This window comes from Vibrio japonicus (assembly GCF_024582835.1).
In the GTDB taxonomy this organism is placed as follows: Bacteria; Pseudomonadota; Gammaproteobacteria; order Enterobacterales; family Vibrionaceae; genus Vibrio; species Vibrio japonicus.
This window is the reverse complement of sequence record NZ_CP102096.1, coordinates 1,499,461-1,960,833: the sequence shown is the minus strand read 5'-3', so window position 1 is coordinate 1,960,833 and position 461,373 is coordinate 1,499,461. Positions and strand designations below refer to the sequence as shown.

The following is a 461,373-nucleotide window of genomic DNA, read 5'->3' as shown; positions in this document are numbered from 1 at the left end:
ATCATGGGTTGTACTGCGATTTGTATGGAAACGGGCGAAATCTGTTACTTCAAATCGAAAGCAACCATCCTTGCTACTGGTGGTGCAGGTCGTATCTACGCGTCTACAACGAACGCACACATCAACACAGGTGATGGTGTTGGTATGGCACTGCGTGCTGGCGTTCCAATGCAAGATATGGAAATGTGGCAGTTCCACCCAACAGGTATCGCTGGTGCGGGCGTTCTGGTAACAGAAGGCTGTCGTGGTGAAGGTGGTTACCTACTAAACAAAGACGGCGAGCGCTTCATGGAACGTTACGCACCAAACGCGAAAGACCTTGCTGGTCGTGATGTGGTTGCGCGTTCAATGATGATCGAAATCCGTGAAGGCCGCGGTTGTGATGGTCCTTGGGGTCCACACATCAAACTGAAACTTGATCACCTAGGTAAAGACGTACTTGAGTCTCGTCTACCGGGTATCTGTGAACTATCTCGCACGTTCGCACACGTTGACCCAGTGAAAGAGCCAATCCCTGTAATCCCAACCTGTCACTACATGATGGGTGGTGTTCCAACTCAGGTTTCTGGTCAAGCAATCAAACAATTGGCTGATGGCAGCGAAGCGGAAGTTCAAGGTCTATTCGCTTGTGGTGAAATCGCGTCTGTATCTGTTCACGGTGCAAACCGTCTAGGTGGTAACTCACTACTAGACTTGGTTGTATTCGGTCGTGCGACAGGTCTACACCTAGGCGAAACGTTAGCAGCTCAAGTAGAAGCTCGCCCTGCAACTGAATCTGACATCGAAGCGTCTCTAGCGCGTACTATGCGTTGGGAAAACAGCACGGGTGGTGAAGATCCAGTACAAATCCGTAAAGATCTACAAACTTGCATGCAAAACAGCTTCTCGGTATTCCGTGAAGGCGATGCAATGGCAACAGGTCTAGAAGAGTTGAAAGTGATCCGTGAGCGCTTGAAAGATGCGCACCTAGCGGACAAATCTTCTGAGTTCAACACTCAGCGTATTGAGTGTCTAGAGCTAGACAACCTGATGGAAACTGCGTTCTCAACAGCTGTTGCGGCAAACTACCGTACAGAAAGCCGTGGTGCACATGCTCGCTTTGACTACCCAGAGCGTGATGACGAGAACTGGCTATGCCATTCAATCTACAACCCGGAAACAGAAGCGATGACTAAGCGTGATGTCAACATGACGCCAGTACACCGTGAAGCGTTCCCGCCGAAAGTACGTACATACTAAGGGAGGCCATATCATGAAACTAAACTTCTCTTTGTACCGCTACAATCCGGATGTAGATGCAAAACCATATATGAAGGACTACACGTTAGACGTGGAAGAAGGTTCGGACATGATGGTGTTGGATGCGCTGATTCTTTTGAAAGAGCAAGATCCAAGCATCTCTTTCCGTCGCTCATGCCGTGAGGGTGTGTGTGGTTCAGACGGTCTGAATATGAACGGCAAAAATGGACTAGCTTGTATCACTCCGCTATCTGCATTACAGGGTGATAAAATTGTTATCCGTCCGCTACCGGGCTTGCCTGTAGTACGCGATCTTATCGTAGATATGACACAGTTCTATGACAATTACGCGAAAGTGAAACCATTCTTGATTGACGATGACGCACTGCCACCTTCTCGTGAGAACCTGCAATCGCCTGAAGAACGCGCGCATCTAGATGGTTTGTATGAATGTATCATGTGTGCATGTTGTACAACGTCTTGTCCGTCATTCTGGTGGAACCCAGACAAATTTATTGGTCCTGCTGGTCTTCTAGCTGCTTACCGTTGGTTAATTGATAGCCGCGATACAGCGACAGATGAACGCTTATCAGATCTTGATGATGCATTTAGCGTTTTTCGTTGCCACGGCATCATGAATTGTGTAAGTGTTTGTCCTAAGGGACTGAACCCAACGAAAGCGATTGGTCACATTAAGACCATGCTTGTGAACCGTTCGGTTTAAATTAATAAAGCATTGCCGATTGCGATGGTGTAATCGGCTCTTATTAGCTCGGCAAAGACCGAAGCAAACGTGAAAACTACTGGTTAAGGGAAAATATGCACAACGGCGTGATGAAGGCATGGCTCGAGTCTTCACACTTGGCTGGCGCCAATGCAACGTATGTAGAGGACCTCTACGAACTGTATCTAAGTGATCCCGATCTGGTAAGTGAGGAGTGGAAACGCGTATTTGAGGACTTACCTAAGCCTTCAAAAGAAGTGGCAGAACAACCACATTCGCGTGTCCGCGACTACTTCCGACGACTCGCTCAAGAAACAAAGCATTACAGTGTCCAAGTTAGTGATCCAGATGTCGACGCAAAACAAGTCAAAGTACTTCAATTAATCAATGCTTACCGTTTCCGTGGACACGAAGCGGCACAGCTTGATCCTCTAGGTATATGGCAACGTCCATTTGTGGCGGAGCTAGACCCTGCGTTCCACAGTCTTACCGAAGATGATCTTGAAGAATCTTTCAATGTAGGTTCTTTTGCCATTGGCCAAGATACAATGCCACTAAAAGACATCTACTCGTCTTTGCAGAAGATCTACTGTGGCTCTATCGGTGCAGAATATATGCATATGACTGACACTGAACAAAAACGTTGGATTCAACAGCGTTTGGAATCAGTTGTAGGTCAACCTACCTTCACTCAAGAAGAAAAGCACACTTTCCTAGACGAGCTAACAGCCGCTGAAGGCTTAGAGCGTTACCTAGGTGCTAAATTCCCTGGTGCTAAGCGTTTCTCTCTAGAGGGCGGTGATGCGCTAATCCCGATGACAAAAGAATTGATTCGTCATGCGGGTGCAAGTGGTATGCGTGAAGTCGTTATCGGTATGGCTCACCGTGGTCGTCTGAATATGCTGGTCAACGTTCTAGGTAAGAAACCACAAGATCTGTTTGACGAATTTGCGGGTAAGCACGACGAAACATGGGGTACGGGCGATGTTAAGTACCACCAAGGTTTCTCTGCGGACTTTGCTACACCAGGTGGTGATGTCCACTTAGCGCTAGCATTTAACCCATCGCACCTTGAGATCGTAAACCCAGTAGTTATTGGCTCTGTTCGTGCACGTCAGGATCGCCTTGGCGACAAAGACGGCAGCACAGTACTCCCTATTACTATTCATGGTGACTCAGCGATTGCTGGTCAGGGTGTGGTCGCTGAAACATTCAATATGTCTCAGGCTCGTGGCTTCCAAGTTGGTGGTACGGTTCGAATTGTTGTCAACAACCAAGTTGGCTTTACAACGTCTAACCCTCGCGATACACGCTCTACAATGTACTGTACTGATATCGCTAAGATGGTACAGGCACCGATTTTCCACGTTAATGCAGATGATCCAGAAGCGGTTGCCTTCGTAACACGAATCGCGCTGGATTACCGTAACGAGTTCAAACGCGATGTTGTGATTGATTTGGTATGTTACCGTCGTCACGGCCACAATGAAGCCGATGAGCCAAATGCAACTCAGCCACTGATGTATCAAAAAATCAAGAAGCACCCAACGCCACGTAAGCTATATGCTGACGTGTTGATCGAACGTGGTGTTCTTGGAATCGATACAGCGACTCAGCTAGTAAACGAATATCGTGATGCCCTTGACCATGGTGAAGTCGTGGTTAAAGAATGGCGTCCGATGGCTCTACACTCTGTAGACTGGTCTCCTTACTTGGGCCATGACTGGGATACAGAATGGAACAGCCAGTTTGATAAAGAGCGTTTACTGGAACTTGGTAACCGTATTTGTCAGTACCCTGAAAGTCACAAGCTTCAAAGCCGTGTAAACAAGCTTTACAACGACCGTATTTCGATGGTTAGCGGTGAGAAAGCGATCGACTGGGGTATGGCAGAAACTCTTGCGTATGCAACAATAGTCGATGACGGCAAGCGTATCCGTATCTCTGGTCAGGATTCTGGTCGTGGTACGTTCTTCCACCGTCACTCTGTTTTGCATAACCAAAACGATGCGAGCATCTACATCCCGCTAGCAAACATTCACGACAAACAAGGTCCATTCCAAGTATTTGACTCGGTACTTTCTGAAGAAGCAGTACTGGCGTTTGAATATGGTTATGCGACGGCTGAACCAGGTGGTTTAACGCTTTGGGAAGCGCAGTTTGGTGATTTTGCTAACGGTGCTCAAGTTGTTATTGACCAGTTCATTTCATCGGGTGAACAGAAGTGGGCTCGTTTATGTGGTCTGACAATGCTTCTGCCACACGGCTATGAAGGACAAGGTCCAGAGCACTCGTCTGCGCGTCTAGAGCGTTACCTGCAGTTGTGTGCTGAGCAAAACATGCAAGTTGTTGTTCCTTCAACACCAGCGCAGGTTTATCACATGATCCGCCGTCAGGTTGTGCGTCCTATGCGCCGTCCTCTGATAGTTATGTCGCCTAAGTCGCTACTGCGTCACCCACTGTGTACGTCATCAATCGAAGATCTAGCAGAAGGTACTTTCCTGCCTGCAATCCCAGAAATTGATGAGTTAGACGCAGCAAAAGTGAAACGCGTAGTGTTCTGTTCAGGTAAGGTCTATTACGATCTGCTGGAACAGCGCCGTAACAATGAGCAAGACGACGTGGCGATTGTACGTATCGAACAGCTTTACCCATTCCCAATGGAAGAAGTGAAAGCTGCGATCGAGCAATACACTAATGTTGAAGATTTTGTTTGGTGTCAGGAAGAGCCTCAAAACCAAGGTGCGTGGTACTGTAGCCAACATAACTTCCGTGCTGCAATCCCAGCGACTGCTGATCTCAAATACGCTGGCCGACCAGCATCAGCATCGCCTGCAGTAGGCTACATGTCAGTACACTTGAAACAACAGAAAGCGTTAGTTGAAGACGCACTAACCGTGAATACAAAAACTTCAGGCTAAGAACTAGAAGTTAAAGGAAGATATAGATATGACAATTGAAATTCTGGTTCCAGATCTACCTGAATCGGTTGCAGATGCAACGGTAGCAACATGGCACAAACAACCTGGCGACGTTGTAGAGCGCGACGAAGTTCTGGTTGATATCGAAACTGATAAAGTGGTTCTAGAAGTACCAGCACCAGAAGCAGGTGTTCTTGAAGCAATCACTGAAGAAGAAGGTGCAACTGTACTTTCTAAACAGCTACTGGCGAGACTAAAGCCGGGTGCAGTTGCGGGTGAACCAACAACTGATAAGACAGAAGAGACAGAAGCTTCTCCAGATAAACGCCACAAAGCGGCACTGACTGAAGAGAGCAACGATGCGCTGAGCCCAGCGGTTCGTCGTCTTCTAGCTGAGCATGGCCTTGAAGCTAGCCAAGTGAAAGGCACTGGCGTTGGCGGTCGTATCACTCGTGAAGATATTGAATCTCACCTAGCAAACGCGAAAGCACCAGCTAAAGCAGAAGCGCCAGTTGTTGAAGCTCCAGCGGCAGCTCGTAGCCAGAAACGTGTTCCTATGACTCGTCTACGTAAGACAGTTGCGAACCGTCTGCTTGAAGCGAAAAACAATACTGCAATGTTAACGACATTTAATGAAGTTAACATGAAGCCAATCATGGACCTTCGTAAGCAGTACAAAGATCAGTTCGAAGACCGTCATGGTATCCGTCTAGGTTTCATGTCTTTCTACGTGAAAGCAGTAACAGAAGCGCTAAAACGCTACCCAGAAGTGAATGCTTCTATTGATGGCGACGATATCGTTTACCACAACTACTTCGACATCAGCATGGCGGTATCAACGCCACGTGGTCTGGTTACTCCAGTACTTAAAGACTGTGACACTCTAGGCTTCGCTGACATCGAAAAAGGCATCAAAGAGCTAGCGATCAAAGGTCGTGACGGCAAATTGACTGTTGATGAGTTGATGGGCGGTAACTTCACTATTACTAACGGTGGTGTATTCGGTTCGCTAATGTCTACACCAATCATCAACCCGCCACAATCAGCGATTCTTGGTATGCACAAGATCCAAGAGCGTCCAATGGCGGTGGATGGCAAAGTTGAAATTTTGCCGATGATGTACCTAGCACTTTCTTACGACCACCGTCTAATCGATGGCCGTGAGTCGGTTGGTTTCCTAGTAACAATTAAAGAGCTACTAGAAGATCCAGCGCGTCTACTGTTAGAAGTTTAATATTGCCAGAACGTCTAGTTCACTTGGGTGGTTAGACGTTCATAGTTCGCAAGGCTAGATTGCTCAACATCTGGCCTTCATTTGAGTCATGACGACTTATTTGTAAACGCCCTACAGACGCATAGGTAGCCAGACTGCCGCGTTATGGAAATAATAAATCCCTCAAGGGAAGAACAAACGGAATATCAAAATGAATTTGCATGAATACCAAGCCAAACAGCTGTTTGCAGAATTCGGATTGCCAGTGCCAGAAGGCTATGCATGTGATACGCCTCAAGAGGCTTTTGAAGCTGCGGGTCGCATCAGTACTGAGAAGAAAGTAGTAAAATGTCAGGTTCACGCTGGTGGACGTGGTAAAGCGGGCGGTGTTGAACTGCACGACACGAAAGATGGCGTAAAAGAGTTCGCACAAAAGTGGCTAGGTAAAAACCTAGTGACTTACCAAACAGACGCTAATGGTCAGCCTGTAACGAAAATCCTTGTTGAAGAAGCTTCAAACATTGCAAACGAACTTTACCTAGGTGCGGTAGTTGACCGTGCTAGCCGTAAGATCGTTTTCATGGCTTCTACAGAAGGCGGTGTGGAAATCGAAAAAGTGGCGGAAGAAACGCCAGAGCTAATCCACAAAGCAGCCATCGATCCACTAGTAGGCCCACAAGCTTACCAAGGTCGCGAGCTTGCGTTCAAACTTGGTCTTGAAGGCGACCAAATCAAACAATTCGTTAAGATCTTTATGGGTCTTGGCACTATGTTCTCTCAGTACGACCTCGCTCTACTAGAGATCAACCCACTTGTAATTACTGCTGAAGGCAACCTGCTATGTCTTGACGGTAAGATCAACATCGACTCAAACGCACTTTACCGTCAGCCTAAGCTTCGTGAAATGCACGATCCTTCTCAAGAAGACGAGCGTGAAGCGCACGCAGCTCAGTGGGAACTGAACTACGTAGCACTAGACGGTAACGTTGGCTGTATGGTTAACGGTGCAGGCCTAGCAATGGGTACGATGGATATCGTAAACCTACACGGCGGCAAACCAGCTAACTTCCTAGATGTAGGTGGCGGCGCAACGAAAGAACGCGTAGCTGAAGCATTCAAGATCATCCTATCTGATGACAATGTGAAAGCAGTACTCGTAAACATCTTCGGTGGTATCGTACGTTGTGACATGATTGCTGAAGGTATTATCGGTGCGGTTAAAGAGGTAGGTGTAAACGTACCTGTTGTTGTTCGTCTAGAAGGTACTAACGCAGACCTAGGTCGCGAAGTTCTTGCTAATTCTGATGTTGATATCATTGCTGCTGAGTCGCTAACTGACGCTGCTCAGAAAGTTGTTGCTGCTGCGGAGGCTAAATAATGTCTGTATTAATTAACAAAGACACTAAAGTAATCTGTCAGGGTTTCACTGGTGGTCAAGGTACTTTCCACTCAGAGCAAGCTATCGCATACGGTACGCAAATGGTTGGTGGTGTGTCTCCTGGTAAAGGCGGCCAAACTCACCTAGGCCTACCTGTATTCAACACAGTACGCGAAGCAGTAGAAGCGACTGGTGCAACTGCAACAGTAATCTACGTTCCAGCACCTTTCTGTAAAGATGCAATCCTAGAAGCGATTGATGCGGGTATCGAGCTAATCGTAACCATCACTGAAGGTATCCCTACAACAGATATGATCGACGTGAAAGTGAAGCTAGAAGAAACTGGCGTTCGCATGATCGGTCCTAACTGTCCGGGTGTTATCACTCCTGATGAGTGTAAGATCGGTATCATGCCTGGTCATATCCACAAGAAAGGTAAAGTAGGTATCGTATCTCGCAGCGGTACTCTAACTTACGAAGCAGTTAAACAAACTACAGACGAAGGCTTCGGTCAGTCTACGTGTGTTGGTATCGGTGGTGACCCAATCCCAGGTTCAAACTTCATTGATATCCTAAAACTGTTCCAAGAAGACCCAGAAACTGAAGCGATCGTTATGATCGGTGAAATCGGTGGTACAGCTGAAGAAGAAGCAGCAGCGTTCATCAAAGAGAATGTAACTAAGCCAGTTGTTTCTTACATTGCTGGTGTAACTGCGCCTCCAGGTAAGCGTATGGGTCACGCTGGTGCGATCATCTCTGGTGGTAAAGGTACTGCTGAAGACAAATTCGCTGCGCTAGAAGCGGCTGGTGTTAAGACAGTTAAATCTCTAGCAGAGATCGGTAAAGGTCTACGTGAAGTAACAGGTTGGTAATCAACCGCTACGAGATAAATTGAAAGGCTTGGTAATGTGCCAAGCCTTTTTGTTTAATATGATCTAGAAGATATTTTTAACCGAGCTTACGTTCCAGCGCGTCTAGCCTTTGCTGTAACTCTGCAACCTGTTTTTCTAGTTCACTGATTCTGTCTTGGTCACTTTGCTGCTTTTCTGCGATTTCTACTTTTGGCACTCGATTAGCACTTTTCCAACTTTTCAATGTTGTGATTAAAGCTGGCATCGGTACTGGTGTGCTCAAGCGCGCTTTGACCAACGCGACAGTGGGTTCTTTTCCTTCCTGATGTAATTGTTCCAATACATCTTTGAGCTCTTGGCTGACATCTTGGGTAAGCATATAACCTCCAAATTCCTTTCTTTGCCAATAATACTGACGTTTGCTATCGATAGCGAATAGAGAATTCGGAAATTTGTTGTGCGAGATCTCTTACACGTCATGTGAGATAAAGCGATTGCACGAGCTAGGCGAAAGTGGATTTTTATTTGTAACTTAATGAAAGTAATGATTTTTGTGATTTGTTTAATAGATGTTTCAATAAAGATGTTTTTCCGAGGTATTGTCTAATTCGCCATAAAGCGTAGATTAATAGGTGTCGGAAGGATGCTGACACGGAACAGGAACTCACCAAGGATTGGTTATCTTCAGGAAGAAGATTTGGTTGACTAGGAGAGTTGACCAGCATGGAGCAAAGGACAGTGTACGGACACGCTCGTTGATAGGATTTCAGCGACAAAGGAATGAACGGACACCTCTAGGAAGGGGCAGGACAGTATCAGGATGATACTAGGGACACCGCTCAAGGAACAAGTGAAGTGTGCTGACGGGGAATGTTGGCGATCAGGATGATAAGGACACCGCTAGGACGGCGACGTTAGGATTGGACTGAAGGATTCAGTCGCTATTAAGGAAGATGCATGGAGCATTTTTTGTAGCCGGACTGCTGCGAGTAAGACTATAGCCCCGATACGCAAGTGTCGGGGCTTTCTTAATTATTTTTATAACAATAACTAGACGCAATCTAGATCAATAACCCTACCCCTCAGTTGCTGTAACTTTTCGGCTTTGTTTTTATAAACAAGAAACAGTTTTCTGTTTACAAGGATGTCGTATGACAATAGTGACTCGCCGTTCGTTATTGGTACCCTATAACGAGTCGTTACAATCAGACTTCTTACTTTTAAATTGCTGCGCCAAAAATCGAGCAGAAATGAACGGTCCGCATACTGTTTCATCTGCCAAACAGCTTTTCTCACGAATGCTTCATGATGAAACCATTTATGCCCGAGCGGTTTTAGATAGCCAAACGCGTGACTACATGGGGCACGTTTTTATTTCTACTTTAGATGAGTTGCCTGAACTGGGTTTTATATTCGATAAACTGTATTGGGGGAAGGGGATAGCCAGTGAAGTGCTTGCTTCTTTCTTTTACCGTGCGGTACGAGATTTAAGTTTGACGCAAGTGATGGCTACAGTGAACAGTGGTCACGAGCCATCAATCAAGCTTCTTAATAAATTGGGTTTTCAACTTATCGCTCACAAGCGAGACGCCTTTGGGCCATACGATGAGTACCGATTTACATCCGATGAGGCGGAATGTTTATCTTCGCAAGATGAAACCCTTGCATGATCAAGGTCCCTTGATAGCAGTCATCTCCCAGCGAAGAGAACTCGAACTGATAGATTGAATGCCAACGCCAGAGACCATCTGGCGTTTTCATTTTGTGACCCTTTAAAGCAACGCTAATGAGCTGAAGGTTCAGTTGCTCGCACTTTCTTGATGCGATGAGTTTTGCTAATTCAGCTTGTCGCCGTTGTTGCCAAAATAAGAAACAGACAAGCGCCAATATAAGTATTGCTAGTAGGTCTCCTATCATCGTTTACCCTTTTGTCGCTTGCTGCAAAGAAATAAGGGCTGCAGCCAGTTCTTTTGAAGGATTAGAATGAAGCAGTGGCAGTAGCACCATACGTAGCTCTGGTAGCATAACCAGGTCAGCAAAAAGTTGATTGAACAACGCTTGATTCCCAGTCTGAGCTAAACGAAGTAGATATTGTTCTGCAACGTCATGGTTTGCCAGTAGATGCCAGCAGCGGCCTGCAATCCCAATGAGCACCTCTTGATGGCTTAGCCTTGGAGACGTAAGAATGTGTTGTAGCACAGGCAGTGAAATGGCGTTGTCTGCGCCAGAAAGAGCACGTGTTAACGCACCTAAAAGAAAAATATCTGGGTCTGCACTTTCAATCTGATCCATCGCGAGTTCAGCGAGACGTTGTGCGAGCTTTTTTTGCAAGCTTGTATGCTCTAATGCTCCCAGCAAGGCGTAAAGCGGTTCGCTTGGTAAGTGATGAAGCGAGCGACGAACATTGACGCCATTTTGTTCCTGTCCTAAGCGCGCACAAATATCAGTCACACCTTGAAGTCCGACTGTCTGCCAATTGTCCCAGCCTAAGCCACCCGAGAAGTAGTGCTGAGCGTGTTCGTAGTATTGGCTACACGGTAGATCAAGTAATGCTCTGACTTGGCTATGGAATACCGCCATCTTGTCTTCAGACGGTTTGAACGTATAGGGATTATTAGAAAGCTTTTGTTGTTGCTCTTCGGTCATCTCTTGGCTGATACGTGTTCCCATCGCTTCGATAACATACTTAAGGAAATTACCGATATCCGATTGCTTAAATAGGCCGCGTTCATCTAACTCAAACTTTAGAAACCAGATCCAAGGCTGTTTCTGCTCGTTCCAGTAGGCAATCGCAAGGTGGGCTTTTCGCTGTAGTGGATATGGGTAAGGCAGTTGACCTTTTTCTACATCAGCAAAAACTTTGTTTTCGATATGCTTAATGCGGCGACCGAGATCGTACACCTGATATTGGCAATCACTGCTAGTCAGTAGTTGCGTGAGGGTATGTATGTTTTCCATTAGAGAATAGTCCTAACTTTCTTTCCTCTATAAATGGTACTCTTACGCCTATTTTCAAGGTCAATGTGATGTGTTTATGACAAAAGAACAGCAATTGTTACTCCTTTTAGAGCAGCTAATGCCTCTGATGCAACGTTTGAAGCTATGGCAAGCGCATCCACCAGAGGAAAAAGCACTGCAAAGTGCAGAGCCCTTCGCGCTAGACACATTAACGCCAGAACAGTGGTTACAGTGGATTTTCTTACCTAAGATGTCAGCACTGATAGGGCAAGACATGCCATTTCCAACGGGGTTCTCAATCACTCCCTACTTTGAAGAATGCTGGAAAGAGCAGGGCGAATATGTGCCTTTGATTATTTTACTTAAGTCGATTGATGAGGTGTGCGCCTGATGCTGGAAATCATTTATCAGGATGAGTATTTCGTTGCAGTTAATAAGCCAGCAGGAATGCTAGTGCACCGTAGCTGGTTAGACAAACATGAAACACAATTTGTCATGCAGACATTGCGGGATCAAATTGGTCAACATGTCTTTCCGCTCCATCGCTTAGACAGACCTACGTCTGGGGTGTTGATCTTTGCGCTGTCGAGTGAGGTCGCATCGCAAGTGATGCCCATGTTCGCCAATCATGAAATGGAAAAAACGTACCACGCGATTGTTCGTGGTTGGATTTTAGAAGAAGGCAGATTGGACTACGCGCTTAAAGTGGAATTGGACAAAATTGCGGACAAGCATGCGAGCCAAGATAAGGAAGCGCAAGAAGCAGTAACCGACTATAAACCGCTGGCAAAGGCTGAAATCCCGCATTCCACAGGTCAGTTCCCAACCACGCGATACTGTCTTATGGAGATGAAGCCCTTAACCGGACGCAAACATCAGCTACGACGCCATATGGCGCACCTACGCCATCCTATTGTTGGAGATACCACACACGGCGACGGTAAACACAATAAACTGTTTAGAGAAGTGTATGACTCGCACAGGCTGCTGCTGCACTCATCGTCATTAAAATTTGTTCACCCATTTACGAAGCAAGAAGTCGTGATTAAGGCTGGCGTTGACGACACTTGGAAGAGGCTGTGTGCAGAATTTAGTTGGAGCATTCCAAGTTAAAAGTAACAAAAAAGCCCTCAACAGAGGGCTTTAATGATTAGATTAGCTTACTTTTCCATGTATTCGCGAATCGCGTTTTCAATGCCTTTCGCGTCGAGCCCAAGTTCTTCATGCAGCTCTTCTTGGGTGCCTTGATGAACAAATTGGTCTGGCAATCCTAAGTTAAGGACTGGTTTGATCAATTTTTCTTTCATCATGAATTCAACGACACCCGCACCCGCACCGCCAGCAATTGCGTTTTCTTCAACTGTGACGATAACATCGTGCGTAGCAACAAGCTCTTTGATCAGTTCTTCATCGAGAGGTTTCACAAAGCGCATGTCCGCGACAGTTGCGTTGAGGTTTTCTGCAACAGTTAGCGCATTTTCCAAGAAAGTACCAAAGCTAAGAATAGCGACGTTTTCACCTTTGCGTACGAGTCGACCTTTACCGATTTCTAGTGCAGTAAACTCGGTCTTGATCTCGGTGCCCATCCCCGTGCCACGAGGATAACGAACCGCAGAAGGACCAGTATGTTTGTGGCCAGTGTAAAGCATCTGGCGACACTCATTCTCGTCACTTGGTGCCATAATCACCATGTTCGGGATGCAACGCATAAAGCTTAAATCAAACGCACCTTGGTGAGTTTGACCGTCTGCACCCACAAGACCAGCGCGGTCGATGGCAAACATGATTGGAAGATCCATAATGGCGACATCATGAATCAATTGATCATAGCCACGTTGCAAGAAGGTAGAGTAGATAGCCACAATTGGATTATTACCTGCGATGGCCATCCCTGTTGCTAGCGTCACAGCGTGCTGCTCAGCAATGGCGACATCGAAGTATTGGTCTGGGTACTCTTTTGAGAAACGAACCATACCCGAACCTTCACGCATTGCTGGCGTAATTGCCATCAACTTAGGATCTTGCGCTGCCATATCACACAGGAAGTCACCAAAGATCTTTGAAAAGCTAGGTTTGCCACCACTGCTCTTAGGTAGAGAGTGATTCGACGGGTCAAACTTAGGTACGCTGTGGTAACCGATCGGATCTTTTTCCGCCGGTTCGTAGCCTTTGCCTTTCTTCGTCATAATATGCAGGAACTGAGGGCCTTTTAGTTCGCGCATGTTCTTCAGAGTTTTGACTAGCTCGTTAACGTCATGTCCGTCAACTGGGCCAATGTAGTTGAAACCGAACTCTTCAAACAATGTGCCAGGCACGACCATGCCCTTTAAATGTTCTTCAGTACGGCGGACCAATTCTTTGATTGGTGGCACGCCAGACAGTACCTTCTTACCGCCTTCACGAATCGAAGTGTAAAGGCTACCAGAAAGCACTTGTGCTAAGTGGTTATTTAGCGCGCCTACGTTCTCTGAAATCGACATTTCATTGTCGTTCAGAATTACCAGCATATCAGAGTGGACGTCACCAGCGTGGTTCATCGCCTCGAAGGCCATGCCAGCTGTGATCGCACCATCGCCAATCACACTGACGATTTTACGGTTCTTACCTTCTTTTTCGGCACTGATCGCCATACCCAGTGCGGCACTGATGGAAGTCGATGAGTGACCAACAGACAAGGTGTCGTACTCGCTTTCTTCACGCCATGGGAATGGGTGCAATCCACCTTTTTGGCGGATGCTTGACATTTGATCTCGGCGACCAGTCAGAATTTTGTGCGGGTACGCTTGGTGACCCACATCCCAGATCAATTGATCAAATGGTGTGTTGTACACGTAGTGCAGAGCGACAGTGAGTTCCACTGTGCCTAGGCCTGAAGCGAAGTGACCGCTTGAGTGGCTAACTGAGTTGAGTAAATAAGTACGCAGCTCACCACATAGCTTAGGCAGCATTTCATTTGGAAGGCTGCGTAGTTCATCTGGCGTATCCGCTAGAGCCAATGTTGGGTACTTTGAAATATCAAGAGTCATATAATTGCGCGCTTATTGTGTTAGTTCTTGCGCTCGATGACATATCGGGCGAACTCTTCGAGTAACTCTGTATTGTATGGGATAGCTTCCAAAGCTTGAAGTGCTTCATGTAACAGAGTGTGAGCTTTGTTGATGGCACCGTCTAACCCAAGCAATGAAGGGTAGGTGCTTTTGTTTAATTCTTGGTCAGAACCTTGAGGTTTCCCTAACGTTTCGGTATCACTAATGATATCAAGAATGTCGTCTTGAACCTGAAACGCCAAACCAATCGCATCCGCAAATTGATCTAGTTGAGGCAACACGGCTATTCCTTTTTCGCCAGCAGCAAGAGCCCCTAAACGAATCGCACTTTTCATCAGTGCACCCGTTTTGTGTCGGTGGATTTCTTCCAACTCTTCGAGAGAAATAGAACGATTTTCAGCAGAAAGGTCGAGAGATTGACCCATGCACATGCCGCTAGCACCGGAGGCTGTTGCAAGCACGCTGACCATTTTTATACGGTTACTTTCCGCTGCCGGTGACAGTTTGCCATCCGCTAAAATAGTGAAAGCCAGAGTTTGCAATGCATCGCCAGTGAGAATAGCGGTCGCTTCATCAAACTTGATGTGACAGGTCGGTTGACCACGGCGTAAGTTATCATCATCCATTGCTGGCAAATCATCGTGGATGAGCGAATAGGCGTGGATACACTCAACCGCAGCGGCTGGCGTATCAAGATCTTCTAATTCGCAGCCAAGCATTTGGCCTGTGATGTACACAAGGAAAGGACGAGCGCGTTTACCACCTAGCAGCAAACCATAGCGCATGGCATCAATCAGAGGTTGCTGTTGATGCGGCAACTGATTGAGCCATTCTTCTAGCTTATCGTTGTTACGTTTTTGGAGTGAGGTTAGGGCCTCTTGCATAAGAATATCTTCTAAATCAATTATTCTGGCTGAGCGTCAAACTGACTGAGTGGCGCTTCATCATCATTGCTTAATAAAATGCTGACGCGTTGTTCGGCGTCATAAAGCTTGCCTTGACCTGCGCGTGCCAATGCAATACCACGCTCAAATTTTTTCAAAGCATCATCAAGCGCAAGTTCACCATTTTCAAGGCTTTCTACGATTGTATCGAGCTCTTGAATGGTCGCCTCAAAGGTCATGTTTTCAGGTTTTTTGCTCGCCATAATATATCTGTGTTGATAGAGATGCACGAAAGTTACCTTAGCGGCCAAGGATGGTCAAATTTAACCGAGTAAATTTGTCAGAAAAATCGAACCTGCTCAGTGATATCAAAGATGTTTGGTCTTTGGGATGAATGACGGATTTTCTACTTGGGACAAGAATCTAAATGATGATTCGAGAAAATACTAAAGATCTGAAAATGTTGCCGATATAATCTGGTAGAAGCTCAGAGATAGAATGAGGAGTGCTTTGTGGATTTAGCAACGCTGATAGGACTGATTGGCGGTTTGGCTTTCGTCATCATGGCAATGATACTTGGCGGAAGTATCATGATGTTCGTCGATGTCACATCTATTCTAATCGTAGTTGGTGGTTCAACCTTCGTTGTGTTGATGAAGTTTACTATAGGACAGTTCTTCGGTGCCGCCAAAATTGCGGGCAAGGCCTTCATGTTTAAGGTTGATGAGCCACAAGATCTCATCGCTAAAGTGGTAGAAATGGCTGACGCTGCGCGTAAAGGTGGCTTCTTAGCGTTGGAAGAGATGGAAATTACGAACAACTTTATGCAAAAGGGCATCGACCTGTTGGTGGACGGCCATGATGCGGATGTCGTTCGCGCCGCTCTTAAAAAAGACATTTCATTAACGGATGAGCGCCACGACTTTGGTGCGAGTGTGTTTCGTGCTTTCGGGGATGTCGCACCAGCGATGGGAATGATTGGTACGTTGGTTGGTTTGGTTGCGATGCTTTCTAACATGGACGACCCAAAAGCCATCGGACCAGCTATGGCGGTCGCACTCTTAACAACGCTTTACGGAGCGATTCTGTCAAACATGGTGTTTTTTCCAATCGCTGACAAATTGTCGCTACGCCGAGAGCAAGAAAAACTCAACCGACGCTTAATCATGGACGGCGTACTTGCTATCCAAGATGGTCAAAACCCTCGTGTTATTGACAGCTATCTCAAGAACTACCTCAATGAAGGTAAGCGTTCTCTTGATATAGACAACGCGTAAGGAAGTCTCTATGGATGACGATAGCGATTGCAAATGTCCGCCACCCGGCCTTCCGCTGTGGATGGGGACATTTGCGGACTTGATGTCTCTGCTAATGTGCTTCTTCGTACTTCTGCTTTCTTTCTCAGAAATGGACGTGCTCAAGTTCAAGCAGATTGCGGGCTCTATGAAGTTCGCCTTTGGTGTCCAAAACCGTCTTGAAGTGAAAGATATCCCGAAAGGAACAAGCATTATTGCGCAGGAGTTTCGTCCGGGAAGACCTGAACCGACACCCATTGACGTGATCATGCAGCAGACGATTGATATTACTCAGCAAACGTTGGAATTTCACGAAGGGGAATCGGATAGGGCTGGTGGTACTCAGAGGGATCAAGGCAAGCTGACAGGTGGTAAATCATCAGATACCTCAACGCAAGATAACCAAAACTCGGAATCTGATAACGAACAGCAACAATCGGCTGAAATGTCCCAAGAGCTAGAAACGCTCATGGAAAGCATTAAAAAAGCACTGGAACGGGAAATCGATCAAGGTGCCATTGAAGTGGAAAACTTGGGTCAGCAAATTGATATTCGTATTCGTGAAAAGGGTGCATTCCCTGAAGGTTCAGCTTTCCTTCAACCGAAGTTCCGACCGCTGGTGCGACAAATTGCTGAATTGGTAAAAGATATACCAGGTATTATCCGTGTCTCGGGGCATACGGATAACCAGCGTTTAGACTCCGAATTATATCGTTCCAATTGGGATCTTTCTGCTCAGCGTGCCGTTTCTGTCGCGCAGGAGATGGAAAAAGTGCGTGGCTTTGATCATCAGCGCTTACAGGTCCGTGGTATGGCAGATACAGCGCCGCTTGGGCCAAACGATACGGAAGCTCAACGTGCACTAAATAGAAGGGTAGAGATAAGCATTTTGCAGGGGGAACCTATTTACAGCGACGAAGTGCCAGCACTGCAAAATTAAAACCCCACCAAATAAAAAAGACGAGCAACACGCTCGTCTTTTTTATGAGCGATCGATCATGTATAATCTTGCGCCCTTAGCTATTCTGCCGACTACGAAACGTATTTCGTGTTGATTAGTCGGTTGTGATTAAGCGAACTTGTTTTGCGAAACTATTAACTTGTGAAGTGAATTATGAAATTTATCGTTAAGCCCCATCCAGAAATCTTCGTAAAAAGTGAATCGGTACGTAAGCGCTTCACAAAGATTCTCGAGTGTAATATTCGCAACATCATCAAGGCTCGTACTGAATCTGTCGCGGTGTTTAACCGTCGTGACCACATCGAAGTGACTTCTGAATCGTCTCAATATTATAAAGAAGTGATTGAAGTGTTGACCCATACGCCGGGTATCCACCACGTGCTTGAAGTTCAGCAGTCGGAGTTTACTGACTTGCACAACATCTTTGAGCAAGTATTAGAGCTAAACCGCGCAAACATCGAAGGCAAAACTTTCGTGGTACGTGCGAAGCGTCGCGGTAAGCATGACTTCACTTCGATTGAGCTTGAGCGCTATGTTGGCGGTGGCTTAAACCAAGCGGTAGAAAGTGCAAGTGTGAAACTGCATAATCCTGACGTGACGGTGAAAGTTGAAGTGTCTGGTGACAAGCTAAATCAAATCATTGCGCGTTATAAAGGTTTGGGTGGTTTCCCACTAGGTACGCAAGAAGATGTGTTAAGCCTGATTTCTGGCGGTTTTGACTCAGGTGTTTCAAGCTACCTGCACATCAAACGTGGCTCAAAAGTTCATTACTGTTTCTTTAACCTAGGTGGTCCTGCACACGAGATCGGTGTTAAGCAGGTTTCTTACTATCTTTGGAACAAGTACGGCTCATCGGCAAAAGTACGTTTCATCTCTGTGGACTTCGAACCCGTAGTGGCAGAAATCCTAGAGAAAGTCGATGACGGTCAAATGGGCGTAGTTCTTAAGCGTATGTTCATGCGTGCAGCGGGGATGATCGCTGAGAAGTTTGGTATTCAAGCACTCGTAACAGGCGAAGCGTTAGGTCAGGTGTCGAGCCAGACGTTAACAAACCTGCGTCATATTGACGGCGTAACGGATTCATTGATTCTTCGTCCTCTGATCAACTGGGATAAAGAAGACATCATCAACTTGGCGCGTGAAATTGGTACGGAAGATTTCGCTAAAACGATGCCAGAGTATTGTGGTGTGATCTCTAAGAAGCCGACAGTGAAAGCAGTAAAAGCGAAGCTGGAAGCAGAAGAAGAGAAGTTTGACTTCGACATTTTAGAGCAAGTCGTGCGTGAAGCTCGTCAGATGGATATCCGCGATATCGCTAAAGAGACTGAGCAAGCTGCGCCAGAAGTAGAGCAAGTTCAAGCGGTTGAAGAGCACGCGATCGTGTTGGACATCCGTAGCCCAGAAGAGGAAGACGACAGCCCGCTAGAAATTGAAGGCGTGGATGTGAAACACATTCCTTTCTACAAGCTAGGTACTCAGTTTGGTGATTTGGACCAAAACAAAACTTACCTGCTTTACTGTGACCGTGGCGTAATGAGCCGACTACAGGCGCTTTACCTGCAAGAGCAGGGCTTTAACAACGTTAAAGTGTACCGCCCGTAATTAAGCTTTAAAGCTGAAAACTAAAGCGCAAATCGTAGCCTCGGTTTGCGCTTTTTTATTGCCTGTTGCTGGGGTATTTACAACCCTTTTTTAATTTCAACATATCTTTGATAAGTGATGATCCTCTTCCTCTTCCTTTATAACTGCTTATAACTCACTTTTTGTGCTCAAAGATAACGCAAACGCCACTTAAATTGGTATGGGCACATTCTTGATGCGATAAACACCATCCAAAAATTAAGTGAATTAAGTTTATAGATCTGTATCACGTTTAGAGCGTATCAATGGCCACCCGCTATCTGACATCTCCTGTTTTAAGCATCCTCATACTATTTATTCTTTAATCAATAACCAGCCCTTGTGGCGCAAGTGTTTTCCTTGTAGCACGTGGCTATTGCTCAAACGTATCACGGTGAGTATGTGACAGTTTGTTTTCATTATTGGAAGGTTAGTTTCCAAGATCGAATGATGAGCTTTTTATTTGAACTCCTCATAATGCGTCGGTTGTAACAATATGTTTCAAAGTGTAACGGTGAATTCGAAGTATAAGTGTGAGCTTATATCGACACAATTTCGTTTGTTTCGCTCTGATACGACGTTACACATGCTCAACACATAAACATTCTAATGACTATAACAACTGGTTCTTGGCACTGGCCTTGAAACCAGACAACCATCGAGAAAGTTAATGGAAGCCTCAAGATATAAACGCATCTTGTCGAGGGGGAGTTTGGCGTGCGTCATACTTATGCTCTCAGGATGTAATTCTGCTTTGCTTGACCCGAAAGGTGCCATTGGTGTCCAAGAGAAAGAGCTGATCATCACGGCTCTTTTGCTGATGTTAATCGTCGTGATCCCAGTGATTCTAATGACGATTTACTTCGCCTACCGATACCGAGCAAGTAACACCGACGAAGAGTACGCACCAGAATGGTCGCACTCGACCAAAATCGAAGTGGTGGTATGGACAATTCCAATCATCATTATCGCCATTCTTGCCGCCATCACCTGGCGTTCTACCCACGAACTAGAGCCATCCAAACCTCTGGTGAGTGATGTAAAACCGATGACGATTGAAGTGGTCTCGCTTGATTGGAAATGGCTGTTCATCTATCCGGAAGAAAACATCGCGACCGTAAACTACGTTGCGTTCCCGAAAGATGTGCCTGTGACCTTTAAGCTGACTTCAGACAACATCATGAACGCGTTCTTTATCCCGCGTTTAGGTACACAGATTTATGCGATGCCAGGCATGGTAACCAAACTGAATCTGATTGCTAACCACGAAGGGAACTATAAGGGCATTGCGTCGAACTACAGCGGAGAAGGTTTCTCGCAGATGAAGTTCACCGCATCGGCAATGCCAGATCGTGCTGCATTCCTAAACTGGGTGCAAAAAGTGAAAGCGAGCCCTGATCGAATTGAAGACTGGGAGCAATACAGCTCACTGGCTGAGCCGAGCGTTGCTGCACCTGTCACTCTGTTCTCAAGTGTTCCTCCGTTTCTGTTCAGCAACGTCGTGACCCAACATCCGGGTTCCATGAACTGTTTGCCTGACAACCAAGGATAATCACAATGTTTGGAAGATTAACTCTGGATTCAATTCCATACCACGAGCCGATCATCGTCATTACGCTTGCCGTTGTGGCGCTAGTGGGACTAGCCGTGGCTTTTGCGGTAACCAAAGCCGGAAAATGGCAATACCTATGGAATGAATGGTTTACGTCGGTAGACCACAAAAAACTTGGCTTCATGTACATCGCTGTGGCGATGCTGATGCTTGTACGTGGCTTTGCTGACGCTGTGATGATGCGTAGCCAGCAGCTACTTTCTTCTGCGGGTGAAGCTGGTTACTTACCGCCGCATCACTATGACCAAATCTTTACTGCGCACGGCGTGATCATGATCTTCTTCGTCGCGATGCCGCTCGTGATTGGTCTGATGAACATCATCGTGCCGCTACAAATCGGTGCGCGTGACGTGGCTTTCCCGTATCTGAATAACTTGAGCTTTTGGCTGTTTGTTGTCGGTGTCATCCTGACGAACATGTCTTTGGGCTTAGGTGAATTTGGTCGTACCGGTTGGTTGGCGTATCCGCCGCTTTCTGGTATCGAGGCGAGTCCGGGAGTCGGAGTCGACTATTGGATTTGGGCGCTGCAGATATCTGGTGTCGGTACCACGCTAACGGGCGTGAACTTCTTCGTGACTATTTTGCGTATGCGTACACCGTCAATGCCTATGATGAAGATGCCAGTGTTCACTTGGGCGTCACTGTGTGCCAACATCCTGATCATCATCTCGTTCCCAATTCTGACGGTAACCATCGCGCTACTGACGCTGGATCGTTACCTAGGGATGCACTTCTTTACCAATGATCTTGGCGGCAACGTAATGATGTACGTCAACCTGATTTGGGCATGGGGCCACCCAGAAGTGTATATTTTGGTGCTACCAATCTTTGGTGTGTTCTCCGAAGTGACCGCAACCTTCTCGCGTAAAAAGCTATTTGGTTACACCTCACTTGTGTGGGCGACGATCGTCATTACGATTCTGGCGTTCGTGGTTTGGCTGCACCACTTCTTTACCATGGGTTCTGGCGCGAACGTGAATGCCTTCTTCGGCATCGCCACAATGATCATTTCTATCCCAACCGGGGTGAAAATCTTCAACTGGCTATTCACCATGTACAAAGGTCGTATTCGTTTTACGACTCCGATGATGTGGACAGTAGGTTTCCTAATCACCTTTACCGTTGGCGGTATGACGGGCGTATTGATGGCGGTACCGGGTGCGGATTTCGTTCTGCATAACTCTGTATTCCTAATCGCGCACTTCCATAACGTGATTATTGGTGGTGTGGTGTTCGGCTGTTTCGCGGCGATCACTTACTGGTTCCCGAAAGCGACCGGTTTCACCATGAATGAAACTTGGGGCAAACGCGCGTTTTATCTGTGGATTGTCGGTTTCTTGATGGCGTTCCTGCCGCTTTACGCGTTGGGCTTTATGGGTATGACCCGTCGTCTGAGCCAAGACATCAACCCAGAATTCTTCCCACTATTGGCTATCGCAGCCGCTGGTACGGTTGTGATTGCTCTGGGTGTATTGTCCCAGTTCATTCAAATCTACGTGAGTATTCGTGACCGCGAGCAAAACCGTGACCTAACGGGTGACCCGTGGGGCGGCCGTACTTTGGAATGGGCAACATCTTCACCTCCGCCATTCTACAACTTCGCTCACCTGCCAAAAGGCGATGTACTGGATGCGTTCTGGTACCAGAAACAAAGTGGCGAATTCGACCCAATGAAAGAAGTGGAGTATGAACGTATCCACATGCCTAAGAACACACCAACAGGTATTTATGTCTCGGCTTGGGCGCTGGTCTTTGGCTTTGCAATGATCTGGTACATCTGGTGGCTGGCGGCTGCAAGCTTTGTCGGTATCGTCGTCACTTGTATTCAACATAGCTACAACGAAGATGTGGATTACTACGTAGAAGTGGAAGAGATAAAAGCGATTGAAGCAGAACGTAGATCACAGCTTGAAGAAGCGAAGAACACAACAACCGTAACTGAAAATGATAAGAAGGATGATCTGGAGGTGACCTATGCAAACTAATATTGCAGCTCATCATGACCACGATCACCACCATGACACGAATGGCAACAAGCTGTTTGGTTTCTGGGTTTACCTGATGAGTGACTGTGTATTGTTCGCGACTTTGTTTGCGACTTATGCCGTGCTGTCCAGCAACTCGATTGCCGGTCCAACGGGTAAAGAGATTTTCGAACTGCCTTTCGTGTTTGTTGAAACCATGCTGCTGCTATTTAGTAGTATCACTTTTGGTTTTGGCATGATCGCGATGAAACGAAACGATGTGGCTGGTCTAAAGCGTTGGATGCAAGTTACCTTCGCGCTTGGCCTAGGCTTTATCTGCATGGAAATCTACGAGTTCCATCACCTGATTGCGGAAGGTTACGGCCCTCAAGCGAGTGCATTCTTATCGGCGTTCTTTACGCTAGTTGGGACGCACGGCTTACACGTGACATTCGGTCTAATTTGGTTGGCGGTGGCCTATCACCAGCTTTCAACCAAAGGACTGAACGACAACATGGCAATGCGCTTTAACTGCTTGAGCCTATTCTGGCACTTCCTAGACATTGTTTGGATTTGTGTCTTTACCATCGTTTACTTAATGGGGGTGATGTAATGGGCCAACATGTAGAAACAAGTTCGTCGGATTACGTAAAAGGTTTCTTGGCTTCGTTAGTCTTAACTGTGATTCCTTTCTACTTTGTTTGGGCGCAGTCTCTGCCAGCTTCAAGCACGTACGCGATCCTATTTGCTTGTGCCATCGTTCAGGTTTTCGTTCACTTCAAATACTTCCTGCACATGGAAGCGAAAACCACTGAAGGCCGTTGGAACTTGGTATCGCTAATGTTCACGGCGATTGTTGTACTAATCCTGATCGCAGGCTCGGTTTGGATTATCTACAACATGAGCGTCAACATGAAGTTGTAGGCCAAGGTATGCTGAAAAGTTATTTGTCTATCACCAAACCGGGCATTATTTTCGGCAACCTGATTTCTGTTGCGGCGGGGTTCTTCCTCGCCGCTAAATCAGAACCTGCTAGCCTGACGTTGTTTTTTACAACGTTAGCTGGAGTGGGACTTGTGATTGCATCAGGTTGTGTGGTGAACAATATTTTTGACCGCGATATCGATCAAAAGATGGCGCGTACTCAAAACCGTGAATTGGCGAAAGGGAATATCAATCTTGATATTGCTTTTGTGTATGCTCTGGCTCTACTGATGGGTGGAACAGCGTTACTTTATCAACTGGCAAATCCACTCGCGACCGTTGTTGTCCTGTTGGGCTATGTGTACTACGTCTTCTTTTATACGATGTGGTACAAACGTAACTCGGTCTATGGAACCTTGGTGGGAAGTATTTCTGGCGCGGTACCACCACTGGTGGGTTATGTTGCGGTAACCAACTTCATCAGCTTAGAAGCGATTTTGCTGTTTACCATGTTCTGTTTATGGCAAATGCCGCATTCGTATGCCATTGCGATGTTCCGCATGCAAGACTACCGAGAAGCGGGCATCCCTGTACTGCCAGTTAAAGAAGGTATTCAGAAAGCACATCGCCATATGAAGGCATATGTGTTGGCCTTTGGTACAGTTTCATTGGGACTGTTTTTGCTCGGTGAAGCAGGGTATGAGTATTTGGCTGTTTCAGCGGTTGTTTGCTTTATGTGGACAAAAGTGACGTTTAGTAAGATTGATGACCATAATTATGTGAGTTGGTCTAAATCGGTATTTAAAGTGTCATTGCTGGTGGTGATGAGCATCAGTGGCGTGCTAGGGCTCGAACTCATTCCCGCTTTCATTTAAATCACTGCGTATTTACTTCAGTTTTCGTCGCTTTTTGGATTGAATGCCATCTTCTGAAAAGTGACGGCTTCTCTTAAATCCCTCCTGCTGTTTCTGGCGCATAAAAAAACACCGCCATATAGGCGGTGCTAAAAAATTTGACAGACAGGTCAAAATAAATACAGGAAGTATGTTTCGTTACTCTAATGCAACGAAACGATGGTAGGAAACCTACCTAACTCGAAATACGAGTTTGCAAACACAACATCGCAACAAAAGGCCAATTGATTCAACGAGGAATCAAGCCGTTCTGGCTTTTGCTGCGGGAGGGAATATAGAATTTCTCTGGTCGTCAGGCAATGGACATTTTATAATGTTTCAGATAAAAAAAACTAATCCAACGTTAGGAAAAGCGCCATGTCTAGACGATTGCCTCCATTAAATTCACTCAAAGTGTTTGAGGCTGCTGCACGTCATTTAAGTTTTACTCGTGCTGCTGAAGAGCTGTTTGTTACCCAAGCGGCGGTCAGTCACCAAATTAAAGCGTTAGAAGAATTCCTTGGCTTAAAGCTATTTCGTAGAAGAAATCGCTCTTTGCTTTTGACTGAAGAAGGGCAAAGTTACTTTTTAGACATTAAAGATATCTTCACCTCCTTAGCAGAAGCTACTGATAAAGTTCTAGAGCGCAGTGAAAAAGGTGCCTTGACCATTAGTTTGCCACCCAGTTTTGCTATTCAATGGCTCGTTCCACGTCTTGCGGACTTTAACCAGCAGGAGCCAGATATTGATGTTCGTATCAAAGCGGTGGATATGGATGAAGGATCATTGACTGATGACGTCGATGTGGCCATTTACTATGGGCGTGGTAATTGGCCTGGTCTTCGCTCTGACAAGTTGTACCAAGAATTCCTAATTCCGTTGTGTTCCCCTTCGCTGCTTTTAGGTAGCAAACCATTAGAATCACTAAGTGACTTAACCAAGCATACGTTACTGCATGATACGTCTCGTAAAGATTGGAAACAATTTGCTAAGCAGAACGGTATAGAAGGTGTGAATGTCAATCACGGACCTATCTTCAGTCACTCTACAATGGTGTTGCAAGCGGCGGCTCATGGACAGGGCGTCGCGTTGGGAAACAATGTACTCGCGCAGCCTGAACTGGAAGCGGGTCGATTAATTGCCCCGTTTGACGAAGTGTTGGTGACAAAAAATGCGTTCTACGTTGTATGCCACGAGAAACAAGCTGACATGGGGCGTATCGCAACATTCCGTGACTGGATGTTGGCGAAAGCTCAAAGTGAACAAGAGGTATTATTAGATGAGTGATTACCTGATTGATGGTGAAAACGGCCAGCCAATATTTCTTTTTGCTCATGGCGCAGGGGCAGGAATGGACCATGAATTTATGGCTTCGGTGGCTCAGGGATTAGCAAAGAAAGGGATTCAGGTTATACGCTTTAACTTCCCTTATATGGCTAAGCGCGCTGAAGATGGCAAGAAGCGCCCGCCGGACAGAGCGCCAAAACTGCTTGAAGCCTATCAACAAGTTATTTCCGAATACGCGAAAGACAAGGCGATTGTTATCGGCGGTAAATCAATGGGAGGTCGGATGGCGAGTTTACTGGCTGACGAAGAAAGCGTTGCGGCGGTGGCTTGCTTAGGTTTTCCGTTTCACCCGCCAGGTAAGCCGGAAAATTATAAAGGCGAGCACTTGGCAACGGTGAAGAAACCTCTGCTTATTTTACAAGGCGAGCGAGACACCTTTGGCAAGAAAGAAGAGTTCGGTGAGTTTGCACTATCAGAGAGCGTGCAAGTCGAATTTTTGCCAGATGGCGATCACAGCTTTAAACCACGTAAAAGGTCTGGCTTTACTGAGCAAGGCAATATCGATCTGACAGTGCAGCGCATAGCGACGTTTGTCTTCGATGTGTATGGTGAGGTGTACGGTGAAAAGTAATCACATTGTCGCGTTTGGCGGCGTTTTTGCGGGTGTAGGTGTGGCGTTAGGCGCTTTCGCGGCACACGGGCTGAAAAAAGTGTTGCCACCTTATTTAATAGAGGTGTTTAACACAGGAGTTCAGTATCAATTTATTCATGCATTGGCTATTTTGCTCTGTGGAATCCTGATCCGTTCTTCTTTGACTGAGAAATCACAAAAATATTTCGCCCTCGCTGCGATTTGCTTTATCATCGGCATCTTTTGTTTTAGCGGCAGTCTATATGCGCTGGCCATAACCGGAATTAAATGGTTTGGCCCGATTACACCGTTAGGTGGCATCACCTTTATGTTGGGGTGGGGACTGTTCGTGTACGCAGCACTACAGATTAAAGAGGTGAATCAGTGAAACAGCTAATGCTCTACTGCCGTTCGGGTTTCGAAAAAGAGTGTGCAGGAGAAATTCAGGATCGCGCGACACAACTGGAAGTCTTTGGTTTCCCTCGTTTAAAGAACAATACTGGCTATGTACTGTTTGAATGTTACCAAGACGGCGATGCTGAAAAGCTTGTTAAAGGGCTAGATTTCAAATCACTGATTTTCGCTCGCCAGATGTTTGCTGTGGCGACTGAAATTCAAGACTTGCCGCGTGAAGACCGTATCTCTCCGATTCTGGAAGATCTCAGTGATGTGGAAAGCATGCCTCGTTGCGGTGATATCCGTATTGAAACGCCAGACACCAACGAAGCGAAAGAACTGCTGAAATTCTGCCGCAAGTTTACCGTACCTATGCGCCAAGCGATGCGTGGCAAGGGGATTCTATTCCCTAAAGACAGTCCTAAGAAACCTGTGCTTCATATCTGTTTTGTTGCGCCGGGTCATTGCTTTGTGGGCTACTCGTTGCCGTCTAACAACTCTCAGTTCTTTATGGGTATTCCGCGCCTTAAGTTTCCAGCCGATGCGCCAAGCCGTTCAACACTTAAGTTGGAAGAAGCTTTCCACGTGTTTATTCCACGCGAAGAGTGGGATGAGCGTTTAGCGCCAGGCATGTGGGGCGTTGACCTGGGCGCATGTCCAGGTGGTTGGACATATCAGCTTGTGAAACGTTCGATGTTCGTTCACGCTGTCGATAACGGCATGATGGCCGATAGTCTGATGGAAACCGGGCAGGTTAAGCACCATCAGGAAGATGGTTTTAAGTTTGAGCCTGCGCGTAAAAACGTGACTTGGCTTATTTGTGACATGATTGAAAAACCATCCCGAGTTGCGCAATTGATGGGTGAGTGGATCATTAGTGGTTGGGCGAAAGAGGCCATCTTCAACCTTAAGTTGCCAATGAAAGGTCGTTATGACGAAGTATTGGAAGATATCGAAAATCTGAAAATCTTCCTTAAAGAACACGGTGTGAAATACAAACTTCAAGCGAAGCACCTATACCACGACCGCGAAGAAATCACAGTACACGTGCAGTGTCTGTCGAACATCTCCCCGCATTAATCGCGCTATCGATACGAAAAAGGCTCTGATTTCAGAGCCTTTTTTAATGTCCGTAATTTGTCTTAGACTTCGTTAGGGCCGTTAAAGCGCAAGTCTTGCAGGTTGAAACCCAATTCAATATCGGTCTTAAGTGCGGAGACTTGTTTACATTTACGCGCTGATTCAATGTGCTCATCCAGCTTCTTCCTATATTTGGTAGGCAGATCATCACTGGCGTATGCTTGCTCAATGTTGTCGAACTGGTTCAGAATTTCTTTCGCTGCCTTTGGGCCAATACCGGGGACCCCAGGCACTTGGCTAGAGCTGACACCTGCTAATCCCCAATAATCCGCCAATTGTTCCGGTTTAACGCCAAACTCTTTTTCAATAAAAGGGGCGTCTAACCAGCGGTGCTGGAAATAATCTCGAATTTGGAGAGTCGGTGAGAGCAACTGACAGTAGCCTTTATCGGTAGAGATGATGGTCACTTTTTCGTTGTGGCTGGCGACCTTCATCGCGAGAGTTGCGACCAAATCATCCGCTTCGTCACCGTCTGAAAGCAGCGAATCGATGCCGAGTTTCCACCAAGCGTCCTGAATCGATTCCAGTCCTTTCATCAAAGGCTCCGGCATCGGTTTTCGGTTTTGTTTGTATTCAGGTAGCACCTCGGCTCGCCAGCCACGGTCTTGTAGGTGGTGGTCAAACACCGCAATGATGTGTGTTGGCTGAGACTCGTTGATGATTTTAGTCAGTGTCCGAGTAGTGGTGGTGATCGTTCTTGCTATATCGTTAGGATCGGGCTGGACGGAGTGCACGCGGCGAATGAGATTGAGAGCGTCGATAATAACAAGATGAATAGACATAAAAAGCAAAATATAAGGGCAATTAAGCCCTTATTGTATCGGATGAGGTTTAGATTACCAGCGGCTAGTCACCAGTCTTGATTCGGTAACATGGCTCGTAAGCCGTACCATCAGGTAATTTCATGCGGTGTTGCTCGACGAAGTCGCGTAGCAGCCTGTCCATTTTCTTCATTAGACTCGCGTCACCATCAAGCGCAAATGGGCCGTATTTTTCTATCTCACGGATACCATCGGCTTTCACGTTACCAGCGACAATGCCTGAAAATGCTTGGCGCAGTGCGGCTGCAAGATTTTCCGGACGTTGGTTCAGGTGTAGATCCAAACTCGCCATGTTTTCGTGTGTTGGTTCAAATGGTAATTGGAACTCCGGCTCGACTTTAAGCAACCAGTTAAAGCTGTAAGCATCGCCTGTAGCCTTACGGTGCTGACGAACGTCTTCCATACCTTGCTTCATAATCTTCGCTACTCGCGCAGGATCATCAATGACTATTTCATAATGTTTCTGCGCTGTTTTACCTAACGTGTCACCGATAAATTGATCGATAGATCGGAAGTAGTCTTCACTCTCTTTTGGACCTGTAAGAACGATTGGGAGTGGTTGACTGGTATTTTCTGGGTGCATCATGATACCCAAAATATACAGCAACTCTTCCGCAGTGCCCGCACCGCCGGGGAAAATAACGATACCATGAGCCATGCGAACAAATGCCTCTAGACGTTTTTCAATGTCAGGCATGATAACGAGCTCGTTCACAATCGGGTTTGGCGGCTCCGCAGCAATGATCGACGGTTCAGTGAGACCAAGGTAACGTTGGTCGTAGTAGCGTTGTTTAGCATGGCCAATCGCCGCGCCTTTCATTGGCCCTTCCATTGCACCTGGTCCGCAACCGGTACAGATGTTCATTTCTCGCAAACCAAGCTCATGGCCGACTTCACGAGTATATTGATATTCAACGGCATTAATGGAGTGACCGCCCCAGCAGACGACAAGGTTGGGATCGATTCCCGGTGTCAGTGCCCCAGCATTTCGCAAAATACCAAACACTAAGTTGGTGACATGACTAGCGTTGGTGAGATTAAGGCGCTGGTTGTCTGCCAAGTGCATGTTGACGTAAACAATGTCACGTAGTACCGCGAACAAATGTTCTTGAATCCCTTTAATGATTTGCCCATCAACAAAGGCGTGCTCTGGCGCATTAGTCAGTTCTAGTTTAATACCGCGTTCACGGCGCACCACATTAACGTCGAAGGATTTGTATTTTTCGAGCAGTTCTTTTGAGTTGTCAGTATGGCTACCAGAATTCAGTACAGCTAACGTACAGTTTCTATATAGCTGGTAAAGATCACTGGAGGCGGTTTTCTTAAGGCGCTCAACTTCAAGTTGAGAGAGAAGATCCATACTACCAGCAGGACTAATATGAGTGATCATAATATTCTCCTTGACTAGGGTCATACTCTCCGTGTGTCGCTATAGGAGCCTGAGGAGAAATAGGCGTAATTCACTTTGACTATAACGAACGGGTAACATTTAGCTTAGCACGCTTTCAGTAACAAGATGTTAACTTATTGATATTTATATGACATTGATGCGTTAATTCCAAACGAACTGGCTAGGGCCAATGGACTTCGCTTTTCTTAGACGCAGGTTGAGTTGGTCTAATACCTCTTCTGGGGTATCAGAGTCTTTAAAGTGGCTACTTGCAGCAGAAAGTGTAATCTTCAGGTTCTGCTCTTTGAACTTGAAAGGCAATTTAGACACTTGCTGCTGAATGGACTGCACCAAGCTATAGCAGTCTTTATTTAAGCGTTTAGGCAAAATGAGGATAAACTCTTCGCCCCCAAAGCGAGCAACAGTATCGCCATCTGTTAGTGCATTTTTTATTGTGCGTGCGATGATTTTGAGAGCTTTGTCGCCTGCCGCGTAACCAAACCCGTCATTAATCGTGCCAAAACCATCGATATCAAACAGGATGATGTGGAGGTCATGCTGATTTTTTATCCAACGACGATATTCAATTTCTAGACGCTCGTTGAAAGAAGTGCGCGTATACACTTTAGTCAGTGGATCAAGTTGTATTCTCTGCTTCTGTTCATCCAAGCGGCGGCGATAATCTTGAGTCAGTGTGAAGAGTGCTTCAATCTGATTTTTACCATGCACCATGCGATCCAAAAGCGCTTGCTCTCTACTTTCTGCGTGGTGGAGACGTTCAGAGAGAGAATTCAGTTGGTCAAGTAAGGGCGCGAGCTCATTTCGTAGGGTGTCTAAGTGTGTTGCTGACTTAACTTTCGCGTCGGCTTTTCCGATGACCCCAGATAACTCCTCGTTAATCTCATGCCTTTGATCTAGGTAACTTTGAGATTGCTGCGTGTTTTTCTCGGCAGCGCTTACTGACGTTGAGAGTGATGCGTTAACCTCGTTCAAAAATTGCTCTGACGCCTTGCGCTCGGTATGCGTCCCTTCAACAACCAGTTTGAGTGTTTGAAGCGTTAATTCTAAAAGCGTGTGTGTATTTACGCCGACCAGCAGCTTTGCTCGAATGTCTGCCAGCAACTCACCCGATTCGCATTCAAAATCAATTTCAGTGATGAGGTGTTGTAGTTCATCTGAAAGTTTAACAAGTAGCTCTCGGTCTGTGTTTTTTGAAATTTCATTGAGTGGAGTGGAAGGGTTGGCTGCAATGATTTTGACAGAACGTTCGTACAGAGCAATGAGTTTAATTGCTTGCTCTATATTCGACATTTGTTGACCGTTTGAGTAGCTAAGAAGCTCTCGGAGATCTCGTTTAATTTTTAGAGGAAGGCCAGAAACGCGAAGCAGTGTTTCTCCGCTGTGTTTTATCTGCGAATCTAAGTGTTCTGTCTCTTTATCCATAGCCAAGCCTTGTTGTTTCAGCAAACGTTCTAATATTGCCAGCTTAGGGATCAACGAGCTGATGTCTTGTTGTTGTTCTACCGCTTGCTTCAGCTCAATTAAACTAGCTTTTAGTCTTGGGTCTTCACTTTTGTACACCGTCGTCATAGAAGCAATGATGCGCTTAAGCACCTTCTGCTCTCTAGTAAATTTGAACGAGGTATCTTTCTGTGTCAATCGAACTTGGTTCAATTGTTGTTGAAGCTTTTCAAGCTGTGACTGAAGATCGGATTCTTTGGAGCCCATAAAAACTAAACTTACAGACTGGGCGATGAAAACTCGCCCTTATTAATTAATTTATTGATAATAACAAATTAATTGAATCCGTCACGACTTACAACGTTTGATTGATGGTGTTTCCATCATCTTTTAATAGTTTTTTGATACTGTCCTCATTCTTATAAGAAGAGTGAACTTTGATCAGTCCTTGATTAATGGAATGTTTACAAGCATTACGAATATTGCCCGTCGCTAAACTTGCCGCAGGGGCATTTTCGATCGCTTTTAGGTACACCCATTGGCTGGAGTGTTCTTTCATGCTCAACGTGCGAGCGGTGCTGGCGGCCATAAGTAAAACATCGATTAGTTCTTTGTCATTAACCGCTGTGTACGCCCTAGGTAGGAAAGGATAGTCTGCCATACCCATACGAATGGTGCGATTGATGTGTTTTTCAGGTTTAAACTCTGTAATCCACTTTTGCACTTTGTTAAACACGTCTTCAGGGTCTGTGCCTGCTTCGCTGTTACGTTCTATATAAAGTAGGTTCGCATCAGAAAAGTGATAGATACGGGCTGGGTGCTGTACACGCTCTTTGAGATACTCGCCAAACTCATGTTCGAGTTTTAGGCCTTCTTGGTAGCCATGTTGTAAGTACATGTTGCGTAAAAAGGGCACGTCAATCATCACAAAACGCAAGCGATCGTTTAATGGCTCATGAATCAGCTCACCGACATGCCATTTTTCAAATTTGCTAATACTCTCTTCTAATGATGCAGGGAGTTTTGCATTCAGCATACGCAAATTCTTAAGACCAGATCGAGAGTGAGTGAATAAGTTTTCGTTTAACTCATCCAGTTCCTCGCGCTGTAGGCTGATAATGTGTCCACGTCGGAAAACAAACAGCAGCAAAAGGAAACAAGCGGTAAACAATGCGAATGAGATCTTTTGGAACTTGCGGAAATCTTCTTTTGTTTGATCAAGCTCGACTTGCTGTCCAGTTAGATGCAACGTCTGTTCAACAAACTCTTTCTGTTGCCTAAATGCATCTTCACTGATCAGGTCGAGTTCTCGCTGCTCAATGTGAGTTAAAGAGTTAAACTGCTTTAAGTACTCCAACGCATTTTGGTAATCACCACTTAACTCGTACCCGGTATAAATAAGCTGGTAAGCCTCTTTTTGCGTAGGGAAATCCTGTAACGCGAGCGCAATACCTAAGGCTTGTTTTGCTTTCAATAGTACGGTTTGGGCATCATTTTGGTTGTTTGCAAGACCGGCCTCCAGTAGCAAGGCGCGAGCTTTTAGCTGCGGAACATCGGCATACTCTAGCAGCGTAAGCGCTCTATCAAGATACTGTTCCGCCAAAGGAAAGTTCACCAAGTTTAAGTAGGTCGCTGCGAGAGAGAGGCGGATATCAATGATACTTTCTACATTATTTTGCAGCCGTTCATGATCCATGGCATTAAAGTACTGAACAAGCGCGAGATTGTACTTTCCTTGGGTGAAGTAGATATCTCCCATGCGTTTTAAGATAGGTGTCAGTGCTGGTGAATTCTCGTAGTTGTCGTAAAAATCAGCCGCCTGAGAAAGGTGCTCATTTGCTTTGTCCAGAACCTTACGCTCGTAGAAAAGCTGACCAAGGGTTTGATTGACTTCCGCAAGAGAGACGCCGGAATTGCTCTCTATCGCTGTCCAATAACTTTTTAGCAGTTCAGAAAGTGCTAAATTGTACTGCTTGTTGTGGAGGTAGTGCTTACCTACTGTCGTGTGGTAACTAATCTCTGTTTTGCTGGATGATGAGGCATCAACAAATGCTTTGGCTTCAGCGTATAGTGTTTCAGCTAGGGCGCTTTCTCCTTTTGACGAAGCAATGTCTGCTTTTAACATGGTCATTTTGTATTGAAGACCACGCGCGAGTTGTGGAGAGTTTTGAATGGCGTTAAACGACTCCTCCCATTCAACTAACGTGTTTCTAGCTGCTAATGCATTGTCAGAGATCTTCCAACGTAATCGAATTTCAACAAGGTTCACATCAAGCAATAGGTATGGCAGGTTGTAATTCTTGGCGAGTTGCTCAGCCTCGTTCAAATGTTGTAGCGCAGCATGTGGATTACCTAAATTGAACTCGGCGCGAGCCAGAATTCTCAACGCATCAATAGTGCTGCCCGGTGAGCGAGTTCGGCTGTCACTTTCGTCGCGAGAAACAGATGATGGACTCTGCTCTGTTTTATCAGACAAAGTACGCTGGGTGAGATAACGGTTGGCAAGCTGCTTTGATTGTTTCGGCACAATATCAACTAGCCCGTTTGCTTCGTTGAGCATGGCGGAAGAGTAAAGTGTTGATGCCGCAACTTGTGTCGTTATAAATAAAGCGCATGCGCTTATCCAGCGCGCCCAGCGTATTTTAGCCATCCTGAATGAGTTCCTTATTGACGAGCCATGCGTTGGTTGTGAGTCGGCTGAGTCTGCTCTGTTGAGCGGTATGGATTAATATCCAAGCCACCACGTCGCGTGTAACGAGCGTAAACCGTCAGTTTTTCTGGCTGGCAGTACTTCATGATGTCGGTGAAGATACGTTCAACACACTGCTCGTGAAACTCGTTGTGCTCACGGAAGGAAACAATGTAGCGCAATAGGGCTTCTCGGTCGATTTGCTTACCCTTGTATTGAATTTCAACACTGCCCCAATCTGGTTGGTTAGTGATCAGACAGTTGGACTTCAATAGATGGCTGTGTAGGCTCTCTTCAACCACGTTCTCTTTGACCGCGTTTTCGATGAGGGTGTCGTCGAAGTCATAACTTGAAATTTCAATGTCTTGCTCGTCGATACACTCTCCATCCATAGTAACAATGAGAGAGTCGGTATAATCGACCACTGAGCGAACGGTTACGCTCACTTCTTCACCTGCGCAGGCAGATAAATCTCTGGTAAGAGTCTGTTCTACTTCATCCCAGCTGACAAAACGTGTTTGATTAAAGCTGTTTAGGTAGAGCTTGAAAGATTTCGATTCAATCAAGTTCTCACTGGTCGCGGGAATAGAAACTTCACCGATGGCGACTTGAGGCAAACCTTTTTCGTTTAACCAAGACAATTCATACAGCGTCCAGATGTCGCAGCCTTTAAACGGCAGCTCGTCGCCTAATTCAAGGTCATTTCTGTTCAGGCTGCGAGGTACTGGCTGCAGTAGAGAGGGATCATATTGGTTGGCATACTCGGTCTTTTGACCAAGAGTTAGACCCGCCAACTCTTTTGCATCAGAATATTTGCTCATACTTAGGTTCATTTTCTATTAGAATGGCGAGAATTTTACGAAATCCCGCGCCTAAAAGCGAATACTGATACCAATCTCAGTCTGTCTTACACTGACATAAGTTTGGTGAATCTACTCAATTGGAGAATCTAATGGCTGATAATGCCTTGCAAGCGTTGCTTTCATTCAGTGATAACTACAGACAGTCCCATCTAGACAAACATGGGCGCTTACCTACTAGCGAAGAATTGGTGGATCTTGTATCACCATGCGTAGAAGCCAAGCACGATGACTGTGTGGAATGGAAGGCGTACCCGCGAGAAACGCCAGCAGATTTTACCAATGTTGAAAATGGTATTGAGTTGACCCTGCATGATGATATCAAGACGTTTTATGGCTCACAGTACAGCGCTGATATGGACGCGACATGGAACGGGAACGAGCTGACATTATTGCAAGTGTGGAGTGATGATGACTTTGTTCGTTTACAGGAAAATATCTTGGGGCATTTGGTGACTCAGCGTCGTTTAAAGCTGAAACCTACAGTGTTTATTGCGGCGACGGATGCTGAGCTAGACGTGATCTCGATCTGTAACATAACGGGTAACGTAGTGCTGGAACGACTAGGCACTGATAAAAGGGATGTGTTGGCACAAGATGTTGCCGAGTTCCTGGCCAACTTAATCCCAGCGGTGTAATCATGTACGTAGTTGAACTTCAGTTTGAATGTTTTGATAACACCACCGTTTCTGCTGTTGATAAGGCGATTAACGGTTTAATGGATGCCCTGCGTTACAACGGTCAAGTGCTGGGAAGAGAGTTTCCTATCGTGATGGGAGACGGGGAGTTCTTTGTGCGAGCGGTTTGCCCTGAGCAAGAGAGCTTGCACCCTAAATATCACTCTGACTTTGTGAATGTGTGTATTGGCCGTTTAGCGGAAGCCTGCTTACTTGCGCCCAAAGTACGTTTGTTAGGTCGCGATTTAAACTCGGAAGCGTCTGCGGAAGAAGATACGCCGAGCTGGCAAGTTTTGTACACAACCTATGTGCATACATGTTCGCCGCTTCGAAGTGGTGAGTCGTTGCTACCCATCCCACTTTATCGAAATGGGCCAACACTGAATGGTGATCATAAAGCTGTGGTGAAGTGGCAAACAGAATGGCAAGCGTGTGATGAGATCCAAATGGCGGGTGCTTGTCGCGCAGAGCATGCGGCGCTTCACGAGATTTGTGATGCGGACAGTGTGCTATTTCGCCGTGGATGGGATTTGCGAGGACGCATCGAATACGTGACGAAAATACCCACTTACTATTATCAATATCGCGTTGGTGGTAAGAGTTTGGCTGACGAGAAAGCGCGTAAGTGTCCAAAATGTGGTGGAGAGTGGTTACTTGAAGAGCCATTGCACGACATCTTTCACTTCAAATGCGATGACTGCCGTATTGTCTCAAATATCTCTTGGGACCATATTAAGTAATCGGCCTCGCTGACAAAAGACCCGCATTTATCGCGGGTCTTTTTCGTTGGTTTCTTGTTCGTCAGACTCAGAGCTTTCTGGCCGATTTGGCTTTTTGTTCTTTAAGCCAAATTTCATTTTTGCTGTGTATTTTAACGCTGCAATGTTGCCGATAATAACGCTCAGAACAATCGCAATAATTACCCAAGGGTTAGTGAGCCATTCCATCATCTCCTCCTAACAAGAGATATTGGTGATAAACCGATTGTATATCGTTTCTAGCTCAGCCAGAACCACTTCTTTACCTAATAAGTCGCTGGATTCAATTTCATATCGCAAGTTATCGAGCGTGAGTTCAGTCAAGCAATGGTCTGCCGCCTTTTTATGGCTAATGTGCCAAGGTTCAAACGCGACACCGTCATTGTTTCCTTGATAGGGAAAGAAAAATCCAAAATCCGACAAGTGATCTTTCAACCATGTGTAAAAGTTGAGCTGGTGGCCAGATAAGTATTCCCAAGGTTCAAGTTGCAGAGTGACACCTTCTGGCAGGCTATTGCGATCAAACAGGTCGAAGTCCGTGCCCCAATGATGGCGGCTGCCTCCCGGAAGTGCTGACCAACGTAAAATCGCCATCACTTTTTCCTGATCGGAAAGAAGGCTGATGTCCAACGGTTGGCTCTCTTTATCCAGAACGGGCGCATCGCCAGACATTTTACGATTCCAAATAGACATCTGGCGGTCAAAATCACGAAAACCACTCGCGATGTTCAAGTTAAAACCCGCTTGGGTAGCGGCTTCTTTAAGAGCAAGCAAATCCGTCACGACTTTTGGATGAACAAGGAACGCTTTTTGCCCAAATAAAGTTTCCACCAAATGGGTGGAAACTTTGCCAGTAAGTTGCTCTGGAGTCATGATCACGCCAGTAGGTTCTCTAACGTTTTTTGATACATCTTGGTGAGCTTTTCAAGATCATCAATATTCACACATTCGTTCACTTTGTGAATGGTGGCGTTTACTGGGCCAAGTTCAACAACCTGACCGCCCATACGAGCGATAAATCGACCATCTGAAGTGCCACCTGTGGTAAGCAGAGCGGGTTTAGTTTGGTTAACCGAGTCAACGGCTTCTACCACCGCATCAAGCAGTGCACCAGTATCGGTTAAGAACGGGTCACCATTGAAAGTCCACTTAAGTTCGTAATCCAAATCATGCTTGTCGAGCGTTTCAGTCACACGTTTTACAATCGTGTCATTGTTAAGCTCGGTGCTAAAACGCAGGTTGAACTGGACGTTAAATTCACCTGGAATGACGTTGGATGCGCCAGTGCCTGCATGAACGTTCGGGATTTGGAAACTGGTCGGTGGAAAGTAATCATTTCCTTGATCCCACTCCGTTGTCGCCAACTCATGGATAGCAAGTAAGGACTGGTGAATTGGGTTTCTCGCCAAGTGAGGGTAGGCCACATGACCTTGCACGCCTTTTACTGTTAAATCACCAGTGATCGAACCACGGCGGCCGTTTTTCACTACGTCACCGACAACTTCCGTGCTTGAAGGCTCGCCAACAATACACATGTCGATGTTTTCACCGCGAGCCATCAGTGCCTCGACGACGCGCACCGTACCGTTGATGAATGGGCCTTCTTCATCGGATGTGATAAGAAAGCCAATTGAGCCTTTGTGGTCTGGGTTTTCTGCGATGAATTGTTCTACTGCGACAATCATACTCGCGAGTGAGCCTTTCATGTCTGCTGCGCCACGGCCGTGTAAGAATCCATCTTTAACCGTTGGTTCAAAAGGATGGGTATCCCACAGTTCCAGCTTACCAACGGGTACCACATCGGTGTGGCCTGCAAAAGCGAAAAGTGGCGCTTCGGTACCACGTCGTGCCCAGAAGTTTGTTGTGTCTTCAAACACCATCACTTCAATTTCAAAACCAAGCGCTTTTAGGCGTTCGATCATTGCATCTTGGCAGCCAGCATCTTCAGGTGTTACCGATTGGCGGCTGATTAAATATTTTGCGAGAGCCAGAGTTGGGCTATCTGTCATCCTTGAAATCCTTACGAAAAATTATGAAAAAATGGCGGCGTATTGGTCGGCTTTGAAACCTAGGTGGTAATCACCACCTGAAACAAGAATAGGGCGCTTGATCATCGCTGGCTGTTCAACCAGTAACTCAATCGCGTTGGCTTCATTCAGGTTGTCTTTTTGCTCTTGTGTTAGCTGACGATAAGTCGTACCGCGCTTGTTTAGAACGTTTTCCCACCCCAGTTGCTGACAAAATGTTTCCACCATTGCTTTGTCTACGCCTTGTTTACGGTAGTCATGAAACTGGTATTCGACACCTTCAGCTTCTAGCCATTTCTTTGCTTTTTTGATGGTGTCGCAGTTTGGGATGCCGTACATGGTGATTGTCATAGATAAACCTTAGAAAGTGACATTTTATTTATGTCTGCATCCTATCAGGAACTATGAAAAGTGACAAAAGTGCGATGAGGATATTTCCATTTACAAATAATTGCTGCTATGGCCGATGAGGATCGTAGAGTTATTGATCAAACGCAACACGCTGGCTTAGAAAACAGAAATAATGTCGTTAGAAATTTATAGGAGGTATCAATGGAATTGAGTCCTGTTTTTGCAAGGCGACTTTATCTAGCGTTACTCGTAGAGAGTTTAGAAAGACCAAATGTACCCAAACTGATTGAGAAAACAGGTTGGCCACGCCGCACAATTCAAGACGTCATAAAAGCGTTACCAGGTATCGGCATTGAGCTGATGTTTGTTCAAGATGGCCGTCGGCATAATGATGGCTATTATCAACTTTCTGACTGGGGACCATTTGATAGTCAGTGGGTTCTTGATAGAGAGTCTGATATTGCTGCGAGTTTAGGGTTTGATGCTCGAGTTATTTAGCTTTCGCTGATTGGGACCATTGTTAAAGTGCATAACGTATAAAATCGCGGCAAGGATATTGACGCGATTTTTTATGGCTTACTTTATCTGTGATGTATAAGCGGATTATTGAGTCTGCATGATATAAACGATGAAGCCGACCCAGCTTAGCGCTAACAGTGCCCAAGGCAAGATAGGAGCTTTCACACTTTCTGAATTTGAAGCCGCTGGTTCAGACGGCGTGCTTTCGATGCTTTGCTGTTCGGCACGCTTTTCTCTTTGTGCTTTTTTCTTCGCTTTATCTGCCAGACGCGCTTTCTCTTTTTGCTGCTTTTTATACAAAGCAATGCCTTTTTCAATGCCCTGGGCGATCAGTCTCGTTTGCTCTTTTGTTTGGCCTGGTCTTTGTGTCGCGTTGGCAATCTTCGTCGCTTCTTGCTGAGTTTCCTGGGATGGGACCACGTTTTTCTTCATCATGTGATAACTATTGCTGGATCAAAGATATGGTTATCCTACCACGTTATACTGCCTCCTTAATGATGAAATACCTCAGGGGCTCGCTTCATGAACAAAGTGGTGATGGTTGGCGTTGTTTTGGCTATGCCGATATTTCTTTGGTTGCGCGGTTCTCCGCCCGAAGAGTTGGTGCTAGAAAGTCAGGTATTGAGTCACGATCAGCAGATGTTAGAGATTCAAGGAAAACTCAAGCAAGACCCAAATCAAGCGGATTTGTGGTTCCAGCTAGGTCATGGGTATATCAACGAGCAGGACTTTACATCCGCGTTGACCTGCTTTGACTACGCGCTACGTTTAAGTGAACAGCCAACAGCCAGCCAATTGTCAGCGAAAGCGATGGTGTTGTATTACCTCAATAAGCAGCAAATGCTCCCAGCCGTGACTGAGCTTCTGGATCAAGCTTTGGCGTTGGATGAGAATAACCTTACGGCATTGTCCTTGATAGCCAGCGACCATTTTGTCAGTTCACGTTATCAGCAGGCGATTGAGGTTTGGACGCGGATGCTCGATTCTCAACACCAAGATTTAGACCGAGTATCGGTTATTCATTCATTGAACCAAGCGAAACAGCTGAGGTTAAATAGAACGTAAACCTGAACCAACAGAGACAAAAAAAACCGGCGATTTGCCGGTTTTTTACGTGAGTTTAATTAGTAGCTTGATTCACGAATTTTTGCTGCTTTTTCCCACTCAGGAACAACCGTTTCAAGGAAGTGTTTCTTCTCAGTATTCATACTGTCCATATCCATACCCAACGCTTGTTGTGCTTTCTCTTTGGTCGAGATGTCTGGCAATTCTACTGCTTCCGTAACGCCTTTAGTCGCTAATAGTCGAACCAGTTTAGTTCGCGCATCTGCCGCTCTGTCGACGGCTGTACCAAGTACTTCTAGTGCGACTTCAGGTGCATGCATGTGGATACCATGAGAAGCGATCGCGTAGTCCCAGCGCCATTGTGCGTGGCGGATGTCTTGGAGAATGTCAGCCATTTCAGCTTCAGTTGCTCCAGCATCCCAAGCCGCGCCAGCCTCAAAGTGAGCCGCAACGATTTGTTTTTCCGCCGTTAGCTTCATGTTGAGTACTTGAGCTTTGCGTGAAGAAACCACTTCACGAAGCTGGTCTTTCGACTGGGTATGGCAGTTGGCACACGTATCTTCGAAGCGGTCAAATGGATTGCCGATTTTATGGTCGGTATAAACAGTGCCATCTTCTTTGGTTACTTTCGGCATATGGCAATCAACACATACCACTTTGTTTTTACCGTGGATGCCGTCTCGCCATGTCTCGTAGCCAGGGTGCTGTGCTTTAAGCATTGGCGCTTTCGATACTTTGTGTGTCCAGTCGCTGAAGTTGAGTGCGTCGTAGTATTTTTCCATATCGTTTACGCTGGTACCCATATCCCAAGGGAACTTCACAGCCTTTGTTGGGCCAGTGAAGTAGTATTCCACGTGACATTGGCCACACACAGACGCTTGTTGATCCAAACGTGATTGTTTGTCAAAAGGTTTATTGATCGTTTGGAATGCTCGTTCGACGTATGGCTTAGCCAGAGCAAGCGCAGGCTCACCTTTTTTGAATGCTTCACTGCCAGTATCGTGACAGTCAGCACAGCCGATAGGGTTGGCAATTTGGTCACCTAAACGTGCCCATTTACCTTCGAAATAGCCATCTTCACCGCGCTCTTCAATCACGCGGCCAACATCAGGACTTTTACAGCTCCAACACGCCATTGGCATTGGGCCTGAGTTACCATCGGTTGGACCGCCAGTACGCAAAGTTTGTCGCACATCGTCAAGTGCATAAAAGTGGCCACGTGCTTTGTTGTAGTCTTTAGCAAAACCGTAACCCGCCCACATAATGACCATGTTTGGGTCTTCTGCGAGTGCATCTTCAATGTGTTTGCTTTCTGAGGTTGCCTTCCAAGAGTGATATTGATCTGGGTGGTCTTGCTCGTAAGCTTGGTTACGTGGGTCGATTAAGCCTTTTTCTTCTGACGCAGCTAAACTGCCGGCGCTCATTACTGAGCTCGCCAACAATAGTATTGCCGCTGCGGATTTTAGTATCCAGTGCAATTGTTTCACAGTGCTATCTCCATGATTCTGATTTTTATAAACAGCGTTGTGAACTGGCTATATCAAAATAAAGAATTGGAGAACTGTTATAAATTCTAATGAATATATTAGGACAAAATAAGAGGTGAGGAATCAATCATTGTTTTAGATCAAGTTAGAACTGTGACATGTGCCAAAGTTAATCTCGTATACCCCTAAAGAGGTATGCGACAAGCCAAAGGTTTAAGTGATTTTGCCTATTAATAATCAATTGTTTAATGAAAATGACCCTATTGTTACAAAGGTGATAGAGATCGATATTTAGACAGATTTATATACCTATTAAGAGCTATAGGAGTAATATATTTATTGTAGCGTTGTGGCTTATTCAAAATAAGAATTGATCTCATTTGGCACTATTTAAATTTGGTGTCAGAGGGTATTAATTTTTACCGGAATATTATGTTTATAGAGATAAATAACGTTTTTCGATAAATATAAATCCGGAATAAGGAAAGGATAATATGGGCAATATAAAGTTGGCCATAGTCATAATGCTGAAATCACTTCTTGCATTTTGCCTCTATGGTTATTCTCTTCATGCCGTTGCCGACACTTCAAGCTTGCAATCTGAAGGCCAAAACGCTCGCCATGAAGTCACTCTTATCCGTGACAAGGACTATAAATGCGTCCAGTGTCATAAGGATGCCAAAGAAACATTGCAGGGCTCTCATGGCGTAGATGCGCACAAGATCCTTGGTCGCGAAGTTAATTGCACCGAATGCCATAACAACATTGGTCCGGATCACCGTGAAGGTGCGCCTCTGGTAACGAAATACTCGAGCGCACAGTCGCAAAAGGGCACGGACAAGGTGTTTTTGGATCCAGCAGCAATACTCAAAGCGAACAGCCAGTGTACCGATTGTCATAAGCCGAAATATTTACGCGATGACAACTGGACGCACGATGTGCACGCAAAGAATCTGACCTGTTCTAATTGTCATGATGTTCACGGCAGCAAAACCAAAGTGCTGAGCTTAGATCGTAAAGCTCAGATCAAGCTGTGTGTGGATTGCCACTCTGACTTTAATCAAAGTAAGAAGGAGGAGTGAGATGAGTTGTTCTAGACGAAACTTTATCGCTGGTACTGGTGCGCTTATTTTTACGACCGGTGTAGCAGGTACGGCAATGCTGAATAGCCGTAAGACCCTTGCAAACGTCGAGCAAGTTGGTGAGAAACGTTACGGTATGATTCACGACGAGACCGCGTGTATTGGCTGTACCGCGTGTACCGATGCTTGTCGCGAAGTCAATAACGTTCCCGAAGGCGTATCGCGCTTAGAAATCATCCGTAGCGAGCCGCAGGGCGAATTTCCTGATGTTGATTACCGTTTTACTCGTAAGTCTTGCCAACATTGTGAAAACGCTCCTTGTGTTTATGTTTGCCCAACAGGCGCAGCATACAAAGATGAAGAAACCGGCATTATCGATGTCCATCAAGAGAAATGTGTGGGTTGTGGTTATTGCTTAGCGGCATGTCCTTATCAAATACGTTTCTTTAACCCTGAAAACAAATCTGCGGATAAATGTAACTTCTGCCGAGACACGAATCTTGCACAAGGTAAATTACCAGCCTGTGTCGAATCCTGTCCGACTAAAGCACTGACGTTTGGCGATCTCAATGATCCAGAGAGCGAAATCAATCGAGTGTTGAAAACGGAAGTGGTGTATCGCGACAAAGTACACTTAGGCACCAAGCCTAAGTTGTACAAAATTCCTCATCAGAAAGGGGAGGTGTAATCATGAACGGATTTGAAAGTGCATTCCACTTTGACTCTCTGGTTTGGGATTGGATCATTGCCATCTACCTATTTTTAGCCGGTATGTCTGCTGGCGCGGTGATGATCGGTATTTACCTTAAACGCAAAGTGATTGAAGGCGATCCTGCCAACAACGGCATTTTAAAAGCGGTCGCTTGGTTAGCGCCTTTCGGTATTATCGTTGGCTTGTTGATACTGGTGTTCCACTTAACCAAACCGCTCGAGTTTTGGAAGATCATGATTTACTACAATCCGGCGTCAGTGATGTCGATGGGTGTGGTGTTGTTCCAAGTTTATATGGCGGTGTTGTTTGTCTGGATTGGCGTGATTTTCCGTCATCCGATCATCAATTTCTGCGAAGGTAAACTGCCAGGTGGGCTGCTCAACTTTGTCGATACGTTTTTGCTCAAAGCAAAGAGTATCAACAACCCACTTGAGTTGTTCTTGGGCTTTTTGGCGATTGTGCTTGCCGCGTATACTGGCTTCTTGCTGTCCGCGTTGAAAACTTATCCGATGCTCAACAACCCAGTTCTGCCGATCTTATTCTTGTTCTCAAGTTTATCGTCTGGCGCTGCGGCGTGTTTGTTGTTTGGTATTTTGGTGTTCAAAGAGTCGGTAACCAGTCCGAGTGTCTCTTGGGTACACGGATTCGAGCGACCTGTTGTGCTGTTTGAGCTGTTTGTGTTGGTGACGTTTTTCACCGGACTTATCTTCAGCGGCGGCCAAAATGAAGTAGCGGCTTGGAACGCCATCGGCGGTGGTTTCTGGTCGAACTGGTTCTGGTTTGGCGTTGTGCTAGTGGGGATGCTATTGCCGCTGACACTCAATGCGGTTTCACCTAAAGCGGTACGTCATAACGGCGGTTATATCTTCGTCGTGACCATGTTGAGCCTATTTGGCGTATTGATGCTGCGTACCTTTATCCTTTACGCCGGACAAATGACGGTCGTATAGCTATGTTAGGGGAGTCAGGACTTTTCGCGTTGGTATTGATTGCGCTACTTAGCAGTTTGAGTTTTGCGCGTTATGGTTGGTGCCATTTCCAAGCCAAGAGTTCTGATTTTTCGCTAACGTCCATTTCAAGGCTGAATGCCGCATTGGCGGTGTTTAGCCTTGCTGTCTTAGCTGGTTTGTTTCTTGGCGACCAGTTCCAGTTCGCTTATGTTGCCGCGCATTCTAACTCAGCGTTGCCACCGTTTTTTAAATTTGCTGCGGTTTGGGGTGGGCATGAAGGATCGATGCTGTTTTGGGTGTTTACCCTATGTTTGTGGACTGGGTTGATATCGCTTCATTCTTTGCACCAGTCCCGTTATTTTCAAAACGTATTGTGGGTGATGAGTGGTTTTGTTGCCGCTTTTGCTTGGTTCACCCTTTTGGCTTCCAACCCGTTTGCCTATTCCGAATTGTTTGTTTCGGAAGGGCGAGATCTAAATCCGATGCTGCAAGATATCGGGCTTATCTTTCATCCACCTTTGCTCTATCTCGGCTATATCGGTTTTTCTACGGTTTTGGCGTTCGCGTTGGCTGCGTTGTTAGAGAAAGAGTACAACCATCGATGGGTGGAATATTGTCGAACATGGGTGATTTCGGCGTGGATGCTACTCACGCTAGGGATTTTGATAGGCTCTTGGTGGGCGTATAACGAGCTAGGTTGGGGCGGCTGGTGGTTCTGGGATCCAGTAGAAAATGCGTCCCTGCTACCTTGGCTGACAGGCAGCGCGTTGTTGCATTCACTGGTCGCTTCTGCGCGTCATCAGCAACTGAAACTTTGGTCGTTGAGCTTAGCCCTAGTCACGTTTTGTTTAAGCATTCTCGGGACGTTTATCGTTCGCTCAGGCGTGTTGACGTCGGTGCATGCATTCGCCGTTGACCCAACCAAGGGCGTTGCGTTGTTGGCTATCTTGGCCGTCACGCTATTGTGTTCGTTCATTTTGCTGTTTAAACACGCTGATGGGATTAAAAGTGCTCGGTTTACCGCTATTGTGAGTCGTGGTTACGCTATTTTTCTCGCCACTGGTTTGTTTGGTGTGGCGACGTTTACCGTCTTTCTCGGCACTTTTTACCCGATGATTTACGAGTTGATCGGTTTAGGCGCGATTTCTGTTGGCGCACCGTATTTCAATACCTTGATGTTGCCTTTGACCATTGGCGCACTGCTACTTATGGGTTCTGTGCCGTACTTGAAATGGCGTAAAGGTTCAGTTGTATCCCCACGAGTTTTTTTATTCGCTTTGTTGGTTTTTCTCTCAGCTGGTATCGGTTGTTATCTGTGGCAGGTCGAAGATTGGCAACTTGTTGTGGCGCTGGTCTGGGGGGGGGCAGCTTGGGTGGTGGGCTCTCATTTACATTTGGTGTGGCGCTACCGCCGCTTCAGTTTTATGGCGTTGGCGCATATTGGTATCGCCATTTTATGTGTTGGCGCGGTGATGAACGGTTATCACTCCTACGAACTTAATCGAAAAATGGCACCAGAGACGAGCGTAAATATCGATAATTTCCGCGCTGAGTACCAAGAGACACTCTGGTATGTCGGGCCAAATTATACCGCGGAGCAAGCAAGTATCCGCTTTCACTTCGATGATGGCCAGACGTTTGTCGTCAAACCAGAGCGCCGTCATTACCAAGTTCGGGTAATGAACATGAGCGAGCCTGCGATTTATTCAACTTGGCACGGTGATTACTATGTCACACTTGGCGCAAAGGTCGATAGCCAGTCCTACGCGGTCAAAATACAATACCGAGCTTATATCCTGTGGATTTGGTTTGGTGCTTTGTTAACCATTTTTGGCGCAGTATTGCCACTGTTGAAACAGGCCTCTTTGCTGACAACGAGAACAACGCATGGCGCTATTCAAGAATCGTAACGTATTTATATTCATTTTGTTGGTTGTCGGTTTCATCGGTTTTCTTCTCGCAGGACTGCAATCAGAATCAAACGGCAATCGTAGCCAAACGGTAGTTCGTACTTTCCCTGCTGTTCCAACGGTGCTATTGAATGGTCAGTCGATAGAGAGCGCAAGCTTACTCTTGGGCAATGACTACCAGTTGGTGAATGTTTGGGCGTCATGGTGTGGTATCTGTCAATCTGAGCATCCGTATTTGATGACTCTCGCGCAGCGCGGTGTACCAGTAATCGGTCTGAACTATCGTGACCAGCCGTTGGCGGCGAACGGGTATTTAAATAACTCAGGTAACCCATACGATAACGTAATCTATGATCCTAAAGGGCAGCTGGGTATCGAGCTTGGTGTAATAGGGACACCAGAAACCTATCTGGTCAGCCGCAATGGAGAGGTGGTTTACAAGCATTTCGGTAGGCTGACGGAAAAAGCGTGGAACAAGAATTTTGCCCGTTACTTTGAGCAGGATGTAACACTATGATTCGAGCTATGTGTTTGCTTATCCTTTCCTTGCTGAGTTCACAGGTTTTTGCTCAGTCGAGCCAAAACCAGATGTTTATTGCGCCTGATAGCGAATTGGAACGCCAAGTTGAATTGTTTGAGTTTGAAACGCCTCAGCGACAAAAAACGGCAATTGAACTCGCCAAGTCTTTACGCTGTCCGCAGTGTCAAAATCAGAATTTGGTTGAGTCAAATTCGCCGCTGGCAAAGGATTTACGCTTGATTGTGTTTCAGAAGATCAATAGCGGTGAAAGTGAACAGCAAGTGATTGATTTTATGACTGCACGATATGGTGAATTTGTGTTGTACAAACCAAGTTTCACTTGGAAGAACGCGTTACTGTGGGGATTGCCTATCCTTCTGCTTGCGACGTTTTTATTTGCGTCATCCAAATCCGTTGTGAAAACAGGACGATAGAAGGTTTTCTGTGCGATATTGCTCTCTTCTTCATCGATTAGTCCTTGTCTAATAAAATACTATTCGTATTTTCTGTTCATTCAGTTACATTGAAACACATTGAATTTGATGGTTGTGGCAGTAAGTGCGGTATTCTCTCGAACAATATGACAAGCATGGCTTTTTAAAATCGCCTAAATGGTTATGGCTGGGTTGGCTATTTATGGCGAAGGCGTGGGTCGTGTTTGTTGTCGCGGGTGCAAGCCGAGAGAGTGGCAGCAAGATCCTCAATATCGTCTATCCTGATCACTCTATGCTTTATCTTGGTTTGGCTATGGGCATTCCGAGTATCGCGTTAATGTGGCTTGTGAGTTTACGCAGCCCAGATAGACATTGGGTAAACAGGATTGTTAGCTGGGGTAAGGCGATCACGTTGCTCACAGTTATCAGTCAGTTTGGCCAAACCTTGTACCATGTGTATCTTGAGCACGGTGCATTTAGTTGGGCGAATGGTAGCACTATGGTCGCTTTGCTTTGGTTTGGCATCTATGTGCTGCAAAGCAAAAGTGTTAGCGATAGCTTAAAAACGCCAGCTTCGACTTGAACGCCGGCTTGATGACGACCATCAAACTATTTAAATACGGTCTGGTTACAATAAGTCACTCAAGCCTATATAAGTAAACGCTCTGCATAAGTTAAAGAGCCTTCACTTATATAGACTGGTATACAATGTGAGGAACAATAATGTCTAACCCTCAAAGTGCAATTCTTCCAGAAGCGGGTCCATTCGCTCAGTACACACTATTAAAAATTACGCAAAACCCTCAGGCTGTTTTAGAGCAGTTACAAGCGTTGCCAACGTTGGTCGAGGAGCTCAATCAAACTCAGAGTGGTGCGGCGTTAACGCTTTCTGTTGCGTTCACCAAATCGTTCTGGAGTCAGTTGAATGTTGACATGCCAGCAGAACTTATCGACTTTCCTGTTTTAGGTGAGGGCGATATTACTGCGCCAAGTACAGATGTTGATGTGCTTATTCATTGCCATTCGAACCGACAAGACCTGCATTTTTACTTGCTGCGCAAGTTTATGTCGCTTGTTGTAGACAATGCGGAAATCGTGGATGAAACCAATTCGTATCGTTTTTTGGATGCGCGTGATATGACCGACTTCATTGATGGTACTGAAAATCCTAAGGACGCTCAGAGAGAAGAAGTGGCGATCATTCCTGGTGGCGAATTCGCGGGTGGTAGCTACGTGATGGTTCAGCGCTTTATTCATAATTTACCTGCCTGGAACCGTCTGAGTGTAGCGGCGCAAGAAAAGGTTATTGGCCGTACTAAACCTGATTCTATCGAGCTAGATGACGTTCCGGCTGCTTCACACGTTGGTCGCGTTGATATTAAAGAAGAAGGCAAAGGTCTTAAAATTGTTCGTCATAGCCTGCCGTATGGTAGCGTCTCAGGTGAGCATGGTTTGCTGTTTATTGCTTACTGCAACACGTTACACAACTTTAAAGCGATGCTAGAAAGCATGTATGGCGTTACGGATGGCAAAACAGACCAGTTGCTTCGCTTTACTAAAGCGGTAACGGGGGCGTATTTCTTTGCGCCGTCAGCCGATATGCTGCAAAGCCTTCAGCTGAAGTAATCGAAAAAATTTAGCTTTAAGCCGAGCCACTGAGCTCGGCTTTTTGTATTTTTCACTAAAGAAATTGAGCGGTGGCCGATACACAAGTTAACCCACAAAAAGGAAATCGCTGAGTTATGGCTATTACTGTGAATACCAATGTTGCTGCAATGACAGCGCAACGTCATTTGACGAGTGCGACCGATTTGCTCAATCAATCTTTGGAGCGTTTGGCTTCCGGGAGTCGTATTAACAGTGCCAAAGACGACGCGGCCGGATTACAAATTTCCAATCGCTTAGAATCGCAAATGCGAGGGCTAGATGTGGCGGTAAGAAATGCCAATGATGGGATTTCGATTATGCAAACGGCTGAGGGTGCGATGAAAGAAACCACCAACCTTCTTCAGCGGATGCGTGATCTTTCGCTGCAGTCCTCTAATGGTTCAAACAGCCAAGCAGAGCGCAATGCACTTCAGGAAGAAATGTCGGCGTTAAACGACGAATTGAATCGAATTGCCGAAACTACGTCGTTTGGTGGCCGAAAATTACTTAACGGTTCGTTTGCCTCTTCTTCGTTTCAAATTGGTGCAGGTTCAGGTGAAGCGGTACAAGTCTCACTCAAGAACATGCGTTCAGATAGCATAGAAATGGGTGGTTTCAGTTACATAGCGTCAGCAAAAGCGGGCGACAGCTGGCAGGTTGAGCAGGGTAACCACATCCTCAATATGCAATACACCAACGCGCAAGGTCAGCAAGAGAACATCCAAATCAAAGCTAAAGAGGGTGATGATATCGAGGAGCTTGCGACTTACATTAATGGACAGACAGACAAAGTCTCTGCTTCTGTTAATGAGCATGGGCAGCTTCAACTCTTTATGGCCGGCAATGAAACCTCTGGGACGGTGAGCTTCTCAGGTAGCTTGGCGGATCAGCTTCAAATGAGTTTGGCTGGTTACGAAGCCGTCGATAATGTAGACATTAGTGACGTTGGTGGTGCGCAAAGAGCCGTATCAGTGATTGATACCGCGCTAAAATATGTGGATAGCCACCGCGCTGAGCTTGGAGCTAAGCAAAACCGTTTCACTCACGCCATTAACAATCTTGAAAACGTACATGAGAACTTAGCGGCGTCAAACAGTCGAATTAAAGATACTGACTACGCTAAGGAAACCACGCAAATGGTGAAGCAACAGATCCTTCAGCAAGTGAGTACGTCGATACTGGCGCAAGCCAAGCAGCAGCCCAATTTGGCGATAACCTTGCTGGGATAATTCTCAAAAAAGAGAATGTTATCGACAAGAGTTCTTATAGCTTTAGCAAAATTTTTACTTTTTTATCGCTTTTTTCCAGTTCGTCACGCTTTCTTCCCCAAATAGACTTTTTTCAAAAAAAACTTAAAAAAATCCTCAAGGTTTTCAGAACTAAGCCGTTAATAAAAGTAACTTTGAGAGAACTACTTGGTTTTCCGAGACGTCGGAAACCGGAACCATCGGAAAATCAATTGGAGAGATCACCATGGCAGTAAATGTAAACACTAACGTATCAGCAATGACAGCTCAGCGTCATCTAAACAACGCAACTAGCGCACAACAAACTTCGATGGAGCGTCTATCGTCGGGTTCTAAAATCAACAGCGCTAAAGACGATGCAGCGGGTCTACAAATTTCTAACCGTTTGAACGTACAAAGTCGCGGTCTAGATGTGGCTGTACGTAACGCAAACGACGGTATCTCTATCGCGCAAACCGCTGAAGGGGCGATGAACGAGACAACGAACATCCTACAACGTATGCGTGACCTATCGCTACAATCTGCAAACGGTTCAAACTCTAAGTCAGAACGCGTTGCGATTCAGGAAGAAGTGACGGCTCTTAATGATGAGCTAAACCGTATCGCTGAAACAACGTCTTTCGGTGGTAACAAGCTTCTTAACGGCACGTTCCAAACTAAATCAATGCAGATTGGTGCGGACAACGGTGAAGCGGTAATGCTTACGCTGAAAAACATGCGTTCAGATGATGCAGCAATGGGTGGTTCTAGCTACGTTGCTGCAAACGCGAAAGATGCAAATTGGACAGTGTCTGACACTGCGAAAGATCTAAGCATCTCGTTTACTGATACAGATGGTGTTGCTCAGACTGTAAACATCTCGGCTAAAGCTGGCGATGACATCGAAGAACTAGCAACGTACATCAACGGTCAAACAGATATGGTAAAAGCATCTGTAGACGAAGACGGTAAACTGCAAGTATTCGCTGGTAATGACAAAGTAGATGGCGCAGTAACATTCGGTGGTGGTCTAGGCGGTGAGCTAACCATGGGAACGGCTCAGGCTGTAACGGTAGACACAATTGATGTGACTTCAGTTGGTGGTGCTCAAGAATCAGTCGCTATCATTGATGCGGCATTGAAAAATGTAGATAGTCACCGTGCTGAACTGGGTGCATTCCAAAACCGATTCAACCACGCTATCAACAACTTAGATAACATCAACGAAAACGTGAATGCATCTAAGAGCCGAATCAAAGATACAGACTTCGCGAAAGAAACAACAGCGATGACTAAGTCTCAGATTCTATCGCAAGCTTCAAGCTCTATTCTTGCTCAAGCGAAGCAAGCACCAAACGCGGCACTTAGCCTACTTGGCTAATCCCCATTAACGCGATTGAAAAATCCAGCTTCGGCTGGATTTTTTATTGCCGCTTTTCTGCTTTTTTGCCTAAAACTAAAGTGTGATTCCAATCTGGATCACACTTTTTTGCTTTTTATTATCGATTTCCTAATAAAGTCATTTTTTTTCTAAAGCTTAAGTGTACTTCGCCGTTAAAGGACTGAGAGAAATGAGATGTGCTGAAGTGAGGTGAGAGACACTGAGGCACATCGCCCTAATGCCTAAGGAGATCGAATATGGCAATTAACGTAAACACTAATGTGTCTGCGATGACTGCTCAGCGCCACCTAAATGGTGCGGCTGAGAATATGCAGAAGTCTATGGAGCGCCTGTCATCAGGTTACAAAATCAACAGCGCACGTGATGATGCCGCAGGCCTGCAAATCTCGAATCGCTTAACTTCGCAAAGCCGTGGTCTAGATATGGCGGTGAAGAATGCAAACGATGGTATCTCTATCGCTCAGACCGCAGAAGGCGCGATGAACGAAAGTACCAACATTCTTCAGCGTATGCGTGACTTGGCGTTGCAATCTTCGAATGGCTCTAACTCAAAATCAGAGCGTATTGCTATTCAGGAAGAAGTGACTGCACTAAACGACGAGTTAAACCGTATCGCAGAAACGACCTCGTTTGGTGGTAACAAACTACTTAATGGTCAATTTGGAAGTCAATCATTCCAAATTGGTGCCAGTTCGGGTGAAGCCGTTAAGCTAAGCATGGGCAACATGCGTTCTGATACCGAAGACATGGGTGGTAAAGCTTATGTTGCTGCAACGGGTAAAGCGGCTGACTGGACAGTTGACGCGGGTACTACTGATATCACCCTAGGATACACAGACGTTCACGGCGACGCTCAGAACATCACTATCAACGCGAAAGCGGGTGATGACATCGAACAGCTGGCGACTTACATCAACGGTCAAAACGACGACGTAAAAGCGTCTGTGAGCGAAGACGGTAAGATGCAACTGTTTGCTGCGAGCAATAAAGTGGCTGGAGATGTCACCATCGGCGGTGGTTTAGGTACTGACCTTGGTTTTGCTGCTCCTGAAAGTAAAACTGTTGCGGACGTTGATGTAACAACTGTTGCGGGTTCTCAAATGGCGGTATCGATTATTGATGGCGCGTTAAAGAATGTCGACAGCCAGCGTGCAGAGCTAGGTGCGTTCCAAAACCGTTTTGGTCACGCGATCAACAACCTAGATAACATCAACGAGAACGTAAACGCATCACGCAGCCGTATCTTAGACACTGACTTTGCGAAAGAAACAACAGCAATGACTAAGTCACAGATCCTACAGCAGGCGAGTACTTCGATTCTAGCGCAAGCTAAACAGTCTCCATCGGCAGCACTTAGCCTCTTGGGTTAATCGATAGGCTCAGCAGGATCTTATTGCTAGCAACTTTGTGTTGTTGACCTGAAGGTGGAGGGGAGATTGTTATGGAAATACCATCCTACGCATCGAACATCCAGCCTTACGGCTCAGAAAGTGGCACTAAATTTGCTTCAAAAAATGATGGAGCGCAGCTCGTTTCCTTATCAAAGGAACCGCAGGTAAGCGAAAAGATAAGTCAGCAGGCTATCGAGTCTTTTGAAAGAGTTGTCGAAGCGACGAAAGAGCGTGAAGAACTCAATAAGGAAGAAAGGCAGCGGCTGGTGGAACAGATGAATAATTTTATCTCTTCTATCAACAAGGGCTTATCATTTCGGATTGATGAAGAGTCCGGCAAGGATGTCGTGACTATTTATGAAGCGGATACTGGCGATATCATACGCCAGATTCCTGATGAGGAAATGTTAGAGGTTCTGCGCCGCCTGAGGGAACAAACAGCCCGGTATTCATCGGGGCTGGTGAACCAAACGGTGTAATCGTATTTTGAGGTGATTGAATGAGTTTTGGCCCGATAGGGATGAATACTGGCATGGATATCAATTCCATGGTGAGCAAAGTTGTTGATTCGGAGCGTGTGCCTAAGCAGCAGCGTATCGACAACGAGCGAGCCAAAATTGAATCTAGTTTCAGTGCCTATGGTCGACTCAGAGAGTCGCTGGATACAATGAAAAACTTGATGACGAATTTTCGTCAAGAGAAAGCATTCGCTGCCAGAAAAGTTGACACAACTAACGACAGCGTTGTATCTGCGACCGCAACCACTGATGCCATCGCTGGCCGCTATGCTATCGATGTGTTGCAGCTTGCCCAAAGCCATAAAATTGCATCCGATGTCCTACCAGAAGATGCGAAGTTTGGTCCGGGTAAGCTGCAGATTTCGCTCGGCAGCAAAAAGTTCACAGTGGATGTTTCATCCAATTCAAAATTGATTGATGTTGTTCGCGGCATCAATGGCAGTAAATCCAATCCCGGAGTGCGTGCATCGGTTATCAACGACACAGCAGGCCCTCGTCTTATTGTCGCCTCGAATTTATCTGGGGAAGACAACAGCGTATCGATCACGACAGACGCTAAATCAGGTGATGCGCTTAAACAGCTTGAATATAAAACCTTGGAGCAGCGTGTTAAAGATCTCGAAAGAGCGCGTGCAGAGGCTCAAGAACTGTTAGCACCGTTGACCGATCAAGAGAGAGACATTGCCGATAAGATTGCACAGCGCAATATTGAAGCGGCAAAAGTTGTCGATCAGGAAATTGCCGATACGTCTAAGCAAGCTGCTATTCAAGCCGATCCCAATGCCGCTAAAGAAGCAACACCTGGTAACGAATTATCCAATCAGGCTGCGACAGCCGCTGCGCAAGCTGGGATTAACGCCAATAAATACATCAAACCAGAAGACAGAATTCCCGGCTGGACAGAAACTGCGTCCGGAACTTTGCTCGATTCATATTGGGAACCGGAACCAGAGCTGGATGCAAAAGCGCTCGACAAATCAGGCGACGTTCCGGGGTGGAACAATACCGCGTCAGGCACGTTGACAGACTCCTATGTCACACCAAAAGAAGCACAAGCCAAACTGGAAGCGGAACAAGCAAAGATAGAGCAGAAGCTTGCGCAAGATAAAGCGGAACTTGATAGAAAAGTCGCGTCTGGTGAATTGTCCCCCGAGCAAGCCAAAGCATTGGAAAGGGCAAAACTGCCGAAGGAAGAAAGAGAGTATTTAGAGCGAGTTGACCGAGCTCAACAAGATCTAAAAGCCGCCCAAGCCTCCTTTGATACTTACAACGGAATGATCCAAGTACAAGCGGCTCAGGATTCTAAAGTCATGTTGGATGGCGTTGCCCAGCTATCGAGTAACAATAACATTATCGAAGATGCGATTGACGGTGTCGATTTAACCTTGAAAGGCCGCACAGAGCCGGGCAAAGCGGTTTCAGAAATTGATATCGAGTATGACAGGGAAGGGGTACGCGAAGATATCGAGCGATTCGTTGCCGCCTATAACCAGTTCTACCAACTCTCTAAAGAGCTGGGTGGTGTTGACCCGCGTACAGGTGCAGCGGGACCATTATCAGGTGACAGTATCGTCCGTAATGCCGACTCTCGTTTGAAAGCGGTGTTTTCAAACGCGATTGCAGATGCTCCCGAGGATCTCAAAACGCTCACTGAATTCGGTATTACCACGACACGTCAGGGTAATTTAGAGATCAACTACAATATGCTTGATCGACAGTTGAATAATAACTTCAACAAGCTAGAAGACTTTTTTGGTGGAAACAATGGTTTCGCTAAAAAGGTCGAGGATGCCATTCAAGGGCTGACAGGGGTTACAGGTGCAATCCGAACTCGTGAACGAAGCATGATCGATCAAAACTATAAATTGCAGGACGACCAAACGGCATTGGATCGCCGCATGGACAACTTGGAAAAACGGACTCACGCCAAATTTTCAGCAATGCAGGACGCAACAAGTAAAATGCAATCTCAACTCGCAGGGATGATGAATGCACTTACATAGTGAGTTTGAGCGCTATCTGACTAATCTAGGTGATCTAAATCACAATATGAAGGGCTGTTTAGCCTCAGAAGAACTCAATACTGAAGAAATTGCACGCTTGGTCGATACAAGGGAACAGTTATTGCTAAAGCTACTGCAGTTAATTAGACAAGATGCTCAGCTTGTGGACTCTGAAGGATGGCAAAATGCCATTCACGAAACACAAGTGATTACTGAGCTGATGCAGAATAAGACCAGTGAAATCGCTCTGTCGCTTAGAAAGTATCAACAAGGTAAGCGTTCTGTTCAGCAATATAAAAAATTTATTTAAAAAGAGGTTTATTTATGCGTGGTTCATTACAGGCTTACAAGAAGGTATCAGTTGATAGCCAACTCAGTGCGGCCTCCCCGCATAAAGTCGTTCAGATGCTCATGGCTGGCGCTATTGAACGCTTGATCCAAGGCAAAGCGGCGATGGCGCAAGGCAATATTCCGGTAAAAGGTGAACGTTTAGGTAAAGCGTTAGATATAATTATCAGTCTACGCAGTTGTTTATCTATGGATGATGGCGGCGAAATTGCTCAAAATTTAGATCAATTATACGAATTTATGATCACTCAAATTGCAGAAGCTAACCACAAAAACAACCCTCAACCGCTTGATGACGTGATAGAAATCATTCGTGAAATCAAGTCTGCGTGGGACCAAATACCTGCTGAATTTCATAGTTTGACGGCAGCGGATGTTGGTATTTAACACCAATAAATAGTCGTTATATTGCATTATTAGTCAAACTTTCCCCAACTGGTTTTGGGTAAATATCACACCTGCTGATTGCTTGGTTGCCATATTTTTATAATCAAATAGAATAGACGCCACTAACTAGCCTAGTGGCTTCTTTTGTTGCTGAAAAATTATCCATTATTTTTCTTTTGATCTTTTGATTAAAAACTTCGAAATAAATATTTAACAGCCACACTTAAATATAAAAAGGCAAATAATCTCACCTATGCAGGGTTTAGCTAAAATACTTGTGATTGAAGATGATGCACAAGCGCGTATCAATCTCAGTAATATATTAGAATTTGTTGGAGAACCGTGTGAAGCCATCAGTTCAGATCAGTTTGGCGATGTTAACTGGTCAGCACTATGGGCAGGTTGTATCGTAGGTTCGCTCGCAGACAATGAGCTACCTGCTAAGATATCCAGCGCCAACCATATTCCCTTGCTCATTGCAGGTAAGCGCACTTATTCAGTTGATGAACTCACGCACTACGTGGGTGAATTGGAATACCCTCTTAATTACCCGCAGTTAAGTGAAGCCATTCGTCATTGTAAAGACTTCCTAGGTCGAAAAGGAAGCAATGTCGTTCTTTCTGAACGCAAGAATACGCTTTTTCGCAGCTTAGTTGGACAAAGTTCGGGTATAAAAGAGGTAAGACACCTCATCGAACAGGTGTCTGGTACAGAAGCGAACGTATTGATTTTGGGTGAGTCTGGCACGGGTAAAGAGGTTGTTGCGCGTAATATTCACTACCATTCGTCGCGTCGTAATGGACCATTCGTACCGATCAACTGTGGCGCGATTCCTCCAGATTTGCTTGAAAGCGAACTATTTGGCCATGAAAAGGGTGCGTTTACAGGTGCAATTACCGCTCGTAAAGGCCGCTTTGAGTTAGCAGAAGGTGGCACACTTTTCTTGGATGAAATCGGTGATATGCCGATGCCGATGCAAGTTAAGTTATTACGCGTACTTCAAGAACGTTGTTTTGAGCGAGTGGGCGGTAATACTACGATTCAAGCAAATGTTCGTATTATTGCGGCAACCCATCGCGATCTTGATTCGATGATCAATGAAAATTCGTTCCGTGAAGACCTTTATTACCGATTGAACGTTTTTCCTATCGAAATGCCAGCGCTACGAGATCGTAAAGAAGATACGCCTCTTTTGCTTAAAGAGTTAATGACTCGTATGGAAGCAGAAGGAGCCCAACCGATCTGTTTTACACCGAGAGCCATTAATTCATTAATGGAACACGATTGGCCGGGTAATGTTCGTGAACTCGCTAACCTTGTGGAGAGAATGATTATTCTCTATCCAAATAGCTTGGTCGATGTAAACCATCTTCCGACAAAATATCGTTATAGCGATATTCCAGAGTTCCAACCTGGTTTTAATGACACTCAGACGATCGAAGAGCAAGAGCGTGATGCTTTCTTTGATATCTTTTCAGAAGATTTTAGTTTGGAGTCTGCCGATCCGTTCTTTGATGAAGAGATCGCGCCGCAACATTTACCGCCTGAAGGTATGAACCTGAAAGAGGTGTTGGCCGATCTGGAAGTCAATATGATCAATCAAGCGTTAGAAGCGCAAGGTGGCGTTGTCGCCAGAGCTGCGGACATGCTGGGTATGCGAAGAACGACTCTTGTAGAGAAGATGCGCAAGTACAATTTGCAGCGGTAACGGCACTGTCAAAAAACTGACTTTTATTTAAGCTTTTGAAAAACATATAAAATAGCCTGGCATATTTCTTGTATGCTAGGCTATTGTAGTTTATAAGGCAGAATTCCGACATGCAGCCCACTTCTATTTCTGACAATCACATACCACTTGGCTCATTAGAGCAGCAAGTTGAGCGATACAAGCAGGTATTGGATGTAATGCCCGCTGGGGTGATCTTGCTAGATACGCAAGGTGTTGTGTTTGAAGCGAACCCCGAAGCGCAAAAGTTACTCGCTGTGCCGCTAGTGGGGGAAAAGTGGTTTGAGGTCATTCAACAAGCGTTTGCCCCGCAAGAAGATGATGGTCACGAAATCTCACTTAAGAATGGGCGCAAAGTCAGGCTCGCAATTTCGGCATCAGCGACAGGGCAATTGATCCTGATTACCGATTTAACGGAAACACGTTTACTACAATCGCGTGTCAGTGATTTACAGCGTTTATCGTCTTTAGGGCGTATGGTGGCTTCACTTGCGCATCAGGTTCGTACACCCCTCTCTAGTGCCATGCTTTATGCATCGAATTTGGGTGCTCCAAACTTGCCTCCCGCAACCAAAGAGCGTTTTCAAACCAAACTGATGGATCGTTTGCACGATTTAGAGAAGCAAGTGAATGACATGCTCCTATTTGCAAAGGGCGGTGACAATAAAGTCGTTAAGCCATTTTCTATTGCAGATTTGGTTGCAGAGTTTTCACCCATGGTGGAAGCGGCCCTCAAGAACAATCAAATTGATTACTTTCTTGAGGTGGAAGAAGAGCAAACAATGTTGCTGGGGAACGCAAACGCTATTGCTTCTGCGTTGAGCAACCTTGTCATGAATGCCATACAGATCGCAGGAAAAGAGTCTCAAGTGGATGTATTTTTCCGACCTGTAAATGGTGAATTGAAAATCTCAGTGCAAGATAGCGGCCCAGGTGTACCTCATGAGCTACAAAGCAAAATCATGGAGCCTTTTTTTACGACCCGTTCGCAAGGGACAGGTTTAGGGCTTGCGGTGGTTCAAATGGTCTGCCGAGCGCATGACGGGCACTTAGAGTTAATCTCGGAACCTGGGGATGGAGCCTGCTTCACGATGAGCATTCCACTCCAACAACACTCACACACAGAACAAGAACCAGAGACTGGAGAGCAATAATGACTCAAAGCAAAGTACTGATTGTTGAAGACGATGAAGGTTTGCGTGAAGCACTGGTTGATACGCTGGCATTAGCCGGGTATGAATGGCTTGAAGCTGACAGCGCAGAAGATGCCTTGATTAAGCTAAAAACGAACAGTGTGGATATTGTCGTCTCTGACGTTCAAATGGCTGGAATGGGTGGTCTTGCTCTGCTACGGAATATCAAACAGCATTGGCCAAACTTACCTGTGCTGTTAATGACTGCATACGCGAATATCGAAGATGCCGTTTCCTCAATGAAAGACGGCGCTATCGACTATATGGCGAAACCTTTTGCACCAGAAGTGCTTTTGAATATGGTCAGCCGATACGCCCCCGTCAAATCCGAGGATAACGGTGATGCAATCGTCGCGGATGAAAAAAGCATCAAGCTGTTGGCGTTGGCGGATAAAGTGGCGAAAACTGACGCGAGTGTGATGGTATTGGGGCCAAGTGGTTCCGGTAAAGAGGTGATGTCTCGTTACCTACATAACGCGTCCAACCGAAAAAATGGCCCATTCGTCGCGATCAACTGCGCAGCTATTCCCGACAACATGCTTGAAGCTACGCTGTTTGGCTACGAAAAAGGCGCGTTTACTGGCGCCGTGCAAGCATGCCCAGGAAAGTTTGAGCAAGCACAAGGTGGCACCATCTTGCTAGACGAAATCAGCGAAATGGATCTAAATCTGCAAGCTAAGTTACTTCGCGTTCTTCAAGAGCGAGAAGTCGAGCGACTTGGTAGCCGCAAGAGCATCAAGTTGGATGTTCGTGTTTTAGCAACCAGTAACCGAGATTTGAAGTCGTACGTACAAGAAGGTAATTTCCGAGAAGACTTGTACTACCGCTTGAACGTATTTCCAATTGCATGGCCAGCGCTGTGTGAACGCAAAGGTGATATTGCTCCTCTTGCTCAGCATTTAATTGAGCGTAATGCCAAAAAACTGGGGATGCCAGTGCTGACGCTTTCTGAGAGTGCATTACAAAAACTCCTCGCTTATCACTGGCCAGGCAATGTTCGAGAGCTTGATAACGTGGTTCAGCGAGCATTGATTCTTGGAGAAAACGGCAGTATCGGCGCAGAGCACATCTTGCTTGAAGGTTTGGATTGGCAAGACGCTTGTGGACTTCAGCAAGCGGTTGAAACGGGTAATGTCACTGCACCTACCATTAAGCCTGTAGCGCAAGTAGAGCAAGCCAAAAGCGTTACTACGAGTTCAGGTCTGGGCGGCGAATTAAGAGATCAAGAGTTTGCCATTATTATGGATACTTTGACTGAGTGTCACGGACGTAGAAAAGAGATGGCCGAGAAGCTAGGTATTAGCCCGCGCACCTTGCGCTACAAGTTAGCAAAAATGCGAGATGCTGGGATTGATATTCCAAACTAACGTGCTATTTTCCTCGCTGGAATAATGTGGCATGCCGTTTGCAGCGTCAAAAGTACAACAAAAGTTTTAGTCAAAGAGTTGACGACTGAGGTCTTGATGAAAATTGATGGTTTTCAAAGTGAAATGCAAGCAATGATGTTTGAGGCTGGGAATACCAAGCCGACAGCAACAGGCCAAAGCGTAGGGGCTGATTTTAGCGCCTTACTGAACGATGCCATTAATAACGTCAATGGCTTGTCTAAAACATCCAGTAACTTACAAATGCGATTTGATCGTGGCGATCAGGATGTTTCGTTATCCGATGTCATGATTGCTCGTAATAAATCCAGTGTTGCCTTTGAAGCAACCATACAAGTACGCAACAAACTTGTTGAAGCGTATAAAGAACTGATGAATATGCCAGTTTAATCGATAGGTGGAGTCTGTGGCAGAGCAAAATCAATCAACAGATCTAGCCCTTTCTGAAGGCGGAACCAGTGATACAATGCTGGCAACATCTGACCTGAATTCAGGTGTTCAAAATCCTGATCTGGATGAGAAAAGCAGTTCTAAATTGGATATGGCGGTAGGAGACTTGGATCTCGTCCGTCAGATCGTCCTTGTGCTGTCTATTTCTATTTGTGTTGCGCTCATTGTCATGCTGTTTTTCTGGGTAAAAGAGCCCGAAATGCGCCCATTAGGTGCGTACGAAACAGAAGAACTTATCCCTGTTCTCGATTACTTAGATCAACAAAAGCTCGACTACAAACTCGATGGCAACACCATTCTAGTACCTGCCAATGAGTACAACACGCTCAAACTGGATATGGTTCGAGCTGGGCTAAATCAAGAGAAACAAGCGGGTGACGATATTCTTCTTCAGGATATGGGCTTTGGTGTTTCTCAACGTCTTGAACAAGAGCGTTTAAAGCTCAGCCGTGAACGTCAGCTATCTAAAGCGATAGAAGCGATGAAGCAGGTGAGGAAAGCTCGCGTGTTATTGGCTTTGCCTAAGCAGAGTGTTTTTGTTCGCCATAATCAAGAAGCGTCTGCTTCGGTATTCCTAACATTGAATACAGGTGCGAATTTAAAACAGGAAGAAGTGGACTCTATCGTTGATATGGTGGCGAGTGCCGTTCCGGGCATGAAGCCAAATCGTATAACGGTCACCGACCAACATGGACGACTGCTCAGTTCAGGTAGCCAAGATGCAGCGTCTGCGGCTCGCCGAAAAGAGCACGAATTAGAGCGTAAACAAGAACAGGCGTTACGCGATAAAATCGACTCCGTACTTATCCCGATTCTAGGTTTTGGTAATTACACCGCTCAGGTGGATATCGAACTGGACTTTAGTGCTATCGAACAAACTCGAAAGCGTTTTGATCCTAACACCCCCTCGACCCGTAGTGAGTACACGCTCGAAGATTACAACAATGGCAGCGTGATTGCGGGTGTGCCAGGCGCATTAAGTAATCAGCCACCTGCCGACGCATCGATTCCACAAGATGTGGCACAGATGAAAGATGGCACAACACTGGGCCAAGGTTCTGTCCACAAAGAAGCGACTCGAAATTACGAATTAGACACGACGATCAGCCATGAACGCCGTCAAACGGGTGTGGTCAATCGCCAGACCGTTGCGGTTGCGATTAAGAACCGAGCGATTGTAAATCCAGAAACCGGTGCAACCACGTACCAGCCGCTCGCGGAGGCCGACTTAGCGTCCATTCGTCAGGTGTTGATAGGCGCAGTAGGTTTCAACCAAGCTCGTGGCGATTTACTTAACGTGCTTAGCATGCAGTTTGCTGAGCCTGAAGTGCAAACCTTACAAGACGCGCCAATTTGGGAGCATCCAAATTTCAACGATTGGATACGATGGTTCGCCAGCGCTCTGGTTATTATTGTTGTCGTGTTGGTATTAGTCCGACCTGCGATGAAGAAACTGCTTAATCCGGCCTCTGATGAGGATGGGAAAGAGCTATATGGTCCAGACGGACTGCCTATCGGTGCAGACGGTGAGACCAGCTTAATTGGAAGTGACTTGGATGGCGGCGAGCTATTCGAAATCGGATCAACCATCGACTTGCCTAATCTGCATAAAGATGAAGACGTACTGAAAGCAGTTCGTGCTCTGGTAGCGAATGAACCAGAGCTTGCAGCGCAAGTCGTTAAGAATTGGATGCAAGACGATGCCTAACGACATAGTCCCTCAAGATCAAAACGGTGAAATGGTGACAAACACTGTCGACATATCCACGATACAAGGCTCAGAGCGTGCGGCCATTCTTCTGTTGAGCCTAAACGAAGAAGATGCGGCAGGAATTATTCGCCACCTAGAGCCCAAACAAGTTCAGCGCGTAGGTAGTGCTATGGCGCGAGCAAAAGATTTGAGCCAAGAAAAAGTGGGCGCAGTCCACAGAGCCTTCTTAGAAGATATTCAGAAATACACCAATATTGGTATGGGCAGCGAAGACTTCATGCGTAATGCACTGGTTGCCGCACTAGGTGAAGACAAAGCCAACAACCTTGTTGACCAGATCCTGCTTGGTACAGGCTCTAAGGGTCTGGACTCTTTGAAATGGATGGACCCACGTCAGGTGGCCAGCATTATCATTAACGAGCACCCTCAGATTCAGACGATTGTACTCTCGTATCTTGACCCTGATCAGTCTGCAGAAATCTTGTCTCAATTTGCTGAGCGTGATCGCTTGGATCTCATGATGCGAATTGCAAACTTAGAAGAGGTTCAACCATCGGCATTAGCTGAGCTGAACGAAATCATGGAGAAACAGTTCGCTGGTCAGGCTGGTGCGCAAGCCGCCAAGATTGGTGGTCTGAAAGCCGCTGCTGAAATCATGAACTACATGGACAACAATGTCGAAGGTATCTTGATGGATCAGATTCGCGATCAAGATGAAGATATGGCGACTCAGATTCAAGACCTTATGTTCGTGTTCGAAAACCTTGTTGAGCTGGACGATCAGGGTATTCAGAAACTATTGCGTGACGTGCCTCAAGATGTTCTTCAGCGTGCACTTAAAGGCGCTGATGATGCGCTTCGCGATAAGATCTTCAAGAACATGTCTAAACGTGCGGCTGAAATGATGCGTGACGATCTAGAGGCGATGCCACCGATCAAAGTGTCTGATGTGGAAGCGGCTCAGAAAGAAATCCTCTCGATTGCTCGTCGCATGGCTGACTCTGGAGAGATTATGCTAAGCGGCGGCGCAGATGAATTCTTGTAATTTTAGCCATTAAGTAGGGTGTCTATGTCGGTCGAAAGAAAGTTGTCGATGGAAAGAAAACGCGGTTTTTTGCGTTTAGAAGACGATGAAGTGGTTCAGAAAGCAGAGCGCTGGGGTATGCCGGATTACACGGCGGATACTCATTCGAAGGCGAAACAAACTGCGATGAACTACGACCCAAGCTGGATGCCTGAATTAAGTGAAAAAGTTGAAGACGTACCCGCGCAGCTGACGGAAGAAGAGATCGAACTGATTAAGCAGCAGGCGTATCAGGAAGGACTTCACCAAGGTCAAGAAGCGGGCTTTAATCAAGGCTACGAAAAAGGCAAAGAGCAAGGATTACAAGAAGGGCATCAAGAAGGACTCGAATCAGGCAAGCTGGAAGGGGTTGCCGCTGGGCAAGAGTTTATTCAGCAACAGGTTCAAACCTTTATCACTTTAGCCAACCAATTTGCCCAGCCCTTAGAGCTAATGAATGCTCAGGTTGAAAAGCAACTTGTCGATATGGTGCTCACCCTTGTCAAAGAGGTGGTGCATGTTGAAGTGCAAACCAATCCTCAGGTCATTCTTGACACCATTAAAGAATCCGTCGAGTCGTTACCAATTTCAGGGCACGCGATCACGCTTAAACTGCACCCAGACGATGTGGAGATCATTCGCTCTTCGTATGGCGAAAACGAAATCGAGTTTAGAAACTGGACGCTGATGAGCGAACCTGCGTTAAATCGAGGAGATGTTCAGATTGAAGCTGGGGAATCCAGCGTGAACTATCGGATGGAAGATCGCATTCGAAGCGTGATCCAAAGTTTTTGTGGGGTGAATCGTCACCAAGGTGGTGAGTAGTGCTACCTCTAGCCGAGCGCCTGTCCCAATACAAAACCAATGGATTAACATGTCGACCTGTGGCGTCAGGCAAGTTAGTGCGTGTTGTTGGTTTAACGCTTGAAGCGACCGGATGTAGAGCGCCTATCGGTAGTCTGTGTAAGGTGGAAACCATGCACGGAGAAATGGAAGCAGAAGTGGTCGGCTTTTCCGGTGAAAACCTCTTTTTGATGCCAAGCGAGCAAATTACGGGTGTTTTGCCTGGAGCTAAAGTCACGCCATTAACAAGCGAAGCGGGCTTACCTGTTGGTATGGAATTACTTGGGCGCGTGATTGATGGGGTTGGTAATCCGCTGGATGGCCTTGGTGAAATCTATACCGAAAAACGTGCATCATTCAATTCCGTGCCTATAAACCCGCTAGCGCGTAAACCCATCTCTGAGCCGCTGGATGTCGGGATAAAAGCCATCAATGGTTTACTGACGGTCGGTAAAGGTCAGCGTATTGGTCTGTTTGCCGGTTCGGGTGTGGGTAAATCGGTCACATTGGGTATGATGACTCGCGGAACGACTGCGCAAGTTGTTGTCGTTGGATTGATTGGTGAACGTGGACGCGAAGTGAAAGAGTTCATCGATGAAATTCTGGGTGTCGATGGTCGTCAACGATCGGTTGTCGTTGCTGCGCCAGCCGATGCTTCCCCGCTTATGCGACTTAAAGGTTGTCAAACAGCGCTGACCATTGCGGAATATTTTCGCGATCAAGGCCTGGATGTCTTACTGCTTATGGATTCACTCACTCGATTTGCTCAGGCTCAGCGTGAGATTGCTTTGTCAGTCGGTGAGCCGCCTGCAACCAAAGGTTATCCACCTTCCGTTTTTGCGAAATTGCCCGCTTTGGTTGAAAGGGCAGGTAACGGCAGTGCTGGCCAAGGCTCGATTACCGCATTTTTTACCGTACTGACAGAAGGCGATGACTTGCAAGATCCGATTGCAGACGCGTCGCGCGCCATACTGGACGGCCATATTGTGCTATCGCGTGAAATGGCGGACGCGGGCCATTACCCTGCGATTGATGTTGAGAAGTCAGTGAGCCGTGTCATGCCACAAATTACGAATGAAGAGCATGTCCTAATGTCAAAAGCCGTTCGTCAGGTGCTGTCCGTTTGTCGAAAAAATCAGGACTTGGTATCTATTGGTGCGTACAGACCTGGTACCGACCCAGCCATTGATGGGGCGTTCACGCTAAAGCCAAAACTAGACACCTATTTGCAGCAAACGATGAAAGAAAGCGTGCCCTATGACATGTGTGTCAATATGCTGCGCGGCTTACTTCAGGGGGGATAATACTCGATGGATAACGCACTCGAATTTCTTCTGGGACAAGCGAAAGAGCGAGAAAATCAGGCTGCGTTGGCGCTGGAGCAATCGCGTTCAGAATTGGATGGCTACTATCGACAGTTGCAGCAGATTGAAAAATACCGCCTGGACTATTGTCAGCAATTAATTGATAGAGGCCAACAAGGTCTCACGGCCAGTCAATACAGTCACCTAAACCGATTTTTAACCACGCTTGATGAGACGCTTGCTAAACAGAAACAAGCAGAAAGTCACTTTAAGAACCAAGTCGAGAGCTGCGAACAAAACTGGCTGGAAAGCCGTAAGCAACGTCGTTCTTATGAATGGTTAATAGAGAAAAAGCAGAAAGAGCAGGCGCAGCGGGAAAGTGCTCGTGAGCAAAAGCAGATGGACGAGTTTGCTACGCTTCAATTTGCACGTCGTATGACCAGCCTCTAATTGCATCATCTGCTCATCTGCTTTGTGGCTTATTTTTTGCATTTCAATTAATCGTTTCTAACCCGCTTTTTGTTTTAGCAATAGTGCATTTTCTTCGGCCTGCGTTTTTCGGCCTGCATAGGTGACTCGACTATGAACATCATCCCGTCAGTATCAACTGATAACCCTAAAGTAACGAAATCTGCTGGGGAAAACGCAGAGGTTAATGTCGATGGTGATGCGGCTCCTGCCGAAGGTTTCCTATCCAAATTAGTCGCGTTGGTCAAAGGCAGTGGCGGTGAAGAGCCCAAGCCGCTTGTAGCAACGACAAACGCCAGTCCTGAAGCCATCTCTGAATCAGAAAACGCAGAATCGAAAAGCACAGAGTCAAAAATTAAAGACACTGAAAAACCATCCGATATTCAAGCCAGCGAAAGTACGACTGACGAGTTGCTGGCGAAGAGTGCTAAGAGCAAGCCTTTAAATGACGAATCAGATGCAGGTCAGTCAGAGAAACAAAGCGCATCCAAAGCGGAGCTTATTGTTTCTGACAGCCAAGAAGTGCTTAAGCGTCTGAATGACGCAAACAACGCACTTCAACCTAAAAGCGGCAAAGCCTTGCCACAGCAATCGGACGCTGATCCAGTCGTAATGCAGACAGTCGATGGGGAGAAAGGTAAAGACAATGCCAAACTTCCTGTGAAAGGGTCGGAAGTCCCATCGGAGACGGATTCAATTCCAGAATCTGCGAAACGATTTATTCAGAGTGAAGACGTCGTGGTTGACGCTGTACATAAAACTTCATCTGAAGCGCTACCAGAGTCTGAAGCTAAAATTACCACTCAGGCGCTTGTTGCTGCATCGTCCAATCTAAGCGACGAAAAAATGACGGAATCCAGTCGTCAGCTTTCGGATGAAGAAACTACTGAAGTCAAAAACAAGACCGGGCAAGAACAAACACTTGATATAGCAGCGCCACAACCAGCAGAGACTCAAACGGTAAAGACCACTCAACTGGGCAAAGATGCGGATCAAGGTGGCGTTGCAAAACTCGATGATGAACAGGAAACGGATTCAAACGCTCAAGCTATCCCTTGGGCGGTAAATAACGTGGAGAGTGCTTCACAAGAAGTCATAACTCAGCCTTCTGTGGAGGTGGCGTCCAAAGCAGCTCCATCGGCCTCGACAGCAGCAGTTCAGGTTACGTCTCAATCGCCAACGCCTGCTCATGCAACTCAAGTTACGCCGCAAAGTCATGCTGCGAGCAGTTTGCTACAGGCAGAGACTCCAGATGTAGCAGTCACTCCGCAATTGGTTAATACGTCAGTATCTGCGCCAGTGACGGCAGCCGCGAGTGAACAGGCATTACTGAAAACCGCAATGGGGGCTAAAGCCGCGGCTACATTGGCAGGCGCATTTACGGAGAAACCAGAGTCTGAACGCGGGAGTGAGTCATCATTTGCTCATCAACTTGCTCAGGCAGCGGGTGTTCAGCAGAGTGTCTCGACAACTGGTCAGCCAAGAGTCGAGCAAGCAAATACTCAGATTCCATTGCAACTGAGTCGCGAGATGGCCAGCGACGAAGTCGCAGAACGCGTGCAGATGATGCTGTCCAAAAACCTGAAAAACATAGACATTCGCCTTGACCCACCAGAGCTGGGAAGAATGCAGATTCGCATGAACATGAATGGCGATGGGGCGACAGTCCACTTTACCGTTGCGAATCAACAAGCACGCGATGCACTGGAGCAATCTATGCCTAGGTTACGCGAAATGCTTGCTCAGCAGGGTGTGCAACTTGGTGATACATCGGTTCAGCAACAGTCAGGAAATCAGCAGCAAAATCGATATGCGACGAACCAACAGTCCCAATCTGGTCAAGGCAGCAGCAATCAGTCAGGTATTGGCGAAGAAAACCTTGAAGCCGACATCAATCTTGATTTGAATGTCGCTACAAAGCGTGATGGAATTAGCTATTACGCGTAAACTGTGAAATTACCAATATTAAGAGAACGTTAAGTTATGGCAATCGAAGAAATTCAGACAGAAGCGCCGAAAGGGAAAGGTAAGCTAATTATTATTATCGCGGTTGTCGTTCTTCTGCTTGGTGGAGGCGGCGCAGCCTATTTCTTGATGGGCTCGGATGACGCTTCAGCGAGTCAAAAAAGTGAAAAACAAGAAGTAGCCACACCTGCGGAACCTGTCGCTTACGTGAATATTCCCCAGCCATTTATTTTTAACGTAACGGGTGACAAACGCGATCGCCTTGTACAAATCAAAGTACAACTGATGGTTCGTGGTACGGACAATGAAAACTTAGCGAGCCATCACTCACCGCTCATAGAGAGCTCACTGCTTAGTACGTTTGCGTCAGCGACAGTTGAACAGCTGCGCAGCGCAAATGGTCGTATAGAGTTACGCGACAAAGCCACAGAAGATATCAAAGCAAGTTTAAGCCGCGCAGTTGGCAAGCCTGTTATCGAGCGTGTTTTGTTTACTGATTTTGTCATTCAATAGGTGAATTGTGACTGATCTATTAAGCCAAGATGAAATCGATGCGTTACTCCATGGCGTAGATGACGTAGACGACGTTGAAGAAACCGAAGTCGACACAAGTACTGCGGTCGATTTCGACTTCTCATCACAGGATCGAATTGTACGTGGTCGCATGCCGACCCTCGAATTGATCAACGAACGTTTTGCTCGTCATTTGCGTATTAGCTTGTTCAATATGTTGAGAAAGTCGGCGGAAGTTTCGATCAACGGCGTGCAAATGATGAAGTTTGGTGAATACCAAAATACGCTGTACGTGCCGACCAGCTTAAACATGGTCCGTTTCAGACCACTGAAAGGGACGGCGCTTGTCACGATGGAAGCGCGTTTGGTGTTTATTCTAGTAGAGAACTTCTTTGGTGGGGATGGCCGATTCCATGCCCGTATCGAAGGCCGTGAATTTACGCCAACAGAACGAAGAATTATTCAGCTTCTTCTTAAGATTGTCTTTGAAGATTACAAAGAATCTTGGTCGCCAGTAATGGGGGTTGAGTTTGAATATTTGGATTCTGAAGTGAACCCAAGCATGGCAAACATCGTTAGCCCGACCGAAGTGATTGTTGTGAGCTCGTTCCACATCGAAGTGGATGGCGGCGGCGGTGATTTCCACGTGGTTATGCCGTATTCAATGGTTGAGCCGATCCGTGAACTGCTTGATGCGGGTGTTCAGTCGGACAAAATGGAAACTGATGTTCGTTGGAGTACCGCACTACGCGAAGAAATTATGGATGTGCCGGTGAATTTCAGGGTTAACTTGCTAGAGCAGGATATTTCTCTGCGAGATCTTATGGAACTGCAACCGGGAGACATTATCCCAATCAATATGCCAGAAAACGCCATCATGTTTGTCGAAGATTTACCGACATTCAGAGTGAAAATGGGCCGTTCTGGGGAAAACCTTGCAGTACAGGTATCCGAAAAAATTAAACGACCAGATGTGGTTAAAACCGATATTGCCTTTTTGAGTAAAGATGTCATTTCTGAATTAGAAGATGACAACGGCGATATCGACGATTAATAAAGAATTGTAGGTATGAGTATGGAACCAAGTGACGACCAAAAACTGGCTGACGAATGGGCAGCTGCACTGGGTGAAGATCCAAATGCACCAAGTATTGATGTCGATGAGGTGATGTCAGCTCAGCTTGATGAGCTAAAAGACACTTCTTCACCAATCTCTGATGATGAGCGCCGTAAACTGGATACCATTTTGGATATTCCAGTCACTATTTCCATGGAAGTTGGCCGTTCTCAGATCAGTATTCGCAACCTTCTCCAGCTCAACCAAGGTTCCGTTGTTGAATTAGAACGCCTTGCGGGTGAATCTCTGGATGTACTGGTCAATGGCACACTGATCGCTCATGGTGAAGTGGTCGTGGTCAATGATAAGTTTGGTATTCGTTTAACTGACGTTATTAGTCAAACAGAACGAATCAAAAAGCTAAGGTAGAGTATGGCTCACAACGTTAAGGGGTACTTACTTTACTCATCGGTACTCTTCTCATCTTCGGCGTGGGCCGCCGCGCCCGGTAGCCAACTCGACTGGGCGACCACATTTGGGTCGCTTTTGTTTGTTGTTGCCTTCATCTTGTTTTTGGCTTGGCTACTGAAACGTATGAGATTTCCATCTTTGGTGAATCAGCAAGGGCTAAGTGTGGTTCGCCAGATCCCTGTCGGCACCAAAGAGCGCATCATGATTGTTCAGGCCGGAGAAGAGCAATTTTTGGTCGGTGTGACCTCACAGTCAATCCAATTAATTTCGAAATTGGATAAACCGCTATCTCAGGAGGAGCTGAATAAGTCTTCGTTATCGCAAAGTCCATTTGCTAATCAACTGACTCAGCTGTTAAAAAAGAATGATAAAAATTAGCCATTTAACAGCGATATTATTGACGTTGTGCATCTCTCTTTTTTCTACGTTCAGTATCGCTCAGTCTGAAGGTGACGCACCAGTTGCAGAAAGTGTGTCTGGTTCTGCTACCGTTTCTGCGATGGAGAATGTGCAAGGGGCGGCGAGAACAATATCGACAGGGACAATTACTGGCGGAGGAGGTGGTATTCCGGCGCTGACGATGACCACCAATCCGGATGGCAGTGAAGATTACTCCATAAACTTACAAATTCTCGCTTTAATGACCATGCTGGGTTTCTTACCCGCGATGGTCATTTTAATGACGTCATTTACCCGAATCGTGGTGGTGATGTCGATTTTGCGTCAGGCGATGGGTCTGCAACAAACACCGTCGAACCAAGTCATCATTGGCATTTCAATTTTCCTCACATTTTTCATTATGTCGCCAGTGTTGAACAAAATTAATGATGAAGCGATTCAGCCTTACATTAATGAACAGATCAGTGCGCGAGAGGCCTTTGATTTGGCACAGGCCCCAATGAAAGACTTCATGCTAAAGCAGACTCGCGTTAAGGATCTGGAAACATTCGTTAATATATCGGGTTCGACTGCAACCGCTCCAGAAGATGTTTCAATGGCAGTGCTGATCCCAGCATTTATTACATCAGAGCTAAAAACGGCTTTCCAGATTGGCTTTATGCTGTTCTTGCCTTTTCTGATTATCGACTTGGTGGTTGCCTCAGTTCTGATGGCGATGGGTATGATGATGCTGTCTCCAATGATTGTCTCGCTGCCATTCAAGTTGATGTTGTTTGTGTTGGTCGACGGTTGGAATCTCATATTGTCGACGTTAGCCGGCAGTTTTGCCTTGTAGCGGGAGAAAAACATGACTCCTGAAATATTCGTCGAACTGTTTAGAGATGCCTTGTGGATGGTGTTGATCATGGTGTGTGCCATCATCATTCCAAGCCTTTTAATCGGTTTGATTGTTGCTATTTTTCAAGCGGCAACCTCTATTAACGAACAGACGCTGAGCTTTTTACCCCGTTTGATTGTGACGCTGCTAGCGCTAATGGCGTTTGCGCACTGGATGACGCAAATGATGATGGAGTTCTTTTTCTCAATGATAGAGCGTCTTCCTCAGGTGTTGTATTAGCGTATGGAGTATCCGGCTAACCTCATCCTTGACTGGCTTGCCAATTACTTCTGGCCGTACACCCGAATCGCAGCGATGTTAATGGTTATGTCCGTGACGGGCGCACGTTTTGTCTCTACGCGAGTGCGTCTGTATTTGGGGTTAGCGATCACGTTTGCGGTCATGCCAGTGATACCTGCTGTGCCTGACAGTATTGAACTTCTTTCGTTTGAAGGGTTCATGACTCTGCTTGAACAGATCATTATCGGTGTCGCAATGGGCACTATTACTCAGTTTATGATTCAGACGTTTGTGATTCTTGGTCAAATATTGGGTATGCAATCGAGCTTGGGTTTTGCTTCTATGGTTGACCCGGCGAATGGGCAAAATACACCTTTGCTTGGTCAGTTGTTTATGTTCTTAGCAACGATGTTCTTTTTGGCGACTGACGGACATTTGAAAATGATCATGCTGGTCGTGATGAGCTTTAAGTCGTTACCGATTGGCGCAGGTTCGTTGACGAATGCAGACTTTCAAGAAATTGCACAATGGCTGGGGATTATGTTTAAGGTCGCACTGAGTATGTCACTATCAGGCATCATTGCGCTCTTAACCATAAACCTTTCTTTTGGTGTGATGACACGTGCTGCGCCACAGCTAAATATATTCTCACTCGGTTTCGCTTTTGCTCTTATCGTAGGCTTGTTGTTGTGTTGGTATATTCTGGCTGGTTTGTACAATCACTACGAATTATTCTGGCTACAGGGTGAGCAACAGATCTGTCGCTTTGTACGCATAAACTGTTGAGTTAGGAGACGGAATTGGCAGAATCAGACGGTCAAGAACGCACCGAAGACGCCACGCCCAGGCGCTTGCAACAGGCCAGAGAAAAAGGGCAGGTTGCAAGGTCAAAGGAATTAGCGTCGGTATCCGTACTCGTAGTAGGTTCAGTCGCCTTGATGTGGTTTGGCGAGAGCCTTGCTCGTGCACTCGCAACCGTCATGGAACGCCTGTTTACTCTCTCAAGAGAAGAGATTTTTGATCAAGTTAAGCTCATGGACATTGCGCTTGGCACGCTCACTAATTTGTTTCTCCCCTTGCTGTTTATTCTTGTCACGCTCTTTGTTGCGGCCGTTGCTGGGGCGGCTGGTGTTGGTGGGATAAGTTTTTCCGTTGAAGCGGCTATGCCAAAGCTTTCCAAGATGAACCCGTTAAGCGGTTTAAAGCGGATGGTGGGTATGCAAAGCTGGGTCGAGTTAATCAAGTCGATTTTGAAAGTCACGCTCGTATCTGGTGTTGCTTTCTACCTTATCAATGCCGCGAAGGAAGATTTGTTTCAGTTGAGTATGGATGTGTACCCGCAAAACATATTCCACGCGCTTGATATCTTGCTCAATTTTATTCTTTTGATTAGTTGTTCTCTGTTGATTGTGGTGGCGATCGATATTCCTTTCCAAATTTGGCAACACGCGAATCAGCTCAAAATGACTAAGCAGGAAGTCAAAGACGAATACAAAGAAACAGAAGGTAAGCCAGAAGTAAAAGGTCGAATTCGTATGCTGCAACGTGAAGCGGCCCAACGTCGAATGATGGCCGAGGTCCCACAGGCAGACGTTATCGTCACCAACCCGGAGCACTTCTCTGTCGCACTACGATACAAACAAGACTCAGACCGTGCGCCTATTGTGGTAGCGAAAGGCACCGATCACATGGCTCTGAAAATACGGGAAGTCGCCAGAGAACATGATATCTATGTGATCCCAGCTCCACCGCTGGCTCGAGCGTTATACCACTCCACCGAGTTAGAGCAAGAAATCCCAGATGGACTGTTTACGGCTGTGGCTCAAGTGTTGGCTTATGTATTCCAGCTAAAGCAGTATCGGAAACGTGGCGGACAAAGGCCAAATCTTAAAGCATCAGAATTACCTATACCGCCAGAACTACGTCAATAACGTCTTTTGATTACTTCTCTGGAATAGAGAGCAGAACCAGCAGTGCGCCATCACCACCAAATTCTAGGGGGGCTTGGTGGAACGCCAGGACGTCAGGGTGTTGGGCAAGCCAAAGAGGTGTTTTTTGCTTGAGAATGTGCTTACCGATACCATGTTGTACGCAGGCACAAGCAATCTCATTCTTTATGCAGTACGCGATCATTGCACCGAGCTCTCGCTTCGCTTCCACTTGCGTCATCCCATGCATATCCAGAAATACGTCAGGTACGTAAACACCGCGCCTTAAACGTTTCACTTCGTATTGAGAGACACCATCGCGTGCGTAGCGAGTTGGTCCATCCTCACTTAACAATGGAACGAACTCATCTGAAAAATAAAACTCACTATCGCTCGCTTCGCGTGCAACTCGCTTGATTTCTTTTTGCTTAGTGTTTCTTTTTGGTTGCTGGACTATGGTATCCTGTCGCAACTTTTTTACGCCTTGTACTGCATCCTTGAAAAGGGCGAAATCATCATCGATATCGGTGTTTTTTTTGCTCATCGGGTTTATAAATACGTATATCAAATGTTATTGGCAGTATTGTAGCGCTTTTCGGAGGCAATTTTGGATAAGATTTTTGTAGAAGAAGCGGTATCAGAACTTCACACGCTTCAAGATATGATTCGTTGGACAGTGAGCCGTTTCAACGCCGCGAACCTATTTTATGGTCACGGTACTGATAACGCATGGGATGAAGCCGTACAGCTTATCTTACCTACGCTGTACCTACCAATCGACGTGCCTCCGCATGTTTTGAACTCTCGCCTGACAAGCAGTGAGCGTTTGCGCATTGTTGAGCGTGTAGTAAAACGCATTAATGAGCGTACGCCTACCGCATATCTAACCAACAAAGCGTGGTTCTGTGGTCTGGAGTTTTACGTTGATGAGCGCGTACTTGTGCCGCGTTCTCCAATTGGTGAACTTATTCAGGCTGAGTTCCAACCGTGGTTGGTTGAAGAGCCAACACGCATTATGGACCTATGTACAGGCAGCGGTTGTATTGCGATTGCTTGTGCGCACGCCTTCCCTGATGCAGAAGTGGACGCGATTGATATCTCAACCGACGCGCTTCAGGTTGCAGAACAGAACATCCAAGATCACGGTATGGAGCAGCAAGTGTTCCCGATCCGTTCTGATCTGTTCCGTGACTTACCAAAAGAGAAGTACAATCTGATCGTTTCAAACCCACCGTATGTAGACCAAGAAGATATGGAGAGTCTACCGGATGAGTTTACTCACGAACCAGAACTAGGTTTAGCTGCGGGTACTGACGGGTTGAAACTTGTGCGCCGTATTTTAGCGAATGCGCCAGATTACCTCACTGATAACGGTATTCTTATCTGCGAAGTGGGCAACTCTATGGTTCATATGATGGATCAATACCCACACATTCCGTTTACTTGGATCGAGTTTGAAAACGGCGGCCACGGCGTATTCATGCTGACACGTGAGCAAATGCTTGAGCACGCAGACGAATTCTCTATCTACAAAGACTGATAAAGTCTCGTAAAGCAGAATGAACAACAACGCTAAGTCGCAAGGCTTAGCGTTTTTTTATTCTCAAAGGAAAGCAAAATAGTTCCACTTTAGGGGTTTACATCAAACCGTAATAAAGACACTATGAAATTACGAACAATTGACGTGTAAAGCTCTATTTACGGGCAAACATAACTTGAGGAAGTAATGGCAGGAAACAGTATCGGACAACATTTCCGAGTCACGACATTCGGGGAGAGTCACGGTATCGCACTAGGATGTATCGTCGATGGGTGTCCTCCGGGCTTAGAAATTACAGAAGCGGATATTCAAATTGATCTGGACCGTCGTCGTCCGGGTACTTCTCGTTATACCACTCAGCGTCGTGAACCTGATGAAGTGAAAATTCTTTCTGGCGTATTTGAAGGTAAAACCACAGGTACTTCGATTGGTTTGTTGATTGAAAATACAGACCAGCGCTCAAAAGATTACTCAGAAATCAAAGATAAATTCCGTCCAGGGCACGCTGATTACACTTACCACCAAAAATACGGTATTCGTGATTACCGAGGCGGCGGCCGTTCGTCTGCTCGTGAAACGGCGATGCGTGTGGCGGCAGGTTCGATTGCGAAGAAATACCTTAAGCAGGAGTTTGGCGTAGAAATTCGCGCTTACCTGTCACAAATGGGTGATGTGTCGATCGATAAGGTCGATTGGGACGAAATTGAAAACAATGCGTTCTTCTGCCCAGACGTTGATAAAGTGGACGCGTTTGACCAATTGATCCGCGATCTTAAAAAACAAGGCGATTCTATTGGCGCAAAACTACAAGTTGTTGCGACCAATGTGCCTGTTGGCCTTGGTGAACCTGTTTTTGATCGTTTAGATGCCGATATTGCGCATGCGTTGATGAGCATCAATGCGGTGAAAGGGGTCGAAATCGGTGACGGTTTTGATGTTGTGAGTCAAAAAGGCAGTGAGCACCGTGATACCCTAAGCCCAGATGGCTTTGGCAGTAACCACGCTGGTGGTATTTTAGGTGGTATCTCTACGGGGCAGGACATCGTTGCGAATATCGCGCTTAAGCCGACATCCAGTATTACCGTACCGGGTGAAACCATCACAAAACAAGGCGAGCCAACTCAGTTGATCACCAAAGGACGTCACGATCCATGCGTGGGGATCCGAGCAGTACCGATTGCTGAAGCAATGCTGGCCATTGTATTGATGGATCATCTGTTGCGTCACCGTGGTCAAAACCATGGCGTAGCAACCGAAACGCCGCAGATTTAATTGCACAACAAAAAACGCCAATCGGTTGATTGGCGTTTTTTATGAACTTATCTATTTGGTGACTCAGTGGATTGAGTTTTCCGTTTCCAAATGGAATGACGGTAGTCGCCATTTAAATCGCACTGCGGCCATTCGAAGCATATAGCCGACAACCAATGTACTAATCGTCGCTGTGACATCATTAACACTAAACTCTAGCAATGCCAAGTAAAGCCCGGATGCAATCAAAGCGATAGACGCGTAAAGTTCTTCGTGCAGAACAAGTGGAGTCTGACGACAAATTAAGTCACGCAGTAAGCCACCAAACACGCCCGTCACCAGCGCTGAAACCATACAAATGCCAGGATGCAGCCCCATGCCTAGGGCAACTTTAGTACCGATAATACTAAATACGATCAAGCCAAGCGCATCTAATGTAATGAATAGGCTTCTTAATTTGATCACCCATTTTGCTAACCCCGTGGTCAGTACTCCGGCAACACATGTAATCGCCAAAAATTCAGGATTCTCAACCCAGCCTAATGGGTAATGACCTAACAAAATATCACGCACGGTACCACCGCCGATAGCCGTAGCACTTGCGACTAGCATGACGCCAAACCAGTCCATTTTTCGACGTCCGGCACTTAAAGCTCCTGTCATGGCTTCTGCCGTGATACCAATGATGTACAAAACACTCAGCAGCATAGAAATATCTCTATTTGTGACGCCGATATAAGGCGGGGGTATCATATAAATAAGTTCGTGAGTGTAGTCGGAAATGTGATCTATGACGAATGAGATTTTGTGATGACGAAAACGTTTTACTCATAAATATTTCTAATGTTACGACTAGTGCGTTCAAATTTGCATTCGTCGATGAAAATAGCGAGAATGCCCGCGCAGTATATAAGCTTTCGATAACATATCATGACGCACGCGTACCAAGACCTGATAAAGATTTTTAATGACACCTTCCTTTGCGGCTATAACACTAAGCTGGAATTGGGCGAGGATGAACCTATCTATCTTCCTGCAGATGACACAACGCCATACCACCGAATAGTTTTCGCTCGTGGTTTTTACGCGTCAGCGCTGCATGAGATCGCCCACTGGTGTGTTGCAGGTCCAAAGCGTAGGTTGTTGGAAGATTTTGGCTATTGGTATGAGCCGGATGGTCGCACCGAGCAAGTTCAAGCGGAGTTTGAAAAAGTCGAAATTAGACCGCAGGCGTATGAGTGGATCTTGTCAATGAGTGCGGGTTTCCCGTTTACGGTCAGTTGTGACAACTTAAATGGCGATTTTGAGCCTGACCGTTTGGCCTTTATGGATAAAGTGCATAAAGAGGTCGAGAGTATTTTTCAGCAAGGTCTACCACTGCGCGTAAAATTGCTTTCTGACGCGTTAAGAGATCATTACCAAATCGCCGAACTGAGTTTCGAGCAGTTTGAAGTTAAATGAACCAAGAGTGTTTGCGTTAACAAAAGCAATATGAGAAGCTCGGCTCTGATTTAAAAACGCAAACTGATTTAGGCGAAAGCAACAATGATTATTGAATTTGAAGAGAAGCTACTTGAGCTGATTGATGCACGAATTTCTACTGCATCTGATGATGAACTCTTTGCTGGTGGTTACTTACGTGGTCATATTTCCCTATCAGCTGCGTCATGCGAAGAAGAAGGTCTTAACGATATTGACGAGCTGAAAACTCGCATTCAGTCTAGCCTCGATCAGGCACGCTCTGAGCTTAGCCCTGCAGACCGCACCATTGTGAATGACCTTTGGACTTACCTTGCTAACCAAGCGTAACTCCAACACCCTATAAATATTAAAGAAAACGCCTCCAAACTCGGAGGCGTTTTTTATTGTTTATGTTTACTGTTTCTTTGCTTTGTCGCTTACAGCTCAGTAATAGCCTTGCCTTTACGTAGCTTACGCACCCACATTCGGCTTGGATGAAGCTGTTCCAGAACATCAACTGGCAGCGGTAGCGGGTCGCCACAGATTTGTGACGCCAACGTTTCGGCCAATAGAGGTGAAGAACTCAAACCTCGAGATCCTAAGCCAAGCATGCAGAACAGATTTGGATAGTGCGGTACTTGTACAGCGTCTTGCTCTTTGGTCTTTTGCAAGTCTTGGTATGCTTGTTTTGTCTCTTCCAGATCCCCAACATTGCCAACGAAAGGCAAGTGATCTCGGCTCACGCAGCGGATGCCTTGACGAGATTGATTCCCTGACGTGTCGACTTGCTCCGGCCAAGCTTGGTTTGGGACGCATTTGCGAAGTTTGTCGCCATTGTCTTGTTGAGCCGCTGGGTCAAATTCGTAATCGAGATGGCTGCGGTCATAACTTGCACCAATACAGTGCTGGCCGTTGTTTGGATTCATCGGCGTCATGTAACCATCGTAACAAAGTACGGTTTTGAGCTGGCTAAGTGTATCGGTTGTCGGGATATGGCTGACCTGGCCTTTCACTTGACCTAATGGAATATCTGCGGCTTGGGCGATGTCGCCAAACTGATGGCCATTAGCGATAACGACGGTATCGTGGACAAAGTGTTGCTCACCAATTGTTACCGTCCATTGCTGTTTCTCTTCATCCCATTGCAGCAGCTCAACTTGGCTATTGAATTTCGCAGTGAACAACGGACTTTGTTCCAGTGATGCGATCAGTCCCTGTGTCAGCTGAGCAGGACACAACCAACCGCCTAAAGGGTAGTGGACGCTCGCTTGGTCAATAGGTAAGCCAATTTTTTGACTGGTTTCTTCAACGCTCAGTTTAGTGACCAGCTCGTCGGCAAAGTTACCTTCAAGCATCTTTTCTAACTTGGCTTGCGACTTGTCATCCCACATAAGCTGGGTTACGCCGCACCAATCATGGTCAAACTCGATAGACTCAGCTGCCTGCTCAACGAACTGGCGAGCAAACAAAAATGCTGGGGCAAAAACACGAGATACATTGCTGTGCGAGCCGTTAAGCAGGGGATACACCGCGCCTTGGCGATTACCTGATGCGCCTTGTGCAGCTTGTTCGTCTTGGCAATATAAGGTTACCTGTTTTCCGCGACGTACAAGAGTTTTCGCCAATGTTGCGCTGGCAATGCCGCCACCCACAATGGCGATAGATTCTGTTGAAGCGCTGCCTGTACGCGCAAACCAAGGCTTAAAGTTCCCTTGAGCGTGACGCTCTTTCAAGGCGCCCGCGATCATGTCACGTTTGGTACCAAAGCCTTTGACCTTTTTCATCTCGAATCCGGCTTCAATCAAACCGCGACGCACAAACCCTGCTGCGGTAAACGTCGCGCACGTGCAGTCAACCTTGGCCAGTTTTGCCATACCGTTAAACAGCTCTTGGTTCCACATTTCAGGGTTTTTGCTTGGTGCGAATCCATCAAGGAACCAAGCATCAATGATACCTTGCTCAGCCACTGGCACTTTCGGCATGCAATCTTTGATGTCACCAAACCAAAGATCCAGCGTCACCGCGCCATCTTCCAACACAATTCGATGACATTCAGGTACAGCGATAGGGTAGTGCTGCTGCAGTTTTTGCGCGTACTCAGCCAGTTCTGGCCATGCTTGATGCGCTTTAATTAAGTCTTCTTTACTCAGTGGGTATTTTTCAAAGCTGACGAAATGCAGTTCTTTTAACGCGGCGTCAGGGTTTTCTTGTCTAAACTGATTGAACCATTGCCAAACCGCGAGAAAGTTTAATCCAGTACCAAAGCCAGTTTCTCCAATAACAAAACGGCGGTCGTCATAATCTTGCCATCTCTGTGGGAGATGATTTTGGCCAAGAAAGACATAACGCGTTTCTTCTAAGCCGTTTACGTTTGAGAAATAGACGTCATCAAACTGATCAGAAACGGGTGTTCCGGCGTCATTCCAGCCAAGTTGTGCATTGGTAATCGAAGTCATAATGTCAGAATTTGTGTGATTAGAGCGATAAACTGGGAGTGATTGTACGGATTTATGGGAAAGCTGACCACTTTTGTGCGGTAACTTAGTTATTATCTAGCGGAACTTAGAATTATAGGAATGTCATAATGAAACGTGTCGTAATCACCGGTATGGGTATTGTTTCAAGTATCGGTAACAACGTCGAAGAAGTTTTAGCGTCTCTAAAAGAAGGTAAATCTGGTATTACTGCTTCTGAGCAGTTTAAAGAGAAAGGTCTTCGTTCTCAGGTTTGGGGTGATCTAAAAATCAACCCAGCAGAACACATTGACCGTAAACAGATGCGCTTTATGGGTGATGCGGCGGCGTATGCATACCTATCTATGGAACAAGCCATTGCAGACGCTGGCTTAACTGAAGAGCAAGTGTCTAACGATCGTACAGGTATCGTAGCAGGTTCAGGTGGTGCTTCGGCGCTAAACCAAACTGTTGCAACTGACACTATGCGTGAGAAAGGCGTAAAACGCGTGGGCCCTTACATGGTTCCTCGTACTATGTCTTCAACGGTTTCTGCTTGTTTGGCAACACCATTTAAAATCCGTGGCGTGAACTACTCAATGAGCTCTGCATGTGCAACGTCTGCACACTGTATTGGTCACGCAATGGAACTTATCCAACTGGGTAAACAAGACATCGTATTTGCTGGTGGTGGTGAAGAGCTAGATTGGTCTCAAACAATGATGTTTGATGCGATGGGCGCACTATCAACCAAATACAACGACACACCAGAAAAAGCATCACGTACTTACGATGCAGACCGTGACGGTTTCGTTATCTCTGGCGGTGGCGGCATGATGGTTGTTGAAGAGCTTGAGCACGCATTGGCTCGTGGCGCGAAAATCTACGGTGAGATCGTAGGCTACGGCGCGACATCTGACGGCTACGACATGGTAGCACCATCTGGTGAAGGTGCGGTTCGTTGTATGAAGATGGCGATGCAAGACGTTGACAGCATCGATTACGTAAATACTCACGGTACATCAACGCCGGTTGGTGACGTGAAAGAGCTAGGTGCCATTCAACAGCTATTTGGCGAAAACAGCCCAGCAATTTCTGCAACGAAAGCGATGACTGGTCACGCTCTAGGTGCAGCTGGCGTTCACGAAGCAATCTACTCAACGCTGATGCTAGACAACGGCTTCATTGCACCAAGCATTAATATCGAGAATCTGGACGAAGCAGCGAAAGGTCTGGATATCGTGACTGAAAAGCGTGATGCAGAATTGAACACTGTTATGTCAAACAGCTTTGGTTTTGGTGGCACTAACGCAACGCTAGTCATCAAAAAGTATCAAGGTTAATTGAATTTGCCGAGATCAAACTTGGCTAAATAATTTCCAGAGCGGACTAACTCAAAGTAGATTAGTCGCACAGACGCAGAGTCTGACCCATGGAGAGCGGGTTAGAATCCTTAAGTTCTGGAACTTTGCCCGGCTATATGCCGGGCATTTTTCTTTGCGAGCTGTGTTTGTCTCGACAGGCTCTCTACTTTTCTGCACAATCGCTTTTATTCTCAATTTCATAAGAAACGACAGGTAAGTCTTACATTCACGCCATGAAAATCCTAATCGACGAAAATATGCCTTATGCCGAACAATTATTTAGCCAACTTGGTGACGTTGTTCTTAAATCGGGTCGCACGCTGACTGCTGACGACTTAGTTGATGTTGATGCCTTGATGATTCGCTCCGTCACTAAAGTCAACGCAGAACTGATTGCTAATGCGAACAAATTGAAATTTGTCGGTACGGCAACTGCGGGAATGGACCACGTAGACCAAGCGCTTTTGAAAGAAAAAGGCATCTTCTTTACCGCCGCTCCGGGTTGTAACAAGGTCGGTGTTGCAGAATACGCGTTCAGTGTAATGATGGTACTTGCTCAACAGCATGGCTTTTCCGTGTTTGACAAGACCGTCGGCATTATCGGTGCAGGCCAAGTGGGGAGTTATCTGCAACAGTGTCTGGAAGGCATCGGTATTAAGGTGTTGATTAATGATCCACCTAAACAAGAACAAGGTGATAGCCGTCATTTTACACCGCTTGATACCTTGGTGGAGCAAGCCGATATTATTACGCTCCACACACCGATCACTCGCGATGGAGAGCATCCAACGCACCACTTGTTTAATGAAGAGCGTCTAAACAATCTTCGTGGTGATCAAATACTGATCAACGCTGCACGCGGCCCTATCGTCGATAACGCGGCACTGAAAGCAAGGTTGATGAAAAATGACGGCTTTACCGCAGCGTTAGACGTATTTGAATTTGAGCCAGAGGTTGATATGGAGCTTCTGCCTCTGCTAGCATTCGCCACCCCTCATGTTGCGGGCTACGGCCTTGAAGGGAAAGCTCGTGGTACAACGATGATTTTCAATAGTTACTGTGAGTTCTTAAATAACAAATTAAATGCGCATGCCAGTGAGCTACTCCCGACAGCACCCGTACCTAAGTTGGTGCTTGACAGAGAGTGGGATGAAGCGACACTGCACAATATCACGCAGCTCATCTATGATGTGCGTAGAGATGACGCATTGTTCCGCCGTGAAATCAGTAAGCCAGGTTCCTTTGACCTGATGCGTAAAAACTACTGGGATCGCCGCGAGTATAGTGCTGTCACGCTAGTAGGGGACGAGTCTTGTAATCTCTCGCCACTGGCAAAATTAGGTTTTCAGGTTGAGGTAAGTCAATGAGCCAACAATTTAACGTTGCCGTTTTAGGTGCGACCGGTGCGGTCGGTGAAACTATTTTGGAAGTTCTTCAAGAACGTAAATTCCCTGTGGGTAATCTGTACCTGCTGGCGAGTGAGCGTAGTGAAGGTAAAACTTATCGCTTCAACGGTAAAACAGTAAAAGTTGAAAACGTAGAAAACTTCGATTGGTCTCAAGTGCATATCGCCCTGTTTTCTGCTGGTGGTGATCTCTCTGAGAAGTGGGCACCAATTGCAGCTGAATCAGGTGTGGTCGTTATCGACAACACTTCGCACTTCCGTTACGACTATGACATTCCATTGGTTGTGCCAGAAGTGAACCCCGAAGCGATTGCGGAATTCCGCAACCGCAATATTATTGCTAACCCAAACTGTTCAACGATTCAGATGTTGGTGGCGTTAAAACCTATCCACGATGCTGTGGGTATTGAGCGTATTAACGTGTCAACTTACCAGTCTGTATCAGGTGCAGGTAAATCAGGTATTGATGAGCTTGCGGGTCAAACGGCGAAACTTCTTAATGGTCTACCAGCCGAAACGAACGAGTTTTCTCAGCAGATCGCGTTCAACTGTATTCCACAAATCGATAAATTTATGGAAAACGGTTACACCAAAGAAGAAATGAAGATGGTTTGGGAAACACAAAAAATCTTCAATGATCCGTCAATCACAGTGAACCCGACTTGTGTTCGCGTCCCTGTTTTTTATGGTCACGCCGAAGCAGTTCACGTAGAAACCCGCGCGCCGATTGATGCTCAGGAAGTGACGCATCTTTTAGAGCAAACAGAAGGTGTGGAAGTGTTCCATGGTGAAGACTTCCCAACACAAGTTCGCGATGCAGGTGGAAAAGATACAGTAATGGTTGGCCGAATCCGAAACGACATTAGCCACCACAGCGGTATTAACCTGTGGGTAGTTGCCGATAACGTACGCAAAGGCGCGGCAACCAATGCGGTACAAATTGCCGAAGTTTTGATCCGCGATTACTACTAATCGTTTATTGATACCGATATCAAAGCCTCACCAACGTGTGAGGCTTTTTTAATCGAAGATAAAAATTGATGACGAGATTCATGCGATTATGGCGTGAGCCACACATTTTTTAGCTCTATGCCTATAGCTTTGGTCTCTATATCCGATATATTTAGCAGTTAACAGAATTTCATTTAATTGAGCACAAAGCTGAGCCTCATATGCGACGACTTTTACAGCGTCTACTGTTGCCACTCGCAATGGTTGCCGTGACTCAAACATCATTTGTAAGCGCAGAAAGCATTCGACTGAAAGGACCTAATGGTGAAATTCAGAATGCTCCTCAATACGCCGAACCCATACTGAACTCTTTGCAAAATTCAGAGCCTTCTCGATTTTATGGGCCAACGTTGGAAAATGAGACGTTGTGGAGTATTGCGTCAAAATTACGACCATCAAACACGGTTACCGTGCAACAGACGTTGTATGCGATTTACCAACTCAATCCACAGGCGTTTGACAACCAAAATATCCACGAGCTAAACCCAAGAAGCACGATTCGAGTTCCTTCTTTGAATCAAGTCAGTAGTGTGTCTAACCAAGAAGCGGTTCGCATACTGAACGCACATCAAGCTCGGTTACAACAAAGTAGTGCTACTTCGGCGAAGGTGGCGTCAGCTAGTTCTCAGCCAAAATCTCAAACTACTCCTTCAGCACAAAAGGTTTCAGCGCCTGCTGTGACACCAACTGAGCCTGCAAAACCTGAAGTTTCTGCTGTAGAAGGCAAAGCCGATCTGGTTCAAATCGCGAAAGAACAAAAAAGCGCGCAAGAATCAACGTTGAAGAACCAATTGGCCTCATCTGAAAGCGAACTGGTTGCACTGGAAGAGAAAAACCACAAACTTCGTCTGATGCTGGCGCAAGTGCAAAATGAAGTAGAAGTGCTTAAAAACGAATTAGGTGATGAAAACCGCATTCGTAACGAGGTTGAGAAATTACTAGAAGCAGAGCGTTTACGTTTAGCTGAAGAGCAAAAAAGTGCACCTAGTACAATGGAATCGCTGTTTTCTAACACTTGGCTGGTTGCTGCTTTGGCTATCATTCCAGGTTTGTTGATTGGCCTTCTCACTGTCATGCTGCTGGGCCGACGTAAGCAGAATGAAGAACAAACAGAGCAAGCCCAAACACAACCTGAACTAGAGCCTCAGGTCGCAGCTCCAATTGCCGCTACTGCATTAAACAATAATCTGGATGATGAGTTAGATTTAGATGATGACCTGTTTGGCGACTCAATGGAGTTGGAGTCATCAAATACAGATGAGCAAGCAATCGAGCTGGATGGGACTGAAGACGAAGATATCTTTGCGGGCCTTGATGACGATCTGGACTTCAATCTTGAAAACGAAAATGGGGAAGACCCGTTCGCAGGTATTGGAGAGAATGGAGATCTCGATTTAGAAGAGTCGCTAACTGACCTTGATTTAAGTACTAGTGATATCAGCGTAAATGGTAAAGAGAAAGCGCTCGGCATAGAGGAAATGGAGCGTGCTCTGGATGAAGCGACTCTTGATGAACAAAGTGGTGAAGAAGAGTTTGAATTATCAGATGAAGGAATGATTTCACAAGATGATTTAGATTCACTGTTTAATTCAGAAATCGAGCACCAAGAACAAGAAAGCGAGCCGCTACAGCAAGCCATGCTTGATGAGCTGTTTAACGACGTAGGCCGCGATGCGAATGATAAGCCAGACACCCAAGCCTCCCTTGGTGCTTTTGACGAAGATGAATTTGATCTGAGTGATGATAGCGATAACTCTCTGAATGAGCCTAAGATCGCTTCAGACGAAGATATTGAAGACATATTTGCGCAAATAGAGGCGCAAGCGGATCTTGATGCATTAGAAGTCAGTGCCACCGACGAAACTGCATTATTAGATGAGCTGTTGGAAGATAACGCGTTTGAGCTTGATGAAAATAGTACTGATTTGCTGGATGAGTTTGTTGACGATAGTGAGCCTGAGTTGGCAGGCGTCTCAACGGAAGAAGCTGAGAGTAGCCTGTTTGATGAGTTAATTGGTGTTGAGAATGAACCTAAGTCAGCACTAGATGATTCGGAAAACTCAGAAGAAGCGACGCATCTAGACCCTATGTTTGATATGGATGCTGAGCTTGAGGATCTCCTTGGTAGCGACACTCAAGAAAACGCTATTCCCTTTGAAAGCTCTGAGCTTTTGGATGAACTGATTGATGCACCAGATGCTCAGACTGAAAGCGAAGACTTTGGCGATGAAGGAACAGATCTATTCGAAGAACTTCTCGAAATAGAAAAACAGAACCTTGAAGCGCCAATTAGTGAAGAAATACCTGAGCATGAGTTAAAGTTTGATGAAGGCCAGCAGGAGTCATCCGAAGGATTCTCAAGTGAAGAATTTATTGATGACATGCTGAGTACAGCGCCTCAGGCGGATGCGTTGCTAGATGAGTTACATTTAGGTGATGACGAGTCAGTCGAAAACGAGATAGAGCCAGTCAACTTAGACAGTGATATCTCTGAGACTGAGGAATCAGCCATTCTAGATGAGGAAGATGACTGGCTGAGCAGCGCTATTGAGGAAGTGGAAAATCCTCAAACGGAAGAGACTTTAGATATCGAAGATGAACCTTCAGTATCAGAACATACTTCTTCGTTAGAGGAACTAGATGATAGAGAACCTGAGTTTCTTGCTCCTCAAGAACAAGAAGAGGAAACGGACGAAGACGATTGGCTAACATCGGCGATCGAAGAGGTTGAACAGGGTGAAGTAGTTGAAGATGAGTTCACGCCTGAACTGTCAGACATTGAGCCAGCCTCAGAAAATGTTGAATCTGACGAGCCGCAAGAAATCGTTCACGAAGATATTGCCCTAGGAGATATCGCTCAGGAAAATATCGCAGAGCAACCGCTTGAAACAACGGAAAGTCAGGCTGAAGACTTTGAGCAACCAGCTCAGATGCCATCTCCAGAAGCAATACCCAATGAGTTCGGTATTCCGCAAGATGACGATTGGTTACTTGAGGATTCCACTGATACATCCAATATGGCCTCGCAGCCAGAGCCAGAGCCAGAGCCAGAGCCAGAAGCGGACTCTGCACCTGTAAACGAGGAAGTCACTGAACCTGAAGAGTCGTTCAACTTTGATGACTTAGAGCTTCCGGAGTACAGTGAAGAAGACGCGATTGCGGACATGGCGTCGGAGCCTGAGCCAGAAGCGGACTCGGCACCTGTAAACGCGGAAGTCACTGAACCTGAAGAGTCGTTCAACTTTGATGACTTAGAACTACCGGAGTACAGTGAAGAAGACGCGATTGCGGATATGGCCTTGGAGCCTGATCTAGAGTCGGAATCAGCACCTGTAAACATGGAAGTATCTGAGTCTGAAGAGTCGTTTAGTTTCGATGACTCAGAGCTGCCAGAGTACAGTGAGCAAGACGCTTTTGCTGACTTATTTAGTACCAATAGCCTTGAAGCGGATTCGACAGAGACAAAGCAGAACCTTGATAATCTTGTAGACGATTTTTCTGTAAGCGCAGAGCCTACAAACGATAATGAAGCGGATTATCATCATGCGGAGTTCGATCAAAAGGCATTCGATGAACTGCTTTCTGATCAACCGGACAATGAAACACCGAATTTCGCGTTTGATAAACCAGTAGACGAAACTGTGTCAGACAGCGCAGGGTTGGATATTGAAGCGATGCTCGAAATGGGAGGGGAAGATTGGAATGGTTTTGCTCTTTCTCCTGAGCAACAAGCGCAGATCAGTGATGATATTCCCGAAGAAGAACAAGTAATCTGGTCAGAAGGAAACCCGCCGGCAGAGGCAAAGGTTTCGGATGAAAACTGGGAAGATCAAAAGGATATCGAAGATTTTAATCCTAGAGAACATCAGTATCGCACTATCGATGAGCTAATGGCAGAAGTGGACGCTGAAGGAGAACAGGAAGTGGACGACACACTTCAGCTTGATGTTGGCCTGAGTGATTTCCCCGACGTTATTGGAAGTATCAGCAGTTACGAAGACAGCGATGCGAATGCCGAAGCTGCGGGTAAACTTGATCTAGCGAAAATCTACATGGAAATGAATGATGCTATGGGGGCGAGAAAATTACTCGAAGAGGCGATAGTGGATGGTAGCGACGACATTCGTCGAGAAGCTAAGAGCCTAATCGATAGCATAGGTCAAAGTTAGAAAAGAATGATAGGGGGCTGATGAGCCCCTTATTTTTTAACTTAAAAATGTTTATACTTCGTGCCCCATTTTCTAAGAGAAATCCAAGATGAGAATTGCTTTAGGTATTGAGTACAATGGCACTCATTACTTTGGTTGGCAGCGTCAAAAAGAAGTAAAAAGTGTACAAGAAAAGCTGGAACGAGCTTTAAGTATCGTCGCTAATCACCCAGTTGAAGTTCAATGCGCTGGGCGCACGGATGCTGGCGTTCACGGTACTGGCCAAGTTGTACATTTTGATACAACGGCAAGTCGTAAAATGGTCGCTTGGACAATGGGAGTGAACGCAAATCTACCTAATGATATTGCTGTTCGCTGGGCAAAAGAGGTTCCTGAAGAGTTTCATGCGCGTTTTTCGGCAACAGCACGTCGTTACCGCTACATCATTTTTAACAGCGCGTTGAGACCAGGGATTTTATCTTCTGGGGTGAGCCATTATCATGGTGAACTCGATGAAGAGAAAATGCATCGCGCGGGCCAATTTTTGTTGGGTGAAAATGATTTTACCTCTTTTCGAGCTGTACACTGTCAATCGCGAAGTCCTTGGCGAAATATCATGCACCTGAATGTCACACGTCATGGGCAATATGTTGTTATCGATATTAAAGCCAATGCGTTTGTTCACCATATGGTACGAAACATCACGGGTAGCTTGATTTGTGTGGGGCGCGGTGATCAGGAACCTGAGTGGATTCAGTGGCTTCTGGAAGAGAAGAATCGTAGACTGGCAGGTGCAACGGCAAAAGCGGAAGGTCTATACTTGGTAGACGTTGATTATCCGGATGCATTCGAATTGCCAAGAGTGCCGATTGGCCCACTGTTTTTGCCAGATAATTTGAACTAAATTGTGTAAAATTGTCTACATTATCATCTTTTTAGTGTGTGAGAGATAAGCTCAAAAATAGGTACAACCAGTTTTTTATCTACAGCTGGCATTTAATATGCTTTAATCCTCACGCGTAAATTCAGAATTTGTTTCTCGTGCTTTTGGCATGGGATTAATAGAGAAAAGGTCTTCCATGAGTTGGCTTGAAAAGATTTTAGAAAAAAGCAACATCGTAAGTGCACGTAAAGCGTCCATTCCTGAAGGTGTATGGACTAAATGTACATCTTGTGAACAGGTGCTTTACCACGCTGAACTAGAGCGTAACCTAGAAGTATGTCCAAAATGTGATCATCACATGCGTATGAAGGCTCGCCGCCGTCTGGAAACTTTCCTTGATGAAGGCAACCGCGTAGAGCTTGCTAATGAGCTGGAGCCGCAGGACAAACTGAAATTTAAAGACTCTAAGCGATACAAAGATCGTATTTCTGCGGCTCAAAAGAGCAGCGGTGAGAAAGATGCGCTTATTGTTATGCAAGGTGAATTGTTAGGTCTTCCTATTGTTGCATGTGCATTTGAATTCTCGTTTATGGGTGGTTCAATGGGCTCTGTAGTAGGTGCTCGATTCGTTCGTGCTGTTGAAGCGGCCATCGAGAACAACTGTGGCCTAGTTTGCTTTTCTGCAAGTGGCGGTGCGCGTATGCAAGAAGCACTGATGTCTCTAATGCAAATGGCAAAAACCAGTGCGGCACTTGAGCGTCTGTCTGAAAAAGGCCTACCGTTTATCTCAGTAATGACTGACCCAACAATGGGTGGTGTTTCTGCGAGTTTAGCAATGCTGGGTGACATCAATATCGGCGAACCTAAAGCACTGATTGGTTTTGCTGGTCGTCGTGTTATTGAGCAAACAGTACGTGAAGATCTTCCAGAAGGTTTCCAGCGTAGTGAGTTCCTACTGGATCACGGTGCAATCGACATGATTGTTGATCGTCGCGAAATGCGTCAACGTATTGGTAGCTTAATCGCTAAAATGACCGCTCAACCTTCACCATTAGTCGTTTCTGTGGACGAATCTCCAAATGAGGAGACTTATGATGTACCAGAAGCGGACGAAAAAGGGTAAAGTAACACACTAACAAACAACCGCAATTATCTGGTTTAAGTTAGATGAATCAAACCCAAATTCCACAAGCCACATCACCACTAGCGATGTGGCTTGATTATTTATCAAATATCCACACATCAGCCATCGACCTAGGCTTAGATAGAGTTCAGGCTGTGGCACAATCTGCCAATCTCACCAAACCTGCTCCTACAGTAATTACTGTTGCTGGTACCAATGGTAAAGGCTCTACCTGCGCAATGATGGAAGCCATCTTGCTCGACGCCGGTTACTCTGTCGGTGTTTACAGTTCTCCTCATTTAATTCGTTATAACGAACGCGTGCGCGTAAATGGTTGCGATCTAGAAGACGAAAAACATGCTCAAGCTTTTGACTTTGTTGAAAAGCAGCGTGGCGAAATCAGCCTGAGCTTTTTCGAATTTGGAACGTTAGCCGCGTTACGACTTTTCCAAACTGAAAAAGTTGACATTGTCCTGCTTGAAGTGGGTCTAGGCGGTCGTTTAGATGCTACTAATGTCGTTGATCACGATGTGTCTGTCATTACCAGCCTCGCAATCGATCATGTTGACTGGCTTGGTGATGACATTAATGTAATTGGATTTGAAAAAGCTGGGATTTATCGAAGTGGTAAGCCAGCCATTTGCGGTCAGCCTAAAGCGCCAGCAACGGTTGCCGCTCACGCGGACGATATAGGCGCAGAGCTATATCAAGTTGATATTCAGTATACATATAAGCAAACGTCAGAGCAGAAGTGGACATGGATGCATGGTTCATACTCGCTGGAAGATTTGCCTGTACCTGGGCTACCACTACAAAATGCGGCGACGGCTTTAATGGCGTTAGCGACATCAAATCTCGATGTCACAGACATTAATATTGTTAACGGCCTAACTCATGCGAAATTGCCCGGTCGTATGCAGATCATTGGTGAGAACCCGACCATTTTGCTGGATGTGGCTCATAACCCTCATTCTGCAGAGTATTTGGTTGAAAGGGTTGCAAAGGTATATGAAGGGAAATCGATTCATACCGTTGTTGCTATGTTGCATGACAAAGACATTAAGCAGACCCTTTCAACGCTGTCTCAAATCGCTTCAAACTGGTATCCAGCATCACTTTCTGGCCCACGTGCTGCGACTGCAGATGAGCTTTGCCAGTACTTACCTGAAAGCAATGAGAAATATGCATCACCAGTCGAGGCTTTTAAAGCTGCAATGACACAAGCAGAGAAAGATGATGTCATTCTCGTTGTGGGTTCTTTCCATACGGTTGGGGAGATACTGGAGTACTGGCAGGGCGAAGGAGTATAAATGGCAAGTAAATTTCAGAACCGATTAGTAGGTACGATCGTTTTAGTTGCAGTTGGTGTGATTGTTTTGCCAGACGTTCTTGATGGCAAGAAAACGCACTATAAAGAAGAGATAGCCAGTATACCAATCAAGCCTGAAACTGGGAATGAACTGGAGAGCTTTGAGGTGCTTGACCCTGTCGACGATGGTGCAAGCTTGCCTGACTCTCCAGTGGAAGTGGTGATAGAGGATGTTCCAGAACCGCGACCAGAACAACCACCAGAGATTGAACAACCCGAGCCGTTACCTGTTGTTGTTAAAGAGGTAACGGAACGCAATGATTATCAAGACAGTGCTTGGATTATTCAGCTAATGGCGTTGAAGAACTCGGACAATGCGAAAAAGCTTGTCACGGATCTGCAAAAGCGCGGTTACCAAGCGCATACGAAACCGGAAAATGGTTTCACTCGCGTGATTATTGGCCCTGATGTTTCCAAGAGTAAATTGGAGCAGCAAGTTATTGAACTTGAAAAAATTACTGGCTCGAAAGGTCAGTTGCTCAAATTTAAACCGCTAAATCCATAAGAAAACGTTTGCGTCAGCGTTTTTTCTGTTAAAATGCGCGCAACTTAAGATGTAAGAACAGATGAACTCGTTAGATATTGTCATTTTAAGTGTGATCGGCCTGTCGGCTTTGATCAGTTTAGTTCGTGGCTTCGCTAAAGAAGCATTGTCATTAGTGATATGGTTTGGCGCGTTTTTTATTGCCAGCCAGTACTACTCAAAATTAGCGGTGTATTTCACTAATATTAAGGATGACATGTTTCGAAATGGAGCCGCAATCGCAGCCTTGTTCGTTGCTACCTTGATTGTGGGTGCTGTTGTGAATTACGTCATCGCGCAATTGGTGCAAAAAACAGGTTTGTCAGGGACAGACAGAGTGTTAGGCATTGTATTTGGCGGCCTACGTGGTGTTTTGATTGTTTCTGCTGCGCTATTTTTTATGGATGCGTTTACATCGTTTCCAGACTCAGAGTGGTGGAAAAGTTCGGAGTTGGTGCCTGAGTTTAGTCGCATCATCGCTCCTTTCTTTGAACACTTGCAAGCAACATCTAGTTTCTTATCTGGTGCACAGTAGTGCACCAGCCATTGTCGAAAATCGAGGGTTAAGACATGTGTGGTATTGTTGGAATCGTGGGCACAACGCCTGTAAACCAGTCTATCTATGATGCATTGACGGTATTGCAGCACCGTGGCCAAGATGCTGCGGGTATTTGTACCATAGATAGCAATCGTTTTCGTCTGAGAAAGGCGAACGGTTTAGTTAAAGATGTGTTTGAAGCGAAACACATGCAAAGGCTACAGGGAGAGGTTGGTATTGGCCATGTTCGTTACCCAACCGCAGGTAGTTCAAGCGCTTCTGAAGCCCAACCATTTTACGTAAACTCTCCATTCGGTATCACTCTCGCACATAATGGCAACCTGACTAATGCTGCAGAAGTTCGCCAAAAACTGTTTGAGAAAGATCGTCGACACATCAACACAACCTCCGACTCTGAGGTGTTGCTTAACGTATTAGCACACGAAATTGATACCGTTAAAGGTAATGTGACAGCTGACGATGTATTCCGTGCTGTAACTAATGTTCATCGTACGATCAAAGGCGCGTACGCGGTTGCTGCGATGATCATTGGCCACGGTATGATTGCTTTTCGCGATCCAAATGGCATCCGCCCTCTGTGCCTAGGTAAACGCGAAGTTAATGGAAAAGCAGAATACATGGTGGCATCAGAGTCTGTTGCACTAGATGCTGTTGGCTTTGATTTTATTCGAGATGTAGCTCCGGGTGAGGCCATCTATGCGACATTTGACGGTGAGTTACATACTAAGCAGTGCGCTGATAACCCTGCACTGAATCCATGTATCTTCGAATTTGTTTACTTTGCTCGCCCTGATTCGTTCATCGATAAAATTTCGGTTTACAGTGCCCGTGTTGAGATGGGTAAAAAGCTAGGCGATCGAATCAGAGACGAATACGAGCATCTTGATATTGACGTTGTTATTCCAATTCCTGAAACCTCGTGTGATATTGCACTTCAAATTGCGCAAGCAATAGATAAACCATACCGTCAAGGGTTCGTTAAAAATCGTTACGTTGGCCGTACCTTTATCATGCCGGGACAGCAACAGCGTAAAAAATCAGTTCGTCGTAAGTTGAACGCTATCCGCTCAGAATTTAAAGATAAGAATGTACTACTGGTTGATGACTCTATCGTTCGTGGTACAACGTCTGAGCAGATTATTGAAATGGCGCGTGACTCTGGTGCGAAGAAAGTATTTATGGTTTCAGCTGCTCCGGAAATTCGTTTCCCTAATGTGTATGGTATTGATATGCCGAGCGCAAACGAATTGATTGCTCATGGTCGCGACAACGAAGCTATTTGCAAACAAATTGGTGCAGATGAACTTATTTTCCAAACCTTGGAAGATCTAGTAGAAGCGGTTGGTTTAGGGAACACTGACATCGCTAAGTTTGAAACTTCAGTGTTTAATGGTGAGTACGTCACTGGTGACATTGATCAGGAATACTTAGATTTCTTGGAGTCTTTGCGTAGCGATGATGCAAAAGTACAGCGTGAGATTCAGCAAGAGTTAGCGAATCTAGAGCTACACAACGAAGGCGCTTGATTTAGTTTGGTTTAATAAGTAAAGGCTTCCCTCGGGAAGCCTTTATTATTTTCGTCGCTCAGTCACGGGCTTTGGATAATTGAGCCAGTACAAACATTGCAGTCGCACTAATCACGACAGATGGGCCTGCTGGTGTGTCAAAGTGCCACGATAGGCTTAAGCCAAGTAGAACTGCAACAGAACCAATGGCGGATGCCGCTAAGGCCATTTGCTCTGGTGATTGTGCAAAGCGTCTTGCTGTCGCTGCAGGAATAATAAGTAGTGAAGTCATAATCAATGCACCGACAAACTTCATCCCAATCGCAATCACCAAACCGACCATTAGCATTAGCAATAAACGCATCAAGTCTACATTATGGCCATCTACAGCGGCGAGATCTTCGCTCACCGTTGTCGCCAGTAGTGAACGCCAGAATGTTGCTAATACAATTGAAACAGCAACCACTCCAGAGTAGATGTAGATGAGATCAACAGGCGTGACGGCCAACAAGTCACCAAACAAGTAGCTCATCAAGTCGATTCGAACGTCGTCTAAAAAGCTGACTGCAACTAAACCCAAAGAAAGTGAACTGTGGGCCAGAATACCTAGCAGTGTATCGGTCGCAACTTGTTGTTGCCTTTGTAAAGTCACCAGTAAAAAGGCGAGGGCGAGGCAGCAAACCACTAGCGCCAGGTACAAGTTCACATCGAGTAAAAATCCGAGTGCGATCCCCATTAACGAGGCATGTGCAAGTGTATCGCCGAAGTACGCCATTTTACGCCATACAACGAAGGAGCCGAGCGGGCCAGCGATAAGAGCGATGCCCAAGCCAGCAAAAATAGAAGGTAACAAAAACTCAATCATGATGATGGCCGTGAGAATGGTGCGAACAGGTTTCAGCATCGCCAGATACGGGTTGACCTGCTAAATCGTGGTGGTGATGGTTGTGCTTGTGGTGATAGAGCGCAAGTGCCTCGTTGCGATTGTTGCCAAATAGCGCAATGTAACTAGGATGTTGGCTAATCGCCGCTGGTGAACCTGAACAACAGACGTGATGATGCAGACAGACCACATCGTCAGTCTTTGCCATGACCAAGTGTAAGTCGTGAGAAACCATAAAGACAGCACAGTTGAATCGGTGGCGTATCGTATCAATCAAGTCATAAAGGTCAATCTGGCCCTGTACGTCTACACCTTGCGCGGGTTCATCTAACACAAGTAGGTCAGGCCGCTGAAGAAGTGCTCGCGCTAAGAGTACGCGTTGATTTTCACCACCCGACAAAGCGTGCATATTGGAGCTTAATAAGTGCTCAGCCCCTACCAACTTTAGTGATTCGACAATCTCTTGCTGACTGTATTTGCCGGCTAATCGAAGAAAACGTTCGACGTTCAGAGGTAAAGATTCGTTGAGTTTAAGTTTTTGTGGTACATAACCAATACGTAGTGTTTTCTCTTTGGTTATGCGACCTTTAAATTTACGTTGTAGGCCAAGAAGAACTTTAACCAGTGTCGATTTACCTGCGCCATTTGGACCAATAAGTGTGGTTATTTCACCGCGATTCAGTTTGAGCGACACATTGTCGAGAACTTTTCGCCCATCAAATTGAATACAGATATTAGAGAGTTCGACCAATGTCGACATGAATAGCACTCATTTGCAATTGACTAATGTTATAATGTAACATTTAATCCCTCGTTAGACTAGATAGCAGTAATCAATTATGAAGCGTATTTTCGCCCTTTTAATCTCGGTGTTGGCAGTGTACTCAGTACAAGCAAGCACTGTTTTGACTAGCATTAAACCGATACAGTTTATAACTCTTGAACTGACTCAAGGCGTGTCACAACCGGACGTGTTATTGGGTTCTAATACTTCACCTCATGATTACGCGCTACGACCTTCAGATGTGAAACGTATCCGTAAGTCAGATCTGGTGATATGGTTCGGTCATGACTTAGAGCCATTCTTAGAAAAAGTTCTAAGCGAACAGTCTAACATACTGACGATTAGCGATATTCCGGGTCTAGAATTGCATGAGTTTAGCAGTGATCATGATGATCACCACGGCCATGATCATGGCAACCATGATCCGCATTTTTGGCTTGGTTATAAGCCAACCCAGCAAGTTGCTCGTGCTATTACAGAGAGGTTAATCCAGACAGACAGCGAAAACACGACGGTTTACCGTGATAACCTAGCGACGTTTTTGCAGAAGTTAGAACAACAACAGCAAACGCTTAAACAACAGCTAAGCAGTGTGCAAGATAAAGGTTACTACGTGTTCCATGACGCATACGGATATTTTGAGCATGATTTCGCTCTTAATAACCTAGGCCATTTTACCGTCAGTCCTGAGCGTAAGCCGGGTGCGAAAACGCTGATTAAAATTCGTCAAGCACTTGCCTCTGAAGAAGCGAAATGTGTTTTCTCCGAGCCTCAATTCACGCCCGCAGTCGTTGAATCTGTGACCCGTGGAAGTAAGGCCAAATTGGGTGTGCTTGACCCACTAGGGACGGATGTCGAATCGAAGCTAGGTGCTTATTTTATGTTGCGTGAGCAACTCGCTGAAAGCTTTGCGAGTTGTTTAAACCCCTCGTTGTAGTCATCATGACTGAGCCACAAGTCGGCTTGTTCCGAGAGACATGATATGGGAGCGAATAGCTCCCTTTTTGATACAACGTTGCTGGATGTTTATTCAAATTTGTTGTTTCGCTGTGAGTCTTACTACAAAGTTGGGCAAAATGCTCTAACCGAGTTGTATATTGTTTATATTGTTAGATAATCGTCCCTTATTAAATAATTAGAGATTTAGACTTCATTTATTTGGCATTTGGAATGAAGTGTTGTCATATTTCATATTGTTGCTGTTAGGGACTTATTGGTGATTAGAGCCGTTTGGTTTGCTATTGCTCTGTGCTTTGCGAAGATTGCTATTGCGGTGGAATCAACACCAGTTGTGTTTTATCCGCTGCCTACGCTAGCTCAGGGTAAAGTATTTGCTGCTAAGAAGCTGTTTCTCGCTGATACTGGTGGCGTTTGGCTTCAGGATGTACGCAATCAGATACTTTTCTTTGATGGGCAGAACATTATGCCACAGTCGGGCTCGGCACTGGAGCACGATACTGAACAGGTCGCTTTTCTCGACAATGCTTTTTGGTCCTTCTTTCAAAATGAAATCTATCGCACTGTCCCAAAGCAGGGAAGGGAGCTCGTTTTTAGCTTAAAACCGGGGACGGAAATCAATCGCATAGGCACGTCTCGGCGGTATGTCTGGGTTGCGGATGATTCCAATTTCTATACATTCCACATTGATACCGGTGAGTTCAACACATATTCCCTACATGAACTTTATAAGTTCAGCCAGTCTTCGTCTATCCAGATCAATGATGCTCAGTTTGTCCTTTCTAAGTGGTCATTGGCTACAAATGCCGGTGTTTATCTCTCCAATGAAGCGAGTTTTGACCATGTTGCCAGTTCTGGTAAGAACTATGTCGAGAAAATTTATTATTCAGATAAACGCCGTGAAATTGTTATTGGCTCATTGAAAGGTGTCCTGATTTTTGACCTCAGTAACCCAAGAAAACCGATTAAACGCATTCCAGGTTCTCATGTGCTCAGTATTGCCGAAACCAATAACGAGTATTGGATTGGTACAGAAAAAGGTTTGCTGGTGTATTCATTTTTGACCGGCAATACCAAGCGCCTCTTGCCGTCCGATCCAAAAAATAACGCTATTGTAAGCGGGAAAATTTATGCTTTGCTGAATGATCAGGCTGGAGGTATCTGGATTGCGACGGATAGAGGTGTCCGCTATTTTTCTCTCTTTTCGCACAAGTTTGCTCGCCACCCAAAACAGCTCCAGTCACCATATTTAAGTGCGGAAAAACCTCGAGCTTTAAAAGCCATGAACAATGGACAAGGTTACTGGGTTATCAGTGATTCAGGAGTCTACGCGGTAACTTTGGGTAAATCCCCTAAAAGAGAGCAGTTCTACCGCGGTAAAGTCTATGATTTGGTTGAGAAGGAAAACGTATTATGGCTAGCGACCGATAAAGGCATCCGACAAATTGATGTTGTTTCTGGTAAGCCACTGAGTGGCAAGCAAGTGCCCGATCTTCTCAGAAACACTGAGATAAGGTTCATCAATATCGATCATGAAGACACACTCTGGTGGGTCAGTGATAATCGATTATGGAGCTATCAACTGAACGAGCGTAAGCTTTCGTCCTTTGGTTCTGAGTGGATGATAGAGAAGTATCTACCAGGTCAAATGACCAACATGATTGTGACGAGTACGCAAGATTTGGTGCTCGGTACAGAGCATGGTGTTTACGTTTTGCGAAATGGTAAAATACGTTTTGCTGGCGAGAGTGCTCCCTATGGATACGTCATTAGTGTTGAGCCAGTATCTGAGCATGAGGTCTGGGTTGCTGCCCGTTACGGGGTTTATAAGCTAAACCTAGAGACCAATTATGTTGAACCTTTGCCATTGCTCGATGATCACATTACACCTAGATGCTTAATAAGCAATAGAGATGGTATTTGGCTTACGTCCTCTTCGGGATTAACTCATTACTCGAATCAAGGTGAAATACTTAAACATTATGGAGAACCATATGGACTGGTCAGCAATGAATTCTCCTCTCAGCTATGCACTAGTAGTGGGGATAACGAACGAGTAATACTACTCGGTTCCCACTTAAATTTGATTACGGTGAATACCCAGGAACTTCTGGTTAGCAAAGTGCCAGATGTGAAAGTTATCATTAGTCAGGTGATGGTCAATCAGCGATTGCTCTCATTAGGCACCCCGTCAGTAGCCACGCCAGTACTTACCTACGGAGAATCTATCGCCTTTAAGTTTGGTGCATTACCGCAAGTGAACAAACTCAACTTAGAGTATCGCTTAAACAATGATGAGTGGGCGTTGCTAGATAGCTCTACGTTGAGTATCGAGCACCTGATTCCCGGTGAATACCACCTTGAAGTGCGTGCTGTAATCAATGAGTCTCAGAGGGGACAAAGTAATTTTTATCAATTTGAAGTGGCAAAACCTTGGTTTCTTACCGCCTACGCTATTGTTGGATATGTACTAAGCGCGATTTGGCTTGTTGTCATACTTGTCTATTGGCGCTCTCGAATGATGTCTAAAGCCAACCGAAAGCTAAAATCTCAGGTAGCATTGAAAACAAATCAGCTAAGACACCAAAGTAGAATTTTGTTGAGTAACAACCAGCAACTTCGAAAACAATTGCAGATAAGACGTCTCATCCTAAGCCAGTCTATTAACGCGATGAAAGAGCGTTTTAGTCAACATGGTATAAATCCGAATTCAGATTTCAGTGTAGCTGAAAGAAAATTGTTGAAATCATTTCGTCAGGAATTGGATTTACTTCTGCATGTCAGGAATACAAACAGCGAGTCTTTGGCTGTGTACAACCTAACCCTTATTCTTCAGTCTGTACTCGATGGCTGGGAAAACGAGTTGGCTAAAGCCGGTGTGAGTGTCGAGTTAAAATCGGATGATGACTGTGATTATTTTGTAAGTTTAGGTACGTCAAACTTGGATGAGTTACTTAACTTACTTTTTGATAGCCTAGTCAGACGCTGCTATAGAAATCAAGCCGTTGCTATTTCTACACGTAAAGAGGGAGAGACAATCGTCCTCACCCTTGTTGACGAAGGTGAATCGATAGAAAGCGACAATAACTCCGCGACGATACAGGCTGTACAAACAATGGTCGAGCAAAGTGGAGGTAAATTCAATCTTCATATGTCGACCGAAAGGAACTTGACGGAGCTTTGCTGGCGAGTCAGTGAGCCATTAGTCGAAGATGCCATTGAGCACTTAGATGTGATGGACACTGATGAGCATACTTCGATGGATGATCCGTGGCTTATCCGAATAAGACAACTCGTTGATGAGCAATACGCAGATCCTGACTTTAGTACATCCACAGCCGCAAAATTGCTCTATGTGTCAGAAAGAAGCCTCCAACGGCGTTTAAAATCGACGGTAGAAAAAACGTTCACCGAATATTTAACAGAGGTGCGTTTAGATAATGCTTGTCGTCGTTTACTTGCAGGCGAAAAGGTGGCTGAGGTGGCGTTTGAGTGTGGCTTTAATGATCCGTCATATTTTAGTCAGCGCTTCAAGCATCGATTTGGAATGTCTCCGACGCAATTTATAGAGCAACAAGATAGCTAACCTCAGCTTGGTATAATTTAATCCTCACCGAATCTAACATTGTGAATCAGGCAGTTTAGGTAATCATAACGTACGTATCTGCCTGATTTAAAGCTGCTCTACTCTTCAGCCCCTATTACCCAATCATCTCTGCCCTGTTTGGTCAGCCATTCAATCCTTAAACACAATAAGTTCCAAATGCTCATAAAGCCCAAATTGCGTTCACGCTCAAATTGCGGAAGGCTATGAGCAGACTCGAAACTGTTCCAAGCATTACCGTGAAAGTATGGAAGTTGTATTTAAGAGAATTAGCGTTGATTGGGAAGTGTGCAATAAAGAGAGAAGAAAAAAATATCGTGGTATAGCCGGGGGGACTATACCACGGGTGCCAACGACACCTTCGCTTGCTGCCGGAGTGACGCAGATAGCGTCACCTCTGGAATTGAAAATCTCAAGGGGTGTGCCCTTTCGATGGGTTAACTATAACCACGACCTCTTGATTTATTTATAAAATTAACGCCATTGTAATATAAGAAAAACGACATATTTGTTAAGTAATTGATTTTAATGAATAAAGTTGTATTTTTTCTTTATTTTATAGTTTTGATTCTGATTGGTCTCGTTTATGAAACTAGGTTTTTGACGAGTTTGACGTGGTTGGTTTTGACGAAAGTGACGTGTCAAAACTGGAATTATTGATTTCAGACAAGATTACGGAACGCTATGGGGAGTAACATTAAAAACTAGAAATAATAATCCTTCTCATTCCTAAAGAGATAATTAGCCCATGAAACTCTCCCAGCTAAAAAGTGGTCAGCAAGCCACTATTTTAAATTTTTCTGAACTGTCTAATGACGTGCGAAAGAAGCTAATGGTAATGGGGTTACTGCCTAAAACAGAAGTCACGCTTATTAGGAAGGCTCCGCTGGGTGACCCTCTGCAGATAGAAGCGCGCGGTGTTTCTCTTGCAGTGCGCACTAAAATTGCCGATTCAATTTTGGTGGAGGTTAAGTCATGAACTACCAGATCCTAACTGTTGGTAATCCAAATAGCGGTAAAACAACATTATTTAATGGCTTAACAGGGGCAAAACAGCAGGTAGGTAACTGGGCTGGTGTCACCATTGAGAAAAAAACGGGCAAATATACGCACTCAGGCGATGACTTTTATCTCACAGACTTGCCGGGTATCTATGCGCTTGATAGTGGGAATGATGGCAATAGTATCGACGAGTCCATCGCATCGCGAGCCGTTTTAACTCATCCGGCCGACCTAATTATCAATGTAGTCGACGCGACTTGCCTTGAACGCAGTTTATATATGACGCTTCAATTGCGTGAGTTAGGTCGTCCAATGGTCATCGTGTTAAACAAAATGGATGCGTTGAAGCGAGAGCGTCAAACTATCAACATTAAATTACTGGAAAAAGAGCTAGGCTGTCCGGTTTTCGCGATTTCCGCAAACAGCAAATCTCAGGTACAAGCATTTAAAGAGCGATTACACAAAGTACTTGTACAAGGTGTCGCGCTCGACGAACTCGAACTCAACTATGGCATTGAGTTTGAGCAAGCGATTGAAAAGATCGAATGCATGTTCAAAAATCAGGTTGAGGTAGCTAGCCGTTCTTTGGCTATCCGTGCGCTGGAAAATGATCGTCTTGTACTTAATTCATTAGCTCAGAATGAAAGTGAAGAAGTGGTCACTGAACGTGCTCGACTCGAATTAGATGTCGATTTAATTGTTGCCGACGTTAAATACACATACCTTCATACATTAACCACGAAGGTGCGTAAAACCGAAGGGAAACTGAGCCACAACTTCACTGAAAAAGTAGATCGCGTAATTTTAAACAAATGGGTTGGTGTTCCATTTTTCTTTGTCGTGATGTATTTGATGTTTATGTTCTCCATCAATATTGGTAGCGCATTCATTGATTTCTTCGACATTGGCGTCGGGGCACTGCTTGTTGATGGTGGGCATTATCTATTGGATGACCACCTTCCCGTATGGTTAGTCACACTGGTTGCCGATGGTCTCGGTGGGGGTGTTCAGACTGTCGCGACTTTTATTCCGGTTATCGCTTGTTTGTATCTTTTCCTAGCCGTATTAGAAAGCTCTGGTTACATGTCTCGTGCAGCATTCGTATTAGATAAAGTGATGCAAAAGATTGGGTTACCGGGTAAAGCGTTTGTGCCATTAGTCCTTGGTTTTGGCTGTAACGTACCCGCAATTATGGCGACTCGTACACTCGATCAAGAGCGCGAACGTAAGCTAGCAGCGTCGATGGCACCTTTTATGTCCTGTGGTGCTCGTCTACCTGTGTACGCTTTATTCGCAGCGGCATTCTTTCCTGAAAGTGGCCAGAACATTGTATTTCTGCTTTACATTCTAGGCATTGTAGCCGCGGTATTTACGGGTGTTATTTTAAAGAAAACGCTTTATCCAGGCTCTAGTGATAGCTTGGTGATGGAAATGCCCGACTACGAATTGCCTACCATGCAAAACGTGATGCTCAAAACGTGGCAAAAGCTAAAACGCTTTGTATTGGGTGCAGGTAAAACGATCGTGATTGTTGTGGCTTTACTGAGCTTTTTGAACTCCGTGGGGACAGATGGGTCGTTTGGTAACGAAGATAGCGAAAACTCTGTCTTATCAAAGGCGTCACAAGTCATTACTCCTATTTTTTCGCCAATGGGCATTGAAGAAGATAACTGGCCTGCAACCGTCGGTATTATCACTGGTATTTTTGCGAAAGAAGCGGTAGTGGGTACGCTAAATAATCTTTATGCGCCAAGCGAAGGGGAAAGTGCAGAATATGACTTAGTGGCAAGTTTTGAAGAGGCTGTCATGTCGATCCCTGAAAATTTAATGGGCTTGAGTTACTCAGATCCACTTGGTCTGGAGGTGGGTGATTTGACAGATAGTGCGGCTGTGGCGGAAGAACAAGAAGTGAACTCGTCAATTTTTGGTAATTTGAATGATCACTTTGTTACTGGAAATGCGGCTTTTGCATACCTGATCTTTATCTTACTTTACACGCCTTGTGTCGCCGCAATGGGTGCTTACGTTCGTGAATTTGGTGACAGATATGCCCGTTTTATTGCCGTTTGGACGATGGGATTGGCATATGGCTCATCCAGTCTGTATTACCAAGCCACCCATTTCAGTCTACATCCAGTGAGCAGTGCTGCATGGATTTCCGGTATTGTACTCTGCAGTTTCGCGACCTACCGCCTTCTTAAATCGAAAGGTAAGCAACAGCAAACATTGGAGGCTCAAGTAGCATGATTTTGAACGAATTGAAGCAGTACATTGAGCAACAAGGCAGTGTCAGCCAGTCTGAGCTCGCCAAGAAGTTTGTGTTAAGTTGTGATGGTGTAGATGCCATGTTGTCTGTATGGATAAAAAAGGGCGTCCTGTCGCGTTTTATTGATACCAACAGTACGGACAAAATTACCCGAGTACGCTACTCAGTTGTACGTCAGAATGCATTAGCCGTGACGGTTACTATGTAGCATTAATTCATGCCTTGTTCTAAGCGATGTTTCCAGCGTAATTACCTGAACATCTACTTATCCAGATTGGTAGAAAGCCGCTCAATCGAAGCGGCTTAATTTTTTAATTTGCTATATAAAGAGAGTTAAACCTTTCTGAATAAACTGCTCAGGGATAGCACATTACCAATTCGGCTGACGATTTCTTCTTGCTCTTCTTCAGTGCGAAATTCGCCTTTTGTATTTCCCCAAACAGGTCCTGGCCAAGCGATATCATCTTGAAAGCGAGCGATATGATGAATGTGCAGTTGTGGAACCATATTGCCTAGAGCCCCTAAGTTAAGCTTATCTGGGCGGAATGTGGCTTCTAATGCCTGACTGACAGCTTGCGACTCAAGTAGGAATTGTTGTTGCTCTTGCATCGTGAGATGGTGTAGTTCCCTAATATCGTTCTTTTTAGGTACCAAAATTACCCACGGAACCGCCTTGTCCTTGTGCAATAGAGCGACACAAAGTGGAAAATGTCCAATGACCGTGGTGTCTTTTGCTAACTGAGGGTGGAGTTCAAAGCTCATTTCTGTTGTCTCTTCGTTATTTTATTTTCAGTATATGCCAAATAAAATAAAAGGCTGGTGCTCTCACACCAACCTTTCCTAATCAAAGCTGCAAGTATCTATTACATGCGCTCTAGCGTTTCAATGCCTAACAAAGAAAGGCCTTGTTTGATTGTTTTCGCGGTTAACGCAGCTAGCTTCATACGGCTTAGTTTCACGGTTTCATCTTCGCTGTTCAGGATTGGACAAGCTTCGTAGAAACTAGAGAATTGGCCAGCCAGTTCAAATAGATAGCTACACATGATGTGTGGTTGACCTTCACGAGAAACAGACAGTACCGCTTCTTCAAACTGAAGCAGTTTAGCGATGAGCGCTTTTTCTTTCTCTTCAGTGATCTTGATCTCGCCTGACAATTCGTCCATTGAAACCCCCGCTTTCGCGAAGATGGAAGCAACGCGAGTGTACGCGTACTGCATGTATGGTGCAGTGTTGCCTTCAAACGCTAGCATGTTGTCCCAGTCAAACACGTAGTCTGTGGTACGGTGTTTAGAAAGGTCTGCATATTTAACCGCTGCCATTGCGACAGTCGTTGCAATATTTTGCTTTTCTTCGTCATCAAGTGATGGGTTTTTAGATTCGATCAGAGCAACAGCACGCTCTTGCGCTTCGTCTAACAGATCCGCTAGGCGAACGGTACCACCAGCACGAGTCTTAAATGGACGACCATCTTTACCAAGCATCATACCGAACGCGTGGTGCTCTAGCGTTACTTCTTCAGGAACATAACCAGCTTTACGGACAATTGTCCAAGCTTGCATTAGGTGCTGGTGCTGACGTGAATCGATGAAGTATAGAACGCGATCTGCGCCTAGAGTCTCGTAACGGTATTTAGCACATGCGATATCGGTGGTGGTGTAAAGGAAACCGCCATCGCGTTTTTGGATGATAACGCCCATTGGGTCACCATCTTTGTTTTTATACTCGTCTAGGAATACAACCTGTGCGCCGTCATCTTCTTGTGCGATGCCTTTTTCTTTCAGGTCAGCCACGATACCCGGTAGCATGTCGTTGTACATGCTTTCGCCCATAACATCGTCACGAGTTAGTGATACGTTTAGGCGGTCGTAGTTGCGCTGGTTTTGAACCATAGTCACGTCAACCAGCTTCTTCCACATTTCCGCGCAGTATTCGTCGCCACTTTGCAACTTCACTACGTAGTTACGTGCTTTAACTGCGAACTCTTCGTCTTCGTCGTAAAGCTTTTTAGATTCACGGTAGAACGCTTCTAGATCTGAGAGTTCCATTGAAACTTCGCCAGACTCTTTTTGAACGCGTTCTAGGTTAGCGATAAGCATACCGAACTGAGTACCCCAGTCGCCGATATGGTTTGCACGGATAACTTTGTGGCCTAGGAACTCTAGAGTGCGTACCACTGCGTCGCCGATGATCGTTGAACGTAGGTGACCTACGTGCATTTCTTTTGCAACGTTTGGAGCAGAATAGTCAGCAACGATAGTTTGCTGTTCTTCAGCGGCTACGCCTAAACGTGAGTCTGCTAGTGCTGCTTCAGCTTGTTTCGCTAGGAATTCTTCACTTAGGAAAATGTTGATAAATCCAGGGCCTGCGATTTCTGTCTTGCTAGCGATGCCATCAAGGTTAAGAACATCCAATACCTTTTGTGCGAATTCGCGAGGGTTTGTGCCTAGTTTTTTAGCTACGCCCATCACACCGTTAGCTTGGTAGTCACCAAACTGAGGTTTCGCTGATTGGCGAACAGCAGCAGGGCTTCCTGCAGGTGCGCCAGCGGCTTCTAGAGCCTGAGATACTTTGTCGTTAATAAGTGCTTGGATATTCACACGCGCTTCCTTCAATTCTGGGGAATTGGTTAGGTATGCATTCCCATTCTCCAAGCTAGCGACAGGCTATTGTTGGATAATATCCACTCGGGTGGCGGTGAATGCATATCTTGATCTACTTCATAATTTGACGCACATAATACCAACTTTATTAGTTCTCTTATAGGGACAGAACTGGGAAATTTTCTACTTTTCCCGACGATCTTGTTACTATTGTAGAAAAATTAATGTTTTGGATGGTTTAAAATGTCACAACGACTGATTGATGCTGATTTAATGCCTGCACAGATGTGCAAAAAACTGGATGATTTCATGCATAAAATCCAAGGTTTAAGCGAAATCTTGCATATTGAATTGTCTGATTTTCAGGCGGATCATATTGCATTACGAATCAATGATGCAGAACTGGCACAATTAGCTCATCAAGAATGGCTAATACAGGGGAAAGAAATTTCTAGCGCTGTGATCAACGGTCGTCCGATCATTGTGATTGAGTTCGCTCAGCCATTAAAAGCGCTAGGTTGGTCAATCGAATGCTTAGAGCTGCCATACCCAGCGCCTGGGAAACGCTATCCAGAAGAGAGCTGGGAGCATGTTGAATTTGTTATTCCGTCAACAGCGGAAACGGCGCAAGAGTACTTAGACGATCTTAAGCAGAGATTTACAAACTTCGCTAAGCACTTGGATCAGCTGGCAGATAAGGGCATTAAAATTAAGTTGTCTAGCCCTAAAGGGGAAGGGGAGCGCCTTAACAACCCAACCGTTGCGTTTAAGCATCAAGGTGTGTGTATAAAGCTGCACCCTCACTCCTTAAAGGCGATTGTAGAGTCTGAGCGCGCATAATAAAAAGGGGCTTTTCAGTGAAGCCCCTTAGTACCTAATTAGCCGAGCTCGACATCTTTTGGTCTTAGCTGGAACTCTTCTATTGAACCAATTTCTAGGCCAAGGTGCAGCTTATCGGCTTGATGATGTGCATTGCCTTGTGTGTGCATGATCAGTCGATTTGCTGTTCTTGGTTTCAACTCATTGACAACAAAGCGAATCATGTCGGATCTGTCTAGCTCTTTTAGTTCCTCTAGAACTTTTTCCCTTTGGTTGAATTCGTAATCCTTATTACCAATCGCAACCCACATACGTTGTGCTCGAGATCTTAGAGTGGTATCTGGTGTCGAGATTTGGTTCCAAAGCCCTCGTTTACTGCTGTGCCACTGGTAATCGTTTAATTCAAGTAGAACCATATAGAAAGCGTTGAGGAACTCGTCTATGGACGACACAAGATCGGTGGGTGCCGCATTAGGTGATTGCACATATAGCACGATACCCGAATGGCGATTAAGTGGCAGATTCCCCGTTCCCACCATATAACCCAGTTGCTGTTTCGTGCGGATTTCGTGGAAAAACGTCGCTGACATCAGGTGATTTGCTAAAGAGTAAAGTGCAATACTCCTAGGGGTGGTGTCTTCACATTGGTGATAGAGCACGACCGCAGAGTCTTCTTGATCGCAAAACACTTCGCGCTGAAATGTCCCGTTTTTACCGAGCATAATCAAAGGGCGTAAAGACTCTTCATATTGTTGATCCTTCACTCTTATCGCGTCTTTCAGGGTCTCACCAAGTGCCAGAGCATCGCTGTGAGTCCAATCCCCATAAACGAACATCTCTACGTGTAGCTCAGATAGAATCGAGTCAACAAATTCTGGAAGTTCGTCCACATTGATCGTTTCCAATGCTTCAACTAAAGCCGAATAAGGTGGGTTGTTGGGCTGCAAAATGCCCGTCAGTGAATTGAAAAGCTGAGATATAGGACGATCTTGCGATGCGTTTTTCCAGTTTCTAAGCAACTGATGTTTGATCGTTTCGAACCGCTTCTGGCTGAAGTCACGCTTTGCAAAGCGCTCCAAAATCATACGCATCAGTTCAGGTTGCTTTTTGCTAAAGCCAGAAATCGTTAAAGTGACCCCACCTTGGTGTGCATACATGTTGTATCCCATGCCTGCTATCTCGGCCTGATAGGTGTCTTTCTCTAAGCTATCGAGAAACATCTCCACACATAGTCTTGTTTTGACGATGTTTCTTGGTGTGGATACAGATTTGGGGCTATCAATGGCCACGTACACGACACCTTTAGGCACATTGAATTCATGATCTTGAAGGTGCCAGAGCCTGAAACCGGGTAGCTCTTCAATCATTCTTGGTTCGTGATGCTCTTCTTCTAACGGCTGCGGATCGAGCTCATAGCAAATAAACGGGTTTTCATTCGGTAGCCTGAAATCGAGCAAGGACGGTGCAACGAATTCGATGCGCTGTTGTTTGCTAAATGGCGTAACAGAGTAGGGAGTAAAGTACCATTTTGCCGATTTATCGTACGTTAAGTCTTTGGCTATCAATGTGGTGCGTAAATTGTCTACGGTCAGATAGCCGAGTAACGATTTAATGAGCTCCTCATCGTAACCGTCCATCATATAGTCACCATAAATCACATCTTCTGGTTGGTAGTGTTGAAGATTGATAACTAGGTGACTGACAAGATCGAGTGGACGAGTTGGTTCTTGAAAACGAAATACAGATTCTAATACGGCTTTTTTCTCTAGATAGCGCCATTCATTGAGTCCTTGGGTTTTGATTAACTCAATGAAGCCGAAAACGGCCTGAATGATTTCGTTAGTGTGTTCTAGGCCAACAGGGGTCAAAGCGCAGCTAATGGTAAACTCACGATAGTTACTCCCGCTGGTGCCGCCACCCGCTGAAAGAGACGTAATCCATCCTTGCTCTTTTAAGGCCACCATTAGACTGCCTTCCCCTTCATAACCAAGTAGGTGAGCAAAGTAGGAAAGTGGTTTGCTGCGGTAATACTTATCCATTCCGGGCATTGGGAAGGTTAGGATGAGTTTTCGTATTTCCTTTAGAGGCTCTACATGCACCTGAACGCCAGTAGAGTGCGAATTGCAAAAAGGTACATCCACCGACTTGTTAGTCAGCTGATGGTTTGGAATCGACGAAAACTGCTCACGACACCATTTCTCCAACTCATCTAATTGTTGTGGGCCGACTAAGGCCAGTGTCATTAAGTCCGCCGAGTACTCGTTATAGTGAAAATTGATAATTTCGTCTCGGATGGACTTCCCATCTCTATCACTTAATGTTTCTAGGTTACCTACAGAGAACTTACTAAAAGGATGCTTCTGGTTTACCACTTCTTTGTGCACTTGGTATAGGCGTCTTGAATCGTCGTTGAGCTTAAGCTTGTATTCTGAATCTACGGCTTTGCGCTCTTTATCGAGGGCCTCTGGGTTAAATAGGGGCGCGCTGAAAAATTGACTGAAGCGGTCAAGGGCGGGCTCAAAGGCATTCGGTGTGACATCAAAAAAGAAGCAAGTGTGTTCTGTACCTGTCCATGCGTTGTTCGCACCACCGTGCTGACTAATATAGCTTTGAAACTCGCCAACTTTCGGGTACTTTTCCGTCCCCAGAAATAACATGTGCTCTAGGTAATGGGCGAGACCTTCTCGGTCAGAAGGGTCGTCAAAGTGGCCAACGTTAACCGCAAGCGCCGCTGCGGATTTTTGAGCATTGGCATCATGAATGAGTAAGACCCTAATTCCGTTGTTAAGGGTAAGGTAACGGTACTGATTAGTGTCATTAGGGCTAATATGCACGAGACTCTCTCCGGTCTGATAAAGTTTGGGATGAGTTTTTTATAATTATGACGCGGATAGCGTCGGGTGCAACTATCTGTTTGAGATATCTAACCAAAATACAGAATCACGGTAGGTAAATATTTTTCGAAACAGTGATGAAGAGCCGGAGTCTTTCTTTACTGAGTTGGTATACTTATTTGCATTGAGAGGTCGACCCTATAGACGCCACTGCTTTGATGTCTAAGCATAATAAGAGAAAACGACCTCCAGTTAACCATTTCCCGATTTAGTGTAGGATGAAGTAATGAAAATATTTATTATGCGTCACGGAGAAGCAGAACATTTTGCTCAGAGTGACGCTGAGCGAGCACTGACCGAAAGAGGTCGTAGTGCATCCGCTGCTGTTGCTAAGGCTTGTGCTGAGCAAGGCTATCAACAGTTTGATAAAGTAATTGTTAGCCCTTATTTACGTGCACAGCAAACATGGCAGGAAGTCGCCACGGAGTTTGATGCCAAGAAGATTGAAGTCAGCCCCGACATCACACCCTATGGTGATTCAGAGCAAGTGGCAGAGTACGTTAACGCATTGATTGAGCTTGAAAGTCTTGATTCTGTGCTGCTGGTTTCTCATTTGCCTTTAGTTGGCTATTTGGTGGCGGAGTTTGTGACAGACATGGTTCCTCCGATGTTTCCGACATCAGGGCTGATTTGTATAGATTATTGCCCTGAAAAACGCAGTGGTGAAATCGCTTTTAACATTCAGCCGTAATGTGTGGATTCCAAAGTCTCTAGTAAATAGCCGCGAGTAAGTTGTAACGCGATCAACTACTGCCGTTCGCTTAACAACCGACATTTGCTTAACTCCCACCATTCTCTTCACAACTAAAGTTCGCTTTCTAAGCGCAAGACCTTACAACAAGTCATTTATTTGACAGCTTAGCTGGACTGAAATTTGCATGTTCGGCTAACTGTCTATTTATACGAACAATTGTTGCTGCCTATCTATGAAGTTTTCTTTGCCATTCGCAGATAAATTACCGCCTTTGCCGCAGCGGGCTATGCCAGCTATTGGTGCGCCAGTCATGGTTTTGGCTACATTGGCGATGGTTGTTCTGCCTATCCCTGCATTTTTACTTGACCTATTTTTCACCTTCAATATTGCATTGGCAATGGTGGTGCTATTGGTCACGGTATACACGCGTAGACCTCTCGATTTCGCCGCTTTCCCTACGGTTCTTTTAATCGCGACTTTGCTGCGTTTGGCGTTGAACGTCGCATCTACCCGTGTGGTTCTTCTTTATGGTCATGAAGGCCCAGAAGCAGCGGGTAGTGTCATTGAGGCATTTGGTAACGTGGTGATTGGCGGTAACTACGCCGTCGGTCTGGTCGTATTCCTTATCCTGATGATCATCAACTTTATGGTTGTGACAAAAGGTGCGGGTCGTATTTCGGAAGTAAGCGCACGCTTCACCCTAGATGCCTTACCCGGTAAACAGATGGCGATCGACGCGGATTTAAATGCGGGTCTTATCGATCAAGAACAAGCCAGAACACGCCGCCAAGAAGTGACGAAAGAAGCGGACTTTTATGGTTCGATGGACGGTGCGTCCAAGTTTGTAAAAGGTGATGCCATAGCGGGTATTTTAATCCTGTTTATCAATATCATCGGCGGGCTGTCAATCGGGATGGCTCAGTACGGTTTGGGCTTCGGCGAAGCGATTCAAATCTATACGCTGCTGACGATCGGTGATGGTCTGGTTGCTCAAATCCCGTCGCTACTGCTCTCTATCGGCGCGGCCATTATGGTAACTCGTCAAAATGCTGACGAGGATATGGGGCAGCAAGTCGTCTTTCAGATGTTTGATAACCCCAAAGCCTTGATGATTACGGCGTGTATTCTGGGTGTCATGGGGATTGTGCCGGGCATGCCTCATTTCGCGTTTTTGCTACTCGCTGCTTTAGCTGGTGGCTGGGCGTACTGGATTCAGCGAAAGCAAAAATTGGCGGCTGAAAAGCCTAATTTGCCCGCAACGACAGAGTCAGAAGCGCCGACGCTAAAAGAGCTTTCTTGGGATGATGTCCAGCCTGTTGATATTGTGGGTCTAGAAGTAGGGTACCGATTGATCCCATTGGTCGATAGAGATCAAGGTGGGGAACTGCTTGAGCGCGTCAAAGGTGTGCGTAAAAAGCTATCTCAAGACTTTGGTTTCCTTATCCCAGCTGTGCATATCCGTGACAATCTGGAGCTCACTCCCAACAGCTACCGTATTACATTAATGGGGGTTGCGGTGGGTGAAGCTGAAATTCGCCCAGACATGGAGCTGGCCATTAACCCAGGACAGGTTTACGGAATGATTGATGGTGAGCCTACCACTGATCCGGCGTTTGGCTTAGAAGCGGTATGGATTCGTGAAGAGCAACGCGAACACGCCCAAGCTCTTGGATATACCGTGGTGGATTCATCAACGGTATTGGCGACCCATTTAAGTCAGTTGCTGACGAACAACGCCTCTCAACTTATTGGCCACGAAGAAGTCCAAAATCTATTGGAAATGCTGTCTCGAAGCGCACCTAAGCTGGTGGAAGGTTTCGTGCCAGATCAACTGCAACTTGGTGTGGTGGTTAAAGTACTGCAGAACTTACTTAACGAAGCCGTACCGATACGAGACATACGCACTATTGTTCAAACCTTGGCGGAGTACTCAAGTAAGAGTCAAGAACCTGACATCCTGACCGCCGCCGTTCGAATTTCACTACGGCGATTAATTGTTCAGGAAATCAATGGGATAGAACTAGAGCTTCCGGTGATCACTATCATTCCTGAACTGGAACAAATATTGCATCAAACAATGCAGGCATCGGGTGGAGAGTCCGCAGGTATTGAGCCTGGATTAGCAGAACGACTGCAATCGTCACTCAGTCAGGCAACCCAAGATCAAGAGCTTAAAGGTGAGCCAGCAGTACTGCTGACGTCGGGTGTATTACGTTCAACCTTGGCGAAGTTTGTGAAGAATACGATTCCATCGTTACGAGTACTCTCTTACCAAGAAATCCCAGATGAAAAACAAATTCGCATTGTTCAAGCGGTTGGTAACTAGAATAAATGCACGAGTAAACGGTATCCAAATTGAAGATTAAACGATTTTTTGCCAAAGACATGCGTTCTGCTCTGCTCCAAGTGAAAGGGGAGCTGGGCGAGGATGCGGTGATCATGTCGAATAAAAAAGTCGCAGGTGGTGTTGAAATTGTTGCGGCTACCGATAGTGAAAGCGCGAACAATCGCTCGGTAGCGAATGGCTACAGTTCAAACCCGCGTCATAATACTCGTCAGGCACCCGCTTCTTTACCTACACCGTCAAAAAGACAGCTTGAAGATGACCGAGTTACGCTACAAACGCAGGCTGACTCTGGCCGTTCGATGACCAAGCGGTTCGCGAGCATGCTCAAGCAATACAGCACAGGCAAACCTGAACAAGACGAACGTGAAGAGGAGACGGCAGATTCACTGTCGGCTCTGTTAAAACGTCAATCTTCATCAAATTCATACTCTAATAACGTGCAGATGAAAGAAGATTCTCCGTTGGCTCGCTTGATCGCCGAAGATCGCAGAGTTGAACGTCCAGAATCTCGCTTGGATCCGTCACGCTATGAACGCGGTCGTCAAAAAGAATCGTCGTTGCCTAATGAAGACTTGGAAGAAATGAAAGAAGAGATGACGTCAATTCGTCGTCTTCTTGAACATCAAGTTTCTGGTCTTATGTGGCAGGAAGTCGAACGACGTGAACCTCTTAGAGCAATGCTCATCAAACGCCTCGAAAGAATGGGCGTTTCATCAGATCTTGCCGACCAGCTAGCGTGTTATATACCGGAAGACACACCACCGACGAAAGCGTGGAAAGCGCTGTTAGGACTCGTTTCTGACCAAATTCCTATTGCTAAGCAAGACATCTTAAAGCGTGGCGGTGTCGTTGCACTGCTTGGGCCAACGGGTGTAGGAAAAACAACATCCGTGGCGAAACTCGCGGCGCGCGCTGCCATGGAGTGGGGCTCGGACAACGTTGCGCTTGTTACAACCGATACATACCGGATTGGCGCGCACGAACAATTAGCGATTTATGGCCGAATTATGGGCTGTGCGGTAAAAGTTGCTAAAGATTCTAAAGAGCTAGCCGATGTCATATACCAGTTGCGAAATCGTCGCCTGATATTAGTCGATACTGCAGGTATGGGTCAGCGAGACGTCAGACTATCGGAGCAACTTGATACCTTAATGCAAGAAAGTGGGGAGTTGATCCATAGCTATCTTGTACTTCCTGCAACCGCCCAACGAAAAGTACTGCAGGAAACGATCGATCACTTTAAACGCATCCCACTGTCGGGGTGCATTTTGACAAAGCTAGATGAGTCATTGAGTCTCGGTGAATTTGTAAGTGTGGTAGTTCAGAATGCACTGCCTGTTGCGTACATAGCAAACGGACAGCGTGTTCCAGAAGATATTGTGATTGCTCAACCAAAATACATGGTAGCCAAAGCAAACGAATTACTTGAGAAGTCTACAGATGATGAGCCTCATTACTGGAACAGTGAAGTGGAAAAGTTCTAGGTGGCGACGATGATGACAAATAATATGATACAAGACCAAGCAAGCGGTCTGCGCCGCTTAACACAACCTTCTCTGACTAAGGTTATATCTGTCACTGGTGGCAAAGGTGGCGTCGGTAAATCGAACGTAACATTAGGCATGGCGATCAGCATGGCTCGTCAGGGCAAAAAAGTGATGGTACTCGATGCCGATTTAGGCCTTGCCAATGTCGATGTCATGCTCGGGATCCGAGCAAAGCTTAATTTAGGGCACGTCTTGGCGGGAGAGTGTGACTTAAAAGACGCGATTGTCGAAGGGCCGCACGGAATAAAAATTATACCTGCGACATCGGGCACTCAGTCGATGACCGAACTGACGCATGCTCAACATGTGGGTCTGATCCGCGCATTTGGCAGCCTTGAAGATGAAATGGATGTGCTACTGATTGATACAGCAGCGGGCATTTCCGACATGGTTGTGAGTTTCTCCCGCGCAGCACAAGATGTTGTTGTCGTTGTGTGCGACGAACCAACTTCAATCACGGACGCATACGCGTTAATCAAACTGCTGAGTAAAGACCATCAGGTGCAACGCTTTAAAATTGTTGCAAATATGGTCAGAAGTTACCGTGAAGGCAGAGAATTATTCGCAAAGTTGACGTTGGTCACAGAGCGATTCTTAAATGTGAGTCTTGAGCTTGTCGCGTGTATCCCATTAGATGATAAAGTTCGTCAGGCGGTAAAAAAACAAAAGATTGTAGTGGATGCTTTCCCGCGCTCACCAGCTGCTTTAGCAATTGGTTCTTTGGCAAATAAAGCCCTTACTTGGCCAATACCGAAAACGCCAAGCGGACACCTAGAATTTTTTGTTGAACGACTACTCAATCGAACTGAACCTCCAGAGGAATCATTTGGTGAATAAGGCCCTGACTTATGACCAGTACGCAAACCATAACAGCCAACGAGCGTTTTTAGAAAAGTACTCGGTGCTGGTTAAACGTATTGCTCATCATTTGCTTGGGCGATTGCCTCCGAGTGTTCAGGTAGAAGACCTTATTCAAGCAGGAATGATCGGCTTACTTGAAGCACAAAAAAACTACGATGGTAGTAAAGGTGCAAGCTTTGAAACGTATGCTGGTATTCGAATCCGTGGTGCCATGCTGGATGACATCCGACGAGGAGATTGGGTTCCTCGTTCTGTCCACAAGCAGAATCGTGAAATTAACCAAGCAATCTCGGAGCTTGAAGGTGAACTGAATCGAGACCCTTCAGACGCTGAGGTTGCCCAACATCTCGGTATGACATTAGCGCAGTATCATTCTGCACTGACAGACATCAATTGCTCTCGTCTAGTGGGTATTGAAGACCTTGGCGTATCCGAAGACGCGATCAGCCCTGAAGACAATGAAGATTCCAATACGCCTTTTAAAGGCGTGGCAGATGAATATTTTCGTAAAGCATTGATTGACTCAATCAAATCTTTACCAGAGCGAGAGGCTCTAGTACTTTCGCTCTACTATGACGAAGAGTTAAACTTAAAAGAAATCGGCGAAGTTATCGGAGTAAGCGAGTCCCGCATTAGTCAGATTCTTAGCCAGTCTATGCAACGTTTACGCACAAAGTTAAGTGCGTGGACAAACAACGAGTAATACACTGATATCCAACTCAGTGGAGGCAATTTTGAATAAAAACATGAAGATCCTTATTGTTGACGATTTTTCAACAATGCGCCGTATTGTTAAAAACTTACTTCGCGACCTGGGCTTTAATAACACCCAAGAAGCCGATGATGGCTTAACGGCGCTACCAATGTTAAAGAATGGTGGGTTCGACTTTGTTGTGACAGACTGGAATATGCCTGGCATGCAAGGTATCGATCTTTTAAGACATATTCGTTCGGACGAGCAACTGAAACACCTGCCTGTATTGATGATTACTGCGGAAGCAAAACGCGAACAGATCATCGAAGCAGCACAAGCGGGTGTAAATGGTTATATCGTTAAGCCATTTACAGCAGCAACGCTAAAAGAAAAATTAGATAAGATTTTCGAACGTCTATAAGTCCATAACTCACGGTGCAAAGGCCAAATCAGAATGATTTCATTAGATCAGGCGAAACAACTTGTAGAGCTATTAGAAAATGATCAGCAACAAGATGCGAATGCGCTTGTTAAAGACATTTATGAGCAAGAAACCACTCCTGTATTTCAAGAGATTGGTGAGCTGACCCGAGACCTCCACGAAGCGATTAACCAGTTCAGTGCGGACGCACGGATGAGTGAAATTGCCAATGACGAAATCCCAGATGCAAGGGACCGCCTCCAGTACGTCATTGACAAGACCGAGGTTGCTGCGAATAAAACAATGGATGCAGTGGATCGCTGTATGCCTATCGCAGACAACTTGCATGAAGGTCTACTCCAAGTACGTCCACAATGGAACGAACTGATGCGTGGGCGAATCGATATTGCTGAGTTTAAAGCCCTATGCCATCGCATCGATGATCTTTTGGGTCAGGTGGAAGGAAATAGCTCAGAGCTACGAGGCCAACTGACAGAAATTCTGATGGCGCAAGACTTTCAAGATTTAACGGGCCAGATTATTCGTAGAGTAATCACGCTAGTTAATGAAGTCGAAGGTAGACTGGTTGATATACTCACTGCGTTTGGAAATGAGCAGTCAGAAAACAGCAAAGACAATAAGAAGAAAGCATCGACGGATCCAGAAGGTCCGATACTAAATCCTCGCGAAAGGGATGATGCTGTTTCATCACAAGACGAAGTCGATGACTTGCTCTCGAGTCTTGGGTTTTAGAGGTAATATATGAGCTACGATTTAGACGAAGATATCCTTCAAGACTTTTTGGTTGAAGCGGGTGAAATACTGGAGCTTCTCTCTGAGCAGTTGGTTGAGCTTGAGAACAATCCAGACGATAAGGATCTATTGAACGCGATATTTCGCGGATTCCACACGGTAAAAGGTGGGGCTGGATTCTTATCGCTCACTGAGCTAGTGGACACATGCCACGGCGCAGAAAATGTGTTTGATACATTGCGAAACGGCCAACGTCAGGTCAACGCGAGTCTGATGGACACCATGCTCCGATCTTTGGATACCATCAATGAACAGTTTCAAGCCGTACAAGATCATGAACCTCTTGTTCCTGCTGAGCAATCGCTGTTGGATGAATTGCACCGTCTATGTAAGCCAGCCTCTGAAGATGAAACAGCTAGCGTTGAGGACGAGTTACCTGTGGTGGAAGTGCCTGTTGTAGAGCCTGAACCAGTGGTGACGGCACCGGCGAGTTCTATTGATGAAATCACGCAAGATGAGTTCGAAAAACTGCTTGATGAGTTACATGGAAAAGGTGCTGCTCCGGGTGCAAGCTCAGTAGTGGAACCCGCTTCAAATAGTCTGCCAAGCAGTGAGCTAAGTGGTGATATTACTGACGACGAATTTGAGAAGTTATTAGATGAATTGCATGGGGTAGGTAAAGGCCCTGGTGAATCGTCTAATGTTGCTTCGGTAACTCCACCAACAGCACCTTCAGCCCCAGTTGCCCCGAAAGCGTCTTCCGGCGATGAAGATCTTATGACGGACGAAGAATTCGAATCTCTGTTAGATGAATTACACGGTGCGGGTAAAGGTCCATCTGTGGAGGAGCTTGACTATGCGACGAAACCAGCAGCATCTAACTTAGCGGCCGTCACGCCTGCGACGCCAGTTACACCAGTGGCTCAGCCAGCAGAAAAACCAGCGACACCCGTAGCAGAGACAAAGAAAGACACTGCACAAGGTAAAAAACAGCAAGCAGAAGCGACAGTACGTGTTGATACTTCGACGCTAGATACCATCATGAACATGGTGGGCGAATTAGTCTTGGTACGTAATCGTCTACTAAGCCTTGGTTTGAACAGCGCAGATGAAGAAATGTCAAAAGCTGTCGCTAACCTTGATGTCGTGACCGCTGACTTGCAAGGCGCGGTCATGAAAACGCGCATGCAGCCAATTAAGAAAGTATTCGGACGCTTCCCACGAGTGGTCCGTGATCTTGCGAGAAGTCTAAAGAAAGACATCACATTAGAAATGCGCGGAGAAGAAACCGATCTAGACAAGAACTTGGTGGAAGCTTTGGCTGATCCATTGATTCACTTGGTTCGCAACTCCGTTGATCATGGCATAGAAATGCCAGACGTTCGTGTCGCTGCGGGCAAACCTAAAACGGGTAAAGTGATTCTATCTGCTGCCCAAGAAGGGGACCACATCCAACTTGCTATCGTCGATGATGGTAGTGGCATGGACCCAGATAAACTTCGTAGTATTGCGGTAAAACGCGGTGTTATGGATGAAGACGCAGCGTCTCGCCTAACGGACAAAGAGTGCTTCAACCTAATCTTTATGCCAGGTTTTTCTAGCAAAGAGCAGATCTCAGATATTTCAGGTCGTGGTGTCGGTATGGATGTTGTGAAAACAGCGATCAATACGCTAAACGGCTCAATTGATATCGACTCAGAAATGGGTAAAGGCACCAAGATTACGATCAAAGTACCGTTAACATTAGCAATATTGCCTACGTTGATGGTGGGCGTGGCAGGGCACCCATTTGCCTTACCGCTTGCTAGCGTTAATGAGATTTTCCACTTGGATTTAAGTCGTACTAACGTTGTCGACGGCCAGTTAACGATCATTGTTCGTGAAAAATCTATCCCACTGTTCTACTTACAAAACTGGTTAGCACCACGTGCTGGTAGGGCAGAGCAGCGCACTGGGCATGGCCATGTTGTTATTGTTCAGTTAGGTAGTCAACGTGTTGGCTTTGTTGTGGATACGCTAATTGGCCAGGAGGAAGTGGTTATCAAACCTCTGGACAACCTGCTACAAGGCACTCCAGGCATGGCAGGCGCGACAATCACTAGTGATGGTCATATCGCATTGATCTTGGACGTACCTGATTTACTTAAGCAGTATGCGGCTGCTTCTCGAATCTAAATCGCAGATATAGAAGGAAAGATATGGCGATTAAAGTATTAGTAGTAGACGATTCGAGTTTTTTCCGCCGTAGAGTCAGTGAAATCATTAACTCTGATGCGCGCTTGGAGGTCGTAGACGTTGCTGCAAATGGAAGAGAAGCCGTTGAAAAAGCACTCAGCGTAAAGCCAGATGTTATTACCATGGACATTGAAATGCCAGTGATGGACGGTATTACTGCCGTCCGTGAAATCATGGCGAAAAGTCCTGTCCCGATTTTGATGTTTTCTTCACTGACGCATGACGGTGCTAAAGCGACACTTGATGCGTTAGAGGCGGGAGCACTCGATTTCTTACCGAAAAAATTTGAAGACATCGCACGCAACCGAGATGAAGCGGTCGCATTGCTACAACAGCGAGTGCTTCACATCGCTTCTCGACGAGCGTTTATGCGCAGAGCAAGACCGGTAGCGCCAGTAAGAGCACATGCAGCAGCGACTACGGCAGCCTCAGCGCTGGCGACTCGCTCTACGCTTCAATCTAAAACGGTAGTAACGCCAGCAGTCAGTAGGCCTGTTGCGCCTGCACGTTTTAGAGCATCGGGCAAAAAATATCAGTTAACTGCGATCGGCACATCAACAGGTGGTCCCGTTGCATTGCAGAAAATTTTAACCAAATTACCGGCAAACTATCCGCATCCTATTGTTTTGATTCAGCACATGCCAGCTACGTTCACGGCAGCGTTTGCGAGTCGGTTGAATTCACTTTGTCGTATTCAAGTGAAAGAAGCAGAAGACGGTGATGTATTGAAACCGGGTGTGGCCTATCTTGCGCCGGGTGGAAAGCAAATGATGGTAGAAGGTCGCCCCGGTGCTGCGAAACTGCGCATTTTGGATGGTGGCGATCGCATGAACTACAAACCTTGCGTTGATGTGACGTTTGGCAGTGCTGCAAAGATTTACGCAGATAAAGTGTTGTCTATGGTGCTGACGGGCATGGGTGCCGACGGTCGTGAAGGTGCCAGAATGCTAAAAAGCGCAGGATCGACGATATGGGCTCAAGACGAAGATAGTTGCGTTGTTTATGGAATGCCTCAAGCCGTTGCAAAAGCAGGTATCTCTACAGAAGACTTGCCTCTCGATAGAATTGCAGAGCGAATCTTAGTAGAAGTGGGTATGGCGTAGAGGTTGTAGATGATTGTATGGAGCATAGCCAACCAAAAAGGCGGTGTTGGTAAAACTACAACCACTATTACCCTTGCTGGATTACTGAGCAAGCAAGGTAAGCGTGTTCTACTTGTGGATACCGATCCACATGCATCACTGACCACGTATCTTGGTTATGATTCCGATGGTGTTCCCGCCAGCTTGTTTGATCTTTTTCAGTTAAAAGAGTTTACAGAACAGAGCGTAATGCCTTTGGTTATTCAGTCAGACATTGAAGGGATAGATATCATTCCTGCGCACATGTCTCTGGCAACCCTTGATCGGGTAATGGGTAACCGAAGTGGTATGGGGCTAATTTTGAAACGCGCGTTAGTCGCATTAAAGCATCGCTATGATTATGTATTAATTGACTGCCCTCCGATTCTCGGCGTCATGATGGTCAACGCCCTTGCCGCCAGTAATCGCATATTGATCCCAGTGCAAACAGAGTTTTTAGCGATGAAAGGCCTAGAACGCATGGTACGCACGTTAGCGATTATGCAGAAGTCGCGAGGAGAGCCTTTCAGCGTCACAATCGTACCGACTATGTATGATAAAAGAACGCGTGCTTCATTACAGACTTTGCAGCAATTGAAGAAAGACTACCCAGATCAAGTTTGGACCTCTGCAGTGCCGATTGACACTAAGTTTCGCGATGCCAGTTTAAAGCATCTCCCGGTGTCCCACTTTGCAACAGGCAGCAGAGGTGTCTTTGCTTATAAGCAACTACTGATTTATTTAGAGAGGCTAGCTATTAATGAGTAGTCAATCGACACTCTCTAGTGAAAAGGCGCTAGATGATTATTTTTCGGCGCTTTTAGATGAATGCGTAGAAGTTGAAGACGATCAAAAACTGGTTGTGGTTTCTGAATCAGAAAACACGATGGCTGAAGAGCCAGAGCCAGAGCCAGAGCCAGAGCTTCAGCGTATCAATGAGTTGACAGAGTACACCTTGCCCGTTGCCGAGTCAGAAGTTCCAAACTTGGAAGACGTTGAACGCTTATTGCTACAACTTGAGTCGACCAATCCTGTAGACGAGTTGGATATTGAACAGGTATTACAAAAAAATACCGATTCTATCGCTGTAGTCAAAACCGAACAGGCGGTAGAAGAAATTCAGGAATGGGAAGTTGACGCCACACCTATAAGTGAAGTCACTACGCCTGAATTAGATATCGAGTTTGAAGAGTCCCAGTCGTCTGAAATTGAAATTCCTCAGACAGATGAACAGACGGATATCAGTGTCGCGTTAGAAACCCAATCTCAAGGTAGCGTGCCTGATGTTTGGCAAACTCGTGCTCAAGACGTTCAATTACAAGTTCTTTATTTTGACGTCAATGGTGTGACCTTTGCGGTACCGTTGGATGAACTCGGTGGCATTCATCGACTGGGTGAGTTAAGTCATCTCATTGGAAGACCAGCATGGTATTTAGGTCTTCAGAGCAATAAGGAAGCTCAGCTGGATGTGGTAGACACAGCCAAATGGGTGATGCCTGAAAAGTTGAAAGGTGACGCGTACAAAGAAGCTTACCAATATATTGTCATGCTTGGAGAAAGCATGTGGGGGTTAGCTTCAACGCAACTGATGGGGACAGAGTCCCTAAACCCCGACATGATACGCTGGCGAGAAACCGCAGGGAAACGCCCGTGGCTCGCCGGTATGGTCAAAGAAAAAATGTGTGCCTTGATTCATGTTGATGCATTAATATCTATGCTTGATGCAGGGCTTGATGTCAAAGCACTAAACCATTAGAACATTTATGCCGACTTGGGCTTAGAGAGGATAAGGTATGTCTCAAACTAATGAAGTAGAAGTAAGAAAAGAACAGTCTAATGACGAAGTGCTTCAGTGGGTGACGTTCCAACTAGAAGAAGAAACTTACGGCATTAATGTAATGCAGGTGCGTGAAGTTTTACGTTACTCAGAAATTGCTCCAGTTCCAGGTGCGCCTGACTATGTACTAGGCATTATTAATCTGCGCGGTAATGTTGTAACGGTTATCGATACACGTTCGCGCTTTGGCTTGGTTGAAGGTGAAATTACTGATAACACGCGTATTATCGTAATTGAATCAGAGCACCAAGTGATCGGTATTCTGGTAGACAGTGTTGCAGAAGTGGTTTACCTACGTTCATCTCAAATCGACTCGACACCAAGTGTGGGTACAGATGAAAGTGCTAAGTTTATTCAGGGCGTGAGTAACCGTGATGGCAAGCTGTTGATTTTAGTGGACTTGAATAAACTACTGACGGATGACGAATGGGATGAGATGGCTCACCTATAATGGACTTTAGTTGGATCACAAACGACCCAATTTTGGTTGGGTCTATCGTCTTTGTCATCAGCTTGTTTGCGTTCGCGTTAATTCAGGTTAAGCGATCGCAGACGAAAGCGTTTGAACAACTTCGACAGCAAAATCGCCATTTAGACAAAGAGCTTCAAAAGGCTAATAAACAGCTACTTGAAGTTCGTTCTGTTGTCGTGGGATTAGGGCAGAGAGCAAGTGAACAGCAAGATATTATTAAGCATCTGAATGAACGGATCACGGAACTTGAACAAACGGACAATGATGGTCGTTTGTATTCGAGAGCGAGTAAGATGGTTCAATTAGGCGCAGACCTGAATGAGTTGATTGAGGAATGTGAGCTTCCTAAAGCTGAAGCTGAGCTGATGATGTCGTTACAGAAAAAAATAGCCGGAAAAGAGAAAGTTCCCCCATTGGAGAGCAATCCTGATGGACAACGATCTCTAGCTCGTCAACGGCGTGTTAGTCGCTAATCATTTTGTATCTAGGTGCCATTTGGCACCTTTTTTTGTATTAAATTGTAGCCATTTAGGGCTAGATAAGTCGTTACATGCACAATTGTTAACAGATTCTTACTCAGTTTCGTGATTAGCATAGGTCTATTGATGTGTTGTGATGAAAAGGCTGTGGTAATATAGCGACTCGAAATTTTAGTAGTGACCGCACATGTTAGAAGTATCCCAACTTACCGCCATTCGAGATGAAAGAATTCTCTTTGAATCCCTTTCTTTTACTATAGATTCCGGAGAGTTAGTTCAAATCGAAGGGAGAAACGGTACAGGTAAGACAACCCTGTTACGTATCGTGACGGGACTGGGTGATCGTGATAGCGGCGAAATATTTTGGAATGGCGAAAATATAGAATCGAACCGTGATGGATACCACGAAGACTTACTGTTTTTAGGACACTCAACGGGTGTAAAACGTGAGCTGACGGCCTACGAAAATTTAAGATTCTACCTCAATGTGCACTCTAAAAAGCACACATCTAACGAAGATATCTACAATGCACTGGTTAAAGTTGGTTTGGCAGGGCGAGAGGATGTGCCTGTCGCGCAATTGTCTGCTGGTCAACAACGTCGTGTCGCGTTAGCAAGGCTTTGGTTGAGTGAACACAAATTGTGGATTTTGGATGAGCCTCTAACCGCTATCGATAAACAGGGCGTTAAAGTGTTGGAATCACTCTTTCTGAATCACGCTGAGCAAGGTGGCATCGTGGTGTTGACGACACACCAAGATATGTTCACCGATACCCCAAAACTTAGAAAAATAAAACTGGGTAATTAATCATGCTAGGCATTATGAATAGTATTGTACGACGCGAGCTTCTCATTGCGTTTCGTCGCCAAGCCGATGTCTTTAACCCTCTGTGGTTTTTTATCATTGTCATCACGCTTTTCCCGCTAAGCATTGGACCGGAGCCTAATCTGTTGGCTCGCATTGCGGCAGGTATCGTTTGGGTCGCAGCATTATTGTCGGCTTTGTTATCTCTTGAACGACTGTTTCGAGATGACTTTCAAGATGGTTCGCTGGAACAGATGATGCTGATGCCAGTGCCATTACCTATTGTGGTGATATCTAAAGTGATTGCCCATTGGCTGCTGACAGGATTGCCTCTTATTTTGATTAGCCCATTGCTCGCGATCTTACTATCGCTGGACTTTAACACTTGGTTAGCTGTGGTATTGACCTTAGTCTTGGGGACTCCAACACTCAGCTTTATCGGTGCAATAGGCGTTGCCTTGACCGTTGGATTACAAAAAGGTGGGGTGCTGCTCAGTTTGCTCGTATTACCGCTTTATATTCCGATTTTGATTTTTGCTACATCTGCGATTGATGCAGCATCGCTAGGTATTGCTTATAACGGCCAGCTAGCAATTTTAGGTGCAATGTTTATGGGCGCATTTACCCTGACGCCTTTTGCGATTAGCGCTGCACTACGAGTAAGTGTGAATTAGTTGCTTTCGATCAAGCACGAAAATTCCCCGATCTATAAATTATAAAACTAAAGTCTTGTGATGCATTCAAGACAAGATGAACTGAAGTAAGAGTGAGAACAAAATATGTGGAAATGGCTCCATCCCTATGCCAAGCCTGAGTCTACTTATCAGTTATGCGGTAAGTTGTTGCCTTGGTTTTCCATACTAGCATTATTGTGTTTATCTTTAGGCTCTGTGTGGGGATTGGCGTTTGCGCCTTCCGATTACCAGCAAGGTGATAGTTTCAGAATTATTTATATCCACGTGCCCGCAGCGATTTGGTCTATGGGTGTGTACATGTCGATGGCGATTGCTGCATTTATCGGCCTAGTTTGGCAGGTGCGTTTATCTGATATGGCGGCCTCTGCCATGGCACCCATTGGCGCTGTATATACGTTTATTGCACTTTTGACTGGCGCTATTTGGGGTAAACCGATGTGGGGTACTTGGTGGGTGTGGGACGCACGTCTAACTTCAGAGCTTATCCTGCTATTTCTTTACTTGGGCGTCATTGCGCTTTATCACGCCTTTGATGACCAAAAAACAGCGGCAAAGGCGGCGGGCATTTTGGCTATCGTTGGTGTCGTTAATCTCCCGATTATTCACTTTTCAGTTGAGTGGTGGAATACGCTTCATCAAGGTGCAACTATAACAAAGTTTGAGAAACCGTCCATTTCAAACGATATGTTATGGCCGTTGCTACTTAATATTTTTGGTTTTGCATTTTTCTTCGGTGTTGTCGCGATGGTTCGTTTACGTAATGAGATTATCAGTAAAGAAAGCCATCGTCCTTGGGTATTGAAACTCGCCGAAGCTAAGTCTCAGAGAGGTAATTAAATTATGCATTTTGAATCTTTGAACGACTTTTTCGCTATGGGCGGATACGCCAGTTATGTTTGGAGTGCTTTTGGCATTACATTCTTGTCTCTATTGATACTACTTTATGTGAGCGTGAAACGAGGCGACACGTTACTAAAAGAAGTGCAATCAAAAATCGATAGGCAAGCACGAATTGAAGCAGCTAAGAATTTGGAGAACACACTATGAACCCAAGACGTAAAAAAAGGCTCGGCATTGTTCTTGCGATCTTTATCGGTATCAGCACGACGATAGGGCTAATGCTATATGCGTTGAATCAGAATATGGATTTGTTTTATACGCCGACTGAACTGGTTAACGGGAAAGATGATGGTACTAAACCAGAAGTCGGCCAGCGTTTACGTATTGGCGGTATGGTTGTTGTGGATTCGGTTAAGCGTGATCCAGAGTCGCTAAGAGTTTCTTTCGAGTTACATGATGTAGGACCGAAAGTAACGGTTCTATACGATGGTATTCTTCCAGATTTGTTCCGTGAAGGACAGGGTATTGTCGCGCAAGGTGTTTTGAAGGATGCGCGCACGATCGAAGCTTTTGAAGTGTTAGCTAAGCACGATGAAGAGTACATGCCGCCAGAAATCGCTGAAGCAATGCAGAAGAACCATCAACCACTTCAATACTCAGAACAACAAAAACAAGGAAGCGGTCAATGATTGCTGAAATTGGTCATTTCGCGCTGATTGTATCCTTAGCAATGGCAGTGCTATTAAGCATACTGCCATTAGTAGGGGCATCAAGAAACAATACAATGTTAATGAACACCGCAAGGCCGTTGTCTTGGGGGATGTTCTTGTTACTTTTTATCTCTTTTTGCGCGCTACTTTGGGCGTTCTATACCAACGACTTCACCCTTAATTACGTCGCATCTAACTCTAACAGCCAGTTACCTTGGTACTATCGACTAACGGCGGTATGGGGTGCGCACGAAGGTTCACTCCTTCTGTGGGTGTTGATTCAAGCCGCGTGGACAATCGCAGTGGCGACATTTAGTCGTGGTATGCCGCAAGAGTCTGTTGCTCGCGTTTTAGCGGTGATGGGTATGATCAGTGTCGGCTTCTTGCTGTTTATCATTGTGACATCCAACCCGTTCTTGCGTACGCTTCCGTTTTTCCCTGTTGATGGTCGTGACCTGAACCCGCTTCTTCAAGATCCGGGTCTGATCATTCACCCGCCTATGCTGTATATGGGCTACGTGGGTTTCTCAGTTGCATTCTCGTTTGCGATTGCGTCTTTAATGACAGGTCGTTTAGATACGGCATGGGCACGTTGGTCTCGCCCATGGACGACAGCAGCGTGGCTATTTTTGACATTAGGTATTGCACTAGGTTCTTGGTGGGCGTACTACGAACTTGGCTGGGGCGGCTGGTGGTTCTGGGATCCAGTAGAAAACGCATCCTTCATGCCATGGTTGGCAGGTACAGCTCTGATGCACTCACTGGCAGTGACGGAAAAGCGCGGTACATTTAAAGCTTGGACAGTATTGTTAGCAATCTCAGCGTTCTCACTCAGTTTGCTGGGTACATTCTTGGTGCGTTCGGGCATTCTAGTCTCCGTTCATGCCTTTGCTTCTGACCCATCACGCGGGATGTTCATTCTTGGCTTCCTTGTGTTTGTTATCGGTGGCTCATTACTATTGTTTGCGCTTAAAGGTGCTTCAGTACGTGTTCGCGGTAACTTTGCGTTGGCGTCACGTGAAAACGCGCTGCTGGTGAACAATGTATTGTTGATCGCGGCTCTGGTTGTGGTGCTTGTGGGTACTCTACTTCCGCTGGTTCATAAACAGATTGGCTTGGGCTCTGTGTCGATTGGTGCGCCATTCTTTGACATGCTGTTCGCTTGGCTGATGATTCCTTTCTCGTTCTTTTTGGGCATTGGTCCTCTAATTCGTTGGAAGAAAGACGATCTATCAGGGTTGAAGAAACCAATGCTTGTCTCTGGTGTGGCATCGCTTGCACTGGGTGGCGTGTTTGTTGTTGCGTTCTCGGAATACTTCCAGTTTATGGCGTATTTAGGGTGGGTGATGGCGCTTTGGATCATCTTTATGCATGGGTTCGAACTCTACGAGCGAGCTACTCACCGTCATCGTTTTTCTGTCGGCATCAAAAAGCTGCAACGCAGTCACTGGGCGATGATGTTCGGTCACATCGGTTTGGCTGTTGCCGTGATTGGTATTGCGATGGTGCAGAACTACAGCATTGAAAGAGATGTTCGTTTAGCGCCGGGTGAGCATTATCAAATCCAAGGCTACGATTTTTACTTTAAAGGTCTTCGCGACAAAGACGGCCCGAACTACGACGGCTACATCGCTGATTTTGAAGTGACGCGTGATGGTAAGTACATCAATACGTTGCACGCAGAAAAGCGTTTTTACAATACAGCACGTTCAATGATGACAGAAGCCGCCATTGACCGCGGTGTGACGCGTGACCTTTATATCGCAATGGGTGAACGCTTAGACGACAACAAGTCTTGGGCAGTCCGCATCTATCATAAACCATTTGTTCGCTGGATTTGGGCAGGTGCGCTTCTTATGGCATTAGGTGGATGTATCGCGATTAGTGATAAGCGATACCGCTTCAGAAAAAGTGCGAAAGCTCAGGAGGCATAATGAATAAGAAACATCTATTTATTCCGCTGATTGTATTTTTAGGCTTGGTGGCAGTCTTTGCCACTCAGCTGGTTAAAAACTCTCATGGTGATGATCCAACGAAATTGGAATCGGTGCTCGTTGGAAAATCGGTTCCTGAGTTTCGTCTAGAAGACTTAGCAGAACCTGGAAAGCTTTATGATCAGGCTATTTTCAAAGGTGAGCCACTGTTGCTAAATGTTTGGGCGACATGGTGTCCAACTTGTTACGCAGAGCACCAATATTTAAATCAGTTGGCAAGCGAAGGCGTGAAAATCATTGGTATGAACTACAAAGATGAACGTACCAAAGCGGTTGGCTGGCTGAATGATTTGGGTAACCCATACCTGATTAGTCTGTTTGATGGTGATGGCATGCTTGGGTTAGATCTGGGTGTTTACGGTGCACCAGAAACGTTCCTGATCGATGCTGATGGCGTCATTCGCTACCGCCACGTGGGTGATGTGAATGATCGTAACTGGAATGAAAAGTTAAAGCCAATGTATGAAGCGTTGCTGGCAGAGGTGAAAGGATGAAAAAGTTAATTGTTTCATTATTCGCTGCACTGACTCTTTCAATGGCGGCTCAAGCTGCAATTCAAGTTTATGAATTTGAAACGCTTGAACAAGAGCAGCAGTTCAAAGAGCTTGGCAATACATTGCGTTGTCCAAAGTGTCAAAACAATACCATTGCGGATTCCAATGCTGAGCTTGCTGTCGATCTTCGCCAAAAAGTGTATGAAATGACCAAGCAAGGTAAGTCGAAGCAAGAGATCATCGACTACATGATTGCGCGCTACGGTAATTTTGTTACTTATAATCCTCCATTCACAGCAGTCACTTCTGTTTTATGGTTAGGCCCACTGTTTGTGGTTGTATTCGGTTTTGGTTTTATCATTTTAAGAAGCCGAACCAAAAAAGCACAGCCACAGCAAGAGCAGTCTTGGGACAAAAACAAAGAAGCACGTTTAAATGAACTGCTGGATGAAAAGAATAATGAGGATAAGCAGTAATGACACTATTTTGGGTAGCTTCAGCTGTTCTTATCGTTTTCAGCTGTGTTTTGCTTGCTCTGCCAATCTATAGGCAAAAAGCGAACAACGATGAAGCATTACGCGACGAATTAAACAAAGCGTTTTATAAAGACCGACTTTCAGAACTGGAAGAAGAAACGGATGAGGGACTGGTAGAAAACCAGCAAGACCTTATTGAGGATTTGAAACAGTCGTTGCTCGATGATATTCCTACAGAGAGCAAAAGTAAAAAGGACAGTTCGATCTCACCGATTGCAGTATTGATTCCTTCTGTATTGCTCATTGCGGGTATCTCGTACGGGTTATACGCAAAATTGGGTGCGTATGAAGATGTTCAAGAGTGGCACCAAGTTTCCGAGAATCTGCCTGCTCTATCTAAAAAGCTTCTGTCCCCAGAAGGTGCAGCACTCAGCGATGACGAAATGCGCGACTTAACCTTGGCGTTAAGAACGCGTTTGCATTATGAGCCGGAAGACTCCACAGGCTGGTTGTTGCTTGGCCGTATTGCTTTAGCGAATCGTGATGTGGATACCGCCATTGGTGCAATGAAAAAAGCTTATCGTTTAGAGCCTAAAGACTCTGATGTGATGCTAGGCTATGCGCAAGCGTTAATGCTTTCGCAAGACGATGTCGATCAGGAAAATGCTCGCCGTATTCTCGGTGATTTAGTGAAGAATGACTACGTTGATTTACGAGTTTTCTCTCTGCTTGCATTTGACGCCTTTGAGCGCAAAGACTACCCAGCGGCCATTCGCTATTGGGGCATTATGCAGCAAATGATAGGTCCGCAGGACAGTCGTTATCAAATGCTCAGTCGCAGTATCGAGAATGCGCAGAAGCAAATGGGACAAGAAGTAGGTACAGGCAAATCAGTGTCGGTAGCGATATCTGTCTCAGACAATGTGAAAGCCGATCCAAACGCTGCATTAATTGTGTCTATTCACACCGCAGATGGAGCGCCGATGCCTGTTGCTGCCGCCCGATACCCTGTAGGCTCCTTGCCACGTACTGTCGTATTGGATGACGGAAATAGCATGCTTCCAGAACGTAAGTTATCTTCTTTAGAGTCTCTATTAGTCAGAGTTCGCATCGACAGCGATGGAAATGTGGCGACTAAAGAAGGGGACTGGTTTGGCGAGAGCGAAGTCGTTAAAATGGGTGAATCTGTGCAGGTTGTCATTGATAATCAGTATCAGTAACCGCCAAAAAGAAAAACAAAGGTCGGTATTTTACCGGCCTTTTTTATGGAAATAACAATAATGAAAAACAGTATTAAATATCAGTTCTGGCTACTGATAGCGGCAGTATTAGCGTTGTCAGGCTGTGCGGGAACCCCTCAGGAGAGTGAGGACGGGGAAGGTGTGTCAGTGGTAGAGGAATCAGATGTTAATGATCCTTTCGAAGGCTTTAACAGAGCAATGTGGACAATAAACTACGATTACCTTGACCCATATCTTGTTCGACCTGCAGCTATCGCATACGTTGACTATACGCCGTCACCAATACGTACAGGTATTGCCAACTTTCTGGGTAACCTGGATGAACCATCGAGCATCGTAAACAACCTTATAATGGGTAACGGCACAAAAGCGTTAGACCATTTCAACCGTTTTTGGATTAACTCTACGTTTGGTTTGCTTGGCTTAATCGATATTGCATCTGCGGCAGGTATTACCGATCACAATGAGAAAGCATTCAGTGATGCAGTCGGTCATCACGGGGTAGGTAATGGTCCATACGTTATGGTTCCGGGGTATGGTCCGTGGACGGTACGAGAATCCGTCGATGTTGTTGACAGTACCTATGCGCCACTTTCTTATTTGAATATTTGGGCTGGACTCGGTAAATGGGCATTAGAAGGGCTTGAGACGCGCGCCTCGTTGGTACCGCAAGAATCTATGTTAGATAACTCTCCTGATCCTTATGCGTTAACCAGAGATGCTTACCTTCAGCATCAAGACTTCAACGCAGAGATAGAAAACGACCATTACGATGAAGAGGAAGAAGCGTATCTGGATGAGTATTTAGATGAGTATTAAATAACCTCAGCTCGGGATAATTTAAGCCATTCAGCACCGCACTTTTAGCGCCTAACTGCGTTAAAATCAACGCAATAGGCAAGCTATTGACTTGTGATTTTGCCTTGTTATGCATCTAAAATTGCAGTACTGACTCTTGAATTACTAAAAGCTACTGAATTATTTAACTTTGTCGACTTTCTTATCCCGAGCTGAGGTTAAATAACCCTAGCTCAGGATAATAAAAGAAAGGCTTGGTCAGCGATGACCAAGCCTTTTTCATGTGTGTGAAAGCTAAATTAGAAACGGTAGTTCGCTTGTACGCCGATTAGCCACACGTGACCAGTTGTTTGGCCAACAAATTGACCACCCACCGCTTGTGCAGCATCGTCTGAAGCATAGCCACGAGACTCAGTAATTGGCGCATCTTTAGCGATGATGTAAGTAAAGCCGCCGTCTAGAGTGAACTGCTTGGTGAAGTCATAGCTTGCGCCTAAGCTTAACCACGTACGGTCAGTTTCTGGAATCGTGATTGTGCGATTTTTAGCACTTACGGCAGAAGTGTCGTAAGCAACACCTGTGCGTACCGCCAGCTTAGAATCAACTTGGTAAGTCGCACCGACTGCGAAACGATAGTTATCTTCCCAGTTTTCAACTTTTACAGTTTGCGACGGTAGGGTATTTAAGTCAGCGTACAGCTGTTTAAAGCTACTCCAGTCCGTCCAGTTTAAGCTCATGTGCATTGCTAGTTGATCTGTTAGCTGGTGGAAGCTTGCCAACTCGGCTGTTTGAGGCAACGCCAAGTTCATTGAGCCGGTATCATTTAGAACTTGAAAATTGCTTGGGTTGAGGATTTTCGCGTCACCAGAAAGAGCCAACTCAACTTCTGATTTGTAGCTCAAACCAACACGGTGGTTCTGAGTGATTTGCCAAGCTGTACCTACTTGCCAACCCCAAGCGGTATCATCGCCTTCCATGTATTTTAAAGTGGTGCCTTCTTTTAGGCCCAGATGTGCTGCGCTGTTAAGTGCTGGTGCCGTTGCGCCAAAGCTACCTTCACCGACCACATAACGAATACCGCCGCCTACGCTAACCGTTGGCGCTACTTGATAAGCGAGATTCAGGTTCGCTTCTTTAGTAATGATGCTCGCTTCATCTCCGAAGTGTGAGGCTGCAAACCCTGTACCCAGTTCCGTTTCCATACCGTAGTTTGTGCCAAGAGCAAAGCCGATAGCTAGTTGGTCTGAGTAGCGATGTGATACATACAGGTTAGGGATAACCGCGTCGTTAGCAAAATCAGAAGAGTCAGCGCGGCTCTTTGGCAGTCTTGGGTTTAGTGCTTTAGAACCGTCGACATTACCTTCTACGTCCAGATTTGGATCAACGTAAATGGCACCTACAGACACTTGAGTGCCTTCTAAGTAGGTAAGCATTGCTGGGTTACGCCATTGAGCGCTGGCGTTGTCTGCCATTGCGGCTTCACCAGCGTACGCACGGCCAAGCCCTGTTGCTGAGTATTCTGCTAGTTGGAAGCCTGCTGCACTAGCTGTTGAAGAAACAGTGGCTAAACCACAAGCCACTGCAAAAGAGAGGAGAGTCTTATTTGTTTTCATTGTAATGTTCGCTGAACTTAGTCAAATTTCGTCGAACGATCATAAGGTTGGAGTTATTACTTTAAAAATGCAAAGCGATACATTGAACTAATTTGGAATTTTATTCTGTATATTGGATACGTTTAGTTAATATAACTATAACTATGATTTCTATATATAAAGTTGAGCGTACATCTGTAGTGTCGGAACGCTAAAAGTGATTACAGCTGTAAGCTCAAAATGAGAGAACAAAGTAAGGTAACTGGCTAACAGTTTTATCAGATAAATAAAAAGGGTCGGTATAAAGCCGACCCTTAAATAATGAAACAGTGCTTTTAATTAGAAGCTGCGGCTGTATTGAAGACCGAGCAGGATAGCATCAGCGTGAGTGGTAGCTGATAGCTCAGTAAGGCTTGTTTTCTCATTAACTTTAACGTCATCACCCATTAGGTATGTAAAGCCAAAGTCTATATTTGAGCTTTGATCAAGGTGATAAGTGAAGCCTGCCGACAGCCATTGGCGATCAGAATCCGGTACAGAGATTGAAGTAACAGAGTCTTGAGCACTGGTATCGTACATGTATCCAGTTCTTAATGTCCAATCACTATTTAGGTAATAAGTACCACCAATAGCATAGTGCCAGCCGTCTTGCCATTGGTATTGTTTCTCATATACACCATTTTTCGCTTGTTGTGCTGCAATTGTAGACTTAGTTGCATCTAAGTTTTCAAAGTCAATTTTGTCGAATGCGCTCCAACCAATCCATTGTACGCTGTAATGAACAGCAAATTTGGTGTTTTCAATTTTGTGAAAACCTGAAAATTCTGCAATGTCAGGTAGAGGAAGAGTGATCTTTTGCCCGTGATCATCTTCTGCTTCAAATTCTGGGCTGTATCGGTAGGCTAGACCGAAACGGTTGTTTGCATCAAGTTCGTAAACGGTACCTACATTAAAGCCTATAGCCCAACCATCTGCTTTATTAACATCTAGCAGTGCTGTGCCAGAAGGAGGGATTACTGTAGAAGGCGAGATCGGCATAGGTGTAGCTGGGAAGCCATCACCAGCGATTCGTTTCATTGTGCCTTGCCCATAAATGAGGTCTAAGCCTGCACCAACGCTCCACTGATCATCTAAACGAAATGCTCCGGCCACACCAAAGTTAAAACTCTTTACGTCGGTCAACCCACCAAACTCTGCTGCCGCATACTCATCTGAGAATTGAGTTTTAGTACCGAAGTTTGAGTATGCATTTACACCCCAAACAAATTTATCGTTTACAGGCACAATTAGATGGATGTTTGGTGCGATAGAAGTGTCACCGACATCGTCAGTGTCTTTAACTTCAACAGAGCCAGCAACGCCACTTCTATATGTAACATCTTTTACTTCAATTATTGAAGTAATGCTTTCAAAACCAAGCGATAGCTCAGTTTTATCAAATAAAGTCATTGCCGCTGGGTTACGCGCCATGACAGATGCGTTGTCTGCGATTACAGCATCACCGGCGAATGCGCGGCCGATACCTGTTGCAGATTGAGCGTTAAGTTGGAAACCTGCAGCTACTGCTTGCTGAGAAGCTATAGATGCGGTTGCGATAGTCACTGCTAAAAGTGATTTTTTAAACAGACGCGAGTTGTTCATTCTTGCTTTATCCTTATTTCTTCGCCTCTAGTTGGGCGATATATTTGAGCAAAAGCTCAGTGGTGGCTGATACTAGACTCTAGTATAAAATATACAAATCCGACCATTGCCAATCAGGGCGATAAAATTAAGGAAATGATGCTTATCTGGCAGGAAAATACGGCAAAATGCATCTATTTAGAGTTGTAACTCTAAAAGATGGCAAAAAATAAGGCTTGAAACGATGGTTCAAGCCTTGAGGTTGATCACAAAATGTTATTGTTTTGTTAAATCATGGGTTTGATGATTTTGACTATCTGATCCGCGATTTTTGATACGTTTTCGCCTTTGTCTCCGACAAGAATCATACTGGTATTACCAATAGGTTCGATAACTCCAGACATTTCATCTTGTACGAAATCTTCAGCCTTTGCAGAGGCAACGCCAGCTAAAAAGAGTGTCACTTTACCTACTTCCCCTTGGAACACCATGTGAAGTGCATTTGATTTACCAAAACCACAATGGTTGAGATAGTAAACGTGATAGGGGAAGCGTTCACTGAGTTGGTAAGCGAAAGGGATCATTTTCGCATTAATTTGCGATGACTGAACTTGTTCATCAAGTTTATCAACAAACGGTTTCTCATCGAGAACATGCTTGATTGCGGTATCTGCAATGTTTGCTTGAGCAGGAGGGACGATTAAGTTCCCCCAATTGACTTGACCAACCAGTAACCCGACAACAAATGCAACGGACGCGGCCATTGCCATGGCTCGTTTCGCGAAGTTGGGGCGCACAATCTTGTCTTCTTTCTCTGCGGACGATTGATTGAACAGAATACGGTCGGCAAGATCGACTGGCACATCTACGGACATAGCTTTCGCGATTTTACTATCCAGATCTAAAATTTCATCGGCAAACTTGCTGTTGGTTTCGCTTTCTTTAATCGCAGCGGTGAGTTTACTGTCTCTATATTTCGGATCGGACATAATGCGACGACGAAATTCTAAATCATCCATTTTGCTTCCCCCTACGCGTGTTTTCTGGGTCAATAAGCTCTTTAATCTGATTGCGTGCTCTGAACAAACGAGTCATCACCGTATTTTTGTTGAGCCCTAAAATGTCACTGATTTCTTCACCGCTAAAACCGGCGACAACCTGAAGAAACAAGGGTTCTCGATATTCCACATCAAGTTTCATAATTTGCGCCTGAATCCACTCACTTTGATGATGTGGGTCGTCACTGACTTTGGCTTCGTTGCCAAAATCATCAATATCCACTAAGTCCAGTTGCTTACGCTCAAAACGGCGTGCGTTTTCACGTCTTAGAATCGTGATTAACCACGACTTTGCCGCTTTCTCATCCTGAAGACTATCGAGAGATTTCCATGCCCTTAAGCAAGTTTCTTGTACGAGGTCCTCTGAAATAGTGGGATCTTTACATAGCCAATAGGCATATCGATACAAGTCTCGGTGATACGCTCTAACCAGAGCTTCATATTTTCTTTGCTTGTCCATATCCGAGTTGACCGGAGGTGGAGACTTTTTCTTTCCAAAGAAGTTAATTATTGACACAAGAGCCTCCCTACCGCTCTGTGGTTGATGACTGTGTTCAATTTAAAACCGCTATAGTTCGTTTGTAAGTCGACCAGTGAGCTTACTTTTTAGGAACGAATTGAGAAACGGTGAAGCAAAATGATGCGCTCAAAGTAAGCCGTACTCACAATTAATTTTAGATATATGCGAATAGTGGCCAGAAACTCACCAAAAATTGATCTAATTCAAAATCCAATGTAACGCAGAGGTTATAGTAGCACCTGTCATCTAGTCGGGATCACCGGCGTGTTGAGCAAGATGACACTTCCTTTTGAAGGCTGACTTTACTTTCTCCTAATCAGGAAACTGATTATTTCAATTGGCGTAAGTTAATTGCTTTATATATTCCGACCACACAGTTCTGTGTGGTTTTTTTTTGCTTAAATAAACGAGCTCAATATTGAAGTCTTACCGGTATTTCCCACCTAGTATATCTAATATCGTCTGATCATCCTCAGTTTAGAGTGTTTCTAATCAATACGATTCACTACTCTTTTCGATTCTAAATCACGTTTATTTAAACGACAGTTTGATTGAGTTAACAATCTCGTTACAATGTGTGGTCAGACCTCTTATTAATCCAAGGAGAAACAATGGGCAGACAGGAATTGAAAACTCGCTCTGGAGAGCGTGTTGCGATAGTTGCTGGTTTGCGCACCCCCTTTGCACGTCAGAGTACCGAGTTTAGTCAGGTGCCAGCGGTTGATTTAGGCAAAATGGTGGTGAGCGAGTTGATGGCACGGACTGACATCGATCCTAAGTTGATTGATCAAGTGGTATTTGGTCAGGTTGTGCAGATGCCTGAAGCACCCAACATCGCACGTGAAATTGTTCTGGGTACGGGTATGAATATTCATACTGACGCGTACAGCGTTTCCCGAGCTTGCGCGACGAGTTTTCAGTCAGCCGTGAACATTGCTGAAAGCATCATGTCGGGCACGATCGATATTGGTATTGCTGGTGGGGCAGATTCATCTTCGGTATTGCCTATTGGTGTTTCCAAAAAACTGGCTTCTAATTTACTTGCTTTAAGCAAGACAAAAACCGTCGGGCAAAAGTTAAAAATACTCAAGAATCTTTCATTGAAAGACCTTATGCCAGTGCCGCCAGCGGTTGCGGAATACTCGACAGGTTTGTCTATGGGTCAAACAGCTGAGCAAATGGCAAAATCCCACGGCATTAGTCGACAAGAGCAAGATGCGCTGGCTCACCGATCTCACACGCTTGCTGCAAAAGCATGGAAAGACGGAAAAATAGAAGGTGAGGTGATGACTGCGTTTCCTGAGCCGTATAAACAATGGATTTCGCAAGACAACAACATCAGACACGACTCCACACTGGAAGGTTACGCAAAGCTGAGGCCAGCCTTTGATCGTCAATATGGCAGTGTGACAGCAGCAAATAGCACACCTTTGACCGACGGTGCAGCCGCGATTATGTTGATGCGAGAAGGTAGAGCGAAAGAACTCGGTCTGGATATTTTAGGTTACATCCGCTCTTACGCGTTTTCTGCCATCGGTGTTGAAAAAGACATGCTCATGGGGCCTTCCTATGCCACACCAGTGGCGCTTGAACGTGCGGGTATTGAGTTGTCGGATTTAACATTAATCGATATGCATGAAGCGTTTGCCGCTCAAGCTCTATCTAACGTGAAGATGTTCGCAAGCGATAAGTTCGCTCAAGACCACCTTGGCCGCTCAAAAGCCATCGGTGAAATTGATATGGATAAATTCAACGTACTGGGCGGCTCCATTGCGTATGGTCACCCATTTGCGGCGACAGGTGCACGAATGATCACACAAACGCTACGAGAATTGCAGCGCCGCGGTGGCGGTTTAGCGCTAAACACGGCGTGTGCTGCAGGCGGGTTGGGTGCTGCAATGGTTCTGGAGGTTGAGTAATGAGCGAACAAAAAGCATTTAATTTAAGCATTGATGAGCAAAGCATCGCTTGGTTGTCGATTGATGTCCCGGGTGAGAAGATGAACACACTTCAAGCGGCTTTTGCCCAAGAGATGGAAGAGGTGTTCACTCAGCTAGAAGAACAAAAAGCGTCTGTTAAAGGTTTGATTCTTCATTCTCTTAAGCCTGACAATTTTGTTGCGGGTGCAGATGTACGGATGCTGGAAGCTTGTACAACGGCGGCAGAAGCTCAAGCGTTGGCTGAAAAAGGTCAGCAGATGTTCAAACAGCTCTCTACATTACCTTATCCTGTTGTAGCGGCTATTCACGGCCCATGTTTGGGTGGTGGTTTAGAGCTTGCGCTGGCGTGTGATTATCGCGTGTGTACTGATTCAGATAAAACGCGTCTCGGTTTGCCTGAAGTGCAGCTTGGTCTGTTGCCTGGTTCGGGGGGTACTCAGCGACTGCCTCGCTTAATTGGTTTGCTTCCATCATTAGATATCATTCTAACCGGAAAGCAGTTGCGTGCTCAAAAAGCCAAAAAGCTCGGTGTTGTAGATGCCGCTGTCCCTGAAACCATCCTACTTGAAGTCGCGAAGAGCTTTGTTGAAAACAATGCTGGCAAAAAGAAAACTGAGCGCAAATCTTCTGCCAAAGAGAAGCTGATGGCGAATACGGGCTTAGGCAGAAAAGTCATTTTTGAGCAGGCAGCGAAAAAGACCCAAGAGAAAACGCGTGGAAACTATCCGGCTGCGGATGCGATCTTAGAGGTGATTCGCTTTGGTTTAGAACATGGCTTTGAAGAAGGGCAGAAGAAAGAAGCCGAGCGTTTCGGTGAATTAGTCATGACACCTGAATCCAAGGCGCTGCGATCGATTTTCTTTGCCACGACTGAAATGAAAAAAGAGCATGGTGGTGACGCGAAACCGAATAAGGTAGAGCGAGCAGCAGTGCTAGGTGGAGGATTGATGGGCGCAGGGATCAGCCATGTAAGTGTTGCAAAAGCCAAAGTACCGGTTCGAATTAAAGATGTGTCAAATGACGGCGTATTGAATGCATTAAAATACAACTACAAGCTATTCGAAACTCAGCGTAAGCGTCGTATTCTGTCAAAAGCTCAAGTGCAAGCCAAAATGTTGCAATTGTCGGGTGGGACTGATTTTACGTGCTTTAACCAAACCGACGTTGTTGTTGAGGCCGTGTTTGAAGATCTTAGCCTGAAGCAACAGATGGTTAAGGATGTTGAAGAAAACGCCAAAGAATCAACCATCTTTGCTACCAATACCTCTTCTCTTCCTATCCATCAAATCGCAGAGAACGCAAAGCGCCCGGAAAATGTTGTCGGTCTGCATTACTTCAGCCCCGTTGAAAAAATGCCACTTGTTGAAGTGATTCCTCATGAAGGAACCTCTGAAGAAACCATTTCTACGGTTGTAGAGTTTGCACGCAAACAAGGCAAAACGCCGATTGTGGTGAAAGACTGCGCGGGATTTTACGTCAATAGAATTCTTGCTCCGTACATGAATGAAGCTGCGCAGATTCTTATGTCTGGCGAGCCTATCGAACAACTTGATAAAGCATTGCTGAACTTTGGCTTCCCTGTGGGGCCGATTACACTGCTTGACGAAGTAGGTGTCGATATTGGCGCGAAGATTATGCCGATTCTTGTGGACGAGCTAGGAGAGCGATTTAAAGGACCAGATGTGTTTGACACGCTTCTGAATGATGATCGAAAAGGCCGTAAGAGTGGTAAAGGATTCTATACCTATAAAGGTAAGAAGAAAGAGGTGGATAAGTCAGTTTACAAACTGCTGAGTCTCAATCCGGAATCTAAGCTGCCAGAAAAAGACATCGCTATGCGTTGTGTATTACCAATGCTGAATGAAGCGGTTCGTTGTTTGGATGAAGGTATCATCCGTAGCCCTCGTGATGGTGATATCGGTGCAATATTTGGGATTGGTTTCCCTCCGTTTTTAGGTGGTCCATTCCGATATATGGATCAAATCGGCATTAAGAAACTGGTCGAAATTATGAATGAACACGCTCAAAAATATGGCGATCGATTTGCACCATGTGATGGTCTATTAACGAGAGCAGGGCTAGAGCAACCATTTTACGAATAGTCTCTATAGACTCCACTAAGGCGAGCGGTAACGTTCGCCTTTTTTTTTATTGAGAGTTATTATCAAGAAAATATTGAAAAAATCAGAATCGGAAGGATTTTAAATGGACGCTTTAGATCTATTGCTCAACCGTCGTTCAATCGCGAAACTTGCTGCCCCAGCGCCAGAAGGTGCGGCGTTGGAAAACATTATTAAAGCGGGCTTAAGAGCACCAGATCATGCTGGTCTGACTCCCTGGAGATTTGTTATTTCTCAGGGAGAAGGGCTGAATAAACTCTCTGATATTCTCGTAAAAGCGGCAGTTGCGGATAACAGTGAAGATGCAGTTGTAGAGAAAGTGAAAAATGCGCCTTTTCGTGCCCCTATGGTCATTACTGTGATTGCTAAAGTGACTCAACACGAAAAAGTACCCGCGTTAGAGCAGCACTTGTCGGCAGGTTGTGCTGTTCAAGCGATGCAGATGGCGGCAGTTGCTCAGGGTTTTCAAGGTTTTTGGCGTTCTGGTAAGTGGATGTTCCATGAAGAAGTTCATAAGGCATTTGGTCTCGAAGGGGACGATGAGATCGTTGGTTTCCTATACTTAGGGACACCGGGATGCACACCGATGAAAGTACCAGAGCGTGATCTCAGTAAATTTGTAGAATATCTGTAAGTGTTAAGCCAAATTACAATCCAATCTGGACAAAAGAGACTGGGCATTTTTTGGCGGCATAAATGACAAAGAGCTTGGCTTTTTACGCCAAGCTCTTTTCGTATTAGATAATGTGATACGCGATCACAAAATCAATAAACAATCGTACTTTTTCTGGTAAGTGATCTTTGTGGTTATATAGCATGTAGATATCACGCGGGTTGGCGCTCCAATCATCTAAAACTCGTACTAAGCTGCCGTCCTCAATGTATTCTCGGATCATGACATCTGGCATAAGGGCAATGCCTAATCCATCAGAGCAAGCACTTCGTATTACATTCAAAGCGTTGGCTCGAAAACGGCCGTTGTCGTTATTGATAACGTGTTCACCATTTTGGTTAGCAAGCTGCCATTTGAGAAGCGGAGCGCCTTTCAACAAAGAGTGCTGATGAAGCTCTTCTGCGTGTTTAGGTTCAGGGTTTGATTTTAGATAGCTGGGGCTTGCCACCAGAATGTCTTCAACGGAGCTAATTTTACGTGCGATCAAACTAGAGTCGCGCTGAGGGCCGACACGGAAAATGACGTCCCATTCTGTTGGATCAAATTGCTCCGAAAGGTTGCTGGTGGTCAAAACGATGTTGATGTCAGGATAGGCTTTCATAAATCCATTGAACATCGGCATCATCATTCTTTTTGTTAGGTTTGATGGGGCAGTAATGCGTATTTTACCTGCAGCGCCACGGCACTCGTCAGAAATTTCTTCCGCTGTCGAGGTTAGACGATCCAAGAGTGGGGAGCATTCATTGTAAAAACGCTCTCCTGCTTCTGTTAGAGAAAGTTTACGCGCATGTCGATTAAGCAATCGGAGGTTGAGTGAGTCTTCTAGTGCCTGTATACGTCTTGTAATCGTTGCAACAGGAATCATATTCTTTCTGGAAGCTGCAGTGTAGCTTCCGCTTTCGACCACAAGCCTAAACAAGTTGAGATCATCTAATTTCATTCTATTGGACACATTTTTTTACGAATTCGATTAATTTATAGCTATATCAAACGCCAAAGTTTGCTCCATATCAACTAGTTTAGAGAAAATTGATATTCCACACAGATAGTATGCAACTGGTGTGAAAAGGCCTAAATTTGTAGAAATGGCCTTTTGGGACTACTTTTTAAGGAGCGTTTTAGCAAATCAATAACAACAAAAAACAAGCTGTACGTTAAGTATTGTGTGAGGCATCAGTTTATGTACAAGTCAGTCGAAGCGTTTCCCAGCGAAGTGCCAAACTTTGCTCCGGGTGACAAACTTATCATGCTAGTTGACGACGACCCGGTTTTTCGTCGTATCACATCTGGTTATTTAAATTCTCAAGGGTATAAGGTCGTTGAAGCCGAAGATGGGTTAGACGGATTGCGCAAGTTGAGAGAAGTCGAGCCAGACTTAATCATGTGCGATCTTTCCATGCCTGTGCTTGATGGTATTGAATTTGTTGAGGAAGTGAGTCTTGAGTATCCCTCAATGCCGCTTATTGTGGTGTCAGCTACAGAGGATATGTCTGATGTGGCGAATGCGTTGAAATTTGGTATCAAAGACTTCTTGCCTAAACCAATCAGTAATCATAAACATTTAATATGCTCGATAGAAAGTACCTTGGATGACACAGACAATCATTTGAGCGACCAAAGGGACTTTTCGAGCCAATGGTTCAGAGTAGACAGCGGTGATGTTCCAGAAGAACAAGAGCTTCACTGGCATCTAAAATTTTTACAAGAAAATCGTAGCGCTGCTAAAGATTTGCTCCATGCGCTATTGCCTGACCGGGACACCCAACAAGGTGACTGGCGATGCAGTTACAAACTTTTGCAATCGGCTGAAGTGATGCCCGTCGTATTCGATTACGCTTGGATAATGAATGGTCAGTTTGCTTTTTATATCGTAGATTCTGCGACCGAAGACAACAACGGCGCGGCGACCACGTTGCTTATTAGGGCATTGTTCCATGATTATTTGCGTAACTTAAAATGCTTTAATGCGGACTTGAAAGACCTCGCTTATCTAATAGAAAAGGGCATGAAATGCTACCGTGGTGCTCAGCCGGTGAAAGCGATATTTGGTGTGGCTGATCTCTCTTCGGGAATGTTGTCTATTTTGCCTGCGGGGTTAGAGTGTTTGTGTGCCAATGGTCAAGAATCTAAACACCTCCAACCTAGCGTCCTTTTGGGCGATAGTTGTGTGAAAAATTTCATTGAGGAGCTACCGATCGATGGCGCCTGCCAGTTGAAATTCAATCGTCTTGGGACGTGCAGTTTTAGCTTGGATATATATCGAGGGGGTAGCGCATAAGTCGCTACCTTTTTTGAGTCCTTTGGATTAATAACCCTTCTCTTAGTCGGTGTTTGTGGCTGGGCGAATAATGTATAGTTTGCCCAAACAAAAATGACCCAAAGTGTTAACTGATGATTAACCTTGGGTTGATAAATCGTCACCTACATTAGAGAAGTTAATCCATGGCAGACCAAGACTTTAAAGAACCATATAATATTTTGTACTTTTTTGGATTTATTGCAGCCCTTTTGATCCCAACACTCCCAGCGACTCTCACTTGGATTCGCGTGTTAAATGGCTATGCGGGCTACTAAAAGAGATCGGAGCGCGCCATCAGTATACGTAAAATTGGTTTAAATATTGTTGGTAGCGTAAGTTTGTGCCTGGGTTTTCTGGGCATATTTTTACCTATTCTTCCCACCACTCCCTTTATCATTCTCGCTAGCGCATGTTTTATGCGAAGCAGTCCGACATTCCATAACTGGCTGCACCAACATCAGACCTTTGGCCCAATACTTGATAATTGGCATCGCCATCGTGCAGTGACCAGTAAGGTCAAAAAGCGGGGCGCGTTGTGTATGGTCGCCAGCTTTGCTTTTTCTATCTGGGTTGTTCCTCATCTTTGGTTAAAGATTATGCTAGCGGTGATGCTAATCATTCTAATGAGCTGGTTTATTCGATTGCCTGTGATAGAGCACCTTGCTGACCAGCCAGAAAATCACTAAGATTGCCTATAAGTGCGCCCAGCAAAGTATGGGCGTTTGTATTTTAAGCGCAGTGATTTTAGGCAGCATATTTGAAACAATATGCGGGCCTGATGAAAGTGACGTTGTGCGACAACCATAGCTATGGCTTGAACACTCGATATGGAGAGTATTCAAACATAGCCTACCCAAGTAAAGAATTATGACGACTGAAACAATCTCCTTGATCAAATCCAGCATCAAAAGCATTCAGGATTATCCGAAACCAGGTATTCTTTTCCGTGACGTGACCAGCTTGATGGAAAATGCAGAGGCTTACCAAGCAACAATTCAACTGTTGGTTTCTAAGTACAAAGAGATGGGCTTTACCAAAGTGGTTGGTACTGAAGCACGTGGTTTTCTTTTTGGTGCACCGCTTGCGCTAGAACTGGGTGTGGGTTTTGTTCCAGTACGTAAGCCGGGCAAATTGCCACGTAAGACTATCGCTCAAACCTATGAGCTAGAGTACGGCATGGATACACTGGAAATCCATGTAGATGCCATCAATGAAGGCGACAAAGTGTTGGTGGTTGACGACCTTCTAGCCACTGGCGGTACGATAGAAGCTACCGCGAAGTTGATTCGTTCGTTGGGTGGTGTTGTAGAGCACGCAGCTTTTGTGATTAACCTTCCTGAAATCGGTGGTGACAAACGTCTTGAGAACCTAGGGCTTGACGTATACAGCATCTGCGAGTTTGAAGGTCACTAATCGGTATTATTCATGAGTTATCTTGCCTTAGCGCGAAAATGGCGTCCTACAAAATTCAGTGAAGTCGTAGGACAAAGCCACGTATTAACAGCACTGGAAAATGCACTAGCTCAAAACAGACTTCACCACGCTTATCTATTTAGCGGTACTCGTGGTGTCGGTAAAACGACGATTGGCCGTCTGTTTGCTAAGGGTCTTAACTGTGAAACCGGTATTACAGCGACGCCTTGTGGCCAGTGCGACACCTGTAAAGAAATTGACGAAGGTCGTTTTGTCGATTTACTAGAGATAGATGCAGCGTCTCGTACTAAGGTTGAAGATACCCGTGAATTGCTGGATAACGTCCAGTACAAACCGGCTCGCGGTCGATTTAAGGTTTACCTAATCGATGAAGTTCACATGCTTTCGCGCCATAGTTTTAACGCTTTGCTAAAAACGTTAGAAGAGCCGCCAGAGTACGTGAAGTTTCTATTGGCGACTACGGATCCACAAAAGCTCCCGGTGACTATTTTATCTCGTTGTTTGCAGTTCCACCTGAAACCGATCAGTGTGGATACCATACATGAGCAGCTCGATCATATTCTTGAGCAAGAAAACGTCACATCTGAACCACGCGCATTGGGTATGATAGCTCATGCGGCGGACGGCAGTATGCGTGACGCTCTGAGCCTGACCGACCAAGCTATTGCGCTGGGTAATGGCAACGTGGGTGCGGATAGCGTTGCACACATGCTGGGTACGCTGGATACGGATCAAGCACTCCACCTTTTAGAAGCGGTAAGTTCGAAGCAACCGCAAATGGCGATGGAATGCATTGCTAAGCTCGCTCAAAATGGCGTGGAGTGGGATGGCTTGTTACAACAACTCGCGGCTCAGTTGCATCGTATGGCGATGTATCAAGCGTTGCCTTCTTCGTTAGATAAAGGTCAGCCTGATGCAGAAAAGGTCGAGTTGCTCAGTAAGGCGTTATCCCCGCAAGATGTGCAGCTCTACTACCAAATCGCACTAAAAGGTCGTCAAGATCTACCGCTTGCACCTTCTGAGCGAATTGGTTTAGAGATGGTTGTTTTACGCATGATGGCGTTTAGACCAGCCTCTCAGCCAACAGCCAATGCGATCTCTACTGCTATAGAACCTGCAACTCAGCAGCCTATGGCACAACCGACCCCGAGTTCTGAGCAGAAACTGGCTGGAAATCAACAAAACGTTCCAGTTCAAGCTCCTGTGCAGCCATCACGCCCTGAAAGGGTGATACCACCTGCTCATGCTTCAGAACCACCACACTATGCGCCACCTGCGTATGACGTACCGCCTATGTATGATGAGCCTCAGAACGTACCTACTGAGCGATATGAGCAGCAGCCTCAACATAACATGGATCAGGCTAGTCCAGAACCAAAGCAGACGGAACAGCGCGGCTCATCGCCAATTAGCGGGCTTCGCCATCAATTACGTTCCCAACGTAAAGGTTTAGCGCCTAACCAGGGAAATACGCCAAAAAAGGGTAAAGCGGCATCTGCCAAGTCAGAATCTGTTCTCGATCGTGTTGCACAAAAGCGCGCTGGAGAAGAGCAGGTGTCGCCATTATCACGCTCACAGTCGATAACGACACCTGAAGCGGCCAAAGATGAGCCCTATCAGTGGAAGCCAACTTTGCCGCAAGTTGAGCAAAAGAGTGAAGAGTTAACGCCGACACAGCTCAAAAAAGCGCTAGAGCATGAAAAAACACCGGAAATGGCGCAAAAGCTGGTAGAGGAATCTCGCTCCCAAAATCAATGGGCAGAACTGATCAGCCAGCTTTCTACGGCAAAATTAACAGAGCAGCTTGCACTCAATTCTCACTTTGAGAAAAATGGGTCATCCATTGCTTTAACATTGAGGCCGGAGCAATCTCACCTCAATACGGACAGAGCACAAAGTGAATTGCTGCAAGCACTTAACGAAGCTTTGGGTGAAGAGAGTCACTTAAGTGTTGAAATTGGCGATAGTGGTGAGACACCACTTGAGCTGCGAGATAAGCTCTACCAAGGTAAGTTACAGCAAGCCTTCACAAGCCTTGAAAATGACAAAAACGTGCAGTTTATTGAGGCACGTTTTGCCGCACAACTTGATAAAGATAGTGTGAGGCCGATTTAACGTTGGGGTTGAAAGCGATACAGCGCACCCCCATTTATTATTGAAACGACAAGCTAAATATCTAAGCCATACTTAATGGGCAAGGTATTCACAACCAGAGAGAAGAACATGTTTGGTAAAGGCGGAATGGGCAACCTAATGAAGCAAGCCCAGCAAATGCAAGAGCGCATGCAAAAGCTTCAAGAAGAAATCGCGAATATGGAAGTGACTGGCGAGTCTGGTGCTGGCCTTGTAAAAGTGACGATTACTGGTAGCCATAGCGTTCGTCGTGTACACATCGATGAAAGTTTGATGGAAGACGATAAAGAAATGCTTGAAGATTTGATTGCTGCAGCATTTAACGATGCAGCGCGCCGCGTTGAAGAAACTCAGAAAGAGAAAATGGCAGGTGTCACTGGCGGTATGCAGCTACCACCAGGCATGAAAATGCCATTTTAATTAACAAGGGTAATTAATGCGCACCAGTCATATGCTGGAGCAATTGATGGAGGCCTTACGTTGTCTGCCTGGGGTTGGTCCCAAGTCGGCACAGCGTATGGCCTTTCATTTGTTACAGCGAGATAGAAAAGGCGGCCTGCAACTAGCAGATGCACTGAGCCAAGCAATGACTGAAATAGGCCATTGCACCGAGTGCCGTACTTTTACTGAGGAAGAAATCTGTCATATTTGCACCAATCCTAAACGTCAGGAAAATGGTCAAATATGTGTGGTAGAAAGCCCAGCGGATATCGCTGCGGTAGAGGCTACCGGACAGTTCTCAGGCCGATATTTTGTTTTGATGGGACACTTGTCGCCATTGGACGGAATTGGCCCGAGTGATATCGGCTTAGACGTGTTGGATTACCGATTACGTCGTGGTGATGTCCAAGAAGTGATTTTGGCGACTAACCCAACTGTAGAAGGTGAAGCAACTGCTCATTACATTGCTGATCTATGCAAGGCGCATCAAGTCTCCGCGAGTCGCATCGCGCACGGCGTGCCTGTTGGTGGTGAGCTTGAGCTGGTTGATGGAACGACGTTGTCTCACTCATTATTGGGAAGGCAAAAGCTCTAATCAAAGCGTATCTTCTTCAAAGCCGTAGCAACCGCTGCGGCTTTTCTTTGGAACCGGTTAACCACTTGACGATAAATTGAAACGGTCGTTATGTAAGGTCTTCCAACTCGCTGATGTTAATGAGTGCTTCTTGATTGGTTTTGCCACACACAACTGGGCATGGCTTAAAATCGTGGCATACTTTTGGCCGTTCAGGTTTGCCAAATAGCTTACACAAGTTGTCGTCATTGAGCTGAATGCATCGAACACCCGCAGGCTTACCTTTAGGCATCCCAGGAATAGGGGAGGAGATGCTCGGAGCAATACAACACGCGCCGCAACCTAATCGACATTCCATCAAAATAACCTCACGAAAAAATTAAGGGCGCGATATTAACAAAATTCTTTGCACCTATCAGCTCAAACTTTGCCCTTGAACTTTTTCTATCGTAGCGGTATAAATCGCACCCCTGTCCGAAAACGAAGTAATACCTATGAGCAAGCCATTTTGGGAAAGTAAAAAACTAGAGCAGATGACCGAAGAAGAATGGGAGTCTCTTTGCGATGGCTGCGGAAAGTGTTGCTTGCATAAGCTTATGGACGAAGACACGGACGAAATTTATTACACCAATGTGGCGTGTAGCTGGTTAAACAGCAAAACGTGTTCGTGCAAAGACTACCCAAACCGTTTCTCTTCTGGTGAAGAATGCACCAAGCTAACCCGTGAAGACATTGATGACTTTACCTGGTTGCCACACACTTGCGCATATCGTTTGCTAGCTGAAGGTCAGTCGTTACCAGAGTGGCACCCACTCATTACAGGATCAAAATCCGCCATGCACGCAGCAGGTGAAAGTGTGCGTAACAAAGTCGTATACGAAATTGACGTTGTAAATTGGGAAGACCACATCCTAAATCACCCAAACCGTTCTTAGTATTGAACAACAGTCGCCAAATGGCGGCTGTTTTTGTTTGCGCCATTCCTTACTATAAACTAGCAAACTAAACCCAAAGGTGGTGTAAACTTAACGCTATCTGTTTAAAAAACATGGATTTCTTATTCTGGAGTCTTTATGGGTAAATCCTTTCCACACCAGTTCGCGCACGCGATTATCGTTATCTTGCTGGCACTTACGACTATCGCAGTGACGAGCGTGTCAGCAACAGAGCCACCCGACACGCCAACCTTGTCAAAGAGCGAGTTAGAGATTGATACGCTCAACCAAGAGAGCGTCGAGCTCATTGAGACAATCAAAACAGCCAGTGGCTCAGAAAAAGACGCGCTTCAGCTGAAACTATTTCAAAAGAATGAAGAATTGCGTTCTTTATTGGCAAACGCGATTCAACGTGACTCCATCCCAAGAGCAACGCTGGTGGCACAGGTAAAAGCCCAGCAAAAGCACTCTTTGGCCGCCCAGCGCTACCTCGAAGATAAGATTAAAGACATTAACGAGAAGATCAACGCTGCAAAGCCGGAAGAGCGTCTTGGGTTGATCAATGATTACCAAGAATTACAGCACTACTTTGACAATGCAATTGCGGCTAGCTGGCAAAACATCAAGTGGCTGAAAGCATTAGAAGTGGATGAAAGCGCGGCTCGTAAGCAACTTCGAGAGCAAATTTCCCAGCGTTTACGGGTTATGTCGGCATCGGTTGAATATTTTAATCAGCAGGCCGAAGTGGTGGGTAAGCAACTATCGGCCAGTCCGGAATCAGAAAAGTCTTCACTGCAATTGAGTCATTTGGTGTTTAAGCAGCGCATGGACATTGCCGTTGAGAGCTTGAGTTCGCTGGTCTCTATCGCGGGTCAGTTGGAGCTTGACACCTCTGAGTACAAACGCCTGATCTTTGAAACGACAGGCAATATTACGCAGGATCTGCTGGAAAGTGATGTGGTCTTGTCGATATTGTCTCACTGGTCTTCCAATGCTTGGGATTGGCTGGCTAACAACGCGCCTCAGCACCTTTTCCAACTCTTCGTCTTATTTATCATTTTACTGGCGACCAAAATGATCGCGAAGTTGGTGCGAAAATTAGTGAGTAAAGCGGTGGTGACAAAGAACCTGAAGTTGTCTCAGCTAATGCAGGAGTTCTTTATTACCATGTCGGGTAACTTGGTTTGGGTCATCGGTATTCTGGTCGGCCTGTCGCAAATCGGCTTAAACTTAACGCCAGTATTGACCGGTTTTGGTATTGCCGGTGTGATCATCGGTTTTGCGTTGCAAGATACTTTATCGAACTTTGCTGCTGGGATGATGCTGCTGATCTATCGCCCGTTTGATGTCGGGGACTTTGTCTTCGCAGGTGGTGTCGATGGCAAGGTAAGTCACATGAGTTTAGTGAATACCACGATCAAAACCTTTGATAACCAGATCATTATTGTGCCGAACAGCAAGATTTGGGGCGATGTCATCAAAAACGTCACTCACGAGCGTGTCCGACGTGTCGATATGGTGTTTGGCATTGGTTATGGTGACGATCTGTTAAAAGCAGAACGCGTGTTAACGGACATTGTTACCTCGCATCCAAGTGTGCTGCGCACGCCTGAGCCGAATATTCGCGTTCATACCTTGAATACGTCGTCGGTGGATTTCATTGTGCGCCCTTGGGTAAAAACCGAGGATTATTGGGATGTTTACTGGGATGTGACCAAAGAAGTGAAATTGAGATTTGACCGCGAAGGGATTTCAATTCCTTTCCCACAGCAGGATGTGCATCTTCATATGGTGAAAGAGACACCAGAGAGCTAGAAAGAGCGCCGCAAGGCGCTCTTTTCAATAGTACTACTTATCAATAACGCCTTTGGTCGGGCGCTTAGACGTAGAGCTTACTTCACTTGTGCTTTGATGAACTCACCCAGTTCAGAGTGGTGCATAATTTTAGAAACTGGCAGGATTTTCTCTGCTGGCCCCCAAGCAAACACGTTCACTGGTGTGTGCGTGTGTGTGCCTGTGCCCCACACGATGTTCTGTCCGGTGGCTTGCTCACGTGCGATTAGGTTAGTGCGATCGTTGTATGGGTAGAACGCGTCAAAATCGTCGATAGCAGGAACACTCTCTTGCGCTAAGTAGCTGTGGCCTTCCTTATGGTAAGGGTTCGGCTTGTTCTTTAGGATGTTCGCGGCTTGCTCTGCTGTAATTGGGAAAGCGCTGTTATTGTTAATGATTTCAGCTAATTTCTCTGGTGTTTGCTCTGACTCTTTCAGTTGCTCAAACTGCTCCAGCATGCCGTAGTAGCTGACTTTTTGGTTGTATAGACCCGCCAGAATATCAAACGAACCGAAGTTGAAATTTGGCGCGTAATCGCGTTTTTCAAACGCTTTACCCGTACGCTTTTCAGGTTTCGGAACATTGCTGGATGAGTAGCTAAAGCCGAATGATCCTGTTTCGTGGTCGGCAGTCACAATGATTAGTGTATCATCGCGATCTTTCGCCCATTCGTAAACCGCGTTAACGGCTTCATCGAACTTGATCATTTCGTGCAGCATTGTGCCCGCATCATTACTGTGACCAGCCCAGTCGATTTGTCCGCCTTCAACCATCAGGAAGAAACCGTCTTCGTCTTTCGACAGTGTTTTGATGGCCTTGTCAGTCATCTCTGCCAAAGACGGCTGGCTGCGACTCGGATCGGCTTTGCTTGTGCTATAGGCGATACCATCATTCATGCCAGAGTTTGAGAATAGACCCAGAACTTTGTCACCTTTTGTTTCTTCCAGCATGGTGCGGTTGAAAGCTAATTGATAGCCGCTTTTTTGCGCTTCGGTCAGCAGGTTGCGGTCGTCTTGGCGCTTAGATTTTAGGCTTACGTCGCCTTGCGTTAGTGTTTCTAGTTCTTTGTATGTTGCCCCTTTGTCATTGGCTGACTGAGGAATCCAGTGGCGCAAACCGCCTGATAGCATGACATCCACGCCAGTTGCCAACATATCAGAAGCAATATCGTTTTCTAGCGAGCGGTGTGGTTGATGGGCAGCAAAAGCCGCAGGTGTCGCGTGGGTTAAACGTGTGTCTGACACTAGGCCCGTCGCTTTACCGAGGCGCTTCGCTTGTTCTAACACGGTTTCTACGTGATTGCCTTGTGAGTCGATACCAATCACTTCTGATGCGGTGTAAATACCTGTTGCCAGCATGGTGGCAGAACACGCTGAGTCAACCACAATCGCATCTTCAGGGTGAGTCAAGGATGAACCAATGACACCTTCTTGCGCTAAGGTATTGATCGCGGTGTGCTTACCTTTATAGATCGAATTCGGTGCGTTGTTTGCGTAGGTTTCAAGCAAGCCTACCTGTTGTGGGCCCATGCCGTCGCCAATCATCAAGATGACGTTTTTGATTTCTGCAGCAACGGTAGAGAAAGAAAGTGTTGAAGTGGCCAATGCAGCGACTACAGTTTTTGACAAATGCTTCATTGATAAATCCTTAAGTTAAGAGCGAGTGGATTTAATCATTGAAAAGTTAAAGATTTATGTCGATAAGATGTCAGTTGTATTTCATCGGCAGGAGGGGCCAAAGAGCAGTAGTCCGTGTTAATCCAACAAGCTCCCTAACGTGATAACACGATAGGGATAAACAATGTCGAACGCGTTTACTGCAAGCTATGTCGAAAGCAAAGTTAAATAAGAGCAAGTAAAATGCCACCGACGGTTGCCGCAGCGGACAGATATTGCCCCGCAGAGTATGAACCATCTTCTTCTTCGATTTTATCTGGGTGATCGATGCCCAAAGCACCATGAGCAAAGGACTCAACCTTGTCTCCAACACTCTTGTCGGCTTTTTCTTCAGCTTTTGAATTTTTTTCAATCTCTTGAAGTGCAGCCAATAAAGCTTTGCCTTCATCCGAAAGAGTCACTTTATTTTGTTCAACTTTTAGTGGCGTAGAAGCAGGCGGGTTTTCCGTTTTCGTTACGGAAGGCTTTACCTGCTGAGCAGACGTCAGCTTTAGTGGCTCCATTCCTACTGGTGTCATACTGAACTCCTTACACTGTCCTCAGACCATATATCGACCAATGTGAGAAAAACTTGCGCGAAAAAATTAAATTTGTTTAAAAAACAATTAAGCATAAATAAAGCACAAATCGTGCCGAATGTAGTGGTGAATGTTTTCGACAGTGTGGACATAGTGAATTTTGCTTAGCGACAGGTCAGTGCTTCATTACGAACACGAAGGTCTTGGTATGCGGCTTTCCTGTTTTCCAATTGAACGTATCTAATTGGTAGTTCTAGCACGCTAAGTCTGAAATCCTGGCCGATATCCGTGTTCATGCCGTGAGTTGGGGTAATCACAATCACGTTAAGATTTGGATTTCGCTTTAAGATGGAAGCTTTAATTCCTAATCCCTGCTCGGTGTGGAACTTTCCTGCAATATGCAGCACAGTATTCCCAGGATTCTCTTTTAAATACTCTGTGATGCTTTCCGCCATGGTCTCATCCCATGTTACCTGCGCGGCGTACTGATTCTCGGATTGTTCTAGTGTGCCATGGTGCATCGACCCCATGAACTTCTCTTTGTATGGTGTGGACGAAGTATCAATATTTTCGGCAATGAAGGTGCGCTCTTTTGGGGTTAATTTGCTAAGGTATCCCATCCCCTCTTTACCTATGCACCTCACAATAGGTTTAGGCGCGTTGGCTGCAATCACATCGAGGTTTTTGGATTTCGCCAGTTCAATGAGTGGTCGATAGTCACTCTCATAGTTTGGCCAAGCGTTGCCATTTTTGATAAGCATCTGTTCGCCAATTCTTCCTGACAAATATTCGTTTACAACAGCTTGCTTGTCCCGCGTGAATTGCTCCATCGACAGGGCAATAGTATTGCTCTGCTGACTCAGTGATTTCAGAAAATCAGTTTGGAAGCGGTGAATTCCCGAATGCGTATGCCACTCACCGATGAGTATCACATCGGCAGACTTGATACTTTCTGGTAGTTGATGAACATTGATTGGGGTTGCTTGAGGGGAGTAGAGTTGATAATCGTAAAAGGTGCTAACGGATTGTTGAGACGTCGCAGAGCAACCTGCGAGAATCATCGAGAATATGGATGTAGTGAGAATATGACGCATTGAAAGCCTCCATAAAATAGTCGGAGTATATTAGTAGAGGCTTACTTTTTGCTCAATGTAAATGAAAATTAATCATTTAGACTCTGCGGTAAACTCTCAACATAAAGTCAGCTTCACACTTGAACAGCGCTGAGTTACTCAATTCCTCACGCAAGCTGTCGGAAGCTTTCCAAGCAAATGGCGTCATCTGAAGTAGAGAAAATGCATCACCATCAACTAATTCCATTATGTAGGATAGTTTTTCTTGGTGCTCGAGAACAAAACCATTTATTTGCTCTGGATCTTCATCATGCAAGCGCACGTCCTGATAAATACGCTCGCGCAATTGGTACAGATGGCGTCCAGCGGGTGTTACTGTAATCACAACGCCGTTGTCTCTAATCACGCGTTTTAGCTCTTCTGCTTTACATGGTGCATAGATGCGTAAGATACCGTCCAAGCTCTCGTCAGCAAAAGGTAAGCGATGGCTAGACGCGACGCTGAATTGACAGTTCGGGTAACGCTTCGCGGCATAGCGAATGGCGACTTTAGAAATATCCAAACCAAACGTTTGAGCCTCAGAATGTTGTTCGGCTAATTGCTGCGCCACTGTGGTGGTGTAGTAGCCTTCACCACAGCCGATATCAAGTAATTGGTGTTGAGTACCTTGCAAGTATTGACCACAAAGCTCTGCGACACGCCGCTTCATTGGTTGGTAGTAGCCTTTCTCCAGAAACTGGCGTCGCGCCTGCATCATTTCTGTATTGTCACCTGGATCTTTTGAGCGCTTATGGTGCGCTGGCATTAGGTTAACGTAACCCTCTTTTGCTAAGTCGAAGCTGTGGTTGTTTTCACAGCGATAAGTACGTTCAGCAAAAGTGAGAGGTTGATGACAAAGAGGGCAGGTATACGACATAACAAGCTCGGTTAGTGATAATGGGAACGGGGCTAAGATTACAGAGGTTACGGCAGAGTTTCTAGAGGTGAATGGCCCGTTAAGCGAGATATCCTAATGATAATTCTCAGTCGTAGTGTTTAGGAAAGCTTTGAAAGGCAGCAGGAGCGACTCCGGTCACTCCTGCCACACTGGCGATGTTCACATTGCCAAAATTGGTTTTTTGTTTCTTCCTTTACGCATCGTCAGGTATCGAGGGCGTAAGCCTAGACACCGTAGACGATGAGAGTTGGGCGTTTATAGACCAAACACGAGCGGAAGTAAGGTGATACTAAGGATTGTAATCATTGCAATCGCAACGATGTTGAGTAAAAAGCCTGCGCGAATCATGTCGTTAATCTGCAGTTGACCAGAACCGAACACAATGGCATTCGGTGGTGTGGCCACAGGCATCATAAAGGCGCAACTTGCAGCGATTGCAGCAGGAATAACCCAAACCATAGGTGTACCTGTAATTGACTCTGCCACTGGCCCCAATAGTGGAAGGAAACCTGCAGCTGTTGCGGTATTACTAGTGATTTCGGTTAGGAAGGTAATCAGTGCAGTCACGACAAAAATGCCCATGACTAACGAGATGGTATCAGCACCTTGGATTTGCATGGCGATATACTCCGCCAGACCAGAAGATTTGATTTTTGCTGCCAGTGCTAGACCGCCACCAAATAGGATTAATATACCCCAAGGGACATTCTTCGCGCTTTCCCAATCCAGCACTCGCTGATTGCTGCCTGATTTTACAGGTAGTGCAAACAGTAAAATCGCTGCCGCCATCGCAATGCCTGTATCAGAAAGACCGACGCCCGTTGCCTTCGCGATGTAAGGTCGGAAAATCCAACCTAGGGCTGCGAAAACGAAGATGAACAAGACTTTCGTTTCACCCGCAGACATTTTTCCTAGCTGGTCGAGCTGTTCGCGGAATACTGACTTGGAGCTCACCTGGCCAGCTTGGTCTACTTTATAGCTCACTTTTGTCAGCCATACCCAAGTAAACAACAGCATGATGATAGAAAGGGGTAGGCCAAGTTTCATCCATTGACCGAAGCCAATTTCGATACCGTAGCTGTCAGATAAGTAAGCAGCCATTAACGCGTTCGGTGGTGTACCGATGAGTGTTGCAATACCGCCGATACTCGCACCGTAAGCGATTGAGAGCAACATCGCTTTACCGAACTTATCGTTGTTTGGATCGCGGTCAGTCACAATTTTGATCACGGATAGTGCAATTGGTAGCATCATTACTGCAGTAGCTGTGTTAGACATCCACATAGAAAGGAATGCCGTTACCAGCATAATGCCTAACACCTGGATGCTCGGCTTACTTCCGGCTAAAAGCATGGTTTTTAATGCGATCCTACGGTGTAGATTCCAACGTTCCATCGCGATAGAAATTAGGAAACCACCGAGAAAGAGAAATATTAGTGGATGTGCATAAGGTGCCGCGACTTGTTTAATATTGGCGATACCCGCGACAGGTACGACAAAAAGGGGCAGCAACGATGCTGCGGGAATAGGGACGGCTTCTGAAATCCACCAGCTCGCCATCCAAAAAGCCAGTCCAGCGGTGCGCCAAGCTTCCACGCTTAGGCCTGCAACCGGAGGATCTACCAATAGGGTTGTGAGCATGACCAAGGGCCCTAAACACAACATAATCCATGGCGTTTTTTTATTATTTTCACTCATTCTTTCATCCTTTGTAACCACCAAACTGAGTTTGGTGGGAAGTTCTTGATAGGCTGTTGCTTCTCAGCAGACCTCTATCAGTGCAAAAGTGTTGCCAGAATGTGAAAATAAAATTAAATCTATTTAAAACATGATGTTATGTAAATATTTTTTATTCTAAAAATCGCAAGTGTGCGGATTTCCACACAAGGAGAGTCGGCTTAGTGTCACCAAATCCACACTCATGAATTGATAAATTTGCTACGCTCGATGCCATATTTGGCGACTTTATCGTAAAAGGTTTTTCTTGGCAGTTTTAACAGAGCGATTGCATCTTTGACCGAGCCAGAGGTTTGGCTTAACGCTTCTTCAATTAACGCGCATTCATAAAAAGCGACTTTCTCCTGAAGTGAAAGATCGTCAGTTGGGATGCTGATGTTGGTGTTTTGGTTAAGTTCAACCGGCAGGCCGAGCAGCACTTGCCTTTCAGCCACATTCCGCAATTCGCGTACATTACCCGGCCAGTCGTATCGCATTAACTGATCGACTTCATCGCTAGTAAGGGATTGGAGTGGTTTGTGGAAGCGCCCAGCGGCGACAGAACTGAAGTGGCGAAACAGAAGTGGAATATCTGCCTTTCGCGCTCTGAGAGGAGGAATACCTACAGTGACTAAGTTTAAGCGATAGTACAAATCGGTACGGAAAAGTCCTTGTTCTGCTAATTCAAGTAAGTCAACTTTGGTTGCGGCGACAAAACGAATATTAAGCGAAATGGCCTTGTTACTACCTACCGGAGTGACTGTCCGCTCTTCAATCACTCGCAGTAACTTGACCTGCATTGCGAGCGGCATACTCTCAATCTCATCTAAAAAAACAGTGCCACCTTGCGCGAATTCGAGCTTGCCTATTCGATTTTCGTTTGCTCCGGTGTAGGCCCCTTTTCGGCTACCAAACAATTCACTTTCAATCAGGTTTTCAGGTAATGCACCGCAGTTGATTGCCACAAAGTTTGCCTTAGCGCGGCTGCTATGCTCATGCAGGTAACGCGCAACCATTTCTTTGCCAGCTCCTGTTTCACCGTGAATTAACACATCCGCGGGTGTATCGACAACGGCATCGAGCAGCGCCATCATTTTCTGCATTTCTGGAGTATCCCCAAGAATTCGAGGTCCAGACTTAGCGGTTTTCAAGTAAGCCTTCAGGCGGCGATTTTCTAGTATCAATGCGCGTTTTTCTGCGGCACGAGTAACACTGTCGAGCAGTTGCTCATTGATTGGCTTTTCAAAAAAGTCGTAAGCACCTTTTCGTAACGCGGTCACTGCGAGTTGAACGTCTGCGTAACCAGTCAGCATGATCGCAGGAATATCAGCATCAATAGCTTGAATCTCGTTAAGGACTTCCAGTCCATGCATACAAGACATATTGATATCTGAAATAACAATGCCATTAAACGTGTCATTGAGGAGAGTTAATGCCTCTTTTCCGCTCTCAAACGTCTCCGTTTCGTAACCTTCGATACTCAGCAGTTGCGCGAGCGAATCCCGGATGATCTGTTCATCATCTATAATGATGACTTTGGCTTTACTTGTGTTCTGCATGTCGCTTTCTTTTTAACCTCAATGTGAATTTTGCACCTTGTCCATCGTTGTTATTCGCGGCTTGGAGCTCCCCGGCAAAAGACTGAATAATGCTGCGTGATATTGCTAACCCTAGCCCCAAACCATTTTCAGACTTGGTTGAGAAGAAAGGCTCAAAAATTGAGTCTATGGTTTGTAAATCAAGGCCAGTGCCAGTATCAGAGATAGTGATAAGCTCCCATTCACTGTCTTGTTCAAAGCGAATGGATATCTGTTTGTTATCGAGTCCCTTCATCGCTTCAACCGCATTGGACAGCAGGTTAACCAATACTTGTTCAAGCTTAAGTGAGTCGCCCCAAATCAGCAGGTTGTGAGGTTCGACATTCAGCGTGACGTTACTGCTGTTTATTTTCGGCCCCACAACGATCAAGGCGTTATTAAGACAAGTTTGCCACTGACACCAACCCAATTGATGTTCACTAGGACGGCTGAACTGCTTAAGCTGCGCGACAGTTTTATGGACACGTCTGATAAGAGAATCTATGTTGGACATGTTTTGCTTGGCTTCGTCCAACATGCCTTTATCCAACATTCGTCGAGTACTCACCAGGTAGGTGCTCATCGCACTCAGCGGTTGATTAATTTCATGGTTCACACTGGCGGACAGTTGACCAATGGTCGCGAGTTTGGCCGATTGGACTAAGGCTTGGTGTGCATCCTCTAGTTGCTTGGTACGCTGAGTGACTTCCGCTTCGAGCGCGTTACGGGTGAAGATAAGTTGGCGATAACCGGCGACTCGGCGAAAAATAAATACCAGTGCGCCAACCAAGATGGTATAGCCGACAACCGATAGGAGGAGGGAGACTTGTACTTTCTTACGCGCTTCGTTAACCGGTAACAGCATGACAAAATCCAGGTCGAGTCGTGGTAGTTTCGCTCGCCCATAAACGTATTGCTCACTGTGTTGAGGCTTGACTTGGAGGGTCCAGAGCTGCTTATCTAGGTATGGCGTGGATGTAAGGGTATTGGGCAGTGTTTGCTGCTCAAGATCTAAATATCGATGCGTTGCTTTTATCTCTTGCCAAGTGTAGTCATCGCTCTCACGAAGCTGTTTTAGTCGCCAGTACGGTTGGTTCGAAATGAAGACGACTTCATCTCGGCCGAACACCATAAACTTCGCAGTATTGGCACCTGCTAGCCATTCCGTATCTTGCTCAAATTTGTCGATATCGACCTTGACCGCAATGACGCCAATGATGTTGTCTTCGGCGTAAATCGGGGCTGAAAAGAATATACCGCGTTCACCAGAGCGAAGCCCGAGTGCGTAATCTGTCCAACGGTTGCCTTTCATAGCCTGATAAAAGTACGGACGAAAGGCGTAGTTTGAGCCAATGTAACTCTTAGCGGATGCGTAATTGCTTGACGCTATGACATCACCTTCGGCATCGAGTACATAAATATCGCTCGCGCCACTGGTCTTTTGGATGCCCAATAATATTTTGCTTAACGCGTACGTTTGCGTTTCTTGTTTTAACACCTGACGTATTTGATAGTGACTGGTTAATAAATCAGGAATGTGTTGATAACGTTCAAGCTGTTTGTTGAAGTATTGACTGACGTTTATGGCTTCGGTAGACACTTGTCGGTCTAGGCTTTGAAACCAGTAACGATGAGTGCCGAGCGCGGTGAGCACAATGACCAATAATAAGCCTGAGATAAACAGGGTAAGAAAGCTATACAGCTTTTTAGACTTGAACATGCTTTCGAATCCATTTTTATCAGCAATAACGCTTCCCTTAACTCATCAACCTTTGCTAGATATTGATTGGTTTGTCAGGAGTGAAGAGGTGAAAATATAACAGATGCGTATAAACAAAAGAAAGAATCATATTGTTACGGTATAAGACGGATTGTGCTAAATGAGGGAAAGCGATAAGGAGAACATAGGGCAGACAGCGTTGCCTGCCCAAGATAAGGTCGACAGAGTCTAAGCTGAAATGACCGTTTCTAGCTGATAAGTTTCACCGGGCTGCAGAGTTTTACCTTGCTCGATAGACGGCGCATGAAGAGTTGACTCGACACAAAGGAAGGTTTCATAGCCATCGTTCGGCATATCACCCATTGACTGTGCACCTTCTGCCCAAGGGTTCCAAAGTACGGCACTATTGTGGCCTTGATTGGTGACTGTTAGGGTACGGTTCATTACCGGATCTTCAACTAAGATATCTGCTTCTGGTTGAGTGTAGACACGGTCAATGGTGTCACTCAGTACGAGCTCTTGACCACCTTGGATAACTTCATCATTTTGTAGGCTGTCAATGTATTCCGGCCCTATACCTGTCACCTTAGCTTGCCTAATATCACCAAGGTTTAAATAAGTATGAAGAGCGCCAGAGAAGGTCCACTCATGTTTGTCTACGTTTTCTACTTTTAACGTTACTTTTAGTTGTTCAGTAACTTCAACGATTAAGCGCGCTTTAAATAAGTGAGGCCAAATTTGGCGAATGCCCTCATTGGAGGTCAGGCCCAATTCTACGATGACGCCATTGTCGTTTTCTCGGTGTTCAATCAGTTCCCAAGTAGAATTGCGCGCAAACCCGTGAGCAGGTGCGGCAATACGGCCAAACCAAGGCCAGCAAACGGGAATACCACCTCGAAGCGCTGCTTTGCCATCAAAAATAGCGGTGTCGCTCATCCAAATTAGGTCTTCTTGACCTGCTGGTGTAAATGAAACGACATGACCGCCATGTAGCGCAATGCCAGCACTGGCTTTTTCGTGATTGATACGAACAATTTTAACGGAGTCTTTTTCTACGATGGTGACGCAGTCAGAAAGGGCGGAAACTACGGGAAGAGAGTGTAAGTCCATATTTATCGTTCCTGTTCTATAGCGGCTGAAAAACAGGAGTACTGTATTTCAGATACAAAAAAGGCGACTATTAAGCCGCCTCTTTTCAACTCAGTTAAGAGCTAATCTCAATTTCTAATTACTTAGAGATGTGTGCGATTAGGTCTAGAACTTTGTTTGAGTAACCGATTTCGTTGTCGTACCAAGATACAACTTTAACGAATTTGTCAGTTAGAGCGATACCAGCTTTAGCATCGAATACAGAAGTTTGAACTTCACCGATGAAGTCTTGAGAAACTACTGCATCTTCAGTGTAACCTAGAACGCCTTTTAGTTCGCCTTCAGAAGCTTCTTTCATTGCTGCACAGATAGCTTCGTAAGATGCGCCTTCTTTTAGGTTAACTGTTAGGTCAACTACAGAAACGTTAGCTGTTGGTACGCGGAAAGCCATACCAGTTAGCTTGCCGTTTAGTTCAGGAAGAACAACACCTACAGCTTTAGCAGCACCAGTTGAAGATGGGATGATGTTCTGAGAAGCACCACGACCACCGCGCCAGTCTTTAGCAGAAGGGCCGTCTACTGTTTTTTGAGTAGCAGTTGTTGCGTGAACTGTAGTCATAAGACCAGATTCGATACCGAACTTGTCGTTAAGAACTTTAGCGATAGGCGCTAGACAGTTAGTAGTACAAGAAGCGTTAGAAACGATGTCTTGACCTTCGTAAGAAGCGTGGTTTACGCCCATTACGAACATTGGAGTAGCGTCTTTTGAAGGACCAGTTAGAACAACTTTCTTAGCACCAGCTGTGATGTGCTGGCGAGCTGTTTCGTCAGTTAGGAAGATACCTGTTGCTTCAGCTACAACGTCAACACCGATTTCATCCCATTTTAGGTCTGTTGGGTTACGCTCAGCAGTAACACGTACAGTCTTACCGTTAACGATTAGGTTACCACCTTCAACTTCAACAGTACCGTTGAAACGGCCGTGAGTTGAGTCATACTTAAGCATGTATGCCATGTATTCTACATCGATAAGGTCGTTGATACCTACTACTTCGATGTCGTTGCGCTCTTGCGCTGCACGGAATACGAAACGACCGATACGGCCAAAACCGTTAATACCTACTTTGATAGTCATTATAGTTGCTCCACAACTTAATTTCTGATTAAAGATAACTGGTAGTAAAATTACATAATCCAGTAACAATCTGCAACCGATAATCGGACTTAACTTGTTTAAAGTCAAAAAAAAGCGTCGCTTTTTTTCACAATTAGCCATAAATGGTTGTAATTTGAACTGTTTGCTCGTTATTTTCCTAACCAGTTGGCGTAAAATTAGTATAGATGCTTAAAGTCTTGCTTAAAGATTAATCGTTTTATTATGGTGCACAAGTATGTGCTACAAATGTAATTGTTAGCAAGTTTTTAACAAAAAAAGTCATTTTTTATGTATGTAAAATGGAGTATATCAACTGTGAATCAAGAAAGAGAAAAACTCATGAAGCCTGATGAATACTGGCGTGAGAGGCTTTCGGATGAAGAGTTTAGAGTGTGTAGAGAACAAGGTACGGAAGCTCCATTTAGTGGCAAGTTGTTGCATAATAGAGAAACAGGTATTTATTCTTGTACCTGTTGTAATACGCCTCTTTTTTCATCTTCAAACAAATATGACTCGGGTTGCGGGTGGCCGAGTTTCGATGCCCCTATAGATAATAAGTCTATTCGTTATTTGGAAGATCTAAGTCACGGAATGGTGCGTACTGAAATACGATGTGCAGTATGTGATAGCCATCTTGGTCACGTTTTTCCTGATGGACCAAAGACAACCGGAGAGCGTTTTTGTGTAAATTCTGTGTCGTTAATTTTCAACAATTGACAAAAAAGCGGTGAAGATCTCACCGCTGTTTGTTTTATCCTTTCAATTGAACTATCAGTAACTAGGAATTTTCGTTCTTACAAAAGCACCAGCTTCGATGGTGCTTTTTATTTTCTCGGCATCTTGAGTTAACCGTTTGTATTTTTCCTGCTCAAAACCATATAGAAGGTGGAGTTCATTTTCTGATGCGATAGGAACGCCGAATTGATTCGCCACCATTGCCCAAAGATACGCTTGTTCTTTTTGGTCCATTTGGTGGGTTGTACTTGCGAGAGATTTAAAAACTTCGTTATTGATACTGTCTTGATTAGTCAGTTCCAATGAACGAATCAGTAAGTCGTAGGTTTTTTGGTCGTTACGACTCGTATAAAAGGTGGCAAGTGCGTACTGCATTTCTGCGGTCTCTAGTGCTGGTGTTCCTTCAAGTTGAAGAAAGCGGCGTTTTGCGTTGTCACTACCTAGTCGGCTCCACAAAAAATACAAGGCTTCAGGTGCTTGAAATTGCCCCAAAGAGGTAACCAGGATTTCCATGTCTTCCTTGGCGTTCATCAAGGCATTAAAGCGACCTTCTTTGAGTTTCGTTTGGTCAATGGCTTGAATTTGAGACGCAAGTTCCAAGCATTTTTTGTATTCTGCCAACAAGTTGTACTCTTGGATGAGATTCGATGGCGTAGGATTTTTTATTCGCTCAAATCGGTGCCATATCAAATCAGTACGAGGTAACCGACATTGACCATCTCCAACGTTAAGTCTTTGGCATTGTAGTGTAGGGTTATCCGCACATAGCTGGTCGGTGTTGCGTGTATTTTCAAAACAACCAGACAGCGAGAAGCATAAAATGCTTAAAGTAATGACTTTCGTTCTTTTCATATTTGTTGTCGCTTGTGATCCGTAAGACTTATTTATCGACCGTTCCTTGACTCCACGGTGTAGGTAGTTATGTTCTTTGCTGTCAAATTAAATCAAAGGATATATCATGGACGCAAAGCAATTAATTGATGCCATCACACCTGAGGCTTATGAGCGTCTACTTTTTGCTGTTGAAACAGGAAAGTGGCCTGAGGGCACAAAGTTAACGCAAGAACAACGCGATTCTTGTATGCAAGCTGTCATGTTGTACCAGTCGAAACATAATGACGAAGCACAGCATATGACAGTGGCTCAGGGAGGCGAAATTAGTTTTAAGTCTAAAGCTGAGCTGAAAAAGCAGTTTCAAGCAAATCAAGAAGATATTGTTAGAGTGAACCCGAATCATTAATATCGCATTTATGTCTATATAAAGGCAGGGGTACTCTGCCTTTATTCTTATCGCAACCGTGTTATCCGCAGCACTTTTTAAACTTTTTGCCACTCCCACAAATGCAAGGGTCATTACGACCAACTTTTAAGCTCGCAATGGGTTGAGATAGTCGCTCATCTTCAGGTTCGCTCGGAAATGTACCGTCAATGTAGAACCATTGGTTGTTTTCCCTAACAAAGCGTGAGCGCTCTTCCAAACAGTATTGTTTTCCATCAAGATCAAAGTAAGCCTTGAAGGTAACAAAACCCTCGTTGTCACTCGAACCGTTTTCACAAGAAACAACGTCTAAGCCACACCAATCACTATCAATTGACTCAGCAATTTCAGCGCGCTGTGCTTGTGCGTCACAGCTAGGATGATAAGTAGCAACGACGTAATCCGTCAGCTTCTTAACATGCGCAGAGTAGCGTGAACGCATCAATTGCTCGGGTGTTTTTGCTAGTGACGAATCATGATGAATAGGCTCACAGCAATCACTGTATGCTTTTTGGCTGCCACAAGGACATAACGACATAGGTACTCCAAATCTTAAATAGCGAGTAAATCAGACGTCCATTTTACTGAATCTTCGTAGCATTTGCTTATCACATCTTGATCTAAATGAAGTTCCCCGCAATAGCTTGCGACTGTATCCCATTGTGCAAGTTCGTATGCTTTGATCAATGCCATGACCTGACCAAGTTCACCAGTGCCTTCTGTCAAGGCGATTTTTACCGCTTCATTGATGGGGATTTCGTCAATGATTAGTTCAATTGGTCGGTCTAGTAAACTGTCTAATAGTGAGAACATGCCTGTTATAAATGCGAGGCTAGGATCGATACGCGAACTCACCTCGCGGATTAACAACTCAGAATATCGTGCTCTTTGGATAGACAAGCCATAGAGATAATCAGGTTTATCGTCTCGGTTTGATGCTAGTGCGACAAGTGAAACAAACTTACGCAGGCGCTCTTCGCCTAGATAAACAAGTGCTTGTTTGAACGACTCGATTTTACGACTGACCAGATAGGAGGAGTTGACGCAAGTGAGTAACTTGTATGACATTGTCACATCTTTGCTGATCAGAGCTTCTATTTTTTTGTAATCGATTTCTTGTTGAGAGACTTCTGTTACTAACTGAACAACGGTTAAGAAGTCTGGGTCTAAAGATTTTCGCTCAAGCATCTCTGGTTTACTAAAGAAGTAGCCTTGGAACAGAGCAAACCCGATGGCTTTCGCTTGTTCAAACTCTTCATAAGTTTCGACTTTTTCAGCGAGAAATTTAATACCACTGTGGGAAAGTCGATCAATAAAGATTTGCGCTTTTTGCAAAGGGACTACGCGAATATCAAATTTAATGATATTGATGTAAGGCAAAAAAACCTTCCACTCTTTTGAGGGAACAAAGTCATCTAGCGCTATGGTATAGCCAAGCGCGGCCATTTCTTTTACAGCTTCTAGTAGTTCTGCAGTAGGGGGGCAGTCTTCAAGAATTTCAACAACGAGATTATTGGCAGGAAACAGAGTAGGTACTTTGTTAATTAGGCTTTGGTATGGGAAGTTAACAAAACCTAATTTATTACCAAGTGTCGCATAATGCGTGGTTAAAAAGTGGTCTGACAGCAAACGACTCGTTGCATGTTCTGCATCAATAACAGGAAATGTGTTGCTTGGACCATCTCTGAAAAGTAGCTCGTATCCAACCGTTTTTTTATTGCTATCCAGTATAGGTTGCCTTGCTATATACGAATGTCTCAAGATGTATACCTTTCTCGTAGTTAGTTCGACCACTCACCAAAATAGAACGTCATAATCTTTATCTTTGATGACGAAAAATAGTGATGTCGAAACTAGCGTAAAAATGGCCTGCTTTGTAGGTCAAAGTGGTTTTTATCGTATACCAGTACTGACCCTTGAGTGTACCAATCTCCCAAGACAATTCTAGTATTTGTCGTATGATTCGCATCAAATGTGTGAACTTTGGGGCGATGAGTATGACCGTGAATCATTAAGTCGACATTTTGAATGGACATCACTCTTTCTACTTCGCTTTGAGTCACATCCATGATGTCCAATGCTTTGGTTTGCTTCTCATCCCGAATACCAGACTGTACTTTGGCGACAATTTTCTTTTTTATAAACATAGGTATGCGATTAAACACCCATTGTAGCCAAGGCTGGTGGACTTTCTCTCGGAATTTGAGGTAGCTGACATCGCGGGTACATAACGTGTCCCCGTGCAACACTAACGCTTTTTTTCCGTAAAGGTCGATAACCGTTTCATCTCCAAGAAGTTTGACCCCCGTTTCTTTCACAAAGCGATTTCCAACAAGAAAGTCTCGATTGCCGCGTGTAAAGTAGCAAGGTACACCAGCATCTGTTAGCTGCTTGAATTCTTCGCGTACAAAATTGGCAAACTCTGATTTGTCGTCGTCTCCAATCCAGAAATCGAAAAGGTCACCTAACACATAAAGTGCATCTGCATGGATGGCCTCTGAGCGCATGAATTGACTAAAGCAATGATTAATGTCGGGAGTAGAAGGGGACAGGTGAAGGTCGGCGATAAATAGCGTGGACATAAAAAACGTATTACCTGATGGAAAAGACAATAGGGGAGGAGTAATTTACACCCCTCCCAACTATCATTATTCTTCGATAGTCGTACCAGTGATAACGACATCTTCAAGTGGTACGTCTTGGTGCATACCGTATGAACCAGTGCTTACGCCTTTGATCTTGTTCACGATGTCCATGCCTTCAACTACTTCAGCGAAAACACAGTAACCCCAACCGTCTAGGCTTTCGCTACGGAAGTCTAGGAATGTGTTGTTGTTTACGTTGATAAAGAACTGAGAGCTTGCAGAGTGCGGCTCCATTGTGCGAGCCATCGCTAGCGTGCCAACTTTGTTGCTTAGGCCGTTATTTGCTTCGTTCTTAATTGGTGCGCGAGTCGCCTTTTCACGTAGGCCAGACTCCATGCCACCACCTTGAATCATGAAACCATCGATAACACGGTGGAAAAGTGTGTTGTCGTAAAAACCGTCACGGCAGTACTGTAAAAAGTTCGCGCTTGTTTCTGGTGCTTTTTCTTCATTAAGCTGAATTTTGATGTCACCAAAATTAGTGTGAAGGGTGATCATGATTATGTCCTTTACATATGTTTTTGATTTGAATCCGCGATTCTATCGTAACTTTTCAGACTTTAACATGCGAAAAGTTACCTATGAGTGATTAGTATAGGCTTTATTCGTGGCTTTTTCGGTCTGCTAGGGATGACTTAACAGGTCGCAAGTTGATATACTGAACCACTATTTTTGTTCAACCCATTAATCAGATAGAGATCATGTTGAAGATATATAACACACTCACAAGACAGAAAGAGGAATTCAAACCAATCAATGCTGGCAAAGTTGGCATGTATGTCTGTGGAGTAACCATCTATGATCTCTGTCACATCGGTCACGGCCGTACGTTTGTATCGTTTGATGTCGTGGCTCGCTACCTCCGTTACCTTGGGTACGATCTAACGTTCGTTCGCAATATCACGGATATCGATGACAAAATCATCAAACGAGCAAATGAGAATGGCGAGAGCTGTGATTCATTGACTGAACGTCTTATTGGTGAAATGTACGCGGATTTTGACGCATTAAACATGAAGCGCCCAGATATCGAGCCGCGTGCAACCCAATACATTGACGAAATTATTGCGCTTGTTGAAAAGCTAATCGAACGCGGTTTTGCATACGTTGCAGACAACGGCGATGTGATGTTTGAAGTTGGTAAGTTTGACGAGTATGGCAAGCTGTCGAAACAGGACCTTGATCAACTTCAGGCCGGTGCGCGCGTTGATGTAGAAAGTGCAAAACGCAGCCCGCTAGATTTCGTTCTATGGAAAATGTCGAAACCTGGTGAGCCAACGTGGGAATCACCATGGGGGCCAGGTCGTCCGGGTTGGCACATCGAATGTTCAGCAATGAACTCGTCTATTCTTGGCAACCACTTCGATATTCACGGCGGCGGTTCGGATCTACAGTTCCCTCACCACGAAAATGAGATCGCTCAATCATGCTGCGCGCACGGTACTCAGTACGTGAATACATGGATGCACAGCGGTATGGTGATGGTAGACAAAGAGAAGATGTCTAAATCACTTGGTAACTTCTTTACCATCCGTGATGTTCTACAACATTACGATGCAGAAACGGTTCGTTACTTCCTGATGTCTGGTCATTACCGTAGCCAGCTTAACTATAGCGAAGACAACCTAAACCAAGCGCGTGCTTCGTTAGAGCGTCTGTACACATCTTTGCGTGGCCTGGATCTGACTGCGCAGCCAGCGGGTGGTGAAGTTTACGTGACTCGCTTTGCTGACGCGATGAACGACGACTTCAACACGCCGGAAGCGTATTCGGTTCTATTTGATATGGCGCGTGAAATCAACCGCCTGAAAACAGAAGACATGGCAGCGGCGAGCTCGCTAGGTGCGCTATTGCGTGAATTGGCTGATATCATTGGTATTCTTCACCAAGACCCGGAAGCGTTCCTGAAAGGGGATGCAGGTAATGACAATGAAGTTGCGGAGATTGAATCGCTAATCAAACTGCGCAATGATAGTCGTGCGGCTAAAGATTGGGCGAACGCAGATATGGCACGTGACAAGCTTACAGATATGGGTATCGTCTTAGAAGACGGTCCTGAAGGGACAATTTGGCGTCGTAAGTAATTCATTTTTATAAAGGGCTGTAAATTCAGCCCTTTTCTTTTCTATCTTGGCTTTATAGGTACTAATTAGTGGCTCAGATGTACTTCTATTACTCGGCTATGAATGCGGGTAAATCCACCACTCTTCTTCAATCCTCTTTTAACTATCAAGAACGTGGAATGACACCAGTGATATTCACTGCTGCACTTGATGATCGTTACGGTGTCGGTAAAGTGAGCTCTCGAATTGGTTTGCAGTCAGAAGCACACTTGTTCACAAGCAATACTAATCTTCACCTAGAAATTGCAGCTCTTAATGAAGTCGAAAAGCGTCATTGTATTTTGGTGGACGAATGTCAGTTCCTAACGAAAGAGCAGGTGTACCAGCTAACAGAAGTCGTAGATAAGTTAGATATCCCAGTGCTGTGCTACGGTTTGCGTACCGACTTTTTGGGTGAGCTGTTCGAAGGCAGTAAGTATCTGCTTTCTTGGGCTGATAAGTTGATTGAACTGAAGACTATTTGCCATTGTGGACGAAAAGCCAATATGGTGATTCGCACTGACGAGCATGGCAACGCGATTGCGGAAGGTGATCAGGTCGCCATCGGTGGCAATGAGCGTTATGTGTCAGTTTGCCGACAGCACTACAAAGAAGCACTAGGCAAATAAGTTTATATCAATAACAAAAAACGGAGCATATTGCTCCGTTTTTTGTTTGTATTCGATAATCAGAGATTAACGAGCACGGAAGACGATGCGACCTTTTGACAGATCGTATGGAGTCATCTCTACAGTTACTTTGTCACCAGTAAGAATACGGATGTAGTTCTTACGCATTTTACCAGAGATGTGAGCAGTAACTACGTGGCCGTTTTCTAGCTCAACACGGAACATTGTGTTTGGAAGAGTATCAAGGACAGTGCCTTGCATCTCAATTACGTCTTCTTTAGCCATTTAATCCTCTTTTAAAAAATGGGCAATTTTAATCGCCGTATAATGCCGATTAAAATGAATTTAGTAAAGTTGGGGCACATTCTACCCTTGCCAACGCTGATTTACTAGCCTTTGATGGCGTTGAAAGCGGACTTTGTAGTTCATGGCTGGGCATTCATCAATTTGATAGCCTAGATAAAGCCACTGTTTCCCTTCGTTTTTACAGTATTCCAGCTGAAGCAATACGGCGAGTGTGCCCAGTGATAGTTCATAATCCGGATCATAAAAAGTATAGAAGGCGCTGGCGCTATGGCTAAGAACATCGGTCACGGCGATAGCGATTAACTTATCATTGTCGTAGACGTGCAGGTATTGAGTGTTCAGCCAGGCGCATTGGGAAAACTGGGCGAACTCATCTTGCTGAGGTGGATACATTGTACCTGTGCGATGGCGCTCCTCTATGTAGCGAGAGTATAGCTCAAACCATCCTTCATCCATATGGGTTTTTAAGACCCACTCAAAATTGCGAGCTTTACTGGAGATTCGTTTCTGACTTTTAGACGGGATAAAGTCTGCGACAGATACACGTAAAGCTTCACACGCACTGCACTTATCACAATGCGGTTTATAGATAGTATTTCCGCTTCGACGAAAACCGTTAGCGAGTAAAAGTTCGTAGTTAGCGGTAGAGTGCATGGCTGGATCAAGCGCAACAGCGACTCTTTCTTGTTTTCCTGAAAGATAACTGCATGGGTGGCTATCTGTAAGGCCAATGCGTATGTGTTGCAGATCAGAGCTCATTGGTATCCTCTAACGGTGATGCTAACCATTGTTCATTAAAGCAATTTTTTTCAATGGACCGTTCCCTAAAGGATAGCAGTCTTTGAGCAAAATCCTCACGTTCAAGTTCTTGTGCTCCTAAAGACTGAAGGTGTGGATTCATTACCTGACAATCGATGAGTTTTCCACCATGTTGTTGAAAGTGGTGACAAAAATACCACAAGGCGATTTTTGACGCATTGCTACGTAGACTGAACATCGATTCGCCACAGAACAACTGCCCAATCGATAAACCATACAACCCGCCAATTAACTCTTCTTCTTGCCAAACTTCGACAGAATGGCAATATCCCATTTGTGCTAACTGCTTGTAGGCAGCACGCATGTCCTCATTCAACCAAGTTTCTTCCTTGCTTCTGACTGCGGCACATTGATCTATCACGGAGTTCGTGGCTTTATTTATACTTACTTTATAATTGTGCTTTTTTTGAAACTTTTTAAGGCTTTTAGCAGGTTTGAACTTGGCAGGATCGAAGGTTGCACGAGGGGTAGGGCTCCACCATAAGATAGGCTCATCAGGGCCATACCAAGGAAATATCCCATTGTGGTAAGCCAATACAAGTCTATTCGGAGAGAGGTCGCCACCAAAAGCGAGAAGACCATTAGGGTCGTCTAGCGCTTCGAAAGGAGATGGGAACCATAACTCTTTTGGGTCCAACTCTGTCAAGTAAATAGTCATAAAGCGAGGAAACAAGGTATGAAGAAGTGGTTACTGATGATATTGATTTTTCCGCTGCTTGCCAATGCAGCGTATGAAAGAAACAAAGCTAGGCCAGTCAATAATGTCGTTTTTGGAAAAGTTGAGACAGTGCGTTACATCACAGAGCAAGATATCGTCAAAGCACAAGCGAATGGTTGGGAGACATTGCTTGGTGCCGTCGTCGGTGGTGTGATTGGTCACCAGTTTGGTAGTGGTCGAGGAAAAGAAGTGGCAACTGCAGTTGGGGCGGTGGCAGGTGCAGGGATCGCCAGAAATAGCGCTAATAGAGAGTATAGGGTGGAATATAGATTGGTTGAGCTGCTAATTAAAACCGAAAATAATCAGCTGATCGACGTGATTCAGGATGTGGATAAAAACATGCTGTTTAGCCGGGGAGACCGAGTGCGTATTCTCTATTTTAATGATGGTGTCAGAGTCGATATAGAATACTAAGACGAAGTCATCGTTTGTTGGCTGAAATTAAGTAAATACTCAGATTTAATGGTGTTTGGACTCTGGTTTTACGCCAAGATTTTAGATAGTCTGCTAGTACGAAGAATTTTTATCGCCCGGTAAGTAGGGCTGGGCGAGCAAGGAACAACAATTTAAATGGAAAGCCTTACGTTACAACCTATTAAGAAAATTTCTGGTGAAGTGAACTTACCTGGTTCAAAAAGTGTTTCTAACCGCGCGCTACTTTTGGCGGCGTTGGCGAAAGGAACAACGCGTCTAACTAACCTGCTTGATAGTGACGATATCCGTCACATGCTGAATGCGCTGACAAAGCTAGGCGTTAAATATCAGCTATCCGACGACAAAACGGTGTGTGAAGTAGAAGGTCTAGGCAAACCGTTTGAAGCAACAGAAGCTCAAGAGCTGTTTCTTGGCAACGCAGGTACAGCGATGCGTCCATTAGCGGCTGCTTTGTGTCTGGGTAGCGGTGAGTATGTATTGACTGGCGAGCCTCGTATGAAAGAGCGCCCAATCGGTCACTTGGTTGATGCGCTTCGTCAAGCGGGTGCTGAGATTGAGTATCTGGAAAATGAGAACTTCCCGCCACTTAAGATTAAAGGAACAGGCCTGAAAGGTGGAACGGTCGAAATCGATGGGTCTATCTCCAGTCAGTTTTTGACCGCGTTTTTGATGTCAGCTCCTCTGGCTCAAGGCGATGTGACGATTAAGATCATCGGAGAGCTTGTCTCTAAACCCTACATCGATATTACTCTGCATATTATGGCGCAGTTTGGTGTTGAAGTAGAAAACCGCGATTATCAAGAATTCGTTATCCGTAGTGGCCAATCGTATATCGCACCGGGAGATTTCTTGGTGGAAGGTGATGCGTCTTCTGCTTCTTACTTCCTGGCCGCAGCGGCGATCAAAGGCGGTGAGATTAAGGTCACTGGCATCGGCAAAAACAGCATTCAAGGCGATATTCAGTTTGCGGACGCGCTAGAAAAAATGGGTGCGCAGATTGAGTGGGGCGACGATTACGTAATTTCACGCGTCGGTGAGTTGAACGCTGTTGATATGGACTTTAACCACATTCCAGATGCTGCAATGACGATCGCGACGACCGCGTTGTTTGCTAAGGGTACGACTGCTATTCGTAACGTTTACAACTGGCGCGTAAAAGAGACAGACCGTTTAGCGGCCATGGCAACAGAGCTTCGTAAAGTGGGTGCTGAGGTGGAAGAAGGCGAGGATTACATCGTGGTCACGCCTCCTGCTCAGCTTAAACATGCAGCGATCGATACGTACGATGATCACCGTATGGCGATGTGCTTTTCTCTGGTCGCACTGAGCGATACACCTGTGACAATCAACGATCCAAAGTGTACATCCAAAACATTCCCGGATTACTTTGACAAATTAGCCTCATTGAGCTGTTAATAATGAAAGAGCCAGGGTCTATATCCTGGCTCTTTACTTTTTGTTACTGTTTTTCTAGCGTAAATTCTTTGGATAAGTGATGCGCCAAATATTTAAACATATTAAATACGGCGGTTGTATTCGCTGTTGGTAGGCCATTTTCATCTAAGAAATAGTGACCTTTAAACACCAAAACATCCTCTTTTTCTTCGACACTTTCTGCGCGCATTCCATCAATATAGTCATCATGTTCTTGGATGATGTGGTTAGCGATCAATAGCAATTCGAATTCGGAAATGACTTTCTTTTCACTCATAGATTTTCTCTTTGGCTTACTTTCCTCTATATAAAAGAGGATATGGTGAGATTGTAGAAATTTAGCCGGTGATTTCCAATGTACTAGATCAATGATTCACTACAGATGTATGGGATTTACTGGGTTGGTTTTGTGACAGGATACATAAAATATGGCTTATGACTAGCGGAAGTGGATCTGACACGTTTAGTATGAGGCACTTTCAAAACCGACGACTTTCGTCGATTTGTCGAGCAATCAAAGTTAATTTTGAAAAAAGATATTGATCTTCTAGTATTCTCGCTCAATAGTAAAAAAAGAAGCAAATTATTAAGTATGTTGTGCGATAAATAAGTCGCAGTCATTAATAGGACACTTGAGTCAAATATGGGTAAGTCACTGGTTATTGTGGAGTCGCCAGCCAAAGCGAAAACCATCAATAAGTATTTGGGTAAAGACTTTGTTGTAAAGTCCAGTGTAGGTCACGTTCGTGATCTGCCAACTGCTGGCCAAAGCACAGGTCAAAAAGCAGCAGCGGTATCAACCAAAGGCTTAAGTCCTGAAGAAAAAGCACGAATCAAGAAAGAAAAAGATCGTAAATCTCTAATCAAAAAAATGGGCATTGACCCATATCATGGTTGGGAAGCGAATTATCAAATTCTGCCTGGCAAAGAAAAAGTCGTCGCAGAGCTTCAGAAGTTAGCAGAAGACGCGGACTGCGTTTATCTAGCAACCGATTTGGACCGCGAGGGAGAGGCCATCGCTTGGCACCTTCGTGAGATCATCGGTGGCGATGAAGAGCGATACAAACGTGTAGTATTTAACGAGATTACTAAAAATGCGATTCAGCAAGCTTTCCAGAAACCTGGTGAGCTCAGTATGGATGGCGTGAACGCACAACAAGCACGCCGTTTCATGGACCGCGTTGTTGGCTTCATGGTTTCTCCGCTGCTTTGGAAAAAAGTAGCACGCGGTTTGTCTGCAGGGCGAGTACAGTCGGTAGCGGTGAAGCTACTGGTTGAACGTGAGCGCGCGATTAAGGCATTTGTTCCAGAAGAATTCTGGGATATTCACGCAGACACCAAAACCACAGATAAAACGGATTTCCGTCTACAAGTTGCTCAGAAAGACGGTGTGGCGTTTAAACCTGTCAATGAAGCGGAAACCAAATCTGCACTTTCTGTTCTAGAAAATGCGGCTTACGAAGTGTGTAAGCGTGAAGACCGCCCAACATCGAGCAAGCCTTCTGCGCCATTTATCACGTCAACGCTGCAGCAAGCTGCAAGTACACGACTTGGCTACGGCGTAAAGAAAACAATGATGTTGGCTCAGCGACTGTATGAAGCGGGTTACATCACCTATATGCGTACAGACTCGACCAATCTGAGTGCAGAAGCTGTTGAAACCGTCCGCGAATACATTAACAGTGAATTCGGTGACGCTTACCTGCCATCAAAAGCGAACGTGTACGGCAGCAAAGAAGGGGCACAAGAAGCGCACGAAGCAATTCGACCTTCAGATGTCACTGTGAAGGCGGATGACCTTAACGGTATGGAAGCGGACGCACACAAGCTGTATGCGCTTATTTGGAATCAGTTTGTTGCTTGTCAAATGACGCCAGCGAAGTACGACTCAACCACAGTGAGCGTAAAAGCGGCGGAATACACGTTAAAAGCGAAAGGTCGAATTCTGAAGTTTGATGGTTGGACTCGTGTTCAACGTCCTCTTGGTAAGAACGAAGATCAAATCCTTCCAGCGGTACAAATTGGCGATAAAATTGAGTTGATTAAACTCGATCCTAAGCAGCACTTTACTAAGCCGCCAGCGCGCTTTACTGAAGCAGCATTGGTTAAAGAGTTAGAAAAGCGTGGCATTGGCCGTCCTTCCACTTACGCTTCGATCATCTCTACCATCCAAGACCGTGGTTATGTAAAAGTTGAGCAGCGTCGATTCTATGCAGAAAAGATGGGTGAGATCGTAACAGACCGTCTAGACGATAGTTTCCATGAGTTAATGAATTACGAGTTTACTTCGCGTATGGAAGAAAAACTCGACCAAATCGCAGAAGGCGAGGCGAACTGGAAAGGCGTTCTCGATAACTTCTTCGAAGACTTCACTGGCGATCTGGAAAAAGCAGAGCAAGACGAAGACCACGGTGGTATGAAGCCGAATCACATCGTCTACACAGACATCGAATGTCCAACGTGTTCACGCCCGATGGGAATTCGTACCGCGTCAACCGGTGTGTTCTTAGGTTGTTCGGGTTACGCACTACCACCTAAAGAGCGTTGTAAAACGACCATCAACTTGGGTGATGAAGAAGGCATTATCAACGTTCTTGAAGAAGATGTTGAAACCGCAGCATTGCGTGCTAAGAAGCGTTGTCCAATCTGTGAAACCGCGATGGATGCTTACTTAATTGATGATAAGCGTAAACTGCACGTTTGTGGTAACAACCCGAACTGTGAAGGCTACGTTGTCGAACATGGTGAGTACAAAGTCAAAGGTTACGATGGCCCAGTTGTTGAGTGTGACAAATGTGGCAGTGACATGGTGCTTAAAAATGGTCGTTTCGGTAAATACATGGATTGCACCAGCGAAACATGTAAGAACACGCGTAAAATTTTGAAGAACGGTGAAGTTGCACCACCAAAAGAAGATCCTGTACACCTACCTGAACTTCCATGTGAAAACTCAGACGCGTATTTTGTTCTACGTGATGGTGCTTCGGGTCTGTTCTTGGCTGCGAGTACTTTCCCTAAATCACGTGAGACTCGCGCTCCGTTAGTAGAGGAACTCGTTAGGTTTAAAGATCGTCTTTCACCGAAGTTCCACTACTTGACCGAAGCGCCGCAGAAAGACCCGGATGGTCTTCCTATGGTGGTGCGTTTTAGCCGTAAATCTAAAGAGAACTATGTACGCTCTGAAATTGACGGCAAACCATCAGGCTATACGGCGCTTTATGTGGACGGAAAATGGGAAGTGACCGATAAGCGTAAAAAACCTGTCAAAAAGTAGAAATATGAATGAAAAAAGCAGCTGAAATGGCTGCTTTTTTATTGCCCTTCAGCTTGCCGCTAAAAGTTATGCCAAGTTTGTGCTCACTTGGATCCCCATGCAGAACACCCTCTGCGTCGCTATTTAGTAAGATTATTGTATGCCCGTTCCAAGATTCTGTGAGCAATATCAGGGTCAGTAAAACTAAATGGCTATAGCACTATAAGTATCGTGTAAATCAAATTGTAATCTTCCTGAAATACGATAACTTATCAATCAGTCTTTTGGTTTGCCATGCAAGGCAGAAGGCGGCTTTATTAACTTGTTGCCATGGCCGTCCTTAGCAAATTTAGGATGCTAAAGAGATACGTATAAGCCCCCCAAAATACTTATACGATATAAAAAAGAATATGGAGAGAACTATATGGCTGGTGTTTTAGGTATGATCCTTGCTGGTGGAGAAGGCTCACGCTTACGTCCATTAACAGAATCTCGTAGTAAACCCTCGGTACCATTCGGTGGAAGTTACCGTCTTATTGATTTCGCGCTTAATAACTTTATTAATGCGGACTTAATGCGCATTTACGTCCTCACTCAATTTAAGTCCCAGTCGTTGTTTCATCACTTGAAAAAAGGGTGGAACATTAGTGGTCTCACAGACAGATTTATCGATCCAATTCCAGCGCAAATGCGTACTGGGAAGCGTTGGTATGAAGGGACTGCTGACGCTATTTATCAAAACTTAGGCTTTATGAAACTCGCAGAGCCTGAGCAGGTTTGTATCTTTGGCTCTGATCACATCTACAAGATGGACATCAAGCAAATGCTGACGTTCCATAAAAACAAACAAGCATCTCTTACCGTTTCTGCGCTTCGCATGCCACTTTCTGAAGCATCTCAATTTGGAGTGATTGAAGTTGATGCTGAGGGAAAAATGATTGGCTTTGAAGAAAAACCAGCCAATCCGAAATCCATTCCAGGTGATCCAGAGCACGCGCTTGTATCCATGGGGAACTATATTTTTGAAGCTCAGAAGCTATTTGATGAGTTAGTCGAAGACGCAGATAATCCAGATTCATCGCACGACTTTGGTCACGACATTATTCCAAAAATGTACCCTAAAGGAGATGTGTTTGTTTATGACTTCAGCTCCAACACCATCCCAGGAGAAAGGGAAGAGGTGTACTGGCGCGATGTAGGTACAATTGATGCCTATTGGGAAGCTCATATGGACTTACTGGGAGAAGACAGTGTCTTTTCTCTATATAACCGTAAATGGCCGCTTCACACGTATTACCCACCTTTACCACCAGCAACGTTTACAGACTCTTCTAACGGTCGAGTTCAGATCATTGATAGCCTAGTATGTAATGGAAGTTATATACGTGGGTCTCGTATTGAAAAGTCTGTGCTAGGTTTCCGTAGTAACATTGCGTCTGCTTGTGACATTAGCGAAAGTATTCTGCTAGGGGATGTTAAAGTCGGTGCGGGGTGTGTGCTTAGACGTGTCATCATCGACAAAGACGCCGATATCGCGCCGGGCACGCAAATTGGTGTCAACTTGACCGAAGATAAAAAACGCTACCATGTCTCTGACAACGGGATTGTGGTTATTCCAAAAGGAGCACGCGTTGGCTACTGAGAATTTATCTATCCTCTTTGTAGCATCAGAAGTTGAAGGTTTGATCAAAAGCGGTGGCTTGGCAGATGTTGCCAAGGCACTGCCTGAAGCACTCCTTGAACTCAAATATGATGTTCGAATTACTCTCCCTGCGTATCAAAAAATATCAGGCATTGAAAATGCGCCTGTCATTTTAGAAACCAAACTCTCTCATTGGCCTCATACTGAGTATCGCGTACGAGAGTTAAGTGTTGCTGGTGTACCGGTTTACGCCATTGATTGCCCTCAATATTTCGACCGTCCTGAAATGTATGCTGAAAATAATCAAGCATACGATGACAACGGTGAGCGTTTCGCGTTTTTCAGCACCGCATGTTTGGATATGCTGCCAAAACTCAACTTTAAGCCAGAGATAGTGCATGCCAATGACTGGCATACCGGTCTTGTCCCATTTTTGCTCAAGCATCGTTATGCGCATGATGCTTTTTATGCAGAAATGAAGAGCGTGTTATCCGTGCATAACTCGGTATTTAAAGGGGTATTTAGCTACGATGAATTACAGTGTATTTCGGAGTTTCATGGCAGATACGCACCTGATGCGGCAGTGAGCCTAACCCATATATCGATGCTTAAGGCTGGCGTATTAAACGCAGACAAAATTAACGCTGTGAGCCCTACCTACGCCGAAGAGTTGAAAACAGAATTGGGGAGCCATGGCATGGCGGCTGAATTTCAGGCCCGTGCTGACGATCTCGTTGGTATCCTGAATGGCTGTGATTACTCTTCGTGGAACCCTGAAACTGATACTCTGATACCTGCCAATTACAGTGCTGACCTCGACAGTATGGTGAAAGGCAAAGCGGAATGTAAGCGTAGCTTGCAAGAAAGAGCTGGGCTGGACATTAAAGACGTCGCGGTATACGGCATGGTTTGCCGACTGACTAACCAGAAAGGTGTTCATTATCTACTGCCGATTCTTTCGAGGTTTCTAAAGTACAACCTACAATTGGTGATTGTTGGGACGGGTGAACCCGCACTAGCTCATAAGCTAAGAGAGATGGAAGCGCTGCATCCGGATAATTTTAAGTTTATTGAAGCTTACGATAACGGTTTAGCGCATTTGGTTGAGGCTGGATCAGATTTCTTCCTTATGCCATCGGAATTTGAGCCGTGTGGTTTAAATCAGATCTACAGCATGGCTTACGGCACGTTACCCATTGTTCGTGGGGTCGGTGGACTCAAAGACAGTGTGAACGATTACGATGAACATCCGGATGTCGCGACTGGGTTTGTCTTCATGGAGCCCGAACCGATGGACTTACTACTGACACTTCAGCGTTCTTTGCTGCTTTATGCACAACAACCTGAAGAATTCAGACGTGTTCAGCTCCATGCAATGCAACAAAACTTCTGTTGGAACAAAGCGGCTACGGAATATGTTTCGCTCTACCGCCAGGCAATTTAAGACCAGAAAAATAGAGTAAAGGCGTCAATTGACGCCTTTTTTCGTTATGAGACGGGATAAAGGGCAAGAATTGATATAAGCTGAATTTCAACGAGTCGACTTTGTGGTAGTCTTCTTGTCCTTCAATCAATCAGTTACACCATCAAATCGACGTTATGAGTTCTACACTGCTTTTTCACAAAACTTATCTGCACCCGACAAGTAAAGAATGGGTTGTGTTTGTGCATGGGGCAGGTGGAAGTTCTTCAATTTGGTTTAAGCAGATTAAAGCCTACAAGCAACACTTCAATCTACTTTTGTTGGATCTGAGAGGGCATGGGAAATCCAACCAATTGCTCAAAGAGTTGATTTCAAGTCGCTATACATTCAAAGAGGTGACCCAAGATATTCTTAAAGTCTTGGACCATCTTAAGATTTCATCTGCGCATTTTGTTGGCATGTCTTTAGGAACCATTATTGTCAGAAACGTCGCGGAGCTAGCCTCGGAGCGCGTTAAGTCAATGGTGCTAGGCGGCGCTGTAACGCGATTTAACATGCGTTCACAGTTTTTGGTACGTGTGGGTGACCTTTGTAAGCACATCGTGCCATACATGTGGCTGTACAGCTTATTCGCGTACATTGTCATGCCACAACGCGCTCAAAAAGAGTCGCGCCACCTGTTTATCCGAGAAGCCAAAAAACTGTGTCAGAATGAATTTAAACGTTGGTACATTCTCACCACTGAAGTGAATCCTCTCATGCGCTATTTCAAAGAGCGAGAGTTGCCTATCCCAACGCTTTACCTGATGGGGGAGTTAGACTACATGTTTATCAAACCCGTGAAAGAGATGGTGGCCGTGCACAATCGCAGCCAACTGTTGGAGATCCCAAATTGTGGCCATGTGTGCAACGTGGAGCGAGCGGATGAATTTAATCAGCACTCTATCGATTTCATAAAACAGCAAATTAGATCGGCGTAGCTTACTTATTATTCATTTACCCATTAAATGGGTGAGACGGCACCGCAATTCCAGCAGACACCGAACTGAGCTTCATTCCTTTCACCGCAACCATTGCATACCCAAGCATTCCCAATCGTAGGTGTTTGGTATTGTAAGATGACTTCTTGAGCTATACCCAATTGATGCTTATCTAAAAGCCAAACATAGGGTTCGCTGTGTTCACCAAAGGGGATTTCCCCCTGTAGTCCAAAAATACCTTCACCTCTTACCTCGCATTCAACACCATGAGATTTAAGAAGTTCGCAAACAATGTGAGCTTCAGGTGGGGTATTTGCGGTGAACACTTTCATTAAGACTGACCATTGTAGGAATGCGGGGATTTAAGTTTGGCCATTAGCCACTTCACAATAATAGGAAATAAACCCAGCAATGCAAAAGAGGCCAAAACAGAAGGAGAAACGATTCCCGACAGTGTGTCGATTTGAGCGAGTTGTGTTCCGGCGTTTAGGTAAACCGCCGTTCCAGGTAACATTCCAAGTTGGCTGACCAGATAGTAGCGGCTGACTGATATTGGCGTCAGACCCATAAGCAAGTTGATCAGGAAAAAAGGAAACACTGGAATGAGTCGCAGCGAGAAGAGATAGAACGCGCCATCACGCTCAACACCTTGATTAATCGCTTGGAGCTTGTTACCAAATTTGCTTTGAACCCACTCTCGAAGCAAAAAGCGGCTGCTCAAAAACGCCAAGGTTGCGCCAATGGTGCTGGCAAATGACACTAGGAATAAACTCACCCAAAAGCCGAAAAGTGCAGCGCCTAATAGGGTAACGACGGCGGCACCGGGTATTGAGAATGCTGTAATTGCCACATAAGCGAGAAAGTAAACCAACGCTGCCAGTGCAAAGTTTGCATTGATAAAATCGTCTAACGCAATTTGCTGGGCTTTGGCATTGTCGAGTGTCAGATACTGGCCGAAATTTGTCGCTAAGAAAATGATCAGGCCAAGCAGTATTAAGCCAAGGATCCACTTTTTATTCATTACCAAGTCCTACTTCATTGCTTACTTTGCTAATTATTCATGTCGTCTTGACTTAAACGACATGAAAGTGACATATCTGATAAGAACGCCTAAGTGGATAAAAAATTCCCTTAAAAAAACAAAGTCAGCACAGGGCTGACTTTTCTATATCTAATGAGGCTTACTTTCCCAGCATACTCAGCAGTTCTTGCCTGCGGCTTTGGGGGATAACCGACCAATGCGTTCCATTTATAGCGCCTTCTAAAGCCCATAACAGTTCCACATTGAGCTCGGACGTCTGTGTCGATTGAATTGCTCTAAAAGCCTCAACCGAACCTGCGTTTTTCAACGACTCGACATCACTGATGCCGGCTTTTTTCAACATGCGCTCTGTTGCAAGGCGCAAATTAGGCAAGTCTTTTAATCGAGTTGGCTTTGCTTCTGCTTGAATCTGTTTATCTTGCTTCGCTGCTTCAAGTGCGTCTTGGGCCATAGCTAAAGTGCGTTGCTCATCATTGGACCAATCCTCTGTCAATGCAAAATATTTGGTCACTACGGGGAAGCCACGCTTTTTATAAACATATGGGTCAAGCCCGATTTCTTTGCATCGTTTTGCAAGTTCGTCATCGGCCCTTATATGAAGTTTGTCGTTTACTACAAGTGCAAACATAGTGTCATCGGCAAATATGCCGAAACCACCAAACATTGAGCGGGAGTGAATTTTCCCCAGTCGCTCAAATAGCCTCATAGAGTCTTTAAGTATTGGTTTATCCATGCTGTGTTTTCTCGGTGTATATGTATACGCCACCAATTCAGGTCCGAGAGAGTAGCAAAATATTGCATACATTATGTCAGTAAGGCGTCATACAAGTGCATATTCCACTAAGTTTTGTGAAACGCCAACGGAACGCTGCTTCTGAGGAAGAGCCGACATCTTGTGGATGAAGAATCCATTGTATTGCATTTGCATTTTGCCATCGGCAACCCCGCTACCATACATATACATACTTAGGCCGGTGGCTTTGCGTCCTATCTTTTCAGAGTAGTTTGCCCTGTGCGTGGCTCTAATCGAACTTTCAGAGGATAAATAAAAATCGTTCAAATTATCATGGGGAGATGAGCTAAATGTGATCTTAGTTCCGAGGTGATTAGGTAGTTGTGCATTTAACCACCATCAATCAAAGGGTTAAATGCACAAAAAGGTTATTTATTCAGATTTTGCACGGTGCATCGTTCAACGATTTCTGGATGCATTTCAAAAACGCGTTTTTCGTGTTCTTTGTCTTTGATGCGCTCTAACAGAATTTCGAAAGCATTTTTACCTACACGGCGCTTTGGTTGGTGTACGGTGGTTAACGGAGGAGAGAAATATTCAGCCAGTTCTATGTTGTCGTAACCAATAACAGACATGTCTTCGGGAATACGGATCCCTTTTTGCTGCAGTCTGCTCATTAGGCCAAGTGCCATCGTATCGTTGAAACAAAACACTGCCGTAGGTTTTTTGTCCATTGCTGCGATTTTATCCGCTGCCAGTACTGCGGTATCACATTCGAAGTTACCTTCCAGTATCCAATCTTCTTCAACGTTGAGATTCGCTTCACTCATTGCGCGTCGATAACCAGCAATACGCTCTTGGCACGCTAACTTTTCAAAATGTCCACTTAGGCACGCAATATCCGTGTGACCGTGGTCGATCAAGTATTTCGTTGCTAGGTAGCCACCTTCTTCTGAATTATCGATGATCTTGTCAGCCTGAGAGCTTTCCGGACCCCAATCCATGATGACTTTTGGAATATCTTTGTGACGCTCAAGCATTTCGCTGAGTTCTTCAGTAAGATCAGAACACATAACAAGAATGCCATCGACGCGTTTTTCAGCCAGCATGCGGATGTAGTCACGTTGCTTTTCGTAGATGCCGCCCGTATTACACAGGATCAGCGTGTAGCCTTGACGGTAACAATAGCTTTCAACGCCATCGATCACTTCTGAGAAGAATAAGTTTGTTGACTGAGTCACCAGCATGCCAATGGTACGAGTCGTGTTGCATTTTAAGCTACGAGCAACCGCACTAGGCGCGTAATTAAGCTCTTTGACTGCTTCCATTACTTTTTCTTGAGTAGCTTCAGCAACAAAGCGTGTTTTATTAATTACATGTGAAACCGTTGTTGTTGACACACCGGCTAAGCGGGCAACGTCTTTAATAGTGGCCATAAAGTTCTGTCCTGTCGATTACTGCCACAGAAGTATATTCAAGTTTAGAATAATTTGGCAGAAAGTATCAGAAACACAAAAACCGCTTTGTTAGCGGTTTGTATTCATTTCGATCATTGTTATCGTTTGCGGACACAATTTTAGACTGCAAACCTTTTAAGAGCAAATAAAAGGTTTGCGTATCAGGGAGAAACCTACAAAAACAGAATCGCCTTTATTCTTTACCTTGTAGGTAGCGGCAATCTAATTCTAGGAAGGAAACAAGTAATTGTACGATAGACGCGTAGAAGCCAAATTTATCCAAAGACTGGCACTTTTGGGAAAACTGAGGTGTCCAGCTTAATAGATGCTGGTGGATAAGCTGTGCTTGCTCGGTTAGGGCGTTATCTAATTCATGCTCTTTCTCTAACTTGTTGGAAAGTATGATTAAGTTGCCTAAAAAGTCCAATTCAATTGCGATGTGATCAGCAGGTTCATTCAGGCTCTTGTCCACTTCAATATCGTAGGAGCGCATTAAATCTTCCATCTCTTTTGCTGGCTTATCGTTCAAAAGACCGGATTTTCCAATGTAAATAGAGGCATAAGGAAGTGCGGAATCTCTGTCTGATTTTAAAAAGAGATCGCAAAAGTCAGCAGCAAGCTCTAGCTGTGCGTCTTCTCTGTCTAAAAGACGATTTAGGGAATCCACGACTTTTGTAACAGCAGGTTTCAGCGACTCATTTTCGCCAAGTCCTGACAGGAAAGAACGAATTTCTACTGAATGATATTGCTCCAGACTCTCTTGCGTTAACTCTCTTGCCAAAAGGCTAGACAGCCACCAGTAGATTTCCGCGCGTTTTTCATTGAATGCTTTGATTTCTTGCATTAGCTGAGACTCCTAAGATAACTGCCAGGTAGTCTACATAATAAAAATGAACAGCGGTAATGGTGATTATGTCGATTTAAGTCTAAATATTAAGGATAGTAAACAGGTAAGCGGGTTTTGTTTTGAATCAATAAAAAACCATCTTTCGTAAATTTAAAGTGACAAATACTAGAAATGTTACTAGTTATGAATAGAATACAGATCAATATGAAGACCAAAGCAAATAAGTGGTGTAAATGAGTTATCACGTACTAGTTGTAGAAGATGACGCAGTCACTCGCAGCAAGCTCGTTGGGTATTTTCAGAATGAAGGTTACCAGGTGAGTGAGGCCCAAAGCGGTGAGGAAATGCGCGAATCGCTACAAAATAATGCCATAGAAAATAATGCGATAGATTTGGTGATGCTAGATATCAATCTCCCAGGTGAAGATGGCTTGATGCTCACTCGTGAACTTCGCAGTAAATCAGACATTGGGATTATCCTGGTAACAGGACGCACGGATAGCATCGATAAAATTGTTGGTTTGGAAATGGGAGCCGATGATTACGTCACGAAGCCGTTTGAGCTTAGAGAACTTTTGGTTCGCGTAAAAAACCTATTGTGGCGAATTTCCAATACGCGCAATGCTTCAGGCTCTACGGTTCAAACTAAGCAAGATGAGCATGTGGTTCGTTTCGGTGAGTGGACTTTCGACATACAGCGACGCGCGTTAAGTCATGCCGGTGAGCCAGTCAAATTGACTAAAGCGGAGTATGAATTGCTGGTTGCTTTGTCTTCACACCCTAAGCAGGTGTTAAGCCGAGAACGTATTTTAAACATGATCAGCCACCGGGTGGACGCGCCTAACGATCGCACAATCGATGTTTTGATTCGCCGCATGCGCGCTAAGATGGAGTTTGATCCTAAGAATCCACAAATCTTTGTTACGGTTCACGGTGAAGGGTACATGTTCGCCGGAGACTAAAACTCAATAAAAAAATACCGAGGCTTTCACCTCGGTATTTTTTATCCTTCGTTTTCCGTCGCTAAAGGCTTTTCTGGGGTAGATACCCAATCACGAAGTGATTGCCAGATACGGCCAAGTGTTTCATGCCAGTAGCGCTCAGTTTGCTCTAAGTACTTGGCTTTAGGTGTGTACTTCTCCCAAGCCTGAGTGACATTTTGAAACGCGAGATAGTTTGTTGGTGCTGGGTAAGGATCTAACCCAGCAGCGTGAAACTCATTAAGAGCTCGCTCCATATGACTCGCTGACGTCACCAATACGAGCTTTTTATAGCTAACAAATGCGGCGGCTTGGCGAGCTTCTTCCCAAGTGTCTTTTGCTGTTTCGAGAAGAATAATGTCCGATTTAGCGACCCCCAGTTCTAACGCAACCTGACCCATCATACGAGCATTGCTAACTTCTGCCCCCCCAGCGTAGCCGGAGAGAATGAGTTTTGCCCCCGGATATAGGCGCATAACACGAATCCCCTCGGCCAAGCGCATTAGCCCTGCGCGGCTTAGCTGTGAAGTTGGAGGCATTTCATCATCGACAACGTGGCCGCTACCAAGCACCATCACGTAATCTATCGATTCGTCCACAGGGAAAAACGCGGTGTATTGACGTTCAAGTGGCATCAGGAGTCTTGAAGAGACGGGCTGAAAGGCGATGAGAAAAATACCGATGAACGAAAACAGGACAACAAAACAGCCGGTCTTTTGATTCCTAGTGAACATGATTAACATTAATCCGACAATGCCGATGATCAGCATTGCAGGTAATGGCATAAGGAGTGAAGAGACCACTTTTTTCAGCTCAAACATACTAAATAGTCCGAAAAAACATCAGTTGATTATTTTTTAAGAGAAACCCTCTTTATTCCTGCTTTTCTTGTGACAGAATAGCAGCACGATTCGACATAATACCTTAAGCTGCTGTGACTGAAGACCGCAATTTCGACGATATTGCCCACAAATTTGTAAAAAACATATATGGCTCTGACAAAGGCGAGATACGGCAAGTCATTGTTTGGGAAGATTTAGAGCAATTATTAGACATGACGGGTGGGTCAGAGCAATCACTGAGCGTGCTAGACGCAGGTGGTGGTTTAGCACAAATGTCACAAAAGCTTGCCAAGCTCGGACACCATATCTCGTTATGTGATCTATCTTCGGAAATGTTGCAGCTAGCAGAACAGGATATTGAAAAAAACGGTTTGCTTGAGCAGTATCGCCTGATTCACGCGCCTGTCCAAGATATCGAACGGCATCTGAGTGAACAGGTCGATGTCGTGATGTTCCATGCCGTTATGGAGTGGTTAGCGGATCCGAAATCGGCTTTAGAAACATTATTAAAGCAGGTAAAACCAGGTGGCGCAGCATCAGTGATGTTTTATAACCACCACGGACTGGTATACAAAAATGTCGTATGTGGAAACATTCCTCATGTTTTGGAAGGAATGCCGCATCGAAAAAGATTTAAATTACAGCCACAGAAAGGCTTAAAGCCTGAAGACGTCTACCAATGGATAGAAGACGCAGGCTTTGAAATCTGCGGTAAATCAGGTATCCGCTGTTTTAGTGATTACATTGGAAATATGCAATACACAGGCGATTACCAGTATGAAGATGTGTTGGCACTCGAAAAGCAACTTTGTCGCCAAGAGCCATACCTCTCATTAGGCCGTTACATTCATGTGTGGGCTAAAAAGAAAGAAAAACAGGAATAACAATGAGTGAGATGACTCTCAATGCTGCAGAGCAACCAATCGATGAATTGGTAAGCTGGGTGAAGCAGCACGATTTCTCATTGAACCTGACGACTGAACGATTAGCTTTTTTGATCGCAATTGCCGTACTTAGCAACGAAAGGTTTGATGAAGAATTGGGTGAAGGTGAGCTGCACGATGCATTCACTATCGTCACTCGGCTATTTGAAGATACAGGGGAAGCGTCTGCTTTCCGTGCGAACAATGCCATCAACGAATTGGTGAAACAGCGTCTGATCAGTCGCTTTACCAGCGAGATCACCGATGGCGCGAGTATTTATCGATTGTCGCCTCTGGCAATCGGTATTACTGACTACTACGTTCGTCACCGAGAATTTTCTAAATTACGACTGTCGATTCAGTTGTCTATGGTTGCTGGTGAAATGGCAAAAGCTATTGAAGCCGCTCAGAAAGGCGGGACGCCAGGCCATTGGAAGAAAAACGTTTACGGGGTACTTAAATATTCTGTAGGGGAAATTTTCGACCAAATTGATCTTAATCAGCGCGTGATGGACGAGCAACAACAGTCGGTGAAACAGCAAATTGCAGACCTGCTAAACAAAGATTGGCGTGATGCAATTAACAACTGTGAAGCACTGTTGACTGAAACGTCCACCACACTAAAAGAGCTGCAAGATACGTTGCAGGCAGCAAGTGATGAGCTTCAAACTCAAATCCTCGACATCCAAGAGATCGTCTATGGTGACGACGAACTTGAGTTCATAGAAGAAGCCTTGTTTGGCTTGCAAATGAAGTTGGATCGCATCACGAGTTGGGGTCAGCAAGCGATTGATCTTTGGATAGGTTACGACCGTCACGTCCATAAGTTTATTCGTACTGCGATTGATATGGATAAGAACCGCGCCTTCAGTTCTCGTTTGCGCCAATCCATAAAAGATTACTTCGATATGCCTTGGTATCTCACATTTGCAGATGCAGAAAGGCTCTCTGATCTTCGTGATGAAGCTTTGGTGCTAAGAGATGATGAAGTCACCGGACAAGTTCCGATGGAAGTGGAATACGAAGAGTTTCAACAAGTCAACGATGAGCTGTCAGAACGCATAGCAGACATGCTTCGAGTGCATAAAGATCAAGGTACGCCAATCGACCTTGGAATTGTGTTGCGAGATTATCTGGTTCAGCACCCACGCACTCATCACTTTGATTTAGCCCGCATTGTCGTCGATCAGGCGGTTCGCTTAGGTTATTCGGAATCGGATTACCAAGCAATTCAACCAGACTGGCAAGCGATTAACGATTTTGGGGCAAAGGTACAAGCAAATGTCATCGACCGATACTAATGAATACATGCCAGAAAATCTGGTAAAAGCAATTTCGAATCCTCTGTTCCCAGCGTTAGATAGCATGCTGCGTGCAGGGCGTCATATTTCAAGTGAAGACTTAGACAACCACGCGTTGTTATCTGACTTTGAAGTGGAACTCTCTTCCTTCTACCAACGCTACAACACTGAATTAGTGAAAGCGCCGGAAGGTTTCTTTTACCTTCGTCCACGCTCTACGTCGCTTATTGGCCGCAGTGTACTGTCAGAACTCGATATGCTGGTAGGTAAGGTATTGTGTTTCCTTTACTTGAGCCCAGAGCGCTTGGCGCATGAAGGTATTTTTACCAACCAAGAACTGTACGAAGAGTTACTCGCGTTAGCGGATGAGAAAAAACTCATGAAGCTGGCGACTAACCGCGCTAGTGGTTCAGACCTTGATAAAGAAAAGCTGTTTGAGAAAGTGCGTACATCACTTCGTCGCCTGCGTCGTCTTGGTATGATCATCAATATTGGTGAGACAGGCAAGTTTAGTATCAGCGAGTCTGTTTTCCGCTTCGGTGCTGACGTTCGTGTGGGTGACGATATGCGAGAAGCTCAAATTCGTTTGATCCGCGATGGCGAAGCTGTAGTCCACACCAAAGAGCCGAGCCAAGGCAGTTTGCTGATTGAAGAGGCCGATGACGATAACGAGCAAGAAGAAACATTTGGAGAAAGTGAAGCATGATTGAACGTGGTAAATATCAATCGCTGACCATGGTTAACTGGAACGGCTTCTTTGCTCGTACCTTTGATATCGATGGTTTAGTAACAACACTTTCGGGTGGTAACGGTGCTGGTAAGTCAACCACGATGGCGGCGTTCATTACCGCTTTGATTCCCGACCAAACCTTATTGCACTTCCGTAACACCACAGAAGCGGGCAGTAATCAGTCGTCACGCGATAAAGGTCTGTACGGTAAACTACAACCAGGCGCATGTTATGCCGCGCTAGACGTAGTGAACTCTCGCAACCAGCGTCTATTGTTTGCAGTGAAGTTGCAGCAAGTTGCTGGTCGTGACAAGAAGGTGGACATTAAACCTTTCGTGATTCAGGGCTTACCAAGCGATGTGAAACCGACGGATGTACTGATTGAAAGTGTGTCGGCAACACAGGCTCGCGTACGTCAGATTAACGAAGTCAAAGAGTCTATTGCGCAGTATGAAGGCGTTCAGTTCAAAGCGTTTTCTTCTATCGTCGAATATCACGCGCAAATGTTTGAGTTTGGCGTTGTACCAAAGAAACTACGCAACTCAAGCGACCGTTCAAAATTCTATCGTTTGATCGAAGCGTCCCTGTACGGTGGTATTTCAAGCGCGATTACACGTTCTCTGCGTGATTACCTTCTGCCTCAAAATGGCGGGGTAAAGAAAGCATTCCAAGATATGGAATCGGCGCTGCGTGAAAACCGCATGACGCTGGAAGCAATCAAAACCACTCAGGCTGACCGTGACTTATTCAAACACCTGATCACCGAGTCGACAAACTATGTGGCCGCTGATTACATGCGCCATGCGAACGATCGTCGCAATAAGTTAGAGCAAACACTGGCATTTCGTTCTGAGTTGTTTGGCTCTCGCGAGACATTGGTAGAGCAAAACAACTTACTTAACTGTGTTCAGGAAGAGTTGGAGCTATTGGTTGAATCAGAGTCTGCCTTAGAGCAAGACTACCAAGCCGCCTCTGACCATCTTCAGCTTGTGCAAAACGCGTTGCGCCAACAAGAAAAAATTGCCCGCTATCAGGAAGACCTTGAGGAGCTCAGTGAGCGCCTTGAAGAGCAGATGATGGTGGTTGAAGAAGCGCAAGAACGTGTTTTGATGGCGGAAGAGCAGGCCACCGTTTCTGAAGAAGAAGTGGATAGCCTGAAAACTCAGCTGGCGGATTACCAACAAGCGTTAGATGTTCAGCAAACACGAGCGCTGCAATATCAACAAGCGGTACAAGCGCTAGATAAAGCCAAACAGCTACTGGATGACGAAAGCTTAACCGCTGAAGGTGCACAGGCACTGGTTGCCGAGTTAAAGCAGCAAGAGTCAGACAATACCAATACGTTGCTTTCAGTTAAGCACAAATTGGATATGTCTTCGGCGGCTGCGAAGCAGTTTGAAACCGCACTGATGTTAGTGAAAAGCATCGTCGGACAGGTAGAGCGCAAAGATGCTGCTAGCCATGCGAAAGAAGCGTTACAAAAAGCACGCAACGCGGAACAAGTGGCGCAAAATGAGCAGCAATGGCGCGCGCAGCATCGTGATTTGGAACGCAGCCTAAACCAACAGCGTCAAGCGCGCGAGTTAGTGGATGGTTACCGTAAACAGCACCATGTCGAGCTGACGGATGAAATTGCTTTTGAGCAAGAACGCGAACGCCACGCGATGCAGATTGAGTCTTTGGAAATGGCTCAAGAGGACATTCGTGAAGAGCGCAGCGAACAACGTCGTATTGAACAAGATTCTGCCGCTGAGATTCGTAAGCTAGAAGCAATTGCACCGACTTGGATTGCCGCGAACGACGCCCTAGAAAAGCTACGTGAGCAAAGCGGTGCTGATCTGTATGACAGCCAAGCAGTAATGTCACACATGCAGGTTGTGCTTGAGCAAGAAAAAGATCAATCGCTCGCAAAAGACAAGCTGGCTGAGCGTCGCGCTCAACTGGAAAGTGAGATCGAGCGTCTGGCGTCTCCAGGTGGTTCAAACGATCCACGCCTCAAAGGACTGGCAGATACGCTTGGTGGTGTTCTGCTGTCTGAAATTTATGACGATATCACGATTGATGATGCACCGTACTTCAGTGCGATGTACGGCCCGGCTCGTCACGCGATTGTGGTTTCTGACCTGTCTGGTATCGAAGAGAAGCTGGTGGAGCTGGACGACTGTCCTGAGGATTTGTACATCATCGAAGGTGATGTCGATGCCTTTGACGATAGCTCGTTCAATGCGGAAGAGCTAGAAGGCGCAGTGTGCGTTCGTATGAACGATCGCCAAATGCGTTACTCTCGTTTACCTGAAATCCCTCTCTTCGGCCGCGCGGCGCGTGAACAACGCCTAGAGCTACTACGTGGTGAGCGTGATGAAGTGGTGGAGCAACATGCTAAAGCCGCGTTTGATTCGCAGAAGCTTCAGCGTCTGTACCAAGCGTTAAATAGTTTTGTCGCGAAACATATTCAGGTTGCGTTTGAATCTGACCCAGAACAAGCGTTGGCTGGCCAGCGTGAAAAGCGCAACCAAGTGGTTCGTTTGCTGGCAGATCTGGATGCAAAAGAACAGCAACAACGCTCACAGCTACAAAGCAGTAAACAAGCACTCTCAGCTTTAGATAAATTAGCGCCTCACATGGCACTGATTGAAGATGAGACGCTTCAAGCTCGCTTTGATGAACTTGAAGAGAAAATTGCTCAGCTATCGGAAGCTAAGACTTTCCTAAACAATCACGGCAAAGCCGTGGCTGAGTTGGAAAAAGTCGCGACGGCACTTGAAGCCGATCCAGAGCAGTTTGATGCACTGGAAGCGGAATATAAAGCCGCAGACCAAAAGCTACAGGATCTGAAAAAGCAGATTTTCGCGCTGTCTGATTTGGTTGAGCGTCGTCACTACTTCGCGTATTCAGACTCTGTCGATCTTCTTAACAAGAGCAGTGAGCTGAGCGAGCAGCTAAAATCGAAACTGGTTCAAGCGGAGCGTGCGCGTACTCGTGCTCGTGAAGAGTTAAAACAATCTCAGGGCCAAATGAACCAGTACAACCAAGTGCTGGCGTCATTGAAGAGTTCTCACCAAGCCAAACTGGAAACGGTTCAAGAGTTCAAGCAAGAACTGCAAGAGTTTGGTGTGAATGCGGATGAAGGTGCAGAAGAGCGCGCGATGCGTCGTCGCGATGAGCTGCAAGAACGTTTGCACACGTCACGCAGCCGTAAGAGCGAATACGAACGTACGATTACCTCGACAGAGCTTGAAATGAAGGGGCTGGCGAAGCGCCTGAAGAAAGTTCAGAAAGAGTATGTTGAACTACGTACCTTTGTGATTGCCGCAAAAGCGGGATGGTGCTTGGTGCTTCGTTTAGCGCGTGAGAACGATGTTGAACGTCGTTTGCACAAACGTGAGTTAGCGTACATGTCGGCTGATGAACTGCGTTCGATGTCGGATAAATCACTGGGTGCATTGCGTTTAGCCGTTGCAGATAACGATGATTTGCGTGATGCCCTGCGTTTGTCTGAAGATAATGCCCGCCCTGAACGTAAAGTTCTGTTCTATATTGCGGTTTATCAGCATCTTCGTGAGCGTATTCGCCAAGACATTATCCGTACGGATGATCCGGTTGAAGCGATTGAAGAGATGGAAGTGGAGCTGGCGAGACTAACAGAAGAGCTGACTCAGCGTGAAAACCGTCTCGCGATCAGTTCTGAATCTGCGGCCAGCATCATTAAGAAAACGATTCAGCGTGAACAGAACCGTATTCGTATGCTAAACCAAGGCCTGTCTAACATTGCATTTGGTCAGGTTAAAGGTGTTCGTCTGAATGTGAAGATTCGTGAAAGTCACGAGATCTTGCTTCACGGCCTTTCTGCTCAACAAGAACAGCATAAAGACTTGTTTGAAACGACCCGCTACACCTTCTCAGAAGCAATGGCGAAGTTGTTCCAACGTGTGAATCCGCATATCGACATGGGCCAACGTTCACCACAGATTCTGGGTGAAGAGTTACTGGATTACCGTAACTACCTAGAACTTAGCATTGAAGTTAACCGTGGTTCTGATGGCTGGTTGCAAGCGGAGTCTGGCGCACTTTCAACTGGTGAAGCGATTGGTACGGGTCAGTCAATCCTATTGATGGTTGTTCAGAGTTGGGAAGAAGAGTCACGCCGCTTACGCAGTAAAGACATTGTTCCGTGTCGCTTGTTGTTCCTAGATGAAGCAGCACGTCTTGACGCGAAGTCAATCTCGACGCTGTTTGAGTTATGTGACCGTCTTGACATGCAGTTGCTGATCGCAGCTCCAGAAAACATCAGTCCTGAGAAGGGAACAACGTATAAATTGGTACGTAAAGTGTTTAAAGATCACGAACACGTACATGTTGTTGGCTTGCGTGGCTTTGGTCAAACTGAAAAACCAAAGAGCGAAGTTCAGGAGCTCATTGAAGCGCTTTAACTGAAAGAAGCACTGAAAGAAGCTTAAATAAAAAGCCCGGCAATTAAATTGCCGGGCTTTTTTACTAAATAGCTCAATGAGTTAAAACTGAGCGACGGTACCAAATTTCTTCGCAGCGTAGGCGACTCGTTCTTCTGGAGATGGGTAGCGCAGCGTCGTACCAAGGCTTTCAATGTGGTGCAGTCTTGGTAGTAGCCCAGCACCGTTTGCAATTTGAATTGTCAGTCCCGGACGAGCGTTTAGCTCTAGCACCATAGGGCCTTCATCTTTGTCTAAAACCATATCTGTGCCCATGTAGCCAAGGCCGGTCATTTCCCATGCGCTAGAGGCCAGTACCAACAAGCGCTCCCAATGAGGCACTTGCAGGGTAGAAAGGTCTTTACCCGTATCCGGATGGTGAGTGACGGGTTGGTCAAACTGAACTGCACGAATCGCTTTACCCGTTGCTATATCAATCCCTACGCCCACCGCGCCTTGGTGAAGGTTCGCTTTGCCGTCTGATGCTGATGTTGAACAGCGCATCATCGCCATTACAGGATAGCCTTTGAAGACGATAATACGTACGTCAGGTACGCCTTCGTAGCTAAAACCATCGAAACAGTCGTCAAATTTGATCAGGTTTTCGACCACTGCAACGTCATTTTTGCCGCCGAGAGAAAATAGCCCAGCTAGCGCGTTACTGATGTGGCGTTCGACATCTTCTTTGTTGATGGTTGAGCCTGACGGTTTTGTGTAAACCCCATCTTTATGTGAGGTGACAACTAGGATCCCTTTACCGCCGCTTCCCTGAGCAGGCTTAATCACAAAGCCCGGCCAGTCTTTGACCATCTCGTGAATCGATGGGACATCAGCTTGGTTGCGAATCACACCAATTAATTTGGGTACAGTTGCGCCTGCTGCTTCCGCGATGATTTTTGTTTTCAGTTTATCGTCGACTAGTGGATATTTAGAGCGATCGTTATACCGACCAATATAGCTGTGGTTACGCTGGTTCATCCCCATGATCCCTTTATGACGGAGTTTACCTGGGGATGTATAACGCGAAGTTAATCGTGAAAACATCGTTTAGTCCTCCGCTAAAGGTTTAAAGCGACGAAGCTCTGTCAAACGATAGCCCGTGTAAGTGCCCAGTAATAGGATACCCGCCAGAACAATCAGTTGAAGGCCGATAAAGTTAAACGTTAAATGCTCAATGTATGAATTTGTCATGGCAAGGTATACCAAGACAGCAGTTAGTAGTGAGCCACCGCCTTGCAACATTACTTCTTTCGCGCCTTCTTCTTCCCATAGGATAGACATACGCTCAATCGTCCAAGACAGAATGATCATTGGGAAGAACGTAATTGACAAACCTTCGGTAAGACCAATTTTGAACGCGACAACGGTAAAGACAGAGATAATCATAATAACCGCGATGATTACGGCTGAAATACGAGCGACGAGTAAAAGGTTGAGCCTAGACAGATAGCTTCGAATGACAAGGCCGGTACCCACGATCAGCAAAAAGCCGACAATACCGGTGAATAGCTGCGTCTGAACGAACGCTACTGCGATCAATACAGGCATAAAAGTACCAGAGGTTTTTAGGCCGATAATGACGCGGAGGAATACCACAATCAAAGCACCAATTGGGATGAGCATAATGGTCTTAAACATCGCTTGCTCTTCCAGTGGAAGACTATGAATAGAGAAGTTTAATAATCCATCGGCTTGAACTTTGTCATTGGTTGCTTGTTGAGGTGAAACCTCTTGGACAATCATAGAGAAATGGACTTGGCTATTTTGACCGCCAACTAAATCCAGTAAGGAGATATTGGATTGGTCCCAAATCAAAATATTCTGAACGGTGATTTGATTGGTGCGCTCTGGATTAAAGAGTATCCATTGCGCTCCATCCCATACTTGGTTCATTTGCTGTATGGTTTGACGACGTCTGCCATCTTCTAACTCAATAACTCCGACAACTCTGCTGTGGATTTTCGCGTACGCGAGTAATTTGTCTAAAGCTTCTACCTTCGACAAATTATGAAGTAATAGAGATGCGTTTTGGTTTTCTGCATCGTTCAGGGTTTTAATCAGCTCACGTGTGAAAGTGAGGTCATCCGCAGAACGTTGATTGGCTAGTTCAATGAGCGCTTTGGCTGCGGCTTCAGTTGGACCTGTAAAAGTTGGAAGCTCGATCTCTTCTTCACTTGGATCAACGGCATCAACGTTTGCTTGGGGGTCGACAAGAAATTGAGCTTTGTAGTAGATGGTTTGTGGGCCCGTAGCGTTGCGGATGGTCCATTCAGCACGGCGGTCAGTGTCGGTACTTACGTAAGATACGCCGTAGCCTGAAGATGATGACGTCTCGCTGATCAGCGTAAATCCATTTTGTGTATTGGGTGCCGCGAGAGACGCTTTAACAGGTTTTCCTTGAGCGCCAAATTCTATGCGGGCTTCAATATCCCAAACTTGTCGCGTTTCACCTGGCGTCCAAGGCACACCATACGTTTGATGGCGGAAGATACTGAGCGCGATTCCCACTAAGATAAGTAAAACAACTGATACGTAAAAAGGGACTTTGGATGTCATATACGACCTTACTTAGCTTTTGGCTGTTTGGTGTGGATGTAAGTTTTGCTCACGTCGACAACTGCAATATCTCGAATAAACTCTCGACCCAGTAGAACGGGGTGAGTCATTTGAGAGCGATCCGCTAACGTAAATTGGGCTTTTTCATGGATCTTACCCAGTCTTACCCAGAGTTCGACGACGGCTCTGCGTTCGACATCTTCATTGGTGGATTGGCGTATTTTTACGTAGCGTACGACAGGTGCTTCAATCCAGTTGTCCTCGGTAGGTGGTGTGTCACCATCGGCCAAATGAAATCGAACCCAGTTATCCCCGTTTCTTTCAAACTCTTCAATATCAATTGCATTTAGCGATGATGTGGCAGCGCCCGTATCAACTCGAGCGTCGAAAGATTGCTTGATAGCATCGATTGTTACTTTTTCAATTTCACCTAACACAATCTCGTGCGTCGGTGTGGCTTCGACAGGAACAGGCGCTGGGAGAATGACAGGGTCCTTTTTCTTGTTTACTTCTCTGATTACATCTCTTTTGACACGCAGAATTTCCTTATCGAGTCTAGCGATTTTGGATTCTAGTGATTCGATATACTTTTCTTGAGTCCCAAGCTGAAGTGATAAATTCTCAAGCTGAGTTGACAGGCTTTTTTCAGAGGCTTGAATAGAGGAAAGCGTTTCGTTATGAAATTGCTCACCTTTTGTTAAAGCACAACCTGAAAGTAGCGCTATCGCTAAAATTGGAGTCAATCTGGTTAGCATTGATAAACCTGACATTATTTTTAATTTATTTATAAATAAAGAGTTTAGCGTATAAGTTTCATCACCAACAACTAACTATTCGACAAAGTCGATACAAAAGTATAGCGCTGGTTCACGCGTACAAAAAAGAGGGTAAAAATTACCCTCATTCTTTTTAAAAGTTTCCTAAAGAGATTAACGATAAACGCTTGTTTATGAGTTAACTTCTTGTCAATTCTTATGTGCTTCTTTGCACACTACGGCTTTCTTGCCACTAGAACGGCGCGGCGAGGAGCAGGATAACCCTCTACGGTTCTACTTGGATCGTTGGGATCTAGGTATTCAGGTAAAGAGTTGTGCGTCATCCAGTTGGTAGTGCGCTGTTCATCGGTCGACGTTACGTTTTCATCGACGATTTTCACATCGACAAAGCCAACTTGCTCAAGCCATACTTTAAGTGCCTTCGCGGACGGGAAGAAGTAGACATTGCGCATTTGTGCATAACGATCAATCGGAACAAGAACCGAGGTTTCGTCGCCTTCAATCACTAAGGTCTCTAGAATAAGCTCACCACCAGAAACCAGTTGGTCTTTCAACTGAATCAGATGATCGAGAGGTGAACGACGGTGATACAGTACGCCCATGCTAAATACAGTGTCGAACGCTTCCAGTTTTGGCAACTGTTCGATACCCAGAGGAAGAAGGTGCGCACGTTGATCGTCGCCCATCAGTTTTCGAATCGCTTCAAACTGAATTAAAAATAGGTGAGATGGGTCGATACCGACGCAAAGACGAGCACCTTCACCAAGCATTCGCCACATGTGATAGCCGTTGCCACAGCCCACATCCAGTACACTTCGATTCTTCAGTGGAGAAATATGAGGAAGTACGCGATCCCATTTCCAGTCGCTGCGCCATTCCGTATCAATATGGATACCATGAACGTTGTACGGACCTTTGCGCCAAGGGTGGAAGGTTCTTAAGAGGCTTTCCAGCTTTTTCAATTCGCCAGTGTGCAAGGGCTCAATGTTAGTAACAGACACTGACTCCTTGAGATCAACATGATCAGGTTGACCTTGCGGAATCTTGTTTAGCGCTTTTAACCAACGACCAAAGTCGCCATGCTCGGCATTCTGCCAGTCTGTCAGTTGCTGAGGCAGCGTATTAAGCCAAGGTTGTAGGCGAGTGTCTTGAGCGATCAACTGGTAAAAGTTAGCGAAATTAAACATGGAATCGAAACCTGGTACTCATTTATGTCCCCAGAAAAATCATAGGTTGCATGTCGCTCTAGGGCGTCACGACACGCAACAAAATACGGTGATTAGTCGGTCAGTTTACTTAATGGCAAACATTGAGCCAAAGTTAAAGCACTGGAACCATACATCGAAGCTACTAAATCCAATTTTAGCAAAGCGTTCTTTGTGCTCTTTCTTTGAGTCTGGGCGCATGACATTTTCAATCGCACTGCGCTTTTGGCTGATCTCAAGCTCGCTGTAGCCGTTGGCTCGTTTAAAGTCATGATGCAGATCGATCAGCAGTTCATTGGAAACTTGATCTTCAAATACGAACTTTTCAGACAAGATCAAAATGCCACCCGGGCGTAGGCCAGCATAGATTTTTTCAAGCAATGTGTAGCGATCTTCCGGTGAAAGGAACTGCAGTGTAAAGTTCAGCACCACAACAGAAGCGTTTTCTATCTTGATGTCTCGAATATCCGCTTCGACAACATCCACGGGCGTATCACTGCGGTACGCATTCACGTGCAGTTTACAGCGCTCCACCATCGCAGATGAGTTATCCACCGCAATGATCTGACAGCCTTCCTGCTGGATATGACGACGCATAGATAGCGTGGCCGCACCCAATGAGCAGCCTAAGTCATAAACATTTGAATGCGGTTTAACAAAGCGTTCCGCTAACATGCCTATCGCAGAGATAATGTTGCTGTAACCTGGAACAGAGCGTTGAATCATATCCGGAAAAACTTCAGCGACACGTTCATCAAACGTGAAGTCGCCAATCTTATCGATTGGAGCCGAAAAAATGGTATCTGGATTACTTTTTGGATTCATAACACGGTCTCTTACCCAAGGCTTTTGCAAATCGCAGCCATTAAAAAGGCGCGTATTTTATGAGAAATTCGCGCCCCTGTCATGCTTTCAAGCGATTCGATCTAAAACATCTGTATCTGTGAGTTGCCATCGTTGGCGGGAAACGGAGCCAAATCGGGTAGGGCAACGTGATCTTGTAGCATTCTATAGATGTTCGCAGCGAGCTCTGGCGCGATAATATTGTCCGCTGTGTGAATCATCACATAGGGTTGTTTTCCTTGTGTTATCCACTCTGGCAGCTTATTCAGCCAAGGCGCAAAAAAGTCGTAGTTCTTGTTTTCTTCGGGATTTCCGATAAAGCGAATCATGGGGTGAGATGCGGTAGCGATCGCGTGAACCGGCACTTTAGGCTTTTTCATTTGTGCGTCTATGATTGCTTCGTTGTCAGGCTTAGCAGCAAATACTGGGCGGCTATCCATAATGATGCGGTCATAACCTGATTCGATCAGCCAGTGATTTAATGCTTTTTCTGCCTCTCCTTTGGCAAAAAATTCAGGGTGACGAACCTCAACCCCAATGGGGAAGTTAGGCGGGAAAAGGGCGCAAAACTGCTTGAGTGCGCTTAAATGTTCAGGACCAAATGCGGCTGGAAGCTGTATGGTCCATTGGCCAATACGTTCGTGAAGTGGCTCCATAATCTGCATAAAATCTTTTAGCAGTACTTTGCTTCCCTTTAGCATTTGTTGGTGCGTAATCGCTTTAGGTAACTTAAACGTAAAGCGAAACTCATCATGCGTGGCTGCTTTCCAATTGTTAACGGTTGAAATACTGGGAGTGGCGTAAAAAGTGGTGTTTCCTTCAACCGTATGAAAGACCTTTGCGTATTTTTCTAATCTTTCGGCAGGTTTTGTTCCGCTGCCGTAAAAGCTCTGTTGCCAGTTGTTGTGTGACCACATGGTTAGGCCAAGCCTAAGAGGTAATGCTTCCATATTTGACTATCAATATCTTCCAACTGAGTTTTGCCGAACCGCCCATTATAAGGCTATAATCAGCGCCAATTTTTTTGTATTGCTGCTGTTTTATTCCTTTGTTGGTTTAAAAAGCATCAATAGATAATAAATCGCAATAAATTGTACGCTGGGTAGTCGATCTAAACGAACTTTCAGCGTATAAATGGAACTTTGCACTATCTGTGACGTTATCACTGATAGATGGTAATCAACAAATTTTAAGAGATTGGGAATTTCATTATGCGTACCCATTACTGTGGTCACCTGAACAAGTCCCTTGCAGGACAAACTGTAGAACTTTGCGGCTGGGTTAACCGTCGCCGTGATTTAGGCGGTCTTATTTTTATCGATATGCGAGATCGTGAAGGCATCGTTCAGGTAGTTGTAGATCCAGATATGGCAGATGCGTATGAAGTGGCTAACACACTTCGCAATGAATTCTGTATCAAATTGACGGGTGAAGTTCGCGCTCGTCCAGACAGCCAAGTCAACAAAGACATGGCAACGGGTGAAGTAGAGATCCTTGCGAAAGGTCTTGAAATCATCAACCGCTCTGACGTATTGCCTCTAGACTTCAACCAGAAGAACACGGAAGAGCAACGTCTGAAGTACCGTTATCTTGACCTACGTCGCCCTGAAATGAGTGACCGCATCAAGCTACGTGCTAAAGCGTCTAGCTTTGTTCGTCGTTTCCTAGATGACAACGGCTTCCTAGATATCGAAACGCCAGTACTAACAAAAGCGACACCAGAAGGCGCTCGTGACTACCTAGTACCAAGCCGTGTTCACAAAGGTAGCTTCTACGCGCTTCCTCAGTCTCCACAGCTTTTCAAACAGCTTCTAATGATGTCTGGTTTTGACCGTTACTACCAAATCGTTAAGTGTTTCCGTGATGAAGACTTACGTGCTGACCGTCAACCAGAATTCACTCAGATCGATATCGAAACGTCATTCATGACGGCTGACGAAGTTCGTGCAACGACTGAGAAAATGGTTCGCGATATGTGGCTAGAGCTACTAAACGTAGACCTAGGTCAGTTCCCAGTGATGCCATTTAGCGAAGCAATTCGTCGTTTCGGTTCTGACAAACCTGACCTACGTAACCCACTGGAGCTAGTAGACGTTGCTGACCTAGTGAAAGACGTTGAGTTCAAAGTATTCTCTGGTCCTGCTAACGACGAGAAAGGTCGTGTTGCAGTGATCCGTGTACCAGGCGGTGCAGAGCTGACTCGTAAACAAATTGACGGTTACGCAGAATTCGTAGGTATCTACGGCGCGAAAGGTCTGGCATGGATGAAGGTTAACGACCGTGCTGCAGGCATGGAAGGTATCCAATCTCCAGTGGCTAAATTCCTAAACGAAGAGGTGATCAACGGTATTCTAGATCGCACTCAAGCGGAATCTGGCGACATTATCCTATTCGGCGCAGACAAAGCGGGCATCGTTGCAGAAGCGCTGGGCGCACTACGTCTGAAATTGGGTAAAGACCTAGAACTGACTGATGAATCAGCTTGGACGCCACTATGGGTTGTTGACTTCCCAATGTTCGAAGAAGATGACGAAGGCAACCTACACGCTATGCACCACCCATTCACATCGCCTCTAGGTGTAAATGCGGAAGAGCTAAAAGCGAACCCAGCAGCTGCGAACTCAAACGCATACGACATGGTTATCAACGGCTACGAAGTGGGTGGCGGTTCTGTTCGTATTCACAACGCAGAAATGCAATCGGCAGTATTCGATATTCTAGGTATTGATGCTGATGAGCAGCGCCTAAAATTCGGCTTCCTACTAGACGCTCTGAAATTCGGTACGCCTCCACACGCAGGTCTTGCATTCGGTCTAGACCGTCTGGTTATGCTGCTTTGTGGCACTGAGAACATCCGTGATGTTATCGCGTTCCCGAAAACAACAGCAGCATCTTGTCTATTAACAGACGCGCCAAGCCTTGCAAACCCAGCAGCGCTAGAAGAACTTGCGGTTGCAGTGACGGTAGCTAAAGACAAAGACGCAGAGTAATCAACACTTAACGTCGACAAATCCAAAACGCCACTTCGATTGAAGTGGCGTTTTTTTATTGTGATGTTTTTGATTATTGCGGAAGTACGGATGCTAGCGGGTTAACTGAATTTCTTTCCACTCACCAGGTTGTAAATCACCTAACGTCACCTCACCCATTGAGTAGCGGATCAGGCGCAGAGTAGGGTAGCCGATGTTTGCTGTCATGCGGCGCACTTGGCGATTACGCCCTTCAATGATGGTAATTGCCAGCCAAGTGGTCGGGATATTGGCACGAAAGCGAACAGGCGGATTTCTATCCCACACATTCGGTTCTTGAATGACGTCGACTTGTGCGGGCAGTGTCATGCCATCTTTCAGCTCAACGCCTTTTCTTAGTTTGTTTAAGTCTGCTTCCGTTGGTGCGCCGTCTACTTGCACCCAATAGGTTTTTGGGGATTTAGATCCAGGCTGCGTCAGCTTCGCTTGCAATATACCGTCGTTGGTAAGCACCATCAGACCTTCACTATCTCGGTCGAGTCGGCCTGCGGCGTACACATCTTTGACGGGTATAAAGTCGGCGAGCGTTTTACGTCCTTCACCATCGGTAAACTGACTCAGAGTATCATACGGTTTATTGAATATGATCACCTTACGATCTTCTGGCGCAATTTGAGGCTTATCTGAGGCGGTTTTTCGGCGATTTTTGGAGGAGTATTTCGTCGTTCCTTGTGCCGAATTTTTACGTTTAAAACCCGGTTTAACCGAGTGAGATGAGGGTTTAGATGACTCACGGCGTGAGCGTAGTGACATGTTAACTACCTTGCAAAAATGTAAACGAAGTGTGTTTGAAAGTTCCAGTTTAGCCTAATTTAGGCTATGATGTGCGCGCCCAAATACAGGATTGGTGAACAAGATAATAGACTATTATACCGATTTTGTTTAACTATTAAGAACAGCTCTCATGGATCTTACTTTTGGCAAAAAGAGTAAGTAAAAACAAAAGAGACAACAAATCGCTAATAAGTGAGGGGATGTATACATAGCTTGTTAGCGGACACACATAACAAAGCCGTTCATCCGACTGGTTTTGTCAGAACTATAGGGAAATTTCATGCCTACAGAAAAACCTACCATTATTTACACCATTACTGATGAAGCACCTGCACTAGCGACATACTCGCTACTTCCGATTATTCAGTCTTTCACTGCTTCTTCAGGTATTGACGTTGATACTCGTGATATCTCTCTAGCTGGGCGTATTATTGCTAACTTCCCTGAACACCTAACAGAAGAGCAGCGTATCGGTGACGCACTTTCTGAGCTGGGTGACCTTGCCAAAACTCCAGAAGCAAACATCATCAAACTTCCGAATATCTCTGCTTCTATCCCTCAGCTAAAAGCAGCAATCAAAGAGCTACAAGATAAAGGCTACAACCTACCTAACTACCCAGAAGAGCCAAGCACGCACGAAGAGAAAGCGATCAAAGCAACGTATGACAAAATTAAAGGTAGTGCGGTAAACCCAGTACTTCGTGAAGGTAACTCTGACCGTCGTGCTCCTCTATCAGTAAAGAACTACGCAAAGAAAAACCCACACTCAATGGGCGCTTGGTCGAAAGATTCGCAATCGCACGTTTCAAGCATGTCTGATAAAGACTTCTTCGGCAGCGAGAAATCACACACAGTAACTAGCGCGACAGAAGTTAAAATCGAATTTGTTGGTAATGATGGCAGCGTAACAGAGCTGAAAGCACCATTCGCACTACAAGACAAAGAGATCATTGATTCTTCAGTGATGAACAAGAAGGCGCTTATCGAGTTCTTCGAAAAAGAAATCGAAGCGGCTAAACAGCAAGACGTTCTGCTTTCACTTCATATGAAAGCAACAATGATGAAAGTTTCAGACCCTGTGATCTTTGGTCATGCTGTAAAAGTGTACTACAAAGACGTGTTTGCGAAATACGGTGAGCTATTCGATAAGCTAGGCGTTGATGTAAATAACGGTATCGGCGACGTATACAGCAAAATCCAAGCGCTTCCAGAAGCACAAAAAGCTGAAATCGAAGCGGCACTTGAAGCGGTGTACGAGACTCAACCACCACTAGCAATGGTGGATTCAGACCGTGGTATCACCAACCTACACGTACCAAGCGACATCATTGTTGATGCATCTATGCCAGCAATGCTTCGTGCATCAGGCCAAATGTGGGGTCCAGATGGTAAGCAGAAAGATACTAAGGCGATGATCCCAGATCGTTGCTATGCAGGTATCTACCAAGCGGTTATCGATTTCTGTAAAGAGAACGGTGCATTTGACCCAACGACAATGGGCAGCGTGCCAAACGTTGGTCTAATGGCACAAAAAGCTGAAGAGTACGGTTCACACGACAAGACATTCATTCTTGATGCAGCAGGTACAGTACGTGTTGTTGACGCTTCAGGCGCAGTGCTACTAGAGCAAGCGGTTGAAGACGGTGACATCTTCCGCATGTGTCAGGTGAAAGACGCGCCAATCCAAGATTGGGTTAAGTTAGCGGTCACACGTGCACGTGCAACAGGTGCTCCAGCGGTATTCTGGCTAGATGAAAACCGTGCACACGATGCAGAGCTTATCAAGAAGGTAAATGCTTACCTACCAGATCACGATACTTCAGGTCTAGATATTAAGATCCTTGCTCCGCTAGAAGCGTGTAAGTTCTCTCTAGAGCGTATCAAAGAAGGTCTGGATACGATTTCTGTAACAGGTAACGTATTACGTGACTACCTAACTGACTTGTTCCCAATTCTTGAGTTGGGTACGTCAGCGAAAATGCTGTCAATCGTTCCACTTATGAACGGCGGCGGTCTGTTCGAAACTGGCGCTGGTGGTTCTGCACCTAAGCACGTTCAGCAGGTAGAGAAAGAAAACCACCTACGTTGGGATTCGCTAGGTGAATTCCTTGCACTGGCGGCTTCTCTTGAGCACCTAAGCACGATAGCAGGTAACGCTAAAGCGCAGGTTCTGGCGGATGCTCTAGATAAAGCAACTGGCGAATTCCTGGATAACAACAAGTCACCTTCGCGTAAAGTGGGTGAGCTTGATAACCGTGGTTCACACTACTACTTGGCGACTTACTGGGCTCAGGCACTTGCAGCGCAGACAGAAGATACAGAACTAGCAGCGGAATTTGCGCCAATTGCACAAGCACTAGCGTCAAATGAAGAAGCTATCGTTTCTGAACTTAATAGCGCACAAGGCGAACCGGGAGATTTAGGTGGTTACTACCTACCTGTGTTTGAAAAGGCATCTGCGCTTATGCGTCCAAGTTCAACACTAAACGCGATTATCAACCGATAATAGCAAGCATAAATAAACCCGCCACTCGGCGGGTTTTTTTGTATTCTCGTTCTTAATTTTAGGCAGCGGACTATTTTGCTAATTGGGCTTCAACAGGCTTTACCACACTCGCGTGATAGCCTTTTGGACCCTCTTCCACTTCAAAGGTAACTTGTTGGCCTGCTTTCAGGGTTCGGTATCCATCCATCTGTATTGTAGAATAATGAGCGAATACATCTCCGTCTTCACCTTCCGGGCAGATAAAACCAAATCCTTTGGCATTATTAAACCATTTCACTGTACCTGTAGCCATGCTATACATCCCTCATGCATTGTGTTACTGATGTTGTTTGAGTGCTTACACACCACCGAATGTTACGTGTAAACAAAAAGTGAATTTTAATTCAGCCGCTGCCAAATTTTCAGTCACTATTTGACCAATTTAGCTAATGATTGAACACAGTCAATAGGAAAAACGTATTAAGGTCTACATATTTACGTACAAATCACTTTTGGGATTTACATTTTTGCAACTTGTCACGCTGCCAAAGATTTATATGTGAACCTTGCAAATAAATATTTTGGCTTCTTTTTAATCAATTAGATACATAAAGCCACTAGGTAACGCATCTTTTATTTGCAGCCGAACAATTGCTGGATTAGTCTCTAAGTAGGGGAAACGAAAATTTCACATAGATTTTCCTTTAATGTACGAACTAAGTTCAAACTTCTGCTCACTGAAGTGGTAAAATATAAAAAGTTATACGTCAGCACTAATTTATCATGAGTAAGCATTTTGAATGGGTGACTCCAGATGCAGATCTACTGGAGTTAGAAAAAACAAAAATAAAACCACCATCTATGTATAACGTTGTCTTGAACAACGATGACTACACCCCGATGGACTTTGTAATAGAGATCTTGGAACGTTTTTTCTCAATGGATGCAGACAAAGCAACACAAGTGATGCTTAAGGTACACTACGATGGTAAAGCCATTTGCGGCACATTTACTGCGGAAGTTGCAGAAACCAAAGTAGCGCAAGTCACTATGTATTCTAGGGAGAACGAACATCCTTTGTTATGTACGATGGAACAAGCCTAACGTTTCTCGTTCTATTTGAGTTGTTGTTGAGGAGGTCCTTATGCTGAATAAAGAATTAGAGTCGAGCCTAAACAGCGCATTTTCTCGCGCTCGTGACAAACGACATGAGTTCATGACTGTCGAGCACCTCCTACTCGCATTGTTGGAAAATGATGCAGCTAGAGAGGCCCTACAAGCCTGTCAAGCAGACATTGATGCATTGCGCAATGAGCTTGATATTTTCATTGATCAAACAACACCTCTCATCCCTGAAAACGATGAAACTCGTGAGACTCAGCCAACGTTGAGTTTTCAGCGAGTGTTACAGCGTGCGGTATTCCATGTTCAGTCTTCAGGCAGAAGTGAAGTCACTGGCGCTAACGTACTGGTTGCGATTTTTAGTGAGCAAGAATCACACGCCGCTTACCTACTGAAGAAAAATGACATCAGCCGTTTGGATATTGTTAACTTCATCTCTCACGGAATTACCAAAGCTTCAAGTCAAAGTGATGACGCCTCTTCGGACTCTTTCAGCAGTGATAGCAACGTAGAAGAAGTCAATTCTGACGAACGACTAGAAAGCTTCGCAACTAACCTTAATCAACTGGCAAAACAAGGCCAAATCGATCCGCTTATTGGGCGAGAGAAAGAACTCGAGCGAACCATCCAAGTTCTTTGCCGTCGTAGAAAAAATAATCCGCTTTTGGTTGGTGAGGCAGGTGTCGGTAAAACGGCTATTGCTGAAGGTCTGGCTTGGAGAATTGTTGAAGGCCAAGTACCAGAAATCATCCAAGATAGCGTTATCTACTCTTTGGATATCGGTTCATTGCTGGCAGGCACCAAGTACCGTGGTGATTTCGAGAAACGTTTCAAAGCGATTTTGAAACAGCTTGAGAAAGAAAACGATGCGATTTTGTTCATTGATGAGATTCATACGATCATCGGTGCAGGTGCTGCATCGGGCGGTCAGGTTGATGCTGCAAACCTAATTAAGCCTCTGTTAAGTAGTGGCAAATTGCGCTGTATCGGTTCAACAACTTATCAGGAATACAACAATATTTTTGAGAAAGAACGTGCGTTATCTCGTCGTTTCCAGAAAATTGATGTGGTAGAGCCATCAGTTGATGACACCACTAAGATTCTGATGGGCTTGAAACCGAAATATGAAGCTCACCACGATGTTCGCTATACCAATAAGGCACTTCGTGCCGCTGTTGAGCTATCTGCTAAATACATTAATGAACGTCACCTTCCTGACAAAGCCATTGATGTTATCGACGAAGCCGGTGCTCGTAGTCGATTGGCTCCTGCGAGTCGACGAAAGAAAACAGTGGGTGTAGCAGACATTGAAGCCATGGTCGCAAAGATGGCGCGTATCCCTGAAAAATCGGTGTCTTCATCAGACAAAGAGATTCTTCAAAATCTTGATAAGAAGATGAAGATGTTGGTGTTTGGTCAAGACAATGCGATCGATGTGCTTAGTGAAGCGATCAAGCTAACACGCGCTGGTCTAGGTGCGGATAACAAGCCGGTTGGTTCATTCTTGTTTGCAGGCCCAACAGGGGTAGGTAAGACAGAGGTGACGGTACAGCTATCTAAATTGATGGGTATTGAGCTACTACGCTTTGATATGTCTGAATACGGTGAACGCCACTCCGTCAGTAGATTGATTGGTGCGCCTCCGGGTTACGTGGGTTATGACCAAGGTGGTTTATTAACTGATGCGGTCATTAAGCATCCACATTCGGTTGTGTTGCTCGATGAGATCGAAAAAGCGCACCCAGATATCTTTAACTTGCTACTGCAAGTCATGGATAACGGTACGCTAACGGATAATAACGGTCGTAAAGCCGATTTCCGCAACGTGATCTTAGTGATGACGACGAACGCGGGTGTTCAGGAAACCGTGAAGAAATCGATCGGCTTGATCCAACAAGATCACAGCCCCGATGCGATGGCGGAAATCAAGAAGGTGTTTACACCGGAGTTCCGTAACCGTTTAGACAACATCATTTGGTTCAACAGCCTAGATGAGCATGTGATCCATCAAGTCGTGGATAAGTTCATTGTCGAACTCCAAGCTCAGCTTGATGTTCGCGGTGTTTCATTGGAAGTGTCTGCTGATGCGCGTCATTGGTTGGCTCTGAAAGGCTACGACAAAGCGATGGGCGCTCGACCTATGAGCCGCGTCATTCAGGATCAGTTGAAGAAACCGTTGGCGAACGAACTATTGTTCGGCTCACTTGTTGACGGCGGTACGGTGAAAGTGGATCTGAAAGACGATGAACTGAAATTTAAGTACCTAAGCGAGCGAGAAGCGGCAGTACATTAATTTTTCACTCATTCAAAAACTCGAAGCCAGAGCGTGTTGCTCTGGCTTTTTACATTCTGAGAAGGCGAGTTTTGGGCTCAGATAAGCTCAAGCGTATGCTGGTGGTGAAACTTGTAACCAAGCTCGACCAAGGCGTCTGACACAATGCGTTTGTCAGCGATGTGAACAAGAGGGGGAAGTGGTTCCTCTGACCCTATGCTTGTCAGCGCTGATTGATAGAATTCCGCTTTATTCACTGTGTTTGGTGTTGTCGCATTAACAACGACATTGTTGTTGTGCATTGCAATATAGCTGACCGTACCGATGGCATCCGTTAGGTGCAGCATATTCGCCGGAGCAAGATCGCTGACTTGTTTTAGTTTGCTTGCAAATCGCGATGGGTGGCGATCTGCTCCTATTAAACCACTGCAACGCACAATGCCATAATTGATACCCGAATCGATAACGTACTGTTCGGCCTGAAGCATGATTTTGGCGTTATCAGAAAACGTGTCATTGGATGATGCAAGCGCCAAAGTGGCATCTCTCTCCAGCATATCTTTTGCGATATTCGGATAAACGGTCGTCGAACTTACCATCACGATTTTCGTTACTTTGGTTTCGCGACAAGCTTCGACCAACTTTTTCCACTGATGAGCGTATTCATCTCCTTTTCCTCTTCGAAAACCTGGCGGAAAACATCCGATAACGATATCAGGGTGATGAGAGGCCAAAGACGTTTTGATAGCGGCAATGTCGTCGTCTAGATTAAGCTGGAATGCTCTGAGGTGCTCCTCTTCGAGTGTCTTTACACCGTCAGAAGATGTTTTGCTCACAAAGACTTTGTGTCCGATGGTTTCAAGGTAGTGGGCAAGGGGACGGCCAAGCCATCCACCACCAATAATGGTAATTGTCTTCAAAACGGTCTCCTACCATTCTATTTGCGTATGGGATTGAGGTGCATCAAAAGTAAGCGTTGCGAATATTGTGGTTTACGCTACCTAGAATACCAAACATTTTGGGCGGCAGAAGGTTAAAAATGGAAATGCAAAAGGGAATAGGGGAATGAATAGCCAGTACGGCGTACTGGCGTAATTAAGAGTTAATCACAGCTAACTAGCTCGATAGCACTCGTAGGATTTTGTCTGCATGCTCGGCTACTTCGATGCCTTCATCTGTTAGGTATCCACCATCTGGCAGGGTGCACAGGTTTTTAGCGAACAGTCGTTGCACCGCTGATTGCACTTCTTCGGATGCCTCGTTGTGTACTTTAATTCCTGTTGCTGCACTGCTGATATCGAACTGTAGTAATAGGTTAAGTTCTGCAAGGTGTTCTGGAGTGTACTTCATAGCTAAATCCTTAATTGAACTGATATTCTCACCATAGTTTGCGCTTTCTTCTCCGGCAATTGTCTTCGTAAAGAATTGTTATCTAAGCCATAAATTTAGTGCGATTGATAAGGAATTAAAACAGCTTGGCAGCAATTTGGTAACACTTTCGGCGTGATTATTTGGATGTGGTAATGGTGAGATGTGCTGGCGAAATTGAGCATTTTCTGGGAGAAGGGTTTCTTACACTTCTCCCAATACTCACCAGCTAATTGGTTAAACAAAGCTCTTCGGCAGACACTATGCCTTCAGGCTGATCCAGTAGCCAGTTCCTCAGATCTTCCTCGTCTCTTTCACTATTTCTCACTAGTTCATTTGCGTTAAATCCGTGCATGACATCATTCCCTGTTGTTTGCCACTGGCGCTCAATCTACTCATTTGAAGTGACGAAATGATGACATTTTTCCTCTTGTAATAATGTTTGCTAGTTGCCACTCAGTAAGTATCACCACCGTTATCCACAGATTCTGTGGATAAGATCTTCATGGCACGTTAGAGTTTTGTGTCTATTCACTGCTTTTGGGGCTTTATCATTACCCTACCATGAGGGTGGATCGCCGTTTTTATCGCTAAGTTCAGACATATACAGATTGAAACGGACATCATGACGAAGATGGCTATCATGATCATCAACTGATATTTAATGGCGATGATTGGATTTGCACCACCTAGGATTTGACCCGTCATCATCCCCGGCAGTGTGACCAGTCCGGTGGTTGCCATAGATGCTAAAGTGGGCGCCAGTGATTTTTGAATCGCCTCCCGTAGGAAAGGAAGAGTTGCATACTTTGGTGAAGCGCCAAGAGAGATAGCGGCTTCGTATTCTTGGTTTCTTTCCGTTAAGGCAGTGAACATATTTTGCAGAGCGACAATGTTGCCGCCAATGGAGTTACCAAGCAGCATGCCTGCCAAAGGAATGAGGTATTGGGCGCTATATAACGGCGTCGGTTTTACAACGGCCAAGCAGATGACTGCCAGCATGGGGGAAAGACTGATTGATAGCCCCGCAAAAACCGGAATAAACATCGCTTTTTTGGGAAGTCTGGTTTTATCAATGATCGCGCTGGAACCAATAGCCGTCATGACAAGCAACCAAGCAATATTGACGCCAGCATGGTTGAGTTCAAATAGATACTCTAAGTAAACGCCGATAAAAATGAGTTGGACACACATCCTTCCTACACTGATAAGTGTGTCTTTTGCAATGCCAAGTTGATAATACCGATTGATCAAAAGTGGTATAGAAAGGGTACTAAAGAACAACCCCAGGGTTGGCCACGATATATCCACCACACTATTCATTTATTTATGCTCCCACGTTCGCCGACCCATCTTAACCAGGTTTCAATTTATCAGCTACTTGTCGGTTTCAATATTGCGTTTTGCCTCTCTACGGTTCGATTTTTTCGAAACATTTCCAATTATTTTGAGTGTTTTTTGTACTTATTTGTTCGCGCTAGGCGGTGTCTCTTGTCTAACTGAATCACTTTTCTGACATCAAAAATGGACCAAATGTTAATTAATTGTTGTTTTTAATGGTTATTTTATCTTGTTCATATTTTTTAATAATTGTCCATGTTCTGACATATGGCTTTTTAATCAAACACATCTCTGGATGAGCTCAAAAAAGTGTTGAATAACAAGGGTTGAAGGGAAGGAAATTGTTGAACCTTACAATTAGTATGGTCTAACATTTTCAATTAGAGATTGTAAAAAAATGTTAGCTTGAGCAGAAGAGCTAGCCCAGAACACTAAATACACAATAGGCAAATGTATGAGTGATGTTAACAAAATTGAGAGCGGTGAAAAACGTTCTCTGGAGTGGAAGTCGTTCCTCTTCATTGCAGTTGTTCTCTTCCCAATTTTAAGTGTGGCTTTCGTTGGGGGCTACGGATTTATCGTTTGGATGCTGCAAGTATTCTTCTTTGGTCCTCCTGGGGCACATGGCATGTAAGCCAGTGAGCTCATTTCCACATTTTTGAAAAGATTTTAAGAGAGCAAACTATGAAATCATTGATCGTCAAACTGTGGCGTACCATGACGCGCCCTGCGGTCCATATCAGCCTTGGCGTGCTGACCATGGGCGGCTTTATCGCAGGTGTTATCTTCTGGGGCGGCTTTAACACGGCACTAGAAGCAACAAACACAGAAAAATTCTGTATCAGCTGCCACACCATGCGTGACAACGTATACGTAGAACTACAAGAAACGGTGCACTGGAAAAACCACTCTGGTGTTCGCGCGACTTGTCCTGACTGTCACGTTCCACACAATTGGACAGACAAAATCGCACGTAAGATGCAGGCTTCAAAAGAAGTCTTCGCACAAGTATTTGGCAACTATGACGAACCAGGTGTGTTTGAAGAGCGCCGTATTGAGCTAGCAAAACACGAGTGGGATCGTTTCTCCGCAAACAAATCGCTCGAGTGTAAAAACTGTCACAACTACGAGTCGATGGATTTTGAGCAAATGTCTCCAACCGCTCGTATCCAAATGAAGCAGGCAGCAGAGAAAGATCAAAGCTGTGTAGACTGCCACAAAGGTATCGCCCACCAACTTCCTGCGGGTATGGATAGCATCGGCGGTATCGTGGGTGAACTAGAACAAATGACATCTAGCACTGACTACTCAGTCGGTCAGGCGCTTGTCAGTGTTCGCCACTTACCGGTTTACTTCGACGCGCAAGCGGGCCAAGAAGCGGGCTTATTAAACCCAGCATCGACCGTAACGGTTCTAGAAGAGCAGGGTGAAATGATCCAAGTTGAGATCGACGGCTGGCGTAAAGCGAAAGGCTTTGGCCGTGTAATCCAAGAAGACTTTGGTATGAACATTGCCGTGGGCTCTCTACTTAAAGAAGCCGCGCTTAGTGATGAAATCGTAACTGCTGGCGAGCAGAAAGTGGATGAGCTAACAGGTCTTCCATGGGAAAAAGTGGCAGCCAAAGTGTGGATGAAAAAAGAAGCGATGCTTAACGACGTAACGCCTATCTGGGAAAAAGCACAAGAAGCATATAAAACAAGCTGTTCTGTATGTCACACTCAGCCTGATGAAGCGCACTTTGACGCAAACACATGGCCAGGCATGTTCAACGGTATGCTTGCATTCGTAAACTTTGATACTGACAGTGAAGCACTTGTATTGAAGTACCTACAGAAGCACTCTTCAGATTTTGCTGAAGGTCATCACTAATAAGCGTCGTACGGAGTAATTGAAATGGCTATTACACGAAGAAGTTTTCTTAAAGGTGTAGCGACGACCAGCGCAGCGTCAGTAATTGGTCCAAGCTTGTTGGCCTCAGCTTCTGCAAGTGCAGCAGAGACAACAGGAACTTGGAAAGTATCAGGTTCACACTGGGGGGCATTTCGTGCCCACGTCTATGCGGGTAAAGTGCAAGAGATCAAGCCACTAGAGGCTGATACCAACCCGTCGGAAATGGTTAACGGTATCAAAGGTGTTATCTACAACCCTTCACGTGTTCGTTACCCAATGGTTCGCTTAGATTGGTTGAAAAAGCACAAGTACAGCGCAGAAACACGTGGTGACAACCGCTTTATCCGTGTGACTTGGGACGAAGCACTGGATCTGTTTTACCGCGAATTAGAGCGTGTACAGAAAGATTACGGCCCATGGGCACTACACGCGGGTCAAACTGGTTGGCGTCAAACGGGTCAGTTCCATAGCTGTACCAGCCACATGCAGCGTGCAGTAGGTATGCACGGTAATTTCATCACTAAAGTGGGTGACTACTCTACGGGTGCAGGACAAACCATTCTACCTTATGTACTTGGCTCTACTGAGGTATATGCGCAGGGTACGTCTTGGTCTGAGATTCTAAACAACGCGGACAACATTATCCTTTGGGCGAATGACCCAGTGAAAAACCTACAGGTAGGTTGGAACTGTGAAACTCACCAATCTTTCCCTTACTTAGAACAACTAAAAGAGAAAGTCGCGAAAGGTGAGATCAACGTTCTGTCTGTTGACCCAGTGAAGAATAAAACCCAGCGCTTCCTGCAAAATGAGCATCTGTACATCAACCCGATGACAGACGTACCGTTTATGCTGGCGATCGCCCACGTGCTATACAACGAAGAGCTGTACGATAAAAAATTCATCGAAACTTACTGCCTAGGTTTTGAAGATTTCATTAAATACGTTCAAGGTGAGTCGAAAGATAAAATCGAGAAAACACCGGAATGGGCGGCTGAGATCTGTGGTATTAGCGCTGATAAGATCCGCGAATTCGCTCGCATGCTGGTAAACGGTCGCACGCAGATCCTGATGGGGTGGTGTATCCAGCGTCAGGAACATGGTGAGCAACCATACTGGGCAGCAGCAGTAGTCGCGGCAATGGTGGGTCAAATTGGCCTGCCGGGCGGCGGTATTTCTTACGGTCACCACTACTCAGGTATCGGTGTTCCTTCGACTGGTTTCGCAGCACCAGGTGGTTTCCCGCGTAACCTTGACCAAGGTATGAAACCAAAATGGGACAACAATGACTTTAACGGCTACAGCAAAACCATTCCTGTTGCTCGTTGGGTTGACTGCTTGTTAGAGCCGGGTAAAGAGATTCGTTACAACGGCTCAAAAGTAAAACTTCCGGGCTACAAGATGATGGTTATTTCGGGTAACAACCCATGGAACCATCACCAAGATCGTAACCGCATGAAAAAGGCGTTCAAGCAACTTCAAACGGTAGTGACCATTGAATTTGCGTGGACGGCAAGCTGTCGTTTCTCGGACATCGTGCTGCCAGCGTGTACACAGTTTGAGCGCAATGATATCGACGTTTACGGTTCGTACTCAGGCAAAGGCTTACTTGCGATGCATCGCCTTGTCGATCCACTGTTCCAGTCTAAGACGGATTTTGAGATCTTTACTGAATTAACACGTCGTTTCGGTCGCCATAAAGAATACACCCGTGGTATGGATGAAATGCAGTGGGTACGTTCGCTATACGATGATTGTCGTACGGCAAATAAAGACAAGTTCGACATGCCAGAGTTTGATGAATTCTGGGAGAAGAGCGTACTGGACTTTGGTGAAGGCCAACCTTGGGTTCGCCACGCGGATTTCCGTAAAGACCCAGAGATCAATGCGCTAGGTACGCCATCAGGCTTTATCGAAATTACTTCTCGCAAGATCGGTCGTTACGGCTATGAACACTGTCAGGAACACCCAATGTGGTTCGAAAAGACAGAACGTTCACACGGTGGTCCGGGTTCAGATAAATACCCATTCTGGTTGCAATCTTGCCACCCGGATAAACGTCTTCATTCACAAATGTGTGAGTCAGAAGAGATTCGAGCGACATACACAGTTCAAGGTCGTGAACCTGTCTACATCAACCCAGAAGATGCCAAAGCGAAAGGCATCAAAGATGGTGATTTAGTGCGAGTTTACAATGACCGTGGCCAGTTACTGGCGGGCGCTGTGCTTACCGATAGCTACCCTCGTGGCGTTATTCGTATCGAAGAGGGCGCATGGTATGGCCCACTAAATGAGAAAGAAGGTGCAATCTGTACCTACGGTGATCCAAATACGCTAACGATGGATATCGGTTCTTCTGAGCTTGCTCAAGCGACGTCAGCTAACACCTGTATTGTTGAGTTTGAGAAGTTCACTGGTAACGTACCACCTGTGACCTCATTCGGTGGACCGCTTGAAGTAGCGTAAGCAGAGTTAGATGTTGTTTATAGATACCAGCCCGTCGGCTGGTATTTTTTTGTTCGATAAATTGGGTTGAATCTGTTTTATGCCTATTTAGGAAAGTAAATGTTCATATCATTGTCTAGGTTTATTCGGATGATGGATTATTAAGACGCACAATAATTACCTCGATATAGTCGTCAGTCTGATTTACCATACCCAAGAAATAAAAATGACGATTAGGTTTCAATGTCAGTAATATTAGGTATCGATCCCGGCTCCCGGATAACAGGGTATGGTGTCATACGTCAAACTGGTCGCCACCTGCAATATCTAGGTAGCGGCTGTATCAGAACGTCAGAAAAAGAACTGCCCGGCAGACTAAAACAGATCTATGCGGGTGTTTCGGAAATTATCACTCAGTTTCAGCCAGATGTGTTCGCGATTGAACAAGTCTTTATGGCTCGAAATGCCGATTCAGCGCTTAAGTTAGGTCAGGCTAGGGGCAGTGCAATCGTTGCTGCGGTTAATTACGATTTACCAGTCTATGAATACGCGGCGCGATTAATTAAACAGGCCGTTGTTGGCACAGGCGCGGCGGATAAAACTCAGGTTCAGCATATGGTTCAACACATGTTGAAACTACCAGCCAGACCACAAGCCGATGCGGCCGATGCACTTGGTGTTGCAATTTGTCATGCAAACACAAACAAGACCCTAGCGGCAATGGCAGGTAAAGCAACGAGCGCACGTCGTGGGCGTTATCGTTAGTTATCATTACCTCCGTGCTGGCGCGGTGAGAATCGCTCAAAATTCACCTTATCAATAATAAAGAACTGGATGTCTATCCAGTTCTTTATTATCCTGTCGCAAATCCATTTCTAAAGAGAATTTACTGTGATTGGACGTCTGCGCGGCATTCTGATTGAAAAACAACCCCCTGAATTGCTCATCGAAGTTAATGGCATTGGCTATGAAGTACAAATGCCGATGAGTTGTTTCTATGAACTTCCAAATATCGGTGAAGAAGCGATTATTTACACTCATTTTGTTGTTCGAGAAGATGCACAGCTGCTATACGGCTTCAACACAGTAAAAGAGCGTGCTCTGTTCCGCGAAGTGATCAAAGCGAATGGCGTAGGGCCTAAACTTGGGCTAGGTATTCTTTCGGGGATGACAGCGAGCCAGTTTGTCACTTGTGTGGAACGAGAAGACGTTTCAACACTGGTTAAATTACCGGGTGTCGGTAAGAAAACGGCTGAACGTTTGGTTGTTGAAATGAAAGACCGCTTGAAAGGGTGGGGCGCAGGAGACTTGTTTACACCGTTTACGGATGCCGCACCTGCTGATAGCTCTCCTCAAGCTCAGCAAAGTAATGTTGAAGAAGAAGCGGTCAGCGCACTATTAGCGCTTGGCTATAAACCAACGCAAGCGTCTAAAGTGATCTCTCAGGTGATGAAGCCAGAAATGAGTAGTGAAGAGCTGATCCGCGAAGCGCTTAAGTCGATGGTTTAACAACAAGGTTATAAATAATGATTGAAGCGGATCGCCTTATAGCGCCAGAAAATCCCGTTTATCGCGAAGAAGATGTGATTGATCGCGCCATTCGACCTAAAAAGTTAGAAGACTATAAAGGCCAAGATCATGTGCGTGATCAAATGGAAATATTCATTAAGGCCGCCCAGCTTCGTGAAGAAGCCTTGGATCATCTTCTAATCTTTGGTCCTCCCGGCTTAGGGAAAACAACATTAGCCAACATCGTCGCAAATGAAATGGGTGTCAATATTCGCACCACATCAGGCCCTGTTTTAGAAAAGGCGGGTGACTTGGCCGCGTTGCTGACCAACCTTGAAGAAAACGATGTGTTGTTTATTGATGAAATTCACCGCCTAAGTCCTATGGTCGAAGAGGTGCTGTATCCAGCAATGGAAGATTATCAGCTGGACATTATGATCGGTGAAGGGCCTGCAGCACGCTCAATCAAGATTGACCTGCCTCCATTTACTTTGGTTGGTGCAACGACTCGCGCGGGTTCGTTAACGTCACCACTGCGTGACCGATTCGGTATTACTCAAAGGTTGGAATACTACAATATTCCAGACCTCCAAAACATTGTACAACGCAGCGCGGACTGCCTCGGGTTATCTATGGATGCAGAAGGGGCGTTGGAAGTGGCAAGACGAGCGCGAGGGACGCCACGTATTGCAAACCGACTGCTACGACGTGTACGAGACTATGCGGAAGTTAAAGGCAACGGCCATATTTGTGCAGAAACGGCAGACAAAGCACTGAATATGCTGGATGTGGATGCCCAAGGCTTTGACTATATGGATAGAAAGTTGCTACTCGCGATTATGGAGAAATTCGGTGGCGGTCCAGTTGGTCTGGATAACATGGCAGCCGCGATTGGTGAAGAGAAAGACACCATCGAAGATGTACTAGAACCCTATTTGATTCAGCAAGGCTACCTGCAAAGGACACCAAGAGGTCGTATAGCCACAGACAGAGCCTACCTCCATTTCGGAATTGAAAAATAAGTTTTCATGGCCAGCGTAAAGCTGGCCATTTTATTTTCTGTTCAATGTCACATAATCTAGAACCCAAAAAAGTAAGTATTTCGTATTAAATGTTACTTAAATGTTTTGCATAAATAGTTAAGCATCATTAATTCTTACCTGCCCTTAACAACTATTGTTATTTATATTGATTTTGATCATATTGTTGGTTTTTTAATCAAAATTGACGTGAAATATTTGATACAAATCAACACGAATCTCGCCCATAAACCTTTTGAAACAATCTGTTTTTAGCAGTAATATTAGCTCTAGCTATATTAGCTGACGCTTAACAAATAACTAACTGTTGCGGTACATTTTTGCAACAACAAATTGTTTTTCTGCAACAATGTTTAAGTTTGAGTAACGCTTACTTATGCAACTAAAATGTAAAGAGTGTCTTCAGCCGACACATTAGGAGTAAACATGATTGACGTAGTTGATCTATCGCGGTTCCAGTTCGCACTGACAGCGATGTATCACTTCCTCTTCGTACCACTGACTCTGGGTATGGCTTTCCTACTGGCCATCATGGAATCTCTGTACGTAATGACGGATAAGCAAATCTACAAGGACATGACAAAGTTCTGGGGTAAGCTTTTTGGTATTAACTTTGCCCTTGGTGTGGCAACAGGCCTAACCATGGAGTTCCAGTTTGGTACAAACTGGTCATACTATTCGCATTACGTAGGCGATATCTTTGGTGCACCTCTCGCGATCGAAGCCCTTGTTGCGTTTTTCTTAGAATCAACGTTCGTTGGTTTGTTCTTTTTTGGTTGGGATCGCCTAACGAAGCGTCAGCACCTTGTCGTCACTTGGCTTGTCGCGCTGGGTTCAAACTTCTCTGCACTGTGGATCTTGATTGCAAACGGTTGGATGCAAAACCCAGTTGGTGCTGAATTCAATTTCGAAACCATGCGTATGGAAATGGTGAGTTTTGCTGAGGTTGTGTTAAACCCAGTTGCTCAGGTTAAATTCGTACACACGGTTGCTTCTGGCTACACGACTGGCGCAATGTTTATCCTTGGTATCAGCTCTTACTACCTACTAAAAGGTCGTGACATCGCATTCGCACGTCGTTCATTTGCGATTGCAGCATCATTCGGTATGGCGGCGATCCTTTCTGTAATCGTACTGGGTGACGAATCAGGTTACGAGCTAGGCGAAGTCCAGAAAGTAAAACTGGCAGCAATCGAGTCTGAGTGGCACACAGAGCCAGCTCCAGCAGCCTTTACTCTGTTTGGTATTCCGAACCAAGAAACCATGCACACTGACTACGCGATCAAGATTCCTTACGTAATGGGTATCATCGCGACGCGTTCATTCGACGAGCAAGTAACGGGTCTTCGTGACCTACGTGACGAGCACGTTGAGCGTATCCGCACTGGTATGTATGCATACGAGCTGCTAGAAAAACTTCGTGCTGGTGATAAGTCAGAAGAGAATAAGGCGGCGTTTGACGAAGTCAAAGGCGACCTAGGTTACGGTTTACTTCTGAAGCGTTACACCGACAAGGTTGTCGATGCGACAGAAGAACAAATTCAAGCGGCGGCGGATGATTCTATCCCAACGGTATGGCCTCTATTCTGGTCGTTCCGCGTGATGGTTGCGTGTGGCTTTATCATGCTATTCGTCTTTGGTGCGGCGTTTATCCAGACTTGTCGTCAGAAGATCGAGCAAAAACAATGGGTTCTTAAAGCTGCGCTGTTTAGTATTCCACTTCCTTGGATTGCGATTGAAGCAGGTTGGTTTGTTGCGGAATTTGGTCGCCAGCCTTGGGCCGTTGGTGAGATTCTACCTGTTCACGTTGCGGCATCTGCACTGACAGCCGCTGAGATCTGGACATCGCTATTCGCAATCATCGCACTGTACACCGTGTTCCTGATTGCAGAAGTTTATCTGATGGTGAAATTTGCTCGTAAAGGCCCTAGCAGCCTGAAGACTGGTCGTTACCACTTTGAGCAAGAAGCTAACTCTGTAGAAGATAAAGTTAGCCGCCAAGTAGAAGCGTAAGGCAAGGAGACAGAAAATGTTTGATTACGAAATCTTGCGACTTATCTGGTGGGTACTGATTGGTGTTCTACTGGTAGGTTTTGCAATTACTGATGGTTTCGATATGGGTGTAGGCGCGCTTGTACCTGTTATCGGCAAAAACGACAACGAGCGTCGAGTGATGATCAATACCATCGCTCCTCACTGGGATGGTAACCAAGTATGGCTTATCACCGCTGGTGGGGCATTGTTTGCAGCATGGCCCCTTGTTTACGCAACGTCATTCTCAGGTTTCTACCTAGCGATGATTTTAACGCTGGCAGCGCTTTGGCTACGTCCGTTGGGCTTAGATTACCGTTCAAAGATTGAAGATCCAAAATGGCGCAATAGCTGGGATATCTGTATCTCGATCAGTGGTTTTGTGCCTCCAATCATCTTTGGTGTGGCATTTGGTAACTTGCTTCAAGGTGTGCCTTTCCAATTGAGCGACTTTTTGATGCCAACGTACCACGGTTCATTCTTTGGTCTACTAAACCCATTTGCTCTGTTATGTGGTTTGGTTAGCCTTTCTATGATCGTTATGCAAGGTGCAACATGGCTTCAAATGAAGACAACCGATCAAGTACACGTACGTGCTCGTAATGTTGCTCAACTGATGGGTCTACTAACAGTTGCTGCGTTTGTCGCTGCTGGTTTTTGGGTGCAAAGCATCGAAGGCTACGTAATCACAAGTGTGATTGATACTAATGCGGCGTCTGACCCGCTCAATAAAGAAGTGATCCGCGAAGCAGGTGCTTGGATGAATAACTTCGAGACATACCCAATGATGTGGGCGGCTCCAGTATTAGGTGTGGTGATGCCTCTGCTGGCTGTACTAGCGTCTCGTCTTGAAAAAGGTGGTATCGCATTCTTGGCATCAAGCCTTGGTAACGCAGGTATTATCCTAACAGCAGGCTTCGCGATGTTCCCATTCATCATGCCTTCGAGCTTAGAAGCAAGCCACAGTCTGACAATGTGGGATTCTACGTCGTCTGAGCTAACTCTGAACCTAATGACAGCAGTAGCAGCAGTGATGGTTCCGGTTATTCTTGGCTACACATCTTGGACTTACTATAAGATGTTCGGTCGCCTGGATAGCAAATACATTGAAGACAACAAAAACTCACTTTACTAAGGAGCGATAACTATGTGGTATTTCGCATGGATTCTAGGTGTACTACTTGCTTGTGCATTCGGTATTATCAACGCTCTTTGGTTAGAGCACTCAGAAATGATGGATAAAGACAGTGAGTAACCTCGCTGCGCAGGTAGCTAAGCTACATGCACCATTAGATAAGGCCCTGTTTAGGGTCTTATCGCTATTGTTAGGTTTTTATCATGTTGCGATGGTAATGTGGGACCCTGAAGCGTATTCCGCTTCCATAGGTGGCTTTAACGCCATTATCTCGCCATTACTAATATGGGCGCTCTGCTCCAGCATGGTATTTGGCCTCAGTTTTAAACCTCGCAATTGGTACTGGCAGGTTCTTTTTAGCCCGTACTTCTCGCTGACAATTCTGACTTACCTGACTTTAGTACGCTGGTTCTAAATCATTTCAGCAAACATCCATTTTTTATACGAGAAATAGCGCCCATCATCATGTTGGCGCTATTTTTTTTAAATATTTACGTTACTTAACTAACTTTTGCCTAAATGATAACAAGTTGAGTTATAGTAAAGCACTTCAATGATTTAAAAGGGCAACCCCGTGCAACAGAGCCAATTGAATTTTGAATGGCCGGTAACTGTGTATTACGAAGATACCGATGCTGGTGGAGTGGTTTATCACTCTAATTATCTCAAGTACTTTGAGCGAGCGAGAACGGAGCTTCTTCGCAGTGTGGGGGTTTCCCAGCACATTCTGTTGGAACAAAACATAGGTTTTGTAGTCCGACACATGGACATCGATTTTCTGCAAGGCGCCCGTTTAGATGACCATCTGGTCGTGAGAACAACCATTGCAGACGTGAAAAAGGCATCGTTAACCTTCTGTCAGGAGATCGTAAATCCTGAAGGGAAAACATTGTGTAAGGCAATGGTTAAGGTAGCATGTATCGACAACGAGAAAATGAGGCCAATTGCTATGCCTCAATCAATAGTTATGGAGTTAACCCACAGTGACCGCTGATATTTCAATGCTTGACCTATTTTTACAAGCAAGTCTACTCGTAAAAATGGTGATGTTAACCTTGCTGGGTATGTCGATTGCTTCTTGGGCAATGATCATTAAGCGCAGCAATGTCTTGTCTGGCGCGGCAAAAGCAGCCGAGACATTTGAAGATAGTTTTTGGTCAGGGACAGATCTTTCAATTCTTTATCAAAATGCGAAAAAGCGTAAAGATGAACTGGGTGGTACAGAAGAAATTTTCTACTCAGGCTTTACTGAATTTGCGCGTTTAAGAAAATCCAACTCAGATTCACCAGATTACATCATGGAAGGCACGGGCCGCGCGATGCGTGTAGCCGTTGCTCGTGAAGTGGATGAACTAGAAACCAGCTTGCCGTTTCTAGCGACGGTTGGTTCAATTAGCCCTTACATCGGCCTATTCGGTACCGTTTGGGGGATTATGCATGCGTTTATCGCGTTAGGTGAAGTGAAGCAGGCGACGCTTGCTATGGTTGCACCGGGTATTGCAGAAGCACTTGTTGCAACCGCAATGGGTCTGTTTGCAGCGATTCCGGCTGTAATGGCATACAACCGCCTAAGCAATAAAGTGAGTAAGTTAGAGCATAACTACGCGACTTTCTCTGAAGAATTCCACAGCATTTTGCACCGTCAAGCGATGGCTGGGCGCGAAAACAGCCACAAGGAATAACTAATGGCTGGGTATCAACGAAAAAAGAGAAAGATGACGGCCGAGATCAACGTCGTACCGTATATCGACGTAATGTTGGTACTGTTGATCATCTTTATGGTGACGTCACCGTTTGTCACTCAGGGTGTCGATGTAGAGCTACCGAAAACCTCTACCGCAAAATCAACGTCTGATATGGCAGGTGACAGCGACGCAAGCTTCATCATTGTTGAGATCGATAAAGATGGCAATCTTGGTTTGAGCGTGAATGATGAAGAAGTCACTCGCGGTTTATCACTACAAGATATTATCGTTCGTGTTAAAGCGGAGATCTCCTTAAAACCGACCTCTCCAGTTGCTGTGGGTGGTGACGCTGCAACCCCTTATGCAGAAGTGGTTCTGGTTCTGGACGAGCTAAGTCGAGCAGGAATCCCGAAAGTCGGGCTACTGACAGACATCAAGGAATAATTTTTCTTAAAGATATGAAAGATAGTAAGCCTAGAAAAAAGAGTGATAGTACGAAGCCGATATTCATATCGGTTTCTCTTCACGCCTTACTGGTGGTTGCGCTGGTTTGGGGGGCTGATTTTACCATGTCTAAGCCCGAGCCTTCTGGTCAGATGGTTCAGGCAGTGGTGATTGATCCCTCTATGGTTAGGCAGCAAGCGCAACAGATTCGTAGTCAACGTGAAGAAGCGGCGAAGAAAGAGCAGGATAGGCTTGATAAACTTCGTCGTGAAAGCGAGCAACTTGAAAAGAATCGTCAAGCTGAAGAAGAACGCATTCGTAAGCTGAAAGAGCAGCAAGTGAAAGAAGCGAAAGCGGCTCGAGAAGCAGAGAAGCAACGTGTTCAGAAAGAAAAGGAACGTTTAGCAGCGGAAGAGCGTGTTCGTAAAGAAAACGAACGAGCTGCTAAGCTAGAGACAGAACGCAAAGCGAAGGAAGAGGCGATCAAAAAGGCAGAGCAAGAGCGTTTAGCGAAAGAAGCTGCTATTGCCAAAGCTGAAAAAGAGCGTCTAGCTCGTGAAAAAGCAGCGAAAGAAGCGGAAGAAAAGGCTGCAAAAGCGGAAAAAGACCGCTTAGCGAAAGAGAAGGCTGCAAAAGAGGCGGCAGAGAAAGCTCGTAAAGAACAAGAACGGTTAAAACGTTTGGAACGTGAAGCGAAAGAGCAAGAAGCGGCACTAAACGACATCTTTGCAGGGCTAGAAACGGAAGCTGGACAAAATAACGTGGCGCGAAATCGTTTTATTGACGATGAAATCGCACGCATGTCAGCTATCTATATTCAAAATATTCAGCAAAGACTTATCAAAGATGATTATTTGTTGGGGAAAGAGTGTAAAGTCAAAATGAAGCTGATTCCAACGGGGTCGGATATGCTCGTTTCTGGCGTAACCGTTGTAGGTGGAGACTCTAGAGTGTGTGCAGCGACCAAAAGCGCAATTGCAAAGGTCGGCTCGTTTCCTAAATCTTCGGAAGCTTCTGTCAACGAAAAACTTAAAGACATCAACTTAACTGTTGCATTGGACTAAAAGGAATAAGCCGTGATTAAACGCTTTCTAATAGGAATGTTTGTACTGCTCTGCAGTATCTCGAATGTAGCAAACGCTGCACTGGAACTGGTTATTACTGACGGTATCGACTCGGCACGCCCGATTGGGATTGTTCCGTTTAAATGGGAAGGGACGACTAAGCTACCCCACGACATGTCAGCGGTGATCGCATCCGATTTACAACGAAGTGGCAAATTTAGCCCAGTCCCAACCAATAAAATGCCACAAACACCCTACAGTGATGCAGAGGTCAATTTTGACGCATGGACCGGGTTAGGTGTTGATGCGGTACTAACGGGAAGTATTACTCAAAATGCGGATGGTAACTACCTGATTAACTATCAGCTTGTTGACGTGATTCGTGGACAGCTGACGCAAGGGCAGAGCAAAGCGTTGAACGCAGATGGCGAGTTGGTGCTGGCTCAAGATCACGTATTGTTTAACAAGCGTGCCACTGTACCTGGCGAACGCATGCGTGAATATGCGCATCGAATTTCAGATTTGATTTACCAAGAATTAATTGGCGAACGTGGTGCTTTTCTTACACGCATCGCGTACGTGGTGGTGAATGAGAAAGATACCAAATATCCGTATCAACTACGTGTGTCTGACTACGATGGTTACAATGAGCGTTTAGTATTGCGTTCTAAGCAACCACTTATGTCGCCAGCGTGGTCGCCAGATGGTAAGAAACTTGCTTATGTAAGTTTCCAAAATGGCCAAGCTGAAATCTTCATCATGGATATTTATACTGGCAAGCAAGAAAAAGTGACATCATACCCTCGTCATAATGGTGCGCCACGATTCTCTCCTGATGGCAGTAAGTTAGCATTGGTATTGTCTAAATCGGGTTCGTTGCAAGTTTATACGCTTGATCTAAGAACACGTAAATTGACGCAAATTACTCAGGGTAGATCGAACAATACTGAACCATTCTGGCATCCAGATGGAAAATCCCTTGTATTTACATCGGATAGAGGTGGAAAACCTCAGATTTATCAAGTAGATTTGGCAGGTGGTACTCCAAATCGTCTGACTTGGCAAGGTAGTCAAAACTTAGGTGGACAGATTACGCCTGACGGCCGCTTCCTTGTCATGGTGAATCGCACCAACGCGGGATTCAATATAGCGAAGCAAGATTTGGAGACAGGCTCAGTAGAAGTATTGACGAAGACTTTACTTGATGAGTCACCAAGCATCGCGCCAAATGGTGGGATGGTTATTTACAGCTCTACCTACAACAAAACCAACGTACTTTCGATGGTTTCGATAGATGGACGCTTTAAAGCTCGATTACCGGCAACAAATGGTAGAGTTCGTGCTCCAGCATGGTCACCGTTTTTGTAGCAAGTAAGTATTAATAACTAAGGAAAATATAAAAATGCAACTAAACAAAGTTCTTAAAGGGCTACTAATTGCACTACCAGTACTAGCAGTTACAGCGTGTAGTTCAAGTGACGACGCAGCAAATGCAACTGGTTCTGAAACTAACCAAACAACGTCTGGTGTAGCAGGTGGTGTTGATACAACAGTTGTATCTCCAATCGATCAAGCTGGTCAACTTTCTGAACAAGAACTTAAAGAGCAGGCTCTACGTGAGTCTCAAACAATCTACTTTGCGTTTGATAACTCAACAATCGCAGCAGATTACGAAGAAATGCTAGAAGCGCACGCAGCTTACCTAAGCAAAAACTCTTCTCTACGTGTAACAGTTGAAGGCCATGCAGACGAGCGCGGTACGCCAGAGTACAACATTGCACTAGGTGAGCGTCGTGCAACTGCAGTTGCTAAATACCTTCAAGCACTAGGTGTTCAAGCGGATCAAATCTCAATCGTGAGCTACGGTGAAGAGAAGCCTCTTCTACTAGGTCAGTCTAACGATGTATACGCTAAGAACCGTCGTGCTGTTCTAGTATACTAATTAAGGAAAAACCTTATGTTCAGTAACCTTAAGCGCGTTATTACGCTTACGTTACTGGCAAGTGCAGCGGGCTCCGTGCTCGCTGCACCAGCTCCAGTATCTGATCTAAGCGGCAGTAATGCAGCATCCACTCGATCTAGCTCAAACGACGTACAACGTCTGGAAAAAATGTTAGAAACCAGAAACCGCGTTCAAATTCGTATGCAGCAGCAAGTAGACGAAATGGCGCTAGAAATCAGTGAACTACGTGGTCAGCTGGAAAAGAACAACTACGACATGCAACAAATGTTGAAGCGCCAACGAGAGTTGTTTATCGAACTGGATAAAGTGCGTGGTCAAGTCAGTGCCGCTCCAGCAGCTGCAATCAGTGACAATATCACTAACGAATCTCCGCAAGGAACGTACAGCACGAACGCAAATGAGCAAACGGCTTATCAAAATGCCGTTGACTTGATCCTTAAGGAGCGAGATTACAACGGTGCCATCGCTGCGTTTCAAAAATTTCAGACAGACTTTCCTGATTCGACATTTGCCCCTAACTCCCATTACTGGTTAGGTCAGCTCTACTTTGCTAAGAAGCAAGACAAAGAAGCGGTAAAAAGTTTTGCAGCTGTTGTGTCTTACAAAGACTCAAACAAGCGTGCAGATGCGTTAGTCAAGCTTGGTGACATTGCTAGCAGAAACAATAATGCTGCACAGGCAAAGAAATACTATCAACAAGTTGTGAACGAATACCCAGATAGTGCTTCAGCCAAACTGGCAAAAGAGCACTTATAGAATGAATTTGGAGCGCAATGCGCTCCTTTTTGTTTTTGGCTAGAACGTGCAGAAAGTCATCCAACTTATTCGGGGTTAAACTGGCATCTTGAATACGGTTAGGGTTACAATACCCAGATTACTGGAAGTTGCGTAGAGCAAGAGCAATGAGCCATATACTAGATAAAATCGAAACAGTTTACCCATTTCCGCCAAAACCAACGCCTCTGTCAGACAGCGAAAAGCAAGCGCACATCGCGAACATTAAAAAGCTGCTGAAAGAAAGAGACGCGGTATTGATCGCCCATTATTACACTGATCCTGAAATTCAAGCACTTGCTGAAGAAACAGGCGGCTTTGTTGGTGATTCACTAGAAATGGCGAAATTTGGTAATCGTCACCCTGCAAGCACGCTGATTATTGCTGGCGTTCGTTTTATGGGAGAATCAGCAAAGATTCTTACGCCTGAAAAACGCATTTTAATGCCGACATTAGAAGCAGAGTGTTCTCTTGATTTAGGCTGCCCAGCAGACAAGTTCACAGAGTTTTGCGATGCGCATCCGGATCATACGGTTGTGGTTTATGCAAACACCTCTGCTGCTGTTAAAGCACGCGCTGATTGGGTTGTGACATCAAGTATTGCTCTTGAAATCGTTGAGCACCTGGATGCTGAAGACAAGCCAATTATTTGGGGACCAGATCGTCATTTAGGCTCGTACATTGCGAACAAAACAGGTGCAGATATGCTTCTGTGGCAAGGCGAATGTGTGGTGCATGACGAATTCTCAGCAGATGCACTGCGTAAAATGAAGTCAGTTTACCCGGATGCAGCTATCCTCGTTCACCCTGAATCACCTGCCAGTGTGGTTGAGCTCGCGGATGCCGTTGGTTCAACTAGTCAGCTAATCAAAGCGGCGAAAGAGCTCCCTCAGCAAAAAATGATTGTTGCAACGGATAAAGGCATTTTCTTTAAAATGCAGCAGCTTGTGCCTGAGAAAGAGTTAATTGAAGCGCCAACGGCAGGCGCGGGTGCGACGTGTCGCAGCTGTGCACATTGCCCTTGGATGGCGATGAATGGTCTTAAAGCGATTGAATCAGCACTACAAGATGGCGGTAAAGAGCACGAAATTTTCGTCGATGAAGAGGTTCGAGTGAAATCGCTTATCCCTCTTAACCGTATGTTGCAGTTTGCTGAAGAGCTTAATATGCAAGTTAAGGGCAACGCCTAATTTAGTGAAATACATCACATTCAAAAACCAGCGAACAGTCGCTGGTTTTTTTCTATCTGATTTATAATTTAACTTCAGATACTTAATGGAATTGCTGTGGTAAGTGTATGACCGTATGGTTGTTTTTCAAAAAATGGTTAACGTCTAACGTTTTTCATCTGAGTAACCGAAACCTGATCCTAATCAGTTTAGTTTATTTCGTTGCTTCATGGGTTTTGCTGTATTTAGCAGGTGAAGACGCATTAACGGAAAATCTATCGACGTTTATCTACTATCTCATGGTGACTGCTTCAACCGTCGGTTACGGTGACTATTCTCCCCAAACGGGTTATGGGAAGTGGATAGTGGTTTTGTTTATTATTCCTGGTGGTTTAAGTCTTTTTGCAGCCATTTTGGGACGTATTGCTAGTGGTGCCATCGATTATTGGCGAGCGGGCATTTTAGGGAAACGGAGAGTACGAGTGGAAAACCATATTTTAATTCTTGGCTGGAATGGTCAGCGCACCATCCATTTAATTCGTATGCTTCAGCATGAGGAAGAAGGTAAGCGACCAATTGTACTTTGCAGTCGTTCTGATATTGAAAATCCACTGCCGGGAGAGATAGAGTTCGTCAGAGTGAACAGCTATACCGACAGCCAACAAATGCAACTGGCGAACGTTGCAGATGCAAATTGCATTATCGTTGATAATTTAGAGGATGATATTACGCTTTCTGCCTCTTTATACTGTGCAAACATAAACCCGAATGCGCACCTATTGGCTTATTTTAAGGACGAAGCGTTGGGCCAGTTATTGAGCCAACATTGTCCTAAAGCTGAATGTATTCCTGCCGTAGGCGCGGAAATGCTGGCGAAGGCGGCGGTCGATCCCGGCTCAAGTGCTTTGCATCAGGAACTTCTCGCATCAACGCGTGGAATGACGCAGTATTCGACCATCTACCCTCAGGCGTTACCTTCAACGACAGTGGAAGCGGTGTTCACGCATATCAAGAAAGCGTATCAAGCCACTTTGATTGCGATAGATTCAGGTAATGGTATTGAGCTTAACCCGGAGTTAAAGCGGGAAATCCCAGCAGGCTGTAAGATCTTTTACATCGCGGATGAGCGCGTGGACGCCTTCGATTGGAGTGTGTTGGCGTCTAACTAACACAACTCTCTTTTGTTTTGAAGATGCCCCATTTCGTTGAGAAGTGGGGCATTTTTTTCGTTAGTTATTACGACTAGCACTCGTTATACGAGGCATCAGTTACGCGCTGAGTTAGTGTGTGTGAGCGTGCGCGTGTACGTGGCCTTTCTTCTCGACCGCCATTTCAACTTCGACTTTTCCTGCGTGCTTAAATGTCAGCGTCATTGGGAAACGATCACCTTCTTTGTACGCCTTTTCAGGATTAAAGATCATTAGGTGGTAGCCTCCAGGCTTGAACATTTCTGTTTGCTTCGCGGTAATCTTCACGCTGTCTATCTGCTTCATTTTCATCATTCCGTCAGCCATCTCGTGAGTGTGAATCTCCACTCGCTTTGCTACGGGTGTCGTTGCGTCAATTAGGAAATCATCAACGTCAGAATTGTTCTTAAGTTGGAAAAATCCCGCGATTACCGTTGCTGTAGGAGGGGCTTCTCGGCTCCAAGGGTGATCAATCTGGATGTTGCCTTTGTGATAGTCATGCGCAATAGAAGCTGAGCTAAACAGCGCGCAAAGAGCAAGAGAGAACGTTTGAAGGGACTTTTTCATTAAATACTTTTTCATCATTTATTCCTAAATCAGTTAAACCACTTAAGTGGAAATACACTCAGTTTTTGTTTGGCAAATTATAGTGTTTGCTTGTATGCCAAATGGATAATTCGTTGTTTATGCGTAAACAAAGAATGGTGGTGACTGTTTAGGAGCGATGGATAGGTATAGATTCCTTCTGCAACTAATATGTTGATAGTTTGGAATGGTAGGGGAAAAACGAGCAAGCCAAAGAGTCATCGCTGTCAGTATTAAAGCAGCAACGATGGCGGATATTTTGCAAACATCTAAAAGTGGGCAGCTAAATTTGAGTGGCTCATGAACACTATCTAAGGTGACAGTTTCATCATCATTCGCCTCAATTAACTCGCTCACATCTACCCATTTAAAGCCCTCAGAAGTACACAGGAGGATCTTCTCGTCTTGCGCATCTGACAGCCAGTTTCCGTTATGGACTTGGGATGGGTTCAGCACCATGGTGGCGAGGAGGTAAATTTGAAACAATAGAGCAGCAATGACGTACAGTGCCATCACCTTATGTATGCTCTTGTTGTTTCTAACGTTTCTCATCGATTTTCTGCAATAGATGTAATGCGGGGGCGAATATTAGCAAGTGCGCTAACAAAATGTAACTCGGTGTTTATAAATAAGTGATGTTGGCGTGAACTTATTGCAGTTGAAACAACAGCCTTAGTCTTCAAAAAAAGAGAGTATCCAAAAAGAAAGCCGCTGAATAAAAACAGCGGCTCTTTTATACTAATCAAAGTGATTTCATTGGGTATTGCTATTCTGCATTAGCGAGCGAAGCGCCACGCATTGTTAAACCGCATAACATCATTGGAATAGAGTTAAAGATCTCTTCGAATTGCTCTAGTCCCTCAATACCTTGCTCAGCAAGTGTCGCGATTGATGTTTCTGGATCGTAAAGCATACTCAAAGATAACAACACACCGCCTAATAGCGCGCTATCTTCGCTATCTTCCGGCATGATGGTTTCCCAATCATCACGTGATAATTGCCAGCCTTGAAGTAAACCTTCACAAAAGTCGCGTGCCGCTTCGTTTACAATTTCTTCTTCGTCCAGCACACATTCAGAAGGCCACTGCCAACGGTTTTCAAGTAGCGCAGGTCGGTACTCATTCCACATCGCAATGATATGTTCAATGTAGGTTTCTAGGTGCTCACCATCGGAAAAAGGTGCGACTTCTTCTCCTCCCCATAAGAAAGGAAGCCATTCTTGAGGAGCCAACAGGTTTGGCGCAGCGGCCATCGCCGTTACAAAACCGCGCGTTTTCGCTTCGTTAATAAGTTTGTCTTGTAACTCTGGTTGAGAGAGAAGTTCTTGTAGAGTCAAAGTGATTTACCATAAATGTCGATGAGTTGTGATGCAGCAATGGTAACAGGCGATGTGAACGATAAAAAGGTTGAAGGGTTTAAATATTCACTATAATTTTTGATAAACAATATAAATTCAGTTGGCTATGGATATCCAATCTTCCCTAAAACGAAAGAGCATGCTCGCGCTGGCCTTGTACCTAGTTGTGGTTGTTACATTGATCGGTACAGTCAGTTATTTAGTCGTAGAGCCTCCAACACGGAAGCAACTGGAACGAAATCTAGACTTACGCACCGAGTTGATCTCATCCTACATTCAAGCGCCCGTTAATCGCTCATTGGGTTTGCTGCACAGCATTATCGTCATTGGCAGCAGTAATGAATCGCCAAGTAGTAAGGCAGAACATCTACAAAGTTTGTTTTCTCTGACAGAAGGTGTCGCCGTCAGTGGTGGGTTATGGCCGGCCCCTTATTCACAAAGGCCCGATCTTGCTTACTCAAGTCAGTTCTTTAATCGCACCGACGATGGAACAGTCGAACGTATCTATTCTTATGACTCTCCTGAAGCTGGCGGATACGACCACGAAGATTGGTACACGTCCGTTATCAATGCACCTGCTGGCACGGTGTCTTGGTCTCGTGTTTACGTTGACCCATTTACTCAAGTACAAATGATTACTGCCTCTGCACCTTATTATATAAACGACCAGTTTGCGGGCGTTGCGACGGTTGATGTGTCGTTAGAAGAGCTTGTCGGTTTTGTTCGTCATCACGCGGAAGAGTATGACTTAGGCGTGTACTTAACGGATTCTTATGGAGAAGTGATCCTAAAGCACCATTTTAAACGCTTAGATGGTGAACACATTGGGCGGCATACATTTGGTAACTTCAATTGGAATGTGGATGTGGTCAACGCAAAGCGGATTGTTGATGATCAGGTGTATGAAGTGGTTTCCAAAGTTGAAGCCGGTTTGATGCCGATTATGTTGATCTGCGTGATGCTAGGATACTTCTTTATCAACAGATACCTTATATCCCCAATCGTTTTAATTGCGCAGAGGGTCGATGATTCCAAAGAAGGGGGGATCATTGATATTAACTACAATAGCAACGATGAAATTAAGCAACTCATTGATAGATTTAATCAGAAAACCGTTTATTTAGAGGAAGAGAAAAAGAAAGCACTTGCCTCGACCCAAGCCAAAAGCGCATTTTTGGCCACGCTTTCCCACGAGATTAGAACTCCGATGAATGGTGTTTTGGGGACCGCGCAGATCCTGCTAAAAACCCAATTAGATGACAACCAGCGCAGACAATTACGCTCACTGTACGAGTCTGGTGATCATATGATGATGTTGCTGAACGAGATCTTAGACTTCTCTAAAGTCGAGCAGGGAAGAGTAGAGCTAGAGAGTAGCCCTTTCCCATTCGATTCAATCATTGGAAGCCTGCATAGTACTTACTTTTCTCTCTGTGCTGAAAAAGGGCTTGAGTTCCAAGTCATATCGGACGTGCCGGAAGATCGTTGGTATTGCTCTGATAAAGCACGCCTGCGTCAGATTCTGTTTAACTTACTCAACAATGCAGTCAAGTTTACGTCAGAGGGAACCGTAGAAGCGCACTTTAGTGAACAGCGCATTAACGATGAAGATTACCTCCAAATCAAAGTGTCAGATACGGGAATTGGTATTCCTGAAGACGCGCAAGAGAAAATCTTTAAACCCTTTGTACAGGCAGAGTCTTCTACGACACGCCGTTTTGGAGGAACCGGGTTAGGATTGGCGATTGTCAAACAGTTGTGTGAACTGATGGAGGGAGAAGTTCGTGTGACCAGCACTTTGGGAGAAGGGTGCTGCTTTGAAGTCACGATTAAAATGCAGCAATGCAAAGCAACAGCACCTACGGTCCGTTCACATAACAGTCATAGGTACACTGGCCTTAAAGCGTTAATCGTTGAGGATAACCGCACCAATGCCGCGATTCTGAGCGCGCTGCTGTCTCATAAAGGGTTTAGCTGCGAATGTTCAGTAAATGGGAAGGAAGCAGTCCAAGCCGTGACTAATGGGGAATATGACCTCGTACTTATGGATCACCATATGCCCGTCATGGATGGCGTTGAGGCGACACAAGCGATTCGATCTTTACAAATAAAGCAGAGCAAAGTGCTCATATTTGGTTGTACAGCGGATGTTTTTCCAGAGACCCGAACGCTCATGAAAAGTGCTGGCGTTGATTCGATTATTGCCAAGCCAATCGACGAAATAGAGCTTGATGATGCGCTCTCGCAGTTCTCAGAGCAGCTTTATCAGTTCAAAGATCGTTTAGATAAACGCCTACACGCGTGAATGTGATTCCCAAGCTAGTATGAGAGCTAAAGATCATGTAGAGAATAAATCGACCTTAGGCGAACCAAGCAGTTTGGTTGAATCGTCAGCTGATTAGTCACATAGTGAGCAAACAAACCGATAAGTCAGGATTTTTTAGGGATTAAGCTTGACCTAACCCAGTAGAATCATTAAATTAGCGCCTCGTTGGTTCGCAATACCAACCACAATTTGATTCGGTGAGTTGTCCGAGTGGCTGAAGGAGCACGCCTGGAAAGTGTGTATACGGCAACGTATCGAGAGTTCGAATCTCTCACTCACCGCCACATTCTTGAAGAAAGACGTCCTAGGGCGTCTTTTTTTGTGCCTAAATAAACTAATTCTTGTCAAAATTAAAATTGTTCAATTCAGTTAATCGAGAGAAGTAAGCTAATTAGTTTTATAGATTGGCACTCAAGTCCGCTCTTCATCCTAAACTACAAAAAACTAATAGCATTAAAAATGCTTCAATTCTGCGTTTAACATTTATTTCGTAATGTGAGTCAAACAGGATAAATAGTTAAATGGTTTATTTAACAGTTTGTGAGAACTCGAAGCCTTGGTAGCATATACCGTATGCATATATAACCAGACGTGGCAGGACATCTTTTGAATCTAGCTCGAGCTCTCAGTATTCTCTCTAAATCTTCACCCTATGCGGTAAGCACGGAAAGAGAGCCAAATCATGACGTACTGACTAAATACAAAAGCCATATTTACATCAAAACCGATATAGAATCTGATTTTAAGCAAGTGCTTCTGTCTGCGAAAAAAGACGAAATCATCTTTTTGTGTGGCAGTAGTGGCGATGGTAAATCGGAAATTTTGACTCAATACAGCCAAAAACATAAAGCAACGCACGATTTTCATCTTGATGCGACACACAGCTTCAACCCTAGCGAGACGGCTATTCAAGCTCTAGATGAGAGATTCACACAGTTCAAAGGAAATGACAAGCCACTCGTTGTTGGCATTAATATTGGTATGTTGGGTAACTATGCTGAGGAAGGTGCTGACCAACATAACGATGTGAAAGCGTCAATAAAGGCTTTTCTGGAAAATCAATCGGACGACATTCCAGCAAACCATACATTTCTAGATTTCGAACAGTATCCGAAATTTACTCTTGGCCATGAAGTAAGCACATCCGATTTTGCCGCTCAATTTCTTGCTCGCTTAACTGAGCCAACTTTAGATAACCCGTTTTATGCGCTCTACGACAGTGAAGTGAAAAAATCTGGTCACAGCGTACTGACTGCAAACTACGCTTTATTGGGGTTGGAGTCCGTTCAAAAGAACATTATCGCTCTGTTACTCAAAGCGCGTTTGATCAAAGACCAATTTTTAACAGCTCGTGCTTTACTGGATTTTGTCTTCCAGATCTTAGCTATGGAAGAAGGTTACCTGTTCGACAACTTGTTCTCCGGTGCGGATAACGAATTGCTAGAGCATATTCAGAGCTTTGACCCAAGCAATATTCATACTCGCAAGATTGATGAGTTTGTTCTGCAATTTGGTTTAGGCATTGAAGAAGATGGTTTTACTCAGTTGAAAGAACAAGTGAAACCGCTCGGTGTATTTGATGTGTCAAATGCTGCTTCTTACCTTCGTATGGTTTACTTGCTCAAAGATGAAGAGCAGTTTGCAAATAAATACATTAACGACTTAAAAGTCGACTTCGATAACTCTTTAGTGAATCAGTACGCGAATACTTGGCTGCTTCACCGTGAGTTTGATGGTTCTGGTAAACAGAAAAAAGAGTTAAACAAGTTCTATAAAGACATCCTAATTTCGGCGATTCATCGTTACTGTAATCGTAACTCTCCAACGCTCGATAAAGACCAATTTTTTATCTCAGAATACAACGGTTTTAAAACCGCAGCAGAGCTTGAGGTGAAACCTGATTTTACAGCTATCAAAACTCAAGGTGTTGGCAAAATTGGTTCTTTCAATGCGCACATCCGTGCTGATGATAACGCACTGCTTCCAATGCCAATAAGTATTAACTTACTCGAATTGCTAGAAAAGATTAACCAGGGGTATCGACCTAACAAGCACGATAAAAACGCGGTGCTTCTGCTAGATGAGGTGATTGAACAGATCATCACTGTTGCAAACGAGAAGAACACCCTGTTTATCCTGAAAAATGATAAGCGCTACAAGATCGTCAATGAAGATGACGAGTATTTCGAAGTGAGTGGTATTTAAGATGACAATGGATAAATACATCAAACCGTTTAATCCGAAGTTGCCACAAACGGCGGAAGACGTACCCAATAAAAACAGCTTGAACAGTTATTTGCCAATTCGTACCAAAGGTAATGACTTTGATAGCGATGCGGTGATTGGCCTTGTATTGCGTGGGTTATTACGTAAGAAGATTGAAGGCTACAAATACGAAGATTTTGTCTCTGATTGTCAGTCTGCGTTTGAAGAGAAATTAGGCGAAGAAGAGTTTTGGGAAGTACTACGAGAGATGTACTTTGATAACAAAGACATCTTCTCTGTGAGTCCTGAGCTTTTGCTATTTCGTGCGCAAAAAGGTGAGTTTGTAGCAGGTGACTCTCGTGTTGCTTCTATGTTTACCAACTTACTTCAGAACATGCGTGTCGAAGAGTTTGACGCAAAACTCAACTTTATCGAACGAGAGATGCTTTCAACTCTGCGTGACAAGATGAAAAGCGATTCATCGATGCAAGCAAGTGAGCATCCATACTTGCCATACCTATCTAAAGCATTTCGTGATGATTTGAAGTTTTTGGCAAGTCGACCTAAGTACCTATTAAGTGAAATCGAATCGTTTTTGTCTTTTTACGGTTTTGCTTACACCGCTCAGTTAAGCCTATCGCTCACAGATTGGCGCTCTGGTGAGGAGCCAACAGCCAAGCCGTTGTACTTCATCATGGATCATGAGCGTGCTAGCAATGAGCGTACGCACATCAAAAATCACGGTTACAAGCTTTTCAATGAATCGGCAACTCGTTTGTTCCCAATGTTGACAATGCTAGAACTTCTCCAGCCAGGCATGGGTGACAAGAGCGCTGCCAAAATACCATTGTGGGCGATTTCAAAGGGTATTCAAGAATCCCGCTACGAACACCTAAAGAGCGACTTAGAGAACTTTGCTCGAGCATTTAAAGCACAGCGTGGACTTGATACATCACTTGATGAATCGGAATCTGCGCTGGACTGGCTTGGCAACATCATGAAGTTAGCCATGGCACAGTTTAGTATCGGCGAGCGATTCAACATCAACAAAAAATACGTTTCTGAAGTAGAAAAGTATCTTGCTGCTCACTTTATTCAAAGCCGAGGCCGCAGTGGTCGAGTGTTGGTACTTAACCAAGACTACATCATTTTATTAACCAACCTTGTTGTTGGAGAAAAGGACAAACTCCGTTTCCACGAACTGATTGCCGCATTTAAACAACGTGGCATTTTCGTTGATAAACAAACCGAACAAGAATTAATTAAATTCTATGAGCGCATTGGTAACGTCGAGCGCATGAGTGATAGTGGAGACGCAGTTTATGTCCGTAAAACAATTTGAGACCTTTCTAGTCGAGCAGTTTCTGGCTGATGCTGAAGCTCACATCAAGGCAGGCTTCCGTTATCAGTTCAAGTCACCAGATAGCGAAAATAGTGTGCGTTTGTACCAAGCGATGATTGCACATTCACAAAGTAGTATTAGTGCGAGCAACGGTATCGAGCTGCCATTTATTCAGTTGTCTAACTGTAAGATCGTACCTGTTATTCATAGTGAAGATCCTGCTGAGTACCAAGGCTTTACAGAAAACTATATCTCTCACCTACGTGATGAAGTCGCAAGCCAGTCAGGCTACTTGAAGGGCTGCGCGCTGGTGGTAATTCACAATAGCTTGTTGGATACCTTGATTAACTCAGCAGAAGATCTGGCTCAGCTTGGTCAGGTGTGGAGCCCAAGCAAGATCAAAGCGGCGATGAAAGGGCTGATTGATCAACAAGACAAAGGCCGTGATGTGTCTAATTGTCTTTTGGATGACCAGTTTGATGCGATCCTTGAAGATGGCGCGACCATGTTCGGTTTTGAATCACTATACAAAGCTGTTGAAGATGGTGAACTGCGCTTCAATGAACTTGGTATGTTTGAAGATCCGCTCGTTGCAGAGATGAGCGGTAACCCGAAACAAATCAAAAAACGTTTGGAAGACAACCGTGCACTCTATGAAGAACTTTCTTTTGAAGTGGAACACTTCGGTGATCAGCTTCAGGATCGTTTGAAGTCGTTCGGTGAAAAATTTATTAACGAAAATTTCTCTGAAACTGATGCGTGGAAAGATGTTGAGTATGAAGCGTTTCTGCAAGAGAAAAAACGCAATGCACAGCAGCAACTTGTCCTTGAAGAAGAGCAAGCTAGCGAAGGCATGACCATTACTGCGCGCAACCGTGCAGAAACTAAAGCTGGTATGCGTGATCGCCACCTTATTATTGAGCTTGATGAAGGCGTCAATGACTTTGAATTGAAGTTGATTTTCCAAGGTGCAAGCAATCTAGAAAAGATCCAGTTTAAAATTCAACCAGCTAAAGCGCTTGGTAATCAAGAAGTGATTTCAACGCTGAATGGCCTGAAGACGACCCGAGCAAGCTTGAAAGGCACATACAACAACGAACCGTTGTTCTTCAACCTAGCGCTCAAGCGCGAGAACAAGTCTGAGGTCTATAACTTCCGCTGTCTCGTTATTCGCAAGGGTGAATTTTACATTGAGCCATTCAAAAACATCTTCTTGATCGAGCCAGCGCCTGCTAAGCAGCGTTTAACCTTGAACATGGAAGAGAACAAGCTTCAGATTCGAGCTGAAGAGGGTACGACTTGTTCTTTGACGGATGCAAAACAAGTCGTAGACGTAGCAGAACACTCGCTGGTGGACTTTGAGGCGCTGGCCAATGAAGCGGATGAGATTGACTTCGCTGTTAAATCAGGCGACAACCAGCTTAAGTTCAATGTTGAAGGTGCAGTAGCGACAGACTCGTTGAGCTTGCCATTGTTACTCAACCGAGGCCGCTACCATAAGTTATTCAAAGATGAATACAACGGTGAGTTTTACTCCCCAAAAGGTAAAGTTGGCATCGATAACAGCGAATTTGTTGTACCTGGTGTTCGTCTAAAACTGCTGCGCTGGGAAGAGGCGTTCATCAATGACAAAGTCGTGTCTATTTCTGACTCTGACACAATCAAGTTGGGTGATGTACAAGCCATTGATGACGCTATGCATTCATCCTATGTCGAATTGTATGATTATCTTGAACAGCGCCGTAGTACGCCATCCTTAGCTTCTTGGGGGGATGATTTCACGACGCTTGCACAAAATGTAGTAGATGCAAGTCTTGCTTATTTTGAAGCGATCCCGACGGGAAGTATGCTGACCAAAGAGCAAAAAGCCGCGCTGCAAATTGGTTTGGTTAAATCTGAAGGTGAAGAATATTACTCTCCATTCCACCCGTTAATCTTGGCTTACTACCTAAATCTACGCAGAGTGATTCGTGAAGATGAAAGTTTCGCTAGCTTGCCAGATGTGACGTTTGAGCGCCTATCACCAAAAGGCTTGTTGCCATATGTTTATCATCCTCAGCATGAGTTTGCTTACAACCAACAAGTGAAAGAAAACGCCTTCTGGATTAAGTGTGTGCCACAAGAGAAGAGCTCACTCACTTTCGTTCGTAAGTTGGTTAAAGAGAAAATCGACGAGTTCCAAACCGCATTTAGTCAATTATTCACAGGTTCTGAAAAGAGCATCATCATTAACGCAGTGAATCAAGACAGCGCTGAAGAACTGTTTATGGGGCTAGTGGATTACATACGTAGCAATCAAGAGCAAGCGGCTTCGATTCACATCAACCTTTATGATGACAAACTCACGTTTAATGCGTTTGACCGCTTTGCAGAAACAGCAAATTACGATGAACTGAAAGAGTGGTTAGAGCTGAGTAAAGGTAAAGTACGTGAAGTGGCGGATACCATTATTGATATCCTTCGCACTCGTTTAACCTACAGCAAGTTTACTAATGAGCAGGCGAATAAAGACGGTCAGTCATACGCGCACCTCTCATTCTTCCGTAACAACGACAAAGTGGATTGTTCAGACATTGCAATCGAAGACATGGCTTCTGGTATTGCATGTGATGGTCTATTAACGGGTGACGCGTCTGAGAGTAAATCTGGCTCTTACTTTACTGGCTTTGGTTTGAAGGGAACGGATTATCAAGATCATCCCCACCTGATGATGGCTAAATACGTTGGTGCTTTACTCAAACCTGCGTTAAAACCAAACACGCAGTATCACGGTGCAAACGCGGTTGCGCTTGCAGTGAGTGAAGATTTCAAAGGTCTTCTAGAGCGATCATACGACAGCTCTATTTGGACTATCATCATTGATCCCAAAGTGACATTGGATTTCTTCCATAGCAACGAAGATGTCGTTTTGATTCACTATTCCGATCAGTACACCAGCTCATCCAGCTATGATGCGATAACTGTTACTGCTCAGCGTGGTCTGTTTGAAAAGGTCATCAAGCAAGGTGATGGTGGCCAGATCAATGAATTCAACGCATTCAACGGTGATTGGCTGTTGAAGATGATGACCTGCGCGCCAACCATCAACAAAGAGCGCAAAGGTGTTATTGGTGCTTATAAGTTTGTAACCAGCTTAGTTCACAACTCAGACATTACCTGGGTTCCGCTTTCTGTGGCAGAAATGATCCGTGTCTCAGGTAACATCGGCCTGAAAATGTCAGACAGTGAATTCTCGCGCAACGTTCATGGTTACAAAAAAGGTGAGATTTCTGATGATGTATTGCTCGTAGGCTTTAAAGGGCAAGACATGTATTTGCTACCAGTGGAAGTAAAAACAGGCTCAATTCCTGACTACAAAAAAGCAATTAAGCAATCAAAAGAGTTGTTGCGTTACCTGAGCGAAGATCTGCTTGGCAATGACAACCTTGCAAGCAAGCTTTACCGTGGTCTGTTCATGCGTCAAGTGCTCATGCAGGTAGACAAGTACCGCTTGTACAACGTGTTCGCTCCAGACTACTTTGACGCACTGCTAGACAACAAAGAAGAGTGGCTGAAAGGCGATTACTCGCTAGCAAAAGTTGCTGATTACCCAGATGGATTTGTTGTCAGTCATCTTGAGGGCGCAAGTTGCTTGCAACCAGAATACCAAATGTTGGAAGGCGTGCTAAAAGTCGACCTTCCGATGGGCTTGCTTCCTCGTTTGGTAGAAACGCCACTTCAAGATGTGCTTAACGAGTTAGATATCGTCAAGTTATGTCACGTACCGACCGAATATGTCCTAGGTGGAAAAACTCAAGCAGAAGTGCTCGAAGTCGACAGCCAAACAGATGTTACGAGTGAAAACGTAAACCAAGAAACAGCTGACTCTGAGATTGAGTTAAACACTGAAGCTGAAGAGGGTTGCTCTGATGTAGAAGAAGGACAAACAGCTCCGGAGAAAGACATTTCGGTGCAAGGTGCTGAAGCAGTAGATACCTTCAAGTCACAACCATCGGGCACTAACTTAAATGTGCTCTTTGGTCACAATGCTTTGACGCAAGCACCGCTGAACTGGGAACCAACCAATACGGCTAAGTTTATGAATACCAACACTGGTATCATAGGCACTATGGGTACGGGTAAAACTCAGTTCACTAAATCAGTGATTACACAGCTTTATCGCAATCGGGCAGACAACGTAAACGGTGCGCCAATTGGCATGCTTATTTTCGACTACAAATCTGATTATGTAGACGATAAGTTCCAACAAGCGACAGCGGGTAAGAAGTTTAACCTTCATAAACTGCCATACAATCCACTGAGTTTGTTTGGTGATACGCCAATGTTGCCTGTGCACACCGCGCGCGGCTTCTCTGAAACCATGGGTAAAGCTTTTGGCTTAGGACAAAAACAGCAACTACGTCTGCGTAAGCTGGTGGGTGAAGCTTATGAGTTGGCTGGTATTCGCAAAGCGGATCCAAGCACTTGGACAAAATCAGCACCAACAATCTCACAAGTATGGGACTTGTTTATTGAAACTGATCCAGATGAAGATTCGTTATACGCGGCACTTGAAAGCCTATACGAACTAGAGATTTTCGAAGATGACAACACCAAGTGTATGAGCCTTTACGATCTTGTTGATAGTATTACAGTTGTTGAGTTGGCAGGTTACCCATCAGAGATTCAAAACCTCGTAGTGGCATTAACACTGGATTTGTTCTACTCACAAATGCAGAAGAAGGGTAAGCCAGAAGTACAAGGCGATTTCCGACAAATCACCAAGATGATCTTGGTGGATGAAGCGGATAACTTCATGTCTCAAAACTTCCCAAGTTTGCGCAAGATCTTAAAAGAAGGTCGTGAGTATGGTGTTGGTGTGATTCTGTCTACACAAGACATTACGCACTTCCAAACTGGTGAGAACGATTATTCTAGCTATGTGCTTACTTGGGTAATCCATCGCGTCGCGAAGATCCGCCCACAAGAGCTAAAAGCTATGTTTGGTGTAAACGAAAAAGCTGAGCAAGAGAAGCTGATGGAAACCATCAACAAGCTAGAGAAGCACTACAGCCTATACATTGATGGCGCGAAGAAGATAGTCAAGATGCGAGATAGAGCATTTTGGGAGTTATAAAAATAATTAAAATTAAACTAAAGGTTACGTTTAATGGATAGTAAATATAGTACTCTTATTAATATTCTAGATAAGATTATTTCTGAAGCTCCGGCTAAATATAAGAAACTATACAGTGTCGATGATGACAAAAAACTAGAGCAAGCTAGATCTCGAGCATATATACATCTCTATCTCATGGCTAAGTTTGGTATGTTAGACTTTCTTGAGAGAGAGTTGCTGATACTGGACGGTTCAAATGATGGTGGTATTGATGCGTACTATATTGATACAGACAGTAAGTCTATTAACATAATACAATCTAAATTCAGACATAATAAGAAAAACTTTGAATCAAAAGAGATTGAAATCGATGAACTGTTAAAGATGGATATAACTCGTATTCTTGACGGTGAAAAAAATTGTGAAAATGGTAACAAATACAATGGCAAAGTTAAGGGGTTCCAAGACGCACTTGATAAATTGAAGCATAAAGCCAAGTATGAATATAACGTAATTGTTTTAGCCAATTGTAAATACGATAAAAATAAGTTAGAAAAACTTACGGGTGGTTATGAAAGTAAAGTTATTGATTTCAATTTGGCATACGATGAACTTGTATATCCTGTAGTTAGCGGTAATTACTATAGCCGAGATGATCTTGAGGTTAGTATTGATTTGTCTAACTCTCAACATCCTAGAATTCAATACAATGCTGACTTGGGTAGCGTAGATGCAAATATTACGGTGTTATTTGTTCCTACTATTGAAATCGCAAAAATAATGAATAAATATAAAAACGCCATACTCCACTATAACCCTAGAAGTTACTTGGATATGCGAAAGAACTCCGTAAACAGTGAAATTGTTAATACTTTAAAAGAAAGTAAGAATAATGAGTTTGCTCTCTATAACAATGGACTAACGATAGTATGTAGCGGTTGCTATTTTACTGAGAAGACAGGTAGGAAAAATAAAGCTTCTTTATCCATAAGCTTGCCACAGATAATAAATGGTGGGCAAACAGCATTTACTTTGAGCAAAATCTATGAAGAAGTAGAAGGCGACGAAGATAAAAAAAATGAGTATTTTTATGGTAAAGAAGTCTTAGTTAAAGTTATTTCTTTTGAGACTGATGAAGAAGATGATGATGAAGACAAACTCTCAGGGTTTCTTCCTGAACATTTAAAAATAGTAGAAAATGTTAGTCAAGCTACCAATCGACAAAACCCTATTGATGATGCGGACAGAAAAGCAAACCAGGAGAGCCAGGTTAGTTTTCAGAAATATGCATTTAAGCACTCAGGCCTGTACTATGAAAGAAAAAGGGGGGAGTTTGGAGATGGTATCGCTAAAGGTTATTTAGATAGAAGTATGCTCATCAAGAGAGATGATCTCGTTAGATGTTGTTTTGCATCTATTATTGAGCCGGGCTTGGCTAGAAGCGGCAGCAAGAAGCTGTTGTTTGGTAGTGATGGCGTTGATAGTTTTTTATCTGATGGCGAAAAGTATGAATCCTACATATATGCTGTTAAAGCTCTACTAAACTTGAAAGATATGGAGAAGCAACATCGCACATCGGATGATAAGTATAGTGTGTCTAAATTTGGAAGCGCATTTAGGTACGGTAAATATGCAGTTATTTCTGCAGTGTTTTCTAAATATTCACTCGATGAGATTCGCTCAAATTTAACGGTTGTCGTTGAAGATATAATGATAAGTTGGATTGATTTTGAAAATTGGATTAGAGAAGAAGGTTTTAAAGATAGCTTCCAAAATGATAATAATATGCTAAATTTCTACAAGGGCGCAAAAATAAAAACTGCTATAGAGCAATATTTCCCCAAAGTCAGCTAATAAAAATATGAAAGAATCCCCGGAATATTAATTCCGGGGACACATTTATTTAAAGTGATTTTGAAAGATGCGACAAAAATTTGTGGTTTCTAATCGAAGCAATCCCATCTTCAACATGTGCTGCCCAAGCTTGTTGGTAGTCTTTACTATCAAGCTCTGGGTAGTACATCTTCAAAACTAACTCAGTAACATCGCTAGTCTCACCGAGCCAAGTATATTTATCTAACACAAGTGAACCGTCTAGTTTAGCTTCTTGACCGCGGTAGCGGAAATCACTTTCAATTGAGCGGAAAAAGGCGATACGAGCGGACACGTTTGGTGTTATGCCAGTATAGCCTTTTAATTTCTTGAGCTGTTCTTCTGTTGAACGAGACAGGTTCATACGATTAGGTAGCATTACACTGCCTCCTTGGTAGTTTCTCTCCAGAAGTAACCTTCTTTCAACGTCGAAGACTTGGTTGCCCCGTCAAAACAAATTTCATAAGTACGAGCAATATCGTCTTGGATAAGGCTGGTGTAGTTTCTATCGATCTCTGTATCTGTTGAGAGAATCACAACCTGATGGCTGGCAGTAGGGAAGTAATTTTCTACCAATTTGTCACGGTGATGTGAGTCTAAGCGACCTAATGGCGTATCGATAATAATAGGAAGCTTGCGACCAGATGTACGACCAAGCGCTTCTAAAATAGAGATAGCATAGATCTGTTTTTCACCAGCAGACATTGCTTTACGGTTAATTTTGATGCCGTGATCATCCACCAACTCAACATCAAAGGTGGCAGGATTGATGGAAGCAGATAATTGCAAGTCTTCTTTACGAGCGAGTTTTTTGTATGACTGAAGAAACTCGTTTTCTAACTGATTGACACGTGCCTTAGTAAGCTGCTCACCAAATTTTTCTAGCAATAAGATAGAGTTTTGAGCATTACTGATGCTCTGATCTTTATTGGATTGATCTTTATTCTTATCGTGGAGCTTCTGAATTTGGCGAGCCGTTTCAAGAGCCAGTCGTAATTCACTTTTCGCTTTCTCAAGCAAATCATGGTATTCGATAATCAGCTTTTCTTTTTTCTTATCTAACGCACGAACGTCAGCGAACAGCTCTTGCACTTGTTCTTGTTCAGGAGCTCGCGCAATGTTGTTTGACGCGTTATCGATCTCTTCCTCTACTTCCTGAAGGCGTACTCTTGCCTCATCAAAACGTGCGAAAGATTCTTTAGATAGGTTTGTAAGCTGATAATCAATGGTATTCGCTTGTCGATCAGAGATATCTAAAAGTAGCTCGGCAGAATCAAGCTCACCTACGTGCGCCTTAAAACTATCAGCAATAGCGTGTTGAGCCATCTCTGTATCAAAACTTGGGTACTTCGAACGTAGTGTTTCTAAGAATGAGTCCAGCTCATTACCAAAGTTCTGCTTCTTCTTAATCTGTTGTTCTTGCTTGATCTGAGTTTGAAGACGTTGCATCGCATTAGGTGCTAGTGCGAATGGAAGACTTGTCTCCATTTCCATGCGAATTTGTTTCTCAAGTTCCACTTTTTCTTTGAGAAGGCTATCTACTTTTTTCTGTTCATCTTCTCTTGTCTTTGCCCAAGCTCCGCCGTTTTGAGATAGTTTACTCTCCAAAATCTGTATATCTGAAGTAGTGTGTACAATTTGTTTTACTACTTCACCAGCTTCGAAGCGAAGTTTATCTGCTTCTCTCTCATGTTGGATGCGAAACTTCTCCAGGCCCTCCATTTCTTCTTTAAGAGAGTGACTTAGAGTGCTAGCCCCTTGTTTTTTCAAGAAGATATTTAAGTCGCTCTTAAGTTTAGCTATTACATCTAAGCCTAGTAGCCGACGGACAGCGGTCTTTAATACCTTGCCTGATTCATCTTCTGCCAGATCCGCTATTTTCTCACCATCAAAGAAGAATAGGTCAGCGATTCCTGTCGGAATGAGTTCATTTAGAAAACCTTGGCACTGGTCATAATTGAGTTCAGATATTTGTGTCCCGTCTTTTTCAAGACAGAGGCTATCTTTCTTACCACGCTTCCAACCACGAATGACTTTGTAGGTATTTTCTTCGCCGTTTTGGCTATATTTAAACTCAAGTTCAATCGATGCGTTATCCTGCACGCCACCATGACCTACACCTTTGTGAATAAGCTCAGATAGAGCTTCAACATATTCGCCATTGGAAAGGACTTGGCTAAAAGATTGACGCCCAAATAGAGCTAAACGTACAGCGGTTAGGATCGACGTTTTACCTGCACCGTTTAAACCGCCAAACAAAATAATAGGTCGTTCAGTGCCTTCGATAGGTCCATTTTTACTTAGACGAGCAGGTGCTGGGCGTAAGTCGATTTCATGTACACCGCGGAACACTCGAAAGTTATTGAGAGTTAGTTTTGTAATTAACATTTCAGTATTTAAAACTCTTTTTGAAGCTGCTTATCTAGATCGGCAAGTTGTTCGTTGTAGCGCTCGATTTCTTTTTGGTGAATATCAAACTCGGCTTTACTTTGCAGTGAAGCATGCTTTTGTTTGATCTCTTCTAAGCTTCCCCAATCTCGCTTTAATAGCGATGCGATCTTATTTGAAATACCACTACGACGACTTAAACCTTCCATCGAAACTTCTAGCTCGATAAGCTTCATGATCATCTCTGGCGCAATATCGAAGCTATCACAAAGCTCGTGGATGAGTTGTGCGTCATCTTTACCAAAGCTGGCATTATCGTCATATACCCAATCAAGGTCGTAACCATAAACTTCTTTGAAAATGGTAGGTAAAGAATCATCCCAATCCGGTTCATTTGGATCGTGAATCCACTCTTGGCGAATAGCATGAAGTTCAGGAACGGTGATCAGTTCGATCTCTCTTCCTTCTGCTTTAAACTTCTTATCCAGCTCAAGTAATTCGCGTAACCACTGACGACGATATTTTAGCCAATAAGGACCAGGGACGTGCTTACGCTCAGTTGCAATATCTTCGCCTTCTTTAGCGTATTGGTAGCTCACTTTACCTGTACGTCGTTTATGGTTTCGGTACTCTTCCTTGTTTGCAGGATCGGTTGTCATTGACAATTTGTTTCGGAACTCAAGAAGAGGAGCCATCCATTCTTCACCATTCTGGATAAGGCTTTCCATCGCACGGTCTTTGGTGACGACAGTACATGTCCAGCAACCAAAACGAGAGTTACCACAAGACGGTGTTGTCTCATCAATGACCATTGGACATTCACCTTGACCAGAGGAGTCTTTGTAGAGATTCCACAGCACAAGGTTTTTGCCGCCCCACGGATTCTCCCATTCAAGATCATACTCATCGATCCAAATATTCTTAGGTCCGTACGGGGTTTGCTTTGTCTCTAAATGACATAAACGCAGTAGTTTCCAGACATCGTCTACACTCCATGTATCGATAGGGGTAAAAATGAATGCATTAGCAAGTGTTGTATGGCGGGCTAATCTTGAGCCGTCGATTTTGTGTTTTGCTATGACTTGTGCACGTGATGCACTCTCTTGGCTACGAGAGCCAAGTACTACTATCACTTCGTCAAACTGAGACACTTTTGACTTAATAAAATCGCTGACAGGGTCAATTTTCATTCGTTCTGTACACCAACGGAAAGAGCGTGTTGGTGCCGGGTAGCCTTTACCAAGCAAGTTTGCCCAAAACGTTTGATCGTCTTTAGGGACGACTTTATGGCAAGTGATAGGTAGGTTATCGCGCTTCGCGCCTTTCTCGATAGCGGCTAACGAGTCTTTGATGTGGTTAACAACAACAGGTGTTTCAACAAGTGTGTCTGAAGATACAACAAAGACCGGTTTTTGGCGGTCTTTTGGCTCTAAGCCAAGTAGTGCCAAGTAAACTAACGACATGACTGCCGATGAGTCTTTACCACCGCTATAGCCAATTACCCATGGGCGTTTATCTGCGCAGTAAACGCGCTGTACGTCTGCAATATAGTGGCTTAGTTTGTTGTGGGCGAAGTCTTCTGCATTGATGAAGTCTTCGTATTCGGCGAGGTCTTCTGCCAATTGTAGCTCGTGTATCATGATAACTGCTTCTCTAGAGCTTTTTCTTCAGGGGTTAGTGGTAACCCGAGTTCAATTTTTAATGCGTTGGCAGTAAGCTGAATGTTCGTGGTCGATTTACTCAGTTTACCGTGGTTCATGCTCCGCTTTACCCATTCCGGATTGGTTTTTAACCAGTTGACCTTGGTTAATTGCTGAAGCTTTTCTTTCCATTGTTTCGGTTCTTGGCATAAAAGGTGTTTGCCTAATACGCCAATGGCATGCAACCCAACGCCATGTGCATGTATATATTCTTGGCGAAGCTGTGCTGGTGATACTTGTTTGCCAATCACCATTTGCCAATCTTTTATGTGGTGCGTCACTTCTTCCCAAAATTCAGCAGCAAGTTGTTTTTCTTCTTCGCTGAAGCCGTCTTTAGGGCCTTTGCTCAATAGCGCGCGAGTCGATTGCTTGATACTACTTAGAGTAAACAGCTTGTTCGACTTTGGACTGATATTGGATTTCTCCATTTCAGTCAAACCGATGAAAGGCTTAATGTTAGTTGCTAATTCGCGAGCAAGCTCGGAGCTTTCATCTCTATGGTCATACAGCGTACCCAGAGACGGGCTAGGTTTTACCGCGTACTTGTTGAGATCCGCAAACATTTGTTGGCTTCGTGTAAGACCTTCATCAATGAAGAACAAAACCGGAATGTTATCTTGCCCTAAGTCTGGGTTTTCTCTCAGTGCTTCTTCAATTGCTTTGCGGCGATGTTGCCCATCGTTAATCAAAATCTGGGCATCCATAGGAATGTTGAGTGTTCCTAAGTTTGGTGCCCCTTCATGATCTTTAAATGATATATCTACGCCAACAGAAGCGGTAAGTGCTGAGAAGACATAGTCTTTTGGGTTATCAAGTAGGTACTTAACCATTTCAGGAATACGAGTTTTGTTTAACGTTCTTTGAGCTCTTAGCTCAGGTGGAACGTCATCTTCGTTATAACTGAAAATCTTAGGAATGATCCTAAGAGGGCAGGTCGCAATGTAAAATGGACGTCCTGCTTGAATGCCTCTGACGGCAGGAAAAGAGTAGCAATAGCCTGAATCTTGATTTTGCATAGTTAGCTCTAAGGTTATGTTATTTGTCTATGACATAAACCATAATTGTTATGTCATATTTTGACAAACTAAGCTTGGAGTTTGTTATGTCCTAGTTTTATCTATGCGAATTATTACATAGGTATGCCAAAATAGGTGGGGTATTCTACAGGTATGTAGGCTAGATTTCTATGGCGGGTATAGGTTTTTCGCAAGGTTTAACACTGCGATTTACCGCTTAATGTGAAGCCTTTAATTTGTTTATTTTGTTTGTCTAAAAGAATATCAAACTCTGCTCGAAGCATTTGAGTTTCTTCAGTTGGTTCAAACTCCATCAATTTTGCTAGTCGCTTATTAAAACTCAGCTGCTTCTTGTAATTCTCATGCTCTCCAGTCATATACAGGTGCTTGTTCAACAAAGGCGGCCTGCGCTTTTCGTCCACATAATCAAAGAAGTCGATATCTTGCTCTGCCATTTTGATTTTGATGCGTTCGACTAAAAATGGTACTGAGTTCTCGAAGTTATCGTAAGCGGTTAAGGTCAACTTACCTGACGTGATATGGATTTTGATAAGATCAATTTCTTCATCCAGTTCCCCATACATTTGCAAGCCAGCACCTACATACACACGAAGTAGCAGTGGTAAGTCATCGATATAGTCGCGATGTAGAATAAGTGAGTGCCCTTCATTCAGTAAACTTGCTGGCAGTTGTTGGTGGGCTTTCTCACATTGCTTGTTGATTAGCTCTGTATCAGCAATAGCAAACAAAAGCTCTGCAGCTAAGTTAATTGCAGTTTTATAATCATCAAACAGGGCTTTGATATCGCGTTTGAGGGATTCAGGCTGCTGCGTATAAGGCTTTCTCTTTTCAAATAGCCCCATCGAAAAGTAAAGCAATAGGTCTTCTTTACGGCTTTTTTCTGCTTGTTCAAATTCTGTTGTATCAAACATTTCTTGCAGCAGTCCGAACACTTTCTTGTGTGAACCAATGAGTTCTCTGACTTTGTCAGATTGCCCAAACTCTTCATTGGCAGGTATACGTCCGAGTTCTAAGCATGTATTCCAGAATGCGTTGAATAGCTCTTGGTTTTGGGTCACAAGGAGTTTGGCTTTATCTTTCGCTTCGACAGGTTCGGGAGATGTAAGCTGCTGCCATTTATGATGTCGTTTGTACTTACTTTGTAGGTATTGCTGTTCTTCTAGCTTGTCTTTGAAAATGTAAAAAATGCCAGGAGCGACGGTGATGGCGTCTTCTTGTAAACTTCTTTCTATGTAGGCTTTTATCTCAGATTGAGCATAATATTTTTGGAAGGTGTTACGTGAGGTAACGACCCCATCTTTGTAAGGTGTGAATTGAGCAATGTAGTTTTCGTTTGCAAGCATGACTGAGACGACGAGAAACTTATCTGCCAACTCCCAGGCTCTTAGCAACGCTTCTAAACGTTCATCTTGATCTTCGATGACGTTAAGCACAAAACCAAGATTAACGATATGTGAACTTACCTTATCACTATCTGGTTGAAAGTTTGGATCCCAACCTAACGCGTCTAACCCGTGCGCTTCGAGCTCTCTTAAGTCATCGCCACGTCCACAACCGTAATCGAAAATAGAGTAAGAGCCTTCTAGGTAACCGTGCTTAACAAGTGTTTTCATCGGGGCAGACAGCTCGTGCCTTACTAGTGCGGTTTTGTGTCTATCGATCCCTGATTCTTCCACTTGCGCGACTGCTGAGCTGCGGAACAAGCGACCGTCGACTAGCTCATATCCATGACGAGCAATCAGGTTTTCCCAAGACCTTTGAAAACCAATAAGGCGGCTGTTTTCATATAAACCTGCATTTTCGCCTTCTTGTGTTAGCGTTATAAAATGTTCGTAGTGCTCACTCTCCGGCAAGACCATTGTTTCTTTACGATGCAAAATTGGAGGATTATCAGAAGCCTCATAACTTGTGACTTTATGGGTAAGCTTTGAGAGGTCGACGTTCAAGCTTTGACGAAGAACAGGGTAGGAGTCTGAGTAGAAATTAGGGTAATGCAGTAAAGACAAACGGAACTCTTTTTTAAACAGTTTAACCAGATTCCAGCTTTCATCTTGTAAGCTTACCGCTTTTGCTACGGCAGGAATAAACTGAGAGAGATCAGTCGGTAGGGCGTCGAAGGCGTCTTTATGTAGGTAGATAGCGTCAGGTAGTTGTTTCCCTACTTTAATCTGCGCAATAAGCTCAGCAAAAAGCTCTTCGTTCATTCCCAATCCTCAACGATGTTTTCTCGATTATAAGTTATCGAATAAGGTCTGTGTGGCGCTGCCTTTTGCGCTTTTTTTGTTAACGCGAAGTCCATCACTTCTTTTTTCTCGAATTAGGGCGTAGCGGCTGTCTTCAGGCCCCACACTGATGTGAATCGGCCTATCTTTACCGTAGAAATAGAGACGGTCGAACTCGAGATGTTTGCAAATGTATTTCGCAATTTCATCCATGCGTTGCTCATAGCCCTTTACGTACAAATCACACGCTGCGCCATCACGTTTGCAAATCCTATTACCTTTGCTGTTGAGCTCCATAGAGGCGTGTTGATCAATGTTCGGTCCCATATCATCGGGACTGTGTTTTAAGAGGAATCGCAGTAATTTATGATTTGTAAAACCGTAGGTTATAGAGAGTGTTCCTAGCTGACTTAGAGGATCTAGTATACGAGTTTGCAATAATATTAATTGTTCGAGAGATGAGCTTGATGGCTCGTTTTCGCTGATAAAGCCTGTATGTTTCTCTTGATACCAGTTGATGAGTTCTTTATTCAAAATATCCGGATACCATAGTTTGGGAGGTGAATGTCAAAAAGTGCTGATACCACTACTGAATATATTGTACTTCAATGGAGGTAAGTCTGATCCAATCAATCGTCGGTCTATAAAGAGTCATCAGCAAGGGATAAAAATAGGGGGCTGCGAAATGTCAAACTGAAAGCGTTTTAAGAGTAAGTAAAACTTGAACTTTTTTGCTTAAAAGAGGCAGAGCCCAGAAGTGCGGAAACTGATTTTATTCAAAGCTACTGAATACAGGTAATCATTAGAGCATGTCACTGCTCTAACAATATTCCATGATATTAAAAAGGCTTATTTAACGGCGAAGGCTTTGATCAAAATGAGGCACTAAAAAACAAAATCCAAATGATCTTGTTAGCAACGGACGAAAGTCTAGCAACGCTCAAAGCGCGTTCACTACTCTTATGCAGATCTCATGAGGTCTATTGACGATAACCATTGAAAGTAATGTGTCGAATAATCTAAATAACGGGTTCTTCTGAGACAAAAATTACCGGGATATCAGTGACTTCTTCTTTTTCAGCCATTGCGGAAAGAGCAACCTCTGATGCACGCTTTACATGTTGGATGCAGGCATAGTGAGCGGCGACTTTATCACGCTTCTTGATGGCTTCTACGATGGCTCTCATTTCCTCTATGCTCTGCATATAGCGGTTCTCTTGGGAAATTGAGGTGGCTCGTAGTAAGTTCACTCGCGCTTGTTGCTGGCGAAGTAGCTTAGCTGCCGTCTGGTTGCCACAACCTTCATACAGTAGTTCGTAAAAATCGTTAACGCTTTCAAGAATATTCGCGACGTTACCTTGGGTTAGTCGACGAGTCAGCAGATCCAAGCTGGTCTCAAGCATATGTAATTGCTTGTCGGTAGCATTGATTGTATAGAGCTGAACAATAAGGCTTTCTAGGCTAGCACGTAGCTCATAGATCTCTCTTGCGGTTTCAAGAGTGAGGCGAGTAACAATAGGTCCTTTGTTCTCCAAATAGTCAACTAAACCTTCAGATTCAAGATGGCGCAATGCTTCACGAACAGATGTACGGCTGACCCCCAGCATATCGCACAAATCGCGTTCCACCAGACGATCTCCTGGCATGAGCTGGAAGTTCATGATGGCAGACCTAAGGGTCGATAATACTTTTTCACGCAAAGGGATACGGCTGTTGTCTATCTTAGTAATTGGGGATGGTTGTCTAATCATGCTGTATTCTCACTTTGACTTCGGTTGAGCATTTATTGGAAGCCAATGGAATGCTCCAAGCAGTATGCGTCTCTATGTATATCGTTTTTATCATGTGTTTTTGCACGCAGGTGATTATAAGCGAATGTTAATTAGATTGTTGTTTTATTTTCTTTTGTGCCAATAAACGAATGCTTATGAAAAAAAACGTTATACACCTTCAACGATGACAATTTCTGCAGTCGCCACTTCTGCACGCTCCGCCGCTGCTTGTTGGTAAGCTGCGGAGTGGTAGCAAGCAAGGGCATCATCAAATGAAGGAAACTCTATAACGACGTGACGTTGATGTTCACCACCTTCAAGCTGTTGGCAACGTCCGCCACGGGCAAGAAATTTGCCGTTGTGCTCTTCAAAAGCCTTAGGCGCTAGTGCGGTGTATTTTGAGTATTGATTGGTATCATGTACTGTCACATGGGCGAGCCAATATCCTTTCATTATGTTCTCCTTTTTAGCTAAGTTGCTGGTTAGATCAAGGTAAGAAAAGAGCCCCACCGGGATGGGGCAAAGTAGGGAAAATAGATAATTATAAATTTATAAGAACTGAACCTTACTGAAACGCTGGCATTACTTTATCGATGAACAGTTGAAGTGATTTTTTCTTCTCTTCAAAACTAAGGCTGTTGTCTGCCCAGTAGCTGTACTGGCTAACACCTAGAGTTTCGTAGTATTTCAAGCGTGCAATCACTTCTTCTGGTGTACCGACTGCTAGGCTATTACGCAATGTTTCTTTGCTGAAACTTTCACCAAGATCTTCGCTGTTAAGGCGATTGACGAAACCGTTTTCTGGAGTTTGGTTGTTGCGTGCCCACGCCATGAACATTGAATACCAGTGATGTAGTGCATCAGTACCTGTATTTAACTCTTGTTCATTTTCACCGACAAATGTATGGCGAAGTAGCATGATGTCCGGACGCGCAACTTGCGGGTTATTCGCACACGCCTCATTGAACTTGTTCATCAGATCTTGGACTTCTTCGTCGTCCTTTTGGAGTGGCGTTACCATGACATTACAACCGTTGCTAATTGCAAAGTTGTGTGAATCAGGATCGCGAGCAGCAACCCACATTGGTGGATGAGGGTGTTGCAATGGCTTAGGAACGCTGGTGGTTGTCGGGAACTGGAATAGTTCGCCATTGTGAGCATAGTCGCCGGCCCAGAGTTTCTGTAGTACAGGCACCATTTCACGTAGGTACTTGCCACCATCAGCGGATGGCATACCATTCATGAGGCGATCAAATTCCGCCTGATAAGCGCCGCGTGCTATGCCGAATTCCAAGCGGCCATCACACATGATATCTGCTAATGCAGCTTCGCCTGCTAACTTCACCGGATGCCAAAATGGAGCAATAAATGTACCAGCACCTAAGCGAATAGAGCTGGTTTTATTGGCGAGGTAAGTGATGTAGTTGATTGGGTTTGGAGCAATAGTGAACTCCATTGAGTGGTGTTCACCAACCCACGCCATTTCAAAACCACCTTTTTCGGCAATTTGCACTAACTCTGTTAGTTCTGCCAATGACTCTTGGTGTGTTTTGTTGTCATCGTAGCGTTCCATATGCAGGAAAAGAGAGAATTTCATAGCAGTATCCTTTCTGTGATATTTGTGTTTGAGGCTGGCGAGCAGCCTCACTTTTTCTTATTTGTCTGCAATAGCTTATTTAGACACAGCAGACGCGGGCTTTAATTTTTGTGTTCTTTCTTTTACTAGCGGCTTTGGTGACTCTTGGTATTCCGTGCCGCTGTACAGGTCTTTCATTAGGCAGTAACCCATCACAATCAGTACTATTGAGAATGGTAGTGCTGCTGCGATAGAGGCGGCTTGTAGACCTTGTAATCCACCGGCTACTAGCAAGATCCCTGCAACAAGACCTAGGCCAGCACCCCAAACAATACGCATGCTTATTGGTGGATGGTTGCCGCCCATCGAAAGGATGGTGCAGATAACCAGCGTTGCTGAGTCAGCCGAAGTAACGAACCATGAAATGATCATTACGGTTGCCAGTGCGGCCATTGGCCAAGTTAGCCATTGCACATCCAGTGCTTCGATCGTGCTATAAAGCACCATAGTGAGGTTTTCGTTTACGACTTCTGTTAGGCCTCCAGCTCCGTATATTTCCACGTAGCTAGCGGTACCGCCCATGATAGTGATCCAAGTAAATGCGCCGAGTGTGCTGCTTAAAACAGCGCCTAACATGAGTTCACGGATAGTACGGCCTTTCGAGATACGCGCGATGAAGATACCTACATATGGACCCCAGCTTAGCCACCATGCCCAGTAGAAGATTGTCCACCAACCTTGCCATTGGCTTTCAGGGTTTGTATCAACCCACAATGACATAGCAATAAAGTTGTTTAGGTAGTCACCCATGTTCGTGAAAAAGGCTCCGAACAAATAAGCGGTTGGACCAGCAATTATAAAGAAACCGAACAGGATCGAACTGATGCGAACGTTCCATTGGCTCAGAAGCTTGATGCCTTTTTGTAGGCCTGATACTGCCGAGAATGTAGCGATTGATCCGACCACGACAATTAATATCAACTGATTGACAGAGTTGATCTCAATACCAAATAGGTAGTTAAGGCCCGCATTCATTTGCGAAACACCAAGTCCTAGCGTTGTGGCGGTACCAAATAGCGTACTAAATATCGCCAGTAGGTCGACGGCATGACCAATAGGACCGTAGATACGCTCACCTAAAATTGGGTATAACGCAGAGCGAATAGTAAGCGGCAATCCTTTACGGTAGCTAAAGTAGGCCAAGATCAATCCAACCAGCACATACACACTCCAAGCGTTCAATCCCCAGTGGAAGATGGTGATACGCATACCGATCTGTGCCGCTTCAGCAGTATTAGCCTGTGCGTGGGCCATTTCTGCAAAAGGATTACCTTGGATATAGGTAAGTGGCTCGGCGATGCTCCAGAACATTAAGCCTGTGCCGACGGCTGCGCTAAATAGCATGGCAAACCAAGTAAAGTTGTTAAACTCAGGTCGGTCGGTGTCTTTACCTAAACGGACACTACCGAATTTGCTAAATGCTACCCAAACTGAGAAGACAAAAATAACTGCAACTGCTGCTATGTAATACCAACCAAAGTTGCTGGTGATCCATTGCTTCACGCCGTTGTAGATAGTGTTCGCCAAATCAATTTGCAAAACTGAAAAGAGGACAAATGCTGTAACCATTGCCAGTGAGGCGATGGTCATGGTTTGGTTAACCCCTCGAAAAATCCCTTGCTTGTTAACCATGCTGTTATGAGAACTCATAGCAGGGTTGCTCCTTTATACGCTGTATGATCGTGTCTTGGTTGAACCGCAGCAGTCCTCAGACTACATCACCTATGACACCCCTCGGTTACTTCATCAGCTCATGTCTCGCTGATATTGTATTGTGTTTCTTGGTATACCATAACACCAAAAATAGACGTATCAAGTGGTAAAATTAACAATGACTTAACATTGCTATCATATTTAAGTTATTGATTTATAATGAAATTTTTTGTTGTTTTGAGTGGATTTAACATTTTATTGATAGTTAACTAAATTAACAATTTGTGATCATTGTTGTTTTTTTGATAAATGAGTTATTACTTGATTAACTTTCCCATTTTGTTTTAAGTGGTTGATTTTATTTATTTAATTATTAATTTTAAGGCTGAGAAGAACAAAGGGAGAAAATAAATTGCTTTCTTTTTCATCAAGAAGTTTGGTATACCATAATACAGGTTAAGCAATAACTGAGACGTTGTTGCTAGAAAACATACATATGAGAAGGAAAACGCAATGGCTTTTAATATCCGTAAGATCTGCACCTACATTGAAGAAACTCGAATTGAAGGCGGTAAAGTGGGTGATAAGCCTGTCACTATGGCAGCTGTAGCTGCTGTAATTGAAAACCCTTGGCACGGTAAAGGGTTCGTTGAAAACCTACGTCCTGAAATTACTGAGCACTGTTCAGATCTAGGTGCACTAATGGTTGACAAGCTAGTCGGTGTAATGGGTGGTGCAGAAAACATTGAGGCATACGGTAAAGCCGCTGTTGTGGGTATGGAAGGTGAGATTGAGCACGCTTCTGCTGTGATCCACACTCTGCGTTTTGGTAATCACTATCGTGAGGCGGTGGACGCAAAGAGCTATCTAAGTTTCACTAACAAGCGTGGTTCAGGTGGTACTTCTATCCAAGTGCCGATGATGCACAAAGATGATGAAGGCTTGCGTTCTCACTACATTACTTTAGAAATGAAAATTGAAGATGCGCCAGCTGCCAATGAGATCGTAGTGGTATTAGGTGCGTCAGATGGTGGTCGTGTTCATCCTCGTATCGGTAACCGCTACATTGATCTTGAGGAAATCGCAAAAGAAAAAGCCGCGCAGCAGCAGTAAGGAAGCGATATGGAGAACATGAAATTAGTTGATGGAACCAGCTACTTTTCATGTGGAGAAGGCGATACCGTCATCTTCATTCATGGTGTAGGTCTGGACAAATCCATGTGGGGTGGCCAAGTAGCCGGCCTTCAGAAGCACTTTCACATCATAGGTTATGACATGTTGGGTCATGGTGAAAGCCCTGAACCGCAGAGTGAAGCAACGATAGAAGCCTATGCTAATCAGCTAGAACGATTAATTACTGAGCTGAAATTGGACAAGCCGATCACCGTGGTTGGCTTCTCAATGGGCGGCCTTGTTGCCCGTGCATTTGCCTTGAAGTATGCGCATAGAATTGACCGTTTAGTGATCTTAAATAGTGTTTTTAATCGAACGGAAGAACAGCGAAGCAGCGTATTGTCTCGCTGCAAGGAAGTGAAGAAGCTAGGCCCAGGTGCCAATGTTGAAGCGGCAATAGAGCGTTGGTTCAGCAAAGAGTACCGAGCGGCTAGCCCTGCACAAATTGATGCATTCAGAGAGCGCATTGTCACGAATAGCAAAAATGGTTATTTACAAACCTATCAGTTATTCGGGGAAAATGATAATTATGGTGTTTCGCAACTTGATACGTTGAGTATCCCAGTCCTAGTAGCTACGGGTGAGCTGGATGTAGGCTCGACACCAGAGATGGCATACGAGTTGGCTCGTAACCTACCCAATGCGCAGGTGGTTGTATTGGACCAGCAGCGTCATATGATGCCAGTTGAGGCACCGCATCAGGTGAATGATATGTTACTGGCGTTCATCCAAGGCAAGCCAAAACAAGAACAACTGGAGCAAAGTCAGCAAGAACAAGTGATTCTACAGGAGGTAGTCAATGGCGCTTGAGCAATTTCAGATGCTTATCCACGGTGAGTGGGTGGAAGCAGCGAGTGGTAAAACGTTCGAAAGTTTTAACCCAGCGACCGAACAGGCGTGGGCAACGTTTCCGTATGCAGACGAGCAAGATGTCGACCAAGCCGTACAGTCGGCACATAGCACCTTCCAATCGCCTGAGTGGTCTTCAACGACACCAGCCCAGCGAGGCAAATTGTTGCGTCGTCTTGGCGATTTGATTGCAGAGCACAAAGAGAAGCTGGCGCAGCTAGAAAGTCGTGATAACGGCAAGTTGATCCGCGAAACACTTGGTCAAGTTGGCTACTTACCTGAGTTCTTTTACTACTTTGCAGGTTTGGCCGATAAAGTAGAAGGCGAAACCTTAGCGCTTGATAAGCAAGATATGTTCGGTTACACCGTGCGTGAACCGTTGGGTGTGATTGCTGGCATTATCCCGTGGAACTCGCCACTTTACCTAACGGCGATTAAAATTGCTCCAGCATTAGCGGCGGGCAACACGGTGGTACTGAAGCCGTCCGAGCATGCATCTGCTACCTTGCTAGAGCTAGGTCGTTTAGTCCTAGAGGCGGGCTTTCCGCCGGGCGCGGTTAATGTTGTTACTGGTTATGGTGTCCCATGTGGTTCGGCGCTAACCAGTCATCCATTGGTGCGTAAAATCGCCTTCACTGGTGGTAGCGAAAGCTCTAAGCACGTGATTCGTAACTCTGCTGAGAACTATGCCAAATTGTCGCTGGAACTGGGTGGTAAATCACCAAATATCATTTTCAATGATGCGGATATCGACAGTGCGGTTAATGGTGCGGTTGCGGGGATTTTCGCTGCCGCAGGGCAAAGTTGTGTGTCTGGTTCGCGTTTATTGGTTCAGAGAGACATTTACGATGAGTTTGTTAGCAAGTTAACAGCGCGCGCCGAACAAATCGTGATAGGCGACCCGTCTAAGCCAGAAACCGAGATGGGACCGATGGCAACAAAAGCGCAATTGGAAATTGTAGAACGCTTTGTTGATATCGCACTTACCGAAGGTGCTAAATTGCGCACGGGCGGCAAACGTCCTGATATTGCATCGGGTTGGTATTACACTCCAACCATTCTTGAGTGCACAGACCATAGCGCGACTGTGGTGCAGGAAGAAATTTTTGGCCCGGTTGCAACTGTGATTCCTTTCTCTGACGAAGCGGAAGCTTTAGCGCTAGCAAATGACAGCAAATATGGCCTAGCCGCAGGTATTTGGACTCAGAACCTAGCAAAAGCACATCGTATGATAAAGGGTATTCGTTCGGGCATTGTTTGGGTCAACACCTACCGAGCAGTATCGGCATCGGCACCAATCGGGGGTTATGGTCAGAGTGGCTACGGACGTGAATGCGGTAGCGATGCCATCAACGAGTTCACCCAATTGAAAACGGTGTGGATTAACACTTCATCCGAGCCAATGGCCGACCCATTTATCATGCGTTAAGAAGGGATGCATCATGACAACACAACAAGTAGAGAACACAGTATCTCCAGACCTATATAAAAACATCATGGGTCAGTTTCCAACAGGTGTAACGGTTATCACTGCCTATAACGATTTGGGTGACGTGGTTGGATTTACCGCGAGTGCATTTAGTGCCTTGTCAATTGATCCCGCTTTGGTTTTGGTGTGTCCAAGCTATACCTCGGATTCATATCCAGTGATCCGCGATACAAAGAAGTTTGCCATCCATATCCTAGCAGATGACCAACAAGCGGTTGCCTACCAGTTCGCGAAGAAAGGTATCGATAAATCAGAAGGCTTGGTCATTCACAAGAGTGAACATGGTGTACCCGTTATTGAAGGTGCTTTAGCTGTGTTGGAGTGTGAGCTATGGAACGATTATCCAGGTGGCGATCATGCAATCTTGGTGGGCCAAGTAGTTGACGCCCAATTGGCGAATACTGATGAACAGCATCCGCTGTTGTACTGCCGTAGCAAAATGGGTAGTTTGCCAAAGCTAGGGTAAACGGCCTTACAATAGGCATGCTAAGTGTGCAGTTCAGGTGGTAAAAATGGGCAGCTTGGCGAAAATTTAAATGAGAACGTGATAAGGATACCACTGTGAAATTAATTGATTCGAGTTTACTTAAACAATCATGCTACATCGCTGGCCAATGGGTTAAGGCTGGTAATGGCAACACTTTGCCAGTCATTAATCCGTCAACAGGTGAAGTGATTGCCTCTGTGCCTGAGCTAGGGCGTGAAGAAACATTGTCAGCCATTGAAGCTGCTGAACAAGCGCAAAAGGCTTGGAAGAAAACGACGGCGAAGGAGCGTTCAGTCGTTTTACGTAACTGGTATCAGCTGATAATTGAAAATTCGGATGACCTTGCGACTATTCTGACTGCCGAGCAGGGCAAGCCGTTTGCTGAGGCTAAAGGTGAAATCACTTATGCGGCTAATTTTATCGAATGGTTTGCTGAGGAAGCCAAACGCGCTTATGGAGAGGTGATCCCAAGCCATAAACCCAACTCACGCCTTATTGTCAACAAGGAGCCTGTGGGAGTTGTAGGGGCGATTACGCCTTGGAATTTCCCAGCTGCAATGATTACTCGTAAGTGTGGCCCTGCCTTTGCTGCTGGGTGTGCGATGGTATTGAAGCCAGCTCCAGAAACACCGCTTACGGCGTTGGCGCTTGCTGAATTAGCTGAGCGCGCTGGACTACCAGCAGGTTTATTTAGCGTCGTAACAGGTAACGCGGTGGAAATTGGTGGTGTGTTAACCAGCAGTAAAGTCGTGAAGAAAATCTCTTTTACAGGCTCAACAGCAATCGGCAAACTATTGATGGAGCAATCAGCATCATCAGTGAAAAAAATGTCGCTTGAGCTAGGTGGCAATGCGCCATTCATTGTCTTTGAAGACGCCGATTTGGATGCTGCGGTTGAAGGGGTAATGATTGCCAAATTCCGCAACGCGGGGCAAACCTGTGTCTGTGCCAACCGCCTGTATGTTCATGATGCCATCTATGATCAGTTCGCTGAGAAGTTAGTTGCACGTGTGTCCGAATTGAAAGTGGCTGATGGTTTTGAAGCTGGCGCAACAATTGGTCCGCTAATCAACCAAGCGGCAGTCACTAAGGTACAACGCCATGTTGATGACGCATTGGCCAAAGGTGCGAAGCGCATATTTGGTGATGAGCAATCAAAAGGGACCAACTTCTTCCCACCACAAATTCTGACGGAAGTCACTGATGAAATGTGTGTTGCTCGAGAAGAAACATTCGGCCCACTAGCGGCGCTGTTCCGTTTCAAGTCGGATGATGAAGTCATTGCTCGTGCAAACGACACCGACTCAGGGCTGGCAGCTTACGCCTATACCACGTCGCTACAGCGTGCATGGCGTATCAGCGAAGAGCTGGAATCGGGTATGGTTGGTATCAACGAAGGGCTGATCTCTACAGAAGTTGCGCCGTTTGGCGGTATGAAAGAATCAGGACTAGGCCGTGAAGGTGCTCGTCAGGGTATCGAAGATTACCTAGAGACCAAATACGTGATGATGGGCGGCCTATAGGCAGCCTGACTATCTCCGGTGGCGACGGGTAAAAATAGCGTTGCCACTGGGGAGATTGGAAAGATTAAGAGTAAGGATATAAAAATGAGCGATAAATTTGAGCAAGGGTTAGCTATTCGTCGTCAGGTGCTGGGTGCAGATTACGTTGATGCTTCAATCAACAATGCTACCGACTTCAATATGCCAATGCAGGAGCTGGTGACTAAATACTGTTGGGGTGAGGTTTGGGGACGTGACACCTTACCACTAAAAACACGAAGCATTATTAACCTTGCGATGATCACTGCGCTTAACCGCCCGCATGAACTGAAGCTACATGTACGTGGTGCCCTAAATAACGGCTGTACTAAGGAAGAAATCCGCGAAGTACTGCTACAAACGGCTATCTATTGTGGTGTGCCAGCAGCCATTGATGCTTTCCGCACGGCAAAAGAAGTGATTGATGAATACGAAGGTGAGGCTAAACCTGCTTAATTCCAAATATGGATGAAAGCTTGCGCCGCTAATACGCCCAAGGAGGAAGGAATGCTGCATAAAAAAATCCATTTTTGCTCACAGTGTGGGGCAGATAAGGTGCTGATGGAGGTACCTTCTGGTGATACTCATGAGAGACCTGTTTGCCAACAGTGTGGCCATATTGTTTATCAGAATCCAACTGTTATTGCGGGTTGTATTGTCGAAAATGAAGGCAAGTTTCTTCTGGGAAAGCGCGCCATCGAACCGATGCTGGGTAAATGGAGCTTTCCTGCCGGATTTATGGAGAATGGTGAGACGGTTGAACAAGCAGCAGTTCGTGAAGTGTTAGAAGAAACAGGAGCATTGGTGGAGCTGCTTGGCCCATACTCTATCTTTAGTGTTCCTCAAATGAATCAAGTGTACATCATCTTCCGAGCCCGTTTTACAGGCTTTGTACAGCCTTTTGGTGATGAAACTTCCGAGTTGGAATTCGTCAATAAAAATGAAGTGCCATGGGGTGAGTTAACATATCCAGCCATAGGCCAAATACTGACTCGTTACATAAACGAAGACGATTTCGGTCAGTTTGGCTTATATATGGGATCTCATGAGCAAGGTTTGGTACACCCATTTGGCAGTGTAAATCCTTGCGTTAGTTAGGCAAATTAAATAAAAAATCTCTCACGGTTCCGAGGACTTAAAATGGCAATCAGTAACATCGAAGATATCATTGCAGACATCCGCCTAGGTAAAATGGTGATCCTGATGGATGATGAAGGTCGAGAAAATGAAGGCGATCTTGTCATGGCAGCTGAGTGTGTAACACCTGAACATATTAACTTTATGGCTCGCAATGCGTGCGGCTTGATCTGCCTGACATTAACGGAAGAGCGCTGCAAGCAACTTGAGTTACCTATGATGGTCGAAAACAGCACCGATCCTCAAGGGACAGGCTTCACGATTTCAATTGAGGCAGCCGAAGGTGTCACTACAGGCATTTCTGCCCATGACCGCGCTCATACAGTGCAAACGGCAGTTCGTAAGGGTGCCAAGCCGTCTGATCTCACTCGCCCAGGGCACATTTTCCCGTTGAAAGCCCGTAATGGTGGAGTATTAGTTCGAGAAGGCCATACTGAAGCCGGGTGTGATTTAGCTCAGTTAGCTGGTTTTGAACCAGCGAGTGTAATAGTCGAAATCATGAATGAAGATGGAACAATGGCAAGGCGTCCTGACTTGGAAGTATATGCTAAGAAACATGGTTTGAAACTTGGGTTGATTTCAGATTTAGTTCAATACCGCCTGAAACATGAATTATTGGACGTGGCGGACGTTGCATAAACTATTGGCCGTTTAGTTTTAAAAAATGGTGGCTAAACAGCGTTGACTCGATGTTTATAGTTCATCTCAGCAGCTCTGGCTAAGTAGACAGATGAAAACAAGGTTGAGTGCCGTGAAAGCATTGACTAGAATGACGCACTTCTTACTGACATTGGGTCAACAATATGAACGACACTACTTCAAAGCCAACACTGCCAGATCGTCTTGCTGGTAACCCTCGTAGCCCGCACTTTGTAGCGGAGTGTTTCGATCATCAGATCGGTATTCGCTTAAATGGCAAAGAACGTAAAGATGTTGAAGAATACTGCATCAGTGAAGGTTGGGTTAAAATCCCTTCACCTAAAGCACTAGACCGTCGCGGACAACCTATTTTGATCACGCTGAAAGGTACGGTTGAAGCTTACTACGTCTAAGCGGTTATCTTTATTCCAAGCTTATTAGCGATGATGTAAAGCCCGAGTTCTCTTGGGCTTTTGTTTATACGCCGCTAAAAGACGTCACTAAAAGGTCGTGATGGCAGTTTTAGAGATTCTCGTCGCACCAGCTCGACCTATAGATAATCGGAAGCACACGGCTTCCGATTAAGGTAAGTAAAAACGCTTTATAAGCTTTCTAGAATCGTTTCTGCATTACTCACTTCAAATTTAGATGGCGCTTCAACATTGAGTTCTTTGACCACGCCATTATCAATAATCATTGCGTATCGTTGCGAGCGAATACCGCCAAAACCCTCAGTATCCATTTCTAATCCCAGCGCTTTAGCGAAACTGGCATCACCGTCACCTAGCATCATAATTTCTGACGCGTTTTGTGCCTTTCCCCATGCGTTCATGACAAACGCATCATTCACTGATACACATGCAATCAGATCGACACCTTTGGCTTTGATTTTGTCTGCAAGGACAACATAACCGGGCAGATGAGCTTCTGAACAGGTAGGAGTGAACGCACCAGGTACAGCAAACAGCACGACTTTTTTGTTGGCAAATAACTCGTTTGCCTTGTGATTCACTAACCCATCTTTCGTCAGTTGACTTACGGTTGCATCTGGTATGGTTTGACCTGGCTGAATCATTTTGGTTTTCCTTTTCCGATAGTTTCGCTCTTAGTGTAGTTTCGATTAATGGATCAAACCACTGACAGAAAATAGGGTTATCTCTCAATGTTGCTGTATATAAATACAGTTTTGGTTGTTCTGTTACCTAACCCTATGTAATGATTAGCGAATATCTAATTTACGCGGGAGGCGAGTAATGCGAGGTTCATTGAGAGAGAAAGTGGTAAAAGTGTGCAATAAAAAAATAGCGCAAAAAGGAGATAAAGTTGGCGTCTCTTTTTACGCATTCTTTGCCAATAAAAATGATGATCCAGAGCTGCTAATGGAAGCCGCAACGTGGTGGATACAAACGCACAAGCTCGATCACTTCGAGAAAGCCACAAAAATAATCGCGATGGTAGAAGCAGGGCAGTAATAAGCGAAAAACACTCCACCACCTCTTCCCACTAAGCAAAAACTAGGCTGTTACGCCGTGCTCGTAGACAGTGTTCGTTGTGCTAGCTCTTTGAACGATTGCTGAAGCTGCGAACAAATATACTGTGCGAGAAGGTCATCCTCTTCACGAATAGATAAGTCAAAGTGAAGCTTGGTCATGCCGTCTTTGCCTGAAATATCGAGCAAAAGACTCCTCTCTTCACCGTCATCTTCTGATGGTATCTTGCATAAGTTCAATAACGCTTCTGCTTGAATGGACGCTTCTTCAAACGTTAAATCATGCGGATATTCTAGATAAACTTCGTGTTTACTGATTTTGCATGAGCTGCCTTCTCGCTCAACATATCGTCCAAGATGATTTTCCAATTCAGCAATGTTTTCAGCTGCATGCGCAAGGCGGTGCTTTAGTTTGTTTAGCATGAGTATCCCCCAAAAATGAGTCGTTCCCTAATCAGTAAAGCTCATAAATGAGTGTTGGGTTTGGATTGATGTATCAAATATCAAATTTGAATATTTACTCTATATTTTCTCGTCATCAGCAATTTTGACATGTCATTGTCATATCGATTGCCTAAGTTATTGGCCTTGGAGTAAATACTCGGTGGCGGCAGACCGCGCCCAGAGTGGATAAAAATAAAGGAAAATAACCATGTCTTTGTCTCGTCGAGACTTTATCAAAGCTGTTTCTTCCACGGCGGTGGCTACGGGCTTAATGGGCTGTAACTCTGACAGCAGTGATGCCAATGTCTCTTTTCAACATGGGGTGGCAAGCGGCGACCCGACTCAAACACAAGTGATCATCTGGACGCGTGTCACCACCAACGCGAGCAGTGCTGATGTCACTTGGCAGGTATCAGCTCTCGCAGATTTCTCAGACATTCAGCAATCTGGGGTATTCACCACAGACACCAGCCGTGACTTCACCGTGAAAGTGGATGTGGAGAACCTTAACCCAAGTACGCAATACTATTACCGCTTTATGTCTGGTGATGCAGTGAGCATGACGGGCGTAACACAAACTTTGGCAGAAGGCTCACTTGAGCACGCATCCATGGCAGTCGTGTCGTGCGCTAACTATCCGGCGGGGTACTTTAATGTGTACCGCGAGATTGTAAAACAGCATGAAAACGCGCCATTTGATGTGGTGCTGCACCTCGGCGATTACATTTATGAGTATGGGGATGGCGGTTACGCAACCGAAGACGCGGCAGCGATGGGGCGTACGCCAAGCAAAGGCACTGAATGTGTCACGTTAGATGATTATCGCAAGCGATACGCACAGTACCGACAAGATGAGGATTTACAAGCCATGCACGCCGCGCTGCCAATGATAGCGGTGTGGGATGACCATGAGCTGGCGAACGATACTTGGAAAGAAGGTGCAGAGAACCACCAAGAGTCCGAAGGCAGTTTTTATGACAGGCGTGCCGCGGCCGCAGCAGCGTGGGTCGAGTGGCTACCTGTGAGGGAAAACACCTTTTCCAATATGCTGATCTACCGACAGTTCTCATTTGGCAATCTCATCAACCTGATGATGTTAGACACACGCTTGGTTGGCCGTGACAAACCCCTCGACTATTTCTCGCTTTCCGCGCCGTCAATGGACGCAATTGGCGGGCTGGTGGCTCAGTCTAGAGATCCTGCAAGAGAGCTGCTTGGCACCGAGCAACTAGGGTGGTTGACTCAACAGATAGCCAACAACGATGCCAAGTGGAACGTGTTAGGGCAGCAAGTGTTGATGTCTCGGATGGAGCTGCCTAGCTCGGTGATGCTGGCGCTGTTTAACTTGTTTACTGTGTCCGACGAGCAAAAACCAGCCGCATTGGCAGGAGTACAAACGGCGATAGGCAATTACTTGGCTGATCCAAGTTCCGATCTGGTGTCTCTGCCTTACAATCTGGATGCGTGGGATGGTTACTACGCCGAAAGAGAGCGGGTGTACGCCGCACTAAAACAGAGTGATGACAACTTTGTGTGCTTAGCTGGGGATACCCACAACGCTTGGACGAGCGAGCTGAAAAATATGAATGGTGACGCGATTGGGATCGAATTCGCCACCAGTTCGGTCAGCTCTCCCGGCTTAGAGGAGTATTTAGGGCTAGATCCGGCGGTGATCGGCCAGATGGAATTTGTACTGCCATCTTTGGTGCAAGAGCTAGAATGGGCGGATATCAAACAGCGCGGCTTTATGCGCGTGAGCTTTAGCCATACGGGCTCAACCGCCACTTGGTACTTTGTCGATAGCGTGAAAAGTCAAAGCTACCAAGTGACGACCAAAACCGCTTCTACCGCAGACGGCGTTACGCTGAATTTAAGTTAATCGTCTACTGAGACCATCACATTAAAGGCCCGGCGAGTTCGCTGGGCCTTTATTCTATCCTTTGCTGCTATGTCGTGCGGTTTTTAAGCCGCCAGCGTCAGTTTCAGCGTAAACGTCATCCCTTGGTCTGGGTTGTTCTCGGCGACAATCGTCCCTTGCATATCGCGCACGTTGTTCGCGGTAATGGCCAATCCAAGTCCCAGTCCTTCGCCTATTTTCTTGTTGGTATGGAAAGGTTCAAAAATGGTCGCCAACTTGTCGTTTTCCACGCCGCAGCCGTTGTCGGTCACTTGAATGATGGCTTTGCCGTTGTCGCAATGTGCCGCCACGGTAATTTTCGGGTTGTCTTGCCCTTTGGTGGCATCAATCGCGTTGCTGATCAAATTGCCCAGCACCTGCCTTAAGCGCGCTTCTTCGCCCATCACCAGTGAAACATCCGAGGCGATCCGCACGCGAATATCCACGCTGGCTAGTGCGGCTTGCTGAATACGCAGCACTTCCTGTAACGCATCGGTAAACGACACAGGCTGAGGTTGTTCAAGGCGATTAAACGCGAACGACTTGAGCTGAGAGGTCATGTTCGCCATGCGGTCAATCAAGGTATTCACCAGCGTCATGTTCGCTTTGAGCATCTTAGTCTCACCGCGTTCCATCAACAGTTGATTACTTGAAAGCAGGGTACGTAACCCCGTTAGCGGCTGGTTCAGTTCGTGAGTGATCGCGCTCGACATTCTGCCCAGCGCGGCTAGCTTGCTGGCTTCGATCAATTCTTGCTGCGCATTTTCCAGCGCTTGGGTGCGTTCTTGTACCCGCTGCTGCAAATGTTTGTTGGCATCCTGCAGCGCTATTTCGGCCTTTTTACGTTTGCTGATGTCGATGATGGTGCACAGATAGTAGTTATTGGAGCCCCAAGGGAATAGGCTGATGGAAAACATCACCGGGAAACAACTGCCATCGCTGCGTCTGGCCATGGTTTCCACGCTGCTGATTTCCGCCAGTTCTTGGTGCTGCGCCAAGTTTTTCAGTAGTTGTAGCGTGGTGGAGTTGGGGTTGCCCGCGTCAAACAACTGCCAGGCCTGAATGTTGCCAATCATCGAATCAGATAAGCTGAAATAGCGTTTCGCCATCAAGTTAATGTCGTGAATCGCACCGTTTTTATCCAGCAGCAACAGGCCTACGTGGGTCTTGTTGATCATGCCAGTCAGGCGCTTTTCAGACTCTTCGATCAAACGCTGAATGCGCAGATTACCCAGCTGCTTTTGGTAGCGCTGGAAACGGATCACCAAGAGCAGCAGCACAAACAAACACGCCACTGCGACGCTCCAGCTTAGCCAACTGACGGTCTGATACAGCGATTGCAGGGGCGTCAGGTAGGTTAAGCGCCAGTTGAGGTCATCCAAAGTGACCGACTGCACAAGGTATTTCTTGTTGTTGAGTTCCCATATGTTGATGCGAGATTGATCGTAGAGCGTTTGCGTCGTCATCATTTGCGCCATGCTGAAATGCTCGTTAAACCAATCCGCGTTAAGGACGCGATGGCTGGAAAGAAAGAACTGTTGCTGCGCGTTTTGGAACAGGATCACCTCATCGTCGGCGAACCATTGGTCGGTCAACAGGCTCAAATCAATCTGCACCACGGCGATCCCGACAATATCGAATTTCAAATAGATAGGCGCGGCGAGGTAGTAATCGGGTGTCGCGCCGACACTTTTGGTTACGACGGAAATCGCTTCACGCTGGGCATGGATGCGCTGAACGATGGTCTCAATGTCGTCTTCGCTCAAATTACTCCGTTCGATACTCGATGAAAGCACATCACCACTCGAAGACAACACATACCAACCTTTGGTATTGGCGGCCTTATCCAACTGAATCAGCTGCTTTTTGATTTGTGGCTCAAGCGAAGCCTCGCCTTTGAAATAACGCAGGCTGATTTCATCATTGGTGACTAGATAGGGCAGGTGGTAAAAGCGTTGTAGCGAGCGGCGCGCTTCTCCGATGTAGGTGAGCAATCGGTGTTCGCCTTGCCTTTGCGCTTGCTCCATGTGCCATTGGGTCGCGGCTTTTTGACTGGTGACCTTTGCCACCGCAATGGCAAAAATTGCGAGAATAATAAACCAGTAACGATTACTACCAACCATCGTTAGAACATCCTTTGCGCGGATTGTGTACGCTGCGAGTTGAGAAAGCAGGGACTTGGAAATGAGAAGCAGAAGCTAACAAATAAATAATCCAATGTTAAAGCAGTGTTGTTGAGAAGTGAGAGCTAGCTCCTTTTCGATTTGCGTATTTTTACTTAACGTTGGTGGCTTGAAAAATAGGTGTCTATAGATGGAATTACATATGACTCGCAGTATTGCTTTGATTGAGGATGACCAAATCGTCCGTCAAGCAACGAGCCAGTGGCTGCAACTTGCAGGCTTTGAAGTGACCACGTTTGAAACAGGGCAAGCCGCGTTAGAGGCGGTGATGAGCGGAGAATTCGACACGATCATCACCGATGTGAGGTTGCCAGACATTGATGGCACCGAGATTTTAAATCAGGTTAAGCAGAGCTTGCCGGAAGTGCCAGTGATTTTGATTACCGGTCACGGTGATGTGGATATGGCGGTCAAAGCGCTACAGCAGGGCGCGTATGACTTCATTGAAAAGCCGTTTGATCCAGAGCGTCTCTCGCAGACCGTGGCGGAAGCGGTCGAAAAATACAGCCAAGGTCGAGAGCGCAAAAGCCGCTTATCGTACTTAGATAGCATCAGCGGTATCGAGCAAGTGTTGATTGGCCGTAGTAAAGTGATGTGCGATCTGCGCGAGCAAATCATCAAAGTCGCGTCCATCGATACTAACGTGATCATTTATGGAGAAACGGGCTGTGGTAAAGAGTTGGTCGCCAATTGCTTGCATCAGTTCAGTCAAAGGCAAAAACACCCGTTTGTTCCGCTAAATTGCGGTGCGATTCCGGAAAACTTGTTCGAAAGTGAGCTATTCGGCCACGAAGCAGGCGCATTTACGGGGGCGGCGAAACGGCGCATCGGTAAGTTAGAGTTTGCCGACAAAGGTACGGTGTTTCTTGATGAAATCGAAAGCATGCCGCTGTCGATGCAGGTCAAAGTGCTACGTACACTGCAAGATCATGTCGTTGAACGGGTTGGGGGCAACCAGCAAGTGTCGGTCGATCTGCGTGTGATTTCTGCGGCCAAGCACGATCTGTTGAATCATCCCGATTTTCGCCAAGACCTGTTTTATCGCCTGAACGTGGCGCAACTGCATTTGCCGCCGTTGAGTGAGCGTGAAGACGATGCCTTGCTGCTGTTTGAACACTTCACTCAAGAAGCCAACCCAGAGACTCGCCAAGCCAGTGAAGCCGACAGACACGCGCTGCTCTCTTACTCGTGGCCGGGCAACGTGCGTGAGCTGCGCAACGTCGCAATTCGTTTTGCACTGGACGAAATGCTAACCGTGGGCGAGATTCTTTCGTGCCGTCCGAACACCACTACAGAATCGGCCTCGTCTGGTGTGCCGCTAGCGGTGCAGGTGCAGAGCTTTGAACGCAAAGTTATTCACGACTCTTTGCTCAGACATCAAGGCCGCATTAATGAAGTGATGCAAGAGCTCGATTTACCACGGCGAACGTTGAACCAAAAAATGGTGCGTTACGCGCTCAACCGCAGTGATTACGTCAGTTAGTTTCAGGTCGAGATCGGAATCAGGATATGAGCAAAATTTTGCTCATATCAAAATCGACCATTTTATTAACATTGATCACAAATAATTCATTTGTGTGAGCTGTCCTCCTCTTTTTTGCTACTCAATCATCCACTTAATGAGCCATTTTTTGCTTACTGCTAAATCAGAAGATAAGCAAAAAATGGCTTGTTTGGATGCGTGTGGAAATTAATTTCAAATAAAATCAATAGCTTAAAAGTTGGCATTGGTTTTGCTATATAGCGATTGTTGTTAACAAAAACATAACGTGAAATCACTCTACATGGAGAGTAATAATGAAATACAACAAGTTAGTGAAAACTCTGGCTATCGCTATGGCTTCATTTGGTTTGGCGGCGAATGTCTCTGCTGCGGATGAACGCAGTTACATCCTTGCCACCGCGTCAACGGGCGGAACGTATTACCCAGTGGGTGTCGCATTAGCAACTCTTAGCAAAGTCAAAGTCGCGCCGAAGCATCACTTTTCATTGTCCGCAATCAGCTCGGCTGGATCGGGTGAGAACGTGAAAATGCTGAATGAGAACGAAGCGCAGTTTGCGATTTTGCAAGGTTTGTATGGTGCGTGGGCTTGGAGTGGTCAAGGCCCGTATGCAAAATCGGGTAAGCAAGAGCAACTGCGCTCGGTTTCCATGTTGTGGCAGAACGTTGAACACTTTATCGTCCGTTCTGAGCTGGCTGAATCTGGCACAGTGAGCGACCTGAATAACCTTGATGGCAAGAAATTCTCGATTGGTAAAAAGAACTCGGGAACAGAAAAATCGGGCCGTCAGATCATGAAAGGCCTATCGGTTGACCCAGACAAATTTAACTTGGCATTCATGGGTTACGGCGGCAGTGCGAGTGCGCTACAGAACGGCACCATCGACGGTATGAACACACCTGCGGGCGTTCCTGTTGGGGCTGTCACACAAGCGTTTGCTGCCCTAGGCAACGATATTCAACTGCTTTCGTTTACGGATGAGCAGATCAAGCAAGCCAACCGCGACTTTGATCTTTGGACCAAGTACGAAATCCCAGCCAACACTTACCCTGGCGTTGATAAACCGATTACGACGGTTGCGCAACCAAACTTCTTGGCCGTGCGAGACGATATCTCGGAAGAAGATGTTTATCAGCTGACCAAAACCATCTACGAAAATCTGCCATTCCTGCAAGGTATCCACAAAGCGACCAAAGCGATGGCGCTTGAAAAAGCTTTATCTGGCTTGCCTTTACCACTTCACCCAGGCGCAGTACGTTACTACAAAGAAGTGGGTGTCGAGATCCCATCACAACTGATCATCAACTAACTGATGATATTTACGCCCTTAGATTTTAAGGGCGTATCCCTCTTATTGATTGAGTTTAACTTTTTCTCCGTGGTGTGCGCGCGGCGGGGTATTGGAGTGTGTTATGAGCGATTCGTTGCAGCAGGAACTGCAAAAGTTTGAATTGCCGACCCGAACGGATTTTCCGTGGGTGGGCAAGGCGATTACCGCCCTTGGTGTGGTGATCTCGTTACTGCATATTTATTTTAATACGTTATCCACGCTGCCTGAGCTTTGGATTTCGGCCACGCACTTTGCCGGTTTTGCCGTGATTTGTGCGCTGTGGTATCCGGCTCATATTTCTTTAAAACGCAGTAAAGTGGCGTTGGCGGTCGACATTGTGATCGCACTGGCAGCACTGGCTTGTCTTATTTACATCCCATTTGCGGAAGATGCTTTATACGAGCGCGGCGTTAAATTTGTCGCGAGCGATTGGTTCTTCGCGATTTTGGCGATTGCCATCGTGATCGAACTGATCCGCCGTACCATGGGCTGGTTTATTCCGGTACTTATCCTTGTCTGCTTGAGCTACGTGGTGCTTTGGGGGCAGTGGGCGAGTGGGATTTTCCATTTCCCGGGTCTGAGCTTAGAAACCTTGCTCTATCGCAGTTTTTACTCGTCTGAAGGCATGTTCGGCTCTATTTCGCGCATCAGCTGGACGTTTGTTTTCATGTTCATCCTGTTCGGCGCTTTTTTGGTGCGCTCTGGTGTGGGTGATTACATCATCGACGTGGCGCGTGCAGCCGCAGGAAAAATCATTGGTGGCCCAGGTTTTATTGCGGTTATCGGTTCCGGTTTGATGGGCTCGGTATCCGGCTCTAGCGTGGCGAACACGGTGTCTACTGGCGTGATCAGTATTCCATTGATGCAAAAAGCGGGTTTCCCGTCTCGCTTTGCGGCGGGTGTAGAAGCAGCCGCATCGACAGGTGGTCAGCTTATGCCGCCAGTCATGGGCGCGGGCGCGTTTATCATGGCGTCGTACACGCAGATCCCTTACGTGGATATTATTGCCGTGTCGTTTGTGCCTGCGTTGGTGTACTTTCTATCGGTTGCGTTCTTTGTGCGTATTGAAGCCAAGCGCAGTGGCGTGCAAAAAGTCACGACCAGCAGCGAACCACTGCTAAAAGTGCTTATCTCTGGTTGGCACAACCTGATTCCTCTGGCAGTGCTAGTCACTTTATTGGTACAAGGCTTTACGCCAACCTACGCAGCGGGTATCTCTATTTTGTCGGTGGTGGTGGCGTCTTGGTTCTCGAAAAATCATAAGATGGGGCCGAAAGCGATCATCGAAGCCTTATCTCAAGGTGCGAAGAACATGGCAACCACGGCGGTACTGCTGGTGGGCATCGGTTTGGTGATCAATGTGATCAGTACCACGGGTATTGGTAACACCTTCTCGCTGATGATCAACGGCTGGGCGAATGGTGACTTGTTTATCATGATCTTGTTGATCGCGTTGGCGTCATTGGTGCTTGGCATGGGCCTACCAGTCACGGCGGCGTACATTGTATTAGGCACATTATCGGCACCTGCGTTGTATCAGTTACTGGCAGAAAGCCAACTGCTGGATATGCTGGTCGCTGGTCAATTACCAGAGCAAGCGAAAGCGATCTTTATGCTGGCAGCGCCAGATCAGCTGGATCTCCTTAACGCGCCAATGGCGTTGGAAACGGCCAAAGAGCTATTAACCAAAGTGCCTGCCGATTTTATGGATACCCTGCTTGAGCAAAGTTTGGGCTTGGAAGCGGTTGGCCTAGCACTGCTGTCTGCACACTTGATCATCTTCTGGCTGTCTCAAGACAGTAACGTGACTCCACCGGTGTGTTTAACGGCGTTTGCGGCGGCAACCATCGCTAAAACACCGCCAATGCGCACGGGTTTGATGGCGTGGAAAATTGCCAAAGGTCTTTACTTAGTGCCGCTGTTGATTGCGTACACCAACCTGGTGAGCTGGGACATTACCTCCGTATTGGTGACGGGCGGTTTTGCCATCATTGGTACTTATGCCTTTATTGCCGCGATTGAAGGTTATCTGGAAGGCGAGATCAACTGGCTTATCCGTATTGCTTTGATTGGTGTAGGTTTGGCTTTGGTATGGCCTGACATTGCAGTATGGATTCGACTGGCGTGCAGTGCGGCATTCATCGGCGTGTTTATTTATAGCGGCCGAAATTCAAACACGAGTGTTGAAAATTCAATCGCGAAACCTGTGTGATTTACGAAATAGATTTAGGAACATTATGAACGCAATGTACGATTTTATTATTGTCGGTGGCGGTATTGTGGGCGTTTCCACAGCGTGGCAGTTGCAACAGGCTTACCCAAACAAATCGATTTTGTTGATTGAGAAAGAGTCGGGTTTTGCCAAGCATCAAACAGGACACAACAGCGGCGTGATCCATGCGGGTGTTTACTACGCCCCCGGCAGTCTCAAGGCGGATTTTTGTAAGCGCGGCGTTGAAAGAACCATTGATTTCTGCGCTAAACACGACATTCCGGTAGAGAATTGCGGGAAGTTGCTGGTCGCTACCAACAACGCCGAAATGGAGCGTATGAATGCGCTGTATGAACGTTGCCACCAAAATGGCATTGAGGTGGAGTTGCTAGACCAAGCGCAGTTGAAATTGGCAGAGCCGAACATCACGGGCTTAGGCGCGATATTGGTGAAATCAACCAGTATCGTGAACTACACCAAAGTCACCGAAATGATGGCAAAGGAGTTCACCGATATCGGCGGTCAAGTGAGCTTGGGTACCGAAGTTATCGCCGCCAAAGAGCTAGAGGAAGAAGTCCAACTTACTTGCAAAGTCGATGGCCAAACCATGCAGATTAATGGTCGTTTTATGATCTCTTGCTCTGGGTTAATGGCGGACCGCATGACCAAGATGCTAGGCATCGAGACCGATTTCCAAATCGTCCCTTATCGCGGTGAATACTACCTGTTAGACAAGAAGCATAACCAAGTGGTGAATCATCTGATTTACCCGATTCCAGATCCGGATCTGCCGTTTTTGGGCGTCCACCTAACTCGTATGATTGATGGTACGGTCACGGTTGGCCCTAATGCGGTACAGGGCTGGAAGCGAGAAGGCTATGGCGTGATTAACTTCAGTCTCAAAGATACGTGGCAAATGTTGAGCTTTGCTGGCTTCTGGAAAGTGACCGCCAAACATCTGCAAACCGGGCTGGTGGAGTTTAAAAACTCGTGGTGGAAACCGGGTTACTTGAAGCTAGTGAACAAGTATTGCCCGAGCATTCAGGTTGCGGATCTCAAGCCATACCCGGCGGGCATTCGTGCGCAGGCTGTGATGAAAGACGGCACTTTGGTACACGACTTTTTGTTTGCTGAAAGCCCGCGCAGTTTGCATGTGTGTAACGCGCCCTCTCCGGCGGCAACTTCTGCCATGCCAATTGGCGAGTACATTTGCGAGAAGGTGATGGCGAAAAACGCTTAATCCCGCGTCAGTGAGCACTCAATCACAAGTCAGTTACTCAGTTGGGTAGCTGGCTTATTTTTTTGACAGTTTTCGAGCTGCTTGGCTCTGCTCTTGTTTCTGTCTTTGATGACAAAGAAGCCCACTTCAACGCGCCGTTGGTTTCGAAGGTGTTTTCATTTTGGCAAATCAGGAAATGTTCACCCACTTGAATGATGGCTCCTGATGAATACGCCATATCTTGATAAAAGCAGACGCGTTGGCCAATTTCCGCCGCATTAACGCCGATAATCGCTTTATGAGAAGTGGATGCGGAAGTGCTCGCCGCTGCAACATTGGCGCTAGCAAGCAATAATAACAATAGGGAAGTTGTACGCATTAGCTTTCCTCTAATGGTGTTAAACCAAATTTTCGTTCATAACGGGGCAGCATGCTTTCGTTCCCCAGTAACCCACCTTGATGGACATAAATGAGCGTTTTGTGCGAGTTTTCCGTGTGCCAAGGGATTAAGCATTGCCACATCATAGGATCATAGAGCAAATCAAACTCGACGTGTGTTTGTTTGAGTAATTTTAACCACATAATGTAGTCTGCTTTGTAAAGGTGGCCGAAGTGATGTTTCGCCGGAAGTTCCAATATGGTAGGAAAACTGCTTTCACCAAGATCGGCAAATTGCTGTTTTAGGTATTCTGCTCCTCCTACACATGGGCAAGTGACCACTTCGATACCATGAGGGGCTAAATATTTATGAAGGTAAAGTGCCGTCGTCCCAGTCCCTGCAGGTAATGCAACTGCAAATTCAGAGCAATTTTCGTAACGAGTCCATGAGAGTATTTCTCTTGCGAGCTGTTTAATGCCCACTTCAGCATGTTTGAATCGACCGCCTTCGGGTACGACTAAGCAATGGTCGTTAGGCTGTCGGATCTGTTCTATATAATCCCTCGGGTGCAGTTGAAACTCATTCACTGCTTTAATTTCCGCTCCCATATCCAGCGTAGCGCGGAAATTCCCCTTAGGATTGTCTGACAGCCATTGAGGAATATGATCGACATAAAACTCGAATTTCCAACCTTTTATTGCAGCCAAGGCAGATAATGAATACATCGCATTAGATTGAATGCTGCCGTAGCTAATTAAAGTGTCAATATGAGTAAGGGGCTGCTCCAGAAGCGCCATAAACTTACGTGCTTTGTTACCGCTGAAGTGGCTGTGCAGCTGGTCATCGCGTTTTAAGTAAAATCGGACACCGTCAAAATCGTGTTGGGTGATAGGCGTATCGGCAAGTTTCATAACCGCATTAGATTTAGGGAATTAAGCTGCGTATTTTATCTAAAATTTCCTATTAAGCTCAATGAGCGGTTTTTAGAGATAAGCGGTTTCAGAGATAAAAAAAGCCCAGAGCAAATTTGCTCTGGGCGGATACAAACATAGGAGTTAATAAGATAAAGCAGCGTAAATTAGTAGTGCTAGCTAAGAAAACAAGTTTGACGGCCTGAAAACTCACGAATGCTCTGCTAACTACACTTATTCAGACTGGCACTTTTCCAATCAGTTCCATTTCAAGCGAAAAAAAATCTATTTTTTTTATGTCTCACTTTTAGGGCACGCATTTAACCTGGTCTGACCAAGTTTGAAAAATGTGATGTTAATGACTTGTTGTTAGAATGTGTTGGTTGTATATTTCAAACATGTGTTTAATACGAGTGATTCAAATGGCAAGCAAAAACAGTACAAAAGAAAAAATCCTAGATGTTGCCGAGGCACTCTTTGCTGAACATGGCTTTAATGACACGTCTTTGCGGACGATTACCAGTAAAGCTGGGGTAAACCTTGCCTCCGTCAATTACCACTTTGGAGACAAGAAGACACTGGTGCGAGCGGTACTGAACCGATACTTAGAAGCGTTCATGCCAGCGATGCAAGATTCGTTGACGAATTTAAATCTGAGTGACAACTACTCAATGGAAGCGGTGTTTGAATCATTACGCTCTCCATTAGGCTCGTTAAACGATTTAAGACCAAATGGCACGAGCCGTTTTATGTTGCTGGTTGGTAGAGGTTATACCGATGTGCAAGGTCACCTTCGTTGGTTTATCACGACGCGCTATCAAGAAACTTTATCGCTTTTCACGCAATCCGTTATGAAAGCCAATCCTAACCTTTCAGAAGAAGAGCTATTTTGGCGTTTGCACTTTACGCTAGGAACTTGCGTTTTCACCATGGCTTCAAGTCAGGCGTTGATGGAAATTGCCGAAAACTCCTACGACAAGAAAGTCGACGTAAAGTCTATTGTTGATCAACTAATACCATATTTAGCTGCCGGAGTTGCGGCTGATAGAGCTTGAAAACAAAAATAAATGGACCACAACTGTGAACAAAAGGATCTGACTATGAGTTCTCTAAGAAGAAAATGGGTAAGTGACCCAGCTTTTAAATTGTTTAAGAAGGTGTTACCACCATTATCAAACACAGAGAAAGAAGCAATGGAAGCGGGCAGTGTGTGGTGGGATGGAGAGTTATTCTCGGGTCGCCCTGATTTCACCAAACTACACCATTATCCTAAACCAACACTCAGTGCAGAAGAGCAAGCGTTTATGGATAACGAGTTGCAGACGCTGTTGGGTATGTTGGACGATCATAAGATCGTTAAAGAAGATCGTGACTTGCCGAAAGAGGTTTGGGCGTACCTACGTAAAGAGCGTTTTTTCTCTCTGATCATTTCCAAAGAATATGGCGGTCGCGAGTTTTCATCGCATGCAAACTCAACCATCGTTTCAAGCATTGCTACGCGAAGCATCAGTGCCGCAGTATCGGTCATGGTTCCGAACTCATTAGGTCCGGGTGAATTGCTGTCTCATTACGGTACTCAAGAGCAGAAAGATTACTGGCTACCACGTTTGGCTGATGGTACCGATATCCCTTGTTTTGCATTGACAGGTCCAGAAGCGGGTTCAGATGCAGGTGGTATTCCAGATGAAGGGATTGTTTGTTACGGCGAGCACGAAGGCAAGGAAGTACTTGGTGTTAGAGTAAGCTGGAACAAGCGTTATATTACTCTGGCTCCAGTTGCTACTGTATTAGGCTTGGCATTCAAAATGTACGATCCAGATGGTCTAATGGGTGATAAGAAAGACATTGGGATCACCTGTGCGCTAATCCCAGCAGACCATAAAGGGGTTGAGATTGGTGAGCGACATGACCCAATTGGTCTAGCATTCATGAACGGTCCAACCCGTGGTAACGACGTATTCATCCCTATGGATTGGCTAATCGGTGGTCAGGAGTACGCAGGTAAAGGTTGGCGTATGCTGGTGGAGTGTTTGTCAGCAGGTCGTGGTATTTCGTTGCCAGCATTAGGCGCAGCAATTGGCCACCTTACTTCTCGTACGACTGGTGCATACTCATACGTGCGTAAGCAGTTTGGTATGTCGATAGGTAAATTTGAAGGTGTGGCAGAGGCGCTGGGTCGCATCGGTGGTTTAACCTATCTGCTTGAAGCTACTCGTACACTGACGACCACGTCACTGGATCTGAAAGAGAAGCCGGGTATCGTAACCGCAATTGCTAAATACCACATGACCGAAATGGCTCGTACCATTTTGAACGACTCGATGGATATCCATTCTGGTCGCGCAATCCAAGACGGTCCAATGAACTATTTAGCATCGCCGTATCTAGGTATCCCTGTTGCGATCACGGTAGAAGGTGCGAACATCCTGACTCGTAACCTGATGATCTTCGGTCAAGGTGCGACACGTTGTCACCCTTATGTTCTTAAAGAGATGGAAGCAGCGGCAAACCCGGATGAAAAAGAAGGGGCAAAAGAGTTTGATAAGCTGTTGTTCAAACATATCGGTCATGCAACTAAGAATACCTTTGGTGCATTTGGCGCAGCGTTGACGGGTTCACGCTTTATCAAGGCAGAGATGAGCGGTCCAACACAGCGTTACTACAAAGAGTTGACTCGATTAAGCTGCGCATTGGCTGTGAGTGCAGACATCGCAATGGCAACACTGGGTGGAGATCTAAAACGTAAAGAGATGATCTCGGCAAGGCTGGGTGATGTACTAGCGTATCTATACATGGCGTCGGCGGCACTGAAAAAGTACGAAGACGAAGGTCGTCAGCAACAAGATCTCGATTACGTTCATTATGCGGTACAACACTGTTTCTACAATGCGGCAAAATCGCTACAAGAAGCGTTCACTAACTATCCACAAAAATCGGTTGGACGTCTGCTGAAGGTATTGATTTTCCCACTAGGAAACCATTACCAAAAACCGAGTGATAATCTGACCGTTCAGATTGCGGAAAGCCTAATGACGCCTGGAGCGCATCGTGACCGTTTAACGCACCTTTGCTACATCGGTAAAGATGAAAACGACAGCGTTGGTTTAATCGAGAATGCTTTCCTAGCGATGTACGGTGTTAAGAGCCTTGAACGTAAGTTAATGACGGCGGCGAAAGAGGGTAAAGTGGCTCGTAAAGGTCTGCTGAAAGATAGACTTGAGCAGGCGCTAGAGGCGGGTGTGTTGACTCAAGAAGAAGTAGATAAAGTTCTTGCGGCAGATGAATTGCGTTACAAAGCGATTCAAGTTGACCACTTTAGTCATGACTTGAGTGAAATAAGGACGCACGACCAAGAAGTAAAGCGCAAGCTTGATAGCGTTGCTTAGTCGCGTAATTACTGAGTCAACAAGCACTAGGCTTTGCTATCCTAAAGAGCAGAAAGGCATCAATTAAGATGCCTTTCTTTGTTTTGTCTGCAAAATATAACGAAAGTCATCCAACCACTTGCATTTTAGCGACATTTTTACAGAAATTAGATGCGAACTGGCGGTGAACCTTTTATCCTAGCGGGGTTTTTTAAAGGAAGTTGAATATGATCATCAAACCTAGAATTCGTGGATTTATCTGTACCACAACGCATCCAGTGGGTTGTGAAGCTAACGTAAAAGAACAAATTGCTTACACAAAAGCACAAGGCCCAATCAAAAACGCGCCTAAACGCGTTCTTGTTGTCGGTGCTTCAAGTGGCTACGGTCTATCTTCTCGTATCGCTGCGGCATTTGGTGGCGGCGCTTCAACTATCGGTGTGTTCTTCGAAAAAGAAGGCACTGAAAAGAAACCAGGTACTGCAGGTTTCTACAACGCAGCAGCATTCGAAAAGCTAGCGCGTGAAGAAGGTCTATACGCGAAAAGCCTAAATGGCGACGCTTTCTCAAACGAAGCGAAACAGAAAACAATCGATCTGATCAAAGAAGACTTAGGTCAGGTTGATATGGTGGTTTACTCACTGGCTTCTCCAGTACGTAAAATGCCAGAAACAGGTGAATTGATTCGTTCATCTCTAAAACCTATCGGTGAAACTTACACTTCGACAGCGGTTGATACCAATAAAGATGTGATCATCGAAGCAAGTGTTGAGCCAGCAACAGAAGAAGAGATCAAAGACACAGTTACCGTAATGGGCGGTGAAGACTGGGAACTTTGGATCAACGCACTTTCTGAAGCCGGTGTTCTTGCAGAAGGTTGTAAGACGGTTGCGTACAGCTACATTGGTACTGAGCTAACTTGGCCAATCTACTGGGATGGCGCACTAGGCAAAGCGAAAATGGACCTAGATCGTGCATCGACAGCGCTTAACGATAAGTTGGCAGCGACTGGCGGTAGTGCAAACGTAGCGGTTCTTAAGTCTGTTGTTACTCAGGCAAGTTCTGCAATCCCTGTAATGCCACTGTACATTGCAATGGTATTCAAGAAGATGCGTGAAGAAGGCGTACACGAAGGTTGTATGGAACAGATTTACCGCATGTTCAGCGAGCGTCTATACAAAGAAGACGGCAGCGCAGCAGAAGTGGACGAGAAAAACCGTCTACGTCTGGATGACTGGGAACTACGTGAAGACATCCAGCAACACTGCCGTGACCTATGGCCGCAGATCACTAGTGAAAACCTAAAAGAACTGACTGACTACGTTGAGTACAAAGAAGAGTTCTTGAAGCTATTCGGCTTTGGCGTTGACGGTGTGGATTACGAAGCAGACGTGAACCCAGCAGTAGAAGCTGATTTCATCGCGATCTAATTTGCTTTGACTCTAATTATAAAAATCCGGTGCATACACCGGATTTTTTGTATCTAGAATCTAGCTGGCTAGCGCAACTTACTGAAACGTTGACCAGATAGGCGCGTGGTCAGACGGCTTTTCAATACCGCGTAATTCGTAGTCGATGTCAGACTCAACACATTTTTCTGCAAGTTTAGGTGTTGCTAAAATTACATCAATACGCAGACCACGGTTGTCATCAAAGCCGCGTGAGCGGTAATCAAACCACGAGAAACGATCGTTAACGTTAGGGTGGATCTGGCGGAAAGTATCCACGAAGCCCCAATCCATTAAGGTTTTTAGCCATTCACGCTCTTCTGGTTGGAAGGAACATTTACCCGTCTTCAACCAACGCTTGCGGTTTGGTTCACCGATACCGATGTCTGAATCAATTGGGCTGATGTTGATATCACCCATCACGATCAGCTGTTCATCGTTCGTGTGGTACTCAGTCAAGTAGCCCATCAAGTCTTTATAAAACTGACGCTTGTATGGGAACTTGGTTTCGTGGCTGATGTTGTCGCCTTGTGGGAAGTAACCATTCAGTACCGTGACTTTGTCGCCGTTATCATCTTCAAACGTCGCCATGATCATACGTTTTTGATGTTCTTCGTTATCGGTAGGGAAACCTTTCTGGATAGAGATTGGCTCTTTCTTGCACAGCATAGCAACGCCGTAATGCGCCTTTTGGCCGTGGAAATAAACCTTGTAGCCCATCGCCTCTACATCTTCGATTGGGAAAGCTTCATCGTGGACTTTGATCTCTTGAAGGCCGATAACATCTGGCTGATGTTTATCAATAACGGCTTGCAATTGGTGTAAGCGAGCGCGCAGGCCATTGATATTGAACGAAATGACTTTCATCCCAAATCCTTAATTGTTATTCATTCTAATTAGCGTAGCGTGTGATCTTATCATCTTCTTATTCGATACACTAAAGCCAACATGATTAAAATCAGCGTTGAATAACAGGCTATAGTAAACCAAGAGGCGACAGTCCCGCCTCTGTGTTTATGCTTATCAGTCTAAGTACCAGTAGCCTTTGTTCACCAGAGTGCAAAGTAACTCTAATTGCGCATCATTCAGCTGGCTATTTAAGTCATCTGAGTTCAGTTCATCCTGATTACACAATAAATGAGTTAGGTCGGGTGAGAAGGTGCAAAAACGTTCACCGTTAACGTATAAACTTGTGGCATCCTGCTGGTGGAATAATGCTCGCAAGCCAGACACTTTTCTGATGCAACCTGACTGCATAAGGTGGACTTGCAACTCGTCTGCTGAAATATTTTCCTCTGGCTCAACAACATCAAGTTGATGACGAGATTGACTGAGCATATTCCCGAGAAATTCAGAGATATCCTTTTCAGAGTTAAGGGCGTTTTTCAGCATCTGAGTAAGAAGGTCTACATCGGTAGAAAGGATTTCCCCAGTATTCTTTTGTGTTTGCATGCTCGGATTGTGCAGGTGGACATCCCCTTTATCATTCGCAAGCACATAATCTGCAAAGTTACTTAACAGCTCTTGTTCTTTAGGTGAGCGAAAACCTAGAGAATAGCTCATGCTAGGCTCTATGGTATGACCTTCGTGTGGAAAACCAGGAGGAATATAGAGGATATCTCCGGGTAACAAAACCTCATCGATGATCGCATCAAACCCTTCAATCTGTCGTAAAGCACCGCCTTGGATAGACTCTTTATATTGGCCTTTATCGATATCGCCAACACGCCATCGACGCTTACCACTGCCTTGAACAATGAATACATCATATTGATCGATGTGAGGGCCAACGCCTCCCTCTGGCGCAGAGAAGCAGACCATCAAATCATCGAACAGCCATTGAGGCAGTTGTTTAAATGGTTCAACAAGCTCCGCAGCGCCTAGGTGCCAGTGGTTACAGGCTTGAACAACAAGTTGCCAGTGGCTCTCCGGCAAATTTTCAAACAATGTTTCAGGAAGCGGCCCGTGTTTCGCTTTCCATTTGCCGTCTTTATTGGAGATAAATCGAGAGTCAATATCGTCCTCTAACGCTAAACCAGCCAGTTCATCTGGGCTGATCGGATCATCAAAATTGTTAAAGCCTTGCTTAATGATGGTTGGCTTTTTATGCCAAAATTCCGTCAAAAACTGGTCCATGTCGAAATTGAGCTGATACATGACTAGCTTGTCTCCAGTTTTCGTTCTAAATCTGACTTAACAATATTGATTGCTTTAAGCGCTATGTGAGGGTCGACGTCGTTACTCTCTAACAGATAGATAAGATCGACCGCGAGTTTGATTTCATCGGGTGCGTGTTCAAGTTCTGATTGAGCGGATGACATTTACTGATTTCTCTCTCGGTACGTGATTTGTTTTTCGATTTTCAGTTTCGATTCTTGGCAGCGTTTTAAACGTTGTTCTGTCGCAATCAGAGCCTGTTGTGCCGCTTGTTGTTGAAATGGAGGGGCGTACTCCAAAGCGAGCTCTTTTTCTCTCACCATCTCTTTCAGTCGACGTTCCCACTCTTGGTGTTGAGCCATTTGTTGATAGAGTTCGTTGATCGGTTTTTGGTAATAACTCTTATGCTTTGGCTCATTCTTGCGAATATTTGTGGTGGCCAGTTCACGTTGGATAGCACTGATTTGTGAGAACAATCGCTCAGTTAAATACTCTGCTCTAAGCGTGGTGAGTATGCCTGCTTCTTCTTCTCGAATAAGGCTCTCCAGCGTACTCTGTGTTTCTTTTACGCATGGAACGAGCAATTTCGATCTTCCATGAAATAAACGTTCATCGAATAGGGGGAGATGATTTTCTCCCCTTTTTCTGTCCAAAGCAGCGGCTTGATTCGCTAACTGCTCCAGTGTGTTAGACAACTCTTTAATACGACTCATAGATTAGGCGACACCGAGAAAAATAAACTGGATGCATCTCAAATAGCATTAGGGCATGTGATGAGATGCTTACAAACTAAGCTTAGTACTCGATGACTCGTTTAAACGGAGGTAGTGAATCGAGCAGTGCTTTACCGTATCGTTTTGAAACAATTCGGCGATCAAGGATAAAAACTTTACCAGAATCACGCTCTTTTCGCAGCAAGCGGCCAACTGACTGGATGAGCTTTTTACTCGCTTCTGGAACCGCGATTTGCATAAATGGATTTCCACCTTTGCTTTCTATGTACTCGGCGTGAGCGCGCTCTACGGGAGACGTCGGCACACCAAATGGAATCTTGGTAATTATCAAGTTTTCAAGGAGCTCGCCCGGTAAGTCTAACCCTTCTGAAAAGCTTCCCGTACCGAATAGAATGCTTGTTTTTTGACATTGAACCAGCGTTTTATGTTTTTTTAGAATTTCTGAGCGTGACTCTTTGCCTTGAACTTGCAGTGACCAGCCTCTTTTTACAAAATGTGTTGATAGCGCGTCCGCGACTTGATTCATTTGCCAATAGGAAGAAAACAACACTAAGTTCGCTTTTTTATCTTCGATTAGATTTGGCAATATATCAGTCAGATAATCGGTATATTGGGGAGCTTGAGGTTCATATTTCATTTTGGGAACCACAAGTTCCGCTTGATTCTGATAATCAAACGGAGAGGCGAGAGCTAAAAAGCGCACACCATCGTCTGCTTTTTCACTAATACCTGCTTGGCGACAAAAAAAGCTAAACGAATTCAGTGCTCTGATGGTGGCAGAAACTAATACAGCGCCAATGCAACGGCTCCATATTTGCTGATCCAGCTGCCAGCCTACTTCTAATGGGGAAACATTAACCACGAAGTCACTTTCTCGCTCTGGGTCAACTTCTAGCCATCTTGCAAGCGGTGCGCCTTTTTCTCTCAATGGTTCAGCCATCAAATTCCAAACTTGCGCGAGGTTATCCATTCTTTGGATATAAAAGCCAAGCTCAGCCAGTGCAGGCTCTGCCAATCGGTTCGCTAATTCACCATCTTTTACTCGTTCTGAAATTAAATCGGCAATTTTCGCGACCGCCTGAGCACCTTTCTGCGACAGTTTTTTCAGTTCTTTGGACTCTTCTTCCAACCAACTTGGTAATTCACCATTTTCGAATCGATAAATGTTGTCCTCAAAGTGGGCGGGATCAAAACGGGTCGCGAGTTGGGTAAGCGTTGGTATCAGTTGTTGAACAGAATCTTGCAGCTCGTTTCTAAACCTATTAACGCGTTTTTCGTCTGCAAGGTTGGCGAACTTAGTCACAGATTGATTGAGTCGTTCCAACCAACTCGCCGCACCTTTTAAGCTCGCACTTGCTGAAGAGTGGTCGCGGGCGACTTGAGGTAGGTGATGGGCTTCGTCGAAAACATAAATAGTGTTCTCGGGTTCAGGAAGGATAACCCCTCCGCCTAAATCGGCATCCGCCATGACGAGGCTATGGTTTGCAATAATGACATCTGCTTTATCCATCTCTGAGCGCGCCTTTTGAAAAGGACAGTCTCTGTGAGCTGGCATACTTCCGTTACAGCTGTGTTTATCGCTCACTATCATCTGCCAGATTTCATCCGCAATCGGTTTTGGCCATGAGTCCCGATCGCCATCCCATTTACGCTCTGCCAATTTCTTATACATTAATTCCAGCTGTTCGATATCTTTCTTTTTCGGCTTAGTTTCGAACATCGCTAGTTGCCCATTATCTGCGTTTGAAGCAGAAGCAAGCTTTTCGCTGCAACAATAGCGTTGACGGCCTTTTGCAAGAATGATGGAAAACTCTCGGTCAGTAATGCGTCTATATAGAGGCAAATCTTTGTTCACGAGCTGTTCTTGCAGTGCCACTGTCGCAGTTGAAATGACCACTTTACGATTATTGAAGAGAGCAACAGGAATGGCAGCCATTAAATAGGAGAGTGATTTACCTATCCCTGTTCCTGCTTCAGCGACCAGCATACGCGTGGACTTGTGATAATCGCCACAGAGTGTTTTCGCAATTTCAGCAACGAGATAGTTTTGCGCTCGACGAGGAACAAAGTTATCCAGATTAGATTGTAGGTTTTGGTAACTTGAGCGGATAGAACTCTGAATTTTGCTGGCTGTCATAGTGTGATCTCAATAACGGGACGCGGATGATAGCACAATTTGATAAGGGCTACTCAGTTCACGAATTCTAAATTCCGATTGCCAAATATGGATCTCGTTCACAAAAAAAAACTGAACCATCAAAAACTTACAATAATTCCCAAATCTAACAAATATATAGCGACGAATTGCGTGGCTTAATGGTTTTTTATCCTGTTTGTTGTTTTATTTTTCCTTATTTTTAGTTTTAAGTTCCAATTGTGGAATCTTGGCATGATGAGTAGGTGATGGGAATAGTTGAGTGAGGTTGTTCGCAAAATGAACGTGTTTTCATTTAAGTTATTGAAAATAAATGATTTTATGTTTTTTTATTAAATTTTTTTTATTCATTTGACAGTCAACATAATCTTTTGCAATCTAGACCTCGAAATTTAGTGGCGATGATATTTGACCAATAAGAGCCAAAATCATCATCAAAAAACATAAAGGGAACCGGATAAGGATTTCCCAGTTTAAGAAAAGGCAGTGGATTATTATGAAAAAGACTCTAGTAGCTCTTTCAGTACTTGCAGCAGCATCAGCTCAAGCTGGTATCGAAGTTTACAATCAAGATAGCGTTTCAGTTAACCTACACGGTGACATCGAAGTTACTTACCAAAACTCAAAATCCTCAAAATCAATGACTCAACAAATCGAAGACGCTGATTTCGGTTTTGACGTTCGTTACGCAATCAACGATCAAGTGTCTTTCGGTGGTTACTGGGAATTTGATGGTTCTCAATCAAACAACTCTGAAGCTACTAAAAACGGTGATACTTACGTAGCGCTATATACTAAAGACTTTGGTGACATTAAAGTGGGTCGTCTATGTACTGCTATCGATGATGCAGGTATCGGTAACGACTACCAGTTTGGTCTAAACTCGTTCTTTGACGGTCTTGACCTAGCTTGTGCTGACGAAGGTCTTCGTTACGATTACGATAACGGTACTGTTTACGCGACTGTTGGTTACATTCAAAACAAACTTGTAAAAGGCGGCAATACTGCTACTCCAGGTCTAGGTAGCAAAGCAGATGATGAGGCTTACATCGATGGTAAACTAGGTGTTCGCGCTGCAGGCTTTGATTTCACATTGTTTGCTGCAGATACAGAAGTTGTTGATCAGAAGAATCAGGTAGAGAAAGAGTACACTCTACTTGGTCTAGAAGCGCGTTTTTCAGGTGTTGAAAACCTAAACCTATCTGCGGCTTACTACACGCTCGAGGAAAAAACTTCAGGTGTAAGCAGCGATGTTGATACTATGGCTCTTGCTGCTGACTACACCGTGGGAGCATGGGTATTCGGTACTGGTTACTCTGTTTCTGAAGAAGACAAGTCTAATTGGGAAGAAGACGTAGTGTTTGTAAACGCGGGTTACGCGCTAGCACCTAGCACAACTGCTTATGTAGAACTTGCTAAAGTAGATAGTGACGACGTACTATTCAATGAAGACCTAGCCGTTGTTGGTGTTAAAGCAAGCTTCTAATTTTAGCTAAGCTTATAAATTTTATAAAAAGTCACTCGAAAGAGTGACTTTTTTATTTTATGCCCTAATAATTTGTGGCTATCGAGTTCCACATGGCTAGTTGCCTACGCACCAATTTAAGGAAAACACAGTGAAGAAGATTTCAATACTCCTTGCCTCTTTGGTTTCATTTTATTTATCCGCAGCTGAGTTAACGCCAGCTAAGGGTGTCTCTATTCTTTATATTAATGGCCAAGAAGCCGAATCAAAACTGGGTACAAACCCTATAGCAGACGGTTACAACCAAATTGTTATTCGTATGGATAAAGAGGTGGGTCGAGGTAGTGGTGGTAACGTATTTACATCAAAACCGTATGTTCTGGATCTAGAAGTATCAGGTGAGATAATTCAAGTGGTTCACCCAGTCGCGAGAAGTAAGAAAGAAGCTGAAATTGCATTTGAAGATGGGCAACCACAATGGGACATTAGACAAGATGGCAAGCCGCTGCAATATAAGCAGGAAGAGCTTCAGGGGAAGTCTGGACTGTTTCCATATGCGGGGATGGCCGCTTTGCTAGAAAAGCATAACAGCCAAAGGGGCGTCTATTTTAATAATGGGCAACTCATTGATAAACCAGTTGAAGCGAAAATGATTTCGGGAACAGTGGTGGATCCTGCCGTTGATACAACTCAAGCAATGTCACCAACGAAAGTGATGCAATCAAGCAATGCCGAGCAGCTTAAAGCGTGGTACCTCAAATCTTCTGTTGAAGAGCGTAAAGAGTTTCGTCGCTGGATGATTGATCAAGAGTAAAGATTCTATCATTGCTGCATTAGCACGCTGATTATTTAAGATAGGCTTCTTTTTTGAAGCCTATCTCTGGTTTCAGGCGAAACATTCGGGTATTTCTAACGCGTTTTCCACTGCTCCAATAAGATTTTCTATATGCTCTCGTTGACTAATAAACGGTGGCATCATATAGATGAGTTTACCAAATGGCCTTATCCACACGCCATGTTCAACGAAATGCGCTTGGATTTTCTCCATATTGACTGACTTGGTTGACTCCACAACACCAATTGCCCCTAACCACCTTACATCTGCAACAAGCTCATGATTTTTGAGTTTGGGTAACAATTCGGAAAATGCGGCTTCTATCTGACGGGTTTGCTCTTTCCAATCGTTCGCTTCTAACAATTCCATACTCGCTGTTGCGACGGCACACGCGAGGGGATTGCCCATAAAGGTCGGGCCGTGCATAAAACATCCTGCTTCCCCACCACAAACGGTATCAGCAACTTCTTTTGAGGCTAATGTGGCGGACAGCGTCATATAGCCACCCGTGAGTGCTTTGCCGACACATAGGATATCAGGTTGAATTTCGGCATGTTCGCACGCAAACATCTTTCCTGTGCGTCCAAAGCCCGTGGCAATCTCATCCAGAATTAAGAGCAAGCCATATTCGTCGCATAGCTCTCTAACGCCTTTGAGGAAATTCGGGTGATAGATACGCATGCCTCCCGCACCTTGCACGATAGGCTCTAGAATCACTGCGGCTATCTCGTTGTGATGAGCTTCGATTTTGTGCCTGAAATCATCTAAATCCTGAGGGTTCCACTCGTGCCAGTATCCGCTTGTGGGGGACTGAGCAAAGATATGCTCTGGCAAAAAGCCTTTATACAGTGAATGCATGGAGTTATCTGGGTCAGTGACTGACATCGCTGCGAAAGTATCACCATGGTAGCCATCTCTTAACGTCAGAAACTTAGGGCGCGTTTCGCCTTTAGCATGCCAATATTGCAACGCCATCTTTAAGCTCACTTCTACGGCCACCGAACCCGAATCGGCAAGAAACACATGCTCTAAGTTATCTGGAGCGAGGTTAAGCAGCTTTTTACACAGGTTGATGGCAGGAGCATGTGTGATCCCCCCAAACATGATGTGTGACATTTTATCTATTTGGTTATGAGCGGCGTTATTGAGGTGCGGGTGGTTGTATCCGTGAATCGCAGACCACCACGAAGACATACCATCCACTAACTTTTCACCATTTTCTAGTTCAATGAAAACGCCTTCGGCGGATACAACAGGGTAGCAGGTCAGAGGTGTGAGGGTTGACGTGTAGGGATGCCAGATATGACGACGGTCGAACGCGAGATCCATGTGTAATTCCGAAATTTGATTGATTAAAAAATAAACAAATGTAAACATTAGTATTTTTAAAATGTTGACACTATGCATACTGTCAGTAGACTAGCCAGAAATCAATCTAATAACGATCATTAAAAGGAATGCACGTGGAAGTACGTCACAACTGGACTGTTGCAGAAGTTCGTGAGCTTATGGAAAAGCCATTTATGGATCTGCTTTTTGAAGCACAAACAATCCACCGCCAATATCAGCAGCATAACCATGTACAAGTCAGCACACTGCTTTCTATTAAAACAGGCGCTTGCCCTGAAGACTGTAAATACTGCCCCCAAAGTGCTCGCTATCAGACAGATGTAGAAAAAGAACGACTAATGGAAGTCGAGCGAGTGTTAGATGCGGCTCAAAAAGCAAAGAATGCTGGTTCGACTCGCTTTTGTATGGGAGCGGCTTGGAAGAATCCAAAAGAGCGCGACATGCCGCATTTAACGCAAATGATCAAAGGCGTGAAGGAAATGGGCCTAGAGACCTGTATGACGCTGGGGATGCTAACGTCTGAACAAGCGAAATCGCTCTCAGATGCAGGTCTGGACTACTACAACCACAACTTAGATACCTCTCCTGAATTCTACGGCAACATTATCACGACTCGTACATACCAGGATCGACTCGATACACTTTCTCATGTGCGCGATGCAGGGATGAAAATCTGTTCGGGGGGAATTATTGGTATGGGGGAAAGTGCCAATGACCGCGCAGGTTTGTTTGTTGAGCTAGCGAACCTTCCAACTCATCCAGAGAGTGTTCCGATTAATATGCTCGTTAAAGTGAAAGGTACGCCTTTGGAAGAGGTTGATGATGTCGAGCCATTTGATTTTATCCGTTTAATCGCTATTGCTCGTATTATGATGCCGAAATCGGCAGTTCGTCTTTCTGCTGGCCGCGAGAATATGAATGAGCAAATGCAAGCTCTGTGCTTTATGGCGGGTGCGAACTCAGTCTTCTATGGATGCAAGTTGCTAACGACCCCAAACCCTTCTGAAGATAAAGATATGTTGCTGTTTAACAAGCTAGGTATCAACAGTCATCAAGTGTCACAAAAGCCAGACGAAATCGAAGAAAATGATCTTCTTGATCGCGTAGTAGAACGCGTGGCGGCACGTCCAACAAAAGATGATCTTTTCTACGATGCCAGCGTTTAAAGCACGTATAGCTAATGCCCTTGAAGCCAGACGGCAGAAAGGGCTAACCAGGCAGGTGCGCACCATTGAAGGTGGTAATCAGGCCAAGCTTTTCCATCAAAAAGATGGCTATGTGAATTTCTCAAGCAATGATTATCTTGGACTGGCCAACGACAAAGAGTTATCGCTGGCCTGGCAAAAGGGAATTGAGCTGTATGGGAACGGTAGCGGCGCTTCTCCTCTTGTTACAGGATTTAGCCCTGCGCACCAGAACTTAGAAACAGCGCTGTGTGAATGGTTGGGTTTTAGCCGCGCGATACTGTTTAGTTCAGGCTTTTCGGCCAACCAAGCTTTGATATTTGGGCTTTTAGAGAAAGGCGATCTGCTTCTTCAAGATAAACTCAACCATGCGTCACTAATGGAAGCGGGACAGTTGTCTCCCGCGACTATGAAACGTTTTTTACACAATGATCTTAATTCCCTTAAGAAATTGCTGACGCAAGAAGCGCTGGTTATAACTGAAGGTGTCTTCAGTATGGATGGTGACCTTTCACCGCTGGCAGAATTACGCGCAGTCACGAAAGATCATGCTTGGCTGGCGGTTGACGATGCGCACGGTATTGGTGTGCTAGGAGAGCAGGGTCAAGGAAGTTGTCATTATGCCAATATTAAGCCAGATATTTTGATCGTTACTTTTGGCAAAGCATTCGGGTTATCAGGTGCGGCCATTTTATGTAATGAAGAGGTAGGAGATTATTTAACTCAGTTTGCCAGACATCATGTCTACTCGACGGCTATTCCTCCTTCTCAGGCTTACGCGCTCACGCACGCCATTGGCATGATTCAAACGCAGAGTTGGAGACGAGAAAAGCTCGGAGAACTTCAGCACATTTACCGCGAATGTTTCTCGCGATTCGATGGGTACGTTGAAACCGAGACACCAATCAAACCAATTCTTCTCGGAGAGGCCTCACTGGCCATAGATGTCGCGGAGCAACTTAAAAGTAAAGGACATTGGTTGACGGCGATACGGCCTCCGACGGTTCCTAATGGCACAGCAAGGCTACGTATCACTTTGACTTCAAACCATACCTTAGAGCAAGTCAGGCAACTGGCCAGCTGTTTTGAAGAAGCAATAGAACGGGTGAGCTAATGGAACAAGCACTAGAGTCTGCATTCGACTCACAATCAGATAAATCCGCCATCGCCGAAGCATTTGGTAAAGCAGCGAAAACGTATGATGCTCATGCCGCTTTTCAACGCGATGTCGGTCATCGGTTGCTGCAACATATTCCCAACGACTTGAGCGGAAAAACTATCTTAGACGTTGGCTGCGGGACGGGCTATTTTTCACAACAACTGAGTCAACGTGGTGCAAAAGTCATTTGCTTAGACCTTTCAAAAGGTATGCTCGAAGCGGCCCATCAGCGTTGTGGTGATGTCGGTTTTACCTATCAGTTGGGTGATGCAGATTCCTTACCGCTGGCAAACGACTCTGTTGATATGGTGTTTTCAAGCTTGGCACTTCAGTGGTGTGATGATCTCTCCGTACCTTTGCGCGAGATGCGTAGAGTTGTAAAACAGAATGGCTTGATTTGCTTCTCTACACTGCTGGATGGGTCACTGCATGAGCTGAAGCAGGTATGGATGAAAATTGATTCATATCAACACGTAAATGACTTTATCAGCTGCAATCAGGTAAAAATTGCGTTAGCGCAATCTGGTTGTGCAAATCATAGTCTAGACTTGCCTACCATCACAGTCTGGTACGACACCGCTTTCTCATTGATGCGAGATTTAAAAGGCATCGGTGCTAACCATGTAAGCGGACGCGCTCAGGGTTTAACAAGACGTAAGTCACTTATACAAGTCGAACAAGCCTATCAGGAATTAAGAAGCCATCAGGGCCTTCTTCCTGCAACATATCAGGTTTGTTTAGGGGTTATACATCTATGATTAATGCATTTTTTATTGCTGGTACGGATACCGATGTAGGCAAAACAGTGGCATCTAAAGCGATTTTGAACGCTTTGGCCGAAAAAGGACTCAAAACAATTGGCTATAAACCCGTAGCCGCGGGTAGCGAAAAGACAGAAGAAGGGTACAGAAACTCTGATGCGCTCTACCTTCAGCAAGCTTCTACGGTTGATGTCTCCTATGACGATGTTAACCCTTATGCATTAGAGCTTCCTGCGTCGCCACATATTGCGGCGAAAAAAGAAAATGTAGAGATAAAGTATTCAGTGTTAAGCGAAAAGCTTTATCAGCACAAACAAAATGCAGATGTCGTACTTGTTGAAGGTGCGGGTGGATGGCGTGTGCCTGTGTCGGATGATGAGTGCTTATCTAGCTGGGTTGCGCAAGAGAGATTGTCTGTCGTGCTTGTGGTGGGTATTAAGCTTGGTTGTTTGAGCCACGCAATGCTGACACTGGAAGCAATCAAAGCGGATGGTTTAGAAGTTGTAGGGTGGGTAGCAAACCGTATTAATCCAGGTACAGAACACTACGCAGACATTATCAAAATGCTGGAAGATAAGATAAATGTACCTAAGCTCGGAGAGATCCCTTACGTACCTAGCGTTAAACGACAGGATCTTGCTAAGTACATTAACGTCGACCCGTTACTCGGTATGTAATTTTACCGCGCTGAGATTCAGCACGTCCACCAACGCAAATAGGGCAGTCAATGGGGCTGCCCTAAGTAATTCTAGTTTTATTTATTTTTCTGCTGAGAGGAAAGCTTGCTGCATTTCAGAAACATGTATTTGTACATGTTCTTCAGTAGAAATACCCAGCTGTTTCATAGCTTCTTCTTCTGATAGACCTAGGTGACAGCGCAGTAAATCGATAGCCATTTGGTAGTTGCTAGTTTCAACCATGTCGGTTCCCTCTGTTCACATGGATATTGTTGATGGGTTAAAATCTAGCACGAATGAATCCGCGCACAATAAGACCAAAGTCTAACTATCGTAACCCTAGCTACTAATACGCTGATATTGTTTCAAATTTAATATTTACATTTTGTCGGTATTGACTGCGTCGTCACGAAAACAAATGTTTCAATTTGCTGCTTAACCTTGTTACGAAAACATATACACTGTATCTATACAGAATTAATTGGGTGCACAATCCCAATGGTTACTCAGCCAAGCATCGGTTACTTACCAAAGCAACGATGAGTAGAAAATAATAATATGCTTCCATTTGGAGAAAGGTAAATGAAGCGAGTAATGTTGTTCCTAGCAACCAACCTAGCAGTTGTGCTGGTGTTGAGTGTTGTTCTCAATATTGTTTATGCTGTAACGGGGATGCAGCCAGGGAGCCTGTCTGGGCTGCTAGTTATGGCCGCTGTATTCGGTTTTGGTGGTGCGTTCATCTCACTACTGATGTCAAAGAAGATGGCGCTACGTTCAGTGGGTGGTATGGTGATCGAAAGCCCACGTAACGAAACAGAACACTGGCTACTTGAGACAGTTCGTCGCCAATCTGAGCAAGTTGGTATTGGGATGCCAACGGTTGCGATTTATGACTCTGCTGATATTAATGCATTTGCTACAGGTGCAAAGCGAGATGATTCGTTAGTCGCTGTGTCTACAGGTCTACTACACAATATGACACGAGATGAAGCTGAAGCGGTCCTTGCACACGAAGTGAGCCATATCGCGAACGGTGACATGGTGACAATGACGTTGATGCAAGGCGTGGTAAACACGTTTGTTATCTTCTTATCTCGTTTCATCGCGAACCTTGTTTCATCGAATAGCGATGAAGAGGAAGGCGGTAGCAACATGATGGTGTACTTCGGCGTATCTATTGTGCTTGAGTTGGTGTTTGGCTTTTTGGCAAGCTTTATTACCATGTGGTACAGCCGCCATAGAGAGTTCCACGCAGATGCAGGCGCAGCTCAACTTGTAGGCAAGCAAAAAATGATTGCTGCACTTGAGCGTTTAAAACTGAGCCATGAATCCCAGCTTGAAGGTTCAATGATGGCATTTGGTATCAATGGTAAACGCTCGATGACAGAGCTTTTAATGAGCCACCCGCCGTTAGATAAGCGTATTTCCGCTCTACGTAATTCATAAGTTACTCTCTGAATTAAATGACAAAAGGCTTGGTAGAAATACCAAGCCTTTTTTTGATCTTTCTAAATCACGTTATTTATTCTTCACAAAGTTTTACAAACTAAAAACTTGTACAACTATTCGCGATATTCTATCTTAATTTTATTGTACATGAAATTAATCTGTACAACATTGGAGAGTGAAATGGATATTGCCTCAGTTGGGAAAGTTTATCAGCAGTTATCTAAATCAAATCTGCATACCCTAGAGCCGATTTACCACAAAGCCGTGATCTTTGAGGACTCTGCACATCGGATTGAAGGTTGGGATGAACTTAAACGTTACTTTGAATCTTTGTACGCCAACGTTCGCCGATGTGAGTTTGATGTTCAGGAGCACCAACAGGTTGGGGAAAACGGCTTTTTGACGTGGACCATGCGCTTAGAGCATCCCAAGCTACAGGGCGGTAAAACTGTCAATGTAAACGGGGTCAGTCATCTTAGATTTCAAGACGGCTTGGTTATCTACCACAGAGACTATTTTGACCTCGGCGAGATGCTCTATGAAAACCTGCCCCTATTGGGCTCAGTTATTAAATGTATTAAGCAGAGGCTAGGATCATGAGTTGCGTATTGATCACTGGGGCCACATCAGGAATCGGGTTCCAACTTGCAAAAGATTATGCAGATACTGGCTGGAACGTTGTTGCTTGTGGAAGAAACACTCTAGCGTTACAAGAACTTGAAGCGTATTCACCTTTAATTATTAGTGCTCGGTTTGAGCTTACTGATTTAGAACAGATCAAATTGGTCATTGCTCGCTTAGAGGTGTCTCCTGAGTTATGGATTTTTAACGCGGGAGATTGCGAGTACATTGATCGTGGCGAAATAGATGCGGCACTTATACAGCGTGTGTTTTCTGTGAATGTTATCGGTTTAGCTAACTCACTTGAAGCCTGCCAACCTTACTTTAAACCTGGCCACAGGATTGCGATTGTCGGTTCAATTGCGAGTGAAGTCGCTTTACCGCGCGCTGAAGCTTATGGCGCATCGAAAGCAGCCGTTAGCTATTTAGCCCGAACTTTACAGCTTGATTTAAAAGGTAAGGGCATCGCTGTCTCTGTTATCTATCCCGGGTTCGTCAAAACGCCTCTAACGGATAAAAATACGTTTCCGATGCCAATGTTAATCACAGCAGAACAAGCATCGCAGGCGATTCGACGTGGCCTTGAGAAACGAAACCCCCATATCTATTTCCCAACGCGTTTCACCACCATTCTGCGCTTTATTGGTGCGTTGCCATATCGGTGGCAAAACGTAATCACGTCCAAATTGGTTTCACGTTAAAGGAGATTTCGATGAGAATCGCGATTGTTGGTAGTGGTATCTCTGGACTGACGTGCGCATATCATTTGCATAAAACGCACGATATCACTCTGTTCGAAGCTAACGACTATATTGGCGGTCACACAGCAACAGTGGACGTACCGATAGATGGGAACACATACGCTGTCGATACGGGCTTTATTGTATACAACGACCGTACCTATCCACGTTTTATGAAGATGATGAATGAGATTGGTGTGACGGGACGTGCTACACAGATGAGCTTTAGCGTACACAATGAAGATACAGGCTTAGAGTACAACGGTCATACACTCGGTACGCTTTTTGCCCAACGCCGGAATTGGTGGAATCCGCGCTTTTATCGGTTTATTTTTGAAATCCTTCGCTTTAACAGGCGTGTTAAGAGGGTTGTTGAAAATGGAGAAGGGCAGTCGCAAACTCTTGGCGCTTTCTTAGCACGAGAACGCTTTAGTGATCACTTTTGTCAAAACTATGTTCTACCAATGGGCGCGGCAATTTGGTCATCAACTTTAGCAGATATGCGCTCGTTCCCACTCGACTTTTTCGCACGTTTTTTCCTCAACCATGGATTGCTCGACATAACGAATCGCCCGCAGTGGTACGTCATTGATGGTGGGTCAAAAGCTTACATAGGTCCATTGATCGAGGGCTTTGCTGACAAGATTCGTTTGTCGACGCCCGTAGAGGAAATATGGCGTGATCCGTTGGGTGTAAAAGTTAAAGTGAAGGGCGCTGTTGAACGTTTTGATCAAGTGATCTTTGCTTGTCACAGTGATCAAGCACTCGCACTGCTGAAAGACTCGGATAGGATTGAAAGAGAAGTACTTTCTGGCTTGGAATATCAGGCAAATGAAGTCGTCTTACACACAGATGAATCCGTATTACCGACACGCAGAGCAGCATGGGCGTCATGGAACTACCGCTTAAGCACGGGTGATATTGATCACCAACCTCCGATGCTCACGTACAACATGAATATCCTGCAGCATATCGACGCTCCGGTTACCTTTTGTGTGTCACTGAACAGTTCACAACACATCGAAAGCGACAAGATATTACGCACATTCACCTATCATCACCCCGTCTTTACAAAACAGTCGATGGCAGCTCAACAACGCCGTAGCGAGATTAACGGTCTTAACCACACTTGGTTTTGTGGAGCCTATTGGTACAACGGCTTCCATGAAGACGGTGTAAGAAGTGCACTGGACGTCGTGTCTGAGATAGAAGTAGTGCCAGAGATTGAAACAAACGCGAAAGCGACGGAACAAAAAGGAGCTGCGTAATGCAAAGCGTTCTTTTTGTTGGCCGAATTAGGCATCGACGTTTTACCCCTATTGCACATGAAATTAATTATCCACTGTTCATGCCATGCCTCGACCTTGATGAAATTGATGCGTTACAAAGCAAGGTCTGGGCGTTCGGGACACGATGGTGGCATTGGGCCAGGTTCAAACGCGAAGATTATCTCGGCAGTGGAGACTTGAAACAAGCTGTACTCAACAAGGTATTTGAGCTGACAGGCGAGCGCATTGAAGGTCAAGTAAAAGCCGTGGTGCACTTGCGCTACCTAGGCATTTACTTCAGTCCGGTTAACTTTTACTACGTATACGACCAAAGCGGGTATTGGCGCTACCTACTGGCGGAAGTGAGCAATACACCATGGAATGAACGCCACTACTATGCTGTGCCAGCTACTCCACAATCGGGTTGGACGCATGATAAGGCATTTCACGTTTCGCCATTTAATCCTATTGACCAAAAGTACGTGTGGCGTATTAAACCGATAAACAAACGTCTTTCTGTACACCTTGAATGCCATCGAAGCGAGAAGGAGTTTGATGCAACGCTAAGCATGCGCGCACAGCCATTAACGTCCGCTTCTTTAATCAAACAATTGATAGTAACGCCAGTGATGGCGGCAAAAGTCGTGACTGGTATTTACTGGCATGCTTTTAAATTGTGGTTTAAAGGTGCGCCATTTTATTCCCATCCTAAATATCAGCAAGCTCAAGATGCTCATCAAAAGAGAAGTAAAGAGAAGGAGCATAGAACATGATGAACACACAAGTGATTTCCTGCCCTAGACAGCTTTCCAGTGGCCAAAAAACAGCGAGAAGCTTAGTCTTTGCTCTTCTGAAAAATTTAGAAGAAGGCTCATTGACGGTTATTGAGTCTTTTGTTGGAGAAGGGGCAAAACAACAAACTCTATTCGGTAATCCCAGTCATACGTCACTGAAAGCGATTATCGAAATAACGAATCCGGCATTTTATTCTCGAGTACTGTCTGGTGGAAGTATTGCCGCGGCTGAAGCGTATATTGACGGCTGGTGGGAAAGCCCGAATCTTACTTTGCTAACGGAGCTAATGGCGGTAAACATGTCGACATTAGACTCGATTGAGCGTCGTGTCAGCTTGCTATCGAAATTTGCTTATCGAATTGGTCATTGGTTTAACCGCAATACCGTAGAGAATGCCACCAAAAATATTGAGGCGCATTATGACCTGAGCAATGACCTGTATGAAACGTTTCTGGATCCGCGAATGCTTTATTCTTCCGCACTTTACCGAAATGAGGAAGAATCGCTGGATCAAGCGCAAGAGAACAAAATGGATCGTTTGTGCCAGCAATTGAATCTAACTGAAAACGATCATGTTATTGAGATCGGGACAGGTTGGGGAGCGATGGCAATATATATGGCTCAGCGCTACGGTTGCCGTGTCACCACCACCACTATTTCAGAGCAACAATACCAATACGCACGCCAGAAGATCGAGATAAATGGTTTGCAAGATCGTATTACCCTATTGAAAGAAGATTACAGAAATCTGAAAGGTGAGTACGATAAGTTGGTATCGATAGAAATGATCGAAGCTGTCGGGAAAGAATATCTCAAATCGTATATCAAAAAATGCCAGTCGCTACTGAAGCCTAAGGGTTTAATGTCCATTCAAGCGATTACCATCGCTGATCAAAGATACGAGCATTACAGTAACAATGTTGATTTTATTCAGAAATATATTTTCCCGGGCGGGTTTCTTCCGTCCATTACGGCAATAACCCAAGCGACAACTCAGTATAGCGACCTAGTGTTGAGAGACTTATTGGATATTGGCGAAGATTACGCCAAAACACTTAGTGATTGGAAAGCACGTTTCAACGACTCGGAATCTAAGGTTCGTTCACTAGGTTTTGACGATCGCTTCATACGTATGTGGAATTACTATTTTTGCTACTGTGAAGGAGGATTCAGAGCGAAAAGTATTAGTACCGTCCACATGACATTTCAAAGGGCTTAATCCTATGGATTGGCGTTTTCTGCTTTACTCGGCGTGGTTTCAACTGGTTTGGTTTATCGCCGTGATAGGTAACCAACAACTGCAGTGGTTGACGGCATTTCTCGCCGTGTTGACCTTGCTGTATAGCCAGGTGCGGGATCCGATCAAACTTGAACGCTTAGTGTTGCTTGCAGGTGTTGGCATCGCATTAGACTGTGTTAACTCATATGCCGGATTATTTGAGTTTGATTCTGAGGGCATACCTGTTTGGCTTGCCTCTTTGTGGCTAGTGTTTCTGTGGTACGCATACTTTCTAGTGCAAAAGCTTAAGGTGCTTCCAACATGGTTGATAACGATTTTAGGTGGTGCTGGAGGAGCACTGAGCTACATTGCTGGAGAGAAACTTTCTGCCGTCAATTTCACCCTAACAGTAGGTATGACCGGCTTAATTGTTTTCGTCGAGTGGGCGATGATGTTTTGGTTGATTCGAAAGGTATACGGTTATGAAGGCTCGAAACCTACTCATTACGCTTAGTACAACACTTATGGTCCTGTTTGCCAGCTATGGATATGCTTCGGTGGGCAGTTCGACCGCTGAATGGAAATACTGGAGGACAGTAGGCCAAGCGCAGCTGAGCGTTCTGTTTTTTGATATTTACCAATCCAGACTCTTAACACCCACAGGTGTTTATGAGCAAACCGACGACATTACCCCACATCCTCTGGCACTGTCGATTCATTATCAGCGTGATATCTCACGATCGCAGCTCATTGATGCAACAGAAGAACAATGGGAAAAGTTAGGTTATTCGCAGTCAAGACGGAAACAATGGCTTTTTCAGCTTGAGGGTATCTTCCCTGATATCAAGAAAGGTCAGCGGCTCGCTTACGTTACTGATGGGCAAACTGGCCACTTTTACTACCAAGATTCCGGCGGCGTTGAGCAAATCGGTGTGATTGAAGATGAGAGCCTCAACGATGCCTTCCTTGCCATCTGGCTTTCGCCCCAAACTCAATACCCGAAACTACGAGACCAATTGATAGGAGAAAAATAATGAGGAGGCTGATATGTTCGTTTAGCGTTTGTTTAGCGCTGGCAATTAGCGGCTGTTCTAGCGATCTTGAGGATTACCAATCCAGTCAGCCGACGTTTGATTTGTTTGACTATTTCAATGGTGAAGTGACGGCTTGGGGAATGGTTCAAGATTATTCAGGCAAGCAAACCCGCCGATTTGAAGTCGATATTGTTGGAACGATTGACAATGATACTTTAACGCTCACAGAAGATTTCGTATTTAACGATGGAGAAGTGGATCAGCGAGTGTGGAAAATCACCCGTTTTAACGACAGTGAATATCAAGGTGTAGCGGATGATATTATTGGCGTAGCGAAGGGGAGGGAAGTCGGTAACGCTCTGCAGTGGCAGTACGACTTCGAATTAAAACTCGAAGATTCTACTGTGGTAGTGAGTTTTGATGATTGGCTTTATCGTCAGGACGATAAGCACGTGTTTAATATTACCAGTATCAACAAATTTGGGGTTGAGGTCGGCAAGATAACTCTATTTTTCCAGAAGAAATAGAGCAGAAGAAATAAAATAGGCTGATGGTTCACATCAGCCTTTTACAAATCAGAAACTTGCTCTTACAGCTTGTCAGTCAGCTCGATTGCTTGACCGATGTAGTTAGCTGGCGTCATTTCTTTCAAGCGTGCTTTCTCGTGCTCAGGAAGCTCAAGACCGTCGATGAAGTTACGCATTGCTTCGCCGTCTACACGCTTACCACGAGTTAGCTCTTTTAGCTTCTCGTAAGGCTTGTCGATACCGTAACGACGCATAACCGTTTGTACTGGCTCTGCAAGTACTTCCCAGTTTTGGTCCAGTTCTTTCAGTAGCGCTTCGCGGTTAACTTCTAGCTTGCTGATGCCTTTTAGCGTTGAAGTGTAAGCGATGATCGCGTAACCAACACCAACACCTAGGTTACGTAGAACTGTTGAGTCAGTTAGGTCACGTTGCCAGCGAGAGATAGGCAGTTTTTGCGCTAGGTGGCCGAATACTGCGTTTGCTAGACCAAGGTTACCTTCAGAGTTTTCGAAGTCGATTGGGTTTACTTTATGCGGCATTGTTGAAGAGCCGATTTCGCCAGCAATCGTTTTTTGCTTGAAGTGACCAAGAGCGATGTAACCCCAAACGTCACGATCGAAGTCGATTAGGATAGTGTTGAAACGTGCAACCGCGTCAAATAGCTCAGCGATGTAGTCGTGAGGCTCGATTTGAGTTGTGTAAGGGTTCCAAGTCACGCCTAGAGATTCAGTGATGAACTCTTCAGAGAACTGGTGCCAGTCTAGTTCAGGGTAAGCCGATAGGTGAGCGTTGTAGTTACCTACTGCGCCGTTGATTTTCGCTAGGATCTCAACGTTCTCGATTTGCTTGTATTGACGTTCCATGCGGTACGCCACGTTCGCCATCTCTTTACCCATTGTTGATGGAGACGCTGGCTGACCGTGTGTACGAGATAGAAGTGGAATGTCGCGGTATTCCACTGCCAATGCTTTTATCGCGTCAATTAGGTTGCGGATCTCAGGCAGGATAACCGTTTCACGTGCTTCTTTAAGCATTAGCGCGTGAGAGGTGTTGTTAATGTCTTCAGAAGTACACGCAAAGTGGATGAACTCGTTTACCGCGTGCAGTTCAGGTACGCCTGCTACTTTCTCTTTCAGGAAGTATTCAACCGCTTTTACGTCGTGGTTAGTCGTGCGCTCGATCTCTTTGATGCGAAGTGCGTCTTCTTCACTGAAGTTTGCCGCTAGATCATCTAGGAACTGGTTTGCTTCTGCACTGAATGCTGGTACTTCCTTGATCGCGTCTGTCGCTGCTAGTTTTTGTAGCCAACGGATTTCAACGATAGAGCGGTACTTTAGTAGGCCAAACTCGCTAAAGATGCTGCGTAGTGCAATTGTTTTACTTCCGTAACGGCCGTCTACTGGTGAAACAGCAGTCAATGCTGACAGTTCCATGGTGTTCTCCTGAATTGAGTTTCTAAATTTCGTGAGCTTTATACCAATAACAGTGGCAATTGTCACGAATATTGCGCAAACGTTTGCGCGAAAGTTATTTGAATCAAAAAAATGAGCTCGCGACAAGGCGCGAGCTACTGGATGAATGTCTACATTCGGGCGAGCAGGATTTGCGCCTGTTCAACCATTTTTTTACGTCCAAAAATCAAGTGACGACGTTTACCGCCCACTTGACGCCACAACACTGCGCTACGGATGCCTGAAAGGAGTAGGGCACGTACTTTGTGCTGATTGCTGGTTTGCTGTAGAACGGACGGAGTGCCTGTGACTTGAATGCGCGGGCCAATAGGGCTGATAACATCAAGGTAAACACTGGCTAGGTTGCTGATCATCTGTTCATCAAGCAGATCGAAATGCTGAAGTTGACGTTCTAGCATTTGAATGCGGTCACCAAGTTGAGACATAGCATCATTGCGCGAACTCAGTTTACGCTCTAATGCCATCAGGCTAATAATGTAGCGAGTCACTTCACTGCCAGTTGGCGTACTATCAATACCTTTTACCAGACACTCAAGGCCAAGTTTTAGGTCAGATTCTCGACCGTAAACGCTGACCGTATTACTCGGGTTAGTATTCAAAATCGCTTTTAGGGAAGTTTCGAACGCGTCATTATCACAGTGACCGTTTTTCGCTACCTGTTGAACCAATGCAACAGCCTGGCAAATTCCTGCAAATGCGATAGTGCGGTCGTAGAGTGTGTTAGCCACGTAGTAATACTCCTAATAGACGATGAAGTTAAATGCGTTGTTCGATAATGCCGCCACCTAGGCAAACATCACCACTATAAAATACGGCCGATTGTCCCGGTGTTACCGCTACCTGAGGCTCATCAAAAATCACTTTAATGTTCTCATCATCGATTGGGATGATAGTACATGGAATATCGGTTTGACGGTAACGTGTTTTTACGGTGCACTGCACAGGTTCTTTAATTACTGTGCGGTCTACCCAATGGAGTTGCGAAGCGATCAAACCTTGTGATTTTAGCAGTGGGTGGTCAGCGCCTTGAACAGCGATCAACACATTGCGTTTAAGATCTTTGTCCGCAACGTACCACGGGTCTTCATTACCGCCGCCACCTTTGGTACCGCCAATGTGCAGACCTTTGCGCTGGCCTAGCGTGTGGTACATCAAACCTTGATGTTCACCAATGACTTTACCTTCAGGTGTTTCAATTTTACCTGGTTGAGCAGGAAGATAGCGAGACAAGAAGTCAGTAAATTTGCGCTCACCGATAAAACAAATACCAGTCGAATCTTTCTTCTTAGCCGTAATTAGATCTTGTTCTTCTGCTATGCGACGAACTTCAGGTTTTTCTAGTTCACCCACAGGGAATAGGCTGCGTGCGATTTGCTCACTGCTAAGTGTATATAAGAAGTAACTTTGGTCTTTGTTACCGTCTAGGCCACGTAGCATTTGTGGCTTTTCACCATTCTCTGGGAAAGTACGACGTACGTAGTGACCCATTGCGATGTAGTCTGCGTCTAGCACTTCATCTGCAAACTCTAAGAATGCTTTAAATTTAATTTCTTTGTTGCAAAGAATGTCTGGGTTTGGGGTACGGCCAGCTTTGTATTCAGCAAGGAAGTACTCAAATACGTTGTCCCAATATTCTGCAGCAAAGTTAATAGTATGTAGGTGGATGCCAAGCTTGTCACATACTGCCTGAGCATCAGCTAGATCTTCTGCTGCTGTACAGTATTCTTCGTTGTCATCCTCTTCCCAGTTCTTCATAAACAGGCCTTCGACTTGGTAGCCCTGTTGCTTTAGAAGATACGCAGAAACCGATGAATCAACACCGCCCGACATGCCGACGATTACTTTCTTTTTACTGTTGTCAGTACAGTTCTCAGACATTACTCAACACCACTTAAATTAACTGGAGGCAAATTCTAACAGAAAGCCCGGCGAGGGGACAGATCCGAGATCGAACTCACACTTCGAAACTGCTGAACTTTTGCCCGTTTGTTCGATGATAATCAGCTTTTATCACTATCGGTTGTCCATATGTGGCATAGTTGACGAAATTCAAGTTAATGCGGAAGTAAAAAATGAGTGAAGAAAACCAGATCTTTGAAGAAGCGCAACTTATTGAGGTGGTGGAAAACCAGCTTGAAGATGGATCGCCTATCAAGGTGAAAGAAACGTTGATGCGTCTGATGATGACAGGGACAAGCCGAGAAGATGCCGTTGCTATGATGGCGTGCGCGGTAGCCATTGAGATCTTTGATGTAATGAAAAACGAAGGTGAATTTAACCTGAAGCGTTACTCTGAAAACTTAGACAGATTGCCTGATTTAAGCTTTATGGAAGGGGAATAAATCCCTCTTATTTCTTAGTATGCCATCAGCCTGTCATTTTCTTGCTGATGGCAAACGTTTGCTATAATTCCGGATATTGCCGCACTGAAAAGTGCGATGTAGAATCCGGCATCCTTTCATCCCTTACTCAGAATCCTTGTTATGAAATTTCCTGGCCAACGTAAATCGAAACACTACTTTCCAGTGCATGCGCGTGATCCGCTCGTCAGCCAATCACAAGAAAGCAAAAAAATGTCTCGCACTCATATTATTGGTATTGACCAAACATTGGTGGATATTGAAGCGAAAGTTGGTTCGGAGTTAATCGAGAAATATAAGCTGAGTAAGGGGCACTCACTCGTTATCGACGATGAGACGGCCGAAGCGCTTTACACTGAATTAAAGCAAAATAACCTAATTACCAATGAATATGCTGGTGGAACGATTGGCAATACGTTACACAATTATTCGGTACTTGCTGATGACCGTTCAACGCTCTTAGGTGTAATGAGCCAAGATATTAAGATCGGTAGTTACGGATACCGTTATTTGTGCAACACCTCAAGTCGTATGGATTTGAATTATCTGCAGGGTGTCAAAGGTGCCATTGGCCGTTGTTTTGCACTGATTACTGAAGATGGTGAGCGTACTTTCGCAATTAGTGAAGGACAAATGAACCAACTTCAACCAGAAAGTATTCCAGAGAAGATATTTGAAAGCGCGTCAGCATTAGTTTTAACCGCTTATTTAGTGCGTTGTAAAGAAGGCGATCCAATGCCGGAAGCGACAATGAGAGCGATTGAATATGCAAAGAAATACGATGTGCCAGTGGTATTAACACTGGGTACTAAGTTTGTGATTAAGGATGATCCAGAATATTGGCAAGCTTTTTTACGTGATCATGTTTCTGTGGTTGCGATGAATGAAGATGAAGCTGAAGCATTAACAGGGGAAACGGATCCACTGGCTGCTTCTGATAAAGCGTTAGAGTGGGTTGATCTTGTATTATGTACAGCGGGCCCAGTTGGTCTATTTATGGCCGGATATACAGAAGACACCGCAAAACGAGTCACTTCTTTACCACTGCTACCAGGTAGTATTGCTGAATTTAACCGTTATGAATTTAGCCGCCCGGCATCTAAAAACGGCTGTGAGAATCCAATCAAAGTGTATTCTCATATCTCTCCATATATGGGTGGCCCGGAAAAAATTAAGAATACTAATGGTGCGGGAGATGCCGCATTATCGGCGCTGTTGCATGATATGGCAGCGAATAAATACCATAAAGAAAACGTGCCTAACTCAAGCAAACATGCTCATGCATTCTTAACTTACTCTTCATTCTCGCAAGTATGTAAATATTCGAATCGAGCGAGCTATGAAGTATTAGTCCAGCACTCTCCACGTTTGTCTCGTGGCTTACCAGAACGCGAAGATAGTTTGGAAGAAGCGTACTGGGAACGTTAAGAATAAAAGGTATGAAAAAGCCCGCGTATGCGGGCTTTTTGTTCTAATGCTTTTGTCTTAATATTAAAGCGCCGATTTAAGTGCTTTAATATTAATTTGCATTTATTTTAGATTAGGAAATCATCTAGAGATTTACCCGCATCTAGTTGCTCTTGGATTGAAGATGGAGTACGGCCTTGACCTGTCCAAGTCTTTTCGTCGCCATTTGCATCTACATATTTGTATTTTGCTGGGCGAGGAGCACGCTTAGCTTTAGATTTTGACTTAGTTTTAGTATCACCAGCAAGAGCGCTAATTAGTGCATCAACGTCAATGCCGTCTTTTGTTATTTGATCTGCAATCGCAGCAAGTTTAGCTTCTTGTTCTGCACGAGCCGCACGCTCTTCTTCTTCCGCTTCTTGGCGTTCCACAACAACAGTCGTTAATTTTTCTAGAGCTTCTTCTAATTGCTCCAGAGTTAGCTCGCGAGAAAATGCGCGCAAGCTACGAATGTTTAATAGTGTTTTTGTTAGTTCTGACATGTTTTGTACTCACTAAATAAGGATAAGCTAATTCATTAGATAATAATCCCGAAATTTATATATTACAATCTCTTCTCTGTAAATTTAGATAAATTCTTCTTTATATAATTTGTCATGCTTCAAATGGCTTATTTAATCATTAAACCGAACAACATATAAATATATGCAATCCCCCTAATTTCTGTATTGCTATTAAGCGGTGTGTTTCATAATTAGGATTGTTCATCTTTGATAAATATTACATTTCTTGATATTCAATCTCGGGCATACTGTTGAATATCGTTAATGATATATATGTTTTAGCCCAAACGAATTTTAAGTGTATGAAATTGGCCGTATCGGCAATAAGTGATTGGATGACTATGCAAAGGGTGTGGAAACTTACGCTAGCAAAATGCTCAGTGTTTTTAACATTAAATTAGAATGAAATATTGAAATGGCCAATTGGATAAGTACAATGAGCGTCACCTAATGCGATATGTTGGTTAAATCATTGTTAAAATCACTTTAACTTGGTTTAAAATTCATCAATCGCGGTAGAGGCGCGGGATAAATGAGTAATACTTGTTGGGGTGATACCAATGAGCAAGTATGGAAGGTTATCTCGCCGAAGTGAGTGTCCATATCAAAAGCGCTCGCTGGGGTTATTCTCGAATAGGGGTAACACTGCCATAGTCTATAATTTGTAAAACTATGGAGCGCTACTGTAGGGCTGGGTGACGTGTTCGCTTCCCCATCGCTAAGTTCAATACTATTGCTAGAAATTCAATTTACGGCAATAAGTCTGCAGTAGATCTCTAACCATTTATAACTGGTTTTTGAAGATCATGAATTTAATTGATTTTGCATCATCTCCTTTGTCACTTTTGCCTCCACTCGTGGCACTAAGTCTGGCGATCATTACTCGTCGCGTTCTTATTTCTTTGGGCGTCGGTATTATTTTAGGCTCTATCCTGCTGAATGATTACTCAGTTGGGAATACGCTAAGTTATATTGGTTCAACCGTTTCAAGTGTGTTTGTTGAAGACGGTGGCATCAATACTTGGAATATGAGCATTGTTGGCTTCTTATTACTACTCGGCATGATGACAGCTTTACTGACATTGTCTGGTGGTACGCGCGCTTTCGCAGAATGGGCGCAGTCTCGTGTAAAAAGTAAACGTGGTTCTAAACTTTTAGCCGCTTTTTTAGGCGTATTCATTTTTGTCGACGATTACTTTAATAGCTTGGCCGTTGGTGCGATATCTCGCCCTGTGACTGACCGTTTTTACGTGTCTCGTGCAAAGTTGGCGTACGTTTTGGACTCGACTGCGGCTCCTATGTGTGTGCTTATGCCAGCTTCTAGTTGGGGCGCGTACATTATCACTATCATCGGCGGTATTTTGGTGTCTCATGGCATTACGGAATACTCAGCACTCGGTGCTTATGTTCGTTTAATTCCTATGAACTATTATGCGGTCTTTGCTCTGCTAATGGTATTTGCGGTCGCGTGGTTTGGCCTAGATATCGGCAAAATGCGTGAACATGAAATCGCGGCATCCCAAGGACGTGGTTTCGATAAAGATCAAGAAAACGATGCACCAGAAGCGCATGAGTTAAACGAAGAGCTTGATATTCGTGAAAGCGATAAAGGCAAAGTATTGGACTTGGTGTTACCCATCGTTACTCTGATTATTGCTACGGTCGCGTCGATGCTTTACACGGGTGCACAAGCGCTAGTAGCAGACGGTAAAGAGTTCGCATTACTTGGTGCTTTCGAAAATACGGATGTGGGTGCGTCACTCATTTACGGTGGTTTAGTTGGCTTGTTTGTCGCGTTGGTAACAGTGCTTAAACAAGGGCTTCCATTTGTTGAGATTGCGCGCACTCTTTGGATTGGTGCTAAGTCTATGTTTGGTGCGATCCTTATCTTAGTCTTTGCCTGGTCTATTGGCTCTGTTATAGGCGAAATGAAGACAGGTGCATACCTTTCTACTATGGCGCAAGGCAATATCGCTCCACATTGGTTGCCAGTTATCTTGTTCCTGTTGTCTGGTTTGATGGCATTTTCTACAGGTACTTCATGGGGTACATTCGGCATCATGCTACCTATTGCGGGTGATATGGCGGCAGCGACTGATATCGCTCTAATGTTGCCTATGCTAAGTGCTGTTCTTGCTGGCTCTGTTTTTGGCGACCATTGTTCTCCAATTTCAGATACAACGATTTTGTCTTCGACAGGTGCGCGCTGTAACCACATCGACCATGTAGCAACTCAGTTGCCTTATGCACTTTCGGTTGCGTTGGTGTCTTGTATTGGCTTTGTTTCGCTTGGTATGACGGCTTCAATTGCATTGTCGTTTAGCGCGGCAACAGTGGCATTTATCGTGGTGTGTGTTGTTCTATCTTGGATGTCAAAGTCCAAAATAGCATCGTGCCAGAACGCTTAATATAAAACTGAATACCTTTTAACTTATTCAAAAGCTCCGCCAATTGGTGGAGCTTTTTTATATCTGGCTTAAAGTGGTATGAAACGAAGTTTGAGGGAGCTGCTGCGGAGGGACCTATTACGGAAGGGCCTGTTGCGTAGAAAGCATCTTAACATCGGCACGAGTTGAGGTAGATACGAATTGTCTATTAATAATCAATGAGTTAGAAAAAATGTCAGAAAAAATAAAAATAGATGTTGAAAAAAAGACGAACCTTAGTTAGTGTGGATGTTAACAGTTAGATACATCTAGAGTTTAAATAGTTATGCGCAATTTTGTAATGAACATTCATCATCACCATCACCCAATCTAGTCTTTCGGGAGATGTGCGCATACCCGGGAGGCAGGAAACTCCCGGAGGTTAAAATCGACAAATTCAGATTTAAAACCCTCGGGAGACCAACATCTTCCGAGGGTTTTTCAGTTTTAATGGTTTTAAATTTATAAATATCAAATAGTTACGCAGGGATAACGCAATGCAAACACAACGCCTAAGAATCGCAATTCAAAAGAAAGGTCGCCTCAGCAAAGAGAGCCAAGCGCTACTGAAAAAGTGTGGGGTTAAGTTCAATGTAATGGGTGAAAGGCTGGTTGTTCACTCAGAAAATATGCCAATTGATCTGCTTCTCGTTCGCGATGACGACATTCCAGGCTTGATTATGGATGGTGTTGTGGATTTGGGCTTTATTGGTGAAAACGAGCTAGAAGAAGTTCGCCTTGACCGCGAAGCACTTGGTGAGCCATCTGAATTTACTACACTTCGTCGCATGGACTTCGGTGGTTGCCGACTGTCTATCGCGATCGACAAAGATGAAGAGTACAACGGTCCACAAGACTTGGCGAATAAACGAATTGCCACGACCTACCCACACCTTCTAAAAGCGTACATGGATGAGCAAGGCGTACCGTTTTCAACGTGTATGTTAACTGGCTCAGTTGAAGTTGCCCCACGTGCTGGATTGGCAGATGCAATTGCTGACCTTGTCTCGACAGGCGCAACTTTAGAAGCAAATGGCCTAAAAGAAGCGGAAGTTATTTTCCAATCCAAAGCGACGCTGATTCAACGTGTTGGCCAATTTGACGCTGACAAACAAGCACTGATTGAAAAACTGCTTACGCGTATGCAAGGCGTACAGCAGGCTAAAGAATCCAAATACATCATGCTACACGCTCCAGTGGAGAAATTGGAGCAAGTGAAAGACTTACTTCCTGGCGCGGAAGATCCAACTGTTCTACCTCTCTCAGCAGATAAACAGAAAGTTGCTGTTCACCTAGTGAGTACCGAAAACTTATTCTGGGAAACAATGGAAGGATTAAAAGAGCTGGGCGCGAGTTCGATTCTGGTTCTACCGATTGAGAAGATGATGGAGTAAAACGAGATGAGAACAGTAGTTTGGCAATCATTGAGTGAATCTCAGCAAGATTCGATTTTGGAGCGTCCAGCAATTGCAGAAGGCGCGAATATCACGGCGACGGTCACAGAGGTTATTGCAAAAGTTCGTAACGACGGTGATGCAGCGTTGTTGGAACTGACAGAGAAGTTTGACCGAGTTAGACCAGACTCAATTCGTGTTTCTAGCCAAGAGATCGATGCGGCTTCGAAGCGCCTTTCACCGGAAATGAAACAAGCATTGGAACAGGCTTATAGTAATATTTCAAAGTTCCACAAAGCGCAAAAGCCACAACCGATCAAAGTAGAAACCCAACCGGGTGTCGTGTGCGAGCAAGTCGTTCGTCCAATTCAAAAAGTCGGTTTGTATATCCCGGGTGGCAGTGCGCCACTTCCATCAACGGTATTGATGCTTGGCGTACCTGCGAAAATTGCTGGCTGTCGTAAAGTGGTGCTGTGTTCTCCGCCACCAATTGCCGATGAGATTCTTTATGTGGCTAAGCTGTGTGATATCGACGAAGTTTACAACGTCGGTGGTGGTCAAGCGATAGCGGCAATGGCGTATGGCACAGAAAGCGTTAGCAAAGTGGATAAGATCTTTGGTCCAGGAAACGCCTATGTGACAGAAGCGAAGCGCCAGGTTAGCAACGATTTTCGTGGCGCAGCGATTGATATGCCTGCAGGACCATCTGAAGTGCTAGTCATTGCTGATGAAACAGCCGATCCAGACTTTATTGCCGCTGACTTGTTAAGCCAAGCGGAACACGGTCCTGATTCACAAGTGGTACTAGTAACGCCATCGCCAGTGATTGCTGATCAGGTGACCGATGCAGTTCAGCGTCAATTGAAAGAGCTATCGCGTGCGGAAATCGCCGAGAAAGCCTTAGCATCAAGCTTGATCATTATTTCCGAGTCGATGACTCAGTCAGTATCCATTTCTAATTATTATGGTCCTGAGCACTTAATTGTTCAGACGAAAAACCCTCGTGAGCTGCTTCCACTGCTCGATAATGCGGGTTCTATTTTCTTAGGTGATTGGTCGCCAGAATCAGCAGGTGATTACGCGTCAGGCACGAACCACGTATTGCCGACTTACGGATACACACGCACTTACTCAAGTTTGGGCTTAGCGGATTTCTCTAAACGTATGACCGTGCAGCAATTGTCTGAGCAAGGCTTGCAAAACCTAGCTCCAACTGTGGTTACGATGGCGGAAGCAGAAGGCTTAGATGCACACAAACGCGCAGTGACGATTCGTGTAGAAAAATTGGCAGCAAAAGCGTAAGGGCGATTGAGATGGAAAAGCTAGCAAGAAAACAAGTACAAAAACTTACGCCTTACCTGTCGGCACGCCGTATTGGCGGTACTGGCGACGTGTGGCTCAACGCCAACGAATCTCCGTTTAATAACGAATACAAAACAGACTTTGCTCGCCTTAACCGTTACAGCGAATGTCAGCCTAAAGAGCTGATCGAAGCGTACGCGAGTTACGCTGGGGTGAAGCCTGAACAAACACTGACGTCTCGCGGCGCAGACGAAGGTATCGAACTATTAATTCGCGCGTTTTGTGAGCCGGGTGAAGACGCGATTCTCTACTGCCCGCCAACTTATGGCATGTACGCAATCAGCGCTGAAACGATTGGCGTTGAACGTAAGACAGTACCTTTAACCTCAGATTGGCAGCTCGACCTAAAAGGTATTGAAGAGAACCTTGATAACGTCAAACTAGTGTTTGTGTGTAGCCCAAATAACCCAACCGGTAACCTCGTTAAGCGCGAAGATATTGTCTCTTTGCTTGAGATGACCAAAGACCGCGCGATTGTGGTGATGGATGAAGCCTACATCGACTTTTGTCCGGAAGCGTCGACGGTCGATTTACTGGCGCAATATCCAAACTTAGCCATTCTTCGCACGCTATCAAAAGCGTTTGCGCTGGCAGGGTTACGTTGCGGCTTTACTCTGGCAAATGAAGAGCTGATCAACGTCCTGCTTAAGGTGATTGCACCCTATCCAGTGCCTATTCCCGTCGCGGAGATTGCAACTCAAGCGCTGTCTGAAGCAGGCTTGGCGCGAGCGAAGTTCCAAGTGTTGGATTTGAACGCAAACCGCGCTTACTTGCAGGTGGGTTTATCTATGATCCCTGGATTGGAAGTATTTGACGGTTGGGGCAACTATTTGCTGGTGAAATTTCCTGATGGCGATGCACTGTTTAAAGCCGCTTGGGATACAGGAATCATTCTGCGTAACTCGCCAATTGATGATTGCGTGCGTATCAGCATCGGTAGCCGAGACGAGTGTGAAAAAACGCTTGGGTTTATTCGCAACTACTATGCGTAAATTAAAGTAATAGAAAGTTTATGAGCTCTGGCAAAAGCGGGAGCTCAGCAAAAATAGAAATAAGGAAGTTCGAGTGAGTACACAACAAAAAATCCTGTTTATCGACCGTGACGGCACTTTGATCGTCGAGCCACCGACTGATTTTCAAGTCGACCGCTTAGATAAGCTGCAACTAGAACCATTTGTTATCCCAAGCCTGTTGGCGTTACAGGATGCGGGTTACCGATTGGTGATGGTCACTAACCAAGACGGTCTTGGTACTGACAGCTACCCACAAGCAGACTTCGACGCACCCCACGACATGATGATGGAGATCTTTGAATCTCAAGGCGTGAAGTTTGATGACGTTTTGATTTGTCCACACTTCGAAGAAGACAACTGCTCTTGCCGTAAGCCTAAGCTAGGCATGGTCAAAGACTACCTTCAAGGCGGCAAGGTTGATTTCAAACACTCGGTTGTGATTGGCGACCGCGCGACGGATCTTCAGTTAGCGGAAAACATGGCGATCCGCGGTATTCAATACAACCCTGAAACCATGGGTTGGAAACAGATCCTGAAAGATCTGACGGTGAAAGCGCGTATTGCTGAAGTGGTGCGTACGACCAAAGAAACCGATATCAAAGTGAAGGTGAATTTGGACGAGCAAGGCGGCAACCAAATCTCAACTGGTTTGGGCTTTTTCGACCACATGCTGGATCAAATCGCGACACACGGCGGCTTCCAAATGGTTTGTCAGGTAGAAGGCGACTTGCACATTGATGATCACCACACCGTTGAAGACACGGCTCTGGCACTAGGTCAGGCTTTGAAAGAAGCGCTGGGCGATAAACGTGGTATCGGTCGCTTTGGTTTTAGCTTGCCAATGGATGAATGTTTAGCGCAGTGTGCGCTTGATCTATCAGGCCGTCCATACCTTAAGTTTGATGCAGAGTTCAGCCGCGATCAGGTTGGCGATCTTTCAACTGAAATGGTTGTGCATTTCTTCCGTTCGTTGACTGACACTCTAGCTTGTACGTTGCACTTATCTTCTTCAGGCGACAACGATCACCACATCATTGAAAGTTTATTCAAGTCGTTCGGTCGCACGCTTCGTCAGGCGATCAAGGTCGAAGGTAACGAGCTGCCAAGTAGCAAAGGCGTGCTGTAAGGAAGGGTAAACCATGACAGAACAAAAAGTCGTTATTATCGATACTGGTTGTGCCAACGTTTCTTCGGTCAAGTTTGCCATTGAGCGCTTGGGATACGACGTGACTATCTCTAAAGATCCAGCGGTAGTGCTCGGCGCAGACAAACTGTTTCTACCTGGGGTGGGGACAGCAAGTGAAGCGATGAAGAACCTAGAAGAGCGCGACCTTATCGAGTTGGTCAAAAAAGTTGAAAAGCCTCTATTGGGTATCTGTTTAGGAATGCAATTACTGGGTAAGCTGTCACAAGAGAAAGGTCAAAAGGCTGATGAGATAGTGGAATGCCTTGGCTTGTGCGACGGCGAAGTTCGTTTACTGCAAACGGGCGATCTTCCTTTACCTCACATGGGCTGGAATACCGTCAGTGCAAAACCAGGACATCCGCTATTTAAAGACATCGAAGAAGGCGAATACTTCTATTTTGTGCATAGCTTCGCGATGCCTGTTGGTGATTACACGATTGCACAATGTGATTATGGCAACCCGTTTAGTGCGGCAATTCAAACAGGCAACTACTACGGCGTGCAGTTCCACCCAGAACGCTCTTCGAAAGCGGGCTCGAAACTGATTCAAAACTTCTTGGAATTATAAGGATATAACGACGTGATTATTCCAGCATTAGATTTAATTGAAGGTCAGGTAGTGCGCCTATACCAAGGTGATTACGGCCAAGTAACAGAATACAAAGTCGACCCGGCAGAGCAGTTCAACCTATATCACCAAGCTGGCGCAAACTGGTTACACTTGGTGGATTTGACTGGTGCAAAAGACACGTCAGCGCGTCAGCTCGACCTTATCGCCAAATTGTTAGCGAGTACGCCAGCGAATATCCAAATCGGTGGCGGTGTGCGCAGCGAACAAGATGTTGTCGATTTGCTTGAAGCGGGCGCACAGCGTGTTGTTGTCGGTTCGACAGCGGTTAAACAACCTGAACTGGTTAAAGGTTGGATGGAAAAGTACGGCGCAGAGAAGATCGTTCTCGCTCTCGATATCAATATCGATGAAGACGGGACTCGCAAAGTTGCCATTTCCGGTTGGCAAGAAGATTCAGGCGTAACGATTGAAGCGCTGATTGACGACTACCTAACAGTCGGCCTTAAACACGTGCTGTGTACCGACATTTCACGTGACGGCACGCTAGAAGGCTCAAACGTAGAGCTTTACGTCGACCTATGTAAACAGTACCCACAAGTTCAGTTCCAATCTTCAGGCGGCATCGGCTCGTTAGCAGATATCGAAGCGCTAAAAGGCAGTGGTGTGGCAGGTGTGATTGTTGGCCGTGCGTTATTGGATGGCAAATTTACCGCAGAGGAGGCATTTGCATGTTGGCAAAGCGAATAATCCCTTGTCTCGATGTGCGTGACGGGCAAGTTGTAAAAGGCGTTCAGTTCCGTAACCACGAAATCATCGGTGATATCGTTCCTCTGGCGCAGCGTTACGCGCAAGAAGGCGCCGATGAGTTGGTGTTTTATGATATCACCGCATCCAGTGATGGCCGTGTGGTTGATAAAAGCTGGGTTTCACGTGTGGCAGAAGTGATTGATATTCCTTTCTGTGTTGCTGGCGGTATCAAATCAGCAGAAGACGCGGCGCGCATCTTAGAGTTTGGTGCAGATAAAGTCTCAATCAACTCACCAGCACTGGCGAACCCAGAGTTAATTACAGACCTCGCAGACCGCTTCGGCGTTCAGTGTATTGTCGTCGGTATCGATTCGTACTATGACAAAGAGACGGGTAAGTATCAGGTTTACCAGTTTACGGGAGATGAAGCTCGCACCAAAGCAACCCAATGGGAAACACGTGATTGGGTGCAAGAAGTTCAAAAACGCGGCGCTGGTGAAATTGTTCTAAATATGATGAACCAAGACGGCGTGCGTAACGGCTACGACATCGAACAACTGAATATGGTGCGTGAGGTGTGTAACGTACCGTTGATTGCATCAGGTGGTGCGGGTGCGATGGAGCACTTCGCAGAAGCCTACCAGAAAGCGAATGTAGATGGCGCGTTGGCGGCGTCTGTATTTCACAAGCAAGTCATCAATATTGGTGAGTTAAAACAGTATTTAAAACAACAAGGTATAGAGGTGCGTCTATGAGTTTTGCCACCGCAGAAGTGAATACCCTCGCGCAGCGTATCGATTGGGACAAAGTGGATGGATTGGTTCCGGCGATTGTGCAAGATTTTCAGTCGAGCCAAGTGTTGATGATGGGCTACATGAACAAAGAAGCGTTGGCGAAAACTGGTGAAACGGGCCAAGTGACGTTTTTCTCGCGCACCAAAGAACGTTTGTGGACCAAGGGTGAAACCTCGGGCAACGTATTGCAACTGAAGAACATCGCTTTAGATTGTGATAACGATACGCTGCTTGTGAAAGTCGACCCGATTGGCCCAACTTGCCACACTGGCACCACCACTTGCTGGGACGGCGATCCGCAAGAAGAGTCGCAGATGGTGTGGCTTCATCAACTTGAGCAGCTATTGGCTGCCCGCAAGAGTGCCGACCCAGATTCGTCTTACACCGCTAGCCTTTATGCTCGTGGCACCAAGCGTATTTCGCAAAAGGTGGGCGAAGAAGGCGTTGAAGTCGCGCTTGCGGCGACGTCGGGCGATAAGGCGGAGTTAGTGTGTGAATCTGCCGATTTGATTTATCACTTGCTGGTTCTGCTACAAGACCAGGGTTTATCGATGAACGACGTGATTAACAAACTCAAAGAGCGTCATAAGTAACTCGCCTCGAATTGTGATAGAATAATCCGAAATTTAAAGCCGTAAGCACCCCTTACGGCTTTGTTGTTTTAAAGGGAGACTCAAATGGCTGGTCATAGTAAATGGGCTAATATTCGTCATCGCAAAGCGGCTCAAGATGCAAAGCGTGGCAAAATTTTCACTAAGTTGATCCGTGAGATCGTGGTTGCGGCGAAAGAGGGCGGCGGTGAGCCGGAAAACAACCCGCGTTTACGTGCTGCGATAGATAAAGCCCTTTCCAACAACATGACGCGAGATACCGTTAACCGAGCTGTAGCACGTGGTGCTGGTGGCGAAGGTGATGAAGGGATGGAAACGGTCATCTATGAAGGTTACGGACCAGGCGGAACTGCCGTGATGGTTGAGTGTTTGACCGACAACCGCAACCGAACCGTATCAGGCGTTCGCCACGCGTTTTCAAAAGCGGGTGGTAACTTAGGCACCGATGGTAGCGTGAATTATCTGTTTGATAAGAAAGGGGTCATCTCCTACGCGCCGGGCTTAGATGAAGACGATGTTATGGAAGTGGCGCTAGAAAGCGGTGCGGATGACATTGAAACCGCAGACGATGGCTCAATTGACGTGTTTACTGCGCCGAGCGATTTTGGCGTGGTTAAAGATGCGCTGGATGCTGCTGGGTTTAAAGCCGATAACGCGGAAGTTTCTCTGGTGCCATCAACGAAAGCGGAGTTAGACGCAGATACCGCACCAAAGCTATTGCGTCTTATCGATGCTTTAGAAGATCTCGACGATGTACAAGAGGTGTATCACAACGGTGATATATCCGATGAAGTTGCCGAAAGTTTATAAAAACAACGCCCTCAGCTGAGGGCGTTTTACTAGCAAATGTATTTGGCAGTGAGCTAGATTTCAAACAAAAAATAGTAACCATAACCAACGAAGAGTGCCGGAATAGCCGAATAAAAGGTGGCGACAAGAGCCGCTTTTGGGGCTAATGCAATGGCTGGGAACAGCGCATCACCATCGTTTGATATTGCGTTCGCTAATTGAGCAGATAACGGCGCTGCCCCTGCAATGTAAAGACTGGTTACCAAAATTTGCGGACCACAACCCGGCAATAAGCCGATTGCCAGTCCCATAAGCGGCATCCAGATTCCCAAGCCAGACAACATGAACGCGAGATCGATCTCTCCGAAGTAGGTAGTAAGCTCAAACGCCATGAATGCTATTATCACCCACGCGGTGACAAAATTCGTATCTTGTGCCGCTTTTTGAAGTGGGTGAGATGTGACCGATTTTTTATCCTCAGCGACAGTAGATTCATAGTCTTTAATCTCTTTTGTCAGTGACCACAGCAGCATGCTTGCAATAATGAGTATTGCTCCTAACCATTCGATAGTCATCTTTGGTAACGAAAGCAGTGCATTCACATCGACTTGAAATGACCCTAAGAATGCGACTAGGGTAGCTGGGACGATCAGCCACTTCCAGAATGCACCTTGAAGGTTAATGGCTTTTTTCTCGATGTTTGAGGCTGGCGCTTTGGCTGCACAACTGAACGTATTAACGAAAGCCTGAGTTCTAGGGCGAAGAAAGTCATCGTTATGTATTGCGTTTACCGCCCATCCAGACAAACAACCGACAATGACTCCTAACGCAACAACCGCTAATCCAGTATCAGGCTGGCTTGCCAAAAGTAAGAAAGCAGCATCGCCCATTGTGGAGGTGAGCACGGCGACAATTGCACCAAAGCCAACCCGTCCGCTAACAAATTGCGTCGTCACAATGATTGCACCGCCACAGCCAGGTAGCGCACCTAGGATGGAAGCAAATATGACCTGATAGCCACGTGAGCTTTGGTATAGGTTAACAATCTTACTCTCCCTATTCATCAACAGAGAAACGTAGTGGTAGATAGCTAATGTGAAAGCGACATAAGCTGAAACAGCCCAAAAGGCATCAGCCAGCGTATTGACTGTCACGTCACGGGTTGTTTCATTTGCAATAAGTGCAGCCAATGAGATTGGCAAGAGAAGCCTCTTATATGCAGGGCTAAATTGAGACAACGAAAGCCACTGCGGAGAATACTGAGAGAGTCTTATATCGTTCATTTAAATCTCAAATACAAATGCGAATTATTATCAATATATGTTAATGAGAATTATTTGCAATAAAAACTTGAAAGAATGGCTTTTCTTCTTTCTAACCCATGACAAATCTCAAAATTCAGGTAAAGTATCGAGCTTTGTGAGTAAATGCCCAAGCTGGGCCTGTTATAGTCGAATAGGAAAAAAGATGATTCTAGTTGTAGGTCACAAGAACCCTGATAGTGATAGTATCTGTAGCGCTCTAGTTGCAACTGAGCTACTAAAAGCGCGTGGCGAGCAAGCAATGCCGATTCGCCAAGGTGAAATCAACCGCGAAACTCAACATATCCTTGAAGTTGCTGGCGCAGAAGTTCCTGAACTTCGTACATCTGTCGCGGGTGAGAAAATTTGGCTTGTTGACTACTCAGATCTAGCACAGGCACCAGATGACGTGGCTGAAGCTCAAATCCTAGGTATCGTTGACCACCACCGTCTGGGCGACGTGATGACTGTAAACCCAATGGAAGCATGGATCTGGCCTGTAGGTTGTACAAACACAGTGCTATTCAACATGTTCAAGATTGAAGGTCACGAGATCACTCCTCAAATCGCTAAACTAATGATGTCGGCTATCTTGTCTGACACAGTGGGTTTTGCGTCTCCAACTTGTACGCAAAAAGACAAAGATGCAGTAGAAGAGCTAGCGAAAATCGCTGGTGTTGTTGATGTAGATACATTCATCAAAGATCTACTTATCGCTAAAACCAACATCGAAGGTCTTTCTGCCGCTGAACTTGTAGAAAAAGACCTGAAAGGTTACCCATTCAACGGTCGTGACGTAGTAGTAGGTCAGGTTGAACTGGCAACTTTAGAGCAAGTTGACGGCATGATTGACGGCCTAGAAGCGGATCTTGAGCGTCGTTGTAGTGATGAAGGTCTAGCGTTCGCTGCAGTAATGCTAACAGACATCACGACAGCACAAACTCGTCTACTATACAAAGGTGAGTGGGCAGAGAAGCTTGTTAAGCATGAGCAAGATGGCATGCTAATGATGGAAAACACCCTAAGCCGTAAGAAGCAAGGCTGGCCGTGGCTGCAAGCTGAACTAGTTTAAACGTAATAACGTTAACGTTATTCTAAACGCCCATGGTTTTGCCGTGGGCGTTTTGTTTAAGGAGACATTCATGTCTGATGCACTGACTAAAGAGCAAATAGAAACAGTGAATAAGATGCGCGATGAAGAGCGTTTTAATTACTGTGTTAAAGAGATAGCTAAACAGCGAAAAGTTTGGATTCTGACTGACGAACACGGCTGCGTTATGCTTAACACCGAAGATGAAGATTGCGTGCCAGTGTGGCCAAACGAAGAGTTTGCAAACGAGTGGGCAACGGGTGAGTGGGAACACTGCAAAGCAGAATCCATTTCTACTGCCAAATGGTTCAGTCGTTGGACATACGGTCTTCAAGAAGACGAACTATCGGTCGTGGTCTTTCCTAACGGCAACGAAGAAGGGGTGGTATTGTACCCAGACGAGTTCGAATTCGAGCTTAAAAAACGCGCCAACAAATAGCGCCTAACTCATCATCTTTAATACTCTCGTTTAACTTGAACGAGAGTATTCATTATCTTTAGCGAGGTTTGCTAAAGTGACTTTCTACTAAACGCTGAGTGATGATGTGTTTAGGATTGGCGAGCACTTGCTGCGTATCGCCACTTTCAACGACTTCCCCTTCATGCATCACCATCAGCTTATCTGTGATGTGCTTAATGATCCCTAAGTGCTGAGATACATAGACAAAAGAAACACCCATTTCCTCTTGCAGTTCCAAGAACAGGTTAATGATCTGCGATCGCATCGCCATATCCAGACCATTCAACGCCTCATCAGCAATGATGATGGAGGGTTGAAGAATCAACGCCCGTGCTAAACAGACACGTTGTTTTTGGCCTGTAGCCAGCATTTGTGGGTAGAAGTATGCGTGTTCAGGAAGTAAGCCAACACGGAGCAATGTTTCTTTGACCCGTTTAAGACGGGCTTCGGAAGACATGCTGGTGTTCCGCTTTAAAGGACCTTCCAAAATATTCCCTATCTGGATGCGTGGATTTAACGACGTATTCGGATCTTGGAAAATCATTCGGATAAGTTTGCACCGTGTCGAATAATCTTTATGAACCAAAAGTTCGCCGTTAACACGGATTTCACCATGGGATGGTTCTACTACGCCCGCTAACATGCGCGCTAACGTCGACTTACCAGAGCCATTTTGACCGATAAAACCGATTGTTTGCCCAACTTCAAGCGTAAAGCTGACCGGTTTGACTGCTAGATGAGATTGTTTGCGGAACAACCCCTGACGAGTGACAAACTCTTTTGATAGGTCATTGACCTCTAACAGTGCACTCATGGTTTTTTCTTCTCCAGGTTAAGTGGGAAGTGGCAGGCAAACTTATGGTTCTTAATTCTTCTTGTCATAGGCATTTCGACGCATTGGCGCTGAGCATAAGGGCAGCGTGGCCCCAGTCTGCAACCAATTGGTAAGTGCTGAAGTGGGGGAATCGATCCTGGTAGCGATTGAAGTTTTTCTTTGTGTGGAATCCAATCATTAAAATCTGGCATTGCCTTTAGCAGAGCCACGGTATAGGGGTGTTTAGGCTTTTCTAAAATCTTTGACGTATCAGCCGATTCGACTGACTGACCGCAGTACATCACAGTGATGCGGTTTGCCCACTGAGTGATGGTGGTTAAGTCGTGACCAATCAATATGATAGACGTATTATTCAGCTGATTCATACGGCTAAGTAAGCGTAGGATCTGCGACTGAGTAATAGGGTCAAGATCGTTGGTTGGCTCATCAGCGATAAGCAATTTAGGGTTTGCCGCAATTGCCATTGCAATCATGACTTTTTGACACTCACCATCGGTTAGCTCATAAGGATAGCTATTCATAATCTGGTGGTGATTTTTGATCCCCACTTTGTGCAGTAACCCTATGGCCTGCTTTCTACGCCATTTAAATCGTTCCCACCATTTACCCTCAAAAGAGCGAGATGGAATGGCTTCGATAAGCTGATTCCCTACAACCTCTGACGGGTCTAAGCAGGTAGAAGGCTCTTGGAAGATCATGGCAATATCGCGTGCTATCACACGACGTCGCTCTTTGGGTGTCAACTGCAATAAATCGATGTTACCGAGTCGCATACGATCGGCGGTCACTTTCCAGTTGTCTTTACATACACCTACAATCGCCTTTGCGACTAAGCTTTTTCCCGAGCCAGATTCACCCACAAGACCACGGATCTCTCCTTCATTGAGAGTCAGGCTCATACGATCCACCGCTTTCATCATGCCTTGCGGTGTTTCTATCTCTATCGTCAGATGTCGAATATCTAATAACGGCATTATTCGATCCCCGCATTAAGAGCTCTGCGAACCCCTTCGCCAACTAAGTTAATAACGATTACAGTAAACATGATGGCAAGACCAGGCAGGGTAACTGTCCATGGCGCAAGGTAAATCAATTCCACGGAATCGCCTAATATCGCTCCCCATTCCGTGCTCGGCGCCTGTGCACCTAAACCCAGAAATCCCAGAGCGGTTATATCAAGTATGGCAATAGAAAGCGCCGCTGTAACCTCTGCTGCGATTACAACCAAAATATTAGGTAAAATCGAGTTCCACAGTAGGTAGAAATCGTTCGCCCCGTCCAATCTTGCTGCCATTATGTAATCTTTTTCCACTTCGTTATGTACTGCGAGATAAACCGAACGTATAAAGCGTGGGATCAGAGCAAGACAGATCGCGAGTAAAACATTGAACTCCCCGAAGCCGAGAACTGCGACGAAAATGATCGCCAGTAGCAGTGATGGGATAGACATGACAGTATCTAGCAAGTGGTTCAGTGTGCTAGAGATAAGTCCACGAGTCATCCCCGCTAACACGCCAATAATGCAACCTATAAAGCTTGCTATAGCGGTTATGATGACAGCAGCGCCGAATGTGAGCTGAGAGCCAGAAAGTAAGCGGGAAAGAATATCTCGGCCAAGATCGTCTGTTCCAAGAAAGTACTCTACCGTCCCTTCTGGGTTCCAAGAAGGAGGAAGCAACAGGATGCCAGTCTGCTCCTGAGGATCATGGGGTACGATCCAAGGTGAAAGTAGAGTCAGCACAATAATTAATGCTAGGCACCACAAGCCAAACATCGCAAGATTATTTGATTTGAAACTGCGCCAAAAACGCTCGAACTGAGTAGGAATGTGTTCTTCCTGATAAACGCTATCGGTTAGCATACCATTCCTTCCTTACTAGTGGGTTAATCATCGCACCAATTAAATCAGAGAGGATATTGGCAGTGAGTACTAACGTCGCAACAACGATAACGCCAGCTTGAATCGCGACAAAATCTTGCTCGGAGAGGGCATCTAAAAGCCAGCGACCAATGCCAGGCCAGTTGAAAATGGACTCAGTAATGATGGCTAACGTGAGCATGCTTGAAAGTTGGACACCTATTTTGGGAATGATAGGTGGAATCGCGTTTCTAAGGACGTGCTGGGTAACAATTTCTCGGGTGTTAAGACCTTTGATCCTCGCAGCGCGAATGTAGTTTTGCCCCATTACTTCTGCGACCGAAGTACGCATTGAACTGATGACCTGAGTCGTAGGTGCAAGTGCCAAAACCAAGCAAGGTAAGATGAGGTGTTCGAGCACACTTTGAAGAGCATGGGCGCGGTAAGGGCCTTTAGCGAAAAACGCGTCTATCAGTGCAAAGCCGGTGACGTGCTCTATCTCATACAACATGTCGTAGCGACCAGCGACAGGAAAGAATTCGAAATGGAGTGAAAACACCATGATCATCAAAAGAGCGACCCAAAATATTGGTGCAGAATAGCCAGCCATAGAGGTGAACGAAATGATGGTGTCTGTCCATTTACCTTGTTTCATTCCCGCGATAGTGCCTAAAGGAATACCGATAATCAGCGACAGCAAAAACGCGATAAAACACAGCTCTAGTGTCGCAGGGAATACGATAGCCAACTCTTCAATCACTGGGACATGGTGTTTATTGACGCCCAAATTAAGCTGCATTAACTCGCCTAAGTAAGTCATCCAGCCAGACCAAAAATCTTGCAGTGCCCATGGCGAATTAGGTTCAAGTCGAAGAATGCTAAACCCAACAACGGTCAGGATAAGCATGGTAATGATAAATAGATTGAGGCGTCGAACAGTATAGAGAAACATTAATTGATCCTCTCTACTTTATCAAAAGGTTGAGCGTTAAATGGGCTCACTTTGAATCCAATTAAAGAGTGGTGATGAGCTTGTATTTGCATACCGTGGTTTAATGGAATAATAGGAAACTGCTCGTTTAAAATATTCTGGGCTTGGCGATAAAGGTTTAGGCGGTAACGTTTTTTATCCACTTCTAAAGCGAGATCCAGCAGAAAGTCAAAATCAGGATGACACCAACTTGAGACATTTAAGCCAGCGCGTTTTGAGTCACAAGATAGTAGGGGCCTTAGAAAGCTGTCCGGGTCGCCCGTGCTCGCTATCCATCCAGTAAGATAAAGGTCGACGCGAGCATCATCTTCGGTGCGATCATATCTATCATCGGTGAGTAATTTTAATGTGATACCCACATCGGCCAAGTTTGCTTGAATCAGCTCTGCGGTTTTTCTAGGGCTTGGATTATATGGGCGTGGTTCAAGTGATACAGACATAGTCAACTCTAACCCCTGACTGTATCCAGCCTCTTTTAATAAGGCGAGCGCGTAGTTGCGGTCATAACGAATTTGGGTGCTATCTTTTTGATACGCCCAGGATGATGGTGGTAGTACAGAGTAGGCTTGCGTGCCTGTTCCGTAGTACACCGAATCCAGAATATTCTGGCGATTAATCGCGTAATTCAGTGCTTTACGAACACGCAAGTCGTTGAGCGCCGGATGAGAGGTATTCACCGCTACAAACGAGATATTCATAGCTGGTATGGATGTCAGTGATACGTCACTTCGGCTTTCAATGACAGGTAATTGGCTTGATAAAGGAGCATGCAATACGTCACACTCTTTTCTGAGCAGCTTAGCCAAAGTACCCGTTCCGCGATTCGATATATCAAAAACGACTTGCTCCATATTGGCAGCACCTTTCCAGTAGTTTGGATGTCTTTTGAGTCTTATCACGTCATTAAAGTGATACTCTTCCATGTAGAACGGCCCGGTTCCCACAGGATGAGAGTCCAGCTTGGATTTGTCATCGGCTAGTTCTAATTGGCTTGCGTATTCTTTTGAATGAATAACGGCGTGGCTCGTCGCGATGCTGGATAAAAACGAGTTATCTGGTCTACTCAGGATAAACTTCACTTGGTTATTAGACAGTGCGACAACATCAATCACTAAACCCTGAAAACCATTCGCATTAAACCAAGGATAAATGCCTCCACCGACGTAGTGAAAAGGGTGTAATGACTCTAAAATTCGCCTGAAGCTAAACACAACGTCATCGGCGTTAAGTGTACGAGTGGGCGTAAACCAAGGCGTAGTTTGAAACGCGACGTCTTCACGCAGGGTAAAGATATATTCGGTGCCGGAATCGTTAACTTCCCAGCTCGCGGCTAAGTTTGCTATGGGTTCGTAGCTCTCAGGATCGATGGTTAACAGAGCATCAAAGATCTGAGGGCTTAGCGTTTCATGTGTGATGCCGCTATCTGTGAGTTGAGGGTTGAAGGTTTCAGGGCCCCCTTGACCGCAATACACAAATCCACTTTGACGGACTTTATTGTGATCAATGTCTTCGCCACAACCTGTCAGCAGGCCGATGCCAAATAAACTTAAAGTAAGTTGAATGAACGCTTTCATAGCTAGAATGACTGTCGATGATAAGCATAATGAGATCAGTCATTATGCCTTACTATCTTATTAATTTACCATCATTTGTTGCGGTTAACCAAAGTTAGCCTTAACTTTTGTCTTGTTATTGTGGGCTGGTGAGGTTGTACTTTCGTATCATGCCTCTAAGTTGATGATAACTTAAGCCTAATAATTGAGCGGCTTTCCTTTGGTTGAACTTACTTTCTTCTAAAGCGGCACTAAGAATTTGCATATCTTGCTCTTCTTGCCATTGCTTGTAATCGATAGGGAAGGCGAACGTTTCAACCGTCGGTTTTGGTTCTTCGGCGCGTGCACTTTCTTCTTGGTTCCAATGAGCGGCAAAAGGATTAAACACTAACTCGTCGATTGGGGAATCACTCTGACCGTGTTGATAAACCGCCCTTTCAATGACATTTTTAAGTTCTCTCACGTTACCAGGCCACTGGTAGTCCAGCAGTGCTTGTTCAGCTTGGCGGTTAAAACCCACAAAATACTCAAATCCTAACTCTCGGCACATCTTGATTGCATAGTACTCAGCCAAGAGCAAAATATCCTCTTGGCGCTGACGAAGGGGAGGAAGATGAACGACATCAAATGCAAGGCGATCAAGTAGATCGGCTCGAAAAAGCCCGTTTTCCGCCATTTCTGGTAAATTAGCGTTGGTCGCACAGACCAGCCGAACATTGGCATTCAAAAGCTGATGCCCACCCACTCGTTCGTATTGTCCGTATTCAATGACACGAAGCAGTTTTTCTTGAACCAGTAACGGAGCGGTCGCGAGTTCATCTAAGAATAGCGTGCCATTCTCTGCTCGTTCAAAGCGACCTTTATGACGCCCTTTGGAGCCGGTAAACGACCCTTGCTCGTGCCCGAAAAGTTCTGAATCAATTAAGCCTTCACTTAATGCTGAGCAGTTCAGGGAAATCAGGGGTTGGTCCCAACGCTTAGATAAGTAGTGAAGCCTCTGAGCGATCAACTCTTTACCCGTACCACGCTCCCCTATAATCAATATGGGGCGATCGATGGCAGCCAGTTTCGATACTTTATCCAGCACAGATAAAAAAGCAGGTGACTCGCCGATAAGGTTTTGTTGCATTGGTACTCTCCAGTGGTGAATTATGCCTACTGTTGGTTAATCTCATCATACACAGAATGATTGTCGAAGTGCAATTTATTTAACTTGTTGATTTTTAATTATGTTTTAAGTTGGCATACATCTTGGAATACTAATAGCAAAAGTTGATAAACCTAGTAACAACACGTGGCGTTTATGCCGAAAGAAAGATAGAAAGGAGCTGTGCTATGGGTATTTTTTCTCGATTCGCGGATATTGTTAATTCAAACATCAGCGCACTACTTGATAAAGCGGAAGACCCTGAAAAAATGATTCGTCTTATTATTCAGGAAATGGAAGACACGCTAGTCGAAGTTCGTACTAACTCTGCTAAAGCTATTGCCGACAAAAAAGAATTGGCAAGAAAAGTCGAAGCTTTAGACGCCCAGATTATTGAGTGGCAGAACAAAGCGACGTTGGCTCTGACTAAACAACGTGAAGACTTGGCACGCTCAGCGCTGATTGAAAAACAGAAACTGCAAGATGTGTTAAAAGGCCTCCATACAGAGCAAACGTTGGTTGAAGAAACCATCGAAAAGTTGACTGGAGAAATTGGTAAACTTGAAAGCAAAATTGTGGAAACTCGTGCTAAGCAACAAGCATTGGCGATTCGTTCACAAGCTGCATCCAATCGCCGCGATGTTCAGAAGCATTTGCATACAGCGCGCACATCAGAAGCGATGGCAAAGTTCGAGCAATACTCTCGTAAAATTGATGAGTTAGAAGCCGAAGCTGATGTGTACTCGAAAACGGGTAATGCGAAAACGCTGGTTCAGGAATTCGCAGAGCTTCAGGCACAAGACGAGATCGAAAAAGAACTAGAGAAACTAAAACAGCAAATGGAAGAGAAGAAATCTTAGGATTTTCTGATTGATTCTGGCTTTGGAACTTATCCTGTTGACGCTTCAAAGCCAGTTTCCATGTCATCATTTGTGTATTTATTTGCCACTAGGCTCAAGGTATTGCATTCCAATGTGACTATTGGAGTGTCCAGATTTTTGTATTTACTTTAGAGTCATATACATTGTTTACGCCTTTAAAGTAGGAGTTGCTTATGTCTTCATTTTTTATTGCCGGACCGTTAATTGTCTTTTTGATTTTCGTCGCTCCCTTATGGCTTATTCTTCACTATCGCAGTAAAAAGAAAACCGCTGGTGGCTTGTCCGAAGATGATTTTCAGCGTCTTCAGCAGCTATCAGAACAGGCTGAAAAGATTCAACAGCGAGTCGATACGCTAGAGCGCATTCTAGATTCCGAGTCACCAGAATGGAGACGCAGATATGACCAATAAAGAGCTATTTCGCGATACTGTAAATGGTAAGCTGTCTGGGGTGTGTGCAGGGTTGGCAAACTATCTAGGCGCAGAAGTGTGGCTTATTCGTATTCTTGTTATCTCTGCTGCGCTTTTAGGGGGAAGCTTTTTAATTTTATTGGTCTATATTGCTTTGACTCTCATGTTGGAAAAACAACCAGCAAATTACAATGAAGCAATAAAAACCCAGCAAGAGCATAAATTAAAAAGTAAGCCTTGGCAGCAGGGCCAATCTCCAGAGGCTCTATTGGATACGTTAGAGCTCGATTTCAATAAACTAGAAGGTAAGGTGCGTGCTATGGAGGCGTATGTGACGTCAGATACCTTCAAAGTTAATCGAGAATTCAAAAATTTATAACGTTTGTTTTTAATCCGATATTGCTTGAGATCAAATTACTAATTTTTATAAGATTTACTCTCCTCAAAGTAGTATTACCCCTGTCTATCATCTATTCTGATTTTATCAGTTAACGAGATAGATGATTAACTATGAAAAGAACTCTCGTACTCCTTGCTATCACAACGGCTCTAAGTGGTTGTGGCAAGGAGCTTCCCCCTGTCCCGGAGCCAGACTCCAGGCCTGCAAAACTGTTTGCAGTCTCTGTCGGAAATTCAACGTTTGAAAGACATTTTCCTGCAACAACCGAAGCAGGCGACAAAGCTGTTCTCGCATTTCGCGTGCCTGGCTTACTCCAGTCCATAGATGTAGTCGCAGGTCAGGAAGTGAAAAAAGGTGACGTATTAGCGACACTTGTTCCGGATGAATACACGCTGTTAGAGCAGCGGGCGCGAGCGCAATTTAAGCTCGCTGATGTTCAATATGAGCGTTACAAAAAGCTTCGCAGAGACAAAGTCGTCTCCGAGCAAGATTTCGACCAAGCGAGTGCCAACCGTAACTCGGCGAAAGCGACATTAGAACAAGCACAAGCCAACTTGCGTTATGCGACGCTTCTCGCGCCTTATGATGGCACTGTCTCTCTCGTTCCTGCTGAAAATCATGAATATGTTGCCGCAAAACAAGGCGTACTGAACATACAGACAAATCAGCTAATGAAAGTGACTTTCCAACTGCCTGATTATTTACTCGGTCGCTTTTCAAAAGGTGTGAACGTGAATGCGACGATGACGTTTGACGCATTCCCTGAAAAGAATTTTGAGCTCACTTTCCAAGAAATCGATACGGAATCTGATTCTAAAACTGGTTCGTACAAAGTCACCATGATCATGGAAAGACCCGCCGATGTTGGTATTTTGCCTGGTATGTCTGGCACTGTTCATGCGAGCGTGGAGTCGATAGATGATACGCAAGTGCCTAAGTCTGCTCTGTTTGAACAAGATGGACAAGTGTATGTATGGCGAGTCAATCAAGAAGGTGTTGTTGAGCAAGTGGCTGTCGAATTGAATGACAACCGCCAAGTGAAAACTGGCCTAAACGATGGTGACAGAATCATCATCTCTGGTGTGGGGCAGATTGAGTCGGGCATTAAAGTTCGTGAGTGGATCAAAGAGCGAGGATTGTAAGATGAAGCAGTGGATAGGTATTTGTGTGCTTTCGTCAGTTGCATTGCTTGCTGGTTGTGGAAAAGAGCCGCAACACGCCGATTTTGGTCTTCCTAAAGTCAAGGTTCTCGAACTAGGAAACAATGCCGAGATTGAAAACAAATTGTATTTTCCGGCGGTAGCGAATGCAGCGGAGCGATCGCATCTCAGTTTTCGTGTCGCGGGCGAAGTCACCAAGCTCAATGTTAAAGAAGGCGATAAAGTTCAAAAGGGTGACGTTATTGCAGAGATCGATCCTACGGACTACCAGCTGGAAGTGGACAATGCACGTGCTCGATACAGCGTAGTGGACAGCCAATATAGACGCTCTAAGCCGCTGGTGGATAAAGGGTTGTTAGCAAAATCTCAGTTTGACGAAATTGCGGCTAATCGCCAAATCGCTTATGCAGAACTTCAGTTGGCTAAACTCCGACTCTCATTTACCAAACTTACTGCGCCAGTTGACGGGATCATTTCACGTGTCAGTGTGGATGAGTTTGAAAACGTTCAGGTTGGTCAAAACGTCTTTAACATTCACAGCGTTGATAACGTTGAGGTTCTAATCCAGGTCCCAGACAGTTTACACATCAGTCAGCCGACTCGAGAAATGATGTCTGAGGTTCATGGATTGGTCAAAGTTCCAAGTGGTAATGAATATCAAGCAACGGTGAAAGAGTTTACGACGGAGCCAGATCCAGCAACAGGAACATTTACGGTGACCCTGTCACTTCCAATGCCTGAAGATGAGTATATTCTCGATGGTATGGCTGTAGAAGTTACCTCACGCGGTGAGGATATCGGTTTGGAGTTGAATACGGGTGTCCAAGTACCGATTGAAGCGGTATTCAATGCGGATGGTGACGATATTCAAAGACAAAACAAATTCGTATGGACGCTGAACCAAGACGGTACAGTCAGCAAACAACAAATCACTCTAGGTAAAGCAAACAAAGAGACGGTACAAGTGCTGGATGGATTAAGTGACGAGCAAACGATCGTCGTAGCGGGTATTGCGAGACTGCGCGATGGTATGAAAGTTGATGTGATTGATCAGGAGGCGGGCAATGAGTGAGCAAAACAGCAAACAGCCTCAAAGCGATGAGGATATAACGGGCATTGCGGCATACTTTATTCGCAACCGTGTAATCAGCTGGATGATCTCCCTAATCTTCTTGATCGGTGGTGTCGCAGCGTTCTTTAAATTGGGGCAATTAGAAGATCCTGCTTTCACCATTAAGGATGCAATGGTTGTTACCTCTTACCCAGGGGCAACACCGCAGCAAGTGGAAGAGGAAGTGACATACCCTCTAGAGAAAGCGATTCAGCAACTGACCTACGTCGACGAAGTGAACTCGATATCTAGCCGTGGCTTATCTCAGATCACCGTCACAATGAAAAATAACTACGGCCCTGATGATCTTCCTCAGATCTGGGATGAGATGCGTCGTAAAGTAAACGATGTAAAAGGTCAGTTACCGCCGGGGGTTAATGAGCCACAGGTCATTGATGACTTTGGTGATGTATACGGTATCTTGCTCGCGGTTACTGGTGACGGATACAGTTATAAAGAACTGCTCGATTACGTTGATTACCTGCGCCGAGAGTTAGAGCTAGTTAACGGAGTGAGTAAAGTCAATGTGTCTGGCCAACAGCAAGAGCAAGTGTTTATCGAAGTGTCGATGAAACGCTTGAGTAGCTTAGGCTTGTCTCCTGATACGGTATTTAACCTTCTTTCTACGCAAAACTTAGTATCGGATGCAGGTGCTATTCGTATTGGTGACGCATACATTCGAATCCATCCTACGGGCGAGTTCCAAAACGTTGATCAGCTTGGTGATTTGATTCTTGCTGAAAGTGGCGCTCAAGGTTTGATTTATCTGCGAGATGTGGCTGAAATCGAGCGTGGTTACATTGAAGTTCCATCAAATATTATTTCATTTAACGGTAATCTAGCACTGAACGTTGGTATCTCATTTGCTGATGGTGTCAACGTGGTTGATGTGGGCAAACTGCTCGACCGTCGTTTAGCCGAGTTGAAATACCAGCAACCTGTTGGCGTCAATATCTCTGAGATTTATAGTCAGCCGAAAGAAGTCGATAAATCGGTAAGTGGCTTTATTGTGAGCTTGGCGCAAGCAGTGGCGATTGTTATCGTCGTTCTACTGTTCTTTATGGGCCTTCGCTCGGGTTTGCTCATTGGCTTGATTCTGCTTCTGACGGTACTAGGTACGTTCATCTTCATGCGGTACTTTGCCATCGACTTACAGCGAATTTCTCTTGGTGCTTTGGTTATCGCCTTGGGTATGTTGGTGGATAACGCGATTGTCGTCGTTGAAGGGATACTGATAGGGACGCAAAAAGGGCGAACGAGACTGCAAGCCGCAACGGATATTGTGACTCAAACAAAATGGCCTCTACTTGGTGCAACCGTGATCGCAGTGACCGCATTTGCGCCGATCGGTCTATCTGCTGACTCAACGGGTGAGTACTGTAGAACGCTGTTCTCAGTATTGCTGATCTCACTGATGCTAAGTTGGTTTACCGCTATTTCGTTAACGCCATTTTTTGCCGATATCTTTTTTAAAGGACAGAAGCTTAAACAAGAAGACGGCGAGGAGAGTGACCCATACAACGGAATGATCTTTGTTTTGTATAAAGGGTTCCTAGAATTTTGTATGAAACGTGTTTGGCTAACGGTCGTGGTTCTTGTGCTAGGTTTGTTCGCGAGCATTTACGGTTTTACGTTTGTGAAGCAGTCGTTTTTCCCTTCATCAACCACGCCTTTGTTCCAAACGGACATTTGGTTGCCAGAAGGAACCGATATCCGTGCAACAAACACGAAGCTGAAAGCGCTGGAATCTTGGCTAACGGAGCAAGAAGGCGTTGAACATGTGACAACAACAGCGGGTAAGGGCTTGCAGCGTTTTATGCTGACTTACGCTCCTGAAAAGAGCTATGGCGCTTACGGTGAAATTACCACTCGAGTTGAAAGCTATGAACAGTTGCGTGAACTGATGTCTCGTTTCAGAACGCATCTGGAAGCTAACTTCCCTGATGTTAACTATAAGTTGAAGCAAATTGAGCTCGGCCCTGGTGGCGGCGCGAAAATAGAAGCGCGTATTATCGGTTCTGACCCGACAGTATTGCGTGGGATTGCAAAGCAAGTAGAAGACATTATGTACGCAGATCCGGGGACGACGAATATTCGTCATGACTGGCGTGAGCGTACCAAAGTTCTGGAACCGAAGTTTAACGAAAGTCAGGCGCGCCGTTACGGTATTACTAAATCGGATGTGGATGATTTCCTAGCGATGTCATTTTCTGGTCAAGCAATCGGTGTTTACCGAGATGGTACGACATTGATGCCAATCGTGGCTCGACTGCCTGAAAATGAGCGCGTGGATATCCGAAACATTGATGGTATGAAGATCTGGAGTCCGGCGCTGAGTGAATATATTCCTCTGCAACAAGTTACGATGGGGTATGATCTGCGTTGGGAAGACCCAATCATCGTGCGTAAAAACCGTAAGCGTATGCTGACTGTCATGGCTGACCCAGATATTTTAGGAGAGCAAACGGCGGCGACTCTACAGAAGAGACTGCAACCGCAAATTGAAGCGATTGAGCTACCTTCAGGCTATTCACTCGAATGGGGTGGTGAGTATGAGTCATCGGGCGATGCTCAAGCGTCATTGTTCACCTCAATGCCAATGGGCTACCTATTTATGTTCTTGATTACGGTCTTCCTGTTTAACTCAGTGAAAGAGCCGCTAATTGTATGGTTGACGGTACCTTTGGCCATTATGGGTGTTACCACGGGCTTGTTAGTATTGAATACGCCATTTGGCTTTATGGCGTTGCTTGGATTCTTGAGTCTGTCGGGTATGCTACTGAAAAATGGTATTGTACTGCTGGATCAAATTGAGATTGAGATGAAGTCAGGTAAAGACCCATACATCGCGGTTGTTGATGCGGCGTTAAGTCGTGTACGCCCAGTATGTATGGCGGCGATCACCACCATTTTGGGTATGATTCCGCTGTTACCGGATATCTTCTTTAAGCCGATGGCGGTAACCATTATGTTTGGTTTAGGTTTTGCGACAGTGCTGACGTTGATCGTGGTTCCTGTTCTATACCGACTGTTCCACAGAATTAAAGTACCAAGCTAGAGAAAGAGACACAGCGCCCCTGACAACATCAGGGGCGTTTTTTACAAGGAAGCATTTAATGAAACCAGATACAACGTGCGCGTGGGCGATGAACCATGAGCTAGAGCGCATTTACCATGATGAGGAGTGGGGTGTCCCTGTTTATGATGACAGAGTACTATTCGAGTTTATAACGTTGGAAGGGGCGCAAGCTGGCTTAAGCTGGATTACCATTTTGAAGAAACGAGAAGGCTATCGTGCAGCGTTTGAAAACTATGATTTGGATAAGTTGGTGAATTACGGTGAACAGGACGTCGAACGAATCATAGAGCAATTTGATGTGGTGAGACATCGAGGAAAAATCGCTTCTGTGTTTAGCAACGCTCGGGCAGCAAAGGATCTAATTGAAGAATATGGCAGTCTTGCTGACGCGTTATGGCAATTTGTTGATGGAAAGCCTTTGGTCAATCAATGGACTGAAATGAGTCAAGTGCCAGCCTCGACAGAACAATCCCAAGTGATGAGTAAATTTCTGAAGAAAAAGGGATTTAAGTTTGTGGGCGAAACGATCTGTTATGCATTTATGCAAGCAGTGGGGATGGTGGATGACCATATTGTCGGCTGTCCCCAAAAGCGACAGTGATAACTGATTATCTATTTCTCCAATAAAAATCCCCGGCGTGCTTACCCCGGGGATTCTTATATTATGAAGCGTTAAGCCATCGACTCTTTCTCTAGAATCAAAGCGTTGTAGCGCGCAAAGCCTTGTTCTAGATCGGCAATCAAGTCTTCCACATCTTCCAGACCAACGTGAAGGCGAATCAAAGTACCTTCAAAGTTAGGGTTAGCGACGGTTCGTAAGCTGTTAAAGCTCTTAGGCTCGTTCGCCAGAATCAAACTCTCGAATCCACCCCAAGAGTAACCCATGCTGAAGTGTTTCATACCGTCGAGTAGTGCGGTGGTTGCGCGAGGGTAGCTTGTTTTTAACACGAATGAGAACAGGCCGTTGCCACCAGTAAAATCTCTCTTGAAGAATTCGTGACCCGGACAGGTTTCCAGAGCAGGGTGGCGAACATGGTCAACTTCAGGTCGAGACTGTAACCATTTGGCCACTTTTAGGCTGTTTTCCGCGTGTTGGCGAAGACGAACGTCTAAGGTACGAATGCCGCGTAAACCTAGGTAAGCGTCGTCAGGAGAAACGCATTGCCCCATTAAATAGCTCTGTTCTCTAAGCTGATCCCAATACTTCTCGCTGGCGACAGCCGTACCAAGCATAACGTCAGAGTGACCGACGATGTACTTTGTCGCTGCCTGAATTGAAATATCGACGCCGTGCTCAAAAGGAGAGAAGTTCACACCGGCCGCCCAAGTGTTGTCTAACATGACTATGATGTCGTGATCGTGGGCAATGCTGGCTAAGGTCGGAACATCCTGAACTTCCATCGTGATTGAGCCGGGAGACTCTAGAAACAACACTTTGGTGTTAGGCTGGATGAGATCTTCAATTCCTTTGCCAATCACAGGATCGTAATAGGTGGTTTCAACCCCAAGTTTCTTAAGGATTTTGTCACAGAAGTCTCGGGTAGGTTCATAACACGTATCAACCATCAGAATGTGGTCGCCCGCTTCCACAAAAGAAAGGATGGCATTGGAGATGGCTGCTGTACCACATGGGTATAGAGCGCATCCAGCACCGCCTTCTATTTCTGTCATCGCTTCTTGGAAAGCAAAGTGGGTTGTGGTGCCACGACGCCCATAAAAAAGTGTCTTGTTCGCACGATTGACGCCAGCGTGATGTTTCTCCGCAACGGTGTTAAATACGACGGTCGAAGCGCGTTGAACCGGTGGGTTGACGACTCCGTTCGTCCACTTTTTATCTCGCCCTGCGGTTATATACTGAGTTTTCTTGCCTTCCGACATCTGAAGTCCTTATCTGAAAATGTGTTGCCTCTATTTAAAACATGGCAACACATTATTATCAAGACCTAGAGTAGTGGATTGAATAAGTAAAAGACGCGTTCAAGGAACCTTGAGTAAAAAGAGCGCTCTTTCCACTCTTTAAGCAGTACTAAATGTGAGTTTTCCATATAACTTTTTTGTAACCAGTACATCTCTTTGGTAAAGGCCTCATCATCTATGGCAAGTGTTAACTCGAAATTTAGCCACAGGCTGCGCATGTCCATGTTGACCGTGCCGACCAAGCAGAATTGCTCGTCGATAACGACTGATTTCGTGTGAAGTAATCCGCCATAAAATTCGTAAATATGGACGCCCGCTTTCATCAATTCTGTATAAAAAGAGCGTGAAGCCCACTGAACCATTATCGAATCGTTCTTTTGAGGAATGATGATCTCAACCTTAATGCCACGTTGTGCGGTCATTTTAAGGGTTTCGAGCAGATCCGCACTGGGTACAAAGTACGGAGTGGTAATACAAACGGATTTGTTCGCCTGATTGATCGCTAAAGTGAGCACTTGAGAAATCAAGTAGTCTGGCATCCCCGGTCCTGATGGCACTACTTGGATAGGATGCTGTGGTTCGCTAGGGTCGAGTCTGCACTCGGGGAGTCGAGGCAATGTTCTTGAACCAGTTTCCACTTCCCAATCCCAGCAGTGAATCGACGACAATACGTTTACGGTTGGGCCAGTTACTCTCACCATAATATCAATCCATTGTCCGACGCCTGAGCTTTGCTTGAAGTGGGCCGGATCGACCATGTTCATCGAACCGGTGTAGGCGATTTTGTCATCAATGACAATGATCTTTCTGTGCTGACGCAGATCGAGTCGGCGGAGAAATATACGCCATGGGCTAACTTCAAGCGCCTGAACAACTTCGATGCCAGCGTTCTCCATCATTGCTGGCCATTGGCTGCGAAAAAATCTTGGGCTTCCTGCAGAGTCGAGCAACAGTTTTACCTCAACACCTCGTTTGGCTGCGCGAATGAGTGCCGCTGCGACTGAATCTGCTAATCCACCGGGGTGCCATATGTAGAAGACCATACGAATATGAGATTGGGCATTCTCTATATCTTCGATGATAGAGTGAAGGATCTCGTTTGGAGAGCTTTGAAGCGAGAGAGTGTTACCGCTCAGTGCCGGAAGTCCAAAGCGATTGTTGCACAGTTCATCAATACGATAGATATGGCGGCCAAAGCTCTCAGGCATGTGCGCATGACAGTCGTTGAGCTGTGCAAACCAGTCTGCGAATGGCGTTAGCATTTCTTTAGCTCGTTCAGCACGTTTACGGCCTAAATTGAGCTCACCAAACAAAAAGTAACAAGCCACACCAACAATAGGAAGGATGTAGATGATCATCAGCCAGGCGAGAGAAACACTCACCGCTCGTCGCTTTAGCACCACACGGATAGTGACACCTGCGACTAAAATCCAATATACGACAATGCTTGCAATTGTTAGAAAGTGATAAAACTTGTCCATTCAGTTACCTAGGAACAAAACTGCTAATTTGATAGTAATCCGACACGCGGTGAACAACAAGGAATAGCTGAGTGACTTAGGTCATCTATCTTCAAGTACTAAAAAGTTTAAACAAATATCTTAATTGCAAACTAGAGTGGAAGATAAACGTTAACGAGTAAAAAAACAGCAATTAAACATATTGTTTACATTTTTGTTGAAAAATCATACTGATCGGGGTTCCAATTTTATTTGTAAACTGCTTTACTTGCCGTAACGTTAGCGTCATTCAAAATTCTAATAAGAGTATAAAAATAAATACACTCTACTTTTTACGGCGACTAACAGAAGCAAACACAACATATAAAACTAGTTTAATGGAGTAACCGTGGCTACAACTACTACAAGTACAAAGCCCCGTGATACGTGGGGGTCTAAATTAGGCTTCGTAATGGCCGCTGCAGGTTCTGCTGTAGGTTTGGGTAACATTTGGAAGTTTCCATATACCGCTGGTGAAAGCGGAGGTGGAGCGTTCGTTGCGATTTATCTTTTCTTTGTTATTTTCATCGGCTTTAGTGTGATGCTCACTGAGTTCACTATTGGCCGTAGGACAGGTCTTTCCGCTGTAGGCGCATTTAAATCCACTGACCGTCGCTGGACATTTACTGGTGTTATGGGCGTTCTTAGTGGTCTACTTATTATGGGTTTCTACCCAGTGGTAGGTGGCTGGGCCGTTGCGTACATCTTTAAAGTCGGTGGTGGACTATTGAGTGCACCAGAGGCGATTGGAGATAGCTTTGGTTCATTCATTTCTGATCCAATTCAGCCGTTGCTATGGATGGGGCTCTACCTGTTCTTGAACGTGATGATCGTTATGAAGGGCATCTCAGGTGGTATTGAGAAAGCCGGTAAAATTCTAATGCCATTACTGTTCCTGATTCTGATCATCGTATCGGTGAAAGGTTTGATGCTACCTGGCGCGATGGCAGGTCTAGAGTTCCTGTTTATGCCAGACTTTTCTAAAGTTGATAGTACTGTTGTATTGGCGGCTCTAGGGCAGGCATTCTTCTCTCTAAGTTTGGGTATGGGTTGTATGATGACGTACGGTTCTTACCTGAGGAGAAAAGAGAACCTAGTTCAGACGACGGGTATGGTTACCGCTATGGATACAGGTGTTGCTATCCTGGCAGGTATCGCAATGTTCCCAGCAATGTTCGCTTTTGGAATGGAACCAGCAGCGGGTCCAGGCTTAGTGTTCGTTGTTGTCCCTCAGCTATTTGCTGAAATGGGCGGTGTCATTGGTCTGCTACTTGCGCTATTGTTCTTCATTGGCCTGAGTGTTGCGGCACTTACATCATCGGTATCACTACTTGAAGTGGTCGTGTCTTACTTAATTGATGAAAAAGGCATGAAGCGTTCTACTGCAGTAGTCACTGCGAGTACGGTTATGGCGTCTCTATGTATTCTAGCGTCGCTGTCACTTGGCGGTGTTGGACCTCAGTTATTTGGTACAGGCGCGTTTGATATCTTTGACCTACTGACCGATAAGATCTTCCTAGCGGTGGGCGGTATGCTGGTATGTATTTTTGCTGGCTGGCGTCTGACTCGTGAAGACCTTGAGAAAGAAATCACCAACAACGGTGAAGTCTCTTTCCCACTGTTCGGCCTATGGTACAACTTGGTTAAGTACATTATCCCTGTAGCTATCGCAATCGTAGCCTTCATGGGTATTAAATCGGGTTTCGATAGCGGCAAAGGCGAAATCATGTTGTTAGGTATTGCTATTATTGCTTTTGCAGGCATCTTCTCTAAGAAACTGTAGAACAGTAAGAACAATCAAAAGGATGGGGAGCTAGTAAGCTCCCCTTTTTGATCTGTTCAGCACTGGTTTTCGCAGGCATACAAGGTATACTCTTGCGTCCAAATCGGAGCGCCTCGAATGTTTGATATTGTTTTTACCCATCCTGATTTCATCGTCATCAATAAGTATCCGAATGTCTCTGTACATAAGGATGATGGCGATACAATGCTGCTGCAAGAAGTTGCTAAATTCACAGGTGATGATCAGTTATACCTAGTTCATAGGCTTGATAAGATGACATCTGGTCTTTTGTTGTTGGCAAAGAGTTCAAAGGCCGCGAGTGAGTTATCTGGTCAATTTGCTGCTCGTGAGGTCAGTAAGTTTTACTTGGCGATTGGCAGCAAAAAACCGAAAAAGAAACAGGGTTTAATCAGTGGTGATATGGAGCGCTCGCGTCGTTCATCGTGGAAGCTTATCAACAGTCAGCATAACCCAGCGGTGACGCAATTCTTTTCGGCCGCAGCAGAGCCGGGCGAGCGACTTTTTCTATGTAGACCTCATACGGGTAAGACCCATCAAATCCGCGTGGCACTCAAGTCTGTAGGTTCTGGCATCGTGGGAGATCCGATTTACAACAGCGCAAGCCGAGCGGATAGAGGATACCTCCATGCTTTCGCTCTTTCGTTCAATTATCAGAATGAGCGTTTTTCACTGGTATGTGACCCGCGTAATAATCCGTTGTTGGGTGAAAAGTGGAATCAAGAAACCGTGAGTTTAGGCATCGAATCTTGGATTACTCCGTGGGATTTATCGTGGCCGACGATCAACAAATAACAGGAAGCATTATGCAGGCATCACAGCTACCCATTTTTTTTGAGCACATTACCCTTCAGCTGGAAAAATCTTCTCAAGAGGTAAGGCGACTATTCCATGGGCGTGGAAGAAAGTTTGAAGGTCTTGAACAAATTACCTGCGATTGGGTCGATGGGCAGCTATTGGTCAATCTATTTAAACAAGCAGATGACGATTTTCTCACTCAACTAAAACAGGGGCTGCTGGAGTTAACAAATCAAACGGTTTGGCGTGACGTCGAGGGAAAAACCATCGTTCTTCAGCATCGCTATGATGACGGTGCGCCGTCAGAAATCTTGGTGGGTGACTTAAACAGCAAACCAGTTGTGGTTGAATCAGGGCTTAAATATCAGTTGGATATTGGTCGTAATCAGAATTTTGGCCTGTTTTTAGATATGCGCTATGGCCGTAATTGGGTGAGAGAGAATGCAAAGCATAAGAACGTTTTAAACCTATTTGCGTACACTTGCGGCTTTTCTGTTGCTGCGATTGCGGGTGGTGCCGATCAGGTGGTGAACGTGGATATGGCGAAAGCGTCTTTATCTAAGGGGCGTGACAATCATCGCTTAAACGATCACAACTTAAATCAGGTGAAGTTTTTGGCTCACGACATATTCAAATCGTGGGGAAAAATTAAGAAATCTGGCCCTTATGAATTGATTATTATTGATCCGCCGTCGTTCCAAAAGGGCAGTTTTGCTCTAACAAAAGACTACAAAAAGATCCTTCGCCGATTGCCTGATCTACTAGTTGCTGGTGGACAAGTCTTAGCGTGCGTCAACTCACCACAAGTGGATTGTGACTTTTTGATCAATAGTATGAAAGAAGAAGCGCCACAACTTAACTTTGTACAAAGACTGAAAAATCCACCGGAATTTGAAGATATCGACGAACAAGCAAGCTTAAAAGTGCTCGAATTTTCCTACTAGGAAACGTGTTGAGATAGAGAGACTAAGGCATGTGTCAGGAGATTCCGATACATGCCTTTTGTTTACTTTAAGGTTTCAAAACCTGAGTAAATACGCGTAAACGTGGTAAACCAGCAGGCTGCACCAAACAGATAGGCAATAGCGGGAAAATGCAGCGGGAAAAGACAAAACGCGACCAAACAAGCAATGGTCTCAGTGCCCTCTGTTAATCCGCTCATGTAGTAAAGGGACTTGTTTTTATAAACTGGGTTACCGATGCCGCGTTTACTCGCCATGACAGCAAAGGCAAGAAAACTGCTGCCTGTTCCAACAAACGAAAAGATCAAAAAAGCACCAGCGACGGCGTTTTGCTCTGGGTTCGCCAAAACAAACCCAAATGGAATGAGTGAATAGAACAGAAAATCGAGGCTGATATCCAAAAATCCGCCAGCATCAGTGATCCCTTGTATTCGAGCAAGCGCACCATCCAAGCCATCAAAAATTCGGTTTAGGACGATAAACACTAAAGCAAGTAAGTAATGCTCGGCCATCAGTGCAGGTAGTGAAAAACAGCCCCACACAAAACCTAATACGGTCACTTGGTTGGCGGTAAGGCCTGTTGTGTCTAAGTACTTTGCAGCCAACATTAGCGGCTGTCGAATCAATTGAATACTCACTCTATCTAACATTTTGAGACTCCCAAGGCCATAACACACATCGGCTATCTTCGGGCTTATCATCAATGTCGTGAGTCACCATCAGTGCAGGGATATTCGCTTTACGCAGTTGTTCCGTCACCCAGTTTCTAAACTGCACACGAAGCTCTTTATCCAGTTTGCTATACGGCTCGTCAAGTAAAGCGACTTTAGGCTCGGCCAGTAGCATACGAGTTAAACTGATACGGGCTCTTTGACCACCAGAAATTTGTTCGGGGTACGAATCTGCCAGCTTCGACAGCGATATCTCTTTCAAGGCTTTTAGGGCTCGACTCTTTCGTTCATTACCTTTGATCGCGTTAGGCAGGGCAAAGGCTAAATTCTCCCAAATCGAAAGGTGAGGGAAGAGCAGATCGTCTTGAAATAAGATCCCAACCTGACGGTGATGCGCAGGTAGATCGTTAATGAGTTTACCGTTGAGTACGATATTGCCTGAACACTGAAACTCAGGGGTTAAGTGTCCGGCAATGGCGTCCAACAGCGTTGATTTTCCGCAACCACTGGGTCCCATCAAAGTGACAATTTCTCCGTTGCTGATCGCGAGATCGAGTGATGTAAACAGAGGTTCACCATTGTGATTAAGGATGGTGAGGTTTTCGAGACAGAGACTCATGAATAAATAAACCTTTTAAAGATAAACGGCGGTATCTCGTTTGTAAGCGGCTAAACGCGATCGCTAATGCAAAGAAAACCAAAGGTAATAGAGCTTGCCAAATCGCATAGATTGCCGTGACGCGTCGGTCAAAGCCACTAGACAGAGCGACAGCTTCGGTGGTTATGGTGCTCACTCGGCCAGAACCGAGCATCAAGGTTGGCAAATATTGAGTTAAGCTAACGCTGATACCGACAGCCCACGCAAATACAATGGCAGGCATTAAAATGGGCAGCTTTATTTTCAGCCATGCGCGAAGTGGCGACTTACCTAAGCTTAATGCGACTCTCATTAAACCCTTGTCAAAGCCTCTCCACGGGCCATCTAGCGATAAGTAAACAAATGGAAAGGCGAAAAATACGTGAGACCAACAGACCCAAAACCAATAGCTGCTGCTACTTACGTAAAGTGTAGCCACTTGCATCCCGAACAAAATAGAGAGCTGCGGTACTAGCATAGGAATTGCAATAACGTACCCCGGAATCTGCCAGCGGTGGCGTAATTTGTATTCATGACCAATCAGTGCAAGGAAAAGAGCAATCGAAGCGCTCGTTACCGCTAGCAAAATGCTTTGTTCTAAAGTGCTGACGATTCCACTCCATTCGTATTCCCAAAACCGAGTACTGAAACGACTTGGAAGCAAATCAGGAAAACGCCAACGCTGAGCGAAACTCCAAACCACCATGAGTGGAATCATTAGAGTAAATAGCAGCGCAATGCCAGTAAAAAAACTTTTACCCGGTAAGCCAATACCGCGACGACCTGAATATTGCCAGCGCTTGTATTGTTTGGTTACTATCCACTCTATGAGGCGAGTAAAGAGGATTAATAGCGTCGCGATACCAAACAAAATGACCGCTCCAGCGGCGGCTCTGGGTAATAGCGATAAGTCGGGATCATTAAACCATTGCCACACTAATACTGCGAAAGTCGGTGGGTTATTCGGGCCGACAATCAGTGCGACATCGACGACGGAAAGGCTATAAGCAATGACGGCCAGCATAGGAAAACGCAGTTTGGATAGCCACTGCGGCAAGATACATTTCCACCATGTTTGAGCGCTGCTGTAGCCCATAGATTGGCTGACTTTTTGGATCTTTTCTATTTTGAGTTGCTGCAAAATAGGGATGCTCATCAGCACTAAGAAAGGCACTTCTTTGATCGCCAGCATAAGGATAAGCCCTAATGCGTAGGGATCTTTAATTAACGTGGCTAGGTCTGTCACCGTCTGAGTCGATGGATCGTAGTCAAACCATTGTGTGAGCAGGCGCATGCCCATACCTGTGGGAGCGAACAGAAATGCAAATCCGATAGCAAAAGCGACATGAGGCATAGCCAGTAGTGGAGAGAGCGCAAATTCCACTTTTTTCCAAAATCGCGTATTCCAAGAAGACTGAAGGATGGCAAAAGTCATGAAGCACGCGAGATAGCTACTAATGATCGCGGTATAAAATGTCATCCCGATGGATTGCCAAACCCCTGCCCATGAAAACACTTCACTAAAGCCTTCCAACGAAAACGCTGTTAATCCGAGTGGTGGAATGTATCCAAATGCGGAAAGCACCACTCCGAGTAATCCCGGAATGGTGGGTAACACACAAACGATGATAATCAGTAAGTAAAATACTCTTAACATTGAACTGGTTAGCTACCGTAACGTTTCAGCCATTCTTTCTCTAAGGCAGTTTGCCAGCTAGGGTGTGGCTCTGCGACAGATTTAAACTGCTGAGTGTTTTTCGCTGTTCCTTTTAAATATTGACTATTTAACACGGAAGGATCGCCCCAAATAGTAATGTCGCCCTTGCGAGACTGCGCTTCCGGACTTAACAAAAAGTTGATCGCGACTTTTGCTCCATCGGTTGCCGTTGCATTCCACGGAATGGCTAAAAAGTGAATATTAGAAAGCGCGCCGCTGCTTAAAGCATAGGCGGTGGTGGTGTCGGCCAAATTACCGTTTGCCTGCGCAGAGAATACCGCGTTCGGGTTGAACGTTATCGCAAGATCAATTTGACCATCATCTAATAGTTGAATGGTTTCCGCTGTTCCGGCTGGGAATTGTTTTCCTCCGCGCCATGCCACTTTATGGAATTCATCTAAGTAGTTCCACAAAGGTTTTGTGACGAGATCGAAGCTATCAGAAGAGACAGGCTTCTGTAATATTGGATCGTTGTTCGTTAATTCGATGAGTAGCGATTTAATGAAGCTGGTTCCATGAAACTCAGGCGGGCGAGGGTAGGTTAATCGGTTTGGAAACGCTTTCGCATAGCTGAGCATCTCTGAAAATGATTCAGGAGGATTGTTAAGGCTCATTTTGTCATGAATGAAGACCAGTTGCCCGACACCCCAAGGTGCCTCAAGGCCATCGGTAGGTACTGAGAAATCGACGGTCACAGGCAGAGATTTGTCCACATACTGCCAACTCGGTAGTGTGTCGACAAATGGGCCAAATAGAAGTTGGTTTTCTTTCATCGATTTAAAGTTCTCACCGTTGATCCAAACCATGTCGACACTGCCTCCAGTCTCTTTACCCGCTGCTTTTTCAGCAAGTAAACGAGCGGTTGTTTCTGCAATGTCAGTGACTTTTACGTGATGAAGCGTCACATTGTAACGCGATTTGAGCTCATTACCTGCCCACTGTATATAGCGGTTGATTTCTTGGCTCCCACCCCAAGCGTGAAAATAGACGGTTTGCCCATCTGCTTTTTGTTCTACTTGCTGCCAATTTTCGCTAAAGCTCGGTGCGGAAAATGTCGCCGCCACAATGCTGAGGATAGATAATATCTTTTTCATGCGTGATCCATTTTTCTTGATATTTTAATAACCTAAGCTGCATGTCTGCAGACTCATTATTTTACCTTGGATAGTAATCCATTCAGTTCAATTATAAAACGCGAGTTTTGTCAGTGAATTAAGGTGTTTAATGAGATGAGTTTCGATATTGAACAGACCGTGCTGTTGGGAAAATACTTTCAGAAAAGCGTTGAAAAGAATGTGGTGTAGTGAAATGCCCACTGTTTTGAGTAGAACGCACGAGTGGAAGAAAAAAATAGCAGCCTGATGGCTGCTAGGAATTGAATTGATTGAAATGGATGACTTTCTGCTATTTCCAATCGCTGTTTTTAAATGTCAGCGTGTGAGTCGCATTTTTTAGAGTCAGTGTCTGCTCAGTAAGTGTGATGTCACTCCAATCCGACAGTGTTTGAGCCACTGCTTTCTCGATATCCATCGCGTTTCCAATACACATCTTCATTGTCATGCCCATTTTTTCGATGCGTAGTTGATTGTTTTGAAGTTCACTTTGGCCAAAGAAGTTATTACAACCTGCGTTGCCATTCGCCATCATGTTTTCACCAATTTCTAAACGAGGGGCCTTATTACGGCCATCAAGAACAAGATCTTGACCGTCGATACTTGTGAGTTCCCAATTGTGGTGCTGGAGATCCTGAGCTGTAATCTGTTGTGCATTGTCACCATTGCTTGAACAAGCAGTCATCAAGACTGGAAGAGTCATTGCGGCCAGCAACGTTTTTAGACTAAGCTTCATAATAATCAACTCCAATATGTGAATAATTTATAGAACACGCCAAGTATTCCGTGGCGGTAGTATAGTTAATAAAACACTGTTTTTGTCAGGGAAACGTCATAGTTTGCGCAATGTCACATAATGGAACTGACTGATAATTAAAAATATTTGTCTCTTATAAATTCATTTATGTGATGAATTGGTTCTGGGGTCGAGAGTGGAGCAGTTAGAGTTTTTTGAAGTACCAAGCCCATGTGTAGGCGTATGTACGGTGGATGAAAAAGGCTACTGTAAAGGATGTATGCGTAATAGAGATGAGCGCTTCAATTGGTTAAAAATGTCCAACACCCATAAGCTGCATGTCATTAAGCTGTGTCGCCAAAGGTATCTTAGGAAACTTCGCGCAGGGAGAATTGACGTCTCCGATACTAGCGAAGATGAAAATCCGCAACAAGATCTGTTCTAATTGTAAAGAGAGCTATCAGTAAACCTGAATCGCTCTCAGCTCTATTTCCTGACTTCTGATTTTCTAGGTTACGGATTCGGTTTGCGGAAAACCTATTTCAAACCCCAACGATCACTGACCCAGCCACCTACACTCTCATCATAGTGGCTTCCGGAAAATCTGTGGTTACGCTCGACACTGTGCTCACTCTCAGGTTTTGCATCGATAAGCTGTTGGATATAGCTGGCCATTGGATCACCACTTCTAAGCCGCTCTCGTCGAGTTGCTACTTCTTTAATCAGCTGGAGACGGTATGAGTTGCTAGCACGTTTCATGTGGTGATCCTCGTTGTTGTGACACTAATATGAAAAGTTAGAACCAGATGCGGGTGTCGTCAACGTGGAAACGGTTTCTTTTTAGTCAATTTATCTGCATGTTGTTCGAATCACCACAAACTCTATAACGGATAAGGGAGATAACTTCCTAAAACAAAGGATATTTCACTGCGTGATTGCACATATTAGTGAAATAAAAAATTCACATAAGGTGAAGTAGAGAAGTGTAAAGTTGTGGTAGGTAGAGGTCATAGAATAAAGCCCTAGGGTTAACTAGGGCTTTCTAAGTTAGTTGTTTTCGCAATTTTGCTGAGTAACGAGCTCGTCAATTAAGAGCTGGCCGCGCGCATTGCGCATTTTAATGCGGTAACTTAGCCCAACTTGTAAATTGTTTTTTGTATCGTCTGCGGTGCAGTAGGTTTGAACGCTGCGCTTAAACACGTCAGCAACTGGTTTCGCGCCCTTCGCATCTTGGTTATAAACCATCATCAGTTCAATGGTTGAACCTTTGGCTGTCGCTTGCATGATGGAGAGTGGTCCAGACTCTAGCGGTAGCTTAGCAGAGATCAACCCAGCACGGCTGTCAGCGAGTAATGCTAAGTGCTTTTCTTTCTCGGCGGATGACGAACATCCCGCTAGAAGTGCAAATGTTGCTAGCAGAGCCGCTGACTGTAGGTATTTTTTCATTGTTAAAATACTTTCTTGAATGGTTTTACAATCACTTGCTTGTATACACCCGCTTCAACGTATGGGTCGGCATCCGCCCACTGTTGAGCTTGCGCGAGTGAGTCAAACTCTGCAATGACGGTTGAACCTGTAAATCCCGCTTCCCCAGGATTGTCAGAGTCAATGGCAGGCATAGGTCCAGCCGTTAATAAACGCCCTTCATCTTGTAGTGCCTGTAGACGCTCTAAGTGAGCAGGGCGTGCACCCATACGTTTTTCAAGTGAATTTTCAACATCCTGGGAGAAGATTACATACCACATGGCTAAATATCCTTATTCGGGGGACTTCAAACAATTTGACCGTTACTTTACCGCAACCTGCTGGATTTATATGTCAAATCGAGAATAAATTGTGAGTCGGCTCGTTAAACCGGCTGTATTGGACGGGGTCTCCCGTTGTTATCAATCGCAACGTAGTTGAAGGTCGCTTCACATACTTGGTAGCGGTCTTGAACGCCGTTCTCGGTAACAGGTTTTACCCACACTTCTAGATTGATCGACATCGAAGTACGGCCTATCTTGGTGCATTCACCATAACAGCAAACCACATCACCCACTCGGACTGGTTTCTTAAAGGCAATACTGGATACAGAAACCGTTACGATGCGTCCTGATGAGATTTCTTTTGCGAGAATACCACCCGCTAGGTCAAGCTGGGACATAATCCAGCCACCAAAAATATCACCATTTGCATTGGTATCTGCAGGCATGGCTAAAGTACGAAGTAACAGTTGGCCTCTAGGGGCGTTAATTTCTTGGCTCATTTGACATCCACAACAAACAAAACAGCGACCATTAGGGTCGCTGTGAATCCTCAAAAGAGGGAAAGTGTTCTGATTGTAGCAAACTTAATGGGTTACTCGCCAGACTCTGGTTTTCCGACGGTTTTAGGCATATTTTTGTAGACGTAAATACCCGTCAATATTGTAAAGCCAAAAGTAGCCGCTAATAGGCCAAATACCTTAAAGTTGACCCAAACGTCTAATGGGAGTTCGTAAGCAACATAGATGTTTAGGCCTGCACAGAATGAAAAGAAGGCTACCCATGCCCAGGTGACTTTTGCCCAAACTGCATCAGGAAGTTCTATCTCTTTACCTAGCATGCCTTTGATTGCTGATTTACCAATTGCGTGGCTGACCGCTAATCCGACAGCAAACACAATGTAGACGATAGTTACTTTCCACTTTATGAAGTTATCGTCGTGCAGGAAGATTGTCATACCACCAAAGACTGCAACCATTAAGAAAGTGATGAGCTGCATTTTTTCTACTTTCTTATACAAGAGGTAGGTCACGACGATTTGAATGGCGGTCGCGATGATGAGTGCTCCTGTTGCAACGTAGATGTCTTGCATCTTGTATAGAGCAAAGAAAACAATAAGAGGGATAAAGTCGATCAGTTGTTTCATTAAAATAATCTTTAGGTATTTATATTACCAACAGTCTAACTAAATCATAGTTGAAGACAAAGTGCTTCGTGACAATCTGATACAACTCAGTGAAAAATGCTGTCTCTTCAGTGTGGAAAGCACTTCCAAATAATACACTTTGAATTTCATAACTGAGACTCTTGCTAATAGTCGTAACTTACTGATTTCACGCAGTGCTGGAGCAAAAAAGTCCTCAAATGGTGAGTTTGGTATTTTCTGTTGATAATTATATCAAATCTGTATAACTCGATGATATATAGAGGTATTTTTTCATATTTTCACTATGAAATGTTGTTTGTCTTAGCTTAAATTGCCTTGTATTGCTGAACTAAGTGCTAACAATAAATAAAAAAGTTGGCGAAAATCATAAGCTTGGCATACACTTTCCAAGGTGAGGCTGATATGTCGTTGATTGGTCTAACTAAAATTTAGGTGTCGCCTAGAGGTGGCAATGTTTAACACAGCTTTGAGGAAAGTTTTATGGCGCTCACAAAGGCCGATTTGGCTGAGAACCTGTTTGAACAGCACGGATTCAGTAAGCGGGATGCCAAGGAAACGGTTGAGGCGTTTTTCGAAGAAATTCGTAAAGCTCTAGAAGGTGGAGAACAGGTAAAACTGTCTGGATTTGGTAACTTTGATCTTCGTGATAAAAACGAACGTCCAGGTAGAAACCCTAAGACAGGTGAAGACATTCCTATCAGTGCTCGCCGAGTAGTGACCTTCCGTCCTGGTCAAAAACTGAAAGCGCGTGTAGAGAACATTTCAGTAAATGATTAACGCTGGGTTGGTAAGCCAAGCACTTTTGCTGTTTGTTAAATCACACCGTTCTGGCTGATAGAAAACACCCAAGTTGGACTTGGGTGTTTCTGTATTTGACCTAACTTAGTCGTTAGTCTCTTTTCCAAAGAATATGGCAAAACTTATTCTCTGGATCACGGCTTACAAGTAATCGAGCGAAAACATCGTCTAAGACGTCATCTTCTTCGTTAACCAAACCAACGCGAACTTCTGCATAGATTTCCTTATCTACTTCGAACCCTACGTGGTCAGCCCAATCGTCTGCGGTTTCAACTAACTCAGCAGCACCACGCTCTTCAAATTGTGCGGTGAATATGATCACATCTGCCGCTTCCAGATTGTCTGGAGCCATCTCTAAAAAGATGTCATAGGCTGTGTCTATTGTATCGTCGTAAGAAATCAAATCAGACATAGTTACGCGCGGCTCATGTATTTACGTTCAGTCGTGTTGATTATAATGCGATCACCTGTCGCAATGTACTCAGGTACTTGTACAGTCAGGCCTGTCGCAAAACGTGCTGGCTTAGTACGTGCTGAAGCAGAAGCTCCTTTAATCGATGGGTCTGTTTCTTCGATCACAAGTTCTACAGAAGCAGGAAGCTCGATACCAACCGCGTTGCCGTTCACTAGGATTACATGCAAACCTTGAATCTCTTCTGTAATAAACAGAAGCTCGTCTTCGATTTCGTCTTTCTTAAAGGTGTACTGCGTGTAATCTTCGTTATCCATGAAGATGTACTCATCGCCATCTACGTAAGAAAACGCAGAAGCACGTTTATACATATCAACGGTTTCAACAACGTCGTCCGACTTGAAACGCTCGTCAACGCGAACACCCGTTCCTAGCTCAGTACAACGCAGTTTATAGATTTTTGCGCCACCGCGACCACCAGGAGTCGTCACTTCGATATCTTTAATTAGCAGTGTTTTACCGTTTGATTCAATAGCAAAACCTTTTTTCAGCTCACTTGCCTTAGGCATGAACGTTTTCCTTTGTTTGGTGTTGAATAAACGCATTATATACCCAGGCTTTAGCATAAAGGAATATCTTGATTAACGGACTTGGGTGAGAGAACATGGCGGGATTAGCGAATACCTGTTTTCTTGTTTAAATGATTCTTTCTACCATCGACCCTAAGCAACCATTTCAAACGCCATATCAGCCTGCGATCAACGACTTAGTTCGTTCACTTAAAGCCGGACTTGTGGATAATCTGCACAGCGTTTATCTGTACGGCAGTGTTGCTCGTAAAACGGCTACGCCGGGTCACTCTAACTTAGATGTCATCATCGTGACACAGCGTCCATACACAGAGACGAAAGCGGCGTTACTCAACTCAATTAAATGGCGTTTTCAGAAGGCTTATCCGTTTATTAAAGAGATCGCTTTTAAGTCTGTGTTAGTGAACGAAGTCGCAAGTTTAGACAGCATTTTTTCCTGGGGCTTTCAACTTCGCCATTGCTCCGTTTGTGTCTATGGTGATGATTTGGCACAGTGTTTTGGCGATTACGAACCGAGCTGGGAAATTGCAAAACATTGGAATATGGATGTCGAAGATTGGGTGGCTGTCTATCGAAACCGTATTGCCAGAGCGTCTAAAGATGAAGATCAGATAAAAGCGCAACAGATCATCGCTAAGAAGCTGTTGAGAGCCAGTTACTCATTGGTGATGTATCGAGACAAAAACTGGTTTGATGACCCAATCGAATGTGGGCAGCAATTTTTACGTTACTATCCGGAAAAACAAATTGAGATCGAACGCTTAGGTATCCTTCTTTCAGGGCGGTTAATTGCTAAACGTTCAGTTATCGGGATTTTAGATGGTTTTGGGGATTGGCTCGTCAAGCAGTATAAAAAAACAGAGTTTAGGATAGGGTAGACTTAGCCTGTTTTATCACGGACTGCTTATCCCTAAAACAGTCCGAGTTGAGGTTCGCTCAATGAAGTGAAGTCTAAGCCGATAAACGGCAAAATGGCTTCTGCAACGGGTTTTAACTGTTTATCAATATAGTGCTGGTAATCAATCGCACTCTTCAAATACTCTTTAGGCTCCGGCCCAGAGACGGTAATTAGGTACTCAATCCGACCTTTGTTTTGGTACTGAAGAGGTCGCCCTAACTGCATGTTTATCTCATCTGCCATGCGTGCAGCACGGACTTGTGGCGGTATGTTTTTCTGGTATTCATGCAGTTTGCGTCGCAGACGTTTTTGATAGACAAGCTCCGCATCAAATTCTCCGGCTAACGTTCGTTCAACAAAATCACGCACGTAGTCACTTGGGTCTTCATCATGAAACACCATGGAGTAGAGCGTAGATTGAAAACGTTGGGCCAACGGCGTCCAATCCGTACGTGCACTTTCTAGCCCTTTAAAGACAATCCGCTCATTGTTACCTTCACCAATCAATCCTGCGTATCGCTTTTTAGAACCGGTTTCCTGTCCACGAATGGTCGGCATTAAAAACTTGTGATAGTGTGTTTCGTACTCCAGTTCAAGAATTGAGGTCAAGTTGTATTCGTCTTTCAGATGTTGAGTCCACCACTCATTGATGTGCTCGACCAGTTCGTTTCCTACTTTGTCGGCGTCTTGTTGGCTGAATTGGCCGTTCAAAGAGACAAATGTCGAGTCGGTGTCACCGTATATCACCTGATAGCCTTTAGCTTCAATTAACCGCTTGGTTTGTTTCATGATTTCATGGCCTCGCATGGTAATACTGGATGCGAGACGCGTATCAAAAAAGCGACAGCCAGACGATCCTAGTACGCCATAGAATGAATTCATAATGATCTTGATCGCCTGAGAAAATGCTTTTTCATTGTTCTTTTTCGCGACGTCTCTTGCAGCCCAAAGATCTTCGATCATTTTCGGCAAAAAGTGTTTGGTACGATGGAACTGCCCACCGCGAAATCCCGGTACAGCTTGGTTTTCACCTTTGCCGATCTCAAGTTTTAACCCTTCGATGAGCCCCATAGGGTCAATGAGAAACGAACGAATGATGGAAGGGTAAAGGCTCTTAAAATCCAGAACCAATACAGAATCATAGAGGTTGGGGATAGAGTCCATGACATAGCCGCCAGGGCTAGCAATCCAGTTCTCAGAGTGAAGGTTTGGCGCAACGTAACCCGCTCTGTGTATTTGAGGTAAGTACAGATTGGTAAATGCTGCAACGGAGCCGCCGACTCGATCCAGTTCTACACCGGTTAATCTTGAACGCTCAATGGCAAATTCGAGCAGGTGAGTGTGCGCAAAGATCTTATTTACTAGGACGCAATCTTGCAGGTTATATTTGGCGAGTGATGGCTTGTCTTTCCTGAACATCTGGTTGATTTCATCCATACGATCATGAACGTTATGGATCTGTTTTCCTTCCCTTAATAACTCTTGAGACACTGATTCCAGTGACCAACTTCGGAAGTGATACGTCGCGGTTTTTAGCGTATCAATCCCATCCATCACTACTCGACCCGGAATCGAGATGAAAGCCTGTTGCGTCGTATTGGAAGTGCGAAAAAAACTGGCTTGATTGCCTCTGCCGATGTACAGCTTGATCTTATGCCATTCGGCACGCTTGTGCAGAAGCCTGAAGTCAAAGTCGATCACGTTCCAACCGATGATGACATCAGGATCAAACTGTTTGAACCAATTCACCATAGCGAGCAAAAGTTCTCGTTCATCTTTAACCCATTCAATCGGAGTGTCTGCGGGTTGCTCTTCTCCGATCATGATGACACGGCTGTCCATTGGGCTATCTAAACCAATCGAGTAAAGAATCCCTTTTTCTGAACACTCAATATCGAGTGAGACGACGTTAAGATTTGGCGTATAGCTGCCTTGTCGGCACTTAACATTGTGTACACGCTGGTATCCTGCACGCGGATGGAGTGTTCCAGTAAACTCAACGCTGCCTTGGATGAAACGCTCCATCAGATACCTGTCAGCTAAGCGAATATCATCTTCCAGAACAAGAATATCTTCCTGTTTTAGTCGTTGGCTCAATGTCTGTGATTGCTTGATGCTAGTACAGTAGCAGGCGGCGAGGGGCTTGGAATCAAAGTTTTGTAGCGGTAGTGCTTTCAGCTCTGCCGTGAATCCTAATTCGAGCGACAACTGCTGCGCATTGACTAGGTGCTCTTGAGGAATGAAGAACACGGGTTTCTCGCCATCAATAATCAGCTGTACAGGACCTTGCTCTGTTGCGAGCCATAGATCGATATTGGTGGTGCCAGAAACATCCCGCGCTTGACGAGTGAGGAGAAAGCCTTGGTAAATGGTCATCTTGATGCTACTAAATAAAAAAGCGAAACATCAACTTAATGTTTCGCTCCAATAGCTTAGCATAATGTGAGCTAGTAGTAGATATAGCCAGTGATTTTCGCGCTTACATCTTCTTCTTGCCAGTGCTGGTAGGTCACTTGGCTGCGAACGGCGAAGTTACGGCTAAACGACCAGTGCCAGCTGGTGGTCGCACTTGCGTTTTGGTCGGCATCGGTATTAAAAAGAGACAAATATTGTCCTTGAACGCCTAAACGGTGGTTATCTCCCAATTGATAGAGCATACCTGCTTCTACGCCCGCACCGGGAGCAGCATCGTAGTCGGTTAATTGCCCGCCGCTTACCTCTGCCGAGAATAAACCATAAATGTGCAACCCATCTGAGGCTCCCCAAGCTTTACCGAATCCCCCCTGGGCGAACGTACGTCCTGCTTTTTTGCCTTCGTCGGGTCTACGGTCATAGCCTAAACGTACGTTCCAAGCCAAGCTGTCAAATACGCGGCTGGACGGTGCAAGCGCCATGGAATCAATAAAGTAGAACCTATCAACTCGGCTTGTTCCGTTTTCATCAATACTGAGTTGAGTATCTAGCACGCTAATTTTTGCGCCTGGGATGAAGCCGTCCTGTGAGTCGAGCAAATCATGGTACGCTGGTCGCCATTCAAACGTCGCTTTATTGGTATACTGATCGCTGTATTGATAGCTGATACCGATACGCGATGATGCATGTCCTTTCTCTGGAGAAATAGTTGGCTGAGGAACTGGAGTAAACGGGGAATCCACTTTAATTCGGCTGCGTTGATACAAAATTTCTGTCAGGCGTTTAGCCGTAGGGTCACGCTCTAGACCAACGTCATACAACTCAAAATTTAACCATTCGTAGGCAAATTCAAGTATTGCAGCTCGCTCAGAGTCACTGAATTCTTCCGAAGAAGGGTAATGGCCTTGCTTTGCTTGTTTTGCCGCCTCAAATAAACGCAAATCAATCTCTTCACTTTGATGAAGCAAGCGAGTACCGAACGCTTCGCGGTACTTGGGCTCGGCGAGTAAACCGTTGTTTGCAAGCGTCTTGACCGTATCTGACGGTATTGCCTGAAGTGGGAAATCTTCAATTAAAGACAAATCGTCTCTCGCGAGTTCTAGTAAAGCGAGTAGCTGATATGAGCAGTTTTCATCGAGGAAGTAGTAATCAAACTCTGCACGCTGCATTTCCCACAGGTGGAGCAGAACGCGATTGACCTCTTCTTCGGTCAAATTGAGTTTGTACTCCCAAATGTCACGAGATTCGATGTCGTTGTATTCACGAACTTTGCGGTAATACGGCATCACAGTAAAGCGGCCTGGGTAGCTACCCACTAAGCCTTTAAAAGCGTACAACGCGGCGTTGTCTTGGGTCTCGGGCTCCGCTGCAAAGTTAATTGCGAACGCCACTAATTCCTTATGACGGGTTTGATCTTTTGCATCGACACGCAGCAGCGTATGACCAAACATCGATGATGGGTTATTCATGAACGCCGTTGGGAAGACCAATGTCATACCCTCTGGGTCGATCACATCTCGCCACGTTTCCATCTCTTCACAATGTAATGTTGCTTCGCGACCTAGTTTTGACTCTAGCCACGTGAAACGAGCGGGGTAGTGGCAACGCGCTTCATTTGCGGTTTGTGGGTCACTGTTGTACAGGGCGGCGATCGTGGCATCCAGCTCCGCCTGTGGTGACAACTTTCCATCGGGTGAGATGAAAAATTCGCCTTTATCGACACTGCTTTCATAACCTGAAAACGTGTTCGGCAGGTAGTGTCCCAATTTTAGCCAATATGAATCGCTTGCAAGTTGCTCAACATTAAAACTCGGTTGAGCCAGAACCGACGTAGTTGCAAATGCACCTAGGCTGATGAGGAGAGATTTACAAAGGAGAGATTGCTTCATGAAATACTGCTGTTTAATTCGTGACAATAGCTAAGCACTCTACTGAGTATTCAGATCTAAAATGCTTAGCTAATGTGTGTTACTACGGAAACAATAAAAAGGTGCTCCTGTGAGCACCTTTTTGAAACGATATGAGCAAACTTAGATTGCGTATGCTGCTAGTGTGTCGTTGCTTGCAACTAGAGTATTCAGGTTAGCGAATACTTCTTGAGAAGTAACGTTTTCAGATTTGAACACTTCTGCAAAGTTTTGTTGCGCAAGCTCGTTGAATGCAGATTTGTCTGCTTCGCTGATGCCCCAAACTTCAGAAAGAGTCGCTAGAGTCTCGCCTTCGCCTTTAGCGATATCGCGAGCTAGGTTATCCATGTTGCCGTCGATAAATAGAGCTAGCTTTTGAGCTGAGTTGATAGTGCCTGAACCGTCACAACCTAGAGTACCGAAAGTGATACCGAAAGTTTGGTTACCAGAAGTACCGTTAGTGGTCGCACCTAGTACTTTGAATACTTTGCCTGACTTGCCGTCAAATACCATAGTACCCAGACCACAACCGATGTCAGAATCAGCCATTGCAACATTTGAAAGAGGTAGAGTTGTAGCCAGAGCTGCCACTGCTAGTAGCTTTTTCATAACAAATCCTTATTTAATTATATATTTGCCAACAATGAGTTAGCGTTACAAGTGGAATCAATACTATTCACACCTTTTTACAAATAGATGAATTCCATTTGAATTTCAAATTATGCCTGACGTTTCACATTTTACCATTCCAAATGTGAGACTTGAGATGCAATTTTATGAAACCAAGCTGATAAGGATAATATTAGTGGTGCGATAGGCAGATATAAAAATAAGTACTTGCCAAAGTTTGAGTTTGGGCACATATTCAGGGGAAGCAATTTTCTATATTTGCGTTAAACTAGGCAACCATCTTGTTGCTTACAGTAAAGCGTAGCGACAAAGCTGAACATTAAGTGTGGAGATACAAGCTTGATAAGTGTTTTCCTTGTAGATGATCACGAGCTGGTTCGCACAGGGATACGACGTATTATTGAAGACGTCCGTGGAATGAACGTAGCAGGGGAAGCTGAAAGCGGTGAAGATGCAGTAAAATGGTGTCGTAGTAATCATGCCGACGTCATTTTGATGGATATGAACATGCCAGGTATTGGTGGTTTAGAAGCCACTAAGAAAATCCTGCGGTTTAATCCTGATGTTAAAATCATCGTTTTGACTGTTCATACGGAAAATCCGTTTCCAACTAAAGTGATGCAGGCCGGCGCTGCCGGATACCTGACAAAAGGTGCAGGGCCAGATGAAATGGTCAATGCAATTCGAGTGGTGAATAGTGGCCAACGCTATATTTCACCAGAAATCGCTCAACAGATGGCCTTGAGCCAATTCTCTTCAGCATCGGAAAATCCATTTGCCGATCTCTCTGAACGAGAGTTGCAAATAATGATGATGATTACCAAAGGGCAAAAAGTGACAGATATTTCTGAGCAACTTAACTTGAGTCCTAAAACGGTCAACAGTTATCGTTATCGCCTGTTCAATAAGTTAAACATCAGTGGTGATGTTGAGCTTACCCATCTTGCTATCCGTCATGGGATGTTAGATACCGAGACGTTGTAGTGACCTCTTTGTTTGACTCGGTTTCTTTCTTAAAAACAGTAACTAATCAGCCCGGTGTTTATCGAATGTATAACACTGAGGCTGTTGTTATTTACGTTGGTAAAGCGAAAGACCTTAAAAAGCGCCTTTCTAGCTATTTTCGAAAGAAAGTGGATAGCGAGAAAACGCGTGCGCTCGTGAGTAATATCGCCAAAATTGACGTGACAGTGACTCATACTGAGACTGAAGCGCTGATTCTAGAACATAACTACATTAAGCAATATCTGCCAAAGTACAATGTTCTACTACGCGATGATAAATCCTATCCGTACATCTTCGTTAGCGGTCATAAACACCCTAGACTTTCCATGCACCGCGGAGCAAAAAAGAAGAAAGGGGAGTATTTTGGTCCTTACCCTGATTCTGGCGCGGTGCGCGAGACACTGCATCTCATCCAAAAAATTTTTCCAGTTCGTCAATGTGAAGATACTGTCTACAGTAATCGTACCCGCCCTTGTTTGATGTACCAGATTGGTCGCTGCGCTGCACCTTGTGTCAGTAGTATCATTTCGGATGACGATTATGCAGAGCTGGTGGATTTAGTTCGGTTGTTTCTTCAGGGCAAAGATCAACAAGTTCTGACAACACTGGTTGAAAAAATGGAACAAGCGAGTAAAGCACTAAAGTTTGAAGATGCGGCTAAGTTCCGCGATCAGATCCAGGCAATCAGGCGGGTTCAAGAGCAGCAGTTTGTTTCTGAAGACTCGATGGACGATATGGACGTATTGGGCTTTGCTCAGGAAAGTGGTATCGCCTGTATCCACATATTGATGATTCGCCAGGGTAAGGTACTGGGGAGCCGCAGTCACTTCCCTAAAATACCAAATGATACGACGCAGCAAGAAGTGTTCTATAGTTTTCTTAGCCAGTATTATTTAAGTCACAACGAAGCACGAACGATTCCAACGCGTATCATTCTTAATGATGGGCTAATTGACGATCCACAACCATTATTGGAGGCACTGACGGCTATTGCGGGACGCAAGGTCAAATTTCACGTGAACCCAACAGGTACTCGTGGGCGTTACTTAAAACTATCAAATACCAATGCGCTGACGGCAATTACAACTAAAATCAATCATAAGATGACCATTTCTCAACGCTTTAAAGAGCTACGAGAAGTATTGGCAATGGACAATATTGCCCGTATGGAGTGCTTTGATATCTCTCATACTATGGGTGAAAGTACCATTGCTTCTTGTGTAGTGTTTAACAATGAAGGGCCGCTAAAACAAGAGTATCGCCGTTATAACATCTCTGGGATTACGGGTGGTGATGATTATGCGGCAATGGGGCAGGCATTAGAAAGGCGTTACTCTAAGCAGCTTGATATCGATAAGATTCCCGACATTGTGTTTATTGATGGTGGTAAAGGGCAACTTAACCGAGCATATGAGATTATTTCCCAATATTGGGGGGACTGGCCGAAAAAGCCGCGCTTGATTGGTATCGCAAAAGGGGTAACGCGTAAACCGGGTTTGGAAACTTTGATTACCACAGAGGGTGACGAGTTTAACTTGCCAAGTGATGCGCCTGCACTTCACCTAATGCAACATATTCGAGACGAGAGCCACAACCACGCGATCGCCGGCCATAGAGCTAAACGTGGTAAAACACGTAGAACCAGTGCTTTGGAAGGGATCGAAGGCGTCGGGCCTAAACGACGTCAGGCGCTTTTGAAATTTATGGGCGGGTTGCAAGAGCTTAAGCGCGCGAGTGTAGAAGAAATCGCCAAAGTGCCGGGTATCAGTCATTCTTTAGCAGAAAACATTTATCAAGCATTGAAACAATAGAAAAAATCCCGCACCATAAGAGACTGTTTTCAAGCAGTAAACAGCGCACCACGATAAGAGCTACTAATAAATATGCGTTTAAACATCCCTAATATTCTATCTTTAATGCGACTTTTTCTTATTCCAGTATTTGTCGTAGCGTTTTATCTCCCATACAGCTGGGCACCTTTTGCCGCTGCAATGGTTTTCTGGGTGGCAGGCTTTACTGACTGGCTAGATGGTATGCTCGCTCGAAAATTAGGGCAAACGTCTCGTTTCGGCGCATTTATCGATCCAGTTGCAGATAAAGTACTCGTTGCTACCGCTCTGATTTTGATAACAGAACATTTCCATAATATTTGGATAACTATACCGGCTGTGACGATGATTGCTCGTGAAATTATTATTTCAGCGCTTCGAGAGTGGATGGCAGAGATAGGTAAAAGGGCTAGTGTTGCTGTTTCGTGGGTTGGGAAAGTCAAAACATTAACGCAGATGTTTGCGCTTTGGGTATTGATTTGGCGTTATGACGATTGGATGGTTTGGGTTGGTTACGCAGCACTTTATATTGCAACGTTCCTAACATACTGGTCGATGGCGCAATATCTGATGGCAGCGAAAGACGATTTGTTAGACGAAAAACATCACTGAAGAATTTAGAAAGCGGGCGAGAGCCCGTTTTTTGTACCTACTTTTTTTTCTGTTTTTTTGTATCAACTGTGTGGTATTACTCCCAAGAAAGTTGTCCAAATTTTAGTAAATATCGATATTAAATTGACCAATTCAGAGCCTTCTGAACGATATTTAGACAAACGATTCAAAAATTTAAAAATAGTGTTGACTCAAAGAGATGAATCCGTAGAATGCATCCCGTACCCAAGAGGAAGCGAGTTAAGTTGACTTCTTGAGTGTATAAGGCGCGTTGGCAGAGTGGCTATGCAGCGGATTGCAAATCCGTGGACCTCGGTTCGACTCCGGGACGCGCCTCCATTTGCGACACTAGCTCAGTTGGTAGAGCGCAACCTTGCCAAGGTTGAGGTCACGAGTTCGAACCTCGTGTGTCGCTCCAAATTTTTGGATAGCGATTTCATTCGATATCTTAGATGGTGTTTTACTTACTTCAGTAAAGGCCTCACAAATTTAGATTTGTGTGCCCTGGTGGTGGAATTGGTAGACACAAGGGATTTAAAATCCCTCGGCGTTCGCGCTGTGCCGGTTCAAGTCCGGCCCGGGGCACCATCTAACTCAAACATATGCGACACTAGCTCAGTTGGTAGAGCGCAACCTTGCCAAGGTTGAGGTCACGAGTTCGAACCTCGTGTGTCGCTCCAAATAAGAAATCCCAGTAGAAATACTGGGATTTTTTGTATCTGCACGACTAAATTTATCTTGGTCTTATGCCAATCATAGCTATTTACTACGATTGGTATTAAATCAGTTACTGTTTTTTAAGCGGTAAATCTTACCGCTGTCGGTACTAAAGATGATCTCGCCACTAGGTAACGTCTCGATATCTCTAATCCGCTCTCTAAGCGATTCCAGAATACGCTCTTCTTTCACCACGTTGTTGTACTTATCCAAACTCAGAACATTGATGTGGGTGAGTTTTAACGCGCCTGCTAATAGCTTGCCATTGAGGGAAGGGTAGTACTGACCACGATACAGCACCAATGATCCAGGTGCGATTGACGGGATGTATACCTTGCGTGGTGACACTATTTCTTCTTTTTCTTGTGCTTCGCCAACGGCGACAGGCCCCCAGTATTCTTTGCCATGTGAAGTAACGGGCCAACCGTAGTTTGCTCCTTTAGTGATTAGGTTCACTTCGTCCCCACCTCGTGGGCCATGCTCAATGGACCACAGCGATTTGGTCGGCGGATCATAATACAGCCCCTGCGGATTACGATGTCCGTAACTCCAGATTTGTGGTTGTATCTTTGCATTGCCGATAAATGGATTATCGTCAGGAATCGAACCGTCTGGGTTTACGCGGAGAATACTCCCAGCATGTGTCGATCTGTCTTGACCGTTCTGTCGTACACCTCGATCACCAATCGAAAAATAAACAAACTTATCATCAAAGGTGATACGACTACCGAAGTGACGACCCGTATCGGAACCCGAATAGGTGACTAGCAAATCATCCCAGTCACGCAGTGTATTGCCGTTATAAACAGCTGAAGCCAATGTGGTTTCCATTGCTCCATCAACACGTTGAGAGTAAGTAAAATAAAAGCGGTTACTTTCAAAAGGTGAGCGCGCGACATCGAGCAGACCACCTTGCCCAGATGCTGTTACACGCTCTACCTCAACTAAGGGTTTCAGCTCTCTAGTCTTAAGATTTAAAAGCTTAACCTGACCGCTACGCTCTGTAAGCATGACGTTTTCGTTGTCAATTACGCTTAATCCCCAAGGGATATTCAGTCCAGATATTACTTCTTCTGCCGTCCAGTTTGCCGCGAGGCCTTGTATTGGAAGTAATAGTGGTATTGGGAGTAATAAAGCTATGACCATTGTCCTTCGTGTAAACAACATTGCTTTTCCTTAGCTGAAAATTGTCTGTCTAAATATCTTAGCATTGAGATTGATAAATCGAGCTAAGAAATTATTTTCATAAACCGCTTGTAATGATCGATAAATAAACTATTATGACGAAGTGTCAAAAATGACGAGTCGTCATAAAGTGAATTTATAACGCCTCTGATATTCGTGTTACAATCGGTACGTGTAAGGAGCTTCAAAGAGACGGATTAATCATGTTTGGCTTTAGCTGTAGTAAAAATGACAAGAAAGATAGTGGCGGCTGTGGCGTGGGTTTAACCAAAAAGCAGCAAGCGATAGCGGATCGGGAAGTTGAACTGACGCTGTTGGCGAAGTCTATCGTAAGGGAACAAGGGTGGAGCAACTTAACAATGGATAAGTTGACCGCTGCGAGTGCCTATTCGAAAGGGACTATCTACAATCATTTTTCGAGCAAAGAGGACGCTATCCTCGCATTGTGTATTCACTCGTTAAAACGAGAAAGTGCACTGTTTGCCAGAGCAGCGGCATTTGAAGGTTCGACAAGAGAACGAATCATCGCGATGCACGTTAGCTTTAGTGTTTATGCGCGGATGGAGCCGGTGTTGTCGACCTGCCCAATCATGGCCAAGAGCCCTTGGGTACTAGAAAAGGCGTCACCTGAACGTGTGAATGAACTGAATAAGCTCGAAGAGCAGATTATAGACCATGCTGATTTTTTGGTTACCGATGCGGTGAAAGAAGGGGATTTGAAATTCTCACCCGGTATCAGCTCTGATGCGATCGTGTTTGCTAACTGGTCTATCGCTTTTGGTTCGAATGCGCTTGCGCAAAATGCGTCAAATAGCCGTTGTATTAACCGTATACAAGATCCTTATTCATTGTTGAATAACGCGAATATGTTGCTTGATGGTCTGAACTGGAAACCGCTCTCATCTGAGTGGGATTACCGTAAGACCTGGCGCCGTGTTGAACAAGAGCTATTCCACGAAGAATTGGAGTACCTCGAGTCGGTCGGCAGATAGCATCGCAGTTTAAAAAGCCCAAATTGGGCTTTTTAAATCTCCTTTGGTGACGAATCGTCAATTTTTGATAAAAGCAATTCGTATGGACACCTGTGTCCGAAATTTTGCTTAATGACCAGCATTTGCTGGTTTTTATATCACTTACTTTGACGAAACGTCACAAAATGGAGAGTGTGATGACAACGAACAACTCAACCCCAGACGCGGCAACCAGTTGGCTTACGTTGCCGACGCGATTTAGTTGGTGGGTGTTATTGGCAACGATGCTCATGCTTATCGTCGCTTCGATAGGCGCAAAAAACCTCTACTTCAGAGGTGACTACAGTATCTTTTTTGAGGATGACAATGTTCAATTGCGTGCCTTTGACGAGATACAAACGACGTTTGCTAAGTCTGACAACCTCGCCATCGTAATCGCACCAGAAAGCGGTACGGTCTTCGAACCTGAAACGCTTACGTTGCTACAGAAAATTACTCAAGATGCGTGGCAAATTCCTTTTTCTAACCGCGTTGATTCGTTGGCTAACTATCAGCATACCGAAGCGTATCAAGATGACCTGATCGTGGAAGATTTGTTGCTAGAAGATTACCCACTCACGTCAGAGCGGATTGAGAAAATTAAGCAAATTGCTTTGTCAGAGCCAGTGGTTAAAGACTCTCTGGTTTCACGTAACGGCGATGTGGCAGTGATCAACATTACACTGCAACTGCCACAGTTGGACGAGACGGCGGAAATACTGGAGGTCAGCCACAGTTCTGATCAACTGATCGCCAAGTACCAGCAACTGTATCCAAATGTAGAGTTCCATGAAGCGGGTATCGTTGCGCTCAACTACGCGTTTATGGAGTCCGCGCAGGAAGACAGTATGACGCTGGTTCCGACCATGTTGTTGGTTGTTCTGATATTCCTCACCATTATGCTGCGTTCATTTTTGAGTGTTGTGGCGACGTTGGTCGTGATCATTATGTCGGTACTCGCGACGTTTGGTATTTCCGGCTGGGTCGGTATATTCCTTAGTACGTCTACGGTCAACATTCCTACGTTGGTGATGACGCTTGCTGTCGCAGACTGTGTCCACGTGATCTCGACGATGCGCCAGTACATGAAGAAAGGGCACAGCAAACGATATGCGATCGATCAGAGCATCAGTATCAACTTTGTTCCGATCATGATCACCTCGATCACTACCGCGATCGGCTTCCTGATGATGAATATGTCCGATTCTCCGATCTTACGTGACTTCGGTAACTTGGCGGCACTCGGCGTTATGATCGCCTGCTTGCTTTCTGTTTCTATGCTTCCTGCGATGCTCAAGCTGCTACCAATTCGCGTCAAGCCTCAACCTGAAGGTGAGCAAGCACCGTCTGATGTGATGGATAAACTGGGCGATTTGGTGGTTAAGTATCGTCAATGGCTGCTACCAAGTTCGGTATTCGTGATCGCGGCAACCGCTGCTTTGATTCCATTGAATAAAGTGAACGACGAATCGGTGAAGTACTTTGATACCAGTAGCGAGTTCCGCCAGGCCGCAGACTTTATGGAAGAGCATATTAGTGGCATGACGAACATCAGCATTGCAGTGAAAACCAACGAGTCACAAGGTATCGCCGACCCTGAGTTTTTGAAAACCATCGGCGATTTCACCGATTGGCTGCGCAATCAACCGGAAACAGACCACGTTGCTTCTCTATCGGATGTGTATAAGCGCCTCAACAAAAACATGCACGCCGATGATAAGAGTTACTACAAGCTGCCACAGGATCGAGAGCTGGCCGCGCAATACTTGCTGTTGTACGAGATGTCTCTGCCGTACGGTTTGGATTTGAATAACCAGGTCAACGTCGACAAATCGTCAATCAAGATGGTTCTGACGACAGACAACCTAGGCAGTGTTGAGCTGGTGGATTTAGAAAACAGAATCTACAACTGGTTTGCGTCAACAGCGCCGCAATATGAGGTGGTTGCTTCAAGTCCATCGCTGATGTTTGCTCACATTGGTGAAACCAATATGGCAAGTATGCTTTCAACCTTGCCGATCACATTGATCCTAATCTCTGCCTTGATGGTATTTGCGTTGCGTTCATTCCGATTGGGCGTGATCAGCATCGTACCTAACATTGCACCTGCGGTTATCGGCTTTGGTGTTTGGGCTCTGGTTTCAGGTGAAATCAACCTTGGTCTGTCGGTCGTGGTGACTTTGACCTTGGGTATTGTTGTCGACGACGCGGTGCACTTCCTTTCGAAATATCAACGTGCGCGAAAAATGGGCCAGTCAGCAGAAGAGGCGGTGCGTTATGCGTTTCATACCGTGGGTAGAGCGTTATGGATAACGACAGTTGTACTTGTCTCAGGATTTCTTGTTTTGGCGATGTCTAGCTTCAGATTGAATGCAGATATGGGACAGCTCAGCGCAATGGTGATCTTCTTGGCATTGGTGGTTGATTTCGTCTTCTTGCCAACGTTACTGATGAAATTTGATACCGCGAGTTACACAGAATCCGAAAAGGATGAACTTGCTCCTGCTCACACGATGACTCCACAAATTCAAAATTAAGGGACGAATGATGAAAACACTATCAATGATTAAAGCAATCTCTGTATCGGCGTTGGTTCTTTGCTCATCGCAAACATTCGCGACACCGGAACGCGGCTTAGAGATCGCTACAGAACGTAAAGCCCGTGACGAAGGTTGGGGAGACTCAATGGCAACGATGCAGATGGTCCTCAAGAATGCACAAGGTGAAAGTAGTACCCGAGAGATGCGTTTGAACTCACTTGAAGTGAGTGACGGTGGAGATAAAGGACTGACGATCTTTGATGAGCCAAGGGATGTTAAAGGTACGGCTTTCCTTAATCATTCACATGTCACCCAAGCTGATGACCAATGGCTCTATTTGCCGGCGTTAAAACGCGTAAAACGCATCTCCTCGCGGAATAAGTCAGGCCCATTTATGGGCAGTGAATTTGCTTATGAAGACTTGAGTTCGTTTGAGCTTGAAAAGTACCGCTTTAACTACCTTGGTGATGAAGCGTTGGATGGCTTAGCGACCTATTTAGTGGAGCAAGTGCCGACGGACAAAAACTCAGGTTATACCAAGCAACTGGTTTGGCTTGATAAGCAGCATTATCGACCGCTGAAAGTGGAGTTTTACGACCGTAAAGAAGCATTGCTGAAAACACTGACTTTTACCGATTACAAACAGTATCTAGATAAATACTGGCGCGCGCATACGATGAGTATGGTCAATCATCAATCGGGTAAGAGTACGCTTCTCACGACCAGTGAACTCCGCTTTCAAACGGGGTTGGATGAGAAAGACTTCCAGAAAAATACCCTTAAGCGTGTTAAGTAAGGAGTCCCATGAAACAAGTAATGAGTGTTGTTGCCCGACTAACAGGCAGCGCTGCACTGACTTTGGTAGCGCTACAGTGTCACGGTGTTGAGCTGTCTGGACAGGTAAATTTAGAACACCGTCAGTTTTTTTCTGACGGTTTACAAGGTCAGGATAAAGCGCAAAGTTCGCTGGTGCTACAACCCGAACTATTTTGGGAAATTGGCGAGCAGTCGCAGTTTACTTTCACGCCGTTTTATCGCCTTGACAGTATGGATGATGAGCGCAGCCACGGTGATATTCGTGAAGCCTTATTCTTAACCTATTGGGATGACTATGAGTTACGAGCTGGGATTGGCAAAGTATTCTGGGGCGTCACAGAATCAGCACACTTGGTTGATGTGGTGAACCAAACTGATGCGATTGAAGCGGTGGATGGTGAAGATAAGCTGGGTCAGCCGATGCTTCATTTCACTTCCATTAAAGAGTGGGGCACGGTCGACGCGATGTTGCTTCCATACTTTCGTGAACGTACGTTTGCGGGAAGTGATGGTCGATTGAGGCCTGTTGTCCCTGTGTCACAGAATGCTCTTTACGAGTCATCGCGGGAAAAGAAGCATTCAGATTTTGCGCTGCGCTATTCCAAGATGCTGGGTGATTGGGATTTAGGAGTGAGCTACTTCCGAGGGACAGATCGCGATCCTTATTATCGTTTTGAATCTAGCGAGCTGAAACCATATTACGCGCAATCGGAGCAGCTTGGGGTGGATGTTCAGGGTATTGTGGGCGATTGGCTGTGGAAGCTGGAAAGCATTTATCGCGACAGCCTACACCACCATACTGGTGTGGTGACTGGGTTTGAATACACGGTTGTCGGAGCATTGGGTAGCGTGTGGGATGTTGGGCTGATCGCCGAGTATCTCTACGATAGCCGTGGTAATAACGCGCAGACTATCGGTCAAAATGATCTGTTTCTTGGCACGCGCTTAGCACTTAATGATGCGGACAGCACAGAGATCTTGTTGGGCGTAACGCAAGATATGGATCACAGCGATGTGTACAACGCGAAGCTTGAAGCTTCTAGCCGCTTAACGAATCATCTGAGTTGGAGAATCGACGGCTGGTTGTTTGAAAATGGAACACCAGACGACTTGTTGTTTTTCGCAAGGAAAGATGATTTTATCGAAGTGTCTCTGGAGTATTACTTTTAACTAGCATGGTAAGTGGATCCCGATGCGGAGGGGATATCTCCTCCGCGTTGTTCGTGTTTATGATGTCAGGTTGTTAAAGCGCTTTAAGCATCCAGACGTCGCAGCCATTATGCTCAGTGCCTTCCATCGGTTTGTCTAAGTGCTCAAAACCGAGTTGTTCATAGAGCTTAATGGCTGATGTCATGTTCGTCAGGGTATCTAAATAGCACTCGCTAAACCCTTGCTCTTTGGCAAACGCTAAACATTGTTCACTCAGTTTCTTACCTAATCCCAAGCCGCGACTTTCTGGCAACAAAAACAGTTTCTTTAGCTCACACATTTGCTGAGAGTGATTAAACGGTGCGATCCCACAACCTCCCATCACCTTGCCATCGACGGTCGCGACAAAATACCCACTTTTCTCACTCAATGTGTAATGTTTACTCATGGCCTGGACTTCTGGGTCAGAGGGGCCAAAACCTTCTCCGATGGCGCCAAATTCTGCACCAACTGATTGAATAATTGCGCAAATCGCATCATCTTGAGACGGGGTAATAGGGGCGATGTTTATTTCCATTGATAGCACCTTGATTGCTGAGTCCGTGCTATTTACGTGGGTGTGAAATCGTCTTTTATCAATCGTTGGGACGAAATTTTATCCAAAGGGGTTAAATAACAGGATTTCAGTTTGGATTTGCACCTGTCATTCGTTACTATGTACAGCTATTTATAGACCAAAAATCCCTGTCGGGTATTAGCGGCTTTGCCAAGCGATACCCAGAATGGACACTACCACTTATGCCTATTACTTTGCAGGTGGGCATAGGTAGATGAGGAAACGATGCAACATCTAGAAGAGATCATTGCTAACGCGGGTGCAGCAATTGAAGCTGCAGATTCGCTAGTCGCACTTGATGAAGTGCGTGTTCAGTATCTAGGTAAAAAAGGCGAGCTTACTGCTCAGCTTCAAAGCCTAGGTAAACTACCACCAGAAGAACGCCGTGAAGCTGGTCAAGAGATCAACAAAGCGAAAGGCGTTGTTCAACAAGCTATCGCAGCTCGTAAAGACGCACTACAACGTGCTGAGCTAGAAGCGAAGCTAGCAGCAGAAACTATCGACGTGACTCTACCAGGTCGTCGTATCGAGAACGGTGGTCTACACCCTGTAACTCGTACAGTTGAGCGTATTGAACAGTTCTTTGGTGAGTTAGGCTTTAATACTGAGTCTGGTCCTGAAATTGAAGACGCATTCCACAACTTTGATGCTCTGAACATTGCAGAAGATCACCCGGCTCGTACTGACCACGACACCTTCTTCTTTAACCCAGATTTGATGTTGCGTACTCACACGTCTGGCGTACAGATCCGTACGATGGAAAACGGCAAACCACCGTTCCGCTTCATCGCTCCGGGCCGTGTATACCGTAATGACTACGACCAAACGCACACGCCAATGTTCCACCAAGTGGAAGGTATGTTGGTTGATGAGAACGTAAACTTTGCACAGCTGAAAGGCATTCTGCACGACTTCCTATGTAACTTCTTTGAAGAAGAAGTGGAAGTTCGTTTCCGTCCTTCATACTTCCCATTCACTGAGCCTTCAGCAGAAGTTGACGTGAAAGGTAAAAACGGCAAGTGGCTTGAAGTGCTAGGCTGTGGCATGGTTCACCCGAACGTTCTGCGCAGCGTAGGTATCGACCCTGAGAAGTACTCTGGTTTCGCATTCGGTATGGGTGTTGAGCGTTTGACTATGCTTCGTTACGGCGTAAACGACCTACGTGCGTTCTTCGAGAACGATCTTCGTTTCCTAAAACAGTTCAAGTAATCCAGGGGATTTATCACTATGAAATTCAGCGAATCTTGGCTTCGTGAGTGGGTAAACCCTGCGGTATCGACTGACGAACTTACACACCAAATCACAATGGCGGGTCTAGAAGTAGACGACGTTCTTCCTGTAGCTGGTTCTTTCACTGGCGTAAAAGTAGGTAAAGTGGTTGAGTGTGGTCAACACCCTGACGCAGACAAACTACGTGTAACTAAAGTAGATGTTGGCGCAGAAGAACTTCTAGACATCGTTTGTGGCGCATCTAACTGCCGCCTAGGTATCAAAGTTGCGGTTGCGACTGTTGGTGCTGTACTACCAGGCGATTTCAAAATCAAAAAAGCAAAACTACGTGGTCAACCTTCTCACGGCATGCTTTGTTCATTCACTGAGCTAGGTATCGACGTAGAATCTGATGGCATCATGGAACTGGCTGAAGACGCAGTAATCGGTACGGATTTCCGCGAATTCCTAGGCCTAAACGACGTAACGGTAGACGTAGACCTAACAGCAAACCGCGCTGACTGTTTCAGCATTCGTGGTCTTGCTCGTGAAGTAGGTGTACTAAACCGTGCAGACGTGACTGAGCCTGCGGTTAACCCAGTTGCTCCAGCGATTGATGACACAGTGTCTATCGAAGTTAAAGCGTCAGCGGCGTGTCCTCGTTACCTTGGTCGTATTGTTAAGAACGTAAACGTTCAAGCTGAAACACCATTATGGATGCAAGAAAAACTGCGCCGTTGTGGCATCCGCTCAATCGACCCAGTAGTAGACATCACTAACTACGTTCTGCTAGAGCAAGGCCAACCAATGCATGCATTTGATCTGGCTAAGATCGAAGGCGGCATCGTAGTACGTATGGCAGAGCAGGGCGAAAAACTGACTCTTCTAGACGGCACAGAAGCAGAGCTAAACGCCGACACACTAGTGGTTGCAGACCACGGTAAAGCGCTAGCAATCGCAGGTATCTTCGGTGGCGAAGAATCAGGCGTGACTTCTGAAACAAAAGATGTGCTACTAGAGTGTGCGTTCTTCGCACCTGACCACATCCGTGGCCGCGCTCGTAGCTACGGTCTGCATACTGATTCTTCAATGCGTTTTGAGCGTGGTGTGGACTTCGCACTGCAAACAAGCGCAATGGAGCGTGCAACTGAGCTTCTCGTTGAAATCTGTGGCGGTGAAGTGGCACCTGTTGTCGCGGTAGAATCTGAATCTGACCTACCAACAGCGAATACAGTGGCACTGCGTCGCACTAAGCTGGATAACCTACTTGGTCACCACATCCCAGATGCAGACGTTGTAGAAATTCTAGAGCGTCTTGGCCTGACGGTTGAAGCAACAGAATCTGGCTGGATCGCGACAGCTCCAACATGGCGTTTTGATATCGCGATTGAGCAAGACTTGATCGAAGAAGTGGGCCGTATCTACGGTTACGACAACATTCCTAACCAGCACCCGGTAGCTGCGCTTAAGATGCACAACCACGTAGAAGCGGACCTTCCTCTTAAACGTGTTCGTAACCTACTGGTTGACCGTGGTTACCAAGAAGCGATCACTTACAGCTTTGTTGAACCAGAGCAACAAAAACTGATCGTGCCAGACGTAGAACCATTGATTCTGCCATTCCCAATTTCTGCGGACATGTCAGCAATGCGCCTAGGTCTTATCCAAGGTCTGTTGAACACTGTGGTTCACAACCAAAAACGTCAGCAACCACGCGTTCGTCTATTCGAATACGGTCTACGTTTCATTCCTTGTGAATCAGCAGAAAACGGCATGCGCCAAGAGCCAATGCTGGCAGGCGTGATTGCAGGTACTCGTGGTGAAGAGCACTGGGATATCGAAACCAACACGGTTGATTTCTTTGACCTGAAAGGCGATCTAGAAGCGATCCTTGAGCTTTCTGCGAACGAAAAAGCATACTCGTTTGCAGCAGCGAAGCATCCAGCACTTCACCCAGGTCAATCTGCGGCAATCATCGTAGATGGCAAAGAAGTCGGTGTGATCGGTACGGTTCACCCAGAACTTGAGCGTAAGTTTGGTCTGAATGGCCGTACTATCGTATTCGAAATAGAATGGTCTGCGATCAACACTAAAGTGATCCCAGAAGCGGTAGCACTTTCTAAGTTCCCATCAAACCGTCGTGATATCGCGGTTGTTGTCGACGAAGCTGTCGCTTCTGGTGACATCGTTGCAGCATGTCTTGAGCAAGGTGGTGAGTTCCTGAAAGACGCGAAACTGTTCGACGTTTACGTAGGTAAAGGTGTTGAGGAAGGCAAGAAGAGCCTTGCGATTGCACTGACACTACAATCTGTTGAGCGTACGCTTGAAGATGCAGACATCGCGGGTGCGGTAGAAGCGATCGTTGCACACGTATCAGAGAAGTTTAACGCGACACTGCGTGACTAATTCAAACACATAGTGTTGTTATAAATACAAAGCCCTGCTAATCCAGCAGGGCTTTTTGTTGTTCTCAACATTGGTTTATCTTGATGTCGACGTGGTTAAACCGCAAATATGGGTTTTTGTCGCCATTTTTATACCATGAGATAGGCATAGCATTCTGCAAGGCTGCATTCCTTAACAGTGCTTTCTCTTGCCTTGTTATGACAGTATAGGTCAATAGGCTATCTAAAATTCTACGCAGCACACTCGGCGTTAACTCTCCATCTCGGAAGTAGCGTTTAATTTCGCCGATGACCACCTCTAGCGGCACGATAGGTTCAAGTTCAGCGTTTTTAAGTGAGTCGACTTTGTATGAGCGAGGTGCATTTTCTCGAGCGAGTTCCCAATCTGGTTTTCCATTTTTGGTCACATACCCTTCACGAAAGCAAAAATAGCTAAATAGGAAGCGATCGATTTGTTGCCAGCGTTCGGCTCGTACTTCAAGGTAAATATGTTCAAATTCTAGCTCGAGATCGGTCATGATTACTTCTTTTTAAAACCAAGCCGCGATGATAAAGGCTAACTGGCCGCGACAGCAAGTGAATCCAGTCCGTGATGTTTCTTAATAGAAAGCAATAATTGCACCAGTAGCAAGATCCCCGTCACTCCAAGGCCAATTCCAATACCGCCCCAGATCCCAGCAAGACCAAAAGCGTCCATTAGCAGCCATGACGCTGGTAGTCCAAAAGCCCAGTAACCGATCGCTGTCATGATGGTTGGAGCCACCACAATTCTCATTCCGCGAAGTAAGTTGATCGCCAACAGCTGCCAAGCATCGACAATAAACGACAAGGCCACCACCCAAAGAACCGCGGTCAGTAACGTAGTTAGTGCAGGATCTAAATTAAACATGTCGGCAATGAGTTCTGGCCACAGTATGAATCCGCCAGCTATGACAATACTCAAAACCGTCGTAATACCAAAACTGCGAATAGCTGTGCGTTTAATGCCATCATAATTTCCTGCGCCAAAATCTTGGCCAACTAGAATGGCCGCTGCTTGCGAGAACCCGAAATTGATGTTCCATGTAAAACTCAGGCACTGAAGTAGGATTTGGTGGAGCGCAAGTGCAGCGACGCTGATTGTCCCCGCCATCAATGTGCCACCATAGATTAGACCGTGCTCCAAAAGTGCGGCAAGCGCAATAGGAAAGCCCATCGCAAGCAGAGGGTTCATCAACTTCCATGAATATTCGTCAAGGTTGCGCCAAGGTGCAAAAGAGACATATTTAGGGCGTTTAAATACCCAGTATCCATAACCTAGCATGACGATAAGTGCCGCCAAGGAGGTGCCAGCACCAAGGCCTGAAAGCCCGAAGCCGAATTCAAACGCCAGCACGTAGCTGATAGGCACATTAAGGGTGACGGTCAATAATGACATCACCATGATCGATTTGGTATTTCCTAACGCACTAGTCAGCCCTCGTAATACGAGCAGAATTAATGAAGGAAACATCGCCCATTTTAAGGTGTCCACGTAATCCATTGCGGGCTCGATAAGTTCTGTTGGTTGCTTAGCGAACGTGATGAGTTCAGGGACAAACGAAAAACATAGGGTGAGCGTGACAGAGAGTAAAGCAGACAATAGCACGGCACCTTTAACCGCTAAACGTATCTGCTGGTTTCCGTGTTCTGGTCTCGCGATTCGCTGGCCGTAGGCGATAGCAATCAAATTTGCCACACAACCTACTGTGCTGCTTGCAATAATAAAGATGAACGAGAAGATGGAGGCACCTAAACCGCCCGCCGCGATTGCAGACACGCTGAGACGCGACATCATCCACACATCGGTGAGCACCAAAGCCATCGCGATGAGTTGTGAAATAATCAATGGTAATGCCAACGTTAATATTTTTTTCATTATTTGCCTCGTGATCGTTGTCACATTAAGGTAAGCAATTTGGTGCTGGTGTTCAAATAACATTTATGCCACTCTGGTATGAGTTGAAGTTATGTGAATTCGCTTATGTATCCTTATCAACATCTTCCTTATTCGCACAACGCATTTAAAGTGTTTGAATCTGTTGCACGCCTTATGAGCTTTACGAAAGCGTCTGAAGAACTGAACGTGACGCAAAGTGCGGTGAGCCGACAAATTAAACAGCTTGAGAATGATTTGAGCTCATCTTTAGTTATTCGAAAGCACCGTTCGATAGAGCTGAGTGAAAGGGGAAAAGAGTTATACGAAGTATTAAGAAAAAACTACTCGAATTTGGACGCCTTAATCGCCCAATGGCAAGCTCCGAGTAAAAGTCGTATCGTCATCAAAAGCGCATTAAGCTACGCGACACGAGTACTCATGCCCCAAGTCGTTTGGTTGAATGAAAAATACCCGGAACATGAAATCGTCATCATTCCATCGATCGACGAAGATCCCGTTCTTGAAGCGGAAGACTGCGATTTACTCATCATCAATACGCGACAAGGTGATAAATACGCAGGTAAGCGAGGTGTTACTTTTTTAAGACATGAATACATGGCCCCGGTTTATTCCGAACTCCTCTCTAACAAAGAAATCCAACTCGATGATTTACTTTCTCTACCACATTTACATGCCACCCTTGATCATCAAGATTGGAAAATATGGTTGAAAAACGCCAAGTTGCAAGGCGTTAAAAAGGGGAGGGACACGGTGTTTTACAGCTTGGATTTAGCACTGAGCGGGTGTTTATCTGGTCAAGGTGTCACAGTCACAGACTTGCTTTTGGTACTGCCTGAAATAAAGCGTCAGTTCTTGAAATGTCCTAAGAATATCTCGCTGCAGCACAGTGACTGGCAATATTACTGTTACCAAAAGAAACGCTCTCCAATTACTGACGAATTACTTAACTGGTTAGTCACGCAAACCCAATCCGATGAGAAAGAGCTGATCCGTATTTGCGATAAGTTTGATTGGAGCTATCAAGAGGTCACATTCACTGAACAACGCTGAATCAATTCACTTCAATGGCGGCAAAACTTATCTATCACGGGACTCTGAAAAGAGCAGATGATGCTAAAATTGATGTATTTCCAAAAAGTTAATATGAGTAAATTATTGATGATAAGAAAAAAACTAACAATGCTTGCACTGATGTTTATGACGTTGGTGATGGGAGGCTGTGCTACCTACAGTATTTCAGAACAAGAGATGACAAAATACTTGAATGACAACGCGAACTTAAATCAGACCGTTGGTATTGAGAACGTGATGTACGCGCAAGTGTCAGTCGATGATCTGGAAGTGAAAATTGGTCGAGCAGACAAAGATCGTGTTTCAGTGTTTGCCAATACGAGCGGTAAAGTGCAAATGTTGAATGATCGCAAGCGAGAGTTGGATATTGACCTCGAATTTAGTGCGATTCCTGAATATGACAAAGAGACGGGAGAAATTTTTCTGAAGTCGCTAAGACTAGAGCACTTTGATGAACGTAGTCAGTTGTTTACCCCTGAATTGAAGACGCTGTTAAAACCCGCGGTATCATTGATTGGCTACGCACTTTCTCAGCAGCCAGTCTACAAACTCGATAGCGCTCAAGTGAAATCGGTGCTTTTGAAATCAGCAAGCCCGAATTTAGTGGTAAAAGATAATAAATTAGTGATTGAGCTATTCGATTAATTCATTGAACACATGGAGACAGGGATGAAACTCTATATTGGTAACCAAAACTACTCGAGCTGGTCATTGCGCGCTTGGCTTATTTTTGAGCAGTACGGGTTAGACGTAGACATTATTAAGCTAAAGCTCTTCACAGAGGATTTTTACAACACGCTTAATCAAGTATCGCAAAACGAAAAAGTGCCGACGCTTGTCGATGAAGGGCTGGCGATATGGGATTCAATTGCGATTCTGGAATACGTGAACGAAACGTACTTAAACGGAAAAGCATGGCCCGAGTCGAAAGAGGAAAGAGCCATAGCAAGATCGATCTCTGCTGAAATGCATTCTGGCTTTTCCTGCTTACGCAATGAATTACCAATGAACTGCAGGGCCGCACGACACGTCGAATTCAGTGATGGTGCGGTAAAAGACATCGCACGAATCGATGCTATTTGGTCCAAACAGATGGAAGAGCATTCAGAAGGTTGGCTGTTTGGAGAGTGGTCTATTGCGGATGCAATGTATGCGCCTGTTGCACTGAGGTTCAAAACTTACGGTATAGAACTCTCTGACAAGGCAAAACAGTATCAGCAAAAGCAACTCAACAGCGCGGCTGTACAAAAATGGCTCGCGGAAGCAAGTTTAGAAACGGACATTGTCGATGAGGACGAGGCTGGTATTCCTGCTTAAGTTAAGTCGGTAGTAAATCAGCTCCTCTTTTATAAGAGGGGCTGAACTTGCATTTATCATTTATAGAGCAACAACCTGAGCTTTTGTGAGCCTAGAAATCATAGTTTCACGGCGAAGGTCGAGTATTTCATCGATCAACTTTTGTTTTGCGCTTAGCCCAAAGTGCTCGGCATAGTTATTAATTTTGACGATCTCGTCAGTTTGTAGGCGGTAAACTTCGCTTTTCAAACGTGTTTTTACTTCTCTTTTTATCAAACCTTGTTGCTGCAATAGCTGCACGATTCTTTCGTCTTTTGGATGAATTTTCTGTCCCATGTGAATGATATAGGTGTTAATCAAATGACTCGGTGAGACTACTTGTCGAGTATGACAACAACATGAATAACTTAAGTGTCAGGGAGAGATTTTCCAAAAGTGGGGAAGTGGTTAAGGATTAAGTAGGCTATAGGGCTAAAACCGCTGCAAAGGTTTTACCCCTTGTGCGCTAGGTTGGTCAACACAGTCATTAGTTTTCGGTGAGGTGGCATGCGTTGGTTTTTTGTTCTCTAAACACGCCAAGTTGTCCATTAGGTTGAGCAGCGCATCTTGTATTAATGGCTCACTCGCCACATGCCCTGACAAAGGAACAACTTTGAAGTTAAATTCTGGATTCGCTTGATACAACTGCCATCCTTGTTCTAGCGGGCAGACCATATCATATTGTCCTTGGATAATATGACATGGCACGTCCGTTAACGCGAATGGCCTCGACAATAGAGGCTGATCGATAAAACAGTCATGGATACAGTAGTGAAGTTGAATCCGTTTAGATTCATTAGCAGCAAGTTGTTCAAAGTCTGGAGACTCTGCCGTTGGTTGTGGTGTTAACGTAACCAATTGATTCTCCCATACGTCAAGTGCCTGTTTGAGCTTGAGTTTAAGCGGCTCATCTTGGCCATTTAAGTGACGATAAATGCTTTCAATCGGTGATGACTGCTCTTCACTAGTGAGTAAAGACATCAATGTAGCCCACTGGAAAGGAAACAGTTTTGCAGCGCCTGAATGACCATAGACCCAATCAATGTCTTGTTTACGGCCTAGAAAGACGCCTCTTAGCACCAGACCCGCGATTCGCTCTGCATGCTTCTGCGCATAGATAAGCCCCAAAGTTGCTCCCCAAGAGCCACCGAACAAAATCCATTTTTCGATCTTAAGATGCTGCCTGATCTGCTCCATATCCGCGACTAAATGCGCGCTAGTATTGTCCTTAATCGAACCATAGGGCTTGGAACGGCCACAACCACGCTGGTCAAACAGGATGATTCGGTAGTTGCTGGGATCAAACAGTCGGCGATGTGATGGTCGACAACCTGAACCTGGGCCACCATGCAGAAACAGCACGGGAATGCCATCTGGGTTTCCGCACTGCTCCACATAGATGTGATGACACTGCTCCCCCTGTGCCGCCTTCATCGGTAGCATAAAGCTTTGGTAAGGCTCAATCTCAGGATAGAGCTCTCTTTGCGCCTCAATAACCATCCTATCCTCGACGACTCACTTGTTTAGGTTCAAAGCTATAAATAGCGACCACAGAGACCACTAATGTTGCGAAAAATACAACACCAAAGGCTTGAACGTTCAGTTGTTGATAAAGGGCAAAGCGCAAGAGCTCAACGCAGTAGCTAAACGGATTGAAGTTGCAGATCCAAAATAGCCACAAACTCGCTTCTTTCATTTTCCATAATGGATAAAGGGCACTGGAAAGAAAGAACATCGGAAAGATGATGAAGTTCATCACCCCAGCAAAGTTCTCTAGCTGCTTAATCAAATTGGATAGCAGTAAGCCGAGCGCACCAAGAAAAAATGAGATTAAGAAGATTGCGGGAATAGCCGTGAGATAACCGAGTAAAGGGGTATCAACCCCCACCATCTGCACAATTAACAGAAAGATACACACCTGAACAAGTGATAATACCGCCGTAGAAACCAGTTTCGACAGCAGCAATAGCGGCCTCGGCAATGAACTCATCAACAACAACTTCATACTGCCCATTTCTCGATCGTAAACCATCGAAAGTGAACTTTGCATGCCATTGAAAAGCACAATCATGCAACACAATCCTGGGGTAATATATTGCTGATAAGTAATGTAGGTTCCATAAGGCTCCATGATCGAAACCCCGAGCGCAGCACGGAAGCCGGCTGCAAACACGAGCAACCACAATAATGGACGAATCAAAGCGCTCAGTAAACGACTTCTTTGCTGCACAAAACGCAGAAACTCACGTTTGATAACACCAATGAAACAGTAACGGTATTGTTGAAAACTCACATGATCTCCGCACTATCTGTAAGTATGTGGTAGAGCTGATAAACCTGTTCAGCCTTGTGTGTACAGCATAATTCCGCACAGATACCTTGAGCTTTGACCTCACCGCGGTTAAGCACTATCAGGTTATCCTGCTCACATACTTCGTCCATTAAATGCGTCGTCCAGACAACGCAAATCCCTCTGGCTTGAGCCAGTTTTCTGATATGACCGATGATTAACTGACGGCTTTCGTTATCTAAACCCACCGTCGGTTCATCAAGCAGTAAATACTTAGGTTGATGCATCAAAGCTCTGGCGATTTCGAGCCTTCTTCTATGCCCGCCATTAAGGGTTCGAACACGATCGCTTAAACGTTGTGACAGCTTTAAATCTGTCAGAATATCATCGATATTGGCGAGTGCTTGCTTGGCAGAAAGACCGTGTAGAGATGCGTGATAAAGTAGGTTCTGCTTAACGGTTAAGTCTAAATCTAGTGTGCTTTGTTGAAAAACCACGCCTAGCAGAGCGCGAACGGCTCGCGGTTGCTTAGTTAAGGAGAGATCGCCATAGGCGATGTCTCCTTGCTTGCTGACATAAAGTCCTGTCAGCAATGAAAACAGCGTGCTCTTGCCTGCTCCGTTTGGTCCGAGCAACACATTAACCCCTGAATTCAGCTGCAACGAAACCTGCTTCAAAACCGGCTGTCGGCCGTAGTCATAGCTTAGATCCGTTACCTTTAGGGTCATAGTGTATCCTTAATCGCCACGCCCCAAGGGTAGCGTCCTACTTTAACTGACTTAACGACCTTGTGTTTATTCGTATCAATCACAGAAACATCACCACTAACACCATTTGTCGTCAGTAATAAGCTCTGATCCTTATTGAAACCTAGTTGCCATACTCGGCGACCAACCAGCAGATACTCTTCAATGGTTAAGTCATCACGCTTAATCACAGCGACATGGTTCGCTGGGCCTAAAGCAACATAGGCATACTTACCATCGTCACTTAATTCAACGCCAACAGGTTGAACACGGTCTTTATGGATTCCATCAATTTCAAAGGTAAAGGTTTTAATGATCTTACGCGTTGCAACGTCAATCACCACCAGCTCGCCACCGATTTCAGAGCTCACCCATAAACGCTTACTGTCTTTAGAGAACATTGCCGATCTAGGACGCTCAGCGACTAGGGTGTTATCAAAATTCTCGTTCGTTTCCGCATCAATCCAATGGACCATGTTAGTGGTTTCTGATGTTACGATTACGATCTTGCCATCAGGACTAACCGCTAGACCTTCTGGCTCGACACCGACATCAATTTGGGTTTTCACTGAGCGGGTTTCAATATCAATAACCGTGAGCAGGGCATCATCTTCGTTGGCGGTATAGATGGTTTTGCCATCGGGATGAAGCGCGAGGGTTTCTGGGTCTTCACCGGAAGGAAGCTCACCAATAATCTGCTCGGTTTTGAGATCAAGAATTTGGATGGTATCTGAATCACTAGCACAGATATAAGCAAGGGTTTGATCGTGATTAAAGACGATTCCGCGTGGTCTTTGTCCTACCGGAATCTTTTTAATCACCTCCAGTGAACTCATATCAATCACTGAAATGTCGTCATCTTTTTCGTTGGTCACATAAGCCTGTTCAGAGGCATTAGATAGCGTAGGCGTTAATCCTACTAATGCACCAAATAGACAGCTGACGAAGAATGCAGGTTTCATAAAATCTCCTTTTTCGAAACGCAGTTTGTTTCCTCAACATCAAAACCTAATGTGTCGAGTTCTGTTTTTGGGTGTAACACCCCATTTTGTGGAGAAAGCGAGACTAAGCCATGGGGTTGCACCAGTGCCATTGGCATTCTCAACTGACCATTCCATGCTCGATAGCTGAGCTTTCTCCCTTTATAAGCTGCTAATGCAAAGTCATCCGACTTAATGAAGTTGGCGATCTGTTGTGAATCAGCACTTTTCTGCTCATGCACTGCCAGACCGATGCTACGCACCGCCAGGTAAGCACTAAAATCGAGCTCATTCATTCTTCGGTTAGCTTGTTGATAAAAACGCTTTTGAAGTTGAGCGGCGCCCCATTGTTCGATCACTGAATGCCATGACAACGCCTCTAATCCTGCCGACCCGACAACAGGTCGTGGTAAGTAAGTGTTGAAAGGCAGATACTCAGCAAAGTCTTTCGATTTATCAGCGACATAAACCACGTCATACTCTTTTAACGTCTGAGTAAACAGTGGCACTTCCTGCTGTGCACTACGGCGAAGATCCGAATTAAACGTCCATTGTTTTTCCTCGATCAGCTTTAAACCAAAACGTTTTGCCGAGCGTTGAAACGACTGACTTAACTCAGAATCTTCATCTCTTTCACCACTGACAACCAGCACTTGAGTAAGACGCTTATTCAGCAACCACTGAGCAATAGCGTCTGAGCGCATCGCGTTACTTGGTACGGTATGAAGTACTGAAGTTAAACACTGCTTGCTACGAAACCGATCAGATGATTCATTAACATTGAACAGCAATACTGGTTTATCTTGCGCCCACTGATCCGCTTTAATCAGTGTCTCTGCTGCAAGGTCGACCACAAAGAGTCGTGTACCCAGTTGATAGGAGTTATCTAGACTGGCCAAAATATCATCAGCCAGATCTGACTGCTCAAACGTCAGGTGGAAGCTTTGCTTAAGAAATTTTCCGGTACTGTTTGAATCAGCCAGGCCCGCCAAGGCACCTTGGTAGCCACTATCTTCGGCTTGCTCTATCACATTAGATAAAGCGGGGGGACGCTTAATATTTTGTTTTAAATAAGCGATATTAATTTCAATCGGCTCTACGTTTTTAGCGGATGAAATAGTGGAAATAAAACACAATAAAAGGACACACATAATCAAAGATATTTTATTTATATTTTCCATCCGATCTTCCTTACCGTTTTCGTTATCTAGCTTGCTAAACTTTGATTAGCTTATATCAAACTTATTGACGTTGAAAATCAGTCAAATTAATAAATAAAAACCAAAAAACTCATAATAATCATACGTATACATATAATTCTCAACATTCTTCCTACCGGACTACCTACTAAAGGATGAGAAAGAAAGGCTCCAAAGTGTAATTAGAATCGGTCTGCTTGGTCACTAATATTGAAATCAGAATAAATTGAAGTTAGTGAAAGGAGATTCTAGTGAAATTATTGAAACCAAGCCTACTTATTGCCCCGATATTATTGACAAGCTCTTTTAATTTGCACGCTCATGGGGCTGTAACACCTCAGTCAATTAACACCTCAGAGTTACCTCAATTAGGGGAAGAGTGGATTGAGGAGAATCCTTACCGTAAAGAAACCGGTGAAACCCTGAAAAGCATTATCGAATTAGGCGCTTCTGCCTATAACCAAAACTGCGCTCGCTGTCATGGCCTTGAAGGCATCTCAGGTGGTATCGCTCCAGACTTACGATTCCTAACCCCAGATTTTGATGGTGATGAGTGGTACGGTTATCGCGTACAAAACGGTGCGGTTCGTAATGGTGCTGTTTACATGCCAAAAATGACTGAGCACTTGTCTCAAGAAGCACTTTGGTCGATCAAAACATGGTTAGAGTCTATCAGTGAAGATATTTAAACATATTTGCCTTGCGGCATGTGTTATTGGTAGCACCGCCGCTTGCTATGCTCGTTCTTACGACGACATTATCGAAAGCGATTTTATCTCGGTAGCCATCTATCGTGATTACCCGCCTTTCTCATACCTTGTTGATGACGAACCTAAAGGTATAGATGTGGAAATCGCTCAGCAGATTGCCAAACAAATGGGGCTCGAACTCAAACTGAAGTGGATGACTGCTGATGAAAACGTCGAGGATGATTTAAGAAACAACTTGTGGAAAGGGCACTATCTGGAGCGCACAGTCGCCGACTTGATGCTTCGTGTTCCTTACGATAAGGCCTACACCCTGAGTCGCGATGATATTGGTGAATTGGTCCATGAACAGGTGCATATGTTCGCCCCTTACCATACCGAGTCTTGGCAGATCATCTATGACAGCAGCAAAATCGACTCCGTTTCTACTATGGCGGTCTTTCAATACCATTCTATCGGTGTTGAAGTTGATTCAATACCGCAATTTTATCTCTCCTCGGCTCTCGGCGGCCGGATGAGAGACAGTGCTCAACACTTCCCGACAACCGTCGAGGCGGTTGAAGCGATGCAAGCAGGTCAGGTTGATGCAGTAATGGGACTTCGTAGCCAAGTCTCATACTTGCAAGGCCAGCTTAATCGTGAGCAATACCAATTGGCGACCAATGCTTTTCCTATGATCGGTCAGCAGCAGTGGGAAATTGGGATGGCCGTCAAAAGCCAGTATCGCCAGCTTGGTTACGCGGTTGGTGACATTGTTCAGGAGATGATTGAGCAAGGCCAGATGCAATCAATATTCGACAAATACCATGCCATTTACCAAGCCTCAACATCCTACTAATCCCCCTATACGCCTACGACTAAGTGATGAAGTTAATCCCTACCGCAGGCGAATAGGCACAACGTTACGGACAACATACGCTGGTACAACTGAGTGTTACAAGCCGAGAGTTACAAGCGCAGAAACCAAGCGAGCTGACCAGATGTTCAGTAAGCAAAACTACACAAATTCACACTAGGTGATACCCCAAATGCAGCACCTTCGCCTACTGACTAACTCACAATCCATCGAGGGACAATGATGATAAAAGCGAATAAGAGCATGAAGCTGTCTTTTTCTCTAAGCATTAGTTGTTTAGCACTTGCACTGAGTAGTGCAGTGAATGCTAATGTAACAGACAAAGATATTACCGACGATCAGATGACGACCGATGATGTCGTCTCATACGGCCTGGGACTTAAAGGTCAAAGATACAGTCCTTTAACCAAAATCAATGCCGATACCGTTGAGGAGATGCGTCCTGCATGGGCTTTCTCTTTGGGGGGTGAAAAACAGCGTGGACAAGAGTCTCAACCACTAATAAAAGATGGGGTTATGTACATCACAGGGTCATACTCTCGTATGTACGCTATCGACGCCCGTACGGGTGAAGAACTCTGGCAGTACGACGCGCGTCTACCGGATGGCATAATGCCATGTTGTGACGTAATCAACCGTGGTGCCGCTCTGTATGGCAATCTGGTTATATTCGGTACCTTAGATGCTAAGCTGGTTGCACTAAACAAAGATACTGGTAAAACCGTATGGAAAAAGACAGTTGCTGATTACAAAGAAGGCTACTCGATTACCGCTGCGCCTATCGTTGTTAAGGGCAAGGTTATTACAGGGATCTCAGGTGGTGAATTCGGTGTAGTTGGACGAGTGACGGCGTTTGATGCAAACAATGGTGAGATGGTTTGGGAACGTCCAACGGTTGAAGGCCACATGGGCTACATCTGGAAAGATGGAAAAAAAGTTGAAAATGGTATTTCTGGCGGTAAGCCAGGGCAGACTTGGCCGGGCGATCTATGGAAATCAGGTGGCGCAGCCCCTTGGCTAGGTGGTACTTACGATCCTGAAGTTGACCTGTTGTTCTTTGGTACAGGTAACCCTGCACCTTGGAACTCTCACTTAAGACCTGGCGACAACTACTTCTCATCTTCACGTCTAGCCATTGATCCAGACACAGGCAAAATCGTATGGCACTTCCAGACGACACCAAACGATGGTTGGGATTACGATGGCGTAAACGAGCTTATCTCGTTCAACTATCAAGAAAATGGCAAAACCGTTAAAGCCGCAGCGACTGCTGACCGAAATGGTTTCTTCTATGTACTTAACCGTGAAAATGGCGACTTTATTCGAGGCTTCCCATTTGCGGATAAAATTACTTGGGCTTCTGGTCTAGATAAAAATGGCCGCCCGATCTTCCTTGACAGTAACCGCCCTGGTAACCCTATCGATTCGACAGACGGTAAGAAAGGGAAAACGGTTGTTGCAGCGCCGTCTTTCCTAGGTGGCAAGAACTGGATGCCAATGGCGTACAGTAAAGATACCGAGCTGTTCTATGTCCCATCTAATGAATGGGAAATGGATGTCTGGAACGAACCTGTTACTTATAAGAAGGGCGCAGCCTACATAGGTGCTGGCTTTACCATCAAAGCAATCAATGATGACTACATTGGCGTATTACGTGCCATCGACCCGAAAACAGGTAAAGAAGTTTGGCGTCATAAAAACTATGCACCGCTTTGGGGGGGCGTGTTGACCACCGCTGGTAACCTAGTCTTTATGGGTAACCCTGAAGGCTACTTAATGGCCTTTGATGCTAAAACAGGCGACGTAAAGTACAAGTTTAACACTGGCTCGGGTATTGTTGGCTCACCAGTTACTTGGGAAATGGACGGAGAGCAGTACGTTTCAGTTCTTTCCGGCTGGGGTGGCGCGGTTCCTCTATGGGGTGGTGATGTCGCTAAACGCGTGAAACACTTCAACCAAGGTGGTACGGTTTGGACATTTAAACTACCAAAGACGTAAACCAAACCTAACGGAGTGAAAGGGCTGTAAAATCAGCCCTTTTTATTGATTGTTTTTCACCAACCTGAGTGTTGTAGTTTCTCAGGCTTAATCGCCCACTTAGCAATTGTTTCACTCGATACATCGCTGTTTCAGAGAGCGAGCGTTTCCTCATTCATCCCAAAAGTCATGAGCCACGGTTGATTAAGACCTTGTTGGACTGATTTCTACGACTAATTCCACCTTTCTTACTACTAATGGATGAGAAGAGCTGCCTTGTCACAAAAGGTTATTCCGCTAAGATGAAGAGTAAGTCAATTAACAAGAGACGCTGGGTATGTACAAAGTCTTGATTGCCGACGATCATCCGCTTTTTAGAGACGCGATCGTTCATATTTTAGGAAGTCAGTTCCCAAACAGTACGACTTATGAAACGGAAGATATCGCTTCTACGATCGAGTTTGCCAAAGCCAATGACGATATTGATCTGATTATGCTCGACTTGAATATGCCTGGTATGACTGGGCTAAACGGTCTGCTTGATCTGATCAACGAATGTCCTACAACGCCTGTCGTGGTGGTATCTGCAGAAAACAAAAAGCAAGTTATCCTCCAGACCATTGCCTATGGTGCGGTTGGTTTTATCGCTAAATCTTCTTCCAAGGAAACCATTGCTGAAGCGATAGAAAACGTGCTTGAAGGAAACATCTATTTGCCGGCGGATATTATCCGTACTCAGGCGACCACAGCGACTGTCCAGGAATCGCCATTGACGCCTGAGATGTTGTCATCGCTTACACGCCGACAGTTAATGGTCTTAAAATGCATGACCAAAGGGGAGGCAAATAAGCAAATTGCCTACAACCTCAATGTTTCTGAGACCACGGTTAAATCTCATGTGTCTTCGATTCTGAAGAAGCTCGGGGTGAGTAATCGCGTTCAGGCTGTACTTGGTTGCAGTGATATCGACTTTAATCAGTATCTCAAGCGTTAGCACTACTTAAGCAAGTAGTGCATAGATGTTTTCAGTTTCATCGGCTTAACCGGCTTGTGAAGCAGCAGCATGCCATTGTCTTTGACCTGATTTTTTAGCTCTTCACTATAGTTAGCGGTAATCATCAGCGTAGGTAGCGGATTTGCTCTGTCTACGCTGATGGTTTTTGCTACATCAAGTCCATTGACGCCATCATCCAAGTGATAGTCAACTATCAACAAGTCGACGTTATCTGTCGCTGTATCGACTTTTGAACGCAGTTGTTCGATGCTGGTGGCGATAGTTAGGTTATATCCCCAGTTAGTGAGTAGCTTGTTCATTGCGTCACAGATACTAACGTCATTATCAATCAGCCATACATCACGACCGACAAGGTTGGTGTTAGCGAATACTCGTTCCAGATGATCGGCTTGTTTTGGAAGAGCAGACATATGTCCCAGTGACACATCAACAGAAAACACCGAGCCTTTACCTTTCGTTGAGCGTACATGAATAGGGTGTTCCAATACTTTGGAAAGCTTATCGACGATCGATAGCCCTAACCCAAGACCGTTACCATATGCCTTTGATGAAGATTTTAAGCGTTTGAACTCTTCAAAAATCACGGAGAGCTGATCTTCAGCAATACCCGCACCGTTATCCCACACTTGGATTGATACCTGCTCCCCTTGCTTGCGACAGCCAATCAATACTTTGCCGTTATCTGTGTATCTAAATGCGTTAGAAAGGAAGTTACGCAGAATACGCGCCAGTAGCACGCTATCAGAATAGACGACACCCTCAAATGGCACATATCTTAGTTCAACATTGTACTGACCAGCGCTGTAGCGGTACTCGTTGACTAGGTTAGTCAGTAGTTCTCCGAGATTGAAGGCGCTCTTATCTGCTTTGACTACGCCAGCATCGAGTTTGGAAATGTCGACTAAGGTACTGATTAAGTTCTCTAAGTCGTCGAGGGAGTTTGAGATAGAGTTAAGTAGCGACTGGTTTTTTTCCTGCTTTAACTGCACAGAGAGCGAGCTGGTGAACAGTTGAGCAGCATTGAGTGGTTGCAGCAGATCATGACTGACAGCGGCGAGGAATTTGGTCTTCGATAGGTTTGCTTGCTCTGCTTCACTTTTCGCTGCGGTGAGATCGAGCTGCGCACGTCGACGCTCTTCCACTTCGCCGTGCAAGATGTCGTTGAGTCGTTGCAACTGAGAGGTACGCTCTTTGACGCGTAGCTCAAGTTGGTCGTGCGCTTTTTGCAGCGCTAAGGCGTTTTTGTGTCGAGTGGTGACATCACGCACTAGGACGAAAAATCCGAGGACATTGCCAGCATCATCCTTGTTTGGCACATAAGATTTATGCAGGTAGGCCGTTTCGCCTAAATGGTTGATCTCTTCGACCTCAAAGTTAACGCTCTCGCCTTGAAGTGCGCGCGATACATGGGGTTGAAGCGTACCAAAGTCACCATTAATTCGACTCGCTCGCAAGTCCATACCGTACAGTTCGCCTTGCTCTCGACCATACCAGTCGACGTACACCTTGTTGGTAAACTGAAACTTAAGATCTGCACCCACATACGCAATCATTGCTGGTACGTTATCGGTGATCAATCGCAATCGACTTTCACTTTGCTTAAGTGACTGCGCATAACGGTGCGAACTGGTGATATCAGTGAAGGTCTTGATCAGTTTGCCGTTGCTAAGGCGATGATCTTTTATCTCAATCACGTGGCCGTTGGGTAAGGTCTGTACACTGCTGGCGTTGCGCTCGCTATCCAGTGTCTGCGGCATCAGGTCTAGGTCAGTGGCGTTAGTTAAGTTAGAGATAAAGGGTTTTCTGCACAGGATTTGTGGAGATAGATTACTTATTTCGAGAAAACGCTTGTTCCAGATTTCGACCTGATCATGCTGGCTGACTAACATTACGCCTTGAGATAGGTTATCGACCAGACTTTGCAGCTGCTTCGACTTCTGTGCCATAGCGTGCTCGTAGCGTTCACTTTCAGCGTGTTTGAGTGCGGTAATGTCTTTGTACAACATCACCCAGCCGCCTTCTTGAGTACGATGCTCATTGAGCTGAAACCAACGGTTATCAGCTAGACGGTAAACCGAACTGTTATTGCCATCTCCGGGATAAGCCTGAGAGATGATGCCACGGGTTTTGGCCAGCGTTTTAAAGTCATTAAGATTGGTCCCTTCTTCAATACGCAAACCTACCTGTTCCCAGTAACGAGAGAAGTGGCTGTTCTGCAAAATGATCCGACCGTCACTGTCGAGTAAAACGAACGCATCTGAGATACTTTCAATGGCATCGATAAAACGTTGCTTGAACAGGTTAGCTTGCTCATTTTCAGCTTTCAGGGCACGTTTACTGCGTTCAAGTTCAGCTAGGGTTTCGTTGAGCGTCTGGGTCGTCTCTTTCACTTGTTTGGCAAGTTGAACTGAGTGTTCAAAGGTGGCGTAGGGTTGATTACCGACACTGCCACCATCTTCAATGCGTTCAATCAGTACCTGATTAATTTTCCGTAGCTTTCGGTTCTCTTCCAAAAGGCGGTTGTTTTCTTCCACCAGTTGTTGATCACTCATAGACTTCTCCCGACAGGTAGACGCCAGTAAAGGTTTGATTTAGGTGCGTGCCGTTGATGTGCTCGCCATAAGTGTTGAAACCAAAGATATTGTATTGGCTTTGCAGTTGACGCATTGGCTCTAGCTGTTGGCGTTGTTCGATTTCCAATCGACGTAGAAAACAGTCGCAGGCGAGGACGCATTCCGCTTGATTGAGAGTCTGCTCAATCGTCGACAGCTTGTCAGCTAAGGTTCCTGTGATACTTCCCATCTCAACAGCACTAAGGACGATGCCGGTGTCCACCGCACAATAGAAGGTCAGGCTGAGGTCATCATGATTGACCTTCTGAATAGAGCGGGCGTAGTACTTGCCGCCCACTTTGACTGCTAATGGGTATAGCGAGAATACTTCCGGATTGAGTTGAGACACTTCTAAGCCAAGAATACGTGCATACTCTTGTGCAGCGGGCTCTGAATTGAGCTCCAAAACGGTTCTGGTTTGCGAATCCGCACAGGTGACGACCAACTTCTCTTTTGATGATTCGATATGGTTGGAACTAAACACTTCAAATCGGCAGCGCGAGTGAACCATAATCACCACAGCGGCATTTTGAATAAACGCTCCCTGATGATAAACATGAGTATTGGCCAGATTGATGTCGTCACCGGCTGAACCGCCAAAGTGAGGCAGTCCGCTAGCCGCCATATTGAGCACACTAAGCAGTTGCTCTTCCTTGGCTGACAAGCCATCAATTAGGGTTAACAGGAAAGAGCGGTATTGATTTCCTTCGCCAATCCCTAGATTACACGCTTCACTGAGTTGGTTGATTTTGCTTTGTGCGGTAATCAGGTCAAATGAGTCGAACTGATCGATGACTGCCGCGTTAATCGAGAAGTACTCGGGTGAGAACCAGATCGCGATGATAGAGTGTTGATCATAGCCCTGATTGGTCACTTCTCCTGCCGTTGTGCAGCCCGCAAGCTCAATGTCGGTGAACTGTTCGCTCAGTGCAGCCGCTAATTCATTAAGTGGGTAGACAGCGGAGCAGTAAAACAACACAAATCCATTTTGTGGTTTACCTAATTGTTGATAGATGTCTTTACTGGCCTGGATGGGTTCCGGTGACTTACTGATAGCATGTTTGGTTATTATATTAGTCATACTTATCCCTGTATGTGACTTTGACTGTTTATGATCTCGTTAGTTAGCTGTAAAAGAAAGTGTCTAATGCACGTTTCAGAAACTTGACCTAGCAAATTTTCTAACTGGACGGAATCTAACGGGTCTTTTGAACCTTGCTCAATTTCAGCAAGCTGAACTGGGCTAACAGCCCCAGGCTTAATTAGGTGTTGATTGATTATTTTGTTTTTTATAAGTGGTAATGATTGTGCAATGAAAACTTTGTCATCCGCGATGCCACGTAATGCTTGAGTCAAATGACGTTGACGCTGGTTAGGTGCTCGGTCAAACACGCTATAAAAATAGAGTTGGCTTGTGTGCTCGCAGTAGTGGCTTGAGATGACGTAACATTCCCCCTTGATGCGTGGTAAAAGAAACAGAATAGAAGCTTGGATTTGATATTGTGACAGCCGGGCTATGAGCCTTTGACCTTCCGGAATTTCAAGACGAAACAGCCAGCAATGCTTGTCTACCACTTGATTAATGCCTTTGTCGAGTTCGTTAATCAGTGGGTGAAGTAACTGAGGTAGCTCAGGTGTTCTGCAACGTGAGTACTGGTTAATCAGGTTATCCGAATGGCTTGTTTGCGCATGCCCACTAGCAATCTCTGTTAGTTGTGGAATAACGCGGTTTAACTCACGAAGGCATTTATCCTTCTGTTTTTGTCTCGCTAATCTGGTCGAAGAATAAGGCTGCGCAGCCGGTGATATCTGAGCCAATTGGCTAATATGGGGCGGGCACAAAATCTGGCTAGAGAGTGTATGGCGATTGGCGCTGTCGAAGTTGTATAGCCTGCTGTAATAGAAGTTCATTAAGCGTTTGATTGAGTCTGGCTGTTTAGCCGACTCAATTAAGTAGCTGTGTGAGTAGGCTTTTTGGGTGTCAATTACGCTAATCAACGCTTTATGTATTGTCTCGGTCTGACTTGGATTAGCAAGGACTCTCAACGCAAATTCACCTGCCGAGTTACACTCATTCGTTAAAGGAAGCAGTTTTACCCCCATGCTTGAAGTCAACTTGCGCAGAGTGGGTTCGAGTTGCTTTATGTATTGGTAAAACTCGATACCCAGCCACCAGCTGACAACGCAGCTAGAATTCGCAATGCAGCCATAATCCACAGTGATTTGGGGAGCAGAGGGGGTGGCGGTTAGTTTAGAATCTAATTGCTTGGGTGATTCCGCGACATACTGAGCCAAAACAGAATCCAGTATGTTGTGCAGTTCATCAACATGTTCGAAGCTGGTTATTAGCTCAATGTTCTCGCAGCGGTAATAGCGGCGATGATAGCTCTTTAGTCTGTCGAGAGTAATCTCCGTCAATGTATCTGTTACGCCACCGTAGCAGGCGATACGTTGTGATGTTTGGTCACCCCTTAACACTTGCACTTGCTGTAAATAATGGGCGTTACTTTGATAGCCCAATAGTTCACGATAAATCACCCCTTGGTCAGTACCATCGAAAATCTCCTCAAGGCACTGTTCTGCTTCAATAACAGAGAACAAAATTCCGCACAGCAAATATCGTGCTGCTAAGTAAAAGTGTTCTCGGCATGACGATGAGAAGTGGAAGCAAGTGACACCATCAAGGGTCGACGCGTTGATTTGGACGTCAGTCAGAGCCAGCAACTGAAAAAGAGTGGTGGGGTTAGGGAATGATTGGCTCTGTCTGAATACTAAGTGTTCTAAGGCGTGGGCTATACCTGAGTCGTCCTCACTGGGTGTTTTAATAAACCAGGCACCACTGTAGCGTTCCGTATCGTTTTGAACTGGGATATTGAAATGGGTCAACCCAGACCGATGCGTATACTGATACGCCTCAGAATCTGGGTTGGTGTTAAAGCCGGAAAACGTGAACGATGGGCTCATAGTTTTTGCAAAGCGATATCTGCTTTACGTCTGCGATGCTGGATCGGCTTGGTCGGGTTAGAGGCTTGAGCAATGGCTTTGGCAACCAAGTGGTGGTCGTCTGACTTGCTGCATACTGGATCGGTACGATACATATCCCCCGTCATCATATAGGCCTGACAGCGGCAGCCACCGTGGTCTTCGTTCTTTTCATCACAGCCCTTACACGGTTGCGGCATCCATTTGTCGCCCCGGAAATGATTAAACGAGAAATCTTCAAACCAGATATGTTGCAGCGTTTTATCTTTAACATTGGGAAAGGTTAGAGGCAGGATTTTTGCGCTGTGGCATGGCAGAGCACTACCGTCAGGGGTGACGGTCAGAAACGTGCTGGCCCAACCGTTCATACACGCTTTTGGCCGCTCTTCATAGTAATCTGGAGTTACAAAGATAAAGTGCGGATCATCTTGGCTAGACTGTTGGCGGAACTGATTCACTAAGCTTTCCGCCAGTTCGAGCTGCTCTTGGCTAGGCAGTAGGTGATCGCGATTATCGAAAGCCCAGCCATAATACTGAGCGGTCGCCAGTTCAACATAGTCTGCTTTCAGTTCGCAGCTAAGGCGCAAAATCTCAGGGAGCTGTTCGATGTTCTGTTTCGAAATAACGAAGTTGAGCACCATAGGGTAGCCTTGTGCTTTGACAAGCTCTGCCATTTTCTTCTTTTGCTCAAAGGCGTTGCCACGGCCTGCAATGGCGTTGTTCAGCTCTGGGTCGGCAGCCTGAAAACTGATTTGAATATGGTCTAAACCTGCCTCTTTTAAGCGTTTGATTCGTTTCTCGGTTAGCCCAATCCCAGAGGTAATCAAGTTGGTATAGAAACCAAGCGAGCGACCTCGCTCGACCAGTTGCTCAAGATCTTTGCGTAGCAGAGGCTCACCGCCAGAAAAACCGAGTTGCACCGAACCGAGCTTACGTGCTTGCTCCAGCACACTGAACCACTGCTCAGTGTCGAGTTCATTAGCCTTATCGCCAAGATCGGTCGGGTTTGAGCAATAGGCGCAGTGCAGAGGGCACTCGTAGGTGAGCTCTGCAAGCAGCCACAAAGGCGGACCAAGATTGCTTGAATCAGACATAGCGAATCCACTTTTTATCGTGTGCGATAGTTAAGAACTCCTCAATATCGGTGAGGATATCTCCTGCGTCGGGAAACTGCTCCGTGAGCTTTTGATGGATCAAACTGACAGGGTCAACACCGTTAACCTGTTTTAAGATTTCCGCTGCGCTTTGGTTGAGCTTGACCATGCCTTCGGGGTAGAGCAACACATAACAGCTTTGTGCTTGCTCATACTGCAGGCGGAAAAGTGGGTTTAGCTCTGGGGTTGAATCGGTTGAAACCATTAAAAAATCCCCTTATGACAGTTTGGACGGTTTTCGAGATGCACATAAGGTGGCTGCTCGTAGTGGTAGGCCATCGACATAGCATCGAGCATCGACCATAAGATATCGAGCTTGAACTGGAGAATATTCAGTGCGTGCTCTTGCTGTTCGCGAGTTTGAAAGTGGTCTAGCGTGATTGCTAACCCATGGTTGACATCGCGGCGGGCCTGAGACAAGCGCATCTGGAAGTATTTAAGTCCCTGCTGCTTAATCCAAGGGTAGTTACTTGGCCAGGTATCGAGTCGACTTTGATGGATTTCGGGAGCAAACATCTCGGTCAGCGATGAACAGGCCGCTTCCTGCCATGAAGCGCGGCGAGCGAAATTTACGTAAGCATCAACGGCGAAACGAACACCCGGTAAGGTGTACTTTTCTTCGAGTAAGTCTTCGCGCGTCAGGCCGACGGCTTCGCCAAGGTTAAGCCACGCCTCAATCCCCCCTAATGTATCGTCATTGACAGAACCATCATGGTCGAGAATACGCTGAATCCAAGAGCGGCGGGTTTTGATATCACGGCAGTTGGCTAGAATTGCAGCGTCTTTAACTGGAATATTGATTTGATAGTAGAAACGGTTTGCTACCCAACCGCGGATTTGTTCAACACTACATTCACCTTTGTGCATCATGACGTGAAAAGGGTGGTGAATATGGTAAAGCTCGCTTTTTTCTCTTAGTTTTTGTTCAAACTCTTGTTTAGTCCATGGTTGTTGCATCACAGCCTCTCATATCGTTATTTCCATACCATCTGTGGCGATCTCTACGCCATTACTGATGACATAGTGGTGAGCGTCAGAGTCTTCGTTGAGGATTGGGTTGGTGTTATTGATGTGAATCAGTACTTTGCGTTTAATGTCGAATTTACTGAGTAGAGCAACGCTGCCATTTTCGCCGTTGACTGGCATGTGACCCATTTCTGAGCCGAGTTTGTTGCTGAAGCCTTTGGCGATCATTTCATCGTCTAGCCATAGGGTTCCGTCTACGAGTGCGCAGTCCGCAAACGCGAGCATGGATTCAACCAGTGGTGTTGATTCGACAATGCCTGGTGCATAGAAAAGGTACTTGCCGCTCGTGGTGTCGACGATTTTTAGACCGATGTTGTTACCTGGCACCACATCATCACGATATGGGGAGTAGGGTGGAGCGTTAGATTCCAAGTGGACCGGGAAAAACTCCAGTCCAGAGATACCTTCAATGGTAAAACCTTGCTGATGGTCGGTACCAATAGAGTGAAATTCCAAGCCACCGTGCCAGTGGCTCAGTACGTTGAATAACGGTAGTGCCGTGGTTAAGTCTTCGTGAACCACATCAGTGCAATAGACGGGTAGTGGCAACCCCTCGCGTAAGGTCAGCAGCCCAGTTACGTGGTCAATCTGGCTATCACTTAGAATGGCTGCGCGTATATTAGTGCCACGAGATTTATTTTTAGGCCACAGTTGCGGGGATTGGTTTATTTGCTGACGAATATCTGGCGAGGCGTTGATGAGCACCCAGTAGTTTCCATCCGCACTGATCGCAATGGAGGATTGAGTTCTAGGTTGTGCCTTGATAGTACCATTACGAACTCCGGCGCAATTATCACAGTGACAGTTCCATTGGGGGAAACCGCCACCCGCCGCTGAGCCCAGTATAAGAATATTCATTAGCGCGAATCCGTTCGTTGAATGGTGAAATAGAGTGATAGCATTAGTTCCCCCCACCTTTTGATAGGGGGATTTAATGGCTATCGGTTACTAATATATAAAGTAACTTCAAATCCTAAACGCATATCTTTAAAATCAGGTTTAGTCCACATATTGCTTACCTCCGTTGTTATTTACATGTATTACCGTATTCAATATAACCCCTGTTAAAGCGGGTAAATATTATACTTTGGATGGAGAAAAGGATGATTCTGTTCCTACACCCTTATATTGATTTGGTACTAATTTGGCCTCTTCTTTTTCCCTTTTTTTGATATTTACTCACAACACAAATGTCTGGATTTTGTATTGTCACTACACACTCAAGACACTGAATGCATTCCTGATAATTGATGCTGCCATCGATATTTATTGCGTCGATTTGGCACTTTTTACTTCGGCACAATTGGCAGGGATTACCGCACTCTTGTTTTCGTGTGATCAATTTAAACAAGGGGAATTTACCTAATATCGCTAGGCCCGCTCCGAGAGGGCATATATAGCGGCAATAGACTTTGTGTATTTTTAAACTGAGTAGTAGCAGTGCAATTGCGTAGACTGTAAAGGGAATTTCACGGATGAAGTGCAGCGTAATACTGGTTTTAAACGGTTCGATTTCAGCCAATGATTCGGCCAGCTCTAGTGAGTAAAAAGCGACGAATACCAGCAGAACTAAAATGAAATACTTAACATTTCTCAGGTAAGGATGATAAGTGGCGATAGCCCGAAACTGCCGAATTCTTAGTTTCTCAGCCACTAGCCCCATCAGCTCTTGCATAGCACCAAATGGACAGAGCCAGCCACAAAATATCCCTCTTCCCCATATAAAAAGAGTGATGAATACTAATAACCAGAGAATGAATATCACCGGATCGAGTAAGAAGAACTCTATTTTAAATCCGTTCACCAGTGACAGCAGTAGGGTATATATATTGGTCACTGATAATTGTCCTTGAAGATAGAAACCGACGAAAAACAGCGTAATCAACAAGCATCCCAGGCGAATAGTTCGAAACTGTTTAAACTTAGCGGTGAGCGTTTTTTGTTTGACAAAAATAGTGATGATTAAACCAAGGTAAATGACCAGTATTGAAATATCTAAAGTTTTGTCGCTCCATATTTTCATCCATAAAGGTTGCTGTTGATGACTATCGTTGTGTTCGACTTTTTCAAATATTTGCGCAGGTAATGAGAAAGGCTGACTAAAGGTGACGCTCTTTCGGCTTAAATGGTTGACCGCGTAGGGTAAATCAAGATGGAAATTAAATGTCCTATTCAGTTCAAATCCAGACTGCGCTTTGATCGAAAACACCTGAATATCATCGTAGTTTGGCATTGATTGGGCAAAGTAAGGGGATTGAAAGCTATAGAAATCAATGTCTTTAAGCTCTATCGGTAACTGGTCTTGTTCCGCCCTAATACGGCTTGGCACCGTTTGGGGGATAAAGTCCTTACCGATAAAGGAGTAACTGCCCTGATTAAGCATCATGATGGCATGCTCGCCGGACTTTAGGTTGTCATTGAGGCGTGCAAACTCTGTTTCACCGAGCAGGTTAATGCCCACTATAGGAATGCTTAACGGGACAATGTAGAAATCAACGAACGTCTTGTTCTCTTGAATGTATTGCTCCGCTTCCGATTGCGCTTCATCGGGCAGTTGATACAGCTGACTAGAATCGATTGTCCAACGCGAGATAAAACCTTGTTCGACTAACTGTTCAAAGTTCATCTCAGCAAAGTAGTCGGGTCTGACAACAAAAGGGGTACTCGGTGTGAATCCTTCCAGCTTATCCCGCGCCACTTTAAGCGCTGAAGCAATAATGGTGTCGTGAATCACCAATACAGACACCGTTGCCCTGGTGATTCCGTCAAACTGAGTGACGTCGGACGAGGGCGTTTTTTTACCGCCAATGATAAAACGTTCTTTGATTGAGTGACCTATGTACTGGTCTATAAAGTCGAGCATCGGCTGCTCACCCATACCATGGATAAATATGGGTTCATGGTGATTTAATACCTTGATGCCATTGATCATCCCTTGCGGTGTGATGCCAATCAGTAGATTAATTGAATCGCCGGAAAACCCTGGGAAGTTGGTAATATCGTCACTTTGGAAAACATAGCCAAGCAGTTGATTGAGTTGATAGACAGCAATGACTGGGGGCGATTCTTGTTGAGGGTCGACACGTGTTGCACTTGGAAAGAGTTGCGCGATGTCTTGTGGAATTTCAGTGACCTGCGCCATCGAATGCGTTGTATGCGTGAGTAACAGCAGTGTTAGCAGAAAGTATTTAACCACGACAGAGAGATAGCCATTGAAGAGCTTTGTCGGGGTAAGTGGCAGATTCGTTGAGTTCATGCTTGAAAGAGGTCCCTAACTCTAACCTAAGTGAGGTTAGAGTTAGGGGCCTAGAGTTGAGGGTCTTAGAAGAAACCTAGTGGCGAAGTGCTGTAGCTCACTAGTAGGTTCTTAGTCTGTTGGTAGTGACCCAACATCATCTTGTGAGTTTCACGTCCGATACCTGACTTCTTGTAACCGCCGAACGCAGCGTGCGCTGGGTATAGGTGATAACAGTTAGTCCAGACACGACCTGCTTGGATGCCACGACCCATGCGGTACGCTAGGTTGCTATCACGAGTCCAAACACCTGCGCCGAGGCCGTAGGCTGTGTCGTTCGCAATTTCTAATGCTTCTGCTTCGTCTTTAAAGGTCGTCACAGCGATAACTGGCCCGAAGATCTCTTCTTGGAAGATACGCATCGAGTTATCACCTTGCAGAATAGTTGGCTGAATGTAGTAACCGTTGTTTAGTCCTTCACCTAGTGTTTCTTGGTCGCCACCGCTTAGTACCTTCGCACCTTCCTGCTTACCAATGTTTAGGTAGCCCATGATTTTGTCGAACTGCTCTTGAGACGCCTGTGCACCAACCATTGTTTCTGTATCGAGTGGATTGCCACGAACAATCTTCTTGGTCTTCTCAATAACTTTCTCCATAAACTTATCGAAGATGTCTTCTTGGACAAGAGCACGGGAAGGACAAGTACATACTTCACCTTGGTTGAAGAAGCCTAGAACAAAGCCTTCGGCACATTTTTCTAGGTAATCATCTTCATGCTGAACAACGTCGCTGAAGTAGATGTTTGGAGACTTACCACCTAGTTCAACCGTAGAAGGGATGAGGTTTTCAGCGGCACATTTAAGAATGTGATGACCAACCGCCGTTGAGCCGGTGAAGGCAAGTTTGGCGATACGCGTGCTTGTTGCTAGTGCTTCGCCTGCTTCTTTACCGTAACCGTTAACGATGTTGAGTACGCCTGCTGGAAGTAGGTCTTCAATCAGTTCTACCAGTACCAGAATACTTGCTGGTGTTTGCTCTGCTGGCTTAAGAACGATACAGTTACCAGCGGCAAGAGCAGGAGCGATTTTCCAAGCTGCCATTAGCAATGGGAAGTTCCAAGGAATGATTTGGCCTACAACACCTAGTGGCTCATGGAAGTGGTAAGCTACCGTGTCATTGTCGATTTCTGACAGGCTACCTTCCTGCGAACGTAGACAACCCGCAAAGTAACGGAAGTGGTCAGAACTTAGTGGAATATCTGCTGCAAGTGTTTCACGAACCGCTTTACCATTTTCCCAAGTTTCAGCAACCGCTAGCAATTCGAGATTCTCATCGATACGGTCGGCAATTTTTAACAGTAGGTTTGAACGTTCTTGAACGGAAGTTTTACCCCAAGCATCTTTCGCCGCGTGTGCCGCATCCAGTGCCAGTTCGATGTCTTGAGCACATGAACGTGGGATTTTACAGAACTCTTCGCCGTTTACAGGAGAAGTGTTGTAGAAGTAATTACCGTTGACTGGTGGTACCCATTTACCGCCAATGAAGTTTTCGTACTGAGCTTTAAAAGAAACAACAGAGTTTTCAGTCCCTGGATATGCGTAGATCATATGTCACCTCAATGTTTGGCCTACAGAGTGAGGTTTCCTTGGCCGATTTAAATTTTGCTTTTGGTAAAGCACCGTGATGACTTCATATTAGTCCTGCAATCCGCAACGCAACATGCTTCCTTGGCACCAAAAAAACTCATACTTTAGGAGGGGAAATGTGTCTAATTGATAAAACACTAATCAGATATGAGTGTGCCCTGAACAAAAAAATCCCTTTCAGCGCACTCTATGCTGAAAGGGATATTAATGTAATTACTCATTCATAAAGAAAACCCTAGCGTGAATAGCTAGGGCTTTTATTGTCTTCTTTATAGGTATCTAGAGCGTAAATGATCTTTAAAGTGCTGAGCATTCAACGTCTCACCAGTCGCTTGCTTCACCAACTCATCCGTCGTTAGCAAGCTGCCTTTACTCCAGATGTTGTCTGATAACCAAGTAAAGATCGGGGTTAAATCACCTGATTCGATGGCTGAATCCACATCAACTGTTTGCTTCATTGACGCCATAAACTGTGCTGCGTACATCGCGCCTAAGGTGTATGAAGGGAAATAGCCAAATGCGCCGTCTGTCCAGTGGATATCTTGCATACAGCCATTTTTGTAGTTGTCTTTGGTCGACAAGCCTAAATAGCTTTGCATTTTTTGATCCCACAGCTCAGGGATATCAGTGTGCTTGATTTGGCCGTTAATCAGATCGCGTTCAATTTCGTAGCGCAAGATAACGTGAGCAGGGTAGGTTAACTCATCGGCATCCACACGGATAAAGTCTTTCTTCACGCGTGTGTATAACTTTTGGAAGTTTGCCTGTGAAAACAACTCAGTATCGTGACCGTGGAAGTGTGTACCAGCAAGGCGGGCTAAGTGGGCGATGAAGGCATTACTGCGACCGATCTGCATTTCAAAGAACAGAGATTGAGATTCGTGAATCCCCATAGAGCGTGCCTGACCTGAAGGTAAGCCAGCCAGAGATTTCGGCAAGCCTTGCTCATAACGGGCGTGACCTGTTTCGTGCACAATTCCCATCAGTGACTGGACAAATTCTTGTTCATCATAACGAGTGGTAATGCGTACATCCGTTGGTACGCCACCACAGAATGGGTGCACGCTTTCATCTAGTCGGCCGTGTTCGAAGTCAAACTGCAACAGCTTCATGACGTCTAAACCCAGTGCTTTTTGCGTCTCGCTTGAGAACTTGCCCTGTGGCTCAATGAATTTGTCAGCCGATTGCTTCTCGATCGCTTCGTCGATCATCTCTGGTAGCCAGCTTTTTACGTCATTGAACAGTTGATCTAATGACGCAGTCGTTGTGCCCGGTTCATAGATATCAAGCATCGCATCGTAAGCTGAAAGGCCAGTCGCTTCGGAGCGAATTTGCGCTTCTTCCTGAGACAACTTGACCACTTCGGCCCAGTTCTTTTCGAAACCTTGCCAGTCATTTTGGCCACGCTGAGTACGCCATGCATGTTCACACTTAGAACCCGCGAGCGATTTCGCCTGAACAAGCTCTTCTGGTAGTACATTTGCTTGCTGCCAATTGCGTTTTAGCTCACGCAATGTCGCGCTATCTTGAGTGTTAAGCGTCTCTTGTTCCGCTTCTGAAAACCAGTCTGCAAGCTGTGGCTGAGTTTGTAAGTTGTGCATGTGAACGTACAATTCTGCCATTGCTTCCGATCTTGCCTGGCTACCGCCACTAGGCATCACAGCCGCTTGATCCCAGCCACAAATTGAAGCGAGGTGTTGAAAATGTGAGAGTTTTTGAGAGTGTGCTTTGATTTTTTCGAATGCGCTCATGTGTCGCCTTCCATGACTAAAAAATAAAACAAAAGTTTATCAACCATATGAGGGCATACCAAGTGATCATCTCTGAAAATCGTCACCATTTGCGATGAGTTTAAGTACTGGGTCGCAAAGTCGAATTGTTCTTTTAGTCGATGCAGCGATGGCATCACCATATAGGGATGAATTAGATCACACGATTTGCGTAATATTGATTGAAATTCCGCCGTAAATACGGCTATAAAGGAAGCAGTACAAATCTTCTTTGGTGGACATAAGCTTGATACAGAACTTTGAGGCATTTTTAATAGCAATAACGATACTGACACTCACTCCCGGTTTGGATACCGCGTTGGTGATTCGTAACTCATCACGTGGTGGATTCAACGATGGAGCGGTGACCAGTTTGGGTATTTGCCTCGGCTTGTTTGTCCATGCGACTTTCTCTGCGATTGGTATTTCGGCAATCCTTGCTCAATCAGCAGAATTGTTTCAGATCGTGAAGATGGTGGGTGCGGCCTACCTGATCTATTTAGGTTTTACCACGCTAAGAGGCTTGTGGAACAATCATTCGGCTCCGCAATCGGAAGCGGGGGCGATAACTCGTCATCAATTCAGCTTTTCTCGCTCGCTGCGTGAGGGTTTCTTATCAAACGTGCTAAACCCAAAAACAGCGGTCTTTTATCTCGCGTTTTTACCACAATTTATTAATCCGGAAGGTTCGGCGTTTTTGCAGTCAACCTTAATGGCAGCAATCCATTTTGTTATCGCCATGGTTTGGCAATGTGGTTTGGCAGGAGCATTAACCTCTGCGAAAAACTTACTCAAGAGTGCGCGCTTCATGCATTGGATGGAAGGGACAACGGGCGTTGTGCTGGTGGGTTTAGGCGTAAAACTCATGTTAGATGAGAAATAATCTTGCAGTGATTTCGCAAACATTAAATTGAAAGTAAAAGAGCGACTCGGATAGTCGCTCTTTTCATTTTCTTCTTACCAATCAATACGTTTGGTATTACTTCCTGCTAGTTCGCGCTGGCTAGTGACTTTTGGCCAATCGTATTGGCAAAGTACAGCTTGGTTTCTTCCAGAACAACTTGGCGTAGGGCGATTAAGCCAATGAGGTTTGGAATCGCCATCAAACCGTTAACGATATCAGCAATAATCCAAATCATATCCAGTTGCAGGAACGCGCCAGAAGCAACCAAAGCGACAAAGATAAACTTATACGGTAGCACTGCTTTTGTACCGAATAGAAATACCACGCAACGTTCACCGTAGTAGTTCCAGCCTAATATTGTCGTAAATGCAAAGAACATCAAACCAATCGAAACCAGTAGCGGGCCAAAAGTGTCTGCGTTTAAGCCGATTGCAAACGCATGAGTCGTCATCGCAGCACCGGCTAAATCACTTTGCCACGCGCCAGTCAAAATCAACGCCAAACCTGTCATGGTACAAATGATGATGGTGTCGAAGAAAGTACCCGTCATTGAAATCAGGCCTTGCTTCACGCACGAATCAGTTTTTGCAGCGGCGGCTGCCATAGGCGCACTACCAAGACCAGATTCATTGGAAAATACGCCGCGCGCGATACCAGACTGAATCGCAAGCATGATGCTAGCACCAAGGAAGCCCCCCGTTGCCGCCGTAGAGGTAAATGCGGATACCAGAACCAGTTCCACCGCGCTGAGGAGTTGTTCGGCATTCATTATGATGACGCTTAAGCACGCCAATATATAAAATAGCGCCATGGTTGGGACCACTTTACCCGCGACTTTTGCGATAGACTGGATTCCCCCTAACGTCACAAATGCAACGAGTAAGGTCAACACACTTGCTGAGATTTCACGTGATACGCCGAACGAAATTTCAGAGGCATCCAAAATCGCATTGACTTGTGGGAAGGTACCGATACCAAAGCAAGCGACACCCAGAGCAAAGACCGCAAACATAATCGCCAGTGCCTTAGACCCAACACCGTACTGCAGGTAGTACATTGGTCCGCCGACCATTTGACCTTTGTCGTCGACTTTGCGGTATTTTACGGCCAGTAAACACTCGGCGTACTTGGTTGCCATACCAAACAAAGCCGCTAGCCACATCCAAAACAGAGCGCCCGGGCCGCCTAGTTTAATAGCGGTGGCTACTCCAACAATGTTACCCGTACCAATGGTGGCGGATAGGGCAGTACACAAAGCCGCGAAGCTAGAAACATCGCCCGGCTTTGCAGAGTCATCTTTACTAAATACCATCTTTAGTGCGTTAGGGAGGTGTCGAAACTGAATTAAGCCGAGGCTAAAAGTGAAGTAAACACCTGTACCCACCAACAAGATAAGTAGTGGCGGTCCCCAGATAAAGTGATCGATTGTAGTAAGTAAAGATTGAAGGTTATCCATGATTTCCCCTTTAGTGATAAAACGTTACTAAGGAGAAGAGAGAAAAGTAGAGATCTTCGATCTCAAAGAGCCAAAGACAGAAGGCTTATAGCTGGTCAGTACTTTCCACTCCTCTGTCCTTTTGCCTGAGAGTTTCACTCGGTTGTTAAAACCTAAGCTTGCTCCTTCGGCGACCGATTTAACGGTTCTCTCCAGAGGTTCCTCCAACTACAGTCCTTGCTGCGTAAACAGCACCTGAAATAGTTAATTCTTCGGCGGGTTATTCTGTCCAATTGTTAATAATTGGTTAATAACCACTCTCCTGCAGTCTTCATCGGAACAATTACTCATTAAGTTGAGTAAAAGATGGTCATTAATATTGCTAAAAATGACTTGTGAACTCTATCATGTTTTTTAGCTAATTCAACAGTATTGTTAGGGGGTTTTACGGTGTGAGCGAAAAGTGTTCAGATACAAAAATCCCCAGCCTGAAAACTGGGGATATTCGTTGATGTCTTGAGACAGCGCAGCGTTTAGAAGTAGTTAGCGTCTACCAGCTCGCTCGCTTCGACAGATTTCACTTCACTACGCGCTTCTAGCCAAGCAACAACCTGCGCTTTTTGCTCTTCCGTTGCGTCTTGGAAGCGTTTTTGTGCGCACAAGAAGCCTTCAAAGTGCTCAAGGCCACCACCGCCAAAACATAGGCCAATACTGTCGATGTAGTCAATAAAGTCATCAACGAATGCATCGTAGCTATCAAAATCTGTGATTGTGGTTTCGCAGCTAATGTCAAAGCCAAGCATTGCGAATTCGCCTAGGAATAGTTTTTTCTGAAGACGACGTTTTTTGTTTTCCAACTTAAATGGTTTCATTATCTGGCCTCTATTAGTTTACTGGCTCTTTATACCTTGTTTCTTGGTATCCACCAACTAGTATTCCCGTGCGCGGTGAAAGCTTGCTCATTCATTGCTCACGGAACGGAAATTCTGTGCGTGATTGTACAAATACTCAGCTCGAATTGACAGAAAACTACTAAGCTCTGACTATTAACTGCAAATTGATGGTATAAATTAGGCAGTTAGCATTTAAAAATAATGTTAGGCGGTTTAGCTAAGGAGAACCTATGACTCGATTAATTGCGATTGTGTTTTTGGTGGCATTGGCGTTTGTGCTAGTACGCTATCGAACCAACGAAAAATTGCAAAAGTATGTCGTGGTTACTTTATTGTCTGGCTTTTTCGTTTACACCGCCGCATTAATGATCTCTGAGTTGATACGCTAGTTACGTAGGAGCAGTAAGTGAACAAGCAAACCAATATTGAAGAAAGTGATGATGATGTTGTAGTCATAGAAGAGCGCGACAGGAGAACCTATCTCTATATTGCGATAGCAGGCGTGCTTGGCTTAGCTTTAGGTGGGCTTATCGGATCTACGTTTACTGCTAGCAAGTGGGAAACCACTTATCAAAAAATGGAAGAGAAGTATTTGGCGCTTGAGGATGAAAAAAATCAATTGGTCATCAATGTTGAAGAACGAGTGGCCAATGTCGATAACGAAGTGTCTGAAAAGTTGGAACTGAAGATTCAGGAGCAGCAAGCTCAGTATGACAAGCAACTGTTGGCACTGAAATCTCAAGTCGCGGAGTTGGAGAAGGTCAACCTTTCTTTGGAAGAGCAAGTTAACCAACAGAAAAGTAAGATCGTAGAAGCCGATCAGCAAAACGTTAAGTTAAATCGCCAAGCGGATATGCAGGCAACAATGTTTGAGCGATCGCGGGAGCTGTTTCAACAAGAGCTAAAAGTGAAGATGGAACTAGAAGCTTTAGAGAAAGAGCGAGAGGCGCTGCGCCCTAAGATAGTCGCACTGAAGAAGATGTGTGATGACTACTTACAAGGCACTTCGTGGGAAGCGACATCAGATTCGTGTGACAAACAAGATGAAGCTAATTCGCGATTGAGTCAGATCAACCAAATGATTTCAGTCCACAAAATGGATCTGGAACAGATGAAGGCTTTGTCTGAGCAATTGGGGTTGTAGTTTTATTTGAATTAGTCTGGATACAACCTGTCAGTATCGCTTCTCCGATGTGACTATATCTGACAGGTTGCCTAAATCAGTTCTGCCCGTGCGACCTGAAGTCGTATGAAGCGTTGTTCACCACGATAAGAGTGAACCATCTGTATCACCAGATGCCCCTAGGATTCTGAATAAAGCAGCGAATCCGACAATGTAACGAAACTCGGTTGTTAGACCGAGTGGGAACTGAATCGTGAGAGGAGGTTCTTCCTGTTAACCACAAATTGGGTAAGTGCTAGGGTGTCAGTATGATGAGCGTAAGTGAATCCACGTAAGGTGCGTTATATGATTGAGCAGCGGAAGTGGTTTATACGCTGTGGCCAAAATGGCAATGGGAGTCGGAAAGGAGTTGGGCAGTGCCCTTTCGTGATCGTTGAACTCTCCGCACTAGAGTGGGCGTCTAACCTGATATTTTGCGCGACATACGGAACAGGGTAAGCCTGAATATCTCCCTACGGGAAAGTGGTCTGCGAAGGTCACCGATAGGTATGCAGGTAAAGGAGGTTAGAGAAAGCGAATGCCATTTTGTAATGAAGTGGATACAGGTTCATATCTGGCGCGAAAGCGAGCTGACTTCTAACTGGTCTCCCGTTGCAAGATGATTTGAAGAACTTTATTTAAGGAGAAACGCAAATGATGGCTTCATCAGAAGTTAGTGCCTCTCCTAATGGCACTCAGTGGCAATCCGTCGATTGGAAAGCCGTCGAGTCGCACGTGTTAAAGCTTCAAATGCGCATTGCAAAAGCAACCCGAGAGGGCACAGTAAAGCGAGAGCTTTGCAGTGGATTTTAACGCACTCGAGATCAGCTAAATTACTGGCTGTGAAGCGAGTGTCCCAAAACAAAGGCAGTAACACTCCCGGAATCGATGGTGTCATCTGGAATACAGATGCTCGTCGAATGACCGCAGTAGATCAATTGAATCGTAAAGGTTATCGAGCCAAACCCCTCAGACGTATCTACATCCCGAAAAAGAATGGCAAACTCAGACCTCTAGGCATTCCATGCATGATAGATAGAGCGCAACAGGCGTTGTACTTACTTGCACTGGAACCGATATCGGAAACGGTAGCAGATCCAAATAGCTATGGTTTTCGACCTAATCGCAGCACGGCAGATGCAATTCAACAATGCTTCAAATGCTTGTGCCTTAAGCGTTCAGGTCGTTGGATTCTAGAGGGTGACATTAAAGCTTGCTTTGACAAGATTGGGCATGAATGGCTACTTGATAATGTTCAAATAGACAAAAAGATGCTGAAGCAGTGGCTAGGCTCTGGCTATATCGATAAAGGTTTGTTCTACTGAACGTCGGAAGGAACTCCGCAAGGCGGAATTATCTCTCCAACGCTTATGTTACTAACACTTGCGGGCTTAGAAAAGCTCGTAAAAGAAGTGGCTAAGAAATCGGGGGAACGAGTTCACTTTATAGGTTATGCGGATGATTTTGTGATAACGGGTTCATCAAAAGATGTTCTTGTTAACGAAGTTAAACCTCGACTGATTGATTTTCTAAAAGAGAGAGGGTTGGCTCTATCTGAAGAGAAAACGCACCTTACTCATATAGATGATGGCTTTGACTTTCTTGGTTTTAACCTTAGGAAGTACAAGGGCAAACTAGTCATCAAACCGAGTAAAACTAACGTTCTCTCTTTCCTGAGAAACTTGCGTGAACTCATCAAGAAGCACGCAACAATGCCAGTCAATGATCTTATCAGATTATTGAATCCCAAACTGAAAGGTTGGGCGAATTATTATCGTCACTGCGTTGCAAAACGAACTTTCGGCTATCTCGGTCATCAAATCTTCTGGCTCCTGTGGCGATGGGCGGTTAGACGTCATCCCACTAAACCAAAAGACAGGGTGAGGCGCAAATACTACATGAATAGAAGTGGTGGCTGGCAATTTCATGGTTGGCAGAAAATCGCCAATATGGACTGTCACTACAACCTTATTCAAATAGCAAAAACGCCGATCAAAAGGCATGTGAAGATCCGAAGTGCAGCGACACCGTTCGATCCTCAATACCAAGATTACTTGGCTAAGAGGAAACCGAAAAAGGAAAGCCGTCACTCATGGTTTGATCCTGCTTTAACTGCTATCTAGGCTGCTGGGTAACGTAATACGCCTTAGAGGAGGCTTGAGCCGTATGCAGTGAAAGTTGCACGTACGGTTCTTAGGAGGGCGGCACTCGGTAACGGGTGTCGCCTATCCGACCTTTGTTGGTTAGAATCATTACTATACTTTATCTTAAAGTTATGGATGTTTACTGGAACAGTGATTGGGACCAAGCCTTGTGAGTGCGGATACATTGAGTGGCATAGGTAAATAGTTGCACTTGCATCTGAAAAGACTGTAAGTTTGTTAACGCCAGCCTTTTGGACGGTTTGGTCATAAGCGAGGCTAAATATTAGCTTTTAATTCCGTCTGAAGACGATTTGTTAGAGCAAAATATAAAGGAGAGCAATTTAGATGATCCTTACCTTTCGGTTTCAGCTAATTGTAGTTTTCATGTTTTTGTTTTGTCTCCCAGCTTATGCACAAGAGCAGATGGATTATGACCGCACGATAGTCATAATGCGTTTTATTGAACGGTATATTGTTGCCGCTTCGGGTGTCCTGCTTTTGTATCTTGGTTACCGATTATTCACAACTATTCAAGATCTAGGAAGTTTAGATGCTGAACTTCCAAATAACATCAAACTTCAATTAAATAAGGTCGGTCCAGGGGTGTTTTTTGCTCTATTTGGGACAGTTTTACTCACATATGTCATGTCTTCAGAAATAAAAGTCTCACTGAATGAAACATCTAGGAATGATAAGGGGGGAGGCTTGGTTTTAGGCGGTGCAACCCCGCTCTTAGATGCGGACAAATTGACTAAGATACTAAATGTAAGATCTTTAGATTTTATTGATACATACGTCACCTCTGATCTTGAGTTAACTACAGATGAAGCTAGGGAAAGACTGAGACTATCCCTAGAAGCGACTAGAAACATAAAGTCGGTGTTGATCGATGACTTAATTGGGCAAGGCTCATATGAAGAATTTTTGAATTGGCAGCAAAAAATAAGCAGTGATCCAAATTATGAAAACAGACTGAGTAAAGAGCGTCTGGAAATCATTGAGCAAGTTAAAACGCTACTAAATGGAGATGACTGATGAAATGGATTTTAAGTAAATTCTTGTTATCTACTGTGATACTCGCCTGTTGCAGTCAAGCGAATTCGCAGACTTATGATCAAATTGTATATGCGCGGATAAAAGCTATTGCTCCAAATCTAAAATATTTTGCTAAAGAACGTTTGCCAAAAAGTGAACGCCATCTGGTAGACGGCCTGAAAATCAAGGTGGATAGAAGGAATTTAGTAAACGCAAGTGCAGGAACTAACGCTTTAGGGCGAAAGCAGATCACACTCTACAATGGCATTGTTTTAACCATTGATCTTCTATCCCAAATAGCTGTTTTATCTCAAGAGTACCCTGATTGTGCTCGAGCATATCTCTCATATATGTATAAGGAGTATTTTAAAAACACAGGCCGATCAGTGCGGGGCTTAAAGGTAAATAATGCTCAAACGCCACCTGGCTTCTTTGGAAATTTTCCTGGGTGTCGTGATGCCGGTAGATTTCTAATGCAAATGCCTAGAGAACATGGCTTGCTATATAGAGAATTCGTTGAAGCTTCTTTGATGATGCTCTTCCTGCATGAACTAGCCCATATAAAGTACCAACATTCAGGAAATGTCAGTACACAGCAATCTAGGGTACAAGAAGCTCAGGCAGATAAATGGGCACTTGAGCGTTTGCCCTTATTCTATGATGACCCTGGGCTTGCATTGCCTTTAATGTTACACCTGAGTCTAACCAACGGTCAGTCACTTGAGGATGAAGAGTCTATGACTCACCCGCTTGGGATAAAGAGAATGCTGCTGGTGTTAGATGAAGTCATCCCCAACATTGAAGACGAAGATGTAGCATTTAACATGAGTGATATCAGGGGTAGACTTGAAGATATTATCTATGAAACCGCTAATTAGTTAGGTTTATTGTAAGTGTGAATATTGAATCATGGAATTTTTCTGAAGTTTTTGTTTTTGCCCAAGATTGATAGACATTCCAAGCTAACGCTAATGTAGAATAAGAGGTTTGTAGCATAAGTACTTTCTTCATAATTTCCAATCAAAATCCCAAAGGCTATCAAGGGCAAAATTGAAATAGCGATGATAATCGATAATTTTTTTATTGAGCATGTTGCTTGCGCTGGTGACGTTGTTCAGTGGGACTCAGATGTTAAAAAGCCGCTAGCTTTAATTGGATTAGTTTGATTACCGAGGGAGACTGACGGACTCAATCTGTCAGTTCTCAAATTACGGCATAACCAGATCTGACAGATTGCTCTAGCTCGGTTATGTCGAGTAGACGACACCTGTTACCAAGTGTCGTCCCTCTAAGAACCCAGCGTACAACTTTCACCGCACTAGGCTCAAGCCTTCACGAAGTATAGCCATGCATGTTTAGCCGCTTCAGATTTACCCCAAATTTTGTAACACCCGATTAGTCCACTCACCTGATTCAGTGTCCAATGGTATTGAACCACCACATGCACTCCCTTACATAGGTAGAACATCCGTAGTTATGTTTTCACCGCAATTCTTATAGTTGCTGGATATACACTCTTCAGCAAAATCCTGTGCCTTTTCAACTTGCTCAGCCGACAACTTTGGTAGGGTTATTGTTTTATTACCATTATATTTGGATAATAAATACCACATGTAAGAGTAGACACGGTCTTGATTTAAAGAGCCATAGCCATACCAATAGAGATCCCCCAAGATCTTCTGTGCACGCTCATTTTTCCAAATTGCAGCTCTATGAGCATAGTTCGCCGCTTTTTTATAATCTTGTATAGTCCCTTCACCATCGTAGTACATCTGGGCAAGATATGCCCAAGCTGTTACTACATGTTTTCTATCGGCTAGTTTTTTATACCAATAGAACGCCTTTCTTTTATCTTGTTTTACATAATCGCCAACGTAATAAAAATTAGCTAAATATACAGTCGCATAATCATGGTCTAATTCGGCAGCTTTTGTATAGTATTCTATTGCTAACTCATCATTGTCTGATGTGGTTAAGAGCATAACTCCTAAAACATAGTATGAATGAGCGTGCCCTTGTTCACCTGCTTTAAGAAAATAGTTAGCAGCCTTTTTATACTCATAATTGTCATAATAATAATAGCCAGCATAATACTGAGCTAATTTATCTCCTTGTTCTGCCATGACATTTAATTTTTGAATACTCATCTCTTTGTAAGAATCTTCCGCTTGTGAAAAAAGTGGGTAAGTAAAAATTAACCAAGTAATTAAAATACGCGCCAACATATTGATGCCCCTGATGTGTATCAGTATCGAACTGATAGAAATTTATTTTGTTTCCTCATATAGATTAGACACTTAAACTCAATTTTGTCCAAAATTTTTAACAAATGATACCTTCCAAGGTGGTGCCGTTTTTGCTTTTTGGAATCCAAAAAGTTATCCGTTCGCTGGAAGATGCCTAAACTCCTCAAGTCGGTTCTGTCCAAAAGTGAGTCAGTGTGGATGTCGAATGTAGGTGTGCGATTAAGTCACATTGTCTAATTAAAACTGTCAGGTCGAGTATGAGTCGATACATTTAATTCCTTTCAATTTAGGTTCAGTAGCTTGTTTGCCACCGAACCTAACTCTCTTATATTCTGACTCTACGCAGTTAGTAGAGAAGCACCAAAGCCGACCAATCCAACGCCACAAAGCTGATTTATTCGTTGACCAAAACGCTCAAGAAAGTGGCGAGCTTTCGTAGATGTCAGCAAATACGATAGTAGAGCGAACCACAAGCAATGCAGAGCGGCGATGTAAACGCCATAGCCAATCGCGAATGTGTTGTTATCCGACTCAATGAGCTGACTAAAGATACTTAGAAAGAACAACATGGTTTTGGGATTAAGCAGGTTGCATAGAAATCCTTGAATCAAGAAGGTTCTTTGCTGGGTTTTCGGTGATGAGTCTTGTGCCTTTAAACGAAACTTCGTGCTACGTAATCCCGAAATACCTAAGTAAATTAAGTATCCCGCACCCGCATATTTAACAACATTAAACAAAGAAGGGCGGTTAGTAGCGCCTTTTGGTTTTGTACCATCAGGGCATAACTATGTGTTGCTTAGTAGTAGTGAGCCTCTTTTAGCCGATGAGTCTGAATTTCTTCAGTGGCTTGTTAAAAGGTTGTCGGTTTGCCAGCCGGGCTAAAGCTAGTCATTGTTTCTTTAAGCTATCCGAGTAACAAAAGAGCCGGAGAATCGTGCGGCTGTTGTTATTGGATGTGTTTCTTAGTGCGTTAATTAGCGCTTAACAAACTCGGTCACTTTGTATGTTGACGATATTTGCGGTGGTTTCTTCGTCAGTAGGCGGAAGTTTCATTTACGCGAGTGCGTCAGCAGCGACGTGAATTGCACTAATGCCTTGTTTTGGAGCTAAACTTGCGTTGGTAGGGAGACCTTTAAGTGTCTCTATCGAGTGGAAAATACACCTCATTAGCCGTACGAAAAGTTAGCCATTTGACATGCAAATGTAAACAAAGTGTTACTTTCGTTTGTTGTTATCTAATTGTTTTTTCTAGTCTTTGTCTGTGTGTAAAGTGGCCGTTTACACCTATTGGTTAACTGTATGTAAACACACGACTTGTGGTCAAAAGGTTCCCTTTACGACGCAATTCAGCAAACTTAGAAGTATAGACACGCTGAAACATGACAAGAGGGATCAAAAATGAACGAGGCGTTTAACCCACTAGGCACTGATGGTTTTGAGTTTGTGGAATACACGGCTGCGGACGAGAAAGGGATACAGGCACTTAAAGACCTGTTTAATTCACTAGGCTTTGCCGAAATTGCTAAGCATCGCTCAAAAGAAGCTTGGTTATATCGTCAAGGCGACATCAGCTTTATCGTCAATGCTCAGCCTCATAGCCAGGCTGAAGAGTTTGCTAAAATCCATGGCCCATCGGTTTGTGGTATGGCTTTCCGCGTTCATGATGCTTCGGCAGCACTTGAGCATGCGCTTAACAATGGCGGAGAAGAGTACAAAACAGAAATAGGCCCAATGGAGCTTAGCATCCCAGCCATATATGGCATTGGTCAGAGTCTGCTTTACTTCGTTGACCGTTACGGCAAACAGAGCATCTACGATGTTGATTTCAAATTCTACCCAGATGCCGAAGAACGATTGAAAAAAATGGACGTTGGAATGTATGAGATCGATCACCTCACACACAACGTTAAGCAAGGCAACATGGATACTTGGGCTGGGTTCTACGAGCGTATCGGTAACTTCCGTGAGATTCGTTACTTTGATATTGAAGGCAAACTGACTGGTCTTGTGAGCCGTGCTATGACTGCACCGTGCGGCAAAATCCGTATCCCGATTAACGAATCGTCAGACGACAAGTCTCAGATCGAAGAGTTTATCCGCGAATACAACGGCGAAGGCATTCAGCATATCGCGCTTAGTACCGATGATATCTACCAAACTGTACAGACACTACGCGACCGCGGTATGAACTTCATGCCAACACCGGACACGTATTACGAGAAAGTGAATGAGCGTGTCGAAGGCCACGAAGAAGATATCGACAAGCTGCGCGAGCTACAAATTCTTATTGATGGCGCACCAATGAAAGATGGCATCTTGCTACAAATCTTTACGCAAACAGTGATTGGGCCGGTTTTCTTTGAGATTATCCAGCGTAAAGGGAATGAAGGGTTTGGAGAAGGTAACTTCAAAGCGCTGTTTGAATCTATCGAAGAAGATCAAATTCGCCGAGGAGTACTGAGCGATGCATAAATGGATCACATTCCCTCATCGGGAGGGAGTGTGCTCTAAACAGGCACATGCAGACTTCCCGGAAGAGGCAATTTACGAAAGAGAAGCCGGTCGAAGTGGATTCTTCGGCCCAGCGGCTCACTTCCACCACCAACATGCTCCGACTGGTTGGACAGAGTGGGAAGGGGAGTTGCGTCCTCGCGCGTTCAATTTCAATTTCGTTGAGAAAGCGAGCCAAATTTCTCCATGGAGTGTGCCTCATTTGCTCCACAATGCGGATTGCAAAATCCGTGTTTGGAAGATGGATGAGAAGATGGATTTCTTGGTGCGCAATGCAGACGGCGACGAGCTGCTGTTCATCCACCAAGGTAAAGCGGATCTCTACTGCGATTATGGCCATATTGAAGTGACGGAAGGCGACTACGTGGTCATCCCTCGTTCGACTAACTGGCGATTAGAACCGTCTGAGCCGATGTTCATTCTAATGGTTGAAAACACCGATGCTGCCTACACTTTGCCTGATAAAGGGATGGTGGGTAACCACGCAGTGTTTGATCCAGCAGTGTTGGAAGTGCCATCAATCAACGAACAATTCCAAGCGCAGTATTCTGAGCAGCAAACTCAGGTTCAGGTGAAGCGCCATGAAAAAGTCAGCACAATTACTTACCCATTTAACCCGTTAGACGCCATTGGCTGGCACGGTGATTTAGCGGTAGTGAAAGTGAATTGGCGAGATATCAGGCCACTCATGTCGCACCGCTACCATTTACCACCATCAGCGCATACGACATTTGTTGGATCAGGGTTCGTCATTTGTACGTTTGTACCTCGCCCGATTGAGAGCGATCCGGGCGCACTCAAAGTACCTTTCTATCACAATAATGATGATTACGATGAAGTGCTGTTTTATCACGCAGGTGACTTTTTCAGCCGAGATAATATCGAAGCAGGGATGGTGACTTTCCATCCAGCCGGTTTTACTCATGGACCACACCCGAAAGCCTTTAAAGCGGGTCAAGAATACAAGAAGAAGTTCACGGACGAAGTGGCAGTCATGATCGATACTCGCCATGCTTTGACGTTCAGTGACGAGGCGAAAAGTGTAGAAAATAAAGAATATGTCTACAGTTGGAAAGTGTAGAGCTTAGTATTAAGGGAATTAAAAAATGAAGTTAGCGACCCTGAAAAACAGTACCCGCGATGGACTCCTAGTGGTGGTGAATAAAGCGTTGACCAAATGTGTTGCGGTACCAGAAATCGCGGAAAACTTGCAACAAGCGCTCGATCACTGGCAACGCGTAGAGCCTCAGCTTAACGAAGTGTATGTCGCGTTAAATGAAGGTGAGTTGGTTAATGAAATGGACTTTGACCAAGCGCTTTGTGAGTCGCCATTACCACGTGCTTATCAATGGGCGGATGGCAGCGCATACGTTAACCACGTAGAGTTGGTTCGTAAAGCGCGTGGAGCCGAAATGCCGCCAAGTTTTTGGACAGATCCGCTCATGTACCAAGGCGGTTCAGACGCATTTATTGGCCCATGTGACGACATCCCGGTCGGCAGCGAAGATTGGGGCATCGATTTTGAAGGTGAAGTTGCCGTCATAACGGACGATGTTCCTATGGGCGCGTCACCTCAAGAGGCGGCGTCAAAGATCAAACTGATCATGTTGGTTAACGATGTGTCGCTGCGCGGATTAATCCCTAATGAACTGGCGAAAGGCTTTGGCTTTTTCCAATCGAAACCGTCATCGGTGTTCTCTCCCGTTGCGGTTACGCCAGATGAATTGGGCGATGCGTGGGATGGCAGTAAGGTGAATTTACCTTTGCTCTCTTATTACAACGGCGCGCCATTTGGCTGCCCAAATGCGGGTGTTGATATGACGTTTGAGTTTCCTGAGCTGGTGGCGCATGCAGCGAAGACACGTCCGTTATCGGCAGGAGCAATTATCGGTTCAGGTACGGTTTCCAATAAACAGGGTACAGACTTTGGTACTGCCATTTCTGAAGGTGGGGTAGGCTACTCATGTATTGCTGAAGTGCGAATGATAGAGACGATTCGCGATGGCAAACCTTCAACAAGCTTCATGAAGTTTGGCGACAGAATTAAAATCGATATGCAGGATGAAGCAGGTAATTCGATATTTGGCGCGATCGATCAGCAAGTGGTGAAATACTGATGTCAGATATCACGCTCTATGGGTATTGGCGTTCGTCTGCAGCGTATCGAGTGAGAATTGCGCTGAATTTGAAAGGGATAGAATACCAACAGAAATCAATCCATTTGATCAAAGACGGTGGCGAGCAACACTCTGATGCTTTTAAACAGCTTAATCCGAGTGAACTGGTGCCTGTGCTGGTGGATGGGGATATTCGTCTTAATCAGTCGCTTGCGATTATCGATTATCTGGATGAGCAGTACCCTGACGTGCTGATGGTTCCAAAGGAGCGTGAAACACGCTATTTGGTGAAAGCCTTGGCACAGGATATTGCGGTTGATATTCACCCTCTCAATAATTTGCGCGTTCTGCAGTTTCTGTCGAGTCATGGAAGCTTTTCTGACGAAATGAAAAACCAGTGGTATCAACATTGGATTGAAGTGGGCTTTCAAAGCTTAGAGAAAAAGCTTGAACGGACAAGTGGGAAGTACTGCGTAGGGGATAACATTACCTTGGTTGATGTCTGCCTCGTCCCGCAGGTTTACAACGCAGAACGCTTTAATGTGGATTTGTCTCCTTTTCCTGTTATCAGAAAAGTGACCGCGTCACTTAGAGAGATTGCGGCATTTTCTCAAGCAGCGCCAGAAGCACAACCTGATGCCGTTTTACCAAAATAATCTCCCCAGTTATTTTGGGTGCTCGTAAGAAATTTTAGGCTAGAAAATCAAAAGGCCACCTCTTGGTGGCCCACTTCATTCTGGAGACTATGTGTGATTTAACGCAGTACTTGCTGTCGCTCACGCTGTTGGCGTTCAGCGACATTGAATTGACGCACATCCAATGCGGCTAAGTCATTGCACTCTGCACATGAGTGGTGACATTTTCCGTCAATGTATTCGTGTTTTGTTAACAAGCTTGGCTTTTTACACCAGTCACAGATACCTTCGATAGTAAACATGCTTTTCTCCCCACCTTAAACACTTAGGTGATAATTTCGAGGAAAATTATGACATGGAGAACCTATTCAGGTTAACTATTTGTTATTGTTTATGGGAGAGGGATCGATTGCGCAGCTTAGAATTTTCCGAGTGTGTCGAAAAAATTCAGCCAAAAGCGATATCGTTTGTAACTATTTATTAACATTGCTAAGTATGACTTTCAGTGCAGTGTTTAAACGCTTCATTTCCTCTTGCGTTCCTTGTCGATCAGGGTGGTAGATCTTGCACAATTGCTTGTACCTTACTTTGATCTCCTTACTGTCGGGCACGTTTGATGGATCAAATCCAAATAAGGCACAGGCCAGCGCAATATTGTGTTCTTGTGGAGAGGATTGCGGTCTGGAGGGCGCCCCTTTACTGGCTTGCAATTTTTTGAATTGGCGATACAACGTTTCGAGTTGGCGCTTCTGCTGCTGGATCGTTTTTTCTTGGTCTTGCACTTGATGTTTCAGAGACAGACTCTCCTTATGCGCGTGAGAGTCCAAAGCGTTTGATTGCTGGTTTAACTTCTTGATTTTCTTTTTGTGCCAGACAGATCCGGAAACAAGCAAACATGTCAGCAGAAGGGAGACATAAAGAAACTCATCATCATTATTGTCACCGAGCTTTGATGCTGTTTCAGGTAGGCGTTTTGTTTCTGGGCTGGAGTGTTCCACCGTCTCTTCTAAGTGATCAATGGATGAGATTTGCTTAGCGCGCTGGGCATTAAATTGTTTCTGTAAAATGCGCTCATACCCATTTTGAGCCTTCTCACTCTTTTTCGCGGCTACTTGATACCAAATTTTGGCTAAATCGAGTCGGTTTAGTCTTTCATAAACATGGCCGATTTTGACCTGTGCCTCAGTATCGCCCGAAACGGAAAGTGTGGTGAGCCAGTAAAGTGCGCGGTCAGTTTGTTCACTGTTAGCAGGATGTTCTAGATAGATGTTAGCAAGAGAAAATGCCGCTTCTGGATTACCGGAAATTGCGGCTTGTTCCAGCCAATAGATTGCCTCATTAACTGATACGTCAACCCCTTCACCATGAAGATAACGTTGACCTAGCTGATATTGGGCTAGGGTGTCTTGGGATTGCGCTTTGGCGGTTAAGTCTTCAACAGAGCCAGCGAAGTATAGGGGAGAAATGAGAAGAAAGACAAATGCGAACAGTTTCAAGCCAAACCCTTAGAGGTGTGTATCTAGGAACGTGTAGTGTAATGCAATTCTTCCGCAAATAAAAAATGGCTTCCGAAGAAGCCATTTACATCACAATTGTTCCGCTCGAAAAGGTTATTTAAGAGGTAGGATCTGAATTTCAACGCGACGGTTACATGCGCGACCAGCGGTTGTGTCATTTGTACATAGTGGGTAACGTTCACCGTTACCGCGTGCAATTGCACGGCCTGAAGCGACACCTTGAGAAATCAGGTAAGAACGCACTGATTCAGCACGACGCTCAGAAAGTACTTGGTTTAGATTGTCGCCGCCAGTACTGTCCGTGTGACCATCAATCACAAGGCTCGTGTCTGGGTACTCAACAAGAATACGAGCAACACCGCGAAGCGTGTTGTGGATGCTTGCGTCTAGTTGGTATGAGCTAGATGTAAAGCCAATGCCGTTTTCCAAACGTAGAAGAAGCTGGTTTTCACCTACACGCTCAACCTGTACACCAGAGTTTAGAAGCTCTTTACGTAGCGCTGCTTCTTGTTGGTCAAAGTAGTAGCCTACGCCGCCACCCACTGCTGCACCGCCTGCTGCGCCGATTAGCGCGCGCTGACGACGTTCTTTCGCGTCATCACCAGTTGCTAGACCAGCTGCTGCACCAGCAATAGCACCAATAAGCGCACCTGTTGTTGCAGAGTTAGTTTCCATTTCACCTGTTGTAGCGTTCTGACGTTGAGTAGCCTGACAACCAGTAAGCGCGATAGCCACTGCTAGGGCAAGCGTTATTTTTTTCACAAGTACATCTCCGTATTTTCTGAATTGTTTTCAGAATCGTTTGTTAGAAGTTCTGGGAAAGGAATCATCCCGAAAAAGCGAGACAAGTCAACAGAAACTATTCTAATTGACTGAACCTTAACGAAACCTTAACGAATATTAGCGCAACATCTTAGGCGCTTGAGCACCATCAATCGGACGATTGACCGAAACCGTTCTGCCTTTTTTCAACCCGACTTCGTAATCAGCAGTCAGGTTTTTCATCGCTTCTCTAAGTTGTTGTTTAAACGTTTCTCTATCGATATTTTTAAATTCTTTGTCGATGTAATCGTCAATTTTTTTAGCAGATTCTTCATCTGGGCTGATAATTGGCAACTTTTCTAGTGCGCCTTCTACCCAGCCAGAGAGAAAAGAGTTCACGCGGCGAGTGACTTCACCAGACGGGGTTCCTGACCCAGCAAAGCTGTTACGAAACTTACCAGTCTGTTCATTCATTTCGCGGTAGATGATGTCGAAGGCAAACGCGGCAAAAATGGCGCGGTCTGCTTCACCAATAAACTCAACGCGTTTCAGTCCTTTGTGGTTAAGGAGAACGGCTTCGACACCAAATTTGGTATTGATCCCACGAATAATGCGAAGTAAATGTGAGCCAACATTTGCAGGGAGTAGGTGTGTCGATTGAGTTTTTCCCATCTTGATAAATTCAATATCATCTTTATCTAGACCATATTTCATCATCAAACGGTGCGCCATTTTAATCGCGTTGGCAGCTTCATTAACGTTAGCTGAATTACCAAGCTCTAGGCATTTCGCAATTTTTTTAAGGGCTTTTTGTTTATCCATCGACACAACAACAGTAACTTATTTTGGAAAGTCGGCCATTTTAACGTGTTCTGGACAAAAACGGAAACAAGAGTGGAAAAAGCGTTAGCCAAATTTGATTTAATCGGCAAATTTCGGTTAGAAAAAGCGCTGCATGTGAGGTGCAGCGCGAGCGGGTGTTGTTAAATGCCGAGTTCATCCAAAAGCGTATTTGGGTCAATATCTGAATTGGCGGCTGGTGTTGTTTTAGTCTGCATCTGTTGGCGTGCTTGTTCCAAGATCGAATCAGGGCATTCATCTTCTGGGGTTTCAAATTCTTCGAGTTGGATAAATTCTGTTTTATCCATCGCAAGCTCTAAGTAAAAAATGTTGCCGTTTGCCGTGGAGAAGGTGACACGGCGAGCTTGAGGACGATCTAAGTTCGTATCAACCGATAGAATCACTTGTTTGTTTAGAGCCAGCATCTTCGGTTGGTTCTGGGTAATGTGAGTGTGCAGTGTTTTGCGCACTTGATTGGTAAAGTCTCCAACCAGTTGGTTCATCAACTCACCCAAAACGTCGCCCACCTCATCAGATGTATGAAGGATTGCGAGCTCTTCTTCAGGTATTCCCATGTTACGCATGTAGTTGGAGTAAAGTTCTAATGCCGCTTTCGCCGTAAAATTGATCACGACTAGGCCAGAGAATCCACCATCGAACAACACAAAGCAGCCGAAATCAGGCTTGAGGCTAGTTTTGGTGATTTTCTGAACCATTGGAGAGTAGTTGACTTGAGAGCCAGTAGCAGAGGTTAAAACGCCTGAAACAGATTGGCAAAGTGTTAGCAATATATCTTCTGTTGTAATAATTTTTGTTTTTTTCATCGGTGATTTGCTCGTAAAGGCACTTTAAATCAAGTCCATGATTTTAAAGAGTGAGAAAGAATTGCGCGAAGTGCTAATTTGACACTGCATTTCTGTTTTGATCACCCTTTTAAATGTTGTAAAGTGACATAATTCAAAAATTAAAACCATATCACACAGAACCCAATGCTGACTGGATCAGCGCAGTAGGGGCAGGAAGCAAATGTTACCAAGATTACACTCTCAATCTGACGTGGATCCCGTCGTCCTCATTTTTCTGGAAGAACTTAAAAAATCAGGCTTTTCCGGAGATATTGAAAGCCAATATTCAAGCCGATTAGCGGTTGCAACGGATAACAGCGTCTATCAGCAACTACCTCAAGCCGTTGTGCATCCCAAATCAACACAAGATGTAGCACTTATCGGTAAATTAAGCGTTAAGCCTGACTATGAAAGAATCACTTTTTCTCCACGTGGCGGTGGTACAGGCACTAACGGACAATCTTTGACAAAAGGGATTGTGGTTGATTTATCACGTCACATGAATAAAGTGCTGGAAATCAACGAAGACGAGGGTTGGGTACGTGTACAAACAGGGGTGGTGAAAGACCAACTGAACGATGCAGTGCGACCTTATGGTTACTTCTTTTCTCCCGATCTTTCTACCAGCAATCGCGCCACAATCGGTGGTATGGTCAATACCGATGCGTCTGGTCAGGGCTCACTGAAATACGGTAAAACGTCCGATCACGTATTGTCATTGCAGGCGGTTTTTGCTGATGGTTCTGTGCTTGAATCTGATCTCTCAAAAGGTCGTCCGGATGACGGTCAATACGCTGCGACCGCTCTTAAAGTGACAGAGCAGGTTTGCCGTGACAAAAGAGAACATATCAAGGCGAAATTCCCTCCTCTAAATCGATTTCTTACCGGTTACGATCTAAAAAATGCGCTGGATGAAAGTAGCGATGAGTTCAATTTAACTCGTGTTTTGTGTGGTGCGGAAGGCTCATTGGCATTTATCACTGAAGCGAAGCTAAACCTTACGCCAATTCCTAAAGCGCGTACTTTGGTTAACGTTAAGTACGACAGCTTTGATTCGGCATTGCGAAATGCGCCATTGATGGTAGAGGCTAAAGCACTGTCGGTTGAAACCGTAGATTCAAAAGTGCTTAACCTAGCGAAAGAAGACATCGTGTGGCATACCGTAAGTGACCTACTTGCTGATGTTCCGGGCAAAGACATGCAGGGCATTAATATGGTCGAATACGCAGGCCAGAACGAAGAGGAAGTCACCCTGCAAGTTGCAGAATTGACCGCTCGCTTGGATAAGATGCTAGAGCAAGGAGAAGCAGGCATCATTGGTTATCAGGTGTGTGATGATCTTGCTAGCATCGGCCGTATTTACAACATGCGCAAAAAAGCGGTTGGGCTGCTCGGCGCTGCAAAAGGCCGCGCAAAACCGGTCGCCTTTGCGGAAGATACTTGCGTACCGCCAGAAAACTTAGCGGACTTTATCGTCGAATTTAGAGAGCTACTGGATGCGAAACAGCTTAGCTACGGTATGTTTGGTCACGTTGACGCTGGTGTGTTGCATGTGCGCCCCGCGTTAGACCTGTGCGATCCTAAGCAAGAAGCTCTGATGCATGAAATATCGGATGAAGTGGTTAAGTTAGTTGCCAAGTATGGCGGCTTAATGTGGGGTGAGCACGGCAAAGGGTATCGTTCTGAATATGGGCCAGAGTTTTTTGGTGATGAACTCTTCACTGAATTAAGACGAGTTAAAGCGGCGTTCGATCCGCACAATAAAATGAACCCGGGTAAGATCTGTACACCGCTAGAGAGTGATGCAGAGTTAGTTAAAGTAACCGATACCAAGCGTGGCTATTTTGACCGCCAAATCGACGTACAAGTCCGTGACAGCTTTAAACAAGCGATGGAGTGTAACGGGAACGGTTTGTGTTTTAACTACGATACCTCGTCTCCAATGTGTCCTTCTATGAAGGTGACAGCGGACCGCCGCCACTCGCCCAAAGGCCGCGCAGGTTTGGTTCGTGAATGGTTGAGACAGTTAACCGAGCAAGGCGTTGATATTCTCGATTTGGAACAAAAAACGCTAGAAAACAATACGCCTGTCAAAACTATGATTGACCGCGTAAGAAACTCGTTTAACAAGCGTCATGAGTACGACTTCTCTCACGAAGTGTATGAAGCGATGAACGGATGCTTAGCCTGTAAAGCATGTGCCAGCCAGTGCCCGATCAAAGTCGATGTACCAAGCTTTCGTTCGCGTTTCTTAAACATTTACTACTCACGTTATCAGCGACCAGCGAAAGATTACTTAGTTGCCAACATTGAGACGATGCTGCCAGTAATGGCGAAAGCGCCTAAGTTGGTTAACAGTGCAATCAAACAGAAGTGGGTACAGAAAATAACCGCGTCGTCGATCGGTTATGTTGATGCGCCTTTACTGTCCGTACCAACACTTGAAGAGAGAATGAAATCCTTTAAGGCGTTCGATCTTACTCATTTGGCATCGTTGTCTGAGCAGGAAAAACAGAACCACCTTGTTATTGTTCAAGACCCGTTCACCAGTTATTACGATGCCAGTGTGGTAGAAGACTTCGCGAAACTCGCGGTAAAACTTGGTAAAACGCCAGTTCTGCTCCCGTTTAAGCCAAACGGCAAAGCGCAGCATATTAAGGGCTTCCTCAAGCAATTTGCTAAAAATGCCAGCTCAACAGCGGCATTCCTACAAAAAGTGGCGGATCTGGGTATTCCGTTAGTCGGTGTCGATCCTGCGTTGGTTCTGTGTTACCGAGATGAGTATCAGGAAGTGCTCGGCGAAAAACGCGGTGACTTCCAAGTACTGACTTCGCACGAGTGGTTACTTCCACGTTTAAGCGAATTTGACGTTTCATCCCAAACGGCCCAAGAGCCTTGGTATTTGCTTGCTCACTGCACAGAAAAGACCAAAATGCCGAATGCAGAAAAAGAGTGGGGAGAAATCTTTGCTCATTTTGGCGGCCAATTAAACACAGTTCCAGTGGGCTGTTGTGGCATGGCGGGTACTTTTGGCCATGAAGTTGATAAGTTGCAGATGTCCAAAGACATTTACGGATTAAGCTGGAAGCCTAATTTGGACACTTTGCCAAAAGAGCGCTGCTTAATCACGGGCTATTCTTGTCGAAGCCAAGTGAAGCGCTTTGAAGGGGTTAATGTCCAACATCCCGTTCAGGCGTTATTACAGTTCATCTGATCCGCGAGTAGCCCAGTATTTCATGCTGGGCTATTTTTTAACTATCCGTATTTGGGTGTTGGCCTTATGGAAAAATTAGAACGCAAAATTCCACCCGTAGTCGTGTTTATTATTTTAATCGTGATCATTAATCGCGTTTCTCACGAATTTACCGCGCTGACATTGCCTCTTCCACTCAATGCTTTGGTATTCGCGGCGTGCTTTATTTTATCCGGTGTGATTGGTGTGGCAGGGGTATTCCAGTTTCACCGTGCGAATACCACTATTCATCCGGTCAAAGTAGAAGATGCATCGACAGTGGTGCAGACGGGAATATTCGCCTATACACGTAATCCTATGTATCTGGCGCTATTTTTGCTGCTTGTTGGGTATGCCTATTGGCACCAAAACGTGCTCGCGATTGCACTTGCGTTTACATTCATTCCTTATATGACTCGGTTTCAGATCAAACCAGAAGAGCGCGCATTGGAAAAGCTGTTTGGTGAGGAGTACCGTCAATATAAACAGCGAGTTAGGCGTTGGATTTAGCGTTGGATCCCAATTCTTAATGAGTTTTTATTAATAAGCTCCGGTAGAGGTATTTCGATTTGGTATTCAGCGGTATGATTGGTCGCCAGTGTATATGACCAATAGGAAACTGAATGCATGATACGTTGGCCCATTTCTCCATTTATTGCCTCAGCGACTTGCCTGTTAACTGCGACAAGTGTTGCCCAAGACATTTCCCCACGAATTATTGACGGAACAACCGCAACAAGTAATGACTGGCCTTACATGACAGCTTTAGTGGCTAAAGGTGCCTCTGCCTATGAAGGGCAGTTTTGCGGCGCTAGCTACATTGGTGATCACTACATTTTGACTGCAGCGCACTGTGTCGAAAATGTTTCTAAAGACGACTTTGACGTGATTGTCGGCATCAACAACCTCAACAATGAGCTTAATGAAGGGGTAAGGCTACCTGCCCAGCAATTCTATATTCATCCTGACTACGATAGTGATTCGTTAGTAAACGATATTGCTATCATTGAGTTACCGAGAGTGTTAACCACTAATGAAGCCATTCCTGTTCAGTTAGCTGATGCTAATACTCGTGCTGCTACACCAGTCGGAGCCAGTATGACTGTTGCTGGCTGGGGTTCTACGACGCCTGAATATGGCAACCATACAACGTCGGCTCAATTGCTTGAAGTGACAGTACCTATGGTCGATCAAGGCACGTGTGCGACTGCCTTTAGAGGCGTATCTAGCGATGTTGACTCTGAGAACTTTTGCGCCGGCAACAGCTTCGAAGGACATGACTCCTGCCGTGGTGATAGCGGGGGGCCGCTTGTTCTAGGCAACAGCGGAACTCAATTAGGCATCGTAAGTTTTGGTTCTATGCGATGCGGTGACGCGAGCTCTTATGGTGTGTATACCAACATAAGCAAGTACGTTGAATGGATTGATCAAATCACATCTGGTTTAAGCTATAGCCAATACAGCTTTGCTGGTTATACAGGGCTAGGTTCAAGTAGTCACGACTTCACGTTTACGAATCTTTCTGCTGACGCACTCACCTATACGAGTGCTCAGCCTTGGTTTGATAATACATTTATTACAGAGAACAGCTGTGCGACAAAAGGAACACTAAACAAAGGTGAAAGCTGTGTTGTCCGAGTTAGCTTTAACGCGCAAATGTATGGAGCTGAGTACTTAGGTATCACATTTAACTATCAGCAAAATGGGCAGAGCCGTAGCGTAGATTCCGGTGCCAGATATGAAGTTGCTATGCAGGCAAGCTCGGAACTTTCAGAGGTCTTTTCTTTAGAAGGTGTGACGGTTTATACCAATGATAAGCCATGGCAAGCTGCTTCAAGTGGGATTCGAACTGCGCCTATCACACACAATGAGCGATCAACGGTGATCTTTGATGATCTGTCGCCAGGTCACTACGAATTGAAGGTAAGAGTCTCTTCCGAGTCTGCTGATCCGTTATCAATTTATATCAATGGTGTCGAATATTATGGTGTTGGGGGACAGTTTACGGATGAAGTCCAAGTCTATTTACCTGCGGTGAGAAACCGCATTAAGTTTGAATATCACAAGGATGGATCGATTGACGAAGGGGAAGATGCTGCGTATCTCTTAAGCTTCCGAAAAGTGGCAAATCCGAGTGCGACGTCTGGCCTTAAGAGAATCGAAGGTGGCGGAGGAAGTTTTGGCTGGTTGTCCTTGCTTGTCTTGTTACCACTACTAAGACGCAACAAGTAAAAATAAAGATCCCCACTCGCGAGTGGGGGTCTTTGATTAGTGAATAGCGCTGTTGTTAGATGCTTGGCAGTATTGCTTCTGGCATCATATGGTTGTGCACAGCCAGTTTTAGCAGAGCGTTCGCTTGTTCAATATCTGGCGCAAAGTAACGGTCTTTATCATAGAAAGAGACACGTTCACGAAGAATTTGCTTTGCTTCCTCTACACGAGCTGAAGACTTGTTTGGCGCACGGAAATCAAGGCCTTGAGCAGCTGACAGGTACTCTACCGCCAAAATGCCACGTGTGTTCTCCGCCATATCGCGCAAGCGACGACCTGCGAATGTTGCCATTGATACGTGATCTTCTTGGTTTGCAGATGTAGGCAAGCTATCCACAGAAGCAGGGTGAGCTAGTGTTTTATTCTCACTTGCTAGTGCTGCAGATGTTACCTGAGCAATCATAAAGCCAGAGTTTACGCCGCCGTTATCCACCAAGAATGGAGGCAACTTACTGAGCGCGCTGTCGATAAGCAAAGCCATACGACGTTCAGACAGGCTACCAATCTCTGCAATTGCCAAAGCAAGGTTATCTGCTGCCATTGCGACGGGTTCTGCATGGAAGTTACCACCTGAGATAATGTCGCCATCATCAGCGAATACAAGCGGGTTATCCGAGACTGAGTTCGATTCGACTTCCAAAATATCAGCGGAATTGCGAATTTGCTGTAAACACGCGCCCATCACCTGAGGCTGACAGCGTAGTGAGTATGGATCTTGTACTTTTTCACAGCTTGTGTGTGAATCACCGATCTCACTGCTGACGTCCAACATATGGCGATATGCCAGTGCAGCATCCATTTGACCACGATGGCCGCGTACACGGTGAATACGTGGGTCAAACGGGCGGCGACTACCGAGTGCTGCTTCAACCGACATCGCACCACATACGGTAGCAGAGGCAAACAAGTCTTCTGCGGCGAATAGACCTTCAAGGGCAAACGCAGTGGAAGCCTGAGTACCGTTTAGAAGTGCTAACCCTTCTTTTGGCGCGAGAGTGATTGGGTCTAGACCTGCAATTTTTAGTGCCTCTAGGCCCGAAATGATTTTGCCATTGTGTCGCGCTTGACCTTCACCCAAAAGGACGGTGCTCATATGCGCAAGCGGTGCTAAGTCGCCAGACGCACCCACAGAACCTTTTTGCGGTACGCATGGGTAGACTTGTGAATTCACCAGTTGAATCAATGCTTGAATAACTTTCAGACGGATACCTGAATAACCGCGAGACAAGCTGTTGATCTTAAGTACCATCATTAGGCGAACCGTCTCATCGGACATAAACTTGCCAATACCCGCCGCGTGTGACAGCACAATACTTTTCTGCAGTGTTTCAAGATCTTCTGGCGCAATACGAGTATTGGCTAGTAGGCCGAAACCTGTGTTAATACCGTAAACAGTGCGATCTTCAGCGATAACTTGTTCAACGACCTGAGTGCTTTCTTCAATCGCAGGAAATGCTGCTGGGTCAAGTGATAAGTTCACAGGTGAACGGCTGACTTGACGAAGTTCTTTTAAGCTAACATGTCCCGGCTTTAGCATTAAATTTAACATTTTCATTTTCCTTAATTCAGGTCTGATTATTTAAGGTTCTTGAGTTCTTCGTTGAGCATTGGCAGGTCTAAGCCTTGCTCAGCGGCGCATTTCTTAGCGATGTCGTAGCCAGCGTCTGCATGTCGCATAACACCAGTACCTGGGTCATTGTGTAGTACGCGAGCAATACGTTCTGCCGCATCATCGCTACCATCACAACAGATAACCATGCCTGAGTGCTGAGAGAAGCCCATACCAACGCCACCACCATGGTGCAGCGATACCCAAGTTGCGCCGCCAGCAGTGTTTAGCAGTGCGTTAAGTAGCGGCCAGTCTGATACCGCATCCGAACCATCCATCATACCTTCCGTTTCACGGTTCGGGCTTGCAACAGAACCAGAATCTAGGTGGTCACGGCCGATAACGATAGGGGCTTTCAGTTCACCGTTTTTCACCATTTCGTTAAATGCTTCGCCAAGACGTTTACGGTCTTTCAAGCCAACCCAACAGATACGTGCAGGAAGTCCTTGGAACTGGATACGCTCGCGTGCCATATCTAACCAGTTGTGTAGATGTGGGTTATCTGGAATCAGCTCTTTAACTTTTTGGTCTGTTTTGTAAATGTCTTCTGGGTCACCAGACAGCGCAGCCCAACGGAAAGGACCAATGCCTTCACAGAAAAGTGGGCGAATGTAAGCCGGTACAAATCCTGGGAAATCAAACGCGTTTTCTACGCCTTCTTCCAGAGCCATCTGACGGATGTTATTACCATAATCAAGTGTTGCCGCGCCGCGAGATTGTAGGTCTAGCATTGCTTTGACTTGCACTGCCATTGACTCTTTCGCCGCTTTAACAACCGCCGCTTCGTCTTTCAGGCGCATTTCCGCTGCGTGCTGCATAGACCAACCTAGCGGTAGGTAGCCGTTAAGTGGATCGTGTGCAGAGGTTTGGTCGGTAACAACGTCTGGCGTAATGTTGCGTTCAACAAGTTCTGGGAACACGTCCGCTGCGTTTGCAAGTAGGCCAACAGAAACTGGTGTGTCAGATTCATAAACGATAGACAGTGCTTCATCCAGACTTGTTGCTTTTTTATCGACGTAGCCTGTACGTAGACGGTAGTCGATTCGTGACTCATCACACTCGACAGCGATCATAGAGAATCCAGCCATTGTCGCTGCAAGAGGCTGAGCGCCACCCATACCGCCAAGACCGCCAGTTAAAATCCAGCGACCTTTAGGGTTACCATCAAAGTGTTTCTTCGCGACTGAAACAAATGTTTCGTAAGTCCCCTGAACAATGCCTTGAGAACCGATATAAATCCAGCTACCTGCTGTCATCTGGCCATACATCATCAGGCCTTGCTTATCGAGTTCGTTAAAGTGTTCCCAGTTTGCCCAGTGTGGAACAAGGTTAGAGTTTGCAATCAGAACGCGAGGCGCATTTTTATGCGTAGGGAAAACCGCAACAGGCTTACCAGACTGAACCAAAAGCGTTTGGTCGTCTTCTAGGCGCTCAAGCACTTCCACAATCTTGTCATAGCATTCCCAGTTACGAGCTGCTCGGCCGATACCGCCGTAAACAACCAGAGAGTGCGGGTGTTCTGCCACATCTGGGTCTAGGTTGTTCATTAACATGCGAAGTGGGGCTTCCGTCAGCCAAGATTTCGCTCTCAAAGTGGTGCCGTGTGGAGCACGAATTGTACGAGTAGTATCGAGACGCTTATCTTCTACTTGGCGTTCCGTCATGGTAAGACTCCTTGTGTTTCACTAAATTCAGCTTGCATTGATCCGGCCAAGCCTTTTCAGACCTAGCTTCACTGCTCACTGGTTTTTATTATTTATCTGAAAATGCGTTGGCCATATCCCAACAAAGCCTTGCTGCTAACCGGGCTGTTTGACTGTCTACGTCATAAGTCGGGTTATACTCGGCAATGTCTGCGATGACTAACTTCTGTTTGTAATGCAAAATTCTGTCTAAAAAGATCGATAATGTATCCATACTTACGCCACGCGCTGCTGGAGCGCTTACGCCTGGCGCCGATGCCGCTGGGAATACGTCTAAATCGATAGTGAGGTAGATGTAGTCACAATTGTCGATAAAATGCTGTAGCTGCGTTAGGTGATAAATGTGGTTTAAATGAGAAAGATCTTTGTCTTCTACGTACCACACGTTTAGCTCATCAGCGCGCTTAAAGAGTGCTTCTGTATTGCTGGCACGACTAACTCCCAAGCAAGCGTAGTGGAACGGCCAGTTGTTTTCCTGACAGTATCGTTGTATTTGGTTGAATGGTGTGCCCGAGCTTGGCATCACCTCTGCGTTCATGCTTTCAAATGCACGTAAATCAAAGTGAGCGTCAAAATTAATGATGCCAATCTTAGGTGGTTTCGCTGGGCTAATTGACTCAAAGTAACGCGCGAGTCCTTGAAACGAAGCCCAAGCCACTTCATGACCACCGCCCAATGTGATCACAGGTGTATAGTGCAAAGCGTGCCCAATCACAGCGGCACAATCAGACTGCGCTTGCTCAAGTAAATCGTCTTCGCAGCTAATGTTGCCCAAATCAATCAGCGTCGTTTTGTTGTGCCAAGCCATGTTAGCCAAAGCGCGGCGGATAAGGTCAGGCGCTTTGCGAGCCCCAACGCGTCCTTTGTTGCGCGCTACACCAGCGTCACATGCAAAGCCAAGAATACTTACGGCATTTCGGTAGGACTCTAAATCCTGAACAGAGACTTTCTTGATGACATGATGGACGCGTTTGCCTAAGTTGCCGTCTTCTGCGTCATGTCTACCTTGCCAATGAAACTCTTGATTGGTAGTGGGTAGGATAGATTTCATTGATTCAGACATGATTTAGCTCTCCATTGACAAGACGTGCGGACAGGCGAGAGATACCTTGTTGATAACTAAAATCAGCAGGATGTGTTATATCCCAAATGGCAAGGTCGGCATCAAAACCAGATTGAATTTGCCCCCTGCTTTCGCCATAGCCCAATGCTTTTGCCGCGTTGCATGTTACTCCGCGTAACGTTTCTTCTGGAGTCAAACCAAACAACGTACAGCCCATGTTCATCATCATAGTCAAATCTGCGAAAGGTGATGTGCCAGGATTCAAATCTGTCGCGATTGCCATAGGAACGTTGTGTTTACGTAGTAACTCAATCGGCGGCAATTGGGTTTCGCGAAGGAAGTAAAACGCACCTGGAAGTAACGTGGCGACCGTGCCGGATTTTGCCATAGCGATAACGCCGTGCTCATCCAAAAATTCAATGTGATCCGCAGATAGGCCAGAGTAACGTGCGGTTAGTTCAGTACCACCCAAATTTGATAACTGTTCTGTATGGCCTTTGACCGTCAAGCCATGTTGCTGCGCGGCGCGGAAAACTTTCTCAGTTTGAGCTAGGTTGAAACCAATTGATTCACAAAAAACATCAACGCTGGTGGCAAGCTGCTCTTCAGCGACAAGCGGGATGATTTCTTGGCAAACATAATCAATGTAGTCATCTGCTCTGCCTGCATACTCTGGAGGGAGTGCATGTGCGGCAAGTAAGGTTGTTGATACACGAATTTTTCGGTGATCTTCTAGCGCTTTTGCTGCGCGGAGCATTTTTACTTCGTCATTAAGCGTGAGACCATAACCGGATTTTACTTCTACGGTCGTAACACCAGTGCGAATCAGACCGTCCAAACGGGGAAGTGCTAACTCAATAAGTTGTTCTTCACTTGCTTCACGCGTTGCTCGTACCGTAGATAGAATACCGCCACCTTGATTCGCGATCTCCTGATAAGGGACGCCATTCAATCTCATTTCGAACTCATTGGCGCGGTTTCCGGCGTAAATCAGATGAGTGTGGCAATCGATAAACCCCGGTGTGACGAGTTGGTTCTTGCAGTCGTATACATTTGTATCGACAGGAACATCACCAGAGATCTTAACAATCTTCCCTTCATGGATTTGAATATGAGTGGGTTCAGATACCTGATAGCCCTCACCACCGCTGGTCATCGATACGATGCGCGCGTTTGTCAGCACCAAATCAATGTCTTGGTTGGAAGGTTTTAGGGTGTTGTTCGGGTCACTCATTCTGTCTAAATCCACAAAGGTTTAAATGTATATACAAATATTGGTTTAGGTTAGTCAAATGTGCAAGCGTGATGTTGCAAAAATGTGATCAGCTGTGAAGTGTGAAGCTCTAAGTCAGAGCAAAATCTTAGAGCTTAATTTGTATTTAGTGCCAGGATGGTAGAGTAATGCGGAACTCACCAGCTTATCTTGACTCCATGTTCTACGGTTTAGCAGTAAGCAGGGTTCATTTGCGTTGAGCTCTAGGGAAGAACGAATATGAGCATCTGCAATAATGGCCTCGACAGTATGTTCAATGGCACTCAACGGGCAGTTCTGGGATAGGTATTGGTTTGGCGTAATCTGAGTGAAATCTTGCTCTAGGTAATTCGGAGCATAAGCGGAATTGACCCATCGCAACTCAAGTTGAATCGGTGACTTGTCTTCAAAGTGGATGATTTCACTATAGAAAACAGGTGTGTTGAGCATCACCCCGAGTTTCGTTGCAATACGCTCATCGGCTGGCAGAGCAAGTTGTTTCACCACTTTGCTCGAGTAGTTCTTACCTCGTTGGGATACTTCTTCGGCAATGTTGCGGATATCAAGAAGAGGGGACTCGGCCTTTTCTTCAGGCGCACATACAAACGTGCCTAACCGTGGCTTTCGCTGTAGTTTGCCTTCTGAAACCAAATCGCGAATTGCTTTGTTGACCGTCATTCTACTCACATTAAACTGCTTGGTTAGCTCCAGTTCTGTTGTGATCTGTTGACCTACCGGCCACTGGCCAGATTCAATTTTTTTGTTAATGAACTGTTTTATTTGCAGATATAAAGGGGAGTTACTCATCGCTTTCAACTAAAAAATACATTTGACTATACAAATGGTTATACATTTACTCCCATTTTTCAAGTACGGGTAACATAGATAACCCGAATATGAGAGTCCGCCACATTTCAACGAGCGAAATAGAGAAATGGCTTGCTATCTCGTGTTGAGCGCGTTAAATGATGAGTGCTAATAACCTAGTCACAAGGAAACAAAATGTTTGGTAAGTTAAAGGCTTCTTTAGGAATTGGTGCTGCGAAGGTGGATACTGTATTAGAAAGTATGTCACTGTTTCAAGGTGAGACTCTTAAAGGGATTGTTCATATTCAAGGTGGCGATGTAGCGCAACAGATTGATGCGATCAACTTGAAACTCTGCACAGAGATGAAGGTAGAAAACGACAACGGTGTGAGCTATCAAAACTTTGTTATTGGAAAGTTACAAGCCGTTCAACCATTCACTATCCAGCCTAATGAGAATAAACAAGTACCGTTTGAAATAAAGCTGGATGATGAAACGCCAATTACCGCACTTAAAGCGCTAAAAAACCTGTGCCATGTTTGGATAGAAACGTCTCTGGATATTGAGTTCGCTATTGATCCAAAAGACCGAGACTTTATTGAAGTTAAGCCTCTGCCTGTTGCGGCTAAAGTGATCGCAGCAATAGAGAATGCTGGCTTTTCTATGGTTAAAGCCGATGTAGAAAAAGGTTATCTTCGTGGTGGCAATTTCTCATCGAAATCTGGTTGTTATCAGGAAATTGAATTTCGCAACAATGGTTTTGTAAACAAGAAAGAAATCGAACTTTCATTCATCCTTGAAGGTGGGGTAATGCATTGTTTGGCGGAAGTTGATCGCGCGATGAGCATGCGTGGTGACCAATACGTTTCTTTCACGCTTCCGTTAGGCGCGAGTGACTCTGAAATCAGCAACGCAGCGAATCGCGTGCTATCTGTGTAGTTTAAACTCGGTTTGGAATAATTAGCTATTAATGAGCGCCACTTAGATCCTGTGGCGCTTTTTTGTGTTTGGAAGCCAAAGAATTAAGCGGCACTCAAGTGCGTGGTTAAGTAAGGCTGCCAGGCTTTTTGATACAATGCTTTAGATTGGTTGCGCATTTGCTGAATTTGGGCGACTTCAAACTCAGACATCTCTCTGCTTTGCGAAGCTGCTCGTCTTTCAATGGTTTGGATCTTTTCATAAAAATCGTGCTCTGCGCCATTTTTGACATCTGCAATGGCTTTTAAATGTATCTGAACTTCAGCAACGAGCTTCGTTTTAGGAAGTTGGACGAGGAGGTTAAGATCTCGGTACCCCGATGCTTTAGGGCTTTTGAAGCGATTTTTTACGTTCACTATGGTGGTCTCTCGACTAAGTACTTCGTATACCGTCATCAGGCTTTCAATGTCGTTGGCAACAATTGTTGCTCTGGCTAAGTCAGTGATTCGTTCAGGCTGACCGTTTAACTTGTGGGTAATTTTTTCTCTTGCGCGGTCTGCAGATTTTATACCTGCAAAGTAGGCATTGGTTGAAGTGAGAAGCGCGGTACTTTGGCATAGCGTCTCTAGTTCAGCCTGCGCTTGGTGTGCTTTAGTGTAGAGAATATCGAAGTCAGAATAGGGTTGAATTGGAGTCGCGGAAGTGGATTTTATTCCGTATAAGCCACTTAAGTTGTGCTTAAACGCTTGAGAACTGACTTCATTTTGATTGGAGGAACGGCTTTGCTCACTACCTGGTGCAGTTGGAATCGCGGCAAAAGCCGGTGCACGGCTGAGCATCAATAGCATGAGTGCCGTTGTTCTTAGGAATACGCTCATTCACTCTCCTTAGATTCGCAGTGACTTAGAAAAGGTGTCGAAAAAGGTTTCAACTAAGTCCTACTTATCTTTACTAGATAGTGGGGGCTAAATGTCAGATTCCAATTTGATTTTCCCCATACTTTTCAAATCTTGGATCAAGCTCCCAATCAACGAATATCGTATTTCGTGAATCCTTATTTGGCGTATGTTCATGAGTATAGCGAGCCAATCTGAACCCGTTATGAATAGCGAGTTAAGGTATATCGTTGAGGTGAAAATAGTTGGTTATGGCCGTGGGATACCAATAAGCGCCGCTTTCGTATAGTCTATGGCATATTAAAGTTAGACCTGAGAATAGTATGAGAGATCCAGAATTTTGGCACGGAAAGTGGGCAAGCAATCAGATTGGTTTTCACCTTGAGGATGTGAACCCTCTGCTCATCGAGTATTGGAAAGAAACCAATCCTAGCTACGAAGACAAAGTGCTTGTTCCGCTTTGCGGGAAATCTGAAGACTTAATTTGGCTAGCCACCAAACACGAAGAGGTGCAAGGCGTAGAGCTGAGTAAAATTGCTGTACGAGCCTTCTTTGCTGAGCATTTTTATACGCCAATGGTGACATCGATTAATGGGCAACATGAACTCTATCAGTTTGATGAGCTATCGATTTATGCGGGTGATTTCTTTACCGCGCCAGTTCAGTCCGCCGATATTATTTATGATCGCGCTGCTTTGGTTGCGTTGCCTGAAGTGATGCGTGAGGAATATGCATTTCGCATTAAGTCGTTGCTGAAACCGGGAGGCCGAATTCTTTTGGTCACGCTGGATTATATTCAGGAAGAGATGTCTGGTCCTCCATTTGCTGTTACAGAGCAGGAAGTGAATCGTCTGTTTGGTGAGTTTAAAATCACTAGGCTGAATCGAGATGAAGCGGATGAACAACATCCGAAAATAGCCAAAAAAGGATTATCGCGATTCGCTGAAGAAGTGTATCTCATTGAATCATAATCCGCTGACGATGAAAAAGGCTTGGAATGACCAAGCCTTTTTTGTGCGGCAGTTTGGCGATCAGTAGAGCACTTTTACTTTTCCAGCGCTATTGACTGCGTCAGCTACTGCTTGTTCGATGGATTCACGGCGAGTAATGGCAACGCCAAGTCGGCGGCGACCGTCGATATCCGGCTTACCAAACAAACGTAACTGAGTCTGCGGCTGCGCCAATGCCAGTTCCATCCCTTCAAAACGAATATCTTCTGACGTCCCTTGACCAAGAATCACAGCAGAAGCGGCTGGGCCGTATTGAGTAATTCCAGATATTGGCAAGCCAGTAAATGCGCGGACATGCAGCGCGAATTCAGAGCTATCTTGCGACATCAGAGTGACTAAACCAGTATCGTGCGGGCGAGGGGATACTTCGTTGAAGATAACAGTATCGCCTTTTACGAACAGTTCCACACCAAAGATACCGTAACCGCCTAGTGCGTTAACCACTTTACCTGCTGCATCCTGAGCCGCTTGTAGTGCCGCATCTGACATTACTTGTGGCTGCCAAGACTCACGGTAGTCACCATCTTCTTGACGATGCCCAATCGGCGCACAGAAATGAATGCCGTCAACAGCTCGAACCGTTAGCAGCGTAATTTCGTAGTCAAAGTCGATAAAGCCTTCTACGATAACGCGACCTGCGCCAGTTCTGCCGCCTTCTTGCGCATAATTCCATGCTTTTTCGACATCATCTGCAGTTTTAATGACGCTTTGGCCTTTGCCTGAAGAACTCATGACAGGCTTACAAACGCAAGGGATGCCTACTTCTTCGATTGCAGAGGTAAAGTCAGCGTAGTTGTCTGCAAAGCGGTAAGGTGAGGTAGTAAGTTGCAACTCTTCTGCTGCCAGTCTACGAATACCTTCACGGTTCATGGTGAGTTTGGTCGCTTTCGCTGTTGGAACAACATTTAAACCTTGTGCTTCAAGCTCAACCAGCTTGTCTGTAGCAATGGCTTCGATTTCAGGTACGACATAATCGGGTTGTTCTTTTTCGATGATTGCTTGCAGCGCGTCACCATCCAACATGTCTAATGTGTAGCTGCGGTGCGCCACTTGCATGGCAGGCGCGAAGTCATATCTATCACACGCGATGACTTCTAAGCCAAGGCGTTGACATTCTATAGCCACTTCTTTACCCAATTCACCAGAGCCCAGAAGCAGAACACGTGTTGCATTTTTACGAGTAGCCGAACCAAACATATTTTACCTTTTCATTAGCGCAGATATTGAATACGGGCCAGATCATACTGATTAAAACGGCAAAAGCAAACGTTTGCGCAAAATTAGAAATGCAAATGTGTCGCTTAGAACATCGGGATGTAAATAAGCGTATTTTTTGCAAGGGGATTGCTGATATATGAGTTGATGTTGATAAGAAAAAGTCCCGTTGTTCAACAGGACTTTTCGTAATAATCTCGCTGGTTTGAATCTTAGACGGCTAAATAAGCAAGTGGAATGTCTGGATTGATTGCTTCAAGGGTGGCCTGAGTGTCCGCAAGGTGGCTGATGCTACCGTCGGCCATTTCTGCCAGAGCAACAGTGTCTATCGCATCTAAAGACTTCCCATCCATAAGCAGTTGAATGAGTGCGACTTGCAGTGGAGGAAGGCTTGGGTTGAAGGCCGCGTTTTCTGCATACGCGCCTAAATACACTTTGCCTTGTTTGGTTTTGATGCTTACACCGCTTAAATTGTGCGTGTACGGTGCGTGGCTTTTGTTTAAGCCTTTCAGTGCATCTAAGACGAGTTGATCGGATTCTTCAGTGGTTTTGCCATGATCCACGTGTGTCATTAAACCAGACTCGATACCCAAATCAGCAGGACCAAAGGACTCCGGTAAATACTCTTGTAGCGTCATTTCATCGCGTTGCGGCAATTGAACGATCAGACTTTGTGCTGTGGTTAGCTCATTCATAAACTGGCGGCAGTGACCACAAGGGCTGAAGTTAATGGTGATATCTGAAATGCCTTCTTCACCCTTCATCCATGCATGACTAATGGCGGATTGCTCTGCGTGGACCGTTTGCCCAAGTTGCGCGCCCAAAATTTCGACATTTGCACCGAAGTAAAGTCGGCCAGATAAACCACGAACAATCGCGCCTACATAAAAGTTGGATATTGGTGCGTAAGAATAGGCGGCAGCAAAAGGCAGCAGTGCTACGCGCAATTCATCATCCGGTAGACCAGAAATAGAGAGTAACTCTTTAAATTGCTCAGGAGAAAGAGTCGCGTCAAAGTCGTCGGCAAGCAAAATAGGCGATAAGTACTCTGCAAGGTTGCTTGGCGTTTCTGATAGCGCTTGTTCAATGCGGCTTCTCATGTTGGATCCTTGTGTAAACATGTAGTGATACCGTTGGCGAATCCTTGACAGTTTCTGTGAATCCACCTCGATACTGGTATTTCATTTTATGGTAAGCACAAAACAATACTGTGGCTTTGATCACATTAAATAATGCAATTAAATTTCATATTTCATAGTTAGAGTGAGCTCACACATGATATCGATTACATAATCAAATAGAGTGAGCTACGCCGAATAACGTAATTCGTCTAACGGCGATAGCCACTTGTTTTGTGTCTTTAAGCGGATAACCAAACAGCAAAAGCAAAGAATGATGGTGCCAAGATAGAGGTAATAACACCACATAAAACGAGCGCCAACGAACTGAATGCGGCGTCTTGCCCGTCTCGCTCTGCACAAGCGGCTGTACCGAGTGCATGGGACACCGTCCCCATCGTTAATCCTTTCGCGATTGGGTGAGTAATATTCAGTAGATTGTAGATAGGGTAAGCGACAATCGCGCCAAACAAACCCACAGTTAGAACCAAAATGGCTGCGATGGCTGGCTCACCACCAAGATGACTAGAGACTTCCATGGCGATCGGTGTTGTTACCGATTTACCTAATAAACTGGCGACCAGAGTAATGTCGGCCTGCATATAAACGGCAATAACACTGGAGGTGAGCATCGACATTGCGCTTCCCACACCGCAAGCTAAGGCAATAATACGCCAGTTGGCTCGTATCTGCGGGAACTGCTCATAAAGTGGATAGGCGAGTGCCACAACGGCGGGTTGCAACAGGTAGTTTAGCCATTGGTTTGCGGCATAGTAAGTTTCAAAAGGAACCTTTAGATAGGTTAAAAGAGGGATTAATACTAGTAGGCTGATGATGAGCGGATTCATTAGCGGAGAGTTGAACCTTTGGCATAACCAGCGGGCGGCAAGAAACACAGCAACAGTCGTTAGTAACCACATTATTTTACACCTCCTTTTAAGATTCTATCCAAAACCAGACCTAGCGCGACGAGTACCAATAAGGTGCCGCCAATCGCACTGGCTAAGATAGGGAGAGCATTAGCAAAGAGAAGATCAAAGTGATCCATTAAACCGACACTGATGGGTACAAATAAAAGCACCATATAGCGGATGAGTAGCGTCGCGCCACTTTTCACCCATTCAGATGAAACGAGTCCACTGACCATTAAAGCAAATAGAATCAGCATACCGATGATGCTTCCAGGGATTGAGGTATCTAAAAGGTGTTGTAAGTTGATGCCTGCTATGAGGCACAAGACAATGAGCCCCAAAGATACGACGTATTTAAGCAGAGTTTTAGCCATAGGTTGTTGTCGTCCAAATATTAAAAATACGTTGATTTTTCACAACGTAAGGTCCAATTGAGGGTGTTTAGAGCCTTACTCTCTTTTTGTTTATTTAATGAGTTAAGGCTCAGTAGGCTGCAGGCGTTTGATGATTAAGATACTAGCTTTTGTACGTATTGGTACACCGATTTTAAAATAGCGAGCTTCTTTTCATCACTCTCATAATCGTGAACTAAGTTTTCCAAATTAAGCATGTAATCTTCAATACGACTTTCGAAGTATTCACGGCAGTGGTTCGCCCATTTTTGTTGTTCATGTTCATCTAGTGTGAGCGGGAAATGTCGCGCACGGTAGCGGAACAAGAGTGGTGCTATTCGCTGATCATTGAATGAAATATCTAGCGCCGCCAGATTGTTTGGATCAGTTTCGCGAATAATATCCATAGACGCTTTGTCTGCTGGGGAGAAAAAGCCGTCATATAGCTGCGTATCGACATCATCGTTGCTTTCGTATTCGCGTTCGATGCTGTAGAGACCGATTAGCTTCTCTCGAATCTCTGGGTTCTGGCGCAGTATTGCTAGGTTCTTCAAGCACTGCTCACGATCGATACCGATTTTCTCGGCATTCTCAGCGGTCAGGGTTTTAGCTGGGGCAAGAATAGGGCACTTGTTTAAGTGAACCAGTTTAACAGGTACAGGCAATTCACCTTCGTCCAGATCGCTGTGCTTGGTGTATAGGCGCTCGTGGATCTGTTCCGTTGTTAAATCGAGTAGAGGTTGCGGGTTTTTCGCAAGATCGACGGTAATGACTGCATTCTTGTTGGTTGGGTGCCACGCAACAGGCACAATCCAACTGGTGTAATTGCACTCTCTTCCCAGCATGCCTGAAACATGCATTAGCGGTGTCATATTGACGATATCGATCAGTTCATTCAACTTGCGTTTATGACGCATGCTAAGGAAGTAATCGAACAGCTTAGGTTGCGCCGCTTTGATCTTCTTTGCCATCTCGATTGTTGCAATAACATCGGCCATCGCGTCGTGCGCATTTTCGTGTTCAATGCCGTTGGCAACCGAAAGGTGCTCTAGCTTAAAGCTAATGAAGCCTTCATCGTTTTCAGGCCAGTTGACTCCGTCTGGGCGCAATGCGTGGCAAGCGCGCATAACATCAAGCAAATCCCAACGAGAATTTCCGTTTTGCCAGCTCCACGCATACGGATCAATAAAGTTGCGGTAGCAGGTGTAGCGCGTGACTTCATCATCAAATCGGATGCTGTTGTAACCAAGGCTAGTGGTATTGGGTGTCGCGAGTTGCTCGTGAATTTTTGCGATAAATTCTGGCTCGGATAGACCTTTGCTGATTGCGGTTTGAGGCGTAATTCCGGTGATCAGTGCCGCTTCTGGAGACGGTAAATAATCCGAAGGTGGTTGGCAGTAGATAACAAGAGGTTCGCCGATGATGTTGAAGTCCATATCGGTGCGAACACCCGCAAACTGACACGGACGATCTTTAGCAGGGCTTACTCCCCAAGTTTCATAGTCAAAAAAGAAAAACGTGGGTTGGTGCTCTTGTAGCATTTTCTATTACCAAGTATTTGAAATTCACTCAGGTATTAGACCACTGCCGCTGCATCAAGGCAATCGACAAGGAATATTCTTCGCCCGAGTGATAAAAAAATGGCCGACATGACGTCGACCATTCCTAAGAGTGAGGCTTTTACGCTTTTTGCGTTTCTAGCTCTTCTTCCGTTGCTTTCTTGCCCATGATGCGGCTTGTGATCATACCTGCTGTCATTGAGCCTGATACGTTCAACGCCGTGCGCGCCATGTCGATAAGTGGTTCAATCGAGATAAGCAGTGCTGCGATCGTCACAGGTAAGCCCATCGCAGGGAGTACGATAAGCGCTGCGAATGTTGCGCCGCCACCTACACCAGCGATACCAAATGAGCTCACAACGATGATGGCTACAAGTGAAAGGATAAAGTTGATCTCCATTGGATCAATGCCAACCATTGGCGCAACCATGACCGCTAGCATTGCAGGGTAGATACCTGCACAACCGTTTTGGCCGATTGTCGCACCGAAAGAGGCAGATAGGTTTGCAATAGCAGGTGGAACATTCAGCTTCTCGATTTGTGCTTCAACGTTTAGTGGAATAGACGCCGCTGAGCTACGAGAGGTAAAGGCAAATGTCAGTACTGGCATAATTTTTTGGAAGAACTCTTTCGGGTTAACACCGAAGAATGCCACTAGAACGCCGTGTACAACGAACATAAGTGCAATCGCTACGTATGAAGCGACGATAAAACCAAGTAGATTCAGGATGTCACTTGCGCTTGATGTTGCTACAACTTTTGCCATCAGCGCTGCAATACCATACGGCGTCAGTGCCATGATCATTTTAACCAGGCGCATCACGATAGACTGAGCAGCTTCTACAAATGTGCGAATCGGACTCTCTAGTTCTTCTTTCTCAGCCATTACTTTACGAGCAGCAATACCGGTTAGAACACCAAAGATAACAACAGCAATAATCGAAGTTGAACGAGCGCCTGTTAGATCTGCAAATGGGTTCGTTGGAATAAAGCTCACCAGCATTTGTGGGATTGTTAGGTCGCTAACGGTACCTGCGCGGCTTTCTAGTACCGCGATACGTGCCGTTTCACGCGCACCTTCGGTTAGTCCCTCTGCGGTTAGACCAAACATTTGGGTAACAAAAATAGCGACAATAGCTGAGATTGCAGTCGTGATAAGTAAGATCGAAATGGTCAGTGCTGAAATCTTGCCAAGTGAACCGCCTTTTTCCAGTTTCACAACCGCTGCGATCATAGAAACAAGAACTAATGGCATGATAACCATTTTTAGTAGGCCAACGTATCCGCGACCAACAACGTTCACCCATTCTAGAGTTTCGTTAATAACTGGGCTGCCTTCACCGAAGATAAGCTGAAGAGCGAAACCAAAAGCACTACCTAGCACTAGACCAAAGAGTACTAAGCGAGATAACGTATTCTCTTTTCGTTGTTGCCCGAACAGCAAGAAGAGAATGCCTGCGAATACCGCTAACGATACAACAGCAGCGACTGACATGTGGGAGTCCTTAAAATAAATAGGCGCATTAAGGGAATAATGCTGAATAGAATTGAATTCGGTAACTGAAGATAATGATTACTGATAGAACTATGAAGTGATTAAAAGTAATTTCTTATTCCTAAAAGTTATCAATGGCCTCTGTCGGTTAAATAGTGCTCGAATGGTATTTTTTGTGTTCTATTTATTGATATTTTTTCAGCAGAGCACGCATGTTGATGCTGTTGAGTATAACGACGCGTTGCTTACCGTTTTGAAATAGACTGTATTGCATCGCTTTGGCGACGTCCGAAGCGTGGATAGGGATAAAATTGGCCAGTGAGCCTATCATTAAAGGCTTTAAGACACTAAGTACTGACTGTACCATTTGCTCATCCGAACGAGGATTGTCTCTGATCCCAACAAGAGGACCGGGGCGTACAAAAACGAGTTTATCAAATCCCATTTGTTCGAGCGCGAGTTCCATTTTACCTTTACAGCGTAGGTAATGAGAAGGAGAGTGGGCTGATGCTCCCAAACTGGATACGACACATAACTTCTTAACCCCAATGACCTTCATTTGCTGGGCAACTCGACTGACTAGCTCGAAATCGACCTTCTCAAGAGCCTGATTACTTCCTGCTTGTTTTTTGGTTGTACCGAGAGAAATGAACCCATATTCGGGCGTCAGTGCCTCTTCATCCCAGTGTTTAATTTCTAGCTTCGCATCTTTAATGACTTGCAATTTAGTGTGATTGAAAGGGAGATCTTGACGGCTGAGCGCGTATATAAGCTCAATAGGCGCTTCATCGAGCATCTGTTTAATCAGTTCGTTACCAATGAGGCCCGAACCACCAGCGGTAATAACGACAAGACTTCCCTTGTTAGTCACTATAAATATCCAATGATTGTTACATGTTTGAGGTTAGGTAAGAGATAAAGGTACACGCTTTTGTGTTTTTTGACTTGGTTTTTGTTGTTTTTTCTTTCTAGCTTGTTGCTTTTTCTTCATAGGTTGTTGGTTAGCGAACATAGCAACCCTCCTTCACTACGACTTAGCGCTATCGTTAGAATGATGTGTTTCAGATTCAATTTAAAAGAGCCCCTCCTTATCAGTGAGTTAAAATAAAAAAAGGTGTTCAATAATAAGGATAGGCTGAGCACGGGAAAAATTTCACATTTCTCTTTTTTGTCTCAAATTCAAGTAAGACTCGACAATTCCACTATTGCTGATTGGAATAAAGCAGGTGTTAACCCTCTGATTTCAAGATAGACTTAGCCAACGGATTTATCGTCAGAAAAAGGATTTGCAATGAATATCGACCTCAGCACACTCGCGCCTACGCAAATTTATCACCTCATGACTCAGACCATTATTCCACGCCCCATAGCATGGGTGCTGACTGATTCGGGTGAGCAGAACTACAATTTAGCCCCGTTTTCTTACTTTACTGCGGTATCGAGCAACCCTCCTTTGATGATGATATCAGTGGGTAAGAAGCCGTCGGGAGAGGTGAAAGATACAACACGCAATGTACTAGAAACGGGTCAGATGGTTATCCACATCGCGAATGAAGCGTTGGCTGACGTGGTCACACAGAGTGCCGCGACATTGGAACACGGAGAATCTGAAGTTCTGGCGTCTGGTATCGAACTGGTTGATTTTGACGGCTTTGATCTGCCCCGTATTAAAGATTGCCCGATTGCGTTCGGTTGTAAGCTGTTTGAAGTGCAAGAAATCGGCGAGACACCTCAGACGCTCATTTTTGCTCAGATTGAAGAACTGTACATCGATCCTTCAGTGATTGGTGAACGCTCCGATCGTGTGGTTGTTGACGCATTAAAAGTGAACCCTTTGGCACGCTTGGGCGGAAGCCAATTTGCGGTGTTAGAAAAAACCTTTTCAGTGGCAAGGCCTAAGTAATGACCATGTTAAGTCAATCCTATTCAGACGCGATCTGGCATCGTATCAATCAAAAAACCAAACCTCTGGGCGCACTTGGGCAACTTGAAAATATCGCCCATCAACTGGCGCTGATTCAAAGCAATCAGCAGGGAAAGTTGGTCTCTCAAATTACCCTAAATCAGCCTACAGTGATTGTGTTTGCTGGTGACCACGGTATTGCCGATGAGGGTGTCAGCATTGCACCAAGTGCTGTGACGCAACAAATGGTGCTGAATTTTCTTGCTGGAGGCGCGGCGGTTAACTGCTTTTGCCGCAGTCACAATGTGGCTATCAAAGTCGTTGACTGCGGAATACTCATCCCTGTGCAACATGACAGCGATGATTTTATTGTCCAACGTCTTGGTGAGCGTACCCACAACCTAGCGAAACAAGCCGCAATGACTCATGAGCAAGTGGAAGAAGGCATCGCACTTGGAAGAAAGATCGCCAAGCAGGTGATGGATTCTGGCTGTAACTTGTTAATGTTCGGGGAAATGGGCATCGGTAACACGTCAAGCGCGTCGGCGATTCTGGCGGCTATCACAGATCGACCAGTCGAACAATGTGTTGGACGAGGAACGGGCATTAGCGATGAGCAATTCGAGCTCAAAACACGCTTGGTTGCACAGGGTGTATCGCGATGCAACTCGAACGACGTATTGCAGGTACTGGCTGAAGTGGGTGGATTCGAAATTGTGCAGATGGTGGGCGCATACCTTGAATCTGCCGATTGTCAAACGCCCGTCTTGGTGGATGGCTTTATCTCGACCGCAGCCGCATTCGTCGCTACGAAAATCAATCCAACATGTCGTGACTATCTCATCTTTGCTCACCAATCGCACGAGTCCGGGCACAAGTACATGCTGGAAGAAATGAATGCAGAGCCATTGCTGGATCTCTCGCTCAGACTGGGCGAAGGGACTGGCGCAGTGCTCGCGGTACCGTTGATCCAAGCCGCGGCAGAGTTTTACAACACAATGGCGAGTTTTGAACAAGCTGGGGTTAAGGTGTAATGCCGGCCAAGGTTAAGTATCAATTCGAGCTGTTTTGGCTCGCATTGGGGTTCTTCTCTCGTATACCAATTCCCGCCAATACGCCTTATTCAGAACAACGAATGAATCAAGCAGGGCGCTATTTCGCTTTGGTGGGGCTGGTTCTCGGTGCCATATGTGCACTGGCGTACCGGACGCTGGGTATGGCGTTCAGTACAGATGTGGCGGTTTTTCTAACCATGTGCTTTAGCCTGATGTTGACGGGAGCGTTCCATGAAGACGGCCTGACGGACATGGCTGATGGTATCGGCGGGGGCATGACGGTAGAAAAGCGCCTCGCCATAATGAAAGACAGCCGTATCGGGACGTATGGCGCAAGTGCGTTGGTTATGGCCTTACTCGGCAAGTTTTTATTTTTGTCCGAGCTAGCACAGCTTACCCATTTAGCGGGTGCGCTCATTGCGGCTTACGTACTTAGCCGAGGCGTGGCGGCATCGCTCATCTACGACATGCCGTATGTCTCAGAGGCCGATACAAGCAAGAGCAAACCATTAGCCAATAAGCAATCCAAATTAGAGCTCTCTGTCTTAATGGGTACAAGCCTTATCCCCGGACTTTGGTTAGATACGGGCTTAATGCTATTTCTGATCATTGTTGCGATAGGCTTTCGTTTTGTGTTCCGCCGTTGGTTAACCCTAAGGTTAGGGGGATTTACGGGAGATTGTCTTGGAGCCGCTCAGCAACTGATGGAGCTATTGAGCTATCTAGTGATGCTTATTTGGTTTGGAGTATAGAAATTATGCCAGTACATCTGATTTTAGGTGGCGCGCGTTCAGGCAAGTCCAGTTTTGCAGAATCCGTGGTAACAGAGCTCAGTGAACAACGTCCTCGCCACTATGTTGCGACCGCCCAAGCATGCGATGAAGAAATGCAAAGTCGAATTCAGCATCATCAGCAAAGGCGAGACGATCGTTGGACAGAGCACGAATGCCCTACACAATTGCCTGCTCTTATTTCCCGATTTACCGAAAACGATGTTGTGCTGGTGGATTGTCTTACACTCTGGATGAACAACATTATTTTTAATCATGGCGAGACGGCTTCTGAGTCCGAGATTCAATCGCAAGTTACGGAATTAGTCTCTGCGTTGCAACGCTCACCTGCTGCGGTGGTACTTGTCTCTAACGAAGTGGGCTTAGGTATTGTCCCTATGGGAGAAGTGACAAGATTGTTTGTCGACCACGCCGGATGGATGAACCAAGCCATTGCGAAAGTGGCGCAACAGGTCACATTTGTCGCGGCTGGCTTGCCTATGCAGTTAAAAAATGTAGTTAAAGAATGCGATTAAACAATGAAGTTAACGCGTGCGGTTGAAGGGGTTGCATGACTAAAACAGTGAATATCTATTTGTTGCGGCACGGGAAAACAGTCGGTGAGCCTGCACTCTATGGCCGAACAGATATTGTGGTGGACGATAAGGTTCAATGCCAAATATGTACGCAACTGCTGGAAAAAGATTGGGCGATACAAAAGGTCGTCAGCTCGCCATTAAAAAGATGTCGACACTTAGCGGAGAGGTTGGTTGAAGCTCGCCCTGAACTGACGCTTGAGATTTGCGAAGACATTAAAGAAATGGACTTTGGTGATCTCGATGGAATGCCTTTTGACACCATCGGACACCGTTGGCAGGAATTAGAACAATTCTGGCAAGATCCGGCATCAAACACATTGCCAAACGCGGAAAGTTTGAAGTTATTTAACTCAAGAGTATCAGTATATTGGGAGCAATTTGTAGATAGCGTCGCAGAAGATACATTGATTATTTGTCATGGTGGTACGATTAGAATGATATTAGCGACACTATTACATTTAGATTGGCGAAGCAGTGAACTCTATTCGGTGTTACAAATAAATCACCAATCTATCAGTCACATTCAGATCATTAAAGCAGATACGACCTATAAGCGGGTTTGCTCTGTGTCAGCTCCGCTTAGTTAAGTCGTCCAGCAAGGAACACAAACGATGACCACACCAAAATGGGACCTCACGATCGCTTACCAAAGTTTAGGCGACAGCAAAATCGGTCAAGATATCGAACTCATCCAACAGTGCATTGACACACTGAATCTTCACGCGGAATCAAGAACCTCTGTTTCCGTGATGCAAAATGCGATTCAAACTCGCGAAGCGGCTGGAAAACTGCTTGCTACGATCAACACATTCGCTATGTGCTACGCATCTGTCGATGCCAGCAATGGCGAAGCGAAAAGCTTAGTGGGTCGACTCGCGAAGTTAAGCTCAGAACTGAGTCAGGCCTTTACGCCTTATCAAGATGCGTTAGTCTCTGAGCCAGAAGCCTTTATCCAACAAGTGCTTGAGCATGAAAGTGAAGACATCTCTGGTCAATCTTTCCAAATCCATTCTGAAAGAAAGTTGGCAGATACCAAACTCAGCATTGCAGAAGAACAACTGCTTTCCGCACTGGAAGTGGATGGAAAAGATGCATGGGGTAGGTTGTATGACAACATCACGGGCTCAATGCAGGTAACGTTGGAAAATGAGGCAAAAACCAAGGTCGGATTGTCTCAAGCGGCTAGCACCTTGTATGGCACGGATTTCGAAGCCCAAAAACCCGCTTGGTTGGGAATTCAGAATGCGATGCGACAGAATCAAGAGTCATTCTCAGCGATTCTCAATGCCTTGTCTGGATGGAGGTTAACGGAATATCAAAAGCGTTCAAAAGTACGTGATGTTCACTTTTTAGAGCCGAGTCTACACGACAGTCGTATCGAACTTGAGACGCTCGAAGCCATGATTGGTACGGCGAAAGCTAACCGTCACGTTGGTCAAAAAGCCGGGAAGTTGATGGCTCGCGTTCACGGTTTGGAGCAAATGAAACCATGGAACCATTTGGCGGGTATGCCAAGCCTGACTGATGCGGAACCAAAGGTTTACGAATTTGACGAAGCGATCAATATCATCCATTCAGCCTTCTCTAGCGTTGATACAGAGATGGCAGAATTCGTGACGTTGATGGTGGAAAATGGCTGGATTGATGCGGAACCAACTGAAAACCGTCGTTTAGGCGCATACTGCACAAAATTGGCTGCGACGAGAACACCACTGGTATTTATGACATGGGGTGGCAGTCGCTCTGACTTGCTGACTTTAGCCCATGAAATTGGTCACGCGTTCCATAACTGGGTTATGCGCGATATGCCATTGTGTAAAACTCGCTACCCAATGACATTGGCAGAAACGGCTTCTATCTTCGCGGAAAATATCGTCCGGGACTACTTGCTTGAGCAGGTTGAAACGCGTGAAGAGAAGCTGGAAATGTTGTGGGAAGAGCTATCGAGCTGTTACGCGTTGATGGTCAACATCCCTGTCCGTTACGAATTTGAAAAATCCTTCTATGAAAAACGTGCTGAAGGCGAGCTTGAGGCTTCTCAGCTGTGTGAACTAATGAGTGAGACTTGGAAAGAGTGGTACGGGGATTCGATGTCTGAACCCGATCCGTATTTCTGGGCGAGCAAGCTTCATTTCTCGATTTCTCAAGTGAGTTTCTACAACTACCCATACCTGTTTGGCTACTTATTCAGTATCGGTGTGTATGCACAACGTGAAAGTAAAGGTCCGCAATTTTATCAAGATTACGTTAATTTACTTCGCGATACAGGCTCTATGATGGCTGAAGACGTAGTACAAAAACATCTTGGTATGGATTTGTCTGGTCACGCGTTCTGGCAACAGAGCATTGATCGTGTGGCAAGCAAAATTGACGAGTTTGAATCTTTACTAGATCAACGATAGTAATTCAATGTTTGTGGTATTATTGCGTAGCCGGGTCTGTTCACCCGGCTATTTTGCATTCGCGAGTAAATCAAACGCACCAAACTGTGCGTAAACTGAGCAAATTATCATACTAGACACTAATGAGTGTTTATAAGTGAGATCCTATCAACATAATTTGCGAATACAATTCATTAACATACTCGCTGTGCATTAAAGGAGTAGCGCATGACGAACAACCTCTTTCGCCAATCTTTTCTTTTTGACAGCTTAGATTTAGAACAAGAAATGCCCGCTGCAGAAATGACAGTAGCTGGTGGAACCATCTTTAAATTGCATCAACGTGGTGTTCTGGAAGTCATTCCAAAGCATTTATCGTCTGACAGCAAACATATTATTGTATCTTGTGGCATTCATGGTGACGAAACTTCACCGATGGAAATTGTCGACAAAATTATCTCAGATATTCAGTCTGGTTTTCAGACAGTCACTGAACGACTGCTTTTCATTATTGCTCACCCTGAAGCAACAAACGCTCACACTCGTTTCTTAGAAATGAACTTAAATCGTCTCTTTGATGAAAAAGAGTACGAGCCATCTAAAGAGTTGGATATCGCGGCGAACTTAAAACAGATCGTGGCTGACTTCTACCAAGGGACAGAGCAACAACAGCGTTGGCACCTAGATTTACACTGTGCCATCCGTTTGTCGAAACATTACTCGTTCGTTGTGAGCCCTAAAACTCGTCACCCTGTAAGAAGCAGAGCCTTGATGGAGTTTATTGCGAGCGCACACATCGAAGCGATTATGTTTTCCAACGCACCATCAAGCACATTTAGCTGGTTTAGTGCAGAAAACTACGGTGCACAGGCATTAACTGTTGAACTTGGCCGTGTGGCTCGTATCGGTGAAAACGATCTCGAGAAACTGGTTGCCTTTGATCTGGCGCTACGTGATCTGGTGGCTTCAACTGAGGCAGAGCATTTACCGCGCAAACCGACGATGTACAGAGTAAGTCGTACTATTGTTCGTCTGCATGATGATTTCGATTTCTTGTTTGATGATGATGTCGAAAACTTCACCGCGTTTAAGCATGGCGAAGTCTTTGGTCACGATGGTGATAAACCATTAATGGCCAAGAACGAAGGTGAAGCGATCGTCTTCCCGAACAGAAACGTTGTTATTGGCCAGCGTGCAGCACTGATGGTTTGCCCTGTTAAAACGCGTTACGAAGACGGTCAGATCGTTTACGATTAAGACTTTCACTGCCTAAATTCAGTATTCAGACTTCCTATTTCAATGGCTTAGCGGTATCGTTAAGCCATTATTTGTTGTGCCCAATTCAAACAACAAACGCAATTGTATCGAGCATTCATGGAATTTAGTCAGCTAATCTATCGCAAGCAGCGACGCTGGAATATTTTTGCTATTTCAGCCAGCCTGATCCTACTTATTCTTAGCTTAATCTACCTGATGGTAGGGGAAGTGATGATATCCCCGTTTTCCGACATTACGCCTTTGATGGAGAAGCTGGTTCTCCAACTCCGTTTACCAAGATTGCTGACTGCCATTGCCATCGGCGCGGCGCTCGCTGTATCTGGCGCTGTTTTACAAGTGCTGTTGGGGAATGTGCTCGCTGAACCTGGCGTGCTTGGCATATCTGGCGGGGCCAGTGTCATGATGGTATTGGTGCTGTTTTTTATTCCTGTGCTTGCAACGCCGATCGGGTTTATGGTTTCCGCTGTTATTGGGGCGCTGCTCTTTACCTTGCTATTAGTTTCTTTTGCGCGTTCAGCTAAGTTAACCACAACGCGTTTATTGCTCGTCGGTGTGGCTTTAGGAATCTTGAGCGGCGCTGTGGTTACGTGGGCGTTCTATTTCAGTGATGAACTGAGTTTACGCCAGTTGATGTACTGGTTGATGGGAAGTGTCGGAGGCGCAAGCTGGCACCATCACATTTTAACCTTGTTCCTTGTGCCGGTATTGGTTTGGCTCTGCTTTAAAGGGGCGGTGCTGGATAAACTCATGATGGGCGAACTTCATGCTAAACAGCTTGGCATCGACGTTGAAGCGGTCAGGTGGAAACTCATACTCGCGGTTTCTGTGTTAGTCGGGGGGGCGGTTGCGCTTGGTGGTGTTATTGGCTTTGTTGGCTTGGTTGTCCCGCATCTGCTGAGGCTAGCATTAGGCAGCGAAAACCGTTATCTATTACCTTTATCCGCTTTAAGCGGCGCAACGCTGTTAGTGTTTGCGGATATTATCGCTCGTACTTCTCTTGAATCGGCAGAGCTGCCATTAGGCGTGGTAACCACCACGATTGGTGCGCCTGTATTTATTTGGATGTTGGTGAAGAATCATGATTCACGTTAAGAGTCTGTCTGTTGGTTCAAGACTTCTCCCGCTTTCTTTGAGCGTAGAAACAGGTGAGGTGCTTCATGTTATTGGCCCCAATGGCAGCGGAAAAAGCACCTTTTTATCCGCGCTGTCAGGTCTTTTAGAATGCGTTGGAGAAACGTTTATTGACGATGTCGAAGTGGGGAAGTCATCTATTGAAACATTGGCAAGTTATCGCGCTTTTCTAAGCCAGAGTGATCGCCCCGCGTTTAACTTGATTGTTGCGCAGTATTTGATGCTGTCTGTGCCTTCAAGTGCACAAAAAAACACAACGCAAGTGGATGCGACGGTTCGAGAACTGGCGGGGCTTTTGGAGCTGAACGACAAATTGTTAAGGCCGATTCATCATCTTTCTGGCGGTGAATGGCAGAGAGTTCGGCTATGTGCGATTTGCTTGCAGATTTGGCCGACATTAAATCCAAACGCCAAATTATTGATTCTTGATGAACCTGCTGCACCGCTTGATATTGGCCAAGAAGGTCTGCTTTATCAGTTGATTCGTAAAGTCTCTGGGATGGGAATTACCGTGGTCATGTCCAATCATGATCTGAATCGGACGCTCCACAATGCGGATAAAGTGCTGTTGCTGGATAATGGTGTTATGCAGCGGTTCGGAGAGCCTGAAGATGTCCTTTCAGAAGCAGAACTTGCAAGAGTATTCAAAACTCAGGTGACGAAAGCAATGGTCGCATCAAAACCCGTACTGATTTTTGACTAATACCACCCAATTAACACGGCAAAGACGCTCACTTTGGTGCATATTGCACGTTTTAAGCTCATCAAGTTTTGGTAAAGAAATTCCAAGAATGGCTAAGTTTTTGTAAATCAATAACTTAAAGAAATGGAAAAGCTGGCATGCAAATCGCTTAGTTAAGAATGATACATTCTCGTTCTTGTTAGGCTAAGCCAATGCAAAGGGAAATCTGCGGATTGGTGAACGTTGAGCCTTGTTGCTTCATGGCAGCTTCCGCCACCGATGGTTTGCCCAAGGTGGCGGCTTTTTATCTGCTACTTTTTAGGCTGTTAACGTTTTTAAGCCGTTAGTGCCGATAAGTCTGCAGGGCGGTAGTAAACCGATTTAAGAACTTTACCTTGGCGAATCGTTTTGCCTTCAGAGACAAAATCTTCCGCGCATTTCGCGATAATGTAGTCGCCTTTCTGTACCGCCATCAATTTGATGCCTTGCTCTGCGTAGTGTGCTTCTGTATCGGCGTATTCTTTCTCGTTACGACACACTTTGCTCATGTTGCTTGAATGTACTTCGTCCCAGCACGGTACAAAGTCGATATCGCGGTTAACCGCAACATTCAGCAGTAGGTCGATCAGGTAGTTAATCGCAAGATTGTCTTCGATTTTATCGTGGCCTAAGTGAACCAGACGACCCATTAAGACATAAACACTATCAACGATCGCATCTGCTTGCTCTGTTTTACAATCTGCTTCCGCGAGTTCAGTCAGCTCCTCGATCGCTAAAGACGTGTGTAGCGTGTCGGCTTTCTCATCCAAGCTTTGTGGAAAAGCAACAGGAAGGTCGAAAGTGCTACGGAACTCAGTGATATCGCGGTATAGATGCTCAAAGATTTCGTTGGTTAGTTTTGATAGGTGCATGTCTTGAACCTGGAATAATTTATGGTGGCGCAATACTACCAAAGCTGGGGGAAAGCTGCCATTTTTATGCGGGTGCGTTTTATGCGGGGGTGTTGCGTGTAGAGATTATGGCCAACATGAACTCATTGAGTTTGGAGATAAAAGAGCACTCGTCACGTGCTCTTTAGGCTTTGATGCTTAGCGAAAAAGGTACGGAAATAGTTTTCTTTTTTCTTCGTTGGTCAGAGACTCCACGCGAGCGATATTGGTATCTGGAATCGCTTCTGGATTTGGGTAATGTTTGAGTACTTTTTCCATGCTCTCTTCGCGGATCAGGTGAAACACCGGATACGGGGAGCGGTTGGTTAAGTTTTCATCGTCTCCTGGTTCTGTGCCACCAAAACAGTAATCAGGATGGAAGGTGGCTAGCTGGAAAACGCCTTCCCAATTTTGTTGACGAATTAGCGCTTCAACCCAGTCAATAAATAGGTTGTAGTCGTAAAAGTCGCTCAGCATATTAGGCACAACCACCAGCGTGGTTTCTAACTCTTCAGCCGGAGTTGCGTCCAACTCCATCAATTGCGAGAGGATGTCTTCGAGAAGTGCCTCTTCTTGGCTTGCCTCACTCACATAGATTTTGATCTGTTTGTTGCGCTGAGGTTTTGCTGCAAATGGGCATAAGTTCAGTCCGATAACGACATCGTTGAGCCATTGGTTCACCTGTTCAGCGATCTCTGCTGTTGAGCGATTCATTGTCATTTTGGTTCCAAATTGGTATTTGCGGCAAGAATAGCAGAATCCCCGGATTGTGGCGCGTTTTGCGTGTCGTTCGCGTACGTTTTAGACAGTTTAAAGAACAGCAGGAATAAGACGAAATAGAGCGCAAGCCCACCCTGAATAACCGTGTCCCAACCACCGTGCTGCCAGCAGTAGATCAAGAAGAAGCCACCAAGGCTACCACCGACGTAATAGTGCACCAGATACAACGCTGTTGCAGTGGCTTTAGCGTGTGTCGCTTTTTGGCTCACCCAAGCGTAAGCAAGAGTGTGAGTAAAAAACGCGCCGGAACTTATCAATATCAGCCCTAACACCATCGCAGGTATGCTTTCGAAATAGGCGATCAACATGCCCGACATGCTGATCACTGAGCCAACCACCATGCCGGGGATTGGTGCGTAGTACTTATTCCAAACTGACGTGCATTTTGAGCTCAGAGTGCCGGCTAAATAGCAAATAAAGATAAGTGATGCTAAGCCAATCGGCAGTGAGTGAGGCTCAGCTACCATGCGGAAACTCATTACTGAGTACAAATTGACGAAAAGAGCGAAGTTTACGCCTCCGATAAGCATTGCCACAAGGATGGTCTTATTTTTTAAGTGTTTTACCAAAGCACGGTTGTGGTATCTGAGCATGCCGCGTTGCGGTGTAAAATGCTTCTGCTTTGGCAATAGGTACGCAACGGCTACGCCAGCAATGAGCGTGACAATCGCGATAACGACGACCGCTTGTTGCCAACCAAAGGCATCCGTTAATGTCCCGCCAGCGATTCGGCCAACAATACCGCCTAGGGAGTTAGCGGCAATGTATCCGCCGATTGCACGGCCAAATGCTTGCTCTGATAATTCCTCTACCATGTAAGCTACAGCGACAGAAGCAAATGCTGCCAGCGCGATTCCCATGACTGCTCTTAGTATGATGATGCTGATTAACGTTTGGCTAAGCAGCATCGCGATACCAATCACGGGCATAGCCAGCAATCCCATTAGCATGACGTTTCGGCGTCCGAATGACTCAGAAGCGACCGCCCAAGGTACTAAACAAACGGATAGGGCAAGTGTGGATGAAGCGAAGATCCAGTTGATCTGTGTTTCACTAACCGCGAAGTGCTGCGCCATGTACGGCAGCATAGGCTGGAACAAGTACAAGTTACAAAATACAAGGAAAGAGCCCAGAGCTAAACATAGGGTGACTTGTCGATATTCTTTCGTGCCTAATTCAATCATGATGCCGTTAGCTTTTCTGCGGATAATGTGAGCAATGTATCAGTGAGTAGCGAATTGATAAAATATATTAAAAATATCATCCGCATATATTTTTTATATTATCTCATCATGGATTCTAAACACCTGCGCCATTTTGTGGCTGTGGCCGAGCACAATCATTTTACTCTTGCCGCCAAAGCCCTGCATATTGCTCAGCCAGCGCTCAGTATTTCGATCAAGAAATTTGAGCAGCAGTTAGGCGTTGATCTGTTTCGTCGTGAGGAGCGCAGAATTGCCCTGACGGACGAAGGAAAAGTGCTATACGAGCACGCCAAACGTGTTTTACAGCAAATCGAAGATGCACAATTGGCGATAGATGAGCTGAAAGGGTTAGAGAAAGGCGAGGTGCGTTTGGGTGCGCCAAGTATGATGGGATCGTATTTTTTCCCCGAAATTATGATGGCCTTCAAAATGCGCTACCCCAAGCTAAAAATCACCTTGGTGGATGCGGGTACAGGTTCAATCAAGCAAATGCTACTTGATGGCGAACTGGATATTGGCGTGATCAACAATGAGAATGTCCCAGATGACTTGGAAGTAGACCCATTGCTCGACAGCGAAATGGTCGCGGTAGTGGGTAAAGATCATCCGATTGCACAGCAAAAGAGCATCAGTTTTGAACAGTTCTTTGAACATGAATTGGTGATGTTCCAACGCGGATATTTCCACCGGGATTTCATCGAGAAAAAAGCGCGTCAATATGGCACTGAAACGCAGTTTTCGTTTGAGACAAACCTACTGCCTATCATCTTAAGCATCGTCAAACATGAATTCGCCATTACCGCTCTGCTTGAATTAGTTACGGATCACGAGTCGGATGTGGTTGCCGTTCCATTTGATGAGAGAGTGACACTTAATCTTGCCTTGGCTTGGCGAAGGGACGGTTATTTGTCGGTTGCGGATCGCACCTTCATCGAGTTTGTGAAGCAATATGCGGATTGCAAGTAAGCGTACTACAAACAGATGGATGTCAATATCACGTTTTTTACAATCTCAATCGCACCATCGGATTGATTACAGTAGTTTGTCTACACAAAAGTAAAACTATAAAAGTAAAACGATTAAGAAGGTAAGGATATCTATCCATGCAAATCAACATCAAAGACCTGAGCGTAGACTCGGGAACCAATCGCTTGACCATCGACAACTGGAACATCGCGGATAACGAGTCTTGGGGCGTATTCAGCACCGAAGGCGATATTGGCTCGGGGCTGGGCTGTTTATTGTGTGATGAACTCAGCGTAACAGCGGGTGTTGTGAATAAGGGGAAGGGCAAAATCGCTCAAGTCTCACTGGTTGAACAACAACGTTTGTTAGAAGAAGAGATCGCCAAAGACGATACTGATTTTCTCGACCGTATTGATAAAGGTAGCACCGTTTATTCACTGATCTTCGAGCAATGCGAAGATGTAGTGCTGACTAGGCAGTTGATTCAAGATTTGGACTTGGAACATCTCCAGCAGAGTGGCTTTCGTGTACTTTCTACTGGAGAAACTCGACGTGTGATGATCGCTCGCGCATTGGCAACTCAGCCAGAGCTTCTCGTTTTGGACAACCCATTTACAGGGTTGGACATCGCACATCGACAGACGTTGGCAACGTATTTGACTGAGCTTGCCAAAACCACGCAAATGCTGGTGACTTTTAACCGAGAAGAAGACATGCCAACGTGGGTGGAGCACATTGCGCTGTTTAATCATGGGCACTTAGAGAGTGTTATGGGAAAAAGCGAGTGGGAAAATCACCCGGTGATCACCCAAATCAAAGCGCAGTCCAAACAACAAAGTGAAGAGATGCTGGCACTGATTCATCGCCACCAACACGACCCATACTTCTCCAGTCCGGTGTTTGAAATTCGTAACGGGCGAGTGGAGTACATAGATAAAACCATCTTTACGGATTTAAATTGGCGCATTGAAAATGGGCAGCACTGGCAAATCAAAGGCCCGAATGGCTGTGGTAAAAGCACGTTACTCGGGATGATATTTGGTGATCATCCACAGTGTTATTCCAATGATATTGATATTTTTGGTAAAAAACGTGGCAGTGGTGAGACGATTTGGGAGATCAAAAAGAACATCGGGATGGTTTCTTCTGCGCTGCATCTCCAGTACAGAGTGAGTTGTAAGGCGTTAGAGGTGATACTCTCAGGGTTTTACGACTCGATTGGCCTGTACCAGCAACCATCGAAGAAAGAGATTCAAATTGCTCGCGAATGGCTCGAAATCTTACACATGTCAGAGTATGCCAATGTGTCATTTCGCTCTTTAGAATACGGGCAACAGCGCCTATTGCTGATTGCTCGTGCGATTGTCAAACAGCCTGCACTTCTGATTTTGGACGAGCCATACCAAGGCTTGGATTATCTTGGTCGCCGCTTGGTGAAGAACGCACTTGATCTGATTGCGCGCGAGAATCTAAGCCAGTTGCTTTATGTCTCTCACTATCAAAAAGACAAGCTAGAGAGCATTCACAACGAGTTGGAATTTGTGTTCGACGACAGTGAGCAGTGTTACAAAGCAACCATCAATACAGATGTGGGCTAAGTTAATGGGGCGTGACTTGCCCCTTTTAATCAACTAGCTATCTTTATACATGCGCTCGAAGTTTTTCGGGTTCCATCCGATCATGTAGCGGTCGCCAATCTTTAACACAGGCAAAGAGCGTGCGCCAATGGCATCCAATTCTTTGCGTCCGCGCTGCATTTTCGCGTTGGTTAAACGGTACTGATAACCTTTGGAGTCGAGATAGCGCTGAGCATCTTTGCAATGTGGGCATTTGTCTTTGACGTACAGTACAAGTCGTTTCATTGTGAGTTCCTATGGCCAACAGACCCAAATACTAAGTCTGCGCAGTGTAATGAAAAGACGGTGAATGGCAAGTCCGATTCGGGTAGACTTACGCCTCTTAAATTTAATAGCTGACGAATTGATCAATGAATCCGGCACTTAGATACATTCAGGGTTATCCAGAGCATATTACAACGCCAGTCACACAGCTGGTTGAATCAGGTCGATTAAAAGCTTGGTTCGAGAAACGCTACCCGGAAAATCACATCATCAAGAGTGAAAAAGCGCTGTTTGATTACACCATGGCGATAAAAAATCGTTATATGAAGAAAACAGCACCACTGAGTAAAGTGGTGTACGACAGCAAAATTCACCTAATCAACAATGCACTAGGTTTACATACCTATGTGGCGAAAGTGCACGGCGGCAAAATTAAATCTAAGAATGAAATCCGAATCGCCAGCGTGTTTAGAAACGCGCCCGAGGCACTACTGCGCATGTTAGTTGTGCACGAGCTGGCGCATTTAAAAGAGAAAGAACACAACAAATCTTTTTACCAGTTATGTTGTCATATGGAACCGGACTATCATCAGTTAGAGCTGGATGCTCGTTTGTTTATGATCTACCTTGAAACCGCAAAACAGAATTAAACTCGCATGAATCAAGCTAATAAGCCAAGCAGAGCCAAAGCCCAAACAAATAAACCATCAAAGCCAGCGGTCAAGCAGTCGGAGATGAAAGCCATCACTGTGAAGGGCAAAGCAGGGTTGCATCCGCGTAATCTTCATCAGGGCCGTTACGATTTTCCTAAATTAATCGCTGCATTACCGGAGCTAAAGCGTTATGTAATTAAGAACCCTAAGGGTGAGCAGAGCATCAACTTTTCGGATCCGACATCGGTTAAGTTACTGAATAAAGCGTTACTGGCTCATCATTACGGTGTCACGTTTTGGGATATTCCTGAGGGTTATCTCTGTCCGCCGATTCCGGGTCGTGCCGATTATGTTCACCGTTTGGCTGAACTATTGACCAAGGAATCTAAGTCATTAAAACACAAATTAGTGCGTGCATTAGATGTGGGCGTTGGCGCGAACTGCATTTACCCGATTGTAGGCAGCACTCAATACGGGTGGACTTACGTGGGGTCAGATGTTGATCCGGTGTCGGTAAAAAATGCGAATTTGATTGCGGAGAATAACAGCGGGCTCAAAGGTAAGATTGAGTGCCGTTTGCAAAGTCAAAGCCGACATTTTTTCAAAGGCATAATCAAGCCTGGTGAACACTACGATGTGACAACCTGCAACCCGCCGTTCCATAAGTCGCTACAAGAAGCGCAGCAGGGCACTGAACGCAAGCTGAAGAATTTGTCGGTCAACAAAGCCAAAAGGGGCCAAGACAGTCACAATACTAAGGCAAATGAATCAACGACACTGAACTTCGGTGGCCAAAACGCTGAGCTTTGGTGTCCGGGTGGAGAAGCTGCTTTTATTAAAAATATGGCGTTCGAAAGTCGAGATTTTGCTGAGCAGGTGCTCTGGTTCTCAACACTGATTTCGAAAAAAGACAATGTACGTTGGATGCGTAAAAACCTTGATAAAGCAGGCGCGAAAGAAATTCAAATTGTTGAAATGAGCCAAGGGCAAAAAGTGAGCCGTTTTATCGCGTGGACGTTTAAAACGCCGCAACAGCGACAACAATGGTTAAAGCTGAAAAGCTGAAGTTAGGTTAAATAATAAAACCCAATAGCCTGGAGTGGCTATTGGGTTTTATTTAAAAGCTTAGATTTTAACTAACATCTTGCCTTTGTTCTTACCTTCAAACAGACCAATAAACGCTTCTGCAGCATTGTCTAGACCATTGTAGACGGTTTCTTCAGACGTGACTTTGCCTTCTGTGATCCATTGACCCATTTGCTCAACGAACTCACCGTACTGATCCCAGTAATCCATCACAATGTAACCTTGTACAGTGAGTTTTTTCGTGTTGATAAGTAGTAGGTTGTTTGGACCTGGTTGAGGTGTTTCTGCATTGTAATCTGCGATCATTCCACATACAGGAATGCGTCCGTACGGGTTTAGCACATTGAGCGCCGCTTCTAGGTGATCTCCACCCACGTTTTCGAAGTATACGTCGATACCTTCTGGTGCAGCTTCACGCAGAGCGTCTGTAAGATTTTCGACTTTTTTGTAGTTGATTACCGCATCTGCCCCCATCGCTTTGACTGCTTCCGCTTTCTCGTCTGAACCTACAGAACCGATCACTTTACAGCCGTGAAGTTTTGCGATTTGAACCGCTACGCTGCCTACAGCACCTGAAGCTGCTGAAACAAATACTGTGTCAGTAGGTTTTAGCTTAGCGACGTTAAATAAGCCAACCCAAGCGGTTAGACCTGGCATACCGATAACGCCCAAGAAGTGTTGCTCAGGCACACCAACTGCCGGGAGTAGGGCTAAATCGCCACCATCACTGATGAAGGTTGTGCGCCAACCACTGATGTTGCTTACTTTAGAGCCGACAGGGAATTGATCATTCTTAGATTCAATCACTTCACCAATCGCACCACCTTCCATGACTTCGTTAAGTTCAAATGGTGGAATGTAAGAGTCGCTTACGATCATGCGGCCGCGCATGTAAGGGTCAACAGACATCCAGGTGTTCTGAATTAGGACTTCACCCTCTTTTAGGGCTGGTAACTCAACTTCAACAGATTTGAAGTTTTCTTGTGTAGGCATACCCGTTGGGCGTGATGCAAGATGAATCTGATGGCTTTTCATTTTTCGCTCTCTATGACTTTTGTTTCTACTAACGCTGAGCTCTCTTAAATGATGACTCAGCATTTT

Annotated in this window: 427 protein-coding genes, 5 tRNA genes, 3 pseudogenes, 4 riboswitches and 1 other annotated feature (1 of these 440 only partly in view); of the genes and pseudogenes, 266 read left to right on the top strand and 169 right to left on the bottom strand. The window is 45.3% G+C overall.

The annotated features are described in order from the left end of the window. The 6 genes from sdhA to sucD all read left to right on the top strand — a co-directional run. Positions 1 to 1,239, top strand: partial view of a succinate dehydrogenase flavoprotein subunit gene (gene sdhA / locus NP165_RS09270; RefSeq protein ID WP_257083690.1) — the 3' portion only. 528 nt of this gene lie to the left of the window's left edge; only the last 1,239 of its 1,767 coding nucleotides appear in the window; its start codon lies off the left edge, out of view; its stop codon occupies positions 1,237 to 1,239. Between the two features lie 13 nt (positions 1,240 to 1,252). After that, positions 1,253 to 1,963 carry a succinate dehydrogenase iron-sulfur subunit gene (locus NP165_RS09265; RefSeq protein WP_257083689.1) on the top strand — a complete coding sequence of 237 codons (711 nt, stop codon included), beginning with the start codon at positions 1,253 to 1,255 and terminating at the stop codon, positions 1,961 to 1,963. Positions 1,964 to 2,058: 95 nt separating this feature from the next. Continuing rightward, positions 2,059 to 4,884, top strand: coding sequence for a 2-oxoglutarate dehydrogenase E1 component (gene sucA, locus NP165_RS09260; RefSeq protein ID WP_257083688.1), 2,826 nt, complete (start codon positions 2,059 to 2,061; stop codon positions 4,882 to 4,884). Positions 4,885 to 4,912: 28 nt separating this feature from the next. Beyond that, on the top strand, positions 4,913 to 6,118 hold the full coding sequence (gene odhB, locus NP165_RS09255) for a 2-oxoglutarate dehydrogenase complex dihydrolipoyllysine-residue succinyltransferase (RefSeq protein WP_257083687.1): 1,206 nt from the start codon (positions 4,913 to 4,915) through the stop codon (positions 6,116 to 6,118). Between the two features lie 190 nt (positions 6,119 to 6,308). Continuing rightward, on the top strand, positions 6,309 to 7,475 hold the full coding sequence (sucC, locus tag NP165_RS09250; protein WP_193260172.1) for an ADP-forming succinate--CoA ligase subunit beta: 1,167 nt from the start codon (positions 6,309 to 6,311) through the stop codon (positions 7,473 to 7,475). Further along, positions 7,475 to 8,347 (top strand): succinate--CoA ligase subunit alpha, encoded by an 873-nt coding sequence (gene sucD / locus NP165_RS09245; protein WP_045953798.1) that lies wholly within the window; start codon positions 7,475 to 7,477, stop codon positions 8,345 to 8,347. The genes sucC and sucD overlap by 1 nt, the downstream gene beginning before the upstream one ends. 76 nt (positions 8,348 to 8,423) lie before the next feature. On the opposite strand, the gene NP165_RS09240 is transcribed toward sucD, so the two are convergent. Continuing rightward, positions 8,424 to 8,705: a hypothetical protein gene (locus tag NP165_RS09240; RefSeq protein ID WP_257083686.1), complete on the bottom strand. Its 282-nt coding sequence runs from the start codon at positions 8,703 to 8,705 to the stop codon at positions 8,424 to 8,426. A 772-nt stretch (positions 8,706 to 9,477) separates the two neighbouring features. Between NP165_RS09240 and NP165_RS09235 the strand changes: the two genes are divergently transcribed. Next, on the top strand, positions 9,478 to 9,996 hold the full coding sequence (locus tag NP165_RS09235; protein WP_257083685.1) for a GNAT family N-acetyltransferase: 519 nt from the start codon (positions 9,478 to 9,480) through the stop codon (positions 9,994 to 9,996). Here NP165_RS09235 and NP165_RS09230 read toward each other — a convergent pair. Both NP165_RS09230 and NP165_RS09225 read right to left on the bottom strand, forming a co-directional pair. Then, positions 9,944 to 10,243 carry a DUF3301 domain-containing protein gene (locus NP165_RS09230; RefSeq protein WP_257083684.1) on the bottom strand — a complete coding sequence of 100 codons (300 nt, stop codon included), beginning with the start codon at positions 10,241 to 10,243 and terminating at the stop codon, positions 9,944 to 9,946. The two genes, NP165_RS09235 and NP165_RS09230, sit on opposite strands and share 53 nt — an antisense overlap. 3 nt (positions 10,244 to 10,246) lie before the next feature. Then, positions 10,247 to 11,284, bottom strand: coding sequence for a DUF3549 family protein (locus tag NP165_RS09225; protein ID WP_257083683.1), 1,038 nt, complete (start codon positions 11,282 to 11,284; stop codon positions 10,247 to 10,249). 76 nt (positions 11,285 to 11,360) lie between these two features. Here NP165_RS09225 and NP165_RS09220 point away from each other — a divergent pair, with 76 nt between their 5' ends. Both NP165_RS09220 and truC read left to right on the top strand, forming a co-directional pair. Beyond that, complete coding sequence (locus tag NP165_RS09220) at positions 11,361 to 11,675, top strand: YqcC family protein (RefSeq protein WP_257083682.1); 315 nt, start codon at positions 11,361 to 11,363, stop codon at positions 11,673 to 11,675. Further along, on the top strand, positions 11,675 to 12,397 hold the full coding sequence (truC, locus tag NP165_RS09215) for a tRNA pseudouridine(65) synthase TruC (RefSeq protein ID WP_257083681.1): 723 nt from the start codon (positions 11,675 to 11,677) through the stop codon (positions 12,395 to 12,397). The genes NP165_RS09220 and truC overlap by 1 nt, the downstream gene beginning before the upstream one ends. A 47-nt stretch (positions 12,398 to 12,444) precedes the next feature. Here truC and dxs read toward each other — a convergent pair whose 3' ends face one another. The 3 genes from dxs to xseB are packed head-to-tail and all read right to left on the bottom strand — an operon-like array spanning position 12,445 to position 15,478. Continuing rightward, positions 12,445 to 14,310, bottom strand: a complete 1,866-nt coding sequence (gene dxs, locus NP165_RS09210) for a 1-deoxy-D-xylulose-5-phosphate synthase (protein WP_257083680.1) — start codon at positions 14,308 to 14,310, stop codon at positions 12,445 to 12,447. Positions 14,311 to 14,330: 20 nt separating this feature from the next. Then, entirely contained in the window at positions 14,331 to 15,215 is an 885-nt protein-coding gene (ispA, locus tag NP165_RS09205; RefSeq protein WP_257083679.1) for a (2E,6E)-farnesyl diphosphate synthase, read from the bottom strand. A 20-nt stretch (positions 15,216 to 15,235) separates the two neighbouring features. Further along, positions 15,236 to 15,478 (bottom strand): exodeoxyribonuclease VII small subunit, encoded by a 243-nt coding sequence (gene xseB / locus NP165_RS09200; RefSeq protein WP_257083678.1) that lies wholly within the window; start codon positions 15,476 to 15,478, stop codon positions 15,236 to 15,238. 249 nt (positions 15,479 to 15,727) lie between these two features. Between xseB and pomA the strand changes: the two genes are divergently transcribed. From pomA to rlmM, 12 genes are all read left to right on the top strand, one after another. Then, a complete protein-coding gene (pomA, locus tag NP165_RS09195) occupies positions 15,728 to 16,492 on the top strand; it encodes a flagellar motor protein PomA (protein WP_257083676.1) in 765 nt (254 codons plus the stop codon). Between the two features lie 10 nt (positions 16,493 to 16,502). Beyond that, entirely contained in the window at positions 16,503 to 17,450 is a 948-nt protein-coding gene (locus NP165_RS09190; RefSeq protein WP_257083675.1) for a flagellar motor protein MotB, read from the top strand. A 174-nt stretch (positions 17,451 to 17,624) separates the two neighbouring features. Beyond that, positions 17,625 to 19,073 (top strand): tRNA uracil 4-sulfurtransferase ThiI, encoded by a 1,449-nt coding sequence (thiI, locus tag NP165_RS09185; protein ID WP_257083674.1) that lies wholly within the window; start codon positions 17,625 to 17,627, stop codon positions 19,071 to 19,073. Positions 19,074 to 19,761: 688 nt separating this feature from the next. Then, positions 19,762 to 20,643 carry a ubiquinol oxidase subunit II gene (cyoA, locus tag NP165_RS09180; RefSeq protein WP_257083673.1) on the top strand — a complete coding sequence of 294 codons (882 nt, stop codon included), beginning with the start codon at positions 19,762 to 19,764 and terminating at the stop codon, positions 20,641 to 20,643. A gap of 5 nt (positions 20,644 to 20,648) precedes the next feature. After that, positions 20,649 to 22,688: a cytochrome o ubiquinol oxidase subunit I gene (gene cyoB / locus NP165_RS09175; RefSeq protein WP_257083672.1), complete on the top strand. Its 2,040-nt coding sequence runs from the start codon at positions 20,649 to 20,651 to the stop codon at positions 22,686 to 22,688. Next, positions 22,678 to 23,280, top strand: a complete 603-nt coding sequence (gene cyoC / locus NP165_RS09170) for a cytochrome o ubiquinol oxidase subunit III (RefSeq protein ID WP_257083671.1) — start codon at positions 22,678 to 22,680, stop codon at positions 23,278 to 23,280. The genes cyoB and cyoC overlap by 11 nt, the downstream gene beginning before the upstream one ends. Next, positions 23,280 to 23,591, top strand: a complete 312-nt coding sequence (cyoD, locus tag NP165_RS09165) for a cytochrome o ubiquinol oxidase subunit IV (protein ID WP_257083670.1) — start codon at positions 23,280 to 23,282, stop codon at positions 23,589 to 23,591. The genes cyoC and cyoD overlap by 1 nt, the downstream gene beginning before the upstream one ends. Then, the gene (gene cyoE, locus NP165_RS09160; RefSeq protein WP_257083669.1) at positions 23,552 to 24,466 is read left to right on the top strand and encodes a heme o synthase; all 915 of its coding nucleotides are present in this window, start codon (positions 23,552 to 23,554) and stop codon (positions 24,464 to 24,466) included. The genes cyoD and cyoE overlap by 40 nt, the downstream gene beginning before the upstream one ends. 396 nt (positions 24,467 to 24,862) lie before the next feature. Then, entirely contained in the window at positions 24,863 to 25,771 is a 909-nt protein-coding gene (locus NP165_RS09155) for a transcriptional regulator GcvA (RefSeq protein WP_257083668.1), read from the top strand. After that, positions 25,764 to 26,402, top strand: coding sequence for an alpha/beta fold hydrolase (locus tag NP165_RS09150; RefSeq protein WP_257083667.1), 639 nt, complete (start codon positions 25,764 to 25,766; stop codon positions 26,400 to 26,402). The genes NP165_RS09155 and NP165_RS09150 overlap by 8 nt, the downstream gene beginning before the upstream one ends. Beyond that, complete coding sequence (locus NP165_RS09145; protein WP_257083666.1) at positions 26,392 to 26,790, top strand: DUF423 domain-containing protein; 399 nt, start codon at positions 26,392 to 26,394, stop codon at positions 26,788 to 26,790. Before NP165_RS09150 ends, NP165_RS09145 begins: the two co-directional genes overlap by 11 nt. Beyond that, complete coding sequence (gene rlmM / locus NP165_RS09140; RefSeq protein ID WP_257083665.1) at positions 26,787 to 27,878, top strand: 23S rRNA (cytidine(2498)-2'-O)-methyltransferase RlmM; 1,092 nt, start codon at positions 26,787 to 26,789, stop codon at positions 27,876 to 27,878. The genes NP165_RS09145 and rlmM overlap by 4 nt, the downstream gene beginning before the upstream one ends. Positions 27,879 to 27,940: 62 nt before the next feature. Here rlmM and xni read toward each other — a convergent pair whose 3' ends face one another. From xni to queF, 5 genes are all read right to left on the bottom strand, one after another. Then, positions 27,941 to 28,720: a flap endonuclease Xni gene (gene xni / locus NP165_RS09135; protein ID WP_257083664.1), complete on the bottom strand. Its 780-nt coding sequence runs from the start codon at positions 28,718 to 28,720 to the stop codon at positions 27,941 to 27,943. A 64-nt stretch (positions 28,721 to 28,784) separates the two neighbouring features. Beyond that, positions 28,785 to 30,149: a nucleotide 5'-monophosphate nucleosidase PpnN gene (gene ppnN / locus NP165_RS09130; protein WP_257083663.1), complete on the bottom strand. Its 1,365-nt coding sequence runs from the start codon at positions 30,147 to 30,149 to the stop codon at positions 28,785 to 28,787. A 162-nt stretch (positions 30,150 to 30,311) separates the two neighbouring features. After that, positions 30,312 to 31,877 (bottom strand): GGDEF domain-containing protein, encoded by a 1,566-nt coding sequence (locus tag NP165_RS09125; protein WP_257083662.1) that lies wholly within the window; start codon positions 31,875 to 31,877, stop codon positions 30,312 to 30,314. Positions 31,878 to 31,965: 88 nt separating this feature from the next. After that, entirely contained in the window at positions 31,966 to 34,260 is a 2,295-nt protein-coding gene (locus NP165_RS09120; RefSeq protein WP_257083661.1) for a tetratricopeptide repeat protein, read from the bottom strand. 14 nt (positions 34,261 to 34,274) lie between these two features. After that, the gene (gene queF, locus NP165_RS09115; RefSeq protein ID WP_257083660.1) at positions 34,275 to 35,120 is read right to left on the bottom strand and encodes an NADPH-dependent 7-cyano-7-deazaguanine reductase QueF; all 846 of its coding nucleotides are present in this window, start codon (positions 35,118 to 35,120) and stop codon (positions 34,275 to 34,277) included. Between the two features lie 131 nt (positions 35,121 to 35,251). Here queF and syd point away from each other — a divergent pair, with 131 nt between their 5' ends. Next, complete coding sequence (syd, locus tag NP165_RS09110) at positions 35,252 to 35,797, top strand: SecY-interacting protein (protein ID WP_257083659.1); 546 nt, start codon at positions 35,252 to 35,254, stop codon at positions 35,795 to 35,797. Positions 35,798 to 35,799: 2 nt separating this feature from the next. Then, positions 35,800 to 36,576 carry a Zn-ribbon-containing protein gene (locus NP165_RS09105; RefSeq protein WP_257083658.1) on the top strand — a complete coding sequence of 259 codons (777 nt, stop codon included), beginning with the start codon at positions 35,800 to 35,802 and terminating at the stop codon, positions 36,574 to 36,576. Between the two features lie 27 nt (positions 36,577 to 36,603). Here the strand turns inward: NP165_RS09105 and NP165_RS09100 are convergent, their stop codons facing one another. The 4 genes from NP165_RS09100 to NP165_RS09085 are packed head-to-tail and all read right to left on the bottom strand — an operon-like array spanning position 36,604 to position 38,972. Further along, entirely contained in the window at positions 36,604 to 36,783 is a 180-nt protein-coding gene (locus NP165_RS09100; protein WP_257085577.1) for a DUF2897 family protein, read from the bottom strand. Between the two features lie 9 nt (positions 36,784 to 36,792). Continuing rightward, complete coding sequence (locus NP165_RS09095; RefSeq protein WP_257083657.1) at positions 36,793 to 37,467, bottom strand: M15 family metallopeptidase; 675 nt, start codon at positions 37,465 to 37,467, stop codon at positions 36,793 to 36,795. Between the two features lie 2 nt (positions 37,468 to 37,469). After that, positions 37,470 to 38,603 carry a succinyl-diaminopimelate desuccinylase gene (gene dapE / locus NP165_RS09090; RefSeq protein ID WP_257083656.1) on the bottom strand — a complete coding sequence of 378 codons (1,134 nt, stop codon included), beginning with the start codon at positions 38,601 to 38,603 and terminating at the stop codon, positions 37,470 to 37,472. A 21-nt stretch (positions 38,604 to 38,624) separates the two neighbouring features. Further along, positions 38,625 to 38,972, bottom strand: coding sequence for an ArsC family reductase (locus NP165_RS09085; RefSeq protein WP_257083655.1), 348 nt, complete (start codon positions 38,970 to 38,972; stop codon positions 38,625 to 38,627). A 201-nt stretch (positions 38,973 to 39,173) separates the two neighbouring features. Here NP165_RS09085 and NP165_RS09080 point away from each other — a divergent pair, with 201 nt between their 5' ends. Further along, complete coding sequence (locus NP165_RS09080; RefSeq protein ID WP_257083654.1) at positions 39,174 to 39,470, top strand: winged helix-turn-helix domain-containing protein; 297 nt, start codon at positions 39,174 to 39,176, stop codon at positions 39,468 to 39,470. 105 nt (positions 39,471 to 39,575) lie between these two features. Here NP165_RS09080 and NP165_RS09075 read toward each other — a convergent pair whose 3' ends face one another. Then, a complete protein-coding gene (locus NP165_RS09075) occupies positions 39,576 to 39,923 on the bottom strand; it encodes a DUF2956 domain-containing protein (protein ID WP_257085576.1) in 348 nt (115 codons plus the stop codon). 90 nt (positions 39,924 to 40,013) lie between these two features. Between NP165_RS09075 and NP165_RS09070 the strand changes: the two genes are divergently transcribed. Next, a complete protein-coding gene (locus NP165_RS09070; RefSeq protein WP_257083653.1) occupies positions 40,014 to 40,556 on the top strand; it encodes a TPR domain-containing protein in 543 nt (180 codons plus the stop codon). 59 nt (positions 40,557 to 40,615) lie between these two features. On the opposite strand, the gene nrfA is transcribed toward NP165_RS09070, so the two are convergent. Then, positions 40,616 to 42,043, bottom strand: coding sequence for an ammonia-forming nitrite reductase cytochrome c552 subunit (nrfA, locus tag NP165_RS09065; RefSeq protein ID WP_257083652.1), 1,428 nt, complete (start codon positions 42,041 to 42,043; stop codon positions 40,616 to 40,618). A gap of 494 nt (positions 42,044 to 42,537) precedes the next feature. Between nrfA and nrfB the strand changes: the two genes are divergently transcribed. The 33 genes from nrfB (at position 42,538) to flhB (ending at position 74,169) form a co-directional block, all read left to right on the top strand. After that, complete coding sequence (gene nrfB, locus NP165_RS09060; protein ID WP_257083651.1) at positions 42,538 to 43,125, top strand: cytochrome c nitrite reductase pentaheme subunit; 588 nt, start codon at positions 42,538 to 42,540, stop codon at positions 43,123 to 43,125. Position 43,126: 1 nt separating this feature from the next. Then, positions 43,127 to 43,813: a cytochrome c nitrite reductase Fe-S protein gene (gene nrfC / locus NP165_RS09055; protein ID WP_257083650.1), complete on the top strand. Its 687-nt coding sequence runs from the start codon at positions 43,127 to 43,129 to the stop codon at positions 43,811 to 43,813. A 2-nt stretch (positions 43,814 to 43,815) separates the two neighbouring features. Then, positions 43,816 to 44,787 (top strand): cytochrome c nitrite reductase subunit NrfD, encoded by a 972-nt coding sequence (nrfD, locus tag NP165_RS09050; RefSeq protein WP_257083649.1) that lies wholly within the window; start codon positions 43,816 to 43,818, stop codon positions 44,785 to 44,787. Positions 44,788 to 44,789: 2 nt separating this feature from the next. After that, complete coding sequence (locus NP165_RS09045; RefSeq protein ID WP_257083648.1) at positions 44,790 to 46,697, top strand: heme lyase CcmF/NrfE family subunit; 1,908 nt, start codon at positions 44,790 to 44,792, stop codon at positions 46,695 to 46,697. Further along, on the top strand, positions 46,675 to 47,214 hold the full coding sequence (locus NP165_RS09040; protein ID WP_257083647.1) for a DsbE family thiol:disulfide interchange protein: 540 nt from the start codon (positions 46,675 to 46,677) through the stop codon (positions 47,212 to 47,214). The genes NP165_RS09045 and NP165_RS09040 overlap by 23 nt, the downstream gene beginning before the upstream one ends. After that, a complete protein-coding gene (locus tag NP165_RS09035) occupies positions 47,211 to 47,651 on the top strand; it encodes a cytochrome c-type biogenesis protein (protein WP_257083646.1) in 441 nt (146 codons plus the stop codon). The genes NP165_RS09040 and NP165_RS09035 overlap by 4 nt, the downstream gene beginning before the upstream one ends. Before the next feature lie 124 nt (positions 47,652 to 47,775). Further along, the gene (locus tag NP165_RS09030) at positions 47,776 to 48,234 is read left to right on the top strand and encodes a DUF2919 domain-containing protein (protein WP_257083645.1); all 459 of its coding nucleotides are present in this window, start codon (positions 47,776 to 47,778) and stop codon (positions 48,232 to 48,234) included. A 140-nt stretch (positions 48,235 to 48,374) separates the two neighbouring features. Continuing rightward, entirely contained in the window at positions 48,375 to 49,277 is a 903-nt protein-coding gene (locus tag NP165_RS09025) for a Dyp-type peroxidase (protein ID WP_257083644.1), read from the top strand. 116 nt (positions 49,278 to 49,393) lie between these two features. After that, the gene (locus tag NP165_RS09020) at positions 49,394 to 50,527 is read left to right on the top strand and encodes a flagellin (RefSeq protein ID WP_257083643.1); all 1,134 of its coding nucleotides are present in this window, start codon (positions 49,394 to 49,396) and stop codon (positions 50,525 to 50,527) included. 244 nt (positions 50,528 to 50,771) lie between these two features. Then, positions 50,772 to 51,905 carry a flagellin gene (locus NP165_RS09015; RefSeq protein ID WP_257083642.1) on the top strand — a complete coding sequence of 378 codons (1,134 nt, stop codon included), beginning with the start codon at positions 50,772 to 50,774 and terminating at the stop codon, positions 51,903 to 51,905. A gap of 257 nt (positions 51,906 to 52,162) precedes the next feature. Continuing rightward, positions 52,163 to 53,296, top strand: a complete 1,134-nt coding sequence (locus tag NP165_RS09010) for a flagellin (protein ID WP_257083641.1) — start codon at positions 52,163 to 52,165, stop codon at positions 53,294 to 53,296. A gap of 71 nt (positions 53,297 to 53,367) precedes the next feature. After that, positions 53,368 to 53,796, top strand: coding sequence for a flagellar protein FlaG (gene flaG / locus NP165_RS09005; protein ID WP_257083640.1), 429 nt, complete (start codon positions 53,368 to 53,370; stop codon positions 53,794 to 53,796). Positions 53,797 to 53,816: 20 nt separating this feature from the next. Next, positions 53,817 to 55,838, top strand: coding sequence for a flagellar filament capping protein FliD (gene fliD / locus NP165_RS09000; RefSeq protein ID WP_257083639.1), 2,022 nt, complete (start codon positions 53,817 to 53,819; stop codon positions 55,836 to 55,838). Then, a complete protein-coding gene (gene fliT / locus NP165_RS08995; protein ID WP_257083638.1) occupies positions 55,825 to 56,148 on the top strand; it encodes a flagellar protein FliT in 324 nt (107 codons plus the stop codon). The genes fliD and fliT overlap by 14 nt, the downstream gene beginning before the upstream one ends. A gap of 14 nt (positions 56,149 to 56,162) precedes the next feature. Further along, positions 56,163 to 56,573: a flagellar export chaperone FliS gene (gene fliS, locus NP165_RS08990; RefSeq protein WP_257083637.1), complete on the top strand. Its 411-nt coding sequence runs from the start codon at positions 56,163 to 56,165 to the stop codon at positions 56,571 to 56,573. 253 nt (positions 56,574 to 56,826) lie between these two features. After that, positions 56,827 to 58,281 carry a sigma-54 dependent transcriptional regulator gene (locus tag NP165_RS08985; RefSeq protein WP_257083636.1) on the top strand — a complete coding sequence of 485 codons (1,455 nt, stop codon included), beginning with the start codon at positions 56,827 to 56,829 and terminating at the stop codon, positions 58,279 to 58,281. 110 nt (positions 58,282 to 58,391) lie between these two features. Next, positions 58,392 to 59,453 (top strand): sensor histidine kinase, encoded by a 1,062-nt coding sequence (locus NP165_RS08980; protein WP_257083635.1) that lies wholly within the window; start codon positions 58,392 to 58,394, stop codon positions 59,451 to 59,453. Continuing rightward, positions 59,453 to 60,859 (top strand): sigma-54-dependent transcriptional regulator, encoded by a 1,407-nt coding sequence (locus tag NP165_RS08975; RefSeq protein ID WP_257083634.1) that lies wholly within the window; start codon positions 59,453 to 59,455, stop codon positions 60,857 to 60,859. The genes NP165_RS08980 and NP165_RS08975 overlap by 1 nt, the downstream gene beginning before the upstream one ends. A 96-nt stretch (positions 60,860 to 60,955) precedes the next feature. Continuing rightward, positions 60,956 to 61,267 (top strand): flagellar hook-basal body complex protein FliE, encoded by a 312-nt coding sequence (gene fliE / locus NP165_RS08970; protein ID WP_257083633.1) that lies wholly within the window; start codon positions 60,956 to 60,958, stop codon positions 61,265 to 61,267. A gap of 16 nt (positions 61,268 to 61,283) precedes the next feature. Further along, positions 61,284 to 63,035 carry a flagellar basal-body MS-ring/collar protein FliF gene (gene fliF / locus NP165_RS08965; protein ID WP_257083632.1) on the top strand — a complete coding sequence of 584 codons (1,752 nt, stop codon included), beginning with the start codon at positions 61,284 to 61,286 and terminating at the stop codon, positions 63,033 to 63,035. Beyond that, complete coding sequence (gene fliG, locus NP165_RS08960; RefSeq protein ID WP_257083631.1) at positions 63,028 to 64,083, top strand: flagellar motor switch protein FliG; 1,056 nt, start codon at positions 63,028 to 63,030, stop codon at positions 64,081 to 64,083. Before fliF ends, fliG begins: the two co-directional genes overlap by 8 nt. 42 nt (positions 64,084 to 64,125) lie before the next feature. Beyond that, positions 64,126 to 64,926: a flagellar assembly protein FliH gene (fliH, locus tag NP165_RS08955; RefSeq protein WP_257085575.1), complete on the top strand. Its 801-nt coding sequence runs from the start codon at positions 64,126 to 64,128 to the stop codon at positions 64,924 to 64,926. Further along, complete coding sequence (gene fliI, locus NP165_RS08950) at positions 64,926 to 66,248, top strand: flagellar protein export ATPase FliI (RefSeq protein ID WP_257083630.1); 1,323 nt, start codon at positions 64,926 to 64,928, stop codon at positions 66,246 to 66,248. Before fliH ends, fliI begins: the two co-directional genes overlap by 1 nt. Before the next feature lie 6 nt (positions 66,249 to 66,254). Then, entirely contained in the window at positions 66,255 to 66,698 is a 444-nt protein-coding gene (gene fliJ, locus NP165_RS08945) for a flagellar export protein FliJ (RefSeq protein ID WP_257083629.1), read from the top strand. A 132-nt stretch (positions 66,699 to 66,830) separates the two neighbouring features. After that, positions 66,831 to 68,663, top strand: a complete 1,833-nt coding sequence (locus NP165_RS08940; RefSeq protein WP_257083628.1) for a flagellar hook-length control protein FliK — start codon at positions 66,831 to 66,833, stop codon at positions 68,661 to 68,663. Positions 68,664 to 68,699: 36 nt separating this feature from the next. After that, positions 68,700 to 69,194, top strand: coding sequence for a flagellar basal body-associated protein FliL (fliL, locus tag NP165_RS08935; RefSeq protein WP_257083627.1), 495 nt, complete (start codon positions 68,700 to 68,702; stop codon positions 69,192 to 69,194). Between the two features lie 7 nt (positions 69,195 to 69,201). After that, positions 69,202 to 70,248 (top strand): flagellar motor switch protein FliM, encoded by a 1,047-nt coding sequence (fliM, locus tag NP165_RS08930; protein WP_257083626.1) that lies wholly within the window; start codon positions 69,202 to 69,204, stop codon positions 70,246 to 70,248. 21 nt (positions 70,249 to 70,269) lie between these two features. Beyond that, positions 70,270 to 70,680, top strand: coding sequence for a flagellar motor switch protein FliN (gene fliN, locus NP165_RS08925; RefSeq protein ID WP_257085574.1), 411 nt, complete (start codon positions 70,270 to 70,272; stop codon positions 70,678 to 70,680). A 3-nt stretch (positions 70,681 to 70,683) separates the two neighbouring features. After that, on the top strand, positions 70,684 to 71,100 hold the full coding sequence (fliO, locus tag NP165_RS08920; RefSeq protein WP_257083625.1) for a flagellar biosynthetic protein FliO: 417 nt from the start codon (positions 70,684 to 70,686) through the stop codon (positions 71,098 to 71,100). Further along, positions 71,087 to 71,956 (top strand): flagellar type III secretion system pore protein FliP, encoded by an 870-nt coding sequence (fliP, locus tag NP165_RS08915; RefSeq protein ID WP_257083624.1) that lies wholly within the window; start codon positions 71,087 to 71,089, stop codon positions 71,954 to 71,956. Before fliO ends, fliP begins: the two co-directional genes overlap by 14 nt. Positions 71,957 to 71,968: 12 nt before the next feature. After that, complete coding sequence (gene fliQ / locus NP165_RS08910; protein WP_257083623.1) at positions 71,969 to 72,238, top strand: flagellar biosynthesis protein FliQ; 270 nt, start codon at positions 71,969 to 71,971, stop codon at positions 72,236 to 72,238. A 3-nt stretch (positions 72,239 to 72,241) separates the two neighbouring features. Next, entirely contained in the window at positions 72,242 to 73,024 is a 783-nt protein-coding gene (gene fliR, locus NP165_RS08905; RefSeq protein ID WP_257083622.1) for a flagellar biosynthetic protein FliR, read from the top strand. Between the two features lie 14 nt (positions 73,025 to 73,038). Beyond that, complete coding sequence (gene flhB / locus NP165_RS08900; protein ID WP_257083621.1) at positions 73,039 to 74,169, top strand: flagellar biosynthesis protein FlhB; 1,131 nt, start codon at positions 73,039 to 73,041, stop codon at positions 74,167 to 74,169. A 10-nt stretch (positions 74,170 to 74,179) separates the two neighbouring features. Here the strand turns inward: flhB and smrB are convergent, their stop codons facing one another. Continuing rightward, complete coding sequence (gene smrB, locus NP165_RS08895; protein ID WP_257083620.1) at positions 74,180 to 74,710, bottom strand: endonuclease SmrB; 531 nt, start codon at positions 74,708 to 74,710, stop codon at positions 74,180 to 74,182. Positions 74,711 to 74,773: 63 nt separating this feature from the next. Between smrB and prmB the strand changes: the two genes are divergently transcribed. Continuing rightward, positions 74,774 to 75,706 (top strand): 50S ribosomal protein L3 N(5)-glutamine methyltransferase, encoded by a 933-nt coding sequence (prmB, locus tag NP165_RS08890; RefSeq protein WP_257083619.1) that lies wholly within the window; start codon positions 74,774 to 74,776, stop codon positions 75,704 to 75,706. Positions 75,707 to 75,892: 186 nt separating this feature from the next. After that, the gene (gene aroC / locus NP165_RS08885; RefSeq protein WP_257083618.1) at positions 75,893 to 76,978 is read left to right on the top strand and encodes a chorismate synthase; all 1,086 of its coding nucleotides are present in this window, start codon (positions 75,893 to 75,895) and stop codon (positions 76,976 to 76,978) included. A 63-nt stretch (positions 76,979 to 77,041) separates the two neighbouring features. Here aroC and NP165_RS08880 read toward each other — a convergent pair whose 3' ends face one another. Further along, the gene (locus NP165_RS08880; RefSeq protein WP_257083617.1) at positions 77,042 to 77,665 is read right to left on the bottom strand and encodes a trimeric intracellular cation channel family protein; all 624 of its coding nucleotides are present in this window, start codon (positions 77,663 to 77,665) and stop codon (positions 77,042 to 77,044) included. Positions 77,666 to 77,887: 222 nt separating this feature from the next. Between NP165_RS08880 and NP165_RS08875 the strand changes: the two genes are divergently transcribed. Continuing rightward, a complete protein-coding gene (locus NP165_RS08875) occupies positions 77,888 to 78,418 on the top strand; it encodes an elongation factor P hydroxylase (protein WP_257083616.1) in 531 nt (176 codons plus the stop codon). An 84-nt stretch (positions 78,419 to 78,502) separates the two neighbouring features. Next, entirely contained in the window at positions 78,503 to 78,766 is a 264-nt protein-coding gene (locus NP165_RS08870; protein WP_257083615.1) for a YfcL family protein, read from the top strand. Positions 78,767 to 78,855: 89 nt separating this feature from the next. Here NP165_RS08870 and mnmC read toward each other — a convergent pair whose 3' ends face one another. Beyond that, on the bottom strand, positions 78,856 to 80,874 hold the full coding sequence (gene mnmC / locus NP165_RS08865; protein WP_257083614.1) for a bifunctional tRNA (5-methylaminomethyl-2-thiouridine)(34)-methyltransferase MnmC2/FAD-dependent 5-carboxymethylaminomethyl-2-thiouridine(34) oxidoreductase MnmC1: 2,019 nt from the start codon (positions 80,872 to 80,874) through the stop codon (positions 78,856 to 78,858). 128 nt (positions 80,875 to 81,002) lie between these two features. Between mnmC and fabB the strand changes: the two genes are divergently transcribed. The 10 genes from fabB to purF all read left to right on the top strand — a co-directional run bounded on the left by fabB (position 81,003) and on the right by purF (position 94,782). Beyond that, a complete protein-coding gene (gene fabB, locus NP165_RS08860; protein ID WP_257083613.1) occupies positions 81,003 to 82,214 on the top strand; it encodes a beta-ketoacyl-ACP synthase I in 1,212 nt (403 codons plus the stop codon). Positions 82,215 to 82,468: 254 nt separating this feature from the next. Next, positions 82,469 to 83,602 (top strand): 4-phosphoerythronate dehydrogenase, encoded by a 1,134-nt coding sequence (locus tag NP165_RS08855; RefSeq protein WP_257083612.1) that lies wholly within the window; start codon positions 82,469 to 82,471, stop codon positions 83,600 to 83,602. After that, the gene (locus NP165_RS08850; RefSeq protein ID WP_257083611.1) at positions 83,599 to 84,612 is read left to right on the top strand and encodes an aspartate-semialdehyde dehydrogenase; all 1,014 of its coding nucleotides are present in this window, start codon (positions 83,599 to 83,601) and stop codon (positions 84,610 to 84,612) included. Before NP165_RS08855 ends, NP165_RS08850 begins: the two co-directional genes overlap by 4 nt. A gap of 200 nt (positions 84,613 to 84,812) precedes the next feature. Next, entirely contained in the window at positions 84,813 to 88,820 is a 4,008-nt protein-coding gene (locus NP165_RS08845) for a FimV/HubP family polar landmark protein (protein ID WP_257083610.1), read from the top strand. 88 nt (positions 88,821 to 88,908) lie between these two features. Then, entirely contained in the window at positions 88,909 to 89,703 is a 795-nt protein-coding gene (truA, locus tag NP165_RS08840) for a tRNA pseudouridine(38-40) synthase TruA (protein ID WP_257083609.1), read from the top strand. A gap of 175 nt (positions 89,704 to 89,878) precedes the next feature. Next, the gene (gene accD / locus NP165_RS08835) at positions 89,879 to 90,805 is read left to right on the top strand and encodes an acetyl-CoA carboxylase, carboxyltransferase subunit beta (protein ID WP_257083608.1); all 927 of its coding nucleotides are present in this window, start codon (positions 89,879 to 89,881) and stop codon (positions 90,803 to 90,805) included. Between the two features lie 44 nt (positions 90,806 to 90,849). After that, positions 90,850 to 92,115, top strand: a complete 1,266-nt coding sequence (folC, locus tag NP165_RS08830; RefSeq protein ID WP_257083607.1) for a bifunctional tetrahydrofolate synthase/dihydrofolate synthase — start codon at positions 90,850 to 90,852, stop codon at positions 92,113 to 92,115. Next, the gene (locus NP165_RS08825; protein ID WP_257083606.1) at positions 92,116 to 92,679 is read left to right on the top strand and encodes an SPOR domain-containing protein; all 564 of its coding nucleotides are present in this window, start codon (positions 92,116 to 92,118) and stop codon (positions 92,677 to 92,679) included. 61 nt (positions 92,680 to 92,740) lie between these two features. Beyond that, the gene (locus NP165_RS08820) at positions 92,741 to 93,232 is read left to right on the top strand and encodes a CvpA family protein (RefSeq protein WP_257083605.1); all 492 of its coding nucleotides are present in this window, start codon (positions 92,741 to 92,743) and stop codon (positions 93,230 to 93,232) included. Between the two features lie 35 nt (positions 93,233 to 93,267). After that, entirely contained in the window at positions 93,268 to 94,782 is a 1,515-nt protein-coding gene (gene purF / locus NP165_RS08815; RefSeq protein ID WP_257083604.1) for an amidophosphoribosyltransferase, read from the top strand. A 58-nt stretch (positions 94,783 to 94,840) separates the two neighbouring features. Here the strand turns inward: purF and znuB are convergent, their stop codons facing one another. Both znuB and znuC read right to left on the bottom strand, forming a co-directional pair. After that, entirely contained in the window at positions 94,841 to 95,626 is a 786-nt protein-coding gene (gene znuB / locus NP165_RS08810) for a zinc ABC transporter permease subunit ZnuB (RefSeq protein WP_257083603.1), read from the bottom strand. Then, on the bottom strand, positions 95,619 to 96,404 hold the full coding sequence (gene znuC, locus NP165_RS08805; RefSeq protein ID WP_257083602.1) for a zinc ABC transporter ATP-binding protein ZnuC: 786 nt from the start codon (positions 96,402 to 96,404) through the stop codon (positions 95,619 to 95,621). Before znuC ends, znuB begins: the two co-directional genes overlap by 8 nt. Before the next feature lie 79 nt (positions 96,405 to 96,483). Between znuC and znuA the strand changes: the two genes are divergently transcribed. The 5 genes from znuA (at position 96,484) to NP165_RS08780 (ending at position 104,465) form a co-directional block, all read left to right on the top strand. Then, positions 96,484 to 97,365, top strand: coding sequence for a zinc ABC transporter substrate-binding protein ZnuA (znuA, locus tag NP165_RS08800; RefSeq protein WP_257083601.1), 882 nt, complete (start codon positions 96,484 to 96,486; stop codon positions 97,363 to 97,365). Positions 97,366 to 97,644: 279 nt separating this feature from the next. Beyond that, entirely contained in the window at positions 97,645 to 100,971 is a 3,327-nt protein-coding gene (locus NP165_RS08795) for a helix-turn-helix domain-containing protein (RefSeq protein WP_257083600.1), read from the top strand. A gap of 766 nt (positions 100,972 to 101,737) precedes the next feature. Beyond that, positions 101,738 to 101,968 carry a FeoA family protein gene (locus NP165_RS08790; protein WP_257083599.1) on the top strand — a complete coding sequence of 77 codons (231 nt, stop codon included), beginning with the start codon at positions 101,738 to 101,740 and terminating at the stop codon, positions 101,966 to 101,968. Further along, positions 101,965 to 104,238 carry a Fe(2+) transporter permease subunit FeoB gene (gene feoB / locus NP165_RS08785; RefSeq protein ID WP_257083598.1) on the top strand — a complete coding sequence of 758 codons (2,274 nt, stop codon included), beginning with the start codon at positions 101,965 to 101,967 and terminating at the stop codon, positions 104,236 to 104,238. Before NP165_RS08790 ends, feoB begins: the two co-directional genes overlap by 4 nt. Continuing rightward, entirely contained in the window at positions 104,235 to 104,465 is a 231-nt protein-coding gene (locus tag NP165_RS08780; RefSeq protein ID WP_257083597.1) for a FeoC-like transcriptional regulator, read from the top strand. Before feoB ends, NP165_RS08780 begins: the two co-directional genes overlap by 4 nt. Positions 104,466 to 104,590: 125 nt before the next feature. Here NP165_RS08780 and NP165_RS08775 read toward each other — a convergent pair whose 3' ends face one another. After that, complete coding sequence (locus NP165_RS08775) at positions 104,591 to 105,019, bottom strand: HIT family protein (protein ID WP_257083596.1); 429 nt, start codon at positions 105,017 to 105,019, stop codon at positions 104,591 to 104,593. 101 nt (positions 105,020 to 105,120) lie between these two features. Next, complete coding sequence (gene argS / locus NP165_RS08770; protein WP_257083595.1) at positions 105,121 to 106,854, bottom strand: arginine--tRNA ligase; 1,734 nt, start codon at positions 106,852 to 106,854, stop codon at positions 105,121 to 105,123. Between the two features lie 246 nt (positions 106,855 to 107,100). On the opposite strand from argS, the gene NP165_RS08765 reads away from it, so the two are divergent. Continuing rightward, positions 107,101 to 107,697 carry a VOC family protein gene (locus NP165_RS08765; RefSeq protein WP_257083594.1) on the top strand — a complete coding sequence of 199 codons (597 nt, stop codon included), beginning with the start codon at positions 107,101 to 107,103 and terminating at the stop codon, positions 107,695 to 107,697. A 38-nt stretch (positions 107,698 to 107,735) separates the two neighbouring features. Here NP165_RS08765 and NP165_RS08760 read toward each other — a convergent pair whose 3' ends face one another. Beyond that, a complete protein-coding gene (locus NP165_RS08760; RefSeq protein WP_257083593.1) occupies positions 107,736 to 110,510 on the bottom strand; it encodes an insulinase family protein in 2,775 nt (924 codons plus the stop codon). A 286-nt stretch (positions 110,511 to 110,796) separates the two neighbouring features. On the opposite strand from NP165_RS08760, the gene sixA reads away from it, so the two are divergent. The 23 genes from sixA (at position 110,797) to NP165_RS08645 (ending at position 132,105) form a co-directional block, all read left to right on the top strand. Beyond that, the gene (sixA, locus tag NP165_RS08755; RefSeq protein WP_257083592.1) at positions 110,797 to 111,261 is read left to right on the top strand and encodes a phosphohistidine phosphatase SixA; all 465 of its coding nucleotides are present in this window, start codon (positions 110,797 to 110,799) and stop codon (positions 111,259 to 111,261) included. 235 nt (positions 111,262 to 111,496) lie between these two features. Next, the gene (gene flhA, locus NP165_RS08750) at positions 111,497 to 113,590 is read left to right on the top strand and encodes a flagellar biosynthesis protein FlhA (protein ID WP_257083591.1); all 2,094 of its coding nucleotides are present in this window, start codon (positions 111,497 to 111,499) and stop codon (positions 113,588 to 113,590) included. A 29-nt stretch (positions 113,591 to 113,619) separates the two neighbouring features. Then, a complete protein-coding gene (flhF, locus tag NP165_RS08745; RefSeq protein WP_257083590.1) occupies positions 113,620 to 115,095 on the top strand; it encodes a flagellar biosynthesis GTPase FlhF in 1,476 nt (491 codons plus the stop codon). A 12-nt stretch (positions 115,096 to 115,107) separates the two neighbouring features. Further along, positions 115,108 to 115,995: a MinD/ParA family protein gene (locus tag NP165_RS08740; protein WP_257085573.1), complete on the top strand. Its 888-nt coding sequence runs from the start codon at positions 115,108 to 115,110 to the stop codon at positions 115,993 to 115,995. Continuing rightward, a complete protein-coding gene (locus tag NP165_RS08735; RefSeq protein ID WP_257083589.1) occupies positions 115,988 to 116,722 on the top strand; it encodes an RNA polymerase sigma factor FliA in 735 nt (244 codons plus the stop codon). The genes NP165_RS08740 and NP165_RS08735 overlap by 8 nt, the downstream gene beginning before the upstream one ends. A gap of 43 nt (positions 116,723 to 116,765) precedes the next feature. Next, the gene (gene cheY, locus NP165_RS08730) at positions 116,766 to 117,134 is read left to right on the top strand and encodes a chemotaxis response regulator CheY (protein ID WP_257085572.1); all 369 of its coding nucleotides are present in this window, start codon (positions 116,766 to 116,768) and stop codon (positions 117,132 to 117,134) included. Positions 117,135 to 117,167: 33 nt separating this feature from the next. Next, positions 117,168 to 117,887, top strand: a complete 720-nt coding sequence (locus tag NP165_RS08725; protein ID WP_257083588.1) for a protein phosphatase CheZ — start codon at positions 117,168 to 117,170, stop codon at positions 117,885 to 117,887. A 9-nt stretch (positions 117,888 to 117,896) separates the two neighbouring features. Further along, a complete protein-coding gene (locus NP165_RS08720; protein WP_257083587.1) occupies positions 117,897 to 120,062 on the top strand; it encodes a chemotaxis protein CheA in 2,166 nt (721 codons plus the stop codon). Between the two features lie 23 nt (positions 120,063 to 120,085). Further along, positions 120,086 to 121,225: a protein-glutamate methylesterase/protein-glutamine glutaminase gene (locus tag NP165_RS08715; protein WP_257083586.1), complete on the top strand. Its 1,140-nt coding sequence runs from the start codon at positions 120,086 to 120,088 to the stop codon at positions 121,223 to 121,225. 9 nt (positions 121,226 to 121,234) lie between these two features. Then, positions 121,235 to 122,011, top strand: coding sequence for a ParA family protein (locus NP165_RS08710; RefSeq protein WP_257083585.1), 777 nt, complete (start codon positions 121,235 to 121,237; stop codon positions 122,009 to 122,011). Next, a complete protein-coding gene (locus tag NP165_RS08705; protein WP_257083584.1) occupies positions 122,004 to 122,999 on the top strand; it encodes a chemotaxis protein CheW in 996 nt (331 codons plus the stop codon). Before NP165_RS08710 ends, NP165_RS08705 begins: the two co-directional genes overlap by 8 nt. 37 nt (positions 123,000 to 123,036) lie before the next feature. Beyond that, positions 123,037 to 123,531, top strand: a complete 495-nt coding sequence (locus tag NP165_RS08700) for a chemotaxis protein CheW (RefSeq protein WP_257083583.1) — start codon at positions 123,037 to 123,039, stop codon at positions 123,529 to 123,531. Further along, positions 123,531 to 124,025, top strand: coding sequence for a DUF2802 domain-containing protein (locus tag NP165_RS08695; RefSeq protein WP_257083582.1), 495 nt, complete (start codon positions 123,531 to 123,533; stop codon positions 124,023 to 124,025). The genes NP165_RS08700 and NP165_RS08695 overlap by 1 nt, the downstream gene beginning before the upstream one ends. A gap of 193 nt (positions 124,026 to 124,218) precedes the next feature. Next, positions 124,219 to 124,839 carry a cytochrome c biogenesis heme-transporting ATPase CcmA gene (gene ccmA, locus NP165_RS08690; RefSeq protein WP_257083581.1) on the top strand — a complete coding sequence of 207 codons (621 nt, stop codon included), beginning with the start codon at positions 124,219 to 124,221 and terminating at the stop codon, positions 124,837 to 124,839. Positions 124,840 to 124,841: 2 nt separating this feature from the next. Further along, positions 124,842 to 125,510, top strand: a complete 669-nt coding sequence (gene ccmB, locus NP165_RS08685; RefSeq protein ID WP_257083580.1) for a heme exporter protein CcmB — start codon at positions 124,842 to 124,844, stop codon at positions 125,508 to 125,510. 105 nt (positions 125,511 to 125,615) lie between these two features. Further along, a complete protein-coding gene (locus tag NP165_RS08680; protein WP_257083579.1) occupies positions 125,616 to 126,368 on the top strand; it encodes a heme ABC transporter permease in 753 nt (250 codons plus the stop codon). A 3-nt stretch (positions 126,369 to 126,371) separates the two neighbouring features. Beyond that, positions 126,372 to 126,578, top strand: coding sequence for a heme exporter protein CcmD (gene ccmD / locus NP165_RS08675; protein ID WP_257083578.1), 207 nt, complete (start codon positions 126,372 to 126,374; stop codon positions 126,576 to 126,578). Next, positions 126,575 to 127,060 (top strand): cytochrome c maturation protein CcmE, encoded by a 486-nt coding sequence (ccmE, locus tag NP165_RS08670; protein WP_257083577.1) that lies wholly within the window; start codon positions 126,575 to 126,577, stop codon positions 127,058 to 127,060. Before ccmD ends, ccmE begins: the two co-directional genes overlap by 4 nt. Then, the gene (locus NP165_RS08665; RefSeq protein ID WP_257083576.1) at positions 127,057 to 129,015 is read left to right on the top strand and encodes a heme lyase CcmF/NrfE family subunit; all 1,959 of its coding nucleotides are present in this window, start codon (positions 127,057 to 127,059) and stop codon (positions 129,013 to 129,015) included. The genes ccmE and NP165_RS08665 overlap by 4 nt, the downstream gene beginning before the upstream one ends. Beyond that, a complete protein-coding gene (locus tag NP165_RS08660; RefSeq protein WP_257083575.1) occupies positions 129,015 to 129,569 on the top strand; it encodes a DsbE family thiol:disulfide interchange protein in 555 nt (184 codons plus the stop codon). The genes NP165_RS08665 and NP165_RS08660 overlap by 1 nt, the downstream gene beginning before the upstream one ends. Next, positions 129,566 to 130,045, top strand: coding sequence for a cytochrome c-type biogenesis protein (locus NP165_RS08655; protein ID WP_257083574.1), 480 nt, complete (start codon positions 129,566 to 129,568; stop codon positions 130,043 to 130,045). Before NP165_RS08660 ends, NP165_RS08655 begins: the two co-directional genes overlap by 4 nt. Further along, entirely contained in the window at positions 130,045 to 131,265 is a 1,221-nt protein-coding gene (gene ccmI, locus NP165_RS08650; RefSeq protein ID WP_257083573.1) for a c-type cytochrome biogenesis protein CcmI, read from the top strand. Before NP165_RS08655 ends, ccmI begins: the two co-directional genes overlap by 1 nt. A 60-nt stretch (positions 131,266 to 131,325) precedes the next feature. Further along, on the top strand, positions 131,326 to 132,105 hold the full coding sequence (locus tag NP165_RS08645; protein ID WP_257083572.1) for an MlaA family lipoprotein: 780 nt from the start codon (positions 131,326 to 131,328) through the stop codon (positions 132,103 to 132,105). Positions 132,106 to 132,383: 278 nt separating this feature from the next. On the opposite strand, the gene NP165_RS08640 is transcribed toward NP165_RS08645, so the two are convergent. From NP165_RS08640 to NP165_RS08625, 4 genes are all read right to left on the bottom strand, one after another. After that, positions 132,384 to 133,697, bottom strand: coding sequence for an outer membrane protein transport protein (locus NP165_RS08640; RefSeq protein WP_257083571.1), 1,314 nt, complete (start codon positions 133,695 to 133,697; stop codon positions 132,384 to 132,386). Positions 133,698 to 134,015: 318 nt separating this feature from the next. Then, a complete protein-coding gene (locus NP165_RS08635; protein ID WP_257083570.1) occupies positions 134,016 to 135,317 on the bottom strand; it encodes an outer membrane protein transport protein in 1,302 nt (433 codons plus the stop codon). 266 nt (positions 135,318 to 135,583) lie between these two features. After that, a complete protein-coding gene (locus NP165_RS08630) occupies positions 135,584 to 136,315 on the bottom strand; it encodes a DUF3379 domain-containing protein (protein WP_257083569.1) in 732 nt (243 codons plus the stop codon). Then, positions 136,308 to 136,814 carry a sigma-70 family RNA polymerase sigma factor gene (locus NP165_RS08625; protein WP_257085571.1) on the bottom strand — a complete coding sequence of 169 codons (507 nt, stop codon included), beginning with the start codon at positions 136,812 to 136,814 and terminating at the stop codon, positions 136,308 to 136,310. The genes NP165_RS08630 and NP165_RS08625 overlap by 8 nt, the downstream gene beginning before the upstream one ends. A 671-nt stretch (positions 136,815 to 137,485) precedes the next feature. On the opposite strand from NP165_RS08625, the gene fadI reads away from it, so the two are divergent. The 3 genes from fadI (at position 137,486) to NP165_RS08610 (ending at position 141,568) form a co-directional block, all read left to right on the top strand. After that, positions 137,486 to 138,793, top strand: coding sequence for an acetyl-CoA C-acyltransferase FadI (gene fadI, locus NP165_RS08620; protein ID WP_257083568.1), 1,308 nt, complete (start codon positions 137,486 to 137,488; stop codon positions 138,791 to 138,793). Then, positions 138,793 to 140,916: a fatty acid oxidation complex subunit alpha FadJ gene (gene fadJ, locus NP165_RS08615; RefSeq protein ID WP_257083567.1), complete on the top strand. Its 2,124-nt coding sequence runs from the start codon at positions 138,793 to 138,795 to the stop codon at positions 140,914 to 140,916. The genes fadI and fadJ overlap by 1 nt, the downstream gene beginning before the upstream one ends. 103 nt (positions 140,917 to 141,019) lie before the next feature. Beyond that, a complete protein-coding gene (locus NP165_RS08610; RefSeq protein WP_257083566.1) occupies positions 141,020 to 141,568 on the top strand; it encodes an NAD(P)H nitroreductase in 549 nt (182 codons plus the stop codon). A gap of 103 nt (positions 141,569 to 141,671) precedes the next feature. On the opposite strand, the gene NP165_RS08605 is transcribed toward NP165_RS08610, so the two are convergent. Further along, positions 141,672 to 142,547: a LysR family transcriptional regulator gene (locus NP165_RS08605; RefSeq protein WP_257083565.1), complete on the bottom strand. Its 876-nt coding sequence runs from the start codon at positions 142,545 to 142,547 to the stop codon at positions 141,672 to 141,674. 240 nt (positions 142,548 to 142,787) lie between these two features. Here NP165_RS08605 and NP165_RS08600 point away from each other — a divergent pair, with 240 nt between their 5' ends. The 6 genes from NP165_RS08600 (at position 142,788) to recR (ending at position 148,509) form a co-directional block, all read left to right on the top strand. Continuing rightward, on the top strand, positions 142,788 to 143,885 hold the full coding sequence (locus NP165_RS08600) for a response regulator (RefSeq protein ID WP_257083564.1): 1,098 nt from the start codon (positions 142,788 to 142,790) through the stop codon (positions 143,883 to 143,885). A gap of 314 nt (positions 143,886 to 144,199) precedes the next feature. Beyond that, on the top strand, positions 144,200 to 144,592 hold the full coding sequence (locus tag NP165_RS08595) for a YbaN family protein (RefSeq protein WP_371133713.1): 393 nt from the start codon (positions 144,200 to 144,202) through the stop codon (positions 144,590 to 144,592). A gap of 181 nt (positions 144,593 to 144,773) precedes the next feature. Beyond that, positions 144,774 to 145,319: an adenine phosphoribosyltransferase gene (apt, locus tag NP165_RS08590; protein ID WP_257083563.1), complete on the top strand. Its 546-nt coding sequence runs from the start codon at positions 144,774 to 144,776 to the stop codon at positions 145,317 to 145,319. 12 nt (positions 145,320 to 145,331) lie between these two features. After that, positions 145,332 to 147,455, top strand: coding sequence for a DNA polymerase III subunit gamma/tau (dnaX, locus tag NP165_RS08585; RefSeq protein ID WP_257083562.1), 2,124 nt, complete (start codon positions 145,332 to 145,334; stop codon positions 147,453 to 147,455). 108 nt (positions 147,456 to 147,563) lie between these two features. Continuing rightward, complete coding sequence (locus NP165_RS08580) at positions 147,564 to 147,893, top strand: YbaB/EbfC family nucleoid-associated protein (RefSeq protein WP_257083561.1); 330 nt, start codon at positions 147,564 to 147,566, stop codon at positions 147,891 to 147,893. Positions 147,894 to 147,909: 16 nt separating this feature from the next. Beyond that, positions 147,910 to 148,509: a recombination mediator RecR gene (recR, locus tag NP165_RS08575; protein WP_257083560.1), complete on the top strand. Its 600-nt coding sequence runs from the start codon at positions 147,910 to 147,912 to the stop codon at positions 148,507 to 148,509. A gap of 88 nt (positions 148,510 to 148,597) precedes the next feature. Here the strand turns inward: recR and NP165_RS08570 are convergent, their stop codons facing one another. After that, positions 148,598 to 148,846 carry a YkgJ family cysteine cluster protein gene (locus tag NP165_RS08570; protein ID WP_257083559.1) on the bottom strand — a complete coding sequence of 83 codons (249 nt, stop codon included), beginning with the start codon at positions 148,844 to 148,846 and terminating at the stop codon, positions 148,598 to 148,600. A gap of 136 nt (positions 148,847 to 148,982) precedes the next feature. Here NP165_RS08570 and NP165_RS08565 point away from each other — a divergent pair, with 136 nt between their 5' ends. Beyond that, positions 148,983 to 149,423, top strand: coding sequence for a YcgN family cysteine cluster protein (locus tag NP165_RS08565; protein ID WP_257083558.1), 441 nt, complete (start codon positions 148,983 to 148,985; stop codon positions 149,421 to 149,423). Positions 149,424 to 149,561: 138 nt separating this feature from the next. After that, positions 149,562 to 151,238 (top strand): mechanosensitive ion channel domain-containing protein, encoded by a 1,677-nt coding sequence (locus NP165_RS08560; protein WP_257083557.1) that lies wholly within the window; start codon positions 149,562 to 149,564, stop codon positions 151,236 to 151,238. Positions 151,239 to 151,315: 77 nt separating this feature from the next. Here the strand turns inward: NP165_RS08560 and NP165_RS08555 are convergent, their stop codons facing one another. The 9 genes from NP165_RS08555 to gap form a co-directional block, all read right to left on the bottom strand. After that, on the bottom strand, positions 151,316 to 152,893 hold the full coding sequence (locus NP165_RS08555) for an alkaline phosphatase (protein ID WP_257083556.1): 1,578 nt from the start codon (positions 152,891 to 152,893) through the stop codon (positions 151,316 to 151,318). Positions 152,894 to 153,096: 203 nt separating this feature from the next. Next, positions 153,097 to 153,450: a hypothetical protein gene (locus NP165_RS08550; protein ID WP_257083555.1), complete on the bottom strand. Its 354-nt coding sequence runs from the start codon at positions 153,448 to 153,450 to the stop codon at positions 153,097 to 153,099. 164 nt (positions 153,451 to 153,614) lie between these two features. Beyond that, positions 153,615 to 154,544 carry a ChaN family lipoprotein gene (locus NP165_RS08545; protein WP_257083554.1) on the bottom strand — a complete coding sequence of 310 codons (930 nt, stop codon included), beginning with the start codon at positions 154,542 to 154,544 and terminating at the stop codon, positions 153,615 to 153,617. A 76-nt stretch (positions 154,545 to 154,620) separates the two neighbouring features. Continuing rightward, positions 154,621 to 155,439 carry a 23S rRNA (guanine(745)-N(1))-methyltransferase gene (gene rlmA / locus NP165_RS08540; protein WP_257083553.1) on the bottom strand — a complete coding sequence of 273 codons (819 nt, stop codon included), beginning with the start codon at positions 155,437 to 155,439 and terminating at the stop codon, positions 154,621 to 154,623. Between the two features lie 276 nt (positions 155,440 to 155,715). Continuing rightward, positions 155,716 to 157,158 carry an SLC13 family permease gene (locus tag NP165_RS08535; RefSeq protein WP_257083552.1) on the bottom strand — a complete coding sequence of 481 codons (1,443 nt, stop codon included), beginning with the start codon at positions 157,156 to 157,158 and terminating at the stop codon, positions 155,716 to 155,718. Positions 157,159 to 157,379: 221 nt separating this feature from the next. Further along, positions 157,380 to 158,735, bottom strand: a complete 1,356-nt coding sequence (locus tag NP165_RS08530) for a sigma-54-dependent transcriptional regulator (protein WP_257083551.1) — start codon at positions 158,733 to 158,735, stop codon at positions 157,380 to 157,382. After that, entirely contained in the window at positions 158,719 to 160,473 is a 1,755-nt protein-coding gene (locus NP165_RS08525) for a sensor histidine kinase (RefSeq protein ID WP_257083550.1), read from the bottom strand. The genes NP165_RS08530 and NP165_RS08525 overlap by 17 nt, the downstream gene beginning before the upstream one ends. Before the next feature lie 228 nt (positions 160,474 to 160,701). After that, positions 160,702 to 161,583, bottom strand: a complete 882-nt coding sequence (locus NP165_RS08520; protein ID WP_257083549.1) for a D-hexose-6-phosphate mutarotase — start codon at positions 161,581 to 161,583, stop codon at positions 160,702 to 160,704. 118 nt (positions 161,584 to 161,701) lie between these two features. After that, the gene (gap, locus tag NP165_RS08515) at positions 161,702 to 162,697 is read right to left on the bottom strand and encodes a type I glyceraldehyde-3-phosphate dehydrogenase (protein ID WP_257083548.1); all 996 of its coding nucleotides are present in this window, start codon (positions 162,695 to 162,697) and stop codon (positions 161,702 to 161,704) included. 336 nt (positions 162,698 to 163,033) lie between these two features. Between gap and msrB the strand changes: the two genes are divergently transcribed. Further along, positions 163,034 to 163,435: a peptide-methionine (R)-S-oxide reductase MsrB gene (gene msrB, locus NP165_RS08510; RefSeq protein WP_257083547.1), complete on the top strand. Its 402-nt coding sequence runs from the start codon at positions 163,034 to 163,036 to the stop codon at positions 163,433 to 163,435. Positions 163,436 to 163,489: 54 nt separating this feature from the next. Here msrB and NP165_RS08505 read toward each other — a convergent pair whose 3' ends face one another. Beyond that, positions 163,490 to 164,305 carry a DUF2989 domain-containing protein gene (locus tag NP165_RS08505; RefSeq protein WP_257083546.1) on the bottom strand — a complete coding sequence of 272 codons (816 nt, stop codon included), beginning with the start codon at positions 164,303 to 164,305 and terminating at the stop codon, positions 163,490 to 163,492. Between the two features lie 106 nt (positions 164,306 to 164,411). Between NP165_RS08505 and NP165_RS08500 the strand changes: the two genes are divergently transcribed. Next, on the top strand, positions 164,412 to 164,693 hold the full coding sequence (locus NP165_RS08500; protein WP_257083545.1) for a YeaC family protein: 282 nt from the start codon (positions 164,412 to 164,414) through the stop codon (positions 164,691 to 164,693). Positions 164,694 to 164,754: 61 nt separating this feature from the next. On the opposite strand, the gene NP165_RS08495 is transcribed toward NP165_RS08500, so the two are convergent. From NP165_RS08495 to NP165_RS08480, 4 genes are all read right to left on the bottom strand, one after another. Then, the gene (locus NP165_RS08495; protein WP_257083544.1) at positions 164,755 to 165,249 is read right to left on the bottom strand and encodes a YchJ family protein; all 495 of its coding nucleotides are present in this window, start codon (positions 165,247 to 165,249) and stop codon (positions 164,755 to 164,757) included. Between the two features lie 14 nt (positions 165,250 to 165,263). Then, positions 165,264 to 166,472, bottom strand: a complete 1,209-nt coding sequence (locus NP165_RS08490; RefSeq protein WP_257083543.1) for an EAL and HDOD domain-containing protein — start codon at positions 166,470 to 166,472, stop codon at positions 165,264 to 165,266. A 92-nt stretch (positions 166,473 to 166,564) separates the two neighbouring features. After that, entirely contained in the window at positions 166,565 to 167,293 is a 729-nt protein-coding gene (gene lpxH, locus NP165_RS08485; RefSeq protein WP_257083542.1) for a UDP-2,3-diacylglucosamine diphosphatase, read from the bottom strand. Positions 167,294 to 167,359: 66 nt separating this feature from the next. Beyond that, the gene (locus tag NP165_RS08480; protein WP_257083541.1) at positions 167,360 to 167,854 is read right to left on the bottom strand and encodes a peptidylprolyl isomerase; all 495 of its coding nucleotides are present in this window, start codon (positions 167,852 to 167,854) and stop codon (positions 167,360 to 167,362) included. Positions 167,855 to 168,057: 203 nt separating this feature from the next. Here NP165_RS08480 and cysS point away from each other — a divergent pair, with 203 nt between their 5' ends. Beyond that, positions 168,058 to 169,440: a cysteine--tRNA ligase gene (gene cysS, locus NP165_RS08475; protein ID WP_257083540.1), complete on the top strand. Its 1,383-nt coding sequence runs from the start codon at positions 168,058 to 168,060 to the stop codon at positions 169,438 to 169,440. 68 nt (positions 169,441 to 169,508) lie between these two features. Further along, complete coding sequence (locus NP165_RS08470; protein WP_257083539.1) at positions 169,509 to 170,087, top strand: thymidine kinase; 579 nt, start codon at positions 169,509 to 169,511, stop codon at positions 170,085 to 170,087. Between the two features lie 66 nt (positions 170,088 to 170,153). Here the strand turns inward: NP165_RS08470 and infA are convergent, their stop codons facing one another. The 3 genes from infA to aat all read right to left on the bottom strand — a co-directional run bounded on the left by infA (position 170,154) and on the right by aat (position 171,870). Then, positions 170,154 to 170,372: a translation initiation factor IF-1 gene (gene infA, locus NP165_RS08465; protein ID WP_001040192.1), complete on the bottom strand. Its 219-nt coding sequence runs from the start codon at positions 170,370 to 170,372 to the stop codon at positions 170,154 to 170,156. An 81-nt stretch (positions 170,373 to 170,453) separates the two neighbouring features. Then, entirely contained in the window at positions 170,454 to 171,152 is a 699-nt protein-coding gene (locus NP165_RS08460; protein WP_257083538.1) for an arginyltransferase, read from the bottom strand. Continuing rightward, positions 171,142 to 171,870, bottom strand: coding sequence for a leucyl/phenylalanyl-tRNA--protein transferase (gene aat, locus NP165_RS08455; protein WP_257083537.1), 729 nt, complete (start codon positions 171,868 to 171,870; stop codon positions 171,142 to 171,144). Before aat ends, NP165_RS08460 begins: the two co-directional genes overlap by 11 nt. Positions 171,871 to 171,888: 18 nt before the next feature. Between aat and NP165_RS08450 the strand changes: the two genes are divergently transcribed. Together NP165_RS08450 and aroA are read left to right on the top strand one after the other, a co-directional pair. After that, positions 171,889 to 172,344 carry an outer membrane lipoprotein gene (locus NP165_RS08450; RefSeq protein WP_257083536.1) on the top strand — a complete coding sequence of 152 codons (456 nt, stop codon included), beginning with the start codon at positions 171,889 to 171,891 and terminating at the stop codon, positions 172,342 to 172,344. Positions 172,345 to 172,500: 156 nt separating this feature from the next. Then, complete coding sequence (gene aroA / locus NP165_RS08445) at positions 172,501 to 173,781, top strand: 3-phosphoshikimate 1-carboxyvinyltransferase (protein ID WP_257083535.1); 1,281 nt, start codon at positions 172,501 to 172,503, stop codon at positions 173,779 to 173,781. Positions 173,782 to 173,824: 43 nt separating this feature from the next. Here the strand turns inward: aroA and NP165_RS08440 are convergent, their stop codons facing one another. After that, entirely contained in the window at positions 173,825 to 174,076 is a 252-nt protein-coding gene (locus tag NP165_RS08440) for a YciN family protein (protein ID WP_257083534.1), read from the bottom strand. A gap of 366 nt (positions 174,077 to 174,442) precedes the next feature. On the opposite strand from NP165_RS08440, the gene topA reads away from it, so the two are divergent. The 4 genes from topA (at position 174,443) to NP165_RS08420 (ending at position 181,097) form a co-directional block, all read left to right on the top strand. Next, entirely contained in the window at positions 174,443 to 177,073 is a 2,631-nt protein-coding gene (topA, locus tag NP165_RS08435) for a type I DNA topoisomerase (protein WP_257083533.1), read from the top strand. Between the two features lie 403 nt (positions 177,074 to 177,476). Further along, on the top strand, positions 177,477 to 178,694 hold the full coding sequence (gene glgC, locus NP165_RS08430; protein WP_257083532.1) for a glucose-1-phosphate adenylyltransferase: 1,218 nt from the start codon (positions 177,477 to 177,479) through the stop codon (positions 178,692 to 178,694). After that, complete coding sequence (gene glgA, locus NP165_RS08425) at positions 178,684 to 180,138, top strand: glycogen synthase GlgA (protein ID WP_257083531.1); 1,455 nt, start codon at positions 178,684 to 178,686, stop codon at positions 180,136 to 180,138. The genes glgC and glgA overlap by 11 nt, the downstream gene beginning before the upstream one ends. Positions 180,139 to 180,293: 155 nt before the next feature. Then, positions 180,294 to 181,097 (top strand): alpha/beta fold hydrolase, encoded by an 804-nt coding sequence (locus tag NP165_RS08420; RefSeq protein ID WP_257083530.1) that lies wholly within the window; start codon positions 180,294 to 180,296, stop codon positions 181,095 to 181,097. Positions 181,098 to 181,120: 23 nt separating this feature from the next. Here NP165_RS08420 and NP165_RS08415 read toward each other — a convergent pair whose 3' ends face one another. The 5 genes from NP165_RS08415 to torD all read right to left on the bottom strand — a co-directional run bounded on the left by NP165_RS08415 (position 181,121) and on the right by torD (position 185,173). Beyond that, positions 181,121 to 181,429 carry a putative signal transducing protein gene (locus tag NP165_RS08415; RefSeq protein ID WP_257083529.1) on the bottom strand — a complete coding sequence of 103 codons (309 nt, stop codon included), beginning with the start codon at positions 181,427 to 181,429 and terminating at the stop codon, positions 181,121 to 181,123. After that, entirely contained in the window at positions 181,429 to 182,118 is a 690-nt protein-coding gene (locus tag NP165_RS08410; protein ID WP_257083528.1) for a TVP38/TMEM64 family protein, read from the bottom strand. The genes NP165_RS08415 and NP165_RS08410 overlap by 1 nt, the downstream gene beginning before the upstream one ends. 160 nt (positions 182,119 to 182,278) lie before the next feature. Further along, on the bottom strand, positions 182,279 to 182,872 hold the full coding sequence (locus NP165_RS08405; protein ID WP_257083527.1) for a TfoX/Sxy family DNA transformation protein: 594 nt from the start codon (positions 182,870 to 182,872) through the stop codon (positions 182,279 to 182,281). A gap of 201 nt (positions 182,873 to 183,073) precedes the next feature. Further along, a riboswitch (cyclic di-GMP riboswitch) is annotated at positions 183,074 to 183,159 on the bottom strand. A gap of 141 nt (positions 183,160 to 183,300) precedes the next feature. Beyond that, positions 183,301 to 184,308 carry an HTH-type transcriptional repressor PurR gene (purR, locus tag NP165_RS08400; protein ID WP_257083526.1) on the bottom strand — a complete coding sequence of 336 codons (1,008 nt, stop codon included), beginning with the start codon at positions 184,306 to 184,308 and terminating at the stop codon, positions 183,301 to 183,303. A 214-nt stretch (positions 184,309 to 184,522) separates the two neighbouring features. Further along, positions 184,523 to 185,173 carry a molecular chaperone TorD gene (gene torD, locus NP165_RS08395; RefSeq protein ID WP_257083525.1) on the bottom strand — a complete coding sequence of 217 codons (651 nt, stop codon included), beginning with the start codon at positions 185,171 to 185,173 and terminating at the stop codon, positions 184,523 to 184,525. A gap of 236 nt (positions 185,174 to 185,409) precedes the next feature. On the opposite strand from torD, the gene torR reads away from it, so the two are divergent. Next, on the top strand, positions 185,410 to 186,138 hold the full coding sequence (gene torR / locus NP165_RS08390; RefSeq protein WP_257083524.1) for a two-component system response regulator TorR: 729 nt from the start codon (positions 185,410 to 185,412) through the stop codon (positions 186,136 to 186,138). 41 nt (positions 186,139 to 186,179) lie between these two features. On the opposite strand, the gene elyC is transcribed toward torR, so the two are convergent. After that, a complete protein-coding gene (elyC, locus tag NP165_RS08385) occupies positions 186,180 to 186,977 on the bottom strand; it encodes an envelope biogenesis factor ElyC (RefSeq protein ID WP_257083523.1) in 798 nt (265 codons plus the stop codon). A gap of 113 nt (positions 186,978 to 187,090) precedes the next feature. Between elyC and cmoM the strand changes: the two genes are divergently transcribed. From cmoM to mukB, 4 genes are read left to right on the top strand one after another with little or no spacing between them, the layout of a single operon-like run. Continuing rightward, positions 187,091 to 187,882, top strand: a complete 792-nt coding sequence (cmoM, locus tag NP165_RS08380; RefSeq protein ID WP_257083522.1) for a tRNA uridine 5-oxyacetic acid(34) methyltransferase CmoM — start codon at positions 187,091 to 187,093, stop codon at positions 187,880 to 187,882. 2 nt (positions 187,883 to 187,884) lie between these two features. Continuing rightward, the gene (mukF, locus tag NP165_RS08375; protein ID WP_257083521.1) at positions 187,885 to 189,222 is read left to right on the top strand and encodes a chromosome partition protein MukF; all 1,338 of its coding nucleotides are present in this window, start codon (positions 187,885 to 187,887) and stop codon (positions 189,220 to 189,222) included. Then, complete coding sequence (mukE, locus tag NP165_RS08370) at positions 189,203 to 189,928, top strand: chromosome partition protein MukE (RefSeq protein ID WP_257083520.1); 726 nt, start codon at positions 189,203 to 189,205, stop codon at positions 189,926 to 189,928. The genes mukF and mukE overlap by 20 nt, the downstream gene beginning before the upstream one ends. Then, positions 189,925 to 194,382 carry a chromosome partition protein MukB gene (gene mukB / locus NP165_RS08365; protein ID WP_257083519.1) on the top strand — a complete coding sequence of 1,486 codons (4,458 nt, stop codon included), beginning with the start codon at positions 189,925 to 189,927 and terminating at the stop codon, positions 194,380 to 194,382. Before mukE ends, mukB begins: the two co-directional genes overlap by 4 nt. A gap of 81 nt (positions 194,383 to 194,463) precedes the next feature. On the opposite strand, the gene NP165_RS08360 is transcribed toward mukB, so the two are convergent. The 6 genes from NP165_RS08360 to NP165_RS08335 form a co-directional block, all read right to left on the bottom strand. Beyond that, positions 194,464 to 195,444 carry an alpha-L-glutamate ligase-like protein gene (locus tag NP165_RS08360; RefSeq protein WP_257083518.1) on the bottom strand — a complete coding sequence of 327 codons (981 nt, stop codon included), beginning with the start codon at positions 195,442 to 195,444 and terminating at the stop codon, positions 194,464 to 194,466. 3 nt (positions 195,445 to 195,447) lie between these two features. Then, a complete protein-coding gene (locus NP165_RS08355; RefSeq protein ID WP_257083517.1) occupies positions 195,448 to 196,956 on the bottom strand; it encodes an inactive transglutaminase family protein in 1,509 nt (502 codons plus the stop codon). An 8-nt stretch (positions 196,957 to 196,964) separates the two neighbouring features. Then, positions 196,965 to 197,711 carry an ATP-dependent zinc protease family protein gene (locus tag NP165_RS08350; protein ID WP_257083516.1) on the bottom strand — a complete coding sequence of 249 codons (747 nt, stop codon included), beginning with the start codon at positions 197,709 to 197,711 and terminating at the stop codon, positions 196,965 to 196,967. Positions 197,712 to 197,947: 236 nt separating this feature from the next. Then, entirely contained in the window at positions 197,948 to 198,919 is a 972-nt protein-coding gene (gene cmoB, locus NP165_RS08345; protein ID WP_257083515.1) for a tRNA 5-methoxyuridine(34)/uridine 5-oxyacetic acid(34) synthase CmoB, read from the bottom strand. Positions 198,920 to 199,024: 105 nt separating this feature from the next. Then, positions 199,025 to 199,762, bottom strand: a complete 738-nt coding sequence (cmoA, locus tag NP165_RS08340; RefSeq protein WP_257083514.1) for a carboxy-S-adenosyl-L-methionine synthase CmoA — start codon at positions 199,760 to 199,762, stop codon at positions 199,025 to 199,027. A gap of 101 nt (positions 199,763 to 199,863) precedes the next feature. Next, entirely contained in the window at positions 199,864 to 200,730 is an 867-nt protein-coding gene (locus NP165_RS08335; protein ID WP_257083513.1) for a DUF72 domain-containing protein, read from the bottom strand. A 261-nt stretch (positions 200,731 to 200,991) separates the two neighbouring features. On the opposite strand from NP165_RS08335, the gene aspS reads away from it, so the two are divergent. Beyond that, positions 200,992 to 202,770 (top strand): aspartate--tRNA ligase, encoded by a 1,779-nt coding sequence (gene aspS / locus NP165_RS08330; protein ID WP_257083512.1) that lies wholly within the window; start codon positions 200,992 to 200,994, stop codon positions 202,768 to 202,770. Positions 202,771 to 202,863: 93 nt separating this feature from the next. Here aspS and NP165_RS08325 read toward each other — a convergent pair whose 3' ends face one another. Beyond that, positions 202,864 to 203,562, bottom strand: a complete 699-nt coding sequence (locus NP165_RS08325) for a pseudouridine synthase (protein ID WP_257083511.1) — start codon at positions 203,560 to 203,562, stop codon at positions 202,864 to 202,866. A 301-nt stretch (positions 203,563 to 203,863) separates the two neighbouring features. Here NP165_RS08325 and NP165_RS08320 point away from each other — a divergent pair, with 301 nt between their 5' ends. Then, positions 203,864 to 206,089 (top strand): NADP-dependent isocitrate dehydrogenase, encoded by a 2,226-nt coding sequence (locus NP165_RS08320; RefSeq protein ID WP_257083510.1) that lies wholly within the window; start codon positions 203,864 to 203,866, stop codon positions 206,087 to 206,089. 70 nt (positions 206,090 to 206,159) lie between these two features. Here the strand turns inward: NP165_RS08320 and cspD are convergent, their stop codons facing one another. Next, positions 206,160 to 206,381 (bottom strand): cold shock domain-containing protein CspD, encoded by a 222-nt coding sequence (cspD, locus tag NP165_RS08315; protein WP_257083509.1) that lies wholly within the window; start codon positions 206,379 to 206,381, stop codon positions 206,160 to 206,162. A 470-nt stretch (positions 206,382 to 206,851) separates the two neighbouring features. Here cspD and clpS point away from each other — a divergent pair, with 470 nt between their 5' ends. Continuing rightward, entirely contained in the window at positions 206,852 to 207,172 is a 321-nt protein-coding gene (clpS, locus tag NP165_RS08310; RefSeq protein ID WP_257083508.1) for an ATP-dependent Clp protease adapter ClpS, read from the top strand. A 40-nt stretch (positions 207,173 to 207,212) separates the two neighbouring features. After that, complete coding sequence (gene clpA, locus NP165_RS08305) at positions 207,213 to 209,483, top strand: ATP-dependent Clp protease ATP-binding subunit ClpA (protein ID WP_257083507.1); 2,271 nt, start codon at positions 207,213 to 207,215, stop codon at positions 209,481 to 209,483. 77 nt (positions 209,484 to 209,560) lie between these two features. Here clpA and NP165_RS08300 read toward each other — a convergent pair whose 3' ends face one another. From NP165_RS08300 to NP165_RS08285, 4 genes are all read right to left on the bottom strand, one after another. Further along, the gene (locus NP165_RS08300; protein WP_257083506.1) at positions 209,561 to 210,382 is read right to left on the bottom strand and encodes an NAD-dependent epimerase/dehydratase family protein; all 822 of its coding nucleotides are present in this window, start codon (positions 210,380 to 210,382) and stop codon (positions 209,561 to 209,563) included. 196 nt (positions 210,383 to 210,578) lie between these two features. Then, a complete protein-coding gene (locus tag NP165_RS08295; protein ID WP_257083505.1) occupies positions 210,579 to 210,812 on the bottom strand; it encodes a TIGR02647 family protein in 234 nt (77 codons plus the stop codon). Positions 210,813 to 211,059: 247 nt separating this feature from the next. Continuing rightward, positions 211,060 to 211,185: a hypothetical protein gene (locus NP165_RS08290; RefSeq protein ID WP_257083504.1), complete on the bottom strand. Its 126-nt coding sequence runs from the start codon at positions 211,183 to 211,185 to the stop codon at positions 211,060 to 211,062. A 176-nt stretch (positions 211,186 to 211,361) separates the two neighbouring features. Continuing rightward, the gene (locus NP165_RS08285) at positions 211,362 to 212,153 is read right to left on the bottom strand and encodes an ABC transporter permease (protein WP_257083503.1); all 792 of its coding nucleotides are present in this window, start codon (positions 212,151 to 212,153) and stop codon (positions 211,362 to 211,364) included. Between the two features lie 472 nt (positions 212,154 to 212,625). Between NP165_RS08285 and torE the strand changes: the two genes are divergently transcribed. The 19 genes from torE (at position 212,626) to NP165_RS08190 (ending at position 230,489) form a co-directional block, all read left to right on the top strand. After that, positions 212,626 to 212,805 (top strand): trimethylamine N-oxide reductase system protein TorE, encoded by a 180-nt coding sequence (gene torE, locus NP165_RS08280; protein WP_005378141.1) that lies wholly within the window; start codon positions 212,626 to 212,628, stop codon positions 212,803 to 212,805. Positions 212,806 to 212,855: 50 nt separating this feature from the next. Beyond that, complete coding sequence (gene torC / locus NP165_RS08275) at positions 212,856 to 214,040, top strand: pentaheme c-type cytochrome TorC (RefSeq protein WP_257083502.1); 1,185 nt, start codon at positions 212,856 to 212,858, stop codon at positions 214,038 to 214,040. Between the two features lie 24 nt (positions 214,041 to 214,064). Next, entirely contained in the window at positions 214,065 to 216,527 is a 2,463-nt protein-coding gene (gene torA / locus NP165_RS08270) for a trimethylamine-N-oxide reductase TorA (protein WP_257083501.1), read from the top strand. A 222-nt stretch (positions 216,528 to 216,749) separates the two neighbouring features. Continuing rightward, entirely contained in the window at positions 216,750 to 217,271 is a 522-nt protein-coding gene (gene ruvC, locus NP165_RS08265; protein WP_257083500.1) for a crossover junction endodeoxyribonuclease RuvC, read from the top strand. 126 nt (positions 217,272 to 217,397) lie between these two features. Beyond that, positions 217,398 to 218,015, top strand: coding sequence for a Holliday junction branch migration protein RuvA (gene ruvA / locus NP165_RS08260; RefSeq protein WP_257083499.1), 618 nt, complete (start codon positions 217,398 to 217,400; stop codon positions 218,013 to 218,015). A 17-nt stretch (positions 218,016 to 218,032) separates the two neighbouring features. Next, entirely contained in the window at positions 218,033 to 219,037 is a 1,005-nt protein-coding gene (ruvB, locus tag NP165_RS08255) for a Holliday junction branch migration DNA helicase RuvB (protein WP_257083498.1), read from the top strand. Between the two features lie 444 nt (positions 219,038 to 219,481). Then, entirely contained in the window at positions 219,482 to 221,068 is a 1,587-nt protein-coding gene (cydA, locus tag NP165_RS08250) for a cytochrome ubiquinol oxidase subunit I (RefSeq protein WP_257083497.1), read from the top strand. Between the two features lie 16 nt (positions 221,069 to 221,084). After that, positions 221,085 to 222,221, top strand: coding sequence for a cytochrome d ubiquinol oxidase subunit II (gene cydB, locus NP165_RS08245; protein WP_257083496.1), 1,137 nt, complete (start codon positions 221,085 to 221,087; stop codon positions 222,219 to 222,221). Between the two features lie 12 nt (positions 222,222 to 222,233). Beyond that, complete coding sequence (gene cydX / locus NP165_RS08240) at positions 222,234 to 222,341, top strand: cytochrome bd-I oxidase subunit CydX (RefSeq protein WP_000270284.1); 108 nt, start codon at positions 222,234 to 222,236, stop codon at positions 222,339 to 222,341. Further along, positions 222,334 to 222,636, top strand: coding sequence for a cyd operon protein YbgE (ybgE, locus tag NP165_RS08235; protein ID WP_257083495.1), 303 nt, complete (start codon positions 222,334 to 222,336; stop codon positions 222,634 to 222,636). Before cydX ends, ybgE begins: the two co-directional genes overlap by 8 nt. A 159-nt stretch (positions 222,637 to 222,795) precedes the next feature. Beyond that, a complete protein-coding gene (gene ybgC / locus NP165_RS08230; protein WP_257083494.1) occupies positions 222,796 to 223,215 on the top strand; it encodes a tol-pal system-associated acyl-CoA thioesterase in 420 nt (139 codons plus the stop codon). Further along, positions 223,205 to 223,903: a protein TolQ gene (gene tolQ / locus NP165_RS08225; protein WP_257083493.1), complete on the top strand. Its 699-nt coding sequence runs from the start codon at positions 223,205 to 223,207 to the stop codon at positions 223,901 to 223,903. The genes ybgC and tolQ overlap by 11 nt, the downstream gene beginning before the upstream one ends. A gap of 3 nt (positions 223,904 to 223,906) precedes the next feature. Then, the gene (gene tolR / locus NP165_RS08220; RefSeq protein WP_257083492.1) at positions 223,907 to 224,350 is read left to right on the top strand and encodes a protein TolR; all 444 of its coding nucleotides are present in this window, start codon (positions 223,907 to 223,909) and stop codon (positions 224,348 to 224,350) included. A gap of 14 nt (positions 224,351 to 224,364) precedes the next feature. Then, complete coding sequence (gene tolA, locus NP165_RS08215) at positions 224,365 to 225,414, top strand: cell envelope integrity protein TolA (RefSeq protein ID WP_257083491.1); 1,050 nt, start codon at positions 224,365 to 224,367, stop codon at positions 225,412 to 225,414. A gap of 36 nt (positions 225,415 to 225,450) precedes the next feature. Then, complete coding sequence (gene tolB, locus NP165_RS08210; RefSeq protein ID WP_257085569.1) at positions 225,451 to 226,782, top strand: Tol-Pal system beta propeller repeat protein TolB; 1,332 nt, start codon at positions 225,451 to 225,453, stop codon at positions 226,780 to 226,782. A 34-nt stretch (positions 226,783 to 226,816) separates the two neighbouring features. Continuing rightward, entirely contained in the window at positions 226,817 to 227,356 is a 540-nt protein-coding gene (pal, locus tag NP165_RS08205) for a peptidoglycan-associated lipoprotein Pal (protein WP_257083490.1), read from the top strand. A 15-nt stretch (positions 227,357 to 227,371) separates the two neighbouring features. After that, entirely contained in the window at positions 227,372 to 228,133 is a 762-nt protein-coding gene (gene ybgF, locus NP165_RS08200) for a tol-pal system protein YbgF (protein WP_257083489.1), read from the top strand. Between the two features lie 146 nt (positions 228,134 to 228,279). Beyond that, positions 228,280 to 229,341, top strand: coding sequence for a quinolinate synthase NadA (nadA, locus tag NP165_RS08195; RefSeq protein ID WP_257083488.1), 1,062 nt, complete (start codon positions 228,280 to 228,282; stop codon positions 229,339 to 229,341). A 107-nt stretch (positions 229,342 to 229,448) separates the two neighbouring features. Then, the gene (locus tag NP165_RS08190) at positions 229,449 to 230,489 is read left to right on the top strand and encodes a potassium channel family protein (RefSeq protein ID WP_257083487.1); all 1,041 of its coding nucleotides are present in this window, start codon (positions 229,449 to 229,451) and stop codon (positions 230,487 to 230,489) included. A 111-nt stretch (positions 230,490 to 230,600) separates the two neighbouring features. On the opposite strand, the gene NP165_RS08185 is transcribed toward NP165_RS08190, so the two are convergent. The 3 genes from NP165_RS08185 to NP165_RS08175 form a co-directional block, all read right to left on the bottom strand. Further along, positions 230,601 to 231,074 carry a copper chaperone PCu(A)C gene (locus tag NP165_RS08185; protein ID WP_257083486.1) on the bottom strand — a complete coding sequence of 158 codons (474 nt, stop codon included), beginning with the start codon at positions 231,072 to 231,074 and terminating at the stop codon, positions 230,601 to 230,603. A gap of 117 nt (positions 231,075 to 231,191) precedes the next feature. Further along, complete coding sequence (locus tag NP165_RS08180) at positions 231,192 to 231,644, bottom strand: hypothetical protein (protein ID WP_257083485.1); 453 nt, start codon at positions 231,642 to 231,644, stop codon at positions 231,192 to 231,194. 214 nt (positions 231,645 to 231,858) lie between these two features. Continuing rightward, complete coding sequence (locus tag NP165_RS08175; RefSeq protein WP_257083484.1) at positions 231,859 to 232,428, bottom strand: UPF0149 family protein; 570 nt, start codon at positions 232,426 to 232,428, stop codon at positions 231,859 to 231,861. Positions 232,429 to 232,555: 127 nt separating this feature from the next. Here NP165_RS08175 and NP165_RS08170 point away from each other — a divergent pair, with 127 nt between their 5' ends. The 6 genes from NP165_RS08170 (at position 232,556) to NP165_RS08145 (ending at position 245,274) form a co-directional block, all read left to right on the top strand. After that, positions 232,556 to 234,754, top strand: a complete 2,199-nt coding sequence (locus NP165_RS08170; RefSeq protein WP_257083483.1) for a hybrid sensor histidine kinase/response regulator — start codon at positions 232,556 to 232,558, stop codon at positions 234,752 to 234,754. A 217-nt stretch (positions 234,755 to 234,971) separates the two neighbouring features. Continuing rightward, positions 234,972 to 235,059: transfer RNA gene (locus NP165_RS08165), tRNA-Ser, on the top strand. Between the two features lie 322 nt (positions 235,060 to 235,381). Then, positions 235,382 to 236,980, top strand: coding sequence for a DNA phosphorothioation-dependent restriction protein DptF (dptF, locus tag NP165_RS08160; RefSeq protein ID WP_257083482.1), 1,599 nt, complete (start codon positions 235,382 to 235,384; stop codon positions 236,978 to 236,980). A 1-nt stretch (position 236,981) separates the two neighbouring features. Further along, complete coding sequence (gene dptG, locus NP165_RS08155) at positions 236,982 to 238,322, top strand: DNA phosphorothioation-dependent restriction protein DptG (protein ID WP_257083481.1); 1,341 nt, start codon at positions 236,982 to 236,984, stop codon at positions 238,320 to 238,322. Next, positions 238,303 to 243,438: a DNA phosphorothioation-dependent restriction protein DptH gene (gene dptH, locus NP165_RS08150; protein WP_257083480.1), complete on the top strand. Its 5,136-nt coding sequence runs from the start codon at positions 238,303 to 238,305 to the stop codon at positions 243,436 to 243,438. Before dptG ends, dptH begins: the two co-directional genes overlap by 20 nt. 33 nt (positions 243,439 to 243,471) lie before the next feature. Further along, positions 243,472 to 245,274, top strand: coding sequence for an AIPR family protein (locus NP165_RS08145; protein WP_257083479.1), 1,803 nt, complete (start codon positions 243,472 to 243,474; stop codon positions 245,272 to 245,274). 49 nt (positions 245,275 to 245,323) lie between these two features. On the opposite strand, the gene dndE is transcribed toward NP165_RS08145, so the two are convergent. From dndE to NP165_RS08095, 10 genes are all read right to left on the bottom strand, one after another. Then, positions 245,324 to 245,671: a DNA sulfur modification protein DndE gene (dndE, locus tag NP165_RS08140; protein WP_257083478.1), complete on the bottom strand. Its 348-nt coding sequence runs from the start codon at positions 245,669 to 245,671 to the stop codon at positions 245,324 to 245,326. Beyond that, a complete protein-coding gene (dndD, locus tag NP165_RS08135; RefSeq protein ID WP_257083477.1) occupies positions 245,671 to 247,680 on the bottom strand; it encodes a DNA sulfur modification protein DndD in 2,010 nt (669 codons plus the stop codon). The genes dndE and dndD overlap by 1 nt, the downstream gene beginning before the upstream one ends. Before the next feature lie 8 nt (positions 247,681 to 247,688). Beyond that, positions 247,689 to 249,320: a DNA phosphorothioation system sulfurtransferase DndC gene (locus tag NP165_RS08130; protein WP_257083476.1), complete on the bottom strand. Its 1,632-nt coding sequence runs from the start codon at positions 249,318 to 249,320 to the stop codon at positions 247,689 to 247,691. After that, positions 249,317 to 250,396 (bottom strand): DNA sulfur modification protein DndB, encoded by a 1,080-nt coding sequence (gene dndB, locus NP165_RS08125; RefSeq protein ID WP_257083475.1) that lies wholly within the window; start codon positions 250,394 to 250,396, stop codon positions 249,317 to 249,319. The genes NP165_RS08130 and dndB overlap by 4 nt, the downstream gene beginning before the upstream one ends. A 197-nt stretch (positions 250,397 to 250,593) precedes the next feature. After that, positions 250,594 to 252,621: a DNA phosphorothioation-associated putative methyltransferase gene (locus NP165_RS08120; protein WP_257083474.1), complete on the bottom strand. Its 2,028-nt coding sequence runs from the start codon at positions 252,619 to 252,621 to the stop codon at positions 250,594 to 250,596. A gap of 27 nt (positions 252,622 to 252,648) precedes the next feature. After that, positions 252,649 to 253,173, bottom strand: a complete 525-nt coding sequence (locus NP165_RS08115; protein ID WP_257083473.1) for a hypothetical protein — start codon at positions 253,171 to 253,173, stop codon at positions 252,649 to 252,651. Positions 253,174 to 253,658: 485 nt separating this feature from the next. Beyond that, positions 253,659 to 254,390: a GntR family transcriptional regulator gene (locus NP165_RS08110; protein ID WP_257083472.1), complete on the bottom strand. Its 732-nt coding sequence runs from the start codon at positions 254,388 to 254,390 to the stop codon at positions 253,659 to 253,661. A 189-nt stretch (positions 254,391 to 254,579) separates the two neighbouring features. Continuing rightward, positions 254,580 to 254,864 (bottom strand): DUF1330 domain-containing protein, encoded by a 285-nt coding sequence (locus NP165_RS08105; RefSeq protein WP_257083471.1) that lies wholly within the window; start codon positions 254,862 to 254,864, stop codon positions 254,580 to 254,582. A gap of 112 nt (positions 254,865 to 254,976) precedes the next feature. Further along, entirely contained in the window at positions 254,977 to 256,008 is a 1,032-nt protein-coding gene (locus tag NP165_RS08100) for an LLM class flavin-dependent oxidoreductase (RefSeq protein WP_257083470.1), read from the bottom strand. A gap of 75 nt (positions 256,009 to 256,083) precedes the next feature. Then, on the bottom strand, positions 256,084 to 257,697 hold the full coding sequence (locus NP165_RS08095; protein ID WP_257083469.1) for a BCCT family transporter: 1,614 nt from the start codon (positions 257,695 to 257,697) through the stop codon (positions 256,084 to 256,086). Positions 257,698 to 258,213: 516 nt separating this feature from the next. Between NP165_RS08095 and NP165_RS08090 the strand changes: the two genes are divergently transcribed. The 9 genes and pseudogenes from NP165_RS08090 to NP165_RS08050 all read left to right on the top strand — a co-directional run bounded on the left by NP165_RS08090 (position 258,214) and on the right by NP165_RS08050 (position 265,428). Next, on the top strand, positions 258,214 to 258,813 hold the full coding sequence (locus tag NP165_RS08090; RefSeq protein WP_257083468.1) for an amino acid synthesis family protein: 600 nt from the start codon (positions 258,214 to 258,216) through the stop codon (positions 258,811 to 258,813). 9 nt (positions 258,814 to 258,822) lie between these two features. Continuing rightward, on the top strand, positions 258,823 to 259,683 hold the full coding sequence (locus tag NP165_RS08085; protein WP_257083467.1) for an alpha/beta fold hydrolase: 861 nt from the start codon (positions 258,823 to 258,825) through the stop codon (positions 259,681 to 259,683). Continuing rightward, complete coding sequence (locus NP165_RS08080; protein ID WP_257083466.1) at positions 259,673 to 261,151, top strand: aldehyde dehydrogenase; 1,479 nt, start codon at positions 259,673 to 259,675, stop codon at positions 261,149 to 261,151. Before NP165_RS08085 ends, NP165_RS08080 begins: the two co-directional genes overlap by 11 nt. A 13-nt stretch (positions 261,152 to 261,164) precedes the next feature. Further along, complete coding sequence (locus NP165_RS08075; RefSeq protein ID WP_257083465.1) at positions 261,165 to 261,677, top strand: flavin reductase family protein; 513 nt, start codon at positions 261,165 to 261,167, stop codon at positions 261,675 to 261,677. Positions 261,678 to 261,772: 95 nt separating this feature from the next. Beyond that, the gene (locus NP165_RS08070) at positions 261,773 to 263,221 is read left to right on the top strand and encodes an NAD-dependent succinate-semialdehyde dehydrogenase (protein WP_257083464.1); all 1,449 of its coding nucleotides are present in this window, start codon (positions 261,773 to 261,775) and stop codon (positions 263,219 to 263,221) included. Positions 263,222 to 263,305: 84 nt separating this feature from the next. Further along, complete coding sequence (gene pcaC, locus NP165_RS08065; protein ID WP_257083463.1) at positions 263,306 to 263,695, top strand: 4-carboxymuconolactone decarboxylase; 390 nt, start codon at positions 263,306 to 263,308, stop codon at positions 263,693 to 263,695. 51 nt (positions 263,696 to 263,746) lie between these two features. After that, the gene (locus tag NP165_RS08060) at positions 263,747 to 264,337 is read left to right on the top strand and encodes an NUDIX hydrolase (protein WP_257083462.1); all 591 of its coding nucleotides are present in this window, start codon (positions 263,747 to 263,749) and stop codon (positions 264,335 to 264,337) included. Positions 264,338 to 264,379: 42 nt separating this feature from the next. Then, a pseudogene (gene ribB, locus NP165_RS08055) lies at positions 264,380 to 264,976 on the top strand (3,4-dihydroxy-2-butanone-4-phosphate synthase); the annotation flags it as partial. Between the two features lie 203 nt (positions 264,977 to 265,179). After that, positions 265,180 to 265,428 carry a DUF3297 family protein gene (locus NP165_RS08050; protein ID WP_257083461.1) on the top strand — a complete coding sequence of 83 codons (249 nt, stop codon included), beginning with the start codon at positions 265,180 to 265,182 and terminating at the stop codon, positions 265,426 to 265,428. A gap of 188 nt (positions 265,429 to 265,616) precedes the next feature. On the opposite strand, the gene NP165_RS08045 is transcribed toward NP165_RS08050, so the two are convergent. After that, positions 265,617 to 266,090 carry a peroxiredoxin gene (locus NP165_RS08045; RefSeq protein ID WP_257083460.1) on the bottom strand — a complete coding sequence of 158 codons (474 nt, stop codon included), beginning with the start codon at positions 266,088 to 266,090 and terminating at the stop codon, positions 265,617 to 265,619. Positions 266,091 to 266,268: 178 nt separating this feature from the next. On the opposite strand from NP165_RS08045, the gene NP165_RS08040 reads away from it, so the two are divergent. Further along, a complete protein-coding gene (locus NP165_RS08040; protein ID WP_257083459.1) occupies positions 266,269 to 266,487 on the top strand; it encodes a DUF6500 family protein in 219 nt (72 codons plus the stop codon). A 50-nt stretch (positions 266,488 to 266,537) separates the two neighbouring features. Here NP165_RS08040 and NP165_RS08035 read toward each other — a convergent pair whose 3' ends face one another. Beyond that, complete coding sequence (locus NP165_RS08035; protein WP_257083458.1) at positions 266,538 to 266,927, bottom strand: hypothetical protein; 390 nt, start codon at positions 266,925 to 266,927, stop codon at positions 266,538 to 266,540. 229 nt (positions 266,928 to 267,156) lie between these two features. Between NP165_RS08035 and NP165_RS08030 the strand changes: the two genes are divergently transcribed. Next, positions 267,157 to 268,827, top strand: coding sequence for an alkaline phosphatase D family protein (locus tag NP165_RS08030; protein ID WP_257083457.1), 1,671 nt, complete (start codon positions 267,157 to 267,159; stop codon positions 268,825 to 268,827). 83 nt (positions 268,828 to 268,910) lie between these two features. Here the strand turns inward: NP165_RS08030 and NP165_RS08025 are convergent, their stop codons facing one another. Beyond that, complete coding sequence (locus NP165_RS08025) at positions 268,911 to 270,968, bottom strand: sensor histidine kinase (RefSeq protein ID WP_257083456.1); 2,058 nt, start codon at positions 270,966 to 270,968, stop codon at positions 268,911 to 268,913. A 190-nt stretch (positions 270,969 to 271,158) separates the two neighbouring features. On the opposite strand from NP165_RS08025, the gene NP165_RS08020 reads away from it, so the two are divergent. The 4 genes from NP165_RS08020 (at position 271,159) to lhgD (ending at position 277,312) form a co-directional block, all read left to right on the top strand. Then, positions 271,159 to 272,511: a sigma-54-dependent transcriptional regulator gene (locus tag NP165_RS08020; protein ID WP_371133667.1), complete on the top strand. Its 1,353-nt coding sequence runs from the start codon at positions 271,159 to 271,161 to the stop codon at positions 272,509 to 272,511. A 314-nt stretch (positions 272,512 to 272,825) separates the two neighbouring features. Further along, positions 272,826 to 273,839 (top strand): TAXI family TRAP transporter solute-binding subunit, encoded by a 1,014-nt coding sequence (locus tag NP165_RS08015; protein WP_257083454.1) that lies wholly within the window; start codon positions 272,826 to 272,828, stop codon positions 273,837 to 273,839. A gap of 103 nt (positions 273,840 to 273,942) precedes the next feature. Next, positions 273,943 to 276,072 (top strand): TRAP transporter permease, encoded by a 2,130-nt coding sequence (locus NP165_RS08010; RefSeq protein ID WP_257083453.1) that lies wholly within the window; start codon positions 273,943 to 273,945, stop codon positions 276,070 to 276,072. Positions 276,073 to 276,097: 25 nt separating this feature from the next. Beyond that, positions 276,098 to 277,312: an L-2-hydroxyglutarate dehydrogenase gene (lhgD, locus tag NP165_RS08005; RefSeq protein WP_257083452.1), complete on the top strand. Its 1,215-nt coding sequence runs from the start codon at positions 276,098 to 276,100 to the stop codon at positions 277,310 to 277,312. 37 nt (positions 277,313 to 277,349) lie between these two features. On the opposite strand, the gene NP165_RS08000 is transcribed toward lhgD, so the two are convergent. Both NP165_RS08000 and NP165_RS07995 read right to left on the bottom strand, forming a co-directional pair. Continuing rightward, on the bottom strand, positions 277,350 to 277,670 hold the full coding sequence (locus tag NP165_RS08000) for a DUF1496 domain-containing protein (RefSeq protein WP_257083451.1): 321 nt from the start codon (positions 277,668 to 277,670) through the stop codon (positions 277,350 to 277,352). Beyond that, a complete protein-coding gene (locus tag NP165_RS07995; protein WP_257083450.1) occupies positions 277,670 to 278,581 on the bottom strand; it encodes a pyridoxal-phosphate dependent enzyme in 912 nt (303 codons plus the stop codon). Before NP165_RS07995 ends, NP165_RS08000 begins: the two co-directional genes overlap by 1 nt. Positions 278,582 to 279,003: 422 nt before the next feature. Here NP165_RS07995 and psrA point away from each other — a divergent pair, with 422 nt between their 5' ends. The 3 genes from psrA (at position 279,004) to fabV (ending at position 283,376) form a co-directional block, all read left to right on the top strand. Further along, complete coding sequence (psrA, locus tag NP165_RS07990; protein WP_371133666.1) at positions 279,004 to 279,636, top strand: TetR family transcriptional repressor PsrA; 633 nt, start codon at positions 279,004 to 279,006, stop codon at positions 279,634 to 279,636. 45 nt (positions 279,637 to 279,681) lie between these two features. Further along, positions 279,682 to 281,967, top strand: coding sequence for an acyl-CoA dehydrogenase (locus tag NP165_RS07985; RefSeq protein ID WP_257083449.1), 2,286 nt, complete (start codon positions 279,682 to 279,684; stop codon positions 281,965 to 281,967). A 206-nt stretch (positions 281,968 to 282,173) separates the two neighbouring features. Further along, positions 282,174 to 283,376 (top strand): enoyl-ACP reductase FabV, encoded by a 1,203-nt coding sequence (gene fabV / locus NP165_RS07980; protein ID WP_257083448.1) that lies wholly within the window; start codon positions 282,174 to 282,176, stop codon positions 283,374 to 283,376. Between the two features lie 78 nt (positions 283,377 to 283,454). Here the strand turns inward: fabV and xthA are convergent, their stop codons facing one another. The 5 genes from xthA to dinG form a co-directional block, all read right to left on the bottom strand. Then, positions 283,455 to 284,261, bottom strand: a complete 807-nt coding sequence (xthA, locus tag NP165_RS07975; RefSeq protein ID WP_257083447.1) for an exodeoxyribonuclease III — start codon at positions 284,259 to 284,261, stop codon at positions 283,455 to 283,457. A 156-nt stretch (positions 284,262 to 284,417) separates the two neighbouring features. After that, entirely contained in the window at positions 284,418 to 285,551 is a 1,134-nt protein-coding gene (locus NP165_RS07970) for a cupin domain-containing protein (RefSeq protein ID WP_257083446.1), read from the bottom strand. 2 nt (positions 285,552 to 285,553) lie between these two features. Then, complete coding sequence (gene rsmS, locus NP165_RS07965; protein ID WP_257083445.1) at positions 285,554 to 285,715, bottom strand: pleiotropic regulatory protein RsmS; 162 nt, start codon at positions 285,713 to 285,715, stop codon at positions 285,554 to 285,556. Continuing rightward, entirely contained in the window at positions 285,716 to 286,264 is a 549-nt protein-coding gene (locus NP165_RS07960) for a primosomal replication protein (protein WP_257083444.1), read from the bottom strand. A gap of 82 nt (positions 286,265 to 286,346) precedes the next feature. Beyond that, positions 286,347 to 288,422 carry an ATP-dependent DNA helicase DinG gene (gene dinG, locus NP165_RS07955; protein WP_257083442.1) on the bottom strand — a complete coding sequence of 692 codons (2,076 nt, stop codon included), beginning with the start codon at positions 288,420 to 288,422 and terminating at the stop codon, positions 286,347 to 286,349. Between the two features lie 514 nt (positions 288,423 to 288,936). Here dinG and NP165_RS07950 point away from each other — a divergent pair. Beyond that, positions 288,937 to 289,926, top strand: coding sequence for a porin (locus tag NP165_RS07950; protein ID WP_257083441.1), 990 nt, complete (start codon positions 288,937 to 288,939; stop codon positions 289,924 to 289,926). Positions 289,927 to 290,056: 130 nt separating this feature from the next. Beyond that, positions 290,057 to 290,719 (top strand): DUF2057 family protein, encoded by a 663-nt coding sequence (locus NP165_RS07945; protein WP_257083440.1) that lies wholly within the window; start codon positions 290,057 to 290,059, stop codon positions 290,717 to 290,719. Positions 290,720 to 290,791: 72 nt separating this feature from the next. Here the strand turns inward: NP165_RS07945 and bioA are convergent, their stop codons facing one another. Beyond that, positions 290,792 to 292,069, bottom strand: a complete 1,278-nt coding sequence (bioA, locus tag NP165_RS07940) for an adenosylmethionine--8-amino-7-oxononanoate transaminase (protein WP_257083439.1) — start codon at positions 292,067 to 292,069, stop codon at positions 290,792 to 290,794. Between the two features lie 134 nt (positions 292,070 to 292,203). Here bioA and bioB point away from each other — a divergent pair, with 134 nt between their 5' ends. The 4 genes from bioB to bioD are packed head-to-tail and all read left to right on the top strand — an operon-like array spanning position 292,204 to position 295,871. Further along, positions 292,204 to 293,256, top strand: coding sequence for a biotin synthase BioB (gene bioB / locus NP165_RS07935; protein WP_257083438.1), 1,053 nt, complete (start codon positions 292,204 to 292,206; stop codon positions 293,254 to 293,256). After that, complete coding sequence (bioF, locus tag NP165_RS07930; RefSeq protein WP_257083437.1) at positions 293,228 to 294,388, top strand: 8-amino-7-oxononanoate synthase; 1,161 nt, start codon at positions 293,228 to 293,230, stop codon at positions 294,386 to 294,388. The genes bioB and bioF overlap by 29 nt, the downstream gene beginning before the upstream one ends. Further along, positions 294,388 to 295,191, top strand: a complete 804-nt coding sequence (gene bioC / locus NP165_RS07925) for a malonyl-ACP O-methyltransferase BioC (protein ID WP_257083436.1) — start codon at positions 294,388 to 294,390, stop codon at positions 295,189 to 295,191. The genes bioF and bioC overlap by 1 nt, the downstream gene beginning before the upstream one ends. Further along, positions 295,188 to 295,871, top strand: a complete 684-nt coding sequence (bioD, locus tag NP165_RS07920; RefSeq protein ID WP_257083435.1) for a dethiobiotin synthase — start codon at positions 295,188 to 295,190, stop codon at positions 295,869 to 295,871. The genes bioC and bioD overlap by 4 nt, the downstream gene beginning before the upstream one ends. An 81-nt stretch (positions 295,872 to 295,952) precedes the next feature. Here bioD and NP165_RS07915 read toward each other — a convergent pair whose 3' ends face one another. Beyond that, on the bottom strand, positions 295,953 to 296,114 hold the full coding sequence (locus NP165_RS07915; RefSeq protein WP_257083434.1) for a hypothetical protein: 162 nt from the start codon (positions 296,112 to 296,114) through the stop codon (positions 295,953 to 295,955). Between the two features lie 339 nt (positions 296,115 to 296,453). On the opposite strand from NP165_RS07915, the gene htpX reads away from it, so the two are divergent. The 9 genes from htpX (at position 296,454) to NP165_RS07870 (ending at position 303,524) form a co-directional block, all read left to right on the top strand. Then, positions 296,454 to 297,317, top strand: a complete 864-nt coding sequence (gene htpX / locus NP165_RS07910; protein ID WP_257083433.1) for a protease HtpX — start codon at positions 296,454 to 296,456, stop codon at positions 297,315 to 297,317. Between the two features lie 183 nt (positions 297,318 to 297,500). Further along, positions 297,501 to 297,920 carry a nuclear transport factor 2 family protein gene (locus NP165_RS07905; protein ID WP_257083432.1) on the top strand — a complete coding sequence of 140 codons (420 nt, stop codon included), beginning with the start codon at positions 297,501 to 297,503 and terminating at the stop codon, positions 297,918 to 297,920. Continuing rightward, the gene (locus NP165_RS07900; protein WP_257083431.1) at positions 297,917 to 298,642 is read left to right on the top strand and encodes an SDR family NAD(P)-dependent oxidoreductase; all 726 of its coding nucleotides are present in this window, start codon (positions 297,917 to 297,919) and stop codon (positions 298,640 to 298,642) included. Before NP165_RS07905 ends, NP165_RS07900 begins: the two co-directional genes overlap by 4 nt. 11 nt (positions 298,643 to 298,653) lie before the next feature. Continuing rightward, complete coding sequence (locus NP165_RS07895) at positions 298,654 to 299,949, top strand: NAD(P)/FAD-dependent oxidoreductase (RefSeq protein WP_257083430.1); 1,296 nt, start codon at positions 298,654 to 298,656, stop codon at positions 299,947 to 299,949. Then, positions 299,949 to 300,722 (top strand): DUF1365 domain-containing protein, encoded by a 774-nt coding sequence (locus NP165_RS07890; protein ID WP_257083429.1) that lies wholly within the window; start codon positions 299,949 to 299,951, stop codon positions 300,720 to 300,722. The genes NP165_RS07895 and NP165_RS07890 overlap by 1 nt, the downstream gene beginning before the upstream one ends. Beyond that, complete coding sequence (locus NP165_RS07885) at positions 300,719 to 301,963, top strand: SAM-dependent methyltransferase (RefSeq protein WP_257083428.1); 1,245 nt, start codon at positions 300,719 to 300,721, stop codon at positions 301,961 to 301,963. Before NP165_RS07890 ends, NP165_RS07885 begins: the two co-directional genes overlap by 4 nt. Positions 301,964 to 301,967: 4 nt before the next feature. Next, the gene (locus NP165_RS07880; RefSeq protein ID WP_257083427.1) at positions 301,968 to 302,477 is read left to right on the top strand and encodes a DUF2878 domain-containing protein; all 510 of its coding nucleotides are present in this window, start codon (positions 301,968 to 301,970) and stop codon (positions 302,475 to 302,477) included. Next, positions 302,446 to 302,997, top strand: coding sequence for a chalcone isomerase family protein (locus NP165_RS07875; RefSeq protein ID WP_257083426.1), 552 nt, complete (start codon positions 302,446 to 302,448; stop codon positions 302,995 to 302,997). The genes NP165_RS07880 and NP165_RS07875 overlap by 32 nt, the downstream gene beginning before the upstream one ends. After that, entirely contained in the window at positions 302,997 to 303,524 is a 528-nt protein-coding gene (locus NP165_RS07870; RefSeq protein ID WP_257083425.1) for a DUF3833 domain-containing protein, read from the top strand. Before NP165_RS07875 ends, NP165_RS07870 begins: the two co-directional genes overlap by 1 nt. A 62-nt stretch (positions 303,525 to 303,586) precedes the next feature. Here NP165_RS07870 and purB read toward each other — a convergent pair whose 3' ends face one another. From purB to mnmA, 3 genes are all read right to left on the bottom strand, one after another. Beyond that, positions 303,587 to 304,957, bottom strand: a complete 1,371-nt coding sequence (gene purB, locus NP165_RS07865) for an adenylosuccinate lyase (protein ID WP_257083424.1) — start codon at positions 304,955 to 304,957, stop codon at positions 303,587 to 303,589. 149 nt (positions 304,958 to 305,106) lie between these two features. After that, positions 305,107 to 305,724, bottom strand: a complete 618-nt coding sequence (hflD, locus tag NP165_RS07860; RefSeq protein WP_257083423.1) for a high frequency lysogenization protein HflD — start codon at positions 305,722 to 305,724, stop codon at positions 305,107 to 305,109. Positions 305,725 to 305,752: 28 nt separating this feature from the next. After that, a complete protein-coding gene (gene mnmA / locus NP165_RS07855) occupies positions 305,753 to 306,874 on the bottom strand; it encodes a tRNA 2-thiouridine(34) synthase MnmA (protein WP_257083422.1) in 1,122 nt (373 codons plus the stop codon). Positions 306,875 to 307,068: 194 nt separating this feature from the next. Here mnmA and NP165_RS07850 point away from each other — a divergent pair, with 194 nt between their 5' ends. Both NP165_RS07850 and NP165_RS07845 read left to right on the top strand, forming a co-directional pair. Beyond that, complete coding sequence (locus tag NP165_RS07850) at positions 307,069 to 307,338, top strand: hypothetical protein (protein WP_257083421.1); 270 nt, start codon at positions 307,069 to 307,071, stop codon at positions 307,336 to 307,338. Positions 307,339 to 307,479: 141 nt separating this feature from the next. Beyond that, positions 307,480 to 308,784 carry an inosine/guanosine kinase gene (locus NP165_RS07845; protein ID WP_257083420.1) on the top strand — a complete coding sequence of 435 codons (1,305 nt, stop codon included), beginning with the start codon at positions 307,480 to 307,482 and terminating at the stop codon, positions 308,782 to 308,784. A 107-nt stretch (positions 308,785 to 308,891) separates the two neighbouring features. Here NP165_RS07845 and NP165_RS07840 read toward each other — a convergent pair whose 3' ends face one another. Continuing rightward, on the bottom strand, positions 308,892 to 309,305 hold the full coding sequence (locus tag NP165_RS07840) for an H-NS histone family protein (protein ID WP_257083419.1): 414 nt from the start codon (positions 309,303 to 309,305) through the stop codon (positions 308,892 to 308,894). A 529-nt stretch (positions 309,306 to 309,834) separates the two neighbouring features. Then, a riboswitch (Lysine riboswitch) is annotated at positions 309,835 to 310,017 on the top strand. 115 nt (positions 310,018 to 310,132) lie between these two features. Between NP165_RS07840 and tet(35) the strand changes: the two genes are divergently transcribed. From tet(35) to NP165_RS07790, 10 genes are all read left to right on the top strand, one after another. Continuing rightward, complete coding sequence (gene tet(35) / locus NP165_RS07835) at positions 310,133 to 311,734, top strand: tetracycline efflux Na+/H+ antiporter family transporter Tet(35) (protein WP_257083418.1); 1,602 nt, start codon at positions 310,133 to 310,135, stop codon at positions 311,732 to 311,734. 327 nt (positions 311,735 to 312,061) lie between these two features. After that, positions 312,062 to 312,198 (top strand) — a sequence feature (His leader region). A 51-nt stretch (positions 312,199 to 312,249) separates the two neighbouring features. After that, positions 312,250 to 313,146 (top strand): ATP phosphoribosyltransferase, encoded by an 897-nt coding sequence (gene hisG / locus NP165_RS07830; protein ID WP_257083417.1) that lies wholly within the window; start codon positions 312,250 to 312,252, stop codon positions 313,144 to 313,146. A gap of 6 nt (positions 313,147 to 313,152) precedes the next feature. After that, positions 313,153 to 314,448, top strand: a complete 1,296-nt coding sequence (hisD, locus tag NP165_RS07825) for a histidinol dehydrogenase (RefSeq protein ID WP_257083416.1) — start codon at positions 313,153 to 313,155, stop codon at positions 314,446 to 314,448. 11 nt (positions 314,449 to 314,459) lie between these two features. Continuing rightward, on the top strand, positions 314,460 to 315,500 hold the full coding sequence (gene hisC / locus NP165_RS07820) for a histidinol-phosphate transaminase (protein ID WP_257083415.1): 1,041 nt from the start codon (positions 314,460 to 314,462) through the stop codon (positions 315,498 to 315,500). A gap of 73 nt (positions 315,501 to 315,573) precedes the next feature. Beyond that, positions 315,574 to 316,647 (top strand): bifunctional histidinol-phosphatase/imidazoleglycerol-phosphate dehydratase HisB, encoded by a 1,074-nt coding sequence (gene hisB / locus NP165_RS07815; RefSeq protein WP_257083414.1) that lies wholly within the window; start codon positions 315,574 to 315,576, stop codon positions 316,645 to 316,647. A gap of 13 nt (positions 316,648 to 316,660) precedes the next feature. Then, the gene (gene hisH, locus NP165_RS07810) at positions 316,661 to 317,275 is read left to right on the top strand and encodes an imidazole glycerol phosphate synthase subunit HisH (RefSeq protein WP_257083413.1); all 615 of its coding nucleotides are present in this window, start codon (positions 316,661 to 316,663) and stop codon (positions 317,273 to 317,275) included. 12 nt (positions 317,276 to 317,287) lie between these two features. Beyond that, on the top strand, positions 317,288 to 318,025 hold the full coding sequence (gene hisA, locus NP165_RS07805; protein WP_257083412.1) for a 1-(5-phosphoribosyl)-5-[(5-phosphoribosylamino)methylideneamino]imidazole-4-carboxamide isomerase: 738 nt from the start codon (positions 317,288 to 317,290) through the stop codon (positions 318,023 to 318,025). Continuing rightward, positions 318,007 to 318,780, top strand: a complete 774-nt coding sequence (hisF, locus tag NP165_RS07800) for an imidazole glycerol phosphate synthase subunit HisF (RefSeq protein WP_257083411.1) — start codon at positions 318,007 to 318,009, stop codon at positions 318,778 to 318,780. The genes hisA and hisF overlap by 19 nt, the downstream gene beginning before the upstream one ends. Further along, positions 318,777 to 319,412, top strand: coding sequence for a bifunctional phosphoribosyl-AMP cyclohydrolase/phosphoribosyl-ATP diphosphatase HisIE (gene hisIE, locus NP165_RS07795; RefSeq protein ID WP_257083410.1), 636 nt, complete (start codon positions 318,777 to 318,779; stop codon positions 319,410 to 319,412). The genes hisF and hisIE overlap by 4 nt, the downstream gene beginning before the upstream one ends. Positions 319,413 to 319,496: 84 nt before the next feature. Beyond that, positions 319,497 to 320,240 carry a YebC/PmpR family DNA-binding transcriptional regulator gene (locus tag NP165_RS07790; RefSeq protein ID WP_257083409.1) on the top strand — a complete coding sequence of 248 codons (744 nt, stop codon included), beginning with the start codon at positions 319,497 to 319,499 and terminating at the stop codon, positions 320,238 to 320,240. A 53-nt stretch (positions 320,241 to 320,293) separates the two neighbouring features. On the opposite strand, the gene NP165_RS07785 is transcribed toward NP165_RS07790, so the two are convergent. Continuing rightward, positions 320,294 to 321,502, bottom strand: coding sequence for a putative manganese transporter (locus tag NP165_RS07785; protein ID WP_257083408.1), 1,209 nt, complete (start codon positions 321,500 to 321,502; stop codon positions 320,294 to 320,296). A gap of 184 nt (positions 321,503 to 321,686) precedes the next feature. On the opposite strand from NP165_RS07785, the gene NP165_RS07780 reads away from it, so the two are divergent. Both NP165_RS07780 and NP165_RS07775 read left to right on the top strand, forming a co-directional pair. Further along, positions 321,687 to 322,592 carry a manganese-dependent inorganic pyrophosphatase gene (locus tag NP165_RS07780; protein ID WP_257083407.1) on the top strand — a complete coding sequence of 302 codons (906 nt, stop codon included), beginning with the start codon at positions 321,687 to 321,689 and terminating at the stop codon, positions 322,590 to 322,592. 70 nt (positions 322,593 to 322,662) lie between these two features. Further along, complete coding sequence (locus tag NP165_RS07775; protein WP_257083406.1) at positions 322,663 to 323,049, top strand: DUF2750 domain-containing protein; 387 nt, start codon at positions 322,663 to 322,665, stop codon at positions 323,047 to 323,049. Positions 323,050 to 323,107: 58 nt separating this feature from the next. Here NP165_RS07775 and NP165_RS07770 read toward each other — a convergent pair whose 3' ends face one another. From NP165_RS07770 to pspF, 6 genes are all read right to left on the bottom strand, one after another. After that, the gene (locus NP165_RS07770; RefSeq protein ID WP_257083405.1) at positions 323,108 to 323,884 is read right to left on the bottom strand and encodes a peptide ABC transporter ATP-binding protein; all 777 of its coding nucleotides are present in this window, start codon (positions 323,882 to 323,884) and stop codon (positions 323,108 to 323,110) included. Further along, the gene (locus tag NP165_RS07765; protein ID WP_257083404.1) at positions 323,881 to 324,879 is read right to left on the bottom strand and encodes a peptide ABC transporter ATP-binding protein; all 999 of its coding nucleotides are present in this window, start codon (positions 324,877 to 324,879) and stop codon (positions 323,881 to 323,883) included. Before NP165_RS07765 ends, NP165_RS07770 begins: the two co-directional genes overlap by 4 nt. Beyond that, entirely contained in the window at positions 324,879 to 325,766 is an 888-nt protein-coding gene (gene sapC / locus NP165_RS07760) for a putrescine export ABC transporter permease SapC (protein WP_257083403.1), read from the bottom strand. The genes NP165_RS07765 and sapC overlap by 1 nt, the downstream gene beginning before the upstream one ends. Then, entirely contained in the window at positions 325,753 to 326,715 is a 963-nt protein-coding gene (locus NP165_RS07755; RefSeq protein WP_257083402.1) for an ABC transporter permease, read from the bottom strand. The genes sapC and NP165_RS07755 overlap by 14 nt, the downstream gene beginning before the upstream one ends. Further along, the gene (locus NP165_RS07750; RefSeq protein ID WP_257083401.1) at positions 326,715 to 328,328 is read right to left on the bottom strand and encodes an ABC transporter substrate-binding protein; all 1,614 of its coding nucleotides are present in this window, start codon (positions 328,326 to 328,328) and stop codon (positions 326,715 to 326,717) included. The genes NP165_RS07755 and NP165_RS07750 overlap by 1 nt, the downstream gene beginning before the upstream one ends. A 115-nt stretch (positions 328,329 to 328,443) precedes the next feature. Further along, on the bottom strand, positions 328,444 to 329,436 hold the full coding sequence (pspF, locus tag NP165_RS07745; protein WP_257083400.1) for a phage shock protein operon transcriptional activator: 993 nt from the start codon (positions 329,434 to 329,436) through the stop codon (positions 328,444 to 328,446). 206 nt (positions 329,437 to 329,642) lie between these two features. Between pspF and pspA the strand changes: the two genes are divergently transcribed. The 7 genes from pspA to NP165_RS07710 all read left to right on the top strand — a co-directional run bounded on the left by pspA (position 329,643) and on the right by NP165_RS07710 (position 337,096). Beyond that, a complete protein-coding gene (gene pspA / locus NP165_RS07740) occupies positions 329,643 to 330,314 on the top strand; it encodes a phage shock protein PspA (protein WP_257083399.1) in 672 nt (223 codons plus the stop codon). A 194-nt stretch (positions 330,315 to 330,508) separates the two neighbouring features. Further along, the gene (pspB, locus tag NP165_RS07735; protein ID WP_257083398.1) at positions 330,509 to 330,745 is read left to right on the top strand and encodes an envelope stress response membrane protein PspB; all 237 of its coding nucleotides are present in this window, start codon (positions 330,509 to 330,511) and stop codon (positions 330,743 to 330,745) included. Continuing rightward, a complete protein-coding gene (gene pspC, locus NP165_RS07730) occupies positions 330,735 to 331,124 on the top strand; it encodes an envelope stress response membrane protein PspC (RefSeq protein WP_257083397.1) in 390 nt (129 codons plus the stop codon). Before pspB ends, pspC begins: the two co-directional genes overlap by 11 nt. Before the next feature lie 131 nt (positions 331,125 to 331,255). Further along, positions 331,256 to 332,287 carry an efflux RND transporter periplasmic adaptor subunit gene (locus NP165_RS07725; protein WP_257083396.1) on the top strand — a complete coding sequence of 344 codons (1,032 nt, stop codon included), beginning with the start codon at positions 331,256 to 331,258 and terminating at the stop codon, positions 332,285 to 332,287. Position 332,288: 1 nt separating this feature from the next. Next, entirely contained in the window at positions 332,289 to 333,377 is a 1,089-nt protein-coding gene (locus tag NP165_RS07720; RefSeq protein WP_257083395.1) for an efflux RND transporter periplasmic adaptor subunit, read from the top strand. Next, positions 333,370 to 336,474, top strand: a complete 3,105-nt coding sequence (locus tag NP165_RS07715; protein ID WP_257083394.1) for an efflux RND transporter permease subunit — start codon at positions 333,370 to 333,372, stop codon at positions 336,472 to 336,474. The genes NP165_RS07720 and NP165_RS07715 overlap by 8 nt, the downstream gene beginning before the upstream one ends. A gap of 58 nt (positions 336,475 to 336,532) precedes the next feature. Further along, positions 336,533 to 337,096, top strand: coding sequence for a DNA-3-methyladenine glycosylase I (locus NP165_RS07710; RefSeq protein WP_257083393.1), 564 nt, complete (start codon positions 336,533 to 336,535; stop codon positions 337,094 to 337,096). A 71-nt stretch (positions 337,097 to 337,167) separates the two neighbouring features. Here NP165_RS07710 and NP165_RS07705 read toward each other — a convergent pair whose 3' ends face one another. Next, positions 337,168 to 338,373: a cystathionine beta-lyase gene (locus NP165_RS07705; protein ID WP_257083392.1), complete on the bottom strand. Its 1,206-nt coding sequence runs from the start codon at positions 338,371 to 338,373 to the stop codon at positions 337,168 to 337,170. Positions 338,374 to 338,438: 65 nt separating this feature from the next. Further along, positions 338,439 to 339,893, bottom strand: coding sequence for a cardiolipin synthase (gene cls, locus NP165_RS07700; RefSeq protein ID WP_257083391.1), 1,455 nt, complete (start codon positions 339,891 to 339,893; stop codon positions 338,439 to 338,441). Between the two features lie 367 nt (positions 339,894 to 340,260). Here cls and NP165_RS07695 point away from each other — a divergent pair, with 367 nt between their 5' ends. The 3 genes from NP165_RS07695 (at position 340,261) to NP165_RS07685 (ending at position 343,454) form a co-directional block, all read left to right on the top strand. Further along, positions 340,261 to 341,694: a sodium-dependent transporter gene (locus tag NP165_RS07695; RefSeq protein ID WP_257083390.1), complete on the top strand. Its 1,434-nt coding sequence runs from the start codon at positions 340,261 to 340,263 to the stop codon at positions 341,692 to 341,694. Between the two features lie 117 nt (positions 341,695 to 341,811). Further along, positions 341,812 to 342,507: a TIGR01621 family pseudouridine synthase gene (locus NP165_RS07690; protein WP_257083389.1), complete on the top strand. Its 696-nt coding sequence runs from the start codon at positions 341,812 to 341,814 to the stop codon at positions 342,505 to 342,507. Positions 342,508 to 342,518: 11 nt separating this feature from the next. Then, entirely contained in the window at positions 342,519 to 343,454 is a 936-nt protein-coding gene (locus NP165_RS07685; protein WP_257083388.1) for a class I SAM-dependent methyltransferase, read from the top strand. A gap of 62 nt (positions 343,455 to 343,516) precedes the next feature. Here NP165_RS07685 and NP165_RS07680 read toward each other — a convergent pair whose 3' ends face one another. The 5 genes from NP165_RS07680 to NP165_RS07660 all read right to left on the bottom strand — a co-directional run bounded on the left by NP165_RS07680 (position 343,517) and on the right by NP165_RS07660 (position 348,345). Then, the gene (locus tag NP165_RS07680) at positions 343,517 to 344,122 is read right to left on the bottom strand and encodes a CDP-alcohol phosphatidyltransferase family protein (RefSeq protein WP_257083387.1); all 606 of its coding nucleotides are present in this window, start codon (positions 344,120 to 344,122) and stop codon (positions 343,517 to 343,519) included. Then, a complete protein-coding gene (locus NP165_RS07675; RefSeq protein WP_257083386.1) occupies positions 344,112 to 344,762 on the bottom strand; it encodes an ATP-binding cassette domain-containing protein in 651 nt (216 codons plus the stop codon). Before NP165_RS07675 ends, NP165_RS07680 begins: the two co-directional genes overlap by 11 nt. Then, positions 344,728 to 346,437, bottom strand: coding sequence for an ABC transporter permease (locus NP165_RS07670; protein ID WP_257083385.1), 1,710 nt, complete (start codon positions 346,435 to 346,437; stop codon positions 344,728 to 344,730). Before NP165_RS07670 ends, NP165_RS07675 begins: the two co-directional genes overlap by 35 nt. An 8-nt stretch (positions 346,438 to 346,445) precedes the next feature. After that, positions 346,446 to 347,591: an ABC transporter substrate-binding protein gene (locus NP165_RS07665; protein ID WP_257083384.1), complete on the bottom strand. Its 1,146-nt coding sequence runs from the start codon at positions 347,589 to 347,591 to the stop codon at positions 346,446 to 346,448. Between the two features lie 310 nt (positions 347,592 to 347,901). After that, positions 347,902 to 348,345 carry an META domain-containing protein gene (locus NP165_RS07660; RefSeq protein ID WP_257083383.1) on the bottom strand — a complete coding sequence of 148 codons (444 nt, stop codon included), beginning with the start codon at positions 348,343 to 348,345 and terminating at the stop codon, positions 347,902 to 347,904. 196 nt (positions 348,346 to 348,541) lie between these two features. Between NP165_RS07660 and NP165_RS07655 the strand changes: the two genes are divergently transcribed. After that, positions 348,542 to 348,790 carry a DUF1289 domain-containing protein gene (locus NP165_RS07655; protein ID WP_257083382.1) on the top strand — a complete coding sequence of 83 codons (249 nt, stop codon included), beginning with the start codon at positions 348,542 to 348,544 and terminating at the stop codon, positions 348,788 to 348,790. 92 nt (positions 348,791 to 348,882) lie between these two features. On the opposite strand, the gene NP165_RS07650 is transcribed toward NP165_RS07655, so the two are convergent. The 5 genes from NP165_RS07650 to NP165_RS07630 all read right to left on the bottom strand — a co-directional run bounded on the left by NP165_RS07650 (position 348,883) and on the right by NP165_RS07630 (position 351,237). Beyond that, positions 348,883 to 349,104: a hypothetical protein gene (locus tag NP165_RS07650; protein ID WP_257083381.1), complete on the bottom strand. Its 222-nt coding sequence runs from the start codon at positions 349,102 to 349,104 to the stop codon at positions 348,883 to 348,885. A gap of 288 nt (positions 349,105 to 349,392) precedes the next feature. Beyond that, complete coding sequence (locus NP165_RS07645; protein WP_257083380.1) at positions 349,393 to 349,791, bottom strand: GspS/AspS pilotin family protein; 399 nt, start codon at positions 349,789 to 349,791, stop codon at positions 349,393 to 349,395. Positions 349,792 to 349,793: 2 nt separating this feature from the next. Continuing rightward, the gene (locus NP165_RS07640) at positions 349,794 to 350,090 is read right to left on the bottom strand and encodes a YciI family protein (RefSeq protein WP_257083379.1); all 297 of its coding nucleotides are present in this window, start codon (positions 350,088 to 350,090) and stop codon (positions 349,794 to 349,796) included. Positions 350,091 to 350,194: 104 nt separating this feature from the next. Then, entirely contained in the window at positions 350,195 to 350,593 is a 399-nt protein-coding gene (gene yciA, locus NP165_RS07635; RefSeq protein ID WP_257083378.1) for an acyl-CoA thioester hydrolase YciA, read from the bottom strand. Between the two features lie 92 nt (positions 350,594 to 350,685). Continuing rightward, positions 350,686 to 351,237 (bottom strand): septation protein A, encoded by a 552-nt coding sequence (locus NP165_RS07630; RefSeq protein ID WP_257083377.1) that lies wholly within the window; start codon positions 351,235 to 351,237, stop codon positions 350,686 to 350,688. Between the two features lie 501 nt (positions 351,238 to 351,738). Here NP165_RS07630 and ihfA point away from each other — a divergent pair. Then, complete coding sequence (gene ihfA, locus NP165_RS07625) at positions 351,739 to 352,035, top strand: integration host factor subunit alpha (protein ID WP_257083376.1); 297 nt, start codon at positions 351,739 to 351,741, stop codon at positions 352,033 to 352,035. 112 nt (positions 352,036 to 352,147) lie between these two features. Here the strand turns inward: ihfA and NP165_RS07620 are convergent, their stop codons facing one another. Further along, complete coding sequence (locus NP165_RS07620; protein WP_257083375.1) at positions 352,148 to 352,468, bottom strand: HI1450 family dsDNA-mimic protein; 321 nt, start codon at positions 352,466 to 352,468, stop codon at positions 352,148 to 352,150. 2 nt (positions 352,469 to 352,470) lie between these two features. After that, the gene (gene yeiP, locus NP165_RS07615) at positions 352,471 to 353,037 is read right to left on the bottom strand and encodes an elongation factor P-like protein YeiP (protein WP_257083374.1); all 567 of its coding nucleotides are present in this window, start codon (positions 353,035 to 353,037) and stop codon (positions 352,471 to 352,473) included. Positions 353,038 to 353,168: 131 nt separating this feature from the next. Between yeiP and NP165_RS07610 the strand changes: the two genes are divergently transcribed. Further along, the gene (locus tag NP165_RS07610) at positions 353,169 to 353,936 is read left to right on the top strand and encodes a nucleotidyltransferase domain-containing protein (protein ID WP_257083373.1); all 768 of its coding nucleotides are present in this window, start codon (positions 353,169 to 353,171) and stop codon (positions 353,934 to 353,936) included. A 32-nt stretch (positions 353,937 to 353,968) separates the two neighbouring features. Here the strand turns inward: NP165_RS07610 and NP165_RS07605 are convergent, their stop codons facing one another. The 3 genes from NP165_RS07605 to NP165_RS07595 form a co-directional block, all read right to left on the bottom strand. Next, a complete protein-coding gene (locus NP165_RS07605) occupies positions 353,969 to 356,332 on the bottom strand; it encodes a DNA polymerase II (RefSeq protein WP_257083372.1) in 2,364 nt (787 codons plus the stop codon). 71 nt (positions 356,333 to 356,403) lie between these two features. After that, positions 356,404 to 358,257, bottom strand: coding sequence for an Lnb N-terminal periplasmic domain-containing protein (locus NP165_RS07600; RefSeq protein WP_257083371.1), 1,854 nt, complete (start codon positions 358,255 to 358,257; stop codon positions 356,404 to 356,406). 141 nt (positions 358,258 to 358,398) lie between these two features. Further along, positions 358,399 to 358,884, bottom strand: coding sequence for a DUF3015 domain-containing protein (locus tag NP165_RS07595; RefSeq protein WP_257083370.1), 486 nt, complete (start codon positions 358,882 to 358,884; stop codon positions 358,399 to 358,401). 360 nt (positions 358,885 to 359,244) lie between these two features. On the opposite strand from NP165_RS07595, the gene uvrY reads away from it, so the two are divergent. The 7 genes from uvrY (at position 359,245) to NP165_RS07560 (ending at position 363,031) form a co-directional block, all read left to right on the top strand. Then, positions 359,245 to 359,889 carry a UvrY/SirA/GacA family response regulator transcription factor gene (gene uvrY, locus NP165_RS07590; protein ID WP_257083369.1) on the top strand — a complete coding sequence of 215 codons (645 nt, stop codon included), beginning with the start codon at positions 359,245 to 359,247 and terminating at the stop codon, positions 359,887 to 359,889. Continuing rightward, positions 359,889 to 361,721, top strand: coding sequence for an excinuclease ABC subunit UvrC (uvrC, locus tag NP165_RS07585; RefSeq protein ID WP_257083368.1), 1,833 nt, complete (start codon positions 359,889 to 359,891; stop codon positions 361,719 to 361,721). Before uvrY ends, uvrC begins: the two co-directional genes overlap by 1 nt. A gap of 72 nt (positions 361,722 to 361,793) precedes the next feature. Then, the gene (pgsA, locus tag NP165_RS07580; RefSeq protein ID WP_257083367.1) at positions 361,794 to 362,351 is read left to right on the top strand and encodes a CDP-diacylglycerol--glycerol-3-phosphate 3-phosphatidyltransferase; all 558 of its coding nucleotides are present in this window, start codon (positions 361,794 to 361,796) and stop codon (positions 362,349 to 362,351) included. A 265-nt stretch (positions 362,352 to 362,616) separates the two neighbouring features. Continuing rightward, positions 362,617 to 362,690: transfer RNA gene (locus NP165_RS07575), tRNA-Cys, on the top strand. Between the two features lie 3 nt (positions 362,691 to 362,693). Beyond that, positions 362,694 to 362,769, top strand: a tRNA-Gly gene (locus NP165_RS07570). A gap of 83 nt (positions 362,770 to 362,852) precedes the next feature. After that, positions 362,853 to 362,939, top strand: a tRNA-Leu gene (locus tag NP165_RS07565). Positions 362,940 to 362,955: 16 nt separating this feature from the next. Beyond that, positions 362,956 to 363,031 (top strand) — tRNA-Gly (locus NP165_RS07560). A gap of 103 nt (positions 363,032 to 363,134) precedes the next feature. Here the strand turns inward: NP165_RS07560 and NP165_RS07555 are convergent. Next, complete coding sequence (locus NP165_RS07555) at positions 363,135 to 364,214, bottom strand: PQQ-dependent sugar dehydrogenase (protein WP_257085567.1); 1,080 nt, start codon at positions 364,212 to 364,214, stop codon at positions 363,135 to 363,137. 242 nt (positions 364,215 to 364,456) lie between these two features. On the opposite strand from NP165_RS07555, the gene NP165_RS07550 reads away from it, so the two are divergent. The 4 genes from NP165_RS07550 (at position 364,457) to NP165_RS07535 (ending at position 369,789) form a co-directional block, all read left to right on the top strand. Beyond that, a complete protein-coding gene (locus NP165_RS07550) occupies positions 364,457 to 365,245 on the top strand; it encodes a TetR/AcrR family transcriptional regulator (RefSeq protein ID WP_257083366.1) in 789 nt (262 codons plus the stop codon). Positions 365,246 to 365,421: 176 nt separating this feature from the next. Beyond that, positions 365,422 to 367,800, top strand: coding sequence for an efflux RND transporter permease subunit (locus NP165_RS07545; RefSeq protein WP_257083365.1), 2,379 nt, complete (start codon positions 365,422 to 365,424; stop codon positions 367,798 to 367,800). A 25-nt stretch (positions 367,801 to 367,825) separates the two neighbouring features. After that, on the top strand, positions 367,826 to 368,599 hold the full coding sequence (locus tag NP165_RS07540) for an outer membrane lipoprotein-sorting protein (protein ID WP_371133712.1): 774 nt from the start codon (positions 367,826 to 367,828) through the stop codon (positions 368,597 to 368,599). Between the two features lie 8 nt (positions 368,600 to 368,607). After that, positions 368,608 to 369,789 (top strand): hypothetical protein, encoded by a 1,182-nt coding sequence (locus NP165_RS07535; protein ID WP_257083364.1) that lies wholly within the window; start codon positions 368,608 to 368,610, stop codon positions 369,787 to 369,789. A gap of 73 nt (positions 369,790 to 369,862) precedes the next feature. Here NP165_RS07535 and NP165_RS07530 read toward each other — a convergent pair whose 3' ends face one another. Continuing rightward, positions 369,863 to 370,345 carry a GNAT family N-acetyltransferase gene (locus NP165_RS07530; protein ID WP_257083363.1) on the bottom strand — a complete coding sequence of 161 codons (483 nt, stop codon included), beginning with the start codon at positions 370,343 to 370,345 and terminating at the stop codon, positions 369,863 to 369,865. 264 nt (positions 370,346 to 370,609) lie between these two features. Here NP165_RS07530 and pheS point away from each other — a divergent pair, with 264 nt between their 5' ends. Further along, positions 370,610 to 371,593, top strand: coding sequence for a phenylalanine--tRNA ligase subunit alpha (gene pheS, locus NP165_RS07525; RefSeq protein WP_257083362.1), 984 nt, complete (start codon positions 370,610 to 370,612; stop codon positions 371,591 to 371,593). A gap of 18 nt (positions 371,594 to 371,611) precedes the next feature. After that, entirely contained in the window at positions 371,612 to 373,999 is a 2,388-nt protein-coding gene (pheT, locus tag NP165_RS07520; protein ID WP_257083361.1) for a phenylalanine--tRNA ligase subunit beta, read from the top strand. Between the two features lie 64 nt (positions 374,000 to 374,063). Here the strand turns inward: pheT and NP165_RS07515 are convergent, their stop codons facing one another. Both NP165_RS07515 and NP165_RS07510 read right to left on the bottom strand, forming a co-directional pair. Next, on the bottom strand, positions 374,064 to 374,516 hold the full coding sequence (locus NP165_RS07515; RefSeq protein WP_257083360.1) for a hypothetical protein: 453 nt from the start codon (positions 374,514 to 374,516) through the stop codon (positions 374,064 to 374,066). Positions 374,517 to 374,554: 38 nt separating this feature from the next. After that, positions 374,555 to 375,895 (bottom strand): MATE family efflux transporter, encoded by a 1,341-nt coding sequence (locus NP165_RS07510; RefSeq protein WP_257083359.1) that lies wholly within the window; start codon positions 375,893 to 375,895, stop codon positions 374,555 to 374,557. Between the two features lie 105 nt (positions 375,896 to 376,000). On the opposite strand from NP165_RS07510, the gene NP165_RS07505 reads away from it, so the two are divergent. The 3 genes from NP165_RS07505 (at position 376,001) to NP165_RS07495 (ending at position 378,304) form a co-directional block, all read left to right on the top strand. Further along, positions 376,001 to 376,966, top strand: coding sequence for a LysR family transcriptional regulator (locus NP165_RS07505; RefSeq protein ID WP_257085565.1), 966 nt, complete (start codon positions 376,001 to 376,003; stop codon positions 376,964 to 376,966). A gap of 108 nt (positions 376,967 to 377,074) precedes the next feature. Further along, on the top strand, positions 377,075 to 377,632 hold the full coding sequence (locus tag NP165_RS07500; protein WP_371133711.1) for a YceB family lipoprotein: 558 nt from the start codon (positions 377,075 to 377,077) through the stop codon (positions 377,630 to 377,632). A 24-nt stretch (positions 377,633 to 377,656) separates the two neighbouring features. Further along, positions 377,657 to 378,304, top strand: coding sequence for a glutathione S-transferase family protein (locus NP165_RS07495; RefSeq protein ID WP_257083357.1), 648 nt, complete (start codon positions 377,657 to 377,659; stop codon positions 378,302 to 378,304). A gap of 60 nt (positions 378,305 to 378,364) precedes the next feature. On the opposite strand, the gene NP165_RS07490 is transcribed toward NP165_RS07495, so the two are convergent. From NP165_RS07490 to NP165_RS07465, 6 genes are all read right to left on the bottom strand, one after another. Next, positions 378,365 to 378,619 (bottom strand): hypothetical protein, encoded by a 255-nt coding sequence (locus NP165_RS07490; protein ID WP_257083356.1) that lies wholly within the window; start codon positions 378,617 to 378,619, stop codon positions 378,365 to 378,367. A gap of 135 nt (positions 378,620 to 378,754) precedes the next feature. Further along, complete coding sequence (gene pip, locus NP165_RS07485; RefSeq protein WP_257083355.1) at positions 378,755 to 379,822, bottom strand: prolyl aminopeptidase; 1,068 nt, start codon at positions 379,820 to 379,822, stop codon at positions 378,755 to 378,757. A gap of 1 nt (position 379,823) precedes the next feature. Further along, entirely contained in the window at positions 379,824 to 380,615 is a 792-nt protein-coding gene (locus tag NP165_RS07480; RefSeq protein ID WP_257083353.1) for a lanthanide ABC transporter permease protein PedC, read from the bottom strand. After that, the gene (locus NP165_RS07475; protein ID WP_257083352.1) at positions 380,612 to 381,340 is read right to left on the bottom strand and encodes a lanthanide ABC transporter ATP-binding protein PedB/LutE; all 729 of its coding nucleotides are present in this window, start codon (positions 381,338 to 381,340) and stop codon (positions 380,612 to 380,614) included. The genes NP165_RS07480 and NP165_RS07475 overlap by 4 nt, the downstream gene beginning before the upstream one ends. After that, the gene (locus tag NP165_RS07470; protein ID WP_257083351.1) at positions 381,337 to 382,320 is read right to left on the bottom strand and encodes a PQQ-dependent catabolism-associated beta-propeller protein; all 984 of its coding nucleotides are present in this window, start codon (positions 382,318 to 382,320) and stop codon (positions 381,337 to 381,339) included. Before NP165_RS07470 ends, NP165_RS07475 begins: the two co-directional genes overlap by 4 nt. Then, complete coding sequence (locus NP165_RS07465) at positions 382,317 to 383,519, bottom strand: lanthanide ABC transporter ABC transporter substrate-binding protein PedA1 (RefSeq protein ID WP_257083350.1); 1,203 nt, start codon at positions 383,517 to 383,519, stop codon at positions 382,317 to 382,319. The genes NP165_RS07470 and NP165_RS07465 overlap by 4 nt, the downstream gene beginning before the upstream one ends. Positions 383,520 to 383,797: 278 nt before the next feature. Between NP165_RS07465 and pedF the strand changes: the two genes are divergently transcribed. The 3 genes from pedF (at position 383,798) to NP165_RS07450 (ending at position 387,098) form a co-directional block, all read left to right on the top strand. Further along, a complete protein-coding gene (pedF, locus tag NP165_RS07460; RefSeq protein WP_257085564.1) occupies positions 383,798 to 384,226 on the top strand; it encodes a cytochrome c-550 PedF in 429 nt (142 codons plus the stop codon). Beyond that, complete coding sequence (locus tag NP165_RS07455) at positions 384,213 to 385,082, top strand: substrate-binding periplasmic protein (RefSeq protein ID WP_257083349.1); 870 nt, start codon at positions 384,213 to 384,215, stop codon at positions 385,080 to 385,082. Before pedF ends, NP165_RS07455 begins: the two co-directional genes overlap by 14 nt. Before the next feature lie 240 nt (positions 385,083 to 385,322). Beyond that, entirely contained in the window at positions 385,323 to 387,098 is a 1,776-nt protein-coding gene (locus tag NP165_RS07450; protein WP_257085563.1) for a PQQ-dependent methanol/ethanol family dehydrogenase, read from the top strand. A 7-nt stretch (positions 387,099 to 387,105) separates the two neighbouring features. On the opposite strand, the pseudogene NP165_RS07445 reads toward NP165_RS07450, so the two are convergent. Then, positions 387,106 to 387,246, bottom strand: a pseudogene (locus tag NP165_RS07445) (IS5/IS1182 family transposase); the annotation flags it as partial. A gap of 168 nt (positions 387,247 to 387,414) precedes the next feature. Between NP165_RS07445 and NP165_RS07440 the strand changes: the two are divergent. Beyond that, complete coding sequence (locus tag NP165_RS07440) at positions 387,415 to 388,071, top strand: response regulator transcription factor (protein WP_257083348.1); 657 nt, start codon at positions 387,415 to 387,417, stop codon at positions 388,069 to 388,071. Between the two features lie 2 nt (positions 388,072 to 388,073). Here NP165_RS07440 and NP165_RS07435 read toward each other — a convergent pair whose 3' ends face one another. From NP165_RS07435 to NP165_RS07385, 11 genes are all read right to left on the bottom strand, one after another. Continuing rightward, complete coding sequence (locus NP165_RS07435; protein ID WP_257083347.1) at positions 388,074 to 390,644, bottom strand: hybrid sensor histidine kinase/response regulator; 2,571 nt, start codon at positions 390,642 to 390,644, stop codon at positions 388,074 to 388,076. Next, positions 390,637 to 391,785 carry a nitric oxide-sensing protein NosP gene (gene nosP, locus NP165_RS07430; RefSeq protein ID WP_257083346.1) on the bottom strand — a complete coding sequence of 383 codons (1,149 nt, stop codon included), beginning with the start codon at positions 391,783 to 391,785 and terminating at the stop codon, positions 390,637 to 390,639. Before nosP ends, NP165_RS07435 begins: the two co-directional genes overlap by 8 nt. 2 nt (positions 391,786 to 391,787) lie before the next feature. Beyond that, positions 391,788 to 393,668 carry a peptidase M16 family protein gene (locus NP165_RS07425; protein WP_257083345.1) on the bottom strand — a complete coding sequence of 627 codons (1,881 nt, stop codon included), beginning with the start codon at positions 393,666 to 393,668 and terminating at the stop codon, positions 391,788 to 391,790. After that, positions 393,665 to 394,780 (bottom strand): pyrroloquinoline quinone biosynthesis protein PqqE, encoded by a 1,116-nt coding sequence (gene pqqE / locus NP165_RS07420; protein ID WP_257083344.1) that lies wholly within the window; start codon positions 394,778 to 394,780, stop codon positions 393,665 to 393,667. Before pqqE ends, NP165_RS07425 begins: the two co-directional genes overlap by 4 nt. After that, positions 394,773 to 395,045, bottom strand: a complete 273-nt coding sequence (gene pqqD / locus NP165_RS07415) for a pyrroloquinoline quinone biosynthesis peptide chaperone PqqD (RefSeq protein ID WP_257083343.1) — start codon at positions 395,043 to 395,045, stop codon at positions 394,773 to 394,775. The genes pqqE and pqqD overlap by 8 nt, the downstream gene beginning before the upstream one ends. Next, positions 395,045 to 395,797, bottom strand: a complete 753-nt coding sequence (gene pqqC / locus NP165_RS07410; RefSeq protein ID WP_257083342.1) for a pyrroloquinoline-quinone synthase PqqC — start codon at positions 395,795 to 395,797, stop codon at positions 395,045 to 395,047. The genes pqqD and pqqC overlap by 1 nt, the downstream gene beginning before the upstream one ends. 9 nt (positions 395,798 to 395,806) lie before the next feature. After that, positions 395,807 to 396,724 carry a pyrroloquinoline quinone biosynthesis protein PqqB gene (pqqB, locus tag NP165_RS07405; RefSeq protein ID WP_257083341.1) on the bottom strand — a complete coding sequence of 306 codons (918 nt, stop codon included), beginning with the start codon at positions 396,722 to 396,724 and terminating at the stop codon, positions 395,807 to 395,809. 80 nt (positions 396,725 to 396,804) lie between these two features. Further along, the gene (gene pqqA, locus NP165_RS07400; protein ID WP_257085562.1) at positions 396,805 to 396,876 is read right to left on the bottom strand and encodes a pyrroloquinoline quinone precursor peptide PqqA; all 72 of its coding nucleotides are present in this window, start codon (positions 396,874 to 396,876) and stop codon (positions 396,805 to 396,807) included. A gap of 113 nt (positions 396,877 to 396,989) precedes the next feature. After that, entirely contained in the window at positions 396,990 to 399,122 is a 2,133-nt protein-coding gene (locus tag NP165_RS07395; protein ID WP_257083340.1) for a NosR/NirI family protein, read from the bottom strand. 65 nt (positions 399,123 to 399,187) lie between these two features. Beyond that, positions 399,188 to 400,708, bottom strand: a complete 1,521-nt coding sequence (gene exaC / locus NP165_RS07390; protein WP_257083339.1) for an acetaldehyde dehydrogenase ExaC — start codon at positions 400,706 to 400,708, stop codon at positions 399,188 to 399,190. Positions 400,709 to 401,016: 308 nt separating this feature from the next. Further along, a complete protein-coding gene (locus NP165_RS07385) occupies positions 401,017 to 402,498 on the bottom strand; it encodes a carboxypeptidase M32 (protein WP_257083338.1) in 1,482 nt (493 codons plus the stop codon). 265 nt (positions 402,499 to 402,763) lie between these two features. On the opposite strand from NP165_RS07385, the gene NP165_RS07380 reads away from it, so the two are divergent. Further along, positions 402,764 to 403,399, top strand: coding sequence for a LysE family translocator (locus NP165_RS07380; protein ID WP_257083337.1), 636 nt, complete (start codon positions 402,764 to 402,766; stop codon positions 403,397 to 403,399). A 106-nt stretch (positions 403,400 to 403,505) separates the two neighbouring features. Here NP165_RS07380 and NP165_RS07375 read toward each other — a convergent pair whose 3' ends face one another. Together NP165_RS07375 and NP165_RS07370 are read right to left on the bottom strand one after the other, a co-directional pair. Further along, positions 403,506 to 404,876, bottom strand: coding sequence for an alanine/glycine:cation symporter family protein (locus NP165_RS07375; RefSeq protein WP_257083336.1), 1,371 nt, complete (start codon positions 404,874 to 404,876; stop codon positions 403,506 to 403,508). Between the two features lie 110 nt (positions 404,877 to 404,986). Continuing rightward, positions 404,987 to 405,074, bottom strand: a riboswitch (glycine riboswitch). Positions 405,075 to 405,076: 2 nt separating this feature from the next. Then, positions 405,077 to 405,190, bottom strand: a riboswitch (glycine riboswitch). 198 nt (positions 405,191 to 405,388) lie between these two features. After that, complete coding sequence (locus tag NP165_RS07370) at positions 405,389 to 405,727, bottom strand: YggL 50S ribosome-binding family protein (RefSeq protein WP_257083335.1); 339 nt, start codon at positions 405,725 to 405,727, stop codon at positions 405,389 to 405,391. 251 nt (positions 405,728 to 405,978) lie between these two features. Here NP165_RS07370 and NP165_RS07365 point away from each other — a divergent pair, with 251 nt between their 5' ends. The 7 genes and pseudogenes from NP165_RS07365 to NP165_RS07345 all read left to right on the top strand — a co-directional run bounded on the left by NP165_RS07365 (position 405,979) and on the right by NP165_RS07345 (position 410,967). Next, positions 405,979 to 406,137 (top strand): hypothetical protein, encoded by a 159-nt coding sequence (locus NP165_RS07365; RefSeq protein ID WP_257083334.1) that lies wholly within the window; start codon positions 405,979 to 405,981, stop codon positions 406,135 to 406,137. Positions 406,138 to 406,154: 17 nt separating this feature from the next. Next, complete coding sequence (locus tag NP165_RS07360) at positions 406,155 to 406,892, top strand: chromosome partitioning protein ParA (protein WP_257083333.1); 738 nt, start codon at positions 406,155 to 406,157, stop codon at positions 406,890 to 406,892. A gap of 672 nt (positions 406,893 to 407,564) precedes the next feature. After that, on the top strand, positions 407,565 to 407,723 hold the full coding sequence (locus NP165_RS20090; RefSeq protein WP_371133665.1) for a reverse transcriptase N-terminal domain-containing protein: 159 nt from the start codon (positions 407,565 to 407,567) through the stop codon (positions 407,721 to 407,723). Beyond that, positions 407,660 to 408,466: pseudogene (locus tag NP165_RS20085) on the top strand (reverse transcriptase domain-containing protein); the annotation flags it as partial. The gene NP165_RS20090 and the pseudogene NP165_RS20085, both read left to right, overlap by 64 nt. Before the next feature lie 156 nt (positions 408,467 to 408,622). Next, entirely contained in the window at positions 408,623 to 409,033 is a 411-nt protein-coding gene (locus NP165_RS20080) for a group II intron maturase-specific domain-containing protein (protein WP_371133710.1), read from the top strand. A 366-nt stretch (positions 409,034 to 409,399) separates the two neighbouring features. Beyond that, entirely contained in the window at positions 409,400 to 410,089 is a 690-nt protein-coding gene (locus tag NP165_RS07350; protein WP_257083332.1) for a hypothetical protein, read from the top strand. Further along, on the top strand, positions 410,089 to 410,967 hold the full coding sequence (locus NP165_RS07345) for a phage exclusion protein Lit family protein (protein ID WP_257083331.1): 879 nt from the start codon (positions 410,089 to 410,091) through the stop codon (positions 410,965 to 410,967). Before NP165_RS07350 ends, NP165_RS07345 begins: the two co-directional genes overlap by 1 nt. Positions 410,968 to 411,540: 573 nt before the next feature. On the opposite strand, the gene NP165_RS07340 is transcribed toward NP165_RS07345, so the two are convergent. Both NP165_RS07340 and NP165_RS07335 read right to left on the bottom strand, forming a co-directional pair. Continuing rightward, positions 411,541 to 412,314, bottom strand: a complete 774-nt coding sequence (locus tag NP165_RS07340) for a tetratricopeptide repeat protein (protein ID WP_257083330.1) — start codon at positions 412,312 to 412,314, stop codon at positions 411,541 to 411,543. Between the two features lie 359 nt (positions 412,315 to 412,673). Beyond that, positions 412,674 to 413,072, bottom strand: a complete 399-nt coding sequence (locus NP165_RS07335; protein WP_257083329.1) for a LysE family translocator — start codon at positions 413,070 to 413,072, stop codon at positions 412,674 to 412,676. A 661-nt stretch (positions 413,073 to 413,733) separates the two neighbouring features. Between NP165_RS07335 and hppD the strand changes: the two genes are divergently transcribed. Genes hppD through maiA form a run of 4 tightly spaced genes read left to right on the top strand, consistent with a single transcriptional unit; the run spans position 413,734 to position 417,619 of the window. Then, complete coding sequence (gene hppD / locus NP165_RS07330) at positions 413,734 to 414,807, top strand: 4-hydroxyphenylpyruvate dioxygenase (RefSeq protein ID WP_257083328.1); 1,074 nt, start codon at positions 413,734 to 413,736, stop codon at positions 414,805 to 414,807. Next, positions 414,800 to 415,927: a homogentisate 1,2-dioxygenase gene (locus NP165_RS07325; RefSeq protein WP_257083327.1), complete on the top strand. Its 1,128-nt coding sequence runs from the start codon at positions 414,800 to 414,802 to the stop codon at positions 415,925 to 415,927. Before hppD ends, NP165_RS07325 begins: the two co-directional genes overlap by 8 nt. Before the next feature lie 25 nt (positions 415,928 to 415,952). Beyond that, on the top strand, positions 415,953 to 416,963 hold the full coding sequence (locus NP165_RS07320; RefSeq protein WP_257083326.1) for a fumarylacetoacetate hydrolase family protein: 1,011 nt from the start codon (positions 415,953 to 415,955) through the stop codon (positions 416,961 to 416,963). Continuing rightward, positions 416,963 to 417,619: a maleylacetoacetate isomerase gene (maiA, locus tag NP165_RS07315; RefSeq protein WP_257083325.1), complete on the top strand. Its 657-nt coding sequence runs from the start codon at positions 416,963 to 416,965 to the stop codon at positions 417,617 to 417,619. The genes NP165_RS07320 and maiA overlap by 1 nt, the downstream gene beginning before the upstream one ends. 98 nt (positions 417,620 to 417,717) lie before the next feature. Here maiA and NP165_RS07310 read toward each other — a convergent pair whose 3' ends face one another. From NP165_RS07310 to NP165_RS07290, 5 genes are all read right to left on the bottom strand, one after another. Further along, positions 417,718 to 417,900 carry a hypothetical protein gene (locus tag NP165_RS07310; RefSeq protein ID WP_257083324.1) on the bottom strand — a complete coding sequence of 61 codons (183 nt, stop codon included), beginning with the start codon at positions 417,898 to 417,900 and terminating at the stop codon, positions 417,718 to 417,720. 171 nt (positions 417,901 to 418,071) lie between these two features. Beyond that, complete coding sequence (locus NP165_RS07305; RefSeq protein ID WP_257083323.1) at positions 418,072 to 419,094, bottom strand: hypothetical protein; 1,023 nt, start codon at positions 419,092 to 419,094, stop codon at positions 418,072 to 418,074. A 114-nt stretch (positions 419,095 to 419,208) separates the two neighbouring features. Continuing rightward, positions 419,209 to 419,877: a YiaD family glycine zipper/OmpA-like lipoprotein gene (locus tag NP165_RS07300; RefSeq protein ID WP_257083322.1), complete on the bottom strand. Its 669-nt coding sequence runs from the start codon at positions 419,875 to 419,877 to the stop codon at positions 419,209 to 419,211. Positions 419,878 to 420,015: 138 nt separating this feature from the next. Beyond that, positions 420,016 to 420,699 carry a DUF2786 domain-containing protein gene (locus tag NP165_RS07295; protein ID WP_257083321.1) on the bottom strand — a complete coding sequence of 228 codons (684 nt, stop codon included), beginning with the start codon at positions 420,697 to 420,699 and terminating at the stop codon, positions 420,016 to 420,018. Positions 420,700 to 420,860: 161 nt separating this feature from the next. After that, the gene (locus NP165_RS07290; RefSeq protein WP_257083320.1) at positions 420,861 to 421,541 is read right to left on the bottom strand and encodes a DUF3334 family protein; all 681 of its coding nucleotides are present in this window, start codon (positions 421,539 to 421,541) and stop codon (positions 420,861 to 420,863) included. Positions 421,542 to 421,743: 202 nt separating this feature from the next. On the opposite strand from NP165_RS07290, the gene ydiJ reads away from it, so the two are divergent. The 3 genes from ydiJ to NP165_RS07275 all read left to right on the top strand — a co-directional run bounded on the left by ydiJ (position 421,744) and on the right by NP165_RS07275 (position 427,026). Beyond that, positions 421,744 to 424,776, top strand: coding sequence for a D-2-hydroxyglutarate dehydrogenase YdiJ (gene ydiJ, locus NP165_RS07285; protein WP_257083319.1), 3,033 nt, complete (start codon positions 421,744 to 421,746; stop codon positions 424,774 to 424,776). A 66-nt stretch (positions 424,777 to 424,842) separates the two neighbouring features. After that, positions 424,843 to 425,304 carry a methyltransferase family protein gene (locus NP165_RS07280; RefSeq protein ID WP_257083318.1) on the top strand — a complete coding sequence of 154 codons (462 nt, stop codon included), beginning with the start codon at positions 424,843 to 424,845 and terminating at the stop codon, positions 425,302 to 425,304. 117 nt (positions 425,305 to 425,421) lie between these two features. Then, positions 425,422 to 427,026 carry a serine protease gene (locus NP165_RS07275; protein WP_257083317.1) on the top strand — a complete coding sequence of 535 codons (1,605 nt, stop codon included), beginning with the start codon at positions 425,422 to 425,424 and terminating at the stop codon, positions 427,024 to 427,026. Positions 427,027 to 427,081: 55 nt separating this feature from the next. Here NP165_RS07275 and hutH read toward each other — a convergent pair whose 3' ends face one another. The 5 genes from hutH to hutC form a co-directional block, all read right to left on the bottom strand. Then, positions 427,082 to 428,614 carry a histidine ammonia-lyase gene (gene hutH, locus NP165_RS07270; RefSeq protein ID WP_257083316.1) on the bottom strand — a complete coding sequence of 511 codons (1,533 nt, stop codon included), beginning with the start codon at positions 428,612 to 428,614 and terminating at the stop codon, positions 427,082 to 427,084. Between the two features lie 26 nt (positions 428,615 to 428,640). After that, entirely contained in the window at positions 428,641 to 430,338 is a 1,698-nt protein-coding gene (gene hutU / locus NP165_RS07265) for a urocanate hydratase (protein WP_257083315.1), read from the bottom strand. 88 nt (positions 430,339 to 430,426) lie between these two features. Then, positions 430,427 to 431,440, bottom strand: a complete 1,014-nt coding sequence (gene hutG / locus NP165_RS07260; protein WP_257083314.1) for a formimidoylglutamase — start codon at positions 431,438 to 431,440, stop codon at positions 430,427 to 430,429. Then, positions 431,433 to 432,674 (bottom strand): imidazolonepropionase, encoded by a 1,242-nt coding sequence (gene hutI / locus NP165_RS07255; protein ID WP_257083313.1) that lies wholly within the window; start codon positions 432,672 to 432,674, stop codon positions 431,433 to 431,435. The genes hutG and hutI overlap by 8 nt, the downstream gene beginning before the upstream one ends. 114 nt (positions 432,675 to 432,788) lie before the next feature. Further along, positions 432,789 to 433,499: a histidine utilization transcriptional repressor HutC gene (gene hutC / locus NP165_RS07250; protein ID WP_257083312.1), complete on the bottom strand. Its 711-nt coding sequence runs from the start codon at positions 433,497 to 433,499 to the stop codon at positions 432,789 to 432,791. Positions 433,500 to 433,694: 195 nt separating this feature from the next. Between hutC and NP165_RS07245 the strand changes: the two genes are divergently transcribed. After that, positions 433,695 to 434,438 carry a sporulation protein gene (locus NP165_RS07245; protein WP_257083311.1) on the top strand — a complete coding sequence of 248 codons (744 nt, stop codon included), beginning with the start codon at positions 433,695 to 433,697 and terminating at the stop codon, positions 434,436 to 434,438. An 83-nt stretch (positions 434,439 to 434,521) separates the two neighbouring features. On the opposite strand, the gene NP165_RS07240 is transcribed toward NP165_RS07245, so the two are convergent. Beyond that, positions 434,522 to 435,295, bottom strand: a complete 774-nt coding sequence (locus NP165_RS07240; RefSeq protein WP_257083310.1) for a RelA/SpoT domain-containing protein — start codon at positions 435,293 to 435,295, stop codon at positions 434,522 to 434,524. 341 nt (positions 435,296 to 435,636) lie between these two features. On the opposite strand from NP165_RS07240, the gene NP165_RS07235 reads away from it, so the two are divergent. Beyond that, positions 435,637 to 436,284 (top strand): thiopurine S-methyltransferase, encoded by a 648-nt coding sequence (locus tag NP165_RS07235; protein WP_257083309.1) that lies wholly within the window; start codon positions 435,637 to 435,639, stop codon positions 436,282 to 436,284. Between the two features lie 60 nt (positions 436,285 to 436,344). On the opposite strand, the gene purT is transcribed toward NP165_RS07235, so the two are convergent. From purT to NP165_RS07200, 7 genes are all read right to left on the bottom strand, one after another. After that, positions 436,345 to 437,520, bottom strand: a complete 1,176-nt coding sequence (gene purT, locus NP165_RS07230; RefSeq protein WP_257083308.1) for a formate-dependent phosphoribosylglycinamide formyltransferase — start codon at positions 437,518 to 437,520, stop codon at positions 436,345 to 436,347. A 230-nt stretch (positions 437,521 to 437,750) separates the two neighbouring features. Beyond that, the gene (cdd, locus tag NP165_RS07225) at positions 437,751 to 438,638 is read right to left on the bottom strand and encodes a cytidine deaminase (RefSeq protein ID WP_257083307.1); all 888 of its coding nucleotides are present in this window, start codon (positions 438,636 to 438,638) and stop codon (positions 437,751 to 437,753) included. 260 nt (positions 438,639 to 438,898) lie between these two features. Continuing rightward, entirely contained in the window at positions 438,899 to 439,576 is a 678-nt protein-coding gene (locus NP165_RS07220; protein WP_257083306.1) for an LrgB family protein, read from the bottom strand. Continuing rightward, the gene (locus NP165_RS07215; protein WP_257083305.1) at positions 439,576 to 439,941 is read right to left on the bottom strand and encodes a CidA/LrgA family protein; all 366 of its coding nucleotides are present in this window, start codon (positions 439,939 to 439,941) and stop codon (positions 439,576 to 439,578) included. Before NP165_RS07215 ends, NP165_RS07220 begins: the two co-directional genes overlap by 1 nt. A gap of 134 nt (positions 439,942 to 440,075) precedes the next feature. Next, the gene (gene sbcB, locus NP165_RS07210) at positions 440,076 to 441,500 is read right to left on the bottom strand and encodes an exodeoxyribonuclease I (protein WP_257083304.1); all 1,425 of its coding nucleotides are present in this window, start codon (positions 441,498 to 441,500) and stop codon (positions 440,076 to 440,078) included. Positions 441,501 to 441,639: 139 nt separating this feature from the next. Next, positions 441,640 to 443,013, bottom strand: coding sequence for an L-cystine transporter (locus tag NP165_RS07205; RefSeq protein WP_257083303.1), 1,374 nt, complete (start codon positions 443,011 to 443,013; stop codon positions 441,640 to 441,642). Positions 443,014 to 443,197: 184 nt separating this feature from the next. Then, positions 443,198 to 443,884, bottom strand: coding sequence for an NAD(P)H-binding protein (locus NP165_RS07200; protein ID WP_371133664.1), 687 nt, complete (start codon positions 443,882 to 443,884; stop codon positions 443,198 to 443,200). 420 nt (positions 443,885 to 444,304) lie between these two features. Here NP165_RS07200 and NP165_RS07195 point away from each other — a divergent pair, with 420 nt between their 5' ends. The 9 genes from NP165_RS07195 (at position 444,305) to btuD (ending at position 452,833) form a co-directional block, all read left to right on the top strand. Further along, a complete protein-coding gene (locus NP165_RS07195) occupies positions 444,305 to 444,916 on the top strand; it encodes a flavin reductase family protein (protein WP_257083302.1) in 612 nt (203 codons plus the stop codon). Between the two features lie 5 nt (positions 444,917 to 444,921). Further along, positions 444,922 to 445,950, top strand: a complete 1,029-nt coding sequence (gene cobT, locus NP165_RS07190; RefSeq protein WP_257085560.1) for a nicotinate-nucleotide--dimethylbenzimidazole phosphoribosyltransferase — start codon at positions 444,922 to 444,924, stop codon at positions 445,948 to 445,950. Further along, the gene (locus tag NP165_RS07185; protein ID WP_257083301.1) at positions 445,950 to 446,723 is read left to right on the top strand and encodes an adenosylcobinamide-GDP ribazoletransferase; all 774 of its coding nucleotides are present in this window, start codon (positions 445,950 to 445,952) and stop codon (positions 446,721 to 446,723) included. Before cobT ends, NP165_RS07185 begins: the two co-directional genes overlap by 1 nt. Positions 446,724 to 446,728: 5 nt before the next feature. Next, positions 446,729 to 447,277 carry a bifunctional adenosylcobinamide kinase/adenosylcobinamide-phosphate guanylyltransferase gene (gene cobU, locus NP165_RS07180; protein ID WP_257083300.1) on the top strand — a complete coding sequence of 183 codons (549 nt, stop codon included), beginning with the start codon at positions 446,729 to 446,731 and terminating at the stop codon, positions 447,275 to 447,277. 35 nt (positions 447,278 to 447,312) lie between these two features. Further along, entirely contained in the window at positions 447,313 to 447,927 is a 615-nt protein-coding gene (locus NP165_RS07175) for a histidine phosphatase family protein (protein WP_257083299.1), read from the top strand. 24 nt (positions 447,928 to 447,951) lie between these two features. Next, complete coding sequence (locus tag NP165_RS07170) at positions 447,952 to 449,742, top strand: M3 family oligoendopeptidase (protein ID WP_257083298.1); 1,791 nt, start codon at positions 447,952 to 447,954, stop codon at positions 449,740 to 449,742. 207 nt (positions 449,743 to 449,949) lie between these two features. Further along, positions 449,950 to 450,978: a succinylglutamate desuccinylase gene (locus NP165_RS07165; RefSeq protein ID WP_257083297.1), complete on the top strand. Its 1,029-nt coding sequence runs from the start codon at positions 449,950 to 449,952 to the stop codon at positions 450,976 to 450,978. A 117-nt stretch (positions 450,979 to 451,095) separates the two neighbouring features. Then, entirely contained in the window at positions 451,096 to 452,091 is a 996-nt protein-coding gene (btuC, locus tag NP165_RS07160) for a vitamin B12 ABC transporter permease BtuC (protein ID WP_257083296.1), read from the top strand. Next, complete coding sequence (gene btuD, locus NP165_RS07155) at positions 452,078 to 452,833, top strand: vitamin B12 ABC transporter ATP-binding protein BtuD (RefSeq protein ID WP_257083295.1); 756 nt, start codon at positions 452,078 to 452,080, stop codon at positions 452,831 to 452,833. The genes btuC and btuD overlap by 14 nt, the downstream gene beginning before the upstream one ends. A gap of 314 nt (positions 452,834 to 453,147) precedes the next feature. On the opposite strand, the gene NP165_RS07150 is transcribed toward btuD, so the two are convergent. The 3 genes from NP165_RS07150 to NP165_RS07140 all read right to left on the bottom strand — a co-directional run bounded on the left by NP165_RS07150 (position 453,148) and on the right by NP165_RS07140 (position 455,705). Next, entirely contained in the window at positions 453,148 to 453,723 is a 576-nt protein-coding gene (locus NP165_RS07150) for a nucleoside triphosphate pyrophosphohydrolase family protein (protein ID WP_257083294.1), read from the bottom strand. Positions 453,724 to 453,900: 177 nt separating this feature from the next. Continuing rightward, positions 453,901 to 454,461 carry a DUF1415 domain-containing protein gene (locus NP165_RS07145; protein ID WP_257083293.1) on the bottom strand — a complete coding sequence of 187 codons (561 nt, stop codon included), beginning with the start codon at positions 454,459 to 454,461 and terminating at the stop codon, positions 453,901 to 453,903. Then, entirely contained in the window at positions 454,458 to 455,705 is a 1,248-nt protein-coding gene (locus tag NP165_RS07140) for an MFS transporter (RefSeq protein ID WP_257083292.1), read from the bottom strand. Before NP165_RS07140 ends, NP165_RS07145 begins: the two co-directional genes overlap by 4 nt. A gap of 108 nt (positions 455,706 to 455,813) precedes the next feature. Between NP165_RS07140 and NP165_RS07135 the strand changes: the two genes are divergently transcribed. Together NP165_RS07135 and modF are read left to right on the top strand one after the other, a co-directional pair. After that, positions 455,814 to 456,692 (top strand): LysR family transcriptional regulator, encoded by an 879-nt coding sequence (locus NP165_RS07135; protein WP_257083291.1) that lies wholly within the window; start codon positions 455,814 to 455,816, stop codon positions 456,690 to 456,692. Positions 456,693 to 456,829: 137 nt separating this feature from the next. Next, entirely contained in the window at positions 456,830 to 458,290 is a 1,461-nt protein-coding gene (gene modF / locus NP165_RS07130) for a molybdate ABC transporter ATP-binding protein ModF (protein ID WP_257083290.1), read from the top strand. Positions 458,291 to 458,323: 33 nt separating this feature from the next. Here the strand turns inward: modF and NP165_RS07125 are convergent, their stop codons facing one another. Continuing rightward, positions 458,324 to 458,554: a glutaredoxin family protein gene (locus tag NP165_RS07125; protein WP_167420459.1), complete on the bottom strand. Its 231-nt coding sequence runs from the start codon at positions 458,552 to 458,554 to the stop codon at positions 458,324 to 458,326. 125 nt (positions 458,555 to 458,679) lie between these two features. Here NP165_RS07125 and NP165_RS07120 point away from each other — a divergent pair, with 125 nt between their 5' ends. Together NP165_RS07120 and rlmF are read left to right on the top strand one after the other, a co-directional pair. After that, entirely contained in the window at positions 458,680 to 459,183 is a 504-nt protein-coding gene (locus NP165_RS07120) for a M48 metallopeptidase family protein (protein ID WP_257083289.1), read from the top strand. A 6-nt stretch (positions 459,184 to 459,189) separates the two neighbouring features. After that, the gene (gene rlmF, locus NP165_RS07115; RefSeq protein ID WP_371133663.1) at positions 459,190 to 460,251 is read left to right on the top strand and encodes a 23S rRNA (adenine(1618)-N(6))-methyltransferase RlmF; all 1,062 of its coding nucleotides are present in this window, start codon (positions 459,190 to 459,192) and stop codon (positions 460,249 to 460,251) included. Between the two features lie 60 nt (positions 460,252 to 460,311). On the opposite strand, the gene NP165_RS07110 is transcribed toward rlmF, so the two are convergent. Then, complete coding sequence (locus tag NP165_RS07110) at positions 460,312 to 461,307, bottom strand: NADP-dependent oxidoreductase (protein ID WP_257083287.1); 996 nt, start codon at positions 461,305 to 461,307, stop codon at positions 460,312 to 460,314. Positions 461,308 to 461,373: the final 66 nt, after the last annotated feature.

Coding starts and splice junctions, on each gene's coding strand:
- NP165_RS09265 (WP_257083689.1), top strand. CDS start 1,253: ATGAAACTAAACTTCTCTTTGTACCGCTACAATCCGGATGTAGATGCA.
- sucA (WP_257083688.1), top strand. CDS start 2,059: ATGCACAACGGCGTGATGAAGGCATGGCTCGAGTCTTCACACTTGGCT.
- odhB (WP_257083687.1), top strand. CDS start 4,913: ATGACAATTGAAATTCTGGTTCCAGATCTACCTGAATCGGTTGCAGAT.
- sucC (WP_193260172.1), top strand. CDS start 6,309: ATGAATTTGCATGAATACCAAGCCAAACAGCTGTTTGCAGAATTCGGA.
- sucD (WP_045953798.1), top strand. CDS start 7,475: ATGTCTGTATTAATTAACAAAGACACTAAAGTAATCTGTCAGGGTTTC.
- NP165_RS09240 (WP_257083686.1), bottom strand. CDS start 8,705: ATGCTTACCCAAGATGTCAGCCAAGAGCTCAAAGATGTATTGGAACAA.
- NP165_RS09235 (WP_257083685.1), top strand. CDS start 9,478: ATGACAATAGTGACTCGCCGTTCGTTATTGGTACCCTATAACGAGTCG.
- NP165_RS09230 (WP_257083684.1), bottom strand. CDS start 10,243: ATGATAGGAGACCTACTAGCAATACTTATATTGGCGCTTGTCTGTTTC.
- NP165_RS09225 (WP_257083683.1), bottom strand. CDS start 11,284: ATGGAAAACATACATACCCTCACGCAACTACTGACTAGCAGTGATTGC.
- NP165_RS09220 (WP_257083682.1), top strand. CDS start 11,361: ATGACAAAAGAACAGCAATTGTTACTCCTTTTAGAGCAGCTAATGCCT.
- truC (WP_257083681.1), top strand. CDS start 11,675: ATGCTGGAAATCATTTATCAGGATGAGTATTTCGTTGCAGTTAATAAG.
- dxs (WP_257083680.1), bottom strand. CDS start 14,310: ATGACTCTTGATATTTCAAAGTACCCAACATTGGCTCTAGCGGATACG.
- ispA (WP_257083679.1), bottom strand. CDS start 15,215: ATGCAAGAGGCCCTAACCTCACTCCAAAAACGTAACAACGATAAGCTA.
- xseB (WP_257083678.1), bottom strand. CDS start 15,478: ATGGCGAGCAAAAAACCTGAAAACATGACCTTTGAGGCGACCATTCAA.
- NP165_RS09190 (WP_257083675.1), top strand. CDS start 16,503: ATGGATGACGATAGCGATTGCAAATGTCCGCCACCCGGCCTTCCGCTG.
- thiI (WP_257083674.1), top strand. CDS start 17,625: ATGAAATTTATCGTTAAGCCCCATCCAGAAATCTTCGTAAAAAGTGAA.
- cyoA (WP_257083673.1), top strand. CDS start 19,762: ATGGAAGCCTCAAGATATAAACGCATCTTGTCGAGGGGGAGTTTGGCG.
- cyoB (WP_257083672.1), top strand. CDS start 20,649: ATGTTTGGAAGATTAACTCTGGATTCAATTCCATACCACGAGCCGATC.
- cyoC (WP_257083671.1), top strand. CDS start 22,678: ATGCAAACTAATATTGCAGCTCATCATGACCACGATCACCACCATGAC.
- cyoD (WP_257083670.1), top strand. CDS start 23,280: ATGGGCCAACATGTAGAAACAAGTTCGTCGGATTACGTAAAAGGTTTC.
- NP165_RS09155 (WP_257083668.1), top strand. CDS start 24,863: ATGTCTAGACGATTGCCTCCATTAAATTCACTCAAAGTGTTTGAGGCT.
- NP165_RS09150 (WP_257083667.1), top strand. CDS start 25,764: ATGAGTGATTACCTGATTGATGGTGAAAACGGCCAGCCAATATTTCTT.
- xni (WP_257083664.1), bottom strand. CDS start 28,720: ATGTCTATTCATCTTGTTATTATCGACGCTCTCAATCTCATTCGCCGC.
- ppnN (WP_257083663.1), bottom strand. CDS start 30,149: ATGATCACTCATATTAGTCCTGCTGGTAGTATGGATCTTCTCTCTCAA.
- NP165_RS09125 (WP_257083662.1), bottom strand. CDS start 31,877: ATGGGCTCCAAAGAATCCGATCTTCAGTCACAGCTTGAAAAGCTTCAA.
- NP165_RS09120 (WP_257083661.1), bottom strand. CDS start 34,260: ATGGCTAAAATACGCTGGGCGCGCTGGATAAGCGCATGCGCTTTATTT.
- queF (WP_257083660.1), bottom strand. CDS start 35,120: ATGAGCAAATATTCTGATGCAAAAGAGTTGGCGGGTCTAACTCTTGGT.
- syd (WP_257083659.1), top strand. CDS start 35,252: ATGGCTGATAATGCCTTGCAAGCGTTGCTTTCATTCAGTGATAACTAC.
- NP165_RS09105 (WP_257083658.1), top strand. CDS start 35,800: ATGTACGTAGTTGAACTTCAGTTTGAATGTTTTGATAACACCACCGTT.
- NP165_RS09100 (WP_257085577.1), bottom strand. CDS start 36,783: ATGGAATGGCTCACTAACCCTTGGGTAATTATTGCGATTGTTCTGAGC.
- NP165_RS09095 (WP_257083657.1), bottom strand. CDS start 37,467: ATGACTCCAGAGCAACTTACTGGCAAAGTTTCCACCCATTTGGTGGAA.
- dapE (WP_257083656.1), bottom strand. CDS start 38,603: ATGACAGATAGCCCAACTCTGGCTCTCGCAAAATATTTAATCAGCCGC.
- NP165_RS09085 (WP_257083655.1), bottom strand. CDS start 38,972: ATGACAATCACCATGTACGGCATCCCAAACTGCGACACCATCAAAAAA.
- NP165_RS09080 (WP_257083654.1), top strand. CDS start 39,174: ATGGAATTGAGTCCTGTTTTTGCAAGGCGACTTTATCTAGCGTTACTC.
- NP165_RS09075 (WP_257085576.1), bottom strand. CDS start 39,923: ATGAAGAAAAACGTGGTCCCATCCCAGGAAACTCAGCAAGAAGCGACG.
- NP165_RS09070 (WP_257083653.1), top strand. CDS start 40,014: ATGAACAAAGTGGTGATGGTTGGCGTTGTTTTGGCTATGCCGATATTT.
- nrfB (WP_257083651.1), top strand. CDS start 42,538: ATGGGCAATATAAAGTTGGCCATAGTCATAATGCTGAAATCACTTCTT.
- nrfC (WP_257083650.1), top strand. CDS start 43,127: ATGAGTTGTTCTAGACGAAACTTTATCGCTGGTACTGGTGCGCTTATT.
- nrfD (WP_257083649.1), top strand. CDS start 43,816: ATGAACGGATTTGAAAGTGCATTCCACTTTGACTCTCTGGTTTGGGAT.
- NP165_RS09045 (WP_257083648.1), top strand. CDS start 44,790: ATGTTAGGGGAGTCAGGACTTTTCGCGTTGGTATTGATTGCGCTACTT.
- NP165_RS09040 (WP_257083647.1), top strand. CDS start 46,675: ATGGCGCTATTCAAGAATCGTAACGTATTTATATTCATTTTGTTGGTT.
- NP165_RS09035 (WP_257083646.1), top strand. CDS start 47,211: ATGATTCGAGCTATGTGTTTGCTTATCCTTTCCTTGCTGAGTTCACAG.
- NP165_RS09025 (WP_257083644.1), top strand. CDS start 48,375: ATGTCTAACCCTCAAAGTGCAATTCTTCCAGAAGCGGGTCCATTCGCT.
- NP165_RS09020 (WP_257083643.1), top strand. CDS start 49,394: ATGGCTATTACTGTGAATACCAATGTTGCTGCAATGACAGCGCAACGT.
- NP165_RS09015 (WP_257083642.1), top strand. CDS start 50,772: ATGGCAGTAAATGTAAACACTAACGTATCAGCAATGACAGCTCAGCGT.
- NP165_RS09010 (WP_257083641.1), top strand. CDS start 52,163: ATGGCAATTAACGTAAACACTAATGTGTCTGCGATGACTGCTCAGCGC.
- flaG (WP_257083640.1), top strand. CDS start 53,368: ATGGAAATACCATCCTACGCATCGAACATCCAGCCTTACGGCTCAGAA.
- fliD (WP_257083639.1), top strand. CDS start 53,817: ATGAGTTTTGGCCCGATAGGGATGAATACTGGCATGGATATCAATTCC.
- fliT (WP_257083638.1), top strand. CDS start 55,825: ATGCACTTACATAGTGAGTTTGAGCGCTATCTGACTAATCTAGGTGAT.
- fliS (WP_257083637.1), top strand. CDS start 56,163: ATGCGTGGTTCATTACAGGCTTACAAGAAGGTATCAGTTGATAGCCAA.
- NP165_RS08985 (WP_257083636.1), top strand. CDS start 56,827: ATGCAGGGTTTAGCTAAAATACTTGTGATTGAAGATGATGCACAAGCG.
- NP165_RS08980 (WP_257083635.1), top strand. CDS start 58,392: ATGCAGCCCACTTCTATTTCTGACAATCACATACCACTTGGCTCATTA.
- NP165_RS08975 (WP_257083634.1), top strand. CDS start 59,453: ATGACTCAAAGCAAAGTACTGATTGTTGAAGACGATGAAGGTTTGCGT.
- fliE (WP_257083633.1), top strand. CDS start 60,956: ATGAAAATTGATGGTTTTCAAAGTGAAATGCAAGCAATGATGTTTGAG.
- fliG (WP_257083631.1), top strand. CDS start 63,028: ATGCCTAACGACATAGTCCCTCAAGATCAAAACGGTGAAATGGTGACA.
- fliJ (WP_257083629.1), top strand. CDS start 66,255: ATGGATAACGCACTCGAATTTCTTCTGGGACAAGCGAAAGAGCGAGAA.
- NP165_RS08940 (WP_257083628.1), top strand. CDS start 66,831: ATGAACATCATCCCGTCAGTATCAACTGATAACCCTAAAGTAACGAAA.
- fliL (WP_257083627.1), top strand. CDS start 68,700: ATGGCAATCGAAGAAATTCAGACAGAAGCGCCGAAAGGGAAAGGTAAG.
- fliN (WP_257085574.1), top strand. CDS start 70,270: ATGGAACCAAGTGACGACCAAAAACTGGCTGACGAATGGGCAGCTGCA.
- fliO (WP_257083625.1), top strand. CDS start 70,684: ATGGCTCACAACGTTAAGGGGTACTTACTTTACTCATCGGTACTCTTC.
- fliP (WP_257083624.1), top strand. CDS start 71,087: ATGATAAAAATTAGCCATTTAACAGCGATATTATTGACGTTGTGCATC.
- fliQ (WP_257083623.1), top strand. CDS start 71,969: ATGACTCCTGAAATATTCGTCGAACTGTTTAGAGATGCCTTGTGGATG.
- fliR (WP_257083622.1), top strand. CDS start 72,242: ATGGAGTATCCGGCTAACCTCATCCTTGACTGGCTTGCCAATTACTTC.
- smrB (WP_257083620.1), bottom strand. CDS start 74,710: ATGAGCAAAAAAAACACCGATATCGATGATGATTTCGCCCTTTTCAAG.
- aroC (WP_257083618.1), top strand. CDS start 75,893: ATGGCAGGAAACAGTATCGGACAACATTTCCGAGTCACGACATTCGGG.
- NP165_RS08880 (WP_257083617.1), bottom strand. CDS start 77,665: ATGCTGCTGAGTGTTTTGTACATCATTGGTATCACGGCAGAAGCCATG.
- NP165_RS08875 (WP_257083616.1), top strand. CDS start 77,888: ATGACGCACGCGTACCAAGACCTGATAAAGATTTTTAATGACACCTTC.
- NP165_RS08870 (WP_257083615.1), top strand. CDS start 78,503: ATGATTATTGAATTTGAAGAGAAGCTACTTGAGCTGATTGATGCACGA.
- mnmC (WP_257083614.1), bottom strand. CDS start 80,874: ATGACTTCGATTACCAATGCACAACTTGGCTGGAATGACGCCGGAACA.
- fabB (WP_257083613.1), top strand. CDS start 81,003: ATGAAACGTGTCGTAATCACCGGTATGGGTATTGTTTCAAGTATCGGT.
- NP165_RS08855 (WP_257083612.1), top strand. CDS start 82,469: ATGAAAATCCTAATCGACGAAAATATGCCTTATGCCGAACAATTATTT.
- NP165_RS08850 (WP_257083611.1), top strand. CDS start 83,599: ATGAGCCAACAATTTAACGTTGCCGTTTTAGGTGCGACCGGTGCGGTC.
- NP165_RS08845 (WP_257083610.1), top strand. CDS start 84,813: ATGCGACGACTTTTACAGCGTCTACTGTTGCCACTCGCAATGGTTGCC.
- truA (WP_257083609.1), top strand. CDS start 88,909: ATGAGAATTGCTTTAGGTATTGAGTACAATGGCACTCATTACTTTGGT.
- accD (WP_257083608.1), top strand. CDS start 89,879: ATGAGTTGGCTTGAAAAGATTTTAGAAAAAAGCAACATCGTAAGTGCA.
- folC (WP_257083607.1), top strand. CDS start 90,850: ATGAATCAAACCCAAATTCCACAAGCCACATCACCACTAGCGATGTGG.
- NP165_RS08825 (WP_257083606.1), top strand. CDS start 92,116: ATGGCAAGTAAATTTCAGAACCGATTAGTAGGTACGATCGTTTTAGTT.
- NP165_RS08820 (WP_257083605.1), top strand. CDS start 92,741: ATGAACTCGTTAGATATTGTCATTTTAAGTGTGATCGGCCTGTCGGCT.
- purF (WP_257083604.1), top strand. CDS start 93,268: ATGTGTGGTATTGTTGGAATCGTGGGCACAACGCCTGTAAACCAGTCT.
- znuB (WP_257083603.1), bottom strand. CDS start 95,626: ATGATTGAGTTTTTGTTACCTTCTATTTTTGCTGGCTTGGGCATCGCT.
- znuC (WP_257083602.1), bottom strand. CDS start 96,404: ATGTCGACATTGGTCGAACTCTCTAATATCTGTATTCAATTTGATGGG.
- znuA (WP_257083601.1), top strand. CDS start 96,484: ATGAAGCGTATTTTCGCCCTTTTAATCTCGGTGTTGGCAGTGTACTCA.
- NP165_RS08790 (WP_257083599.1), top strand. CDS start 101,738: ATGAAACTCTCCCAGCTAAAAAGTGGTCAGCAAGCCACTATTTTAAAT.
- feoB (WP_257083598.1), top strand. CDS start 101,965: ATGAACTACCAGATCCTAACTGTTGGTAATCCAAATAGCGGTAAAACA.
- NP165_RS08780 (WP_257083597.1), top strand. CDS start 104,235: ATGATTTTGAACGAATTGAAGCAGTACATTGAGCAACAAGGCAGTGTC.
- NP165_RS08775 (WP_257083596.1), bottom strand. CDS start 105,019: ATGAGCTTTGAACTCCACCCTCAGTTAGCAAAAGACACCACGGTCATT.
- NP165_RS08765 (WP_257083594.1), top strand. CDS start 107,101: ATGTCACAACGACTGATTGATGCTGATTTAATGCCTGCACAGATGTGC.
- sixA (WP_257083592.1), top strand. CDS start 110,797: ATGAAAATATTTATTATGCGTCACGGAGAAGCAGAACATTTTGCTCAG.
- flhA (WP_257083591.1), top strand. CDS start 111,497: ATGAAGTTTTCTTTGCCATTCGCAGATAAATTACCGCCTTTGCCGCAG.
- NP165_RS08740 (WP_257085573.1), top strand. CDS start 115,108: ATGACAAATAATATGATACAAGACCAAGCAAGCGGTCTGCGCCGCTTA.
- cheY (WP_257085572.1), top strand. CDS start 116,766: ATGAAGATCCTTATTGTTGACGATTTTTCAACAATGCGCCGTATTGTT.
- NP165_RS08725 (WP_257083588.1), top strand. CDS start 117,168: ATGATTTCATTAGATCAGGCGAAACAACTTGTAGAGCTATTAGAAAAT.
- NP165_RS08720 (WP_257083587.1), top strand. CDS start 117,897: ATGAGCTACGATTTAGACGAAGATATCCTTCAAGACTTTTTGGTTGAA.
- NP165_RS08715 (WP_257083586.1), top strand. CDS start 120,086: ATGGCGATTAAAGTATTAGTAGTAGACGATTCGAGTTTTTTCCGCCGT.
- NP165_RS08710 (WP_257083585.1), top strand. CDS start 121,235: ATGATTGTATGGAGCATAGCCAACCAAAAAGGCGGTGTTGGTAAAACT.
- NP165_RS08705 (WP_257083584.1), top strand. CDS start 122,004: ATGAGTAGTCAATCGACACTCTCTAGTGAAAAGGCGCTAGATGATTAT.
- NP165_RS08700 (WP_257083583.1), top strand. CDS start 123,037: ATGTCTCAAACTAATGAAGTAGAAGTAAGAAAAGAACAGTCTAATGAC.
- NP165_RS08695 (WP_257083582.1), top strand. CDS start 123,531: ATGGACTTTAGTTGGATCACAAACGACCCAATTTTGGTTGGGTCTATC.
- ccmA (WP_257083581.1), top strand. CDS start 124,219: ATGTTAGAAGTATCCCAACTTACCGCCATTCGAGATGAAAGAATTCTC.
- ccmB (WP_257083580.1), top strand. CDS start 124,842: ATGCTAGGCATTATGAATAGTATTGTACGACGCGAGCTTCTCATTGCG.
- NP165_RS08680 (WP_257083579.1), top strand. CDS start 125,616: ATGTGGAAATGGCTCCATCCCTATGCCAAGCCTGAGTCTACTTATCAG.
- ccmD (WP_257083578.1), top strand. CDS start 126,372: ATGCATTTTGAATCTTTGAACGACTTTTTCGCTATGGGCGGATACGCC.
- ccmE (WP_257083577.1), top strand. CDS start 126,575: ATGAACCCAAGACGTAAAAAAAGGCTCGGCATTGTTCTTGCGATCTTT.
- NP165_RS08665 (WP_257083576.1), top strand. CDS start 127,057: ATGATTGCTGAAATTGGTCATTTCGCGCTGATTGTATCCTTAGCAATG.
- NP165_RS08660 (WP_257083575.1), top strand. CDS start 129,015: ATGAATAAGAAACATCTATTTATTCCGCTGATTGTATTTTTAGGCTTG.
- NP165_RS08655 (WP_257083574.1), top strand. CDS start 129,566: ATGAAAAAGTTAATTGTTTCATTATTCGCTGCACTGACTCTTTCAATG.
- ccmI (WP_257083573.1), top strand. CDS start 130,045: ATGACACTATTTTGGGTAGCTTCAGCTGTTCTTATCGTTTTCAGCTGT.
- NP165_RS08645 (WP_257083572.1), top strand. CDS start 131,326: ATGAAAAACAGTATTAAATATCAGTTCTGGCTACTGATAGCGGCAGTA.
- NP165_RS08640 (WP_257083571.1), bottom strand. CDS start 133,697: ATGAAAACAAATAAGACTCTCCTCTCTTTTGCAGTGGCTTGTGGTTTA.
- NP165_RS08635 (WP_257083570.1), bottom strand. CDS start 135,317: ATGAACAACTCGCGTCTGTTTAAAAAATCACTTTTAGCAGTGACTATC.
- NP165_RS08630 (WP_257083569.1), bottom strand. CDS start 136,315: ATGGATGATTTAGAATTTCGTCGTCGCATTATGTCCGATCCGAAATAT.
- NP165_RS08625 (WP_257085571.1), bottom strand. CDS start 136,814: ATGGACAAGCAAAGAAAATATGAAGCTCTGGTTAGAGCGTATCACCGA.
- fadI (WP_257083568.1), top strand. CDS start 137,486: ATGGGCAGACAGGAATTGAAAACTCGCTCTGGAGAGCGTGTTGCGATA.
- fadJ (WP_257083567.1), top strand. CDS start 138,793: ATGAGCGAACAAAAAGCATTTAATTTAAGCATTGATGAGCAAAGCATC.
- NP165_RS08610 (WP_257083566.1), top strand. CDS start 141,020: ATGGACGCTTTAGATCTATTGCTCAACCGTCGTTCAATCGCGAAACTT.
- NP165_RS08605 (WP_257083565.1), bottom strand. CDS start 142,547: ATGAAATTAGATGATCTCAACTTGTTTAGGCTTGTGGTCGAAAGCGGA.
- NP165_RS08600 (WP_257083564.1), top strand. CDS start 142,788: ATGTACAAGTCAGTCGAAGCGTTTCCCAGCGAAGTGCCAAACTTTGCT.
- apt (WP_257083563.1), top strand. CDS start 144,774: ATGACGACTGAAACAATCTCCTTGATCAAATCCAGCATCAAAAGCATT.
- dnaX (WP_257083562.1), top strand. CDS start 145,332: ATGAGTTATCTTGCCTTAGCGCGAAAATGGCGTCCTACAAAATTCAGT.
- NP165_RS08580 (WP_257083561.1), top strand. CDS start 147,564: ATGTTTGGTAAAGGCGGAATGGGCAACCTAATGAAGCAAGCCCAGCAA.
- recR (WP_257083560.1), top strand. CDS start 147,910: ATGCGCACCAGTCATATGCTGGAGCAATTGATGGAGGCCTTACGTTGT.
- NP165_RS08570 (WP_257083559.1), bottom strand. CDS start 148,846: ATGGAATGTCGATTAGGTTGCGGCGCGTGTTGTATTGCTCCGAGCATC.
- NP165_RS08565 (WP_257083558.1), top strand. CDS start 148,983: ATGAGCAAGCCATTTTGGGAAAGTAAAAAACTAGAGCAGATGACCGAA.
- NP165_RS08560 (WP_257083557.1), top strand. CDS start 149,562: ATGGGTAAATCCTTTCCACACCAGTTCGCGCACGCGATTATCGTTATC.
- NP165_RS08555 (WP_257083556.1), bottom strand. CDS start 152,893: ATGAAGCATTTGTCAAAAACTGTAGTCGCTGCATTGGCCACTTCAACA.
- NP165_RS08550 (WP_257083555.1), bottom strand. CDS start 153,450: ATGACACCAGTAGGAATGGAGCCACTAAAGCTGACGTCTGCTCAGCAG.
- NP165_RS08545 (WP_257083554.1), bottom strand. CDS start 154,544: ATGCGTCATATTCTCACTACATCCATATTCTCGATGATTCTCGCAGGT.
- rlmA (WP_257083553.1), bottom strand. CDS start 155,439: ATGTCGTATACCTGCCCTCTTTGTCATCAACCTCTCACTTTTGCTGAA.
- NP165_RS08535 (WP_257083552.1), bottom strand. CDS start 157,158: ATGAGTGAAAATAATAAAAAAACGCCATGGATTATGTTGTGTTTAGGG.
- NP165_RS08530 (WP_257083551.1), bottom strand. CDS start 158,735: ATGCAGAACACAAGTAAAGCCAAAGTCATCATTATAGATGATGAACAG.
- NP165_RS08525 (WP_257083550.1), bottom strand. CDS start 160,473: ATGTTCAAGTCTAAAAAGCTGTATAGCTTTCTTACCCTGTTTATCTCA.
- NP165_RS08520 (WP_257083549.1), bottom strand. CDS start 161,583: ATGGACTTACACTCTCTTCCCGTAGTTTCCGCCCTTTCTGACTGCGTC.
- gap (WP_257083548.1), bottom strand. CDS start 162,697: ATGACTATCAAAGTAGGTATTAACGGTTTTGGCCGTATCGGTCGTTTC.
- NP165_RS08505 (WP_257083546.1), bottom strand. CDS start 164,305: ATGAAAAGAACGAAAGTCATTACTTTAAGCATTTTATGCTTCTCGCTG.
- NP165_RS08500 (WP_257083545.1), top strand. CDS start 164,412: ATGGACGCAAAGCAATTAATTGATGCCATCACACCTGAGGCTTATGAG.
- NP165_RS08495 (WP_257083544.1), bottom strand. CDS start 165,249: ATGTCGTTATGTCCTTGTGGCAGCCAAAAAGCATACAGTGATTGCTGT.
- lpxH (WP_257083542.1), bottom strand. CDS start 167,293: ATGTCCACGCTATTTATCGCCGACCTTCACCTGTCCCCTTCTACTCCC.
- NP165_RS08480 (WP_257083541.1), bottom strand. CDS start 167,854: ATGATCACCCTTCACACTAATTTTGGTGACATCAAAATTCAGCTTAAT.
- cysS (WP_257083540.1), top strand. CDS start 168,058: ATGTTGAAGATATATAACACACTCACAAGACAGAAAGAGGAATTCAAA.
- infA (WP_001040192.1), bottom strand. CDS start 170,372: ATGGCTAAAGAAGACGTAATTGAGATGCAAGGCACTGTCCTTGATACT.
- NP165_RS08460 (WP_257083538.1), bottom strand. CDS start 171,152: ATGAGCTCTGATCTGCAACACATACGCATTGGCCTTACAGATAGCCAC.
- aat (WP_257083537.1), bottom strand. CDS start 171,870: ATGACTATTTACTTGACAGAGTTGGACCCAAAAGAGTTATGGTTCCCA.
- NP165_RS08450 (WP_257083536.1), top strand. CDS start 171,889: ATGAAGAAGTGGTTACTGATGATATTGATTTTTCCGCTGCTTGCCAAT.
- aroA (WP_257083535.1), top strand. CDS start 172,501: ATGGAAAGCCTTACGTTACAACCTATTAAGAAAATTTCTGGTGAAGTG.
- NP165_RS08440 (WP_257083534.1), bottom strand. CDS start 174,076: ATGAGTGAAAAGAAAGTCATTTCCGAATTCGAATTGCTATTGATCGCT.
- topA (WP_257083533.1), top strand. CDS start 174,443: ATGGGTAAGTCACTGGTTATTGTGGAGTCGCCAGCCAAAGCGAAAACC.
- glgC (WP_257083532.1), top strand. CDS start 177,477: ATGGCTGGTGTTTTAGGTATGATCCTTGCTGGTGGAGAAGGCTCACGC.
- NP165_RS08420 (WP_257083530.1), top strand. CDS start 180,294: ATGAGTTCTACACTGCTTTTTCACAAAACTTATCTGCACCCGACAAGT.
- NP165_RS08415 (WP_257083529.1), bottom strand. CDS start 181,429: ATGAAAGTGTTCACCGCAAATACCCCACCTGAAGCTCACATTGTTTGC.
- NP165_RS08410 (WP_257083528.1), bottom strand. CDS start 182,118: ATGAATAAAAAGTGGATCCTTGGCTTAATACTGCTTGGCCTGATCATT.
- NP165_RS08405 (WP_257083527.1), bottom strand. CDS start 182,872: ATGGATAAACCAATACTTAAAGACTCTATGAGGCTATTTGAGCGACTG.
- purR (WP_257083526.1), bottom strand. CDS start 184,308: ATGGCCACTATTAAAGACGTTGCCCGCTTAGCCGGTGTGTCAACAACA.
- torD (WP_257083525.1), bottom strand. CDS start 185,173: ATGCAAGAAATCAAAGCATTCAATGAAAAACGCGCGGAAATCTACTGG.
- torR (WP_257083524.1), top strand. CDS start 185,410: ATGAGTTATCACGTACTAGTTGTAGAAGATGACGCAGTCACTCGCAGC.
- elyC (WP_257083523.1), bottom strand. CDS start 186,977: ATGTTTGAGCTGAAAAAAGTGGTCTCTTCACTCCTTATGCCATTACCT.
- mukF (WP_257083521.1), top strand. CDS start 187,885: ATGAGTGAGATGACTCTCAATGCTGCAGAGCAACCAATCGATGAATTG.
- mukE (WP_257083520.1), top strand. CDS start 189,203: ATGTCATCGACCGATACTAATGAATACATGCCAGAAAATCTGGTAAAA.
- mukB (WP_257083519.1), top strand. CDS start 189,925: ATGATTGAACGTGGTAAATATCAATCGCTGACCATGGTTAACTGGAAC.
- NP165_RS08360 (WP_257083518.1), bottom strand. CDS start 195,444: ATGTTTTCACGATTAACTTCGCGTTATACATCCCCAGGTAAACTCCGT.
- NP165_RS08355 (WP_257083517.1), bottom strand. CDS start 196,956: ATGACATCCAAAGTCCCTTTTTACGTATCAGTTGTTTTACTTATCTTA.
- NP165_RS08350 (WP_257083516.1), bottom strand. CDS start 197,711: ATGCTAACCAGATTGACTCCAATTTTAGCGATAGCGCTACTTTCAGGT.
- cmoB (WP_257083515.1), bottom strand. CDS start 198,919: ATGTTTAATTTCGCTAACTTTTACCAGTTGATCGCTCAAGACACTCGC.
- cmoA (WP_257083514.1), bottom strand. CDS start 199,762: ATGAATCCAAAAAGTAATCCAGATACCATTTTTTCGGCTCCAATCGAT.
- NP165_RS08335 (WP_257083513.1), bottom strand. CDS start 200,730: ATGGAAGCATTACCTCTTAGGCTTGGCCTAACCATGTGGTCACACAAC.
- aspS (WP_257083512.1), top strand. CDS start 200,992: ATGCGTACCCATTACTGTGGTCACCTGAACAAGTCCCTTGCAGGACAA.
- NP165_RS08325 (WP_257083511.1), bottom strand. CDS start 203,562: ATGTCACTACGCTCACGCCGTGAGTCATCTAAACCCTCATCTCACTCG.
- NP165_RS08320 (WP_257083510.1), top strand. CDS start 203,864: ATGCCTACAGAAAAACCTACCATTATTTACACCATTACTGATGAAGCA.
- cspD (WP_257083509.1), bottom strand. CDS start 206,381: ATGGCTACAGGTACAGTGAAATGGTTTAATAATGCCAAAGGATTTGGT.
- clpS (WP_257083508.1), top strand. CDS start 206,852: ATGAGTAAGCATTTTGAATGGGTGACTCCAGATGCAGATCTACTGGAG.
- clpA (WP_257083507.1), top strand. CDS start 207,213: ATGCTGAATAAAGAATTAGAGTCGAGCCTAAACAGCGCATTTTCTCGC.
- NP165_RS08295 (WP_257083505.1), bottom strand. CDS start 210,812: ATGAAGTACACTCCAGAACACCTTGCAGAACTTAACCTATTACTACAG.
- NP165_RS08290 (WP_257083504.1), bottom strand. CDS start 211,185: ATGCACGGATTTAACGCAAATGAACTAGTGAGAAATAGTGAAAGAGAC.
- NP165_RS08285 (WP_257083503.1), bottom strand. CDS start 212,153: ATGAATAGTGTGGTGGATATATCGTGGCCAACCCTGGGGTTGTTCTTT.
- torE (WP_005378141.1), top strand. CDS start 212,626: ATGAGTGATGTTAACAAAATTGAGAGCGGTGAAAAACGTTCTCTGGAG.
- torC (WP_257083502.1), top strand. CDS start 212,856: ATGAAATCATTGATCGTCAAACTGTGGCGTACCATGACGCGCCCTGCG.
- torA (WP_257083501.1), top strand. CDS start 214,065: ATGGCTATTACACGAAGAAGTTTTCTTAAAGGTGTAGCGACGACCAGC.
- ruvC (WP_257083500.1), top strand. CDS start 216,750: ATGTCAGTAATATTAGGTATCGATCCCGGCTCCCGGATAACAGGGTAT.
- ruvB (WP_257083498.1), top strand. CDS start 218,033: ATGATTGAAGCGGATCGCCTTATAGCGCCAGAAAATCCCGTTTATCGC.
- cydA (WP_257083497.1), top strand. CDS start 219,482: ATGATTGACGTAGTTGATCTATCGCGGTTCCAGTTCGCACTGACAGCG.
- cydB (WP_257083496.1), top strand. CDS start 221,085: ATGTTTGATTACGAAATCTTGCGACTTATCTGGTGGGTACTGATTGGT.
- cydX (WP_000270284.1), top strand. CDS start 222,234: ATGTGGTATTTCGCATGGATTCTAGGTGTACTACTTGCTTGTGCATTC.
- tolR (WP_257083492.1), top strand. CDS start 223,907: ATGGCTGGGTATCAACGAAAAAAGAGAAAGATGACGGCCGAGATCAAC.
- tolA (WP_257083491.1), top strand. CDS start 224,365: ATGAAAGATAGTAAGCCTAGAAAAAAGAGTGATAGTACGAAGCCGATA.
- tolB (WP_257085569.1), top strand. CDS start 225,451: ATGTTTGTACTGCTCTGCAGTATCTCGAATGTAGCAAACGCTGCACTG.
- pal (WP_257083490.1), top strand. CDS start 226,817: ATGCAACTAAACAAAGTTCTTAAAGGGCTACTAATTGCACTACCAGTA.
- ybgF (WP_257083489.1), top strand. CDS start 227,372: ATGTTCAGTAACCTTAAGCGCGTTATTACGCTTACGTTACTGGCAAGT.
- nadA (WP_257083488.1), top strand. CDS start 228,280: ATGAGCCATATACTAGATAAAATCGAAACAGTTTACCCATTTCCGCCA.
- NP165_RS08190 (WP_257083487.1), top strand. CDS start 229,449: ATGACCGTATGGTTGTTTTTCAAAAAATGGTTAACGTCTAACGTTTTT.
- NP165_RS08185 (WP_257083486.1), bottom strand. CDS start 231,074: ATGAAAAAGTCCCTTCAAACGTTCTCTCTTGCTCTTTGCGCGCTGTTT.
- NP165_RS08180 (WP_257083485.1), bottom strand. CDS start 231,644: ATGAGAAACGTTAGAAACAACAAGAGCATACATAAGGTGATGGCACTG.
- NP165_RS08170 (WP_257083483.1), top strand. CDS start 232,556: ATGGATATCCAATCTTCCCTAAAACGAAAGAGCATGCTCGCGCTGGCC.
- dptG (WP_257083481.1), top strand. CDS start 236,982: ATGACAATGGATAAATACATCAAACCGTTTAATCCGAAGTTGCCACAA.
- dptH (WP_257083480.1), top strand. CDS start 238,303: ATGTCCGTAAAACAATTTGAGACCTTTCTAGTCGAGCAGTTTCTGGCT.
- NP165_RS08145 (WP_257083479.1), top strand. CDS start 243,472: ATGGATAGTAAATATAGTACTCTTATTAATATTCTAGATAAGATTATT.
- dndE (WP_257083478.1), bottom strand. CDS start 245,671: ATGCTACCTAATCGTATGAACCTGTCTCGTTCAACAGAAGAACAGCTC.
- dndD (WP_257083477.1), bottom strand. CDS start 247,680: ATGTTAATTACAAAACTAACTCTCAATAACTTTCGAGTGTTCCGCGGT.
- NP165_RS08130 (WP_257083476.1), bottom strand. CDS start 249,320: ATGATACACGAGCTACAATTGGCAGAAGACCTCGCCGAATACGAAGAC.
- dndB (WP_257083475.1), bottom strand. CDS start 250,396: ATGCAAAATCAAGATTCAGGCTATTGCTACTCTTTTCCTGCCGTCAGA.
- NP165_RS08120 (WP_257083474.1), bottom strand. CDS start 252,621: ATGAACGAAGAGCTTTTTGCTGAGCTTATTGCGCAGATTAAAGTAGGG.
- NP165_RS08110 (WP_257083472.1), bottom strand. CDS start 254,390: ATGATTAGACAACCATCCCCAATTACTAAGATAGACAACAGCCGTATC.
- NP165_RS08105 (WP_257083471.1), bottom strand. CDS start 254,864: ATGAAAGGATATTGGCTCGCCCATGTGACAGTACATGATACCAATCAA.
- NP165_RS08100 (WP_257083470.1), bottom strand. CDS start 256,008: ATGAAATTCTCTCTTTTCCTGCATATGGAACGCTACGATGACAACAAA.
- NP165_RS08095 (WP_257083469.1), bottom strand. CDS start 257,697: ATGAGTTCTCATAACAGCATGGTTAACAAGCAAGGGATTTTTCGAGGG.
- NP165_RS08090 (WP_257083468.1), top strand. CDS start 258,214: ATGGCTTTTAATATCCGTAAGATCTGCACCTACATTGAAGAAACTCGA.
- NP165_RS08085 (WP_257083467.1), top strand. CDS start 258,823: ATGGAGAACATGAAATTAGTTGATGGAACCAGCTACTTTTCATGTGGA.
- NP165_RS08080 (WP_257083466.1), top strand. CDS start 259,673: ATGGCGCTTGAGCAATTTCAGATGCTTATCCACGGTGAGTGGGTGGAA.
- NP165_RS08075 (WP_257083465.1), top strand. CDS start 261,165: ATGACAACACAACAAGTAGAGAACACAGTATCTCCAGACCTATATAAA.
- pcaC (WP_257083463.1), top strand. CDS start 263,306: ATGAGCGATAAATTTGAGCAAGGGTTAGCTATTCGTCGTCAGGTGCTG.
- NP165_RS08060 (WP_257083462.1), top strand. CDS start 263,747: ATGCTGCATAAAAAAATCCATTTTTGCTCACAGTGTGGGGCAGATAAG.
- NP165_RS08050 (WP_257083461.1), top strand. CDS start 265,180: ATGAACGACACTACTTCAAAGCCAACACTGCCAGATCGTCTTGCTGGT.
- NP165_RS08045 (WP_257083460.1), bottom strand. CDS start 266,090: ATGATTCAGCCAGGTCAAACCATACCAGATGCAACCGTAAGTCAACTG.
- NP165_RS08040 (WP_257083459.1), top strand. CDS start 266,269: ATGCGAGGTTCATTGAGAGAGAAAGTGGTAAAAGTGTGCAATAAAAAA.
- NP165_RS08035 (WP_257083458.1), bottom strand. CDS start 266,927: ATGCTAAACAAACTAAAGCACCGCCTTGCGCATGCAGCTGAAAACATT.
- NP165_RS08030 (WP_257083457.1), top strand. CDS start 267,157: ATGTCTTTGTCTCGTCGAGACTTTATCAAAGCTGTTTCTTCCACGGCG.
- NP165_RS08025 (WP_257083456.1), bottom strand. CDS start 270,968: ATGGTTGGTAGTAATCGTTACTGGTTTATTATTCTCGCAATTTTTGCC.
- NP165_RS08020 (WP_371133667.1), top strand. CDS start 271,159: ATGGAATTACATATGACTCGCAGTATTGCTTTGATTGAGGATGACCAA.
- NP165_RS08015 (WP_257083454.1), top strand. CDS start 272,826: ATGAAATACAACAAGTTAGTGAAAACTCTGGCTATCGCTATGGCTTCA.
- NP165_RS08010 (WP_257083453.1), top strand. CDS start 273,943: ATGAGCGATTCGTTGCAGCAGGAACTGCAAAAGTTTGAATTGCCGACC.
- lhgD (WP_257083452.1), top strand. CDS start 276,098: ATGAACGCAATGTACGATTTTATTATTGTCGGTGGCGGTATTGTGGGC.
- NP165_RS08000 (WP_257083451.1), bottom strand. CDS start 277,670: ATGCGTACAACTTCCCTATTGTTATTATTGCTTGCTAGCGCCAATGTT.
- NP165_RS07995 (WP_257083450.1), bottom strand. CDS start 278,581: ATGAAACTTGCCGATACGCCTATCACCCAACACGATTTTGACGGTGTC.
- psrA (WP_371133666.1), top strand. CDS start 279,004: ATGGCAAGCAAAAACAGTACAAAAGAAAAAATCCTAGATGTTGCCGAG.
- NP165_RS07985 (WP_257083449.1), top strand. CDS start 279,682: ATGAGTTCTCTAAGAAGAAAATGGGTAAGTGACCCAGCTTTTAAATTG.
- fabV (WP_257083448.1), top strand. CDS start 282,174: ATGATCATCAAACCTAGAATTCGTGGATTTATCTGTACCACAACGCAT.
- xthA (WP_257083447.1), bottom strand. CDS start 284,261: ATGAAAGTCATTTCGTTCAATATCAATGGCCTGCGCGCTCGCTTACAC.
- NP165_RS07970 (WP_257083446.1), bottom strand. CDS start 285,551: ATGTATCAGCTCAATTTCGACATGGACCAGTTTTTGACGGAATTTTGG.
- rsmS (WP_257083445.1), bottom strand. CDS start 285,715: ATGTCATCCGCTCAATCAGAACTTGAACACGCACCCGATGAAATCAAA.
- NP165_RS07960 (WP_257083444.1), bottom strand. CDS start 286,264: ATGAGTCGTATTAAAGAGTTGTCTAACACACTGGAGCAGTTAGCGAAT.
- dinG (WP_257083442.1), bottom strand. CDS start 288,422: ATGACAGCCAGCAAAATTCAGAGTTCTATCCGCTCAAGTTACCAAAAC.
- NP165_RS07950 (WP_257083441.1), top strand. CDS start 288,937: ATGAAAAAGACTCTAGTAGCTCTTTCAGTACTTGCAGCAGCATCAGCT.
- bioA (WP_257083439.1), bottom strand. CDS start 292,069: ATGGATCTCGCGTTCGACCGTCGTCATATCTGGCATCCCTACACGTCA.
- bioF (WP_257083437.1), top strand. CDS start 293,228: ATGATCTTTTCTACGATGCCAGCGTTTAAAGCACGTATAGCTAATGCC.
- bioC (WP_257083436.1), top strand. CDS start 294,388: ATGGAACAAGCACTAGAGTCTGCATTCGACTCACAATCAGATAAATCC.
- bioD (WP_257083435.1), top strand. CDS start 295,188: ATGATTAATGCATTTTTTATTGCTGGTACGGATACCGATGTAGGCAAA.
- NP165_RS07915 (WP_257083434.1), bottom strand. CDS start 296,114: ATGGTTGAAACTAGCAACTACCAAATGGCTATCGATTTACTGCGCTGT.
- htpX (WP_257083433.1), top strand. CDS start 296,454: ATGAAGCGAGTAATGTTGTTCCTAGCAACCAACCTAGCAGTTGTGCTG.
- NP165_RS07905 (WP_257083432.1), top strand. CDS start 297,501: ATGGATATTGCCTCAGTTGGGAAAGTTTATCAGCAGTTATCTAAATCA.
- NP165_RS07900 (WP_257083431.1), top strand. CDS start 297,917: ATGAGTTGCGTATTGATCACTGGGGCCACATCAGGAATCGGGTTCCAA.
- NP165_RS07895 (WP_257083430.1), top strand. CDS start 298,654: ATGAGAATCGCGATTGTTGGTAGTGGTATCTCTGGACTGACGTGCGCA.
- NP165_RS07890 (WP_257083429.1), top strand. CDS start 299,949: ATGCAAAGCGTTCTTTTTGTTGGCCGAATTAGGCATCGACGTTTTACC.
- NP165_RS07885 (WP_257083428.1), top strand. CDS start 300,719: ATGATGAACACACAAGTGATTTCCTGCCCTAGACAGCTTTCCAGTGGC.
- NP165_RS07880 (WP_257083427.1), top strand. CDS start 301,968: ATGGATTGGCGTTTTCTGCTTTACTCGGCGTGGTTTCAACTGGTTTGG.
- NP165_RS07875 (WP_257083426.1), top strand. CDS start 302,446: ATGAAGGCTCGAAACCTACTCATTACGCTTAGTACAACACTTATGGTC.
- NP165_RS07870 (WP_257083425.1), top strand. CDS start 302,997: ATGAGGAGGCTGATATGTTCGTTTAGCGTTTGTTTAGCGCTGGCAATT.
- purB (WP_257083424.1), bottom strand. CDS start 304,957: ATGGAACTGTCAGCATTGACTGCTGTTTCACCAGTAGACGGCCGTTAC.
- mnmA (WP_257083422.1), bottom strand. CDS start 306,874: ATGTCTGAGAACTGTACTGACAACAGTAAAAAGAAAGTAATCGTCGGC.
- NP165_RS07850 (WP_257083421.1), top strand. CDS start 307,069: ATGAGTGAAGAAAACCAGATCTTTGAAGAAGCGCAACTTATTGAGGTG.
- NP165_RS07845 (WP_257083420.1), top strand. CDS start 307,480: ATGAAATTTCCTGGCCAACGTAAATCGAAACACTACTTTCCAGTGCAT.
- NP165_RS07840 (WP_257083419.1), bottom strand. CDS start 309,305: ATGTCAGAACTAACAAAAACACTATTAAACATTCGTAGCTTGCGCGCA.
- hisG (WP_257083417.1), top strand. CDS start 312,250: ATGCAAACACAACGCCTAAGAATCGCAATTCAAAAGAAAGGTCGCCTC.
- hisD (WP_257083416.1), top strand. CDS start 313,153: ATGAGAACAGTAGTTTGGCAATCATTGAGTGAATCTCAGCAAGATTCG.
- hisC (WP_257083415.1), top strand. CDS start 314,460: ATGGAAAAGCTAGCAAGAAAACAAGTACAAAAACTTACGCCTTACCTG.
- hisH (WP_257083413.1), top strand. CDS start 316,661: ATGACAGAACAAAAAGTCGTTATTATCGATACTGGTTGTGCCAACGTT.
- hisF (WP_257083411.1), top strand. CDS start 318,007: ATGTTGGCAAAGCGAATAATCCCTTGTCTCGATGTGCGTGACGGGCAA.
- hisIE (WP_257083410.1), top strand. CDS start 318,777: ATGAGTTTTGCCACCGCAGAAGTGAATACCCTCGCGCAGCGTATCGAT.
- NP165_RS07790 (WP_257083409.1), top strand. CDS start 319,497: ATGGCTGGTCATAGTAAATGGGCTAATATTCGTCATCGCAAAGCGGCT.
- NP165_RS07785 (WP_257083408.1), bottom strand. CDS start 321,502: ATGAACGATATAAGACTCTCTCAGTATTCTCCGCAGTGGCTTTCGTTG.
- NP165_RS07780 (WP_257083407.1), top strand. CDS start 321,687: ATGATTCTAGTTGTAGGTCACAAGAACCCTGATAGTGATAGTATCTGT.
- NP165_RS07775 (WP_257083406.1), top strand. CDS start 322,663: ATGTCTGATGCACTGACTAAAGAGCAAATAGAAACAGTGAATAAGATG.
- NP165_RS07770 (WP_257083405.1), bottom strand. CDS start 323,884: ATGAGTGCACTGTTAGAGGTCAATGACCTATCAAAAGAGTTTGTCACT.
- NP165_RS07765 (WP_257083404.1), bottom strand. CDS start 324,879: ATGCCGTTATTAGATATTCGACATCTGACGATAGAGATAGAAACACCG.
- sapC (WP_257083403.1), bottom strand. CDS start 325,766: ATGCTAACCGATAGCGTTTATCAGGAAGAACACATTCCTACTCAGTTC.
- NP165_RS07755 (WP_257083402.1), bottom strand. CDS start 326,715: ATGTTTCTCTATACTGTTCGACGCCTCAATCTATTTATCATTACCATG.
- NP165_RS07750 (WP_257083401.1), bottom strand. CDS start 328,328: ATGAAAGCGTTCATTCAACTTACTTTAAGTTTATTTGGCATCGGCCTG.
- pspF (WP_257083400.1), bottom strand. CDS start 329,436: ATGCAACAAAACCTTATCGGCGAGTCACCTGCTTTTTTATCTGTGCTG.
- pspA (WP_257083399.1), top strand. CDS start 329,643: ATGGGTATTTTTTCTCGATTCGCGGATATTGTTAATTCAAACATCAGC.
- pspB (WP_257083398.1), top strand. CDS start 330,509: ATGTCTTCATTTTTTATTGCCGGACCGTTAATTGTCTTTTTGATTTTC.
- pspC (WP_257083397.1), top strand. CDS start 330,735: ATGACCAATAAAGAGCTATTTCGCGATACTGTAAATGGTAAGCTGTCT.
- NP165_RS07725 (WP_257083396.1), top strand. CDS start 331,256: ATGAAAAGAACTCTCGTACTCCTTGCTATCACAACGGCTCTAAGTGGT.
- NP165_RS07720 (WP_257083395.1), top strand. CDS start 332,289: ATGAAGCAGTGGATAGGTATTTGTGTGCTTTCGTCAGTTGCATTGCTT.
- NP165_RS07715 (WP_257083394.1), top strand. CDS start 333,370: ATGAGTGAGCAAAACAGCAAACAGCCTCAAAGCGATGAGGATATAACG.
- NP165_RS07710 (WP_257083393.1), top strand. CDS start 336,533: ATGAAACCAGATACAACGTGCGCGTGGGCGATGAACCATGAGCTAGAG.
- NP165_RS07705 (WP_257083392.1), bottom strand. CDS start 338,373: ATGTCGGAAGGCAAGAAAACTCAGTATATAACCGCAGGGCGAGATAAA.
- cls (WP_257083391.1), bottom strand. CDS start 339,893: ATGGACAAGTTTTATCACTTTCTAACAATTGCAAGCATTGTCGTATAT.
- NP165_RS07690 (WP_257083389.1), top strand. CDS start 341,812: ATGTTTGATATTGTTTTTACCCATCCTGATTTCATCGTCATCAATAAG.
- NP165_RS07685 (WP_257083388.1), top strand. CDS start 342,519: ATGCAGGCATCACAGCTACCCATTTTTTTTGAGCACATTACCCTTCAG.
- NP165_RS07680 (WP_257083387.1), bottom strand. CDS start 344,122: ATGTTAGATAGAGTGAGTATTCAATTGATTCGACAGCCGCTAATGTTG.
- NP165_RS07675 (WP_257083386.1), bottom strand. CDS start 344,762: ATGAGTCTCTGTCTCGAAAACCTCACCATCCTTAATCACAATGGTGAA.
- NP165_RS07670 (WP_257083385.1), bottom strand. CDS start 346,437: ATGTTAAGAGTATTTTACTTACTGATTATCATCGTTTGTGTGTTACCC.
- NP165_RS07665 (WP_257083384.1), bottom strand. CDS start 347,591: ATGAAAAAGATATTATCTATCCTCAGCATTGTGGCGGCGACATTTTCC.
- NP165_RS07660 (WP_257083383.1), bottom strand. CDS start 348,345: ATGAAGCTTAGTCTAAAAACGTTGCTGGCCGCAATGACTCTTCCAGTC.
- NP165_RS07650 (WP_257083381.1), bottom strand. CDS start 349,104: ATGAAACGTGCTAGCAACTCATACCGTCTCCAGCTGATTAAAGAAGTA.
- NP165_RS07645 (WP_257083380.1), bottom strand. CDS start 349,791: ATGAAAAAATACCTACAGTCAGCGGCTCTGCTAGCAACATTTGCACTT.
- NP165_RS07640 (WP_257083379.1), bottom strand. CDS start 350,090: ATGTGGTATGTAATCTTCTCCCAGGATGTTGAAAATTCACTTGAAAAA.
- yciA (WP_257083378.1), bottom strand. CDS start 350,593: ATGAGCCAAGAAATTAACGCCCCTAGAGGCCAACTGTTACTTCGTACT.
- NP165_RS07630 (WP_257083377.1), bottom strand. CDS start 351,237: ATGAAACAACTGATCGACTTTATCCCTCTTATTGTTTTCTTTGCTCTA.
- ihfA (WP_257083376.1), top strand. CDS start 351,739: ATGGCGCTCACAAAGGCCGATTTGGCTGAGAACCTGTTTGAACAGCAC.
- NP165_RS07620 (WP_257083375.1), bottom strand. CDS start 352,468: ATGTCTGATTTGATTTCTTACGACGATACAATAGACACAGCCTATGAC.
- yeiP (WP_257083374.1), bottom strand. CDS start 353,037: ATGCCTAAGGCAAGTGAGCTGAAAAAAGGTTTTGCTATTGAATCAAAC.
- NP165_RS07610 (WP_257083373.1), top strand. CDS start 353,169: ATGATTCTTTCTACCATCGACCCTAAGCAACCATTTCAAACGCCATAT.
- NP165_RS07605 (WP_257083372.1), bottom strand. CDS start 356,332: ATGACCATTTACCAAGGCTTTCTCCTCACTCGTCAAGCGCGGGATGTT.
- NP165_RS07600 (WP_257083371.1), bottom strand. CDS start 358,257: ATGAAGCAATCTCTCCTTTGTAAATCTCTCCTCATCAGCCTAGGTGCA.
- NP165_RS07595 (WP_257083370.1), bottom strand. CDS start 358,884: ATGAAAAAGCTACTAGCAGTGGCAGCTCTGGCTACAACTCTACCTCTT.
- pgsA (WP_257083367.1), top strand. CDS start 361,794: ATGCGTTTAAACATCCCTAATATTCTATCTTTAATGCGACTTTTTCTT.
- NP165_RS07555 (WP_257085567.1), bottom strand. CDS start 364,214: ATGGTCATAGCTTTATTACTCCCAATACCACTATTACTTCCAATACAA.
- NP165_RS07550 (WP_257083366.1), top strand. CDS start 364,457: ATGTTTGGCTTTAGCTGTAGTAAAAATGACAAGAAAGATAGTGGCGGC.
- NP165_RS07545 (WP_257083365.1), top strand. CDS start 365,422: ATGACAACGAACAACTCAACCCCAGACGCGGCAACCAGTTGGCTTACG.
- NP165_RS07540 (WP_371133712.1), top strand. CDS start 367,826: ATGATTAAAGCAATCTCTGTATCGGCGTTGGTTCTTTGCTCATCGCAA.
- NP165_RS07535 (WP_257083364.1), top strand. CDS start 368,608: ATGAAACAAGTAATGAGTGTTGTTGCCCGACTAACAGGCAGCGCTGCA.
- NP165_RS07530 (WP_257083363.1), bottom strand. CDS start 370,345: ATGGAAATAAACATCGCCCCTATTACCCCGTCTCAAGATGATGCGATT.
- pheS (WP_257083362.1), top strand. CDS start 370,610: ATGCAACATCTAGAAGAGATCATTGCTAACGCGGGTGCAGCAATTGAA.
- pheT (WP_257083361.1), top strand. CDS start 371,612: ATGAAATTCAGCGAATCTTGGCTTCGTGAGTGGGTAAACCCTGCGGTA.
- NP165_RS07515 (WP_257083360.1), bottom strand. CDS start 374,516: ATGACCGATCTCGAGCTAGAATTTGAACATATTTACCTTGAAGTACGA.
- NP165_RS07510 (WP_257083359.1), bottom strand. CDS start 375,895: ATGAAAAAAATATTAACGTTGGCATTACCATTGATTATTTCACAACTC.
- NP165_RS07505 (WP_257085565.1), top strand. CDS start 376,001: ATGTATCCTTATCAACATCTTCCTTATTCGCACAACGCATTTAAAGTG.
- NP165_RS07500 (WP_371133711.1), top strand. CDS start 377,075: ATGATAAGAAAAAAACTAACAATGCTTGCACTGATGTTTATGACGTTG.
- NP165_RS07495 (WP_257083357.1), top strand. CDS start 377,657: ATGAAACTCTATATTGGTAACCAAAACTACTCGAGCTGGTCATTGCGC.
- NP165_RS07490 (WP_257083356.1), bottom strand. CDS start 378,619: ATGGGACAGAAAATTCATCCAAAAGACGAAAGAATCGTGCAGCTATTG.
- pip (WP_257083355.1), bottom strand. CDS start 379,822: ATGGTTATTGAGGCGCAAAGAGAGCTCTATCCTGAGATTGAGCCTTAC.
- NP165_RS07475 (WP_257083352.1), bottom strand. CDS start 381,340: ATGACCCTAAAGGTAACGGATCTAAGCTATGACTACGGCCGACAGCCG.
- NP165_RS07470 (WP_257083351.1), bottom strand. CDS start 382,320: ATGAAACCTGCATTCTTCGTCAGCTGTCTATTTGGTGCATTAGTAGGA.
- NP165_RS07465 (WP_257083350.1), bottom strand. CDS start 383,519: ATGGAAAATATAAATAAAATATCTTTGATTATGTGTGTCCTTTTATTG.
- NP165_RS07450 (WP_257085563.1), top strand. CDS start 385,323: ATGATAAAAGCGAATAAGAGCATGAAGCTGTCTTTTTCTCTAAGCATT.
- NP165_RS07440 (WP_257083348.1), top strand. CDS start 387,415: ATGTACAAAGTCTTGATTGCCGACGATCATCCGCTTTTTAGAGACGCG.
- NP165_RS07435 (WP_257083347.1), bottom strand. CDS start 390,644: ATGAGTGATCAACAACTGGTGGAAGAAAACAACCGCCTTTTGGAAGAG.
- nosP (WP_257083346.1), bottom strand. CDS start 391,785: ATGACTAATATAATAACCAAACATGCTATCAGTAAGTCACCGGAACCC.
- NP165_RS07425 (WP_257083345.1), bottom strand. CDS start 393,668: ATGAGCCCATCGTTCACGTTTTCCGGCTTTAACACCAACCCAGATTCT.
- pqqE (WP_257083344.1), bottom strand. CDS start 394,780: ATGTCTGATTCAAGCAATCTTGGTCCGCCTTTGTGGCTGCTTGCAGAG.
- pqqD (WP_257083343.1), bottom strand. CDS start 395,045: ATGGTTTCAACCGATTCAACCCCAGAGCTAAACCCACTTTTCCGCCTG.
- pqqC (WP_257083342.1), bottom strand. CDS start 395,797: ATGCAACAACCATGGACTAAACAAGAGTTTGAACAAAAACTAAGAGAA.
- pqqB (WP_257083341.1), bottom strand. CDS start 396,724: ATGAATATTCTTATACTGGGCTCAGCGGCGGGTGGCGGTTTCCCCCAA.
- NP165_RS07395 (WP_257083340.1), bottom strand. CDS start 399,122: ATGAACTCAACGAATCTGCCACTTACCCCGACAAAGCTCTTCAATGGC.
- exaC (WP_257083339.1), bottom strand. CDS start 400,708: ATGATCTACGCATATCCAGGGACTGAAAACTCTGTTGTTTCTTTTAAA.
- NP165_RS07385 (WP_257083338.1), bottom strand. CDS start 402,498: ATGAGCGCATTCGAAAAAATCAAAGCACACTCTCAAAAACTCTCACAT.
- NP165_RS07375 (WP_257083336.1), bottom strand. CDS start 404,876: ATGGATAACCTTCAATCTTTACTTACTACAATCGATCACTTTATCTGG.
- NP165_RS07370 (WP_257083335.1), bottom strand. CDS start 405,727: ATGAAACCATTTAAGTTGGAAAACAAAAAACGTCGTCTTCAGAAAAAA.
- NP165_RS07365 (WP_257083334.1), top strand. CDS start 405,979: ATGACTCGATTAATTGCGATTGTGTTTTTGGTGGCATTGGCGTTTGTG.
- NP165_RS20090 (WP_371133665.1), top strand. CDS start 407,565: ATGATGGCTTCATCAGAAGTTAGTGCCTCTCCTAATGGCACTCAGTGG.
- NP165_RS20080 (WP_371133710.1), top strand. CDS start 408,623: ATGCCAGTCAATGATCTTATCAGATTATTGAATCCCAAACTGAAAGGT.
- NP165_RS07350 (WP_257083332.1), top strand. CDS start 409,400: ATGATCCTTACCTTTCGGTTTCAGCTAATTGTAGTTTTCATGTTTTTG.
- NP165_RS07345 (WP_257083331.1), top strand. CDS start 410,089: ATGAAATGGATTTTAAGTAAATTCTTGTTATCTACTGTGATACTCGCC.
- NP165_RS07340 (WP_257083330.1), bottom strand. CDS start 412,314: ATGTTGGCGCGTATTTTAATTACTTGGTTAATTTTTACTTACCCACTT.
- hppD (WP_257083328.1), top strand. CDS start 413,734: ATGAACGAGGCGTTTAACCCACTAGGCACTGATGGTTTTGAGTTTGTG.
- NP165_RS07325 (WP_257083327.1), top strand. CDS start 414,800: ATGCATAAATGGATCACATTCCCTCATCGGGAGGGAGTGTGCTCTAAA.
- NP165_RS07320 (WP_257083326.1), top strand. CDS start 415,953: ATGAAGTTAGCGACCCTGAAAAACAGTACCCGCGATGGACTCCTAGTG.
- maiA (WP_257083325.1), top strand. CDS start 416,963: ATGTCAGATATCACGCTCTATGGGTATTGGCGTTCGTCTGCAGCGTAT.
- NP165_RS07310 (WP_257083324.1), bottom strand. CDS start 417,900: ATGTTTACTATCGAAGGTATCTGTGACTGGTGTAAAAAGCCAAGCTTG.
- NP165_RS07295 (WP_257083321.1), bottom strand. CDS start 420,699: ATGGATAAACAAAAAGCCCTTAAAAAAATTGCGAAATGCCTAGAGCTT.
- NP165_RS07290 (WP_257083320.1), bottom strand. CDS start 421,541: ATGAAAAAAACAAAAATTATTACAACAGAAGATATATTGCTAACACTT.
- ydiJ (WP_257083319.1), top strand. CDS start 421,744: ATGTTACCAAGATTACACTCTCAATCTGACGTGGATCCCGTCGTCCTC.
- NP165_RS07280 (WP_257083318.1), top strand. CDS start 424,843: ATGGAAAAATTAGAACGCAAAATTCCACCCGTAGTCGTGTTTATTATT.
- NP165_RS07275 (WP_257083317.1), top strand. CDS start 425,422: ATGATACGTTGGCCCATTTCTCCATTTATTGCCTCAGCGACTTGCCTG.
- hutH (WP_257083316.1), bottom strand. CDS start 428,614: ATGTTAAATTTAATGCTAAAGCCGGGACATGTTAGCTTAAAAGAACTT.
- hutU (WP_257083315.1), bottom strand. CDS start 430,338: ATGACGGAACGCCAAGTAGAAGATAAGCGTCTCGATACTACTCGTACA.
- hutG (WP_257083314.1), bottom strand. CDS start 431,440: ATGTCTGAATCAATGAAATCTATCCTACCCACTACCAATCAAGAGTTT.
- hutI (WP_257083313.1), bottom strand. CDS start 432,674: ATGAGTGACCCGAACAACACCCTAAAACCTTCCAACCAAGACATTGAT.
- hutC (WP_257083312.1), bottom strand. CDS start 433,499: ATGAGTAACTCCCCTTTATATCTGCAAATAAAACAGTTCATTAACAAA.
- NP165_RS07245 (WP_257083311.1), top strand. CDS start 433,695: ATGTTTGGTAAGTTAAAGGCTTCTTTAGGAATTGGTGCTGCGAAGGTG.
- NP165_RS07240 (WP_257083310.1), bottom strand. CDS start 435,295: ATGAGCGTATTCCTAAGAACAACGGCACTCATGCTATTGATGCTCAGC.
- NP165_RS07235 (WP_257083309.1), top strand. CDS start 435,637: ATGAGAGATCCAGAATTTTGGCACGGAAAGTGGGCAAGCAATCAGATT.
- purT (WP_257083308.1), bottom strand. CDS start 437,520: ATGTTTGGTTCGGCTACTCGTAAAAATGCAACACGTGTTCTGCTTCTG.
- cdd (WP_257083307.1), bottom strand. CDS start 438,638: ATGAGAAGCCGCATTGAACAAGCGCTATCAGAAACGCCAAGCAACCTT.
- NP165_RS07220 (WP_257083306.1), bottom strand. CDS start 439,576: ATGTGGTTACTAACGACTGTTGCTGTGTTTCTTGCCGCCCGCTGGTTA.
- NP165_RS07215 (WP_257083305.1), bottom strand. CDS start 439,941: ATGGCTAAAACTCTGCTTAAATACGTCGTATCTTTGGGGCTCATTGTC.
- sbcB (WP_257083304.1), bottom strand. CDS start 441,500: ATGCTACAAGAGCACCAACCCACGTTTTTCTTTTTTGACTATGAAACT.
- NP165_RS07205 (WP_257083303.1), bottom strand. CDS start 443,013: ATGTCAGTCGCTGCTGTTGTATCGTTAGCGGTATTCGCAGGCATTCTC.
- NP165_RS07195 (WP_257083302.1), top strand. CDS start 444,305: ATGAATATCGACCTCAGCACACTCGCGCCTACGCAAATTTATCACCTC.
- cobT (WP_257085560.1), top strand. CDS start 444,922: ATGTTAAGTCAATCCTATTCAGACGCGATCTGGCATCGTATCAATCAA.
- NP165_RS07185 (WP_257083301.1), top strand. CDS start 445,950: ATGCCGGCCAAGGTTAAGTATCAATTCGAGCTGTTTTGGCTCGCATTG.
- cobU (WP_257083300.1), top strand. CDS start 446,729: ATGCCAGTACATCTGATTTTAGGTGGCGCGCGTTCAGGCAAGTCCAGT.
- NP165_RS07175 (WP_257083299.1), top strand. CDS start 447,313: ATGACTAAAACAGTGAATATCTATTTGTTGCGGCACGGGAAAACAGTC.
- NP165_RS07170 (WP_257083298.1), top strand. CDS start 447,952: ATGACCACACCAAAATGGGACCTCACGATCGCTTACCAAAGTTTAGGC.
- NP165_RS07165 (WP_257083297.1), top strand. CDS start 449,950: ATGACGAACAACCTCTTTCGCCAATCTTTTCTTTTTGACAGCTTAGAT.
- btuC (WP_257083296.1), top strand. CDS start 451,096: ATGGAATTTAGTCAGCTAATCTATCGCAAGCAGCGACGCTGGAATATT.
- btuD (WP_257083295.1), top strand. CDS start 452,078: ATGATTCACGTTAAGAGTCTGTCTGTTGGTTCAAGACTTCTCCCGCTT.
- NP165_RS07150 (WP_257083294.1), bottom strand. CDS start 453,723: ATGCACCTATCAAAACTAACCAACGAAATCTTTGAGCATCTATACCGC.
- NP165_RS07145 (WP_257083293.1), bottom strand. CDS start 454,461: ATGACAATGAATCGCTCAACAGCAGAGATCGCTGAACAGGTGAACCAA.
- NP165_RS07140 (WP_257083292.1), bottom strand. CDS start 455,705: ATGATTGAATTAGGCACGAAAGAATATCGACAAGTCACCCTATGTTTA.
- NP165_RS07135 (WP_257083291.1), top strand. CDS start 455,814: ATGGATTCTAAACACCTGCGCCATTTTGTGGCTGTGGCCGAGCACAAT.
- modF (WP_257083290.1), top strand. CDS start 456,830: ATGCAAATCAACATCAAAGACCTGAGCGTAGACTCGGGAACCAATCGC.
- NP165_RS07125 (WP_167420459.1), bottom strand. CDS start 458,554: ATGAAACGACTTGTACTGTACGTCAAAGACAAATGCCCACATTGCAAA.
- NP165_RS07120 (WP_257083289.1), top strand. CDS start 458,680: ATGAATCCGGCACTTAGATACATTCAGGGTTATCCAGAGCATATTACA.
- rlmF (WP_371133663.1), top strand. CDS start 459,190: ATGAATCAAGCTAATAAGCCAAGCAGAGCCAAAGCCCAAACAAATAAA.
- NP165_RS07110 (WP_257083287.1), bottom strand. CDS start 461,307: ATGAAAAGCCATCAGATTCATCTTGCATCACGCCCAACGGGTATGCCT.